The organism is Haloarcula amylolytica JCM 13557, assembly GCF_000336615.1.
Lineage (GTDB): Archaea > Halobacteriota > Halobacteria > Halobacteriales > Haloarculaceae > Haloarcula > Haloarcula amylolytica.
The window spans coordinates 1-446,260 of sequence record NZ_AOLW01000015.1; the positions used below are offsets into that span (position 1 = coordinate 1).

At 63.5% G+C, this 446,260-nt stretch carries 438 protein-coding genes, 8 tRNA genes, 1 rRNA gene and 8 pseudogenes (1 of these 455 cut by a window edge); 232 read left to right on the forward strand and 223 right to left on the reverse strand.

Annotated features, from left to right (window positions below):
* The first annotated feature begins 186 nt into the window (after window positions 1-186).
* The 3 genes from rrf (at window position 187) to C442_RS06010 (ending at window position 1,936) form a co-directional block, all read left to right on the forward strand.
* Window positions 187-302, forward strand: a 5S ribosomal RNA gene (gene rrf, locus C442_RS06000).
* A 202-nt stretch (window positions 303-504) separates the two neighbouring features.
* Entirely contained in the window at window positions 505-924 is a 420-nt protein-coding gene (locus tag C442_RS06005) for a CopG family ribbon-helix-helix protein (RefSeq protein WP_008308722.1), read from the forward strand.
* Window positions 925-1,024: 100 nt separating this feature from the next.
* Window positions 1,025-1,936 carry a PLP-dependent cysteine synthase family protein gene (locus tag C442_RS06010; RefSeq protein ID WP_008308723.1) on the forward strand — a complete coding sequence of 304 codons (912 nt, stop codon included), beginning with the start codon at window positions 1,025-1,027 and terminating at the stop codon, window positions 1,934-1,936.
* Between the two features lie 35 nt (window positions 1,937-1,971).
* Here C442_RS06010 and C442_RS06015 read toward each other — a convergent pair whose 3' ends face one another.
* From C442_RS06015 to cyaB, 4 genes are read right to left on the reverse strand one after another with little or no spacing between them, the layout of a single operon-like run.
* Window positions 1,972-2,517: a DUF5804 family protein gene (locus C442_RS06015; protein WP_008308724.1), complete on the reverse strand. Its 546-nt coding sequence runs from the start codon at window positions 2,515-2,517 to the stop codon at window positions 1,972-1,974.
* Between the two features lie 27 nt (window positions 2,518-2,544).
* A complete protein-coding gene (locus C442_RS06020) occupies window positions 2,545-3,732 on the reverse strand; it encodes a tRNA sulfurtransferase (protein WP_008308727.1) in 1,188 nt (395 codons plus the stop codon).
* 47 nt (window positions 3,733-3,779) lie between these two features.
* On the reverse strand, window positions 3,780-4,982 hold the full coding sequence (locus tag C442_RS06025; protein ID WP_008308729.1) for a methionine adenosyltransferase: 1,203 nt from the start codon (window positions 4,980-4,982) through the stop codon (window positions 3,780-3,782).
* A gap of 59 nt (window positions 4,983-5,041) precedes the next feature.
* Window positions 5,042-5,584, reverse strand: a complete 543-nt coding sequence (gene cyaB, locus C442_RS06030) for a class IV adenylate cyclase (protein ID WP_008308731.1) — start codon at window positions 5,582-5,584, stop codon at window positions 5,042-5,044.
* Window positions 5,585-5,664: 80 nt separating this feature from the next.
* On the opposite strand from cyaB, the gene C442_RS06035 reads away from it, so the two are divergent.
* From C442_RS06035 to C442_RS06045, 3 genes are all read left to right on the forward strand, one after another.
* Complete coding sequence (locus C442_RS06035) at window positions 5,665-6,693, forward strand: threonine ammonia-lyase (RefSeq protein ID WP_008308733.1); 1,029 nt, start codon at window positions 5,665-5,667, stop codon at window positions 6,691-6,693.
* A 79-nt stretch (window positions 6,694-6,772) separates the two neighbouring features.
* The gene (locus tag C442_RS06040) at window positions 6,773-7,720 is read left to right on the forward strand and encodes an FKBP-type peptidyl-prolyl cis-trans isomerase (protein ID WP_008308734.1); all 948 of its coding nucleotides are present in this window, start codon (window positions 6,773-6,775) and stop codon (window positions 7,718-7,720) included.
* Window positions 7,721-7,858: 138 nt separating this feature from the next.
* Entirely contained in the window at window positions 7,859-8,059 is a 201-nt protein-coding gene (locus C442_RS06045; RefSeq protein ID WP_008308737.1) for a hypothetical protein, read from the forward strand.
* Window positions 8,060-8,067: 8 nt separating this feature from the next.
* On the opposite strand, the gene C442_RS06050 is transcribed toward C442_RS06045, so the two are convergent.
* Window positions 8,068-8,697, reverse strand: coding sequence for an RAD55 family ATPase (locus C442_RS06050; RefSeq protein ID WP_004515458.1), 630 nt, complete (start codon window positions 8,695-8,697; stop codon window positions 8,068-8,070).
* A 28-nt stretch (window positions 8,698-8,725) separates the two neighbouring features.
* On the reverse strand, window positions 8,726-9,352 hold the full coding sequence (locus C442_RS06055; protein WP_008308741.1) for a MinD/ParA family ATP-binding protein: 627 nt from the start codon (window positions 9,350-9,352) through the stop codon (window positions 8,726-8,728).
* Window positions 9,353-9,611: 259 nt separating this feature from the next.
* On the opposite strand from C442_RS06055, the gene C442_RS06060 reads away from it, so the two are divergent.
* The 4 genes from C442_RS06060 to pyrI all read left to right on the forward strand — a co-directional run bounded on the left by C442_RS06060 (window position 9,612) and on the right by pyrI (window position 13,278).
* Window positions 9,612-10,544 (forward strand): sugar phosphate isomerase/epimerase family protein, encoded by a 933-nt coding sequence (locus C442_RS06060; protein ID WP_008308742.1) that lies wholly within the window; start codon window positions 9,612-9,614, stop codon window positions 10,542-10,544.
* A 60-nt stretch (window positions 10,545-10,604) separates the two neighbouring features.
* Window positions 10,605-11,741 (forward strand): FG-GAP repeat domain-containing protein, encoded by a 1,137-nt coding sequence (locus tag C442_RS06065; protein ID WP_008308744.1) that lies wholly within the window; start codon window positions 10,605-10,607, stop codon window positions 11,739-11,741.
* A 158-nt stretch (window positions 11,742-11,899) separates the two neighbouring features.
* Window positions 11,900-12,814 (forward strand): aspartate carbamoyltransferase, encoded by a 915-nt coding sequence (gene pyrB / locus C442_RS06070; protein ID WP_008308746.1) that lies wholly within the window; start codon window positions 11,900-11,902, stop codon window positions 12,812-12,814.
* Window positions 12,811-13,278, forward strand: a complete 468-nt coding sequence (pyrI, locus tag C442_RS06075) for an aspartate carbamoyltransferase regulatory subunit (RefSeq protein WP_008308747.1) — start codon at window positions 12,811-12,813, stop codon at window positions 13,276-13,278. Before pyrB ends, pyrI begins: the two co-directional genes overlap by 4 nt.
* A gap of 21 nt (window positions 13,279-13,299) precedes the next feature.
* Here pyrI and C442_RS06080 read toward each other — a convergent pair whose 3' ends face one another.
* Genes C442_RS06080 through C442_RS06105 form a run of 6 tightly spaced genes read right to left on the reverse strand, consistent with a single transcriptional unit; the run spans window position 13,300 to window position 20,925 of the window.
* Entirely contained in the window at window positions 13,300-14,166 is an 867-nt protein-coding gene (locus C442_RS06080) for a DUF58 domain-containing protein (protein ID WP_008308749.1), read from the reverse strand.
* Between the two features lie 49 nt (window positions 14,167-14,215).
* A complete protein-coding gene (locus C442_RS06085; protein WP_008308750.1) occupies window positions 14,216-15,157 on the reverse strand; it encodes an AAA family ATPase in 942 nt (313 codons plus the stop codon).
* Window positions 15,154-16,110, reverse strand: coding sequence for a DUF7502 family protein (locus C442_RS06090; RefSeq protein ID WP_008308753.1), 957 nt, complete (start codon window positions 16,108-16,110; stop codon window positions 15,154-15,156). The genes C442_RS06085 and C442_RS06090 overlap by 4 nt, the downstream gene beginning before the upstream one ends.
* Window positions 16,110-16,769 (reverse strand): coiled-coil domain-containing protein, encoded by a 660-nt coding sequence (locus C442_RS06095; RefSeq protein WP_008308755.1) that lies wholly within the window; start codon window positions 16,767-16,769, stop codon window positions 16,110-16,112. The genes C442_RS06090 and C442_RS06095 overlap by 1 nt, the downstream gene beginning before the upstream one ends.
* A complete protein-coding gene (locus C442_RS06100; protein ID WP_008308756.1) occupies window positions 16,766-19,132 on the reverse strand; it encodes a VWA domain-containing protein in 2,367 nt (788 codons plus the stop codon). The genes C442_RS06095 and C442_RS06100 overlap by 4 nt, the downstream gene beginning before the upstream one ends.
* A complete protein-coding gene (locus C442_RS06105) occupies window positions 19,132-20,925 on the reverse strand; it encodes a vWA domain-containing protein (RefSeq protein WP_008308758.1) in 1,794 nt (597 codons plus the stop codon). Before C442_RS06105 ends, C442_RS06100 begins: the two co-directional genes overlap by 1 nt.
* A gap of 306 nt (window positions 20,926-21,231) precedes the next feature.
* Between C442_RS06105 and C442_RS06110 the strand changes: the two genes are divergently transcribed.
* The 6 genes from C442_RS06110 (at window position 21,232) to C442_RS06135 (ending at window position 27,548) form a co-directional block, all read left to right on the forward strand.
* On the forward strand, window positions 21,232-21,870 hold the full coding sequence (locus C442_RS06110; protein ID WP_008308760.1) for a helix-turn-helix domain-containing protein: 639 nt from the start codon (window positions 21,232-21,234) through the stop codon (window positions 21,868-21,870).
* A 229-nt stretch (window positions 21,871-22,099) separates the two neighbouring features.
* Entirely contained in the window at window positions 22,100-22,342 is a 243-nt protein-coding gene (locus C442_RS06115; protein ID WP_008308761.1) for a 4Fe-4S ferredoxin N-terminal domain-containing protein, read from the forward strand.
* The gene (locus tag C442_RS06120; RefSeq protein WP_008308763.1) at window positions 22,335-24,830 is read left to right on the forward strand and encodes a molybdopterin-dependent oxidoreductase; all 2,496 of its coding nucleotides are present in this window, start codon (window positions 22,335-22,337) and stop codon (window positions 24,828-24,830) included. The genes C442_RS06115 and C442_RS06120 overlap by 8 nt, the downstream gene beginning before the upstream one ends.
* A gap of 2 nt (window positions 24,831-24,832) precedes the next feature.
* Window positions 24,833-25,663: a sulfate reduction electron transfer complex DsrMKJOP subunit DsrO gene (gene dsrO / locus C442_RS06125; RefSeq protein WP_008308764.1), complete on the forward strand. Its 831-nt coding sequence runs from the start codon at window positions 24,833-24,835 to the stop codon at window positions 25,661-25,663.
* On the forward strand, window positions 25,663-26,964 hold the full coding sequence (gene nrfD / locus C442_RS06130) for an NrfD/PsrC family molybdoenzyme membrane anchor subunit (RefSeq protein ID WP_008308765.1): 1,302 nt from the start codon (window positions 25,663-25,665) through the stop codon (window positions 26,962-26,964). The genes dsrO and nrfD overlap by 1 nt, the downstream gene beginning before the upstream one ends.
* Complete coding sequence (locus tag C442_RS06135) at window positions 26,961-27,548, forward strand: TorD/DmsD family molecular chaperone (RefSeq protein WP_008308766.1); 588 nt, start codon at window positions 26,961-26,963, stop codon at window positions 27,546-27,548. Before nrfD ends, C442_RS06135 begins: the two co-directional genes overlap by 4 nt.
* Window positions 27,549-27,774: 226 nt before the next feature.
* On the opposite strand, the gene C442_RS06140 is transcribed toward C442_RS06135, so the two are convergent.
* From C442_RS06140 to C442_RS06195, 13 genes are all read right to left on the reverse strand, one after another.
* Window positions 27,775-28,386 carry a trimeric intracellular cation channel family protein gene (locus C442_RS06140; protein ID WP_008308767.1) on the reverse strand — a complete coding sequence of 204 codons (612 nt, stop codon included), beginning with the start codon at window positions 28,384-28,386 and terminating at the stop codon, window positions 27,775-27,777.
* Window positions 28,387-28,579: 193 nt separating this feature from the next.
* Window positions 28,580-29,818, reverse strand: coding sequence for a P-loop NTPase (locus C442_RS06145; RefSeq protein WP_008308768.1), 1,239 nt, complete (start codon window positions 29,816-29,818; stop codon window positions 28,580-28,582).
* A gap of 2 nt (window positions 29,819-29,820) precedes the next feature.
* Entirely contained in the window at window positions 29,821-30,672 is an 852-nt protein-coding gene (locus C442_RS06150) for a HEAT repeat domain-containing protein (RefSeq protein ID WP_008308769.1), read from the reverse strand.
* On the reverse strand, window positions 30,669-31,523 hold the full coding sequence (locus tag C442_RS06155) for a hypothetical protein (protein WP_008308770.1): 855 nt from the start codon (window positions 31,521-31,523) through the stop codon (window positions 30,669-30,671). Before C442_RS06155 ends, C442_RS06150 begins: the two co-directional genes overlap by 4 nt.
* Window positions 31,520-32,200: a molecular chaperone TorD family protein gene (locus C442_RS06160; RefSeq protein WP_008308772.1), complete on the reverse strand. Its 681-nt coding sequence runs from the start codon at window positions 32,198-32,200 to the stop codon at window positions 31,520-31,522. The genes C442_RS06155 and C442_RS06160 overlap by 4 nt, the downstream gene beginning before the upstream one ends.
* Entirely contained in the window at window positions 32,200-33,033 is an 834-nt protein-coding gene (locus C442_RS06165; RefSeq protein ID WP_008308773.1) for an ethylbenzene dehydrogenase-related protein, read from the reverse strand. Before C442_RS06165 ends, C442_RS06160 begins: the two co-directional genes overlap by 1 nt.
* Entirely contained in the window at window positions 33,026-33,253 is a 228-nt protein-coding gene (locus C442_RS21485) for a hypothetical protein (protein WP_152418447.1), read from the reverse strand. The genes C442_RS06165 and C442_RS21485 overlap by 8 nt, the downstream gene beginning before the upstream one ends.
* Complete coding sequence (gene narH / locus C442_RS06170) at window positions 33,246-34,322, reverse strand: nitrate reductase subunit beta (RefSeq protein WP_008308776.1); 1,077 nt, start codon at window positions 34,320-34,322, stop codon at window positions 33,246-33,248. Before narH ends, C442_RS21485 begins: the two co-directional genes overlap by 8 nt.
* On the reverse strand, window positions 34,319-37,177 hold the full coding sequence (locus C442_RS06175; protein WP_008308778.1) for a nitrate reductase subunit alpha: 2,859 nt from the start codon (window positions 37,175-37,177) through the stop codon (window positions 34,319-34,321). The genes narH and C442_RS06175 overlap by 4 nt, the downstream gene beginning before the upstream one ends.
* The gene (locus C442_RS06180; RefSeq protein WP_008308780.1) at window positions 37,170-37,352 is read right to left on the reverse strand and encodes a hypothetical protein; all 183 of its coding nucleotides are present in this window, start codon (window positions 37,350-37,352) and stop codon (window positions 37,170-37,172) included. The genes C442_RS06175 and C442_RS06180 overlap by 8 nt, the downstream gene beginning before the upstream one ends.
* The gene (locus tag C442_RS06185) at window positions 37,349-38,743 is read right to left on the reverse strand and encodes a cytochrome b (RefSeq protein WP_008308782.1); all 1,395 of its coding nucleotides are present in this window, start codon (window positions 38,741-38,743) and stop codon (window positions 37,349-37,351) included. Before C442_RS06185 ends, C442_RS06180 begins: the two co-directional genes overlap by 4 nt.
* Entirely contained in the window at window positions 38,743-39,399 is a 657-nt protein-coding gene (locus tag C442_RS06190; RefSeq protein WP_008308784.1) for a QcrA and Rieske domain-containing protein, read from the reverse strand. The genes C442_RS06185 and C442_RS06190 overlap by 1 nt, the downstream gene beginning before the upstream one ends.
* Window positions 39,396-39,971 (reverse strand): hypothetical protein, encoded by a 576-nt coding sequence (locus C442_RS06195; protein WP_007190101.1) that lies wholly within the window; start codon window positions 39,969-39,971, stop codon window positions 39,396-39,398. Before C442_RS06195 ends, C442_RS06190 begins: the two co-directional genes overlap by 4 nt.
* Window positions 39,972-40,151: 180 nt before the next feature.
* On the opposite strand from C442_RS06195, the gene C442_RS06200 reads away from it, so the two are divergent.
* The 7 genes from C442_RS06200 (at window position 40,152) to C442_RS06230 (ending at window position 44,813) form a co-directional block, all read left to right on the forward strand.
* Window positions 40,152-40,811 carry a helix-turn-helix domain-containing protein gene (locus C442_RS06200; protein WP_049942873.1) on the forward strand — a complete coding sequence of 220 codons (660 nt, stop codon included), beginning with the start codon at window positions 40,152-40,154 and terminating at the stop codon, window positions 40,809-40,811.
* A gap of 85 nt (window positions 40,812-40,896) precedes the next feature.
* Entirely contained in the window at window positions 40,897-41,562 is a 666-nt protein-coding gene (locus C442_RS06205) for an HD domain-containing protein (protein WP_008308792.1), read from the forward strand.
* A gap of 148 nt (window positions 41,563-41,710) precedes the next feature.
* Window positions 41,711-42,028 (forward strand): DUF5783 family protein, encoded by a 318-nt coding sequence (locus C442_RS06210; protein ID WP_008308793.1) that lies wholly within the window; start codon window positions 41,711-41,713, stop codon window positions 42,026-42,028.
* Window positions 42,029-42,166: 138 nt separating this feature from the next.
* A complete protein-coding gene (locus C442_RS06215; RefSeq protein ID WP_008308794.1) occupies window positions 42,167-42,685 on the forward strand; it encodes a TRAM domain-containing protein in 519 nt (172 codons plus the stop codon).
* A 115-nt stretch (window positions 42,686-42,800) separates the two neighbouring features.
* Window positions 42,801-43,394, forward strand: a complete 594-nt coding sequence (locus tag C442_RS06220) for a MogA/MoaB family molybdenum cofactor biosynthesis protein (protein ID WP_008308795.1) — start codon at window positions 42,801-42,803, stop codon at window positions 43,392-43,394.
* Between the two features lie 44 nt (window positions 43,395-43,438).
* On the forward strand, window positions 43,439-43,912 hold the full coding sequence (gene moaC / locus C442_RS06225; protein WP_008308796.1) for a cyclic pyranopterin monophosphate synthase MoaC: 474 nt from the start codon (window positions 43,439-43,441) through the stop codon (window positions 43,910-43,912).
* A gap of 73 nt (window positions 43,913-43,985) precedes the next feature.
* Window positions 43,986-44,813, forward strand: a complete 828-nt coding sequence (locus C442_RS06230) for a molybdopterin synthase (RefSeq protein ID WP_008308797.1) — start codon at window positions 43,986-43,988, stop codon at window positions 44,811-44,813.
* A 31-nt stretch (window positions 44,814-44,844) separates the two neighbouring features.
* On the opposite strand, the gene C442_RS06235 is transcribed toward C442_RS06230, so the two are convergent.
* Both C442_RS06235 and C442_RS06240 read right to left on the reverse strand, forming a co-directional pair.
* Window positions 44,845-45,645, reverse strand: a complete 801-nt coding sequence (locus tag C442_RS06235) for an ABC transporter permease (RefSeq protein ID WP_008308799.1) — start codon at window positions 45,643-45,645, stop codon at window positions 44,845-44,847.
* Window positions 45,620-46,501, reverse strand: a complete 882-nt coding sequence (locus C442_RS06240) for an extracellular solute-binding protein (protein WP_008308801.1) — start codon at window positions 46,499-46,501, stop codon at window positions 45,620-45,622. Before C442_RS06240 ends, C442_RS06235 begins: the two co-directional genes overlap by 26 nt.
* Window positions 46,502-46,619: 118 nt before the next feature.
* Here C442_RS06240 and thiC point away from each other — a divergent pair, with 118 nt between their 5' ends.
* Both thiC and C442_RS06250 read left to right on the forward strand, forming a co-directional pair.
* On the forward strand, window positions 46,620-48,062 hold the full coding sequence (gene thiC, locus C442_RS06245; protein WP_008308803.1) for a phosphomethylpyrimidine synthase ThiC: 1,443 nt from the start codon (window positions 46,620-46,622) through the stop codon (window positions 48,060-48,062).
* A 296-nt stretch (window positions 48,063-48,358) separates the two neighbouring features.
* Entirely contained in the window at window positions 48,359-49,183 is an 825-nt protein-coding gene (locus C442_RS06250; RefSeq protein WP_008308805.1) for a hypothetical protein, read from the forward strand.
* A gap of 19 nt (window positions 49,184-49,202) precedes the next feature.
* On the opposite strand, the gene C442_RS06255 is transcribed toward C442_RS06250, so the two are convergent.
* On the reverse strand, window positions 49,203-49,772 hold the full coding sequence (locus C442_RS06255) for an NUDIX hydrolase (RefSeq protein WP_008308807.1): 570 nt from the start codon (window positions 49,770-49,772) through the stop codon (window positions 49,203-49,205).
* Between the two features lie 422 nt (window positions 49,773-50,194).
* Window positions 50,195-51,298 (reverse strand): annotated as a pseudogene (locus C442_RS20905) (IS630 family transposase).
* A 426-nt stretch (window positions 51,299-51,724) separates the two neighbouring features.
* Here C442_RS20905 and C442_RS06270 point away from each other — a divergent pair.
* The 6 genes from C442_RS06270 to C442_RS06295 all read left to right on the forward strand — a co-directional run bounded on the left by C442_RS06270 (window position 51,725) and on the right by C442_RS06295 (window position 55,210).
* Window positions 51,725-51,910, forward strand: coding sequence for a hypothetical protein (locus tag C442_RS06270; RefSeq protein ID WP_004515500.1), 186 nt, complete (start codon window positions 51,725-51,727; stop codon window positions 51,908-51,910).
* 7 nt (window positions 51,911-51,917) lie between these two features.
* Window positions 51,918-52,343 carry an RNA-binding protein gene (locus tag C442_RS06275; RefSeq protein WP_008308815.1) on the forward strand — a complete coding sequence of 142 codons (426 nt, stop codon included), beginning with the start codon at window positions 51,918-51,920 and terminating at the stop codon, window positions 52,341-52,343.
* Window positions 52,343-53,062 (forward strand): RNase P subunit p30 family protein, encoded by a 720-nt coding sequence (locus tag C442_RS06280; RefSeq protein ID WP_008308816.1) that lies wholly within the window; start codon window positions 52,343-52,345, stop codon window positions 53,060-53,062. The genes C442_RS06275 and C442_RS06280 overlap by 1 nt, the downstream gene beginning before the upstream one ends.
* Before the next feature lie 69 nt (window positions 53,063-53,131).
* Window positions 53,132-53,617 carry an Rpp14/Pop5 family protein gene (locus C442_RS06285; protein WP_008308818.1) on the forward strand — a complete coding sequence of 162 codons (486 nt, stop codon included), beginning with the start codon at window positions 53,132-53,134 and terminating at the stop codon, window positions 53,615-53,617.
* A 2-nt stretch (window positions 53,618-53,619) separates the two neighbouring features.
* A complete protein-coding gene (gene psmA / locus C442_RS06290; RefSeq protein ID WP_008308820.1) occupies window positions 53,620-54,396 on the forward strand; it encodes an archaeal proteasome endopeptidase complex subunit alpha in 777 nt (258 codons plus the stop codon).
* Between the two features lie 88 nt (window positions 54,397-54,484).
* Window positions 54,485-55,210 (forward strand): ribosome assembly factor SBDS, encoded by a 726-nt coding sequence (locus C442_RS06295; protein WP_008308822.1) that lies wholly within the window; start codon window positions 54,485-54,487, stop codon window positions 55,208-55,210.
* Window positions 55,211-55,225: 15 nt separating this feature from the next.
* Here the strand turns inward: C442_RS06295 and C442_RS06300 are convergent, their stop codons facing one another.
* Complete coding sequence (locus tag C442_RS06300) at window positions 55,226-55,573, reverse strand: FUN14 domain-containing protein (protein WP_008308823.1); 348 nt, start codon at window positions 55,571-55,573, stop codon at window positions 55,226-55,228.
* A gap of 203 nt (window positions 55,574-55,776) precedes the next feature.
* Between C442_RS06300 and katG the strand changes: the two genes are divergently transcribed.
* Both katG and hflX read left to right on the forward strand, forming a co-directional pair.
* Entirely contained in the window at window positions 55,777-57,972 is a 2,196-nt protein-coding gene (katG, locus tag C442_RS06305) for a catalase/peroxidase HPI (protein ID WP_008308824.1), read from the forward strand.
* A 190-nt stretch (window positions 57,973-58,162) separates the two neighbouring features.
* Window positions 58,163-59,473, forward strand: a complete 1,311-nt coding sequence (gene hflX, locus C442_RS06310) for a GTPase HflX (protein WP_008308826.1) — start codon at window positions 58,163-58,165, stop codon at window positions 59,471-59,473.
* A gap of 9 nt (window positions 59,474-59,482) precedes the next feature.
* On the opposite strand, the gene C442_RS06315 is transcribed toward hflX, so the two are convergent.
* From C442_RS06315 to C442_RS06325, 3 genes are read right to left on the reverse strand one after another with little or no spacing between them, the layout of a single operon-like run.
* Complete coding sequence (locus C442_RS06315) at window positions 59,483-60,925, reverse strand: bifunctional ADP-dependent NAD(P)H-hydrate dehydratase/NAD(P)H-hydrate epimerase (protein ID WP_008308828.1); 1,443 nt, start codon at window positions 60,923-60,925, stop codon at window positions 59,483-59,485.
* Between the two features lie 46 nt (window positions 60,926-60,971).
* Window positions 60,972-61,295: an acylphosphatase gene (locus C442_RS06320; protein WP_008308831.1), complete on the reverse strand. Its 324-nt coding sequence runs from the start codon at window positions 61,293-61,295 to the stop codon at window positions 60,972-60,974.
* Window positions 61,296-61,300: 5 nt separating this feature from the next.
* The gene (locus C442_RS06325; RefSeq protein WP_008308834.1) at window positions 61,301-62,209 is read right to left on the reverse strand and encodes a DNA-3-methyladenine glycosylase family protein; all 909 of its coding nucleotides are present in this window, start codon (window positions 62,207-62,209) and stop codon (window positions 61,301-61,303) included.
* A gap of 332 nt (window positions 62,210-62,541) precedes the next feature.
* Here C442_RS06325 and C442_RS06330 point away from each other — a divergent pair, with 332 nt between their 5' ends.
* The gene (locus C442_RS06330) at window positions 62,542-62,988 is read left to right on the forward strand and encodes a DUF555 domain-containing protein (protein WP_008308836.1); all 447 of its coding nucleotides are present in this window, start codon (window positions 62,542-62,544) and stop codon (window positions 62,986-62,988) included.
* A gap of 138 nt (window positions 62,989-63,126) precedes the next feature.
* Here C442_RS06330 and C442_RS06335 read toward each other — a convergent pair whose 3' ends face one another.
* On the reverse strand, window positions 63,127-63,363 hold the full coding sequence (locus C442_RS06335) for a UPF0058 family protein (RefSeq protein ID WP_004592453.1): 237 nt from the start codon (window positions 63,361-63,363) through the stop codon (window positions 63,127-63,129).
* 492 nt (window positions 63,364-63,855) lie between these two features.
* On the opposite strand from C442_RS06335, the gene C442_RS06340 reads away from it, so the two are divergent.
* The 8 genes from C442_RS06340 (at window position 63,856) to C442_RS06375 (ending at window position 72,655) form a co-directional block, all read left to right on the forward strand.
* Complete coding sequence (locus tag C442_RS06340; protein WP_008308840.1) at window positions 63,856-64,494, forward strand: alpha/beta hydrolase; 639 nt, start codon at window positions 63,856-63,858, stop codon at window positions 64,492-64,494.
* 108 nt (window positions 64,495-64,602) lie between these two features.
* Complete coding sequence (locus C442_RS06345) at window positions 64,603-65,718, forward strand: DUF3179 domain-containing protein (RefSeq protein WP_008308841.1); 1,116 nt, start codon at window positions 64,603-64,605, stop codon at window positions 65,716-65,718.
* On the forward strand, window positions 65,708-66,310 hold the full coding sequence (locus C442_RS06350; protein ID WP_049942874.1) for a hypothetical protein: 603 nt from the start codon (window positions 65,708-65,710) through the stop codon (window positions 66,308-66,310). Before C442_RS06345 ends, C442_RS06350 begins: the two co-directional genes overlap by 11 nt.
* Before the next feature lie 133 nt (window positions 66,311-66,443).
* Window positions 66,444-67,628 (forward strand): vWA domain-containing protein, encoded by a 1,185-nt coding sequence (locus C442_RS06355; RefSeq protein WP_008308843.1) that lies wholly within the window; start codon window positions 66,444-66,446, stop codon window positions 67,626-67,628.
* Between the two features lie 56 nt (window positions 67,629-67,684).
* Window positions 67,685-68,923: a serine/threonine protein kinase gene (locus C442_RS06360; RefSeq protein WP_008308844.1), complete on the forward strand. Its 1,239-nt coding sequence runs from the start codon at window positions 67,685-67,687 to the stop codon at window positions 68,921-68,923.
* Window positions 68,920-70,125, forward strand: a complete 1,206-nt coding sequence (locus C442_RS06365; RefSeq protein ID WP_008308845.1) for a PP2C family protein-serine/threonine phosphatase — start codon at window positions 68,920-68,922, stop codon at window positions 70,123-70,125. The genes C442_RS06360 and C442_RS06365 overlap by 4 nt, the downstream gene beginning before the upstream one ends.
* 60 nt (window positions 70,126-70,185) lie before the next feature.
* On the forward strand, window positions 70,186-71,343 hold the full coding sequence (locus C442_RS06370; protein WP_049942875.1) for a double zinc ribbon domain-containing protein: 1,158 nt from the start codon (window positions 70,186-70,188) through the stop codon (window positions 71,341-71,343).
* A 40-nt stretch (window positions 71,344-71,383) separates the two neighbouring features.
* Complete coding sequence (locus C442_RS06375) at window positions 71,384-72,655, forward strand: hypothetical protein (RefSeq protein WP_008308847.1); 1,272 nt, start codon at window positions 71,384-71,386, stop codon at window positions 72,653-72,655.
* Between the two features lie 5 nt (window positions 72,656-72,660).
* Here C442_RS06375 and C442_RS06380 read toward each other — a convergent pair whose 3' ends face one another.
* From C442_RS06380 to C442_RS06395, 4 genes are read right to left on the reverse strand one after another with little or no spacing between them, the layout of a single operon-like run.
* Window positions 72,661-73,209: a hypothetical protein gene (locus tag C442_RS06380; protein ID WP_008308848.1), complete on the reverse strand. Its 549-nt coding sequence runs from the start codon at window positions 73,207-73,209 to the stop codon at window positions 72,661-72,663.
* Window positions 73,210-73,232: 23 nt separating this feature from the next.
* Window positions 73,233-74,921 carry a b(o/a)3-type cytochrome-c oxidase subunit 1 gene (locus C442_RS06385; protein ID WP_008308850.1) on the reverse strand — a complete coding sequence of 563 codons (1,689 nt, stop codon included), beginning with the start codon at window positions 74,919-74,921 and terminating at the stop codon, window positions 73,233-73,235.
* The gene (locus C442_RS06390) at window positions 74,921-75,490 is read right to left on the reverse strand and encodes a cytochrome c oxidase subunit II (RefSeq protein WP_008308852.1); all 570 of its coding nucleotides are present in this window, start codon (window positions 75,488-75,490) and stop codon (window positions 74,921-74,923) included. The genes C442_RS06385 and C442_RS06390 overlap by 1 nt, the downstream gene beginning before the upstream one ends.
* Before the next feature lie 4 nt (window positions 75,491-75,494).
* Complete coding sequence (locus C442_RS06395) at window positions 75,495-76,724, reverse strand: halocyanin domain-containing protein (protein WP_008308854.1); 1,230 nt, start codon at window positions 76,722-76,724, stop codon at window positions 75,495-75,497.
* Between the two features lie 167 nt (window positions 76,725-76,891).
* Here C442_RS06395 and C442_RS22055 point away from each other — a divergent pair, with 167 nt between their 5' ends.
* The 5 genes from C442_RS22055 to C442_RS06415 all read left to right on the forward strand — a co-directional run bounded on the left by C442_RS22055 (window position 76,892) and on the right by C442_RS06415 (window position 81,928).
* Complete coding sequence (locus C442_RS22055) at window positions 76,892-77,068, forward strand: hypothetical protein (protein ID WP_008308856.1); 177 nt, start codon at window positions 76,892-76,894, stop codon at window positions 77,066-77,068.
* 1 nt (window position 77,069) lies between these two features.
* The gene (locus C442_RS06400; RefSeq protein WP_008308858.1) at window positions 77,070-77,843 is read left to right on the forward strand and encodes a sulfite exporter TauE/SafE family protein; all 774 of its coding nucleotides are present in this window, start codon (window positions 77,070-77,072) and stop codon (window positions 77,841-77,843) included.
* Window positions 77,840-80,221 carry a heavy metal translocating P-type ATPase gene (locus C442_RS06405; protein WP_008308860.1) on the forward strand — a complete coding sequence of 794 codons (2,382 nt, stop codon included), beginning with the start codon at window positions 77,840-77,842 and terminating at the stop codon, window positions 80,219-80,221. Before C442_RS06400 ends, C442_RS06405 begins: the two co-directional genes overlap by 4 nt.
* Window positions 80,222-80,868: 647 nt before the next feature.
* A complete protein-coding gene (locus tag C442_RS06410) occupies window positions 80,869-81,180 on the forward strand; it encodes a hypothetical protein (protein WP_008308862.1) in 312 nt (103 codons plus the stop codon).
* A 286-nt stretch (window positions 81,181-81,466) separates the two neighbouring features.
* Window positions 81,467-81,928, forward strand: a complete 462-nt coding sequence (locus C442_RS06415) for an SRPBCC family protein (protein ID WP_008308864.1) — start codon at window positions 81,467-81,469, stop codon at window positions 81,926-81,928.
* Window positions 81,929-81,933: 5 nt separating this feature from the next.
* On the opposite strand, the gene C442_RS06420 is transcribed toward C442_RS06415, so the two are convergent.
* Window positions 81,934-83,691: a MutS-related protein gene (locus C442_RS06420; RefSeq protein ID WP_008308866.1), complete on the reverse strand. Its 1,758-nt coding sequence runs from the start codon at window positions 83,689-83,691 to the stop codon at window positions 81,934-81,936.
* 35 nt (window positions 83,692-83,726) lie between these two features.
* Window positions 83,727-84,335, reverse strand: coding sequence for a zinc ribbon domain-containing protein (locus C442_RS06425; RefSeq protein WP_049942876.1), 609 nt, complete (start codon window positions 84,333-84,335; stop codon window positions 83,727-83,729).
* Between the two features lie 201 nt (window positions 84,336-84,536).
* On the opposite strand from C442_RS06425, the gene C442_RS06430 reads away from it, so the two are divergent.
* Complete coding sequence (locus C442_RS06430) at window positions 84,537-85,673, forward strand: PAS domain-containing response regulator (RefSeq protein WP_008308869.1); 1,137 nt, start codon at window positions 84,537-84,539, stop codon at window positions 85,671-85,673.
* A gap of 176 nt (window positions 85,674-85,849) precedes the next feature.
* The gene (locus C442_RS06435) at window positions 85,850-86,587 is read left to right on the forward strand and encodes a sporulation protein (protein ID WP_008308870.1); all 738 of its coding nucleotides are present in this window, start codon (window positions 85,850-85,852) and stop codon (window positions 86,585-86,587) included.
* 23 nt (window positions 86,588-86,610) lie between these two features.
* Here the strand turns inward: C442_RS06435 and C442_RS06440 are convergent, their stop codons facing one another.
* On the reverse strand, window positions 86,611-89,445 hold the full coding sequence (locus C442_RS06440) for a DEAD/DEAH box helicase (protein ID WP_008308871.1): 2,835 nt from the start codon (window positions 89,443-89,445) through the stop codon (window positions 86,611-86,613).
* 176 nt (window positions 89,446-89,621) lie between these two features.
* Here C442_RS06440 and C442_RS06445 point away from each other — a divergent pair, with 176 nt between their 5' ends.
* The 3 genes from C442_RS06445 (at window position 89,622) to C442_RS06455 (ending at window position 93,576) form a co-directional block, all read left to right on the forward strand.
* The gene (locus tag C442_RS06445) at window positions 89,622-90,470 is read left to right on the forward strand and encodes a class 1 fructose-bisphosphatase (RefSeq protein ID WP_008308872.1); all 849 of its coding nucleotides are present in this window, start codon (window positions 89,622-89,624) and stop codon (window positions 90,468-90,470) included.
* 458 nt (window positions 90,471-90,928) lie between these two features.
* Window positions 90,929-92,044 carry a FecCD family ABC transporter permease gene (locus C442_RS06450; RefSeq protein WP_008308873.1) on the forward strand — a complete coding sequence of 372 codons (1,116 nt, stop codon included), beginning with the start codon at window positions 90,929-90,931 and terminating at the stop codon, window positions 92,042-92,044.
* Window positions 92,045-92,361: 317 nt separating this feature from the next.
* Window positions 92,362-93,576, forward strand: a complete 1,215-nt coding sequence (locus C442_RS06455; RefSeq protein ID WP_049942877.1) for an ABC transporter substrate-binding protein — start codon at window positions 92,362-92,364, stop codon at window positions 93,574-93,576.
* Window positions 93,577-93,681: 105 nt separating this feature from the next.
* Here C442_RS06455 and C442_RS06460 read toward each other — a convergent pair whose 3' ends face one another.
* The 3 genes from C442_RS06460 to C442_RS06470 form a co-directional block, all read right to left on the reverse strand.
* Window positions 93,682-94,431, reverse strand: a complete 750-nt coding sequence (locus tag C442_RS06460) for a metallophosphoesterase (RefSeq protein WP_008308875.1) — start codon at window positions 94,429-94,431, stop codon at window positions 93,682-93,684.
* Between the two features lie 86 nt (window positions 94,432-94,517).
* Entirely contained in the window at window positions 94,518-96,257 is a 1,740-nt protein-coding gene (locus C442_RS06465) for a hypothetical protein (RefSeq protein WP_008308876.1), read from the reverse strand.
* Window positions 96,254-97,534, reverse strand: coding sequence for a Single-stranded DNA binding protein (locus C442_RS06470; RefSeq protein WP_008308877.1), 1,281 nt, complete (start codon window positions 97,532-97,534; stop codon window positions 96,254-96,256). Before C442_RS06470 ends, C442_RS06465 begins: the two co-directional genes overlap by 4 nt.
* Window positions 97,535-97,777: 243 nt before the next feature.
* Between C442_RS06470 and C442_RS06475 the strand changes: the two genes are divergently transcribed.
* Together C442_RS06475 and C442_RS06480 are read left to right on the forward strand one after the other, a co-directional pair.
* Window positions 97,778-98,236, forward strand: coding sequence for a hypothetical protein (locus C442_RS06475; RefSeq protein WP_008308879.1), 459 nt, complete (start codon window positions 97,778-97,780; stop codon window positions 98,234-98,236).
* A 44-nt stretch (window positions 98,237-98,280) separates the two neighbouring features.
* On the forward strand, window positions 98,281-98,940 hold the full coding sequence (locus tag C442_RS06480) for a 2,5-diamino-6-(ribosylamino)-4(3H)-pyrimidinone 5'-phosphate reductase (protein ID WP_008308881.1): 660 nt from the start codon (window positions 98,281-98,283) through the stop codon (window positions 98,938-98,940).
* A gap of 19 nt (window positions 98,941-98,959) precedes the next feature.
* On the opposite strand, the gene C442_RS06485 is transcribed toward C442_RS06480, so the two are convergent.
* On the reverse strand, window positions 98,960-99,247 hold the full coding sequence (locus tag C442_RS06485; protein WP_008308882.1) for a DUF7545 family protein: 288 nt from the start codon (window positions 99,245-99,247) through the stop codon (window positions 98,960-98,962).
* Between the two features lie 73 nt (window positions 99,248-99,320).
* Window positions 99,321-100,370 carry an NAD(P)/FAD-dependent oxidoreductase gene (locus tag C442_RS06490; RefSeq protein WP_008308884.1) on the reverse strand — a complete coding sequence of 350 codons (1,050 nt, stop codon included), beginning with the start codon at window positions 100,368-100,370 and terminating at the stop codon, window positions 99,321-99,323.
* Window positions 100,371-100,471: 101 nt separating this feature from the next.
* Between C442_RS06490 and C442_RS06495 the strand changes: the two genes are divergently transcribed.
* Window positions 100,472-100,756, forward strand: coding sequence for a DUF357 domain-containing protein (locus C442_RS06495; protein WP_008308886.1), 285 nt, complete (start codon window positions 100,472-100,474; stop codon window positions 100,754-100,756).
* Between the two features lie 53 nt (window positions 100,757-100,809).
* Here the strand turns inward: C442_RS06495 and C442_RS21820 are convergent, their stop codons facing one another.
* A complete protein-coding gene (locus C442_RS21820; RefSeq protein WP_161606624.1) occupies window positions 100,810-100,983 on the reverse strand; it encodes a hypothetical protein in 174 nt (57 codons plus the stop codon).
* A 434-nt stretch (window positions 100,984-101,417) separates the two neighbouring features.
* Between C442_RS21820 and C442_RS06500 the strand changes: the two genes are divergently transcribed.
* Window positions 101,418-102,386, forward strand: a complete 969-nt coding sequence (locus C442_RS06500; protein WP_008308888.1) for a transcription initiation factor IIB — start codon at window positions 101,418-101,420, stop codon at window positions 102,384-102,386.
* A gap of 73 nt (window positions 102,387-102,459) precedes the next feature.
* Window positions 102,460-102,639 carry a DUF7836 family putative zinc-binding protein gene (locus C442_RS06505; protein WP_004515550.1) on the forward strand — a complete coding sequence of 60 codons (180 nt, stop codon included), beginning with the start codon at window positions 102,460-102,462 and terminating at the stop codon, window positions 102,637-102,639.
* On the opposite strand, the gene C442_RS06510 is transcribed toward C442_RS06505, so the two are convergent.
* From C442_RS06510 to C442_RS06525, 5 genes are all read right to left on the reverse strand, one after another.
* The gene (locus C442_RS06510) at window positions 102,640-103,044 is read right to left on the reverse strand and encodes a translation initiation factor IF-2 subunit beta (protein ID WP_008308892.1); all 405 of its coding nucleotides are present in this window, start codon (window positions 103,042-103,044) and stop codon (window positions 102,640-102,642) included. It abuts the gene before it with no gap.
* A 134-nt stretch (window positions 103,045-103,178) separates the two neighbouring features.
* Window positions 103,179-103,352 carry a DUF7556 family protein gene (locus C442_RS22060; RefSeq protein WP_155120743.1) on the reverse strand — a complete coding sequence of 58 codons (174 nt, stop codon included), beginning with the start codon at window positions 103,350-103,352 and terminating at the stop codon, window positions 103,179-103,181.
* 198 nt (window positions 103,353-103,550) lie between these two features.
* Window positions 103,551-104,294 carry an FAD-dependent thymidylate synthase gene (gene thyX / locus C442_RS06515; protein ID WP_008308896.1) on the reverse strand — a complete coding sequence of 248 codons (744 nt, stop codon included), beginning with the start codon at window positions 104,292-104,294 and terminating at the stop codon, window positions 103,551-103,553.
* Window positions 104,295-104,376: 82 nt separating this feature from the next.
* Window positions 104,377-105,036 carry an RAD55 family ATPase gene (locus C442_RS06520; protein WP_008308898.1) on the reverse strand — a complete coding sequence of 220 codons (660 nt, stop codon included), beginning with the start codon at window positions 105,034-105,036 and terminating at the stop codon, window positions 104,377-104,379.
* A 10-nt stretch (window positions 105,037-105,046) separates the two neighbouring features.
* A complete protein-coding gene (locus C442_RS06525; RefSeq protein WP_049942878.1) occupies window positions 105,047-105,646 on the reverse strand; it encodes a response regulator transcription factor in 600 nt (199 codons plus the stop codon).
* Between the two features lie 122 nt (window positions 105,647-105,768).
* Here C442_RS06525 and C442_RS06530 point away from each other — a divergent pair, with 122 nt between their 5' ends.
* Window positions 105,769-106,344 (forward strand): MBL fold metallo-hydrolase, encoded by a 576-nt coding sequence (locus tag C442_RS06530; protein ID WP_008308900.1) that lies wholly within the window; start codon window positions 105,769-105,771, stop codon window positions 106,342-106,344.
* Between the two features lie 21 nt (window positions 106,345-106,365).
* On the opposite strand, the gene C442_RS06535 is transcribed toward C442_RS06530, so the two are convergent.
* Both C442_RS06535 and C442_RS06540 read right to left on the reverse strand, forming a co-directional pair.
* A complete protein-coding gene (locus tag C442_RS06535; RefSeq protein WP_008308901.1) occupies window positions 106,366-107,190 on the reverse strand; it encodes a hypothetical protein in 825 nt (274 codons plus the stop codon).
* Entirely contained in the window at window positions 107,187-107,510 is a 324-nt protein-coding gene (locus C442_RS06540; protein WP_080504296.1) for a DUF5827 family protein, read from the reverse strand. The genes C442_RS06535 and C442_RS06540 overlap by 4 nt, the downstream gene beginning before the upstream one ends.
* Window positions 107,511-107,537: 27 nt before the next feature.
* Here C442_RS06540 and C442_RS06545 point away from each other — a divergent pair, with 27 nt between their 5' ends.
* The 3 genes from C442_RS06545 to C442_RS06555 all read left to right on the forward strand — a co-directional run bounded on the left by C442_RS06545 (window position 107,538) and on the right by C442_RS06555 (window position 111,950).
* On the forward strand, window positions 107,538-109,256 hold the full coding sequence (locus tag C442_RS06545; protein WP_008308903.1) for a histidine kinase N-terminal 7TM domain-containing protein: 1,719 nt from the start codon (window positions 107,538-107,540) through the stop codon (window positions 109,254-109,256).
* Between the two features lie 41 nt (window positions 109,257-109,297).
* Window positions 109,298-111,460: a beta-glucosidase gene (locus C442_RS06550; protein ID WP_049942879.1), complete on the forward strand. Its 2,163-nt coding sequence runs from the start codon at window positions 109,298-109,300 to the stop codon at window positions 111,458-111,460.
* Between the two features lie 109 nt (window positions 111,461-111,569).
* Complete coding sequence (locus tag C442_RS06555; RefSeq protein WP_008308905.1) at window positions 111,570-111,950, forward strand: hypothetical protein; 381 nt, start codon at window positions 111,570-111,572, stop codon at window positions 111,948-111,950.
* Here the strand turns inward: C442_RS06555 and C442_RS06560 are convergent.
* Entirely contained in the window at window positions 111,915-114,068 is a 2,154-nt protein-coding gene (locus tag C442_RS06560; protein ID WP_008308907.1) for a thioredoxin domain-containing protein, read from the reverse strand. The genes C442_RS06555 and C442_RS06560 overlap by 36 nt on opposite strands.
* Window positions 114,069-114,122: 54 nt before the next feature.
* Entirely contained in the window at window positions 114,123-114,386 is a 264-nt protein-coding gene (locus C442_RS06565) for a hypothetical protein (protein ID WP_008308908.1), read from the reverse strand.
* Between the two features lie 153 nt (window positions 114,387-114,539).
* Between C442_RS06565 and purD the strand changes: the two genes are divergently transcribed.
* The 3 genes from purD to C442_RS06580 are packed head-to-tail and all read left to right on the forward strand — an operon-like array spanning window position 114,540 to window position 118,016.
* Window positions 114,540-115,892: a phosphoribosylamine--glycine ligase gene (purD, locus tag C442_RS06570; protein WP_008308910.1), complete on the forward strand. Its 1,353-nt coding sequence runs from the start codon at window positions 114,540-114,542 to the stop codon at window positions 115,890-115,892.
* A gap of 58 nt (window positions 115,893-115,950) precedes the next feature.
* The gene (locus tag C442_RS06575) at window positions 115,951-117,447 is read left to right on the forward strand and encodes a TrkH family potassium uptake protein (RefSeq protein WP_008308912.1); all 1,497 of its coding nucleotides are present in this window, start codon (window positions 115,951-115,953) and stop codon (window positions 117,445-117,447) included.
* A gap of 20 nt (window positions 117,448-117,467) precedes the next feature.
* Window positions 117,468-118,016, forward strand: a complete 549-nt coding sequence (locus C442_RS06580; protein ID WP_193363405.1) for an acyltransferase — start codon at window positions 117,468-117,470, stop codon at window positions 118,014-118,016.
* Between the two features lie 6 nt (window positions 118,017-118,022).
* On the opposite strand, the gene C442_RS06585 is transcribed toward C442_RS06580, so the two are convergent.
* The 4 genes from C442_RS06585 to C442_RS06600 all read right to left on the reverse strand — a co-directional run bounded on the left by C442_RS06585 (window position 118,023) and on the right by C442_RS06600 (window position 122,065).
* Window positions 118,023-118,817, reverse strand: coding sequence for a mechanosensitive ion channel domain-containing protein (locus C442_RS06585; RefSeq protein WP_008308916.1), 795 nt, complete (start codon window positions 118,815-118,817; stop codon window positions 118,023-118,025).
* 2 nt (window positions 118,818-118,819) lie between these two features.
* Window positions 118,820-119,629, reverse strand: a complete 810-nt coding sequence (gene dacZ / locus C442_RS06590; RefSeq protein WP_004960990.1) for a diadenylate cyclase DacZ — start codon at window positions 119,627-119,629, stop codon at window positions 118,820-118,822.
* 73 nt (window positions 119,630-119,702) lie between these two features.
* Window positions 119,703-121,022: a cobyrinic acid a,c-diamide synthase gene (locus C442_RS06595; protein WP_008308920.1), complete on the reverse strand. Its 1,320-nt coding sequence runs from the start codon at window positions 121,020-121,022 to the stop codon at window positions 119,703-119,705.
* Window positions 121,023-121,024: 2 nt separating this feature from the next.
* On the reverse strand, window positions 121,025-122,065 hold the full coding sequence (locus tag C442_RS06600) for a nicotinate-nucleotide--dimethylbenzimidazole phosphoribosyltransferase (protein WP_008308922.1): 1,041 nt from the start codon (window positions 122,063-122,065) through the stop codon (window positions 121,025-121,027).
* An 86-nt stretch (window positions 122,066-122,151) separates the two neighbouring features.
* On the opposite strand from C442_RS06600, the gene C442_RS06605 reads away from it, so the two are divergent.
* Window positions 122,152-122,376 carry a DUF7385 family protein gene (locus tag C442_RS06605; RefSeq protein ID WP_004592515.1) on the forward strand — a complete coding sequence of 75 codons (225 nt, stop codon included), beginning with the start codon at window positions 122,152-122,154 and terminating at the stop codon, window positions 122,374-122,376.
* A gap of 362 nt (window positions 122,377-122,738) precedes the next feature.
* Here C442_RS06605 and C442_RS06610 read toward each other — a convergent pair.
* Window positions 122,739-122,840, reverse strand: a tRNA-OTHER gene (locus tag C442_RS06610).
* 203 nt (window positions 122,841-123,043) lie between these two features.
* Here C442_RS06610 and C442_RS06615 point away from each other — a divergent pair.
* The gene (locus tag C442_RS06615; protein WP_008308924.1) at window positions 123,044-123,364 is read left to right on the forward strand and encodes a cupin domain-containing protein; all 321 of its coding nucleotides are present in this window, start codon (window positions 123,044-123,046) and stop codon (window positions 123,362-123,364) included.
* 39 nt (window positions 123,365-123,403) lie between these two features.
* Here the strand turns inward: C442_RS06615 and C442_RS06620 are convergent, their stop codons facing one another.
* Window positions 123,404-125,230 (reverse strand): FAD-binding protein, encoded by a 1,827-nt coding sequence (locus C442_RS06620; RefSeq protein ID WP_008308925.1) that lies wholly within the window; start codon window positions 125,228-125,230, stop codon window positions 123,404-123,406.
* Between the two features lie 249 nt (window positions 125,231-125,479).
* Here C442_RS06620 and C442_RS06625 point away from each other — a divergent pair, with 249 nt between their 5' ends.
* Window positions 125,480-126,829 (forward strand): PAS domain S-box protein, encoded by a 1,350-nt coding sequence (locus C442_RS06625; RefSeq protein WP_008308926.1) that lies wholly within the window; start codon window positions 125,480-125,482, stop codon window positions 126,827-126,829.
* Window positions 126,830-126,985: 156 nt separating this feature from the next.
* Here the strand turns inward: C442_RS06625 and C442_RS06630 are convergent, their stop codons facing one another.
* The 4 genes from C442_RS06630 to C442_RS06645 all read right to left on the reverse strand — a co-directional run bounded on the left by C442_RS06630 (window position 126,986) and on the right by C442_RS06645 (window position 129,783).
* A complete protein-coding gene (locus tag C442_RS06630; protein ID WP_004592520.1) occupies window positions 126,986-127,873 on the reverse strand; it encodes a succinate dehydrogenase/fumarate reductase iron-sulfur subunit in 888 nt (295 codons plus the stop codon).
* Window positions 127,874-127,876: 3 nt separating this feature from the next.
* Complete coding sequence (locus tag C442_RS06635; RefSeq protein ID WP_008308927.1) at window positions 127,877-128,242, reverse strand: succinate dehydrogenase hydrophobic membrane anchor subunit; 366 nt, start codon at window positions 128,240-128,242, stop codon at window positions 127,877-127,879.
* Window positions 128,242-128,661, reverse strand: coding sequence for a succinate dehydrogenase, cytochrome b556 subunit (gene sdhC, locus C442_RS06640; protein ID WP_008308928.1), 420 nt, complete (start codon window positions 128,659-128,661; stop codon window positions 128,242-128,244). Before sdhC ends, C442_RS06635 begins: the two co-directional genes overlap by 1 nt.
* A 99-nt stretch (window positions 128,662-128,760) precedes the next feature.
* Complete coding sequence (locus C442_RS06645) at window positions 128,761-129,783, reverse strand: succinylglutamate desuccinylase/aspartoacylase family protein (protein WP_008308929.1); 1,023 nt, start codon at window positions 129,781-129,783, stop codon at window positions 128,761-128,763.
* 88 nt (window positions 129,784-129,871) lie between these two features.
* Here C442_RS06645 and C442_RS06650 point away from each other — a divergent pair, with 88 nt between their 5' ends.
* Window positions 129,872-131,224, forward strand: coding sequence for a RimK family alpha-L-glutamate ligase (locus tag C442_RS06650; protein WP_008308930.1), 1,353 nt, complete (start codon window positions 129,872-129,874; stop codon window positions 131,222-131,224).
* A 30-nt stretch (window positions 131,225-131,254) separates the two neighbouring features.
* Here C442_RS06650 and C442_RS06655 read toward each other — a convergent pair whose 3' ends face one another.
* From C442_RS06655 to C442_RS06665, 3 genes are all read right to left on the reverse strand, one after another.
* Window positions 131,255-131,866 carry a DNA-3-methyladenine glycosylase family protein gene (locus C442_RS06655; RefSeq protein WP_008308931.1) on the reverse strand — a complete coding sequence of 204 codons (612 nt, stop codon included), beginning with the start codon at window positions 131,864-131,866 and terminating at the stop codon, window positions 131,255-131,257.
* A 45-nt stretch (window positions 131,867-131,911) separates the two neighbouring features.
* Window positions 131,912-132,469 carry a serine O-acetyltransferase gene (gene cysE, locus C442_RS06660; RefSeq protein ID WP_008308933.1) on the reverse strand — a complete coding sequence of 186 codons (558 nt, stop codon included), beginning with the start codon at window positions 132,467-132,469 and terminating at the stop codon, window positions 131,912-131,914.
* A 274-nt stretch (window positions 132,470-132,743) separates the two neighbouring features.
* Window positions 132,744-133,901, reverse strand: coding sequence for an acyl-CoA dehydrogenase family protein (locus C442_RS06665; protein ID WP_008308935.1), 1,158 nt, complete (start codon window positions 133,899-133,901; stop codon window positions 132,744-132,746).
* Between the two features lie 113 nt (window positions 133,902-134,014).
* On the opposite strand from C442_RS06665, the gene C442_RS06670 reads away from it, so the two are divergent.
* Window positions 134,015-135,979 carry a 3-hydroxyacyl-CoA dehydrogenase/enoyl-CoA hydratase family protein gene (locus tag C442_RS06670; protein ID WP_008308937.1) on the forward strand — a complete coding sequence of 655 codons (1,965 nt, stop codon included), beginning with the start codon at window positions 134,015-134,017 and terminating at the stop codon, window positions 135,977-135,979.
* 34 nt (window positions 135,980-136,013) lie between these two features.
* Here C442_RS06670 and C442_RS06675 read toward each other — a convergent pair whose 3' ends face one another.
* Window positions 136,014-136,685, reverse strand: a complete 672-nt coding sequence (locus tag C442_RS06675) for a DUF502 domain-containing protein (protein ID WP_008308939.1) — start codon at window positions 136,683-136,685, stop codon at window positions 136,014-136,016.
* 139 nt (window positions 136,686-136,824) lie between these two features.
* Between C442_RS06675 and C442_RS06680 the strand changes: the two genes are divergently transcribed.
* From C442_RS06680 to C442_RS06695, 4 genes are all read left to right on the forward strand, one after another.
* Window positions 136,825-136,899 (forward strand) — tRNA-Glu (locus C442_RS06680).
* Between the two features lie 192 nt (window positions 136,900-137,091).
* Window positions 137,092-138,345, forward strand: a complete 1,254-nt coding sequence (locus C442_RS06685; protein ID WP_008308941.1) for a DUF4352 domain-containing protein — start codon at window positions 137,092-137,094, stop codon at window positions 138,343-138,345.
* A gap of 110 nt (window positions 138,346-138,455) precedes the next feature.
* Window positions 138,456-139,637, forward strand: a complete 1,182-nt coding sequence (glmU, locus tag C442_RS06690; RefSeq protein WP_008308943.1) for a bifunctional sugar-1-phosphate nucleotidylyltransferase/acetyltransferase — start codon at window positions 138,456-138,458, stop codon at window positions 139,635-139,637.
* Window positions 139,638-139,776: 139 nt separating this feature from the next.
* The gene (locus C442_RS06695; protein WP_008308944.1) at window positions 139,777-139,956 is read left to right on the forward strand and encodes a DUF7576 family protein; all 180 of its coding nucleotides are present in this window, start codon (window positions 139,777-139,779) and stop codon (window positions 139,954-139,956) included.
* A 107-nt stretch (window positions 139,957-140,063) separates the two neighbouring features.
* Here C442_RS06695 and C442_RS06700 read toward each other — a convergent pair whose 3' ends face one another.
* Window positions 140,064-140,273, reverse strand: a complete 210-nt coding sequence (locus C442_RS06700; RefSeq protein WP_008308946.1) for a hypothetical protein — start codon at window positions 140,271-140,273, stop codon at window positions 140,064-140,066.
* A gap of 159 nt (window positions 140,274-140,432) precedes the next feature.
* Between C442_RS06700 and C442_RS06705 the strand changes: the two genes are divergently transcribed.
* Entirely contained in the window at window positions 140,433-142,415 is a 1,983-nt protein-coding gene (locus C442_RS06705) for an AMP-dependent synthetase/ligase (RefSeq protein WP_008308947.1), read from the forward strand.
* A 30-nt stretch (window positions 142,416-142,445) separates the two neighbouring features.
* Here C442_RS06705 and C442_RS06710 read toward each other — a convergent pair whose 3' ends face one another.
* The 5 genes from C442_RS06710 to C442_RS06730 all read right to left on the reverse strand — a co-directional run bounded on the left by C442_RS06710 (window position 142,446) and on the right by C442_RS06730 (window position 150,625).
* The gene (locus C442_RS06710) at window positions 142,446-142,838 is read right to left on the reverse strand and encodes a secondary thiamine-phosphate synthase enzyme YjbQ (protein WP_008308949.1); all 393 of its coding nucleotides are present in this window, start codon (window positions 142,836-142,838) and stop codon (window positions 142,446-142,448) included.
* A gap of 89 nt (window positions 142,839-142,927) precedes the next feature.
* Entirely contained in the window at window positions 142,928-144,967 is a 2,040-nt protein-coding gene (locus C442_RS06715; RefSeq protein WP_008308951.1) for a SpoVR family protein, read from the reverse strand.
* Window positions 144,964-146,280: a YeaH/YhbH family protein gene (locus C442_RS06720; protein ID WP_008308953.1), complete on the reverse strand. Its 1,317-nt coding sequence runs from the start codon at window positions 146,278-146,280 to the stop codon at window positions 144,964-144,966. The genes C442_RS06715 and C442_RS06720 overlap by 4 nt, the downstream gene beginning before the upstream one ends.
* Entirely contained in the window at window positions 146,271-148,553 is a 2,283-nt protein-coding gene (locus C442_RS06725; RefSeq protein WP_008308954.1) for a PrkA family serine protein kinase, read from the reverse strand. The genes C442_RS06720 and C442_RS06725 overlap by 10 nt, the downstream gene beginning before the upstream one ends.
* Window positions 148,553-150,625: a PrkA family serine protein kinase gene (locus tag C442_RS06730; RefSeq protein WP_008308955.1), complete on the reverse strand. Its 2,073-nt coding sequence runs from the start codon at window positions 150,623-150,625 to the stop codon at window positions 148,553-148,555. The genes C442_RS06725 and C442_RS06730 overlap by 1 nt, the downstream gene beginning before the upstream one ends.
* A gap of 612 nt (window positions 150,626-151,237) precedes the next feature.
* Here C442_RS06730 and C442_RS06735 point away from each other — a divergent pair.
* Both C442_RS06735 and C442_RS06740 read left to right on the forward strand, forming a co-directional pair.
* The gene (locus C442_RS06735; protein WP_008308956.1) at window positions 151,238-151,615 is read left to right on the forward strand and encodes a DUF5820 family protein; all 378 of its coding nucleotides are present in this window, start codon (window positions 151,238-151,240) and stop codon (window positions 151,613-151,615) included.
* 32 nt (window positions 151,616-151,647) lie between these two features.
* Entirely contained in the window at window positions 151,648-152,097 is a 450-nt protein-coding gene (locus C442_RS06740; protein ID WP_008308957.1) for a UPF0179 family protein, read from the forward strand.
* A 24-nt stretch (window positions 152,098-152,121) separates the two neighbouring features.
* Here the strand turns inward: C442_RS06740 and C442_RS22460 are convergent.
* The 5 genes and pseudogenes from C442_RS22460 to C442_RS06755 form a co-directional block, all read right to left on the reverse strand.
* Window positions 152,122-152,391 (reverse strand): annotated as a pseudogene (locus C442_RS22460) (acetamidase/formamidase family protein); the annotation flags it as partial.
* Window positions 152,368-152,773, reverse strand: a pseudogene (locus tag C442_RS22465) (IS6 family transposase); the annotation flags it as partial. The pseudogenes C442_RS22460 and C442_RS22465, both read right to left, overlap by 24 nt.
* Window positions 152,774-152,810: 37 nt before the next feature.
* A complete protein-coding gene (locus C442_RS20915; RefSeq protein WP_080504297.1) occupies window positions 152,811-154,337 on the reverse strand; it encodes an oligosaccharide flippase family protein in 1,527 nt (508 codons plus the stop codon).
* A 2-nt stretch (window positions 154,338-154,339) separates the two neighbouring features.
* The gene (locus C442_RS20920; RefSeq protein WP_008308960.1) at window positions 154,340-155,248 is read right to left on the reverse strand and encodes a glycosyltransferase family 2 protein; all 909 of its coding nucleotides are present in this window, start codon (window positions 155,246-155,248) and stop codon (window positions 154,340-154,342) included.
* Between the two features lie 369 nt (window positions 155,249-155,617).
* Window positions 155,618-156,330 (reverse strand): annotated as a pseudogene (locus C442_RS06755) (transposase).
* A 191-nt stretch (window positions 156,331-156,521) separates the two neighbouring features.
* Between C442_RS06755 and C442_RS20925 the strand changes: the two are divergent.
* The gene (locus C442_RS20925) at window positions 156,522-157,667 is read left to right on the forward strand and encodes a glycosyltransferase family 4 protein (protein ID WP_161606625.1); all 1,146 of its coding nucleotides are present in this window, start codon (window positions 156,522-156,524) and stop codon (window positions 157,665-157,667) included.
* Here the strand turns inward: C442_RS20925 and C442_RS06760 are convergent.
* From C442_RS06760 to C442_RS06780, 5 genes are all read right to left on the reverse strand, one after another.
* Window positions 157,664-159,124: a sulfatase gene (locus C442_RS06760; protein WP_049942881.1), complete on the reverse strand. Its 1,461-nt coding sequence runs from the start codon at window positions 159,122-159,124 to the stop codon at window positions 157,664-157,666. The two genes, C442_RS20925 and C442_RS06760, sit on opposite strands and share 4 nt — an antisense overlap.
* A gap of 64 nt (window positions 159,125-159,188) precedes the next feature.
* A complete protein-coding gene (locus tag C442_RS20930) occupies window positions 159,189-160,322 on the reverse strand; it encodes a glycosyltransferase family 4 protein (protein WP_080504299.1) in 1,134 nt (377 codons plus the stop codon).
* A 349-nt stretch (window positions 160,323-160,671) separates the two neighbouring features.
* Complete coding sequence (locus tag C442_RS06770) at window positions 160,672-162,468, reverse strand: DUF6541 family protein (RefSeq protein WP_394324895.1); 1,797 nt, start codon at window positions 162,466-162,468, stop codon at window positions 160,672-160,674.
* 596 nt (window positions 162,469-163,064) lie between these two features.
* Window positions 163,065-164,282 (reverse strand): Cdc6/Cdc18 family protein, encoded by a 1,218-nt coding sequence (locus C442_RS06775; protein WP_008308971.1) that lies wholly within the window; start codon window positions 164,280-164,282, stop codon window positions 163,065-163,067.
* Window positions 164,283-165,648: 1,366 nt separating this feature from the next.
* Window positions 165,649-165,888: an antitoxin VapB family protein gene (locus tag C442_RS06780; protein ID WP_008308973.1), complete on the reverse strand. Its 240-nt coding sequence runs from the start codon at window positions 165,886-165,888 to the stop codon at window positions 165,649-165,651.
* A gap of 369 nt (window positions 165,889-166,257) precedes the next feature.
* Here C442_RS06780 and C442_RS06785 point away from each other — a divergent pair, with 369 nt between their 5' ends.
* Both C442_RS06785 and C442_RS06790 read left to right on the forward strand, forming a co-directional pair.
* Window positions 166,258-166,779: a metal-dependent hydrolase gene (locus tag C442_RS06785; protein WP_008308975.1), complete on the forward strand. Its 522-nt coding sequence runs from the start codon at window positions 166,258-166,260 to the stop codon at window positions 166,777-166,779.
* Between the two features lie 57 nt (window positions 166,780-166,836).
* Window positions 166,837-167,604, forward strand: a complete 768-nt coding sequence (locus C442_RS06790; RefSeq protein WP_008308976.1) for a LolA-like protein — start codon at window positions 166,837-166,839, stop codon at window positions 167,602-167,604.
* A 52-nt stretch (window positions 167,605-167,656) separates the two neighbouring features.
* Here the strand turns inward: C442_RS06790 and C442_RS06795 are convergent, their stop codons facing one another.
* The 5 genes and pseudogenes from C442_RS06795 to C442_RS06810 form a co-directional block, all read right to left on the reverse strand.
* Window positions 167,657-168,223: a hypothetical protein gene (locus C442_RS06795; RefSeq protein WP_014040472.1), complete on the reverse strand. Its 567-nt coding sequence runs from the start codon at window positions 168,221-168,223 to the stop codon at window positions 167,657-167,659.
* Window positions 168,224-168,433: 210 nt separating this feature from the next.
* Window positions 168,434-168,919 (reverse strand): YbaK/EbsC family protein, encoded by a 486-nt coding sequence (locus tag C442_RS06800; protein ID WP_008308978.1) that lies wholly within the window; start codon window positions 168,917-168,919, stop codon window positions 168,434-168,436.
* Between the two features lie 57 nt (window positions 168,920-168,976).
* A pseudogene (locus C442_RS21495) lies at window positions 168,977-169,090 on the reverse strand (transposase); the annotation flags it as partial.
* Between the two features lie 129 nt (window positions 169,091-169,219).
* A complete protein-coding gene (locus C442_RS06805; protein WP_008308979.1) occupies window positions 169,220-170,008 on the reverse strand; it encodes a M14 family metallopeptidase in 789 nt (262 codons plus the stop codon).
* Window positions 170,009-170,053: 45 nt separating this feature from the next.
* A complete protein-coding gene (locus C442_RS06810) occupies window positions 170,054-170,536 on the reverse strand; it encodes a DUF309 domain-containing protein (protein ID WP_008308981.1) in 483 nt (160 codons plus the stop codon).
* Between the two features lie 206 nt (window positions 170,537-170,742).
* Here C442_RS06810 and C442_RS06815 point away from each other — a divergent pair.
* The 3 genes from C442_RS06815 to C442_RS06825 all read left to right on the forward strand — a co-directional run bounded on the left by C442_RS06815 (window position 170,743) and on the right by C442_RS06825 (window position 174,706).
* Window positions 170,743-170,826 (forward strand) — tRNA-Leu (locus tag C442_RS06815).
* 627 nt (window positions 170,827-171,453) lie between these two features.
* Window positions 171,454-172,728 (forward strand): hypothetical protein, encoded by a 1,275-nt coding sequence (locus tag C442_RS06820; RefSeq protein WP_008308983.1) that lies wholly within the window; start codon window positions 171,454-171,456, stop codon window positions 172,726-172,728.
* A 328-nt stretch (window positions 172,729-173,056) separates the two neighbouring features.
* The gene (locus C442_RS06825) at window positions 173,057-174,706 is read left to right on the forward strand and encodes a PGF-CTERM sorting domain-containing protein (protein WP_080504300.1); all 1,650 of its coding nucleotides are present in this window, start codon (window positions 173,057-173,059) and stop codon (window positions 174,704-174,706) included.
* Between the two features lie 475 nt (window positions 174,707-175,181).
* On the opposite strand, the gene C442_RS06830 is transcribed toward C442_RS06825, so the two are convergent.
* Window positions 175,182-175,715, reverse strand: coding sequence for a metal-dependent hydrolase (locus tag C442_RS06830; RefSeq protein WP_239642276.1), 534 nt, complete (start codon window positions 175,713-175,715; stop codon window positions 175,182-175,184).
* A 118-nt stretch (window positions 175,716-175,833) separates the two neighbouring features.
* Window positions 175,834-176,847 carry a DUF1616 domain-containing protein gene (locus C442_RS06835; RefSeq protein WP_008308988.1) on the reverse strand — a complete coding sequence of 338 codons (1,014 nt, stop codon included), beginning with the start codon at window positions 176,845-176,847 and terminating at the stop codon, window positions 175,834-175,836.
* Between the two features lie 209 nt (window positions 176,848-177,056).
* Here C442_RS06835 and C442_RS06840 point away from each other — a divergent pair, with 209 nt between their 5' ends.
* From C442_RS06840 to C442_RS06870, 7 genes are all read left to right on the forward strand, one after another.
* Window positions 177,057-179,132, forward strand: a complete 2,076-nt coding sequence (locus C442_RS06840; RefSeq protein ID WP_008308989.1) for a hypothetical protein — start codon at window positions 177,057-177,059, stop codon at window positions 179,130-179,132.
* Window positions 179,133-179,289: 157 nt separating this feature from the next.
* Window positions 179,290-180,978 carry a hypothetical protein gene (locus C442_RS06845; protein ID WP_008308990.1) on the forward strand — a complete coding sequence of 563 codons (1,689 nt, stop codon included), beginning with the start codon at window positions 179,290-179,292 and terminating at the stop codon, window positions 180,976-180,978.
* Between the two features lie 98 nt (window positions 180,979-181,076).
* On the forward strand, window positions 181,077-181,778 hold the full coding sequence (locus tag C442_RS06850) for an ABC transporter ATP-binding protein (protein ID WP_008308992.1): 702 nt from the start codon (window positions 181,077-181,079) through the stop codon (window positions 181,776-181,778).
* A gap of 7 nt (window positions 181,779-181,785) precedes the next feature.
* Window positions 181,786-184,851: an FtsX-like permease family protein gene (locus tag C442_RS06855; protein WP_008308994.1), complete on the forward strand. Its 3,066-nt coding sequence runs from the start codon at window positions 181,786-181,788 to the stop codon at window positions 184,849-184,851.
* A gap of 83 nt (window positions 184,852-184,934) precedes the next feature.
* Entirely contained in the window at window positions 184,935-185,210 is a 276-nt protein-coding gene (locus C442_RS06860) for a hypothetical protein (protein WP_008308996.1), read from the forward strand.
* Window positions 185,210-186,304, forward strand: coding sequence for a DUF4350 domain-containing protein (locus tag C442_RS06865; RefSeq protein WP_008308997.1), 1,095 nt, complete (start codon window positions 185,210-185,212; stop codon window positions 186,302-186,304). Before C442_RS06860 ends, C442_RS06865 begins: the two co-directional genes overlap by 1 nt.
* On the forward strand, window positions 186,297-187,307 hold the full coding sequence (locus C442_RS06870) for an AAA family ATPase (RefSeq protein ID WP_008308999.1): 1,011 nt from the start codon (window positions 186,297-186,299) through the stop codon (window positions 187,305-187,307). Before C442_RS06865 ends, C442_RS06870 begins: the two co-directional genes overlap by 8 nt.
* Window positions 187,308-187,321: 14 nt before the next feature.
* Here C442_RS06870 and C442_RS06875 read toward each other — a convergent pair whose 3' ends face one another.
* The 3 genes from C442_RS06875 to C442_RS06885 form a co-directional block, all read right to left on the reverse strand.
* A complete protein-coding gene (locus C442_RS06875; protein ID WP_008309001.1) occupies window positions 187,322-187,939 on the reverse strand; it encodes a hypothetical protein in 618 nt (205 codons plus the stop codon).
* Window positions 187,940-188,231: 292 nt separating this feature from the next.
* Entirely contained in the window at window positions 188,232-188,732 is a 501-nt protein-coding gene (locus C442_RS06880) for a hypothetical protein (protein ID WP_008309003.1), read from the reverse strand.
* A complete protein-coding gene (locus C442_RS06885) occupies window positions 188,729-190,174 on the reverse strand; it encodes a DUF58 domain-containing protein (RefSeq protein ID WP_008309005.1) in 1,446 nt (481 codons plus the stop codon). The genes C442_RS06880 and C442_RS06885 overlap by 4 nt, the downstream gene beginning before the upstream one ends.
* A gap of 226 nt (window positions 190,175-190,400) precedes the next feature.
* Here C442_RS06885 and C442_RS06890 point away from each other — a divergent pair, with 226 nt between their 5' ends.
* Entirely contained in the window at window positions 190,401-191,387 is a 987-nt protein-coding gene (locus C442_RS06890; protein WP_008309006.1) for a zinc metalloprotease, read from the forward strand.
* A 28-nt stretch (window positions 191,388-191,415) separates the two neighbouring features.
* Here C442_RS06890 and C442_RS06895 read toward each other — a convergent pair whose 3' ends face one another.
* Window positions 191,416-192,630: a glycosyltransferase family 2 protein gene (locus tag C442_RS06895; protein WP_008309008.1), complete on the reverse strand. Its 1,215-nt coding sequence runs from the start codon at window positions 192,628-192,630 to the stop codon at window positions 191,416-191,418.
* Window positions 192,631-193,524: 894 nt separating this feature from the next.
* Here C442_RS06895 and C442_RS06900 point away from each other — a divergent pair.
* The 3 genes from C442_RS06900 to C442_RS06910 all read left to right on the forward strand — a co-directional run bounded on the left by C442_RS06900 (window position 193,525) and on the right by C442_RS06910 (window position 195,888).
* The gene (locus tag C442_RS06900; RefSeq protein WP_004518094.1) at window positions 193,525-193,725 is read left to right on the forward strand and encodes a hypothetical protein; all 201 of its coding nucleotides are present in this window, start codon (window positions 193,525-193,527) and stop codon (window positions 193,723-193,725) included.
* A gap of 72 nt (window positions 193,726-193,797) precedes the next feature.
* Entirely contained in the window at window positions 193,798-194,637 is an 840-nt protein-coding gene (locus tag C442_RS06905) for an inositol monophosphatase family protein (protein WP_008309016.1), read from the forward strand.
* 102 nt (window positions 194,638-194,739) lie between these two features.
* On the forward strand, window positions 194,740-195,888 hold the full coding sequence (locus tag C442_RS06910; protein WP_008309018.1) for a DUF63 family protein: 1,149 nt from the start codon (window positions 194,740-194,742) through the stop codon (window positions 195,886-195,888).
* Between the two features lie 42 nt (window positions 195,889-195,930).
* Here C442_RS06910 and C442_RS06915 read toward each other — a convergent pair whose 3' ends face one another.
* The 3 genes from C442_RS06915 to C442_RS06925 form a co-directional block, all read right to left on the reverse strand.
* A complete protein-coding gene (locus tag C442_RS06915; RefSeq protein ID WP_008309019.1) occupies window positions 195,931-197,640 on the reverse strand; it encodes a YcaO-like family protein in 1,710 nt (569 codons plus the stop codon).
* Between the two features lie 31 nt (window positions 197,641-197,671).
* Window positions 197,672-198,490, reverse strand: a complete 819-nt coding sequence (gene tbsP, locus C442_RS06920; RefSeq protein ID WP_008309020.1) for a transcriptional regulator TbsP — start codon at window positions 198,488-198,490, stop codon at window positions 197,672-197,674.
* 371 nt (window positions 198,491-198,861) lie between these two features.
* Window positions 198,862-200,949: a hypothetical protein gene (locus C442_RS06925; RefSeq protein ID WP_008309022.1), complete on the reverse strand. Its 2,088-nt coding sequence runs from the start codon at window positions 200,947-200,949 to the stop codon at window positions 198,862-198,864.
* 153 nt (window positions 200,950-201,102) lie between these two features.
* Between C442_RS06925 and glyA the strand changes: the two genes are divergently transcribed.
* The 4 genes from glyA (at window position 201,103) to C442_RS06945 (ending at window position 204,476) form a co-directional block, all read left to right on the forward strand.
* Window positions 201,103-202,350, forward strand: coding sequence for a serine hydroxymethyltransferase (gene glyA / locus C442_RS06930; RefSeq protein WP_008309023.1), 1,248 nt, complete (start codon window positions 201,103-201,105; stop codon window positions 202,348-202,350).
* Between the two features lie 83 nt (window positions 202,351-202,433).
* A complete protein-coding gene (locus tag C442_RS06935) occupies window positions 202,434-203,024 on the forward strand; it encodes a hypothetical protein (RefSeq protein WP_008309024.1) in 591 nt (196 codons plus the stop codon).
* Between the two features lie 75 nt (window positions 203,025-203,099).
* Window positions 203,100-203,993, forward strand: coding sequence for a bifunctional methylenetetrahydrofolate dehydrogenase/methenyltetrahydrofolate cyclohydrolase (locus C442_RS06940; RefSeq protein ID WP_008309025.1), 894 nt, complete (start codon window positions 203,100-203,102; stop codon window positions 203,991-203,993).
* Window positions 203,994-204,476 (forward strand): NUDIX hydrolase, encoded by a 483-nt coding sequence (locus tag C442_RS06945; RefSeq protein WP_008309026.1) that lies wholly within the window; start codon window positions 203,994-203,996, stop codon window positions 204,474-204,476.
* A 5-nt stretch (window positions 204,477-204,481) separates the two neighbouring features.
* Here C442_RS06945 and C442_RS06950 read toward each other — a convergent pair whose 3' ends face one another.
* Window positions 204,482-205,201, reverse strand: a complete 720-nt coding sequence (locus C442_RS06950) for a DUF7117 family protein (protein ID WP_008309027.1) — start codon at window positions 205,199-205,201, stop codon at window positions 204,482-204,484.
* 59 nt (window positions 205,202-205,260) lie between these two features.
* Here C442_RS06950 and C442_RS22065 point away from each other — a divergent pair, with 59 nt between their 5' ends.
* Window positions 205,261-205,407: a hypothetical protein gene (locus C442_RS22065; protein ID WP_004961170.1), complete on the forward strand. Its 147-nt coding sequence runs from the start codon at window positions 205,261-205,263 to the stop codon at window positions 205,405-205,407.
* A 177-nt stretch (window positions 205,408-205,584) separates the two neighbouring features.
* Here C442_RS22065 and C442_RS23075 read toward each other — a convergent pair whose 3' ends face one another.
* Window positions 205,585-205,950: an amphi-Trp domain-containing protein gene (locus C442_RS23075; RefSeq protein WP_080504301.1), complete on the reverse strand. Its 366-nt coding sequence runs from the start codon at window positions 205,948-205,950 to the stop codon at window positions 205,585-205,587.
* 185 nt (window positions 205,951-206,135) lie between these two features.
* On the opposite strand from C442_RS23075, the gene C442_RS06955 reads away from it, so the two are divergent.
* Complete coding sequence (locus tag C442_RS06955; protein WP_004518082.1) at window positions 206,136-206,411, forward strand: PadR family transcriptional regulator; 276 nt, start codon at window positions 206,136-206,138, stop codon at window positions 206,409-206,411.
* 105 nt (window positions 206,412-206,516) lie between these two features.
* Here the strand turns inward: C442_RS06955 and C442_RS06960 are convergent.
* Window positions 206,517-206,735: pseudogene (locus C442_RS06960) on the reverse strand (histidine kinase N-terminal 7TM domain-containing protein); the annotation flags it as partial.
* Between the two features lies 1 nt (window position 206,736).
* The gene (locus tag C442_RS06965) at window positions 206,737-207,063 is read right to left on the reverse strand and encodes a hypothetical protein (RefSeq protein ID WP_008309033.1); all 327 of its coding nucleotides are present in this window, start codon (window positions 207,061-207,063) and stop codon (window positions 206,737-206,739) included.
* 158 nt (window positions 207,064-207,221) lie between these two features.
* On the opposite strand from C442_RS06965, the gene C442_RS06970 reads away from it, so the two are divergent.
* The 3 genes from C442_RS06970 (at window position 207,222) to C442_RS06980 (ending at window position 211,204) form a co-directional block, all read left to right on the forward strand.
* Window positions 207,222-209,087 (forward strand): sensor histidine kinase, encoded by a 1,866-nt coding sequence (locus C442_RS06970; RefSeq protein WP_008309036.1) that lies wholly within the window; start codon window positions 207,222-207,224, stop codon window positions 209,085-209,087.
* Between the two features lie 126 nt (window positions 209,088-209,213).
* Window positions 209,214-210,149 (forward strand): HhH-GPD family protein, encoded by a 936-nt coding sequence (locus tag C442_RS06975; RefSeq protein ID WP_008309038.1) that lies wholly within the window; start codon window positions 209,214-209,216, stop codon window positions 210,147-210,149.
* Window positions 210,150-210,196: 47 nt separating this feature from the next.
* Window positions 210,197-211,204: a sodium:calcium antiporter gene (locus C442_RS06980; protein ID WP_008309039.1), complete on the forward strand. Its 1,008-nt coding sequence runs from the start codon at window positions 210,197-210,199 to the stop codon at window positions 211,202-211,204.
* Between the two features lie 103 nt (window positions 211,205-211,307).
* Here the strand turns inward: C442_RS06980 and C442_RS06985 are convergent, their stop codons facing one another.
* Window positions 211,308-211,847, reverse strand: a complete 540-nt coding sequence (locus tag C442_RS06985) for a GNAT family N-acetyltransferase (RefSeq protein WP_008309040.1) — start codon at window positions 211,845-211,847, stop codon at window positions 211,308-211,310.
* A gap of 248 nt (window positions 211,848-212,095) precedes the next feature.
* On the opposite strand from C442_RS06985, the gene glmS reads away from it, so the two are divergent.
* The 7 genes from glmS (at window position 212,096) to C442_RS07015 (ending at window position 217,395) form a co-directional block, all read left to right on the forward strand.
* On the forward strand, window positions 212,096-212,542 hold the full coding sequence (gene glmS, locus C442_RS06990; RefSeq protein WP_008309041.1) for a methylaspartate mutase subunit S: 447 nt from the start codon (window positions 212,096-212,098) through the stop codon (window positions 212,540-212,542).
* A 127-nt stretch (window positions 212,543-212,669) separates the two neighbouring features.
* Window positions 212,670-212,840: a hypothetical protein gene (locus C442_RS22070; protein ID WP_167320672.1), complete on the forward strand. Its 171-nt coding sequence runs from the start codon at window positions 212,670-212,672 to the stop codon at window positions 212,838-212,840.
* Window positions 212,841-212,949: 109 nt separating this feature from the next.
* Window positions 212,950-213,528 (forward strand): NADPH-dependent FMN reductase, encoded by a 579-nt coding sequence (locus tag C442_RS06995; RefSeq protein WP_008309043.1) that lies wholly within the window; start codon window positions 212,950-212,952, stop codon window positions 213,526-213,528.
* Window positions 213,529-213,680: 152 nt separating this feature from the next.
* A complete protein-coding gene (locus C442_RS07000) occupies window positions 213,681-214,313 on the forward strand; it encodes a YIP1 family protein (RefSeq protein WP_008309044.1) in 633 nt (210 codons plus the stop codon).
* Between the two features lie 26 nt (window positions 214,314-214,339).
* The gene (locus tag C442_RS07005) at window positions 214,340-214,603 is read left to right on the forward strand and encodes a hypothetical protein (RefSeq protein ID WP_004592637.1); all 264 of its coding nucleotides are present in this window, start codon (window positions 214,340-214,342) and stop codon (window positions 214,601-214,603) included.
* 64 nt (window positions 214,604-214,667) lie between these two features.
* The gene (locus tag C442_RS07010) at window positions 214,668-216,866 is read left to right on the forward strand and encodes a DHH family phosphoesterase (RefSeq protein ID WP_008309048.1); all 2,199 of its coding nucleotides are present in this window, start codon (window positions 214,668-214,670) and stop codon (window positions 216,864-216,866) included.
* Window positions 216,867-216,906: 40 nt separating this feature from the next.
* Complete coding sequence (locus C442_RS07015) at window positions 216,907-217,395, forward strand: cupin domain-containing protein (protein WP_008309050.1); 489 nt, start codon at window positions 216,907-216,909, stop codon at window positions 217,393-217,395.
* A 3-nt stretch (window positions 217,396-217,398) separates the two neighbouring features.
* On the opposite strand, the gene C442_RS07020 is transcribed toward C442_RS07015, so the two are convergent.
* Together C442_RS07020 and C442_RS22860 are read right to left on the reverse strand one after the other, a co-directional pair.
* Window positions 217,399-219,291, reverse strand: a complete 1,893-nt coding sequence (locus tag C442_RS07020) for a methyl-accepting chemotaxis protein (RefSeq protein WP_008309052.1) — start codon at window positions 219,289-219,291, stop codon at window positions 217,399-217,401.
* Window positions 219,292-219,439: 148 nt separating this feature from the next.
* A complete protein-coding gene (locus C442_RS22860; RefSeq protein WP_008309054.1) occupies window positions 219,440-219,574 on the reverse strand; it encodes a hypothetical protein in 135 nt (44 codons plus the stop codon).
* Between the two features lie 107 nt (window positions 219,575-219,681).
* Between C442_RS22860 and C442_RS07025 the strand changes: the two genes are divergently transcribed.
* From C442_RS07025 to C442_RS07065, 9 genes are all read left to right on the forward strand, one after another.
* Window positions 219,682-221,337: a tRNA uridine(34) 5-carboxymethylaminomethyl modification radical SAM/GNAT enzyme Elp3 gene (locus tag C442_RS07025; protein WP_008309056.1), complete on the forward strand. Its 1,656-nt coding sequence runs from the start codon at window positions 219,682-219,684 to the stop codon at window positions 221,335-221,337.
* Between the two features lie 346 nt (window positions 221,338-221,683).
* Window positions 221,684-225,754 carry a CARDB domain-containing protein gene (locus C442_RS07030; protein ID WP_152418448.1) on the forward strand — a complete coding sequence of 1,357 codons (4,071 nt, stop codon included), beginning with the start codon at window positions 221,684-221,686 and terminating at the stop codon, window positions 225,752-225,754.
* Between the two features lie 114 nt (window positions 225,755-225,868).
* Complete coding sequence (locus tag C442_RS07035; protein WP_008309060.1) at window positions 225,869-227,428, forward strand: putative sodium/potassium/calcium exchanger; 1,560 nt, start codon at window positions 225,869-225,871, stop codon at window positions 227,426-227,428.
* A gap of 89 nt (window positions 227,429-227,517) precedes the next feature.
* On the forward strand, window positions 227,518-228,552 hold the full coding sequence (locus tag C442_RS07040) for an NAD(P)/FAD-dependent oxidoreductase (protein ID WP_008309062.1): 1,035 nt from the start codon (window positions 227,518-227,520) through the stop codon (window positions 228,550-228,552).
* A 36-nt stretch (window positions 228,553-228,588) separates the two neighbouring features.
* Window positions 228,589-230,742 (forward strand): ribosome rescue protein RqcH, encoded by a 2,154-nt coding sequence (gene rqcH, locus C442_RS07045; RefSeq protein WP_008309064.1) that lies wholly within the window; start codon window positions 228,589-228,591, stop codon window positions 230,740-230,742.
* Window positions 230,743-230,787: 45 nt separating this feature from the next.
* Window positions 230,788-231,819, forward strand: coding sequence for an AIR synthase family protein (locus C442_RS07050; protein WP_008309066.1), 1,032 nt, complete (start codon window positions 230,788-230,790; stop codon window positions 231,817-231,819).
* Between the two features lie 149 nt (window positions 231,820-231,968).
* Window positions 231,969-232,667 carry a DUF4013 domain-containing protein gene (locus tag C442_RS07055; protein WP_008309068.1) on the forward strand — a complete coding sequence of 233 codons (699 nt, stop codon included), beginning with the start codon at window positions 231,969-231,971 and terminating at the stop codon, window positions 232,665-232,667.
* Between the two features lie 76 nt (window positions 232,668-232,743).
* Entirely contained in the window at window positions 232,744-233,811 is a 1,068-nt protein-coding gene (locus tag C442_RS07060) for an mRNA surveillance protein pelota (RefSeq protein ID WP_004592649.1), read from the forward strand.
* 119 nt (window positions 233,812-233,930) lie between these two features.
* Complete coding sequence (locus tag C442_RS07065) at window positions 233,931-235,088, forward strand: sensor histidine kinase (RefSeq protein ID WP_008309070.1); 1,158 nt, start codon at window positions 233,931-233,933, stop codon at window positions 235,086-235,088.
* Here C442_RS07065 and C442_RS07070 read toward each other — a convergent pair.
* Window positions 235,085-235,837, reverse strand: a complete 753-nt coding sequence (locus C442_RS07070; RefSeq protein WP_008309072.1) for an MBL fold metallo-hydrolase — start codon at window positions 235,835-235,837, stop codon at window positions 235,085-235,087. The genes C442_RS07065 and C442_RS07070 overlap by 4 nt on opposite strands.
* A 274-nt stretch (window positions 235,838-236,111) precedes the next feature.
* On the opposite strand from C442_RS07070, the gene C442_RS07075 reads away from it, so the two are divergent.
* Window positions 236,112-236,726 (forward strand): class I SAM-dependent methyltransferase, encoded by a 615-nt coding sequence (locus C442_RS07075; protein ID WP_008309073.1) that lies wholly within the window; start codon window positions 236,112-236,114, stop codon window positions 236,724-236,726.
* A 23-nt stretch (window positions 236,727-236,749) separates the two neighbouring features.
* Here the strand turns inward: C442_RS07075 and C442_RS07080 are convergent, their stop codons facing one another.
* Together C442_RS07080 and C442_RS07085 are read right to left on the reverse strand one after the other, a co-directional pair.
* Window positions 236,750-237,574, reverse strand: coding sequence for an ArsR/SmtB family transcription factor (locus tag C442_RS07080; RefSeq protein WP_008309074.1), 825 nt, complete (start codon window positions 237,572-237,574; stop codon window positions 236,750-236,752).
* Window positions 237,575-237,722: 148 nt separating this feature from the next.
* Window positions 237,723-238,595 (reverse strand): dihydrodipicolinate synthase family protein, encoded by an 873-nt coding sequence (locus C442_RS07085; protein WP_008309075.1) that lies wholly within the window; start codon window positions 238,593-238,595, stop codon window positions 237,723-237,725.
* 97 nt (window positions 238,596-238,692) lie between these two features.
* Here C442_RS07085 and C442_RS07090 point away from each other — a divergent pair, with 97 nt between their 5' ends.
* On the forward strand, window positions 238,693-241,443 hold the full coding sequence (locus C442_RS07090) for an ATP-dependent helicase (RefSeq protein ID WP_008309076.1): 2,751 nt from the start codon (window positions 238,693-238,695) through the stop codon (window positions 241,441-241,443).
* A 22-nt stretch (window positions 241,444-241,465) separates the two neighbouring features.
* On the opposite strand, the gene C442_RS07095 is transcribed toward C442_RS07090, so the two are convergent.
* Window positions 241,466-242,533 (reverse strand): hypothetical protein, encoded by a 1,068-nt coding sequence (locus C442_RS07095; protein ID WP_008309077.1) that lies wholly within the window; start codon window positions 242,531-242,533, stop codon window positions 241,466-241,468.
* 149 nt (window positions 242,534-242,682) lie between these two features.
* On the opposite strand from C442_RS07095, the gene C442_RS07100 reads away from it, so the two are divergent.
* On the forward strand, window positions 242,683-243,144 hold the full coding sequence (locus tag C442_RS07100; protein WP_008309078.1) for a PH domain-containing protein: 462 nt from the start codon (window positions 242,683-242,685) through the stop codon (window positions 243,142-243,144).
* Window positions 243,141-244,826, forward strand: coding sequence for a PH domain-containing protein (locus C442_RS07105; protein ID WP_008309079.1), 1,686 nt, complete (start codon window positions 243,141-243,143; stop codon window positions 244,824-244,826). Before C442_RS07100 ends, C442_RS07105 begins: the two co-directional genes overlap by 4 nt.
* Here the strand turns inward: C442_RS07105 and C442_RS07110 are convergent, their stop codons facing one another.
* Together C442_RS07110 and C442_RS07115 are read right to left on the reverse strand one after the other, a co-directional pair.
* A complete protein-coding gene (locus tag C442_RS07110) occupies window positions 244,827-247,619 on the reverse strand; it encodes an AAA domain-containing protein (protein ID WP_008309081.1) in 2,793 nt (930 codons plus the stop codon).
* 69 nt (window positions 247,620-247,688) lie between these two features.
* Window positions 247,689-248,084, reverse strand: a complete 396-nt coding sequence (locus tag C442_RS07115; protein WP_008309083.1) for a DUF2237 family protein — start codon at window positions 248,082-248,084, stop codon at window positions 247,689-247,691.
* Window positions 248,085-248,246: 162 nt separating this feature from the next.
* Here C442_RS07115 and C442_RS07120 point away from each other — a divergent pair, with 162 nt between their 5' ends.
* Window positions 248,247-248,792 (forward strand): hypothetical protein, encoded by a 546-nt coding sequence (locus C442_RS07120; protein WP_008309085.1) that lies wholly within the window; start codon window positions 248,247-248,249, stop codon window positions 248,790-248,792.
* Window positions 248,793-248,832: 40 nt separating this feature from the next.
* A complete protein-coding gene (locus C442_RS07125) occupies window positions 248,833-249,168 on the forward strand; it encodes a hypothetical protein (RefSeq protein WP_008309086.1) in 336 nt (111 codons plus the stop codon).
* On the opposite strand, the gene C442_RS07130 is transcribed toward C442_RS07125, so the two are convergent.
* On the reverse strand, window positions 249,165-249,392 hold the full coding sequence (locus tag C442_RS07130) for a ribbon-helix-helix domain-containing protein (protein WP_004518043.1): 228 nt from the start codon (window positions 249,390-249,392) through the stop codon (window positions 249,165-249,167). The two genes, C442_RS07125 and C442_RS07130, sit on opposite strands and share 4 nt — an antisense overlap.
* Window positions 249,393-249,466: 74 nt before the next feature.
* Here C442_RS07130 and C442_RS07135 point away from each other — a divergent pair, with 74 nt between their 5' ends.
* From C442_RS07135 to C442_RS07145, 3 genes are all read left to right on the forward strand, one after another.
* Window positions 249,467-250,816 carry an MFS transporter gene (locus C442_RS07135; protein WP_008309090.1) on the forward strand — a complete coding sequence of 450 codons (1,350 nt, stop codon included), beginning with the start codon at window positions 249,467-249,469 and terminating at the stop codon, window positions 250,814-250,816.
* A 70-nt stretch (window positions 250,817-250,886) separates the two neighbouring features.
* Window positions 250,887-251,573: a glycosyltransferase gene (locus tag C442_RS07140; protein ID WP_008309091.1), complete on the forward strand. Its 687-nt coding sequence runs from the start codon at window positions 250,887-250,889 to the stop codon at window positions 251,571-251,573.
* 42 nt (window positions 251,574-251,615) lie between these two features.
* Window positions 251,616-253,403: an ArnT family glycosyltransferase gene (locus C442_RS07145; protein ID WP_008309094.1), complete on the forward strand. Its 1,788-nt coding sequence runs from the start codon at window positions 251,616-251,618 to the stop codon at window positions 253,401-253,403.
* A 36-nt stretch (window positions 253,404-253,439) separates the two neighbouring features.
* On the opposite strand, the gene C442_RS07150 is transcribed toward C442_RS07145, so the two are convergent.
* Genes C442_RS07150 through C442_RS07165 form a run of 4 tightly spaced genes read right to left on the reverse strand, consistent with a single transcriptional unit; the run spans window position 253,440 to window position 256,372 of the window.
* Complete coding sequence (locus C442_RS07150; RefSeq protein WP_008309098.1) at window positions 253,440-254,462, reverse strand: lysylphosphatidylglycerol synthase transmembrane domain-containing protein; 1,023 nt, start codon at window positions 254,460-254,462, stop codon at window positions 253,440-253,442.
* Window positions 254,459-255,316 (reverse strand): polysaccharide deacetylase family protein, encoded by an 858-nt coding sequence (locus C442_RS07155; RefSeq protein WP_008309100.1) that lies wholly within the window; start codon window positions 255,314-255,316, stop codon window positions 254,459-254,461. Before C442_RS07155 ends, C442_RS07150 begins: the two co-directional genes overlap by 4 nt.
* A complete protein-coding gene (locus tag C442_RS07160; protein ID WP_008309101.1) occupies window positions 255,309-255,695 on the reverse strand; it encodes a DUF2304 domain-containing protein in 387 nt (128 codons plus the stop codon). The genes C442_RS07155 and C442_RS07160 overlap by 8 nt, the downstream gene beginning before the upstream one ends.
* A gap of 2 nt (window positions 255,696-255,697) precedes the next feature.
* Window positions 255,698-256,372, reverse strand: coding sequence for a glycosyltransferase family 2 protein (locus C442_RS07165; RefSeq protein WP_008309102.1), 675 nt, complete (start codon window positions 256,370-256,372; stop codon window positions 255,698-255,700).
* A gap of 186 nt (window positions 256,373-256,558) precedes the next feature.
* Between C442_RS07165 and C442_RS07170 the strand changes: the two genes are divergently transcribed.
* The 3 genes from C442_RS07170 (at window position 256,559) to C442_RS07180 (ending at window position 259,085) form a co-directional block, all read left to right on the forward strand.
* Window positions 256,559-256,981: a cobalamin B12-binding domain-containing protein gene (locus C442_RS07170; RefSeq protein WP_004592670.1), complete on the forward strand. Its 423-nt coding sequence runs from the start codon at window positions 256,559-256,561 to the stop codon at window positions 256,979-256,981.
* Entirely contained in the window at window positions 256,978-258,036 is a 1,059-nt protein-coding gene (gene meaB / locus C442_RS07175) for a methylmalonyl Co-A mutase-associated GTPase MeaB (protein ID WP_008309103.1), read from the forward strand. Before C442_RS07170 ends, meaB begins: the two co-directional genes overlap by 4 nt.
* 107 nt (window positions 258,037-258,143) lie before the next feature.
* On the forward strand, window positions 258,144-259,085 hold the full coding sequence (locus C442_RS07180) for an alpha/beta fold hydrolase (protein WP_008309105.1): 942 nt from the start codon (window positions 258,144-258,146) through the stop codon (window positions 259,083-259,085).
* 3 nt (window positions 259,086-259,088) lie between these two features.
* On the opposite strand, the gene C442_RS07185 is transcribed toward C442_RS07180, so the two are convergent.
* The 5 genes from C442_RS07185 to C442_RS07205 form a co-directional block, all read right to left on the reverse strand.
* Window positions 259,089-259,475: a Zn-ribbon domain-containing OB-fold protein gene (locus C442_RS07185; RefSeq protein ID WP_008309108.1), complete on the reverse strand. Its 387-nt coding sequence runs from the start codon at window positions 259,473-259,475 to the stop codon at window positions 259,089-259,091.
* The gene (locus C442_RS07190) at window positions 259,472-260,638 is read right to left on the reverse strand and encodes a thiolase domain-containing protein (RefSeq protein WP_008309110.1); all 1,167 of its coding nucleotides are present in this window, start codon (window positions 260,636-260,638) and stop codon (window positions 259,472-259,474) included. Before C442_RS07190 ends, C442_RS07185 begins: the two co-directional genes overlap by 4 nt.
* Before the next feature lie 156 nt (window positions 260,639-260,794).
* A complete protein-coding gene (locus C442_RS07195; protein ID WP_008309112.1) occupies window positions 260,795-260,992 on the reverse strand; it encodes a DUF5800 family protein in 198 nt (65 codons plus the stop codon).
* Window positions 260,993-261,107: 115 nt separating this feature from the next.
* A complete protein-coding gene (gene gfcR, locus C442_RS07200; protein WP_008309114.1) occupies window positions 261,108-261,746 on the reverse strand; it encodes a transcriptional regulator GfcR in 639 nt (212 codons plus the stop codon).
* 334 nt (window positions 261,747-262,080) lie between these two features.
* Window positions 262,081-262,956 carry a hypothetical protein gene (locus C442_RS07205; RefSeq protein ID WP_049942882.1) on the reverse strand — a complete coding sequence of 292 codons (876 nt, stop codon included), beginning with the start codon at window positions 262,954-262,956 and terminating at the stop codon, window positions 262,081-262,083.
* Between the two features lie 59 nt (window positions 262,957-263,015).
* On the opposite strand from C442_RS07205, the gene C442_RS07210 reads away from it, so the two are divergent.
* The 13 genes from C442_RS07210 to C442_RS07270 all read left to right on the forward strand — a co-directional run bounded on the left by C442_RS07210 (window position 263,016) and on the right by C442_RS07270 (window position 277,434).
* Window positions 263,016-264,005, forward strand: coding sequence for an aldo/keto reductase (locus C442_RS07210; protein WP_008309118.1), 990 nt, complete (start codon window positions 263,016-263,018; stop codon window positions 264,003-264,005).
* 61 nt (window positions 264,006-264,066) lie between these two features.
* Window positions 264,067-265,143: a TrmB family transcriptional regulator gene (locus tag C442_RS07215; protein WP_008309120.1), complete on the forward strand. Its 1,077-nt coding sequence runs from the start codon at window positions 264,067-264,069 to the stop codon at window positions 265,141-265,143.
* 231 nt (window positions 265,144-265,374) lie between these two features.
* Window positions 265,375-266,904, forward strand: coding sequence for an extracellular solute-binding protein (locus tag C442_RS07220; RefSeq protein ID WP_008309122.1), 1,530 nt, complete (start codon window positions 265,375-265,377; stop codon window positions 266,902-266,904).
* Between the two features lie 78 nt (window positions 266,905-266,982).
* Window positions 266,983-267,963 carry a carbohydrate ABC transporter permease gene (locus C442_RS07225; RefSeq protein WP_008309124.1) on the forward strand — a complete coding sequence of 327 codons (981 nt, stop codon included), beginning with the start codon at window positions 266,983-266,985 and terminating at the stop codon, window positions 267,961-267,963.
* Window position 267,964: 1 nt separating this feature from the next.
* Complete coding sequence (locus C442_RS07230; protein WP_008309125.1) at window positions 267,965-268,966, forward strand: carbohydrate ABC transporter permease; 1,002 nt, start codon at window positions 267,965-267,967, stop codon at window positions 268,964-268,966.
* Between the two features lie 4 nt (window positions 268,967-268,970).
* Complete coding sequence (locus C442_RS07235; protein WP_008309126.1) at window positions 268,971-270,167, forward strand: ABC transporter ATP-binding protein; 1,197 nt, start codon at window positions 268,971-268,973, stop codon at window positions 270,165-270,167.
* A 1-nt stretch (window position 270,168) separates the two neighbouring features.
* Window positions 270,169-270,372, forward strand: a complete 204-nt coding sequence (locus C442_RS07240; RefSeq protein ID WP_049942883.1) for a hypothetical protein — start codon at window positions 270,169-270,171, stop codon at window positions 270,370-270,372.
* Between the two features lie 29 nt (window positions 270,373-270,401).
* Window positions 270,402-271,478 (forward strand): Gfo/Idh/MocA family protein, encoded by a 1,077-nt coding sequence (locus C442_RS07245; RefSeq protein WP_008309128.1) that lies wholly within the window; start codon window positions 270,402-270,404, stop codon window positions 271,476-271,478.
* Window positions 271,479-271,518: 40 nt separating this feature from the next.
* On the forward strand, window positions 271,519-272,583 hold the full coding sequence (locus C442_RS07250; protein WP_008309129.1) for a glucose 1-dehydrogenase: 1,065 nt from the start codon (window positions 271,519-271,521) through the stop codon (window positions 272,581-272,583).
* Window positions 272,584-272,858: 275 nt separating this feature from the next.
* Window positions 272,859-274,235 carry an ABC transporter substrate-binding protein gene (locus C442_RS07255; protein ID WP_049942884.1) on the forward strand — a complete coding sequence of 459 codons (1,377 nt, stop codon included), beginning with the start codon at window positions 272,859-272,861 and terminating at the stop codon, window positions 274,233-274,235.
* 179 nt (window positions 274,236-274,414) lie between these two features.
* Entirely contained in the window at window positions 274,415-275,467 is a 1,053-nt protein-coding gene (gene trmB, locus C442_RS07260; RefSeq protein ID WP_008309133.1) for an HTH-type sugar sensing transcriptional regulator TrmB, read from the forward strand.
* 427 nt (window positions 275,468-275,894) lie between these two features.
* Window positions 275,895-276,671 carry a helix-turn-helix transcriptional regulator gene (locus C442_RS07265; protein WP_008309135.1) on the forward strand — a complete coding sequence of 259 codons (777 nt, stop codon included), beginning with the start codon at window positions 275,895-275,897 and terminating at the stop codon, window positions 276,669-276,671.
* Window positions 276,672-276,720: 49 nt separating this feature from the next.
* On the forward strand, window positions 276,721-277,434 hold the full coding sequence (locus C442_RS07270; protein WP_008309137.1) for a dolichyl-phosphate hexose transferase: 714 nt from the start codon (window positions 276,721-276,723) through the stop codon (window positions 277,432-277,434).
* Between the two features lie 32 nt (window positions 277,435-277,466).
* Here C442_RS07270 and C442_RS07275 read toward each other — a convergent pair whose 3' ends face one another.
* The 6 genes from C442_RS07275 to C442_RS07300 are packed head-to-tail and all read right to left on the reverse strand — an operon-like array spanning window position 277,467 to window position 285,221.
* A complete protein-coding gene (locus C442_RS07275) occupies window positions 277,467-278,051 on the reverse strand; it encodes a gluconate 2-dehydrogenase subunit 3 family protein (RefSeq protein WP_008309139.1) in 585 nt (194 codons plus the stop codon).
* Between the two features lie 9 nt (window positions 278,052-278,060).
* The gene (locus tag C442_RS07280; RefSeq protein WP_008309142.1) at window positions 278,061-280,067 is read right to left on the reverse strand and encodes an ArnT family glycosyltransferase; all 2,007 of its coding nucleotides are present in this window, start codon (window positions 280,065-280,067) and stop codon (window positions 278,061-278,063) included.
* Window positions 280,064-281,194 (reverse strand): ABC transporter ATP-binding protein, encoded by a 1,131-nt coding sequence (locus C442_RS07285; RefSeq protein WP_008309144.1) that lies wholly within the window; start codon window positions 281,192-281,194, stop codon window positions 280,064-280,066. The genes C442_RS07280 and C442_RS07285 overlap by 4 nt, the downstream gene beginning before the upstream one ends.
* Complete coding sequence (locus C442_RS07290; protein WP_008309145.1) at window positions 281,194-282,816, reverse strand: ABC transporter permease; 1,623 nt, start codon at window positions 282,814-282,816, stop codon at window positions 281,194-281,196. Before C442_RS07290 ends, C442_RS07285 begins: the two co-directional genes overlap by 1 nt.
* A 1-nt stretch (window position 282,817) precedes the next feature.
* Window positions 282,818-284,020, reverse strand: coding sequence for an extracellular solute-binding protein (locus C442_RS07295; RefSeq protein ID WP_049942885.1), 1,203 nt, complete (start codon window positions 284,018-284,020; stop codon window positions 282,818-282,820).
* 37 nt (window positions 284,021-284,057) lie between these two features.
* Window positions 284,058-285,221, reverse strand: a complete 1,164-nt coding sequence (locus C442_RS07300) for a hypothetical protein (RefSeq protein ID WP_008309149.1) — start codon at window positions 285,219-285,221, stop codon at window positions 284,058-284,060.
* A 218-nt stretch (window positions 285,222-285,439) separates the two neighbouring features.
* Here C442_RS07300 and C442_RS07305 point away from each other — a divergent pair, with 218 nt between their 5' ends.
* From C442_RS07305 to C442_RS07315, 3 genes are read left to right on the forward strand one after another with little or no spacing between them, the layout of a single operon-like run.
* Window positions 285,440-286,183, forward strand: coding sequence for a beta-ketoacyl-ACP reductase (locus tag C442_RS07305; RefSeq protein ID WP_008309151.1), 744 nt, complete (start codon window positions 285,440-285,442; stop codon window positions 286,181-286,183).
* A gap of 1 nt (window position 286,184) precedes the next feature.
* Window positions 286,185-287,765 (forward strand): acyl-CoA carboxylase subunit beta, encoded by a 1,581-nt coding sequence (locus tag C442_RS07310; RefSeq protein WP_008309153.1) that lies wholly within the window; start codon window positions 286,185-286,187, stop codon window positions 287,763-287,765.
* A 1-nt stretch (window position 287,766) separates the two neighbouring features.
* Window positions 287,767-288,078: a hypothetical protein gene (locus C442_RS07315; RefSeq protein WP_049942886.1), complete on the forward strand. Its 312-nt coding sequence runs from the start codon at window positions 287,767-287,769 to the stop codon at window positions 288,076-288,078.
* On the opposite strand, the gene C442_RS07320 is transcribed toward C442_RS07315, so the two are convergent.
* A complete protein-coding gene (locus C442_RS07320; protein WP_008309156.1) occupies window positions 288,075-288,260 on the reverse strand; it encodes a DUF7836 family putative zinc-binding protein in 186 nt (61 codons plus the stop codon). The genes C442_RS07315 and C442_RS07320 overlap by 4 nt on opposite strands.
* 143 nt (window positions 288,261-288,403) lie before the next feature.
* Between C442_RS07320 and C442_RS07325 the strand changes: the two genes are divergently transcribed.
* The 4 genes from C442_RS07325 to C442_RS07340 all read left to right on the forward strand — a co-directional run bounded on the left by C442_RS07325 (window position 288,404) and on the right by C442_RS07340 (window position 291,973).
* A complete protein-coding gene (locus C442_RS07325) occupies window positions 288,404-289,546 on the forward strand; it encodes an ABC transporter substrate-binding protein (RefSeq protein WP_008309157.1) in 1,143 nt (380 codons plus the stop codon).
* Between the two features lie 6 nt (window positions 289,547-289,552).
* Window positions 289,553-290,380 (forward strand): DUF7551 domain-containing protein, encoded by an 828-nt coding sequence (locus C442_RS07330; protein WP_008309158.1) that lies wholly within the window; start codon window positions 289,553-289,555, stop codon window positions 290,378-290,380.
* Window positions 290,381-290,444: 64 nt separating this feature from the next.
* Complete coding sequence (locus C442_RS07335; RefSeq protein WP_008309159.1) at window positions 290,445-291,596, forward strand: thiolase family protein; 1,152 nt, start codon at window positions 290,445-290,447, stop codon at window positions 291,594-291,596.
* Window positions 291,593-291,973 carry a Zn-ribbon domain-containing OB-fold protein gene (locus tag C442_RS07340; RefSeq protein ID WP_008309160.1) on the forward strand — a complete coding sequence of 127 codons (381 nt, stop codon included), beginning with the start codon at window positions 291,593-291,595 and terminating at the stop codon, window positions 291,971-291,973. Before C442_RS07335 ends, C442_RS07340 begins: the two co-directional genes overlap by 4 nt.
* A gap of 197 nt (window positions 291,974-292,170) precedes the next feature.
* Here the strand turns inward: C442_RS07340 and C442_RS07345 are convergent, their stop codons facing one another.
* Window positions 292,171-292,650: an HTH domain-containing protein gene (locus C442_RS07345; protein ID WP_008309161.1), complete on the reverse strand. Its 480-nt coding sequence runs from the start codon at window positions 292,648-292,650 to the stop codon at window positions 292,171-292,173.
* A 79-nt stretch (window positions 292,651-292,729) separates the two neighbouring features.
* Complete coding sequence (locus C442_RS07350) at window positions 292,730-293,314, reverse strand: DUF7547 family protein (protein WP_008309162.1); 585 nt, start codon at window positions 293,312-293,314, stop codon at window positions 292,730-292,732.
* A 148-nt stretch (window positions 293,315-293,462) separates the two neighbouring features.
* Between C442_RS07350 and C442_RS22075 the strand changes: the two genes are divergently transcribed.
* The gene (locus tag C442_RS22075; RefSeq protein ID WP_008309163.1) at window positions 293,463-293,612 is read left to right on the forward strand and encodes a hypothetical protein; all 150 of its coding nucleotides are present in this window, start codon (window positions 293,463-293,465) and stop codon (window positions 293,610-293,612) included.
* A 135-nt stretch (window positions 293,613-293,747) separates the two neighbouring features.
* Here the strand turns inward: C442_RS22075 and dpsA are convergent, their stop codons facing one another.
* Entirely contained in the window at window positions 293,748-294,281 is a 534-nt protein-coding gene (gene dpsA, locus C442_RS07355; RefSeq protein ID WP_008309164.1) for a DNA starvation/stationary phase protection protein DpsA, read from the reverse strand.
* Window positions 294,282-294,458: 177 nt separating this feature from the next.
* Window positions 294,459-294,848, reverse strand: a complete 390-nt coding sequence (locus tag C442_RS07360) for a hypothetical protein (protein WP_008309165.1) — start codon at window positions 294,846-294,848, stop codon at window positions 294,459-294,461.
* Between the two features lie 133 nt (window positions 294,849-294,981).
* On the opposite strand from C442_RS07360, the gene acs reads away from it, so the two are divergent.
* Window positions 294,982-297,087 (forward strand): acetate--CoA ligase alpha subunit, encoded by a 2,106-nt coding sequence (gene acs / locus C442_RS07365; RefSeq protein WP_008309166.1) that lies wholly within the window; start codon window positions 294,982-294,984, stop codon window positions 297,085-297,087.
* Window positions 297,084-298,160: a phosphotransacetylase family protein gene (locus tag C442_RS07370; protein WP_008309167.1), complete on the forward strand. Its 1,077-nt coding sequence runs from the start codon at window positions 297,084-297,086 to the stop codon at window positions 298,158-298,160. Before acs ends, C442_RS07370 begins: the two co-directional genes overlap by 4 nt.
* Window positions 298,161-298,358: 198 nt before the next feature.
* Here C442_RS07370 and bioD read toward each other — a convergent pair whose 3' ends face one another.
* From bioD to bioB, 4 genes are read right to left on the reverse strand one after another with little or no spacing between them, the layout of a single operon-like run.
* Window positions 298,359-299,093: a dethiobiotin synthase gene (gene bioD / locus C442_RS07375; RefSeq protein ID WP_008309169.1), complete on the reverse strand. Its 735-nt coding sequence runs from the start codon at window positions 299,091-299,093 to the stop codon at window positions 298,359-298,361.
* Window positions 299,090-300,292, reverse strand: coding sequence for an aminotransferase class I/II-fold pyridoxal phosphate-dependent enzyme (locus tag C442_RS07380; RefSeq protein WP_008309172.1), 1,203 nt, complete (start codon window positions 300,290-300,292; stop codon window positions 299,090-299,092). Before C442_RS07380 ends, bioD begins: the two co-directional genes overlap by 4 nt.
* Window positions 300,293-300,313: 21 nt before the next feature.
* A complete protein-coding gene (locus C442_RS07385; protein WP_008309174.1) occupies window positions 300,314-301,393 on the reverse strand; it encodes a saccharopine dehydrogenase family protein in 1,080 nt (359 codons plus the stop codon).
* Window positions 301,394-301,395: 2 nt separating this feature from the next.
* Window positions 301,396-302,499, reverse strand: coding sequence for a biotin synthase BioB (gene bioB, locus C442_RS07390; protein ID WP_049942887.1), 1,104 nt, complete (start codon window positions 302,497-302,499; stop codon window positions 301,396-301,398).
* Window positions 302,500-302,604: 105 nt separating this feature from the next.
* Between bioB and C442_RS07395 the strand changes: the two genes are divergently transcribed.
* On the forward strand, window positions 302,605-303,420 hold the full coding sequence (locus C442_RS07395; RefSeq protein WP_008309179.1) for a cytochrome c oxidase subunit 3: 816 nt from the start codon (window positions 302,605-302,607) through the stop codon (window positions 303,418-303,420).
* Window positions 303,421-303,444: 24 nt separating this feature from the next.
* Here C442_RS07395 and C442_RS07400 read toward each other — a convergent pair whose 3' ends face one another.
* The gene (locus C442_RS07400; protein ID WP_008309181.1) at window positions 303,445-303,969 is read right to left on the reverse strand and encodes a hypothetical protein; all 525 of its coding nucleotides are present in this window, start codon (window positions 303,967-303,969) and stop codon (window positions 303,445-303,447) included.
* A 3-nt stretch (window positions 303,970-303,972) separates the two neighbouring features.
* Complete coding sequence (locus tag C442_RS07405; protein WP_008309183.1) at window positions 303,973-306,255, reverse strand: DUF6789 family protein; 2,283 nt, start codon at window positions 306,253-306,255, stop codon at window positions 303,973-303,975.
* A gap of 177 nt (window positions 306,256-306,432) precedes the next feature.
* Here C442_RS07405 and coxB point away from each other — a divergent pair, with 177 nt between their 5' ends.
* Window positions 306,433-307,170, forward strand: a complete 738-nt coding sequence (coxB, locus tag C442_RS07410) for a cytochrome c oxidase subunit II (RefSeq protein ID WP_008309184.1) — start codon at window positions 306,433-306,435, stop codon at window positions 307,168-307,170.
* 12 nt (window positions 307,171-307,182) lie between these two features.
* Here the strand turns inward: coxB and panB are convergent, their stop codons facing one another.
* A complete protein-coding gene (gene panB / locus C442_RS07415) occupies window positions 307,183-307,992 on the reverse strand; it encodes a 3-methyl-2-oxobutanoate hydroxymethyltransferase (RefSeq protein ID WP_008309185.1) in 810 nt (269 codons plus the stop codon).
* Between the two features lie 97 nt (window positions 307,993-308,089).
* Here panB and C442_RS07420 point away from each other — a divergent pair, with 97 nt between their 5' ends.
* Window positions 308,090-308,317, forward strand: a complete 228-nt coding sequence (locus C442_RS07420; RefSeq protein ID WP_005534398.1) for a DUF5822 domain-containing protein — start codon at window positions 308,090-308,092, stop codon at window positions 308,315-308,317.
* Here the strand turns inward: C442_RS07420 and C442_RS07425 are convergent.
* The 3 genes from C442_RS07425 to C442_RS07435 are packed head-to-tail and all read right to left on the reverse strand — an operon-like array spanning window position 308,296 to window position 310,555.
* Window positions 308,296-308,838 (reverse strand): HAD family hydrolase, encoded by a 543-nt coding sequence (locus tag C442_RS07425; protein ID WP_008309189.1) that lies wholly within the window; start codon window positions 308,836-308,838, stop codon window positions 308,296-308,298. The two genes, C442_RS07420 and C442_RS07425, sit on opposite strands and share 22 nt — an antisense overlap.
* 48 nt (window positions 308,839-308,886) lie before the next feature.
* Window positions 308,887-310,014 carry an acyl-CoA dehydrogenase family protein gene (locus C442_RS07430; RefSeq protein ID WP_008309192.1) on the reverse strand — a complete coding sequence of 376 codons (1,128 nt, stop codon included), beginning with the start codon at window positions 310,012-310,014 and terminating at the stop codon, window positions 308,887-308,889.
* Between the two features lie 37 nt (window positions 310,015-310,051).
* Window positions 310,052-310,555: a helix-turn-helix domain-containing protein gene (locus C442_RS07435; protein WP_008309193.1), complete on the reverse strand. Its 504-nt coding sequence runs from the start codon at window positions 310,553-310,555 to the stop codon at window positions 310,052-310,054.
* A 131-nt stretch (window positions 310,556-310,686) separates the two neighbouring features.
* Here C442_RS07435 and C442_RS07440 point away from each other — a divergent pair.
* Window positions 310,687-310,771: transfer RNA gene (locus tag C442_RS07440), tRNA-Leu, on the forward strand.
* A gap of 264 nt (window positions 310,772-311,035) precedes the next feature.
* Here C442_RS07440 and C442_RS07445 read toward each other — a convergent pair.
* Both C442_RS07445 and C442_RS07450 read right to left on the reverse strand, forming a co-directional pair.
* Window positions 311,036-311,263: a DUF7511 domain-containing protein gene (locus C442_RS07445; RefSeq protein ID WP_239642278.1), complete on the reverse strand. Its 228-nt coding sequence runs from the start codon at window positions 311,261-311,263 to the stop codon at window positions 311,036-311,038.
* Between the two features lie 320 nt (window positions 311,264-311,583).
* Window positions 311,584-311,668, reverse strand: a tRNA-Leu gene (locus C442_RS07450).
* Window positions 311,669-311,754: 86 nt separating this feature from the next.
* Between C442_RS07450 and C442_RS07455 the strand changes: the two genes are divergently transcribed.
* Entirely contained in the window at window positions 311,755-312,063 is a 309-nt protein-coding gene (locus tag C442_RS07455; protein ID WP_008309195.1) for a transcription initiation factor IIB family protein, read from the forward strand.
* Here the strand turns inward: C442_RS07455 and C442_RS07460 are convergent, their stop codons facing one another.
* The 13 genes from C442_RS07460 to C442_RS07520 form a co-directional block, all read right to left on the reverse strand.
* Window positions 312,064-312,552 (reverse strand): phosphopantetheine adenylyltransferase, encoded by a 489-nt coding sequence (locus tag C442_RS07460; RefSeq protein WP_008309196.1) that lies wholly within the window; start codon window positions 312,550-312,552, stop codon window positions 312,064-312,066.
* A 69-nt stretch (window positions 312,553-312,621) separates the two neighbouring features.
* Window positions 312,622-313,185, reverse strand: a complete 564-nt coding sequence (locus tag C442_RS07465; protein WP_008309197.1) for a winged helix-turn-helix domain-containing protein — start codon at window positions 313,183-313,185, stop codon at window positions 312,622-312,624.
* Window positions 313,186-313,297: 112 nt separating this feature from the next.
* Window positions 313,298-314,377 carry a glutamate--cysteine ligase gene (locus C442_RS07470; protein ID WP_008309198.1) on the reverse strand — a complete coding sequence of 360 codons (1,080 nt, stop codon included), beginning with the start codon at window positions 314,375-314,377 and terminating at the stop codon, window positions 313,298-313,300.
* Between the two features lie 107 nt (window positions 314,378-314,484).
* Window positions 314,485-315,117, reverse strand: coding sequence for a fibrillarin-like rRNA/tRNA 2'-O-methyltransferase (locus C442_RS07475; RefSeq protein ID WP_008309199.1), 633 nt, complete (start codon window positions 315,115-315,117; stop codon window positions 314,485-314,487).
* Window positions 315,114-315,953, reverse strand: a complete 840-nt coding sequence (locus C442_RS07480) for an NOP5/NOP56 family protein (RefSeq protein ID WP_008309200.1) — start codon at window positions 315,951-315,953, stop codon at window positions 315,114-315,116. Before C442_RS07480 ends, C442_RS07475 begins: the two co-directional genes overlap by 4 nt.
* Before the next feature lie 81 nt (window positions 315,954-316,034).
* Entirely contained in the window at window positions 316,035-316,817 is a 783-nt protein-coding gene (locus C442_RS07485; protein WP_008309202.1) for a DUF5803 family protein, read from the reverse strand.
* Between the two features lie 10 nt (window positions 316,818-316,827).
* Window positions 316,828-317,502, reverse strand: a complete 675-nt coding sequence (locus tag C442_RS07490) for a DUF2110 family protein (RefSeq protein WP_008309204.1) — start codon at window positions 317,500-317,502, stop codon at window positions 316,828-316,830.
* On the reverse strand, window positions 317,502-318,032 hold the full coding sequence (gene tfe, locus C442_RS07495) for a transcription factor E (RefSeq protein WP_008309207.1): 531 nt from the start codon (window positions 318,030-318,032) through the stop codon (window positions 317,502-317,504). Before tfe ends, C442_RS07490 begins: the two co-directional genes overlap by 1 nt.
* Before the next feature lie 189 nt (window positions 318,033-318,221).
* Window positions 318,222-318,473, reverse strand: a complete 252-nt coding sequence (locus C442_RS07500) for a hypothetical protein (protein WP_008309209.1) — start codon at window positions 318,471-318,473, stop codon at window positions 318,222-318,224.
* 96 nt (window positions 318,474-318,569) lie between these two features.
* On the reverse strand, window positions 318,570-319,124 hold the full coding sequence (locus C442_RS07505; RefSeq protein ID WP_008309211.1) for a dihydrofolate reductase: 555 nt from the start codon (window positions 319,122-319,124) through the stop codon (window positions 318,570-318,572).
* Window positions 319,121-320,473, reverse strand: coding sequence for a sulfatase (locus tag C442_RS07510; protein WP_008309212.1), 1,353 nt, complete (start codon window positions 320,471-320,473; stop codon window positions 319,121-319,123). The genes C442_RS07505 and C442_RS07510 overlap by 4 nt, the downstream gene beginning before the upstream one ends.
* A 58-nt stretch (window positions 320,474-320,531) precedes the next feature.
* On the reverse strand, window positions 320,532-321,071 hold the full coding sequence (locus C442_RS07515) for a tRNA (cytidine(56)-2'-O)-methyltransferase (RefSeq protein WP_008309214.1): 540 nt from the start codon (window positions 321,069-321,071) through the stop codon (window positions 320,532-320,534).
* The gene (locus tag C442_RS07520) at window positions 321,068-321,730 is read right to left on the reverse strand and encodes a DsbA family protein (protein ID WP_008309215.1); all 663 of its coding nucleotides are present in this window, start codon (window positions 321,728-321,730) and stop codon (window positions 321,068-321,070) included. Before C442_RS07520 ends, C442_RS07515 begins: the two co-directional genes overlap by 4 nt.
* Before the next feature lie 117 nt (window positions 321,731-321,847).
* Between C442_RS07520 and C442_RS07525 the strand changes: the two genes are divergently transcribed.
* Complete coding sequence (locus C442_RS07525) at window positions 321,848-322,774, forward strand: NAD-dependent epimerase/dehydratase family protein (RefSeq protein WP_008309217.1); 927 nt, start codon at window positions 321,848-321,850, stop codon at window positions 322,772-322,774.
* 8 nt (window positions 322,775-322,782) lie between these two features.
* Here C442_RS07525 and C442_RS07530 read toward each other — a convergent pair whose 3' ends face one another.
* Window positions 322,783-323,238 carry a YbhB/YbcL family Raf kinase inhibitor-like protein gene (locus C442_RS07530; protein WP_008309218.1) on the reverse strand — a complete coding sequence of 152 codons (456 nt, stop codon included), beginning with the start codon at window positions 323,236-323,238 and terminating at the stop codon, window positions 322,783-322,785.
* A 48-nt stretch (window positions 323,239-323,286) separates the two neighbouring features.
* Here C442_RS07530 and C442_RS07535 point away from each other — a divergent pair, with 48 nt between their 5' ends.
* The 4 genes from C442_RS07535 (at window position 323,287) to C442_RS07550 (ending at window position 326,118) form a co-directional block, all read left to right on the forward strand.
* Window positions 323,287-324,069: a DUF2797 domain-containing protein gene (locus C442_RS07535; protein ID WP_008309219.1), complete on the forward strand. Its 783-nt coding sequence runs from the start codon at window positions 323,287-323,289 to the stop codon at window positions 324,067-324,069.
* A gap of 77 nt (window positions 324,070-324,146) precedes the next feature.
* Window positions 324,147-325,163, forward strand: coding sequence for a DUF7490 domain-containing protein (locus C442_RS07540; protein ID WP_049942889.1), 1,017 nt, complete (start codon window positions 324,147-324,149; stop codon window positions 325,161-325,163).
* A complete protein-coding gene (locus tag C442_RS07545) occupies window positions 325,156-325,458 on the forward strand; it encodes a hypothetical protein (protein WP_008309221.1) in 303 nt (100 codons plus the stop codon). The genes C442_RS07540 and C442_RS07545 overlap by 8 nt, the downstream gene beginning before the upstream one ends.
* A gap of 225 nt (window positions 325,459-325,683) precedes the next feature.
* On the forward strand, window positions 325,684-326,118 hold the full coding sequence (locus tag C442_RS07550) for a hypothetical protein (protein WP_008309222.1): 435 nt from the start codon (window positions 325,684-325,686) through the stop codon (window positions 326,116-326,118).
* Window positions 326,119-326,268: 150 nt separating this feature from the next.
* Here C442_RS07550 and C442_RS07555 read toward each other — a convergent pair whose 3' ends face one another.
* Together C442_RS07555 and C442_RS07560 are read right to left on the reverse strand one after the other, a co-directional pair.
* On the reverse strand, window positions 326,269-328,515 hold the full coding sequence (locus C442_RS07555) for a hybrid sensor histidine kinase/response regulator (protein ID WP_008309224.1): 2,247 nt from the start codon (window positions 328,513-328,515) through the stop codon (window positions 326,269-326,271).
* Window positions 328,516-328,672: 157 nt separating this feature from the next.
* Window positions 328,673-330,292 carry a long-chain-fatty-acid--CoA ligase gene (locus tag C442_RS07560; protein ID WP_008309226.1) on the reverse strand — a complete coding sequence of 540 codons (1,620 nt, stop codon included), beginning with the start codon at window positions 330,290-330,292 and terminating at the stop codon, window positions 328,673-328,675.
* A gap of 135 nt (window positions 330,293-330,427) precedes the next feature.
* Here C442_RS07560 and C442_RS07565 point away from each other — a divergent pair, with 135 nt between their 5' ends.
* From C442_RS07565 to C442_RS07585, 5 genes are all read left to right on the forward strand, one after another.
* Window positions 330,428-331,387, forward strand: a complete 960-nt coding sequence (locus C442_RS07565; RefSeq protein WP_008309228.1) for a 1,4-dihydroxy-2-naphthoate polyprenyltransferase — start codon at window positions 330,428-330,430, stop codon at window positions 331,385-331,387.
* Window positions 331,384-332,430 carry a mandelate racemase/muconate lactonizing enzyme family protein gene (locus C442_RS07570; RefSeq protein WP_008309230.1) on the forward strand — a complete coding sequence of 349 codons (1,047 nt, stop codon included), beginning with the start codon at window positions 331,384-331,386 and terminating at the stop codon, window positions 332,428-332,430. Before C442_RS07565 ends, C442_RS07570 begins: the two co-directional genes overlap by 4 nt.
* The gene (locus C442_RS07575; protein ID WP_008309232.1) at window positions 332,423-333,916 is read left to right on the forward strand and encodes an AMP-binding protein; all 1,494 of its coding nucleotides are present in this window, start codon (window positions 332,423-332,425) and stop codon (window positions 333,914-333,916) included. Before C442_RS07570 ends, C442_RS07575 begins: the two co-directional genes overlap by 8 nt.
* A 51-nt stretch (window positions 333,917-333,967) precedes the next feature.
* Window positions 333,968-334,705, forward strand: a complete 738-nt coding sequence (locus tag C442_RS07580; protein ID WP_008309234.1) for an NRDE family protein — start codon at window positions 333,968-333,970, stop codon at window positions 334,703-334,705.
* 27 nt (window positions 334,706-334,732) lie between these two features.
* A complete protein-coding gene (locus C442_RS07585) occupies window positions 334,733-335,083 on the forward strand; it encodes a helix-turn-helix transcriptional regulator (protein WP_004517952.1) in 351 nt (116 codons plus the stop codon).
* A gap of 21 nt (window positions 335,084-335,104) precedes the next feature.
* On the opposite strand, the gene C442_RS07590 is transcribed toward C442_RS07585, so the two are convergent.
* Window positions 335,105-336,064, reverse strand: a complete 960-nt coding sequence (locus C442_RS07590; RefSeq protein WP_008309237.1) for a 1,4-dihydroxy-2-naphthoyl-CoA synthase — start codon at window positions 336,062-336,064, stop codon at window positions 335,105-335,107.
* Between the two features lie 95 nt (window positions 336,065-336,159).
* Between C442_RS07590 and C442_RS07595 the strand changes: the two genes are divergently transcribed.
* Window positions 336,160-336,468, forward strand: a complete 309-nt coding sequence (locus tag C442_RS07595; RefSeq protein WP_049942890.1) for a hypothetical protein — start codon at window positions 336,160-336,162, stop codon at window positions 336,466-336,468.
* 58 nt (window positions 336,469-336,526) lie between these two features.
* Entirely contained in the window at window positions 336,527-337,474 is a 948-nt protein-coding gene (locus C442_RS07600; protein ID WP_008309240.1) for a J domain-containing protein, read from the forward strand.
* Between the two features lie 4 nt (window positions 337,475-337,478).
* Here C442_RS07600 and menD read toward each other — a convergent pair whose 3' ends face one another.
* Together menD and C442_RS07610 are read right to left on the reverse strand one after the other, a co-directional pair.
* Window positions 337,479-339,257: a 2-succinyl-5-enolpyruvyl-6-hydroxy-3-cyclohexene-1-carboxylic-acid synthase gene (gene menD / locus C442_RS07605; protein ID WP_008309242.1), complete on the reverse strand. Its 1,779-nt coding sequence runs from the start codon at window positions 339,255-339,257 to the stop codon at window positions 337,479-337,481.
* Window positions 339,254-340,591 (reverse strand): isochorismate synthase, encoded by a 1,338-nt coding sequence (locus C442_RS07610; protein WP_008309243.1) that lies wholly within the window; start codon window positions 340,589-340,591, stop codon window positions 339,254-339,256. The genes menD and C442_RS07610 overlap by 4 nt, the downstream gene beginning before the upstream one ends.
* A 267-nt stretch (window positions 340,592-340,858) precedes the next feature.
* Here C442_RS07610 and C442_RS07615 point away from each other — a divergent pair, with 267 nt between their 5' ends.
* The gene (locus C442_RS07615) at window positions 340,859-341,074 is read left to right on the forward strand and encodes a ribbon-helix-helix domain-containing protein (RefSeq protein WP_004517946.1); all 216 of its coding nucleotides are present in this window, start codon (window positions 340,859-340,861) and stop codon (window positions 341,072-341,074) included.
* A 71-nt stretch (window positions 341,075-341,145) separates the two neighbouring features.
* Complete coding sequence (locus C442_RS07620) at window positions 341,146-341,427, forward strand: UPF0058 family protein (RefSeq protein WP_004517945.1); 282 nt, start codon at window positions 341,146-341,148, stop codon at window positions 341,425-341,427.
* A gap of 80 nt (window positions 341,428-341,507) precedes the next feature.
* Here C442_RS07620 and C442_RS07625 read toward each other — a convergent pair whose 3' ends face one another.
* Window positions 341,508-342,026: an Lrp/AsnC family transcriptional regulator gene (locus C442_RS07625; protein WP_008309246.1), complete on the reverse strand. Its 519-nt coding sequence runs from the start codon at window positions 342,024-342,026 to the stop codon at window positions 341,508-341,510.
* Between the two features lie 149 nt (window positions 342,027-342,175).
* Window positions 342,176-343,033 (reverse strand): enoyl-CoA hydratase/isomerase family protein, encoded by an 858-nt coding sequence (locus C442_RS07630; RefSeq protein ID WP_008309247.1) that lies wholly within the window; start codon window positions 343,031-343,033, stop codon window positions 342,176-342,178.
* 43 nt (window positions 343,034-343,076) lie between these two features.
* On the opposite strand from C442_RS07630, the gene C442_RS07635 reads away from it, so the two are divergent.
* The 3 genes from C442_RS07635 (at window position 343,077) to C442_RS07645 (ending at window position 346,827) form a co-directional block, all read left to right on the forward strand.
* Entirely contained in the window at window positions 343,077-344,474 is a 1,398-nt protein-coding gene (locus C442_RS07635; RefSeq protein WP_008309248.1) for a cryptochrome/photolyase family protein, read from the forward strand.
* A 182-nt stretch (window positions 344,475-344,656) separates the two neighbouring features.
* Window positions 344,657-345,268 carry a superoxide dismutase gene (gene sod / locus C442_RS07640; protein ID WP_008309249.1) on the forward strand — a complete coding sequence of 204 codons (612 nt, stop codon included), beginning with the start codon at window positions 344,657-344,659 and terminating at the stop codon, window positions 345,266-345,268.
* Window positions 345,269-345,456: 188 nt separating this feature from the next.
* On the forward strand, window positions 345,457-346,827 hold the full coding sequence (locus tag C442_RS07645) for an ABC transporter substrate-binding protein (protein ID WP_049942891.1): 1,371 nt from the start codon (window positions 345,457-345,459) through the stop codon (window positions 346,825-346,827).
* A 31-nt stretch (window positions 346,828-346,858) separates the two neighbouring features.
* On the opposite strand, the gene C442_RS07650 is transcribed toward C442_RS07645, so the two are convergent.
* Genes C442_RS07650 through C442_RS07665 form a run of 4 tightly spaced genes read right to left on the reverse strand, consistent with a single transcriptional unit; the run spans window position 346,859 to window position 350,829 of the window.
* The gene (locus C442_RS07650) at window positions 346,859-347,614 is read right to left on the reverse strand and encodes an ABC transporter ATP-binding protein (RefSeq protein ID WP_008309251.1); all 756 of its coding nucleotides are present in this window, start codon (window positions 347,612-347,614) and stop codon (window positions 346,859-346,861) included.
* Window positions 347,611-348,441, reverse strand: a complete 831-nt coding sequence (locus C442_RS07655) for an ABC transporter ATP-binding protein (protein ID WP_008309252.1) — start codon at window positions 348,439-348,441, stop codon at window positions 347,611-347,613. The genes C442_RS07650 and C442_RS07655 overlap by 4 nt, the downstream gene beginning before the upstream one ends.
* On the reverse strand, window positions 348,434-349,717 hold the full coding sequence (locus tag C442_RS07660) for a branched-chain amino acid ABC transporter permease (RefSeq protein WP_008309254.1): 1,284 nt from the start codon (window positions 349,715-349,717) through the stop codon (window positions 348,434-348,436). The genes C442_RS07655 and C442_RS07660 overlap by 8 nt, the downstream gene beginning before the upstream one ends.
* A complete protein-coding gene (locus tag C442_RS07665) occupies window positions 349,714-350,829 on the reverse strand; it encodes a branched-chain amino acid ABC transporter permease (RefSeq protein ID WP_049942892.1) in 1,116 nt (371 codons plus the stop codon). The genes C442_RS07660 and C442_RS07665 overlap by 4 nt, the downstream gene beginning before the upstream one ends.
* Window positions 350,830-351,148: 319 nt before the next feature.
* On the opposite strand from C442_RS07665, the gene C442_RS07670 reads away from it, so the two are divergent.
* From C442_RS07670 to C442_RS07715, 10 genes are all read left to right on the forward strand, one after another.
* The gene (locus C442_RS07670; protein WP_008309258.1) at window positions 351,149-352,360 is read left to right on the forward strand and encodes a helix-turn-helix transcriptional regulator; all 1,212 of its coding nucleotides are present in this window, start codon (window positions 351,149-351,151) and stop codon (window positions 352,358-352,360) included.
* Window positions 352,361-352,500: 140 nt separating this feature from the next.
* A tRNA-Glu gene (locus tag C442_RS07675) sits at window positions 352,501-352,575 on the forward strand.
* A gap of 80 nt (window positions 352,576-352,655) precedes the next feature.
* Window positions 352,656-353,351: a competence/damage-inducible protein A gene (locus tag C442_RS07680; RefSeq protein WP_008309260.1), complete on the forward strand. Its 696-nt coding sequence runs from the start codon at window positions 352,656-352,658 to the stop codon at window positions 353,349-353,351.
* Window positions 353,352-353,547: 196 nt separating this feature from the next.
* Window positions 353,548-354,618 carry an ATP-NAD kinase family protein gene (locus tag C442_RS07685; RefSeq protein WP_008309262.1) on the forward strand — a complete coding sequence of 357 codons (1,071 nt, stop codon included), beginning with the start codon at window positions 353,548-353,550 and terminating at the stop codon, window positions 354,616-354,618.
* A 107-nt stretch (window positions 354,619-354,725) separates the two neighbouring features.
* Window positions 354,726-355,760, forward strand: coding sequence for a phosphate signaling complex PhoU family protein (locus tag C442_RS07690; RefSeq protein ID WP_004961528.1), 1,035 nt, complete (start codon window positions 354,726-354,728; stop codon window positions 355,758-355,760).
* A gap of 54 nt (window positions 355,761-355,814) precedes the next feature.
* A complete protein-coding gene (locus C442_RS07695) occupies window positions 355,815-356,045 on the forward strand; it encodes a DUF7525 family protein (protein WP_239642279.1) in 231 nt (76 codons plus the stop codon).
* 64 nt (window positions 356,046-356,109) lie between these two features.
* On the forward strand, window positions 356,110-356,337 hold the full coding sequence (locus C442_RS07700) for a DUF7123 family protein (protein ID WP_004592831.1): 228 nt from the start codon (window positions 356,110-356,112) through the stop codon (window positions 356,335-356,337).
* A gap of 448 nt (window positions 356,338-356,785) precedes the next feature.
* Window positions 356,786-357,217 (forward strand): SRPBCC family protein, encoded by a 432-nt coding sequence (locus C442_RS07705; RefSeq protein WP_008309269.1) that lies wholly within the window; start codon window positions 356,786-356,788, stop codon window positions 357,215-357,217.
* On the forward strand, window positions 357,214-358,032 hold the full coding sequence (locus C442_RS07710) for a carbon-nitrogen family hydrolase (RefSeq protein ID WP_008309271.1): 819 nt from the start codon (window positions 357,214-357,216) through the stop codon (window positions 358,030-358,032). The genes C442_RS07705 and C442_RS07710 overlap by 4 nt, the downstream gene beginning before the upstream one ends.
* Before the next feature lie 78 nt (window positions 358,033-358,110).
* Window positions 358,111-359,130 carry a DUF4349 domain-containing protein gene (locus C442_RS07715; RefSeq protein WP_008309273.1) on the forward strand — a complete coding sequence of 340 codons (1,020 nt, stop codon included), beginning with the start codon at window positions 358,111-358,113 and terminating at the stop codon, window positions 359,128-359,130.
* A gap of 255 nt (window positions 359,131-359,385) precedes the next feature.
* On the opposite strand, the gene C442_RS07720 is transcribed toward C442_RS07715, so the two are convergent.
* Window positions 359,386-361,506, reverse strand: a complete 2,121-nt coding sequence (locus tag C442_RS07720; protein ID WP_008309275.1) for a CDC48 family AAA ATPase — start codon at window positions 361,504-361,506, stop codon at window positions 359,386-359,388.
* An 85-nt stretch (window positions 361,507-361,591) separates the two neighbouring features.
* On the opposite strand from C442_RS07720, the gene C442_RS22865 reads away from it, so the two are divergent.
* On the forward strand, window positions 361,592-361,726 hold the full coding sequence (locus tag C442_RS22865) for a DUF7128 family protein (RefSeq protein ID WP_004517924.1): 135 nt from the start codon (window positions 361,592-361,594) through the stop codon (window positions 361,724-361,726).
* A 42-nt stretch (window positions 361,727-361,768) separates the two neighbouring features.
* Here the strand turns inward: C442_RS22865 and C442_RS07730 are convergent, their stop codons facing one another.
* A complete protein-coding gene (locus C442_RS07730) occupies window positions 361,769-362,194 on the reverse strand; it encodes a DUF5796 family protein (RefSeq protein ID WP_008309277.1) in 426 nt (141 codons plus the stop codon).
* Window positions 362,195-362,316: 122 nt separating this feature from the next.
* Between C442_RS07730 and C442_RS07735 the strand changes: the two genes are divergently transcribed.
* Both C442_RS07735 and C442_RS07740 read left to right on the forward strand, forming a co-directional pair.
* Window positions 362,317-363,861 (forward strand): alkaline phosphatase family protein, encoded by a 1,545-nt coding sequence (locus tag C442_RS07735; RefSeq protein WP_008309279.1) that lies wholly within the window; start codon window positions 362,317-362,319, stop codon window positions 363,859-363,861.
* A 75-nt stretch (window positions 363,862-363,936) separates the two neighbouring features.
* A complete protein-coding gene (locus C442_RS07740) occupies window positions 363,937-364,467 on the forward strand; it encodes an Rrf2 family transcriptional regulator (protein WP_008309281.1) in 531 nt (176 codons plus the stop codon).
* Between the two features lie 36 nt (window positions 364,468-364,503).
* Here C442_RS07740 and C442_RS07745 read toward each other — a convergent pair whose 3' ends face one another.
* Both C442_RS07745 and C442_RS07750 read right to left on the reverse strand, forming a co-directional pair.
* Window positions 364,504-365,454 (reverse strand): zinc-dependent metalloprotease, encoded by a 951-nt coding sequence (locus C442_RS07745; RefSeq protein WP_008309283.1) that lies wholly within the window; start codon window positions 365,452-365,454, stop codon window positions 364,504-364,506.
* Between the two features lie 97 nt (window positions 365,455-365,551).
* The gene (locus C442_RS07750; RefSeq protein WP_008309284.1) at window positions 365,552-365,833 is read right to left on the reverse strand and encodes a hypothetical protein; all 282 of its coding nucleotides are present in this window, start codon (window positions 365,831-365,833) and stop codon (window positions 365,552-365,554) included.
* Window positions 365,834-365,947: 114 nt separating this feature from the next.
* On the opposite strand from C442_RS07750, the gene C442_RS07755 reads away from it, so the two are divergent.
* The 5 genes from C442_RS07755 to C442_RS07770 all read left to right on the forward strand — a co-directional run bounded on the left by C442_RS07755 (window position 365,948) and on the right by C442_RS07770 (window position 369,506).
* Window positions 365,948-367,006 carry a M20/M25/M40 family metallo-hydrolase gene (locus C442_RS07755; RefSeq protein ID WP_008309285.1) on the forward strand — a complete coding sequence of 353 codons (1,059 nt, stop codon included), beginning with the start codon at window positions 365,948-365,950 and terminating at the stop codon, window positions 367,004-367,006.
* Window positions 367,007-367,079: 73 nt separating this feature from the next.
* Window positions 367,080-367,262, forward strand: a complete 183-nt coding sequence (locus C442_RS07760) for an LSM domain-containing protein (protein ID WP_004592851.1) — start codon at window positions 367,080-367,082, stop codon at window positions 367,260-367,262.
* On the forward strand, window positions 367,259-367,432 hold the full coding sequence (locus C442_RS20940) for a 50S ribosomal protein L37e (protein WP_004517916.1): 174 nt from the start codon (window positions 367,259-367,261) through the stop codon (window positions 367,430-367,432). Before C442_RS07760 ends, C442_RS20940 begins: the two co-directional genes overlap by 4 nt.
* 14 nt (window positions 367,433-367,446) lie before the next feature.
* Entirely contained in the window at window positions 367,447-368,889 is a 1,443-nt protein-coding gene (gene purF / locus C442_RS07765; protein WP_008309291.1) for an amidophosphoribosyltransferase, read from the forward strand.
* 56 nt (window positions 368,890-368,945) lie between these two features.
* Window positions 368,946-369,506, forward strand: coding sequence for a GNAT family N-acetyltransferase (locus C442_RS07770; RefSeq protein ID WP_008309292.1), 561 nt, complete (start codon window positions 368,946-368,948; stop codon window positions 369,504-369,506).
* An 85-nt stretch (window positions 369,507-369,591) separates the two neighbouring features.
* On the opposite strand, the gene C442_RS07775 is transcribed toward C442_RS07770, so the two are convergent.
* Window positions 369,592-370,152 carry a DUF420 domain-containing protein gene (locus C442_RS07775; protein ID WP_008309294.1) on the reverse strand — a complete coding sequence of 187 codons (561 nt, stop codon included), beginning with the start codon at window positions 370,150-370,152 and terminating at the stop codon, window positions 369,592-369,594.
* A gap of 61 nt (window positions 370,153-370,213) precedes the next feature.
* Window positions 370,214-371,749 carry a sensor histidine kinase gene (locus C442_RS07780; protein ID WP_049942893.1) on the reverse strand — a complete coding sequence of 512 codons (1,536 nt, stop codon included), beginning with the start codon at window positions 371,747-371,749 and terminating at the stop codon, window positions 370,214-370,216.
* A 131-nt stretch (window positions 371,750-371,880) separates the two neighbouring features.
* Between C442_RS07780 and C442_RS07785 the strand changes: the two genes are divergently transcribed.
* Window positions 371,881-372,633 (forward strand): TrmB family transcriptional regulator sugar-binding domain-containing protein, encoded by a 753-nt coding sequence (locus tag C442_RS07785; RefSeq protein WP_008309298.1) that lies wholly within the window; start codon window positions 371,881-371,883, stop codon window positions 372,631-372,633.
* A gap of 77 nt (window positions 372,634-372,710) precedes the next feature.
* Here C442_RS07785 and C442_RS07790 read toward each other — a convergent pair whose 3' ends face one another.
* The gene (locus C442_RS07790) at window positions 372,711-374,984 is read right to left on the reverse strand and encodes a CDC48 family AAA ATPase (protein WP_008309300.1); all 2,274 of its coding nucleotides are present in this window, start codon (window positions 374,982-374,984) and stop codon (window positions 372,711-372,713) included.
* Window positions 374,984-375,229 (reverse strand): DUF7127 family protein, encoded by a 246-nt coding sequence (locus tag C442_RS07795; protein WP_008309302.1) that lies wholly within the window; start codon window positions 375,227-375,229, stop codon window positions 374,984-374,986. The genes C442_RS07790 and C442_RS07795 overlap by 1 nt, the downstream gene beginning before the upstream one ends.
* Window positions 375,230-375,376: 147 nt before the next feature.
* Here C442_RS07795 and C442_RS07800 point away from each other — a divergent pair, with 147 nt between their 5' ends.
* A complete protein-coding gene (locus C442_RS07800) occupies window positions 375,377-376,153 on the forward strand; it encodes an alpha/beta fold hydrolase (RefSeq protein WP_008309304.1) in 777 nt (258 codons plus the stop codon).
* Between the two features lie 25 nt (window positions 376,154-376,178).
* Here the strand turns inward: C442_RS07800 and C442_RS07805 are convergent, their stop codons facing one another.
* The 4 genes from C442_RS07805 to C442_RS07820 form a co-directional block, all read right to left on the reverse strand.
* Entirely contained in the window at window positions 376,179-376,865 is a 687-nt protein-coding gene (locus C442_RS07805) for a protein sorting system archaetidylserine synthase (RefSeq protein ID WP_008309305.1), read from the reverse strand.
* Between the two features lie 72 nt (window positions 376,866-376,937).
* Complete coding sequence (locus tag C442_RS07810; protein WP_008309306.1) at window positions 376,938-377,630, reverse strand: metal-dependent hydrolase; 693 nt, start codon at window positions 377,628-377,630, stop codon at window positions 376,938-376,940.
* 190 nt (window positions 377,631-377,820) lie between these two features.
* Window positions 377,821-378,117, reverse strand: a complete 297-nt coding sequence (locus C442_RS07815; protein WP_008309307.1) for a hypothetical protein — start codon at window positions 378,115-378,117, stop codon at window positions 377,821-377,823.
* A 14-nt stretch (window positions 378,118-378,131) separates the two neighbouring features.
* The gene (locus C442_RS07820) at window positions 378,132-378,656 is read right to left on the reverse strand and encodes a DoxX family membrane protein (protein WP_008309308.1); all 525 of its coding nucleotides are present in this window, start codon (window positions 378,654-378,656) and stop codon (window positions 378,132-378,134) included.
* Between the two features lie 222 nt (window positions 378,657-378,878).
* Between C442_RS07820 and C442_RS07825 the strand changes: the two genes are divergently transcribed.
* Both C442_RS07825 and C442_RS07830 read left to right on the forward strand, forming a co-directional pair.
* Window positions 378,879-380,342: an RNA-splicing ligase RtcB gene (locus C442_RS07825; RefSeq protein WP_008309309.1), complete on the forward strand. Its 1,464-nt coding sequence runs from the start codon at window positions 378,879-378,881 to the stop codon at window positions 380,340-380,342.
* Between the two features lie 55 nt (window positions 380,343-380,397).
* Window positions 380,398-380,814, forward strand: a complete 417-nt coding sequence (locus C442_RS07830) for a universal stress protein (RefSeq protein WP_008309310.1) — start codon at window positions 380,398-380,400, stop codon at window positions 380,812-380,814.
* A 15-nt stretch (window positions 380,815-380,829) separates the two neighbouring features.
* Here C442_RS07830 and C442_RS07835 read toward each other — a convergent pair whose 3' ends face one another.
* Window positions 380,830-381,969 (reverse strand): acyl-CoA dehydrogenase family protein, encoded by a 1,140-nt coding sequence (locus C442_RS07835; protein ID WP_008309311.1) that lies wholly within the window; start codon window positions 381,967-381,969, stop codon window positions 380,830-380,832.
* A gap of 82 nt (window positions 381,970-382,051) precedes the next feature.
* Between C442_RS07835 and C442_RS07840 the strand changes: the two genes are divergently transcribed.
* Window positions 382,052-382,846, forward strand: coding sequence for an RIO1 family regulatory kinase/ATPase domain-containing protein (locus tag C442_RS07840; protein ID WP_008309313.1), 795 nt, complete (start codon window positions 382,052-382,054; stop codon window positions 382,844-382,846).
* Window positions 382,847-382,863: 17 nt separating this feature from the next.
* Here the strand turns inward: C442_RS07840 and C442_RS07845 are convergent, their stop codons facing one another.
* From C442_RS07845 to C442_RS07865, 5 genes are all read right to left on the reverse strand, one after another.
* Window positions 382,864-383,769 (reverse strand): DMT family transporter, encoded by a 906-nt coding sequence (locus C442_RS07845; protein WP_008309315.1) that lies wholly within the window; start codon window positions 383,767-383,769, stop codon window positions 382,864-382,866.
* Between the two features lie 145 nt (window positions 383,770-383,914).
* Complete coding sequence (locus C442_RS07850) at window positions 383,915-384,400, reverse strand: SRPBCC family protein (RefSeq protein ID WP_008309317.1); 486 nt, start codon at window positions 384,398-384,400, stop codon at window positions 383,915-383,917.
* 63 nt (window positions 384,401-384,463) lie between these two features.
* Window positions 384,464-385,720 (reverse strand): Glu/Leu/Phe/Val family dehydrogenase, encoded by a 1,257-nt coding sequence (locus C442_RS07855; protein WP_008309319.1) that lies wholly within the window; start codon window positions 385,718-385,720, stop codon window positions 384,464-384,466.
* A 308-nt stretch (window positions 385,721-386,028) separates the two neighbouring features.
* Entirely contained in the window at window positions 386,029-386,412 is a 384-nt protein-coding gene (locus tag C442_RS07860; RefSeq protein WP_008309322.1) for a DUF5658 family protein, read from the reverse strand.
* Window positions 386,413-386,540: 128 nt separating this feature from the next.
* Window positions 386,541-388,304: an acyl-CoA carboxylase subunit beta gene (locus C442_RS07865; RefSeq protein ID WP_008309324.1), complete on the reverse strand. Its 1,764-nt coding sequence runs from the start codon at window positions 388,302-388,304 to the stop codon at window positions 386,541-386,543.
* Between the two features lie 107 nt (window positions 388,305-388,411).
* Here C442_RS07865 and C442_RS07870 point away from each other — a divergent pair, with 107 nt between their 5' ends.
* On the forward strand, window positions 388,412-390,421 hold the full coding sequence (locus tag C442_RS07870; protein WP_008309326.1) for a PKD domain-containing protein: 2,010 nt from the start codon (window positions 388,412-388,414) through the stop codon (window positions 390,419-390,421).
* A gap of 18 nt (window positions 390,422-390,439) precedes the next feature.
* Here the strand turns inward: C442_RS07870 and C442_RS07875 are convergent, their stop codons facing one another.
* Window positions 390,440-391,315 carry a class 1 fructose-bisphosphatase gene (locus C442_RS07875; protein WP_008309328.1) on the reverse strand — a complete coding sequence of 292 codons (876 nt, stop codon included), beginning with the start codon at window positions 391,313-391,315 and terminating at the stop codon, window positions 390,440-390,442.
* A 269-nt stretch (window positions 391,316-391,584) separates the two neighbouring features.
* On the opposite strand from C442_RS07875, the gene C442_RS07880 reads away from it, so the two are divergent.
* Both C442_RS07880 and C442_RS07885 read left to right on the forward strand, forming a co-directional pair.
* Window positions 391,585-392,442: a 3-hydroxyacyl-CoA dehydrogenase family protein gene (locus tag C442_RS07880; RefSeq protein WP_008309329.1), complete on the forward strand. Its 858-nt coding sequence runs from the start codon at window positions 391,585-391,587 to the stop codon at window positions 392,440-392,442.
* Between the two features lie 105 nt (window positions 392,443-392,547).
* Window positions 392,548-393,696, forward strand: a complete 1,149-nt coding sequence (locus C442_RS07885; protein ID WP_008309330.1) for an acyl-CoA dehydrogenase — start codon at window positions 392,548-392,550, stop codon at window positions 393,694-393,696.
* On the opposite strand, the gene C442_RS07890 is transcribed toward C442_RS07885, so the two are convergent.
* Both C442_RS07890 and C442_RS07895 read right to left on the reverse strand, forming a co-directional pair.
* Window positions 393,693-393,947 carry a hypothetical protein gene (locus C442_RS07890; RefSeq protein ID WP_008309331.1) on the reverse strand — a complete coding sequence of 85 codons (255 nt, stop codon included), beginning with the start codon at window positions 393,945-393,947 and terminating at the stop codon, window positions 393,693-393,695. The genes C442_RS07885 and C442_RS07890 overlap by 4 nt on opposite strands.
* 84 nt (window positions 393,948-394,031) lie before the next feature.
* On the reverse strand, window positions 394,032-394,322 hold the full coding sequence (locus tag C442_RS07895; RefSeq protein ID WP_008309332.1) for a PadR family transcriptional regulator: 291 nt from the start codon (window positions 394,320-394,322) through the stop codon (window positions 394,032-394,034).
* Between the two features lie 87 nt (window positions 394,323-394,409).
* On the opposite strand from C442_RS07895, the gene C442_RS07900 reads away from it, so the two are divergent.
* The 4 genes from C442_RS07900 (at window position 394,410) to C442_RS07915 (ending at window position 398,877) form a co-directional block, all read left to right on the forward strand.
* The gene (locus tag C442_RS07900) at window positions 394,410-394,697 is read left to right on the forward strand and encodes a DUF7111 family protein (RefSeq protein ID WP_008309333.1); all 288 of its coding nucleotides are present in this window, start codon (window positions 394,410-394,412) and stop codon (window positions 394,695-394,697) included.
* A gap of 284 nt (window positions 394,698-394,981) precedes the next feature.
* Entirely contained in the window at window positions 394,982-397,648 is a 2,667-nt protein-coding gene (locus C442_RS07905; protein WP_008309334.1) for an alkaline phosphatase PhoX, read from the forward strand.
* 45 nt (window positions 397,649-397,693) lie between these two features.
* Entirely contained in the window at window positions 397,694-398,434 is a 741-nt protein-coding gene (locus C442_RS07910; protein ID WP_008309335.1) for a cell surface protein, read from the forward strand.
* 20 nt (window positions 398,435-398,454) lie between these two features.
* Window positions 398,455-398,877 carry a hypothetical protein gene (locus C442_RS07915; RefSeq protein WP_008309336.1) on the forward strand — a complete coding sequence of 141 codons (423 nt, stop codon included), beginning with the start codon at window positions 398,455-398,457 and terminating at the stop codon, window positions 398,875-398,877.
* A 12-nt stretch (window positions 398,878-398,889) separates the two neighbouring features.
* Here C442_RS07915 and C442_RS07920 read toward each other — a convergent pair whose 3' ends face one another.
* Both C442_RS07920 and C442_RS07925 read right to left on the reverse strand, forming a co-directional pair.
* Window positions 398,890-401,154 carry an amino acid permease gene (locus C442_RS07920; protein ID WP_008309337.1) on the reverse strand — a complete coding sequence of 755 codons (2,265 nt, stop codon included), beginning with the start codon at window positions 401,152-401,154 and terminating at the stop codon, window positions 398,890-398,892.
* Entirely contained in the window at window positions 401,151-401,591 is a 441-nt protein-coding gene (locus C442_RS07925; RefSeq protein WP_008309338.1) for a universal stress protein, read from the reverse strand. The genes C442_RS07920 and C442_RS07925 overlap by 4 nt, the downstream gene beginning before the upstream one ends.
* A 272-nt stretch (window positions 401,592-401,863) precedes the next feature.
* On the opposite strand from C442_RS07925, the gene C442_RS07930 reads away from it, so the two are divergent.
* Together C442_RS07930 and C442_RS07935 are read left to right on the forward strand one after the other, a co-directional pair.
* Window positions 401,864-403,399, forward strand: a complete 1,536-nt coding sequence (locus C442_RS07930; RefSeq protein ID WP_008309339.1) for a TrkH family potassium uptake protein — start codon at window positions 401,864-401,866, stop codon at window positions 403,397-403,399.
* A 73-nt stretch (window positions 403,400-403,472) separates the two neighbouring features.
* Window positions 403,473-403,832: a hypothetical protein gene (locus C442_RS07935; protein ID WP_014040258.1), complete on the forward strand. Its 360-nt coding sequence runs from the start codon at window positions 403,473-403,475 to the stop codon at window positions 403,830-403,832.
* A gap of 16 nt (window positions 403,833-403,848) precedes the next feature.
* Here C442_RS07935 and C442_RS07940 read toward each other — a convergent pair whose 3' ends face one another.
* Both C442_RS07940 and C442_RS07945 read right to left on the reverse strand, forming a co-directional pair.
* Window positions 403,849-405,543 (reverse strand): potassium transporter TrkG, encoded by a 1,695-nt coding sequence (locus tag C442_RS07940; RefSeq protein ID WP_008309341.1) that lies wholly within the window; start codon window positions 405,541-405,543, stop codon window positions 403,849-403,851.
* A 1-nt stretch (window position 405,544) separates the two neighbouring features.
* Window positions 405,545-406,228: a potassium channel family protein gene (locus tag C442_RS07945; protein ID WP_008309344.1), complete on the reverse strand. Its 684-nt coding sequence runs from the start codon at window positions 406,226-406,228 to the stop codon at window positions 405,545-405,547.
* A gap of 133 nt (window positions 406,229-406,361) precedes the next feature.
* On the opposite strand from C442_RS07945, the gene C442_RS22870 reads away from it, so the two are divergent.
* On the forward strand, window positions 406,362-406,496 hold the full coding sequence (locus tag C442_RS22870; protein ID WP_008309346.1) for a hypothetical protein: 135 nt from the start codon (window positions 406,362-406,364) through the stop codon (window positions 406,494-406,496).
* A 141-nt stretch (window positions 406,497-406,637) separates the two neighbouring features.
* On the opposite strand, the gene C442_RS07950 is transcribed toward C442_RS22870, so the two are convergent.
* Window positions 406,638-408,002 (reverse strand): RNA-guided endonuclease TnpB family protein, encoded by a 1,365-nt coding sequence (locus C442_RS07950; RefSeq protein WP_008309348.1) that lies wholly within the window; start codon window positions 408,000-408,002, stop codon window positions 406,638-406,640.
* Window positions 407,999-408,163, reverse strand: coding sequence for a hypothetical protein (locus C442_RS22085; protein ID WP_162531016.1), 165 nt, complete (start codon window positions 408,161-408,163; stop codon window positions 407,999-408,001). Before C442_RS22085 ends, C442_RS07950 begins: the two co-directional genes overlap by 4 nt.
* Window positions 408,164-408,237: 74 nt before the next feature.
* On the opposite strand from C442_RS22085, the pseudogene tnpA reads away from it, so the two are divergent.
* Window positions 408,238-408,690: pseudogene (gene tnpA, locus C442_RS07955) on the forward strand (IS200/IS605 family transposase).
* A gap of 148 nt (window positions 408,691-408,838) precedes the next feature.
* On the opposite strand, the gene C442_RS07960 reads toward tnpA, so the two are convergent.
* Complete coding sequence (locus C442_RS07960) at window positions 408,839-409,276, reverse strand: hypothetical protein (protein WP_008309350.1); 438 nt, start codon at window positions 409,274-409,276, stop codon at window positions 408,839-408,841.
* Window positions 409,277-409,416: 140 nt separating this feature from the next.
* Between C442_RS07960 and C442_RS07965 the strand changes: the two genes are divergently transcribed.
* Together C442_RS07965 and C442_RS07970 are read left to right on the forward strand one after the other, a co-directional pair.
* Window positions 409,417-410,295 carry a shikimate kinase gene (locus C442_RS07965; RefSeq protein WP_008309352.1) on the forward strand — a complete coding sequence of 293 codons (879 nt, stop codon included), beginning with the start codon at window positions 409,417-409,419 and terminating at the stop codon, window positions 410,293-410,295.
* On the forward strand, window positions 410,292-410,585 hold the full coding sequence (locus C442_RS07970; RefSeq protein ID WP_008309354.1) for a chorismate mutase: 294 nt from the start codon (window positions 410,292-410,294) through the stop codon (window positions 410,583-410,585). Before C442_RS07965 ends, C442_RS07970 begins: the two co-directional genes overlap by 4 nt.
* A 5-nt stretch (window positions 410,586-410,590) precedes the next feature.
* Here C442_RS07970 and C442_RS07975 read toward each other — a convergent pair whose 3' ends face one another.
* From C442_RS07975 to C442_RS07985, 4 genes are all read right to left on the reverse strand, one after another.
* Entirely contained in the window at window positions 410,591-411,271 is a 681-nt protein-coding gene (locus C442_RS07975) for a carbonic anhydrase (RefSeq protein ID WP_008309355.1), read from the reverse strand.
* A 306-nt stretch (window positions 411,272-411,577) separates the two neighbouring features.
* Window positions 411,578-411,758 (reverse strand) — tRNA-Trp (locus tag C442_RS21505).
* A 54-nt stretch (window positions 411,759-411,812) separates the two neighbouring features.
* Window positions 411,813-412,040, reverse strand: coding sequence for a DUF5795 family protein (locus C442_RS07980; protein ID WP_008309357.1), 228 nt, complete (start codon window positions 412,038-412,040; stop codon window positions 411,813-411,815).
* A 41-nt stretch (window positions 412,041-412,081) separates the two neighbouring features.
* Entirely contained in the window at window positions 412,082-412,969 is an 888-nt protein-coding gene (locus tag C442_RS07985; RefSeq protein ID WP_008309359.1) for a DUF5794 domain-containing protein, read from the reverse strand.
* A 413-nt stretch (window positions 412,970-413,382) separates the two neighbouring features.
* Here C442_RS07985 and guaB point away from each other — a divergent pair, with 413 nt between their 5' ends.
* Complete coding sequence (guaB, locus tag C442_RS07990; protein ID WP_008309360.1) at window positions 413,383-414,867, forward strand: IMP dehydrogenase; 1,485 nt, start codon at window positions 413,383-413,385, stop codon at window positions 414,865-414,867.
* A 205-nt stretch (window positions 414,868-415,072) separates the two neighbouring features.
* On the opposite strand, the gene C442_RS07995 is transcribed toward guaB, so the two are convergent.
* A complete protein-coding gene (locus C442_RS07995) occupies window positions 415,073-415,297 on the reverse strand; it encodes a hypothetical protein (RefSeq protein WP_008309365.1) in 225 nt (74 codons plus the stop codon).
* 87 nt (window positions 415,298-415,384) lie between these two features.
* Between C442_RS07995 and C442_RS08000 the strand changes: the two genes are divergently transcribed.
* Both C442_RS08000 and C442_RS08005 read left to right on the forward strand, forming a co-directional pair.
* The gene (locus C442_RS08000) at window positions 415,385-415,825 is read left to right on the forward strand and encodes a GNAT family N-acetyltransferase (protein WP_008309366.1); all 441 of its coding nucleotides are present in this window, start codon (window positions 415,385-415,387) and stop codon (window positions 415,823-415,825) included.
* Window positions 415,826-415,961: 136 nt separating this feature from the next.
* Window positions 415,962-416,753, forward strand: a complete 792-nt coding sequence (locus C442_RS08005) for a YihY/virulence factor BrkB family protein (protein ID WP_008309368.1) — start codon at window positions 415,962-415,964, stop codon at window positions 416,751-416,753.
* Between the two features lie 206 nt (window positions 416,754-416,959).
* Here the strand turns inward: C442_RS08005 and C442_RS08010 are convergent.
* Window positions 416,960-417,033: transfer RNA gene (locus tag C442_RS08010), tRNA-Lys, on the reverse strand.
* 336 nt (window positions 417,034-417,369) lie between these two features.
* Here C442_RS08010 and C442_RS08015 point away from each other — a divergent pair.
* Window positions 417,370-418,833: a DHH family phosphoesterase gene (locus C442_RS08015; RefSeq protein WP_008309370.1), complete on the forward strand. Its 1,464-nt coding sequence runs from the start codon at window positions 417,370-417,372 to the stop codon at window positions 418,831-418,833.
* On the opposite strand, the gene C442_RS08020 is transcribed toward C442_RS08015, so the two are convergent.
* Window positions 418,830-419,129, reverse strand: a complete 300-nt coding sequence (locus tag C442_RS08020) for a PRC-barrel domain-containing protein (RefSeq protein WP_008309371.1) — start codon at window positions 419,127-419,129, stop codon at window positions 418,830-418,832. The two genes, C442_RS08015 and C442_RS08020, sit on opposite strands and share 4 nt — an antisense overlap.
* A 285-nt stretch (window positions 419,130-419,414) precedes the next feature.
* Here C442_RS08020 and C442_RS08025 point away from each other — a divergent pair, with 285 nt between their 5' ends.
* Entirely contained in the window at window positions 419,415-419,870 is a 456-nt protein-coding gene (locus tag C442_RS08025; protein ID WP_008309372.1) for a redoxin domain-containing protein, read from the forward strand.
* Here the strand turns inward: C442_RS08025 and C442_RS08030 are convergent, their stop codons facing one another.
* Both C442_RS08030 and C442_RS08035 read right to left on the reverse strand, forming a co-directional pair.
* Complete coding sequence (locus C442_RS08030; protein ID WP_008309373.1) at window positions 419,871-420,410, reverse strand: GNAT family N-acetyltransferase; 540 nt, start codon at window positions 420,408-420,410, stop codon at window positions 419,871-419,873.
* 55 nt (window positions 420,411-420,465) lie between these two features.
* Window positions 420,466-420,984 carry a GNAT family N-acetyltransferase gene (locus tag C442_RS08035; RefSeq protein ID WP_049942894.1) on the reverse strand — a complete coding sequence of 173 codons (519 nt, stop codon included), beginning with the start codon at window positions 420,982-420,984 and terminating at the stop codon, window positions 420,466-420,468.
* Window positions 420,985-421,101: 117 nt separating this feature from the next.
* Here C442_RS08035 and nth point away from each other — a divergent pair, with 117 nt between their 5' ends.
* Complete coding sequence (gene nth, locus C442_RS08040) at window positions 421,102-421,785, forward strand: endonuclease III (protein ID WP_008309377.1); 684 nt, start codon at window positions 421,102-421,104, stop codon at window positions 421,783-421,785.
* A gap of 15 nt (window positions 421,786-421,800) precedes the next feature.
* Here the strand turns inward: nth and C442_RS08045 are convergent, their stop codons facing one another.
* The gene (locus C442_RS08045; RefSeq protein WP_008309379.1) at window positions 421,801-422,307 is read right to left on the reverse strand and encodes a universal stress protein; all 507 of its coding nucleotides are present in this window, start codon (window positions 422,305-422,307) and stop codon (window positions 421,801-421,803) included.
* Between the two features lie 90 nt (window positions 422,308-422,397).
* Window positions 422,398-422,880 carry a DUF7321 family protein gene (locus tag C442_RS08050; RefSeq protein WP_008309382.1) on the reverse strand — a complete coding sequence of 161 codons (483 nt, stop codon included), beginning with the start codon at window positions 422,878-422,880 and terminating at the stop codon, window positions 422,398-422,400.
* 87 nt (window positions 422,881-422,967) lie between these two features.
* Between C442_RS08050 and C442_RS08055 the strand changes: the two genes are divergently transcribed.
* From C442_RS08055 to C442_RS08090, 8 genes are all read left to right on the forward strand, one after another.
* Window positions 422,968-423,873, forward strand: a complete 906-nt coding sequence (locus C442_RS08055; RefSeq protein ID WP_008309383.1) for a DUF7319 domain-containing protein — start codon at window positions 422,968-422,970, stop codon at window positions 423,871-423,873.
* A 64-nt stretch (window positions 423,874-423,937) separates the two neighbouring features.
* On the forward strand, window positions 423,938-424,594 hold the full coding sequence (locus C442_RS08060) for a halocyanin domain-containing protein (protein ID WP_008309384.1): 657 nt from the start codon (window positions 423,938-423,940) through the stop codon (window positions 424,592-424,594).
* A complete protein-coding gene (locus tag C442_RS08065; protein ID WP_008309385.1) occupies window positions 424,594-425,013 on the forward strand; it encodes a DUF7318 family protein in 420 nt (139 codons plus the stop codon). The genes C442_RS08060 and C442_RS08065 overlap by 1 nt, the downstream gene beginning before the upstream one ends.
* Window position 425,014: 1 nt before the next feature.
* Window positions 425,015-425,881, forward strand: coding sequence for a Rieske 2Fe-2S domain-containing protein (locus C442_RS08070; protein WP_008309386.1), 867 nt, complete (start codon window positions 425,015-425,017; stop codon window positions 425,879-425,881).
* 3 nt (window positions 425,882-425,884) lie between these two features.
* Window positions 425,885-426,688, forward strand: coding sequence for a cytochrome b (locus tag C442_RS08075; RefSeq protein WP_008309387.1), 804 nt, complete (start codon window positions 425,885-425,887; stop codon window positions 426,686-426,688).
* Window positions 426,689-426,692: 4 nt separating this feature from the next.
* Window positions 426,693-427,457, forward strand: coding sequence for a cytochrome b family protein (locus tag C442_RS08080; protein ID WP_008309388.1), 765 nt, complete (start codon window positions 426,693-426,695; stop codon window positions 427,455-427,457).
* Window positions 427,458-427,567: 110 nt separating this feature from the next.
* Window positions 427,568-427,867: a DUF7315 family membrane protein gene (locus C442_RS08085; RefSeq protein WP_004592916.1), complete on the forward strand. Its 300-nt coding sequence runs from the start codon at window positions 427,568-427,570 to the stop codon at window positions 427,865-427,867.
* A 10-nt stretch (window positions 427,868-427,877) separates the two neighbouring features.
* On the forward strand, window positions 427,878-428,147 hold the full coding sequence (locus C442_RS08090; RefSeq protein ID WP_005534632.1) for a DUF7314 family protein: 270 nt from the start codon (window positions 427,878-427,880) through the stop codon (window positions 428,145-428,147).
* Between the two features lie 39 nt (window positions 428,148-428,186).
* Here the strand turns inward: C442_RS08090 and C442_RS21510 are convergent, their stop codons facing one another.
* The 4 genes from C442_RS21510 to C442_RS08105 form a co-directional block, all read right to left on the reverse strand.
* Complete coding sequence (locus C442_RS21510) at window positions 428,187-428,363, reverse strand: DUF7317 family protein (RefSeq protein ID WP_008309393.1); 177 nt, start codon at window positions 428,361-428,363, stop codon at window positions 428,187-428,189.
* A 234-nt stretch (window positions 428,364-428,597) separates the two neighbouring features.
* Window positions 428,598-429,059, reverse strand: a complete 462-nt coding sequence (locus tag C442_RS08095; RefSeq protein WP_008309394.1) for a DUF7313 family protein — start codon at window positions 429,057-429,059, stop codon at window positions 428,598-428,600.
* Window positions 429,060-429,100: 41 nt separating this feature from the next.
* Entirely contained in the window at window positions 429,101-429,814 is a 714-nt protein-coding gene (locus tag C442_RS08100) for an NAD(+)/NADH kinase (protein ID WP_008309396.1), read from the reverse strand.
* A gap of 54 nt (window positions 429,815-429,868) precedes the next feature.
* Complete coding sequence (locus tag C442_RS08105) at window positions 429,869-431,104, reverse strand: digeranylgeranylglycerophospholipid reductase (RefSeq protein WP_008309398.1); 1,236 nt, start codon at window positions 431,102-431,104, stop codon at window positions 429,869-429,871.
* Between the two features lie 111 nt (window positions 431,105-431,215).
* On the opposite strand from C442_RS08105, the gene C442_RS08110 reads away from it, so the two are divergent.
* The 3 genes from C442_RS08110 (at window position 431,216) to C442_RS08120 (ending at window position 433,484) form a co-directional block, all read left to right on the forward strand.
* Window positions 431,216-432,382, forward strand: coding sequence for a hypothetical protein (locus C442_RS08110; protein ID WP_008309399.1), 1,167 nt, complete (start codon window positions 431,216-431,218; stop codon window positions 432,380-432,382).
* A gap of 68 nt (window positions 432,383-432,450) precedes the next feature.
* Window positions 432,451-432,999 carry a COG1361 family protein gene (locus C442_RS08115; protein ID WP_049942895.1) on the forward strand — a complete coding sequence of 183 codons (549 nt, stop codon included), beginning with the start codon at window positions 432,451-432,453 and terminating at the stop codon, window positions 432,997-432,999.
* Complete coding sequence (locus C442_RS08120; protein WP_008309403.1) at window positions 432,999-433,484, forward strand: metal-dependent hydrolase; 486 nt, start codon at window positions 432,999-433,001, stop codon at window positions 433,482-433,484. Before C442_RS08115 ends, C442_RS08120 begins: the two co-directional genes overlap by 1 nt.
* A 22-nt stretch (window positions 433,485-433,506) precedes the next feature.
* On the opposite strand, the gene C442_RS08125 is transcribed toward C442_RS08120, so the two are convergent.
* The 4 genes and pseudogenes from C442_RS08125 to C442_RS08140 form a co-directional block, all read right to left on the reverse strand.
* Complete coding sequence (locus C442_RS08125) at window positions 433,507-434,877, reverse strand: cryptochrome/photolyase family protein (RefSeq protein WP_008309405.1); 1,371 nt, start codon at window positions 434,875-434,877, stop codon at window positions 433,507-433,509.
* Between the two features lie 99 nt (window positions 434,878-434,976).
* Window positions 434,977-435,761: pseudogene (locus C442_RS08130) on the reverse strand (methyltransferase domain-containing protein).
* Between the two features lie 258 nt (window positions 435,762-436,019).
* Window positions 436,020-436,883 (reverse strand): 2-oxoacid:ferredoxin oxidoreductase subunit beta, encoded by an 864-nt coding sequence (locus C442_RS08135; RefSeq protein ID WP_008309410.1) that lies wholly within the window; start codon window positions 436,881-436,883, stop codon window positions 436,020-436,022.
* Window positions 436,880-438,640 carry a 2-oxoacid:acceptor oxidoreductase subunit alpha gene (locus tag C442_RS08140; protein ID WP_008309411.1) on the reverse strand — a complete coding sequence of 587 codons (1,761 nt, stop codon included), beginning with the start codon at window positions 438,638-438,640 and terminating at the stop codon, window positions 436,880-436,882. The genes C442_RS08135 and C442_RS08140 overlap by 4 nt, the downstream gene beginning before the upstream one ends.
* A gap of 205 nt (window positions 438,641-438,845) precedes the next feature.
* Between C442_RS08140 and C442_RS08145 the strand changes: the two genes are divergently transcribed.
* Window positions 438,846-439,481, forward strand: a complete 636-nt coding sequence (locus C442_RS08145; RefSeq protein ID WP_008309412.1) for an FAD-dependent oxidoreductase — start codon at window positions 438,846-438,848, stop codon at window positions 439,479-439,481.
* A gap of 62 nt (window positions 439,482-439,543) precedes the next feature.
* Here the strand turns inward: C442_RS08145 and C442_RS08150 are convergent, their stop codons facing one another.
* Window positions 439,544-440,410 (reverse strand): universal stress protein, encoded by an 867-nt coding sequence (locus tag C442_RS08150; protein ID WP_008309413.1) that lies wholly within the window; start codon window positions 440,408-440,410, stop codon window positions 439,544-439,546.
* A 125-nt stretch (window positions 440,411-440,535) separates the two neighbouring features.
* Between C442_RS08150 and C442_RS08155 the strand changes: the two genes are divergently transcribed.
* Window positions 440,536-440,826 carry a transcriptional regulator gene (locus tag C442_RS08155; RefSeq protein WP_004592932.1) on the forward strand — a complete coding sequence of 97 codons (291 nt, stop codon included), beginning with the start codon at window positions 440,536-440,538 and terminating at the stop codon, window positions 440,824-440,826.
* Window positions 440,827-440,922: 96 nt separating this feature from the next.
* On the opposite strand, the gene C442_RS08160 is transcribed toward C442_RS08155, so the two are convergent.
* Window positions 440,923-441,339: a Rieske (2Fe-2S) protein gene (locus C442_RS08160; protein WP_008309414.1), complete on the reverse strand. Its 417-nt coding sequence runs from the start codon at window positions 441,337-441,339 to the stop codon at window positions 440,923-440,925.
* A gap of 216 nt (window positions 441,340-441,555) precedes the next feature.
* Here C442_RS08160 and C442_RS08165 point away from each other — a divergent pair, with 216 nt between their 5' ends.
* Together C442_RS08165 and C442_RS08170 are read left to right on the forward strand one after the other, a co-directional pair.
* Window positions 441,556-442,614, forward strand: a complete 1,059-nt coding sequence (locus tag C442_RS08165) for a saccharopine dehydrogenase family protein (protein WP_008309415.1) — start codon at window positions 441,556-441,558, stop codon at window positions 442,612-442,614.
* Window positions 442,615-442,873: 259 nt separating this feature from the next.
* Window positions 442,874-444,175, forward strand: a complete 1,302-nt coding sequence (locus tag C442_RS08170; protein WP_008309416.1) for an alpha-amylase domain-containing protein — start codon at window positions 442,874-442,876, stop codon at window positions 444,173-444,175.
* Between the two features lie 75 nt (window positions 444,176-444,250).
* Here the strand turns inward: C442_RS08170 and C442_RS08175 are convergent, their stop codons facing one another.
* The 3 genes in view from C442_RS08175 to pabB are tightly spaced (each overlapping or abutting the next) and all read right to left on the reverse strand, a layout consistent with a single transcriptional unit that may run on beyond the window.
* Entirely contained in the window at window positions 444,251-445,123 is an 873-nt protein-coding gene (locus C442_RS08175; RefSeq protein ID WP_008309417.1) for an aminotransferase class IV, read from the reverse strand.
* Window positions 445,108-445,821 carry an anthranilate synthase component II gene (locus tag C442_RS08180; RefSeq protein WP_008309418.1) on the reverse strand — a complete coding sequence of 238 codons (714 nt, stop codon included), beginning with the start codon at window positions 445,819-445,821 and terminating at the stop codon, window positions 445,108-445,110. The genes C442_RS08175 and C442_RS08180 overlap by 16 nt, the downstream gene beginning before the upstream one ends.
* Window positions 445,818-446,260, reverse strand: the end of a protein-coding gene (pabB, locus tag C442_RS08185) for an aminodeoxychorismate synthase, component I (protein ID WP_008309419.1). Its footprint extends 1,027 nt past the window's final position; only the last 443 of its 1,470 coding nucleotides appear in the window; its start codon lies beyond the right edge, outside the window; its stop codon occupies window positions 445,818-445,820. The genes C442_RS08180 and pabB overlap by 4 nt, the downstream gene beginning before the upstream one ends.

Consider the following 446,260-nt stretch of genomic DNA (forward strand, 5'->3'; position numbering starts at 1 on the left):
AACGAGACGTTAAGCCCACGAGCACTAACAGACCAAAGCCATCATTCATACGCACTGTGACTCATTCACCGACGATTTAACTCGTCGCTGACCGAGTCCAGGCGCAATCTGGATCGCACGGACACACGGTGGAAGAGACGACCGACCGAGACTGGTACTTTCGTGGTTCGAATCCGCGACTCGGCGTTAGGCGGCCACAGCGGCGGGGTTGCCTCCCGTACCNACACGGAAGATAAGCCCGCCAGCGTTCCGGGGAGTACTGGAGTGCGCGAGCCTCTGGGAAATCCGGTTCGCCGCCACCATTCATACCTTTCACAGCCCACTCGGGAGAGACATCTCTCCCGAGTGGGCGTTCTGTATTTGTACAAACCGAGAGCTGTCAGCTCACCAAGCCAGTCGTTCGTCGTTTACAAGATACGAGCTAGCGGCAGCGCTATCCGGAGTGTTTCCAGCCTGTGCGGGCAGATATGAACTATTAATACTCCAACGGCATCGAGTTAATACATGGGCGTTGTTAGTATCTCGATGCCGGACGAACTGGAGGAGCGAATCGATACGTTCGCGGACGAACACGGATATACGGGTCGCAGCGAAGTCGTACGGGAGGCAGTCCGGAACCTGATGGGCGAGTTCGAGGACAAGCGACTGGAGGACCGCGAACTAATGGCAGTCGTCACAGTCCTGTTTGACTACGAGACGACGACTGTCGAGGAGAAGATGATGCATCTGCGCCACGATCACGAATCTATCGTCGCGTCGAACTTCCACAGCCACGTCGGGGACCGGTACTGTATGGAGTTGTTCGTGCTGGAAGGCCAACTGGAGGACATCTCCGCGTTCGTCGGCAAAGTCCGGGCGACGAAGGATACGCTGTCTGTCGATTACTCGGTCCTGCCGGTCGACGACATCAACATGATCTCGTGAGCTGTCGTTGACGTCGGAAAGTCCTGCCGCGGGTCGTGAGTCCACGAACAGTTTGGCACCTTCAGTAGGCGTTTAAGTCGGGGCCGCGTAGCCGGCGGCGATGAAAGACTCTATTCTCGATACAATCGGGTCCCCGCTGGTCTCGGTACGCGCGCCGGAGGGGGCAACCGTTGCAGCGAAGATCGAGTCGTTCAATCCCGGCGGCTCCGCCAAGGACCGGCCGGCGAAGTACATGATCGATGACGCCGAGCGAAACGGCTCGCTCGAACCGGGTGATACACTGGTCGAACCGACGAGTGGCAACACCGGCATCGGCATGGCGATGGTCGGATCGACGAAGGGGTACGACGTTGTGCTGGTGATGCCGTCCTCGAAGTCACCCGAGCGTCGCCAGATAATGAAGGCCTACGGTGCGGAGATAGAGCTCGTCGAGGGCGACATCTCCGACGCGAAAGAGCGCGCGGACGAGCTGAGTGAGCGCGACGACTACGTCCAGTTGCGGCAGTTCGACAACCCGGCGAACCCGAAGGCACATTACGAGACCACGGGTGAGGAGATTATCGAACAGATCGGCGACCGGACGGTAGACGCGCTGGTGGCCGGCGTCGGAACCGGCGGCACAATCACCGGGACGGGTCGTCGACTGCGCGAAGCGTTCCCAGAGATGGACATCGTCGCCGTCGAACCAGCGGACAACGCCGTCCTCTCGGGGATGGAACCGGGAACTGGCAAGGATAGCTTCCAGGGAATGGGGCCGGGCTTCGTCAGCGACAACTTAGACACCGATCTGCTGGACGACGTGCTGACGGTCGAGCTCCCGGACGCGGAAGACGAGTGCCGGCGACTCGCCCACGAGGAGGGTATCCTCGTCGGCCAGTCCTCGGGTGCGTCGAACCTCGCCGCGCGAGAGGTAGCCGAACAACTCGTCGCGGACGGCGTCGACGACCCGTTCGTGGTCACAGTCTACTGGGACAGCGGGGAGCGGTATATGTCGACCGGGATGTTCGACTGAGCCCGGTCTGTTCTGCGCGCGCGGTGTGGCCCGAATCAGGCCCCGAACTCCGATTCGGTCACCCTGACGATGAGCGTGTCGTCCACGTCTCGAAGGTCGTACTCGGGAATCGTGTCTCCGGTCCGCGTCAGAAGCATCGGCTCGACAAGCTCGGGTGGACGCTCGGTCTCCATGGCCTGTGTGTCGGGCGTTGGCTCCGACTCTCCTTCCGACGAGCCTTCGGCATTAGATTCGCTGGTCACGTCCGGTTCGACAATACCGTACACCTTGAGAAAGCGACCGGTATCTTCGGGCGCAACGTCGTCGTCCCGGATTGACGCGGCGAGGTCCCGGGAGAGCCATTCCGTCTCACTAATTGACGGATCACGAACGAACGCGGCGTCGGCGAAGCGGACGAGATACCAGTTCAAATCGTTGAGCAGCGCTACTGCTGCCCCGAGGCTTACGGTGTCGACGGCGACGGTATTCGCGAACGGTTCCTGCAGGTCGTAGGTAGCGAGTGCGTTCCGCGCGGTCTCGCGCGAGAGGAGTTCGTACCGGAGATTCACGCCCTCGCTCCCGACGAGACAGACCTGCGTCATGGCTCAACCCTGGCCCGCCCCGGAAATTTAGCTTTCGATGGGGACGACGGCGCGGTCCCGGGCACAGGCTTCGGCGCGCTCGAACAGGTCGTCGGGTTCGGCTACCCGAACGGCTTCCAGCGAGGCGTTGGTTTCCGGATGTGATGGCGCGACGCGATTACAGCCCGTGTCGATCGTCGAGTCCTGAAAGGTCCCGATGGCCCGTGCGTGGTTGGTTATCTCGGACTTGTCGACGGTGAGGTTCGGTCGGTGTACCGGGAGCGTAGTCGCGGCGTCCGTGACGGCGATGTTCGCGCTCGTCTGGCTGGACTTCTGCCCGATTGCTTCGCCGGTGACGATGCCGACGGCGTCACATTCGTTCGCGATAGCGTCGGCGACTGCGAGCATGAACCGGCGGAGAACGAGCATTCGGAGCGACCCGAGGTCCCGAGAAAGCTCGGTGACGACGTCACCGGCGTCGATTACGGACAGCGACAGGTCGTGTCCGGGCGCGTACGAGGCGAGCGTTTCGACAGTCGAGACGGCTCGAGCCCGGTGGTCGGGGCCGCCGTAGTCTCCCAGGTCGACGTAGACGGGGAGCACGGGTGCGCCGCGTTTCATCAGCTTCCAGGCGGCGACGGGCGAGTCGATGCCGCCGCTGACGAGGGCGACCACGGGGCGCTGGGTCCCGAGCGGGAGGCCACCGGGTCCCGCACGTTTCTCACAGAAGACGTAGGCCTCGTCGGCGCGACACTCGACGAACAGCTCGAAATCGGGGTTGTCGAGGTCGACAGCGGGATCGCCGCCCAGTCCCTCGATTGCCTCCCAGACGGCGGTGCCACCGTCGGACTCGATGTCCGTGCTCGAAAAGGGGTGTGCCTCTGCTGGCCCCGCTCGACGGGCGTTGACAGCGAAAGCGCCGCCGTCGTACTGCTCCCGCGCGGTCGCGGCCAGTGCATCTTCGATTGCGGACAGCGTCGGGTCGACAGTCGTGACCGCCGAGGCGGAGGTGACGCCGAACGTGTCGGCCGCGGCTGCGGTCACGCCCTCCGGGTGGTCAGTGTGGACGAACAGCCGGTTCCGGCGCTGTTCGATGTCTCCTGACAAGCCGCGCGCGTCGAGCATCGCTCGGAGGTTGTCCGCCAGTTGCCCCTCCATCTTCCGGCGGACCTGATCGCTCTTGACGCCGAGTTCGCCGTGGCGGAGGAGCACGCTATCGGCGTCCGGTGGATGCATGCCCGCGAGTTGACTACCGGCGAGTAAAGGGGTGTCGCCTCGCCGCCTCAGAACGTCGAGAGGTTGCCGTCGATGACCTGCCGCGTGATGTCGGTCACGTCAGCGAGTTCGTCGTCGATTGTGGCCTGGATATCTGCTTCGACGTCGCCGACCGCGACACCGTCCTCGGTGATGACCGTCGCGTCGGCGACGTGGGGCTCGTCGATCGGTGAGCCGATCTGTGAGAGCAGGCGCATCTGGACCTGTCGGATGCCGTCGACCTCGCTTGCGACGGACTGTGCGATCTCCGTCGAGAGGAGGTTGTATATCTTTCCGATGTGGTTGACGGGGTTCTTGCCGGACGTCGCTTCCATGCTCATCGGGCGGTTCGGCGTGATGAGGCCGTTCGCGCGGTTCCCGCGGCCAACGGAGCCGTCGTCGCCCTGCTCGGCGCTGGTCCCGGTGGTCGTGAGATAGATGGACTCGGCGTCGTAATCGTCGGCCGTGTTGACGTGGACCGTGACGTCCCGGTCAGTGTACTCCTCGGCGAGGTCGGTGACGAACGCTTGAACGTCTGAAACGGCGGTTTTGTACGCGTCGAGGTCCGGAACGTGTTCGTCGACCATCGCAACGGCCACGGTCACGTCGATGTGATCGCCCTCGCGCTTGCCCATTACCTTCACGTCCTGGCCGACGACCGGGTTGGACTCGGCGTACTCGCCGGTCAATGTCTCCTCGGTGTTGAGAACGATCTTTTCAGTTTCTGTCAGCGGAGCGTGGCCGACGCCGTAGCTGGTATCGTTCGCCATCGGAATTGCTGCTTCCTCGCCGAACACGGTCTGGAGGTCGCCCGACCCTTCGCCGAACTGGACGTCGACGATGACATCGGAGCCGAGGTCGAGGTGGGGGAACTGCTCGTCGAGGTAGTCGCGTGCGGCCTGGAGGGCAATACTCTCGGCCGGGATGCGCTCGCCGTCGAACTTCTTCGTCGCTCGGCCGACGACCAGAATGTAGATCGGCTCAAGCACTTCGCCGCCGCCGTACGCGGGGGCGGCAGTGCCGGCGACGAGTTGTGTCTCGTCGGTGTTGTAGTGCAAGACTGTGCCGAACCGGTCGATGTACGTCTGTGCCAGCGCACGCGACACTGTCTCCGCGATGCCGTCACAGATGGAGTCCGGATGGCCGATACCCTTGCGCTCTACGACTTCGATGTCCTGATCTTCGACGGCGAGCCCGCTCGCAGGTTGGACGTGGATGTTCCGCTCGGTCATTGCCTCGACTTCGTCTGGCCGGGTTCTATAACTTACGGGAACAGATAATAGCGGAATGATTACTCGTTCGCATCGCTAAGTAGCATACCGAGATAGGAGGTCCGCTGCTGGTCGCTGGGGTCCAGACTGAGGTCCTGAAGCACCTCGTAGGCCCCCTCTCGAACGGGTTCGATGTCGCCGTCGGTCTCCCGTTCGACTTCGACGAACTCGCCGACGTCGTCGACAGCGTCGAGCGTGACGTCGTATTCTCGGACCTCGTACACCCGGCGGTTCTTCCGGACGGTCGCCGCGGGCTCGAAGCCGAGGTGCTGGACGATAGCGTCGATGTCGTCGCCGTCTTCGACGCCTGTTTCGAACTCCTCTCGGCTCTTCGACTCCGCTTCGAGGAGCGGCCCCTTGTAGGTAACTTTCGCGTTCGTCTCCCCCTTTCTGGTCTCGCGACGGACCCGGAACGCCTCGTCCGTCTCGGCGAAATCCCGATGGGGGGCGTCGTAGTACGTGTCCGTCTGTATCACCGTGTCGACCTGCTCGGCCCCGAGTTCGTCGAGTCGCTCCGCGACAGCCTCGATGTCCGCTGGCACTTTCACCTCGACTTCGTACATACTGAGGGGCTGGACCGGCCTGCTAAAAAACGCTCCCGTCGACCGCGCCATTTACTGTGTCTGCTCTCCCGGGTAGTAGTATGGCCGGTCGCTACGAACCGATCGACTCCCCGGACGAGACGACCCTCTTTCCGTACCACGACCTGACGCCGCCGACAGTTGCTACGGTCGCGCACGCGCGACAACGCATCCGGCAGCACCTCCCAGAGACGCCCTTAGTCCGCAGCGAAGCCCTCTCAGATGCCCTCAACGCGGATGTCCTGCTCAAGCGGGAAGACACGCTCCCGACCGGGGCGTTCAAAGTCCGCGGCGGTGTGAACCTCGTCGCGTCCCTCGACGAGGAGTTCAGGGACGCCGGACTGCTCGCCGCGAGCACGGGGAACCACGGCCAGTCTATCGCCTGGGCCGGACGCGAGTTCGACGTGCCAGTCACCATCGGTGTCCCGAGGGAAGCCAACGCCGGAAAGGTCGATGCGCTGGAGCAACTGGGCGCGGAGGTCGTTCAACACGGCGAGGACTACGACGAGGCCCGCGAACACATCGAGGACTTGGCGACCCAGCGCGAGGCGCGCTACGTCCACTCCGGCAACGAACCGAAGTTGCTCGCCGGCGTCGGCACGGCGGGCCTCGAAATCCTCGACGAACGGCCCGATGTCGACCGCGTGTTCTGCCCCGTCGGCGGCGGCACCGCCGCGGCCGGGTACTGCATCACGCTCGGGGCGATGACCGACGCCGCTGTCGTCGGTGTGCAGGCCGCGGGCGCACCCGCGGTGTACCGCGCTTGGCAGGAGGAGACGTTGGAGGCCCTCGACAGCGTCGACACCATCGCTGAGGGCGTCGCGACCCGGGTGCCGTTCGCACTCCCGACCGGCATACTCCAGAAGGGGCTCTCGGATTTCCGTCTCGTATCTGAGGACGCCATCGCGGACGCCGTGGCACGCCTGTTCGAGACGGACCGCATCGTCATGGAGGGGGCCTGCGCGACGGCTGTCGCCGCAGCGATAGAGGCTGGCGACGAACTCCGGGGTGAGACGGTTGTCCTTCCCGTTTCAGGCCGGAACATCGACCGCGAGAAGTTCGACCGACTGTTGGCTGAAAGCGAGTACTAGTCGGCCACTTCCGAAGTTGCTCGACTGCTACTGACCGGGAAACGTTGTCCTTAAGAGTGCCACGACTGACGAACAGGGTATGAGCAACGAGTCTGAGACTGAAGTCGATGAGGAAACCGCAGACGAAGAAGAGCAAGCGGAGGGACTCCAGAAAGGCGATGTCGTCAAGCTCGCCTACACCGCCCGCACCGTCGACGGCGGCCAGCTTGTCGACACGACTGACGAGGAAGTCGCCGAGGACGACGGCATCGACACCGAACAGCAGGAGTTCGGCCCGCGAACCATCGTGCTGGGCGAGAACCACATCTTCCCGGACGTCGAGCAGGACATCTACGGGAAGGAGGTCGGCGACGAGGGCGACGTGACTGTCGCCGCCGCCGATGCCTTCGGGGAATACGACGAGGAAGAGGTCCGGACGGTCTCGAAGGACAAGATTCCGGAGGACGACCGCTACCCCGGCGCGCACGTCGACATCGAGGGCGAGCACGGCCATATCGAGACCATCATCGGCGGCCGCGCGCGAGTGGACTTCAACCACCCGCTGGCCGGCGAGGACGTCGAGTACGACTACGAAATCCTCGAAGAGGTCACGGACCGCGAGGAGAAGGCCCAGGGCATCATCCAGATGATGCTCGACATGGAGCTCGACGTGTGGTTCGAGACCGACACCGTCGAGGAAGAACAGCTCGTCGAAAGCGAAGACGACGAAGACGAGGACGAGGAGTCCGAGCCCGAGTACGAAACCGTCGAAGTCGAGAAGGAGACGCTCTACATCGAGGCGACGCCGCAGCTGACGATGAACCAGCAGTGGATGATGGGCAAACAGCAGATCGCACAGCAGCTCACCCAGCTGCTCGACATCGACCGCATCATCGTGCAGGAAGAGATCGGTGGCGGCGGCATGGGCATGCCCGGCATGATGGGCGGCATGGGCGGTGCCGGCGGCGCTGACATCGAAGACGCGCTGGAAGACGCTGACGTGGACGCCGAAGAGATCGTCGAAGAGATCGAAGGCGCCGAAGAGTAACTGCGCCGCGAGCACGCCGAGCGATTCTTGAGTGATAAGCGCCAGCGAGCGCTTTTGCGGTTCCGAGCGGTAGCGACTGCCACTTTCTGACGGCACAGACGGGAGAACGGTTATATCCACGACACGTCATCACTACCCATGCGAGTATCGCTGATGTACCCGCTACTGCTCGCGCTCCCGCCCGGAATCGCCTTCGGTGTCGGCACGGTTGTGCTGACTGGCAGCGCCGGGCTTGGACTGGCAGCCGGCGTCGGCGTCGGTCTCGGACTGTTCCTGTTGATACTCGTGGGTACGGAGTTCGGCTCGACGGACAGAGAACTACAGCCCGGCCGCGAATAGAATCCGTCTCAGGCGATGTCGCGGCTGGTGTCGATGCTGACCTCTTCGACGAGATTGAGTTTGATGATGTCGGTGGGAGCTCGCCCGCCGCGGAACTTCGGAATCGCGAGGCGGTTTTCCACCTCGTCACCGGTCGTCGTGGTGTTGAGCTGGAACACCACGTCAGCGAAGTGCTCGGTCGTATCCCGAAGCGGTGGCACGTCTCGGCCATCGAGACAGTGGACGATAGCGAGGCTCCCGGTGTTGACGATGTGGTTCTGCAGGTCGTTCATGAACGCGCGAAAGCGCGAGTGTGGCTCCTGTGCTTCCAGCACGTCCAGCGGGTCGACGATGAGGTTCGAGGTTTCCGGGAGCGCCGAGACGAGCTTACCGGCGTTGTCAAGGGGCGCTTCGCCGGAGATGTGCCGCACCGTCGGGTCCCCGGTGTTGGCCGGCGTCTGCTCGATGCTCGCGATGACCGACTCGGCGGTCCGGTCGAGCGACAGCCACAGCGTCCCGCGCGTGGCGGTGAGTTCGTAGAGGAACAGCTCCGCCTGGCTGGCCGGCTGGGCAGAGAGCACGACGATACTCCCGGCAGGGATGCCTCCGTCGAGCTTTCTGTCGAGGACATCGATGCCCGTTCGCAACCGGTTGGCCATACCACTGAGAAATTATTTAGCCACGAGATTAAGTATTCCGCTTGGCGAGAACGTTCGCTATCTCGACGTATTTTGCCGCTGCCCGGTCCGATTCCAGCGGCTTCGACACCGACGGAACGTGAACCGTCTCTGGGCAGGACAGCAGTCGGGATGGGTCTACGGACCCGTCGCTGCCGACGAGGACCGTGAGCACGGGCGGTGCATCGAGCGCACGGGCCATCGCCGCCGTCTTGGCTGCGTCGGTGAGGCTCTGGCGGGTTGGTGCACTCACGAGCACCGTCCTGTCAGCCGCCCGCAGTGGCCGGGCGGCGTCCGGGCCAGCGCCGGCCGGACAGTCGAGTACCACCGGGCGATCACGTTGGGGCAGTGTGCCGATGGCATTGTCGACAGCGGCTTCGGTTGCGTCCTGACAGGGGAGTACGTCGACGTTCTCGACGGCCGTGGCGCGCTTGGCAACCGTGGTCGGCTCAGCCGAGACCGTGATATCAGCGATTCCGGGCGTCGGATCGACGCCAGCGCGGCGGTGGAGGTTCGGCATGTCGCGGTCGGTGTCCACGACCAGCGACCGTCTGGTTGGCGTCCCCAGTGCCTGACCGACACCGAGGGCGATGGTCGTTTTGCCACAGCCACCCTTGCCGCCAGCGATTGCGAGCATACTGTGGATGGACCGTCTATCGGTTTTGAATCCTTGTACTGGAGTCGAGGACATTGACAGCCGAACTGGGCTGGAAGGACTGACTTACGTCGGTTGGCCGTTGCCTACTTTTATACGGTCGTTATATGCTGGACTTCCCTGGCCGTAGCAGGTCTCTGCTTTCGGTGGCGATGGTCCCGACAATTGCCCCGTTCGAACTCGTTTCCATGTGTCTTGATAACGAGTGTGTAACAATACCTGAGACACCACTACGGGGTGTATGGATAGTAGACCGAACACGGCCCTTCAGCTATACAGCATCCGTACCCTGCCCGAGTCACTCCCTACAATCGTCCGGCGTGTCAGCGCCGCCGGCTACGACGGGGTCGAATTCGCCGACCGGTTCCACGAGGAACCGCCCGAAGACGTCGCAGCGGCACTCGATGACGCCGACCTCGAACCAGTCGCCGTCCACACAGACCTCCCTGAAATCGAGGCTGCGCTGGACGGCGAATCAGACCTGCTGGTTCGGTGTCGAACAGTGGGATGTGACACACTCGTTGTCCCACATCTCCCGGCGTCCGCGCTTCGAACCCGGAGCGATGTCCGTTCGCTCTCCCACCGATTCCGCGACGCAGCGGCCCGCCTCGAAGAGCGTGACATGTGCCTCGGGTATCATACCGGTCGGCGGGCGTTCCACCCCTTCCTTCCGGACGCGGCGGGAAAAATCGTCGAGGAAACGCCAATACCCGAAGCCGTCGGGCGGTATACACACCAGTTGCTGAATAGACTTCGGGCACCCGAATCGGCGACGATACCGAACGAGACTCCCATGTGGAACCTCGTCGCTCGGACCGCTCCGGCGGAAGTCACGTTTGAACCGGAGGTCGCAGAAATCCGCGAAGCCGGCTACGACCCGACCGTGCTCTTCTCACTCTGTGGCGACCGTATCGATATGGTACACCTCCGGGACGTAGCCTCGGCTGGACCGTTGCAGGGCTACGAGGATGTCCCACACGGAGATGGGCTCGTGGATATGGACGCGGTTCTGGACGCCGCGACTGACGCCGGCGTCGACTGGGTGATATACGAGAACGAACTCGACAGCGACCCGGAAGCGAAGATCGATCACGGGGCGGCCACGCTGGAGCGCCTCCTCGACGGAAGTGGCTCTTCGCGGAGTCCCACACGGATTCCTGCTACGAGTTCTTGATCGCCGTTGGTCGGTGTTAGCCCGGCCATAACAATAGCGATACACCCGAACGGCTGGGACATGAACCTCCATCACGAGCGCATCGAAGCCTCGCCGCCGGCGAGCACGATGAGCTTCTGTCTCACGACCGACCTCACGGGAAACGGTCGACCGGACGTCATCGTCGGGGCGCTCGGCGACGAGCACGAGGTCCAGTTCCCGCTGGTCGATACGTCAGTCGACTTGCTGTCCGTGTTCGGCATGGGGCCGCTGGCCCGCTGGCTCCAGACGAACGTGTTCTGGTACGAAAACCCCGGCTGGGAGCGCCACGACGTCGCCAGCGCACCCGAACTCTCCGTCGGTGGCTCGCTTGGCGATATAACGGGGAACGGCCGCCCGGACATGGTCGCCGGCCAGAACATTCACCAGCACAAGCTGTGGTGGTTCGAAATACCGGACGACCCGCGAAAGCAGTGGACGCGCCGGCTCATCACCGACGACTTCGAGAAGTATCACGACACCGCGGTGGCGGACGTGGACGGCGACGGACAGAACGAGGTCGTCGGGCTGTCTCAGGAGTCCGAAACGGTGTTCTACTACGATATCCCTGAGGACCCAACGCGTGAACCGTGGCCGGTGGCGAACCGACACGTTGTCGCCGAGGATATCGACGTCGAGGGCGTCGCCGTCGAGGATGTCGACGGGGACGGCGAGGTCGAAATCATCGCCGGCCCCAACGTCTTCCATCGGACGACCGACGGCTGGGACCGGGAGTCTATCGCCGAGGACTGGCAGTGTACCCGCGTCGCTATCGAGGACGTCGACGGCGATGGGGACTTGGAAATAATTCTCGTCGAGGGCGACGAACCGTATCTCGACGACCGCCCGGCCAGGCTGGGCGTGTTCGACCCGCCCGAGTGGGACCTGACGCTGCTGCACGACGACCTCTCGAACCCGCACAGCCTCGACGTAGCGGACTTCGACGGCGACGGCAATCCCGACATCTTCGTCGCGGAAATGGGGCTAGAGGACGGACACGAACCGCGACAGTTCGTGTTCCACAACGACGGGGCGGGGAACTTCGAGCAGAAAGAACTGGGAACCGGCATCCCCACCCACGAAGCGAAGGTCGTCGACCTCGATGGCGACGGTCTCCCCGACATCGTCGGCAAGGCATACACCGAGCCCCGCGTCGACGTCTGGCAGAGCAATCCCTGACGAGGCGCCTCGTCGTGTTATTTTGGCCGCTACGCTCCCTCTGGCCTTGCTTTCGAACCCAGCGACGATGTTCCCGAAGCCGAACCTGACGATGTAAGTGACCGTTCAATTCCCGTGTCGGGGGATTCAAGACCGTCCGGAGCGCGGTATCGAGTGAAATGCGGCACGACCACATCATCAGCGCGAAACAACTCTCGCGGGGCGACATCGAGACGGTGCTCGACCACGCGGCCGACATCGCGGCTGACCCGGGAGCGTTCGCGGATCGGCACAGCGACACGCTGCTTGGCCTCCTCTTTTTCGAGCCGAGCACCCGGACGAAGATGAGCTTCACTACGGCGATGAAACGCCTCGGCGGCGACATCGTCGACATGGGCTCTGTCGAGTCCTCCAGCGTGAAGAAAGGCGAGTCACTGGCCGACACTGTCCGCGTCGTCGAGGGGTACACCGACGCGCTCGTGCTCCGGCACCCCATGGAGGGCTCCGCGAAGATGGCGAGCGAGTTCGTCGACGTGCCGCTCGTCAACGCCGGCGACGGGGCCGGTCAGCACCCGACACAGACGCTGCTCGACCTCTACACGATCCGTGAGAACGCGGGCTTTGAGGACCTGACTATCGGCATCATGGGCGACCTGAAGTACGGTCGGACGGTCCACTCGCTGGCCCACGCGCTCACGACCGTCGACGCCAGGCAGCACTTCATCAGCCCCGAGTCACTCCAGCTTCCGCGGTCGGTCCGGTACGACCTCCACGAGGCCGGCGCGGGCATCCGCGAGCACACCGACCTCGACGAGATTCTCCCCGACCTGGACGTGCTCTACGTGACACGTATCCAGGCCGAGCGGTTCCCCGACGAGAGCGAGTACCGCGAAGTCGCCGGCCAGTACCAGATCGACGCCGACACGCTGGACGCGGCCAAGGACGACCTGACCGTGATGCACCCGCTCCCGCGCGTCGACGAGATCGCCCACGACGTCGACGAGACCACCCACGCACAGTACTTCCAGCAGGCCCACAACGGCGTCCCCGTACGGATGGCGCTGCTCGACCTGATGCTCGGAGGCGACCAATGAGCGACAACGACCAGCAACTCCGCGTCTCGAAGATCCAGAACGGCACCGTCATCGACCACATCGCGGGCGGGCAGGCGCTGAACGTCCTCGCAATCTTGGGTATCGACGGGACCAGCGGCGACTCCGTCTCCGTCGCGATGAACATGCCTTCCGACCGTCTGGGGCACAAAGATGTCGTCAAAGTCGAGGGCCGCGAACTCTCCCAGGACGAGGTCGACGTGCTCTCGCTCATCGCCCCCGCGGCGACGATCAACATCATCCGTGACTACGATGTCGTCGAGAAGCGCCGCGTCGAGCGGCCCTCGGTCGTCGAGGGCGTCCTCGAGTGTCCGAACCACAACTGCATCACGACCGAAGCCGAACCCGTCGACTCGCGCTTCGCCGTCGGCGACGACGGCGTCCGCTGTGAGTACTGCGATACAATCATCCGCGACGACCTGCCGGCACACATCCTCGCGGAGTAAGCCGACCCTGCCGCCGTCTGGCTACTGTAACCAGATGCTCGCAAACGAGTCGAAGTAGTCTTCGCCGGTATCGACCAGTACGTGGTCCGCGCCGAGTGCAGTGACGCGATTCGATACCGAATCGATGTGTGCGTCGAGCCGCGACTGGTACGTTTCGGCCAGTGAGCCGCTGAAATACGACCGGCGCGTCTCGTCGCTTTCGGGGTCGGCGAACAACACGTCGCCGACGACGCCGGGGTCCCGTTCTGCTGGGGCGACCACGCGGACCAGCAGCACGTCGGCGTCGTTGCGTGCGAGCGCGGCGATGCCCGATTCGAGTTGCTCCGGCTCGGCCAAGCAGTCGCTGAACACGACGACGAGCGAGCGCGAGCGGATGCGTTCGGCGTAGGCCTCCAGCGCGGATTCGAAATCGGCCGTCCCGTCGGGCGTTACCTCGTTCAACTGGTCGATGAGCGAGAGGAGTTCCCCCCGGTTCGATTGTCCAGTGTCGATCCGGTTCACCCGGTCGCGGAACGTACAGAACTGGAAGTCGTTGTTCTCCTCGGCAGTGAGGTAGGCGAAGCCGAGCCCGAGCTTGGCGGCGTACTCGAACTTGTGACTCGCCGCGTCGCCGTAGTCCATCGACGCGCTCGTGTCGACGAGCAGGTGGACGGTCAGGCTCCGCTCTTCCTCGTACTGCTTGATGAAGTACTCCTCCGTCCGGGCGAACAGTTTCCAGTCGATACGCCGCGTGTCGTCCCCCGGCGAGTAGCGACGGTAGTCGCTGAACGTGAGCCCTTCGCCGACACGCGGGGACTGCTGGTCGCCCTGCCGAATCGAGGTCGTCTGGCGGTTCAGCGCGGCGGTGAACCGGCCGAGTTCGTCCAGAAAATCCGGTTCGATAGTCACGGCTGTCCCTCCCACGGGTCCGCCCGCCAGATTGCGTGCGTCGGGTGACTCATTCCAGCAGGTCCGCGATGAGGTCGTCCGCCGTCCGGCCCGCCCGCTCGGCCCGGAAGTCCACGATAATCCGGTGCCGGAGGACGGGCGCGGCCAGCGCCTCGATATCCTCGCCCGTGACGTGCGAGCGGCCGTGGAGGAACGCCCGCGCCTTCGCCGTCTGGACGAGCGCCATGCTCGCCCGCGGACTGGCCCCGAACTCGATGTCGTCGGCCTCGCGCGTCCGGCGCACGAGCTGGACCGCCCGGTCGCGCAGGTCGTCGGCGATGGGCATTTCGCGGACCAGTTGCTGGATTTCCTGTATCTCTGGGCGGGTGAGCGAGCGCTTGACGGGGACCTGCTCCGCGCCGGCGGTGTACATGTCGACGATGGTCCGCTCTTCCTCGTAGTCGGGGTAGTCGACCAGCAGTTTCAGCATGAAGCGGTCGGTCTGGGCCTCCGGGAGCGCGTAGGTCCCCGACTGGTCGATGGGGTTCTGTGTCGCCAGGATAAAGAACGGCCGCGGCAGTTCGTAGGTCTCGCCCGCGGCGGTCACCTGTTTCTCCTGCATCGCTTCCAGCAGCGCGGCCTGTGTCTTCGGCGTCGCGCGGTTGATCTCGTCGGCCAGCACGACGTTGGCGAACACCGGCCCTTTCTCGAAGACGAACTCGCGGCCGCTGTCGGTTTCGCGGATGATCTCGGTCCCCGTGATGTCGGAGGGCATCAGGTCGGGCGTGTTCTGAATGCGGGAGAACTGGAGGTCGGTCACCTCCGCGACGGTCCGGACCATCGTCGTCTTCCCCAGTCCCGGGTTCGATTCGAGCAGGGCGTTGCCGTCGGCCAGGATACAGATGAGCAGTTGCTCCAGTACCTCCTCCTGACCGACGATCCGCGTGCCGATCTGTTCGCGTGCGTTCGCGATCTTCTGCTGTAGTTCGTCGATGTCGTGCTCTGAGCTCATGGGTCGGTGTCCTCGTCGTCCGTGTCTTGCTCTCGGATCCTGAGATTGTACTCGCGGATGAGGTCCGCGTCCTCGACGTCTTCCTGGCCGGCGAACCCGGCCTGCTGGCTGTCGACTGTGCCACTTCCACTTCCCGGCCCCCCGGTGTCCGACGACGACGGGAACGACTGGCTCCGGTCGATTTCCTCGTCGCCGCCCGTCGAATCAATCTCGGCGGTGAGGTTCTCGTCGCCCGCCTGCACGTCCTCGCTGTCGCCGAGTATCGCGTCGCCGTCTTCGAGCCCCTCGTACTCGCTGGGCCGGTCGTTCGGCGACTCCGTCTCGACCGGGTCGCGGTCGAGTAGGCCGATGTCGACGACAGCCACTTGGACCGTCGCCAGGCTCAGCAGGACGATGACGATGAGCGTCCCGATAAGCCGCCGGCTGTCGACGAGGGCGACGCTCGAACTCCGTTTCAGGCCCGCAAGCACGTCCTCGTAGAGCCGGGTCGCCATCCGCGTTTCAGCCCCGTCCTCGACCGCGTCCCGCGCCGTTCGGAGCGCGTCGGTGACGTTCGCGTTCGCCGCCTCGAACTGCTCGACGAGTGGCTGTCGGACCCGGTACAGATACTCGCCGACGAACCAGAGCGCGCCGACGACAATGCCGACGACTGCGCCCGTCGGGAACGATAGCGCAGGTATCGAGCGGCCGACAGCCGCCCCGACCGGGTCCGTCACCGCCGTCGGAACTGACAGCTGTGTCGGGAGTTCAGTCGGCGAGAGGACAGTCAGGAAGATGTTCACCAGGAGAAAGACCAACACCGCGTCGACGATGGCGTAGATGAACGCCGCCTTCTTGCCCTCGCGTCTGACCTCGGCGATGGCGTCGGCCATGCGTTCGCGTGCCTGTGCCCGTCCGTTTTCAGGCGGCTCTTCGTCGCCGTTTTCTCCGGTATCTGTGTCGGGGTCGTCCATCAGTAGTCCTCGCAGGTCGGGTCCGGTGTCTCCATCCTGTTACAGATGGTCTCGATATCGTCTCTCAGCGCTTCGTTCTGATTTTCGAGTTCATTGATCTCGCTTTCGAGGGTGTCGATCCGCGATTCCAGGCTGTCGATATCGTCCTGCAGGTCGGATACCTGCTCCTCCAGTTCGTTGCGTTCGTCCTCTAACTCCTCATTATCCGCCTCCAGATCGCCGATTGTCGTTTCGAGGTCATCGACTTCGTCCTCGAGAGTGTCGCGCTCGTCCCGAAGGTCGTCGACTGTCCCCTCCAGTTCATCGACGCGGCCCTCGCTCTGGCGGAGCGACTGCCGGGTCTCTGCCAACTGGCTTTCCGTGGCGTTCAACTGCGACTCCGTCTGATTCAGATTGGTTGCGACTTGATCGACGTCTTCCGACCGCGTCTCCAACTGCTCCTGGAGTTCGTCGACACGGGTTTGTGTGGATTCCAGTTCGCTCCTGGTGTCGTCTAGGTTCCCCCGAAGCTCGGCGTTTTCCTGTCTGAGCTCCTGATTCTGCGAGCGAAGCTCGCTCGCGGAGTCCTGGTACAGCACCGTCGTTCCGCCGGTACCGACCATCGAGAGGACGACGAACACCACAAGCCCGAGGTTAATCCGGCGGCCGATCGCGCTCACGGGAGACCACTCTCCAGAGAGGTGCGACCGCGGTACACTTGAACACGCCGGGCGACCACCTCGCCGGTGAACAGCAGGAGCGCGCCGAGCAAGGCGAGCCAGTCCCAGGTGTCCCGAACGGTCCGGACCCGGGTGGACTTCTGGCGCGCCTCTCTGGCTATCTGTTCGCCCTGGGCCGGGCTGAAGGTCTGCCCGCCCGTCGTTTCGACGAGCGCATCGAGGCTGTCACTCGGGCCGAAGGACGCGTACTCGACGGGGTAGTTCGCCGCGTACTCGGTGTCGAGTGCGGTCTGATACCCTGCTTCCCGAGGTGTAAACTCGCCGCGATACCGGCCGTCGCCGACCTGGCGGAAGGACATGTTCGCCGCGTCCGGGCGGCTATCACCCTGGTAGGTCAGCGTCGTCGGACTCCCCACGCGGGCATCGTCGACCGCTGTGACACCGGTTTGCGTGCGCATTGGATCGCCCACGGCGTAGTTGACGGACTTCGTGACGACCAGCGAGTCCGGCCGGTCGAGCAGGCCGCCCATCGTGTTGTCCGAATCGTAGGCGGTGATCGAGACCACGCGACCCAGCCCGAACCGCCAGGAGGCGATGGCCGGCTTCCCGTCTGCGGTGGCGACCTGGTAGTCGGCCCCGGGCTTGATGCGGACATTGTTGGCCTGCCCGGGGTTGGCTGTCAATTCGACGCCGGAGGTGATGAACGTGTCCTCCGTGACGATGGTGAGGTTCTCCCCCTGGTAGCGCCGCGAGGAGCCGCCAAAGAGGAGCCGCAGCCGCTCGGTCTCGTCGGCGGCGAAGTACGAGCCGCCGGACTCGCTTGCGATCTGGCGCATCGTCGCGACGCCCACGCGCTTGCCGACGCCGACCGAGACGACGCGCGTCCCCTCACGGCCCAGTTGATTGGCGACGGCCGCCGGCGGGCCGAGCCGGTCCTGGCCGTCACTCAGCAGGATGATCGTCCCTTCGCGGTCACCCAGGAGTTCGTCGGCCCCCTGAAGCCCGACGGCGATGTCCGTCGCGCCGCCGCTTTCCAGCCGTCGGATCTTGTCTTCGGTTTCCGCCCGGTTCTGCCCGAGCGCCTGCATCTCCGAGACGCGGTACGCGTTGTGGTTGAACGCGACGACGCCGACCTGGTTCTCGTCGCCGAGCTGGTCGAGCACGTCCAGCGCGACGGCTTTCTGTATCGCGAGGCCGCTCTCGGCGCTGCCGGAGACGTCGACGAGGATGACGATGTTCGACTCGCCGCCGGTGGCGTTCCCGACGCGGACCGGGAGCATCGAGGCCACCGACGACGTTTCGTAGCCGCCGTTCTCGTAGGCGTTGTCGCCGCCCGCGACGACCAGTCCGCCGCCGTTGATGACGAAGTCCTGCAGTGCGGTGGCGTTCCCGATATTGCCCGATGGCGTGTCCTGCATGACGACAGCCGAGTAGTCGTCGAGGTCCGCCGGGACCGACGAGGCCGTCGAGACGTTGTACAGCGAGTCGAGGTAGTTCCGCAGGGGATACTCGCCCTGTGAGACGTACAGCACGTCGGGCTGTTCGACGACGCGGACGCTCTTGTAGAACACGTCGTTTCGCGCGTACTCGTCGTTGCCGGACAGCGTCGCCGTCACGCGGTGTGACCCGGTTTCCTCGAACGTGTGGTCGACGGTGAGCGTGCCGTCCGGCCGGAGCTCTCCTTCAGTCGCGGTCTCACCGTCGATAGTTACCTCCACGGGGACGGGTTCGAGGACGTTCACGCCCTGCATCGAGACGGTGTACTGTGACTGGACGCCGCGGCTCACCGTCGACGGCCCCGCTATCGCCACGGCTCGCTCTGTTCGTGGCGACTGCGGGGTGACGCTGTGGACAGTCGCGTTGAGCCCGGCGGCGTCCTCGCCGGCCGTCGCCAGGCTCCGTCCCTCCGTGACGCGGCCGTCGGAGACGACGACGACTGTCCCGTTTGCTTGGAGATTTGCCGCCACGCCGTCGCCGATCCGCGAGTTCGACCCGCTACCGATTGTCGCTCGCGTCACCGGAATCCCCTCGCCCTCGATGTCCTGTACCAGCTCGTCGGTCGTGTTCGGGTAGATACCCATGCTCGCGGATTCGTCTGTCAGCAGTGTCACGCCCGGCTCGCCCGGCGTCTCGCGGGTCTGGACGGTGTACGGTTCCATCGCGCCCAGCACGAGCAGGCAGACGATGAGCACACGGCTGGCGAGCAGGAGCCGGCGGCTCCGGTTCGAGGCCGACCGCGGCCCGCCATCGCCACGCCGGACGAGATACGCGAGGAGACCGACGGCGACCGGCAAGACGAGTAGCGGCCACAGGTGCTCGACGCCGACGGTGAGTCCCTCCGCGAGGGTGTAGGAAACCGCCATCAGAGATCACCCCGTCGGCGCAGATAGCCGACCTCGGCCAGCGCAAGTATCAGCCCGCCCAGCGCGAAGTACTCGGTCAGCGGCTGTGGCACCGACCGCTGTTCGGTCCGGGTGAGGTTCCCGGCCGTCCCGGAGCGCCGGTCGAGCGCTTCGACGTTGGTGTTTGACTCGCCCTCGTCAAGCAGCGACGCGCTCACCTGCCGACTCTCGCTCCGGTAGAGACCGACCCGCTGGAGCGGGACCGAGTTCCCGGAGACGGGGCCGGCCGGCCCCTCGACGGTGGTGTTACCGAACCGGACGGTCTCACCGGTCTCGTGGTTCAGCGCCGGGAGCTGTTCCCTGTCCGCGAGGTAATACACCGCCCGCTTCCAGAACACGGGGTACTGGTAGTTGAACTTGAAACTGGACCGGTCCTCGATGTAGCCGTAGTACATGACGCGGCCGCCGTTCCGGTCCTCGGTCGCGATGAGCGGCGTCCCGTCGCCCAGTTGCACCTGGGCCGACCCGGAGCGCAGCGACCCGGAGATGTACTCGTCCGGTGGCTGGAAGTCGATGCCACGGGTGAGCTGTGTCTGTGCCGTCTGGCCCACTGTCGCGCCCGCCCGGGTCTCGCCGGGCTCGATGAGGAGAAGGTCCCGGTACCGCTGTGGGAGGTCGTCCTGTGCCAGTACCGCCACGCCGCCACCGTCTTCGACCAGTTCGCGCCCGCTTTCGACGTTGCCGGGCAACAGTGAACTCTGGTCGACGTTGCTGTACAGGATGACGTCGTAGTTATTCTGAATGGTCGTCGGCGGCTGCCTGACCGTCACGTTCACCCGGTCGACGACCGACAGCGCGGTGGTCAGGTACCGGTTCCGGTCGTTTGTCAGCACCAGTACGTCGACAGCCGCGTCCGCCGGTGCAGCGACGTAGACGCTGTCGTCAGTCGCGAAACTGTCGCCCGGGCTGAGCCGGGCCTCGCTCCCGCCGGCCGGGACCGGCATCGTCACCGAGCCAACGTCGTCGGGTCCGAGCTGCAGTTCTCGCTGGGTGTTGCCGAGCCGGACGGTCCGGGTGACGGTCGAGTCGCCGTAGTTTTTCACCGACAGCGTTACCTCGGAGCCGGAGAACCGCCGGTCGATGAACCCGACGTTCGCGTCGCCCCCACCGTCGAACTGCTGGAGGTCGACGGAGAGGCCGCGCCCCCGCGCCGTGGTGACCGCAGTGGTCCACTCCTCGCCCGCGAAGTCGCTCAGGACGACAATTCTGGCGTTCTCGCCGGCGAGCGACGCCGCCTGCGAGATAGCGCCGCTGAGCGCTCCCGGCGCGTCCGTCGGGCTGAGCCCGTCCAGCGTCCCCTGCGCCGCCGTCGGCGTCCCACGCTGGAGCACCACCTCGCCACCGTTGGTCGTGGTGACGATGGAGGTCGTCCCCGTCACCTCCTCACGGGCGGTTGCGACGGCCCGCTGGAAGCGCGTCTGGCCGTCGGCGTCGGTCCCCATGGACGCGCTGGTGTCGACGACGATGACCGTCTCCTCGACCGTCGCTCGCTCGGAAACGGTGACGTACGGCGTCGCCAGCCCGACCGCCAGGACCAGCACGACAAGCACCTGCAACAGCAGGAGGAGGCTCCGCGAGATCCGTTCGAGAAACGGCGTCGCTGACTGCTGGCGTTCTCCGGCGACGAGAAACTGGTACGTCGGCAGCGTGAGTTCCTGCGGGTCCGGTCGGATGAGATACAGCACCACTATCGGCACCGCCAGGAGGAGAGCCGCCAGTCCCAGGGGGGCAAGCAAAACGTCCGAGAGGACCATTATCTGTGTATCAGGTGGAGGCGGCATTTATCTTGTGACTCTAGTGACACCACTGTACGTGCACCTGACGGCGGTGTCTCTCGGCCGACTCATCGACGACTATGGCCCAGCACAGCAGTACAGGCGGTTATTTTCGATCCTCCGATAACAGACGAACGCTGTCACCGACGCAATGAGTGACGCCGCCGCGGCTTCGGGAGGCTCCATTCTCCACATAGAAGAACAGGTAGAATACGCCCGCAGTCTGCGGATTTCGGCGGCGATGACAAAATGCATTTAACTGCAGATAGTCGAGTGACAATCAGAATGGGACACTCCGAAAGCGGGCCTACAGGGGCGACATCGGGGACCGCGAAAGAACGAACCCTCAAGGTTCTGTTCGAAATTGAACTGCCCGATGACTGTTCGTGCCCCCTTTCGGATCCGGATGCAGACATCGAGAACGCTCAGAACCAGATCGACGACGGCGTCTGTCACGCGGAGGTGACTGTCACCGACGAGGCCGGTACCGAGCGGGTTCTCCACTCGACAAACCAGGTCGGGGACGCCTGTCTCTGTCTCGCCTTTAGCGAGGTCGGGTGTGTCCCACGAACCCGGCGCGTAGACGGTGACTCGCTTTTCATCGAGACGTACGTCTCAGACCGAAGCGTCATCAGCGAGCTAGTCGACCAGTTGGAATCGGCCGCGAAACGAGTGCGTCTGCGACGGCTGACATCCCGACAGGACGACGCGACCGAGTCGGAGCCCGCTACAGTCGACCTTGCCTGTCTCACGACAAAACAGCGGGAAGCGGCGATACTCGCAGTGGACGAAGGGTACTATCAGACGCCCCGACAGACGACCCTCGACGAACTCGCGGCCACGCTCGACATCTCGAAATCCGCACTCTCTCAACGCCTGAACGCCGTCGAATCGAAACTCGCGACGGCCGCTTTCGACCCGTAGACTCGCCGTTTCGAGCGAGGTGCACTGACGACGGAGAGACTCCACCCAGTCACCGAACGACTTGCGCGTGAACAAAGCGTTCTCCGAGTGTCTGCTTCGGCTATGTCCCGGTTCTCTGGCACACTCTCGGTCGATCTGGCGGCGTACGGATACACCCGCCCGTATTTAAACCGCTTCACAATACAGCGCTCTCCCTACCGAGTTCCGAGGGTAACCGATAACTAGAGCCATGAATGACCCACAGCAGCCGCGGTTGACGCCGATTGATGAGTGGGAAGACGAAGCAGCAGCGATGCTTGACGGCGTCGAGTACGACACTGATTTGGGGCTACGGATGGCTCGTGACGCGATTCGTGTCTCGAACGGCGAACTGAGCGACGCCGAATTCCACGAGAAGTATCACGAGGAGCTACTGGCAGAGTTCGGTGAAGACGAGCGGCCGACCAAACCTGAGGGATTCGACGATGACTGACGACGACGGCGTTTACCGACGTGACGTACTGAAAGCCAGCGGAGCGGCTGCTGCCCTCGGTCTTGGCGGGGGCGAGTTCTTCCAGACGCTGGTCGAAAGCGGAGACGGAACCGGGCCGTCCAACCGCGACTCCGGTATCGAGAGCTACGTCGGGCAAAACGAGGTCATCCAGACCGTCTGCTCACCGAACTGTCGCGGGAAGTGTCCCATCGACGTCCACGTCCGCGACGGCCAGGTGAAGAAGGTCGAGCCACACCCGCCGGAAGACGAGCAGTACAAGCGGGCCTGTGTGCTCGGCCTTTCACACACCCAGCGTGTGTACGACCCGACGAGACTGAAGTACCCGATGAAGCGCACAGACTGGTCGCCCGACGAGCCAAATCCCGACGGACGCGGTCCGGACGCCGAGTTCGAGCGCGTCTCCTGGGACGAGGCGCTCGACCTCGTCGCCGACAAGATGCAGTCGCTGAAAGCAGCCCACGGCGCGGAGAGCGTCCTCTTCCACGCGGGGTCGGGGAACTACGGCCAGTCCAGCACGGCGTTCAATCGACTGGCCTCCCTGTTCGGTTCGACCCAGTCAGCCTGGGGCATCGACGCCAACGTCGGTCGTGGATTCAACCGGGTCACTGGGACCGGCTTCTTCCTTCCGCCGACGAACGAGGCCGAGGACTGGGAGAACGCGAACACCATCATCGTCTGGGGGTCGGACCTCTTCGCCAGCCAGTTCCAGATGGACGCCTCGAAGGTTCTCGACGCCGTCGAGAGCGGGGCGAAGCTCGTCGTGGTTGACCCGGTGTACACGACGACAGCGTCGAAAGCCGACCTGTGGCTCCCGGTCAAACCCGGGAAAGACGTGCATCTCGCCCTTGCGATGATGCACACCGTCTTCGAGGACGAGACGTACGACGAGGACTTCCTCCGGAAACGGACGACCGCGCCGGCGCTGATCCGCACGGACACCGGGGAGTTGCTCAAGGCGAGCGACGTCTTCGAAGACGGCGGCGAGAACCAGGTCGTCGCCGTCGAACAGGGCAGTACGACGCCGGTCGAACTCGAACCGGAGACCGGTGGCCCGTATGCGCTCTTCGGGGAGTACACCGTCGACGGCATCGAATGCGAGACGGCACTGACCAGACTCCGTGACCACGTGGCCGACTACGCGCCATCGAAAGTCGCGGCGAAGACCGGTGTCGACGCGGAAAACATCCGCACTGCAGTCCGATGGCTGGCGACTCGCGGCCCCGGTGGCATCGCCCCCAGCTACGCGATCGGGCGGTACAAACACGGGCACATCTTCGGCCAGACCTACGCGATGCTCATGGCACTGACCGGTGACTACGGTCGGCACGGAAACATCCACGCCCATCACTCCGGCGGTGCGACGCTCAGTACCGGTGGCTGGAGCGCGCCGGAGGACGCTGACCCCGGACCGTCGCTGTTCTTCCCCGAATACCCAGACGCGATACTCGACGGTGACCCGCACAAGGTCAGGGCCGTCTACTCGATCGAGTCGAACATGATGGGCAACCAGTTCCCGGACCGGCAGCGGTTCAGAGAGGCCATCAGAAGCCTTGAGATGTACGTGGTCGCGGACATGCACCACACGGATACGGTCCAGCACGCGGACATCATCCTCCCGGTTCCACACTGGTTCGAACAGGAGGATATCACGTCCAGCTGGGGGTCCCATCCACACATCAGCTACCGACACAAGGTACAGGAACCGCTGTGGGAGGCCAGAGACGACTACTACGCGATCCGCGGGCTCGCGGAGCGGCTCGGCTTTGGCGACCGGTTCCCGGAGACGAAACGCGAAATGCTCCGGGAACTCGCCGGTCGAGACGACGATATCGACTTCGACACGCTGTTCGAGCAGGGAACACAGAAGAAAGAGAGCGTCCCCATCGTCAAGTACACCGATGCGTTCCCCACTGAGACGGGGCGAATCAAGATGTACGACGACGACGCCCCAAGCGAGGAGGGCGTGACGTTCGACGTTCCTCGACCGCTCGAAGACCGGACAGCCGACGACTACGAAAAGGCCGACGAGTACCCGCTGATGTTCATGCAGAAGCACAGCCGGTTCCGCATCCACTCGCAGTACGAGATGCTGAACTGGGTGCGTGAGGTCAACCCCGAACCACAGCTGGACATCCACCCGACGGACGCGAAGGCCCGCGGCATCGAGGACGGCGAGTACGTCCGAGTGCACAACGACCGCGGCGAGATGATCGTGAAGGCGAAGTACAACGAGGCGTTCCAGCCGGGGCTGGTAAACACTGACCAGGGATGGTGGTCACGCGACTACGTCGCGGGCCACCACAACGACCTCACGCACAACGAGGTCAGCGAGGTCGGCCAGACGATGGCGTTCTACGACGTCCGTGTCGAAGTCGAACCGGCCCCCGATGACGTCGATACGGACAAGTACGAAGCCGATAACCCGCGCGGGGCCGGTGCCGACGCACCGCGCGCAGGAGGTGACTAACAATGACGAACTACGGCCTAGTAATCGACCAGGAGCGGTGTATCGGCTGTCAGGCATGCGCAGTGTCGTGTAAACAGGAGAACAACGTCCCGATGGGGCAGTTCTGGAACCGCGTCCTGACGGAGGGCGGCGACAAGATTGACACCCCGTCCGGTGGCTATCCCGAAGACGGCGGCAGTGGCTCGCTGGACATGGAGTACCAGCCGACGGCGTGCCAACACTGCGAAAACGCGCCCTGTGTGAAGGTCTGTCCGGTCAACGCGACGTACACCCGGGACGACGGGATCGTCGAAATCGACTACGACAAGTGCATCGGCTGTCGCTACTGTATGGCCGCCTGCCCGTACAACGCACGGGTGTTCAACTGGGACGAACCCGAGCAGATGCCCGAGGAGGGGACGGGCGACGTTGCCGCCCGGCCACAGGGCGTCGTCGAGAAGTGTACGTTCTGTAGCCACCGCGTCGACGAGGGACTCGACCCGGCCTGTGTCGTCAACTGCCCGGCCGACGCACGCATCTTCGGCGACCTCGACGACGAGGGGAGTACCGTCTCGAAGTACATCAACGAGTACGAGACGGACCAGCTCCTCGAAGACCGCGGGACGGACCCGAAGACGCACTACATCAGCGGCGAGATGAGTCCCGGTCGGCCGCAGACGTCGGATAAAATGGAGAGCGAACTCGACGATGTTTCTCCGTGGTCCGATGGAGCCGAGGACGTGCCGTCTGACGCCGACGGAAGCGACAGTGGCGACTCGGGTGGCAGCCACCACTCCATCGAGAGTGATGCAGATCCACACGTCCCGGCAGTGGGGTCCGGAGGTGATGACTGATGGCCGCTGACTCGTCACGGATCGCGATTCCGGCCTTCGGGACGAAAGGAAAGCTGTGGCTCGGTCTGCTCGCGGCCATCATGGTCGCTGGACTGGCAGCCTGGGGCTACCAACTCACCACTGGGCTTGTCGCCACGGGGATGCGCAACGTCTTCTCGTGGGGACTGTACATCATGATGTTCGTCCTGTTCGTCGGGCTGTCTGCCGGGGGACTCATCATCTCCAGTGCACCGAAGTTCTTCCATTCACACCGCTACGAGGGGTTCGCACGGCTCGGCGTGCTGGTCAGTCTCGCCTGTATCACCGTCGCGGGTCTGCTCATCCTCCCGGACATCGGTCGGCCCGAGCGACTCTACCAGTTTTTCACCTCGCCGGACTTCCGCTCGCCGATGGTGTGGGACTTCGGTATCGTCATCCTCTATGGCGTGCTAAACCTCTGGTATCTATGGCTGCTGACCCGCCGCGATCTGGCCGCCCGCGGGTCGCGACTCGCACTGGGCGTTGCTGATACCGACGCTGGGCGCGAGCGTGACCGCACGCTCATGTTCTGGACCGCAGCACTCGCTCTCCCGACCGCGGTCGCACTCCACTCGGTGACCGGGTGGATTTTCGCGACGCAGATCGGTCGGGGCGACTGGTTCAGTCCCCTCGTCGCACCGGTGTTCATCGCCAAGGCGCTCGTCTCCGGGCTCGGACTGTTGCTGGTCGTGTCGGTACTCGCAGACCGGCTCACGAACTACGAGGTCGACCGCGAGGAACTCACGAGTCTCGGGAAGATACTCGGCATTTTCCTCGCGCTTCACGTAGTGTACTTGCTCGCGGCCGAGCGACTGCCCCACGCCTGGGCGAACCACTTCGAGTTCTGGGCCATCACCAGCAGCTTCCTCATCGGCGAGTCCGTCTACTTCTGGCTCTGGACCGTCGTCGGCGGGGCAGTCCCGCTCGTCATGCTGATGATTCCATCGCTTCGGAAGCGCGTGTCGGTCATCTTCACCGCGAGCCTCCTCGCGGTCTTCGGCACGATGTTCGAGGGGATCCGGCTGGTGTTCACGGGATACGAAGTCGCTAACATCGCCCTCCCACCGGGTATCTCGACCGGTGGGGAGTATGCCGGCATCACGACAGACATCTGGGCGACTGCGGGGGCCTACACCCCGACGCTGGTCGAAGTGGCTGTCACCCTCGGTATCGTCGCCTTCGGCGCACTCATCGTCACGCTCGGCCTGAAATACGTGCCGATTCAGCGAGTCGAGAGACCGGAGTCGTACGCGACTGACGGCGGTCGACAGGAGCGACAATGAACAGACAGACTGACGCTCCCGCCAAGCGTGAGCGAGCAGCCGAGCGCGGCACAGACAGCGACGGATTCCGCTCGGATGTCGCGGCGACCTACGCCGTCCTCGCCGAATGCTGGCGGGAACCGACCGAACAGCTGGTCGAAGCCGTCGAGACCGGCGAACTGGTCCCGGTAGTCGGCGACGTTGGCTCGGTTGACCTTCGCCGTCTCAGCGCCGAGTACACCCGGCTGTTTATCGGGCCGGAAGGGCCACCGTGTCCACCCTACGAGAGCGTCTATCGCGACGGCGACGACCCGGACGAACTCGGCCCGGTCAAGGGACCAGCTACGATGGCTGTCGTGCGCTGGTACCGGGAGTTCGGCGTCCAGCCTGCGGCTGACCATCCGGACCTCCCGGACCACATTGCGACCGAACTGGAGTTCGCCGCCTATCTGGCAGAAGCGGGTCTCGACGAACGGCTTGCCCAGTTCCGTGCGGAGCATCTTGATGCGTGGGCTGACGAGTTCCTCGGCCACGTCGAGGCAGAGACGCGCGAAGCGTTCTACGCGTCACTGGCAGCCACGACCCGGGAGATGCTCGGGCAATAGCGGACCTGCGGGGCACTGATCGGGTTCGTCGCGGCGGCCGACTGTCTCCTCACCCATCTTCGCGGACAATACGCCCCCAGAGTCGTGTGCGCCGTCAGCGACCAGTATCGCGACGAGTACGAGAGACAGCTCCCGCAGCGGTCGCACAGTCGGTCACAGCGACGAAGCCCAGCGGATGCAGGAGAGCGGGGCATGACAGACGAGAACCCGGAGCGGCGGCGCGGTCCTACTGTGCGTCGCGTCGTTCCCACGCCTGGACCGTCGGGAGCGACCACCCGCGGCCGATGCCCAGCCCTCGGGCCAACAGCACCGCGAGCGCGCATCCGGCCGATGCCACACCGGCCGCCACGCCTAGCTGTGCCAGCGCCCAGAAGGCGAGGCCGCCGATGACGGCACAGGACGCGTAGAAGTCCTCGCGGAGGATGAACGGCGTCCGGCCCAGCAGTAGGTCCGATATCGCGCCGCCGCCGGCCGCGTTGACCGTCGCCAGCGCGACGACGGCAAACACCGGGAGGCCGGCCTGATGGCCCAGCAGCGCTCCGGTGGTCGTGAACGCCGCCAGCCCGATGGCGTCGGCCGTCAGGACGACCGGATGCTGGTGGCCGTCGTCGAGGAAATGCACGAGCAAAACGGCCGCGGCGACGCCGAGGAGCGACAGGGTGACTTCGCCGGGCGACTGCAGGGAGTTCGGAACGCGGTTCAACAGCAGGTCCCGCGTCGTCCCGCCACCCAGCGCCGTCATCACGCCGACGACCGTGACGCCGAATACGTCGTAGCGCTCCTCGACAGCCTTCGCCGCGCCGACGAACGCGAACCCGACCAGCCCGATAGCGTTCATCACCGCAAACGGGTCGGTCACGTTACCCCTCCGGCCCGCTGGGGCACGGCGCGTGAGCGACCCCGGGCGAGTCGACCCGCTGTCACGAGTTTCGCGGTCATTATGCTACTACTACGGGTGCGGACAATTATGCCTTTAGTCCTGTCCGTGAGGCGTGGGACTTGCTGTCACTGTCGACTGCCAGCGACCGTACTCACGGCTTGACCGTCTCCAGTACCCAGACGGACGGTGTCGCTCGGCGGACCTCGAACGGGTCGAAAGCGTCTCGTGGAGCCTCGGCGAGTCGGCCCAGGAACTGCCCGACTGGCGTCGGGTCGCGGTCGCTGACGAGGACGAACGACTCGTCGCTGTCCAGTGCGGTGAACTGCTCTCGAACCAGATCCTTGCGTTCCTGTGGCGGCAGGCCCCGGATATCGGCGGTCGGATCGACGCCCACCTCACCGGCTGTGTCGAGGGCCGATTCCACGGCATCCCCCAAATCGCTGACCGCGCTGGGCACGTCGCCGGGCGCTGGCGTTTCCTGCAGGTCGTGCGAGAACGGGAGTTCGGCCAGCACGTCGGCATCGAGGTCCGAAAGCGCGTCACCAGTGAACAGGTCGTTCGGTTCGCCACAGCAGTCACAGACGTACTCCGCCATGTTGACGACGGTGCCGAGCACCGGCACGTCGTTGTCGCGGAACAGTTCGACCGTCCGGCTGGTGTCGCTGACGCTGGCGTGAAACGGCGTCGTCACGACGACCACGCCGTCGACGGGGACCTCCTGCAGCGTCGTCAGCACCACGTCGCCCGTCCCCGGTGGCAGGTCAAGCACCAGTACCTCGTCGTTGCGCCAGGCGGTGTTCTCGAAGAGGTCGTCGAGCGCGTCGTGGGCCATCGCCCCGCGCCAGGCCAGCGGCGCGCCGCTCTCCATCAGGCCGACGCTCATCACGTCTATGTCGCCCGCTCGGACGGGGAGCGGGTCGCCCTCCTCGCTGGAGTGGACCGGGCCGCTCACCTCCAGCAGTTCGGGGACGTTCGGCCCGTGGATGTCGGCGTCGAACAGCGCCACGTCGTTGTCGGCGGCCAGCGCACAGGCGAGATGCGTGGCCACCGTCGACTTGCCGACGCCGCCCTTCGCGCTGGCGACGGCCACGACGTGGTCGAAGGACTCGACGCCGGCCTGGCCCTCGCTCGTTGGCGTCGTCCGTTCGACGTGGACGCTGTCGACGCCGTCCACGTCGTCGACCGCGTGGAGCATCGCCTGGACGACCTGGGTACTCGTCCCGCCGTCCAGCGCGGTCAGGTCGGCCTCGATAGTCACCTCACCGTCGGCCGCGTCGATGTTCTCGACGAAGCCCGCGTCGAACACGGAGAGGTCGGCGTTCGGATCGCGCACGTCTCGCAGTGCGGCTTCGATGCGGTCGGTCAGTGTGGTGGGCGTTCCGTCAGTCATCGTCAGAGGTCGGGCATCCGATTGAGTCTGTCTTCGCCGGGCAGCAGTCGGGCGTCGTTCTCCAGCGCACCGCCGAACTGCCGCCGGAACCGTCCGGGGTCCACGTCGAGGGACCGCTCGGCGGTCTGGCGGACCACGGTGGCCGGGTCGTCGGTGAGTTCGCGCAGTCGCTCGCGGGCGCGGTCCTCGTCGACGCCGCCGAGCATGTGGGCGGCCCATTCGCGGACCCGCTCGCTGTCGTCGCGGCTCTGTTCTAACAGCAGGTCGGCCATTTCCTCACCGCGAAGCTTGAACAGCGAGATGGCCGCGTTGCGCCGGACCGCGTGGTGATCGTCGTCGATTGCGGCCGCGATATCGTCCTCGTGGGCCTCGCGGTCGACGTTGTCGAGCGTGACGACGGCCTCCGCCCGGACCCACGGGTCGGGGTCGGAAAGCAGTTCCACTGCTACCGCTGCGGCCCGCTCGCCGCCGTGGGCCGTCAGCGCCTCGACGGCGAACTGGCGCACGTCGCTGTCGTCGTCGGTCGTCGCAGCGCGGGCCAGCGCCGCCACGATTTCGTCGGTGGACGCGCGGTCTTTGAGTTCGAGGGCGGCGCGGCGGCGGTCGGTCTTTTCCCCGTGTTCGATGTCGGACAGCAGCGACGCCACCGCGTCGCCCTCGACGGGCTCGGTGTCGCTGGCGGCCAGCTCTTCGGGCGTCGCCTCGCCGATGGTCACGTCCTCGCGGGATACTTCGATGTCTTCGAGCGCTTCGATGTCGGTGTGCAGGCCCGGACTGCGCTCGGGGTCCAGTTGCGGGTCCGGGTCCTCTTCGAGGTGCTTCTCGAACTCGTCGTCGTCGTGACAGCCCGTCATCGCTGGCCCTCCTGTGCAGTGAGGACGGCGATGCCGAGCGCGAACGGGAGCGCACGCGGGATCGACGCCGGGACGCCCGCGAACGCGACCAGCGCGACGCCGGCGAGCAGCGGCCATCGCCGCGTTCGGCTGGCCGCGCTGGCCGCCGTCACCGCACCGGCGACCGCCAGCGCGACGACCGGCAGGCTCGTCCCGACGACGCCGGTCCCGGTGAGCGTGACCGCGCCGGTGACGAACGGGACGGCGCGACCGACGGCAAAGACGACGGTGAAGGCGGCCAGTCCCCCGATTACTGCGCCCCAGTCCGCCGTCGACAGCGAGCGCCAGTCCGTCGCGGCGAACGCCGGCATCGACGCGATCCCGAGCAGCGCCACGGTCGAGGCCGCCGGTCGGAGGCCCGTCCAGCCGCCGACGCCGCTGGCCAGCCCGATACTCAGCGCCGCGACGAGCAGGGCGACTGCGGCGGCCGAGACGAGGTCCAGATGGCGTCCCGCGACGGCGGCGACGGTCGCCGTTCCGAGGACGACGGCGGCGGCCGCCGGGAGCGCCGCTGCGCTACTGAGCAGCGACAGCAGGCCGAACACGCCGACGAACAGCAGGCCGATGCCGGTGAGCGGGTCGGCGTCGGTGACGGCGACGGCGATAGCCGCGGCGGCGACGACGGCCGTGGACACCCCTGTCGCCAGGCCAGGCGAGACCGGGAGGCCCGCGTACCCCGGTGCGTTGACGAACAGGACGGCGAAGTACCGGGCGGCGACCGCGACGGCCGCAGCGCCGACTGCCAGGTTCGCCAGCGAGTGGCTCCCGCCGTGCAGCAGCGGTCTGACTCGTTGCTGTAGCGCCGCCGTCATCGCTGGTCCTCCAACCGTTCCGCGAGGTCGTTGCGGTCGGCGCGGACGAACGCCTCCAGCAGTTCGCCGAAGCCGCCGTAGATGTCGGTCCCGGGCTCGTCTGCCAGTCGGTCCGCGACGCCCGCGGCCGCATGGCCGAGGTGGCGGTCGTGGAAGTCCAGCCGAGCGATTGCGGCGTCCTCGCCGACGGCGGCTTCACGGCGGGCCAGGTAGCCCGCGAACTCCAGTTCGTAGGTCAGCGCGTCGTGGTTGTCCCGCTCGTCCTGGTCGATTTCCAGGCCGTAGTGGCTGTAGGCCCGCGAGAGGTCGAGGTTCACGTCGTTCCAGGAGTGGTCCGGGCGGTATTTGGACTCGTACAGCGGGACCGGCGGCCCCTCTGCTTCGAGTGAGCCGTCGGTCCGGTCCGTGTACTCGCTGTAGCCGAGTTCGAAGATGTCGTTGTAGCGGGCCGCGAGCGTCTCGTAGTCGTCGTCGGTGGTCAGCGACGGGACGGGTACGTCAAGGCCCGTCCGGTCGAGACACGCTCGCAAATCGGCTTCCAGCGTCCCGTCGGCCGCCGCGCTGTGGAACGACTCCTCGGGGTACTCGAACGCTTTGGCGAGCGTCGCGTACACCGCGCCGCGAGCAGCGGCGTCCTCGTCGAGGTCGTCCATCGGGTCGGTTGGCGTGGTCGCCATTACTCGGCCCCCCGCGTGCGGTAGATGCCGAAGCTGGTGACGCCGACGACGGCGACGATGGCGATGCCGGCGAGGGTCCACAGCAGCGTCTCGTAGGGCGGTCCTTGCGGGCCGCCGCTGAACGGGTAGTAGTGCCACTCGCTGACCGCCTTCTGGCCGGACCGCTCGCCGTTAGAGCCGTTCCAGACGGCGAAGGCCACGTCGAGGTCGCCGTCGGTCCGCAGGTCGGTCCGGTTCTCGCTCGGCGCGTCAAGCTGGCGCGAGTACACCACCGTCCAGGTGGCGTTGCCGCCGGTGCCGCTGTGACTCGCGTTCGCCTGGACGGTCGGGTTCTCGAACGGCGTGGTCGAGCCAGCGCCGCCGGCCAGCAGTTCTTGCGTCCCGGTCGATCCACTCCAGTACCAGACGTTGACGCGGTTGTCCGGGCCGCCCATCGCTATCGGCGGCCGAGAACTCGTGTTCGCCGGGAACTGGACCGCGACCGCGTCGGCGAACTCCCGCGTGGCGCTGGCGTTCATGTCCCGGGTCGCGTCGTGCCACTCCAGGCGGACGTACAGCCGTTCGTCGGTCCGGACGGCCTGGACGTCGACCGTCTCGATTGACGTGTCATCAGCGTTCGGGACGCTACTCGGGGCGCTCGAAAGCGGCACGTCCGAGGCCGGGACCTCCGCCCAGCCGTCGGCACTCGGTTCGGCGAGGTCGGCCGTCGATACCTCCGAAACCGGAATCTCGTGTGCTGGCCGGGCGCTCACCATCGGCGCGGCCACCGTCGAGACGACGATGAGCCCCGCCAGCACCGCCGTGAGTATGAGCGTGCGTCGGTGGTCAGTCATCGTTGACCACCCCCTGAGCACGCTCAGGGGCGGCCAACTGGGACCGCTCGCGGGCATCGCCCGCTCGCGTTTCCGAGCCGCGTAGCGGCTCGCTACCCATCGTCAAACACCGCTGGCGTATTCGCCAGCGGATTCGAACTCGCTCACTACGCTCGCTCGTTCGAACGCCGGAAGACCGCAGGTCTTCCGAGCTCGACGTTCGTTCGCGGTGCTCACTCATCGTCGAACACCTCCAGTCGGTACTGTTTGGCCGGGTTTTTGTCCTGCAGCAGTTCCATCAGTTCGCTGTCGCCACCCTGTCGAACACGTTGTCGGTGGGCGTCGATAGTGTCGAGCGCCTCGTCGACGCCGTCGCCGAACAGGTTCCGGAGGTACTGCCGGGGAATCCGGTCGATGTCGACCGTCTCCCCGTCCTCCGTGTGCTGGCCGGGGGCGAAGGGCGGGATGTAGTAGACGTTGGGCTGCGTGCGGAACTCCGGATGGAGCGGCAGGGCCACTTCGTACTCGTTGACGAGCTTGTGAATCGGTCCCTCCTCGTCGTCGAGGAAGCCGACCAAGCGGAGCTGTGGCGGGCACTCCTCAGCACAGGCCGGGGCGAACGTCTCCCCATCGGGGCCTTCCCCTTCGATGCGGGGGTAACAGAAGATGCACTTCTCGGATTTCTTCGAGACAGTGTTGTAGTACACCTTCTTGTACGGACACCCCTCGACGCAGTAGCGGTAGCCCCGGCAGCGGTCCTGGTCGACGAGGACGATGCCGTCCTCCTGGCGCTTGTACAGCGCCGAGCGCGGGCAGGCTTCGACGCAGGAGGGGTGGGTGCAGTGGTTGCAGATGCGCGGGAGGTAGAAGTAGTAGCTGTTGGGGTACTCGCCGGCCCCCTGGTCCTCGTCCCAGTTCGGCCCCCACTCCGCGCCCTCGCGGGGCCGCAGCGGCTCGTCGCTGCCCTCGTACATGATCTCCTCGTGGTTGAACTCCCAGGCGCGGCCGTAGTCCTCTTCGTCGGGAATCTCGCCGGGCGAGCGGTCCGAGTGCTCGCTCGACTCCCAGCCGCCGCCGGAGTCCTCCCAGCCCCGCGGGTAGCCCTCGCCGGGCTTGGTCTCGACGTTGTTCCAGTACATGTACTCGCTGCCGCCGTCCTCCGTCCAGAGGTTCTTGCAGGCGATGGTACACGTCTGGCAGCCGATGCACTTGTTCAGGTCCATCACCATCGCGACCTGGTGGTCGACGCCGTCGGCGACGTTGACCAGCGTGTCCTCCTCGCCCTGATCGTCCTGTTGGTCGGTACTCATTCGGTGTCACCTCCGCTCGGTCGGACATCGACGCGCACGTCGCTGTTGACCCCGGTCGGCCCCCAGTAGTTCGGGAAGAAGTACAGGTGTTCCCCGGTGTCTTCCGGGTACTGGACCAGCTGGGTCGGCTTCATGTACATCGGGACGAGCGTGTTGAAGTTGTCCCGGTCGGGGTACTGGAACTTCTCCCAGGAGAAGAAGTGGCGGATCGTCCCCGGTTCGCTGGAGGGGTAGATCTTCGCCTGCACCTCGACGCTCCCGAGGTCGTTGTACACCTCCACGGTGTCGCCGTCCTCGATGCCGCGCTCTTCGGCGTCCTCGGGGTTCAGATACACTACGGGCTCGCCGCGCTGGAGCCTGAGCATCTTGGTGTCGTCGCGCCACGTCGAGTGGATGGACCACCGACCGTGGGGCGTGTTGTACGACAGCGGGTAGTCGCCGCCGGTGTTTTCGGGCCCCTCCTTGTGGGTCGGGAGTTCCTCGCCGAGTTCGAGGTACCAGTCGTGGTCAATGTAGTACTGCTGGCGGCCGGTGAAGGTCGGCCAGGGGTTCTTGTCGTGGACGTAGTCCTGCCACGGGACGTACGCCTCGCCGTCCTTGATGTCCGAACTCCAGTGGTCGCCGGCGGTGAGGAACCGCTGTGGCTGCTCGTCGATGTCGTCGAAGGTTATCTGCTCGTCGCTGCCCTCGGGGTTGGTCTCCTCGGAGTGTTCGAGGATGAACTCCGCCGCGGCTCTGTCTTCGACGAGCCCTCCTTCCTCGCCGGTCTCCCAGTCGCGGACGTAGTCGTCGTAGATGGTCGTGAGGTCGATGGTCCGGTCGAACTTCCGGTCCTCGATGGGCTCGACATCGCGCTCCTGGGCGCGCTCCTGTATTTTCTCCGCGATCAGGCGGAATATCTCCCAGTCGGTCTTGGCCTCGCCGAGCGGCTCGACAGCTGGCGTGAACGGATGCACGTAGGTGTGCATGTCCGTCTCCGAGAGGTCGTACTTCTCGTAGTGGCTGGCCGCCGGCAGGACGATGTCTGAGTACATCGCCGTCGAGTCCATCCGGAAGTTGATGTCGACGACGAGGTCGAGTTTGGGCCAGAGCTGTTCTTCGAGGGCGACGTTGCCCTTGGCCTGATTGAAGTAGTTCCCGCGCCAGACGAACATCGTGGACGGGTCCGGTCGGTTCCCGTCCTCGCGCTCCTCGGGGTAGACCGGCATCCACCCCTTGTCGATGGACTCGCGTATCTTCTCGGCGGTGTCCGGGTCCGTGTTGTCGAGGATGCCGGCATGGAAGTAGGTCCACAGCGTCGTCGGGACGCCGCGGACGTTCCCGGTCGGGAACGAGAGCACCTTCCAGCCGTGGAACGACCAGATTTTCTCCTGGCCCACGTAGTGGTCCAGTCCGGTGCCGGGGTCGCCGAGGTTCCCCGTCAGCGTCACGAGCAACTGGATGGCGCGGTTGCCCAGGTCGTTGTGGTACCAGTCGTTGACGCCCTTGCCGTGGATGATTTTGGCGGCGTCGGCTTCGGCGAACTCGCGGGCGACCCGCTGGTAGGTGTTCGTACCGACGCCGGTCTCCTCGTGGACGACTTCCGGCGTGTACTGACTGAGTTCGTCGGTGAGGTTCTCCCAGACCGACCGGACTGCGACGCTGCCCTCGTCGGTGTCGACGCTGCGCTCGACCGACAGTTGCGGGTCGAAGTCGAGTTCGATACTTGCGGAGTAATCTTTCTGTCCGTCCCGCTCACCCAGCGAGCCAGGCGCACGACGGAGGGTGCCGTCGGCGTCGACCATGACGAACACCTTGTCCGGGTCGTCGGCGTCCTCGGCGAGGCCGACCTCGCTGGCCCGGAGGAATTTCCCGGTGTCCTCCCGAACGAGCAGCGGCATGTCGGTCTGCTCTTTGAGGTGTTCCTCGTCGTGCAGTCCCTCGTCGACGATGGTCTGGGCCATCCCCAGCGCGAGCGCGGTGTCGCTGCCGCCGTGGGGCGAGAGCCACTCGTCGGTGTGGATGGCCGTCTGGGAGTAGTCGGTGAAGATGCCGACTCGCTTTGCGCCCTCGTAGCCGGCGTCGAGGAAGTACTTCGCGTCGGGGATGCGCGTGACGTTGATGTTCGACCCCCAGGCGATGATGTAGTCCGAGTTGTGCCAGTCGGCGGATTCGGCGTTGTCCGTCTGGGTGCCCCACGTAATCGGCTGGCCCGGCGGCAGGTCCGAGTACCAGTCATAGAAGCTGTGCGAGACACCGCCCAGCAGATTGACGAGCCGGCTCCCGCTGGCGAAGGAAACCGGTGACATTGCCGGGATGGGCGTGAATCCCGAAATCGCGTCGTACCGGCCCGCCTGCACCTCGTCGATGACGTGGTCGGCGATTTCGGTCAGTGCCTCGTCCCAGCTAATCCGTTCCCACTGGCCCTCGCCGCGGTCGCCCGTGCGGCGGAGCGGGTGGAGCACGCGCTGGTCCGCGTTGACGTAGTCCGTGTAGCAGGCCCCCTTCTGACACCCGCGCGGGTTCGGGTCCGGAAGGCTCTCGTCGAACGTCGGGTAGTCGCCGGCCTGTTCCTCGCGCCAGACCTGGCCGTCCTTGACGTAGACGTTCCACGAGCACGAACCGGTGCAGTTGACGCTGTGGGTCGAGCGGGCGACGGAGTCCCAGTCCCACTCGTCGCGGTAGAGGTCCTCCCAGTCCCGATACGGATACGACCCGATGGGATCGTCCACCGCTTCGAGGCCGTCCATGCCGTCGTCGGCGAAGGACAGCCCCGTCGCGCCAAGCAGCGACGCGGCTCCGAGACCGCGCACGAAGTCGCGGCGACTGATTCCCGCACTGTCCGTTTCGTCGTCGGTCAGGTCGTTTCTACTCATTGGTGATGAACACTGTCGCAGTCGCGCAGGCAGCCCCGACGATAGCCAGCGCGATGCCGGTCGGCGTGCTGCCGCCGACTTCGAGGCCGGCGGCGACCAGCACGAGGCCGACCAGCTTGCTCGTCGTATCCAGCAGGCGATACTGCCGCGCAGTCAGTTTGATGCTCGCAGTCATCCGTTCTCCTCCGATTCGGTGCTAGCCGTTCTCTCGTCTACTGCACCGCCGTCCGCGGCTACGTCGCCCTCCTGTGATGGCGCGGGCTCGCCGTCGCGCAACAGCAGGTACGTGATGCCGCCGAAGACGGGCGGGACGACGAGCAACGCGGCCGTCAGGATGGGGTTGACCACGTTCGTCGTCGTTCCGAGCACCTGGTCCGCGAGGATGTTGTTCATCCCCGCAATCGAGGCGATCATGATGAACGCGACGGCGGCCACGCCCACACCGGTCTGCCAGGCCCGGTCCAGCGGGTCCGCGGTGAAGTGTGTGGGCTCCGTCCGGTCGATGAACGGCCAGAGGGCGACCGCGGCAAACACCAGCCCCGGGAGGACGATGCCGCCGACGAACTCCCCGTTGATGTGGGCCGGGCCGATGTTGAAGCTGATCTGTGGCAGGAGCTTCAGGAAGCCGTACACCCACATCAGGAACCAGTCCGGCATGATGAGCGCCGGCGTGGCCGCGGGGTCGTTCGGGCCGTACTCGGCGACGTTGTGGACCGGGAGCAGGCCCGCAAGCGCCGATAGCGTCGCCGCAGTGACGAAGAACACGACTGCCGACACCGCAGCCTGGTTCGGGAACGCGGGCAGGCCGATGATGATGTCGTCGTCGTCCTCGTCGACAGTCTGGCGGCCGGCCGTCACGTCACCGTCCCGCGGGGCTTCGGTGTGTTTCTGCCTGATGAGGATGGCCATGTGGACGGCCAGGCCCACGGCGATGGCCGCCGGTATCACGAGGACGTGCAGGAAGTACAGCCGCGGAATCGTGGCGGACGAGGGGAACTCACCCCCGAACACCACCTGGCCGAGGAAATCACCTGCCAATGGTATTGATATCGTGAGGTTGTAGCCGATGCTCGTGGCTGTGGCGGCGAACTCGTCGAACGGCAGGGCGTAGCCGGTGTAGGCCGCGCCCATCGAGAGGGCCGCCAGACCGGTGCCGACGATCCAGTTCGGCTCCCGCGGGTTGCGGTACGCACCGGTGAAAAACACCCGTAACATGTGCAACCCTATCGAGGCGACGAAGAGGTGGGCCGCCCAGTGATGGAGCCGGCGGATGAACATCCCGAATGGCACGTCGTAGGTGATGTGCAACACCGAGACGAACGCTTCGGGCATCTCCTCGCCCTGGAACTTCTGGACGCTGCCGTCGTACTCCACGTCGGAGGTCGAGGGCTCGAAGAAGAACCCGAGGAAGACCCCCGACAGGATCAGGAGGAGGAAACAGAACAGCGCCACCTCGCCCAGCAGGAACGAGTCCTCGGCCGGGAACGCCTTGCCCAGGAACGTCTGGCCGTTCTCCAGGTCGAGGCGGGTGTCGAACCAGTCGTAGACGGCTTTGGCGCGGGACATTATCCACCTCCGGGACCGACTGGCCCCTCAAAGTCCCCGGTGGCGACGAGGAATCCGTCGCTTGTCACCGTAATCGGAAGCTGTGGGAGCGGTCGCCCCGGCGGGCCGCCGCTGACCGCCGCCCCTTCCAGAACGTTGAACTTCCCGAAGTGGCAGGGACAGACGACCAGGTCCTCCTCCCGGTCCGATACCATACAGCCGGCGTGGGTACACACCTTCGAGAAGGCGGCGTAGCCGTTGACGGTGAACCCCTCTGAGATGTCGCTGCCGTAGTCGGACTCGGCGTAGCGCACCAGCAGCGTCGGTGCGTCCTCGATGCCGGGTCGGGGCTCCGGAAAGACGGTCATGTGCTCGCCCTCGGAGAGCCGGCTCTCCGTGATGCGCTCGCCTTCGCTGTCGACGAGGTGGATGCCGTCGGAGTACACCGGCCCGTTGTATCCCCGCTCGAACACCTGCGTGGTGCTGGCAAGCGGCGCGGTGAGGCTGGCGACGGCGGTCAGGCCGCCGACGGTCGCGAGGAACTTCGCGAAGTCCCGGCGGCGGAGTTCCGCGCGGGCGTCCCCATACAGTGTGGGAGATGTACCGGTGGCCCCGTCACACGAGCAGTCGTCGCCCTGTTCCTCGTCGTCGTCATCGGGTTTCGGATAGTCTATCATTCGTGCCCCCTGATTTCGGCGACTTCGACGTGTGGCATGAACCAGGCGTAGTACGCGACCGTCGAGAGCGCGAGCGAGAGGAACATCCCGGTCGCGTACAGCCCGAAGTACTGGGTGCGGGCGAGCGTGAGGTACTCGCCGGTGAACAGCGCCGCGAAGACGATAGACAGGACTGTCAGCCCGCTCATGGCGACGAGTCCCTCTATGGCGTCCGAGGCGTCGTGGTACTCGACAACCCAGCGGTGCTCCGTGTTGAGCCACGGCAGCGAGACGGTCCCGCCGTCGGTGACCGGCTCGGCGTCGTCAGGCGGCCGGACCGCCCTGTTCATGAACTGGTGGGCGGCCGTCAACACGCCCACGAGACCGAACAGGGCGACCCAGACGACGACACCGACCTGGCTCGGTGACAGCTTGTTCGGCGTCTCTACTGGGCTTTCGAGCGGCCGGATGTCGCTGACGCTCTCGTCGATAGCGATTTCTTCCGACGGTGGCTCGCCGTGCAAGGCGACGTACCACATCGGCAGCAACACCGCTGTTATCAACAGACCGATGAGTATCGTGTTGCGTCTCATAATCTTGTGTTATCTCGGTTCGCCAGCGATTCGAACGGCTGCGCTGTGTCGCTGTGTTCGGGGTTTGTCCCAGAACCCGGATGAACTGCCAGCCCGACATCTTAGGCCCATTATATGGCGGTTTTTTATACGAACATGTTCGCCTGCCCTTTCTTATGGAAGCCGGCACATCTACCGTGTATGTCGGGCCGAATGCTCGCCGAGGTCGAAGTGTTCGGTCCTCGGTCCTGTCAAGTACAGCCACACGCTGACGAGGAGTGGTCAGTGTCGTCGGTCTCTCGGAGCGCAACGAATGGTGATGCCGACCGCGTCCTCGAAGAGTTCACGCTCAAGGGCGGTGATGACCACCCGGGAGCGCTACAGAGCGAACTCCCGAATGTGGACCATGTCTTCGCTTACGACCAGCGACACGTCTTCCAGGTGTCCCGGGCGGCCGAACAGGGTTGTGTCTGTGAACGTATCGAAGCGGCCGGCTGTGTCGTCCAGAAGTTCACGGCGGATACCGAATCCATCGTTGTCACGTTTCTCGTCGACGATATGCCGACTCTGCGGGATATCGTTGCCGACCTCCAGTCGGAAGGCGAGACTGTCAAACTACGGCGGCTACTCGAAGACACGTCCACGGAGACGGATCAGCCGGTCGTGCTCGACCGCGCGAAACTGACCAATCGCCAGCGCGAGGTGCTGAGCCAGGCCCACCAGATGGGGTACTTCGAGCATCCGCGCGATGCGACTGCCGGCGACGTGGCCGAAGCGCTTGACATCTCCACCTCGACGTTCACCGAACATCTCGCCGCCGCCCAGCGGAAACTCCTCGCCGACCTGCTTGACTCCCGCTGAGTGGGACCGCTCCGCTTCATGTCAGCGATACAGAGGCATTTCACAGCAGTTATTCCAGCCGGCACGCGAGGTGCCACCGCCGCCAATGACACAGGAACTTGGTCCCCTCGCTCGAACACTGTCGGTCCCGTACTACGAAGACGCCCTCCCAGCGCACGACCAGTTTCACGCCAAGCGAGTCCGAGACGTCGCGCTTCGGCTCGCGGGCCACTGCGACGGCTCGGTCGACCGGGATGTCCTTGCCGCGTCGGCGTGGCTCCACGATATTGGTCGGCCCCGGGAGCGGGCCGGTGAAATCGATGACCACGACGAATGGGCCACGGCGGAAGCCGCACAGCTACTCGCGGCTGAAGACGTGGAACCCGACCGAATCGACCGTGTCAAACACTGTATCCGAGCACACAGTATCCGCGCGAGTTCTCCGGAGCCGAGAACGCTGGAGGCGAAACTCCTCTTCGATGCGGACAAACTGGACGCTGCCGGGGCACGCGGACTCGTCCGACTGGCCTGTATCGTCGGCGAGCGATCTGGGCGGACGGGTAAGAAATACGCTGTCATCGATGACACGTCAGATACTGACCTCGAATCGTCGGATCATCCGGATATCACGCTGCTTCGGGAATGGGCCCGAGAACGCCTAGATATGCTGTACACCCACCCCGGCCGCCGTCTCGGTCGGACTCGTCGGGAATTCATGGACGAGTTTTTCACTCGATTCGACGGTGAAATCGGAGGCACGGGGGAGTGGTAAGCGGCGTCCGGTCGTGGCCGATAGACCCTCGACCGGCGGAGCCCGAATCCGACCGCATTGATGCCGACTGACGCTGCAGCCGTTTCGGCTGGGAAATCCATCTCTGAGGCACGGAACCCTTTACCCTCGCCCCGGCGACACTGCATCTATGACCGAGTTCGACGCCGAGAAGTTCGACGAGAAGTACGTCCACTACTTCGAGGAGCTCGAAACGGCGTATTCGAACGCGTACCAGGAGCTACACGGGCAGTACGATTCCGAGGTCCTTCGCGGGATCGACCGGCAGATTCTCAGCGAGAGCGAGCCGGTGTACGAGGGGGACGGGGCGTTCAGCATCCGGCTGCCCGACGACACTGCGGCGCGTGCACAGTCTCTGCCGGGCGACGAAGCGACGTTCGACACAGTGCTGTCGGCGTTCACCGACGCCATCGAGCGTGAGCTCCGTCGGCTGTTCGAGTTCGAGTAACCCCGAGTTCTGCCCGACGGATCGCTCGATAGCGGGCGTGCACAGCCTGTCTGTCACCCCTTCCAGCAGCGGTCGGCCCGGCGGATCGAAAACACCAGAATCAATGCAGTTCCGGTGCTAGCTGAACCAATTATACTAATGGCGACCGATTCAGATCTTCACTGTCTCTTTACGGCTTCCGTCGAGGAGCAGCACGACTCGTACGTGATCGAGATTCCGAAACAAGAGGTCGAACTGGGAACCCTGGCCCCCGGGACGCTGTACCGGATCGCACTGTTCCAGTCGGCGGCTGCGGCACCCACTCCCCAGCCACAGTCTCATTCCAGTCCCGAGCCTCGCTCTAATTCCCAATCGGAGCCCGAGCCTCAGTCCAATTCCCAATCCAAGTCTGAGACCCAGTCCGATTCCCGGTCCGACGAGCCGACCGGGGAACCGGAGTTCGCACCGTCGTCCCCGCCCGTTGCCGAGGGTGAGACGCGCGTGGTCGAAATCGACAACATCGGCGACAAAGGCGACGGCGTCGCGCGTATCGACGGCGGGTACGTCGTCATCGTCTCTGACGCAGATGTCGGGGAGCGCCTCCGCGTCGAGATGGAGCAGGTCCGCGAGAACGTGGCCTTCGCGGAGGTCGTCGAGCGCCTGCCGTACTACGAGTAAGCCGCTGTCCTCTCAGCCCAGACCTGGCTTGGTGCGGTGCCGGGGCCGCCGTCCGACCGCCGGTCACCGGCCAGACAGCCGAGGGTATATTTCTCCGCCGACTGTCGTTTCGGGTATGGGACACGACCATGACGAGGCAGCCAGCGAGGCGGGCCACGAACACGGAGAGCACGGCCATGACAGTGACCACGACCACAGTCATGGGGAGCACGACTACGACGATCATCACGCCCACGACGCCGAAGGGGTTGAAATAGGGGTCCTCACGGTCTCGACCTCGCGAACGCTGGACGACGACCCGGCGGGCGATATCATCGCCGCGGCCTGTGAAGACGCGGGCCACGAAATCGTCGAGCGCCGCCTCGTCGCGGACGAGATGGACGCTATCGAGGACGCCGTCGCCGACCTGCTGGATGACGGCGTCGACGTCGTCCTGACGACCGGCGGGACCGGACTCACGCCCGACGACGTGACCGTGGACGCCATCGAACCGCTGTTCGACCGGCCGATTCCCGGCTTCGGCGAGCTGTTCCGCTGGCTCTCCTACGAGGAAGTCGGGCCGATGGCGATGGCCTCGCGGGCAACCGCCGGCGTTGTCGACGACCGACTGGTGTTCTGTCTGCCCGGGAGCGAGAACGCCGCTCGGACGGGCGCGGAGAAACTCGTCGCGCCAGCGGTGGGCCACCTACTCGGCCTCGTCCGTCGGTAACGCGGACCCGCACGGTTTTGGGCCGGCGTCGGCTACAGGGACGCATGCCCGAGGAGTTCACGCACGTCGACGAGGAGGGGGACGCACAGATGGTCGATGTCGGTGGCAAGGCCGAGAGCCAGCGCCGCGCGGTCGCGCGCGGACAGATTCGACTCACTGAGTCCACACTCGCCGCCATCGACGCCGACGAGGTGGAGAAAGGCGACGTGCTGACGACGGCCCGCATCGGCGCGATTCAGGCGGTCAAACACACCTGGGAGACAGTGCCGATGTGCCACCAGATTCCCATCACGAACGTCGAAGTCGAGTTCACCGTCGGCGACGAGGCCGTCGAAATCATGGTCGCCGTCGAGACGGTCGGCAAGACCGGCTGCGAGATGGAGGCGCTGGAGGGCGTGACGACCGGCCTCAACGTCGTCTGGGACATGGTGAAGGCAAACGAGAAAGACGAGGACGGCGAGTACCCCGCGACGGCCATCGAAGACATCCGCGTGGTCGAGAAGACCGTCGACCGGTGAAGAGCAGCTACCGGCGGCACCTTCGCCGCTCCTATGAAAAAGGTCTATCTACGTCGCCCTGTTACCGGTGTGCATGCAAGTCCTCGGTATCGTCGGCCATTCCGAGTCGGGGAAGACCACGCTGGTCGAGCGGCTGACCCAGCGGCTCTCCGGGTCCGGACGTGTCGCGACGGTCAAACACTGCACGCACCCCCCGGACGTCGACACGGACGGGAAAGACACGGCTCGCCACCGCGACGCCGGCGCGGCCGAGACGGTCGCGCTTACCGACGACGGCGAGTGGTACGCGACGGGCGAATCCCGAACGCTCGATGAGACGCTGGACGCGCTCGCGCCCGATTACGACTACGCACTTGTCGAGGGATATTCGGACGCGAGCATCCCGAAGGTCGTTCTGGCCGACCGCGAGGTCGCCGACCCCGTCGTGCATCGCGCACCCCACGGCGCGGACGCCGATCTCGACGACATCGTCGCGGCGATGGAGGAACGGGACCCCTACATCACGCTGGAGACGCTCGTGGCGGACGTAAAGCGGGACCCGGACGAGGTCTACTCCGGCGCGATTGCGACCTTCACCGGGCGCGTCCGCGCACGGGAGGGACCGGAGGACCAGCCGACGGAGCTTCTGGAGTTCGAGCGCTATGACGAGGTCGCTGCCGAGAAAATGGTCGCGCTCCGGCGGGACCTCGAAGCGCGGGACGGCGTCCACGCGGTTCGCCTGCACCACAAGACCGGGGTAGTCGACGCTGGCGAGGACATCGTCTTCGTCGTCATCCTGGCCGGCCACCGGGGCGAGGCGTTCCGTGCTGTCGAAGACGGCATCAACCGTCTCAAGGAGGAGGTGCCGCTGTTCAAGAAAGAAGTCACCGTCGACGAGGAGTTCTGGGCACACGAGCGGTGAGTCGGCGGCGCTGTTTTCACGATACCGACTGCTACCGCCACGGCGTCGCCCGCAGGGCGTGGACTATCAGCAGCGTCCCGAGCGCGACGCTCAGCAGGACCACTGCCACGGGAAGCGCCGCGTCCAGTCCGTCCGAAATGAACGAGGCCCAGATCTGGACCGGCAGCGTCCGCGGGTAGTACGCCAGCATCATCGTCGCGCCGAACTCGCCCATCGCGCGGGCGAAGGTCAGCACGAGACCGGCGAGCAGGCCGGGCTTTGCGAGCGGCACCGTCACCGAGCGCATCGTCCCGACCCAGTCGCGCCCGAGCGACCGCGACGCCTCTTCGAGGTGGTCGTCGATGCCGTCGAAGGCGGCCTTGGCGGTGACGACGAAGAACGGCGACGCGACGAACGTCTGGGCGGCGACGACCCCCAGCAGCGACCGCGTCAGCGCCAGGTCTGTGAGGCCGCCGAGTCCGTTCGGGCCGACGACGGTCAACAGCAACATCCCGCTGACGATCGGTGGGAGGACGAGCGGCAGGACGACGACCCCCATCGCGGCGGTCGCCAGCGCGCCGGTGTTCTTCGAGAGCCAGTAGGCCAGCGGCAGGCCGAACACGACGGCGATGGTGGTACTGCCGAGCGCGGCGACGAGGGAGGTAATCGCGGCGTTGATGACGTACGTTTCAGTCAGACTTGTCAGCAGTGCTGCCGGGGAGTACGTGAGCACGAGCACCAGCACCGGCACGACGAAATACAGGAGCAGCACCGCTCCCAGGACGGGCACGAGTTCGCGCACGCCGACCGTGTGGCCGGCCCTGGTCTCACCGCGTGACAGTACTCGGGACATCTCCCACTAGTCGAGGATACGCCTGACGGACGGTAAATCCGTGTGGTGTGAGCCAGTCGCCGGACAGGACTGTCTCAAAGGCTGTACGCGTCGCTTCTTGTTCGTCACGGCGGACGGCTCCGTACTCGATTGGGTTGCCGGCGACTGCCGTGCCGTTTGGCAGTTCGTAGCTGGTGGTCCGATACTGCTCGGCGTGCGCGGGGTCGCCAAGGTGTATTTCGGCTGGGAACTCCCGGAACGGGTAGTCCCGCTCCATTGCCATGCTCCGGTAGACGAACGCGGCGTTGACAGCTCCCGTCTCGAACTGCGCGAGCAGTTGCGTCTCCGGATAGGTCTGGTCCGGCGAGAGAACCGCCTCAGCTAGGCCGGGTTCGTCGTAGTAGTCGGCTGCGAGGGCCAGCACGAACAGCGTCCGGTAGCCAAGCGGGTCGAGCGTCGGGTCGGTGCGGCCCAGTGAGACACTGTCCCCCCGGAGCGGGACGTACCACGGGTCCGCCTCCGCGACGCGCGTCCCGCCGCCCGTCTGAGGGTTGTACGCCAACACCATCTCGTTGCTGGCGACCACGGCGTGCCAGGCGGTGTTCATGACCCGGTCGAACAGGGTCGGATCCGCCAGCGCGACGATAGCCGGGTCGCGCTTCCCGCCGGCGACCAGACGCGCGGCCTGAACAGAGCCGCGGGCTTCGACAGCGACCTCCACGTCTGTTTGGGTTTGTAGCGTCTCACTGGCCGCCTTTTGTAAACTCCCTGCGACCAGCACGTCCACCCGCTCCCGACCGAACGCCCCACAGCCTGCCGTCGCAGCGATACCACTCCCCAGCGCCGTGAGTACTGCGCGGCGGGTCCGGCGGGCCATTGTTCGTCTATTTCCTGTTCGCGTACATCGGTGTTGGGGTCGGTCCCAGTATTGACAGGGTCTCTTTACCGCGACCGATCACCGCAGTTTTATAACCAAGTAGTATAACCTAGTGATTATGACGCAGCTAGCAGCGGCCCGGAACGGGACCGTCACCGAGGCGATGGCGCGAGTCGCAGAGCGCGAAGGTGTCGAACCGGAGTTCGTCCGCCAGCAAGTCGCCGATGGCCAGGCGGTGATTCCCGCAAATGTCGGTCACGACTCACTGGACCCGATGATTATCGGCCGGGAGTTTGCGACGAAGGTCAACGCAAACATCGGCAACAGCGAGGAGACGAGCGATATCGAGGGCGAACTGGAGAAGCTCCACACCGCTGTCCACTACGGCGCGGACACGGTGATGGACCTCTCGACTGGGAGTAACCTCGACGCAATACGGTCGGCCAACGTCGAGCATTCGCCGGTCCCCATCGGCACGGTCCCCATCTACGAGGCGGTCAAGCGCGCCAGCGACCCGAGCGAGATCACCCACGAACTGCTGCTTGACGTTATCGAGAAGCAGGCGAAGCAGGGCGTCGACTACATGACCATCCACGCCGGCGTCCGGATGGAACACCTGCCGCTGACCGACGGCCGGAAAACGGGTATCGTCTCCCGCGGCGGCTCTATCCTCGCCCAGTGGATCGAGGAGAACGGCATGGAGAACCCGCTGTACACGAAATTCGAGGCCATCTGCGAGATATTCCGCGAGTACGACGTGACCTTCAGCCTCGGCGACGGCCTCCGGCCGGGCTGTCTCGCCGACGCCGGCGACGACGCGCAGTTCGCCGAACTTGACACGCTCGGGGAACTCACGCGGACCGCCTGGGAACACGACGTGCAGGTGATGGTCGAAGGGCCGGGCCACGTCCCGATGGATCAGGTCGCCGGGCAGGTCGAACGTCAGCAAGAGGTCTGTGACGGCGCGCCCTTCTACGTCCTCGGCCCGCTCGTGACCGACGTTGCGCCGGGCTACGACCACATCACGAGCGCCATCGGCGCGACGGAGGCGGGCCGTGCTGGTGCGGCGATGCTCTGCTACGTCACTCCCAAAGAGCATCTCGGTCTCCCGGAGAAGTCCGACGTGCGGGACGGGCTTGCGGCCTATCGCATCGCCGCTCACGCCGCCGACGTGGCAAACGGCCGCGAGGGGGCGCGGGACTGGGACGACGCGCTCTCGGAAGCCCGGTACGCCTTCGACTGGCGCGAGCAGTTCGACCTGGCGCTAGATCCCGACCGCGCCCGCGAGTACCACGACCAGACGCTCCCCGGTGACAACTACAAAGAGGCGCGCTTTTGCTCGATGTGCGGCGTGGAGTTCTGTTCGATGCGGATCGACCAGGACGCACGGGAAGACGGTGAGATGGAGACGATCGAGGCTGACGTTGACGACCGGACTGCCCTCGAAGAGTCGTCAGCGGCGGAGGTAAACCAGCCGCCCGTCGGTACTCACGACGAGGCCGATATCCCCGGCCCTGACGCCGATATGCCCGCTGATACAGAGGGGCGTGCCGACGATTAGCACGGCGATAGTTCTTTATAATCGGTGTTCGTTTATTGAAACGATGCAAAAGAAAGTCATCGCCCTTGTCGCGGTCATGGCACTTGCCCTCGCGTACTACGTCAAGCGGTAAGGCTGCGCGAATCGACTGTATCGCCCTCTGAATCTACTGTCGGCCGCCCTGCCTACTGGTCCTCAACGGCGTCGTACGGGTGGGGTATCCCGATGGCCGGCAGTATTCTCTCGGTCTCTGCGCTGTCAGCGACAGCGCCGTCGCTTTCCGAACCCTTACCCGGCGAACGGCCGTACCAGCATGCATGTACGGCGTTGTCACCCGTAACGAGGAGGAGACGGAGTGGTCCGAATTCGACCGGGCGTTCTACGAGGTCAAGGACGTGACCGGCCGCGCTGTCGAACCGATTGCCGGCGCGGTGAACATGGTGTCCTGTTTCGGCGACAACGCGGTCGAGAGCGAGGAGGACCTGCTCGCGTTCGACGACGAGGGGACGCCGGCAACCCGGAACCAGCCGTACTTCGACTGGACGTACGTCTGCCCGACCCACGACCGCTACCGCGAGGGCCTGCTCGACATCATCGAGGAGGCGGCGGCCGTCAACGAGGACGTTCGCCTCGACGACGTGGGCTTCCCCCGGGACGAGTACTGCCACTGTGACCGCTGCGAGCAACGTTTCGCCGACAGCGAGTTCGATGACTGGTCGGCCTGGCGCAGTAACGTCATCACGGAGTTCGTCGCCGAGGCTCGCGAGCGCGTGCCCGGTGAGATGTACCTCACGCTGTATCCTGACCCCTATCCCGGCCACCTCGAAGCCCGCTCCGGCGTCGCCGTCGACGACATCGCCGAGTACGTCGACGAGTTCGTCGTCCCCATCTACGACATGGCGTACTCGACGACTTACTGGCTAGAGATTCTCGCAAAGGGCTGGCAGGACCGACTCACGACCCCGTTCAGCATCGAACTGTACGCCGTCGACGTGGACGTCGACGACCTCTCGAAGGCCGTCGAGGTGGCCGAGGAGTACGCCGAGACCGTGCTGTTCGGGTACGACGCCAGCAACGCCCGCGCGACCATCCGGCGGATGAACGCCGACGCTCGCGAAGGCCAGTCGTTCGGGCCGGAGTAATGCGTTGGGTGTCGGCGGGTTACGCCCCGCCGCCGAACCGCTGTCCGCGCCACTGTAGAATCTCCTCGCGGTCGCGCGTATCGGCCGGCAGCTCGTCGAACCATCGCGCCTCGCTGATTTCGTGGTCCGGGTCGTCGACGGCGACGTCGGTCGTCTCCGCTCGCGCCTCGTACACCGGAAGGACGCCCCAGGCCATGTTGCCGTCACAATAGAACTCGACCCGTCCGAGCATCCCCAGTCCCTCGATGGTCGCTTCGATACCGCTTTCCTCGCCTAACTCCCGCAGTGCGGCCTCCTGAAAGGACTCGTCGGCATCGAGTTCGCCGCCGGGCAGAACCCACATATCGACACCCTCGTGGCGGACGAGCAGGAGTTCACCAGTGGGCCGGTAGGCGAGCGTGTGCGCCCCGTACGGTGCGCCGTGGTCCCGAGCGACAGCGGCCACGTCCCGGAACCGATTCCGCGGGACGTTACGGTGGCGCGTGAACTCGACGTAGCCGCTGTACTGCTCCCGGAGCTGGTGATACGTCTGCTCGGCGGTCTGACACGCCCCGTCGGAGAGGTACCACAGGTCGTCGACGCTCGTCATCTGTGTCCTATCTGTGTCTGACACCTCGACGAAACAACCGTCTTGACGGGGGAGAGCGGTGGACTGATCATGTCGATAGTTAGTCGAGAGAGTCCCATAACAGTTGTTGTGACGTATCGGCTGCCGTGGCGTATCTCAGGGGGTTTCGCAACCGAATCCGTTGTGCCACTGACACCGGTGGAGAAGTTGCAGACGCGGATACACGTCTGGTCCGACTCACTCGCAGCCAAACACGGGAAGAGGCCCGAACAAGGATAGCCACGCTCCCGTGTAGCAGGAACTCATTGGCTGTTTCGACGACCTGACGGATTGTTCTACCCACTCGATCTGTACGCCTTTGCGTTCCGTGGTTAATGGTTAAGATAACATTTGAAAGTCAAGGAACTGCTCGCACCACTTCTTTGCGAAGCTGACGCGTTTCGTTATTTTCTCGAAAGTTTNATTTGAAAGTCAAGGAACTGCTCGCACCACTTCTTTGCGAAGCTGACGCGTTTCGTTATTTTCTCGAAAGTTTCCTGAACGAGGTCTTTGAATTCCGCTTCGCTCTCAACGACGATTGGTGCCATCGTCCATTTGAGATACTTCCAGACTTGCTCGATTGGGTTCAGGTGCGGTGAGCCTGATGGAATGAAAATCAGGTCAATCCCGATCTGATGCGCACGCTTGCGCGTGTATTCACATCTATGAGAACCGTGCTTGTCCAAGACGAGCAGAATCCGCTTGCCGGGATTCTGCTCGCGGATCTTCTCTAATACCCCGCAAATCTGCTCTTTCTCTTCGTTTTCAGTGAACGTTACCAGACTCTCACCGTTGAGGGCGTAGAATCCGACCGCAGAATCGTGTGTCTTGACTAACTCCCGTTCAATGTGAGGATCGTCAACGTACCAAACACGCCGTGAATTATCGTACGGCTGTGGCTTCGATGCATCAAAAAACCCGAGAACGGTACCGCCATCAGTACAAATATTATCCTCAACAATCCCCCCTTCTTCCTCTTCTCCCTCACGTTTGTTGTGTGGCTGGTCGTCCTCGTCGAGCGCGTCGTCGACGCGCTCTTCGAGGATTTCCTCAGGGTTCTCTGGCCGGTGTGGACGCTTTGGTCGTGGTTTCGCGTACGAGAGACCGAGTTCCCGAAGGAAAGTACCGAGGTAGTTTGGGCTGTAGGAAACGCCAAATTCCTCCTGAAGAAGATGCTAAATCTCCTGTGATTTCCACGGTTGGCCGTCACGAAGCATCTCCACCAGCTCGTCTTGCTCATCCTCGTCGAGTTTCGGGGGCCGGCCGCCCCCGAAACTCGGCATCAGTCCTTCTAAGCCGTCCTCGTTCCAAGCATCCGCCCAGCGACCACCGGTGGCGGCCGACCGACCTTCGCGGTCGGCGGCCTCCGGAATTGAGTCGCCTTGGTAGAGATTCTTCAAAAACCCAAGACGGCGGATGTGGTGATCGTCTTCGGCCTCACGTAGCAGTTCATCGATTTCTTCCTCAGTCAAGTGATGCTCAATCTCTTTTCGACGTGAGCGCTCCATTACTCATCTATCAAGCTTAACTAACAAAAGTTTTCGTACTCATTANTCAGTCAAGTGATGCTCAATCTCTTTTCGACGTGAGCGCTCCATTACTCATCTATCAAGCTTAACTAACAAAAGTTTTCGTACTCATTATGACGGAACGCATGTGACTGTAGAATGATCTGACACTTAATTCTACCTATCTAAGGAAATATTTAGACATGTCTAATCATGGCCATGCCTTTCGCAACGGAAGCGACAGGGAACAACAAGATCGGTCAGCCCTGATCAGCGTACCCCTGGCTTTGGGCTGATCGAGGTTTGTCGCTGTCCTGATTGTCAGATCTGGGCCGTGTCACAGGGACATTTTCCCACCACGTCCGCGACTGGGCCGAGCAAATCCGAATCAGTCCCTTTTTGACGAGCCACCGAGTACCGCACGGTATGGCATTCGAAGAGGACGACAGCGTTATTCTCCACGACGAGCACAGCGACTACGACGGCGAGGAAGGCACCATCACGCAGGTCGTCGAGACGATGTTCGGCGACGCCAACTACACGGTTTCCTTCGAGGACGGACAGGAGCAGGGCGTCCCCGAGGACAACCTCGAAGCCGCCGAGGACGAGTAGGGCCTCGATGTCGTCGGTTCCGTTCCACTACGTCGACCTCCGGACCTTCTGCTACGCGACAGAGGACGACAAGCGTGTCGAGGGAGCGCTCCGGACGTTCCTCCCGGAGGACTACCCTATCGAGCGCGCACAGAGCGAGGGGCACTACGGCGACCGGATCGTCGTCCTCTCGGCTCGCGTCGAGAACGCTGACGACATCCGGCACGTACTCACGCAGGTCGCGTCAGCGCCGGATATCGACGCGGTGCGTGCGGAACTGGACGACCGGGTCGACGACAACTGTTCGTTCTTTCTCACCTTCGACAAACAGGCCGCGTTCGGCGGCGACGTCGAGCGCGGCGACGGCATCACGCTCCGGGCGAAAGTCGAGGCCTACCCCGCAAAGCGGGAGAAAGCCGTCGCTAACGCCCGCGAACTCTTAGAGGAGTTGTGATGTACGAGGCCGTCTACGCCCACCCTGACGGTGACAGCACCGTCGCCCGGCACGCGCTGACGGCCGCCGATTCGGGCTACGACGGCATCGTCGTCAGGAACCACGGCGACGTGCAGGCGGACTACGACGCCGACGCCATCAGCGACGCGTACGACATCGACGTCGCGGCCGGTGTCGAGGTCCGGGCGGACGACCCCTCGCGAGCGAGCGGCTTCGTCGGGAACTACCGGAGCGACCGGACGGTCGTCGTCGTCCACGGCGGCGACCGCCGCATCAACCGGTTCGCGGTCGAGCAACCGACCGTCGACGTGCTCGCCCACCCGATGCGCGAGGACGGCGATTTCAACCACGTTTTGGCGAACGCGGCGGCCGACAACGGCGTCCGCGTCGAGTTCGACTTCGGCCCGGTGCTCCGGGCCTCCGGCGGCACTCGCGTCCGGGCTATCAAGGAACTCCGGAAGCTCAGGGAACTGGTCGAGGACGCCGGCGCACCGTTCGTCGTCTCGGCGTCGCCGAGTAACCATCTCCAGATTCGCGCACCGCGGGATCTCATCGCGGTCGGGAAGACCATCGGCTTCGACGCCGACACCGTCCGCGAGGGATTGGCGGAGTGGGGCCGAGTCGCGGAGCGCAACCGCGAGCGCCAGAGCGACGCTGTCATCGAACCGGGCGTCCGACTGGAAGGCGACGTAGACGCCGTCAACGATGACGGGCAGTAGCCCCACTATCGACATCCTGACCGATCGCCACACCACACCGCTCATTGTCCTCCGCCCCAACGCTGGCGTATGAAACACCTCCCGAAACATCTCCGGCCGCGGTGGCGCTACCTCGCCGTCGGCGTCGAGACGTGGCCGACGGCGTCGCTCGACCGTCGGGCGTTCCAGCGGGCGGTGTGGTACGCCGCCCAGAACCTGCTGGGCGACACCGGCAGCGCCGAGACGGACATGACCGTCCTCCAGTTCCACGATTACGACGGCACGGCCGAGGCTATCGTCCGGACCAGACGCGGCCAGACGGACCCGGCCCGGGCCGCGCTGGCCTGTGTCGACAGCATCGACGACGACGAGGTTCGGGTCCGCGTCCGGGGGATTAGCGGCACCGTGCGCGCCTGTGAAGAAAAGTATATACGCGGGCCGCCGGAAGCCACTGAACAGAGACACGTCGTGTTCGAGAACGCAGACCGGAGCGCTACTGTTCGGCCTCCGCGCTACGATGTCGAAGCGGCCTCCGGCGGCGCGTTCGTCGGCGCGACAGCACTCGATTTCCGATAACTATGCAGGGACAAAACCAACAGCAGGCCTACGACCGCGGGATCACTATCTTCTCGCCGGACGGACGCCTCTACCAGGTCGAGTACGCCCGCGAAGCGGTCAAACGCGGCACAGCAAGCATCGGCGTCAGAACGAGCGACGGCGTCGTTCTGGCCGTGGACAAGCGCATCCGGTCGCCGCTGATGGAGCGCTCCTCGGTCGAAAAGATCCACAAGGCCGACGACCACATCGGTATCGCCTCGGCCGGCCACGTCGCCGACGCCCGACAGCTCATCGACTTCGCCCGCCGTCAGGCGCAGGTGAACCAGCTGCGCTACGGCGAGCCGGTCGGCGTCGAAACCCTCACCAAGGAAATCACCGACTACATCCAGCAGTACACGCAGGTCGGCGGCGCGCGCCCGTTCGGCGTCGCGCTCATCATCGGTGGCATCGTCAACGGCGAGCCGCGCCTGTTCGAGACCGACCCCTCCGGGACGCCCTACGAGTGGAAGGCCCTCGCTGTCGGGGCCGACCGCGGCGACATCCGGGACTACCTCGAAGAACACTACGACGAAGGGATGGACCTCGACGACGGCGTCGACCTCGCGCTGGCCGCCCTCGCGTCGGTCAACGAGGACAGACTGACGCCGGAAGGCATCGGCGTCGCCACGGTCGACGTCGAAACGGAGACGTTCGGCCAGCTGACCGACGAGGAGAAGGAGACCCATCTCGCGGAGGCCGACCTGCTCGACACCGGCGACGACGAGGACGCGGACGAGGAAGACACCGAGGAAGAGTAACGCTTCCGACGGCCTCCGCGGGCGACTGGGTTCTTTTCTGTTCGACTACGCAGTAAGGCCTTTAACTGGCCCACTGCTACCGACGGGTATGATATCGCTTGACGAGGCGGTGACGGCGCGCCTCGAATCCCACGGCCAGCGGTTCGAGGTACTGGTGGATCCGGACGCGGCGCTAGCGATAAAACGTGATGACTTCGACGGCGATCTCGAGGACGTTATCGCCGCGGAGGACGTGTTCGAGGACGCCTCGCGGGGGGACCGACCGCCCGAGAATATGCTCGAAGAGGTGTTTGACACCACTGATCCGATGGCCATCATCCCCGAAGTCATCAAGCGGGGGGAGATACAGATCACGGCCGACCAGCGCCGCGAGATGCAGGAACAAAAGCACAAACAGCTCATCCAGCGGATCACGCGCAACGCGGTCAACCCACAGATGGACGACGCGCCGCACCCGCCGGAGCGCATCGAATCCGCGCTCGAAGAGACGGACTTCAGAGTCGACCCGATGGAACCCGTCGAGGCGCAGGTCGACGACGCCCTCGATGCGCTCCGGCCGGTCATCCCGATCCGGTTCGACGAGGTCACCGTCGCCGTGCAGGTCCCCGCGGACTACGCCGGGAGCGCCCAGGCACAGATCCGGCAGTTCGGCGACCTCGAACGCGAGGAGTGGCAGTCCGACGGCTCGTGGGTCGGCGTCATGACGTTCCCGGCCGGCCTGCAAAACGACTTCTACGACGTGGTGAACGAACACACGAGCGGCGAAGCGGAAACTCGCATCATCAAAGACGAAGACGACATCAGTACGCGCTAACGCCGCGGCGTCGCGTTACCCTTTCTTGAAGCCGACCAAGAACCCGGCAGTGAAACCAGCGCTGACCGGCAGCGCCGAGAGCAGCGACGTGACCCAGGACGGCGGTTGCGCCGACGCCGCGTTCCCGGCGGTGCCGGTCGCGTTCTGTGCGGCCCCACCTATCGCGTCCCAGTTCACTTGGAGGATGCCACGCGTCTCGAGGAACTTGAACAGCGCCAGCTCGATGCCGATGATGACGGCAATGAGCTTTGCGACCTTCTTGGCGGCGAACCCGATGATCCCGCCGATAAGGCCGCCGCCACCGAATTCGAGGCCCATCTGCTGGAGGCCCAACCCATCTAGTTGGAGTACGAACTCACCCATACCGCGTACCTGACCGCCTGTTTTTAAATCCTTTGTGCTCCCTCTGGCGCTTCCGCTTTTATACACCGCTTCCGCCACAGCAACGGGGCGTCGTTGCGACCCGGTGTCCCAAAGAATTCGGGGCGATATTTTTCACACGATGCCATTTCTTTACTCATATCCAAAGATTTGTATGCTACCGACGAATCTTACTTACTGTTAAGATGGCAGAAACACCGAATTCCGATATGAGCGGTGCCGAAGGCGGACGTTCGAAGCGACCGAAATCTAATCAGGACTGGTGGCCAAACAAGCTGAATCTGGAGATTCTCGACCAGAACGCCCGGGACGTCGGCCCGATGGAGGACGACTTTGATTATGCGGAGGAGTTCCAGAAGCTCGACCTCGAAGCGGTGAAGTCGGATCTGGAAGAGCTGATGACGTCATCGCAGGACTGGTGGCCGGCCGACTACGGCCACTACGGCCCGCTGTTCATCCGGATGGCCTGGCACAGCGCCGGGACGTACCGGACCGCCGACGGTCGCGGTGGCGCGGCTGGCGGCCGACAGCGCTTTGCACCTATCAACAGCTGGCCGGACAACGCGAACCTCGACAAGGCGCGACGGCTGCTCCTGCCGATCAAGCAGAAGTACGGCAAAAAGATCTCATGGGCCGACCTGATGATCCTCGCAGGGAACGTCGCCATCGAGTCGATGGGATTCAAGACGTTCGGCTACGCCGGCGGCCGCGAGGACGCCTTTGAGGAGGACAAGGCTGTCAACTGGGGGCCGGAAGACGAGATGGAAACCCAGGAGCGCTTCGACGAGCCCGGCGAAATCGAAGAAGGGCTCGGTGCCTCCGTGATGGGCCTCATCTACGTGAATCCGGAAGGACCGGACGGCAACCCTGATCCGGAGGCGTCGGCGAAGAACATCCGGCAGACGTTCGACCGGATGGCGATGAACGACAAGGAGACGGCCGCACTCATCGCCGGCGGACACACGTTCGGCAAAGTCCACGGCGCTGACGACCCCGAGGAGAACCTCGGTCCCGAGCCCGAAGCGGCCCCCATCGAGCAGCAGGGCCTCGGCTGGCAAAACGAGAACGGGAACAGCAAAGGCGGCGAGATGATCACGAGCGGTATCGAAGGGCCGTGGACCCAGTCGCCGACCGAGTGGGACATGGGATACATCAACAACCTGCTCGACTACGAGTGGGAGCCGGAGAAGGGTCCCGGCGGCGCGTGGCAGTGGGCACCCAAGAGCGAGGAGCTGAAAAACAGCGTGCCGGACGCCCACGACCCGGACGAAAAGCAGACGCCGATGATGCTCACGACGGATATCGCCCTGAAGCGCGACCCGGACTACCGAGAGGTCATGGAAACCTTCCAGGAGAACCCGATGGAGTTCGGGATGAACTTCGCGAAGGCCTGGTACAAGCTGACCCACCGCGACATGGGGCCGCCTGAGCGGTTCCTCGGTCCGGAGGTTCCTGACGAGGAGATGATCTGGCAGGACCCGCTCCCGGACGCCGACTACGACCTGATCGGGGACGAGGAGGTCGCCGAACTCAAGGAGGACATCCTCGACTCGGACCTCTCTGTCTCCCAGCTCGTCAAGACCGCGTGGGCGTCGGCCTCGACCTACCGCGACAGCGACAAGCGCGGCGGCGCTAATGGCGCTCGTCTCCGACTCGAACCCCAGAAAAACTGGGAAGTCAACGAGCCGGAGCAACTAGAGACGGTTCTGGGGACGCTCGAAAACATCCAGACGGAGTTCAACGACTCGCGCTCCGACGGGACGCAGGTCTCGCTCGCTGACCTGATCGTGCTGGGCGGCAACGCGGCCGTCGAACAGGCGGCAGCGAACGCCGGCTACGATGTCGAGATTCCATTCGAGCCCGGACGAGTCGACGCCGGGCCGGAACACACCGACGCCGCCTCCTTCGATGCTCTCAAGCCGAAAGTCGACGGGGCCAGGAACTACATCCAGGACGACATCACACGACCGGCGGAGGAAGTGCTTGTCGACAACGCGGACCTGCTGAACCTGACGGCCTCGGAACTGACGGCCCTGATCGGCGGGATGCGTTCGATCGGTGCGAACTACAAGGACACCGACCTCGGCGTCTTCACCGACGAACCGGGGACGCTGACCAACGACTTCTTCGTGAACCTGCTCGACATGGGCACGGAGTGGGAGCCGGCGTCGGACTCCGAACACGTCTACAAAGGGCTCGACCGTGACACCGGCGAGGTCAAGTGGGAAGCCACACGCATCGACCTCGTCTTCGGCTCGAACGACCGGCTCCGGGCAATCTCGGAAGTCTACGGCTCTGCCGACGCGGAAGAGAAGCTCGTCCACGATTTCGTGGACACATGGAACAAGGTCATGAAGCTCGACCGCTTCGATCTCGAATAAGCCGGACTGACCGCTACCGCTTTGCTGGCTGCATTTCAGCCTTCGAGCGGGTATCGAAGTCGTTAGTTTCGCCAGCCGGCTGCAGGAATCGCTCAGTATCTGCCATTTTACCGGCCAACCACCGACCCCCGGAAGAGTGTGAGTCCCCTCCCGGGGGGTTAAATAATCGGACGCCGTAGTTTTCCAACGAGTGACGGCGACACACACCACGGAACGGGCGGTCATCGCGAAGCGCGTCGACAGTGGCACCGCCGACACCGAAGAGATCCGGGACCTCGCTCGGGCGGCCGGCTACGAGGTCGTCGACGAGATCACACAGACCAGAACGGAGGACCCGGCGTACCACCTCGGCGAGGGGAAGGTCACGCGATTGAGCAACGCGGTCGCTCGCGAAGGGGCCGCCGTCGTGATCTTCGACAATCAGCTCGGCCCGTACCAGACGTACAACATCGGAAACGAACTCCCCGAGCGGGTGCGCGTCATCGACCGCTTCCGGCTCATCCTCGAAATCTTCGGCCAGCGGGCCCAGACGCGGAAAGCCCAGCTCCAGGTCGAACTCGCGGAACTGCGCTACGAACTCCCGCGCGCCGAGGCCAAGGCGAGCCTGGCCAAACGCGACGAGCGGCCGGGGTTCATGGGCCTCGGCGAGTACGACGAGTCCCGCGAAGAAGACATCAAAAAGCAGATCGCCAACATCCGGGACGAACTGGAATCCATCGAGGAGACCGAGCGGCACCGCCGGGAACAGCGCCGCGAGTCCGGCTTCGACCTCGTCGCGCTGGCCGGCTACACCAACGCCGGGAAGTCGACGCTCCTGCGCCGCCTCGCGGACGACCTCGACGTCGATGAGAACGATGACTTGCATCCCGACCTCGATACCACGGCCGAGAGCGAGGACCGTCTGTTCACGACGCTCGGCACGACCACGCGCCGCGCGGCGGTCGGCAAGCGCGAGGTGCTTGTCACCGACACCGTCGGGTTCATCCAGGACCTCCCGCACTGGCTCGTCGAGTCGTTCAAGTCGACGCTGGGGTCGGTGTACCACGCCGACCTCGTCCTGCTCGTCGTCGACGTCTCCGAGTCGGTCGAGGAAATCCGGGAGAAACTGGTGACGAGCCACGACACGCTGTACGAGCGCAACGAGGCACCCATCGTCACGGTCCTCAACAAGACCGATATGGTCGACGACGAGGAGGTCCGTCGCAAGCGAGACGCACTCTCGTCGCTGGCCCCGAACCCCGTCGCCGTCAGCGCCAAACAGGGACTCAACATCGACGACCTGGCGGACCGCATCGACCACGAACTGCCGGACTACGAGCGCGAACGGCTCGTGCTCCCGATGACCGACGACACGATGAGCCTCGTCTCGTGGATTCACGACCACGCCAGCGTCGAGACGGTCGACTACGGCGACCAGGTGGTCATCGAGTTCGAGGCGCGGCCGGCGATCATCGAGCAGTCCCGGGCGAAAGCCGGGGAGCTGGTCGGTGCGTCAGCCTGACTGCGGAGGTTACGTTTCTGCTTCGCGCTGCCACAGCACGCTCGGTATCTCGTCTAGCAGGTCTGTTGCGACCAGTCCGTAGCCGCGGTCGTCGACGACCCGGTCGCCGACCGTGCCGACGGCGTAGGCGGCGATGGCGGCCGCGTCGATCGGGTCCTGAATGCAGGCGAGCGCGCCCGTCACGCCCGCGAGCACGTCGCCGGTGCCGCCGACCGTCATCCCCGGATTGCCCGTCCGGCCGACGCGGGTCCGCTCGCCGTCGGAGACGACGTCGTACGGCCCTTTGACCAGCAGTGTCTGGCCGACCTCCGATGCGAAGGACTCCACGAGGTCCGCCCGCTCCCGCCAGTCCTCCGATGTCTCACCACCCATCCCGCGAAGTTCGCCCTGGTGGGGCGTACAGACGAGTTCCGCGTCCGTTTCGATGTCCGGAACCACAGACAGGGCGTCGGCGTCGACGACGGCCGTCCCCTCGAACCCGGACAGCAGGTCCGCGACCGCTTCCAGCGTCGCGTCGGCGTCCCCGAGCCCTGGTCCGACGATCAGCGTGTCGTGCTCCGCCGCCAGTTCGGCGAGGCTGTCGACGTGGGGTGGCGCGAGGTGGTCCCCGTCGAACGGTCGCAGGATGAGGTTCTCGCTGTAGGACTGGATTTCCCGCGCGACGACCTCCGGACAGGCGACCCGGACGAGGTCTGCACCCGCTCTGAGCGCGGCCTGGGCCGACAGCGCCGGCGCGCCGGTGTAGGGACCGCCGCCGACGACCAGTACTTCGCCGTTGTCGCCCTTGTGGCTCGCGGGGTCACGTTCGAGGCGCGTGAGGTCGCCACGCTCGACGAACAGTTCCGCCGCGTCGGGGATGCCGATGTCGGCGACGGTAACTGGCACCTCAAGGTCTGGGAGTCCGGGCTTCGTGTCGTGGAACGTGACGACGTGGTCGGCGTCGACAGCGTTGTCGGCCAACCGTCCCGTCTCGGCGTCGAGGCCGGACGGGACATCGACCGAGAGGACGGTCGCGTCGCTCTCGTTCATTGCCGCCGCAGCCGTCGCCTCGGGTTCCCGGAGGTCGCCGGCGATACCGGTTCCCAGCATTGCATCGACAACGATATCGGGAGTTCCGAGGTCGAACGCCGTAGAATCTTTGACTGTTTCTGTGGGATACTCAGCGCTCTGGAGCGCCTCCCAGTTCTCTCTGGATATTGATGTCGAGATCGCGTTCGGGCGGCCAAGCAACAGGACGCGGAGGTCGTAGTCGTCGAGAAAGCGGGCGGTGACGAGCGCGTCCCCGCCGTTGTTCCCCCGCCCGGCGACGATGGTGACCCGGTTGCCGGGGTCCGCGAGGGAACGGACCGCCCGGGCGACGGCATGGCCGGACGACTCCATCAACTGTTTGCGCGGGACGCCGAGTGCGGCGGCGTTCTCGTCGATGACACCCATTTCGGAGCCGGTGAGCATGCTCACGGGTTCGTTCGCCAGTGAAGTAATGCTACGGGACGGCGGTTTACCAGCGGACCTCGAAGCCGTCGATGCCCTCCGGCTCCTCGTACTCGATTTCGACGTCGGTCACGTTCGCGCGTTCGCTCCCCTCGTGGCAGAACTCGACCATCGCTTCCACGTCGGCTTCGGGGCCCTCGAACACCGCTTCGACGCGCCCGTCGTCGAGGTTCCGGACCCACCCGTCGACCCCCTGATCCTGTGCGCGCTCCCGCGTGGTCGCTCTGTAATAGACGCCCTGGACACGACCGGAGACGAACACATGTGCTCGCGTGCGAGCCATGTCCGAGGGTTTGCCGGCGGACTCCGTTATACTGTCGCCTTCCACCACCCGCGTCAGTTTTCGTCGCTGCCCGTCCGGAGATAATGGAACAAGTAGGTCTGCGTGTAGCCGGCGTACTCGCCGCCGAGCGCGGCCCGGATGGCCCGGGACGTGTCGGTGTAGTTCCCTCGCTCACACTCCGGGTAGTACTCCTCGATAGTCGACCGGATCCAGGTGTCTAGCGGGACCGCTTCGAGGTAGTCAAGCGAGAACAGCAACACGCAGTCCGCGACCTTGTCGCCGACGCCGACGAAGCGGGTGAGCGACTCCCTGGCGTCCTCGTAGTCGAGGCCGACGGCTTCCTCGGGGTCGGCCTCGCCGCCTGCGACCATCTCCGCGGTGCGCTGGACGTACGGCGCTCGATAGCCCAGCCCGAGGTCCCGGAGGCGTTCTTCGGTCGTTTCGGCCAACGCTGACGGCGTCGGATAGGCGTTGTACGTCCGCCCGTCGAACTCGACCGTCTCGCCGAACGCGTCACGGAGCGCCTGTTGCATACTGTGTATCCGAGCCACGCGCATCTGGGCCGAGCAAATGAACGAAATGAGGGAGCCAAACGGTGGGTCCTGAACGAGACGCATCCCCCAGAACCTATCGTAGGCTGACTGGACCACGTCGTCGGCCGGTGCCGTCGTCCGAATCGCGGAGAGATCGTCCTCAAGCCGCAGGAGTCGCTTGAGGTCCGCCTCGGCGTCGATCGTGGACTCCCATTCGAGGACACCGTCCCGCTGCCGGACGCGGATGACTGCTGGTGACCCGTCTCGGCGGACTGTCGTCCAGTACCACGCGTCGCCCCCGGTTGCCCCGTCGCGCTGGTACATTTCGCCGTCCTCCCGGTTCCAGAGGTAGGACTGCCCGCTCTCGACAGTTGCCTGGAGGTCGATACCGCCGGCCAGCGACCCGACGTCGATGACGCCCTGTTCCATTGTCCGTGTGTACGGACCCGGAGGTAATGGCGTTACGAGTTCCACTCGCACGGGTTGGAGTCTCTATCGACTATAGTAGCCATTGAAAGTCAATGCACACCTGATCGCACGATGGCAGTGCGATCAGTGTGTAAATCGTTTCAATTGTTACTATAGCGGACGCTCATATCCGTCTGAGCTGTCACTGCTTTTCGCCGTCGTAACGTTTTCTCTCACTTGTGTCTGTGCGGCTCAACGGTGCTTTCTGTCCCTCTATACCACGATATATGGGGCGAGAGGTGATGCCTGTTTCAGGGCTAACCTTCATTATATTGGGAAACAAACATACTAGCATGAATTGCCGAGTTGTTGTCGAGGCCGCAGTCCCAGTGTACGACGTGGCATCTGCGGACGAGGCAGTTCGCATCGCCATCTCGAAGACGGGGGAAATGCTGAACCCCGACCTCAACTACGTCGAGATCAACATGGGCGACCGGCACTGCCCGCACTGCGGCGAGACACTGGAACCGGCTTTTCTCGCGGCCGATGAGAGTCTCGTCGCACTCGAACTGGAGATGACCGTGTTCAACGTCGAACGGGACGAACACGCCGCCAGAATCGCCCGCAAGGAGATCGGGCAACGGCTCGAGAACATCCCGCTCGACGTGCTCGAAATCGAGGAGATCCCGGAGGAGTCTGCCGAAACGACGGACGACGAGTCTTCATCGACAGAGTCGACAGCTGAGGCCGACGACTCGGACGACGTATTACCCGAGTTCGAGGAATTAATCGACGAGTAAGCCCAGCCACCGAGCAACAGGGCTGTCTCTGTTCAACACCCTCGACGTATTCTGTCTATGATATGTATCCGACAGCCGTTATACAGCCACTAATGGCATTGCTCGTCGGGAGAACTGCGTAGAAACGACGGAGAACTGTTAGTCCGCGGCGGCAGAAACAGGCTCTTTGGTCTCGTCAGCCATCTCGGAGGCAATACCGTCAGCAATCGCAAAGACAGCGGCCTTGTGGTCTGTTTTCGACTTGTGAATCGATGTCGGCTTGACGCCCAGTTCCTCGTATTCGTCGTGGTCCACTTCTGTCCCGGATTCGGCTTCGTAGTGGTTCTGTACCTGTGCAAGCAGGCCGTGAAGGTGGATGAGCTCCTGCTTTTTCATAGTCAACCCAAGGTAACAACTCGAAGGTTATAGTACTACTCTGATGAAGGTTAACACACGTCTCTGCCAGTAATACGTAATAGTTTATGCATAATTCGCGGTGCGAAGTATATTCTATGTATTTTACACTAAATTTTACCATTTCCCTAAACACGTCGTCGTGTTCGGTACGGGTGTCTACGGTTGGTTCCCAAGATTATGGGCTGTATATGTCTCCATCGGTATGGACCAAATGCCTCCGTCGGTCCGACTATGCTGTCTCCGAAACCGATACTGGTCTCACGGTGCGCGACGGTGGCGACATCGAACTCCGATTGCGGGCCTGAACACGGAATATCTCGACCGATTGACCGATGTGCCAAGTCAAGTGTCTTCGTGCGCTATCTGGGGTATGCACACGACACGGTGGCAGCCTACGGCAGGCGGGCGAACGGGAAGAGAAACCGACTGCACGGGCATGACAGGGTACAGCCGGCGACCGGGAGGAGAGCGATGAGCGGCCCTCATCAGGGCCAGCAACTCGTGACTGCGGGAACCGCGCTACCGGAGGCGAGCGCGGCGGCAGTGCTGGTCCACGGCCGGGGTGCGACTGCCCGGAGCATCGTCCAGATGGGGGCAGAGTTCCAACAGGACGGGCTGGCGTTGCTCGCCCCACAGGCCGCGCGGAACACCTGGTACCCTAACTCCTTCCTCTCGCCGGTCGAGCAGAACGAACCCGGGCGGACATCGGGACTGCAGGCTATCGAGGACGCCGTCACGAAGGCCGAGGAAGCCGGGATACCAACCGATCGTGTGCTCGTCCTGGGCTTCTCCCAGGGGGCCTGTCTCGCGAGCGAGTTCGTCGCCCGTAACCCGCAGCGCTACGGCGGGCTCGTGGCTCTCAGTGGTGGCCTCATCGGCGAGACCATCGACGAGAGCGAGTACGAGGGCGACATCGAGGAAACGCCGGTGTTCCTGGGCTGTAGCGACGTCGATCCGCATATCCCCGAAGAGCGCGTTCACGTCACGGCCTCGGTCTTCGAGCAACTGAACGGGGACGTGGAGGAACGCATCTATGAGGGGATGGGCCACGGCGTGAACGAGGACGAACTGGCGTACGTCTCGTCGCTGGCCGCCACCCTCGTCAATTAGGCAGTCCGAGCGTTGGTTCGTACACCGAGATAGCCTCGCTGAGCGTGCCAACAGGGAGTTACCGGCCCCTCACCGCGAGACTTAGTGATTGGAAAGACTACACATGGCATGGACCTTTCCCGCCGACGGCTTCTCGCGACGGTTGGAGCCGGTGTGACACTCGGCGGCGCAGGCTGCGCGGGAGATGACGGCTCGACTACTGGGCCGAGTTCAGTGGCCGGGTCCGGCAGCGGAATCGGGACGCCATCGACGGCCACCGATCGAGGTGACGGGTCGAAGCCACCGACGGCTGATGGTCGCCTGCATCTAGACTACGAGATCGGGACGCTCGAAGAGAAGATCGTCAGCGGCGGCGTTCGTAAAGACGGTATTCCGTCCATCGACGACCCGACGTTCGCCGAGACGCCTCCAGAGATACTGGCTCCGGACGACCCAGTGTTCGGCGTGGTCCGCGACGGGGAGGCGAAAGCCTATCCGCAGTACATTCTCGTCCACCACGAAATCGTGAACGACACCGTCGCCGGCGACCCCGTCGCTGTGACGTACTGTCCGCTGACGGGCACCGCACAGGGCTTTGAGCGCGGCCCGGTGGAGTTCGGCGTCTCCGGTCGACTGGTGAACTCGAACCTGACGATGTACGACCGGGGCACCGACAGCTGGTGGCCACAGATGCTCGCGACGGCAATTACAGGCCCACTAACTGGCGAGTCGTTGCGGGAGTTCCGGGTCACTTGGACGACGTGGGACCGCTGGTCCAGTACCTATCCGGAAACGACCGTTCTGACCGAGGATACCGGCTTCTCGCGGCGCTACGGCACTGATCCATACGGCCAGTACAACGAGAAACGCGGCTACTATTCGAGCACTCGGACGCTGTTTGAGCCACTGCAGGGCGACAGCCGCGCACACCCAAAGGCCGTCGTCATCGGGACCCGGACGGAGACGGGGACGGTGGCCTTCGACAAGGAGACGTTACTGAACCAGCGCGTGTTGACCGGCAACATCGGCGACACGCCGTACGTCGCCGTCGCCGACACCGACCTCACAACGGGCTACGTGTACGCGAACCCGGAGTCAGCGGCGGTCGAGGCGGCGGACGACGGCTACACGCTCGACGGGACCACACACGAGGCCGATTCCCTTCCGCTGGACCGCTCGCTGGCCTTCGACGCCATGTGGTTCGCCTGGGCCGGCTTCTATCCGGGGAGTGCGTATGTCGACTGATAGTGTAGCCGACGGGGCCAGTGTGTCCGCTCGCATCGAACGCTTGCTTCGGCACACTGCGGTTGCGGTCCGGGGAGCGCTCACCCGCCGCGACGGTCAGTTGCTTCTGGGTGTGTCTGGACTGGCGTACTTCCTGCTGTACCTCGCTGGTCTCAGACACCTCGGTTTCGGCCCAGCCGGCTACGAGGTTTCTGTCGTCAGTAACCCGCTTACCCGTGCGTTCCGGCAGGTCGGGCCGTTTCAGTGGGAACCGATTGCACTGGTCGTCGTCGGCCCAGTCGAACTACTCGTCTCGCCGCTGAACGTGCTTCTCGGTGCCGTCCTGGCATCGCTGGTCGGACTCAACCTCGCTGTCTCTGTCGTCGCGTGGCGCGGCCCATCGGCCTGCCGTCTCGGCCCGGGTGCAGGGGCTGTGTCGGGGTTGCCGGGACTGCTCTCCGGATTCGCCTGCTGTGGCCCCACTATCCTGCTCGTCGTCGGCGTGCAGGCGAGCGCTGGGCTTCTCTCGCTGTTCCAGTGGCTCCTCCCGATCACTGTCGTGGCACTGCTCGGAACCCTTCTCTGGGTCGGCAGCCGAGTCGAGCCAGCGTGACAGGCGACGTAGATTGTTCCTACTACCGGGGGGTAGCTAGTAACTACAGGCTACCGGCCCAGGTAGCGGTTGGAACTTTTTTCCCTCGATTTGAGGGAAACATATAATTACTCCGTACGACCCATCTACCAGTATGACCGCTACTGTCGTGAGCGAGGTCAACCGACCCTACGTGCCGACGGGCGGGGCGAAACTGACCGCTGAGATCGAAGTCGAGCCCGGACGGTTGGAGGAGCCACCCACGCGACAGATTGCTCTCTGTATCGACGCGAGTGGATCGATGGCCGGCGAAGACATCGAACAGGCCCGCGCTGGCGCTGAATGGGTGTTCGGGCTACTCGACGAGGACGATTACATCTCGATCATCGCCTTCGACAACGAGGTCACGACGGTTCTTGCACCGACCCGGTGGGGGACTATTTCGCGTGAAACGGCAGTGGACGCGGTCGCTGACATCTCCGCTGGCGGGGGCACCGATATGTACAGCGGCCTGCTGGAAGCGAAGGCGTCCCTGCAGGATCTGCCGACAGACGACAACACGGCTCGGCGGGTCCTGCTCCTCTCTGATGGGAAGGACAACTCCCACGACCCGGAAGCGTTCGGGACGCTAGCACGCGAAATCGACACCGAGGGCATCAGAATCAAGGCGGCTGGTATCGGGAGCGACTACCGCGAGGAAACCATTCGGACGCTCGGTACCGTCGCCCGCGGCGAATGGACACACCTGGACGCCGCCGGTGACATCGAGTCGTTCTTCGGCGACGCAGTCGAGGAGGCCGGGACCGTCGTCGCTCCCGACGCCCGTCTCGAACTCGACGTGGCCGACGGCGTCGAGGTGAGCGAAGTGTACCGTTCGCTGCCACAGACTCAGTCTGTAGACCCCAACTGGGAGGACAACGCGGCTGTCGTGCCGCTGCCCGACCTGCTTGAGCGGGAGACCCAGCGAGTCGTGCTGAAGATACACGCGCCGGCCAACGACCCGCAAGACGCCGTGTCCGTGGCGGATGTCACGCTGCACGCTGGCGGCGAGACGACGCGGGAATCGATCACCGTCGACTACACCGACGACGAGGCGAAACTGGCCGAGCACAACGAACAGGTCGACGTGGACCACCGACAGACAGTCATCAAGACGGAACTCGGCAAGGGCAACGTCGCCGAAGCCCAGACCCAACTGGAGCGGATGACGCGCATCCACGGCGAGGACACCGAGGCCGTCCAGACAGCCGAGCGGGAGACGCGTATCGTGATGGAGGGCGGACGCAAGGAACAGAACAAGGCGACGAAGATCGTCACTGACGAGGGCATCCAGAAGTGACCGCAACGACCTGCAGTGTCGGCAGGGCTGCCACTGGCCGGAGAAACGGGTGATCCATGAACTGGGAACCTGAGAGCGGTGATGTCATCGCCGGCCAGTACGAACTCGAGGAATTCCTCGGCAAGGGAGGGTTCGCGAAGGCGTTCCGAGCCAGAGACACCGAGACAGGCGAGTCGGTCGCCGTCAAGTACCCCAACTACACCGAATCCCAGAACGACCCCGACATCATCGAGGAGTATTTTAAAAAGGAGGTCGGCTCACTGGAGCGCATCCGCCGGGCCGGCGGTCACGAGAACGTGATGGACTACTACGACCAGGTCACGGAGCGTGACGTTCCGTTTCTGGTCGTCCAGCTGATCGTCGACGGGATCGAACTCGACGAAGTCATCGACCAGCACGGCCCGATCGACGACAGCGAGCAGGTCCGCCAGATCGGTATCGACCTCTGTGACGCGATGGGGTTTCTCCACGAGAACGAGATCGTCTACCGGGACCTGAAACCGGAGAACGTGATGCTCACGCCCGACATCACGCCCACACTGATCGATTTCAACACCGCGACGGGCTTCGACGCCTCCGGGGACCCTTCTTCGGGGAACACCGGGACGACGATTCTGGGGCCGTTCAAGCCCCGCGAAGTCGCCGAGGCCAGCCGCACCGACGTTCGGCAGGGTCCCTGGTCGGACGTGTATTCCATCGGGAAGATACTCCTATTCTTGCTCAAGGGGAGCGTCCCGAAGAAAGACGGCGTGAACCCGCAGGCGTTCGGGGCAGACTGCGACGATTATCTGGCCGAAATCGTCGAACGGGCCACACAGTCACATTACCGCGACCGATACCGGAACGCGACGGTCCTCAAGGAGGTCCTCGAACGGCGCGATCCAACGCCGCCCGCGACGGCGTCGGTGACGTACATCCAGGCTGATAGGCAGTTCACCGTCGAACCGGGCGACACTATCGGGCGACAGGGCGCGAGCGGTCCCCCGGCATCGATAACAATCGAAGACCCGCAGGGGGAGTACATCTCCTCGGTGCAGGTACAGTTCGATATCGAGGACGGCGAGTGGTCCCTCCACGACCGGAGCCTCAACGGGACGTTCGTCCAGAAAGGGGCCGGTTGGCAGCGGGTCCTCTCCGAACCCGGACGCAACCGTCTGCGCTCCGAGGGCGAGGACCCGACCGACAGACACGGCGACGTTCCACCCGAGTCAGTGACACTCACCGACGGCGACCTGGTGTCGCTGGTCCATCCGACCTACGGGGTCACGTTCGAGTTCCATCCGGAGGAGTCATGAGATACAGCACGAACTACGACATCGGCGAGCGGAAGCGAGGACAGGGAATCAACGAGGACAGCGTCTCTCTGACGGTGTTCGAGGAGGGCCATCGGGACGGCTACCGCGGGCAAGACAGACCGCAGTCGCAGAACACGGCCACAGCGGACGGCGACGAGACAGCGGACGCGCCAGACGAACCATCCGATACTGAGGCGGCGGATGCCGATGACGACACGGACACAGCCGACGCTGAGGACGCGGATACGTCCGGCGCTGATGACAGCGGACACCCGATGAACCGCTCGGCCGGCGTGTTCGTGGTCGCCGACGGGGCTGGTGGGCACGACGCCGGCGACATCGCGTCGTACATTACGACCACTATCGTGGCTGAACAGCTTGCTCCCGTGGCGATCCGGACGGCTCGGAGCTATCCCGGTGGCTTCGATGTCGACGTGGCCCGTGATGTCCTTCCGGACCCGCCCGGAGAGCGGGAACTCGAAACTGCCGTGGCGGAGGCGATTACGGCGGCCCACCGCGAGATCATCCGGTACGCAAACGAGACCGGGACCCAATCCTACACGACGGTCGTCGCGGGCATCTACGCCGACGGCAAACTCCACTACGGCTGGGTCGGTGATAGCCGGGCCTACGTCGTCAACAGCGCCCGCGAGACGATTTCACCGCTGACCAGAGATCACGCCGTCGTTCAGGAATGGGTCGACAACGACGAAATCGACCCCGTCGAGGCACACGTCCACCCGAACGGGAACGAGATCACCCGCGCGCTGGGCGGGTCCGGCTACGAGGACCCCGACGAGGCGACTGTCGGGGTGGACACGCGAACGGTCAGGCTGTACGCGGAGGACACGGTGTTGGCGACCAGCGACGGACTCATCGACGCACAGACCGACGCGCCGGAACTGTACGAGGAGTACGTCGATTCGGACCACGCCGATTCAGTGGCCGAGCGTATCCGCGAAGCGGCCGTCACCGACGACGAGATCCGTGACGTGGTCCTCGATGCAGCGTCCCTCGACGCGGCGAGTCGGGAGTTCGTGTCGCTGGCAAACGACCGCGGCGGGAAGGACAACATCTCCGTGCTCCTGTTTGGCGACAGTGCACTTCCGGAAACACCGGAAAGCGGCGGGATGCCAGTTCGAGATATCGACCCTGATCTCGACATTTCCGAACGGGATACCGTTATTATGACAGACGAGTAGAGAGAAAGTTTCGTGGGACAAGTATTTTATTTCTCGACTCTATAGTCTCTAACGAAACCCATGCCTGAATCCGACCGCACGGTAAAATGCCCCATATGCGACGAGGACTTTGATCCGACAGTCGCGGGCGGATGGTGCACAAACCCGGACTGTGGTGAGTGGCAACACACTGACGAAAGCGCTGCTGATTTTGACACCGACGATGGGGTGCCGGACGACGCCGACCTGATACCGGAAGGCACGGACGAGGCGGACCCGACGGATGGCCGGTCGATGGGGGCTAGCGGCGAAGCCGACGCCCCGGATGGGCACACTGTCGCCGATGATAGCGACGACGAAGCATCGGTGGATGGAGCCTCGGATACTGGGGCAGCCGAGGCCGGAGACGAGACGGTGGGGACGGCGGAGACGGCGGATACGGCGGATACGACGGAACACGAGCCTGAAGCCGACACCGATGCCGAAAACGGAACTGAGCCGAACGTTGCGGAAGAACCCGACGAGGCCGACGAAACCCCGGACCAGTCCAGCAGTGACTCCGATGCGGACGCCGAGACATCCAACGACACCTCGGAGACAGATGACGACGCGACGACGATTTCCTGTCCGGACTGTGACCGTGAACTCGACGCCGACGCGAATTTCTGTGTCGCCTGCGGTGCCGACGTACAGGATATCACACCGGGCGACGACGGCTCGCTCGACGCGTGCCCGTCCTGCGACACCGCTGTCGACGACGATGCCAGCTTCTGTGTCAACTGTGGGGAGGACTTGGACGCGCATCGCGGCGAGAGCGACACGCCGACGGCTGACTCGACAGGGTCGTCGACCGCCGACGAGACGGAGAGTGAGTCAGCAGCCACGGGCAACGCCGTCGACACACTCGCGTCACAGTCCACCGACGACGCGGCGGTACCGGACAAACTCGTCCTCTCGGTCGAGGGGCGTGACATCACCATCGAAGATGGAGACCGCATCGGCCGGGAGATCCGGGCGGCACTATTGGACGCCGGGCGACCGGAAGACGAAGCGGTTCGGATCCACCGCGAACACGTCCGGTTCGACCGCCAGCCGGAAGGGTACTATCTGGTCGACCTCGGGGACAACCCGACGCGGCTGAACGAGACCCAGTTGCAGAAAGGCGACCGGGAACCGATCCAACCGGGCGACGAACTCGAACTGTCGGGCGTCGCCACGATGACAATTCGGGCGGCGTGACCACCCACAGTTAAGCGGTCGGTCGGGAAATATCAGGCTGATGGAGCGTGGTCGACTGGGGTTGGAACTCCGCGAGTCCGCCGCACTACTGCGAACTGAAACCTGGCTATTTGTGGGTGTGGGTCTGGCATGGCTCGTCTACGGTGGCTGGGTGCTCGCGACGGGGCTGCTGTTGGCGCAGTTCCCAGGGCTCGAAGGTACTGTTCTTGTGACACTTGCTGGCCGGACTATCTCGCTACGCACTGTACTCGCCGCCGGTCTCTGGCTCCTCGGTCCGTCGCTGGCGACCGTTGTCCTCGTCAACCGACGGCTTCGGAACAGCTACGGCAACCTCGCCGACGCGTACCGGTTGGACCATCCAAGCCTGTTGCTCGCTATCCCCGGCAGTGTGCTTCTGGGCTGCCTGTTGCTCAGTGTCACGCTCGGCCAGCAACGTCTGCTCACGGTAGTTGCACTGTTCGGGACGGTGCATCTCGTCGTCCGGACCGTCGCCTACGGACACCGCGTGTACACGCTCTCGGCCCCACCACTCCTGTCGCTGCTGGTGTTCGTAAGCGCCGCTGCTCTCGGGACTGGGTGGCTGACACAGCCGGTCGTCGCACCCGGCGTGTCGTCGTCGCTGTCCCTGTGGCTGGCGCGGGCGGGCGTCGGTCCCGTGGCGGAGACGGCGCTGCAACTGACGGGCGTACAGCCATCGCAAGCCACACCTCTGTTCATCGCCGTCCCCGGCGTGCTGGCGAGCGCGTACCTCCTGTTCCAATTGCTCGCTGGAACCGTCGTTCGAATCCGTGCGCCGCTTTCGAACCCGCAGCGCCGTCCGGACCAGCGGTTCCCTATCATGCCACCGGTCGGCGGCTCACAAAACGGCGACGAGAGTCCGACTGCCGAACGGGCTGTGGACGCCGCACCGGACTCCCGGGAACAGACTGGAGCGGGGACCGACACCGAAGATGCTGACAGCGACGAGGAGCCACCGGGACACACCGGGACCCGAGTGTTTTCGCCCGACGAGGTCCCGGCGGCGGAACCGCCCGCTCACGGATCGGAACAGGACAACGCGCAGCCGTCGGACGACGACGCGGAACCGGAGACGCCGGTCGACGACAGCGGTACAGAAACGGAATCGGAGACGGCCGGGACCGACAGTTCGAATGAGGCTGCCTCGGCGACAGACGAGGCATGGATGGACGATACGTCCGTCTTCACGCCGGGCGGCCGCGACGCCGGACAGTCGTACTGCGGCGAGTGCGGCGAGTCGCTCCCGCCCGACGCTACCGCCTGCCCGTCCTGTGGCGACCCCGTGGACGGGTGAGACGGTCAGCGGTTCGAAACGGGGATGTCACCGAGCGCAACGGTGTATTGCGTCGATTGTACCGAGCCCCCGTCCGGATACACTAGCACCGTTACAGAGACGGTGTCCGGCCGTTCGCCGGGGGGCAGTAGCCACGACTTGGTCACGTCGTCAGTCTGATTCACTGGTAGCTGTCCGGTGCTCGCGGATTCCGCAATCGTCTCGCCGCTGCGGGTGGTGACGCTGTCGAGACGAACTGCCGCGGGGTCTGACCCGGTGTTCGTCACGTTCACCGTGAGCGTGAACCGCCATCCCTCGTCGGCGGTGACGACAGACGCCGCATCGATGCGGGCTGAGACGTTCGCGGATTCCAGAATCGGGTCGCCGACGCCGGCACCGGCCGGCTCCGCAGTCGGCGTTTCGGGGACCGCCTCCCCACCGGTGTCCCCGGTCAAATGATGCCCCATCATACTCCCGAAGGTAACGACCTCGATGAGGATCGGCAAGCCGATTCCAACGATGATGAGGAGTCGTAGCAGCGTTTTCTGCTCCGGACCGTCGACGTCGTCGAACATGATGAGAGAGTAGTGAAGTTGTGTTAGACCGGGATCGGCGGGCTACCGGGCGCGAACAGTCCATCAGCGACCATGCTGGCGAGCGGCGGCCCGTAGGCGATGGCGATGAGCAGCAGGGCAATCGCCGTCCAGAGCTTGTAGTTGTCCAGGATACGCGGGCTGTGGTCCGCGCCGGACAGCGGTTCCGGGATGTGGCCGTTGACCGACAGCGTCCCGCCGCGGCGAGCGAGCAGGGTGTCGGCCATGACGATGAGGAACATCGCCGCGCCGACGAACAGCAGGAAGCCACCGATGGCGATCTGGATGCGCATTTCGCCGACCGTTCCGGCGACGCCCTCGAACGCGAACTCGTCGTACGTCGGTTCGGCAGTCCGTCGCGGAATGCCGGCGAGGCCGGCGCGGTGCATGGCGTTCGACATCACCGCCATGCCCACGAACCAGACGTACGGCTGGAGCGTGGCGATGGTGCGCTGTCGGAGTTTCTTGCCTGTAATCTGTGGAACCAGCCAGTAGCTGATGGCCATCGCCGTCAGCGCGAACGCAGTCCCGACGGTGAGGTGGAAGTGGCCGGGCACCCAGATGGTGTTGTGGATGAGGTAGTTGATGTTCATCCCGGCGTTGATCATGCCGGAGAAGCCTCCCGCTGCGAACATCAGGCCGGCGAGCATACAGCCGGCGAAGGCCGGTTTGCCCCAGGGCAGATTCCGAAGCCAGGAGAGGTAGCCCTTTGCACCCCGCTGGCGAGCGCCGTGTTCGACCGAGGCGACCACGGTGAACGCGGTCAGCAGCGAGGGCAACAGCAAGAACATCGTGTTCGTCATCGCGATGAATTTATATCCCGATGGGATGCCGGGGTCGGTGTACTGGTGGTGGAAGCCGACCGGGGTCGAGAGCAGCAGGAAGGCGACGAACACGACGCGGGCCAGCGGGTCACTGAACAGTCGCCCACCGGCCAGCTTCGGCAGGATGGTGTACCAGACGAGGTACGCCGGCATGAGCCAGAAGTACACGACTGGGTGGCCGAAGTACCAGAACAGCGTCCGCGTCAGCAGCGGGTCGACGTTCTGGATGAGTCCGAGCGACCACGGAATGAGGAAGGCGACGACTTCGACGGCGACGCCGATGGTGGAGATGTACCACATCAGCATCGTCGTCAGGACCATGAACGTCTGCAGGGGAATGCGTTCACCCGGGTTCTCAGAGCGCCACTCCCACAGAGACTTGAAGTACGCGAGGCCAGCGACCCACGAGCCGACGATGATGAGCGCAGCACCGATGTAGAACGCCGGGTGCGCCTTCATCGGGGCGTAGAAGGTGAACAGCACGTCCGCTTCGAGGTCGTGACCCAGAATCGACGGCGAGCCAACGATGCCGCCGATGATGGACACGGCCGCAAGCACCGTCCCCGTGAGCATTATCCAGAAGGCCGACCAGGCGATGCGATGTGGCAGCTCGCGTTCGAGGCTGTTAGCGACAGCCCATGTGAACAGTCCCGCGATGAAGAACGTGGTAAACACGAGCGCCAGCAGGACGCCGTGGCCCGTCAGAATCGTGTAGTAATCGGCTGAACTGACGAAGCCCCGGAACACGCCGGTCCGATGGAGCGCCTGGATGACGCCGAACAGCGCACCGATTCCGAGCGCGATGAACGAGACGAGGAACTCGCTACGGACGAGCTTCGACGTTTTCGGATAGGAGTCGACGAACACCATTACTGATCCGCCTCCTCCTGAGCCTGTGCGTCATCTGCGGACTGGTCGATGTTCTCTTGCTGCATATCGTACTCCTCCGGCGGGACGACTTCGACGGAGCCACCCATCGTGTGATGGGCCGCCCCGCAGTATTCGTGACAGACGAGTCCGTAGGTGCCGGGCTCGTTGAACCGGGCCGAGACTTCCGAGACCTGTCCCGGGATGACCATCGTGTTGATGTTGGTTTCAACCACGGAGAACCCGTGTGTCACGTCCGCACTGGTTACTTTGAACGTGACGTTCGCACCCGCGGGCACACGGATCGGCGTGTCCCCGGTCCCGGGAACGAACTGGAACTGCCGGGCGACGACGTACACGACGTACTGCCCGTCCTCTTTGACGACACCGGGGTCGTCGAACTGGGTGTCAGTGTTACCGTTCTGTACCGCTTCTGCGCTGATCTGTCCGCCCGTATCGTCGACCATCCCGACGCCAACGCCGACCGAGCCGTAGGCGATAGTTGCGATGAACCCGACGATGAGCAGTAGCGCTGCACCGAGCCAGACTTTTTCGAATCTATGAACCTGCATGATATCACCCGATTATTGAGACACGGCCGAGGAACTCGACGAAGTACATGAACACCCATAGCAGGGCGATGAGCACGAAGTAGAACGCGACCAGCGCCGCCGTTCCCTTCGGGTCGTACTCGTCGTGGCCAAGCTCGACGGCCGGTTCAGTTTCAGCGGCTTCTTCAACAGGTTCCGGGCCGCTCGCCCGCCGTAGCTCGCCACCCTCACCCGTCTGTGGTGGCCGCCCGTTCTGGCGGCGTCGCATCGCAACCGCGAACAACAGCGGTGAGAAGAACGCCAGTAGGACCGAGCCTGAAAGGAGCCACTGCGGGCCGGAGAGTTCGATACCGCCGCCTTCCTGTCCGCTTCCGCCGCCACTGCCACCACTGCCGCCATCAAGTGGGCCGCCGACAACGACCGCACCCTTCATGCCGAGCGATGCGTGGGGCGTACAGACGTACTTGTACACACCCGTCTCTTCGAAGGTATGGCTGTAGGTGGTCCCGGATTCGCTGACGGGGTCGCCCGAGTCAAGTGGGCCGTCGCCGTCGGAAACGACGTTGTGGCCGCCGCCTTCGCCGGTCCAGGTCCACGTCACTTCGGTGCCGGGCGTCACCCGAACCGCAGGCGGGTCGAAGGCGAACGCGCCGTTGTTACCCTGTGCACCGACCGATATCTCGACGCTATCGGCGTCGGTTCTGTCGACCGTCGTTCCGTCGTAGTTGGAAACGTCGTCGAACCAGCCGCCGTAATCGGGGTTCTCGGGCGGCCCCTGTTGCTGTTGGCCGCCGGAGTCACTGCCGCCGGAGCCGCCGGGCCGAACGACGACTGCGCCTTTCATACCGAGCGATTCGTGGGGGACACAGACGTACTTGAACATCCCCTCCGACTCGAAGGTGTGGCTGTAGGTCGTGCCGGCTTCGCTGACCGCGCCCCCGGAGTCGAGCGGGCCGTCGCCGTCGGAGACGACGTTGTGGCCGCCGCCTTCGCCGTTCCACTCCCAGACGACCTCTGTGCCCGGGCTGACCATCACTGCCGGCGGGTCGAATGCGAACGCGCCGTTGTTGCCCTGCGCGCCGACGGTGATTGTAACAGTGTCTTGGCCTCGCTTGTCGGCGGTCCCGTCGTAGTTCGACACGTCGTCGAACCAGCCGCCGTAGTCCGGTTCCTCCTGTGCTGTCGCCGTGCCGGTCGCGGCCAGCGCCGCCGTCCCGGCTGCGGCACCGACGAACTGTCGCCGACTCAGCGCCATCGTCGCACCCCCACCGCGTCGTGCGAATCTGGCAGCTGGCTGCTTCTAGCTTCGTGCCGTACCATATCTGGGAGAATAGCAGATTACCTAAAAAAACCCCTGATGGTGTTTTCAGCCGGCAGGAACGACCCGTTTCTTTTTATAATCCCTCTAACGTACGGCCAGATATGTCTGCGTCAAGCCCTCGGCTCGTGACGTTGCTGGCGCTGCTCGGGCTCGCGCCGGTCGCGTACTACATGCAGGGAACCGGACGCTCCATCGTCGCGCTCTCGCTGGTCAGCGTCGTCATCATCGCCGGCAGCCTGTTCTGGATGACAAAACCAACCGAGTCGAGTACCGTCTGATATGCAGTTCGGGACGGCGGGGCTGAGTTCCGGTGAGACGGCCGGCCTCGCGGCGTTCGTCGGGCTGGGACTCGTCGGCAGCGTCCACTGCCTCGGGATGTGCGGGCCGTTAGTCACCACCTACGCCGATAGACTTGACGACGGCGGGCCGGTGTCCGGCCACGAGATACGTCAGCACGCGCTGTTCAACGCCGGTCGGACACTGAGCTACGCGCTCGTCGGGACGGTGCTTGGCGCTGCTGGCAGCGTTCTGTACGACGTGGCCGGCTTAGCACGCCTCGGGACCGCTGTCCGTGGAGCCGTCGGGGTTTTCGTCGGCCTCGCGATCATCACTGTCGGTATCGGGTATCTCTCGCGTGGGCGCGCCGTCGATGTCGCCCGGTCGCTGCCGCTGGTCGGGAACCTGTTCCAGCGCCTCTCCGCGTCGCTCGTCGCCAGAGTCGACCGGTGGGTCGACGGTCCGGGGATGGTCGCGCTGGGCGCGATGCACGGGCTGCTCCCCTGTCCGTTGCTCTACCCGGCGTTCTTGTATGCGTTCGCGACGGGCTCCGCGCTCACCGGCGGGCTTTCGCTGGCCGCACTCGGCCTCGGGACGTTCCCGCTGGTGTTCGCCTACGGGACCGCCTTCGGCACGCTGTCGCCGGGCCATCGCGCGACGCTACACCGGGTGCTCGGGGTCGTCTTCATCGCGCTCGCGCTCGTCCCGCTGTCGAACGGGCTGGCGGCGTTCGGTATCGCTATCCCGAAACCACCCCTGCCGATGCCCTGGACATGACCCACTGTACGCTCTGTGACCTGCCGGTCGATGCCCCGGTCACCGACGACGCGGTCGAGGGGACGTTCTGCTGTCGCGGCTGTCTGGAAGTCGCGCGGACGCTCGACGACCCGGCGACGGAGACCCGCGACGCGGCCGACACTGGACCCGACCCGGACGACGCCGACGGCGAGACGGCGTTCCTCTCTGTCGACGGGATGCACTGTGCGACCTGCGAGACGTTTCTGGAAGCGCGGGCCACGGACCACGACGGCGTCGCTGCCGCATCGGCCAGCTATCCGACGGGGACGATGAAACTCACCTACGACGCCGACGCGCTCTCGGAGACGGACCTCGCGGACGCGGTCGCCGGCACCGGCTACGACGCCAGTCTGCAGGCCACGGAGACCGACGACGAGTACGAACTGGAGGGGCGTCTCATCGTCGGTGGCTTCTTCGGGATGATGACGATGCTGTGGTACGCCCTCTTTCTCTACCCGGCGTACCTCAATGTCGACCCGTCCCTGTTGTTGTTCGACCCGGCGGGGCAGGCGGGGGACTACCTGCTGTGGAACATGGCCGTGATGACCGGCGTCGTGGTCGGCTATACCGGGTGGCCGCTGCTCCGCGGGGCCTACGTCAGCCTCCGTGCCGGCCGGCCGAACATGGACCTGCTGGTGGCGATGGCCGCCGTGACTGCCTTCTTATACAGCGTCGTCGCCGTCATTCTGGGCCGGACAGAGGTGTACTTCGACGTGGCGACGGTCATCGTCATGGCAGTCTCGGTCGGCGACTATTACCAGGACCGGGTCCGGCGGCGCGCGCTGGACCGCCTCACGGAGTTCACGACACAGCGGGCCGATAGCGCCCGGCGACGCACCGACGGTGGTCACGAGGAGGTCGATGTCGAGGCGCTGTCGGCCGGCGACGAAGTCGTCGTCCGCTCCGGCGAGCGAATCCCCGTCGACGGGACCGTGGCCGAGGGGACCGCCGCCGTCGACGAGTCGCTCGTGACCGGCGAGTCGCTAGCCGTCCGGAAGACGGACGGCGACGAGGTCATCGGTGGGTCCCTGGTCATGCAGGGCGGCGTCGTCGTCCGCGTCGGGCCGGACGCCGAGAGTACCGTTGACCGGCTGACGAACCTGCTGTGGGAAGTCCAGAGCACGCGCGGCGGCGTTCAGCGGCTGGTCGACCGCATCGCCGCCGTCTTCGTCCCGCTGGTGGTCGTCCTGGCTGTGCTCGCCACCGGCGGGCACCTCGTCGCCGGAGCGACGCCGACCGACGCGATGCTGACCGGGCTGGCTGTACTCGTGGTCTCCTGTCCCTGTGCGCTGGGGCTGGCGACACCGCTGGCAACCGCGGCCGGCATCCGTCGGGCGCTGGACGGCGGGACCGTCGTCACTGGCGATGCGGTGTTCGAGATCGCGACCGACGCGGACGTGGTCGCGTTCGACAAGACGGGCACGCTGACGACCGGCGAGATGGAACTGCTGGAGCGGGCCGACGAACAGGCGATGGCCCGGGCGGCCGCAGTCGAGCAGTTCGCGGGGCATCCCGTCGCCGAGGCAGTGACGGACGCCGTCCCGGTACCGGACGCGGCCGTCTCCGAGTTCGAGCAACACCCGGGCCAGGGCGTCACTGCGACAGTCGACGGGGACCACGTTGTCGTCGGGACACAAGCGCTGTTCGACGACCTCGGGTTCGACGTACCCGCTGACCTCCGGACCCGGTGTGAGCGTGCGACTGAGAACGGGCGTGTCCCAGCGCTCGTCGGCTGGGACGGCGAGGCGCAGGACGTACTCGTTGCGGGAGACAGGCTCCGCTCGCACTGGGAGTCGGTCGTCTCGACGCTGGCCCGTGACCGCGATGTCGTCGTCATCACTGGTGACCGGCCCGAAGCCGCCACGCCGTTCGAGCGCCACGATGGCGTCGACGAAGTGTTCGCCGGGGTGCCGCCCGAGGCGAAAGCCGAAGTCGTCGGGCGACTGCAGTCCCGCGGGACCGTCGCGATGGTCGGCGACGGGAGCAACGACGCACCGGCGCTAGCCGCTGCCGACGTGGGCATCGCCATGGCGTCGGGCACGTCACTGGCTGCCGATGCGGCCGACGCGGTCGTCACAACAGACGACCTGCGTGCCGTTCCCGACGTGTTCGCGGTGACGGCCGCGACCCGCACGCGGGTCCGCCAGAACCTCGGGTGGGCGTTCTGTTACAACGCCGTGGCGCTCCCGCTAGCGCTGCTCGGCGTCCTGAACCCGCTGTTCGCGGCCCTGGCGATGACAGCCAGCAGCCTGCTCGTCGTGGGGAACTCCACGCGGACGCTGGCGGGAACAGCCACATACAGCGAGGCGAGTGCCGAGGGACCGACTGCGACGCAGCAACCAGCAGCGGCCGACTGAAGCCGTGCTGTTGTGCCGGCGACCGCTCAAGGACTTGTCATTTGGTACCATGTCTGAAACAGATTTAATATATCACCGGTTCAGGTTACAGATACGTCGCATTCACCGACGTGGTGACCCATGACCTACGCAATTCCCGTTCCCGCGCCAACGTCGTTCGCTCGCTGGCTCTACAGCGGGCGGTCGGCTATCGAACGTAGCCTTGACGCTACGGTCGAGTACGCATCCCTTATTGGGGAACGGGCCACTGCGGACACCCGCTCGGTGAAAATTCCGCCCGTGGCACCATAGACTGGTTCGCTGCCGTGGGACCGGCGTCCCACTCACGGACGCCGCACTGCGGCGGCGATTCGACCGGGCTTACTGTCGAGCGGTGAGGCTCCGCCTCCCGGTCGGCCCGCCGGCTCTGATAGGTTCACACCGTCCAGTGTGGCCTGTCGGCGTGTCGGGACTCGCCCCGGAGCCTGTACTGTGTCGTGTAGCTATCTCGCTGTCCAGCCGTCGGGTTCCCCATCGTCCCGGTGTGGGAATCCTGTACCGGCCGCTCCGGGCCGGACGTACGCGCCCGCCACCCGTGCAGTCCCTGACCGACGCGACTCGATTGGTGAGTGCCCTCCCTGCCCGGTTCGACTCCGGCCGTCGGCGTTATGTCGCTGCAGGCGACTCCCCCGACCGAGGTATCGGCCGACGTATCACTGCGCGTTCCGCGTGGCGGGTCCGAGACCCTCGAAGCCGGTGTCGCCGGTGTCCTCGCGGCCGTCGACGGCGTCGAAGACGTGGCGGTCGACCGCGTGACCAGCGTGCGGCCGACCTGGACCGACATCCGGGTCGACGCCGACGTGTCGCTGACCCTGCGCGTTGACGCTGAACGGAACACCGCCGATGGCCGCACCGAACTCCTGCAGGAGGGGTTCGGCGTGATGGCGGTCAACCGCCTCGACGTGACCGGTAACGCGTAAGCGCAACCCTCTAACTCGCCCCGTCTCCTGCTTTCCCGAAATCGCCCGGTTACGCCGGGTCCCTGCCCGGCGCAGGTTCGACTCCTGACGGGAAGTCACCCATGATGCACAGAACATACCTCGCCGCTGTCATCGGACGGCGACGCGACTCGAAGAGCCGAGCACAGTCACGCCGTACCCGTCGGCTGTAGCCGCCGGGACCGGTCGCAGTAGTTCCTGACCCCGGGCTGGTCTGGTGTCACTGTGTGGCCGAGCGTGTAAGATACTGGAGTACGAAGCATGACACATGACGGTGCATACGTCTGACGACCGCTGGCTCGATGCGCCGGTCGAGACGGTCTTCGCGTTCATGGACGAGCCGTCGAATCAGGCGGCCGTCACGCCGAGCCTGACCCGCGCCGAGCGTATCGAGCGGCTGCCAAACAGCGGAAACCGCGCTGCGTACGAGTACAAAATGTTTGGAATCACCTTCACCGGTGAGGTCCGTGCCTCGACATACAAGCCGCCCGAGCGCATCGTCTACGAGATGAGCGGCGACCTGACGGGGCGGATCGCCTGGCGGTTCGAACCGGAGCGCGGCGGCACGCGGCTCACCTACGCGGCCGACTACGAGGTTCCGGGGCCGCTCCCGGAGGTTCTCCTCGCGCCGCTCGTCCGCTGGTACAACCGCCGAGAGGTCCGGCGGCTGCTGGACAACGTCGCCGAGGCGGTCGAAGGGGAACGAGTCGTCGCCGGTTCGCCGTCGTAACTGCGCTACTCGTCGGTCCAGAGCGCGTCCGAGAGCGTCCGCTGGACCGCCTCCTCGCCGACGGCCGTGGCGAGCGTCTCGAACCCGTTGCGCTCGACGGGGTCGGTCGCGTTCGCGACGAGGCGGGAGACGATGAACTCGGGGGTGGATTTCCCGACCGTGCCAAAGCGGGGCTGGTAGTCGACCTGGAGTTCGAGGTCCTGGTTCAGGCCCTCGGCGAAGATGCCATCGACACGGGCCTCGACGGGCAGCGGTTCGAGGTCGTCCGCGAGGTGGGTGACGAACACGCCCAGGGCGTCGCGGTCGACGGTCAGCGTCACGAGCCCGTGGAGGAGGTCGGCGGCGGAGCCGGGTTCGGTGATGGCCTCGAACTCGTCGACGAGCATCAGCGTCCGGTCGCTCTCGGTCAGCGGCGGCACAACCGACCGCAGCGTCGATTCGAGGACGCCGGCGTTGAACGAGGCGTGCCGGCGGTGGAACACGACGGTGTCGACGATGCCCACCTCGGCGGTCTCGGCGGGGACTGGCAGCCCCATCTGTGCGAGCAGTTGCACCTGACACAGCGTCTCCAGCAGCGTCGTCTTCCCGCCGGAGTTCGCGCCGGTCAGGACAGCCACCCGGTCGCCGCTTGGCGGCTGGTTCGCCCGATCCAGGTCCAGCGTGTGGTCGCCGATGGCGTAGGTGACCGGCTGGACGCTCTCCACGTCGGCGATGGTGAGGTTCCGGGCTCGCTTGACCGCGATTGTCTTGCGGTCCTCGACGAAGGTGGGCCGCGTCAGATCGAAGGCGATGGCGAAGCGGGCGAGCGACACCGAGAACGCGATGTCGTCCACCGCCGCGACGGCGGCGTCGATGTCCTCGCGGGCGTCCGCGAGGTCGTCCTCCAGCCGGTCGGCGACCGCCCCCTCGCGCTCTTGCACGTCGCTTCGGAGCGTGCTACGGAGTTTCCGGAGCGCCACGTCGACGAAATCCCGTGCGTCGGTCGCTTCGCGGGGCATCGCGTCGCGGACCCTTGCGGCGTCGATGCCTGTCTCGCTCGTGACGTGGCGAACGAGCGCGTCCTGGAACTCGTCGGGCCGCCGTGCGCCCTCCTGAACGGCCTCGACGACCTCCATCGAGGCTGCTGCGAGGTCTTCGATTTGCCCAAGCTGATCGCGCAGGCGGTCGAGTTCCTCGTCGGCCCCTTCGCCGACGGACTCGCCGTCGCCCGCGAGGCCGGCGAGCGCCGCCCGGCCAGCCGTCAGTGACTCGCCGTCGAGGGTCGCCAGTGGCTCGAACACGCCGCTCTCGATGCCGGTGTCCCGGAGCGCCAGCGCCACGTCGACCGCGGCCAGTTCGCCCCCGTCGGCGTCGTAGGCGTCGAACGCATCGAGGACGGCCCGCTGGTCTCCTTCGGAGAGGTCGGCCCAGGTGTCCCGCGCTTCGAGCACGTCGTCCAGCCGCTCGTCCATGGCCTCGCGGGTCGGCAGCGGCGTCAGCACGCGGATGCTGTCCGCCGCGTCCTCGGTGACCGCGTACTCCTCGGCGAGGTCGAGCAGTTCCTTGTACACGTCGCGGGTATCTCTGGTGGCGAGCAGGTCCATCGACTCGGCCCCGGTCGCCCGCCGGAGGATGCGCGTCGCTCGCCCCCGGGAGAGGCCGGCCGTGGTTAGCGCTCGTGTATCCGCCGACTCGATGGCCTCGATGGCCCGCTCGACGCCCAGCTCCTCGGTGAGCAGCTCTGACGTCTTCGGGCCGATGCCCCAGTACTCCTCCAGTCGCATGCACGGGTGGACAACGGCGGCCCGCTTAGGCGTTTTCAGTTGTCGGGCTCGTCGTCGTCGATACCGAAGCGCTCGTGCAGCGGCCCCGGCTCCCCGCGGGCCTGCCGGTCAGCCCGGCGGGCCGCGCGGCGCGCGATGAGTGCGCCCAGCGCCGCCGGAATCGCAAGACCGAGCGACACGAGCGCGGTCTGTTCGGAGACGACTGATGGGCCATCCGACAGGAGCACTTCGTAGCCGACTGCGAGCACGACGACGGCCACACCGGCGACGACGAGATACAGCCCGCGGGCAAGCACCTCGCTGGGGTTGCGGAGCCGCGAGAGATACGCGGCCGGACCGAGCCAGCCGGCCAGCAGGACACCCACGGCCACGGGAAGCGAGAGATCGCCGACGAGGATGACGACGGCGTACAGCACGAGCGGCGCAATGGCGATACCGAGCGAAAGCCCTGTGAGCGTGACTGCCCACGTCGGCGCACCGGAGTCCATCGACTCAAGCGTCTCGGTCAGGCGTTCGTCAAGCATCTCAGTCTGTTCGTCAGTGAGTAACGACGCGTCACAGTGTGGGCAGGCCATCGCTGTGGGTTCCAGCGGCTCGCCACACTCCGGGCAGGCGGGGTCCGACGCATCGCGCCACTCGGTCATATCCCCCATTGCACGCCGAGCGCTTTGAGTGGTCCGGCTACTTTCCCCTCTAGCTCTCATAGGTAACCGGACCGTTCGATGGCTACACACCCTTCAGAGCGACTCAGATGGTTGAATTCACCGTCGCCGCAGTAACCATTCTGTTGCCCGTTCGATGTGAACTATGGAAAGAAATAATCCATTCCGTCCCTGTGGATGTATATGGGGGACGTTGGCATTCTACATGTAGATGATGAACAAGGATTCGCGCAGCTGACGGCCGAACTGCTCGAACGAAAAGACGACCGGTTTACCGTCGAGACTGCGACAAGTGCCGCCGAGGGGCTCCAGTATCTCGACGATACCCTCCCCGATTGTATCGTTTCTGACTTTGAGATGCCCGAGATGGATGGGCTTGAGTTTCTGCACGCTGTTCGGGAAGAGCACCAGACACTGCCGTTTATTTTATTTACCGGACGGGGGAGCGAAGCAGTCGCCAGCGACGCTATCTCTGCCGGTGCAACCGACTACTTGCAAAAACAATCCGGGACCGAGCAGTACGAGCTACTGGCCAACCGGATCAATAATGTTGTCACGCAGTATCGCTCAGAAAAACAGTTGCAGCAGACCAGAGAAGAGTACGCCGCTGTCTTCGAGAACACGCGGAACGGACTCCTCCTCGTTGATGTCGAAGAAGACGGGTTTCGATTCCGGCGATGCAACTCACGAGTGCTTGAGTTTACTGGTCTTATGGAGTCGGAGCTTATCGGCAAGACTCCACTGGAAGCACTCGGCGAAAAAAACAGTCAGAAGATTGCTGGCGCGTATCGGAAGTGCGTCATCACGCGCGAGACAATCGAATATACGCTGACACTGGACCACCCGGTCGGGAAAGTCATCCACGAGGTCAGTACTACGCCGATAATTTCGAACGGCCAGGTCGAACAACTGGTCGTTGCGTTTACTGACATCACCGAGCGTCACAACCGCGAACAGGAACTACTGGAGGAGCGTGCGGTCATCCAGCAAGCGCTCGATGCGCTGGAGGACCCACTGTTTGTCATTAGTGCAGATGGGCACATCGAGCACTGCAACGAACGGGCGGGTGAGCTTACAGGCCACACCGGACAAACAGCCGAAGGGCTGCCGATCACCGACCTGTTTCCCGAAGCCGAGCGGGAGGCGATTACCGACGCAGTCGATCGGTCTCTCGGTCGCGGGCGAGCCACCGTCACGGCCAGTCTCCGCACCGACGGCGGGCACCGCCGTACGTATGAGTTCAGCGGCCGCTCTCTGACCGACTTGGACGGCAACACGGCTGGAGTCGTCATGATAGGTCAGCGTATATCAGACGACTGATCGGTTGCGTTCGCTGTGGAACCGACGGCTCCAAACGGCTATGTCAGGGTGAAACGGGCCCAACTGGCTCTCTCAGCCCGGTGCCGGACGTGCCCGGGCACTCTCGTAACCCCATTCTTTCGATAGCGTCACTCCCTGAACTTTATACTCTGTGACGGTCGAATTACACAACACCAATGAAAGACGTGCTCTCCAGAATCGGCATCGGCTCGGCCACAGTAGACACGATTCTGCCGACGGATACCGTCAGAGCCGGCGAATCCGTCCCGGCCGAGGTCCACGTCGAGGGCGGGTCGACGGATCAGGACGTCGACGCGGTCTACTTCGCGCTGGAAACCGAATACAAGTCCGACGAAGGGTACAAGGACGCCATCATCGACCAGTGGCAACTCACCGAGCCGTTCACTATCGAAGCAGGCGAAGAACGACGCTTCGAGACCACTATCGAGATTCCCCGGGAGACGCCGGTGACTACGCGCTCGACGGCCGTCGAAATCGAGACCGGCCTCGACATCTCGATGGCGGTCGACCCCGGCGACGAGGATTACATCGAAGTCGAACCGACACACCGCACGCAAGCGGTGTTCGACGCGCTGGATTCGCTCGGCTTCTCGCTCCACGCCTCGGCCTGTGAGGCGACGGCTGGCAGTCTGTTCACTACCTCTGCGAACTTCGCCCAGGAGTTCGAGTTCCGACCACAGCGCGGCGAGTTCTCCGATCAGGTCGACGAGGTCGAGATTGTCCCGGTGTTCGACGACGACGGGCTCACGGTGTACCTGGAGGTCGACCGCAGCGCCGGCCTGCTCTCGGAGGTGACCGACGCCGACGAGCGACACACGAGACTCACGATAGAAGCACCGGAGCCTGACGCTATCGAGCCACGACTCGCGGAAGCGATTCGGGAACTGAGTTAGCCCGCTGGCGTACGTTGCCGCCCTCAACCCCAGAACGACTGCGTGCGCGCGTACTCCCGCTCTTGCCGGAGGATGTCCCGGTAGAACTCGTCTTCGTCCTCACGCAGGCGGTTGATGATGCGGGCGGCGTTGTGCGGCCCGACGCCGCGGGCGGCCAGCGCGACCACCGCTCGCTTCCCGTGGCTCTGGACCAGCGAGGCCGAGCGGTAGGCCCGCTCGGTCATCTTCTCCTGCTCGTCGTCCTTGTCGTCGGTCCGGACCGCCGAAATGACCTCCTCGGCCCAGGGATTCAGCGCGGCGATGCGGGTGGACCCACACTGCGGACAGGTCGGCTGCTCCCGCACGCGCTTGACCTGCTGCTTGCGGTCCCAGTCCTTGCAGTGCAGGCACATGAGGATGACGCGGTCGCTCTGGATGCGCTCCTTGACGGTCTTGATGACGCTCGCGTCGGCGTTCTCCGGTGAGAGGAGTTCCCGCCCGGAGGAACTGCCACCGGTCCCGATGGGCGTGTGCTCGCCGACGGTTTCGAGCGTGACGTCGCCGCGCTGGATGTCTCGGAGGAGATCGGCCGTCGCCTCGATAGCGAGGTCCTCGTGGCGCACCTCGCGCAGGGCTTCGTCGTACATCGGCGTGTCCTCAAGCGCTGCCAGCAGGCGGTCGCGGCCGAAGTCAGTCGACCCGCGGCCCCGCCAGCGCTTGAGCGACCCGAACTTCGTCGCCACCTGCGCGAGCTTGAACTTCAGCGCGTCGGCGTTCTTGAGGCTGAGTTCGATCAGCGCCGGGAGGTGGTCGGGGTCGGTGTCCTCGATGACTTCGATGACATCGCCGGCGGTGATCCGGCGCGGGACCTCCAGCGTAATCCGGTAGGGGTCGACCTCCATCGCGACTGATTCGCCCGCTCGCTGACCGAGCAGCGCCGAGAGGATTCGCCCCAGCGTCTCGTTGATCTTGTGTCCGTAGCAGGCGTTGACGATGACCTCCCGGCCGTGGAACTCCACCAGAATGGTCGTGTCGTCCGGAATCGGCCCCTCGTGCTTCTCGACCTGCGAAAGTCCCTCGGCGACGGTCTCCGGGCCGGCGGCGTAGCGAGTCGCCACGTCCCTGGCGACGGCGTCGGTGTCCGCGCCGTCTTGGAGCTGCCGGCCGGCCACGCGACGGAGTTCGCCGACCTCCGCGGCGACGGCCCTCGGAACGGGAATCTCCTGGCCGACCCAGGAGGGCACCTCGCCGGCGGGGTCCTCGATAGGCGAGACGGTCACTACCTCCTCTTCTTCGTCGATGTTCGTGATGCGCCACATCTCCCCGCGCTGGACGAACACCTCGCCGGGCGTGGCGAAGTTGACGACGAACTTCTCGTCGAGGGTTCCCACTTGCTGGCCCGAGGCCACGTCCTCCACGTCGTAGGTGGCCTCGTCAGGGATCATCGAGAGGTTCTGATAGAAGTACTGCCAGGTCCCGCGGCGCTTCTCCAGGGTGTCTCGGTCCTCGTCCAGCCAGATGACGTTGTTCGCCGCGAGTTCCTCGATGACCTGCTTGAACTGGGCCTCGTCGAGGTCCCGGAACGGGTACGCGCGGGTCAGTATCTCGAAGGCGCGCATCGCCCGGATTTCGCCGGTGTCCATCACCAGCCCGGCGATCTGGTTGGCGACCGTGTCGAGGCTCCCGTCGTGGATCTCGGCGGGTTCGACATCGCCGGCTTCGGCCTGTCTCGCTATCGCCAGCGCCTCCAGCGTATCGTCGGTGTCTGTCGTGACGACCGTTCCCGAGGAGACGAGGTCGCGGCGGTGGCCGGCGCGGCCGACCCGCTGGACGAGGCGGGACACCTGCCGGGGGCTGCCGTACTGGACGACGTGGTCGACGTGGCCCACGTCGATGCCCAGTTCCATCGAGGAGGTACACAGCAGGGCGTCGAGGTCGCCGGCCTTGAACCGGTCCTCCACGTCGATGCGAGCCTCCTTCGACAGCGAGCCGTGGTGGACGCCGAGATCGGTTCCCAACTCTTTGAACCGCGAGCCAAGCGCCTCCGCTGTTTGTCGGGTGTTCACGAACAGCAAGACCGATTCGTTCTCGTCGATGAGGTCCGCAATGTAGCGGACGTGGCTGGCCGTTCCTGCATCGGTGACGAGCGTGCTCGACAGTTCCTCGTCGCGGTCGGTGATCTGAGGCCGGACCACCTCGATGTCCAGCCGGCTGCCGATGTCGACCTCTCTGATGGCACACGTCCGCCCGCCGGTGAGAAACCGGCCGACCTCGTGTGGGTCACCGACGGTCGCCGAAAGACCAATACGCTGGAACTGCCCTGACAGTTCATGGAGCCGTTCGAGGCCGACTGTCAACTGCGCACCCCGCTTGGCCGCGGCGAGTTCGTGGACCTCGTCGATGACGACGTGGTTCACGTCTTCGAGCGCCGTCCGGAGCTTCGACCCGGTGAGCATCGCCTGGAGCGTCTCGGGCGTGGTCACGAGCACGTCCGGCGGGTCGTCGGCCTGCTTCTGGCGCTGGTAGTCCGTCGTGTCGCCGTGGCGGACGTCGACTTCGAGGCCGAGCGTCTCGCCCCACCAGTCGAGGCGCTGGCGCATATCGCGATTGAGTGCCCGCAGCGGCGTGATATACAGCGCGCCGATGCCGAATCGGTCTTCGGATTCGGCCAGTGCGTCGAAGACGGGCAACATCGCCGTCTCCGTCTTTCCTGTTCCGGTGGGGGCGACCACCAGCGCGTCCCGGCCGGCGGCCAGGGTCGGAATCGCCTTCCGCTGGGGGTCGGTCGGCGTCGTGAAGCCGCGCTCGGAGAGCGCACTGCGGACGGCCGGACCGAGTGCGGTAAAGGCGTCATCGCCGCGAGCGACCCCGTCAGTCATCGCCCCTCTCTAGCGACTACTCCGGGTTAAACACGTTGTGTCACCCCTTCTCGCACGCGGTCAGAAATCGAGGCGCTGTCCGCGTTGCAGGGGAGCGCCGGGTACAGCCTTATGTCGTTGCCATGGGATATGTCGACCATGACTGACGCCTGTACAACTGCGGTCGGTGATGTACCGTGAACACGCTCGACGAGATCGAACGGGCGGTGAAGGATACGGCACATTACGTCAGCGGGAACCTGGCGAACTACGCCAACAGGTCGGCCGGCGAGAACCCGAGCGGGGAGCAACAGGTCGGTGGCGACGTGTGGGCCGACGACCTGTTTTTCGACGCGCTCGCACACATCGACGGTATCGGCGCGTACGCGAGCGAGGAGCGCAGCGACGTGGTCGACTGCGGCGAGGGCTACAGTATCGCTATCGACCCGCTCGATGGCTCCTCGAACCTCGCCTCGAACAACTCCGTTGGGACGATAATCGGGGTCTACGACGCCGAACTGCCGGCGAGCGGGCGCTCGATGGTTGCGTCGCTGATGGTACTGTACGGCCCGTACACGACGCTGACAATCGCACGGTCCGACCGCGATGTCGTTCAGGAGCACCTCCTCCGGGACGGTCACAGCGAGCGCTGGGGCCAGTTCGAACTGCCGGCGGAGCCGACAGTGGTCGGGCTGGCGGGCAAGACCGGCGAGCGCAGCGACGAGTTCAACGACATCGCCCAGGCCTTCGAGCGGGACCTGAAGCTCCGCTACGGCGGGGCGACTGTCGCCGATCTGGCGCAGGTGCTTGAGTACGGGGGGCTGTTCGGATATCCGGCGACGACGGGGTATCCACACGGCAAGCTCCGGGTCCACTTCGAGTCAGCGCCGCTCGCGTACCTCGTCGAGGCGGCCGGCGGGGCCTCAAGCGACGGCTCGCAGTCCCTACTCGACGTCGAACCGGACGGTATCCACGACCGGACGCCGACGTTCCTCGGCAACACCGAACTGGTCGACGAACTCGAAGCGGACCTTTCAGAGACGTAACCGAGTCCAGATGTCCCCCACAGCCTCGGGAGATAGGCGACCATCGAACTATTTCTCCGTAGATTCAGAGTATGTATCTCGACGAACCGTTCGATTTCTGTCCGTTCTGGACGGAGTGACCGTGGGAAAGTACGCGGGGTCCGGTGCTGCAACAGAGCGGCACCACTCCCTATCGGCGAGCCACGGGAGAGATCCGTCGCTCAGTCAGGGGTAGCAATGCCGAAACGGCTGGTTCGACACACGCACTGTAAGCGAACGACGACTAAGTGTGTCTCACTGTAGACTGGCCATCTCTGATCAGAGCTGTTGATGTCCAGGCCTTCTGACGCGCCGATGACGAACTACCGTTCCTTTTGGTTGGCCTAAATCCGCAAGGCATATGAACTATTTAGGCAACCCTAAAGATATGGACTGTACTATCATTCAGGTTGTTTCGCGGCCGAGAAAGGGGTGTCGTCATGGCTACTGAGACTTCAACCGGGTCGGGCCCAGCCAGTCGCCGGGAGAGATGGCTCTGGTGGGTAGACGGGCAGTTAGCTACGGTTTGTCTTGGAAGTGTTCTCATCATCCTGGCGTGTGGACTTGCTCAGGTCACCTTCGGCGCGTACAAAATGACGGTTTCACAGGCCTGGCAAACTGTACTTGACCCAGATATACTGTTCAATTTTGAAGTCATGAAATCACTCTTTTTCGGGGAACCTGTGCATGGTTTGAGCAACAGTGGGTCGATTATCTGGAACGGTCGGCTGCCGCGCGTGTTCGTTGCTATCCTCGTCGGGATGAACCTCGGCGTTTCGGGAGCGATATTCCAGGCAATCACGAGAAACGAGCTGGCCAGTCCATTCATCCTCGGCGTTTCTTCGGGTGCGGGGCTGATGATCCTCGTTGTACTGGTCGTCTTCCCGGGAATGCTCATGTTGCTACCAATATTCGCCGCGGTTGGTGGTGCCGGTGCGTTCTTGCTTGTCTACGCGATCGCATGGAAAAACGGGACTTCACCGGTGCGTCTAATACTGGCGGGGACTATCGTCGGGACAATATTCGGCTCAGTTCAATCTGGACTGTTCTTTTTCGCGGAGGACATCACAATAATTCAGTCCGCGATGCAGTGGACCAAGGGCTCTCTGGTTGGAGCGGGGTGGGCACAGGTCCGGATGGCGTTGCCGTTTACCGGAATCTGTATTCTGCTCTCGCTGGTCAGTTCTCGCCAGCTCAACGTACTCTTGCTCGGAGAGGATACGGCAGGATCTCTCGGAATGAACGTTGAAAGAGTTCGGTTTGCGATGGCAGGTATAGCGGTGCTTTCGGCCGCTGCAAGTATCACTGTAGCGGGGTTAGTCGGGTTTGTCGGACTGATCGTTCCACACGTAGTTCGCAACATTGTCGGAAGTGAGTACAAGAAACTCATTATCGGCTGTGTCTTCGCCGGACCGGCAATGATGGTGGCTGCCGACGTCGGTGCTCGTTTAGCGCTAAGTCCTGTTCAGATTCCGGTTGGTATTGTAACCGGTCTTATCGGGGGACCGTACTTCCTCTATCTGATGCGAAAGAAGGAGAAATTGGGTGAACTTTGATATTACACAGGCGGCACGCTCCGCCGACCGAATGGTCGCACTCAGAGACGGACCGGTTCGTGCCCGAGGAGATCCCGACGGCAGAACTACTTGAAGAAGTGTTTCGGATTGGAGCCACTGTCTCGCCATCCGAACACACTCCAGATATCATTCCTCGCGACCTCCCAGTGAATCTGAATAGAAATAGAATTTGTGGGCTGGTTGGGACAACGGAAGCAATGACATGCGAAGGGGTTCTATCTACTTGGTCTCGATTGTAATCTTTCCAGACAGCTAGAACAGAAGAGACTAAGTCTTTTTAGGCTAGCCTAAAATATATGCCGTGCGACGATAACAGCCACGAGAGAACGACTCGACGGGAGTACCTGAAGTATAGCGGTGTGATCGCCACTAGCGGTTTGTTTGCAGGCTGTGCTGCAAGTCAGAACGCAGGGGTAGATGACACGCCGACCACAGAGGCGTCAACACCGACCAATACCGTAACAGGAGCCACGACATCCACGGCGGGCGACTCGTACTCGGTGAGGATGGCCCCAGTCGGAACAGTGGAGTTCGATAGTGTCCCTGAAACAGCGGTCCTGATCTCCAACAATGTTGCCGACCATCTTGTTGCTCTTGGTCAGCAGGACCGAATTATCACCCTCGGATATCCCGAGGAGTACTACACTGGATTTTATGACGAGTTGCCGGGTGTCGAATTCGAGACAGGCGACCTTACACAACTTCTGGGTGGGTCGTTCTCCAAGGAGCTGTTATACGAGTTGGATGCCGATGTCCATCACATCGATCCAGTCTTTCGAACGCAAACGAACTCTTTGTCGCAAGCTGCTATTGACGAAGTCGAGCGAAACGTCGCTCCGTTCTTCAACAACTGGTACAGCCGTGCTCACGGATATCAAGGGGACCAACCATATAGATATTATTCACTCTGGGAACTCCTTGACAAGTTCGCACAGGTATATCAGGTACGTCAGAGAAGTCAGGCGCTAACTCGCGTTCGGAATAAAATGGTGGCGGAGATACAGGCGGAACTACCGCCACAGAAAGACCGGCCGCTAGTTGCGCTTGTAACTTACAGTCCAACAAAAGACACCTTCCGACGTCACAAGCTGAACGGTCCGGGATGGGGGAAAGCGCATACTCGACCTCTGGGTGCGAATGGGGCGTTTGAAGATATGGAACTCGCGGACGGTTCGGGAAGTTTCTCCATGGAGGCGATGGTCGAAACTGATCCTGACGTGGTCATCTACAATCACGAGTGGGTTAGTCCCGGTGGCCGTTCTGAGAAGTTCTTAGCGCTCAGCAGCCACCCGATTGGGAAAAACATCACGGCTGCTCAGAACGACCGGGTGTATCTCGGTGGGACGACGACTCAGGGGCCGATTTTCAATCTCTTTCAGATCGAGCTTACGGCAAAACAGATTTATCCGGATATCTTCGGTTCCCCCCCTGAACCCGGTGAGTCCGTTCCGGAGAGCGAACAGATGTTTGACCGCCAGCACGTCGCGGACATCATCAACGGCGACGTCTAAAGGAGACGGCTGCCACTCCTACCCTCCGGCCTGCTGTTTTATCTATCACACATTTACCGGGAATTTGAGCCACACATCGAAAACCACTCCAAGGTTGTGTCCCGCTCAGACCCGCTGGTAGGCCCCTAACCGCGTGCCGTCGAGCAGGAACGCCTCGGCATCCGTCATGCCCTCGGGCAGGAACGGAGCCAGGAACTCCTGGCCGTCGACGTTGACCCACGTCCCCCCGGAGCGGTCGTTGAAGGCAGGAAAGACGACGATATCCGGCGCGTCGTCGACCGGCTGGTCGAACTGCTCGGCAAAGGGATCAGTCGCCAGCGAGCCGCGGAGCCAGGCCCGCTCTTTCTGTGCGCCGCCGACACTGTCCTCAAGTCGAACGACAGGGTGTTCGTGGCCGACACAGAGAACGTCGGCTTCGAGCACGTCCGGTGCGGGCCAGGTGTGGCCGTGGGCGAACCCGACCGAACCAATGCGGGTCCCGTGTCCCGGCGTCACCTCGATATCGGCGTCGAGGTCGGCCAGAACCGGCTCCAGGCTGCCGTCGTGGTTCCCTTTCACCAGCGTCACGGGCACGTCGAGGGCGTCGAACAGCGCCGCGAGTTCCGCCCGCTCGTCGTCGAACGGGTCGCCGATAGCGTGGCCCAGATCGCCGACGACCACCAGCCGGTCGGCACGGGCGCGGTCCAGACACGTCAGCAACCGCTCGCGGCGGTCCTCGGCGGCCGACTGGAGTTCGACGCCCTCGTATCTGAGCCCCGCTTCGATGCCGGCGTGGTAATCGGCCACCGCCAGCAGTCGCTCCCCGTCAGTATCGACGGTGGCCGCTGGAGCGCCGGGCAGCGGTTCAACACGCATCGATCCTGTGTTGGCCGTCTGGCGAGAAAAGCACCGCGGCTCGGTTCCGAGTCGGTCTCGGAACCGGCTGTGAACCGCCGTCGGTTTTATATCGGTGTGAGCTTGCCGTCGTCGGGCTCGTAACACCGACCGCCCATCAGAGCGTCCTGAATGGCGTCGTCAACCGCGTCGGCGTCGGCCCCGTAGCGGTCGACGACCGCTGCCAGCAGTTCCTCGCGGTCGGCCCCGCTGCCGTCGTCGAGGTCCTCCATGACCTCCATGACGGCGTCTTCGAGGTCAACGTCCTCGGCTGGCTCCGCGCCGCTGTCGTCACCCTCGTCACTTTTGGCCGCCGGTTCTGCGGTCGTCTCCGGCCCGGACGCCGATGTGTCCCCTTCAGCCGACGGTGTTGTTTCTGGCACTGTCTCCGGTTCCGGCTCCGACGCTGTCTCTGACTCGGTTGCGGAGGCGGGCTCCGTCTCCGGCTCGCTGTCACCCTCCGTGCCCGCGTCCGCCTCGGCGGGCACCTCCTCGTCGGGGTCCGGCGTCTCGATGCCGGCTTCGCCGGGCTCGTCGACCTCCGTGCCCGTCTGGAAGTCGGTGCCGTACTCCTGCTCGATCTCCTCGCGCTCGTCCTCATCCAGTTCGAACTCCGGATCGAACTCGCCGAGGTCGTCGTCCGCGTCCGCCGCTGTGTCGCTGTCCGTGGCCGTCGACGTAGCTGGCTCTGGCTCGGTGGCGTCGGCGTCGGAGTCGCTCTCCGCCAGCGCCCCACTGCCCGCCTCACCGTCAGTTCCGGACGACGGCTCCGGATCGCTTTCGGACGCAGTCGTCGTCGACGTTTCGGGCTCGGTATCGACGGTCTCGGGCTCCGTCGCCGACGGCGACGACTCCGAAACGTCCGTTGTCTCGTCGGTGGCAGCGTCCTCGGTCGCCGGCTCTGTTGCCGGTTCGTCTGTGGCCGTGGCGCTCTCTGTCGTCTCGGCCACCGGCTCGTCAGCCGTCGTCTCCGTCGCCGGCTCGCTGGCTTCGGACTCAGTCGCCGGTTCGTCGGCCGTCGCGTCCGTGCCTGCCTCGTCCGTCGTCGTTGCCGGCGTGGAAACGTCAGTATCGAGGTCGAGGGAGGCGAGCAGCGGAGTCGGGTCGTCGGTCCCGTCGCCCGGTGACAGCGACAGCCCTTGCGCCTCGTCCGTGTCGCCGGCGACGACGCGAGCGGCGTCGAGCGCCGTCGTCCGGAGCGCGTCGAGGTAGTCGCCGGTCGTGCCGTAGTGGTCCAGTGCGAGCGTGATGCCGGCCGCCGCGCTCTCGTCGATGCCCTGGTCCAGCAGCGCGAGTCTGAGTTCGTCGCCGGCCAGGCCGGCCTGTTTCGCGCTGGCCATCCGGCCGATACGCGAGACGGTCTGCTCGGCGGCCTGGACGACCCAGCGGTCCCGCGTGTCCGCGTCGACTTCGCTGATACTCTCAGGCCGGACCGAGGTGAACACCCGGTCGCTGTCGTCGGGCTGGAAGGTCCGGGCCTTGCCCGTGACGGCGACGAACATCGGCGGGTCGGCGGCTTCGAGGAAGGCCAGTTCGTCGGGCTGGTACTGGCCGGCGTAGATGACGAACGGGCCGGTCGGGTCCACGACGCGGGCACGGAGCACGTCGTCGTTGACCTGTTCGAGTTCGGTGAGGACGCCGACGAGGAACAGGCGGTTGACCCGCGCGCCGGTCGGCGTGACGACGTAGTTCGGCGCGCGCTCCTCGTCGGACTCCGAGTACGAGAAGTCGGCGTCGTCGAACTCCGCGGCGAACAGCCGATGGGCGACCTCCCGGCGGCCGGGGCCGCTGTCGCCGGATTCGCTCATGCGTCTGCCTCCTGTAGGAGGGTCCGCGCACGCGTCGCCGGGTCGTCGTCGGCCTCGACGAAGGTCGAGGCGGTGAGGTTAGCGCCGTACTCGTCGACCGACAGCGACCCGCGGACGACGTACTCGCGGCCGACGATGCGGTCGCTGATGCGGTCGGCGACTACTTCCTTGTCCATCGCGTCGCGGGCGTGTTCGCGGGCGTCGTCGAGGTCACCGCCGTACACGCGGGCGGTCAGTTCGTCATCAAGTACTGCGGTGACAGTGTCGGTCCCGTCGTCGAGAATGGCCTTCGTCCGCAGGTCGTCCTCGCCCTCGACCGCGCCGTGGGATCGACACTGGCCGTTCTGGATGACGCGGCCACACTCCGGACAGCGCTCGATGAGGCCGGAGCCGTCCCGCACCTCGATGACGTTGCCGGCCAGTTCCACGTCGAACAGCCCGCCGCTCTCGACGGCCTCTCGGATGGACATCCGGGGTGCCGATTCGGCCACCTCGACCGCACGGTCAAGCGCGGTCACCGCCGAGAACTCGGAGACGTTCACCGATGGCGCGCCGCGGAACTCGCGGACGAACGTCTCTTCGAGGCGCACGGACGCCCCCTCCTCGATTTCGTCGTGAGGCTCCCAGTCGGTGAACGGGAGCCGGCCGCTCTCGTCGCCGAGGACGCCGCTGAGAATCGTCGTCTCGCCGTCGCGGCCGTCGATGACTTTCTGTTCACATTCGAGGACCTGTACCTCGACAGTGATGCCGCGGTCACCCGGTGCGAGGTCCTGCAGCGTGGCGCGGCCGCCGACATCGTAGTCGATGTCGAGCGTCTCGTCGACGACCTCGGGGTCGGTGCTGTCGCCCAGATTGAGCTCCGGCTGGCCGTCCCACTCGCGGACACCGGCGTTGCCGAGCCGGACGGTCTGGCCGGGCTGGAGGTCGCCCGAGAAGCCGTCCCAGGCCGTGTAGGATATCTTCCCCGTCTCGTCGGCGAGTTCGCCCTCGCGGATGACGTGCTGTTCCCCGTTGTACTGGATGGAGCGACGACCCGACGTGAGCACCACCGCGGTGACCGTCACGTTCGAGTCGTCGGTCGACACCTCGCTGATGGCCTTGCTCGACGGCGTGCCGTCGCCGCCCGAGCCGCCGTCGCCGTACTTCCGTCTGAGGCTCTGCTTGGCCTCGTCCATCGGGACGGAGTAGTTCACGAGGTTTTCCAGGTCGCGTGTGACCTCCTCTTTGTCAACACCGAGGTCGGAGGCGAGCTCCTCGGCATGGTCTTCGAGAGACATCGACTGACGGTTCGACGGGAGCACTCAAAAGCGTTTTCGGCCAGCCGTACGAGCGACGGTGTCTCACGTCCGGGCAAAATCGCCCACAATTCTTATTTGTGATACTGTAATCTCTCACGGTATGTGCTCTGACTGTGTTGGGACGTTTCAAACGGCCAAAAAGTACGTCATTGGCGATACTAGACCGGTCGCGACTTATGGTATCAGATTAAATAATGACGGCAGCCGCCCGGGGGCCTGACTATGGGTAGCATGTTCGGGTCGAAGCCGTCAGAGTCCCACGTCATCTGGCGGAGCGGTCGGAACAACGACGGCAAGAAGAAGTTCGATTTCGAGTATCTGGAGCTGTGGGCGGCCCACTTCGGCGTCGATTTCGAGCAGTGGACCCGCGTCGACCACGATCGCGGTGACGAGCCCCGCGAGCAGTTCGCCTGCGTGTTCCGCTGGGCGAAAAGCGGCGGGCAGGAACTCTCCGTCGGCGACGAGGAGTGGACGATGGGGTCCCAGCGCAAGCCCCGCACGTTCCTCGAAATCGACGAGGAAGGGATGGTCAGGCTCCGGGGCTGGAGCACGGAGACGACGCTCGACGTCGAGGAACTCGTACTGAAAAAGACGGTGCTGAAGCTGAAAACCGCCGACGGCACCGTGAAGAAACTCGACGTCCGGAAGCTGTCGAAGCGCCCCGAAACAACGTCCTCCTGACTGTAACCCAAAAGCCGTTTGACGTGTCGCCGGCACGAACGAGTATGCACGTCGTCGTCAACGCCGCCATGAGTGTCGACGGGAAGCTCTCCTCCCGCCGCCGCGAACAGATCGCTATCTCCGGCCCGGACGACTTCGACCGCGTCGACCAGCTTCGAGCTGACAGCGACGCGGTGATGGTCGGCGTCGGTACGATTCTCGCTGACGACCCCTCACTGACCGTCGACGACGCCGACCGCCGCGCCGCCCGAGCCGATCGCGGCGAGCCGGAAAACCCCGCACGCGTCGTCGCCGATTCCCGCATCCGAACGCCGCCGGATGCGACAGTGCTGGACGGCCGCGCCCAGACCTACCTCCTCGTCAGCGAAGCCGCGCCGCCGGACTTCATCGAAGAGATGGAAGACGCCGGCGCGTACGTCATCGCCGCCGGTCAGGACCAGGTCGACCTGACGACGACGCTTGCGAAACTGGAGGGCGACGGTATCGACCAGCTCATGGTCGAAGGCGGCGGCGAACTCATCTTCGGCCTGCTGGAGGAGGCACTGGTCGACGAACTGTTCGTCTATATCGGCCCGAAGGTCATCGGCGGCCGGGACGCGCCGACGCTGGCCGACGGCGACGGCTTCATCGAGGACTTCCCGGAGCCGGAGCTGGCCGGCGTCGAACGGGTCGACGACGGCATCGTCCTCCACTGGCAGTTCTAGAAACTGAGTCAGCCGGAAGTTAGTGGTCGTGGCCCGTCAGCTCGGCGAAGGACTGCCCGAAGCGCTCCTCGAACAGTTCGCTCGTCTCTTCTTCGAGCGCGACGATCTGCTCGTCCGGTTCGCCCTGGGCGTGGTGGACGGCGCTGTGAATCCGCTGGGTCATGCCGAACATCGCGATGTCGCCGACGACCTGCGGGTCCGTCTCGTCCGGCGACTCTCGGAGGATGTCAACGAGTTCGCTCGGGACTGTGAGTTCGTCGCTTTCCTCGCCGTCGTCGATAGTCAGCGTGACAGTGTCAGTTGCCATGCCATCGACTCCGGGGGCTATCCTAAAGGGTCTGTGGATGTGGGAACGAAACACCAGAACGTTCGGTTGGCCGTCAGTCGTCGGCTTCCGCAGCGGCTTCGGACTCGGTGTCAGCGGCGGCCTCGGCCTCAGATTCGAGGTACTCGTCGGCGTCGATGGCGGCCTTACAGCCCATTCCGGCGGCGGTGACGGCCTGCTGGTAGTGGTAGTCGACCACGTCGCCGGCACCGAAGATACCGTCGACGTCGGTGGCGGTCTGGTCGCCGCCGGTGCCGCCGTGGGTCTGGATGTAGCCGGTATCGTCCAGTTCGACGCCGGTGTCTTCGAGGTACTCCGTGTTGGGCGTGTGGCCGATGGCGATGAAGACAGCGCCCACGTCGAAGTCGAAGGTCTCGGTCCCGTCGTCGTCGAGCTTCTCGCTGGGATGGCCCTCGTCGTTCTGTGCGAGGGTGACGTGGTCGACGCCATCCTCGGGCGAGCCGTGCATCTCCAGCAGTTCGGTGTTCCGCATGATCTCGATCTCGCCCTCGTCGACCTTCTTCTGGACGCGGTCGATCCAGTAGTCCTCGGCACGGAACTCCTCGCGGCGGTGGGCGATGTAGACGGTGTCGGCAAACTTCGTGAGGAAGTGGGCCTCCTCCATGGCCGCGTCGCCGCCGCCGACGACGAGCATGTCCTCGCCGCGGAAGAACGCGCCGTCGCAGGTGGCACACGTCGAGACGCCGTAGCCCATCAGCTCGTCCTCGCCGGGGACGCCCAGCGTCCGGGCGCTGGCTCCGGAGGCGGCGATGAAGGCGTCGCAGGTGTAGACGTCGCCGTTCGACAGTTCCACGCGGAACGGCCGCTCGCTGTCGTCGATGTCGGCGACGATGCCGTGTTTCAGCTCGGTGCCGAACCGCTCGGCCTGCTCTTTCATGTTGTTGATGAGGTCCGGACCGGAGAGCCCCTCGGGGAAGCCGGGGAAGTTCTCGACTTCGCTGGTCAGCGTGAGCTGGCCGCCCGGTTCGTCGCCTTCCAGAACGAGTGGGTCGTTGTTGCTTCTGGCTGCATAGATTGCCGCTGTCAGTCCCGCTGCGCCCGTGCCAGCGACGATGAGTCGTCGGTGTTCGACCGGTTCTGTCATTAGCCAAGTTAGACTACCGGGCCGTATTTAGCTTGTGTTGTCGTGCGCCGAACTCGCATCGGGACGACACGCTTAGGCCGCTGCCACCGTTCGCTGAGGGTATGGCCGCAGATCTCGAAGAGAAGACCGACCGCTACGAGGGACTGCTCGCGGAGGCACTTGACGCGGCATCAGTCGCGCCACCTGAAGGGACGCCGATGCACGACGCCGCTCTGGAGTGTGAAGAGATGGCGGCGGCGTATCTGGCGGACGGTCGCCACTTCAGAGACGACGACGACCTCGTAAACGCGCTGGCATCGTTCTCGTACGGGCATGCGTGGCTGGACGCGGGCGCACGCATCGGACTCTTCGACGTTCCGACCGAGGGACACCTGTTCACTGTCTGAAACTCCGAACTGACCGATAAATACCCGTTGTTCGCCGAGTACTGCCTGTTCGCCTACTGCGTGCTTGACCCGCAGATCGCCGTACTGTTGCGAACCATCGCCCCGTCGCCGGTCGCGTGATGACGTTCGTCGCGATACTGGAGCTCGGAGGGCTGCTGTTTCTGGCCTGGATCTCGCTCGATTGAGCGGTTGCCGCGGCATCCCTCAAATGAGCTCTGTCGTCGCATGGATGTACGTATCTGGTATGTAATTGTAAGTAAAATGTATCGGCTGGTAACATCGCTTTTTATATCTCATCACTCCCCCACGATGTGCGGAACCACACGGTGACTCCCGCTGACCCGGTAATTCCGGGACCCACCCGCCCCCGACCGATCAGGAGCGGTCGTATCGAGGTGAGGCCTGGTCGTTCGACGGAGCACACATGGAGTCACACGGGGGTGCAGCCCCCCATTTATGCGTTGTGCACGGACGGCGGCGATAACCACCAAGATTATATAGCCGTACGGCGGGCCATGTCATACCCTATCACTCCGCTGTCCGGCGGTTCCCGCGGAAATTTGGCGAAAGATTTATATACTTTACGGACTAACTATAGGGTAAGACAGTTTCCCCAAACAGTCTTAAAATTTCTGCACCCGGCAGAACAGAACTCCCAATCATGAGTGAATCACCAACGCGGACGAGCACACGAGAACGAGACGAGCAAATATCCGAACCGACAGAGCAGGAAGCCGTAGAGTCCTGTCCCGAATGTAGTGGTAACGTCGTTACGGACTCCGAACACGGCGAAACAGTCTGTGAGGACTGTGGGCTGGTCGTCGAAGAGGACGAGATCGACCACGGGCCGGAGTGGCGGGCGTTCAACTCCGCAGAGAAGGACCGCAAGTCCCGCGTCGGCGCGCCGACGACGAACATGATGCACGACAAGGGCCTCTCGACCAACATCGGCTGGCAGAACAAGGACGCCTACGGACGTTCCCTCTCCAGCGAGCAGCGCCAGAAGATGCAGCGGCTCCGGACCTGGAACGAGCGGTTCCGTACCCGTGACTCCAAGGAGCGCAATCTCAAGCAGGCCCTCGGTGAAATCGACCGGATGGCCTCCGCGCTGGGGCTCCCCCAGAACGTCCGCGAGACGGCCAGCGTCATCTACCGCCGCGCGCTCGGTGACGACCTGCTCCCGGGACGCTCTATCGAGGGCGTCGCGACGTCCGCGCTGTACGCGGCCGCTCGCATGGCCGGAAACCCCCGGTCGCTTGACGAGATGGCCCGTGTCTCCCGCGTCGAGAAGATGGAACTCACGCGGACCTACCGGTACATCGTCCGGGAACTCAGCCTCGAAGTCCAGCCGGCGGACCCGGAACACTACCTCCCGCGGTTCATCTCCGACCTCGGACTCAGCGAGGAGACCCAGCGGCAGGCACGGGACCTCATCGAAGGTGCTCGCCAGTCGGGGATGCTCTCCGGCAAATCGCCGGTCGGCATCGCCGCAGCGGCCGTCTACGCCGCCGCGTTGCTGACCAACGAGAAGGTCACACAGAGTCAAGTCAGCGACGTCGCCGACATCTCCGAAGTGACTATCCGAAACCGGTACAAGGAACTCCTCGAAGCCGAGGACCTTCCGGCCTGACGCCCGGGTGAAGGCAGACTAATGGGGAGACGCCAAGGCTTTTTATCGTTGAATATGTGTGTGAGTAACATACATGGAGGAAGCGTACGTTCGATTGCTCTGTCCTGAGTGTAAGAAAGACTGGGAGTCGACGCCGACAGACTTGCCGCGACACGACACGACGTTCCACTGCCCGAACTGCCACGCGAGCCATCGGCTCGCCGTTTTCACCCGCACGGAAAACGACTTGCAGACGCTGAAAGGGCTGCAGTAACTACTCGCTCGTCGCCGAGCGTGCGCCACACGCCTCACAGCGGAGCAGTAGCGCGCCCTGTTCCCGTTCCAGTTGCGTGTCCGGCAGGCCACACTCCGAGCAGAGCACGAACTCGTCGACGTATTCGTCGATGGACGCCTCGATACGGTCGGCATCGAACTCGCCGGTCAGGCGCGCTCGACCGCTCTCGTCGATGTGGCCGCTCGTCCCGAGGTCGTTCTGGAGGAACTTCATCACATGGTCGTCCTCGCGTCCGAGCCGGGAACACGTCGACTGGAAGTTCTCGTAGACGGTGACGTTCCCTTCCTGTCGGACGTCTGGATCGGGGACCTCGAACCGCTCGCTTGTGCCGTCAATCTCGGGCGTCTCCTCTATCGCCCGGTCGAGCATGTCGTCGTATTCCATACTCCTACGTCACAGAGCGGTCAACAAAAACTTTTCATACGGACTGTTTGAGCGATTTCCCGGTCTGTGTCGACCCAGAGGTCGGCACGATCCGGAGCTATCTACAAGAATCCGTCACAGCCGGTGGTGGCCCGCTATCGCCAGGCTGTAAGTGTACAGGTCTCGTCCGCTACCATCGAAATCCAGATGTCATCGTGGGCAATATCGGCGATGACGAACCGCTGCTGGCCGTCGACATCGTCGACAGCACACATCACATCAGACGCAGTGCCCGACCGACGGGTGGGACGTTCAACCTCGTAAGACACAATTGTTTATCTAGGATGTGCGGTAATGAATGTGTCGTACTCGTTTCGTCTTTTGATACTCTGAGATCCGGTCGTTGACGCAACAAAACGGCTCGTGTCTCGCTATTGCCGTTGTGAGTATCAAGGTCGATTCAACAATTGTCGATGCCCGCGACCGGAGACAGCTGTTCTGAACCACCGCGAGAAGTGCCGGATCTGTCAGGGTGCGAGCCGGTTCTTGCGTCCCTTCATCTCCCGCTCGTAGTAGTCGAAGGTCTTGGGACACCAGTCGGCCGCCAGGTCGAGCATCTCCTCGGTCATCTCTCTGATCTCCCACTGTGCGTCCGCCGCGGCTCGCATGTCCGCGACGTGCATCAGCATCCGGGCGTTCATCGACATCACGATGTTCACCTTGGTGCCGATTGGCAGCACGAACCGAGCGTCTTCCGGCGGCATTCCCAGTTCGAGCAGCTCCTGGTACGATTCGACCGCCTGTTCGATGGTGTCTTTGAATATTTCCGTGCGCTTCTCGAACTCCTCGTCGGAGACGCTCGCTTTCTGCTGGTTCCGGCCGATCCAGTCCGGGTCCGTCGCGGACGGCGGCGTCACGACCAGTTCGCCCTCGCGGACGGCTTCGGGGTCCACGTCGTCGAAGGAGACGTACCGCATCGACTGCACGTCGAAGGAGACGTGTCGGTGGCGGGTGATCTGGGCCATACAGGAGCGGGAGACGCCCTCCACGGCGAAGGTCGCCTGCGCGTGCTCGAACGGGCCGAAGTGGCCGTGGTCGAGCAGGTGGCCGATGAGCGTCTCCTTTTTATCGTCAAGGGTATCCCCGTCGACCTCAGCCATTGTCGCTTCGAACGACTGGCTGCCGACGGAGGTGTCGCTGTAGTCGTTGCGTGCAGCCTTGCAGATGAGATCCTCGGGGTCGTCTGTCGCTTCGAGCAGCTTTACGTCCATATCGGGTGGGTGAACCGGAGCGGCAAAATACTTCCTTCCCGGACCGACACGGGGTTCGGACCGCCTGCGGATGGCGACGTACTCAGATGTCCTGCCAGTCGGTCGGCTCGCCGGCGAGGCCGAGCACGCGGGCCTCGCGGCCGCCGCCCTCGGCGTCGCGCACGTCGATCATCCCGTCGAACGCCTGCTTGATGACCTGCAGTGTCTGGTCGTCGTGGGCTCCCGAGTCGATGGTAAACACGCCAATGTAGCCCGCGGAGTCCAGCCGCGAGGACAGCACGTGACAGAACTTGAACACGGTCTTCTTGTCCGTGTAGGTAAGCATCGTCGACAGCGAGACGAGAGCCAGACGGCCCTGTTCGTTGCCGGCGTTGTGCAGCCCCTCCAGCGCCTTCGTGATGCCGATACCGATGCCGGTGAGATCACCGGGCGAAGAGACGTGGTGGGCGTGGGCGTTGCCGATTGCCGCCTCGTCCGTGCCACCTTCGCCCCGGCAGTCGATGACACCGAGCTGGGAGTCGTCGAGGTCGGGCACGAGCGACCGGAACTCTTCGACGACGCTCCCCGCGCCGTCACCGGTCGTCACGACCACTGCGCCGTCGTCCTTTCGCAGACCATCGGCGAGAATATCGTATGCGAGTCGTTCCTTCCCGCTCATTGCTGGGCCGGAGATCAGGATGCTGGACCCTGGCCGGACCTCACTGAGCGCATCGAACTCTAGTACTGAGGTGAGATCATACATTGTTTGTCGCTCAGTTGTCTTCATCGTCGCTCAGTCCGCGAAGCGTTGCGATGAAATCGGAGTCGTCTTCGATGCCACCGAGTGTCTCCGAGAGGTCGTCTCGCATCTCCGCGACTCTCTGGGTCAGTTCGTCGTACTGGTCGCTCTCCGCCAGCTCTGCGCTCGATTTCGTCGCTTCCAGCGTCGCTTGCTTCTCGACGAGCGCGTAGTACTCCTGCAGCAGAGAGTCGTACTCAGAGNTGTGTATAAGAGACAGGTCGAGCAGATTGTCGACCGTCTCGTGGAGCTGTTCGCTCCGGATCGGCTTCGAGAGGTATGCGTCAAAGCCCATCTCCAGAATATCGAAGTCCGGCTCGACGGCGGTGACCATCGCCACCCGACAGCCCAGCTTCCGCTCGCGAATACGCTCCAGCACTTCGTCCCCGGAGAGCCCAGGCATCATCCGGTCGAGCAGCACGACGTCGACATCCGCGTCCAGTTGCTCCAGGCCCTCGTCGCCGTTCTGTGCCATGCGGACCTCGTACTCCTGTTGCAGCCACAGTTTGTACGTCTCGGCAACATCTGGTTCGTCTTCGACGATAAGCACCACAGGTAGGTCCGAATCTGACATAATGTTCTACTATCCCCCGTTTGCATATCCACGTACATAGCCCTGTGGGTGCGGGCGTGCAGCGTGTCTCGGCCGGTGACAGAACGATACCCACATCCGGGACGACGGCCAATAGGCGGGTAATGATTCGAAACCTCGCCCGTGGACAGCAGGCCTTCACGAGCAACGTGTTCCTCGTCACCGGGGACCGAACCGTTCTGGTCGACGTCGGCAACGAGTTCGACGTGGTGTCGGCCGTCGAAGAACACGTCGACGACATCGACGCTGTCGCGGTCACCCACACCCACTACGACCACGTCGAGAACCTCGACAGCGTCGTCGACGCCTTCGACGTGCCGGTGTACGGCTACGACACGGACCAGGACGGCGTCGAGCACGCCATCGCCGACGACGGAACGATACAGTTGGGCGACCACGACTACCAAGCGCTACACACGCCCGGCCACAAGAACGACCACCTCTGCTTCTACTCGGACGAAGCCGGCGTCCTGTTCGCCGGCGACCTCGTATTCGCCAACGGGAGCTTCGGCCGGACCGACCTCGACGAAGGCGACCGTAGTCTGCTCGTCGACAGTATCGAGCGGGTGCTGTCGGTTGTCGACGAGGACCTACAGGAGATGCACACCGGCCACGGGCCGAGCGTCACCGACGCGCCGTATCAGGACATCGAACTGGCGCTGCAAGCCGCGAAGTTCTGAGGCTGCGGCTGAGCGATAGTTTTAGTCGAACGCACAGGCCAGCAGCGCGTCGTAGGCGTGATCGTACGCATCGGCGACAGCCGCCGGGTCACCGCGCTGCTCGCTGTCGAGCGCGGGCAGGCGCACCGCGGCGACCTGCTCGATGAGGTCGACGACGTTCGGCACCCGTTCCTCCAGTTGGCCATCGCCGGGGCCGCCGGTGGCGATCTGGCAGGCCTTGCTGTACCGGTCGCCGTCGTAGATGCGGGCTCGGCCCGGCTCGACGACGGCCACGGCGTCCGGTTCGATGCCCGACAGCGGCCGGGCCACGTCGCCGTAGGACTCGACGACCGCCCGGTCCGTCGCTTCGATATCCGCGGCGAGCGAATCGAGCGCCTCGACGTGCATCACCCGCATCAGGTCGTTGAAATCGGCGATGGAGGTGACCCGTGGCGCGTTAGCAAGTGGGAGTCGTTCGGAAACGGACTCCGGCAGGTCGACGGTCCCGTTGACGACGTATTCGACGCCGGTTTCGGAACTCGGGCGACCGACCCGGTCGACGACGAACTGCTGGTTTTCCTTGCCGAGCAGCCCCGTCTCGGCCCCCGGCGAGGGGTGCCAGAGGCGGTGAATCGGGTTGATCTCCTCTGGAGCGACATCGCTCGGTGACGCGGCTGCGAGGCGCTTTGCGTCCTTGCCGTACAGCCGCCCCTCGCTCGTCGCTCGCTGGTAGTCGTCGTGGTCGAACCAGTAGTTGTTGCCCGCTCTGGGCTTGAACCCCTGGGCGCTGGTCCGCTCCAGCAGGCCGACGCTGAACGTGGTTTTGCCCGCGTCGACCCGGTCGCTGCCGGCGACGAGGAGCTTCATGACTCTGCGAGGCCGTACAGCCCGACGACGTCGTCGTCCTGCGGGTCGGCGATGACGAGGTCGTCCTGATTGAAGATCATCCACGGGATGGCCCAGTCGATGAACACCGACTCGTTGGCCTCGCTGAGTTCGGCGTCCGCCGGGAGGCCCTGCAGGAGGCGGGCGATTTCCGGGATGGTGTACAGTTTGTCGGCGTCGAGAATGTCCGCAGGTTCGTGGAGCTCGAACGACAGTATCTCGTCGAACTCCTGCTTGTCGACAGGCATACCTGCCGGTATGCCGAGCGAGTGGGTAAATCCCTCGAACTGGGCGGAACCCATTTACTCGCAGGGCCGGATTATACGCCAATGGCCGCGCTGCTCGTTGTATACGCCTTCATATTGCTTATCGTGGCCGTTGTCCTCGGGACGCTGTCGGTGTACGCGTGGAGCCAGCGTGACTCTCCCGGCGGGACCGCGCTCTCTGTTCTGCTCGCCGGGCTCTCGATATGGGACCTCTGTGTCGCAGTCGGCGTCTTGACACGCGGGACCGACGTGGCCCTCCTCTTCGCGTACGGCCTGTACGTCGGCGTGATGCCCGCGATAGCCGGGTTGTTCGTGTTCGCGCTGGCCTACACCGACCGCGCCCGCTATCTCAATCGGTGGACCTACGCACTCCTGAGTATCGAGCCAATCACGTTCTTTACTGCGCTGTTCACCGGCCCTGACGGGCTGATATACACTGTATCCGGCCCAACGGAAACGGGTATATACGGCTGGGAAATCGTTGGCGGGCCGGTGTTCTGGGGCCATCTCGTGTACTCCTATATCCTCATCGCTGTTTCGAGCGCGCTCATCATTCACTACGCGCTCAACTCGGGGGACCTCTACGGAAAGCAGGTGTACGCCGTCCTACTGGCTATCGTGCTCCCGTGGTTCGGGAGCGTCGTCAGCATCTTCGCCAGCACCCGAATCGAACTCACGCCACTGCTGTTGGCAGGGACCGGGATGATCCTCTCGTGGGCGTTTTTCAAAGGGCGACTGCTTGACATCTCGCCGGTCGCCTACCGGGAGGTCGTCGAATCCCTCAACAGCGCCGTGTTCGTCGTCGATACGGACGATACGATAATCGAGGCCAACGACGTCGGCCGGAAACTGCTCGGAGACGAAACTATCGTCGGGCAGTCCGTCGACGACGCGCTCGAAACGTCGCCCGAGCTACTCGAAAAGTACCGCGGTCTGAACGACGACGCCGAGGAAACGCAGGCCGTCATCGAGCAGCGCGACCGGTTTTTCGACGTCCAACTCACCCCGCTGTATGACTCCCACGACGCGCTGGTCGGGCGGGTGTTTCTCATTCACGAAATCACCGAGCAAAAAGAGCGCGAGCGGGAACTCGAACGCCGGAACCAGCAACTCGACCAGTTCGCCGCTGTCCTCTCCCACGACTTGCGGAACCCGCTGAACGTGGCCTCTGGTCGACTGGCGCTGGCCCGGGAACGAAACGACCCCGAGGAGTTCGACCGTGTCGAGGAGGCCCACGACCGGATGAGTAGCCTCATCGACGAAGTACTCGCCTTCGCCCGCGACGAAAAGACGACCGACAGGGTCGAGCTACAGCTCTCGGCGCTGGCGAAGGCGGCCTGGGGCCACGTCGACACCGGCGAGGCGACCCTGCGAATCGACGGCGACAGGGTGATCGTCGGGGACCGCGACCAGCTCCTCCAACTGTTCGAGAACGTGTTCCGGAACAGTGTGGAACATGGTTCCACGAGCAGTCGGACGGGGGCCGACGACAGTGTGGGACACGGCGGCGCGGGGGTAACGATACGCGTTGACGCCACCCCGGACGGGTTCACGATCAGCGACAACGGCCCCGGCGTGCCGCCCGAGGAACGAGAAGAGATATTCACGCACGGCGTCACCAGTTCCGAGTCGGGAACCGGCCTCGGACTGGCCATCGTCCAGCACGTCGTCGAGTCCCACGGGTGGGACGTCGAGATGACGGAGAGCCAGCCTGGCGGCGCGAAACTCGTTATCTCGGGGCTCGAAACAAAGCCGACACAGCTGTCTGAGACGACGTCCTGAGCAGCCGACAGTATAAGGCCCGCTCGGCTGTGAACTGCGATATGGCTGACGACGACCACATTGGTGCGGTACTCGCCCGGCTGTCCCGCGAACAGAAACTCGCCCTCGTTCGCGGCGCAACCGACCCGGAAGGCACGGCGACGGGATACATCTCTGGCGTCGAGGCGGCCGGGATTCCGCCGTTTCGCCTCGTCGACGGGCCGCTGGGCATCCGAGCCGAAGGACAGTGTGCGACCGCCTTTCCGGCGTCGATTGCGACCGCGGCGACGTTCGACCCCGACCTGGCTCGGCGACAGGGCGCGGCGATGGGCCGCGAAGCGGTGGCGCTCGGACAGGACGCGCTGCTCGCGCCGGGCGTGAACATCATTCGTGTTCCACACTGCGGTCGCAACTTCGAGTATCTTTCCGAGGACCCCGTCCACGCCGGCGTTGTCGGGGCCGGCCTCATCGACGGCATCCAGTCCGCTGATGTCGTCGCCACGGTGAAACACTTCGTCGCCAACAATCAGGAGATGCACCGCACGACCGTTAGCGCCGAAGTGGACGAGCGCACGCTCCGGGAGCTGTATCTCCCGCCGTTCCGCGCGGCCGTCGACGCTGGCGTCGGTTCGGTGATGACGGCGTACAACCGCGTGAACGGCACGCACATGAGTGACCACGAGCGCCTCGTCGGAGACGTGCTCAAAGGCGAGTGGGGGTTCGACGGCTACGTCGTCTCGGACTGGTACGGACTGGAGAGCACCGTCGGCGCGGCGAACGCGGGACTGGACCTGGAGATGCCCGGGGTGGCGGCCCCCGGCGCAGCGGAAGCCGCCGACAGCGACACCGCGGATGGCGACGAGGGTTTCGAGTGGCCCGACGGCATCCCGGACGCAACGCGGGCGGGCCTGTTCGGCGACCCGCTCGCCGATGCCATCGACGGCGGCGAAGTCCCGGCCGGCCGGCTGGACGACATGGTTCGGCGGATTCTCGGCCAGATGGACCGATTCGAGCGGCTGGACAGTAATCGGACTGCTGCCGAAGCCGGTGAAAGCAGCGACGCGCTGGCGGGCGAACTCGACAGCCAGCGGCACCGGGATATCGCCGCGGACGCGGCGGCCCGCGGAACCGTGTTGCTCGACAACGACGGCGTCCTGCCGCTGGATGACGGGGCGGACGTGGCCGTCATCGGGCCGAACATCGACGAGCCGAAACTGGGCGGTGGCGGGTCCTCTGAGACGACGCCGGTCCACTCGGTTACCCCGCTCGACGGGATCGACTCTCGCGCCGAGGGAGCGGTCTCGTCGGCGTTCGGCGTGCCGCGAATCGACTCCGTCTCGCTGTTCGACCTCCTGCCGTTCGTCGGCGAGGACGACGAAGCCGACGGTGCGGCTGGCGACACAGCCGACCGGGAGCCGTCGCTCGACGACGCTGTCACGGCCGCCGAGAACGCTGATGTCGCCGTGGTGTTCGTCCGCGACGCGACGACGGAGGCGCGGGACCGCGAATCGCTGGCGCTGCCGGGCCAGCAGGACGAACTCGTTTCGGCCGTCGCCGCGGCCAACGAGAACACCGTGGTCGTCATCAGGTCCGGCGGCCCCGTAGAACTTCCGTGGCGGGAGGACGTGGCCGCGGTCCTCGAACAGTGGTACCCCGGCCAGGCGGACGGCGACGCGGTGGCCGCCGTCCTCTACGGCGACCGCGACCCGAGCGGCCGACTCCCGGTCACCTTCGCCCCGGAAAGCGAGTACCCGACCGCGGGGAGCGACCGCCGCTACCCCGGCGTTGACGACGAAGTCCACTACGACGAGGGCGTGTTCGTCGGCTACCGGCACTTCGACGACGCGGACGTGGACCCGACCTATCCGTTCGGCCACGGCCACTCGTACGCGACGTTCGAATACGGCGATGCCGAAGCAACGGCCGAGCAGACTGTCGCAGTCCCCGTCGAGAACGTCGGCGACAGGCCGGGCCGGGAGGTGGTCCAGGCCTACGTCCGACCGCCGTCCGTGGACGACGTCGACCGCCCGGAGCGTGAACTCGCCGGGTTCGAAGCCGTGCAGTTGGACGCCGGCGAACGACAGACGGTGGAACTGACATTGGACGATCTGGCGTTTTCGCGGTACGACACGGATTCCGGCTGGACAGTCGATACCGGGACCTACACAGTCGAAATCGGCCGGTCCTCGCGGGATATTCGGACGACTGCGACAGTCGACCGCTAGCGCGTCTGCCTCGCTATCGACTGAAACGACGATTTAACGGTTGGAGCGCGTCTGAAGCGCAAAATCTACGGCCGGGGATTTCAAGCCCCCTGAATACATACAGCCAGCCATGAGTCAGACGCTCGAAACCATGGAGCCGAATCCGGTGTGGGTCGAAGACGCCTACTCCGACACCGTCGACGTTCTCACACGCTACGCTGACGAATTCGAGTACAAGATATGGGGCGGCGACTGGTGCAAGGACTGCCGGGCCCAGCTCCCCGACTTCGGGGCGGCCCTGAAAGCCGCCCATATCCCGGACGCCCAGATTCACCACTACCCCGTCGAGAAGGAAGACGACGGCTCGAAGACCGGCCCACATGTCGAGGAGTACGACATCGAACTCATCCCGACCTGTCTCTTATACACATCTNNTGTCGCTCGCCGACCAGATCGAAGACGCGATGGCGTGAGGTTACTCTGCTTCGTCGGCCGTTGCGCCCCAGTCTAACGCCGTCCCGAGATCGTGTTTCGGCGGCGAACAGGCGAAGTTCCGGCAGGCGTACACCGTCGGATCGCCGTCGACCGGCTCGCGGCCGGCCCAGATGGGCGGGGCCTCGTCCAGTTCGAGCGCGTCGAGCCACTGCTCGAACCGGCCCTCGTCGGCCGGTCGGTGAGCCAGCAGGCGGCGCGGGACGTACCGCTCTGCGAGGGTCTCCGTCCACTCGCTCGGATAATCGGACTGGTCGCCGACCAGCGTCAGCTCCAGCGCGCCCTGCTCGTAGGTGTCCGTCGCCAGCGTGAGCGAGGCGTGCTGGAGGGGGTTCGAGGAGACGCGGTCGGCGTGGGTCCGGAGGACTCGCTCGGCGACCTCCTCGAAGCGGTCGTCGTCGCTGAAATGTGACAGCGACAGCAGGAGGTCGACAGCGACGCCGGTACTGGAGGGCGTCGACTGGTCGGTCAGTTCCTGCGGCCGCGCGACCAGTGATTCGCCGCCGGTCGGCGTGAAAAACAGCGTGCCCTCGTCGTCGTCCCAGAAGGCCTCCGTGATGGCCTGGCCAAGGTCCATCGCGAACGCGAGGTGGTCCACGTCGCCGGTCGCCTCGAACAGCGTCAGCGCGCCGCGGCCGAGGAACGCGTAGTCCTCCAGATAGCCGTCGATGGCCACGTCGCCGTCCTTGTAGCGGCGATTGAGACGCTGTTCGGTCTCGTCCCACAGATGCTCTCGAACGAACGAGAGGGCGTCGGCGGCCACGTCGGCGTACTCGTCGTCGAGGACGATAGCCCCCTCGGCGAGCGCCCGAATCATCAGGCCGTTCCAGCCGGCCAGAATCTTCTCGTCGCGGGCCGGCCGTGGCCGCTCTTTGCGGGCCTCGAACGTCTCGTTTAGGGCGCGCTGGAGGCCCGCCGTGATTTCGTCCTCGCTTCGCTCGTATTCTTCGGCCAGCACCGACACCGGCTTCCGGACGGCGAGCACCGTCGCCCCCTCGAAGTTGCCCGGCTCAGTGACGCCGTAGTAGTCACAGAAGATGTCAGCGTCAGTCTCGTCGTCGACGGCGTCGTGGACCTGCTCGGGCGTCCAGACGTAGAACAGCCCTTCCTCGCTGTCGCCATCCGGATCTTCAGGTGGGATACTTTCGGCATCCAGCGTACTGAAAAAGCCCCCGTCGGGGTGTTGCAGTTCGCGCTGAACGAACTCGAAGGTCTCCCGGACGACCGACGCGTAGCGCTCCGAGCCGATGGCCTGGTAGCCGGCGAGGAAGGCCCGCGGGATCTCGGCGTTGTCGTACAGCATCTTCTCGAAGTGCGGGACGGCCCACTGCTGGTCCGTCGCGTAGCGGTGGAAGCCCCCGCCGACGTGGTCGTACAGCCCCCGGTCGGCCATCACGTCCAGCGTCTCCTGAACGACGTTCAGGTGGTCCTGCTGACCACCATCGGAATAGGCTCGCAGCAGTGCGTGCAGCCGTCCGTTCTGGGGGAACTTCGGTCCGCCGGAGCCCCAGCCGCCGTCCTGCCGGTCCGCGCCGCGGTGGGCGATGGTTCCGGCGGTCTGGATGATATCCTCCGCTGGGTCCTCTGGGTTGGCCGGCGTCGCTTCGAGGTCGCTCTCGATGGCCTCGGTCCACTGCCGGGCGCGGTTCTCCATCTCCTCGCGCTGTTCGGGGTCCGCCCACGAGTCCGCGAGGCGCTGGAGCAGGTCGCCAAAGCCCGGCTGGCCGCGCTTCTCCTCGGGCGGGAAGTAGGTCCCGACGTAGAACGGCTCGCCCTCGGGCGTGAGCCAGGCCGACAGCGGCCAGCCACCGCCGCCGGTCACCTGCTGGCAGATGCTCATGTACACCGAATCGAGGTCTGGGCGCTCCTCGCGGTCGACCTTTATCGGGACGAAGTTCTCGTTGAGTTGCTCGGCGATGGCCTCGTTCTCGAAGCTCTCCTCCTCCATGACGTGACACCAGTGACACGCCGCGTAACCGATGGACAGGAAGATGGGCACGCCCCGCTCTTTGGCGGCTTCCAGGGCCGTTTCGTCCCAGGGCTGCCAGTTGACGGGGTTGTCCGCATGCTGGCGGAGATACGGACTCTCCGCCTCGTCGAGTCGGTTTCGGGCCGTCGGGTCCGTGGCGTCGCTCATACCTCTGGCTGGGAGCGCCGCGGTGAAAAGGAACGCGACGCCGGCAGCGGTGCCTCACTCGCCAGCCAGTTGGATGCCACGGGCGATGACATACATGAGAACGACGCCGGCTCCGACGGCGAGGATAAAATCCCCGAGTAGGGCCAGTAATGCACCCAGTGCGGAACTCTCCGAGCCGAAGAACACGATGGCGTAGGGAGGGAGGCTCCCGGTGACGCACACGCCGATGAGTTTCGCCAGCGGAACGGCTTCGGAGATAATTCTGGCTGTCTCCAATTCTCCTGTAGCGGGGTCGATGAAGGGGCGGGGCGAGGGCATGCACCTGTGCGTCACAAGGTTGGGCAAAGTAGCTCTCGGTCTCGGTCCGGCGGACCGTACACGACAGCGCTCCCGACGTGGAAACGACCGTCGCAGTCAGCGAAAACCGGCGAAAAGACAATACTTACGTGAGAGCCCATCCGGCCTTCGGGTATGTCAGAGACAGTGCTGCTCGTGGGTGGCGGCGGCCGGGAACACGCGATTGCGCGCTCGCTCGCGGACTCACCGGGGGAGCTGTACGCCTGTGCCGGCAACCGAAACCCGGGCATCGTCGCCCTCGCCGACGGCTTCGAGGCACTCGACACGACCAATCCGAAGGCCGTGACGACCTACGCTCGGGAGGTCGACGCCACGCTGGCCGTCATCGGCCCCGAGGCGGCCCTTGCAGCCGGGGTCGCCGACGCGCTGGACGACGCCGGCGTCTACACCTTCGGGCCACAGGAGGCGGAGGCTCGCATCGAGACGGACAAGGCGTTCCAGCGGCGGTTCATGCGGGAGCACGACATCCCCGGCTGCCCGGACTTCGAGACGTTCGAGGACATGGACGCCGCCTGCGAGTACATCGACGAGTACGACGGCGACCTCGCGGTCAAGCCCGCCGGCCTCACCGGCGGCAAGGGCGTCCGTGTCATCGGCGACCAGTGTACCGCCGAGGAGGCAAAAGAGTACCTCCGGAGTTCCGACTACGACCGGGTCGTCCTCGAAGAGCGCCTCGTCGGTGAGGAGTTCACGGTGCAGGCCTTTGTCGCCAACGGCCAACTGCGCGTCACGCCGGCAGTTCAGGACCACAAGCGCGCCTACGAGGGCGACGAGGGACCGAACACCGGCGGAATGGGGAGCTACTCCGATTCCAGCCTCCACCTGCCGTTCATGGACGAGGATGACTACATGGACGCCGTCGACGTGCTCCGGGCGACCGTCGACGCGCTTGAGGGCTACAAAGGTGTTCTCTACGGCCAGTTCATGCTCACCGAGACCGGGCCGCGGGTCGTGGAGTTCAACGCCCGTTTCGGCGACCCCGAGGCGATGAACACGCTGCCGGTGCTCAACACAGACTTCCTCGACGTACTGACCGCCGCACGCGACGAGGAGCCGCTGCCACAACTCTCTTTCCGCCCGATGGCGACCGTCTGCAAGTACGCCGTCCCGGACGGCTACCCGACCGATCCCGACGCCGGTGCGAAGGTGACCATCGACGACGACGTCATCGCGGAAGTCGTACAGGACCACCGCGAGCAGTCCGGCGACGACGCGGAGACGGCCCCGGAGGCGCTGCTGTTTTACGCCAGCGTCGACGACCGCGAGGACGGCATCTACACGACCACGTCGCGCTCCTACGCCGTCGTCGGCCTGGCCGAAACGATTGGCGACGCAGAGGCCATCGCTGAGGCATCACTCCAACGGGCCGGCACGGAGGGGCTTCGGGTCCGCCACGACATCGGCACGGCCGACCTCGTCCAGCAGCGCATCGACCACATGAACGACATCCGCGGCGGCGCGGACTGAGCGCGTGGTGGCAGCGTCAGCGGCCACGCGACGGCGACGCGAGAGGCGGTGAGCCCCGGTGGCGCTGACAACTGTCGACGTGCGGTCGTCGCTGAACGTTCTCGGCGCGATTCTGCAATGGTTGGCTGTCCCGCTGACGATTCCTGTTCTGGTCGCCGTCATCTACGGGGAGTCGCCGGTCCCGTATCTGGCTACGATAGCGATTACGCTCGGTGTCGGTACGGCGCTCGCTCACCTCCAGCGCGACCGCATCGAGGACCGCGAGGCGTTTCTGATTGTCTCGCTGACGTGGCTGTCCATCGCTGTCGTCGGCGCGATACCGCTGTACATCGAGGGGACGGGCGTGTTCGCCAGCCCGGTCAACGCCCTGTTCGAGGGGATGAGCGGCATCACCACCACGGGCGCGACGGTCATCCGGGACTTCGACATCCACTCGCAGGCACTGCTGATGTGGCGGCAGGTGCTCCAGTGGCTCGGCGGGCTGGGCGTCCTCCTCCTTGCGACAGCAGTGCTCTCGCGGCTCTCGGTTGCCGGCGCACAGCTCATGGAGACCGAGACGCGGACGGAGAACGTCACGAAGCTCACCCCCGATATCGGCGACACCGCGCGCATCCTCGGCCTGCTGTACCTGGGCCTGACAGCCGCCGCAGCGGCGATTCTATTCGCGCTGGGTGCGAGCGGCCTCGCGCCGGAGATGACGCTTTTCGACGCAGTCGCCCACGCCTTCACGGCCATCGCGACGGCCGGCTTCTCCCCGCGGGCCGAGAGCATCGGCGCGTTCTCGCCGGCCGTCCAGTGGGCGGTGACGCTGTTCATGATTGTCGGCGCGACGAACTTCATCCTGCTGTACGCACTGGTTCGGGGCAATACCGACCGTCTGCGCAACAGCGAGGAGTTCCACTTCTACCTGGGGATTCTCGGGGTCGGTACTCTGCTCATCGGCGGCCTGCTCGTGCTCGACCAGGGATTCACCGGCGGCGTCGGGGCGACGGTTCGCCACGCTGTCTTCCAGACCGCTGCGATAATCACGACGACGGGCTACGCCTCGACAGATTTCAACACCTGGTCGGCCGGCGCGAAGAACGTCCTCTTCGTGATGATGTTCATCGGCGGGATGGCCGGGAGCACCACCTGCTCTATCAAGACGCTACGCTGGCTCATCGTCACCAAGTCTTTCTGGCGGGACCTGAACGTCTCGGCCCACCGTTGGAGTGTCCGCCCGGTCCGACTGGGACGGGAAATCGTCGATGAGGACACCGTCCGCGACGTGTATGCGTACACGCTGGTCGCGCTGGTGTTTTTTATACTCGGTACTGTCCTGCTCGTGGCCGACGGCGAGCGGGCGGGCGCACCGATAACTGAGTTCGAGGCGCTCAGCGCCGCCGCGTCGATGTTCTTCAACATCGGGCCGGCGTTCGGACAGGCCGGCCCCTACGGGACCTACGAGGGCTTTGCCCGGTCGAGCAAGGTGCTGATGATACTGCTGATGTGGGTCGGCCGAATCGAAATCGTCCCCGTGCTGGTACTGCTGACGCCGACGTTCTGGACGCGGTGACTGCCGGCGAGCCGACGGGTTTGATTACCGCGGCCCCGTACACGACGGACGTGAGTGGTCCACGACACGACGGTCTGACCCAGCACCCGACGCCCGGTCCGCACAACTCCCTGTTCCCGTGGCCGGACGCCAAACACCCGCTCCGGGTGATGGTCAACTACGTCGTCATCCTCGTCTGTCGCATCTCGCCGAGCCTCCGGCTGAAGAACTGGCTGCTCTCGCGGCTCGGTGTTACCGTCGGCGACGGCGTCGCCTGGGGTCTGGAGTCGACGCCAGACGTGTTCTGGCCGGAACTCATCACCGTCGAGGACCACGCCATCATCGGCTACGACGCGACGCTGCTGTGTCACGAGTTCCTGCAGGACGAGTACCGCACCGGTGAGGTCGTCGTCGGAGAACGGGCGATGATCGGGGCGGGCGCAATCGTCCTTCCCGGCGTCGAGATTGGGGCGGGCGCACAGGTTGCGGCGAATTCGCTCGTAGCAGACGATGTGCCCCCAGAAACGACCGTCGCCGGCGTCCCGGCCGAACCGCTCGGCGAGGACGACGCGGCGACTGACGGAACGTAACTCCGCTTAGCTCCGGATACGGACGATGCCTGTATTGAACACACGCTTGTTCGGGATGATGTACTCCTCGCCGTCGCTCTCGATACGCGTGACGAGGATATCCACCTCCTGAACGATGCCGCTCTGGTCGCCGATGACGATCTCGTCGCCGATGCTGTATGGCTCTGTCAGCAAGAGGTAGAGACCGGCCGCACCGGCCTGCAGGATGTCTTTCAGCGCCAGCCCGCAGACGAACACCAGCCCGAACGCGTACGCTCCGAGGAGAATGAGCAGGGCGAGGGTCTCGACGCCCAGTTGCCCGAGCGCGATGAGCACTGCCAGATAGAAGATGCTGTACTTGACGAGTTCGGGTAGCACCGTCGCCTCCGGCATCTTGACGCTGCGCAGTCGCTCGGAGACGACGAGCTTGGCCTTATCGCCCGCAATGAGGCCGATGATAACGGCGAACAGGGCGATAAACAGGTCGGGGAGGAACGAGGTGAAGCGAGCCCAGTACAGTTCCGGGTCGGTCAGTTGTGCGATGTTGAGGACGGCGGTGACCGTCGTGATGTAGATGAACAGCGCCGCAAGGTTCGAGACGATGCCGACAGTCGACGTTCCGAGCCCCCTTGCCGTCCGCTCGAATGGTGTGCCCTCCACCGCTTCCGGCACACCGAGTTCGCGCATGAACCGGCGGGACGAGCGCCAGACGAGATAGCCGAGAACGATGCCCACCGCCAGTACCACGAGCGAAAAGACGAACGTCCCCTGGGGCGAGAACACCTGCCGGATGATCGTGGCCCAGTCGAAACCAAACTGCATCCTCAGTACTCCTCGGGGTCGATTTCGAGGACCAGTTCCCCGCCCTTGAACGCCCGTACGAGCCCGTCGCTCTCCGAGAGAACGATAGCCGTCGCCATGGTGTCACGGGTGACCGCGCCGGCCGCCATGTGCCGAGCGCCGAGTCCCTTGGGGATGTCGACCCCTTCCGCGGAGGGTTCGAGGTACCGATACGCGGAGACGATCTTGCCGGCGTCCGAGATGACGAAGGCGCCGTCGAGCCGCGAGAACTCCTTGAGCATCACGTTGACGATGGGGTCGCCGACGTGGACGTGCGATTTCTCGAAGGGGTTGTACGACAGCGGCCGGGACTTGTTCATCACCTTCCCGGCGTCGCCGACGACGAACAGGGCGCCGACGGGCTTGCCCTTCTGGCCTTTCTTCCCCAGTTCGATGGCGACCTCGAAGACGTCGCGGACGACGCTCGCGTCCGCTCTGGAGTTGACGAACATGTCGTACACGCCGGAGGGCGAGAAGTCGTTGGTCTGGACCCGCACGAGCGTGTTCTCGGCCCCATCAAGCACCTCTGTCACGCAGAGCACCTCGTCGCCCTCGTCGACGATGCCCTGCTCCAGTGCGCCCTCGATACCAAAGCGGAGACGGCCTTCGAGGTCAGTGAAATCAATCGGTAGTTCGACGAACGGCTCCGCATCGAGGGTGTTCTCCGGGCCGACGACGACGATTTCCTCGTCAACGTCGTCGAACTCCTCGAAGAACGACGCGTTCGGGGAAAACAGGAACACGGCGTCGACGTCTGCGACCAGGTCTCCGAGCAGGTCGCGCAACTCGTTCATTATCAGAACGACGCTGTCTGTCGAAAAAAAGGTTGCGGGCGGTCAGCCACACGTCTGACGACGGAACCCCGAATCAGAGGTCCCTCGAAGGCACTGCCAGCAGACGGTCGAACGCGCCGCTCTCTCCGTGGCAGTGGCAGTACGTGCCAACGGTGTTGTATTCCGTGAGCCCGTCGTGTTCGCCGTCGATGCCGTCGCCCCGAACCATGTCGAAGGCGAACGACGCGTCGCTGCCGAGGGTCGCAGCGGAGTAGTGGAACTCGTGTCCGCGGAGTCGTTTCCCGGCGGCAGCCGTAACGGTGTCTGACTGCGCCGCTAGCTCTACGTGGTCGAGCGCCTGATACCGGTCCTGCATCTCGATTTCTGCTGGGAGGACGCCAGCCATCTCGTAGGTGTCGCCGTCGGTCGTCGTCAGCGACTCCGACAGCGCCATCAGGCCGCCGCACTCGCCGTAGACCGGGACGCCGTCGGCGGCACGACGGGCTATCTCGTCGAGTGTGCCGCCGGTTTCGAGCGACTCTCCGTGGAGTTCTGGATAGCCGCCGGGCAGATATATCGCATCGGCATCAGGCACTGAGTCACCGGCGACCGGCGAGAACGGCTCGACGGACGCCTCAGACCGGAGTCGTTCGAGTACTGAGGGGTAGATGAAACAGAACGCGCTGTCCTGTGCAACGGCGACCCGGCGGTCAGCCGGCGAGTCGCCAGTATTTCGCTCCGTAGTCGCCACTTCCGGTGGTGCCCGTGCCGTTTCGACCAGCCGCTCGATATCGATGGTCTCTGCCGCTGTCGAGAGTGCGTCACGGTCGAGCCCGGCCTCTGAGCCCATATGTAGCCCGAGATGGCGGTCCGGAATCTCCAGGTCCGACATCGGCGGAATCCGGCCGAAGTAGGTGAGGTCCTCGGGGAGTGCATCCCTGATGCCGTCGGCGTGTCGGCCGCCGTGGGCGCGCTGTGCGAGGATGCCAGCCACCTCGATTTCGACACCGATGCGGTCGGCGTACTGCGCGAACCCCAGCGCCGTCGCGGCGACGCTCTCCATGCCGGCTTTCGCATCGACGACCAGAACGACCGGGAGGTCCAGCCCCTCGGCGACCGCTGCCGTCGACGTCTTGCTCCCGTCGTAGAGGCCCATCACGCCCTCCACGACGCAGATGTCGCCCGCGCCGCGCCAGTAGGTCCGGCGCATCCCGTCCTCGCCCGCGAGCCAGGGGTCGAGCGTTCGCGAGGGCGTGTCGACGAGCGCCTCGTGGTGGCTCGGGTCGATGAAGTCCGGGCCGGCCTTGGCCGGCTGGGACTGATACCCGGCGTCTTCGAGCGCTGTCAGGGTCGCCAGCGTGGCAACGGTCTTGCCGACGCCGGAGCTCGTACCGGCGAGGACGACCCCCTCCATCGTCACGTTCCCTCCTCGGCCGTCGCTGTGGGCGCGTCGCCGATCAGGTCGTCGTAGATGGCCGCGAAGCGGTCGCGAACCTCCGCCATCGGGATGCCGGCGCGGTCGGCGAGCGCCAGCGCGCCGCCCATGCCGACCCCCTCCTTGGCCTCGCCGGCCACGAACCGCTCCATCGCGACGTGATCGCTCTGGTCGAAGCCGGGGTCCGTTACTGTCAGGTCGAGGTCGAGTCGGTCAGCCGACGCCCGCACGTCGGCGCTGTCGTCGTCGGCCACGTAGCTCGTCGTCGCGAGTCCAAGCGGTCCCTCGTAGCCGCCGTGGCGGACCAGCGCGGCGACGGCGACGCACTGACTGCCGCCGGCAAGCGTTACGGCGGTATCGCTCTCGACGGCTCCGGCGGTCAGCCCAGCGAGCGTTGCCAGGACGGGGTCACCCATCCGGCGGACGGCCCGCTTCGGTTCGTTTGCGGCGTCGCCCGGTGACAGCGAACTGGCCTGCAGGCCCTCGGCGACCAGTTTCTCCTTCTGTTCGGTCGGGTTCTCCGGCAGCGACGAGGAGACCATTCCCGGTTCGCCCAGCGCTCGAAAGACCCCGAGGGCTGTCGTCGTCCCGCCGGGAATGGTTTCGCCCAGATACAGTTCGTCGGCCGGGAGTGCCTGCCCGAGCTGTCGGGCGGCCGCGAACGCCCCGTGGGCCGTCGACACCGGGTCCTGCTCCGCGATGTCCTTTCCCGGGCGTGCGCCGACGGAGACTGTCGGCGCGCCCGTTTTCTCGGCCAGTCCGCCGTCGACCACAGTGACGTCAAATCCCAGGACGTCCCGGACGGCTCGTGTCACCAGCGCCGGCGTCGGACAGCCGCTCGGACTGACCGGTGTCACACTCGTCCGAACTGGCGTGCCGTAGGTCACTAACTCCGCGTCTGCCGCGGGCGTTACCGACATCAGTTCGGGGTCGGCTCCGGCGGCGCTAATCCCCGCCCGACCCGCGGTTTCGGTCGTTCCTGCGACGAGCGCAAAGCGTGTTCCGCCACCGGGTGAAGTCATTGTAGTTGTATTATCACAAGTAAACTTTAATATCTTGGTGCTGGGGCGGCGCATGATTTATACCGCACGGCCGCGGTTCCCCGAACATGGACGATTTTGACGAACTCCTCTCGTCGTTGACCCCGCGCGAGGACAACGAGGCGATCGCTTCCTACCAGAACACGACGGCTGTGGCCTGTCCATCCTGTGAAGAACCGTTCGACGATATGGTCGTCTGCAAGCAGGAGTTCACCTCCCTCAATCTCGATTTCGAGATGGACCTCTGTACGACTATCAACGACGGGAACGTCGTGTTGTTTACCCACAAGTAACTGCCGGGACAAGTGTCATCCCGTTGGTTCTCCGCCAATTCTCTACGCAGTAGTGTGGAATCCGGCAACAGCATCCCACCCTGATATCAACTATGATAATTGCAGCAATGGCTTTTTATACATCTCCCCCCATCTCTCACAATAGGCACCACACTGGTGCCGCACCACCCCACCCCCCACCCCCACATTCCTTACCTTTCCACTTCTGGTGAGGCGTCGGCTTCCACACCGACGGTTTTCGTACCCGATAGCTCATAGTCACCCCCACTACGGTAGTTCCAGGCAGCTCAACTGTCAGATCCGACTTGCCAGTGTGGCACACACGGCGCCGGCTACTCCGCTCACGACGAACCGACGGAAAATGGAAGGGGCGGGAGTCGAACCACGCGGAGCCCTTTGCGGGGTAACCACCAACCGATTCTGGCATGTTGGTCGGTAGCGCTCTACCACTGAGCCACCCTTCCAAGCTATCTATAATACGCTCCTGACAACCAAGTAAGTGATGATTCCGGGTGTTTCCGCGAGCCGACGCCTCCCGCTGGCTGCGCTTGCGCCGGTTTCCATGTCCCCAGCAGCGGCTTCCGGACGGATCGGGTTTCGCGTACGTCACTGTGTCCTGTTGGGGTAACAACAACTTATTTTGCGTTGGCCGGCGACACCCGTGTCTGTGAGCTACACGAAAGTCAACTACACCGACGTGGAACCGGTCGCCGATGCGATGCACTTCCTCCGGGACCCGCTGGACTGTGAGCAGGTCGGCGTCACTGTGCTGGACTGTGACCCCGGCTGGACCGGCAAACCGCACGACCACGCCGACGAGGGCCACGAGGAGGTGTACGTCCTTATCGAGGGAGAAGCGACTGTCGAGGTTGACGGCGAAGATGTGGCCCTCGCTGCTGGCGATGCGATCAGTCTCCCGCCGGAAGCGGAGCGAACGATTCACAACGGTGACACAGAGAGCACGTTCGTCCTCGTCGGCGCACCCTGAAACTCGCAGAAACAGATATCGTCGCCGGTGGTCAGGTCGTCAGTACGACCGGACTTTCGGCTCGTAGGTCTCCTCGTCGCCTTCGAGGATGACGGGCTTGTAGTAGAGTTCGGGGGTACCCTCGTTCCAGGCGAGCATCGTGTGCTTGATCCACTCGTCGTCCTTGCGTTCTTGGTGCTCCGCACGCCAGTGTGCGCCACGGAACTCCTCGCGTGCGAGCGCGCCGAGCGTGATGGCCTCTGCCACGTCGAGGATGTTGCGGGTCTCGATAGTGTGGATGAGGTCCGTGTTGTAGGTCCGGGACGGGTCTTCGACGGCGACGTTCTCGTACTCCTTGCGCGCCGTCCGGAGGTCCTGAAGGGCCTTCTCCAGACCCGCTTCGGTCCGGAACACGTTGACGTTCTCGGTCATCGTCTCCTGCACGTCCGCGCGGACCTCGGCGTGGTTGATGCCGTCGGATTCGATGAGGGTCTCGACGCGCTGGCGCTCCTGCTCGACGGTGCTTTCGAGGACCGCCTTTGGCTCGACAGCCGCCCCGTCGGCGGCGACGTCGTCGCTGCCGGCGTCGATGGCACCGGGTTCGACCGGCGGTTGCACGTCGCCGGGCTCGCTCTTGGCGGAGGGGCCGGTCTGGATCTCGGCGGTCTTCATGTCCTTGCCGGCGGCGTGGTGGCCGGCGCGGGCCCCGAACACGAGCAGTTCCGGCAGGGCGTTACCCCCGAGCCGGTTCGCGCCGTGTAGCGAGACACACGCCGTCTCGCCGGCCGCGTAGAGGCCGTCGATGCACGTCTCGCCGTTCTCGTCGCACTCGATGCCGCCCATGGCGTAGTGCTGGCCGGGCTTGACCGGCATCGGCTCGTCGAGGCCGTCGACGCCCTCGAAGTCCTCCGCGAGGTGGAGGATGTTCTCCAGGCGGTCGAGAATGCGCTCTTCGCCGAGGTGGCGCATGTCGAGATCGACGTACTCGTCCTCGACGCCGCGGCCCTCGTTGACTTCAGTCAGTTCGGCACGCGCGACCACGTCACGGGAGGCCAGTTCCCCCTCGTTGTTGGCGTAGCCGTGCTCGAACATGAACCGCTCCTCGTCGTCGTTGTAGAGGATCCCACCCTCGCCGCGGACCCCTTCGGAGATGAGGACGCCCGTCGATGGCAGCGTGGTCGGGTGGAACTGGATCATCTCCATGTCCTCCATCGGGACGCCGGCGCGGTAGGCCATCGCACAGCCGTCGCCGGTGTTGGCGACGGCGTTCGTGGTGTGGTCGAAGGCCTGGCCCAGTCCGCCGGTTGCGAGAATCACGCCGTTGTTCGCGCGGAAGCCCTGAATCTCGCCGGACTTGATGTCGTAGGCGACACAGCCGTGACAGACGCGGTCCTCGGGGTCGTCGTGGTCAGTGACCGCGAGCTGGGTCACGTACCACTCGTCGTACACCTCGATGCCGCGCTTGACCGCCTGCTCGTACATCGTGTGCAGCAGGTGGTGACCGGTCTCGGCACCGGCGTACGTCGTCCGCGGATAGGAGAGGCCACCGAACGGCCGCTGGGAGACGCGGCCGTCGTCCTCGCGGGAGAAGGGCATCCCCCAGTGTTCGAGCTGGATGACCTCTTCCGGGGCGTCCTTGGCGAAGGTGTCGATGGCAGGGGCGTCGCCGAGATAGTCTGACCCCTTCATCGTGTCGTACGCGTGGAGGTCCCAGGAGTCCCCTTCCTGAAGGGCGGCGTTGATTCCACCCTCCGCGGCACCAGTGTGGCTCCGAACTGGATGGAGCTTGGTCACGAGGGCCACATCTGCACCCTCTTCGTCCGCTGCAATAGCCGCCCTGAGGCCAGCGCCACCCGCGCCGACCACGATGACATCGTGTTCGTACATTGTGAGAGTGTCTCTTGGCGTGGTTTCGGCTTAGGATTAGCCAAACTTAAGCCTCCCTGTTGCGTTACCGAGTATGGCTCCACTAGTGGGTTGCATCTCGCTCCTGATATCGGGACGTCTTGTCAGGGAGACTGAATTCTTGACCTATCCGATGGAATTATATCACGCGCTGTGAATACTTAGGAACCAACTACTGATACTAGACCCGACGGATAGTCCCACTACGGGCGCTGACCCGTCTCAAACCTGATGCCAGACCAGTATCTCACGTCAACTGATGACTTCGAAGCGGTGTTAGCCGAGGCACCATCAGTACTGACAGTTACTGATGGCGAACTGATAATACGGTTTGTGAGCCCAGCGATCGAACGCGTGTTAGGGTACGATATGGAGTCGCTCGTCGGCACGAACTGGCTGGATCTCGTCCACCCGGAGGACACGGATCGCGTTCTTGCCACGCTTGCGGGCGAACGGGACGACGACGGGGCCGAGTACCGGTTCCGGAACGCCGATGGCGACTGGGTCTGGCTCGAAACCATCGTCTCATCGGACACCGAGACAGACCGCGATTGCCTGGTGTTCACCTCCCGCGACGTCAGCGACCGACCGCGCTTCGAGGCCCGGTTTCACCAGTTCGTCACCCACACCTCCGACGTGCTCACTGTGTTCGACGAGCAAGGCAATGTCGAGTACATCAGTCCGTCCGTGGAACGCGTCCTCGGCTACGACCAAGACGAAATGCAGGACTCGGACCTCTTCGAGTACGTGCATCCGGACGACCTCTCGAACGCCCTCACCGAGTTCGGCCAGATGATAGACGACCCGGGGTATATCGCCGTCATCGAACACCGCTATCGCCACGCAGACGGCGACTGGATCTGGGCGGAGTCCCGCGGCCAGCAGGTCGAGAGCGGCCCGCTGGAAGACCACGTCGTCGTGACGACTCGCGACATCTCCGAGCGGAAACAGCGCGAACAGGAACTCGAGCGACAGAACCAGCGCCTCGAGCGGTTCTCGGACGCGATTAGTCACGACCTACGGAACCCGCTGGACGTCCTCGATGGCTCGCTCGAACTCGCGCGTGAGACAGGGGAAGACGCGCACTTCGAGCGCGCCGAACGGAGCATCGACCGGATGTACACGCTCATCGACGACTTGCTCGTGCTCGCCAAACAGGGCGTCGACCCGGAGGAGATCGAGACAGTCGACCTCAGCACCCTCTCGCAACGGGCCTGGTCGATGGTCGACACACAGGACGCGACGCTGGAAACTGAGGCCGCCGACAGCATCAAAGCCGACGAGGGGGCGATGCTGGAACTACTCGAGAACCTCTTTCGGAACGCTATCGAACACGGTGGCGACGACGTGACTGTCACTGTCGGGACGGAATCGTGGGGGTTCTACGTCACGGACGACGGGACGGGCTTTTCCGACGGCACCGCGGACCTGTTCGAACCCGGCTACTCGACGGCCGATGAGGGGACCGGATTCGGCCTCTGCATCGTCGAACAGATCGTCGACGCACACAACTGGGAGGTCATCGCGACTGACAGCGAAAGCGGCGGTGCGCGATTCGAGTTCATCTGCCGCGATAGCTGAACTGAGTTCTGCGCTCGTGCCTGTGATCCCCTCCAAAACCCATCTCACCCAGTTCCGCGCGCGGGTATAGACCGCTGTAGCTATTCGGCTCGACTCACATTCGCTGCCGCTGTCGGACTCCGAACGCGAACCTGAAAACTAGCCAGTCGAATCGCGTTACCAAAACTTCAGGTTGTTCTTGACCGCTTCCCGCTTGAGCTCCTGGATATGTTCGGTTAGCGGGATGTCCTTCGGACACACTTCGGTACAGGAGAACTGGGTCTGGCAGCGCCAGACGCCGTGTTCCTGTTCGATGATGCGCAGGCGCTCCTGCTTGCGGTTCTCGCCCTCGCGCTCGTCCATCGCGAAGCGGTAGGCCTTGTTGATGGCGGCGGGGCCGAGGTACTCGTTGTCGCCGGCGGCGATGTTACACGAGGACATGCACGCACCACACCAGATACACCGCGTGGACATCTTGACCTTCTCGCGGTTCTCCCGGGTCTGGCGCTGCTCTTCGAGCTTGTCGTCGGGCGTCTCGTCGGCGTCGAAGTACGGCTCAACGGCCTCCATCTGGTCGTAGAAGTGCTCCATGTCGACGACGAGGTCCTTCACGACCTCCTGGTGGGGCAGCGGCTCGATGCGGATGGGGTCGTCAAGCTCCGATATCTGCGTCTTACAGCCGAGGCGCTGTCGCCCGTTGACGAACAGCGCGTCCGAGCCACAGACGGCCTGCCGGCAGGAGTGTCGGAAGGTCAGCGAGGAGTCGTAGTGGTCCCGCGCGTAGATGAGCGCATCGAGGATGGTCATCCCCTTGTGGAACGGCACGCGGAAGTCGTCGAAGCGAGGTTCCTGCTTCCCCTCGACTTCGGGGTCGTAACGGAACACTTTCAGCGTAATCGTGTCCTCGTCGTCGAGCGTCTCCTCTTCGACTTCCCGCTGGGCCTGCTCCTGTGCCTGTCGTTCGTCTCGCTGTGCGCGCCGACGGTCGCCCGGGGATTCGACCTCGGGCTCTGTCTCTTCGTCGGCCTCCGTCTCGGTCTCCTGTTGTTCGATTTGCGTACTCATAGTTCAGACGAGGGTTGTCATGGCCAGCGACACGCGGGTCCCCTGCACGATGAGCAGGATGCCGGCGATGCCGAGCAGGTACTTGACTGCGTTCTTCCGGGAGCCGGTGAGCCCCTGGTTGACCAGCGCGTTGTACACGCCGTTGACGCCGTGGAACGTGGCGGTGACGAGGAACAGCCACATCGTGATGAGATACCAGGGTCGGTTCATTCGGGCCTGCGTACCCAGGAAGGTGAGGTCGGCGGCGTGGTTCACGAAGTGCAACAGCATGAAGTGGAACGCGAGCACGCCGACGAGGAACACTGCCGTCAGCCGCTGGAACAGCCAGCGACGCCCGCCACGGTCGAAGGAGGAGTAGTGTTCAGCCATCAGGCTAGCTTCCCCCCGAGGAACGTCGGCACGCTGGCGACGACGATAGCGCCCGTCAACAGGAGCGACGCGTAGAAGCTCTTGTCTTGCGATTCCAGCCCCACACCCAGGTCAACCATCAGCAATCGGATGCCGTTGAGGATGTGGAAGACGGCGACGGCCAGCAGACCGACTTCGAGGAACCGGACGATAAGCAGCGATTCGAGGCCGCTGATCGTGCTGGTGTAGAGGTCGCTGCCTGCCTGCGCGCTCGCCGGATCGACGCCGACTGCAGTGCTCAGCACCGCGATGTGGGTGAACAGGTAGCCCACGAGTACCCAGCCGGTGAACTTGTGGAAGATCCAGGCCCACATCCCGGCCGTGAACTCCCGCCACCGTCCGAAGTCCTCGACGGTGCCGCGATTGTAAGACTGACTCATACACTGGGGGGTTAGTCCGGGGACAGATAGTAGTTTCTACAGCGGACGCGTATCGCCGGAATCCCGCCCGAAGACGTTCGTCAATTGACTACTCCACAGTTACCAATCGTCGTCGTCCAATCGTCGGTTCCACTCGATAGCCCGCTGTGTCCGGTCGTCAAGTCGGACCAGATGGCAGAGGGGGTTGCCGGGGTACACCAGTGGGTTCTCGAGGATGCCGACCAACAGGCCGGTAAACGGCGCACGCATCAGCGTGTTCTCCGTCTTGAACGGGTTCGTGATCGTACATATCACGTCGTCTTCGTACACCAGGTCGCCGCGGTCGTAGTGCATCTCTACCAGGCCGCCCGAGTCCGCACGGATCCAGGTTTTCTCGCCGCTGTCGTCGATGACTGTCCGCCAGCCCGGCCACCGGACCGTATCAGAGTCTCGGAGGCCGAACTCCGCGAGCACCGACCGAACGCTCTCCAGGGCCGAGTCGATGAGCGGCCGCTGGAAACGGTGGGCTTCGCCCATCTCTATCGTGATCGTCGGGACGCCCGCATCGCTCAGCTCCCGTCGGAGCGACCCCGACGGACCCTCCGAGGAGATGATGACGTTCGACGAGAAGGCGTTCGCGACCCGCGCGACCTCGGGGTCGTCCATGTTCGCCCGGACGTGGAGCATGTTCGTCCGCCCGCGCGTGGACGTGTGGAAGTCGAGGCCCACGTCACACGGGGCCAGGAAGTTCCGGAAGATCTCGTGGGCCATCCGTTTCGCGCTCGTCGATTCGGGGTCGCCGGGGAACGAACGGTTCAGGTCCCGGTCGTAGATCGGCAGATATCGCTCCTGTGCCAGAAACGCTGGGACGTTCAGCACCGGCAGACAGATCAGCGTCCCCGCGAGTCCGTCGTGGTTCCATTCGTGGGCCACCTCCCGGACGACCTCGATACCGTTGAGTTCGTCGCCGTGTGCAGCCGCGGTGAGAAACACTGTCGGACCGGGCCGCTTGCCGTTGACGATGGTAACCGGCATCCGGACGGCGTCCCCCAGATACGTCTCGCTGACCGTGTAGCGAACGTTGCGGGTTTCCCCCGGCTTGACGCGGCCGCCGTCGAAGGTGAACGGCTTGGCCTCTTCCATGCCATCACAACGAGAGTCGGCGGCTAAAACCCCTCCGGGACAAGCGAGTATCCGTACATCTATACTGTGCCCGACAGAAGACGACAGCATGAGCGACCAGGATATCACAGTTGGCGTTCTCAGCCTCCACTCCAGCAAGGAGTCGAAGGCCATCCTGAACGCGGTCGACGAGATGGGCTACGACACGGAGTGGCTTCGCACCGAAAACACCGCGATCAGCGTTACCGACGGCGAGATGACACTCGAACCCAATGTCGACGTGGTCGCGAACCGTCTGTTGCTCTCCAGCAACGAACACCCCGCGGAAGGGATCGGGCTCGGGATGACTATCAGTCGGCTCGCACCGACGTTGAACGAACCGATGGCGGCGACGACGGCCCTGCACAAGTTCGCCAGCGCCGCCGCGCTGGCCGACGCCGGCGTCCCGGTCCCGGACGCGCTGCTCGCCCTGTCGAGCGACCTGCTGAACGAGGAGCGGGACCGGTTCGGTGACCGCGCAGTGTACAAGACGGCCATTGGTACCCACGGCGGCGGGACGTGGATGGTCGATCTGGAAAATCAGGTCAACGCACAGGTCGGCGGCCGTTACGCCTTCTTACAGGAGTACATGGAACACGACGAGAAGCGCCACCACGACCTCCGCGTGTACGTCGTCGGTAACCAGATCGTCGGCGCGATGAACCGCTACGCGCCCGAAGGCGAGTGGCGGACGAACGTCGCGCTCGGCGGCGAGGTCGAAGACATGACCGGCGAACTCCCCGAGCGCGTCAGGGAGATCGCGCTCGATTCGGTCGAGGCCATCGGCCTGGACTACGCCGGCGTCGACATCGTCCAGAGCGACGACGGCTACTACGTGCTCGAAGTGAACCCCACCGCCGGGTTCCGCGGGCTGTTCAAGGCCAGCGGCGTCAGTCCCGCCCCCTACATCGCTCAGCTCGCTATCGAGCGGGCCGGCGGAAGTGTCGACGAGGAAACCGTCGAACGGCTCTCCGACCGGCTCGACGACTCAAAGCCCGCGTGCACGCCGAAGAAGCCACAGCCGAAAGCACAGGAGAACGTCGTCGTCGGCTACATCGAGGAAGTCGTCGTCACCGGAACGCAGGGGACCAAGTCCGTCCTCGCGAAGTCAGACACCGGCGCGACCCGGACCAGTATCGACGCCAAGCTCGCCGCGGAAATCGGAACGGGGCCGATTCTCGACATCGTGAAGATCAAATCCGGGAGTCTCAAGTCCGGTCGGTCACGCCCGGTCGTCGACCTCGTCGTCGGCGTCGGCGGGACCCAGCACACCGTCACGGCCAGCGTCGAAGACCGCGGGCACATGGACTACCCGCTGTTGCTGGGTCGGGACATCCTCAAGCACTACCAGGTCGACGTGAATCGCCGCGCGGACGACGAATCGGAAGTGGACACCGAGGAAGAGGAACAGAGCGAAGAGTAGCGACGAGCCGGTACCAGCTTCCGAACCGGCTCAGTCCTCACTCACTTCCGCGACGCTCTCGGCGATGTCCTCGCTGGCCCGCCACAGATACAGGCTCGCGTAACTGCGGTACGGCGACCAGCGCTCGGCGTACTCCCGCATCTCCGCGCGGCTGTACCCGTCGCCGACGACGGCCTCGAATCCCTTGCGGATGCCGAGGTCGCCGACCGGGAACACGTCCTCGCGGCCGAAGGCAAACAGGAGTTGCATGTTCGCGGTCCAGTCGCCGACGCCCGTGATGGCGGTCAGTTCCTCGTGGATTTCCTCGTCGGCGGCGTCCTCGAACGTTTCCAGCGAGTAGCCGTGTTCCAGAAACGCGTCGGCGACCTCGTTGACGTAGCGGGTCTTCTGTCTGGAGAGGCCGGCGTCCCGGAGGAGGTCGTTGTCAGCATCCCTGATGCCCTCGGGCGTCACGGTGACGGCGTCGAACAGCCGTTCTCGTGTCGCGGCGGCCGAGGCCATGGACACCTGCTGGCGGAGAATCGAGACGACGAGCCGCTCGAAGAGGTCCGACGACGGGTCGAGCGTGAGTTCGCCGTGTGTCTCGACCAGCGGCCCGATGTCTGGGTCCGCACGTAACGCCTCGTGTGGCGAGTCACTCATTGCGCTGTGATACTGGCTCGACCGAAAAGAACGTGTCTGTCGCCGTCAGCCGTCGGCGATGATCGGGTCGGGCGGTGGTGAGGCGACACCAGCCGCGCCGACTGGCTCCGCCGGGTTGCCGACGACTGTCGTGTCCGGGGCCACGTCGTCGACGACGACAGCGCCAGCGCCAACGGAGGCGTCTTCCCCGACGGTGATCGGCCCGATAATCGACGCGTCAGCGCCGATGGTCGCACCGTCCTCGACTGTCGGGTGGCGCTTCTCCCGACGCATTGACGTTCCGCCGAGCGTCACCCCGTGGTACAGGAGCACGTCGTCGCCGATCTCGGCCGTCTCGCCGATGACGATACCCATCCCGTGGTCGATGAACACGCGCTCGCCGATGTCTGCGGCGGGGTGGATTTCGACGCCGGTCAGGAACCGCGTGACGTGGGAGACGAGCCTGGCGAGCAGCGTCCGGTCGTTCGCCCAGAGCCAGTGGGCGACGCGATAGGCCCAGATGGCATGCAGGCCGGGGTACGTGAGTGCGACCTCCACGGCGCTCGTCGCTGCCGGGTCCTTTGCGAGTGCTGTACGGATATCCGCTTTCAGTCGGTCAAACATGGTGTGTGTTGTGGGGAGAGCGTGTCGTCTGCGCACGAGACTGTCGGTCGCGGTCCGAACCACTGGACGGGAGTTACTGGGGACGACAACAGCAGCGGGAAGAGCGGCAACTGATCGCGGTCCGAAGCGGGCGAGTAGCGCGACGTGGGACTCGGTCGCCCATGGTTGGTCCAACTACGTCGCTCGGTAGCTTAAAAAGCAGTGATTGGAGAACCCGGCGTACCGGCTGGAATGAATGGAATGTCCACTGGTGAGCTCCCGCTGCGACTACTGCTCAGGTCATGCCTTTCCCGAGCAGCTCCCGAGCGATGATGTTCTTCTGGATCTCGGTCGTCCCCTCGTAGATCTGGGTGATCTTGGCGTCGCGGTAGAAGCGCTCGACGTCGAAGTCGTTGACGTAGCCGGCGCCGCCGTGAATCTGGACGGCCTCGTCGGCCGTCTCGACGGCGACCCTGGAAGCCTTCTCCTTGGCCATCGACGCGAGCTGTGTGAGCTGGTCGTCGGCGTTGTCGACACTCCAGGCGGACTTGTACGTGAGCTGGCGCGCCGCCTCGATCTCGGTGAACATCTCGGCGAGTTTGTGCTGGATGGCCTGGAACTCCGAGATGGACTGGCCGAACTGCTCGCGGTCCTGGGCGTACTCCAGGGCACGCTCGGCGGCCCCGCGGGCGATACCGACACCCTGTGCGGCCACGCCGGTCCGGGTCTCGTCGAAGAACTGCATTATCTGGAGGAAGCCGGCCCCGCGCGTGCCGACGAGGTTGTCCTCGGGGACGCGCACGTCGTTGAGGATGAGTTCTGCCGTGTCCGACGCACGGATGCCGAGCTTCCCCGTAATCTTCTCTGCCTCGAACCCGTCGCGGTCGGATTCGACGAGAATCTGGGAGAAGCCGTTGTACCGCCCCTCCGCGTCGGGGTCGGTCTCACAGAGGACGACGAAGTAGTCGCCGACCGAGCCGTTGGTGATCCACATCTTGTTGCCGTTGATGACCCACTCGTCGCCCTCCTTGCGCGCCTGTGTCGACACCGACGACACGTCCGAGCCGGTGTCGGGTTCGGAGATGGCCGCGCCCATGATGGCGTCGCCCGTGGCAACGGGCTCTAAGTACTCCTCTTTCTGGGCCTCTGAGCCGAACCCGATGAGGGCGTCAGCACCGAACGCGGCCGACTGGATGCTCAGACCGATACCGGGGTCGGCTGCGAACAGCTCCTCGGCGATGATAGCGTTGGTCAGCGTGTCGTAGCCTGCGCCACCGTACTCCATCGGGATGTTCGCGCCTGTCAGCCCCATCTCAGCGGCCTTCTCGACGATCTCTCGAGGGAACTTCTCTTCCGTGTCGTACTCGGTCGCGACGGGCTTGATTTCGTTTTCCGCGAACCGGGCGATCTCGTCCTGTATCTGTCGCTGCTCTTCTGTCAGTTCGAAGTCCATATGTGGTGTGTTGACGTGAAATGCATTAATGGTTTGTAATCCGAAATAAACTTGAGAGTGGTTTTCTAATGAGAGAAACGTTGAAGCCTCGGCCGGCAGTGGAACGATATGTCATGGATTTCGAGGATATTGACACTATCGCCGTGCTCGGTGCCGGGAACATGGGCCATGGAATCACCGAAGTGGCCGCCATCGCAGGCTACGACGTGCGGATGCGGGACATCAAAGACGAGTTCGTCGAGGACGGCTACGACAACATCGAATGGTCGCTGAACAAGCTGGCCGAGCGAGACCAGCTCACGCAAGACGAGGCCGACGCGGCACTGGACCGCGTGACGCCGCTTGTCGACGTCGAGGAAGCGGTCAGCGACGTCGACGTGGTCATCGAGGCCGTGCCGGAGAAAATGGAGATCAAGAAGGACGTGTACACGGAGGTCGAAGAACACGCGCCCGAGGACGCCATCTTCGCCACGAACACGTCCAGCCTCTCCATCACGGAGCTGTCGGAAGTGACCGAGCGCCCCGAGCAGTTCTGTGGGATGCACTTCTTCAATCCGCCGGTCCGGATGCAGCTGGTCGAGGTCATCTCCGGCGCACACTCCAGCGACGAGACGCTGGACGCCATCGGGGCGCTCGCCGAAGACTTCGACAAAACGCCGGTCCGCGTCCGCAAGGACTCACCGGGGTTCATCGTCAACCGCATCCTCGTCCCGCTGATGAACGAGGCCGCGTGGCTCGTCCACGGCGAGGAAGCGACCATCGCCGAGGTGGACTCGACGACGAAGTTCGACATGGGCCTGCCGATGGGGTCGTTCGAGCTCTCCGACCAGGTGGGTAACGACGTCGGCCTCCACGTCCTCGAATATATGCACGAAGTGCTGGGCGAGCCCTACGCCCCGTGTCCCCTGCTCGAGGAAAAAGTCGAGAACGAGGAACTCGGGAAGAAGACCGGCAAAGGCTTCTACGACTACGAGAACGGCGGCGTCGACATTCCGACCGACGCCGGCCGCGAAGACGTCGAGCACCGCCTCGTCGCCGTGATGGCAAACGAGGTCGGGAAGCTCGTCGAGAACGACGTGGCCCCGGTTGCGGACATCGATCAGGCCGTCCAGCTCGGCGGCGGCTTCCCGGACGGTCCCGCGAAGATAGCCGACAAGACTGGTCTGGAGACGCTTGTCGACACACTTGAAGAAACCCACGAGAAGACCGGCGCGGAGCGCTATGCTGTCTCTGACGGCCTCCGAGAGGCCGCGGCGGAAGGTGGCTTCTACGGCAGCGAAGACGAGGGCGACGCCGAGTTCGATAATGTCACCGTCGAATATCCCGGTGATATGGTCGGTCACATCGAACTCGACCGCCCACACCGGATGAACACCGTCAGCCCTGAGCTGATGGACGACCTCGCCGACGCCGTCGACCTGCTCGAAGACGACGACGAGGTGCGTGCCATTCTGCTAACTGGGGCCGGCGACAAGGCGTTCTCCGCCGGGGCAGACGTGCAGGCGATGGCCTCGAACGCGACGCCGCTGGACGCCATCGAACTCTCCCGCAAGGGCCAGCAGACCTTCGGGAAGCTCGAAGAGTGCTCGATGCCGGTCGTCGCCGGGATCGATGGCTACGCGCTGGGCGGCGGGATGGAACTGGCGACCTGTGCCGACCTCCGCGTGGCCTCGGAGCGCTCCGAACTGGGCCAGCCCGAACACAACCTCGGCCTCCTGCCGGGCTGGGGCGGCACGCAGCGCCTCGCCCGCATCGTCGGCGAGGGCCGCGCCAAGGAGATTATCTTCACGGGCGACCGCTACGACGCCGACGAGATGGCCGAATACGGCTTCATCAACGAGGTCGTCGACAACGACGCCCTCCACGAGCACGCACTCGAACTGGCCAAAGACATGGCCGCCGGCCCGCCGGTCGCACAGAAACTCACCAAGCGCGCGATGCTCGCCGGCCGCGACGACATCGATGCCGGCCTCGAAGTCGAATCACAGGCTTTCGGTCATCTCATCGGGACCGACGACGTGATGGAGGGCATCAACGCGTTCATGGGTGACGGGGAGCCGAACTTCGAAGGGAAGTAAGCGCGCAGACCGTCGGCCGTTTTTACTGCTGGGACTACTCTACCTGCTGGCCGGTCGCTCCGCCGCCGACCTCTGTTTCGTCGAGCCGGATGATGTCGTCGGACTGGGCCATGCCGGTCGTCATCAGCAGGCGGATGGCCGCCCGGACACTGAGTTCGGACTCGTAGGTCTGACTCTCGGGAACCATCACGAGCATCCCCTGCGTGGGATTGGGACTTCCGGGGATGAACACACTCGACGCGCTCTCGCCGGCCGCTTCGGAAACGTCTGTGGGGCTCGTCCCTGTTTTCAGACCCAACTGGTAGACGCCTTCGCGGGGATACTCCACGTACACGACGGACTCGAAGTCCGACTGCCGATTGACCACAGAGGTGGTCATCTGTCGAATGCTTCCGTAAATTGTCCGGACGACGGGTACGAACGTGACTAGCTGCCCCGTCTTCCCGAAGAGGTGCTGGCCGACGCTCCGTTGGGCGAGGTATCCGAGAACCGTAATGAGTGCGACGATAACCGAGAGCGTCAGCAGTTGTGCGAGCAGAACGTTGTTCGCCGTCACCGTTGCCAGCCGCGTCCCGCGGATGAGCGGGTCAAGGAATCCACCGACCCACCCCAGGATGATACGGACGATGGCGATGGTTGCCACGAGCGGCCCGACGAGAACGAGCCCAGCCAGAAAGTTGCTCTTGATGAACGAATTGAGGGTCATATCAGGGGAACAGTCGGTCGGCCGAATAAAGTGTGATGGCACCTGTCACCACACCGGGGTATCTCTGTGAGTGGTACGCATCCACAGGTAGCGTCTATTTCGATGGGGTTAAATTGGTGCACCCGGAACGCAAGAGTACGCTCGGTTGGTGTAGTCCGGCCAATCATCTTGGCCTTTCGAGCCGAGGACCAGGGTTCAAATCCCTGACCGAGCACATTACTGTCGTAAACAAACCAGTGAGCGGCTGCTGTGCCCGCTGTTCGACGCGTCAATATTCTGACCGGCCCGTACGTAGCCGCGAATTCAACCTCCGAGCTTCGCAGTGTCGCCGCTCTGTGTATTAATATTTGACAATTATATAGATAAAAGAACACATATTTATATATGTATATAAAGCCAGTAGTATATGAAACGGCGAACATACGTACGTACGATCGGAAGCAGCATCGCTGCACTCAGCCTCGCAGGATGTAGTGGGAGCGACGGGGGAGACGGAGACGGCGGAGACGGAACCAGTGAATCGACGCCAACGCCGGAACCAACGTATGAAGTAGATCAGGAGGCACCGGCACGGCTGAAACTGCTCTCCGTGAATGGGCCAAAGGAGGTCGCGTTCGGTGACACCATCGAGGGTGACGTGACTGCCGTCAACGTCGGTGGTGAGCCGATATCCGGGAATGCAACCATAGAGTTCGTCCATTCGGAAGCAGCTGACACTGAGCCACAGACAGTCACAGTCAACGCTGACGGACTGGCGTCCGGCGAAGAAGTCTCGCATAGCTATCGTGTCGACGCCGAGTACGCCGGCGCGTGGGCGTTTGAACCGTCGTCGGACTTCTACGCCGTCGACGATACGGTCACGTCAACCGTGTCGGTCCTCCCGAAGCAGGGGAGTACTGGGGAAACTATTGAACTCGCGAGTGGCGTTCAGGCCACAGTGTCTGATATGTCCTACGAACAGATGATCGCCTACGAACTGCCCTCTGGCGAACGGGCTTTGGGCGATAACACCGTCCATGCCATTCGCGAAACGGTCTCAGATAATATCCTCCTGATTCTGAGCGTGACGTTCGAGAACGGAACTGGTGAGGCGAAGACGGTGTCGAAAGACGACTTTGTCGTTCCCGAATCGAGCTTCGTGAGCGAGTCGGCCGCAGGTCGTGACGGAACGAACGCAGCCGGGGAGAACATCAACCCAGGGCAGACCTACAGCGGCCATCTGATTTACGCCGTCCCGAAGGCCAAGATCGACGACCTCACGTTCGGCATAAATCTCGCAGAAGGGAGTGCAGTCGCTGATATCGAAATCCCGCTTCAGTCACCCGGTGGCTTCCCCGAGTTCGAACTGGCGAACATCGACGTTCCGCCGGAGGACGTCACGGGCGATGAAGCGATAGTCGAGATGGAGGTCGAGAACGTGGGCGACAGCGCAGGGATGTTCAAGTCCATCTTCGAGTTCAAGACGCCCGAGGAACCAGGCATACTTGCCGGCTATTCCGCAGATACGTGGTACATTGACTCTGATGGCCCTTACACGCAGCGGATTCCCGCTGGGGAAACCAGAACCATCGAACTAGTGACGGAACCGGACGCGGACAGGCGGTGGGACTACCGGACGACGCCATTCGGGGCGGAGTGGACGTTCGAGGCCGTGGAATAGGTGTAGATACGGTTTTCCCCACGACCGAAGCAGCGTGACTTCTCGCTAATCCGCCTCCCGAACGAGTCAACAGCGGTAGGTATTTTTCGGGTCCGAGCAACGGACCGACCATGCAAGCAGTCGTACTCGCGGCAGGCCAGGGGACGCGTATGCGGCCGTTGACAGACCACACACCGAAGCCGATGCTCCCGGTCGCGGACCGGCCGCTGGTGGCACACACCGCCGACACGGCAATCCAGGCGGGGGCCGACGAACTCATCTTCGTCGTCGGCTACGAGGCCGAGGCGGTCCGCTCGTACTTCGGCGACGAGTACAACGGCGTCCCGGTCAGCTTCGCCGTTCAGGAGGAGCAACTGGGGACCGCCGACGCGGTGGCCGCTGCGAGGGAGCACCTCGACGGCCCCTTCGCAGTCCTCAACGGCGACAACCTCTACGACGCTGCGAGTCTCAGCGGCCTCTTCGACGCCGCGCCGTCGGTCGCCGCCTATCGCGTCGACGATCCGACGAGCTACGGCGTGCTGTCGACCGAGGGCGACACCATCACCGGCATCGTCGAGAAACCGGCCGACCCGCCGACGGACCTGGCCAACGCCGGGGCGTACGTCTTCCCGGCGGAAGCGCGGGACTGGCTGGACGTGCCGCTCAGCGACCGCGGGGAGCGTGAAATAACGGACGTGCTCGCGAAAGTCATCGAGGAATCGACGGTCACCGCCGTCGAGGTCGACCGCTGGCTGGATGTGGGCCGTCCCTGGGAACTGCTTGCGGCCAACGAGTGGAAACTGGGCCAACTGGACCGCCGACTCGACGGCGAGGTGCGGGGCGACGCCGACCTGCGTGGCGAAGTCGTCGTCGAGGAGGGCGCAGTCGTCGAACCCGGCGTCGTCATCGAGGGACCGGCGCTGGTCCGTTCGGGCGCACACGTCGGCCCGAACGCCTACGTCCGCGGGGCAACCCTCCTGGGGGAGGATACCCACGTCGGCCACGGCGTCGAACTCAAGAACACGGTGTTGATGGCCGATTCGAACGTGCCCCACGTCTCCTATGTCGGTGACAGCGTCATCGGCCGTGAGGTCAACTTCGGCGCGGGAACGCAGGTGGCGAACCTCCGCCACGACGGCGACCCGGTCCGGATGACGGTGAAAGGCGACCGCGTCTCGACGGGGCGGCGGAAGTTCGGCGTCGTCGCGGGAGACGGCGCGAAAACGGCCATCAACACCAGTCTGAACGCCGGCGTCGTCCTCTCGTCGGGCGCGACGACTATCCCCGGCGAATCCGTCACGCGAGACCGATAGCGGGCATCTTCTATCGAGCGTCTGTTTGCGGTAACTACGTGTAGCTAGCCTTCTGTAACCGATTCGACATTCGTGTACGTTCGTGACGTTCAGTGCAAGTATGTGGGATTAAGTGGCGTGAAAGACACTCTCAACTAAGATGGTCGACCCGACATCAGATCACCACGAGAATATCGACGAGGACGAGGCACCGGAGTGTGCTACCTGCGGCGACGCTATCGCTAACGAAGTGACACACCGCGTCATCACATGGATAGAAGACGGCAGCGTCGAAACCGCCCACTTTTGCAACGAGGACTGCCGACTAGAGTGGCAGTAACACGTCTGTTCTAACTGTCTTCCGGACGGTGTACCGCTTTCCGGGTGCGCACCCGCGACTCCGGCCGTTCGGGTGCATCCCTTCGCTGGCAAACTCGCACGCTCTTTTCAGTCCACCTGCGCATCGATGTGGTGGACTGCGTCTGGTGAGAGGAGTCGCCCCGTGGGTAGTTCGACCCAGCCGTTTGCGAGGACGCGAACCGCTCCCTCGTGCAGGACTGTCTCTTGCTCGATATCGGCGTACACGATGGCGCTCTCGTACTCTTTGACGAACTGCTCCACGGCATCACCCCAGGCTGGTTCCGTCGAGACGACCATGTGATGGCTATCTCGCTCTCATGACAAAGCTTTGGTGCGACAGGTTGCCACTCGTCGCCCCTTCTTCCAAAACCGTTGACGGAATCAACTCCGACAAACCAATTGAGTGTTAACATCCTGCACATATTTGGGCTGGCCTAGTGAACACTGCGGTATGACATGACTGCGGGCAATCACTCTGACTGGCGGACGGCCGAGGAAGCGCACACTGATGACGTCATCGGCGACGACACGCTGGGCGAAATGTTTGCCGCAAGCGCGGTCCGGAACGCCGACACGACCGCCCAACTGTACAAGGGTGGCGTCTACGATCGGTCACTGACTGACGACGTGATACCGGCGGCTCCCGACGGCGACTACGCCGAGATCAGCTACGAGCGGATGCATCACCTGGTCAAATACTTGGCCGCAGGGTTCCGTGACCTCGGTGTCGGCCCGGACGCCCGGGTCGGTATTCTGGCCGACACGCGGATGGAGTGGGCGCTGAGCGACTTTGCCGTTCTGTCTGCGGGCGGGGTGGTGACGACCGTGTACACGGATTCCTCGCCGAAACAGGTGCAGTATCTCCTCTCGGACCCGGAGGCGAGCGCCGTCGTCGTGGAGAACGCCGAGATGCTGGACCGTGTCCTGGCTATCGAGGACGACCTGTCGCTCTCGTTCATCGTCGTCATGGACGACACTGACGTGGACCGCGAGGACGTGTGCACACTCGAAACAGTGTACAGGCGCGGCGAGGAGACGTTCAGCGAGTCGGCGTACCAGTCCTGGCTGGACGACCGCGACCCCGACGATCTGGCGAGTCTGATCTACACCTCCGGGACGACGGGCCAGCCGAAAGGGGTCCAACTCACCCACCGCAACTTCCGAGCGAACGTCAATCAGGCCCGCAGGCGAATCGGGCCACGGCCCGACAAGTCTTCGGACCTGCCGACCGTCACCGCCGAGACGCGGTCGATAGCGTTCCTCCCCCTGGCGCACGTCTTCGAGCGCCTCGCGGGCCATTTCTTCATGTACGCCTCCGGCGCGGCTGTGAGCTACGCCGAAAGCCCGGATACGCTGGCCGACGACCTCCAGACTGTCGAGCCGATGACCGGACTGAGCGTCCCCAGAGTCTACGAGCGTATTTTCGACAATATGCGAACGCAGGCCAGCGAGTCCCCGCTCAAAAAGCGGATTTTCGACTGGTCGATGGACGTGGCCCGCGACTACGCTCGGACTGACGACCCGGGACCGATACTCACTGCGAAACACTCGCTCGCTGACCGCCTCGTCTACAGCACTGTCAAAGAACGGCTCGGCGGGAACATCGAGTTCATGGTCAGCGGCGGCGGGAGCCTCTCGAAAACGCTCTGTGAGACGTTCCTCGGGATGGGACTGACGATACTCGAAGGGTACGGTCTCACTGAGACCTCACCGGTTCTGACGGTGAACCCGCCGGAGGACGTCCGTCCCGGAACCCTGGGTGCTCCGCTGACAGAGGTCGACGTTCACATCGATACCGGCGTCGTCGACGCCAGCGAGTTCGACGACGTCACTGGCGACGTGGGCGAACTACTCGTCGACGGCCCGAACGTCACGCAGGGGTACTGGAACGCGCCCGACGCGACGACGCGGGCCTTCACCGAAATCGACGGCACCCAGTGGTTCCGCACCGGCGACATCGTCGAACGGACCGACGACGACTTCCTCATCTATCACGACCGCCTCAAGGAACTGCTCGTCCTCTCGACGGGGAAAAACGTCGCGCCACAGCCCATCGAAGACCAGTTCGCGACGAGCGACCGGGTCGATCAGGTCATGGTCGTCGGCGACGACCAGAAGTTCGTCGGCGCGATAATCGTCCCGAACTTCGAGGAACTCCGCCGGTGGGCCGACCGCGAGGGCGTCGACCTCCCCGACGACCACGAAGCGCTGGTCGAGGACGAACGCGTCCACGCGTGGGTCCAGACTGCCGTCGACGCGGTCAACGAGGAACTCGAACGCGTCGAGCGGATCAAGTCGTTCGCGCTCGTCTCCCGGGAGTGGACCGCCGAGAACGACTTGCTCACGCCGTCGATGAAAAAGAAGCGCCGCAACATCCGCAGCGCGTACCGCGAGAAACTCGCAGAGATATACGGCGAGCAGCAGGTCGAGGTAGCCTGACTGATGGTCGCAAGTACTGCTGTCGCCGCCTCAGTCCGTGACGACCACGTCAACGGCCCGCTCGCGCGGACCATCACAGTCGACGAGCAGCACGGACTGCCACGTCCCCATATCGAGCCCTCCGTCGCGGACGGGAATCGTCTCGCTCGGCCCGACGAGCATCGCCCGGACGTGTGCGTCCGCGTTGCCGTCCAGTTCGTCGTGGTCCCATCCGCTGTCCGGGACGAGGTCGCCGAGTGCGTCACCGAGGTCGCCGAGTAGCCGCGGCTCGGCCTCGTTGACCGTGACGCCCGTGGTAGTGTGACGGACGAATACGGTGCAGGTCCCCTCGGCGTCTTCGGGAATCACGTCCCTGACTCGCTCGGTGATGTCGACTACCGAGAGCTGGTCGTCAGTCGCGACAGTGAACCGATTCGTTGGCATATCTCCGCCCACGAGCGGACGGGACTCAAGCGTACCGCTACGCTCAGCGTCGCAGGTCGGAAAACCCGTCCTCGTTCAAACTCCGCCCTTCAGGCAAGCCACTCGTCTGGCTTGGTGTTGTAGTCGATGTCAGTTGCTGTGAGGTGTTCGACCTCGGACCAGTCGACATCGGTGACAGTCACTTCGTCGCCGTCGTAGCGGATGCGCTTGCCGACCTCTTCTGGTTCGGGTTCGCGGTCGCGGCGCTTGGCGACCTCCACGTCGTGGTCGTCGAACTCCTTGACGATGGTCAGAAGGTTCACCGGGCGGCCCCAGAGTTCGAAGGTCCGCTTCAGGACTTCCTTGGCTTGGCCGATGTCGAGCATCACGCCGTTGTACTGGTGGGCCAACAGCAGTTCGTTTCGGTTCTGGTAGTTACCGTCCTCGACGACGACGGTTGGCTTCCCGAAGTTGGTGAACTGCAACATGAGCTTCTTCTTGACGTCTTCGTGGTCCGTCGAGGTCACCCGGTAGTCGCCCGAAGCATGGGTGTACTCGTAGGTGAAGTAGTCGTTGTCGTCGACGAACTCCTGAGTGAGGAACTCGTCGAGGAAGGTCACGTCGTTGTGGCTCTCGCGGATCTCGCGCATGCGCTCCCAGCCGCGGGTGTAATCCACGTCGGCCAGGGCCTCTTCGACGCTGTCGTAGCGCGAGTCGTCGAACATGTAGCGGGCGGTCCGCTCCAGTTCCTCCTGACCGATACGGGAGACGAAGCCGCGGTACTGGGGCTTGACCAGCGAGTAGTGCCGCTGGGCCAGTCCCTCGTAGGTCAGCACCTTCCAGGGGTACTGTTCGATGTCGAACTCACCGTCGCGGGCCGCCGCCAGCCCATCGCTGTCGACCCGCGGGTCCTCGGGGTCCAGTTCGTCGAGGTGGCTTGGCACGTCGGTGAGCCACTCGGGCGGTTCGAGGTGCTCCTGTACGGTCTCGTAATCGACGCTCTCGTCGAAGTTCCGCCAGGTGATGCCCTCGACGCGGAGCAGGCGCTCGATGACCTCCCGGCGGTTCTCCGTGTTCTCGACGTACTCCCAGATCTCCAGGCCGAGGCTGTAGGGGTTGAGCCCGCCCGACCCCAGCACCTTCGACATGTGGTCGGAGTAGAGGACGAACTCGTCGTCGCCGGCGAACCGCTCGCCGGTCATCATGATGGATTCCCAGTAGGAGGCCCACCCCTCGTTCATCACCTTCGTCATTTTCTGTGGCGCGAAGTAGTAGGCCTCCCGACGAAGCAGTTCCAGCAGCTCCTTCTGCCAGTCGTCCATCTCAGTGGCGCGTTCGGCGTCTTCGTCGTACTGCATGCCGTGTTTCCGGAGGAAGCCGAGCACGTCCTTCTCCGGTTCGGCGGGGAACGAGACGTTCTCGTCGTCGTCGCGCTGGGCGTCGAGCCACTCGTCGTCGAACACCTGCCGCTTGACCTCTTCGGAGAGGTCCAGGTCCTCCAGCTGGTCGGTCACGTCTGCCCCTTCGATGTCTTGGAACTCCTCGGGCACTGTCTCGACCGGGCTGTAGGGGACGTGCTGGTCGATGTTGTCCTCCAGACAGAGGACGTGGTCGATGAACCGCTCGACCTCGGCGCGCTCGATGTCGGGGTCCTGCATGTACTCCTGAATGGTGTCGCTGTGGCGGGCGAGCATCCCGGCGGCATCGGGCCCGCGGCGGCGGTCCTCGCCGGACGCGTCGGTCGTCGTCCGGGAGGAGCCGTCGGTGAACATGCGGAACCACTCGTTGTTGGCGAAGAAGTCCGCGTGGGCCTCGACGTGAGTGATGACGGCCTTCTGGTCGGCCAGCGTGTTCGACTCCTGTAAGAACGCGTGGGCCGGGTCGTCGTTGTTGACGATTTCGAAGGCTTTGCCGCCGAGGAACTGGCCCTGCTTCTGCTGACGGTCGTACTGCATCCCCCAGCGCCAGTGCGGGTACCGCTGCTGGAACCCGCCGTAGGCGATGAGTTCGTTCATCTCGTCGTAGTCGACGATCCAGTAGTTCACCGGGTACGGTTTCAGCCCGAGCTTTCTGGCGAGATTGCCAGCCTCTTCGACCGGTTCGTCGAGTTCGTCGGCGACGCGCTGTTTCGCGAATCTGTCGTCGTTCATTGGTCCTCCGTACTGAGTATGTCGTAGATGGCATCGACCACGTCCTCCGGCGAGGAGACGTACGCGACCGCGACGTTGTCGGCGTCGCGGAAGGAGCGTTCGACCTCCTCGGCGTGGGTGGCGTTGATTGCGTTCCCGCTCGGCTGGGTCTCCACGTAGGCGTGGAGGTTCGCCGGGATCTGTTCCATCAGCGGGATGACTTTCTCCTCGGTGTCGTTCGAGGAGTTCTCGCTGTCGCCCGCCGCGAACACGTAGCGGTTCCACTCGCTCCAGGGGTACTCCTCCTCTAAGATCTCCGCCGCGAGTTCGTACGCGCTGGAGATGCGGGTGCCGCCGCCCGAGCGGATGCCGAAGAACTCGTCGCGCTCGACCTCCCAGGCGTCGGCGTCGTGGGCGATGTAGACGAACTCGGCGTTGTCGTACTTGCCCGTCAGGTACCAGTCAAGCGGCGTGAACGTCCGCTCGACGAGTTCCCGCTTCTTCTGGCGCATCGACCCGGAGACGTCCCGGATGTTCACGACGACGACGTTCTTCTCGCGCTCCTCGACGATCTCGGGGTAGCGGTAGCGCTCGTCCTCGCGGCGGAAGGGGATCTGGTCGACGCCCTCCCGGCGGATGCGCTGGGACGTCTCGACCTTCTCGACGTTGTCCTCCATCTCCTCGATGGAGTCCCAGACGCCTTTCTCGTCGTCGGGCAGTTCCTCGTAGGCGTCGTCGATCCACGCCTTCGAGACGGGCATATTCTGCTCGCGAGTCCACTCGTAGACGGTGGCAGGGCCCCAGCCGTCGACTTTGAGCGCCTCGCGGACGTAGTCCTCGTCGAAGTCCATCGCGAGCTTCCGCTTGAGCCCTTTCTTGAACAGCCGCTCGAAGTCGAGTGTCGAGGAGGGGCCGGTTCGGGTGATATCGGTAAAGTCGCCCTCCTTCTCCTCGATGACTTTCTTGCCCTTCGGTTCGAGGTCGAGCCCCAGTTGCTCGTCGAGTTCCTCGGCGAACTCCTCGGGGTCCATCTCGTAGTATTCGTGTTCGCCGCCCTCCTCGCCGGGTTCGCCGTCCTCGTCACCGTCGCCGTCGCCGGGCTGGGGTTGTGGCTGGCCGACCGGGTCGCCCGGTTCGGCGCCTTCGCCCTGGCCGACGCCGCCCTGGTCGCGCTGGTCGTACTCGAACTCGGGCAGATCGACGATCTTGATCGGGATGCGGACCGAGTCCCCGCGTGACTGGCCGAGGTCGCCGTACTGGATGAACTCAGCGAGGTCCTGTCGGCGCTCCTCGCCCACGTCGCGGTACCGTTCGAGGTCGTCTTTCAGTCCCATCTGTAACTCACCTGGCTCATGACGTGCCGGCTCGTCAGCTCAGCCGACGCCTCAGTGTAGTCGAACATCTCGACCATGTTGTCCAGCGTCTTCGCCTTGAGGCGGGCCGTCTCAGTCCCGGACGGTGGGTTGTCCCACTGCCCGGGCTCGAAGTCCGCGTAGGTGCGCTGGATGTCGTCCCAGTCGTAGCTGCCGAGGACGGTGTTGATGACCGGAATCTCCTTGGGGTTCACGTCGCCGACGCGGAACTCCTCGTCGCGGCGCTGCCACGCGTGGCGGTTCAAGGCGGTGATAATCTTGTCCGTCCGGAACTGCTCGACGGCGTGGTCGGGCTCGTTGCCGTCGTAGTTCTTCTCGTCGAAGCGGCCCAGGTGCTCGATCTCGAACACCTTCATCTTCAGCGGGTCCGGGTCGACGAGTTCGCCCCGCTCGTTCTCGATCTGGTCGTCGGACTCCCAGGCGTAGACGTGCTCGATGTACTCCTCGACGGTCGCCTCGTCGACGCGCTTGTCCCGCATCATCGCGTCGAGCACGTCCTGTTCCTGCTGGCCGAAGATGTAGTTCTTGACGGTCACGACCCGTTCCTCGTACTCCGTGGCCTCGCCCGTCGAGAACACGGGGGCGTCTTCCAGCCCCTCGGCGACGGCGTTGAGCACGTCCCGGGGCATCAGGACGTGTTCGACCGGGAGGTCGGGATGGTGTCGGTCCTGTGGCTCGTGCAGCAGGTCGGCGACGATATCTCGGACGTAGGTGACCGGGATGCCGTGGTCGCCGTCCTCGGCGGTGGTCTCCAGGTCGTAGTCCTCGATGTCGACGCGCTCGTCGCCCTCCATCAGGTAGCCCCGGTCGAACAGCAGGGCCTTGTCGACGAGGTCCAGCCCGGTCGGGATTTCGGCGCTATCGAGCCGCGAGACGACGGCGTACAGCGCCGCGGACTCGATTGTGTGTGGGGCCAGCTCCTTGTCGGTCGCCGTCTCGACTTGGTCACGGACCGAGATGGTCAGGGGCTCCTGGATCCACGTCTCCAGTTCGTCCCAGGTCTCGGGGTCCCACACCTGCGTCTCGTTGGTCAGTTCCCGCCGCAGGAGCTGGGCTTCGAGCGAGAGGTTCGTCAGGTACGTGAACTCGTGTTTGTCCAGTCGCCGCTTGAGCGCCTTCAGCGGGTCCTGGCCCTCGCGGTCAGCGTGCTTGTTCAGCTGGGCCTCCAAGTCCGGGTTCGAGATGATGATGAGCTGCGTGTCCACGTCCATCCCGATTCCCTTGTCGAGTTTGACGTGGGACTCGTCGGGCACGTTCAGCAGCTTCTGGAGCAGGTCGGCGTGCTGGGCGGCGTCCTCGACGACGGTCAGCAGGCCGTTGCCCTGCGAGAGGACGCCGTCGTAGCTGAACGCCTGCGGGTTCTTCCGGCCCCGCGAATCGAGTTCGCGGAGCATCCCGTGCATCCACGAGCCGACGAGTCGCTCCTTTGGCGTCCCCTCGTCCTCGGAGTGGAGGATGCCGATGCCGTGGCCCACGTCGACGACAAAGTTCTTCACCCGGAGGTGGGACGGCTGAGTGACCGCCGAGAACAGGTCCGTCTCGCCCTGTCGGCGGTACTGCTCTTCGAGGAAGTCGTAGGCCTCGCGGGAGAACGGGTCGAGTTCGCCGTCGACGCGGATTGGGATGTGGTCGTCGAGGCGTTCATTGACCTCGGCGAGCAGGTCCGCACGGACGTCGTCGGGGAACACCGTCAGCGGGTGGGCCTGGACGGGACTCTCGTACCAGTCGTCCTCGTCCTCGACGGCTGCGTTCCCGTAGGTCATGCTGGTGGCGCTGCCGCCGGCCCCGGCGACGTTCCACTCGACGGTGTAGCGCCGGCCTTCGGGCGTCTTCGAGTACTCCCGAAGGCCGTTGATGAGACAGCGCTTCAGTTCGGATTTCCCCGTGGCTGTCGGCCCTTCGAGCCAGATGATCTTCTCGTCTTTGCCGCGACCCGCCGCGATAGAGCGGAGGTCGTCGACGAACGCGTTCAGGACCTCGGTGTTACCGAGGATGGCGTGCTCGCCGTCGTTGTACGGATCGTCGAAGAAGCGGTAGCGCTCCTTCTCCTCGCCTTCCTCGATGACCATCCGCGTGCCCGCCGCTTCGATGGCGTCGAGCAGGTACTTCGAGGCATGCGCCGCGACCTGGGGCGTTTCGAGGACGGTGTCGACGTACTCCGCGAGGCTCATCGGGGCCTCGTAGGCGGCGTCGAGTGACTCGTCCGCGCGGTCGATGTACTCCTCGCCGGTCATTACTCTTCCATCTCGCTTTTGGCGACCTCCGCGCCGGCGAACTCGAGGACTTCCTTGGCGCCCTCCTCGGAGTAGCCCTGCTCGATGAGGGCGTCGACCCACTGATTGCGCTCCTCGTCGTCCATCTCCGAGCTGGAGACCAGCGCGGAGAAGTTGATGTTGTGTTTCTTGTCTTCCCAGAGCTTGCGTTCGAGGGCGCGGCGCAGGCGGTCGTTGTCCTGTGGATTGAACGTGTCACCCTCGCGGGCGCGCCGGGACACCCAGTTCGACACTTCCTGCCGGAAGTCGTCCTTGCGGTCCTCGGGGAGGTTCAATTTCTCCTCGACGGAGCGCAGGAACTGCTCGTCCGGCTCCTGTTCGCGGCCGGTGAGTTCGTCCTCGACGGTCGCGTCGTCGATGTAGGCCATGACGTGGTCCATGTACTTCTCGCCCTGACGCTGGATCTCGTCCATGTCGTAGGCCAGCGCGTGGCGCACGTCCTCGATGGCCCGCTCCTTGTACTCCTCGCGGACGAGTTCGAGGAAGCGGTAGTACTTGCTGAACGACTCCTCGTCGATGGAGCCGTGGTTTTCGAGGTTGCCTTCGAGGTGGTTGAACGTCGTCAGCGGCGAGAGGAAGTCCCGGCTCCGGTGCATCGAGTCCATGATGGCCTCGGCGATCTCGTCGCCGATGAACCGCGGGGAGACGCCGTCCATCCCCTCGCCGATGTCGGCCATCTTCTCGGCCTCCTCGCGGAGTTTCTTCACGTCGACGTCGTCGGCTTCGTCGATTTCGCCGTTGTAGGCCTTGGCCTTCTGGACGAGGTCGATGGACTCGTTGTCCGGCTCTTCGATACGGGTGAGGACGCCGAACAGGCCTGCCATCTCTAGCGTGTGGGGCTCGACCTGGATGTCCGGCAGGTCGGCGTTGCGCAGCATCTTCTCATAGATCTGAGCTTCGGCCGCGTACTGGAGGACGTACGGGAAGTCGATGCGCTTGGTCCGGTCGTTGAACGCCTCCATCTTCTCGTCACCCTTCTTGTCCCGGTACTCGGGCATGTTCGTCCGGCCGACGATGACCTGGTCGATGTCGATTCGGGGGTTGTTCTTGGGCTTGATTGTCTGTTCTTGACTGGCATGGAGGAAGTCATAGAGGAACTCCCGCTGGAGCTTCAGCAGCTCCTCACCGGAGAATATCCCGCGGTTGGCGTTACAGAACGCCCCGGAGTAGTCGAACGCCCGCGGGTCGCTCTCGCCGTAGATGGCGATCTTCGAGTAGTTGACGTCGCCGGTGAGCTCCGTCTCGTCCTGGTTCTTCTTGTCTTTGGGCTCGAACGTCTCGATACCGCGGCGCTGGTTCTCGTCCGCGACGAAGCGGATTATCTCGATATGGTTCTCCAAGACCGATTGGAGGTCGTCGTCGTACTCGGCCAGCAGCCGGTCCATGTAGAACTCCGAGGCGGGGTCAAGCGACTGCTCGTTCCGGATGGTGTAAGGCGCATCGAGTTCCGCGTTGATGTCCTCGATGACCTTGTCCCGCTGCTTCTGTGGGAGGAGCACGAGCGGGTCCTGGTTCATCGGCGACCGGACCACGTCGTCGGCAGGGTCCTGGTCGTGGATGACGTCACAGAGGTTCGTCCAACGGAACGTGTACATCCGCCCGTCGTCCCGGCTCGTGTAGTCCTCGAAGTAGCGCCGGACCTGGCGGTCGAAGTCGGACTTGCCCGACCCGACCGGCCCCAGGAGGAGTTTGATGCGCTTCTCCGGTCCGAGCCCGCGAGCGCCGGATTTGACCTTGTTGACGAACTCGTGGATGGCCTCGTGGATGACCCGCCCGTAGAAGGTGTTCTCGCCGTCGTTGAGCGGGTCCTCGCTCGCCAGTTCGTATTCGACCACGCCGGCCTCCTCGTCGTAGGTCTTGCCGTAGTAGTCGAACATGTCCGCCACGCGCTGGTGGGCGTTGCGGGCGATCGTCGGTTCGTCGTACAACTGTTGTAGATACCAGTCGAACGTGTTCGTCTTCCGGAGGTCCGCCGGTATCGTGTCACGGTACTCCTTGCTCAGCGCTTCGAGTGTCTCTTTGTTCTTGCTCATGCTATCTCAGTAGTTCGTCGTGGCTGCAGGCGACCACCGACTGTTGCGGGACGGTCCCGGGGCTGTGTGGCTACTCGTCGTCGGTGCTGTCCGCTGCAGATGTGACCGCGTACAGCCGCCGAATCACCCTTCGCTGCAGGGTGACGCGTGTGCCCTTCCATGGCTGACCTGCCGGGCGGAACACGGGGACTGCTCCGACCTGCTGTGGTAACGGGAGACAGTGTGGAACTGTTTCCGATACTATTTACCGTACGAACTCTGTTCGTATAAGAACTTTGCCCTCTTGTGGGTATACCGCCGATAAATTCCGACGCTGCGATAGGCCGAACACGGGGATGGTGGGCCATATGTATGTTACCGTGCATCGTTGATTTCGAGTTGGGTTTATATACTGTGTCGGTTGTCAACTGTTCTCTTCGGTGTGTCGGCCAGTGTTTAGCGCTGGATTGATGTGAATCTGTTGCTGGTTTGATTGGCCACTGAGAACATCCCACGCGATATTGCGGCTCGACGTATCGACGCTGCCGCCGTCAGCACGAGTGTCGGTATCCGGGCCCGGCGGATTTCGGGACGGACCAGCGGATTCTTGCCGGTCCACGCCAATTCGACGGTATGGACCTGTCGGCCCTTCCCGAAGACTGGACGGTGTGGAACGAGACCGACGACAAGCTCATCCTCGCGTACCGCCCGGACATCTTCGACTCCGAGCAGTTTCCAGCGCCGTGTCTCCCGACGATCTATCTCACGCGCGGGAAACGAACCCGACGCCCCGGCGCGGACCGGACCGGGGAGAGCTGGTACGTCACCTTCTATCTGGAGCCCGACGTCGAGCGCGACGCCGACTCCTACGAACGCCGCGACACTGCCGTCGAGGGTGCCGTGGAGCTGGCGACCCGGTTCGCCGACGGCGAACTGGACTACCACTCGCTGTATCAGGTACCCCGCGAGGCGTATCTGGACAAACTGGACGAGCTGACCGGGCGGTCATGACGCTTTACCGTGGCGACACTCTATAGCCAAGTATGACTACTGTCACGCTCGTCGGGACGCGCCTCGCCGAGGTCGGCGAGGAATTCGTCTACCGCGGCGAAGCTAGCGGCTGTGAGGGGTGCCCGTATCGGGACCAATGCCTCAATTTGACCACGGGGAACCGGTACCGGATCACCAACGTCAGACAGAGCGGCCAAACGCTAGACTGTGCTATGCATCAAGACGGCGTGCGGGCCGTCGAAGTCGAGCCTGCGCCGATCCAGGCGAACGTGCCCTCGAAGGGCGCGTATGCTGGGAGCAAGGCCTCGCTGATGGGCCCCTGTCCTCACACTGAGTGTCCCAGCCATCCCTACTGTGAGCCCGCCGGCGCTGAATTTGACGAGGAATATCGGATTGACGAGATTATCGGCGATCCGCCCCACGACTACTGTATGCTAGATCGTGACTTGACGTTGGTTGAGTTGGAAGCGCCCGGAGAATAGGTCAACTACCCCATCTTATGGCCCTTACTGCGTTTGGACGGCATCGCCGAGGCCGCGATCCTCTAATATATCCAGCGGGGAGAGCATATCGAGCTGGACGACACCGGGGAGCCGACCGATCTGGACGCCGGCGGTAAAGGTACAGCGCGCCCGGACCTCGCCCTCGCTCGTGTCCAGCAGCGTCGTCGCCCGGTCGAAGGCGTTCTGCGTGGCGTCGTTGACTGTCGCACCTGAGCCGACCACCTGGATCGGTGCCATGTTTTCCTGCACGTCGACGTCGTGTTTCTCAGAGAGTTCGGTGAGAAATGCATGGGCGAGAACCTTCGTTGTAGTCGGTCTATGCTTCGTATGGAGCAATTTGTTCGTTTGTGGATCGACAGCGGCGTACATCCAATATCTCTCACCGTTGAGTTGGATCACAGTTTCGTCAACCGCAACGTGATCCGGTGTCTGTCCATATTTGGGCTGTAAATCTGCTTTGTGAACCCAATTATAGACAGTTGATCGAGCGCGTTGGACACCGAATACCTCAAGCACTGAGACAGTATCCGAAAGTGAAGTCCAGCCAATGCAATTGAATACTCAGCTTCATCAGCAGTCGCGGTGTCGCTTCTCGCTCCACAAAATCTAAGCCGATTCGGTCGATACTACCGCCGAGGCCGGCGTTTTTGGGCATAGACACTTCAAAACCGCCGTGCCTTACTCTTCAATCCTTATCTGAACACTACAGAAATATCTTTAGTAACATTTAATTTTCTAATTATTAATCGTATATATCTACTGATTGGGGTGGGAAACCTATCAGTTATCTCGAAAATCTCGCTCGCAGAAATACTGCCAATGTTGAGTGCGACTATACTGTACAAAATGAATCCGATTGGCGGAACAACAATGAGACTATATGGATTTGGTAGTAGCCATGCTGTACCAAAAATCACTGGAGCAGATACGGCAATCGTAGTCGTGGTCTTGGCTAATCTAAGATCAGAGATTGGGTCGAATCCGATTTTTTTACATACACTAAGATGTAAAAATAACATCGAACTATAACTGATACTTGTCGCAATTGCTGCTCCATTCATCCCATACCGTGGAATAAGTATAATATTCAATACTATATTTAGTCCTGCAGCCAAACCCGTAGCAGCGATTAATAACCGAAAATCGCCTTTCGCCTGACCAATTCCCATAATTGGACGCGTAATCGAAAATCCGAAAGTCCCTGGAAGAAGAATCAGTAAGGGAGTTACAGTGGGTGCGAATTCTGCGCCATAATATAGGGGAATAAAATCCCTTGCAAGCGCTGCCAACCCCATCATTAGCAACGCCGTCAGTAGTACATTGTAGCGTGTCAATTTTGATGACAGCTCCGATATTCTCTTACGCTGATCGTTGTTCCATAGATCCGCTACCGAGTGCAACAATAGTTTCTGTAATGACATTGGTGCGAACCATAGGAATTCGGCAATTACCAATGCCGCTCGATAATATCCAGTCTGATCCTCTGGAGCTAATGTTTCTACGAGCATAACATCTACATGATAAAGCGAATAGAGGAACAAAATGAGTATGAAGCTCATGAAATTAAATGACATAAGATCTTTACGTGGGATGTTACGTTGGAGCGTAAATATAGACTTAATCAAATCAATCCTTTTCGATAAACTAATTAAACCCATAAGAACTAACATCATTGTTCCTGTGATGTGTCCAATGAGGACCCCGTTGACTCCATAATTAAAATGTACAAGTGCGATTGCAGCCACCCCAAATACCAGTTTATTCAGAACATTCAGTGACTCACTTATGTGCTCTAGACTAAGGCCCATCAAGCCACCTCTAACAACTGACCGCAACTGTCGAGCAAGCAGCAAGAGAATTGAAATATACAAATAAAATTCAAACTCCGGACCCAAGAGCCTGCTCACTACACCACTTGCTGCAAGTAATGCTAAGCCGACAGACACGATTATACCGATTCCAGATGCCAACTTAAGATAGAAGCCAAATACATTGGCTTCCCAGTCTGGTCGATCGTGGGTCTCAGCGATATACTTACGGGTGCCATCAAATATTCCAGCATTTGTAATAATTGTGGTAATTGATATAAATGATAATACAAATGCGTAGTCACCATAATGGCCCTGCCCTAGCATTCGGACCAATAATGGTGTAATTAATAACCCGAGTAAAAGTGAGGAAAATTTACCAGTTAAGATTGATATGAATCCTCGTAGCATTTTCAGCGATCAGTGTTAATTATATCACCGCAACTTTTGACAGTTTTATATCCTGGTTGGCCCAGTAAAGAACCCAAAAATTGTCCGATAAGGACCGCATCTACGTTTTCCTCATAGTATATTGTCTTTGCGAAACTAAGTATGGCTTCGAAAGACCATACATCGTTGTATATATAATCAATGCCACGCCGCCTATATGCATTGGCAAGCGCGCGATCACGGAGATGCTTGTTATTTTCATAGAGGTGTTCAAAGTCGTTGATGATGCTAAGCAAAGCATCAGAATATTCTAACCCCTCTGATAATTTGTTACCAAGGTCTTTTTTCACTACCAAGCACTCATCAACAAAGTCACATTCGCCGTGAGCTGATGCCCGTATTTTAAATGGCATATCAGTCGCAGCGGGGTATGAATTAAATGGGGAGAGTTCTCTCATTAGGGGGCCATCAAACAGTAGCGTTGAGGTGTGGGCTGGTTCAACATTAAATTGTAAGATTAAATCCAATATATCGCCCCTTGCATCCTTATCTGGACAAAGAAAATTATTTTTTTGATCTTTCAGTCCACAGTACACGACTGTAGCTGAAGTATTTGATTCCATGACCGACACCTGTTTTTCAATTTTTGTGGGGCGTAATATATCATCATCATCAAAGAGCTGTATGTATTTTCCCTGCGTTGCGTCAATTCCAATAGATCGTGATTTATTAACCCCTATATTACCATCATTTGGTATGTAGGTTAAATCAAACTCTTCAACAACGGGAGCTGCATGCTTCTCTCCTGAATCATCTACGACGATAATTTCTATATTGTCGTACGATTGTGACTTGACGGATTCAATTGCCTCCCTGAGCCCATCATTGCGATAATATGTGGTAATAACGACTGAGACTAGTTTCTCATCCATTACAAGATGAATTTACCTTGATACAATTAGCTCTTATTATTCGACAATTATTTCTCACTCATTCCTCCTGGGAGATCTTCCTCAGCCAGCAAGTTGGCGAGCTTAGTTTTCTTTAATCGAGCGCTTCATGGCCCCAATATGCTGTTTTATTCAGACTCTTCTACTGTGGGTAATGATCTCAAATAGAGTTTCACACCGCAAACCTCTATGTATGATCTTTATCATATACAACTTCAATACTATGTTAGGCATAACCTCGAAGAATAATAAAACATCGCTCTAGCACTGCTTGTTCGATTCAGCAGATTGTAAGTGCTCCAACTGAAATTCTTGTACAATTTAATTTAATGAGGGGTGTCGTAGAGGATTTCACACCGTGATCACGGTATTTTCTGGATTGTATCCGGTTCGTAGTTGGTGATTACGACGACGAGGCGAAGGCACAGTGCAAGAAACACTTGCACTCGTGCGTGGACGCGGTCTCGGGTGAGCACACACCATAGGCCGCAGTCCTTCAACGATTCGTTAGCTCGTTCGACTCTCGTGCGGCGGTTGTACGTTTGTCTAACGTCGATTGTTCGACCGAGACGATCATGCAGCCGTATCTGTGATAGTACTCTTCAGTCGTTGGATCGTACACTTCGGCGCGTCTTGATCGGCGGGTATCGCACTCATATCTGCTGAATCGGTGCAGTAGGTCAAGTCGAGCAGGCCGCGGCGGGCGGCCTGCTCAATGAAGTGGTCCAAGACTTCGTCGACGACGTGTCCAAGATCAGTGAGGAAACGATCGACCGCGTTTCTTGACGGTGGTCGATCGAAGCCACGGCTCATCCAAACGGACGTGTTCCGAAACTCGCGTTCAACGGGACGAATGCCGTAATATCGTGGTAGTAGCAATGGAGAAACCACGCATCATCTCTGGTGGCTCATGCTCTCGTGTTCCCCCTGTCTCCGCCGGGGTGAACACGTCTAACCTTCGAAAACCAGAAGGAGAGATGCTCAAACAACGCTAGCGTCTCTGACCCCACGACATTGAAGAACGTCTCTACCGAAGAATCATCTAACAGGGTCGCTGAGCTCATTCCACCTCAGCGTTCACCCTGCTCTCTGGTGCGATAACCGTTCTATGACACCCTCTTAGCGAGTCTACTACATTTGAGATGCTTTGGTCACCTTATGCTGCGACATTTCAGTTATGGTGTTGTTCAACGTGTTAACATTTCACTTCTTACTTCATTACGGTTTTATATATCTGGTTGAGTTATATCCGACTGTGAATGCCGAATTCTCCCCTAAAATTCTAATTCGTTCAGCTCGATCACTTCACCAACCTCCTGCCGGCGGTGCAGGCCGCTTGATGTGTAACATTGCGAGGTCATTGGGCAGCACGAACTGGGAGGTCAACATTCTTTGTCCACAACCTGAAGAGGTGGTCCCGAAGACAGAGTTAGGTCAAAATTGTACTTACCATTCATTTCCCTACTCAAACCCAAAAACGGCATCCGAACGTCTATTCGGCTCGGTGAGGGGAATGAATAAATTCCGTTCACTTATACAGGCTGAAGATCCAGACATTATTCTGGATGACATTTCTCATATTCCCTACTATCCTGCACATTTCTTTTCAAAAAACTCAATAAATTCGATTTTTATGCACACGGCATTTTTCAACTCCGCTTGGGAATTTAACGGTCCTATAAAGGGTTCTGTGGTAAATATTATTGACCGGTTGTTACCGTATATGAACGACCCAGAACTGATCTGTGCTAGCAGGAGCACAAAGCAGAGAATGAAACAAAAAACTAGATACAACGATGGGTATATATTGAACCCTTGTATCAATATCTCCGAGTTCCAATATCAGTTTGACTCAAAATCAAAACGACTTCTATATTTGGGACGTCTCACACCTCGTAAAAATGTCTCCTGTCTTATAAATGCCTGGGCTCAAATCGAACCTAAATACAAGAATTATACACTATCTATCGCTGGGACTGGAAATCAAGAAGAATCTCTAAAGCAATTGGCTGAGGATCTAAATCTTGAGAATATTGAGTTTCATGGATATGTTGGTAAAGAGAAAAAGCAACGCCTTTACCGCGAGTCACTGTTATTTATTGTTCCTTCACTCATGGAAGGATATATGACGACAGGACTTGAGGCTTTAGCATCTGGTACGCCGGTTGTCGGGTCCGATACATATGGAATCCGAGACTATATCAACGTAGATTCAAATGGATTCTTATTTGAGACGAATAACGAACAGCAATTAGCAGAAATATTGGATAGCGCCCTATCTGACCCAAAAACACTACAGCCGCTAGCAGAGAATGGGAGGAGGCTGGCGGAAAAGCATTCATTTGAAAAGTTCAAAAAAAAGTCCAATAAGGTATTTGAAAATTTGTTACGGAAGAATTAAATATATCCCAAATCTTCCAACCTTTCTTGAGCATCCTCATCGATATTTTCGTTTGACGTCGTTTCTATTGCGTCAAATGAACTAATCCACGTATCAAGTGTGGAGCACATCTCATCAACCACGTCTGGTTTATATGCCGATAAATCGTCCTTTTCATCTTGATCTTTCACAATATCATATAGTTCCGTAGACCCATCTGACCCACGTATTAATTTATATTGCTTATTACGTATCGTTTTGAGCGATCTATCATACATATCCATACAGTTGTTCGGGTCACCAACCCGTTTCTCGATGGATTCGCGTGAAGGCTGGGGTGTAATATATTCCGCGATTACATGGTCTCTGTCTTGTTCAAAGATAGGTTTTCCTTGAGTCTGATTGCTAAACGAACTGCTCCCAATACCTATCTCTGAGAGTAAGGTTGGTGCTATATCTGTGAGCTGTACAAGATCGTCAATACTGCCTTGATCAGTGAACGAACCACCATGTGCTACAAGTGGAACGTGTAGAAGAGAATCGTATAAACAGTATTGATGATCCATTAGGCCGTGGTCACCTATGTTTTCTCCATGATCTCCAAGAATCATAAGAACGGTATTATCCCATTCACCTATAGACTTTAAATGGCCGACTAGAGCACCTATCTTGGAGTCTACGTACGCAATCTCAGCGGCATACAGGCATTTAAGGATCTCAAACTCAGACCCTGTAAGCGAAAGCTGGCCGGTTACATACTTCCAAGGGTTTTGTGGGACCTCTATTGCGTCCTCATAGCTGACATCATCTGGAAGGAACTGCTCTGCTAACTCACGTTTAGGTGCATATTCTAAATGAGGCTCAAGATAGTTTATGAACATAAAGAACGGCTCTTGTTTTGAATGTGAGTCAATCCACTCTGTAATCCATTCGGTAGTTTTCCGAGCTCCCTCATCATCTAGTTCACCAAAACGAAGCTTAGCATATAATGCGTTGAGAACGTTTTTAAATACATTTCCATTAAGCATCTCTCTCATAATAGCCTTCCACATATCTCGCCCGTTATTCATCAGGCCAGCCCTCCCTAAGTCTGTCTCAGATTGAATATATTGCCACCCCTTATAGAAATCATCAAATCCCCTCCCAAATCCAAAAGATTCGCTAATCCACGCGTTATTTGAAGCGCCAACTGTGGCATAACCCGCCTCTGAAAAAACCTCTGCGAGAGTCGTACTCTCATCTGGCAACTGTTTTGATCCGGCATGGGCCCCATGCTTCGACGGATACTGTCCCGTAAAGAGGGACCCATGAGAAGGTAATGTCCACGGAGCTGCACTAAACGCATTCGTGAATTTGGTTCCAGACTCTGCAAGAGAATTGATTTCTGGCGCGACTTCTACCCCATTTTTTTGCCCATGAACGAAATCATACCTCGCTGTATCCATTACAATCAGAATAACATTATTTGCTTGTTCCATCGTTGAGAGGTGCTTTGTGTCGGTGGGTAATATGTTTACCCAATACTACGAAACCAATCGAGATTTAATATAGAGTGGAATAAACGTTCATGACTTTTTTAGCCCGTCGTTTCCACGTTAGATTTTCAGCAACGTACCTACGTGCGTTTCGCGACAGTTGTTTTCGCAACTCATTATTTTTAAACAATATACTGATTTCGCGTTCAATTTCATCTGGTCTTCCGGGCTCAAGTAAAACGCCGGACTCGCCATCTGTAACGACTTCGGGAACACCTGCGATTTCCGTAACAACGGGAGGAACTCCCGATGCCATCGCTTCTAGCATCGTGAGTGGTAGTCCTTCGGAGTAAGAAGGCCGACAAAACACGCTAGCAATATCGTACATCTCTGAGATGTCCTCGACGAAATTATAAACCGTCACCGACTCGGATATGCCCTCTGCTTGAATCATCTCGTAAACATTCTCTTCCATGGGCCCACTCCCCACGATGTGTATTGTTGCATCTGGATGTGTCTCAAGCAACCCTGGAAGTGCACTCAATAGGTCCTGAATGCCGTTGTTGCGAACAAGTCGCCCGATGTATAGTAGTGATTTTTTCTCAGTAGGAACTGGAGAGAACTCTTTTATATCGACTGCGTTTCGAATTACTTCTGTTCGATCCGCTCCGAGCGACTGGGTGATTAACTCGGCAGCAGCACTGACGCAGATCACTTGGTCGCTTTGAGAGATAATGAATCGACTAATAGTCTGCTCAAACACTCTCGCTGCCGCTCCTCCAACCCCCGAGATCATCCCGATATCTCCTAAATGAACCGTCGTCACTAGTTTGTAGTTTGCTCGCACTGAGTAGGCAGCGGCCAGTGCTGATGTATAAAAGAATCTGTTATGTGTGTGTACTATATCCGGCTGAAAGTCCCGAAGGACGTGTCCAAACTCACGCAATGCGGACACAGACAACATACTCTGTAAACCGACTTTATTGGTAAGATCAACTCCGGAAGACGTATAAAAAGAAATGTCAGGGATATCTGCCAAGTCGAATTCACCAGTCCCGTCATCAAGTGTGAATACACCAACACTGAATCCGTGATCAACTAGATGGAGTGCCAACTTTTGTACAACCTGTTCAACTCCGCCATCACTCGGTGGTAAATGGTCAGAACACAGCAAAACCCGATCCCCAGATCTCTGTTCCATACCAACCGGGTAGACGTTACAACTCAAAAGGGTATCTCTTTAAGATATAGAGAATATAGTGTCAGTCTGTACCTCATATGGATCGTTTCACTCATTTCTTCTGTACACAGCCCCTGTCCATCTTTCCAAGCATATACCAATAGGACAATAGAATTGATATATTCGCGTCATTTGGCGAAAGCCACAATTGTCTATAGCGGCCGAAGCGCGGTAATCCACGATTATAAGCACTACAAAGTCCCATTAGATAAATTATAATTGGTACCACAGGTATATCGGTAGCTCTTATCAAGGCTGGCCATTTGGCTAGCGCTCTTCACTCGTAAAAGTTGGATACACAATTTCCCCATCAGCGGACCCACCATATCCATGAGCCACCATTGTCGTACACTTGCCGGGCCCTATTATCACTTCTAAGCCTTGACATTTCCCCATCGGAGATGTATTTCACGTACTGGCGTCGGTTGGGGGGTTCAACAGCAACCCAGTCCTGGTTTCGCTCTGAGATGACGATGTACCCTCGTCCATCAAACAGACTTGAGACGGACTTATTCGTCGTATACCCGAGATCGTCCGGGAGCCCACTGTTGGGTCTTAGCTGGTGGAACGGACGCTCCGTCCAGGGAATATTTGAAGCACGCTGCGTTCCGATGGTGTACTCTGATGCGATCGCCGACACCCGAAGCGACCGTGTGTTGAGGTCGTAGTTTGCGTAGGTCATGTGATGGTTTACCCCTTCAAATTCGGCCTGGGTGGCGTGACGCCGCTCATCATAGACGTTGAAGACTGCAAGACTGCCTGCTGTGATGACGACCAACACAAGTGCGCTTGTTGCAACGGAGTTGAGTAACACGCCGCTGCGTAAGTTGTCGTTGTGTGTATGTAGCACTGCCATCCCGAGGCCAATCAGAAGAATTGCCCCGAAAAGTGTCAGTTGGTTCATACGGTAAAACTCGGTAATTATTGCGCGGAACATCACGAATATTACACCGATAGTCCCGCCAGTGACATAGATGGCACAAGCCACCACTTCGCCGGACTTGATATCTCGGCCGTGAAACAGCGTGTATCCGAACCACAGTGCGATAACGCCACCTGCTGCGAGATATAAAATAAGGGTTCCGAACTCGCCAATGGCGTAGCGCCGGATGACTTGCCAAGTCGTGTAGCCTGAGGCTCCTGCCTCACCAGCCCTTGCTGCTGCACCCGGAGAGGCCGCCACGAGTGACAGAGCTGTCTGGCGAGCCAATCGACTAAATGTCGGCATCGCAAAATACCAAGCCACAAGAGGGATTGCGATCAAGAGTCCCCATGTCACACGATACTGGCGCTCGATCTCAACGGTGCGCCAATTATATGCTGTGACGGCGATGAGCCCACATCCGAGCACGACTCCCGCGAGGGCGGCCGACATCGGGTGGATAAACACAATACCGAATAATAATACAGCCGCACAGAGTGTCGCTGAGACTGTGTTTGACCCAGCCAATTGGCCTTTCCGCAGGGATTCGGCGACAAACAGCGTGATGGGCAACAGTGCGAACGCAATAAACCACGGCATCAGATGCTGCATATACTTTCCTAGCACGAGCGGAACCGCTGCAATGAATACGCACTGTCCGGCGGGCTTTCCGCCGAGGGCGCGTCCGAACACCGCACAGCCGGCGACGAAAACTCCTGTAACAAGGTACATCACGATCGGCTGGAGTGCCTCAACCGGTAACCCTGTGATGAGGGCGGTCTGTGCGACGATGAAATGCGTCCCGGGATACATATTCGATGCCGGACTCGCTCCGGTTGACATGATATACTCAGCGTATGAAAAATGCATCAGGGCGTCAGCCCGAGAGAACGACCAGAATTTGAACCCAGTTGCCTGTGGCAGGAAGTATAGCACGCCATATGTGGCTCCTATGATCAGAGCACCGCGAGCGAACAGTGGCCGCCGCTGGGCAAATGTTCCACGGACGAGAAGGCCAAGACCGCCAACAAGTGCCAACACTAGTCCAGCCCAAACCCAAATTGGGACGAAATCATAGAAACTCGGTGTATACCCTGCTGATTTTGTAGTGCCGACTGCCCCAATCGCAGCGGCACTAATCCCTACTGTGCTCGCTGCTGTTAATCCCCGATCCAGTTGGTTCACATCCTCCTGTCAGTTATCAACCTAGTTAATATTTCTCATGCCGATTATTGAGACTGTTTACGTCTCTAATTCAGTTCTCAGCGGCTTCTCAGATTACACCGATAGCTGAATTTCTGTTGTGGGTGTTTTTCAGACACATTCTCTCGCCATTTGGGTAGCGAAAAATAACGGTATCGCTTTGGGATAAGTCAAGAGCAATTGAAATGGTCAGATTTACACTCTCATTCGTCCCTAAGTTTGTTGTTGAGTTGGCTCTTTCAATTATTTGTCCATCTATTGGGAAAGTGTTCTAGCAGACGGGGGTATAATTTGGTGTCTGGATCTAATTCAGGCCGGGAAGCGGGAGAAACCAGGGTCACACAAGATATCTTGGACCAAGGGGAAATTATGAATGAAGTCAGGCCCGTCGCTCCATTCCATATGTTCCACGCATTGACGATTGGCGGCGCATCGAAGAGCCATGCACCGACTTGTGTTACGTCGGCCGAGAACTCATCGTGATCCTTGGTCCCGTCCTGTCGCCGGTACGGCTAACGACTAACCCAGCGCACCGTGACCGAAGCCGACCCACACACCTCGTAACGAGTGAAACATCGTCATGGGTCCCCGCCCTTCGCTGAGCTCTCAATGGCTTGGATGACAACCTCTGGATCCCGAAGCAGTCGATGTTCCAGGTAGCTCCCTTCACCCTGTCCACCCCCTGTGTGATTCGACTCAGTCACCCCGAGAAACGACTGTTCTTTCAGCAGCCGGTACACGCGATCCTCGGAGAGTGGATCCGCTCCAGCCTGCTCAGCGACCTTTAAATAAAGCGTATAGATCTGATGAGTTCGAAAAGCTTCCTGAGCTGGGTTGTCGACGGTAAGTAGCGCCAGCGCTCGGAGGATGTATTTCACATGCGGCGTCGTCCCACGCACGAGTTTCTCGAAGCGGTTCACCTCCGCTCGTTGGACGGCGTCATCGACGTGCGAGACTGTGACTGTCTCCGTCCCCTGTTTCTCAGCGAGACGACCAGCTTCGTATAGCGTATCGATCGCTTTCCGTGCATCCCCGTGTTCTTTGGCTGAGAGGGCAGCGACCTTCGGGATCACATCGTGCTCCAACACGTCCGGTTCGAAGGCATCCGTCCGGTTGTCCAAGATTGCTCGTAACTGACCAGCATCGTAGGGGTCAAAGACGAGTTCGTTCTCCTGCAGACTTGAGTCGATGCGTTCGCTCAAGCGCTCGCGATATTCGATCTTGTTACTGATGCAGATGGCGCCGACGTGTGTCTCTGCCTTCCCGCTCTCGCGAGCCCGAGAGAGGCTGCGTAACAGTTCATCATCGTCTAACTTGTCGATTTCATCGAGAATGACGACCAGTGAGTTAATGTTGTACTCCTCAAGTAGGTCCCAGGTGATGTCACGGTAGTCGGCGGCTCCGATCCCGACACGCGGGACGTCGATATCTGCGTCGAGGCTCGCCACTAGTTTGCGTGCCATCTCCCGGCTTGCCTTTGCGTCGGTCTGATAATCGGAGCAGTCGACGTACGCCTGCTGAAACGAGATATCGTTTGCCTGTGCCTCGAAGTGAGCCTCACGAGACACACACCTCGCAACGAGTGACTTTCCGGTTCCGGTCTTGCCGTATATGATCGTACTCTCCGGTGGGCCGCCGACCGTTGCTGGACCGAGTGCTTGCCCGATAGCGCTGACTTCGTCGTCCCGCCCAACGACTCGCTCCAGATCGGGGACGTGGCCGACGCGTACCAGTTCCCTGTTAGCAAATATTCCGCCGGTTTTGAAGATATTATCATCCTCATCTGAGTCTGACATTATTTACTCTATCAAATCCGTCCCTGTATGATAAATGTAGCGACCAAGCAACGAGTGAAGTTTAGTAAAACCGGTCTAAAACCATTTTAGTAGCTTTTCACATAAATTTATATATGTCTGAGTGGAGTTTCACACACCCACTACCGAGTGTAATCGCCTACTGCCCACACTAGGCTACTTGAAGTCACGCGCGGGAAGGCATGCAGTCCACGATGGACTATATCTAGATCGGAGTACCTTACCCTCATTTCACCACTGGCGCAGCGTCTACTTACAGTAAACGCCGAACGACTGGCCGAGAATACACAGCTTACGTTCGGTTCATGATCCGCTCATGACGAGTATCTCTCTGTCAACGACGATCAGCGGTCAGTACACTCGGTACTTGGTGCGTGCCTGCGAGATCCATTTGTGGACTATTATAAAACGCAGTCGGGTTGCATATTCGATGCAACCCGCAACTTCACGGCTTTTGTCTCAGTCCGCTTTTCGTCCCGAAACCCGCTTACTTGCCGCTCATCAGAGACGCTGTGGAGATCCGATCTTTCACTCGGTGTGGGGTGTGTCTGAGACGAGAATCTATCGGACAGACAATGACAACCAGCCAGTACACTCGGTATCAGGTGTGTCCGGGACAAGCTTTCCGCCAGTCAGGCAGGACCAGCACACCTGTACCAACGGCAGATCCACCCCAAAGCACCACCCACGGCAGCAGCCGCGTAGTCCATATGAGAGCTCACGAGGGAAGCGATACGACAGTCCGGACACGAGCGATTCGAGCGCGGTACGACGTCATTCACCACCGGGCGGTGACAGGTGCACTCTTCCCTCGGTGGATGCAAGGTTACCTACACGAGCTCGCCATGCTGGGAATCACCAGTTGGGTTGAGTAGGATACAGACGACGTTGGAGGACGGTACTACGAGTACGCTCTTGCTGCGAATCCACTCCCTGTATCGAGACAATCAGCAAAACGGTAGGCCACATGGGTATTTTCAAGGAAGTACAACAGCATCTTGATCGGAGTCACTGAGCTGTCCTCGATACGAGGTCGTCCGGTTCATCACGGCCAACAGCAATCCCCGCGATCATTGCCTCGACAGCACCAATCTGTTCCCCGGAGCGAGCAAGATCACGTTGAACGTCCACGGCACGACGCGCAGCTTCGCTATCGTATGGCACTAACGGACTGTCGTCGAGAATCTCATCGAACTGTTGGCCAGTCGTTGTCGTTGGGTCGATACCGATCCCGACGTCGGTATAGACTAGGGTTGGACAACAAGTAGTTCATCGGAGATCTCATCGAGTTTTGCAACTGCTCCGGCGTCCTCAGCGAGTAAATCAGTCAAAAAGCATACATCGAGAATCACTGTTCAATCTGGCTCTCATCGTTGATGCGTCTATCGACATCATCACGGAATGAGCGGGATTTCTCTTGAATCTGCGCTACTTCGTCATCTTCTGCCAACCCGACCAATCCATACAGTGGATGTTCCTCTTCGGTAAGGATACGATCAATAACGTCGCTAAAGCTCTCACCTTCGCCTTTCTTACGACGCAACCGCTCGTACGTTTCCTCTTTGAGATTAATTGTTTTACTCGGCATTTGTGTATGACTTTCTGTGAATATATCTATTCGGACGACTGTGTACTGTCGTGGAGGTGGCTGAGGGGTCTGCTATTCTGCGACAAGGTTGTGATTGCAGTACTACGCTACGTCGTGTGTCCCGGGTTCAGATACCAATACAGGGGACATTCGAGACACTCGACGAGACGGCGACTGGGTAGGAGAGCGATAGAGTACCGCTTCCCACGAGGTCCGTATGAATCAATTGGAACGCACTCGACACGGTGGGGAATCACTACCGCGGGCGCACTGGCTGTTCGTTAAGAGAATGCCATGCGACACGCAGACTTCTCTCCCACACAAGGTATTTCCTCCCACATCAACGTAGCACTACTACCGAGTCAGAGAATGGTCCTCCCAATCGAACATTTCATCATCGCCCTCCTTCCCGTCGCAGTATACGCCCTTCTCCGCGATCGACAGCTCCCAACGCTTCACTTACTGGCAGTGACGTTCTTCGGCAGCCAGTTCCCGGATCTCATCGACAAGCCACTGGCGTACGAACTCCATTTGATTCCCTCTGGACGGGTGTTTATGCACTCGCTTCCGTTCGCGATTCCGCTCTCGATTGCCGTCGTCGCCTATGCGGTCCGAACGGATCGGACTAGACTTGGGGCGGCGTTCGCGTTCGCCCATCTCTCACATCTGGTGGCTGATAACCGACAGCTCCTTCGCCCGGACCCGTACGTGTCGTCGGACTTGCTCTGGCCGCTCCAGCGGCCCGTTATGCGCCCGGCAGTCCCGCAGTGGGTCGGCGAGGGTGCAGTGAATCTCCACCTCTGGACCGGGTTTTCCGTGCTCGTTCTCGCACTGGCGGCGTACATTCTAGTAGCGGACCTGCAGACCCAACTCGACTTCAGATTGTTTTGAGGGCTCTCACCAGTCGGATCCATGATATTTTAGACCGACGGGGAACGACGGTATCGTATGCGACGATTGGTCCTCGCCGTCTGCTTCGTTGCCCTCTTCGCTGGCTGTGGCACATTCGTGGGTGATAGTCCGCCGCCGAGCGACGAACGCGCCGTCGCGGCCGTCGAGGAGGCGAACAGCACTGTCGCCGCCGTCGAAGCGTACCGATTCGGAATGGATATGCACGTAACTGCGTCTGACGGTGAGCAGTCACGGACCGTGCGAGTCGATGGTGAGGGTGCGGTGAACGTCTCGGAAAAACGGATGCAAGCGACGACGCGGACACAAGACCAAACGGTTGAGTCCTATGTCGACGGGTACAAAGCGTACCAGGGCTGTCAGGAACCCTGGGACGGCTACGGCGTCGAGAACGTTTCGCGCTCCGAGCCGTGGGCAACCGCGACACCGCTCCATCGGCAAGTACTGCTCTTCGAACGCTCGAACGTCTACTGGCGGGGCAACGAGACGCTCGACGGCAACCGGACTGTCCTCGTCACGGCGTCCCCGAGCGCCGAGACTATCGAGTCACTGATGAATCGCCGACAGGCTGGCGACATGGCGCTCAACCGCGGCTCGCTCGAGAACGCGACGGCGCGACTCTGGCTTGACCCGGAAACGAACCAGCCAGTAAAATCGGAACTCCGACTAAAAATCTCACAGCGAGGCGCGACCGCAACCGCGACAATTACGCTCAGATACACTGACTTCGACGAACCGACCAAAATCTCGGTACCACCGGAGGTGTACGACGACCCCTACGAACTCGGCTGTCCCGGTACCAGTTGACCCACTCGTCAGCAACAGAGAGAAACCGCTGAACGGTGGGCGAGAAACTCGCTCAGTCCGTCCAGTCCTCGTACAGCCCGCGGCCGACGACACCGAGGCCGACGAGCGTTATGAGGTTGAGGAGGAGGCCACCGACGACCGGAATTGCGAACGGGACGGCCAGTAACAGTCCGCCAGCGACGCCATCTGTTGCGCTCACTGTCCCGTCATCGCCGATAACCGAGTTCCCGACCCAGACGGCAGTAATGCCGGTACCGATGATACCCAGGATGCCGATGAGAAGCAGCCCGGGGATCGAGATCAGAGCGCCGATAACCGTCAGCGCGAGTATCACCAGCCCGATGGGGAGGAAAATGCCGACGAGAACTCCCCAGCCGATTGCGCCGCCGAGATCGTTCTGAATCTCCCGCACGGCGTTAGTCGTATACTTCGGGCCGATAGCGGCGGCTGCAGCACCTAATACTGCAAGAATGACGAACCCGACACCGAATCGGAGAACGACTTCGAGCGCCGGGCTAAGACCTCCACCCGGGGCTGTAGGCTGTGCTGTTGCGACCCCGGAGAGTCCGAGTACGGCGAGTAGACTCCCGAGGCTACTAACGGCTTGCTTGGAGGGCATAGTAGCGTCTTCTCGGTTTCATCTGCGGTTGTAAACCTCTTCTGTATGTTCGTGATCTGTCATCGCAGCTGGCGATACAAACGCTCCTGCTATGTTTCGTCCGTCTGTCGGCCGTTGCCCCGAGTACTGACGGCCGGTTCCACGGCCAGGACTCGATCCTCGGTCTGAGTGCCAACAAGCCTGACACGATGGATGGCCGCACCGTCGGCGCTACTCTGTGAGGTCGACGACGTCGGCGTTGGCGAGGTCCACCAACCGGTCCGGTTCGACCGCAAACACCGCGCTCGGCGTGCCGGCGGCAGCGTGGACGACATCATAGTGGGTAAGTGTCGGGTCGACCGTGATCGGGAGGGCCGTATCGTGACAGATCGGGGGGACGCCGCCGATGCTCCAGCCGACGACGCTCCGAATGTCGCCCGGGTCGGCCATCGACGCGGTTTCTGCACCGTAGTGGTTCGCGACCGCGTCAAGGTCAAGGCGGTTCGCACCGCTCGTGATTGCGGCGACGAGGTCACCGTCGCGATTACTGCCTGCGAGTGCGACGACGATGGTCGACGCGATGGCGGCCGTCTCGCAGCCGATGGCCTCGGCGGCCGCTGCGGCTGTTTCCGTTCCCGACCCGAACTCCGAGACATCGAGGTCGACTCCGTATCGGTCACGGGCCCGGTCCGCGAATTCCGCAGCGCGTTCGTGCATACCTCCTCTGTGCACCTCCCCCTGTAAAAACGGGGCCGAAGACGAACAGGACGATAGCTCAATCGTGTCGGTCGAAACGTCGCCTGCCGTCCCAACGTAGTACGATTCCTCCCAGAACCCACCGCCCCACAGATACCCCTCTAAGAACAGTTCGTGCTGTTCCCGCATCTCTCATGCTGTGAGGACGAACTACTCGACCCGGACAAGATCGAGTACACCTCGTACGAAGTCGTCGCCCAGAATGATGCCTAATCCGACGGTGAAGTCACGACCGGACCGAAACCCCGCGGCAAACCCGTCTCAGTCAAGCATCCCGATCCGATCCGCGGTAAAGCCGAACACGTCCTCGTAGCCGTAGGCTGAGAGCAACACCGGGTGGAAGGCCTCCTCCGCGACGACAGTTTCGTCGTCGGCTGCTGCCACAGGGTCCCCCTCTGGCACTGGCTCGAAGTTCCGGACGAACACCTCGTACTGTTCTGCTGCTGCCTTCGGAATCGGCTCGCCAAGCTGGAACACTGGCAGTGGCGTCTCCCGTTGTGGCGGTGACTCGGTGGTGACTCCAGTGGCAGCGAGGAACTCCCGGATGACCTGCTCCGCGTTCTCGGCGGCTTCCGCGGAGCCCTGATAGCCACATTCGACTTCGACGACTGAGTCCACCGTCGCGAACAATCGCCCCTCGTTTGCGCCTTTCGTCTGAACGACGGCGTCCACGGAGAGGGCGCTACAGAGTGCCTCCATTTCCGGCGTGAGATCGTCGACGAGGGCGAACATTCCGTCGTAGGACTGTGTGGAGTGCAGCGAAAGCACGGTACAGTCGTGGAGTTCTGCGGCGAGAGCCGCGGCCAGCCGTGTCTCGTGGGACTCGCTGTCAGCGTCGCCTGGGAACGATCGGTTGAGGTCCGTATCGAGATATCGCTTGTTTGCGTCGAGGGCGGCCTCGTTCGCGATGATGAACTTGACCGGTCGCTCGACCTCCGGCGGGTCGGCAAGGACGGCTTCGATGCCGTCCCGACCGCACGGTTCGTCGCCGTGGATGCTCCCCACGACGGCCACCTCCGGAACCCCGTCTCCCAGTTGCTCGATTCGCATCTGTCCGTGCTAACGCTTCCAGCCTTTAGAATTATCCGGATTCGGTCAATGTTCGAGCGACTCCGCGAACTCGATGTCCTCCGGGCGACACGTCGGGCACTCGCCGTCGAGACGGATCTGCCAGCCCTGGAGCGCTGACGGGTCCGACAGCGCGTTCGTCACCGTCGTCCGCACATCTAACAGGTCGACGCCGTAGTAGTCGTTAGGGACGCCACGGAAGTACTGCAGCGATGTGCGAAACAGCGACCGCATCCCGTCGTCGTCCTCGAAGTCGAAGTGCTTGTACGCGCCGGCGGCGACCTGCACCATCCCGTGGAGGAATTTGCTCTCCGTGTTCCCGCGGCCGTAGTTGTACCATTCGTCCTCGAAACAGTCGTGTGATTCGTGGAACTCCCCGGAGTTGTACAGACGGACGCCGTGGACGACGGCCCGCCTGAGCGTCTCGTGTTCCCATTGACCGTCGGTTCGCCAGCCCGAAGGGTTCCCGTCGGGGGCCTCGACGGTCGGGTCGCGCGTGTGGTCGTCCATGCCTACGCTACTGGTTCACGGTGGGTCAAACCACCGGTTCTATCGGCGACAGTCGCCATTGGAACGCAATGCACACCTGATCGCGCGGCGGCAGTGCGGCCAGTACGCAAACGCTTTCAATTACTGACACAGTGTCCCACCGGCTCTGAGTCGCTTCCGTACGACATTTATACCGTACCGCCATGTGTACCGAATGCACTACGCGTGCGAGGGTAGCCAAGCCAGGAAACGGCGGCGGACTCAAGATCCGCTCCCGTAGGGGTCCAAGGGTTCAAATCCCTTCCCTCGCATCGTATAGGGGCCGCACAACGCGGCGCCGAAGGATGCACACGGAAGGGTTTGAACGAGAGAAGGCGGGGCGGTTGCCCGTCTCCGCGTAGTTCAAATCCCTTCCCTCGCACTGTTGGACCGACGCGGTCCCTCGCAAACAGTGAGCGGCCATCGTCACGGTCGCGAGTACGCCATCGACCCCGATGGTGTCTCGCTCTGAAGACGACGGCCGACCGGTGCCGGAAGACTCGCACGGAGCGATCTTCCCTCGCAATTCTCCGAACCGATCTGCTAGAGACGTGTCTCAGCGATGCGGCACCCTGTGACACCTGCCCGATGAAGCTGGCTCTCCCGTGAATTGCCCAGATCAGTTCAGTAAGTACCGCTCTAAACGCGGGCTACAGTTACTGAGACATTATCTAGACTCTTTTAGCATCGGTTAGTTACCATCTTATTTGTGGATATATATCAAAAACTCATAACTACAGGAAAACAATCAATTATGCCTCAGTTCATATACTATATCGGTCTAGAAGGCTTCTAAAGGCTTCAGAGTAGTATCACTGCACAAGAAATATACCACAGGCTTCAGTAATGTTTCAGTAATGGTAAAAACACCAATAATAAAGCCGACTGTCATCTTCGTCATGGCAGTCGCGTTGATACTCGCTGGTCCGTTATCAGTGACGACCACTGTTGAGGCAACCCCCGTCGCTGAGAGCCAGTCGCTCTCGGTGACCGAAAACGTCGACGTGTGGGACCGGTCCCCGCTCACGCTCAGAACGACGTCAGAAGGGCCGACCACGATAGTGGCACCGCGGACGTTCCTCAACGTCGAATCAGCTGCGACTGGCGACTTGCCGCTCAACAAGCAGACGATGACGATCCACGAGCGCAACGAGTCGATAAATATGTCCTTCGAACCCAGAATCGGTGCCGGAACGAGAGCACTTGCCGGCGACGAGGCGCAACTGCTGGCTGTCAAGTTGGATGAAGCACCGACTACGGCAGGGGCAAACGCCAGTAACATCTCCCGCGCTTCTCTCGAAGATGTCTTCGCAAATAACTCGGACACTACGTCGTCGGAGCTACTCGATGACGCGGAAGACGTCGGCACGATAGACGAGGATGGCGAACTGCAGGCGTCCTACACCCCCGAATCGGGCGGCGTATACGGCTTCGTTCTGGTGACTGTCGACGAGGGCGATGAGGGGCTATCGGTATCGGACGGTAACGTCTCCGTCAACGGGAACGTGACCGTCGTCGGTGTCGAACAGGCCGTGGTGCAGGACAACGCCTCGAACGTCGAGCGGACCCAGAACCCGGTCAACCCCGGCGACAACGTTACGCTGGCTGTCGACACTGAGATGGAAGACGAAAACGCCACCCACGCGGTCCTGCTGGTCCGACAGGGCGAACTCCAGCGGCAGTCGAGCACGGTGACTGTGTCGGGCGAGCTGAACGAGAGCTTCTCGGCTGACCAGATCACCGTCGAGAATTCTTTCGATAACATCAGCGGTGTTGGGACGGTTGAGAGCAACACTGGACTGGGGAGTTTCAACCTCTCCGAGAACCAGTCGATACCTGCAATCGGGTTGCAGGGGCTGTTCGGCACGGTGGTTTCCGAGGCCGAATCGGACGCTGGCGGGGACGTTATCCATGCCTCTGCAACGATTGTCAGCGGTGACGCTGACGCCAACGTGACGGTCCAGACCCTGGATTCCTGGCCGAACGGTGCGTATCAGTACGTCCACGTCGCAGTCGGTAACGAAACCGGGACTCTCAACTCGGATACCGGCACGGTGGCAGTGAGTCCGGGCGGCGGCCCTGATAACGGTGGTGGCCCGGGCAACGGTGGCGGTCCCCCGGACAACGCTGGCGGACCGAGTGATGCTGGGGACGACGAAGAGAACGTAGAGTAACTGATCGGGCGGCCTTTACTGGTGGTGTCCACCGAACACAGCACCTCTTTGTGCGCCGACGTGTGCAGATTCTACTCGATGACACGGCCGACTGTTGGCCGATTGCTGTTAAACCCGGGTCCGCTGTCGAGCATTTACTATAAGGAATGCGTCAAACCGGGGACCTGTCATAAATACGAGTAGGGTAATTTGCCGAGACACGACTCACGAGTCGCGCTGCAAAATCCCCAGACAGTGGGTACGTGTTTTGTAACCGTCATATGACACTGTGTAGCGTCGAATGTCACTGCATAAGAATTATACCGCGCCCCTCCGAAAAAATTCAGTAATGTATAAAACAACAAACGGAAAACGCACTGTAATTTGTGCGATGACAGTGCTGCTGGTGTTAGCCGCCCCCCTGTCGGTAACGTCGGCGGCGGCAACGCCAGTCGATGAAGGGCAAACGACAGCGGTGACGGAAAACGTGGATGTCTGGGAACGGTCGCTGCTCCCGCTTCGGACGTCCTCCAGCGGCCCAACGGCGATAGCAGCCCCGGAGACGTATATCAACATCGAGTCTGCTCAGACCGGTGACGTTCCCCTCAACAGGGAGGAGTACACGATTCACGAAACGGGCGAATCAGTTGATCTGACGTTCGAATCAACGACCGGAGCCGGAACGACTGGACTTGCCGGCGACGAGGCGCAACTACTCGCTGTCAGACTCTCCGAAAACCCATCTTCGGCCGGGTTTAGTGAGGGAAGCGTCAGAACTGATCTAGCTAGTATCTTTACGAACGACTCCAACGCTAACTCGGTCGAACTGCTAGACGACGCGGAGGGTGTCGGTTCGATAGATGACAACGGTGTACTCGAAACGTCGTACACACCTGCCTCGGGTGGTGCCTACGGCTTCGTTCTGGTCACTGTCGATGACGGACAGGGCCTGTCTGTTTCGGACAACAACGTCTCGACTGATGGGAACGTGACCGTCGTCGGCGTCGAACAGACGCTGGTTCAGGAAAGCCCGTCCACGGTCGATGCGACCTCCGACGATATCACCGCTGGCGATAACGTCTCGCTCGATATCGAGACCGAACTGGAGGACGACTCTGTCACGCACGCTGTGTTGCTACTCGACGAGGACGAACTCCAACAGCGGACGAGCACCGTCCGTGTGACCGGCGAAATCGATGAGAATTTCTCGGAAGACCAGGTCACGGTCGAGAACTCCTTCGACGGCGTCAACGGCGTCTCGTCGGCCGACGATGACGCTACCCTCACCGGTGAGGACTCGACGGCAGCAGGAGCGATGCCGTCAGCGGGACTGATCGGGCTGTTCGGGTTCGTTCTCTCCGAAGCATCGCCGGATTCGACCGGTGATGACGTGATGCACGCCTCGTCGACGACGGTCTCCGGTGCCTCCGATACCACCGTCGACGTCGAAACACTCGAATCCTGGCCAAACGGGACGTACACGTACGTTCACGTCGCTGTTGGCGAAGACTCAAACGATATCAACTCCGCGACCGGGACAGTCACGCTATCACAGTCGAACGAAACCGATTCCGGCGACGATGATGACGATAGCGACGACGGGAGTGATGGCAACAACGGCGGCGGCGACGACGGAAGTGATGGCAACAACGGTGACGGCGACAACGACGACAACAATAACGGGAGCGATGACAGCGATAGCGGAGATAGCGATGACGATAGTGGGAACGACGACTCCGATACCGAGGGGACTGAAGAAGACACTGAGGACGAAGCTACGACCGACACCGACGACACTGAGACAGTCGAGACTGAAGACGGAGAGGTGCCAACGGAAGCAGCCACGACCGCAGGTGGTGGGGCACAGCAACCCGACGAGACAGGCACAACCGGAACGGAGGGCTCGGTCGAGACCACGAGTTCGAGCGGCCCCGGTTTCACCGTCCTCGTCGCGGTGCTAGCATTGCTAGGCGCTGGATTCCTGGCACGTCGGGACTGAGGAACTTCCACAGTTTACGCGGCATTTGTCTATTCTCTGATGAATCTCTTTCTCTGACGAATTTCTCTCCTGTTGTGTACCTAACTGGAGCTAGCTTTCCTGCATAACTGAGTTATCCCCTCCTAGCGGCTGCGGATACAATATTGCTGAAAGGGGTAATTTTATGTTATTTTACATATAACATTGCTATGTAAGGTACATACAATGGGGGACTACGCAAAGCCATCCCGTGCGGCGAAAATCAAGTGCATCAAGTGTAACTCACCGGTCGTGCTCACCGTCGACGAAGAGTATATCTGTGTCAGCTGCGGCGAAGCACCGATCGAATCGGCGACACCGGTTTGAGACAGGCGTTTCAGCTTCACTCCGCGATCCCTATGGGCGGGAACAGTAGCTTCGATATCTGACGGGGAGCCCGAAATCCGCCGCTTGAGACCCACTGCTTCAGTGGCAACGACCGTCGGCCGCGAACGGCTTACCGTTGTGGTATTTCGGCTGGGACCTGCTCGTATCTCCGGTACACCGTCACGAGGCTGTAGCTGATGGCCAGTCCGAAGACGACCAGGGGGACGGCAAGCGAGAGCAGGCTGTCGGGCGAATGCGCCGCAAACGACGGCGTTCTATCGGGGGTTGCCGACAACAGCGGCCAGAACAGGTTCGGAAAGAAGTAGTAGTCCGTCCCGAGTCGCACAATCGGATAGAAGTCGCCGGCGATGTGTGAGAGGTAGCCGGCGGAAAACACCACTGCGTACCGCCCGTAGCCCTGACGTGCAGCCAGCAGTACAAGGATGGTGAGGACGGGTAGCGAGACGACCAGCGAATGGGCCAGCATGCGCCCGCTCGGAAGAATAGCGAACGTCCACGCGAGCGGCTTGTCGATTACGTCCGGGAGTTGCGTCGCAACAAGCAAGAGCAGTACCATCGGCCCAGACGGGAGGTGATGCCACCGAGCCACCGTGTATACCGTCAGCGGAACGGCTGCGAGGAGGAAGTGGCCTGCGGGGTACACGGTGAAACCAATGATCCAGGCAAGGAAAAGCTGTTTGCCGGGTTAGATCTCAAAAGAATGGGCAGTAAGTCGGTCCCTGTTTTACCTGGGGGAGCGCTGCTCGCTACGAGAACCTGGGTCAGCCGGTTACGTTCACCCAGAGGTGGACTTCCCGGTACGCAGTCGATTGGTCCACGGTCTCAGGTGGTGACCCGCGGTACAGCAGGTACTGGAGCCGAAGCCCCTCCCCAGTCATCTCGGGCGTCACCTCGTGCTGACGGTGCCAGGTCTCGTTGTGTCCCAGCGTCGGCTGGAAGCGCCGCAGTTCCGATCGTTCCCGAACCCGGGTCTCGTTGCCGACGCGTTCGACGCGTTGTAACTCGGCGATTACGGTGTACTCCGTCCGTTCGTGTTCCTGATTCCCGATACCGATGATCAACGAGCGACCCTCGCCCTGTTGAAACTCCGTCGGATAGCCGTCAGCGACGAGTTCCCCGTCTTCGTCTTCGGTCAGCAGGTAGAACTCGCTGAACCGCTCGCCGTCCTTTGGTACTGTGACCGCGTAGCCGACGCTGGCGGCCGCAAGCAGGATGCTCAGGACCAACAGCACGTTCAGGACCGCGTCCGTCCGCGAGGCCGGCGAGAACAACTCTTCACGGCCGGCACTGAGCCACGCGCGATACGGGACGCGAAACCGTTCGTCAGCGGGTACCGCCCAGCGTCGAACAGCCGCGACAGCGGTCAACACGAGCGTCAGCCCGCTGAGCGACACGAGAATCGGGAGCAGACGGATGCCCCACGGCGTGAAATTCAACACCAGGCCGACCAAGGGAACGAGGGCGATACTGAGTCCGAACGAGAGCGCGACCCGTTCGATACCGTCGATTCCGTCGGCCCGGGGATCCGAAACGGTCTCGTCGTCGGCCGTGGGGCCGCTCCCGGCCTCCGGAAACAGCGCTGCGATGAACGCATAGCCGGGAATGAAGAGGACAAACACGAGCCCGGCGACGATGCGGACCGGCGTGTCGGAGATGACCGGCAGCAGGGCAGCCAGATTCGTCAGAATCACCACGCCGATAACGCCTGCTAGATCGGCCGGGAGGTGGCGGAGTTGACGTGGCAAGAGTAGTTTCCACGTCTGGGTTTCAGCCATTGGCAATGAGTCATGTCGGCACGGTAAAAAAATAGCTGATTGCGTCGCTTTCTGTCTCAGTACACGACTGCAACTGTCTCCGATGAGCCAACCGAACGCATTTTATCAACCCAGCGGAATAACTCGGTGTGTTCCGGAGCCAGTCGTGGGCCGTGTTCGTCACCCTGACAATACTTGGACTTACAGCGGGCGCTGGTGGGGTGGCAGCGATGGGGACCGACGATGGGGGTCCGGCTCTGAACCGGCAGGTGGAGACACCGACGGACGACAACGAGACGCAACAGGAAAACCCGGATTCGGTGTCGGACGGCGAGTACGGCGATGAAACGGCCGCCTGGTTGGCTCGGACGATGGGGGGGCGGCTGGAGAACAGCAGCATCGCGCTATCGAACGAACAGTACGAGCAAGCGCAGAGCGTCCTCGGCGACGACTACGACAAGCGTCTGGAGCAGTACGTCGACGTTGCCGGTGACACGTCGTCGGATACGGACGACACCGCCGCGAGAGAGTTCGAAGCCGCGCGCGAGAACCAGCGGAATCTCACGAACGAGGTACAGCGGTACCGCCAGCAATATACGGCGTATCAGGCGGCACGCGAGCGCGGTAACGAACGCGAGGCTCGCATCACTGCGCGTGCGATGGAGCGAACGGCGTCGAACATCAGCGACAGGAGCCGAGAACTGAACCGGAACTTCGAACGGATAGAGAACACCACGTCTGTCGACCTCTCTTCGGGACAGACCGAGATCAACGAGACGACAGAGAACGTCACGGCGACGCAGGCGGCTATCCGTGAAGAGACACTCGTCGGGACGACGCTCACAGTTCAGGCGAGAGACTCGACTGCATCGTTCAGTGATCCCGGAACGGTCTCCGGCCAGATCCGGACTGAGAACGGCTCGGTCATCGCAGACGAGGCGGTCGAACTCAGGATCGGGAACCGGACACAAACTGTTCGAACTGATTCCAGCGGTGTGTTCGAAACGCAGTACCGGCCACGCTCAGCCAGACTCGGGTCGCAGTCCGTCCCGGTCGAGTACGTCCCGGATGCCGACTCGGTGTACCTGTCCGACGACACCACGTTCACGATTGACGTGAAACAGGTGACGCCGAACGCGACGAGCGAAATCGCACCGGGGACGGTAGGGTACGGCGACCGACTCAACGCGACGGCGTCCGTGACAGTCGAGTCGAGAGGTGTCGACGGGGTACCGGTCGAGTTCACCGTTGGTGATACTGTCGTTGCACGAACGACGACCGGACCGAACGGAACGGCGACAGCATCGACCCGAGCCCCAGCGTCGGTAAACGACGGTGAGCGTGTAGTTGTCGCTCGGGTTCCGTACGAAAACCGAGCGATTGCGGGCGTCCAGTCGGAGACCCCTGTTGTCGTCGTCGAGACTCAGACGACCCTCTCCGTGAGTGCGTCACGCACGGATGATGGGGCCCTTGCCAGGGGGCAACTCCAGACCGTTGCCGGGGACCCTGTCGCGGGTCGCCCGGTACGCCTGCAGGTCGGTGCTGGCGGCACCCAACTCGTCGAGACGAACCGGAACGGGTCGTTCCAGACCGTCCTCGAATATCCGCAGAACAACGAGACAGTTACCGTTACTGCCACGTACGACGAACCGAGTTCGAACCTCGGTAACGCGACCGCAACGACAACGCTGGCCGCAGGAGCCGGCGGCGGCAACCCACCGGTCGGCTCCGATTCGGATAGCGATCTGCTTATCGATACCCTGGTAGCGATACTGTTCGGCTCTGACGAGAACCCAGAAGTAGCCTTTGGGAACGGGATCATCGGATACAGCTGGCTGCCCGTCCTGGGCGGCGGGGTAGCGCTTGCAGTTGTCGTCGGGGCTTGGTTTATCGTGTCGCGGCGCCGCCAATCCCAGGTGAACACGACTTCCTCGGTGGAGGCAACTGAGGTATCGATGAGTGGATCCGACCAGGCGACGACGCCATCGAACGCGACGAGTCCGACGTTTGCGGACCGCGTCGATACGTATCTGGATAGCGGGGACTACGATGCCGCAACGATGGTAGCGTACACCGCAGTCCACGATGAGCTAGCGGTGAAAAACGGTATTGACGAGGGGGCGACACACTGGGAACTCCTCCAGCAGAGCCAGGAGCACGGCGTTCCCGAGGAACGGATGGCGGATATCGAAACGGTGGTCGAAGCCTTCGAGACGGCGGCGTTCGCACCGACATCGGTTGATCCGTCACGCGCGGAGGCAGCCGTCGAACGTGCCCGCAAGATCAAGTCGAACGGGGACCAGTGACTGCTAATCGTCATGGACACTCCGGGTGTGTCTAGAGCCTGGCAGCAATCCCGGATTTCCAACAGGGCTAGCAGTAGACCGAGAGACTGTCAGGGCTCCCGAGTCGCCCGTCGAAATGCGGTAACTATCTTACACCCACCCGCTGTAGGACCCGCCAATGAGTGACGGCCGGAAGGGGCGATTGCTGCTCATCGTGGCTGTGCTGGCCGTGGCAGTCGCGGCCCGGTTGACGACGCTCCACTGGACACCGCTGCCCTCGACGCTAGACGGATTCGGCTACGTCGCTCTGGCCAGGGACACGCTCGAAACGGGGGCGTTTCCCCTCACGCGGTTCCGTGCGGACAACATCGTGTTTACCGCTGTCCTGACGGTCGTCGGCGCACTCACCGGTGAGCGGCCGCTGTACGTCGCCCAGCCGGTCGTCGCGGTCACCGGTGCAGCGTCCTGCCTGACGGCGATGGCGCTGGTCAAACGCCTCGCACAGTCGAGTCGGTGGCGTCACTCGCGGACGACGCTGGCGATGGGCGTGGTCGGGATGGGGCTCGCGGTGGAAGGCATCTATCTCCGGCGGACCGGACAAACGGATGAGGAAGCGCTGGCGTTTCTCTTGCTGCCGCTGTTTGCGATTGCCGTCCATCGGTTGCTCACGACGGAGCGATACGGGCGTCGATGGGGCGCAGTTGTGGTCGTGCTGTTCGCTGCCTTCCCGCTCTTGCATACGTTCAGCTCGCTCATCGCTGCGCTGGTACTCACGGGGGTGCTAGCCGCCCATCTCGCCAGGATTCCGTCGCGTCGTGACGCCGTCACTGCGCTCGTCGCCGTCGCGGGCTTCTGGGTGTACATGTGGGGGTACTACCGGATCGCAGAACGCTCGCTTCTGGAGGTCCCGTACGTCGACCGCGTCAGCGCGTATCCGGGGCTCTTCTTGGCCTGGGTAGTCGTCCTGGTGGCGACACTGGTCTGGTTCCAGCAGACGAGCGGTCGCCTGCAGCGGGTGACCATCGGCGGCGCGGTCGGCCTCTGGTTCCTGACGCTGGGTGCGAACGCGGTACAGACCGTGTTTCCCGGGACACAGACCACGCCGGCCGGCCTCTTGGTGCTCGTCGCGGCCTTCGCCGTCCCGGTGGTGTTTGCGGTCGTCGGCCTCCCGCTTGCGAGCCGCGACCGCCGGCTGATCGGCCCGGTCGTACTGGCGTTGCTGCTGGCGCCGATTGTCATCGTGTACTTCTCGCTGACCGCCTCGCTGACGCCGGAGTACTACGGGACTGCGCTCCGGGGCCAGACGTTCGTCCACCTGCCCGTGTTCGTCCTCGCCGGCATCGGCGTCGCGTCGGTCGCCTACCGGTGGTCGCCGTCGCCGGACGGCGGGCTTGGAACGCCGAAGACTCACAGCCACCGACTCGCAACAGTCCTGACGGTCATCGTCGTGGTCGCCGCAGTTGCGACGATGCCTATCGCCTTCGTCAATCTCGACACGCTCGCGTTCCCGACCGGGGCGACCGAATCGCAGTTCGCGGCCGCGACGTTTACCGCGGACCACGTCGACGAGCAGTGGGCGTCCGACCACCCGTTCAGCCGTATCGTCGATCTGTACTATCCGGGCGCGTCCAACGGAACGTACCAGCCGACCGCCCGGTGGCTCGGTGGTGGGACGGAACCCAACTGTCCGACGCTGTCGCGGGCGTCGTGGGGGACGACAGGGGCGCACCTGTTCCCGGCAGCGAGCGAGAAGACCACGCCCGCGGCGCTGGCGGAGTGGCGCTACGAGAACGACGTGGTCTATGACACGCGCGGCCTCGACTCCGTGTACCTCGTTCGGCCCGGCGGGAACCGAACGAGTTGCTGACGGGTTCTGAACGGACCCGGTTCGATGGTCCCCCCATCTTCACTTCTCCCGGGTATGTAACCGTGGCATACAATACGGGGCCGGCAGAAAGGCCGACAATGACTGACCCCGTCCTCGTCGGCTCGGAGTTGTGTGTCACACGACGGGGCACCAGGATTCTCGACGGCGTCTCACTCACGGTCGGGTCCGACGCGGCGATGCTCGTTCAGGGTCCTAGCGGGGCCGGCAAGTCGACGCTGTTCAACGTCCTCGGGCTGCTAGAGTCCCCGTCTAGCGGCCGGCTGGAGATCGACGGCCGGGACGCGAGTACCCTGTCCGAACGCCAGCGCGCCAGCCTGCGGCGGACGACGCTCGGGTTCGTCTTCCAGGACTTCCAGCTCATCGGTGACCTGACCGCCCGTGAGAACGCGTCGCTCCCGCAGGAACACGCAGGCGACCGCGACCCAGACTGGCTGGACACGCTGTTCGACCGCCTCGGTATCGCCGGGCTCGAACACCAGTACCCCGCGACGCTGAGCGGGGGCGAGAAACAGCGGGTCGCCATCGCACGGGCGCTCGCGAACCGCCCCGAGATCGTCCTCGCCGACGAACCGACCGGACAGCTAGACCCGGACACCGCCGAGTCGGTGCTGAACCTCCTGTTCAGCATGAAGGAATCGACGGAAACCGCCCTCGTCGTCATCAGCCACGACCCGCAACTGGCCCAGCGGTTCGACGAACGGCTGTTCATCCGCGGCGGCACGCTCGTCTCCGATGCCGCCTCGACGCCGAACGCGAGCCCGTCCACGGAGACGAACTAACGAACCGATGGGATACAGAAACGCCCTCCTGTTTCGCTGGTCCAGACGGGACCGGCTCACCGTCGTCGTCGTCGCCGTGACGGCCGCGTTTCTCATCGGTACGGTTCTGCTGTTGTTCACTGCGGTCACGTACTCGGAAACGTTCGCCGAGCCGCTCGCGAACTCCGGGACGGTCACCTATCACGACGCGGAGACCGGCCCGCCCGAAACTGATGGGGACGTCACCGTGCTCCCGACAGCGACGGCGACTGTAAACGAGACTGACGTTCGTCTTATCGGTATACCACCCGATACGCCCAGGGTGCTCATCGAGGGGTCGGCCCAGTGGCAGGAGGGGCGGTTACCGACGATTCCGGACGGCGTTGACGGCCGGGGACCGGTCTCTCAGCAGCGGACCCGAACGGTCAGCGGGTCAGACGGTACCGTCTCGCTCACCGTTGTCCCACAGGAGCGGGGGACGACGTTCCTCTCCAATCAGTGGTACGCGACGAACGCCTCGACCGCACAGCAGGTCGGCGTCACCGGCTACTTCGTCATCGACCACAGTCCGAGCGGGACCGGGCTGGGAAGCCTCCCAAGTGAAGGGGCACCGCTGGTCAGCGCGCTCCTGTACGTCCTCGGCGGTTTAGAGCAGGTGCTCTGGGCGCTGGGCATCGCGGCGGCCGCCGGCGGGCTGTTGGTCCTCATCGTCGTCTACAACGTCACGCGGATGAGCGTCCGCGACCGCCTCGACGCGATACGGGTCATCCGCTCGACCGGCGCACCAGGGTGGCGCGTGGGACTCCTGTTTACGCTTCGAGCCGGCCTCCTCGTGACGACCGGCGTGGTGCTGGGCTACGCCGTCGGACTGATCCTCATCAAGGCGCTGGTCAACGTCGCGATCTACGTCGGTCTCCCCATCGCACTCGACGTTACCGTCACGGGCCAGAGCGCAACCGTCGTCGGTGGCGTCGCCGGAATCTTCGTCTTGATGGGCCTCGCTGCCGGCGCGCTCGCGGCCTACCCCGCGGCGACCCGCCCGCCGGCCTCGCTCGGGAGCCGTCATGCCCGGTCCGGCCAGTCCGAGCAGTCGACGCTTGCGAGGGTCCGAAACTGGGTCGCACCGACGTTCCTGTCGTGGCGCTCGGTCGTGCCGACGGCGGCGACGCTGACCGTCTTCGGAATCACGTTCCTGCTCGTCGTCTCACTGGCTGGCCTCGCGTCCCCGCTCGGCGGTGCGGCGGGCGGCTCCGGGACTATCACCGAAGCCGGCGCGCCCCATCCGCTGAACAGTCGCCTCGACGCTGAGTACGCCGCAGCCCTGCGGGCCGACGGGACGCCGGCCAGCCCGGAAATCATCTACGCCCAGGTTTCGGACGGCCAACCGTACATGGCCCACGGGGCGGAGTACGACGCCTTCGCGAACGTCACCGGGGCCACGCTGGTCGAAGGCCAGCGACCACAGCGGCACGACGAGGCCGTCATCGGGAGCGACCTCGCGCGGACGCTCGATGTCGAAGTCGGTGACGAACTAACCGTCAGCGGGAGCGTTAAGCCCGGTGTTCGCCGGGTCACCGTCGTCGGGCAGTACGACGCCCCCAGAACGCTCGATGACCTGCTCATTCTGCCGCTCGACTCCGCGGCCGACCTGGCGACCGGGCCGGGACAGGTCCACATGATTCGCGTGAAGGGGCCGGTGTCCGAGATCGACGACGCCGACGGTGTCGCCGCCAACCGGTCGGGTGCTGTCGTGACGGGGCTATCGGGTCCGGGACGTGTCACGAAAGGTGACGCTGTCAACCTCTCCGTCGCCGTCCGAAACGTCGGCAACGAGCGGGCGGACCGGGAAGTCACAGTTCGGTATCGGGGCGAACAGCGAACGACGACGGTCGCAGTCCCGCCGGGGCAAGAGCGGACCGGGACTGTCTCCTTTACCGCGTCGGAACTGGGGACTGCAAACGCCACTGCCGGGGAGTACACCCATTCTGTGACCGTTGTCTCGCCGGACGCCATCGAGATTCCGAGCCAGCTACCGTCACAGGCCCCGCCCGGGTCGGGGCTCTCAGTTCCTGTCGTCACGAAAACCGGAGACCGCGTTTCGAACGCTACCGTCACGGTGAACGGGCCGTCGCTCAGAACTGGATCGAGCGGTGTCGCTGTCGTTCCCCTGCCACGCGAGCCGGGGAACTACACGATAACAGCTCGTTCGGGCGACCAGACGGCGACACACGACATCCAGATCGTCCGTGGTACCGAGCGGGAACTGTACGGGGAGTTGTCGATATCGCCGTCTTCGGGGTCGGTCCTGACGACACCAACCCTCAGGATCGGGCTCGCAAACCCCTGGCAGGAGCCGATCACCCGTGACGTGCGCGTCGTCGGCCCCGGTGTCTCCCGGAACCGGACCGTCTACATGCCGCCCGGCAACGTCACACAGACGCGGTTCTCCCCGGACGGCGGACGAAGCCAGCCCGGAACGTACACCTACCGAGTGACGGCCAACGGGACCACCCTCTCCACAGCGGAGTACGAGGTGACCGGGGACCGTCGGCTGGCATCCGCGGTAGCAAGTAGCGGGTCGTACGCGTCCGGTACGCCCATCGAGCGCTCCGTCGAGGGCGTGTTCGGGAACGTCCAGTTGATCCTGGGCGTGCTTGTCGTCCTCTCGGCGCTGAGTACCGTCGGCAGTACCACGGCGACGTTCGCACAGGGAGTCCACGCGCGTCGGCAGGCTATCGGCATCCACCGCTCGACCGGCGCGACGCAGTGGCGGGTCCTGCGGACGATTTTGGGCGATATTGCCCGTATCGCGATCCCAGCGACTGGCCTCGCTCTCGGTCTGTCGATCGTCGCGTTACAGCTGCTGGAGCGGGCTGGCTGGCTCGTCTTCTTCGGTTTTCGCCTCTCCGCGCGGACGCCGCCGACCATCCTCGCAGCGATATTTGCCGGCGGCGTCTCGCTCGCCCTGTTCGGTGCCCTCGTCGCAACGGTGCCGTATCTGACAGCGTCACCGGTCTCGTTGCTCCCGAGCGGCGACCGGACGCGGACGCCCGACGACGAGTCGGTCGACGAGAGCCAGCCTAGCGACGACTGAACCGAACTGCTAGGTTAGCTGTATGGCTCAGTCGGCAGCCGTCGGTCGGAACTTTGACTGTCTATCGAGCAGAACGCCGTACCATGGCGACCCGACAGCGCCAGCAGTTCATCTACGGCCATCTCATGTGGGTGCTTGGCACCATCCTCGTGTTGACCCTGCTGGACGCGCTGACGCTTGAGCTGTTCTTTGTCGTCTCGCTGATCGGGTTTCTCGTCACTGTCGAACTGGTCGCACCGCAGGCCGTGTCGCCGCACTGGCGACGGCGGCTCTGGTGGCTCATCGGGATCGGACTGGTGGGCTTTGCCTACGTGGTCATCAAACGGATCCTCGATATTCTACCGCCGGGGCTGGTCTGATGGCGCTGACACCGCTCTCCGAAGACTCCTGGCTACCGTCGCTCACTCTCCCGCAGCTCCTGCTGGCCGCCTACACCGCCCTCACGATCATCGCGGTCGTCTACGCCGCGAGTACGTCCTCAGCAGCGTTCGGTGCGTACAACTCCCAGTGGGACGGGGCAGGTGAACTCCGAAACGTCGCAGCTGACGCCGGTGCAAACGTGACTGTCGGAACGAACGTGAGTCAGTATCCGATGACCGGTGCGAACAGCACTGTTGCGGTCGTTCTCTCGCCGACGGAGCCGTACTCGTCGAGCGAGCGCACACGGCTCGCGGAGTTCGTCCGAAGCGGCGGGACACTCGTCGTTGCCGAGGATTACCGCCCACAAGGGAATGCCCTGCTCGCTGCCGTCGGTGCTGACGCGCGTTTTGACGGTCGCCCGGTGTACGACAACCGAAATTACTACCGTAACTCCTCGCTCCCGGAAGCGACGCCTGCCGGCGACTATCCGGAGACTGCCGGCGTCGATACTGTCGTCCTCAACTACGGGACGACTGTCAGAGCCGGAAACGCGACGACGCTCGTCAACACCTCCGAATACGCCTACCTCGACACCAACGGCAACGGCGAACTCGACGGCGAGGAGCAGTTAGCGTCCCGACCCGTTGTCACGAGCGAATCGGTCGGCGACGGCCGTGTCATTGCCGTCGGTGATCCGAGCATCTTCGTGAACGCGATGCTCGAACGCGGTGACAACCGACGGTTCGTTCGGAACCTCGTCGCCAGCCACGACGACGCACTGCTGGACTACTCACACGCCAGTAGCGTCCCGCCTGTGGCCGCTGCCGTCCTGGCCGTCCAGCGGTCAGACGCGCTGTTACTGCTCTGTGGCGTCGTGCTGGTCGGGGCGCTGCTCGCGTACGACCGCCGTCTCGACGAGCATCTCCGGGATCGCCTCCGGGAATACAGTGGCCGCGAGTCGGACCCGAACCTCTCCCGGGATGGCGTTGAGAAGTATCTCAGAGCCCGCCATCCAGACTGGGAGACCGCACAAGTAGAGCGAGTAACGGAAGCCATTATTAAACAGCGGGCCGAACGTCAACGCAATGACTGATCCGTCGGTGCTGTACGACCGTCTCAAGGAGGAGACGGAGACCGTTCTTATCGGTAACGAGGAAGTTCTCCGACACATTACTGTCGCCATGCTTACACGCGGTCATGTGCTTCTGGAGGGGGTCCCCGGTGTCGCGAAAACGACGATCGCCACGCTCGTCGCCAACGCGACGGATCTCCAGCACTCCCGGGTCCAGATGACGCCCGACCTCCTCCCTGCGGATATCACCGGAACAACGGTGTATCACCAGCGAAACGGCGAGTTCGAGCTGCAGAAAGGCCCCGTGTTTACCAATCTGGTCATCGCCGACGAGATCAACCGCGCCCCGCCGAAAACACAGAGCGCACTCCTCGAAGCGATGCAGGAGGGACAGGTTTCCATTGAAGGGTCGACGCTCGAACTCCCGACGCCGTTTACGGTCGTTGCGACCATGAACCCCCTTGAGATGGAAGGGACGTTCAAACTCCCGGAGGCCCAGCGCGACCGGTTTCAGATGAAACTCGTCACCGAGATTCCCAACTCCGAGGAGGAGCGCGCGATCCTCGACCGATTCGACGCGAACCCGACGCTTGACGCGGACTCTATCTCGCAGGTTATCTCCCGGAGCGAACTTCTGGACGCCCGGTCAGTCGTCCCCGAGACGCATATCGAAGACAGCATCAAGGAGTACATTCTCGCTATCGTCGGCGCGACACGGGACCACCGAAACGTCGTTCACGGGGCCTCACCGCGGGCGACAATCGCCCTGCAGAATACGGCCAAAGCAGTCGCTCGTCTGAACGGCCGGGAGTACGTCATTCCGGACGACGTCAAAGAGATGGCGCTGCCGGTGTTGCGGCATCGTCTCATCATGAACAGCGATGCCGAACTAAGCCAGATCAGCGCCGAAACGGTTATCGAAGAAATCCTACAGTCGATTACGCCGCCCGGGTCCGACACCGACCACAGTACGGGTGTCGAGACAGCGGTCGGCGACGGCGGAACGAAACGGAAGTTCGAGTAGCGACTGGACCGCAGTTAGCTGTTTTCCGGGGCTGGTGTCGTCTCTCGTTCTCGGGTCGCCGCGCCATTGGACTGCGCCGATGGTTGTTCGAGTGCGTTCCACGAAACGGTCACGACACCGCTGAACCGGTCGTCATCGCGCGTATCGACAGTAACCGGTCGATCAAGTCCCGTGGCAAACCCCACCGCGAGCAAGGACACCACTGGGTGATCTAGCTGGTGAATGTCGCCGAACGCGGGATTGTCGACGGCAATAGAAGCAGTTCGGTTCCCGCCATCGATTTCGATTGTTGTGTCCTCGACGAGTTCGAACTGCTCGGACAGGGCTGCGGTCAGTTGTGCCGCTATTGCATCGGGATCGTTACCGAATTTGCCGGATATCGTTTGTTCGAACTCGGTGTACAGACGGTCTCCAGTCGGGGGAAGCGATATGCCCTGTTCCGCCTCGGCACCGCTCGTAACGAACAGTTCTCCCAACTGCTCTGGATCGGGCACCGCGTACTCGACGTGCTGGGGGACGAACAGGCGCGCATTCGTCTCCGGACGGGATGCCGTTGGGACATACACCGTCTCGGTCTGGAGTTCCAGTTCGCTGACGAGGTGCTGTTCGACATCGGCCAACGTGTCGAACACCGTGTCACCTGTCTCTTATACACATCTCNNNGCTCAGAGATGTGTATAAGAGACAGCTGCAGGGCTGGAAAGAGGAACGCTGCTATGAGGGATAGTCCACCGACCGCAAAGAAGCCCACTGCGGTCCGTCTGAACGTTGCCCGCTTCGCATGCGCGTAGGAGTCGCGCAACCGGCGGTTCTCCTCCCGTAACACTTCCAACTCTGCTTCGAGTGTCTGGCGGTCCCGTACAATATCCGTCTGTTGGGTGCTGTCATCGGCTGATGCGTCCAGTTGCGTAGGCTCGGGTTGGCTCATAGGAAATCACGGTCCGAAGCTGCGTCTTCAGTCACGATGTCGAGTTCTATCAGCAGATAGCGATGGAAGAGATAGCCGACGATGGCAATTCCGATAACCACGGTGGCCCCGACGCTGAGGGGGGCCAAGTCCCAGCGCCAGAGCGACAGCCAGGCGAGACTGCCGAGCAGCGGAACGACAAGTGCGACGAGGCTGCCGGCGACTCGCCTGTCGGGTGTCTCGATAGTTACCGAAAGCAACGCAAGGAACAGGCCACCTTCGACGAGGACGAGCGGTAGCAGTGATGGTGTATCGACTGTGACGAGCGCTATCTGTCCGAGCACGACCGCGAGAACGGGTGTACTGGACAGGTAGAGACCGCCGAGGACAACACCGACGAAACCAAGCCATACCGGCCCGCCCCAGACGAGTCCGCCTGTGGCCACGACGATGCCCAGCAGGCCGAGCACGGTGGGTAGTGATCGGCGCGAGCGTGCCGTTTTCAGTGCGACGCTCATGCGTACTCCCTCCGGTCTGTGTTCGCTGGGCTGCCGGACAGAATAGCCGAGATCTGGTCCGGGGACCCAACCTCGTAGGCTGTCACCGAATCGACCTCGTTCAGTTCACGCCGGAACTGATCGAAGGTTCGATACCGTTCGTATGCGGTATCGAGATCGGTGAGGAGGTCCGTATCGAAGGCTACTGATGGGGCCATAAACACGACGACCTCCGTTGCGTTGCGTCTCGCCAGTCCAACCGCGTTCCGTAGCTCACTCGGGTTGCTGTCGTCGGTACAGATGACCAGCAGGTTCGCGCTGCGTATCTCGTGTGGTGCCGCCTGGAGCCCGTTGTACAGCGGCTGGTTGGGAAGGTGTCGTTTTGATCCGGCGGCATCTCGATACGCGAGCAACGTCGTTTCCATCGGTGATTGTGTGTCCGCCGTCGGGTTCACCGTCCCTGTCATCCTGCCGGTGTGAGCCGCTTTCGTGGTAGCTGTTGCCGACGTCTCAGTTTCGGTGTCGAGGTCGTTGATCCGATGCCGGCACGACCTGTAGGCCTCGGTTCTCGCCACAGGGATTCTCGATTCCGTCACGCCCGCGTCGTCAATAGTGAGATAGCCCAGGGGATCACGGATCGTTTCGGCACGCTGCTGGAACGCTGCGGCGACCGCTTTGAGGTGATCTAGCTTCGTTTCGCCAGGTGTCCCATCACGCAGAGTCTGCCGGTGATCGAGGACGAGAACCACGCTACGGTTACTCTCAGCCTCGTAGTTGCGGACGTGCGTCTCGTCTAGTCTGGCAGTCGCCTTCCAGTCGACGTATTTCAGTGCGTCACCCGGGACATATTTTCGAATCTCCTCAGCTGACAGGCCACCCGTCCGCCCCCGGGCATCGTGCTCGCCGACACCGCGTAGCAACTGTTTCCCGCTCTGGCCAACGTGAATCGGGCCGACCGACGGCGACTCGACTGCTAGTTCGGGGCCGGGAGCCGTCGTGAACGACTGGGTAAACAGCCCGGTGCCGTCACTGACGGTTACTGTGGCTCCGGGAACGGTGTAGTTGCCAACAGTCTCCCAGGTGAGCGGAAGCGTCACCGACGAGGACTGCATCGACGCATCGAGATTGATATCCGGAGAGGTACCCGCTTCCATCCGCGCTGCGAGTGGAATCCTTGCCTCGACGGAGAGCGGCAGGTGATCGCCGGCGGCGGCAACTGATGCTTCGAGAGTGTACTTCGTTTCGGCGTCGGTCCGTATTCGGGACCGGTCGAGCGACTGGCTGACGGTGAGTTCGTCCTCGAGTCGTGAAACGCCACGGACGAACGCAAACTGCATTGCGAGCAGCCAGCCTGCGAGCCCGACGGCCCCGACGACTAACAGGGGCGCATCGAGCAGCCCACCACCCACGACGAGACTACCGATAGCAGTGATCGTGAGCCAGAACCGCCGGGTGACACGCATTAGCTTCGGTTACTGAACCGAGCCCATTGAAGATACCGACAGACACAGCCGAGTCCTTCAGAGATAGGTCCGCACCTAGTATCGAAATCGATATTGATATTTAGGGGATTATCTACTTAACCGTCACTCGAAAATTCTGAGTCATGAATGGTCTGAGTTCACGTTGTGTCGGAATTCGGGAACTCAGCTAAATGTAGCTATTGGAATCAGTATTAATATTAGAACTATGCTCACAGACATCTCAGCTGGCGCCCGCCGTCTCGCGAACAACTGGTTCTGTCGCCTGTCGACGGTTCGCGTCGGTGCCGTCGTCCTCGTGACGCTGCTTCTCGCCGGTGTCGTGTTTCCAGTCGCCGGGACGTCGCCGCAGGTGAACACTGCTAGCGGTGGCGGGGCCGATACTCCGGACGTACAGCAGGCTCAGGCCGATTCGAACGCCACTGATACAGACGGCGACGGGCTGTCGGATTCGCTAGAGCGCTCCGTTTACGGCACTGACCCGACCGACGCGGACACGGACGGCGACGGCTATCCGGACGGCATGGAAGTCCGCTGTGAGCAGGCTCTTCCGGATGCAGACCCGCTCCGAACGGACATCTACGTCGAAGTCGACTCCACACAGTCAACGACGCTCAGCGACCCGGTCCGGACATCCATTGTCGAGACGTTTGAGAATGCACCCGTTTCGAACCCCGACGGTTCCACCGGGATCGATATCCATCTCGTCACAGACGATACGAAGCTCTCGGCCAACGGGACGGTACACTCGAAATCCCGTGCTGGTGCCGGGAACGACATCTACGACTTCCGGGCCAACCACTCCGAGCACCGTGCTGACGGCTACTACTACGTCCTGCTAACTGACGACGTCGCCTACAACGGGGACGACTACTTCGTCGGCGCGGGCCGACCTGAAATCGCGGCGATGGAGCGGTTCGATTCACCGAAAGTCACCGCCTCGCTGTTCATGCACGAATTCGGGCACGCGATGGGGCTTGACGCCCATCAGGACGGTATCGACGAGGAGCGGTACTCCCAGACAGAGTACGACAGCGTGATGAACTACAACGGGCTGTACAGACAACTTTCCTATTCCAACGGCACCGACAGTGTAGGCCGAAACGAGTGGCAGTTCGTTGCCGAGAACCGAACACAGCCCGACATCGACTGCGTCGAGAACGGAACGTGCCCTAGCAGGTGTACGCAGAACTGACCAATCCCGCTAAAGCGACAGTCAACGGTTAGCTGCTGTCTGCTAGCATACTCATGAAGAACGACCCGAACACTGTCTGTAGCCCCAGCACCACGACTGTCGAGGCCAGAAGGGTCGCTGTAGCTGACGGTAACGCCGCCTCGCCGGCGAGCAGCCACTGTCCGAACACGCTCCCGAGGTACAGAACGCCGACTGCAGCCGCGAGAATGCCGATGGACGCGCCGTGCTCCAACTGGAACCGCTCCCGTATCATGCCGACAAGCACACCCTCGGGCTTGTTTATCGGGTTCGCGGCGATGGAACTGAACAGCGCGAGCGTCCAGACCTGATACCCGACGATTGCCAGCAACGACCCGCCGACCATCGTCTGTATGCCGAAGTTGACGCCACCGATCGACAGCCGAGCGATTGATAGCGACATCAACACTGCCCCGACCGATACTAGCAACAGAGCCGGATACGAAAACAGGTAGTCCGGCGCGTTCACGAGCATGAACCGGACGTGCCGCCAGCCGTCACTGAAACTGTCGAGTGTTTCCTCGCCTTCCCGCTCGTGGTAGATAATCGGGACTTCTTCGATGGTGAGGTCGTTCGCGCCGGCCTCCATAATCATCTCGCTGGCGAACTCCATCCCGGTCGTCTCTAGCTCTAGCGTTTCGAGCGCGTCCTTGGTGAACACACGGAAGCCGCTGTGTGCATCGCTTACACCGGCTCCATAGAACGTGTTCAGGAACCGCGTCAACAGCGGGTTTCCGACGTATTTGTGGAGTGGCGGCATCGACCCGTCCCGGATCTCGCCCTCCAGTCGGCTCCCCATACAGATGTCCGCGTCGCCGTTCTGGACCGGTTCGAGGAGCTGGGGAATCATCTCGAAATCGTACGTCGTGTCAGCATCGCCCATCGCAATGTACTCTCCCCGTGCCTTGTCGAACGCGTAGCGATACGCATAGCCATAGCCCGGTTCATCAGGTGTCACGACTGTCGCACCCCGTTCGCGAGCTAACTCCGGAGTCGCGTCGGTCGAACTGTCGCTCACGATGATCTCGGTCGGCACACGTAACTCCGAGATCGCTGTCTTGATCCGATCAATACATTCGACGATTCCTTTCTCCTCGTTGAGGGTGGGCATCACGACGCTCAAAACCGGCGTGACTTCGCTCTCCGGCGTGACGAGAAACTCGTCTACAGTCTTCGTGATCCCCTGCTGACCCGCTTGATTTGCCTGATTTGCTTGTATCGTCATTCCCGTACCTCGGCTATCGCTGGTGCGTCTGGTAGCATACACTCTCCACTCCCCTGGGCGGCTTTCGATGAATACGGCTAGTAGGCCCCATTTTATCTGAGTTCAATGCCGAATTTCTGATATGTACCGCACGGCCTCCACACAGAGTGTCATGTCAAAGCAGCGTATAATAAAGCTGTCGGGTAGGATAATCCATCATTAATAACAATAGTTCTCATGAGAACCCCTCTCCTCCTCTGAATGTACACGATTTCTTCGACCCATGACCACAGTGTGGCGTGCCATCTATCAATAAAGCACATTATTCACGCACTAATGTACGTTGTGAAGCAGATATCTATCAGACTAGTAGACTATGTCTCCGCGGGTTCACCGCCGGATAATTCAAGCAAGGTGATAAAACAGGGGCTGTCAACATGAATCCACGTTTGTGAATGTCGAACTACACCGGGAAACTACTACGACAGGCACTGAGAAACTGTCTCGGATAGTCTGTAATCGGGAAAATGCGTCAATTCAAGTAGACACGCTGCGGGTACAGCCACCTGATTCCATGTGCCGGTCGGTGGCTTTGGTGTCATGGTTGCTGAGCGTCTCACACTGGGCGACGAAGCCGACTCCGTATCTCGCCACCAACAGCGTGTATCCGAGGCAGTCGCTCCTCCGATGCACTGATCAGCGTTGCGACGCTCAGCCCAAGGACGTAGACGACTCCCAAAAGCATGATAACCGAGATGTCCTTGCTGAACCGAAGTGCCCCACGTATCGATGCCATATACGTACATATCTGGACTGAGTATAAGCCGTTGGGGTCTGATTATTAATATTTGTAACTGGACGGCCGCTGTTGTCCAGAGCCGTAGATTTAAGCCGTCCTATGTGCTAAACGATAACATGGCCACAGATCAGTCCGAGGGGGCGAGCCTGCATGTGCCACCGCTGGAGAATACAGCGTTTTTCTCCATTGAGGACGACGACGGCTACGTCCGTATTGAACAGTCACTGGGGAACCAGGTCCTGTACACGCCCAATGAGGCGCGGGACATCGCTGAAGCCATTCTCGACGCTGTTGACGAGGCTGTCGAAGAAGAGTAACCCATCGCTGGCCGTCGGCCCTGTTTTGCTGGAAGGCGAGATGGTTTGAACAAGGGAGGTCCAGCGTCAGGTATGACAGATGCAAGCCACCGGGCGGCGGTCGCCGAGCGAGCGGCCCGTGCTGGCGGTGTCGTGGCCCGGGAGCAGTTCCGGGGCGACCTCAGTGTCGAATCGAAGGCCAACAAAAACGATCTCGTCACGGAGACGGACCGCGACGCCCAGCGGCAAGTCGTCGCCACGATTCGAGCGGAGTTCCCCCGTGACCGGTTCCTCTGTGAGGAAGACCTCTCAACGTTAGCTGGCCCGGACGTTGACTCCGAGCCTGAAGCGGTCGATAGCATCCCAAATAGCGGCTCTGTGTGGGTCATCGACCCAATCGACGGGACGGCGAACTACGTCCGTGGGATGCGTCTGTGGGGAACGGTCGTCAGCGCAGTTGTCGACGGCGAGCCGGTCGCATCGGTGACCTATCTCCCCTCCTATGGCGACCTCTACGCCGCCGGCCCCGAAAGTGTGACACGAGACGGGACCGAACTGTCGGTAAGTGGTCGAACCGACCCGGAGACGTTCGCCGTGGCTCCTGTCGGCTGGTGGGACCGCGACGACAGGGACGAGTTCGGTCGGCTGTGTAGCGCTGTCGGCGACCGCTTCGGCGACATCCGGCGTCTGGGTTCGTTCCAGGCCACGCTGGCACACGTTGCCGACGGGGCGCTCGAGGGACTCGTTTGCACGCGCCCGATGGCCTCCTGGGACACGCTCGCTGGCGTCCATATGGTCAGACGGGCTGGCGGCACGGTCACTGACCTCGATGGCGAGCCCTGGACCCACGACAGCGATTCCGTCGTCGCCTCCAACGGCGAGGCACACGAGGCCTTCGTGGCGGCCGGCAACGAGGCACTCGCTGAGGATTGAACACAGTTTCGCCATCAAACCGCGCCGCGTCTGGCTCGCGGAAGTCCGCTCCACGCACATGGGACCGGAACGCTAAAACCGCCTGCCACCGGTCACTCGGCCATGGAAACGTTCGAGCGAGCCGTCGATGAGTACGGGCCCGGCCAGCTCTGGGTGGGCTCTTTCGTTGCCGTCCTCCTCGTTGCGGTCGGAGCTGTCATGGCTGCTCCAAAGGCCGTCTGGGATCGGTTCCTCTGGCAGTACTTCTGGGGGCCAGTGTACGCGGACGCCAAGGCGGCCAGCTGTGCCGAGATGACTGCATCCGGACCACAACCGCTGTACGATGGCTGTAGGGCGGCTATTCAGGAGGGACGGCTCATCGCCGAGCCGGGATACACTATCGTCTCCGAGATCGGCTACATGTTGATTCTGGTGTATATGCTCGTCGGCGTCTACTTCCTCCTCGAGCGACTGGACATCGCCGAGGACCCGAAGCTCTACTTCGCGTTCGTGCCGTTCATGCTGCTCGGCGGCGCGTTGCGGACTGTCGAGGATGCAACCGACCGCGCGGTCGATGCCGGCGTCTCACCTATCGTCGAGTACCCGCTGAGTTCGCTCATCATCAGTCCCGTCATTTACGGCACGGTGTTCCTGCTGACGCTGCTCGTCCTCGTCGTCTGTGTGGACCTCGAACAGCGCGGCGTCGTCGACAGCTACTACTGGACGACCGGCGCTGTTGGTAGCATTTTCGTCGCCGTGACGCTGCTCTATCTTACGGTTGTCGCGCTCACACGCGAGTACGCGACGCTGTACCCGTCGGTCCTCATCACGACTGTCGCACTGGCGTCGGCGTTGTCGTACGGTCTGTACCGCCTGTTCGAGTCCTATCGACCGGCGCTGAACGACGGAACCGGCTATATCGGCTTGCTGGTCATCTGGGGCCACGCCATCGACGGCGTCGCGAACGTCCTGCTGGCCGACTGGCTCGATGCGCTCAACGTCCCGCTGACGTACTACCCGAAACACCCGGCCAACGCATTCATCATTGAAGCCACCGAATCTCTCCAGTCTGCCGGTCTGACTGCTGCTATCGGCACGTCGTGGCCGTTCTTGATTGTTAAGCTCGCCGTCGCCTCGCTGGTCGTTTCGCTGTTCAACCAGGAGTTTATCGACGACAGCCCGCGGTACGCACTGCTGTTGCTCATCGCTGTTACCGCAGTCGGCCTCGGGCCGGGGACGCGGGACATGCTGCGGGCGACGTTCGGCATCTGAATACGGACTGTCCGGTATCTGACTCTCGCTCGTCGGCTGTTGCTACGGGAACGGATGATGCTCCCTGTCGAGCCGCGGCTCGAAGCCCAGGTCAGCAGGCACGGATTCGGCCCGCTCGCCGAAGAACGAATCACCGAAGAACAGCGGCTGTGCCGACGGACAGACGACGCGGACCGCCTCGAATCCGAGCTGTTCGAGGTCGCGCGTCGTCAGCCGCGCTCCGTAGGGCGTGAGTCCTGCGTCAGCTGCCCGGTCACACAACGTCTCTAGCTCCGCCTCGCCGGAGAGGTCTGCGTCGGGGCCGAGCGAGTCCAGCGGGACCGCCGTCTCGGTGGCCGTCAGGTCGGCCCCCTCGCCGGGTGATTCGGCGTAGCGCCCGATTGCTCCCTGTGCGTCCATGGCCGCCTCGGGACCCATGCTGTCGAGTTCCATCCAGTTCTGGAGCGCCTCTTCCAGCGCACCGACGGCGGCCGTACCCGGGTCCAGATCCGCATCGGTGCCGAGTGCGAAGCGAGGCCACTCGTCCTGTTCCAGTGCGACGGTGATGACCGGCACGTCCACGTCCTGTGTCAGTAACAGCGCCGTCACGTCGAGCCCCTCGGACGCCGCGCGACGCCGGAGCGTGTCGTACCGCTCGTGGTCGTCGACGGCAACTCGAAGCGGCTCGAACGTCGAGTACCACGACAGCATCGCGGCGTCGCGCTCGATGACCTCGTACAGCCCGGTCAGCAGTGCCTCTGTGACGGTGTTTCCGAGCCCCAGCCCGGTCGTCGTTGCCGGTCTGACGGCGTCCGATGGCGGCGGATAGTGGACGGTTTCGGCGGGAAGCGACCGCCGTTCGTCGGTCAGCAGATTTTCGGCCGGGACCCAGGGAAGCGCCGTCGAGTCGTCCCATTCGGCTTCGTCCCTGACGAACGCGTCGGGTGCGACGGCATCCGGAACATCGACGACCGTCCCGTGCCGCAGATTCCCGTCTCGGTAGACCCCGGCCGCGTACCGCTCGTAGTTCTCGCCCAGCGCTTTCATGAACGCCGTGTCCCAGTCGATAGCGACACCGGCGGCCTTGGCGGCGGCCGACACGTCGCTGAAACCGGCGGTGTCGGCGAGCGTCGACAGGTAGTACGGGGCGGGGAACGACTCGACTTCGCCGACCTCCGTGGCGATACCGACCCGGTCGTCGAGGCCCAGTTCCGCCCGCGAGAGCGCCTCGCTGTCCGGGGCCGTTCGGCGACCGTCGCCGAGGGTACGGCTCGGCGTCTCACTGCAGTCACAGCCCGGGACGGGGAGGAACCGGCGCTGCGTATGTGGGAGTTCCGTAACTGTCCCGAAGAGGGCAGCGTCCCCATCGAGAAATCGGGTGACCAGTCGACCAGCCAGCGCTCCCGCGAATCGTTGCGTGGCCGCCGCCGGGGCTTCTGTGATCTCCTCGGTATCGTCGACCGTCGCCTCGACCCGAGTCCGCAGACAGTCGAAACAGCCCGTCTCGGGTCCGAAGCCGCTGATCGCGGCGTCGGTCACCGGGACGCCGCCGACGCCGCCCAGTTCGACGGCGACCCATGGGACGTCATCGCCTTTCGCTCGGTCGTTCCACGCCGCAAACGTCTCTGACCCGACGGTATCGACGACGACGGCGAGGTCGCCACTGCTGTCCGCCGGTGTCGACGGCTGTGCTACTGTAATGTCGATATCAGCGAGAAACGCAGTGAGTGCGTCGACGGCCGGTCCACGCCCGACGACTTCGACAGTTTGCATGCCGAACCCCTCGCGGTGGAGCGGGAAAAACCTACGCGGCGAGGATCGACTGAGCCACGGAGGCCAGCTCGTCCGGCTCGGCGTCTTTGAGCCGGTCGTCACCGAGCATCAGGCGGAGCCGCGGTCGGCCCACGTCGATCGGGACCTTCTCCGTGTCGATGAGGTTCATGTCTTCGAGCTTCGTCTTCGTCCGCGAGAACGTCGCCTTGCTCGCCAGTCCGACGTCTTCGCCCCATTTGCTGATGTCGTACAGCAGTTCGCCGTTCCGTGCGGCCACGAGCAGGCTGATGGTGACCTCGTCGAGGCCGTCGCCGTCGCCGCGAGCCGTCGACAGAGAGCTGAGAACGTCGTTGAAGTCCGACGCGGTTTCCGGGCCGATGTCGGCTTCCAGCGTGCTCTGGACGCGGTTGAGCGGCGGTGTCCGGAGCGAGTACTCGTCGGCGTCTTCCCAGGTCGAGCCGTAGTAGTCGTAGGCGTTGTCGACGAACGCCGCGTCGTCGGTCCCGAGACCGCCGACCGTGTCGCTGATGGTGACGAGCGCGTACACCGTATCGACAGTTACCGCGACCGAGTGGTTCGGCACGTCGTCGAGCAGTCGCATCGTGAGCCGCTCCTCGTCGATGAGGTCGGCTGCGGTGCTCGCAACGAGGAAGTCGTCCATGACGTCTTTCAGTGCGCGCTCGTCGGCGAGCAGCCGAACTTCGGGAGCGCCCGAATCTGCGTCCAGTGTCGATACAAGCTCAGAGATGGTCCGCCGCGACGGGTTCACGACGTACACCGGCTCGTCAGTTGCCCCAAACACCGTGGTCAACATAGACCCGACGTCGTCTTGCAGGAGATTTTCAGTCATTGTCCCTTGCCAGTATATAGTGTATTATTATATTTAATTTTACCGGCCAAACTGTGTTGATTTCGCCAACATTCCGACAACACCCACCGGCGGACAGCGATAAAATATCGGTCAGTTGTCCTAAGCAGAAGCCGTTCGCCTCACGGACTGAACCACCTGTTCTGCTCGCTGTCGTCGCGCGAATTCGCTCGAATCAGTGGTTACTGTCACTGTCTCCTACCCGCCGGAAGCCACGACTGGAGCACAGTATCAAATCTGTACCTGAGTGCGTACGGAGAGTGTCGCATCAACACGGCTCCTCGGGTGGCCGGTTCGAAAATAGATGGCGGCCGTCTCGGCTTCCATCACGGAGTCTGACAGCTTCGCGCTCGTCAGAAGTCCGTCCGGAGACGCGCAGCGAGGTCGTCGGACCAGTGAAACTCCCCGTCGAAGATGACGGGCAGTGAGGTCTGTCCCAGCGCGTCGGCCAACTCCGTAGCGCCGAGCGAGTGGCTCGTCTGTTCGCCGTTCAGCGCGGCGCTGTCGTCGAACGGCAGGCGGTAGCTCTCACCGGGCCGTTCCGGGGACACGACCGTACACTGGACGTCGAATCCCGTCTCCCCTTTGGAGACCCAGACGACTGCGGGGTGTGCGGGATTGGGAACGATAGAGTAGGTCCCGTCGCCGACGACCGCGTAGTCCTTGCACATCATTATCCGCCGGCGAGCGAGTTCCAGCGCTCGCTGAATGCTGAATCCGTTACTGAGCAGTCGCGCGAATGCGGTCCCGACCAGGGCGGCGTGTTTGTCCAGCACGTCGGTGAGTGTCACCGCACCGGCGACCGCGCCCTGTTTGACGAGGTCAAGCCCTTCATCGTAGGAGCCACAGGCGTTCAGGAAGAACGTCTGCGTTCGGGCTTCCGACAGCGACGACAGCGCCAGATTACCGTCGGGACAGCGCAGTCCTTCCTCGTCGCAGTGGCCGATGAAGTGGACGAAATCGGCCGGCTGTTCGAACACGTCGGCCAGTTCGTTGACCGACAGCAGTTCGCTGACCTGGACGTCCATCGGCAGGTCCGCGGCCCGATATATCTCCGTGACTTCCGTGTGTTCGCCGGCCATCTCCTCGTCGTTGAGGACGACCGCGACCCGTTGGCTGTCGGCGTCTCGGTTCTGACTCCGGTATCGGTTCACGTACGCCTCCGCCGGCGTTTTGCAGGCGTCTATCGGGTTCCCCGGCGCGAGCCACGAGTGCAGTTGGCCCTCGCGCAGGTTCGGCTCGATGACCGGTGGGCGCTCGGCCGAACCGCGGCTCAGATACGAGTCCGCCAGCGTCCTGTCGAGAAGCTCATCCTGGTCGAGCCGGGAGCTGTCCGGCAAGTAGATGAGACTGAGCCGGTCGAGCAGGAACGGCAGGCAGCGGACCCGTTCCGGTTCGGGTGAGACGTACGTCGAGAGGGGCCACTCCGGCAGAATCGAGTTCACGGCCTCGTCGGAGACATCGATGTACCGCTCGAGCCGTCCAGCCGGCGACAGCGACCGAACTGTGTTCGGGTCGAGCGAGAGCGCGGACGTGATACGAGCGCCACTCTCGGCCGGATCGACGCGTCTGACCAGACAGTCGAGGTAGAACACCTTCCGGAGCAGCGCCGCGACGCCGGTCTGTAGCGACGGCCACGCGTCGAAAGAGAAATGTACCGATGTGCCGTCGGCCGTCAACAGCGCCGCATCCCGTGACTCGACTCTCACTTCGGCCCCGAGATAGTACGCCAGCGGGGCGCTGACGAGTAGTTCAGCCTCGCACTCCGGAACGCGGAGTGTGATGCCGGTCTCCGGACGGTTCTGCCGAACCGGTTCGGGAATCCGGGTTGTTTCGCCGGTCGTGACTATCGGCGGATGGCCGCGGAGTTCCGGATGTGAGCGGGACGGCTGCATCGTGTGATGGGCCCCGCTCAGATGAGTAATCGCCGTTGCGAGTCCTGCAGGTGTCGCGGGGACCTGTAGATGCGGTCGCTCCGCGCTCGTCTCCCAGACGAACCCGACGGTAATACTCGTCGGCTCTTGGAAACCGAGGACAGAGGTAATGCCGGCCGAGTGGAGCGACGCCGGCCCGTCGAAGCGGACGTGGATCCGAATGTCGTCAACGACGCCCAACGGCGACCCTCGGTCGCTATCCGCAGCACGGGCCTCCATCGTCAGCAGGTACTCCCCCTCCTCTAGGGTCGTCGGTGAATCAACTACTCCAGTATTCGTGTCAGTAGCGACTCGGGTTACCGTGGCATCCACCGCCGGCAGTGCTAACTCGGTGACGGACCCGCTGTAGCAGTCGTCGACACGGTGTGGTAACTGTTCGCCGTCCGTACCTTCTCGATCGTGTAACTGGCGCACCAGTGCGCTCGGGTCGACCGTTTCTCCATCCCACTCCGGCGGGTTACTGCTGTTCCGGTCCACCCGCTCGCCTGCCACCCCCCAGGTGACCATGCATAGACATGTGGAACGTCATCTGATATATACGTACGGGTGTCAGGACGTCGTCACCCCAACTGTACCCGCGGCACCGGACAATGTGCGATAACATTACACATGCGTGGGCCAAAGGGTAGATTATTGTCGTATCGGTCCTGACTCGGATACATGAGCTACGAAACCGTACGGGAAGCGGACCCGGCAGTCGCAGACGCCCTGGAGGGCGAACGAGGCCGGCAGAACGACACGCTGGCGATGATCGCCAGCGAGAACCACGTCAGCGAAGCTGTGATGGAGGCACAGAGCTCCGAACTGACGAACAAGTACGCCGAAGGCTACCCCGGCGAACGCTACTACGGCGGCTGCGAGTACGCCGACGACGTCGAGGAGCTGGCAATCGACCGCGCGAAGGAACTGTGGGGCGCGGACCACGTCAACGTCCAGCCACACTCCGGCTCGCAGGCCAACATGGGCGTCTACCTCGGCGTGCTCGAACCCGGCGACAAGATCCTCTCGCTGGACCTGACGCACGGCGGCCACCTCTCGCACGGTCACCCGGCGAACTTCGCCGGGCAGGTCTACGAGGTCGAACAGTACAAAGTCGACGAGGAGACCGGCTACATCGACTACGAGGGACTGCACGACCACGCCGAGGAGTTCGAGCCGGACATCATCGTCTCGGGCTACTCCGCGTACCCGCGCGAAGTCGACTTCGAGCGCATTCAGGAAGCCGCCGACGCAGTTGATGCTTACCACCTCGCGGATATTGCCCACATCACCGGCCTCGTCGCCGCCGGCGTCCACGAGTCGCCGGTCGGCGTCGCCGACTTCGTCACCGGCTCGACGCACAAGACCATCCGCGCCGGCCGCGGTGGCATCATCATGTGCGACGAGGAGTACGCCGACGACATCGACAGCGCGGTGTTCCCCGGCTCTCAGGGCGGCCCGCTGATGCACAACGTCGCCGGCAAGGCCGTCGGCTTCGGCGAGGCGCTGGCCCCCGAGTTCGAGCAATACGCCCAGCAGACCGTCGACAACGCGGTCGCCCTCGGTGACCGACTCAAGGAACACGGCCTGGACTTGGTCTCCGGCGGCACGGACAACCATCTCGTGCTCATCGACCTCCGTCCGTCCCATCCCGACACCACCGGCAAGGAAGTCGAGGAAGCGCTCGAAGAGGCCGGCATCGTCCTCAACGCCAACACCGTCCCCGGCGAGACTCGTTCGGCGTTCAACCCCTCGGGCATCCGCGCCGGTACGCCCGGACTCACCACCCGCGGTTTCGACGAGGACGCCTGCCGCGAGGTCGCCGATTTCATCTACGAAGTCGTCGACGCTCCACACGACGACGATGTCGTGGCGAAAGTCAGCGACCGCGTGGACGAACTGACCGACGAGTACACGCTGTACGAGTAGCGACAGGCCAGCCCTGTAGCGCGGATTCCGCTGTCCGCCCACTGGCATCTCCCTTTTTGACATCTCTCCCCGACACATCCGGTATGCCCCGCACAACCCGACGCCGGACGCTCTATGCTCTGGGTACCTCCCTGTCGGTGTTCGCTGGCTGTACGCAGTTCGAGGTCGAATCGGGGGCGGAAACCGGGCAACGCGACGGCGGCGCGAGCGAGCCGACAGCGACGGCCACGGCGGCAGAGACAGACGCCGCTACTGCGACAGACCAGGAGTCGACTGCTGGACAGACCGAAACAGCCACAGAACTCGACCTGCGGGAGGCCAACGTCGTCGGGGTCGAACTCACGGACGAGAGCGGCGGCGACTACCGCTTCGACGTAACACTCTATCACGACGACGACGGCGAGGACGGCTACGCGAACTGGTGGCAGGTCGAGACGCTGGCTGGCGACCGACTTGGCCGCCGGGACCTCCGGCACGCCCACTCGACGGACCCGTTCACCCGCTCGGAGACGCTCCCGGTTCCCGACGAGGTGGCCTGCGTCGTGGTCCGCGGCCACGACCAGACTCACGGCTACGGCGGCCAGGCGATGACCGTAACTGTCCCGGACGGCGAGACGCGGGCCGTCGAGCAGGGAGCGGAGCGCCAGTCAGTCAGCGAATCGGACTGTCCCTGAGCGAGAGCGCGCCTGCCTGTCGCGGCCGGCCGAAATCCGGGACGTTCATACCGCCCCGCGCCGCCGTTGTACCTAATGACAGAGATTATCGACGGCAACGCCGTCGCACAGTCGATTCGGGACGACCTGGTCGCGTCCATCGACCACCTCGCCGACGCGGGCGAGCGCCCGTCGCTGGCGACAGTCCTGATGTCCGAAGACCCGGCCAGCGAGACCTACGTCTCGATGAAACAGAACGACTGCGAGGAGGTCGGTATCGAGGCCATCGACATCGACATCGACCCCGACGCGGACGCCGCCGAACTGTACGACACCATCGAGGATCTCAACGCCGACGACGACGTCAACGGCATCCTGGTCCAGATGCCGGTCCCCGACCACGTCGAGGACAGGTCGGTCCTGCGAGCCATCGACCCGATGAAAGACGTCGACGGCTTCCACCCGGAGAACGTCGGCCGACTCGTGGCCGGTGACGCGCGCTACAAGCCCTGCACGCCCCACGGCATCCAGAAACTCATCGAGAGCGCAGGCGTCGACACCGAGGGCAAGGACGCCGTCGTCGTCGGCCGCTCCGACATCGTCGGCAAGCCGATGGCGAACCTGCTCATCCAGAAGGCACCGGGCGGCAACGCGACGACGACAGTCTGTCACTCCCGGACTGAGAACCTCGCCGAACGGACACGGAACGCCGATATCCTCGTCGCCGCGGCCGGCGTCCCCGAGATGATCGACGGCGAAATGATTGGCGAGGGCGCAACGGTCATCGACGTGGGCATCAACCGCGTCGACGCCGACACCGAGAAGGGGTACGAACTCGTCGGTGACGTGGAGTACGAGAGCGCGAAAGAGGTCGCGGGCGCGATCACGCCGGTCCCCGGCGGCGTCGGCCCGATGACCCGCGCGATGTTGCTGTACAACACGGTGAAAGCGACGGGCCTCCAGCACGACATCGACGTGGAACTCCCCTGAATGCCGGAACTCGCGGCCTTTGAGGACCGTGATGTAGTCACCCGCCGGGTGACCAGAGAGACCGACAGAGCAGGTGTAGAGGGGGTCCGCACTCGTTCCGACCGGGGGCTCCACTGGGCGGTCGGCGCGCTCGTCACCGACCCAACGGACCGGATACTGTTCGTCTACGAGGACGAGATATGGAAGCTCCCGGGCGGCGGTGTGGAAGCTGGCGAGACATGTCAGGAAGCGGTTCGCCGGGAGGTGCACGAGGAGACGGGCGTCGAGAGTACCGTCGACGAACTGGCTGCCGTCACCGAGGTCACGGTGGCCGATGGCGGCCGAGAGGCGACGTTCTTTTTCGGGACCTATCGCGCGACGGCTGACTCCACGGACCTCGCGTCGGACCCCGGACTCGACGGCGAGTCGATAGAGACCGTCGCGTGGCGAGACTCGGTACCGCAGGACTGTCTCGACGGGACGCTGGTCCGGCGGCTCCGATAGCGGTCTCAGACGGTGTCGTCCTCGATGCCGGCGAGCCAGTTCTCGGCTCTGACGAAGGCGCTCTCGTCGCCGGTGCTGTACGACCCCAGGTCCCGCGCCGCGTGAACGAGACGGTTGGCGTCCGCGGGGTCGACATCGCCGTCCAGCGCCTCGATCCGCTTTCGATGGTCGCGAATCCGTCCGGAGAGCTGTCGCGCAGTAGGGTCCGGATCGTTGTCCAGATACGTCCGTACGTCGCGCTGATAGCTATCGACGGCGGCCGCCATCGCCAGGCCGTATGGCACTCGAAGCTCCGACGGGACTGACTCGACAGCCGGACGGTCGCCGTCGTCAGCACCGCCGAGAAGTTCGTAGAAGTACCGCTCCGCCGGGTCGCCGCTGCGCAACTCCCGGGAGAGGTGTGCACCGACGTGCTGGAGTTCGACCGCGGCGACGAACGTCGGGTCGAGCGAGCGAAGCTCGCCCGCGTCGATGAACCCCCGCTTGCGTGTATACTCCCGACAGCGCTCGGCGGCCGCGTCAGCGATCTCCCGGGTCGGATCCGCGTCGATCCGGCTCCGGACCGGCGTCAGGTCGAGGGTGGCCGGTGCGTCGGTGTGTTCGGTGTGCTCGTCGATGCCGACGCTGTGGATGCTGCCACAGTCCGGACAGGCGATGCTCCCCGTCTCGTAGTACCGCCATCGCGTGCCACAGTCCTGGCACTCGCGCTCCCCGCGGACTTTCATACGTGATGCTGAGAGGCCAGCCCTCAAGATTGTTCCGTGAGGGCTGTCTACGCCAACGTATGCGCTCGGAAGACGAGATCCGCGAGCAGTACGAGTTCCTTGCTGAACAGCTAGACGACGAGGAGATGGATCACGAGCGGGTCCGTATGATGTTCACCCACTACAAGCGGGCACTTGGATGGGTGCTCGAGGAGGAACATATCTAGGTTAGTTACAGCTTACATTCGCTTCTAATTCGATAACTAACATCTGCTGGACGGGGCCGGTACTTTTAAGTTATTCTGCCCCATTCGACCAAGTGACGCTTCGCTTGGAGGGCCGAAGCGTCAGCGGGGACCAATTCAGGGCGGCAAGCGGTCGCGTTTTTCGCGACCGCTTTCCACTTACTTCGCTGCTAACGACCAGATACGAGCGATTGCTGTACATCCGAAAAGGAACTGGTGGACGATACGACGTACTCGATAGACCACTCTGTGTCTGTCGCGTTCTCGGGCCACTCCGGTTCGACTCCGATGCTGAGTTACCGTCGCTCCCTCCGGACTCTCGCGCTCGGCGTTCACCTCGAACTCCGCCTGTGATGGCGGCGCGACGTGGCCCCGACCCCTCCCTGCGCTGAGCGTGATCTCAGATCCGTCTCCTGGAGAGTCGACCAGCGTTCTGAGATATGCTGCGACGGCGCTGTGGTCGAGTCCTTGCTCGCTTTCGAGCAGGACTGTTTCTACAATCCTCTCTGTGTCCTCCAGTGACAAATAATACTGTCGCCATCAGTTTCCGAAGAATGATGATATACTGACTGTATTTACCATTTGAACAAAACGATGACTGAGGGCCTAAATACAGAAAATTCGACACTCCGGACTACCGAAACCACATCAAGTTCTCTGGGCCGATATATTTAACAGTATAGATACTAAATCATTACATAGGAAAATCGATGCACGACTTGACAGGATTCCAGCGTGACCTTCTCTACGTGATCGCTGGCAGGGAAGAGCCCCACGGCTTAGCTATCAAGGAGGAGCTCGAAGCGTACTACGAGAAGGAGATCCATCACGGTCGTCTGTACCCGAACCTCGACACTCTGGTCGACAAGGGACTGGTCGAGAAGGGCCAGCGCGACCGCCGGACCAACTTCTATACGCTTACGCGCCGCGGGCGTCGTGAGATCGACGCCCGCCGCGAATGGGAAGACCAGTACGTCGACCTGTAAGAGTGTCGCACCGCCCCTTGTGCTGAGACCGTCGTTTCGCCGGTAGCGGTGGGTCCGTCTTCAGTGATGGGAGCGGGTAACCCTACGATGACGGCATTCGTCGCTGGAGTCGTTTACGTCGACAAGCCGCTCGTCTTTATCGACGACGAAGACAGGGTCGGACATCTCCTCAACGAGCGTGTGCCGCGCGACGGGCATCAAGTCGAGGAGGTCAAAGCGAAAGAGCGCGATCGCGAAGACAATCCCCGTAAAGGTGAACGCGAACGCCGTCTGGTCGGCGGACCCCATCGGACCGCTACCGAACACTACGCTCGCAATCAGCGGATTAAAACTGGTAGCGCCGGTCGTCCTTGTCCTGTTGCTGGGGGAAGTCGTTCCCGGTCATCTGGTCGAAGGTCATCCCCGAGAGGTACTCGTCGTACGTGCAGTCGTAGCTCGACCGGAGGTGGAAATCCAGCGTCCCGCGGTCCACGGTCGACTGAAACAGCATATGGACCGCGCGCCTGACGAGTTCGTCGGGGTCGTCCGGGTCGAGTGCGACTGACAGCATCGCGAGTTCGTTGCGCGTCTCGCGGTCGATGGACAGTTCGAACTCGTCGTCGAAGTCGCCGTACGCCGCTTCGATATCCTCCTGTAGGTCGTCGAGGCTCATACGAACGGGAACGATGAGCGCGAGGAAACCCCTTACGACTCGTCTGGGACCGCTCCATCGAAACGCAGACCACTACGATTATAACATATGATAAATTATATCATGGGTTGAACATAACGATTGGTAGCGGTCGACTACCGAAGGATTCAGATTAGATAATGACAGGTGGTGGGGACGAGACAGCAGCGTCCAGCCAGCCCGACGGGCTGCTAGAGCGGCTTCACACAGTCCTCCCGGACGTGTACACGCGTAACTACGTGGCGAAGTTCGCTGTCGCGCTGGCGGTAATCGTCGTCGTACTCACAGCCGTCGGCTTCGGCAGCTACCTGCAGATACAGGACCGGGTCGTCAGCGACGCGGCGACGGACCTCGAAACGTCGGCCACGCATCGCGCCGACAGCATCGGGCAGTGGCGGACGACCACCGAGACGGAGGCCATCGCTATCGCAGCCGCAGGGGTGTACGGCACTGGGACGCCCGCAGATATCAGACAGTACCTCACCACAGCAGCCACGGCAGAGTCGTCACAGATTCGTTCGCTCCACTACGTCTCCGCCGTCGACGACTCTCAGATAGTCGTCGCGAGCACTGGGACGAACACAGAAGGCCGGTCACCGTGGGCGGTCGAACCCGCGTGGGAGTCCCCCGTGATGGCGACGATGAACGGCTCCACCGACACTGGCACAGTGATCCACTCGACAGCATACGCGGACGGTGACAACCACTCGATGGCGTTCGTGACTCCCGTCTCCGATGGCGATGGAGCACTAGTGCTGGTTGCCCGGGTCCCGGTCGAGCAGTTTCAGGACGGGCGCGACGGGTTCGAGACGCAACTGCTCACTGGGGACGGAGACCCGCTTATCGGGGGCCAGGGCGGTTCCGCGCCGATCAGTCAGGACGGCCTCCGGGCCGCAACAGCGGGCCGAACGACGACTATCGAAACGGGGTCCCATGTCGCGACGTACACTCCCGTCAACGGTACGTCGTGGGTGGTCACGACAAGTTCGACGCGAGAGACACTGTACGGAACAGGTCGGCTCGTCCGCTGGGGCTTCCTCGCTGTCATCGGGACGGCAGTCGCCTCGCTGGGCATCGCGGGATATCTTTTCGGACGGCATACGGTTCGGCCCCTGAGACAGCTTCGTAACCGGACGCAGGCCATGGAACAGGGTGACCTCGGCGTCGATATCTCGACGACTCGGCAGGACGAGATCGGGAGGCTGTACGACGCCTTCCGAAATATGCGGGACACGCTCCGGAGTCAGATCCGCCAGGCCCAGGCGGCCCGTGAGGAGGCCGAGCGGTCGAGCCACGAACTCGAACGCCAGAACGAGCGGCTGGACGAGTTCGCGTCGACGCTGAGCCACGACCTCCGAAACCCGCTCACAGTCGCTCGGGGACACGTCGAACTGCTTGCGACGCGGCTGTCGGATCCGGAGACGGATGCGGCCGACCTCCAGTCCCACATTGAGAAACTCGAAGACGCACACGACCGTATCGAGTCGATAATCGACGACGTGTTGACGCTGACGAGAAAGGGCGCAAGCGTCGAGGAGACGGCCCCGGTTCCGCTGGAGGCCGTCGTCACCGATGCGTGGGACAACATCGACAACAAAAGCGCCAGCATCGAAGTCGCGGGCAGCCGAACCATCGACGCCGACCGGACGCGGCTCTTGCGAGCCCTCGAGAATCTGTTTCGCAACGCCCTCGACCACGTTGGCCCGGAGGTGACCGTCACGGTCGGGCTGACGGAACACGGCTTCTACGTTGCCGACGACGGACCGGGTATTCCGAGCGAAGCGGTCGACAGCATCTTCGAGTACGGTCACACGACGAGCGCGGACGGTACCGGGCTCGGCCTCTCTATCGTCAAGACCATCGCGGAGGCCCACGGCTGGCGGCTGTACATCGATACGACCTACCCCGACGGCGCGATGTTCGTGTTCGCGGACGTGTTCAGCGAGGACGAGCCGGACTGGTACGAGACCGAGTTCGAGTGGGGACGGTCCGAAGTCGACGACTGATACTGTTGGCTGTAACTACTGCAAGAGATCCGCCATCTCAGGGCGGCGATTCTTTCCGGACGTACAGCCGACAGTATGGGCGGCAACGACCGCCACGCACAAATCAGGACAGGGCTAAACGGGGGTATGACTGACCAGTCGACAGCGACGGACCGCTCGGGAGGCGTGCCCGCGGACCCGTCGGCTGTCCAGGACGCGCTCGTGGAGTGGTACGAGGCGGACCACCGCTCGTACCCGTGGCGGGAGACGACCGACCCCTACGAGATTCTCGTTTCCGAGGTGATGAGCCAGCAGACGCAACTGGACCGCGTTGTCGACGCCTGGGAGGACTTTCTGGACCGCTGGCCGACCGCGGCGGCGCTGGCAGAGGCCGACCGCTCGGATGTCGTGGGCTTCTGGACCAGTCACTCGCTGGGCTACAACAACCGGGCGAAGTATCTCCACGAGGCCGCGGGTCAAATTGTCAATGACCACGACGGTGAGTGGCCCCGCGACCCGGACGGCCTCAGCGACCTGATGGGCGTCGGCCCCTACACCGCCAACGCCGTCGCCTCCTTCGCGTTCAACAACGGGAACGCCGTCGTCGACACGAACGTCAAGCGCGTCCTGTATCGCGCCTTCGACGTGCCCGACGACGACTCGGCGTTTGAAGCGGCTGCGAGCACGCTCATGCCCGAGGGACAGTCGCGAGTCTGGAACAACGCCATAATGGAACTGGGCGGCGTCGCCTGCGAAAAGACGCCGGATTGTGACGGCGCACAGTGCCCCTGGCGCGAGTGGTGTTCGGCCTACGAGACGGGCGATTTCACTGCGCCGGACGTCCCGACCCAGCCCGAGTTCGAGGGGAGCCGTCGACAGATGCGCGGCCGCGTCATTTCGGCGCTCAAGGAGTACGACGAACTGCAACTGGACCAGCTGGGGCCGCGTGTGCGCGTGGACTACGCGCCCGAAGGGGAGTACGGCCGCGAGTGGCTCCGCGGGCTCTTGGAAGACCTCGCGGACGACGGCTTGGTCGATGTCGAGGACAGCGACGGCGAGACGGTCGCGCGCCTCCAGCGCTGACCGCCAGTGGCATACACCCTTGAACCCATGCGGTCAATACGGTGCCAATGGCTGGCTTGCTCGGTTCGGTCGCTCTCATCGTCGTCGCAACCGCTGTCATCTGGAAAGGGAGCGCGTACTTCGAACGGGCCGCGGAACGGCTGAGCAAGTACTACGGGTTGCCGGTGGCGGTCCACGGCGCGATCGTCGTCGCCGTCGGATCGAGCTTTCCCGAGATAAGTTCGGTCGTCATCAGCACCGTCGTCCACGACGAGTTCTCGCTGGGCGTCGGTGCCATCGTCGGGAGCGCGATATTCAATCTCCTGGTGATCCCGGCCCTCGCGGCGCTGTCGAGCGAAGAACTCCGGTCGACGCGTGACATCGTCCACAAAGACGCCCAGTTCTACGTCATCAGCATCCTCATCCTGTTCATCGTGTTCGCGCTCGGGGCGACGTACGTTCCGGGCGGGACCAATCGGGCGGCTATCCTGACTCCGACGCTCGCGGCCATTCCGCTCGTGACCTACGGCATCTACGTCTTCTTGCACCAGCAGGACGCCAGCGAGCACGTCGCGGACGAAACCAATAGCGTCCGACCGGGCCGTGAGTGGGGGATGCTCGGGGTCGGGCTCCTCATCATCACTGTCGGCGTCGAGGCGATGGTCCAGGGCGCGCTCTCCCTCGGTGTCATCTTCGACACGCCGACGTTCCTCTGGGGGTTGACCGTCATCGCCGCCGGGACGAGCCTCCCCGATGCCTTCGTCAGCGTCCGGGCCGCGAAAAACGACGACAGCGTCACGAGCCTGACGAACGTCCTGGGAAGCAATACGTTCAATCTGCTGGTGGCGATTCCTGTCGGCGTCCTCCTGGCAGGGCGGGCGACAATCGACTTTCTCGTGGCGATTCCGACGATGGGGTTTCTGGGGTTCGTGACGCTGGTGTTCATCGTGTTCATCCGGACAGACCTCGAGCTCTCTGACCGCGAGGCGTACACGCTGCTTGGTCTGTACGTGGTGTTCGTCTGCTGGATGGCCCTCGAATCGGTCGGGCTCATCGAGACGGTCAGTGGCATCTGAGGCGGGACCACATTGCTGTCACTGGCGGAGAGCCAGTACAAGTTTCGGACAGCGGGAGTGATACCAATGGCTGTCAGGATAGACTATCGGCGTCCCGCTCGCGCTACTCGTCGCTGTCCTCGGGCGATATTTTGCGGGAGTAGACGGCCTCGTCGTGGGGATCGCCGCCGATAGTGAGCATCCGAGTGTTGGTCTGTTCGAAGCCGAGGTTCTCGAAGAACTCCCGGCTCCGGTCGTTCGAGGCCAGGTCGAGCGCCCGGAACTGCTCGACGCCGTGTTCCAGAAAGATGTCTTCGAGTCGGTCGTACAGCGCCGTCCCGACACCTTCCCCGTGGTAGTCCGGGTGGACGTACAGCCGCAGCATCGTCCCCATCGTATGCATGGTGATGCCCTGGGTGAAGCCGATGATCTCGCCGTCCTGCTCGGCGACCAGTAACGTCGCCTCGATGTCGTCGAGGTCGTTGGCGGGGACGCCGCCGGCCCACCCGTGGAGCGCGCTGCCCAGCGGGTCGGCGTACCAGTCGGATATCGTCTCGTCGATGACGTCGGACTCCAGCGAGTCGTAGGCGTCGTGCCACGCTGCCCGTGCGACCCGGCGTATGCCGTCGGCGTCGGCGTCGAAGGCTCGGCGGATGGTCGTCATGCGTGTCCCGACGACGGACAGACAGATTGTTCCGAGCGGTTGCTACAGTGGGTAGACTGACGTGATAGGCGACGCAGTACCCAAGGCTCGGCCAGATGCTGAGGCGTGTCGCGTACCATAGATGCTGTGTCTATCGGTTCGTTTGTGCTATCATGGCTAATATCCTCTCCCCGGTGTGTGAACCATTCTCATAATCTATCATGGTTTATCATTAGGTTTATGTAGTTGACACCCATTGGTGGTCTTGTATGAGGACAGTCATCCTCGGTGTCATCGGCTCCGACGCGCACGTCGTTGGGATTACCATTCTGGAACGAGCGTTCGAAGCGGCAGGGTTCAACGTAGTCAACCTCGGTGTCCAGTCGTCCCAGTCGGAGTTCATCGACGCCGCGGATGAACACGACGCCGAAGCGATACTCGTTTCGTCGCTGTACGGCCACGCCGAGCAGGACTGCCAGGGGTTCCAGCAAGAGATCAACGAGGCCGGGCTGGACGTGACGACGTATATCGGCGGCAACCTCGCTGTCGGGCAGGACTCCTTCGAGGAGACGCGCGAGACGTTCAAAGCGCTCGGTTTCGACCGGGTCTTCGATTCGGAGACCGACCCTGAGGAGGCTATCGAGGCGTTGAAAGCCGACCTCGGCCACCGCTCCCGCGAGGAGGCGTCGTCCGAGAAGGTTCAGCTCGGCTCCTGAGCCACGGGCTCCTTTTCTTGCCGCTAGCGCCAGCGCTCCGTGCGTAATCCGGAATACGCTCAGCTACTGCCGTCGTCGACCACGCACAGCCCGGGGTGCTTTACGACCAGAGTGCGAATGGTTCATAATGTCACACATGACAGCTGAGCTGAGTGACGGCACCGAAATCAAGAACATCCACGACGTGGTCGAAGGGTCGAACGGCGTCCATCTGAAGAAGGAGGTCGGCAGTGGCGGGCTCGAACGGGTCGCGTACATCCCGTACCCAAATCTCCTCTACGTATACTACGACAACTGAGCGTCGGCCAGAGCGACCTCCATGGCCTGACAAACCGACAGCGGGAAAGGGACTAGCGCCGCGCCTCGTCTCCCCCATCGATATACCGGCCCCACTCCATAGAGCCGCTATGTCCGAATCACACGTCGTCGGTGTCGTCGGCAGCCTCAGAGAGGAGAGCTACACCAGGGTCGGTATCGAGCGCGCGCTCGCCGCTGCCGAGGAGTTAGGTGCGACGACGGAACTGCTGGACCTTCAGGAGTTCGACCTACCGGTGTTCGATGCCGACCACCGCGAGGCCGGCGACGCCGTCGAGTTCGCCGACAGCGTCCGCGCGGCCGATTCGATTCTGCTCGGGACGCCGGTGTATCACGGGTCCTACTCCGGCGTGCTGAAAAACGCACTCGACTACTGCGGCTTCGACGAGTTCGAACACAAGACCGTAGGGTTGCTGGCGGTCGCCGGCGGGAGCTTTCCGATTACTGCGCTCGAACACCTCCGGTCGGTCTGCCGCGCACTGAACTGCTGGGTCATCCCGCATCAGGCCGCAATCCCGAAGGCGCGAAATCACATCGCGGACGGCCGGATAACCGACGCCGACATCGAAGAACGCGTGACGACGCTCGGCGAGGAAGCGGTCCAGTACGCGAACATCGAGCCGGACCCGGCGTGTTTCGAGAGTACGGAGAACGTCGGAGCGGACGATTAGCGGTGAGGACCGCCGCGCGTGTCCGAGCCGTGAGGGTCCGGTCCGCAGGAGCAGATGATTAGCGGTGAGGACCGCCGTGCGTGTCCGAGCCGAAGGGGATCGCTGACGGATAGAAGGAAACGGTCAAACCGGCTCGCGCCCAAGTTTCAGGCGTGACTCAGTGGGTCGAGAATCCGACCGGTGGCCGGGACCGCGGGCCAGCCGCGCTGGTGCGCGCGTGGGTCGAAATACTCAGCCGTCCGCGGCGCTTTTTCCGCACCGGCGTCGCGCCGGGCGACCAGGCTCCGGGGCTGGTGTTCGCGGCGACGGTGGTCCTCTTCGAGGAAGTGAGCCGCTACGCCGTCGTCAAGCTGGCCCAGCGGGGACTGCTGTCTACGGGGCCGTTCGACTACCCCGCCATCGGTGGCTTCTCGCCCGGCGTCGCGGTGCTGGCGCTGTTTGCAATTCTCGTGTTCGTCACGCCGGCGACAGTGCATCTGACGGCCGCACTGCAGACCCTGCTGTTGCTCCCCGTCGCGTCGGACCGCGGCGGCGTGAGCGAAACCGTCCAGGTGATGTGCTACGCGATGGCCCCCTGTCTGCTGGCGGGGCTGCCGAGCGCAGAGGTCCGGGTGCTCGTCACCGCCTGGGGTGCGGGCCTCTATCTGCTGGGAACCGCTGTGGTCCACAATATCCGACTTCCGGTCGCCGCAGTCGTCGGAGCCGTTCCCGCGGCGATCATCTTTGGCTACGGTTTCCGGGGCTTTCAGGCCGTCTCAGTGCTGGCCGCTAACTACGGGTTTTAGGGTCCGCCGGCGTGCGTTATCGCACGATGCTCAGTATCGACATCGACCAGTTCATGCTGGAACTCAAGGACGGCGCGTTCAAGAGCGTCGGGCCGTCGAACAAGGAAGCGACGATCAAGATGTACGACGTGGAGGGCGTCGACGTTCGCGAGTACGGCGACAAGCGCGTGAAAATTGCCTTCGAAGACGAACAGGGGAGCGAAATCGAGGTCGCACTGTTCCCGGAACAGGCGAAAGCGGTCGCTTCAGGGCTCGAACTGCTGGAAGAGGAGAGCGAGATGTTCGAATAGCGGACCCGTTCAGTTCGTCCGGAATTCGACAACCGTTTTAGGCCCGACATGCTTGCACCGTGTAATGGGTTCGTGTATCATCTGCGGCAAATCTGTCGAAGGACGCATCTGTGACCTCCACGAGGAGGACGCCCTGTTCGAGTTCCGTGGCTCGCGTGCCGACCAGCTATCGGTCGACCGCTACTACCGCGGCAGTGTTGACGGCTTCGCCGAGTTCGGCGTGTTCGTCGACATCGGCGACAGCGTAACGGGGCTGCTCCACCGGAGCGAACTGGACCAGCGGCTCGATTCCCTCGACTGGGACTCGGGCGACACCGTCTACGTCCAGGTCAAGAACGTACGGGACAACGGCAACGTCGACCTCGGCTGGTCGATCCGCCAGTCCGAACGCGAGTTCCGCGGCGTCCTCGTCGACGACCCGGAAATCGGTCACTCCGTCCTGCTTGAGAACGAAGACGACGAAGACGAGACACAGTCCGACGATTCGGACGAGGAGGCGTCTCGACCCTCAACTGACGAGTCAGCGGGACAAAGCGACGACGAATCGGACGCGGACGAAGGCACCGAATCCGACGACAGCAGCGCCACGAACGCCGGCGCAGTCAGTCGGGCCAGCGATGACGACCGCGTCGAAGGCACTGCGGCCGTCGGCGGCAACGACAGCGGGTCGAACACCGCCGTCATGACCGAGTCCGACGAGGAAGCCGACGCAGAGAGCGACGAAAGCGAGGAGCAGACGGACGAGGCGACCACGGCCGAACCGGTCGCCGCGGCTATCGGCGATCTCGACGACCACGTCGGTGCGGACGTTCGACTGGAAGGCGAAGTCGTCGGCATCCGACAGACCTCCGGGCCGACGGTGTTCGAACTGCAGGACGAGACCGGCACTGTCGATTGCGCGGCCTTCGTCGAGGCAGGCGTCCGCGCCTACCCCGAGGTCGAAGAAGACGACTACGTCCGACTCTCGGGCGAAGTCCGCGAGCGTCGCGGTGAACTGCAGGTCGAGACCGAGGAGCTCGATGTCCTCGAAGCCGAGGAGCGCGAGGAAGTCGAACAGCGGCTCGCCGACGCCCTCGACGACGAGGCCCGACCTGACACGGCCGAACCGCTCGCCGATGATACGGCGGTTGCGGCCCTCTCCGATGATCTGGTCGAAGCGGCGACCCAGATCCGGAAGGCAGTGCTGACGGACCGTCCGGTCATCGTCCGCCACGCCAACACCGCGGACGGCTATCTCGCCGGCAGCGCGCTCGAACGCGCCGCACTCCCGCTGGTCACCGAGCAGCACCGCCGCGCCGACGCGAAGTACCACTACTTCGACCGGCGACCGATTGAGGGCGGCGTCTACGACATGGACGACGCGACGAAGGACACGACGACGATGCTCGACAACCGGGAGCGCCACGAGGAGAAGCTCCCGCTGTTCGTCTTCGTCGCCGCCGGCGGCACGCGCGAGAGCCTCGACGGCTTCGACCTGCTGAACGTCTACGGCGCGCCGAGCGTCGTCATCGACGACATCGACGTCGACGGCGCGGTCGTCGACACGGTCGACGCCGTTGTCTCCCCCTCGGCCGACGCTGTTTCAGAGACCACGTCGACGGCACTCGCGGCCAACGTCGCCGCACACGTCAACGAGGACGTGCGCGACGACCTGCAGCACCTTCCGGCCGTGAGCTTCTGGGAGGACATCCCGGAGCCGTATCTGGAGGCAGCCAGCGAGGCGGGCTACGACGAGACCGCGGTGTCGGAGCTCCGCGAAGCCGTCGCGCTCGAAGCACATTACCAGTCCTACGAGGACAAGCGCGAACTCATCACCGACCTCGTGTTCGGCGACGACGAGGAAGACGTGGGCGGCCTGGCCGGCCACATCGCCGAGCAGTTCCGCGAGAAGGTCGACGAAGAGGTGGCCACCGCACGGGCCAACCTCGACCACCGGAGCGTCGACGGCGTAGACATCGCCGTCCTCGACACGGACGCCTTCACCCACCAGTACGAGTTCCCGCCGGAGTCACTCCTGCTCGATGAACTCCACCGGGATGTCCGCGGCGAGAGCGACGCTGTGCTCGGTATCTCGACGGACACGATGTACGTCCGTGCTACCGGGGACCTGGACCTGCACGAGCTAGTCAGCGAGGTCAGCGAGCGAGTTCCCGAAGGCGGCGTCGCGACGCGGAGCGTCCGCGAGGGGACCATCCGCTACCTGGCCGGCGAGCGACCGGCCGTCCTCGACGCTACGCTCGACGTGCTGGCCGACGAACTGTAGCGCAAGAGGCTTTTTCTCCCCGCCGGCTGTCTGACCGGGCATGAGCGACGGCCCCGTCAACGAAGCCGACCTCGACTGGACCGACCACGACCACGGCGACCGGACGTTCAGGCGCAAGCAGCTTGGTGACGCCGCCGGGGGCGAACAACTCGGCGCGAGCCTCTATGCCGTCCCACCGGGGAAACGGCTCTGGGTGCGCCACTACCACGAAGGCAACGAGGAAGCGATATTTGTCCAGGCCGGGACCGGCACGCTCTGGCTCGGCCCCGATGCTGAGGAACACGCACTCAAGCCGGGCGATTTCGTCGCGCTTCCGGCCGGCGAGGAGAGTGCGCACGAAATCGAAGCCGGCGAGTCTGAACTCCGACTGTTGATGGTTTCGACGATGGAGGAACCGGATATCACCGTCTACCCCGACCGGGAGATGGTCGGGCTGTACGCCGGGTCACCGCCGGGCGGCGAGAAGGCGGACCGGACGTTGTCGACGTATCTCGACATAAACGCGGAAAAAGAGTACTGGGAGGAGTGAGCCTCAGCGGCTGCCGACTTCGAACTCCGACAGCATCGTCTGGAGCCGTTCGGACTGCTCGGCGAGCGATTCGATGCTGGCACTGACCTGCGACATGGACGCGGCCTGTTCCTGCGCGGTCGCGGAGGCGGTCTCGGTCTCCGCGGCGGTCGCCTCGCTGATGTCTACGGCCTCCTCGACCATCGACACCGCTTCCTCGGTCGTGGCGGCTTGGTCGTCGGTCGTGTCGCTTATCTCTTGAATCCCGTTGTCAGTCGCCTCGGCGTTCTCGGCCACTTGCGTGAACGTGTCGACGACTTCTTCGACGGCTTCTGTACTCTCCTGCATATCCTGCTTTGCCCCCCGTGCCTCTGTGACCGTGGTTTCAGTCTGGGCCTGGGTCTCCGCGATGAGCTGTTCGATTTCGGTCGCAGAGGCCTGCGTCTCCTCCGCCAACTGTTTGACCTCGTCTGCGACGACAGCGAACCCGTCGCCGCCCGACCCGTTTCCGGCCCGTGCGGCCTCGATGTTGGCATTCAGGGCCAGCATGTTCGTCTGCTCGGCGATGTCGCCGATGAGATCGACGATCTCACCGATCTCTGCCATCTTCTCGTCCAGCCGCTCCACGTTTTCGACGGTCGAATCGATCGCTGTCTGGACCTCTCGGGAGCCCGCTATCGCTTCCTGTGCCGTCTCCTCGCCGGCGTCCGCGATTTCGGCCGTCTCGCGGGACCGCTCCGCGACGGTTTCGGCGGAGGCAGCGACCTCCTCGACAGTTGCCGACAGGTCGGTCATCTCGCCCGAGACGGTTTCGAGCATTTCCCGCTGGTCGGCCGCCCCGCTGGCGATGCCCTGAATCGATTCGCTCATGTCCTCGCTGGCCCCCGTTGCCTCGTTGGCACCGGCCGTGGCCTGGTCGCTTGTCGATGCAACCTCTTCGGAGAATGTCTGTATCTCCTCCATCGCCGACTCCGTCTCCGTCATCATCTTGTTGAACGACTCTGCGATCTGTGCCATCGCGTCACTCTCGCTGTCGGGGTCAATCCGGACCGTGAGGTCTCCGTCGGCCGCCCGGGACATCGCCGCGCTGTAAGCGTCGGCCGTGGCTTCGAGGTGCTCGTTGAACTCTTCGACCTCTTGCTGTCGGGCCTCGGCCTCGGCTTTCGCCTCCTCTGCTTCGGCGATAGCCTGTTCCATCTCGGCTTTCTTCTCCTCCAGGTTTTCGACCTCCTGGGTCTTCGCTCTGGCCTGTTCGAGTTGTTCTTCTGCCGCTTCACGGGACCGCTCGGTCGACGACCAGTGCGCCATCAGCGCCGCAGCCAGCATCAGGACGAACCCCGCGTGAATGAACGCCCACACCCACGGGTTGTTGATCGCCGCTGAGTGGTTGTACACCCGGCTCGGGTCGATCATGCCGAAAATCCCGTGCTGGACGGACACGTACCCGATGCCGAGGAAGAACGGCAGCCAGTCTTCGTAGACGGCGACCACAGCCATCACGACGAAAAAGTGGAAGTGAGCCTCGATGTACCCGCCGGAGAAGTGGACCAGGAACCCGGACGTCGTGACGAGTCCCATCGTCGCCAGCGCGGTTCGCGTTCGCCGACCGAACCAGGGCAACCTCGCCAACACGGCGAGGCCGACGACGACCCCGACCTCTGCGAGAACGTGGAGCGTGTCGATCTCGGGAAGCGTCGCGCCCGTGACGAGCGATTCAGTTCCCGAATACAGCCCGAGTGCCAGCAGGAACGGCACATGCGCAAGCAGCAGAATGAGGATATTACGGTGTCGGCCGCGCCACGTCTCGTCCGGGATCGTATCGCCGCTCGGAATGTACGTAATGAACTCCTGGAACCGTTCCGTCGGCGTCAGTTCCCGGGAACGAGTTTGTGCAGACCCACTGGTCGTGTCTGGCATATATACACAGTCGAGGAGAGCAATGACTAAAAGACTCCCCCGGCAGTATCATTCTAAATAACGGAGTAGAGGGCCTGAGACGGGCCTTCAACGACTCTGGAGTTGTTTTCAGACGGCTCATTCGCTGCCGACTGCGACCCGGGTCCCGCTACGTATCAGTCGCCGAGACGGACCTGGCTGCCTTCTTCGCACCGTAGTACGCCCACTCCGCGCTGTAACAGAACACGCAGCCGCGGAAAGTCGGCCGGTCGAGGGTCCCGGTGTCGTCCGGTTCGCTGCTCATACCCTCCTTTGGTACGACAGCACAATGAACCCCACGGCCACCCCGGTCGCTGACGATACCCGAGCGACACGCTTATTCGGCCGAGACGCCGATTTCGCACAACGCCGATGAGCACGGAGACGCCGGACCCAGACGAGACAGAGACCTTCCAGCAGGTGTGTGCGGAGCTGGTCGACCGGATTCTCGCAGGCGAGGTCGAGCGCGACGACGTCGAATCGGCCAAGATCGACGTCTGTCGGGAGTACTCCGCGCCGAAAGTGCCGAAAAACTCCGAACTGCTCGACTACGCGCCACAGGAGCACCGCGAGGTGCTGGAGGAGGTCCTCCAGCGCAAGCCCGTTCGGACTGCCTCGGGTGTCTCCCCCATCGCTATCATGACCTCACCCGAGCGGTGTCCCCACGGGAAGTGCCTGTACTGTCCCGGCGGTCCCGACTCGGAGTTTTCTTCCGCGCAGTCCTACACCGGCCACGAGCCAGCGGCCGCACGCGGCGAACAGAACGACTACGATCCGTACGGTCAGGTCACCCTCCGGCTCAACCAACTGCGGGAGATCGGTCATCCCGTCGACAAGGCCGAACTCATCGTGATGGGCGGGACGATGACGGCCCGGAGCCACGACTATCAGGAGTGGTTCGTCAAGCGAGCACTGGAGGCGATGAACGACTTCGACGTGGACGGAGAACCGACGCCCGCGGAGGACGTGAGCTTCGCCGAGGACGACTACGAGTTCCGCTATCTTGAGGACGTCATCGCGGAAAACGAGACCGCTGACGTCCGCAACGTCGCCACCACGTTCGAGACGAAGCCGGACTGGTGTGATCCGGAACAGATCGACCGGATGCTCGACCTCGGCGGGACGAAAGTCGAGGTCGGCGTCCAGACCACCTTCGAGCGGATCAACCGCGAGATGCACCGCGGCCACGGCGTCCAGGCCTCTATCGACGCCAACCGCCGCCTGCGCGATTCGGGGTTCAAGGTCGGCTTCCACATGATGCCGGGCCAGCCCGGGATGTCCAGGGAGATGTGCCTGGAGGACTTCCGGCGCATCTTCGACCAGACGGACTGGCGGCCCGACTACCTCAAAATCTATCCGACACTGATCGTCGAGGGGACCGTCACCTACGACTGGTGGCGCAAAGACGAGTTCGACCCGTTAGACAACGACGAGGCCGCCGAGCTGGTCGCCGAAATCAAGGACATGATTCCCCGCTACACCCGCCTCCAGCGCGTCCAGCGAGACATCCCGGCGGACTTCATCGAGGGCGGCGTCTGGAAGTCGAACCTCCGCCAGCTCGCCTGGCAGCGGATGGAAGAGCACGACTGGACGTGTGACTGTATCCGCTGTCGGGAGGCCGGCCACAGCGACGATGCCGCCGAGAACATCGAACTCGACGTGATGACCTACGAGGCCTGTGGCGGCACGGAACACTTCATCTCCTTCGAGGACTTCGAGAACGACGTCCTCGTCGGCTTCTGTCGGCTCCGATTCCCCAACGACCCGGTGCGCCGGGAGCTACAGGACACCGCAATCGTGCGCGAACTCCACGTCTACGGCAACGCCGTCGGCGTCGGACAGCAGGGTGACGACGAGGACCACCAGCACAAAGGCTACGGCAAGAAACTGCTGGAAAAAGCGGAAACACTGGCCCGGGACGCCGGCTACCCGAAACTGGCCGTCATCTCCGGTATCGGCGTCCGGCAGTACTACCGGGAGAAGCTGGGGTACAAGCAGGACGGGCCGTACGTGAGCAAGCGTCTCTGATAGCCTCACAGCTGCAGTCTAATCCTTACCGGCCTCAGGTGTGTCCCTGAGCGTCTCATCGATAGATTACAGCCGCACTGTTGTGGGTCCCGCCAGCGAGAGATGCTTTCATCGCGCGACAAGTGACAGGTGCTGACCGAAAGAACGGCCGCCGTTTGAGGTACTATATGTATATCGACACACCGGCCGAGTGGGCTGGGTGCGCCGAACAGACCTGTACCTGTAATGCCGGGGGTCGGCCCTTATCAGAGTAGAACCGGCGGTAGCGGGCGAGATACGTGATAAGAGTACCTTACTTTGCGATTCGCTCCCGCTAACTAATTAGCATACTATCATCGGCCCAGCCATGGGTAAGATTACGGGCCTGTGGCTATCAGCGATGACGCTACTGGCTGTGGTTGCGGTGTCGACGGCCCCGGTGTTCGGGCCGGGTGTCGCAGCCGCGTCCAATCACGAGACAGCGGCTATCGAGGTGACCGACGCCTCGGCGACAAAGACCAACAGTTCCGGTACGACCAGTGCGCCGTTCTCGGTCGTCTCCGGGATGGAGTTCCAGGTGGAGGTCACGGCTGAGAACACCGGAGACAGCGATGGGACGAAACAGGTGGCCGTCACGGCAAACGGCGAGCGAGTTGCGAAGGTCGACGTCGCGGTCGGCGGCGACCAGCAGACGACGGAGACTGTTCCCGTCACCCTCGACGACACCGGCGAGTACGACCTCGCCGTCGATGGAGTCCCGGCCGGAACGGTAACCGTCGTCGAACCGCCGAACATCACGGTCACCGAGACGACAGTCGACCGGGCTACTGTCACACGAGGCGAAACCATCGAGGTAACTCATACGCTCGAAAACACTGGCGGGCAAACCGGCGAACTGACGATCATCCCGAAGCTTGAGAACACGGACACCGGAGCGTCCCGGATGGTCAACGAACTCGCCGTCGAGGTCGGTGGCGGCGACACGGAGACGACCTCGTGGACGCTGGACACCGGGAGCCTCGACGAGCTGCCTGCCGGGGCGTACGAACTGCGGGACGGTTCCGGCTCGAACCCGACCATCACCATCGAGGAATCCAAGCAGTTCACCGTCGAGTACTCGCAGCTAAGCGACGACTCGACGGTCACCGGCGAGCCCGTCGACCTGACGGTCCGGATGCAAAACCCCAGAGGCGGGGACGGGTCGGCGACAGAGGACGTCGTTCTGCAGACTGACGGCTCCGAAATCGCCACCCGGACCGTCGAAATCGAGAACGGCGATACGGAGACGCTGGAGTTCTCACCGAGCTTCGACAGCGAGGGTACTTACGACCTGACTATAAACGGCGAATCGGTCGGGACCGTCGACGTTGCGGACGAGGGCTCGCTCCAGATTCAGGACGCCGGGCTCATCGACACCCAGGTCAATACTGACACGGACACGGGTGGCATCGGGACCCGCGAGCCGGAGCTGTGGGTGACGGTGGAGAACACTGGCGGACAGACCGGAACGATTACGCTGCCTATCGAAGTTGGCGGCACGCAGGTTGGCCAGGAGTCGGTAACAGTCCCGGCCGATGAGACAGTCAACGAGACGCTCCTCTATCGACTCGAAGGAGCTGTTGACGAGGGCGACCACGAGGTCACGGTCGACGGCGTCACCGCCGGCACCCTGACTGTCGGCCAGCCCGATATTCAGGTCACCGACGCGAGGTGGAACAGAACAACGGTCACTCGGGGCGGAACGGCAGAACTGACGGTGACGGCCAGAAACGACGGGACCGTGACCGCGAAGCAGGAGTTCTGGATCGAAACGGAGAACGAAGCCGTCGACGCCGTCTCGTTCGATCTGGAACCCGATGCATCCGATACGGACACGTACGTGCACACGTTCGAGGAGCCCGGCACGTACCAGTTCACGGTCGGTAGCGAGACTCAGACCGTCACGGTCGAGCAGCCAGCGACGTTCGAGGTCTCCGAAAGGGCGCTGAACACGACGAGGGTGGGCGAGGGCGAGAGCGTCGCGGTCACCGCGACGGTCACGAACACCGGCGACCAGGCCGGTACCTACGAGGTTCCGCTTACGGTCGCTGACGAGCGGGCGAACACCACTGAACTGCAACTGGGGCCCGGAGAATCGACGACCGTTTCGTTCACGGAGCCGTTCACCGCCGTCGGCACGTACCCTATCGACCTCGCCGGCGAGCGGGTCGGGACGGTCCGGGTCTCTGAGGTGGCGACGTTCGAAACCACTAGCGTCGACCTGAACCGAACGGACGTCGTCACCGGGGAGCCGATAGCCGTCACCGCGACAGTCCGGAACGAAGGCGACCAGACCGGGACGGCCGACGTACGGCTGCAGGCGGACGGCAATACGATAGACACGCAGTCGGTGACACTCGACGGCGGCGAGGAAGCGACCGTCACGTTCGCCCAGTCGTTCAGCGATGCGGGGACGCGGGACATCGCCGTCGACAACCAGTTCGGAGCCAGTGTGACGGTTACGGAACCGGCGACGTTCGAGGTCAGCAACGCGGCGGTCAGTAGCGAGTCTGTGACCCAGGGGGGGTCGGTCGAGCTTAGCGCGACCCTCACGAACACCGGTGGCCAAGCGGGGACTGTCACCGGCGAATTCGCCGTCGCAGGATCTGTTGTGGAGAGCCGAGAAGTAACGCTTGAGGGCGGCGAGGCGACGGAAATAACGTATAACCACGTCTTCAACGACAGCGGGAACTACGTAGTCGACATCAACGGCCAGCGGGCTGGCACTGTCACGGTCAAGGAGCCGGCGGCATTCGACACGGCTGCCGTCGACCTGAACCGGACGAGCGCTCGGACAGGCGAACCGATTGAGGTGACTGCCACCGTTGTCAACAACGGCGACGAGACAGGGACCTCCCCGGTGCGCCTCCAGACCAACGACGACATCGTGGACACGACGAACGTCACGCTCTCGGGCGGGCAACAGACCGAGGTCTCCTTCGTCTACGTCTTCGAGAGCGGCGGAGAGTACGACGTGGCGGTCAACGGTGACTCCGGCGGAAACATCTCAGTGACCCAACCCGCGACGTTCGAGGTTCGCGACGCACAACTGAGTAATTCGTCCACCGAAACCGGCGAGTCAGTGGACGTGTCAGCGACTGTCGCAAACGTCGGGACAGAGAGTGGGAACTACACCGCGGCGCTCACAGAGACCAACCAGACGCTCAAGTCCAGAACCATCGGCCCGATTGCCGGCGGTGAAACAGTAACTGTCTCCTTCAGTATCTCCTTCGACAACGAGGGCAACCGCTCGCTCGCTATTGGCAACGCCGCCACCGAAACGCTTGCCGTCGAAGCCGAAAGCAGTAGTGACGGCGGTGGCGGAGGCGGTGGAGGCGGTGGAGGCGGCGGAGGCGGTGGAGGTGGCGGCTTCGATCTCGACGACGAGTCGGACGAGACCGACGACGGCGGCGGCGCAGAGGCTCCTGCGATCTCGCAGTCCCAGATCGACAACGGAGTCACTGTCCGAGTGACTGCCGACGCCGCGAACTCGACGGTCACCCAGTCGCTGAACCGCTCCGGGCCGTCCGAGACCGCGCCGGCGTTCACCCTCTCTGCACTCTCGCTCGACGTGACCAACGACAGTGATGGATTCAACGTGACGATGCTCGGCCCGCAGGCCACGCCGAACGACAGGACCGAAGTTCAGGCAGACGGTGTGCACGGGTACGTGACCGTCACTTCCGGCGCAAATGCGTCTGCCATCAGTCGGGCGAGGTACACCCTACGGCTCAACGAATCGGCGCTGCCGACCAACGGATCGATGGACGCCGTCCGAGTGTTCCAGTACCACAACGGGTCCTGGAGTCAGCTACCCAGTACCGCCAACGCGACGAACAGGTCCATTCGGGCGACATCATCAAATATCTCGACTATCGCTGTCGTCTCCCCGGTCGCTAATACGTCCATCCCGACGACGACAGCCAGCCCGTCGAATACGAATGCATCGACGCCGACGCCCGCAGAACTCACTGTTGCCGATGCATCCCTGATGGCTGACTGGGTCCGGGCCGGCTTCAACACATCGGCGCGAGCGACCGTCGAGAACCCGACCGACGAAACCGTCGAACAGACGCTGACGGTCACTGTCGACGGCGATTCGGTCGCTTCTCGGACCGTTCGACTCGACGCCGGCGAACAAACTACCGTGACGATGGAGTTCGAGGCTGTCGACGGTGCAGTCGCGGTCAACGGCGTCAGTGCCGGTGACCTCCGCGTTGGCTCGAATTCGGCCCCGAGTACAGGCGGGTCCGGGACTGACGAGACTGGTGAAAGCGGCGGCGGTGCGGAGCCAGCCTCCGAGACGGTCTCGGCCTCCGGGCCAGGATTCACCGTTCAGCTGGTCGCACTTGTGCTGGCGTTAATCGGCGGTCTCGTCCGAGTCCATCGTAGAGTGTAGAGGTCGTACGGACGGCGGATTTTCCGGCCTCACTACCGGTTCTGTGTATGAAGGCCGACCTTACCGATGGTTTGGCTGCTGGGTAACTAATCCTTTACTCGCGTACCTCCCTGTATGAGCGAGGTCAAAAAACTCTTTGCTGCTGTCACTATCGTTTTCGGCACCGCTGCGCTCGCGTCCGTATTCGCTGTCGGCAGCGTGGGTGCCTCCGGCGCCGGCCCCCAGAACGGTGTATCGGACGCCGCAGTGAGCACACCCGGAGCCGCCGTCGAATCTATTATCGAATCCGACTCTGAGAGACTACTCTTTCAGGCGAACGAGACGGACACACCGACCGACGGCGAGCAGACTGCGGAGGCCCAACAGACGCCGACGGAACAGCCGCAGACAGACTCCGAAGAAACCGAAGACCCGACTGAAAGCGACCAGACGGAGGTACCCACGGAGAGCCCGGAGACACCGACTGAGAGCGACCAGACGGAGGTACCCACGGAGAGCCCGGAGACACCGACTGAGAGCGAGGAAACGGAGGAATCGACCGAAAACGAAGAAACGGAAGAGCCGACGCAAACCGAGGACCCCACAGATAGAGAACAGGCCGAGACACAGACCCAGACTGAAGAACCGACTGACAGTGAGGAGACCGAGGAACCCACCGACCGTGAGGAGACTGAAGAACCGACAGACGCTGAAGAGACCGAGGAACCCACCGACCGTGAGGAGACTGAAGAACCGACAGACGGTGAAGAGACTGAAGAACCAACGGACAGTGAAGAGACCGAGGAACCGACGGACGGTGGAGAGACTGAGAAACCAACGGACAGTGAAGAGACCGAGGAACCCACTGACCGTGAGGAGACCGAGGCACCGACGGACAGTGAAAGAACTGAGAACGGTACACAGGAGGAAACTGAGGCGGATAGCGATGTCGGCGCTGCCGACACTGACGACTCAGGTGGCAACTCCGACGACGATACCGACTCCAGTGGAGACGGTTCGAACGACTCAGGCGACTCCGACAATAGCGGCTCCGAGGACTCTGACGGCTCGGACAACGACGATGACTCCCGGTCTGACGGTGGAATCTATGACGAGATCACGGGGACGGATGGCGATAACAACGGGACGGCGACCGATGGGGCGAACGCAACCGCGCGGAACGGAACAGCAGGCGGGGGCGCGCCCGCTGGCAACACGGCCGGCGACGGGAACGAAACCGCCGGATTCGGGACCGAAGTGGGTACCGATGGGGAACCCATTCCCGAAGGACAGGGGAACGCCGATTTGCGGATCAGGGAGGCCTCACTGTCGGCTGACTGGGTTCGGGCCGGGTTCAATACGACCGTGCGAACGACAGTAAAGAACGCCCGTCCGCGGCCAGTCAACGAGACACTGACGGTGACGGTCGACGGCGAACCGGTGACGACGGACGAAGTGGCGCTCGATCCCGAGGAAGAGACGGTCGTCGAGACAGAGTTCGAGGCGGTCAACGGAACCGTCCGGGTCAACGGCGAGACGGCGGGTCCGCTCACAGTCGAAAACCAATCCGTTCCGGCCACTGACAGCGACGACAGGGCAACGACCGCGGCACAGGGCCCCGGGTTCACTCTCCCACAAGCGGGCGTCGGTGTCGCGATACTCGCCGTCGTCGGCTGGACGCGTCGGGGCTTCTGACGGCAGCGGGACCATTGAATCGGACCACTGGCGGGCGGTCCGAACTGCTTGTGTGGTGGATTTTTACTCGTACCGCCCGACTGGTCAGTATGGCTCGTAACCTCGCAGTCGTTGGTGCCGGTGGTGCCGGCGCGGCGGCAACGTACGCACTCCGTGATGCGGACGTCGACGTAACAGTGTTCGAGAAGAGCCGCGGCGTCTGCGGGCGCGCTGCGACCCGGCGGCACGGCGACTGCACGTACGAGTACGGGGCGAACTATCTCAAGGCGGACGACGGCCGCGTGACGGAACTGGTCACGGAGTCGCTCCCGACCGAGGGACTCGTCGATATCGAGGAACCGGTGTACGCGTTCGACAGGACCGGGGAAATCGACGCCGGACGGGACGCTGACGAACACAAATGGACGTACGAGGCAGGCATCACACAGCTCGCAAAGCGGCTGTTCGGCGAGACCGACGCCGAGGTAGAGAACGGCGTCCGGGTCGAGCGCCTGGAGCGCCAGCGCGACGGCTGGCGGCTCGAGGACGACGACGGAGCGGATCTGGGGCACTTCGACGCCGCGCTGCTGACACCGCCGGCCCCGCAGACGGCTGACCTGCTGGGGCAGTCGCGGTGGGACCACGACGACTGCCGGGAGCTTCGGCAGGAGATCGCTTCAGTCCCCTATCGAACGGTCATCGCCGGAGTGTTGCACTACCCCTTCGAACTCGACGTGCCGTGGTACGCCGCGGTCAACAGCGACAAGGACCACGACATCGGCTGGATCGGCCGCGAGGAGTGCAAGGACGGCCACGTCCCCGACAGCGACTCCCTGCTGCTGGTCCAGATGAACGAGCCGTGGTCGATTGCGAACTACGACGAACACCCGGACACGCTCGTCGACGACATCGCGACGCGGACGGCTCGACTGCTGGACGACGACCGCTTGGCCGACCCGGACTGGACCGACCATCAGCACTGGCGCTACTCCCAGCCCGAGGGCGAGGGCGACCACGACCTGCTGGCGTGTGCGGCCGAGCACGACCTGCACTTCGCCGGCGACTGGGTGGCCGGCGAGGGGCGGCTCCACGCGGCGCTACGGAACGGACTGGAGACGGGCGAGGCAATCGCCGACGGCGGCTAACGGAACGCCTTTGGGTGCCCGCCGACAGCCACCGACATGGACCACAAGCGGGAACTGACGAGCGTCGACCTCGCCGCCCTGGAGGGCGAACTCGCCGGCTACGAGGGCGCGAAGCTCGACAAGGCGTACCTCTACCCCGAGGACGACCTCGTCAGACTGAAGCTCCGGGACTTCGACCGCGGCCGCGTCGAGTTCCTCATCGAGGTCGGCGACGTCAAGCGCGCCCACGCCGCCGATCCGGCACACGTCCCCGACGCACCGGGCCGCCCGCCGGACTTCGCGATGATGCTCCGGAACCGGCTGTCGGGGGCCGACCTCGTCCGCGTCGAGCAGTTCGAGTTCGACCGCATCATCGAACTGGAGTTCGACCGCGAGGACGCCTCGACCACAATCGTCGCGGAGCTGTTCGGCGACGGCAACGTCGCCGTGCTGGACGAACACGGCGAGGTCATCGACTGTCTGGAGACGGTCAGGCTCAAATCACGCACCGTCGCGCCGGGGACGCCCTACGAGTTCCCCTCGGCGCGGTTCAATCCGATGACCGTCGATTACGACGGCTTCGTCGCTCGAATCAAGGAATCCGATGCCGACCTCGTCCGGACGCTGGCGACGCAACTGAACTTCGGCGGCCTCTACGGCGAGGAGCTGTGTACCCGCGCCGGCATCGATTACAACGTCGCCGTCGACGAACTCGACGAGTCTGATTTCGAGCGGCTGTACGAGCTCATCGACCAGATGGGGACGCGCCTACGTGAGGGGGACGTGGACCCACGGGTGTACTACGAGGCGCTCGATGACGGTGATGGCGCGGGCAGTGCAGACCCCGACGACGAACCGGACCGCCGACGCGTCGATGTGACACCGATCCCGCTGGAAGAGTATGAAGAACTCTACAGCGAGTCTTTCACGGAGTTCAACCCCGCGCTGGACGACTACTTCTTCAATTTCCAGCGGGAGGAGGAAGTCGAGGGCGGCGAGACCCAGCGCCCGGACTTCGAGGCCGAGATCGAGAAACAGAAACGCATCATCCAGCAGCAGGAGCAGGCCATCGAGGACTTCGAGGCCGACGCCGAGGTCGAACGGGAGAAGGCCGAACTGCTGTACGCGAACTACGACCTCGTCGACGACGTGCTTTCGACGGTTCAGGCCGCCCGCGCGGACGACGTGTCCTGGGACGACATCGAGGCGAAGTTCAACGAGGGGGCCGACCGCGGCATCGCAGCCGCCGAAGCGGTCGTCTCACTGGACGGAAGCGAGGGGACGGTGACCCTTGACATCGACGGCACGCGCGTCACGGTCGACGCCTTCACCGGCGTCGAGAAGAACGCCGACGAGCTGTACAAGGAGGCCAAGCGCATCGAGGAGAAAAAGGAAGGCGCGCTCGCCGCCATCGAGAACACCCGCGAGGACCTCGAAGCGGTCAAGGAGCGCCGCGACGAGTGGGAGGCCGACGACGGCGACGACGAGGCCGACGAGGACGAGGGCGAGGACGAACCGACTGACTGGCTCTCGATGCAGTCCATTCCCACCCGTTCGACCGAGCACTGGTACGAGCAGTTCCGCTGGTTCCACACCTCGGACGGCTTCCTCGTCATCGGCGGACGGGACGCCGACGACAACGAGGAACTCGTCCAGAAGTATCTGGAGGGCGGTGACAAGTTCTTCCACGCGCAGGCCCACGGCGGCCCGGTCACGGTCCTCAAAGCCACCGGTCCCAGCGAGCCGTCCACGGAGGTGGACTTCCCGCAGTCTTCACTGGACCAGGCCGCACAGTTCGCTGTCTCGTACTCCTCTGTCTGGAAAGACGGGAAGTTCGCCGGCGACGTGTACATGGTCGACCCCGACCAGGTGTCGAAGACGCCGGAAAGCGGCGAATATCTGGAGAAGGGCGGCTTCGCCATCCGCGGCGACCGGACGTACTTCGAGTCCACGCCGGCCGGCATCGCCGTCGGCATCACCTGTGACGACGAGACGCGGGTCATCGGCGGCCCACCGGCGGCCATCGAGGGCCAGGCCGCGACGAGCATCACCGTCGAACCGGGCCAGTACGCCCAGAACGACATCGCCAAGCGGCTGTACCGGGAGTTCAAGGACCGCTTCGCCGACGAGACGTTCGTCCGCAAGGTCGCCAGCCCGGACCAGATACAGGAGTTCCTGCCGCCCGGCGGCAGTCGGATGGCCGATGACTGACGATGCAGGGGCAGAGCGAACACCGCACTGGAGGTAGTTGGCTGCATGAGTGACCTCGGGAAAATCGACCGCGAACTGTTCGATACCGTCATCTACCCGGAACTGGGTGCGGACCGAGAGGACGTGGTCCTCGGGCCGACACACGGCGTCGACTTCGGGGTCATCGACGTTGACGGGGAGGCGCTGGTCACAGCCACCGACCCGCTGTCGGTGCTGCCCGACCTCGGCTTCGAGCGGGCCGGCCGGTTCGCGCTCGACGTGGTCCTGGCCGACGTCGCCGTTTCCGGTATCCCGCCGTCACACCTCTCCGTGACGTTCACCCTCCCGCCAGAGATGAGCGACGACGAGTTGGCGGCGATGTGGCACGGCTTTGCGGGGCGGGCCGAGGAAGTCGGCGTAAGCGTCGTCACCGGCCACACCGCCCGCTACGCCGGCGTCGACTACTCCTGGGTCGGTGGTGCGACGGTGCTCGGCGTCGGGTCCCACGACGACATCGTCCGGCCGGACGGCGCTCGGCCGGGCGACAAACTGGTCGTCGGTACCGGCCCCGGGGCCGAAGTCACGGGTCTGTTCGCGACCCTCTTTCCGGAGCAGGTCGGGCTGTCGCCCGACCGAACCGCTATCGCACAGGAGCGACTGGCCGACACCGCGCTCGTCGAGGACGCGATGGCCGCGGCGAACGCCGGCAACGTGACGGCGATGCACGACGCCACCGAGGGCGGCATCACCGGCGCGTTCATCGAAATGGCCGACGGTGCGTCGGCACGATTCGACGTGGATAGCGAGGTGATGCCGGTCGCCGAAGGCGTCGGCGCGCTCTGTGACGCGCTCGACATCGACCCCTGGCACGTCAGCAGTTGCGGGACGCTTCTGGCTGCCGTCGATCCTGCGGACGCCGATAGCGTCGTCACCGCGCTCCGTGACCGTGGGACGCCGGCCGCCGTCGTCGGCGAGGTGACCGACGGCTCGGGGCTGTACGTCGACGGCACCCGACAATCCCACCCCGGGGCGGACCCGTCGTGGGATGCCTTTGGGCGCCTGCAGGCGGCTGCCGAGGGCGACACAGACCAGCGGTGAGACACGGAGCCCCTCCCGACGCGAACTGACAGCACGTCACACCTACTGCTATATATGCTTGTAAGGCGTATTATACTTCAATGTGACATATCGTCGTGACTGACGTGGCAGCGACCACGCCAGCCAGGCTACTGTCACGGAGACTCATCATGTTCCAAGAAGCCATATCGTATCCGCGGGACGGCGACAGCGCAGTGAAAACCATCGCTATCGGGGGTGCGTTGCTGTTCCTGAGTTTCCTCGTCGTTCCGCTGTTCTTCGTGTTCGGGTACGTCGTTCGGTCACTCCGGGCCGTGATGAACGGGGAGACGACGCCGCCGGAGTTCGACGAATGGGGCGACCTGGGCATAGACGGGCTGAAGGCGTTCGCTATCGGATTCGTTTACTCGCTGGTCCCGACGGTGATCACAGGGACAGCACTGTTTCTCACTGTTGCCACCTTCGGACCCAGCGAGACCGTCTTCAGTGGCGTAATCACGGGATTGCTCCTCACAGTCGCCGCGCTCGGAATGCTCGCGATTTCCCTGGCCGCAGTGTACATTGTTCCGGCCGCCGTCGTCGCCTACGTTCGGACCGACAGCGTCGCTGCGGCGTTCTCGCCGAGTGACCTCCGCCCGCTCCTGTTCAGCCGCACCTACGCTACTGGCTGGGTCGTCGCGTTCGGTATCAGCCTCCTCGCCGGCGTCGTCGTCAGCGTCCTGAGCGCCACCGTCGTGGGTTCCGTCCTGACCCCCTTCGTAGTGTTCTACGCGTACGTGGCCGGGGCCTACGCTATCGGAACCGCTGTCAGGGAGATGCCGGATATCGCCTCTGAACCCGCGACACCCGCTGCAGGCTCGGTCGCCTGATTAGTTCGGTCACGGGTTTCCTGTCCCAGCGAATCGAATGGCAGAACACTTGTGTCCCTGAAGCGGACGCTTCAGTATGCAAATACAGAGTCAGGAGACCACCGCCGAAGGGGCAGAGCGCATCGAGGTGGTCCCCGAGACGCTGGACGACCTCTGGCATCTCTCGTACGTCATCGAGCCGGGGGACCTCGTCTCCGGCGACACGACGCGGCGCATCCAGCGCAACGACGACAACCTCCGGGACAAGGGCGGCGAGCGCGAGCCGATGTGGATTCAGATCGAAGTCACCGACGTGGAGTTCGCGAAGTTCGCCAACCGCCTCCGGGTCGGCGGCGAAATCGTCGACTGCTCCCGCGAGGACCAGCTGGGCTTTCACCACACGCTCAACGTCGAGGAACACACCGAACTCACCGTCGAGAAACACCTCAAACCGGATCAGGCCGACCGCCTTGAGGAGGCCGTCGAAGCGACGGAGAACCCAGACGTGGCGATTGCGACCGTCGAGGAGGGGGAGGCCCACGTCCACACTGTCGCCCAGTACGGCACCGAGGAGCGGGCGACCATCACCTCGACGACTGGCAAAGGGGAGTACGCCCGCCCGCGGAAGGAACTGTTCGACGAACTGGCGTCAGTGCTCAAACGCCAGGACGTGGACGCCTACATCCTCGCCGGCCCCGGTTTCACTAAGCAGGACGCGCTCGACCACTTCCAGGACGAAATTCCGGACGTCGCCGAGCAGATTACCGTCGTGGATACGTCTGCTGTCGGCGACCGAGGCGTCCACGAAGTGCTCAAACGCGGCGCTGTCGAGGACGTGCAACAGCAGACCCGCATCGCCGAGGAAGCCGACTACATCGACGAACTGATGGAGCGCATCGGCTCCGGCTCGGAAGTGGCGTACGGCCCGGAGGAAGTCGCCAAGGCGGCCGATTACGGCGCTATCGAGACGCTGCTCGTGCTCGACGAGCGGCTCCGACTGGAGCGGGCCGGCGAGGGCGACTGGGACATCGACGTCGACCAGATCATCGAGACGACAGAGCAGAAGGGGGGCGACGTGACCGTCTTCTCCGCGGAGTTCGCGCCCGGCCAGCAGCTCTCGAACCTCGGTGGCATCGCCGCGCTACTTCGGTACCGACTCGATTGAGACCGCGGATTTGCGGTATATGTCTGCTACCAGTCACTCTCTCGGTGAAACTCCCGAAACCGTTTTTTGCCCCGCTCACTATTGCTACGTCGTTCCAATGTCTGCGAGGAGTGGGTGATATGTCGTTCGAAGAACAACAGGACTTTGCCAGACAGGTCGCCGACCTGAACAAGTACGGGCAGGCGCTCAATCGGTGTGAGTCCGTCGACGAGGTCGTTTCCCTCACGCTCGAAGCGATGTCGCTGCTGTTCGAGTTCTCCTACTCTACGTTCGTCGAGGTTCGTGACGACGACCTCCGGGTCGTCCACAGCACGAACCCGAATCTCGTTCAGGGCGAGTCACCCAGTGACCTGGCTCGACGGGCGCAGGAGGCTGGCGAGACGGTCGTTGAACAGGGCACTGACGCCGCTGTCACGGCCGACTCGGACGTGACGGGTGCGCTGGCTGTCCCGGCCCGAATGGGTGACGAGGTGACAGCGGTGTTGGTCACTCGGTCCCAAACTGTCGAGGAGTTCGGGGACGAGTACGTCAGGCCGATGGAAATTCTGGCGACCCACGCCGCGACGGCCATCTCCAACATCCGTTCCCGCGAACGGCTAGAACGGGCACACCGGGACCTGGAACGGCGAAAGGAGATGATCGAGATGTACGACCGGCTTCTCCGCCACGACCTGGGCAACGACCTTCAGGTCATCGCCGGGTTCGCCGATGTCGTCGCGGGACAGGTCGACGGCCAGACCGAGGAGTACGCCGGCAAGATACAGCGTGCGGCCGAGAGCGCCGCCGACCTCATCCACCGCGTCGGCGATCTCGTTTCGACGCTCGAAGCACAGGACAACCCGGAGCCACAGGACCTCGCGACGGTCCTCGGGGACACAGTCCGGGATGTCAGAGCCAACTACGGATCACTGACTATCGATTTCGAGCCGTCAGCGTTCGAGTATCAGGTGTACGGCAGCGACCTGCTCGACTCGGTGTTCACGAACATCATGTCCAACGCGGCGGTCCACAACGAGGACGAGGTCCATATGCGAGTGGCACCGGCGGAGGTCACCCCTGATGAGGTTACCGTCTGTTTCGCCGACGATGGGTCGGGTGTCTCGCCAGACCTGCGCGAGAATATCTTCGAGATGGGCGTGAAAGGACAGGAGAGTCCCGGGACCGGCTTCGGTCTCGGGTTCGTCCGGGCGCTGACCGAGTCCTACGGTGGCAGGGTCAGCGTGGCCGAAAGCGACGCGGGCGGGGCCGAGTTCCGCGTCACGCTCGAACGCGTCTAGCTGACTGTTATCGTCAGACCGTCCTCGGCGAACTGCACGTCGCCGTCGTAGCTGTCCGCTATCGACGCCAGCATCTCCTCGTGTCGTCCCTCCGTGTGTGGATACAGGTGGGTGAGATACACACGTCCGACCTCGGCGTCGGCATCACGAAGCGTCTCGCCGAGCCTCGTCGGCGTCGGGTGGTTCGACACGTCCACGTCGTCCGGGAACGAGCAGTCGTGGACGAGCACTGCCGAGCCGTCGGCGAATTCGACGAGGTCGGTGAACGCCTCGGAGTCCGCGCCGAGCGTTATCGCCGGGCCGTCATCGACGGACAGCCGGTAGGCGAAACACTGCATCGAGTGGCGCGTCTTGCAGGTGTCGCCGCTGAAGCCAGCCAGTTCGAACGGTGCGCTATCGAGATCTCTGAGCGTCAGGTCCAGTCGGTCCTGCATATAGTCGTGTGTTTCGAGCAGGTCCCGAACCAGGTCGCTCGTGCCCGGTGGCCCCGCGATTGTGAGCTCTGTTTCGCCGGCCAGCCAGCGGGCCTTCATCAGCACGTCGAGGTCGGAAACGTGGTCCAGATGGTGGTGGGTCAGCAAGACGGTGTCGACGCCTTCGTAGCCCGCGTCTGTTCGGGCCAGCGAGTGCAACACGCCACTGCCACAGTCGACGAGCAGCCGGTTTCCGTCGCGTTCCAGCAGATAGCCGGACTGCATCCGAGAGCCGGTGGGCATGGCGCTTCCGGTGCCGAGAAACGTGAGACGCATACCGGACGACAGCGAGCGAACGGACAAAGGCGTTGGTGTCTGGGGGTGGGGAAAACCACCAGGGAGCGTCAGCGGAGTGAGGGCGGTGGCCGTCGGCGGGGACGGGGTCAGGGCGGCTCGGGGGCAGGTCACCCGTCGACGGCGCAGTTCATGCTTTGGACGGGGATAGCAAAAGCCCACCTGTGGCTCAAAACGCGTTTTAAGCGAACCCGAGCCGCGACAAAACCGCGAAACGGAGCGGGAGACACTTGTGCGAGCACGACGAGATGCGACTATGAAGAAATCACTCGACGAACACGCCGAGCGGTTCTCCGAGCACGCCGACGCCTACGACGAGGACCAGGATTCGGCGGCGTATCGCGCCTGTGTCGACTTCGTTGTCGAGCACGCGGCCCCCGAAAGCGACGACGTAGTCCTCGACCTCGGCACGGGGACCGGAGCGATCGCGTTCGCGCTCGCGCCCGACGCGGGCGAGGTTATCGGCCGCGACATCAGCGACGGAATGTTGGACAAAGCCCGGGAGAAGGCCGACGAGCGAGGCGTCGAGAACGTTTCCTTCGGCAACGGTCGCTTCCGCGCACCGAACGTCGACCGCCCGGTGGACATCGTCACGTCGAACTTCGCGATGCACCACCTCGGCGACGACGAGAAACGCGAGGCAATCGACACCATCGCCGACCTGGGGCCGCGACGTATCGTCCTCGGGGACGTGATGCTGTTCGGCGACGACGACCCCGACGCGCCGTTTTACAGCCCCGAGGTCGACGACCCGGCAACGGTCGGCGTCCTTGCCGACGCCTTCACCGACGCCGGCTACGCACTGACGGGCGTCGAGATGGTCACCGAGCAGGCTGGCGTGCTGGTCGCCGAACGGATCGATTCGAACTGAATCGACTGGCCCGCTAAACCGGCTCAGCGGTAGTTCCTGTACGCCCAGAACGAGACGTACAGTGTCAGGACCAGCAGCCCACCGAGGAAGAAGGCCACGCCGGGTTCGAGGTCGATGCCACCACTGGCCGCGGCGTCGGTCGTCAGTTGCCGCGCTTCCTCGGTCATCGCTCTGGCCGGGGTGTCGGCTTCCGGAGCCGGAGTGCTTTCCGGAGCCGGCGTGGCTTCCGGCGTCTCCGTCGCCTCGGCTATCTGGAACCCGCCGTCGTCTGTCTCCGTCGGGGCTGGCGTGGGTTCGGCCGTCGCGGCCGTCTCGTTCGCCGCTTCGAGACTCTCGGCGTCCTCGCCGCCCTGGGCACCGTCACCGGCGGCTCCCGAATCGCCGGCCCCCGAACTTCCGAACTGAATCGGGAACTGCCCGAGCAGGAGTTGCAGCATGACGCTGGCGGCGGTGAGGATACCGACGACAGGCAGGACGCGGCGGACGAGCGACCGGAGCGACTGCTTGCGCTCCTGCGTTCCGACGAACAACACAAGCGGGTCCTCCGGGGGCTCGTACACCTTCATCTCCTGGCCTTTCTCGGAGTACTGGACCCCGGCGACGGTGATGAGTTCCTCGTCTTCCAGCTTCTCCAGGTGATAGGATACCTTCTGGATTGACATATCGAGCCGGTCGGCCAGTTCAGAGGGTGTTCCCGGATCGTCGTAGACGGTGTTGAGGATTTCTCTGGCCGTTTCCGAGGAGAGGGCATCGAGGACATCTGAGACGTCTTCGTCGACCCCGACGACCTGTAGCTCCCCGTCCTGTGAGGTGCTCGTGTCGGGACCGCGGGAGGGCAGCAACGACATATATTCCGTTCACTGCCGCCCAGCGTAATGAATCTCGTGGAACCTCACAGGCCCATTTGAGTCTCAGAGCCCGCTATCGAAGGCGAACGACACACCTTCTGGTGACAGCGGGACGTTCGATATGCAGTATAGTGCGGTCTGATTGCCACTACAGCATCCCGGTTACGGACTCTACTGCGTCCGGAGAGAGCGAGTCCCGGGGCGGCCGCACCGTCGCGTGGGCGATGATGCCGCGGTCGGCGAGCAGCGCCTTCACGGTGGGTGCGAAGCCGAACTCGGCACACGCTTCTGAGAGTGGTGAGAGGATCTCCCGCTGGACCGTTCTGGCTTCCGCCACGTCGCCGTTGGCGACGGCGGTGCCCGCCCGTTCTAGCTCGCTGGACAGTAGATGGGAGAGCGCGCTGACGCCGCCGTCGCCGCCCAGCACGAGCGACGGGACGAACAGGCCGTCGTGGCCCTGATAGACGGTGAAGTCCTCCGGCGTTCGATTGAGGACCGCGGTGACGTACGGCAGGTCGCCGGAGGAGTCCTTGAGTCCCGCAACGGTGTCCGATTCGGCGAGCGCGGCGACCGTCTCGACGGACAGCTCCTGTCCGACGGCCTCGGGGATGTTGTAAAGGTAGACTGGCAGCGGTGCGTCGGCCAGAACTGCTTCGAAGAACGCCTCGTTGCCCGCCCCGCTGGCCTGGCCGCCGTAGTACGGCGGAACGACGAGCGTACTGTCCGCACCCTGCTCGGCGGCGAACTGCATTCGGTCGTGCACCGTCTCGACGTCGGTCGCGGCCGTCCCGACGATGACGCGGCAATCGTTGGAGGCTGTCTCCGTCGCGGTTCGGACGACGGTCCGGTACTCCTGTGGCGACAGCGTCTCGAACTCCCCGGTCGTCCCGCAGGGAACGATGCCGTCGACGCCGGCCGCGGCGACGTGCCGGACCAGCGATTCCAGCCCGGCGACATCGAGGTCACCGTCGGCGTCGAACGGCGTCACCAGCGGCGTCAGTACGTCGAAGGACTCGGCCATGCACCAGGTCAGACACGGCGGTCGCTTAGACGTTTTCCCCGTCGATATGGCGGAACCCACTTGCCGCGGCGGTCCTACTGGTCGGTAAGAACCGACAATGGGAGGACGCGAGCGTCTCGCAGCGACAGACCCGGACTTCGACCCGGAGGCGGTCGACATCGACGACGCCGAGGTGTTTTCCCGCCTCGCGCCCGTCGTCCAGGAGTGGTGGGTCGAGCAGTTCGGGGAGTTCGTCCCCGGCAACGGCGGCTTCTTCACGCCGCCACAGAAGGAGGCCATCCCGCTCATCCACGAGCGCGAGAACGCTCTCATCTGTGCGCCGACGGGGAGCGGCAAGACCCTCGCATCCTTTACCGGCATCATCAACGAACTGTTCGGGAAGGCCCGCGAAGACGAGCTTGAGAACTCCGTCTACTGCCTCTATGTCTCGCCGCTGAAGTCGCTGGCCAACGACATCCACCGGAACCTCGGACAGCCGCTGGACGGCATCACGGCCAAACTCGACGAGCGCGGCGAGGACGTCGAAATCCGGCACGCGATTCGCCACGGCGACACCAGCGACAGCGAGCGCCAGGCGATGCTGGAGACGACGCCCCACATCCTGAATACGACGCCGGAGACCCTCGCTATCCTCCTGAACTCCCCGAAGTTCAAGCAGAAACTCGAAACCATCGAGTACGTCATCGTCGACGAGATTCACAGCCTCGCCGAGAACAAGCGCGGGACACACCTCTCGGTGTCCCTGGAGCGCTTAGAGGAGATGGTCGAGGAACCGCCGACACGCATCGGCTGCTCGGCCACCGTCGAGCCGCTGGACACCGTCGCCGAGTTCCTCGTGGGTCGCGAGGAGCCTGGCGGCGACCCACGGGACTACGAAATCGTCGACACGCGCTTTGCCCGCGATTTCGACATGGAGCTGTCCTGTCCGGCTGACGACCTCATCAACACGCCCCGCGACATCGTCACCGAGCGCTTCTACAAACAGCTCCACGAGCACGTCCAATCGCATACGAACACGCTCGTGTTCACGAACACACGCTCGGGAGCCGAGCGGGTCCTCCACAATCTCCGCGAGAAGTTCGACGACTACGACGAATCGAACTCCGGCTGTCATCACGGCTCGCTCTCGAAGGAGAAGCGCCGCGACATCGAGGAGTCGCTGAAGGAGGGGTCACTCGATGTGGTGACGACCTCGACCAGCCTGGAGCTGGGAATCGATATGCCTCACATCGACCTCGTCGTGCAGGTGGGGTCGCCCAAGTCCGTCGCCGCGTTGCTCCAGCGTATCGGCCGTGCCGGCCACCAACTCGGCGAGACCGTCGAGGGACGCGTCATCGCGCTGGACCGCGACGAACTCGTGGAGTGTGCGGTGATGCTCCAAAAGGCCGAGCGAGGCTTCGTCGACCGCGTGTTCATCCCCGAGAACGCCCAGGACGTGGCGACCCAGCAAATCTACGGCATGGCTATCAACGATGTTCGACCAGAGGCCACGTTCAAGAGCGTCCTCCGGCGGGCCTACCCATATCGGGACTACGACGACGAGAACTGGGAGCAGCTGATGCGGTACATGACCGCCGACTACCCCGGGATGGAGGACAAGAACGTCTACGCCAAAATCTGGCGGGACACCAACGACGCGCCCGACGGCGAGCACCACTACGACGCGTACGACGTGGGTGAGCACCTCATCGGCAAACGCGGCCGGCTCGCGCGGGTCATCTACATGACCAACATCGGGACGATTCCGGATTCCTTTACTTGTGACGTGGTGACCCGCAGCGACGATAGCTGGGTCGGCCAACTGGACGAGTCGTATCTGGACACGCTGGAGAAAGGTGACGTGTTCGTGCTGGGCGGGGACAACTTCGAGTACCGCTACCGCCGCGGGTCGAAGGTGTACGTCGACCGGACCGCCGCCCGCCCGACCGTCCCGTCGTGGTTCTCCGAGCGCCTCCCGCTGTCGTATGACCTCGGCCGCGAAATTCTCGACTTTCAGGGACAACTGCTTGACCGACTGGCCGACGGGGGAATGTCCGAAGTCCGCAACTGGCTCCGGGAGTTTCCCATCGACGAGAACAGCGTTCGAGCTATCGCCCGGATGTTCCGCGAGCAGGTGGCGTACGCCGGACCGGACAGCGTGGCTACGACCGACCGACTCGTCATCGAGGAGACGCTGGACCACGACGAGTACGAGCGTCACTACCACGTCCACTCGAACTACGGCCGACGGTTCAACGACGGCTTCTCGCGCTTGCTGGCGTATCACATCGCGCAGGCGGCCAGCGCGAACGTCCAGGTCGCCGTCGCCGACAACGGCTTCACGCTCTCGATGCCGCTGAACCGCAAAGTCGATATCGCGCGGATCGTCAACGACCTGGACCCGGAGACGGCCCGCGAGGACCTGCGGGCCAGCCTCGACGGGACGGACCTCCTCCAGCGGTACTTCCGCATCAACGCCACACGGTCGTTGATGATACTCAAACGCTACAAGGGGTACGAGAAGTCGGCCAGCGAACAGCAGGTGTCCTCGGAGATGCTGCTGGGGTTCGCCGAGGACCTCGGGGACTTCGCCGTCGTCGAGGAGACCTACCGCGAGATTCTGGAAGACAAGCTCAACGTCGACGGCATCGAGACGGTTCTGCGTGCGATACAGGATGGCGACGTGGACGTGGTCCGGACCCGCGTCGATTCGCCGTCGCCGCGCGCCTTCGGCCTCGCGACGCTGATGGCCAGCGACGTGGTGCTCGCCGAGGACGAGTCGGCCGTCTTACAGGAGTTCCACCAGCGAGTGCTGAACGAAATTGCGGACGGAGACGCCGACGACGGAGTCGTTGCGACCGACGACTGACGAAAGAGGGCCCGGGTCGCGTTCACTCTTCGGAGACGACCGGACAGTTGACGGTGGCTGCGCCGGCGTTCAGGACAGTCGCCGAACTGGCCGAGTCGAGGTCGGAAACGGCGGCGAAATCGGCGTTGTCGTAGATGTTCACCGACCACAGCGGCGAGTATGCGTCGTCGCCGGGCACCGTCGCCGTGACGTTGTGTGTCTGGTCGTTGCCTTCCTCGGACATGAATCCGGAGGCCGGGCCACCACCGTCCTCGCCGGGGTTCGTGTTGAAGCTCACGTAAATCGGGGACAGCGGAACGGAGCCGTCACGCAGCGAGAGGCTGGCTTCCTCGAACAGGAAGTACGAGACGACTTCGCCCTCGTACCAGCCCTCAACAGGCGACGCGGGACTTTCATCCGCGCTGTGACGCATCGACGCCGTTGACCCGTCGGGAACGATTGGACAGTTCTTGACTGTGCTCGTCGGCGAGATATCGAAGCCGGCAGCCTGAATCTCATCGACGCTCGTCACCGTGTTGGCCTCGTAGTCGTCGGGGACAGTCACCATGTGGACCTGCCAGAAGTCGTTGTACCCCTCGTCGCCAGGGACTACGTCGACGATGTTCAACTGTCCCTCGACGGGATCGCCGTTCTCGTAGAAGAGGGCGTAGATGGGCGCTGGCTGGGTCGACTGCACGTCGAAGTCGTAGTACTCGATGCCGTCCCCGCCTGGGCCATATCCTTGCGTCAGAAACAGCGAATCGAAGTCGATCGGTTCGTCGGGGCCGGGCAGCGCGTCGTTCTGGCTGCGCCGGTGTAACATCCCGGCGCTGTCGCTGAACCGGTCAATGCTGGCCCGCGGCGCCTCGCTGGGGTCGGTCGGACTCATCTCGCTGTCCATCGATTCAGTCATCTCCTCGTCCATCGCGTCAGTTTCCGCTCCCATTGACTCGCCATCGCCCTCGGTCATCGCGTCCTCCGCTGTCATCGATTCGGTCATTGCCTCGGTGCTTGCGCCGCCGCCGTCGTCACTTCCCGTACAGCCCGCGAGCGGGAGCGTGACACCTGCAGCAGCGAGCGTCGTCAGAAACGTCCGTCGGGTTCGTGACATACGCTTTGTCCGGCGTCGGGACTATACAAGGAGATTTTTGGAAGTTTCGGACAATTCAGGCCCTACTCGACCCAGTGTCTCGGTCAAAATTCTTCCAATTTCGCCCCTGAGCCAAACCGTTAATCCGCGGCCGGCCCCACGGGTGAGACATGGAGTCGCTCCACCCGCGGGTGAGACTGCTGTGGGTTCTGTCGACAGTCATCCAGGCGTCGGTACTCGGTGTTATCGCCTATCTCGTCGACCGGTTCGCGGTCTCACTGCCACAGACGGTGGTCGTCGGCGGCTGGGTCGTGCTCGTGGTGCTGGGTATCGTCCACGCAATCGCTGCCCACCGAATCTGGCGCTTTGACCTGCAGGACGACGCACTCTTTCTCCTCCGCGGTGTCGTGACCCGGACCGACACGTCGGTCCCGTACGTTCGTGTCCAGCACGTCGACACCACTCGCGGCCCGGTAGAGCGCGCCATCGGGCTGGCGAGCGTCGTCGTCTACACTGCCGGGACCCGCGGCGCGGACATCACGATTCCCGGACTGCGGCCCGAACGAGCCACCGAACTGCGCGAGCAGCTCCGTGACCTCGCGAACGAGAGCGAGGCCACGGACGCGGTATGAACCGGCTCCACCCCCGAAGTGCCGTCCTGCGAGTCGCCCGAGCAGCGCTGCAAGGCGGCTTCTTCGGCTTTTTTGGCGGGTCACTGGGAACCGGAATGTTCGGACTGCCAGCGTTCGCGGTTCCGTTACTCGGCCTGCTCGGCGCGCTGACGTTTAGCGGCTACGCGCTGGCGCGCTATTTCCGTTTTCAGTACGAACTCGACGGCGACACGCTTACTGTCGAATCCGGCGTCTTCGCCAGGCAGTCCCGCCAGATTCCGCTGGGCCGCGTCCAGAACTTAGACGTCGAGCAGAACATCCTCAACCGCCTGCTCGGACTCGCAATCGTCCGCTTCGAGACGGCCGGTGGCAGCGCGACGGAGGCTACGCTGGACGCAGTCGACGAGGCCGAGGTCAAACGCCTGCGGAACTACGTGCGGACCCACGACCGGGACCAGGCCGCCGAGGCAGAGACAGCCACCGCCGACACGGTGTCCGAAGCTGCGACACCTGGCCGGTCGGCCCACGCCGATCTGCCCGGCGTGACCGGCCCCAAACCGACACACGCTGGCGACACTCAGGCGAGGAATGACCTCGGGGAACCGGTTTCCGAATCGGACACGGCGGAACGCGACCAGCCGGACGGGTCGCTGCTGTTCGCGTTCACCCAGCGCGAACTCCTGACGTACGCGCTCGTCTCCGTTCGGCCGGCCGCGCCGGTCCTGACGCTGGCGTCACTCCCGCTTGGGATGGACGTCGTCTGGGCGGTTCTGCGGTTCAATGCGACCCTTGCCGGCGCATCGCTGAGCGGGCCGGTAGTTCGCTGGCTGACCGGCTCACCGGAAACCACGCGGCTCGCGGTCTTTGCTGCGCTCTCCGTCGTCCAGTTCCTCCTGCTCGCACTGGTCGTCAGCGTGGCGCTGACAGTCATCGAATACTACGGCTTCCAGCTCACGCAGGCCGACGACGACCTCCGGTACGAGCGTGGACTGTTGCGGCGTTACAGCGGCAACATCCCGCTGGAGAAGGTCCAGACGGTTACCATCCGCGAGAACGTCCTGATGCGGCGGTTCGGCTACGCGACGCTGGCCGTCGAGACGGCCGGCTACAGCGGCGGGAACCAGCAGTCCACGCAGGGCGTCGCCGTCCCGCTCGCGCCCCGCGAAGAAGTGTACGAACTGGCCCGCGATATCGAGCCCTTCGGCGACCTCGACTTCGACCGGTCGCCGAAACGCGCCCGTCGACGGTATCTCGCCCGCTTTTCGCTGGCCGCGGCCGGCCTCACCGCAGTCGCCTACGCCCTCGACACACTGCTGCTGGAGACTGGCTACTGGTGGGTCGCCGCACTCCTCTTCCTCACAGTTGCGCCGGCAGCTCACCTCCGCTGGCGACACCGTGGGTACGACCTTGGCGAGTCCGTGCTGGCGACCCGAAGCGGGTTCTGGCGACGAACGACACGCATCGTCCCGTACTACCGGCTCCAGACGGTGTTCGTCACGCGGTCGCCGTTCCAGCGGCGCCGCGACCTGGCGACTGTGGGGGCCGACACGGCGAGTTCGTCGAGCCTTCTCGGCGGCGTCGCTCGGGTGTACGACATCGACGAAGACACCGCAAAAGAACTCAGAGACACGCTTCGGGAGCGCCTCACCGCACACGTTGCAGGGCTGCGGACGGGCGATAGGGCCGGCGACGCGGACGCGTAGTCAGCCCCGCGCCCACTCGACCATCCGGCCGTACACCTCGTCGGTCGCCAGCGCGTCGCCGTCGCCGACGAGAACGAGCGCCTTCTTCGCTCGCGTGAGTGCGACGTTGATGCGCCGGTAATCCTCGAAAATCGGGCTGTCGAGCGTCCCGGTGGCGACGAAAGAGATGACGATGACCTCCTTGCTCGACCCCTGGAACCGGTCGACCGTGTCGACGGTCACGTCCGGGAGCCGTTTCGAAATCTCCGCGACCTGGGCGCGGTACGGCGCGATGACACCGATGTCGTCGGCCGGAACCCCCGCGGACCGATACGACGCGACGATGTCGGCGATCCGGTCGGCCTCGTCGGGGTTGGTGTTGCCGACCTGGCTTCCGTCCGGGTCGACGAAGGCCACGCGGTCCCGGAGCCACTCGGGCAAACTTGCCGTCGAGACGCCGTCGAGGTCGTCGAGTCGCTGGGCGGCCACCTCGCCGGTCGCCGGCCGCAACTGACCGTCGTAGAACTCCCGCGAGGCGAAGGCCTGGATGTGCTGGGCCATCCGGTACTGGCGGTCGAGCATCACGCCAGCGTCCGGGTGGGCGTCGATGAGCCGCTCGAACAGCGATGTCGTCAGCGTCTCGTCCTCGGACTGGACCACCGGCGGGAGCTGCTGGTGGTCGCCGACGAGCACGAATCGGTCGGCGAGCGTCGTCGCCGCGAGCGTCCCCGGTTCGGTCAGCTGGCCGGCCTCGTCGACGACCGCGACGTCGAACTCCTGGGTCTGGAGCGTGCTCCCGCCGCAGGTGGCCGTGGTCGCCGCGACGACCTGCGCGCTCTGGAGCCGACTCGCACATTCGCCGGGGTCGCCGCTGGTCTCCAGTCGGTATTTCTGCATATCTTCGCGGACGCCGCTCTTCGTCCCGACGCGGACGATGTCGGTGTAGCCCTGGTCCTCCAGCGCCTCCAGCAGATTGTCGACGGCGCGGTTGGTGAACGCCGAGAGCAGGACGCGGTCGCCTCGGTCTCGCGGGTCGCCCTGCTCCCCGCTCGCCTGTTCGGCGGGGCGCTGCCCCGCTCCCTCGACTAAGGCACGAACCATCCGCGCCAACGTGTACGTTTTTCCGGTCCCCGGCGGCCCGTGGACGAGCGCGAAGTCCTCAGCGCCGACGGCTAGCTGGACGGCCTCGTTCTGGGCGGCGTTGTTGTCGATGAAGGTCTCCGCGACCGGATCGAACTCCGGCTCTCGCCGGCCGAACAGCACGTCCTTCCGCTCGGGCGACTGGAGGAGGACGGCGTCGTGGAGCGCGTTCTGGAGCCGGTCGGTCGTCAGTTCGGAGGGATACACGTCCAGCCGGCGGAGGTCCAGCGGCTCGTCGGCCGTGACGACGATCTCCTCGTTCACGGCGGTGCCGTTCCCGCTATCCGAAGCGCGTGGTGCCTCGTTGCCCAGTCGCTCGACGCGGGCCAGTTCGGCGTTGCCGGTCACCGGGTCGCCGTCGCTGGCGAGCACGAGATTGCCTTCGCGGATCTTCGAGACGGCTCCCGTCCCGGTCGCCCGGAGTTCCCAGCGGCCGCCGTCGAGTTCCCGGCGACCGGTCGGTTCTAGGTCGATGAGCGCCCGGTCGTTGTCGGCCCGCTCCTCGGGCGTCTGCTCCCAGAGCTTCGCGTACTCCCGGTGGACAGCACGGCGCTCGGCCTCGATTGCCGTGTAGAACCGCTCGAAGTAGTCCAGTTCCTCCTCCGGCACCGCTCGGCCGACCGTTCCGGCCTTGGATTCCTGATCGAGTCGGCCGGAGACGGCCATGCAGGTGTCCTGCTCGAAGCAGTACTCGCATTTCGCGTTGGCCTCGTAGCCTGTCGGCACGCCCGAGTCGTACTCCAGCGCCGCAATCGCGTTGCGGGTCCGGACGACGTAGTTCAGCAGGCCGCTCCCGATGGAGAACTCCTTGGCCGGCGAGAGGTCGCCGCTCTCCTCGTTTCGGTCGACGGCGGCGTTCTTGGTGTAGAGGAGCGTGCCCGTGTCCGGCGCGGCGTCGACAGCGCTGCCCGCACCGGCCGCGCGCTCCCCAAGCATCAGCGCGTAGGCTGTCGCCTGAATCTTGTCCTGGAACCGTGGCTCCCGCTTGGTGTTTTTGCCAGTCTTGAGTTCGACGGGCATCCCGCGTCGGACCGCGTCGGCCCGCCCTTTCATGCCGAATCGCTCAGAGATGAGCGTCATCTCGGAGCGCCATTCATCGGTTTCTGTAAGCGTCCCCTGCTGGAGCCACCCCTGAATGGCCGACGCGTGGTCGCGCACGTCGCCGGCCACCTCGTCGGCCTCCCGGCCGAGCAGGCCGATGTCTAGCCCCGCGGCGTCGACCTGTTCCTCGATAGCGGTGTCGAGGTCCCGACCACGGAGCAGGTCGCCGAACACCTCGTGGACGACGGTCCCTTTCACCAGCGGATAGGCGTGCTCCGCGCCGTCGAGCTTCCGGAGGTAGTACATCCGCGGGCACTGCACCCACGCCCGGATGTCGGTCACGTCGACGAGGAAGTCCGGCTGGACGACGAGGGTGGCGTCGCCGCCGACGGAGTACTGCTGCTCGCCCCGGTACTCCCGCTCGTCGGGGTTGTAGACGGCGATCTCCATCCCCGTCTCGATGACCGCGGCGTTCTCGGTCCACTTCCCCCAGAGCGTCACCGTCGTCGGCTCGCCGGCCCCGCGCTCGGGCCGAATCGTCACCTCACAGAGGTCGCTTTCGCCGTACTGGGTGTTCACCGTCTTCGGCTCCTCGATGTCGACGACGACGCCGCGAACGCGGTCCGCGCTCACGGGTTGGCCCTCCCCTGTTGCACGGCCCAAGCGAGGGGGCGGACCCTCAAAAGTCGTTCGCGCCGCAGGTCACTCGCCGGTCGCATCGACATCCGAGTCGGCATCAGCAGCGTACTCTCTCAGCGTCTCCAGGTCGACGTCTTCGAGCACGTCCTCGCTCGTCGCGTCGAGGTTCACCGGCGGGGCACGCCCGGCCTCGTGGGCCTCTATCCAGCGCGGGACACAGACACACCAGCGGTCGCCGGGGTCCAGACCCGGAAAATTCAGCTCCGGCCGCGGCGTCACGAGGTCGTTGCCCTGGGCCTTGCTGTACTCCAGAAACTCCGCCGTCATCACGGCACAGATCTCGTGCCGGCCCGGGTCGCGCTGGAGCGGGTAGCAGTAGCCGTCGCGCATGAACCCCGTCTCCGGGTCCATCGAGCAGCGGGCCAGCTCCCCGCCGAGGACGTTGCGTTCGCTTTCCATACTACGTCTGGCTGTTCCGCAGGGTAAAGCCGTTCGCCTACTCGGCCTGCCTTCGGCTGCCACGCCGTTGGCCTGTCGCCGTTCTCAGTGGTGACTGGTCGGCATCTGTGGCAGTCAGGACCGATGGGTTCATTCTGGCCCAGGCCGAACGGGAAACTGACAATGCGCGTTCGTGACTGGCAGGACATTCTCGAAGACGTGATGGAGAGCAATGCCAATCCGGGGGACTGGCGTGCCGTCGGGGGCGACCGCGCGAACGGTATCGGCGAGGACATCTACTTCGGTCACCCCGACGCCGGTGTCTACCAGCTCAAGACCTACGCGAAGAACCCCTTCGAGGTACAGGGCGTCGGGTCCCAGGTGGCCCGCCGTATCGACGACGACATCGACCCGCTGTTTCCGAACGACGGGTCGGGCATCTTCGGCGTCCAGCAGGGACCGGCAGACGAGGACGACGCCAAGGAGAAGGCCAAGAACCTCGAAACGGTACTCGAAACCCACGCGGACGCACCCACGTCGCCGCAAGCGCTGCTTGAGGACATGATGGACGCGATGGACTCCCCGGCCTACGGCCCGATGGAGTTCGACCACCACGACCGGCCCGACCAGATGACCGAACTCACGGAGACGTTCGAGGAAGCGGAGGAACTACTCGACGCGGAGTTCGAGGACGTCATCGAGGAAGACGTAGCGCGGGGCTTCTACTGATGGCCGAACCGACGCGCGCCACCGGTTTCGGGGGGCGCTAATGGTCGGCCCCTCGATGACGGACGCCGACCGGCGACGCTTTCTCAGATACACGCAGGTCGGATTCGCACTTCTGATCGGCGTCTCGATGGGGCTGGTGACGATGTACGGCGGTGCCGAACTGCTGACCGTACTCGGGATTTTCGTCGGCGGAACCGCTGCCGGCGGCGCGCTCGCGTGGTACATCATCCCGGAGAGCATCGCGGAAACGCCGTACGAGTCGTTCGACAGGGGTCCGAAACCCGGCGCAAAAATGAAGCAACGTCGGCAGGAAAACGATGGCTCCGGACAGCGGGCATCCGAGGACGACGGCCGACTCTCACAGAACCGCGACTAGAGGAAATCGTCCTGCATCGCGGGGTCCTGCTGTTCGGATGCCGTCTGGTCGAAAATCTCTTCGTCGAGTGTCTCGGTCTCTTCCGTCGTAGTGTTGTAGGCCGAAATCCCTCGCTTCAGGAGGTCTTCGACGGCCTGGTCGCGGTTGAGGAACTCGCCCTGTTCGACGAGTCGCTGGATGTCCGAGTCCACCTGGTCCGGAAGTGACACCTTGATCTTGCTCACACTTGCCGCCTATACTGTTCGGACATAAAAACCCACCCCTGGTTTTGGGAGGGGTGAAAAAGGCGCACGCGCAGATGCGCGAAACCGTCACACACTTGCCGGCGGCCGACACGAACCAGAGTGTGAACGCGAACGACCGAGCGATCACCGCGCTGGTCATGCTCGCACACGGACTCGTCCACACCTATGAGATGGCGGTCCCGATATTCGTCGTCATCTGGCTCACCGAGTTCGACCTCATCAACCTCGGCATCGCCCAGTTCGACGTGACGACGGCGACCGTGGGCGTCATCGTAACGCTGGGCTATGGCCTGTTCGGGGCCGGCGCGCTCCCGGGCGGTATCGTCGTCGACCGTATCGGCTCCCGCCGGCTCATCACGGGCTGTCTGCTCGGTATGGGGGGCTCGTACATCCTGCTCGGACTGGCCCCGAGTATGGTCGTTATCGCGCTGGCGCTGGTCCTCTGGGGCCTCTCGGCCAGCGTCTACCATCCAGCGGGGCTCTCACTCATCAGCAAAGGCGTCGAACAGCGCGGAACCGGGCTGGCCTACCACGGCGTCGCCGGGAACCTCGGTATCGGCCTCGGCCCGCTCGTCGCCGCAATTCTTCTGCTGGTCGCCGAGTGGCGGACGGTCGCGCTCGTCCTTGGCGTTCCCGCGTTGCTCGCCGCCGTCTACGCCTCGCGAGCGAGTTTCGACGAGACGGCGGCGGTGACGGCCGCAACTGACGGCGGGTCGAAAGCCAGCAGCGGTATCGACTCGCTCGGGGAGTTCCTCACGGAGAGCAGGCACCTGCTGACAGGGAGCTTCCTGCTCGTGTTCGTCGTCGTCATGTGCTCGGGGCTGTACTACCGCGGCGTCCTCACCTTCCTCCCGGAACTCCTGCGGGACCTGCCGGGCTTCGAACCGATCCCGATAGAGACGCTGTTACCGCCCGGCGTCCTGTCGGCGCTCGGTATCGAGGCCGGAACGGGCCAGACGCTCAAGCCACAGGACTACTTCTACGCCGGCCTGTTGCTCATCGGCGTGTTCGGCCAGTACGCCGGCGGGAAACTGAGCGACCGAATTCCCATCGAGTACGGTATCGCCGGCTCGTTCCTGGTGCTTGCCCTCCTTGCAGTGCTGTTCGTTCCGGTGTCTGCCATGGGATTCGGTCCGTTAGCGGTGCTTGGTGCGCTTCTGGGCGTCGCCCTCTTCGTCGTTCAGCCGATGTATCAGGCCGCAGTCGCGGAGTACACGCCCGCCGGCACGCGCGGACTCTCGTACGGCTACACGTATCTGGGCGTGTTCGGCGTCGGCGCGCTCGGCGGCGGGCTGGCCGGGTCGATTCTGGCCGTTGCGAACGCGACGGCGCTGTTCGGGACGCTCGCCGGCATCGCCCTTGTCGCCGTCCTCGCGGGAACCGCCCTCGCGCGGCGTTCGTGACTGCCTGAGACCGGGGACAGGCCGTCGCATCGCTTGCTATTTCTGTCTGTGCGATGTACCTGCCTCTCAGATGGACGCCGCAGTCATCGTCCCGGCCTACAACGAGGCGGAGTCGCTGGCCCGCTGTCTGGCTCCCTTCGAGTCACAGCCCGTGGAACTGGTCGTCGTGGTCGGCGGCGACGACGGCACAGAACAGGTGGCCCGTGACACGCCCTTCGTCGATACTGTCGTTCGGTGCGACGAGGGCGGGGCGGGAATTGCCCGAAACCGCGGAGCGGCGGCCGCGACAGCGCCGATTCTGCTGTTTACCGACGCCGATACAGTCGTCCCCGAGGACTGGGTCCGCCTGCATCTCAGGCACTACACCGACGACGAGGTGGTGGGGGTCGGTGGCCCCGCACGCCCGCTCGAAGACAGCCTCAAACACCGCGTGCTGTTCAAACTGCTGTCGGACTACTGGTATCGCGTCTCGTGGCCGCTGGGCTTCGTCCAGCAACCGGGCTTCAACTGTAGCTTCCGGGCCGACGCCTTCGAGGCCGCGGGCGGCTTCGACGAGGACATCCCGTTCATGGAGGACACGGAGCTCTCCTTGCGGATGAAAGAGTACGGCCGAATCGTCTACGACGCCGACTCCTGTGTCGCTACGTCGGCCCGCAGAGAGGCCGACGAGGGATATCTCTCGCTGTTTGCGAAGTACGTCCGCGGGTACGCGAACCACTACATCCTCCGTCGGGAGTTCGATGCCGACTACTTCTGAGAAGGGTAGCCTTTTCAACGCACACCCCGGAGCAGTGACACGATGAGTAGCTGGCGGTCACTGTCCCGACGTGCTGTCGAACAGGTACGGTCGGATTTCCGGGACGACCCCTATCTCCGCTACGTGCTCCTGCTGTCGACTGTTATGGTCGGGTTCTGGTTCTGGCACCGCATCCCAAACTTCGCGACCCGTGACGAGTACAGCCGTCTGCTCGACGCGATGGTCGTCTACGGCTCGCTCCTCGAAGAACCGAGTTTCGAGGGGCTCAAAGCCGGCGTCGAGTGGGGCCGGGCCCCCTTCGGCGCGACGCTGTACCTCTATGCGCTGGCTATCCTCCCCGTCGTGCTCGTCGCCGCCATCACCGGCGACCTGGGCGCATTCACCACGATTGCCTTCCCTAGCTGGGAGTTCGGCCACTACGAAGTCTGGGCCGCCACGCCCGAGTGGATATGGACATGGAGTCTGGTCTTCATCCGACTAACCAACGTCGTTGCCGCACTCTGTGCCGTCTACCTCACGTACCGCCTCGGCGTTGCAATCGAGGGCCGCAACGCCGGCCGGCTGTCGGCCGTCGTGCTCTCGCTGACCTTCGGCTTCCTCACCATCTCGAAGGAGGCCGGCGAGGACATGCCGGCGCTCGCGTTCGTCCTGCTGGCGCTGTACCTGCTGGTCCGCTACGTCCAGACGGACGACGGGACGCTGTTTCTGGCGGCGAGCGCGGCCGGCGGCGTCGCCATCGCGTTCAAGCTGACGGCCGCGCCGGTCATCCTCCTCATCGGCGTCGCCTTCTTGTTGCGTGCCCATGCCGCCGACGCACCGCTGATGCAGACGCTGTACCGGCCGAAGCTCCTGCTGAGTGGCGCACTGCTCGGGTTCGTCATGATCATACTCGGGTTCCCGACCGCGCTCGTGGCGGGGGCCGAACCGTTCATCGAGCGGGTGTTCGGCGGCTCGACCTCGCGGATGAGCCATCCGACGGGCCCCGACGCCCCGATGTGGTGGTGGTTCCTCCGTGGCTACTTCAGCGCGCTGGGACTGCCGCTGGTTGCCGCGGCCGCGGCCAGCGTCGTGGCGACCGTCGCCGCGTTGCGCGACCGCGGTTCCGCCTTCCACGGCACCGTCCTCGTTCTGACGGGACTGGTGGCCTACATCGCGATGTTCTCCCAGTGGCACGATTTCCGCGTGCACCACCTCCTGCCGACGTTCCCGTTCATCGCCTTACTCGTCGGGGGCCGACTGGTGCAACTCCGCGAGCGCTCGTCGTCTCTGGCTCGGCCGGTGATGGCCGTCCTGCTGGTGACGACGGCCGTCTACGCCGGTATCGGAACGGCACAGTTCGCGTCGATGCCTCGGGACGAGGCGACGGCGTGGCTCGAAGACAACAGCGACGACGGTGACGTGGTGGAGACGTATCGCGTCCACATTCAGGACACTGCCGTCCCGCACTCGCTGACCGCCCGACACGTCGCCGGCCAGGACTCTGAAGCGGAGGAAGCGATGGCGTGCCCGCGATACATCCAGATCGGGTACCGGGACCTCCTGTATCTCAAGGAGGACACCTACTACCGGAACGGCGATGCACAGGCTACCTACCTCCGAACCCTCCTGAACGAGGAGTACAACTACCGGATAGCCGCCGAGTTCGGGGAACGGCCGCCGAACTTCGTGCCACAGCGACCGACCCCCGGCTCGTTCACCGACCTGCTCCGACTCGGCGTCGTCCCGCACACGGACCAGTTCGCCGACGAGCAGGAACTCGCGGCGAACCAGTACACCCTCATTCTGGAACGTGACGGCGAGTGCGACACGAGCCGGCATCCGCCGTTCTGAGCCGTTTTCTCGACTTCCCGCTCCGTTTTCCGCCGACTACTCCGTCGTCAATGACGTGACATCGAGTCGAACGGAGGGATACCAGCCCGCGAGCGAGGGTAGGTAAATACTGAGGAACCGGTCGACGAAGATGATGGGGATGATGACCTCCGCCGGAATGCCCAGCGCGACGAACACCGCCGTCGCCGTCGCCTCGGTGATGCCGATGCCGCCGGGCGTCAGCGGCAGGAGTGTCACGGTGTACGCGACCAGAAGATACAGCGGCAACGCGACCAGCGGTTCGAACGCGACGCCGAAACTCCCCAGCAGCAGGCCGACGCGGACGCCGGGCGCGAGCACGAGGTCGACGGCCCAGCCGACCGCGTAGCGGAGCCACACTGCCGGCTCGCTCGCGAGCGACCGAAACGTCGTGGTCGAACTGTCAGTAAATTCGAGCAGGCCGTCGAGCCGCGCCGCGAGTCCCTCACCGACGCGTGGAACCCGGACCGCGACTCCCGACAGCCAGCCGATGAGCCGATCCAGATAGGAGAGATTGAGGCCGCCAAACAGTATCGCGAGGCCGGCCGCGAAGTAGAGACTTGTCGCAAGCGCCAATAGCAAAATTAGTTCGAGCCGGAGCAGTGGAATCGCCAAAATAAGGCCTGCAGTCGCCGCGACACCGTAGTAGATCGCGAAGATGCTTGTGTGAAGCGCCGACGCCGCGGCGGCGTCGCTGTAGGCCATTCCGGTCTGGCTCCGGAGGACGAACGGCGCGGCCAGCCGTCCCGAGAGCCGCGAGGGGAGCAACTGATTGACGAAGTTCACGATGAGCGTCGTCCCGGCGGCTGTCCGGAATTGAACCGGTGCGAGCGGGGTGATCACCGCGTACCACGAGTAGACCCGGCCACAGATGCCGAGGACGCTGATAGCAAGGATAGCGAGGACCGTCTCGCTATCGACACCGGCGAGCAGGTCGACCGCGCTGGCGATGTCGAACTGGGTGAGCAGCCACGCCAGCGCAACGACGGCGAGACCGTACTGGGCGACCGTGATCCCCAGATCACGAGCCCGGCTCGTCACGGCGTCTCGCCCCTGTGTAGCCGTGTCGCGACCGTTTCGCCATCCGCCAGCACCGCCCGCGCGGTCGTGAACTCGAAGTCCTGCTGCAATATCCGCTCGACGGCCCGTCGCATCCAGTCGCCGGTCCTGACGTACACCCGTGTCGGCACTCCCTCGACAGCCGGCAGGTCCACCAGTTCCCACGGGTGGACGTACAGCATCGGCGTGATGCCCCGGCGGGCCAGCAGCTTCATGCCCAGAACCGTGTACCGCGGGCCGAAAAACCGGAGCCAGGTCCCGGTGAGGGGCAACTGCAGGCCGGGCATGACGCTCGCCGGGAACTCCGTAATGGTGTCCGGCGCGTTCGGACGGACCGCCGTCGCTGGAACCGGCTCGTGGACGTCGTACTCGCCGCCGTACCACCCCGGAATCGACCGGCTCGAGACGACGCTCGAGTCGTACGTGTACCCGGTGTCGGAAAGCAGGTCGAAGTGGTCGTCAGTGATGTCGAAGGCGGGCGCACGGAACCCGGAGACCTGCTCGTTGGTGACCTGCTCCAGCACGTCCTTCGACTGGCTCAGTTCCGCTCGTCTCCCGTCGCTGTCGAGGTCCGAAAGCAACTGGTGGGTGTGCGTGTGCGAGGCGATTTCCAGACCCGAGTCAGCGAGCGCCTGCACGGCGTCGGGGTGGGACTGGGCGACTGACGACACCACGAACGCGGTCGCAGTCGCGTCGTACTCCGCGAGCATCTCCCTGAAAAACCGGCCGCCGTCGAGGCCGACGCCGTCGCGGTCAGTCGTCCCCGACGCGCTCCGGTAGGCCGGTGTCTGGGTGAACAGTTCGAAATCTATCGACAGCACCGCGCGATTACTCATCCTGCTTGTCCTCGGTCTGTAGCTGGTGTTCCTCCAGTTCGCTCCGGAGGAGGCTCAGCTCCTCGTTCAGCCGCGACAGCCGGTCGTACATATGTCCGATGCGGTTGAGCAGGTACGTCACTGCCACGAACAGCGTCAGGTTCGAGATGACGAGGATAGCTCGGGCTTTCAGTTCCAGCCCCAGCAGCCGCGCCACGACCTCGAACACGTTGGGGACGATGGCGACGACGATGAGCCCCGCGCCGAGCAACAGCGACATCACGAACAGCTCTAGCGATTCGCGTTCGCTTCTGACGATGATGTACCCGTTCGCGAGGAAGGCCAGCCCGACGACCAGCGACAGGAGGTTGACCAGTGAGTAGTCGAATCCAAAGACCATGATTAGCGAAAGAGGAGGACGCGAAACACCGTGTCAGTCATGCGTAGCGGGTAGAGCACGAGCGTGTCGAGGCTGAACTGCGACTCGCCCTCGTCCCGGATCGGCATCTCTATCGATACTTCTTCGATTCGGTGGCCGCGCTGGGCTGCATCGAGCGTCTGTTCGACCGCCCAGTGGTTGTCCGAGCGGTGGAGGATGTCCTGTAGCGCCGACACGCGGTAGACGCGGAAGCCGCTGGTCACGTCGGTGATGTCGATGCCGCCGAGTTTGCGGACGACGGTCGTGAAGAAGGTGATTCCCAGCCGCCTGATGAGCGGGTAGTCGTCGATGCTCTCGTTCAGATAGCGGCTGCCGATGACCATGTCCGCGTCCGCGGCGTGGTCAAGCAGGGTCGGAATCTTCTCCGGGTCGTGTTGCCCGTCGGCGTCGACCTGCACGACGAAGTCGTAGTCGTGGCGGATCGCGTACTGGTAGCCCGTCCTGACGGCTCCGCCGACGCCGGTGTTAAAGACGTGTGTGACGACGTGTGCGCCGTGCTCGCGAGCGATGGCCGCGGTGTCGTCCGACGACCCGTCGTCGACGACGACCACCTCGTCGACGTAGCGGCTCGTTCCGTCGATCACCGACCCGATGGTGGACGACTCGTTGTACGCGGGGATGACGGCGACTGTTCGCACTGGTGGAAACGCCGCTAGCAGCGAACTTAGAATTGTCGTTCCGTGAACCCGTTCCGCCGTGGTCCCCTCGCTCGCGTTCGACCGAGTAAGGCACGACAAACCGACCGCAGTGACGGTTGCTGGTAAATAACATGGTTCATCATGAACATGGTAAGAATGAAAACACACCGCGCGGTACGTACTGGCATGAGTGTCGAGCAGGAGCAGACGGAACGGACCATCAGGTGTCTGGTGGCGAAAGTCGGACTCGACGGGCACGACCGGGGCGCACACGTCATCGCGCGGGCGCTCCGTGACGCCGGCTTCGAAGTGATCTACTCGGGGCTACACCGAGCACCCGACGAAGTCGTGCAGGCCGCCGTACAGGAGGACGTGGACGTCGTCGGTATCTCCATCCTCTCCGGGGCGCACAACACGCTCGTCCCGAAGATTCTCGACGGGCTGAAGGAGTACGACGCGTTCGACGACCGCCTCATCCTCGTCGGCGGCATCGTTCCGGACGACGACCAAGAGGAACTCCGCGGGCAGGGCGTCGACGAGATCTTCGGCCCGGGCGCGTCGATGGAGGAGATGATCGACTACATCCACGAGAACGCGCCCGAGCGATGAGCGACCTCGTCGCTGACCTGCTCGCGGGCAAGCACAGCGCCCTCGCCAGAGTCATCACACAGATAGAGAACCGCTCGCCGGGGTATCGGGAGATCATCTCCGACCTTCACCAGCACACCGGAACAGCCGACGTTATCGGCGTCACGGGCAGCCCCGGTGCGGGCAAGTCCACGCTGGTCGACAAGGTGGCGGCGACCTACCGCGAGCAGGGCCAGACCGTCGGCGTCATCGCTATCGACCCGTCCTCGCCGTTCTCCGGTGGCGCAGTGCTCGGCGACCGGATACGGATGGCCTCGAACGCGGGCGATATGGACATGTTCTTCCGGTCGATGTCTGCCCGGGGCTCGCTGGGCGGGCTGTCGACGGCGACGACCGACGCCGTGACCGCGCTGGACGCGTTCGGCAAGGACAAGATCATCGTCGAGACGGTCGGCGCTGGCCAGAACGAGGTCGACATCGTCCGCACCGCCGACACCGTCGCCGTACTGGTCCCGCCGGGGAGCGGCGACGACGTACAGATGCTCAAAGCCGGTATCCTCGAAATCGGCGACGTGTTCGTGGTCAACAAGGCCGACCTCGACGGAGCCGACCGGACGGTCCAGCAACTCCGGGAGATGCTGCAGGGGCGGAGCGGACGGCCGGACTCCGGCCATCACGGCCCGACCGAACTCGCCCCCGAACACGGCGACGCGTCCGACGACGACCTCGATGAGGAGGAAGACGAGTCGGAGACGTGGAATCCACCCATCGTTGAGACGGTTGCGAATCGGGGCGACGGCGTCGAGGACTTCCTGGACGCGCTGGCCAACCACGGGGAATATCTGGACCGAACCGGCCGCCGAGAGGGGCAGGCGCGGGAGCGCTTCGCCGCCGAGATTCGAACCCTCCTTCGGGAGGACGCCAACGAACTACTGGTCGACGAACTCGACCGCCGCGGCGGTATCGAGCACTACGTCGATGCCGTCATCGAGCGCGACACCGACCCGTACACCGTCGTCGACGAGGTCCTCGCGCCGCTCCGTGCGTGTCTCGACGAGCGCCGCGACGAGAGCTAACTTCGGAACTGTCGCGTTTGCGGAACCATGTTTGCCCGGGCCGATAGCGACAGTTATCTGACGTTCTTCCAGCATGTATAACACACTCCGGGCCCCAAGATGTCAGTATGAGACTCCGCAAGGCGCTCGGGGCGGTCGTTGGTGCGGTCGGCGCGACAGCCGCTGCCAACCGCGTACTGCAGTCGCGGGCCGGCGCGTTCGAACCGATGCTCGACGGGGAACAGGGGACGTACCGCTGGCGCGGGTTCGATATCGCGTACACTGAAGCCGGGGACCCGTCGGACCCGGACCTCGTGTTGTGCCACGGCATCAACGCCGCTGCCAGCAATCACGAGTTCCACACGGTGTTCGACACGCTGGCTGAGGACTACCATGTCATCGCCCCGGACCTGCCGGGATTCGGGCACACCGACCGGCCGCCGTTGCTGTACTCGGCCTCGCTGTACACGGCGTTCGTACGAGATTTCATTGAGGACACCACCACGGACGCGACCGTCGTCGCGTCGTCGCTGACCGGGGCCTACGCCGCCAGCGCGGCACAGGAAGTCGACGTCAAGGAACTCATCCTCATCTGCCCGACAGACAGTTCGATGGGGAGTCGCAACGTCGGACTCCGCTCGCTGCTCCGCGCGCCTGTCGTCGGCGAGGCCATCTACAACCTTACCGTCTCGAAACCCTCCATCCGGCACTTCCACGCCGACCACGGCTACTACGACATGGACAATCTCACCGAGGACGTCGTCGACTACGAGTGGCAGAGCGGCCACCAGCCCGGCGCGCGGTTCGCGCCGGCGTCGTTCGTCTCCGGCTTCCTCGACCCGGACGCCGACCTCGGTGAAACACTGGCCAGCCTCGACGTGCCCGTGACGCTGGTGTGGGGTGAGGACGCCGACATCACGCCGCTGTCGGAGGGTCGCAACCTGGCCGACCAGGCGGACGCGATGCTCGTCGTGTTCGGTGACTCGCTGCTCCTGCCCCACGTCGAACACCCCGGTGAGTTCGTCGACGTGGTCCGCGACAGAGTGACTTCGGTAACGGTCGAGAACTGAGTGTTAGCGCGGCCGGAACACGACGGCTCTGTCGCCGGTCGTCACGCGCTCGCCGACGTCGATCCCGACCACGTCGCCAATGGCAACGTCGTCCGGGTCCACGTCGCGGACGAGTCCCGTGACCGAAACCGGTCCGAAGTCGGCGATGGCGGTGACGTAGGGCGCGTCGTCCTCGAACTGCGGCGTCGGGACGGTAATCGTCGTGTGGCTCGCGATTTCGCCGGATTCTGGCAGATCGACCGCCGAGAGTTCCTGGTCGTGACAGCGCGGGCACACCCGTCGGGGCGGCAGCCAGCCGTGGCCGTTCGAACATTCGAGGTAGTAGCCGTCGTCCGATTCGATGCTGTCGAGCCAGTCGTCGTACTCGCCGTCTCGTGCGGATTCAGTCATTCTTGCACCTCCATGACGTGGACGGTCGTAGACGCCACTGTGCCGCCCGCGTTGTGCGCGACGCCGACGGTGCTGTCCGGGACGGCGTCGGCCCGCGGGTGCGACCCGTCGAGGAGCCAGGCAACGGTCGCCAACTGGGCGACACCGGTCGCGCCGACCGGGTGACCTTTGGCTTTCAGCCCGCCAGAGAGGTTTATCGGGAGGTCGCCGTCACGGGTCGTCTCCCCGTTGCGCGCCGCGGCGATGCCCTCACCGCGCTCGTAGAAGCCCAGCGATTCGATTGCGAGTACTTCCGCGATAGTGAAACAGTCGTGGACTTCGGCGAAGTCGACGTCGTCTGGACCGACGCCGGCGTCCCCATAGGCCTCTTCGGCGGCCTTGTCGGCGGCGGGGGTCTGTGCCAGATGCGGGCGGTCCTGCAGTGCGAGATTGTCGCCGCCCTGTCCGGTGCCGGTGATGGCGACTGGGGCGTCCAGGTCGTGTTCCTCAGCGTAGGCCTCCGTCGTCAGGACGGCAGCCGCGGCCCCGTCAGTAATCGGACAGGAGTCATAGAGGCCCAGCGGGTCCGCAATCGTCGGGGCCTCCATCGCGTCCTCGACCGTGATTTCCTGCTGAATCTGGGCGTGCTCGTTGACCAGCGCGTGCTCGTGGTTCTTGACGGCGATGTGAGCGAGGTCCTCGTGGGAGCCGCCGTACTGGTCGAAGTACGACCGGGCCATCAGCGCGTACGCCCCGGGGAAGGTCATCCCGGCGCGGACCTCGTAGAGGTCGTCGGCGGCGATAGCGAGCGCGTCCGTCGCCGCCGCCGTCCCGATATTAGTCATCCGCTCTGCGCCGCCGACGACGACGACCTCCGCTTCGCCGTTCCGGATCGTCTTGACGGCTTCACGAACGGCCGTGCCGGCTGATGCACAGGCCGCTTCGACGCGGGTCGCCGGAACGTCCAGGCCAATGGCCTCGGCCATAAGCGGGCCCTGATGGCCCTGGTGTTCCGCGAGCTCTCCCATGAAGTTGCCGTAATAGAGGGCTTCAGCGTCGTCCGGGTCGATTCCGGATTGCGATAGCGCTTCGAGTCCGGCCTCGGCGAACAGGTCTCGGCCGGTTCGCTCGGGGTGTTTCCCGAAATGTGTCACGCTAGCCCCGGCGATACGTGGGTCTGACATTATCTCCCAGTGTGCGCTGACGGCTTAAATGCCTACTGCTCGGATGCTTAATTAGCGCATATTCGGGGCCATAAACGCCTAAAAACGGGGTATGGGTTCTTTATCGAGGTTATCTCCCACGAGGGGTCTATCGCCCAGAAAGGAACTATCTCCGCTTCAGTTCACGATCTCGGCGATACGCTGGGGTTCTCCCGACAGCGCGGGTTCCGGCTCGACCATCTGCAGCACTTCGTGATCGGTCACGTCGGGATACGACTTCTGGATGGCGTCCTCGATGAGGGCCTTTTCGAGGCGGAACTCCGTCCCCTCGTAGACGACGTCTACGCCCTGTTCGTCGAACGACAGTACAGTCATGCCGCGAATTACGCACGGCACGAATAAAAGGATAGTCTCTCGCGCGGCCACACTGATTCAGGTGCTTCGACGGCCGCTCGACGTAACACGCGCTCCGGTCAGTCCGTCAGGATTGTTACGAGTCGCCGTCGCTGCCGACTCGGATGACCTGCAGCAGGGAGTAGACCGGGACGCCGCGGATGTCGCCGACGCCGCGCTTGTCAGCCAGCACGACGCAGGCCACGGGGTTGCCGCCCTGTTCGTGGATCGCGTCGATGGTTTCGCCCATCGTCTTGCCGCTCGTGATAGTGTCGTCGACGACGTAGCAGTCGCGGTCCCGGATCTGCGCGAAGTTCCGGGAGAACGAACCGTCGGTTGTCTCGCTCTCGTCGTCGTCCCACTGGTGTTTGGTCGGGGCGTACGTCCCGAGGTCGGTTTCCAGCTCCCGTGCAACGGTCGTCGCAAGCGGTGCGCCGGCCTTCTCGATGCCGATGGTGAGGTCCACGTCGTCGCCTTTCTTCGAGAGCAGGTCCGCCATCGCTGCCCCCGCGTGGTATAGCCGGTTGCTGTCCCGCCCGACGGCGGACCAGTCGACGTGGATATCGTGGGGACCGCCGTCGTCGCTCGTTTCCGGTTCCGTGCCGGTGCCGCTGCGTTCGACAAGCCAACTCGCCGTCTCGCGGGAGACGTTGAGCTCGTCAGCGATCTCGCCCTTAGAGAGGCCACGCTGTGCCAGGTCGGACGCGCTGTCGACGAGGTCGTCGATATTCTTCATACCACCATCTCCGTGTGCGAGGATTTAATAGGCAGTGTTCTTCACTTACCGAAAATTTATTTACAACACCAGTTGTATATTTCTACCGGCTGGGTTTCACTCCCCCTGCCGTCCGGGATCAGGTGGGACCACCGTTGGGTCACCAATGCTCCCCACCATTCCGACCCGGCCGACGTCAACCGTCTCACGGAGCATGGTTGTCCGCGGGACCGCACGCACCAGCGGTTAGGCGGGACTCTCCCGCCGTTCCCGTCCATCGTCTCTCCGAACAGAACCCGGCTAGCGACTCGAATCCCGGACCAGACACCGATTCGGCCGTTCCGTGTAACCCGGTTCAGTTGTCGCTCAGTTCAAAGGTGTAGAGTCGCTGCTCGCAGGTCGGACAGACGAGCGTCTCGTCGGGGTCCTGATGGGGACCCAGATGGCCGCCACAGCACGACACCGACGACGACTCGACCAGTTCGGCGTCACAGACCGGACACCTGTCGAGAAACATCCGGAAGGCTTCCGCGCCAGCGACTCTGAGCCGCTCGTCGTCGAGACGCTCGCCGAGGACCTCGTACGCCGCGAGCTCGGCGACGACGACCGGTCGGGGAAGGAGCTGCTTGTGGTCGGAGCCGAGTGCGACCCACTCCGCGTCGTCGGCGTACGGTTCTGTGTAGTCGACTCGCGGGAGCGACGCCTGCAGCGCCGTCGAAAGCGAATCGAGCGAGCGGTCGGCCAGTTCGTCCATTCGCTCGTGCCATGCCGTGTCGACAGCCGTCGCGAGAAACAGCCGCTCCCCTTCGACTTCGATAATGCCGGCCGCCGATAGCTCCCGGAGGACGGTTTCCCCGTCCATCTCCACGCCGTCGGCCAGTGATTCGCTTTCCCGGCGAGTCGGGTCTTCCCGAGATGTGTCTCCGTGTGGTCGGCCCCCGTGGAACCACTCGTCCGGGACCGGTGACGCCGCCACCAGCCGCGGGGCAAATTCGGGCGTGTACGGAACCAGATACCCCCGAAGGTAGACCACCGCGACGCCGACAACGGCGACCAGCAGGCTCGCCCGCGGGCGGTTGCGTGCGCGAAGGAACATGACACTGATTCCAACGAGCCCCAGATTCAGGACAGTACACGGCCAGCATCTGTTCTCTCCGGTGTACGACTCGTCGCTGAGGGTTCTGAATGGGTCCATCGGATCTGTTTCCTGCGGTGCGGACTCCCGGCTCATGTTCGGACAACGGTATGCAGTCCCAAAATTCTTTAACAACAGCTGTGGTATGAAGTGTCATGAGTGATTCGCCGGTGACATACACCACGCTCGGGTCGACAGGGCTCGACGTGTCCGAACTCTGTCTCGGAACGATGAACTTCGGGAGCGCGGAGCCCTGGATGCTAAACGACGAGGCCGAGAGCCGCCGGATACTCGAACGGGCGCTCGATCTGGGTATCAACTTCTTCGATACGGCCAACGCCTACTCGAACGGCGAGAGCGAGCGGATTCTGGGCGACGCCGTCGACTCCGCCCGCCGCGGCGAACTGGTGCTTGCTTCGAAGGTGTACTTCGATATGCACGACGGGCCGAACGGGGGCGGGCTCTCGAAGAAACACATCATCGACCAGTGTCACGCGACGCTGGACCGCCTCGGTGTCGACTATCTCGACCTCTATCAGATCCACCGGTGGGACGACGACACGCCCATCGAGGAGACGCTGGACGCGCTGACGTATCTCGTCGACGAGGGGCTGGTCCGCTATATTGGCGCGAGCACGATGGCCAACTGGCGGTTCCAGAAGGCGCTGTACACGGCTGACATCGAGGGGTACGAGCGCTTCGTCTCGATGCAACCGGAGTACAACGCCGTCGACCGCCACGAGGAGGCGAACCTCCTGCCGGTGTGTGAGACGGAGGGGGTCGGCGTCATCCCGTGGTCGCCGCTGGCCGGTGGCTTCCTCGCCGGGAAGTACGAACGCGACGAGGACCTCTCCGAGGGCCGAGCAAGCACGGACGAGTACACGGCAAACCGATTCAGCGACGAGAACTGGGCGGTCCTCGACGAGGTGCGGGCGATTGCCGACGCGAAGGGCGCGACACCGGCACAGGTCAGCCTGGCGTGGCTCTGCCATCAGGAGGTCGTCGACGCGCCGATTATCGGGCCGCGGACGATGGACCATCTGGAGGAGAACGTCGGAGCACTCGACGTCGACCTGACCGAGGAGGAGTGCGCCCGAATCGAGGGCCCGAAACAGCCACAGTGGCCGGTCGAGGGCAAGGACTGACCTGTGGACCTCGATAGATAACCATGCACGTTAACTGCGTACTCAGTTTCCCTGTACACACATGGACGACAGCGAACTAACCGATGTCCTCGAAGATGCCGGTCTCTCCCCGTATCAGGCGGAGGCCTACGTGGCGTTGCTGGGGCTGGGGACCGCATCGGCGACCGACATCGCTGACTCCTGTGACGTTCCGGACCCGCGGATCTACGACGTGCTCCGGGACCTGGAGACGAAGGGGTATATCGAGACGTTCCAGCAGGATAGCTTGACCGCCCGCGCCCGCAACCCCGATGTGGTCCTCGAAGATCTGCGGTCCCGGTCGAGCAAGTACCTCGACGCGGCAGAGACGATCGAGGAACGCTGGAACCAGCCCGAGATATCCGACCACGAGGTCAGTATCGTCAAGCGGTTCGAAACGGTCGTCAGCCGAGCCCGGGAGCTCATCGAAACGGCCGAAAACCAGATTCAGGTCGGCGTCGATCCGGAGCAGTTCTACGCGGTTCGTGAGGAACTCATTGCCGCCCACGACCGCGGCGTGAACATCAAACTCAGCATCTGTACGGGTCCTGGCGAGGAAGTACCGCCGCTTTCCGACATCGAAGGGACCTGTACGGAGGCTCGAAACCGTGAGATTCCAGCCCCGTTTTTCGTGCTGGTCGACCGGACCTGGACGTGTTTTGCGCCCCATCACGACTCAGTCAACGAGTACGGCGTCCTCGTCAAGGACCGCACCCACACCTACATCTTCCACTGGTTCTTCCTGACCTGTCTCTGGGAAATCTGGGACACGCTGTACACCGAACGGACGCCGGAAACGCCGACGACGTACGTCGACCTCCGTCACGCGGTCCGGGATATCGAACCGCTGTTGAACGAGGACGCGACTATCGAGGCTGTCATCCAGGGGTACGACACGGAAACGAAAGAGTCGGTCGAGCTGACAGGGCGCGTCACCGACATCGACTACACCGGGAGTAGTATCGGTCGCAAGGACCCCGTCCCACTGGCACAACTGGCCGGTCGAATCAGTGCGACGCTGGTCACCGACGACGGGACGTACGAAGTCGGTGGCTGGGGGGCCGTCATCGAAGAAATCGAAGCGACCGAGGTCACGATTACGAACGTCCATTACGAGTAGCGAGCCGCTGTTTTCGCAGGGCCGGTAAACTCTCCCTCAGTTTGCGCGTTTGAGCTCCGCTGTGTGGCAAACAGCTGTTTGACCTATCCGCACGTATATATACTGAAAGATTTATACGGTATTCAACAGTCAATAATATATCACGACTGGGGGCCGAGGCCGACAATTAACAACACCTGTGGTTAATTATGGACAACCTTTAAGGTGTGTCCGGGATAGCTCAGAATAGATATGTCGGACAATGGCACAAGCGGCGAGCGGAACTCGACAGGCGTCTCCCGGCGACGGTTCGTCCGTGCCGCCGGAGCAGCAGGTGTTGTCGGTGGACTGGCAGGCTGTGCTGACTTCGTCGGCGGTGGCGACGGCGGTAGCGGTGACGGGAGTGACGGTGGTTCGACTGGCGATGGTAGCAGCGGTGAGACGACGACGGTCCAGTGGGGTTTCGACCCGGTGGCCGTCCAGAACAACGGCGACGCAATCAAGCAGGCACTGCACGACAACGGCCTGTCGGACAACATCGAGATAGAGTTCGTCCCGCGTGACCAGGACACCGGTGCGGCCCGGTCGAACTACAACCGACTGCTCTCGGCCGGCGAGACGAACCCGGACATGTTCCTGATGGACAACGGCTGGACGAACATCTTCATCCAGCGGGGTCAGCTCCAGAACCTCTCGCAGACGCTGCCGGAGGAACTCCTCTCGGACGTGTCGGACAACTACTTCTCGGCGTTCACGGACACGGCCCGGAATCCAAGCACAGGTGACCTGTTCGGCGTCCCGGTGTTCCCGGACTTCCCGACGATGCAGTACCGCAAGGACCTCGTCGAAGAAGCCGGCTACAGCCCCGAAGAGAACAACTGGGCGACCGAGCCGATGACGTGGGAAGAGTGGTCGAACATCGCCGCGGACACCTACGACAACGCCGATGTCGAGTACGGGTTTACCACCCAGTGGGACATCTACGAGGGTACCTCCTGCTGTACGTTCAACGAGGTCATGTCCTCGTGGGGTGGCGCGTACTTCGGCGGCCGCGACAACCTCTTCGGGCCGATCGGCGAGCGGCCGATCACGGTCAACAACGAAGAGGTCATCAACTCCCTCAACATGATGCGGAAGTTCGTCCACGACGAGGAGTTCGACGGGCAGTTCGAGGGGTACGGCGGCGGCTTCACCCCGACCGAAATCCTCGGCTGGAAGGAGGAAGACGCTCGCGCGCCGTTCGTCAACGGCAACGCCGTCTTCCACCGGAACTGGCCCTACTCGCTGGCGCTCGGCGGCCGCAACCCGGAGGAGACCGAGGACCCGGCGCTCGGCGAGAACCTCGGCGCGATGCCGATTCCGTACGCCGTTCCCGAGGGCGAGGCCGCACAGCCCGGTACGGGCGGTACCACGGCCGCCCTCGGTGGCTGGCACATGACGGTCAACCCCAACAGCGAGGACTTAGACGCCGTGACACAGGTCATTCGCGCCGCCATGGAGCCGGACTTCCAGCTCACGCTGCTGTCCGTCCAGGGCTGGCTGCCGCCGCGGCCCGAACTGTTCAACTCCAGCGAGGCCCAGAACGTGCCCGTCGTTGGCCGGTACATGGACACGCTGCAGGTCGCCGGTAACAACACGATGCCGCGCCCGGTGACGGGTGTCTGGAGCGACCAGTCCAGCAAGATCGCACAGCAAACGAACCGCGCAGTCGGTCAGGAAGCCTCCTCGGCCGACGCGATGGCGACGCTAGAGTCCGCACTGGAAGAGACCGAGCAGACCTGAAGCCACGGGCAACCGTTACAAAACTACCCCTGTGATTATTTACCATGACACATTCAAACGACGGACGGAGGTAACCGAATGAGCACAGAAACCGGCCGTGAATCCAGACGTTCGGGGGCACTCGTCAGCGTGATGCGCTGGATGGAGAACCTCAGCGACACGCAGTACGCGTATCTGTTGTTGGTTCCCGTGTTCGTACTTCTGGGTATCGTCGCGCTGTACCCGCTGTTGCGGACCTTCGAGCTGTCGCTGTTCGCGCTCTCGGCGGACTTTTCGAGCACGACTTTCGTCGGCGCTGGGAACTACGTCGAGCTGTTCACCGGCGAGAAGAACCGGTACCTGCCCGGCGGAACGACGTTCCTTCCCGAAGGGCTTGGCATGAGTGCACTGCTGAACAGCGCACTGGTCGTCACGATAATCTTCGCCGTCGTGAGTGTACTGTTCGAGACGCTCATCGGCCTCGGACAGGCGCTCATCCTCGACCAAGACTTCTACGGTCGGCGGTGGATTCGCGCGGCTATCATCATCCCGTGGGCCGTCCCAATCGTCATTCAGGGGATGATCTTCTTCCTGATGTTCAACTCGAACGTCGGGTTCCTGACGCCACCGCTTGCTGACCTCGGACTGCTCGCGCCGACGAACACGCTCAACGACACGGCAAGTGCGACGTTTATCATCATCGTCGCCGACATCTGGAAGACGTCGGCGTTCATGGCCCTGCTCATTCTGGCAGGGCTGCAGAGCATCGACCGGGGCCTGTACGACGTGGCGAAGGTCGCCGGCGCGACGAAGTGGCAGCAGTTCAAGCTCATCACGTTCCCGCTCATTCTACCGACTATCGGCGTCGCCGTGCTGTTCCGGTCCGTGCAGGCGATGCGGGTGTACGGGATCATCGACACGGTGTCGAGCTGTACCGTCGTGCCGTCGCTGTCGTGTATGGTCGTCGCGACGTTCACCACCCGTGAGGGGACGTCCGCGGCCATCGCGTTCGTGACGGCCGCCATCATCGGGACGGTCGTAATGGGACTCATCGTCTGGCAAGGGGAGGACGCGATCTAACATGGCGACGCCAACCGACACCCAGGAGCAGTCGAGCGACGGACCGCTACAGCGCTGGACCCAGAGCGCCATCCAGGACCCGGAAAAAGTGTACCGGGCGCTGTTCTACGCGGCGATGGTGTTTTTCCTGGTGACGACGCTGTTCCCCTTCTACTGGCTCATCGTGCTGGCGGTGACCCCCGAAGGGAACCTGCTCTCGGGCAGTTTCCTCCCGACAGTAAACCTCTTCGGCGTCAGCGGGACGTTCCCGCTACCGGTTCCGAAGGGCTTCAACCCGGGCGCGTTCGTCACCGTCTTCGAACAGGTGCCGTTCCACCTGTACATGCTGAACAGCTTCGCGCTGGCGGTCACGACGACGGTCATCGTGCTGTTCGTCGCCAGCCTCGCCGGCTACGTGTTCGGCCGACTTCGGTTCCCCGGCCGCGCACTGCTGATGCTCGGTATTCTGGCGATCAGCTACTTCCCGCCGGCCGCGTTCGTCATCCCGCTGTTTCAGGCGTTCGCCGGCAACGCCCCGATTACAGTGCCGTTCACGTCCATCCCGCTGTTTACCCCGCCACGGATGCTGAACACCCCGGGATCGATGGTGCTGCCGTTCAGTGCGCTGTTCATGCCGCTGTCTATCTTCATCCTGACGACGTTCTACGGCCAGATTCCCGACGGGCTGGAGGACGCCGCACGGGTCGAAGGAACGACGCGACTGGGCGCGCTGTTCCGGGTCATCATGCCGCTGTCTGCGCCGGGCGTGGCGACTGCGGCCGTGCTGACGTTCATCGCCGTCTACAACGAGTACTTCTTCAGCTCGATCATGGCGACCTCGCCGGAGGCGGCCAAGTGGTCGCCTATCGTCGGCGGGATTCTCAGCTACCAGACCCAGTACACCACGCAGTTCAACCTCATGGCGGCCGCGAGTATCGTCGGGGTCCTCCCCGTCGTCATCCTCGTGATTGTCGCACAGGAACGCATCGTCAGCGGACTGACCTCAGGCGCACTCAAGGAGTAACACAATGGCAAGAGTACGACTCGAACACGTAACGAAGCGCTACGACGACCAGGGTGACGTGGTCACCGCGGTCGACGACATGAACCTCGACATCGACCACGGCGAGTTCATCTGTTTCGTCGGCCCGTCCGGCTGCGGGAAGTCGACGACGATGGAGACCATCGCCGGGCTCACCATCCCGACCGAGGGTGAGATATACATCGGCGACCGCGAGGTGACGAACCTCCCGCCGAAGGACCGCGGCATCGCGATGGTGTTCCAGAACATCGCGCTGTTCCCGCACATGGACGTGTACGACAACATCTCCTTCGGCCTACGGCTCCGGGACTACCCGCAAGACGAGATCGACCGCCGGGTCGAGCGGGCCGCGGATATCGTCCAGCTAGAGGGGATGCTCAACCGGATGCCCGAGGAGATGTCCGGTGGACAGCGCCAGCGCGTCGCTATCGCCCGCGCTATCGTGCGCGAGCCCGACGTGTTCCTGATGGACGAGCCGCTGGCGAACCTCGACGCGAAGCTCAAGGTCCATATGCGGACGGAGCTTCAGCGCCTGCACAAGGAACTGGACACGACCATCATCTACGTGACTCACGACCAGGAGGAGGCGATGACACTGTCCGACCGCATCGCCGTCCTCGATTCGGGACAGCTCCAGCAGATCGACCCGCCGCTGACCTGTTACAACGAGCCGGACAACCTCTTCGTCGCCGGGTTCATCGGCTCGCCGTCGATGAACTTCGTCGAGGGGACAGTCACCGAGACCTCACTTGAGACGCCGAACTTCTCCCTCGAATTCAATCCGTCGTCAATCGAGGGCATCGGAGTGGGTGACAGCGTGACACTCGGCATCCGCCCGGAGGACATCTACCCGGGCGAACTCAAGTCAGAGGTCCCCGACCCGTCGGGAATGATTACGGCGACGACCGACATTCTCGAACCGATGGGCGACGAGATATTCGCCTACCTGCTGCTGGGCGACGGCGAAACGTCGATGTCTCAGGAACTGGCGACGAACGACCAGTTGCTGATGAGCATCGACCCTGACTCGGACCTCGAAGAAGACGATGAGATCGGGGTCGTCATCGACCGGCGGAACGTCCACCTGTTCGACTCGGCCACCGGCGACGCGATCGTCCACGACCTCATCCCGTACGAGGCCGAAGGCACTGCATCCAGTAGCGAAGTAGAGTCAGACGACTGAAATGAGTAGCCACCTCGCGATGCTGTACTGGAGCGGGATGCTCGTGCTGTTTTTCTTCTGGTCATACGGGATCGTGTCGTTCATTCTGGACCTGAAGAACAAAATCGTCCCCGGAATCATCCAGTATCGGCGCGGTCGACGCCGTGAGAAGGCAAAGCAGGAACAGGAAGAGGAACGCGAAGAGCGTGAAAAGCAGTTGTATTAACCCGACACCGGGTGCAGCTTTCGAGACACATGACTGAGACCGTTCGGATAGGCATCATCGGACTGGGGAACATCGCGGACATCCACTGTACCAACCTCCGACAGCTCGACCAGCCGGTCTCGATAGCGGCGGGCGTCGACGTCGACGCCGATGCGCGCCGCCGGTTCGCTGAGACGTACGACGCGGCGGTGTACGAGGAAGCCGCGGCGATGTTCGAGACGGTGGATGCCGTGCTGGTGACGACGCCGAACAAGTTTCACGAACAGTACGTCGTCACAGCCCTTGAGGCAGGGCTCGACGTGCTCGTCGAGAAGCCGCTGGCCCACACGCTCGAAAGCGCCGAGCGGATCGCCGCGGCCGCCGAAGCGGCCGACGGGTTCTGCATGGTCGGCTTCCACAAGCGGTTCGCCGATCCAGTTCAGACGCTTGTGGGCTACCGCGACGCGGGCGATATGGGCGAGGTGTCTCATATCGAAGCGAACTACATCAGGCGTCGCGGCGTCCCCGGCCGGGGGTCGTGGTTCACGCGCAGCGACGTGGCTGGTGGCGGGTCGCTCATCGATATCGGCGCACACGCCATCGACTTGGCACTGCACGTCGCCGACCACCCGGAGGTCGTCGAGGTGTCGGGCGACACCCGCGCTCAGTTCGGCGTCGACGAGGAGTACGCGTACGTCGAGATGTGGGGCGAGGACCACGGTGCAGCCGAGTTCAGCGTCGACGATTCCGCGAGTGCCTTCATTCGCTGTGGGGACGGGACGACGATCTCTCTGGAGGTCGCGTGGGCGACGAACCGGCCGGACAGCCAGGAGTACTACGTCCGCGGGACCGGGGCGGGCGCGAAACTCGACCTCGCAGACCAGTCGCTGACGCTGTTCGAAACCGCCGACACCGGCCGGATGCACCACCGGACGACCGATATCGAGACGCAACGGTCGGACCCACAGCGACGGGAACAGGCGCGGTTCGTCTCCGCAGTCAGAGACGGGACGCCGCCGTCGACGAACACCGTTGAACAGGCGCTTCGCGTCCAGCGTGTGATGGACGGAATCTACCGCTCCAGCGAGACTGGCACGGCCGTCAGTGTCGGTGAGGCAGAACCCTGAAGAAAGACTTAATCCCCAGTGTTCTCACTCTCTGCCTGGCATGAAAGTGATTGGTGTTACGCGGGACGACGACGGCCCACAGCTCTTAGAGCGGGAGCGACCGTCGCCTGACCCGGGCGAGGCACTCGTCCGGACGCTCCGCGTTGGTGTTGACGGCACAGACCACGAAGTCCTGAACGGGTCCCACGGCGGGTTCCCCGACGGGGCGGACCACATGGTTCTCGGACACGAGGCGGTCGGCGTCGTCGAAGAGCCCAATGGCACGGGGCTCGAGGCGGGGCAGGTCGTCGCGCCGACCGTCCGACGGAAACCGAACGGTGAGACGAACGACTACTTCCGCCGGGGCGAGCCTGATATGGCCCCTGACGGCGAGTACACGGAACGCGGCATCGTCGGCGACCACGGCTTCATGGCCGAGTACTTCACCTCGCCGGCGGATTTCCTTGTCCCGGTCCCCGAGTCAGTCGCGGAGCACGGCTTCCTCGTCGAGCCGCTCTCGATCACCGAGAAGGCCAACGAGCACGCGTACGCGACGCGGGAACCGTTCGACTGGCGACCGGAATCCGCCTGCGTGCTGGGCAACGGCTCGCTCGGGCTGTTGACGCTGTGGATGCTCGACCAGGAGTACGACCGGACGTACTGTGTCGGTCGGCGTGACCGACCCGACCCGACGGTCGATATCATCGACGAGATCGGGAGCACGTACGTCGATTCCCGCGAAACGCCGGTGGACGAACTCCCGGAGGCCTACGAGGCGATGGACTACATCTACGAGGCAACCGGGTTCGCCCCGCACGCGTTCCAGACGGTCAAGGCGCTTGACCAGAACGGGGTCGGCGTGTTGCTCGGCATCCCGGAGCCGTGGGAGTTTGAAGTCGACGGTGGCTCGCTACACAACGAGATCGTCCTGCACAACAAGTGTCTCATCGGCACGGTCAACTCACACGTCTCGCACTTCGAGGACGCCGTCGAGACCTTACAGGAGCTTCCGGAGTGGTTACTCGATGACCTGGTCACGACGGTCACCGACCCGGAACACGTCGAGGCGGCCTTCGAGGATGGGGACGACCAGATAAAAGCAGTCGTCGAGTTCGATTCGCTGTAACCCTCGGGCAGGACCGCGCCCGAGCTTTTTGACGCCAGTTTGGTCTGAATATCCTCCCTCTAGACGGGTATCTGTCGGGCATATGTAAGATAGTAGATGTAAGATTGTGAGGTATTTACTCGCATTCGATTAATTTCTTTCTCCACTCAAACCCGAAAAATCGGGGAATATAGATGATATACCGGAATCGGATCGAATGTCAAATGCTGATTTTCGCTATACAGAAGTATTAAGTGCGAATCTTCAATAAGGAATTATGAGGTATTGGTGCAACCATGGCTGATGACAATTCAAACAGACGGTTGACGCGGCGTAACGCTCTTCGGATTGCTGGTGCAGCAGGTGCGGCCTCGCTGGCTGGCTGCGGTGGGAGTGACGGCGGTGACGGCAGCAGCGGCGATGGCAGCAGCGGTGACGGTAGTGACGGCAGCAGTGGTGACGGCAGCAGCGACGGCGGCAGTACTGACAGCGGGACACAGTACAGCACACTTGAAGTGGCCCACTGGTGGGGTGAGGGCGACGGACTGGAAGCAATTCAGTCCGTAATGGATGCGTTCAAGGAGCAACACCCGGACGTCCCGTTCGACGAGAACCTCATCGCCGGCGGTGCGGGTGAGAACCTGCAGGCGAACATCCGGACACGGGTGCAGAACGGCAACCACCCGAGTACGTGGCAAGCCTGGCCCGGAAACAATCTGCTCCCCTTCACCGATGCGAACCTGCTGAAGGACATCGGCGACTCCGTGTGGTCAGAGAACAGCATGGAGGACGCCTACCTTCAGGGCGTCAAGGACGCGGCCCAGCCCGCCGGGAACTACGTGACGGTGCCGCTCAACATCCACCGGATCAACAACCTCTTCTACAACGTCGAGGTCGTCGAGGACGCCGGGGTCGACCCGGCCTCCCTCGAAACGCCGTCTGACCTCGTCGACGCGATGGCGACGGTCAACGATGCCGGCTACACCGGAATGGCACACCAGACCGGGTCGCCGTGGTCCAGCTTCCAGATGTTCGCGACTGTTCTCCTCGGCGAAACGGACGCCGACACCTACAGCGCTATCTTCGTCGACGGTGAGGTCGACGCCAACAGCGACGCGCTCGAGTCGGCAGTCGAGACCACGCAGTCCTATCTCGACTACATCCCGAGCGACGCCGGTTCGATTTCCTGGACCGAGGCCAACAATCAGGTCATCAACGGCGAAGCGGCGTTCCTCCACCAGGGTGACTGGGCGGCCGGAACGTACATCACGAACGACCTGACGTACGGCGAGGAGTGGGACCATGTGTCATTCCCGGGAACCGACGGCTACTACGCCCTCAACATGGACTCGTTCCCGTATCCGGTCAACAACCCGTCCCCGGAAGCGACCACGCTGTGGTGCCAGTTCGTCGGGACGACGGAGGCACAGGAGATCTTCAACCCGAAGAAGGGGTCGATTCCGCCGCGGACCGACGTCAACACCGACCCGTTCAACGACTTCTCCAAGGACCAGATAGAGGACTTCCAGAACAGCGAGGCCCAGCCGCCGTCCGTCGCGCACGGTCTGGCCGCACCGCCGGCAGTCAAGTCCTCGCTCGAATCCGCTATCTCATCGCTGAACTCCGGTGCTGCGCCCGCGGACGTCGTCTCCCAGATTTCCAGCGCCTACTAGTAACGCAGCGACAGCACGCAGTTTTTTCGCCGTGGCGACTCGAACGATCGGAGTCACAGGAGTAGGCAGCCGCTGTGACGGGACAACCAACAGTAGCACAGAGTCACATGACTGGTTCTGAAACTGGCTGCTGAATAGAGTGCCGAAGTTCTTAGTACTCGACTCGCAAACGCTCCACTATGTCTAGTGACGACTTGGAAGCATCGCTCGAACAGGTAATTGCGCGGTTCAATCTCGGCGAGTACGAGATTTCAGCCTACCTGGCCGTGTTGCAACACGGTGAGCTGACAGCGTCGGAGATCTCGGAGAACACGGACATTCCACAGCCGCGGGTGTACGATACGGTCCGGAGCCTCAGCGACGTCGGGCTCGTCGAACTCAAGGAGTCCCGGCCGATGAAGGTCCTGGCTATCGATCCTCGGGAAGCCTTCGAGGGGATTCAGGACTCACTCGATGACCTCGTTGACGACCTGTCTTCGCGTTACACCGCGCCCGCTCGGGAGCCGGAAGCCGTCTCCCTCGTCAAATCCCGGCCGACGATACTCCGGTACCTCGAAGACATCATCGAGACGGCCGAGTACGAACTGACGCTGTCGTTGACGCCGGCCCTGTTAGAGCGGTTCGAAGACAGACTCGCAAGCCGGAAGCAGTCCGGCATCGCCATCGAAATTCTCATCTCGCCGGGCGTGGACGCCCCCGACCCGGCACGGTTCGATTACGAATCCATCGCGACCACTGTGAAGGCCCGCCGCGGTATCACGACCCCGGTCGTCGCCGTCGCCGACGGAAACTACTCGATGTACGCCACCCGTGAGAGCGTCCGCGGTGACACGGACCGGTACGGCGTTATCTTCAATCGGTCGGAACTCGGGTTTCTGGTGTCCGGGTTCCTCAACACGGTGCTATGGACGACGGCCGAAACGATTGCCAGCGACGGGGATGGGCTGCCGTTCCCGCGCCGCTACGGGACGATCAGACGCTGTATCTCTGACTTGGTGACATTGGACGGGGAGTTCTACGCGACTATCGAGGGGCGGGACGTGGAAACGGGCGACCACCGGGTCGTCGAGGGCAAAGTGGATCAGGCGTCGTTCAGTTCGAACCGCGAGGTCGCGACGCTGGTCGTTGAGACGGCCGAGGGGCCGGTCGAGGTCGGTGGACAGGTCGCTGCGTTCGAGGACATCGAGGCGTACGAGATCCGGATCGGGATGGACGAACCGCCCGAGAACTGACACTGTCGGCTGTAGCTGTTTCTCACGGTGACCGCCTGACTACTGACGGTCGATACGGAACCGACGGACGGAGTCCGAAGTAAACAGATGCGGCTGGACGAGACGACAGCGGAGACAATGAGCACCGTGGGCGGGCAACCCACGGTGATTGCATGACCCTTCGGGCTGGCGAAGTATGTCAGAGGCACGATATCGCCGGGCCCGAACGTGGCAATTCCACAAGACCAACGTGCTCCATCGCGTTCAGCGGGGACGTGGTCTTACGTGGACAGCAACAGTGTCTGTGTCACGAGCGGTAAAAAAGATGGACACATTGGCTGCAATAATATCCAATGCCCGGGAGAATAGTACAGCTTCCAGAGAGTATTCCATTACAAATGGAAACTGATATGTACGAAAAATATGAGCTACAGTATATGGGGACAGTATGGGCGTAGAATCAGTTATTCAGTACGTCCGAACGTCGTCCGTCCGGACGGACATCATCGGCTCGCTGTGTCCCGGAGCCAAGGCCACCAACGAACTGCTGTCAGCGGTCACTGCGAGCGAGTCCGCGATATACGATGCGCTCTCGAACCTCGAAGGCCGCGGTCTGGTCACCTCGATGGATGACGGCTGGCGACTCACCGGCACCGGCCGCCTCGTCGCGGATACGATTCACCGCCAGCAACGCCTCGAGGAACTCTTCGCCGTGGCCCCGCAGTACTGGGAGTCCCACGATACATCAGTTCTGCCACAGCCGTTCCGGTGTCGCCTCCCGGAACTCGACGAATACACCGTCATCCGTGGCACGCAGACCGATATCAACCGCCCGGTCCGCGAAGTCGTCACCCGCGTCGAGAGCGTCCAGAACTGCGACGTGGTCTCGCCCGTCTACCACCCGGAGTACGAGGAGGCGATGCCAGATAGCCCCGACTCGAGACTGGTGGTAAGCTGTGCTGTCATCGACGAGATGCTCGGCAAGGAGTCCGTCTCGCTCGATATGAATCGATACGAGGAGACGACGGTTCGTGTCACGGAGGTCCCGTACGCACTCGCCGTCGCCGACGACTGGATGATCTTGACGCTCCCAGAACTCGACGGAGCCTGGCCGTCGGCGAAAATCGTCTCCGAAACGGACAGCGCTATTTCGTGGGCACGGGACCTGTTTGCGCACCTCTGGGCGGATGCAACCCCGATAGAAACGTATCTCGCCGACCGCTGATTTTGGCAAACCTAAACATTCAAGAACCGTGGGTACTGACGGATGAGCAATGGCTATTCAGGGTTCACGGACTGACGAACCGGCCGGCTACACCTTCGACGACCTCGCGGTCGTTATGGGCACGTACAACGAGGAAGAAGCAATCGGCACCGTGCTCGACGACATCGCTGCAGTGACTGACGGGCGCGCCGAAGTCGTCTGTGTCGACGGGTCCAGCGACCGGACACCGGAGATCGCCTGCGAGCACGGTGCTACAGTTATCGAACAGGAACCGCAGGGGTACGGCGTGGCAGTCCGCAAAGCCGTGCTGACACCGGACCGCCCGGTCGTCGTCACGACGGACTGCGACGATACGTATCCGATGGAGCGTCTGCCCGATTTCCTCGCGGAGATAAACGACGGGGCCGACGTCGTCAGCGGTGACCGACTGTACTACGGGGCCGAACAGATGCCGGCGATGAACAAACTGGGGAACGAACTGTTCGCGCTACTCGCGAGCGTGCTCATGGGCAAGCGCGTCCACGACACGACGACTGGAATGCGCGCGTACCGCCGCGAGGTCCTCCAGAAGATCGTCTGGACAGAGAACACCGGGCTCTCAGCCGAACTGCTCATGCGGCCGCTGATGCGTGGCTACGACGTGCGTGAGCGCCCCATCGCGTACGACGAGCGGAAAGGCGAGACGAAACTCGACCCGTTCTCCGGCGGGGCCGCCATCGCGAAATCTATCGTCCGGGTTGCGCTCGAAGAACGGTTCCGGTAACACCGCCGAAGCAGTCGACGACGGGACCCGGCTTATCGGTCGTTCGGTGGCTGCTGATAGCTACCCGTTCCGCCGGGGTGGCCCTGTGGATTCTCGATGCCGACGAGCTTACCGCCGGTCGGCGAACTGTACAGCGCGAACAGGAGGTCGTTGACGAGGTAGTAGCGGACGCGGTGCCTCGGGTCGCCATGTGGGTCCGGATCAGAGGCCTTGACCCCCATTCCCCGAAGCCTATCTTCTTGCGTCGCAGCATCGACCGCCACGAAGTTGCTGTCTTCCCACTCTCGGGTGTACGCGTCCAGATCCGCGACTGCTGCCGCCATGTCCTCGGCTCGCTCGGGGTCTGCCTCGACCCGTCCGGCGACGTAGCTGTCGACGAATCCAGCGACGCCCGTCACCTCGCTCGGATAGACGATAGCGGCGACGGCGCGGTACGTCTCGCGCTCGTGGTCCCCGAAGCCCGATTCGGAACTGGCGGCGTCGGCCTCGGCTGACTCGGCAGCATCGTCGCTGCTCGACCTGTCCCAGGCGAGCGCCGCCGCGCCGCCGCCGACGGTGACACCCGCCGCGCCGAGTGCTTTCAGTGCGTCGCGTCTGGTGAGTTCGTAGTCAGTCATCGGTGAGTATCACGTATTCGCGCTTTTCGTGGTCGCGTTCATGCTGATGCCATCGCGATGCGTGCCCGGGACGTAGGCCGCTTCGCCGCCGCAGCGGCGCTGGTCCCGACAGACTTCGAGCCGCGGCGTCAGCGCCCGGACGCGTTCGTCGGTCTGCTCGACCGGGAGTTCCGCGCGGTACTCGAACCCCGCGCCGGTGCCGTAGTCGACGAACATAATCAGCGTCACCGTCCCGTCTTCCGGCGTCGGGACGCTGACCTGGTCGTCGATTCCGTCGCCGGTGAGCTGCGTCCGGTTCCGGTCGGTCGAGAGCTGCAGATCCAGCCGGTCCGTTCCGGTAACCGTTGCGTAGTCGTTCTCGCCTTCGCTCGTGAGCCGGATCGAGACCAGCGCGGCCTGCTCCGGAACCGACGCTGACACGTCCGTTTGGACCGTCTCCCCCTCCGCCACAGACACCGGCTGGAGTCGCGGTTCGACGGGCAGCCCCAGATACGGGACCCACTCCCCGCGGAACACGTAGCGGTAGTAGTCCCGCTCGGGATAGGCGTCGAGCACCTCGAACTGGCGGTGTTGCATCGCGTAGACAGTGTCGCCGTCGAAGCCGGGGTCGTTGCGAACCGACTGGAACGGGTGATTGAGCCAGTCGCCATAGGGTGTGGGAAGCAGGACGAGGCTGTTGTCGAGATCACGCTCCGAAAACGGCTCGTAGGCCTGCTCTAACTGCTGGGTCACCGCGTAGTTGTCCGAAACCGGCTCGGACGCCGTCGCGACGGCCGCGCCGCCGCCCAGCGCTGCGCCGCAGAGCGCGACCGCAAGCAGGACCGGACGGACCCGGTCGGCGCTGACCCGCGCCGTGACCAGCCGCTGCGTCCACCGGGCAACCGCAACGACGCCGACGGCACCGAAAGCCGTCAGCGGGACGAGCATGTCGACGTGGTAGAACGGGCCCAGGAAGGCGACCAGGCCGTCCGTCGGGTCCGAAAGGTCTCCGAGCATGTTCACGGTGCCCCAGAAGTAGCCGTTGCCGAGGGAGACCGTCAGGAGGACGCCGGCAAGCGCCGCCTGTCGACCGTCTATCCCGCGGCGCACGGCAGCCCCGAGACCGACAGCCGCAGCGAGCGTCCCCAGCGGGCCGGCGACGACCCACTGCGTGAGGAGTTTCCAGAGGAGTTCGGCGTTCGCGTCCAGCGACATCGCCGGCGTAAACTCCCGAGAGTAGCCCAGAATCTCACGGTAGCCGAAGCCCAGTCCGTCCTGTGGAGCGAACACCTCATAGGGGAACAACAGCGCGGAGCCGGTGACGACGCGGTTGTAGGCAAGCGTCGCGGCGACGCCGGTGAGCCCGCCGACGGCAGTCAGCGACAGTCGCGTGAACCGCGCCGGGTCGCGCGTCCGGAGCGACCACAGCGCGTGCGCGATGAACGGCGTCGCAAACAGCACGGCCGTGTACGGCCGCGCGAAAAAGGCGATGCCAATGGAGAGCCCGGCACACACCGCTGTCTTTCGGCTCCCGGTCCGGTCGGCGTGGAGATACGCCGCGGCGAAGCCGAGGTTCCAGAGCGTCGTCGGTACGTACGAGAGGAACACCGAGGCGTCGATGAGAAACAGCGGCGACCCGAGCATGAGGACGGTCGCGACCACGCCGGTTCGAGCGTCGAAGGCCTCGCGGACGGTGTGGTAGGTCAGCGCTAGGACACCAGTCGAGATCAGACCCAGCGCGACGCGGTACCCGCCGAGCAGTTTCCCGACGGCGAACATCGCCGCCGGAACCGGCGCGTACTTCGGATACAACCGCTCGCCGTCGGCCACGAAGAACCACGGCCGGAACGATTCCTCGACCGGCGGGTAGATGAACAGTTGCCCCTCCAGCAACATGGCGGCTTGCTGGAGGTAGACGCCCTCGTCGTGGTTGGTGGTGTGGTGCGGGAAAACGACGTGGGCGAGCGTGAAAACGGCGACCCCGCCCAGCAGCGCCACCAGCCCCGCCTGTACCCCCGGCCGGCGCAGTCGCGTCATTCCGTCGGGTACCAGGCCAGATCGTGGTCAGCGACCAGGTCGACCTCGACGGGCTGGCCTGGCTCAAACGTCTCGACGTGGTTGTGCATACAGTGGACGACGTCGCCGCTGTGGAGTTCGACCCGGTAGACGAACGAGGGGCCGTTGTACTGGCGATGGACGACGTAGCCGTCGGCCTTGGACTCGTTTGTTGGCATCGCCTGCAGATCGTCGGGCCGGACGAGTACGTCCACCATCGCGCCGTTGTACGCCTCGACCGGCCCGTTCAGCAGTTCCACGTCGAACGAACCGAGCCCGGTCTCGATGACGTCGCTGGTGACCCGGGCCGAGAGGAAACTCGCCTGGCCGAGGAAGCTCGCGACGAAGCGACTTTCGGGGTTCTCGAACACTTCAGCGGGGTCGCCGATCTGAGCGATGGTCCCGTCGTTCATGATGGCGACGCGGTCGCTGATCGACAGCGCCTCCTCCTGGTCGTGGGTCACAGAGATGGCGGTGACGCCGGCCCGCTTGAGGATCTTGCGGACCTCCTCGCGCATCTCGACGCGCAGGCGCACGTCCAGGTTCGAGAACGGCTCGTCGAGCAGGAGGACGTCCGGTTCCGGGGCCAGCGAGCGCGCGAGCGCGACGCGTTGCTGCTGGCCGCCGGAAAGCTGGCTCGGCATCTTGTCGTGATGGTCCGACAGGTCGACCAGTTCGAGCAGTTCGTCGACCCGCTCTCCGACAGCGTCTTCCGCCATCTCGGTCAGGCCGAACGCGATGTTCTCGGCGACGGTGAGATGCGGGAACAGGGCGTAGTCCTGGAAGACGATACCGACGTTGCGCTCCTCGGGCTTCCGGAACGAAGTGCCGTCGGCGATGACTTCGTCGGCGATGGAGATCTGGCCGTCAGAGGGGCGTTCCAGCCCGGCAATCATCCGGAGGGTCGTCGTCTTGCCGCAGCCAGAGGGGCCCAGAAGCGTCAGTAGTTCGCCGTCTTTCACGTCGAGCGAGAGGTTCTCGACGGCGACTTCGTGACCGTAGTCCTTGGAAACGTCGTCCAGTTCCAGGACGGTCCGGTTCGGGTTCGCTACCGCTGCGTCCACGTCGTCGAAGTCCGATGTTTGCTGTGTGCGTGTTTGTCGAGACATTAGCTTGTGTCCTCCCGTCGAAGAATGACCAGCATGGAGAGTCCGGAAAGGCCAACGAGCACGAGGGCCGGGACCGCCGCCTGTCCGTAGTAGCCGGCACCCTGGACGAGCCAGATGTACGTAACGAAGGTTTCGAAGCCCGTCGGGCGTAACATCAGCGTTGCCGGCAATTCCTTCATGGTCGTCAGGAACACCAGTGCGGCCCCGGCGGCGATACCCGGCGCGACGAGCGGCAAGACGACCTTCCGGAACGCCGAGAGCGGGTGGTAGCCCAGTGACCGCGCCGCCTCGATGTACTGCGGGTCGACCTGAAGAATCGAGGATTCGGTCGTCCCGACGGCCTGCGGGAGGAACCGAATCACATAGGCGAACACTAGCAGGATGACGCTCTGGTACAGGAAGGGGACGTACCGGAGCCCAAGGTACACCAGCGCGAGGCCGAGAACGACACCAGGGACCGCGTAGCCGACGTACGTGGCTCGCTCGGGAAGCGACGAAATACCCGACGTGCCGCGCGCGGCGAGGTACGCAATCGGGAGCGCCGCCACGACGCAGATAGCGGCCGCGGCGGCGGCCAGGCCGACCGAGTTCCAGGCATAGGACGCCTCGAACGCGAAGCCACCGCCGCTGTAGCCTGTGCCGGAGCGGAGGAGCCACTGGAGCAGGATGCCGATGGGAAGCACCAGACACAGGGACGCGATGGCGCCGCAAAACAGCAGTGCCGGTCCCTTCCAGTATCCGAGCCTGATGAGACCGGGCCGGCGCGAGCCGCTGCTGACGTAGGCGCCGTCCCGGCCCGCGCTGAGCCGGGATTCGACGGCGAGGATGCCGAGCGCCATCACGAGCAACAGCATCGAGAGCACGGAGGCGTAGTCCAGTCGGCGCGCGCCGAACTCGTTGTAGATCATCCGCGTGAACACGTCGTACTGCATAATCGCCGGCGTTCCGAAGTCAGAGAGCGCGTACAGCGCCACCAGCAGCGCGCCGGCGGCGATGCCCGGTGCGATCTGTGGCAGCGTGACGCGGCGGAACGCCTCCCAGCGAGTGTGATTCAGCGTTCGGGCGGCCTCGACAACAGTCCCGTCGAACGACAGCAGCGACGCGCGCGTAGTCAGAAATACGTACGGATACGTGAACAGTGTCAGGACGAGTATCGCGCCGTGCAGGCCGTATATCGTCGGTATTTGCTCGATACCGAGCGGCGAGAGCAGGTCCGCGAGGACGCCCCGGGGACCAAAGGCCGAGACGAACGCGAAGGCCCCGATGTAGCTCGGAACGACCAGTGGCAACGCGGACGTGATCGTCCAGAATCGCTTGAACGGCAGATCGGTCTGGGCGGTGAGAATCGCCAGCGGGACGCCGATGAGAATCGACGCGAAAGTGACGCCAGTCACCAGCGCCAGCGTGTTCAGCGTCACCGAGACGGTCGTATCGCTTGTCAGCAATTCGACCGCACGCGCGAACTCGATTTCACCTGCCCTGAGAAAAATCCATACCAGCGGTGCCAGTAACAACAGCGAGATCGCCAGCGAGACCACTGCGAGCAGCGTGTGCGGCGACGAGTCTCGTTCCGACGTCGTCGCCTGCTCCCGAAGCCGCTCGTACCGGTCTTTTGTGCCCATATTAGAGGACGCCGGCGTCCCGAAGTAAGTCCACGGTTCCGGCCACGTCGGCCAGTTCGGTCAGATCGATGTCCGGCGGATTCAGCTCGTCGATGCGCGGCAGGTCGCCGACCGGTGCGACGCCCGGAATCATCGGATACGCGAACGTTCGGGTGGCGAAGAACTCCTGGGCCTCCGCCGAGAGAACGTGCCGGACGAAGTTCGACGCCAGGTCAGCGTTGTCGGTTCCGTCGATGATTTCCAGCCCCGAGACGTTGACGAGCGCGCCGGCGTCGCCCTCGGTGAACGCGAGGCCGATGGGCGAGTCGTCGCGGGCGGACTGGACCCGAAGCGTGTAGTAGTGGTTGGCGAAGCCGGCGGTGAGTTCACCGTCGGCGCAGGCGTTGGAAACGCGGAACTCGTCGTCGTAGGTAGTGATACCGTGGTCCTGCATCGCCTGGAGCCACGACATCGTCTCGTCGTCGCCGCGGATGAGCCGCATCGCGGTGACAAAGGACTGGAACGCGCCGTAGCTCGGCGCCCAGCCCATGCTGTTTTCCAGCGCAGCCGTTTCGGGGAACTCCTGGACCGTCGATGGGATGTCGGATTCGGAGATCTGGTTCGTGTTGTACGGGATCGCCCGGGCACGCCCGGCGATGCCCACCCAGCGCCCCTCGCTGTCCTGGTAGGCCTCGGGAACCGTCGAAAGGGCCTCTTCGGGGAGACTCGCGGTCGCCCCGGCGTTTGCCACCGCGCCGAGGGACCCGGCGTCGATGGACATGAACACGTCGGCGGGACTCGCGCCGGCCTCGTTTTCCTCGATAATCGTGTTCGCGAGGTCGCTGGAGGCTTCGAGCCGGTGGTTCGCCGAGAAATCCGGATAGAGCTGTTCGAGCAGATTGATGAGGTCGAGATACAGCCCGCCCTCGCCACCGCCGAGATACAGCGTCAGTTCGCCGCTGAGGTCCGGCAACTCCTCGATGGAGGTGCCGCCGGGAGCGTCCCGCTGTTCCACCAGTGGGCCGGACCCACGGAAGTCCGAAAGGGAAATCTGCCCGACGCCGGTATCAGTTCCACCGTCGCTTCCACCCTCACCGCCATCGCCACCACCGAGAATACCGGAACAGCCGGCAAGCGCTGTTGCGGCAGTCGCGCCGCCGAGAGCGAGGAAGCGCCGTCGAGACTGCGTCACGTTACGTCCTGCCGTGTCGTTAGAATCACTCATTGTTTGATTTAGGGTTGCCTAAACAACTTAGGCCTTTCTAGTCGTCGGCGGTTGCGGGGACCTGTTCCGTCGCGGCGGCGTCCAGTTCGTCGAGACATTCCAGCCAGTCGAGCATGAATTCGCCGCAGTAGTTAAGGAAGGCACCGTTTTCCCAGTCGCTGAAATCGCCGTCGGCCATCGCCGTGGCGATCGCGTCGAACACTTCGGCATAGGAGTCGGCGTCCGCGCCGGCCTCGTCAACGATCTCCCAGACGTGCTCGTTGAGTTCGAGCCCGTGGACCTCGTTGGTCAGGTCCGAGAACGTCGAGCGGGGCGCTTTGTTGTGCTCACAGAGGGGGTCGCCGTTGTAGATCTGCTTGCCGAGCACGTCACAGGCCCGCTTGAGGAACACGCCCGACCAGATGTCGTCGAAGCGGCCCACGTCCCACTCGTTGTCGTCCATCGGGAGCTGGTAGAACGCCGGAATCACTTCCCGGCGGAACGCGAGGTTCATCGAGCAGACGGTGAGGTACTGGCCCTCGGCGGCGACGAAGTCATCGCCGAAGTCCGCCTCGCTCGTCCGGGTCTGGGCCTGTCCCTGGAGGTCGCCGTCCATCAGGATACGAACGGCGTCGAGGTCCGGTACGTTTGTCCAGAGGCCTTGGGAGGCAACCACATCGTCGACCTGCGTCGCTTCCGTTGAAACCGTCTCGTCCATCGCGGCGTAGGGGTAGCCACGCGGGTAGAGACCGTGTTCGTCCTCGTTCTGGTAGAGGACGTTGACCCACTGCTCGTCGGAACTGACCGTCTCGATCTCGCCCTCGAATGCCAGGTTCGACATGTGGGTGCCGAAGAAGTCCGCGTCTTCGTGTGGCAGCGTGTCGTCGTCGATGAACACGCCGTACTCGTAGTCGTTGGCCCACATGTAGAGGAGGCCAAACGACGTCTGGGCGTGGCTCGCTTCTGGGATAAGGTGCGAATACTCGCTCGCGCCGTGGGTCTCGAACCACGCCTCGCGGGCGGTCCCGTCGTAGACGGCCCCGTCGACGCCTTCTTCGTCGAGCATCTGTTCCATCGCGTCGGTGTCACAGAAGTCCTCGGTGATGAGCACGACGAACAGTCGGTCCAGATCGAACCCGTGGTCCCGGGCGTTCTGGAAGTACGAACGCATGCATTCGTGGTTTCGAATCGTCGGCACCATCACGCAGATGTCGGCTGTCATGTACTGGCCCTACCTCTTTAGGCCATCCTAAAAGATTTGGCGTTCTCACTTTGCTGCCCTCGTGAATCTGTTTTCCAGACATCATGTATCCCGAAACCGGAACACCATTATATTCTAAATCTGACGTTTAATGTTGTATTAGGAGAACTATTATCTGGCTGTGCTTTGCCAGATTAGGTGATGAGCGTACGAAGCAACAGGGCTCCCATCAACCACAAATGAACCTGGATAATCAGACCTGTGTCGTCACCGGGTCCTCGCGCGGTATCGGCCGCGGAATCGCCAAAGACCTCGGTGCTCACGGGGCCAACGTCGTCGTAAATTACCGGTCCTCGGACGCGGAAGCCCGTGCCGTCGTCGAGGATATCCGCGAAAACGGTGGTAACGCTATCGCGGCGCAGGCCGACGTGGCGAAACTCGATGAAGTCCGGGCGATGCGTGAGAAGGTGGCCGACGAGTTCGGTCCCACGGACGTGCTCGTCAACAACGCCGGTATCACTATCGACAAGAAATTCGAGAACATGACCCGTGAAGACTGGGAGACGGTTATCGACGTCAACCTGGGCGGCGTGTTCAACGGGACGAAGGCGTTCTACGACGACATCCGCGACGCGGAGCACGGCCGACTGATAAATATCTCTAGCGTCGTCGGCCAGCAGGGCAACATCGGACAGGCCAACTACGCGACGACGAAGTCCGGACTGTTCGGCTTTACGCGGACCCTAGCGCTTGAACTGGCACACACGGGCTCGACTGCGAACTGCGTCGCGCCGGGCTTTGTCAAGACCGATATGTTAGAGGAGGTACCCGAACGCGTTCAGGAGAAGATTCTGCGGGAGATCCCGCTCGACCGGTTCGCACGCGTCGAAGACATCGCCGGCATCGTCAGGTTCGTCGCGAGCGAAGAATCGAGTTATATGACTGGACAGGTACTTGGCGTCAACGGCGGGATGGAGTGGTAGCATGAGTCAGCAGGAAGAACCAGAAGACGAGACCGCGCCCGACGACGCGGTCGAGGAGTTGCGACAGAAACGAGCCGAAGCCGAACTCGGTGGTGGCGAGGCCCGTATCGAATCCCAGCACGAGAAGGGCAAGATGACCGCCCGCGAGCGCATCGACTTCCTCGTCGACGACGGCACGTTCAACGAGGTGGACCCGTTCGTCGAGCACCGGTCGACGAACTTCGGCATGGCGGAGAAGCGCTTCGCCGGCGACGCGGTCGTCACCGGCTACGGCGAGGTCGACGGCCGGAAGGTGTTCCTGTTTGCCCACGACTTCACCGTACTCGGGGGCTCGGTCGGCGAGGTCGTCGCCGACAAGATCTGTAAGGTGATGGACCGGGCAATCGAGAACGGCGTCCCGGTCATCGGACTCAACGACTCCGGCGGCGCACGCATTCAGGAAGGCGTCGACTCGCTGGTCGGCTTCGCCAAGATTTTCGAGCGCAACACCAAGGCTAGCGGGCTCATCCCACAGATTTCGGCCATCATGGGGCCGTGTGCCGGCGGAGCCACCTACAGCCCAGCGCTGACTGACTTCACCTTCATGGTGCAGGACACCAGCCATATGTTCATCACCGGGCCGGACGTCATCGAGACGGTGACCGGCGAACAGGTATCGAAGGAGGAACTCGGCGGTGCGGGCTCGCACTCCACCAAATCCGGTGTCGCTCACTTCTCGTACCCGTCAGAGGAGGAAGCCCTCGAAAACATCCGTCGCCTCCTGTCGTACCTGCCATCGAACAACATGGAGGACCCGCCGCGGGTGAAGCCGTGGGACGACCCGGACAGGGAAATCCCCGGCGTGACCGACATCGTCCCGTCGGCCCCGCGAAAGCCCTACGACATGACGAAAGTCATCGACGCTATCGTCGACGAGGACTCCTTCTTCGAGGTCCACGGCAACTGGGCGCGCAACGTCGTCGTGGGCTTTTCTCGGATGGACGGCCAGTCGGTCGGCGTCGTCGCCAACCAGCCACGCGTGAGCGCGGGGACGCTTGACATCGACGCGGCGGAGAAAGCGGCCCGGTTCGTCCGCTTTTGCGATTCGTTCAATATCCCCATCCTCACGCTCGTCGACGTACCCGGGTTCATGCCCGGCACGGATCAGGAGCACAACGGCATCATCCGGCGGGGCGCGAAGCTGATCTACGCCTACGCCGAGGCGACGGTGCCGCTGCTGTCGGTCGTCGTGCGGAAGGCCTACGGCGGAGCGTACATCGTCATGTCCTCGAAGTTCCTCGGCAGCGACGTGAATTACGCCTGGCCGGGGTCGGAGATGGCGGTCCTGGGTCCCCGGGGCGCGGTCAACATCCTCTACCGGAACGAAATCGCAGACGCCGACGACCCGGACGCCAAGCGCCAGGAACTGATGGACGAGTTCCGCGACGAGTTCGCCAATCCGTACGGGCCGGCGAAACGGGGCTACCTCGACGACGTCATCGAACCGAAAGAGACGCGCAAGCGCCTCATTCAGGACCTCGACCTCCTGCAGCGCAAGCGCGAGGATACACCGCCGAAAGACCACGGCAACATCCCGCTGTAATATGGCGACTCGCAACACCCCCCAGTCGGACGCGGAGCCGATGCTGACCACCGACAGCGAGGGCCCGGAAGACCTGTCGCTGTCGATACCAGCGGACGCATCACAGGCCGAGGCAGCCGCTATCACTGCCGCAATCAGTGCCCATCTGACCGACCGTCAGCGGGCCGCTGTGGCGACAGCACAGCGGCAGACGGTCGAGTACGTCGACGAGTGGACGCTGGCCGGACGGCTGGCGAGCGTGGGCAAGCGCCACCCTCCGGACAACGTCAAGCGAGGCGAGGAGTGGAAGGCGGCGGCGCGGGCGCGGTACTAAGAGTCCGTAAACTCCTGCAGCACTTCGAGGTCGCGGGTGGTCCGCATGAACTCCGACAGCGCCCGTTCGGCCCCGCAGTCGTCACAGACGAACTGTGTTTCAGGGGCCGGGAGGTCGGACACTTGCTCTTCCCAGGCAACTGAACACGCCGGACATTGTAGTTGGAGCCAGGCCTCCTGCATATTTCGTGTGTGGTTAGCACACACGGATATACTTTGTGTGGATTCTCACTGTCGGGGGCTGTGGTGCTGTTTGTCGATTCATGCCGCTTTTGGGCTGCCTAAACATGGGAAGATTTAAACCGTTTAGGCAAGCCTAAAAAGATATGAACCGACGAGAGTACATCGTTGCGACCGGTGTCGGGCTGGCAGGTGCCGTCGCCGGCTGTTCGGGTCAGTCCGAGGCCGGGAGCGGTGGTGACGGCGCGACGGATTCCGGTACGACGACCGCGACAGCGACCACGGAACCGACGGAGTCGGGCTACTCCGTCACGATGGAACCGGTGGGCGAGGTCACGTTCGAGGCAGTTCCGGAGGGCTGGGTCGCGAACAACGGGAGCTGGGCCGACATGGGGATTGCGCTCGGCCTCGACGCACCAGAGGGCGTCTGGCTCCCATCCCGGTACCACACCCAGCTCTACGACGAGATCCCGGGCGTCAGCGTCGACGGGAGTTCGATCCAGAAGCTGTGGGGGGACAGCGGTGTCGGGAAAGAGCAGTTCTACGAAATAGACGCCGACATCCACGTCATGGACCCGAACTTCCTGCAGAGCCGCGGGTCCTGGGAACAGTCGGATATCGACGAAATCGAAACCCAGGTCGGTCCTTTCTTCGGGAACAGCATCTTCTCGACCGGCTACGAGTGGCACGACTACACCTACTACACACTGTACGAAGCCTTCGAGAAACTGTCCCAGGCGTTCCAGCGGACCGACCGGTTCGAGGCGTTCCGGACTCTCCACGAAGAGTTCCAGACGAGCCTGGAAGACATCCTGCCGGACTCGGAATCAGACCGGCCGGAGGTAGCCATCATGTGGGCCGGCAGCGACGAGCCCACCAGCTTCTCACCGTACCTCATCGAGGACGGGACCAGCTTCAAACAGTGGCGAGACCTCGGGGTACGCGACGCCTTCGCGAAGACCGATGTCAGGGACTTCCACGCCGACCGCAGCAAGGTCGACTTCGAGACCCTGCTCGACATCGATCCGGAGCACCTGCTCCTGCGTGGACAGGAGAACAAAACGCGCTCGGAGTTCGAGGACACGGTCGTCAGTTTCCTCGAATCGGATTCGGCCGGGAGCGAGCTGACGGCGGTACAGAACGGGGACGTGTATCGCGGGGGGCCGTTGTATCAGGGGCCGATAACGAATCTGGTCCTCACGGAACGGGCCGCGTCGCAGGTGCACGACGTGGACCGGAACCTGTTCGACCGTCAACGCGTCGCCGATATCGTCGCCGGAGAGCTGTAGGGCACCATGGTCGGACGAACACTCGCGGACATCCGTGACAGGCTCTCGGATCTCAGCGTGGCTGTTGGGCCGTATCGCGTCGTCAGCGCCCGGACAGGCACGCCGCCGTTCCCGGTGTCGGGAATGCAGTTCCCGGACCGCGAGACGGCCGCCGAAGCGGCCAGCGTCGCGACCGCCTACCGGAGTGCCCTCCGCCGCTACGACCCCCGTGTCACCGTCCACGGCCTCATCGTCTGTGAAGCGCCGTGGGGGACCGACGCCGTCAGGACTGGCCCGGCGTCGCTCCCGGAGTACTGTCACACGGTCGCCGGGTCGCTGTTCGAGGTGCTGTCGGGCCGTCATCGCTCCGTCGAGCAGGCAGTCATCGACAGCTACCTCGAAGCGGCCGAGGAGACGGAGAACCGCGAGCGCCTCTGTCTGGCGATGCTCGAAAGCATGGCCACGGCGATCGCCGACAATCTCGACCCGGAAGTACAGGCGGACACCCTCCGCGAAGCCGCCGGCCAGTTACCGAGGAAGCCAAGCGGGCCTGAGCCGGTCCGGGACGCCGTCGCCGACCTCGAAACAGCGGGGCTGGTCGACGAGACAGCAATCGAACCCGCCGCGGTCGGTCCCGGCCGCTGTTCCAGATATATTACATTACAGAACTATCGCCCGACGCTGTCGGACCTCCGCTGCCCAGTGTTGCCGATTGCCGTCGAACTGCTGCGACGGACGAGTATCACGCCACAGATGGCCGAAGCGGAGCGAACTGCGGACGGCTGGCGGCTGCTCGTTTCACTGGCTGGTGACCGACCCGCCGAAGGGCTCTCAGTCGTCGCGACGACTGCATGAACATTCCATTCGTTCTATAGGTCGGACCGTAATACATACACGAGACCCCTGTGACGGCACAGGTATGGGAGTCGCAGTAATCGGCGCGTCAATGACGAAATTCGGGCAACGTGACGCCTGGATCCGCGAATTGCTCTCGCAGGCGGGCGAGGAGTGTCTCACGGACGCCGGCGTCGCGCCCGATGACGTAGAGCACCTGTACGTCTCGAACATGGCTAGCGGCGAGTTCGAAGGGCAGACGGGAATCATGAACCTGCTGGCCCACGACCTGGGGGTGCTTCCGGCCTACAGCGAACGGGTCGACCAGACCTCCTCCTCGGGCGGAGCAGGCATCTACGAAGCCTGGCAGTCCGTCGCCAGCGGGGCCAGTGAGATGACGCTGTTAGTCGGCGGGGAGAAGATGACCCACAAGACGACGGGCCAGGCGACCGACATCATCGCCTCGATCACCCACCCCGACGAGTACAAACACGGCGTGACGCTCCCGTCCTTTGCCGGGATGACCGCCCGGCACTATCTGGAGCGGTTCGACGCCCCGCGGGAGTCGCTCGCCCGGGTCGCGGTCAAGAACCATCGAAACGGCGTGGACAACCCCAAGGCGCAGTTCCAGACGGAGATCACGATGGAGAAAGCGCTGGAGTCGCCCATCATCGCGGACCCGTTGCGGCTGTACGACTTCTGTCCGATCACGGACGGCAGCGCCGCGCTCATGTTCACGACAGAGGAACGGGCCAAAGAGATCACCGACGAGTACGCCCTCGTCTCCGGTATCGGCGGGGCAACGGACACGCACGTCGTCCACGAGCGGGACGACCCGACGGTCATGGGCGGGGTCGTCGAGTCGAGCAAGGAGGCCTACGAGATGGCCGGCCTCAGCCCCGAGGACCTCGACGTGGCCGAACTGCACGACATGTTCACCATTCTGGAGTTCCTCCAGCTAGAGGGTATCGGTGTCGCCGAGCAAGGGACAGCCTGGGAGATGGCAATGGACGGGGCCACCGCGAAGGACGGCGAACTGCCCATCAACACTTCCGGCGGGCTCAAGTCGAAGGGCCATCCGCTGGGGGCAAGCGGTGTCGCACAGGGCGTCGAAATCTACGAACAGCTCGTCGGCGAGGCCGGGCCGCGACAGGTCGAGGCCGACACCGCACTGGCGTGTAACGTCGGCGGGTTCGGCAACTGTGTCATCACCACCATCATGGAGGCCGCAGAATGACGCTGGAAGCAGGCATGTGCGCGAACGGTCACGTCTCGTACCCCACCCATCCGCTGTGTCCGGAGTGTGGCGAACCACAGGAAGAGACGTTCGACCTCGCGGACCGGACCGCCGAAGTCGTCACCTGGACTCATTCGACAGCGACGCCGCCGGGCGTCCGCGAGCCCAACACGCTGGCTATCGTCGAGTTCGACATAACGGACGTCTCCGATGCGAGCGATGAGTTCGTCCGCGCGCTCGGGCAGGTGACCACGGACGAGGTCGAAACAGGTGACACGGTCGAACCCGTCTACGTCGAGGAACTCCGCGACCCCGACGCGGGTATCAAAGTCCCCGAGAGCCAGGACTGGGACGGTTACCGCTGGGACCCGGTCTGATCAGCTCTCCTCGCCCTGTCGGATAATCCGACCCTCTGTCGTCGGCGAGATCGTCCCCTGTTCCTCGATAGTGTTGATGACGAGATCGGAGAGGAGTGCACCCTCGTTCGACGAGACGAGGACAGTTGCGTCGCTGAGTATGCTGTACCCGTCGCCGCCGGAGACGACGTAGAAGCCGTGAACAGAACGTGAGTGCGCTATACGGTCGAGACCGTTGTCGAATAGGTGTCGGGAAGGCCCCCCGTCTCGGCCAGCTCAGCGATACATTCTTCGACGGACTCAGTTCGGCCTCTGTCGGCGAAGGGGGCAACCTGCACGAGGTCACCGCTCTCGTAGACTGCGAGGCAGACGGCCGGCATGACGAGTTCGCGGCGCTTCTCGCCCGTCGTCGAACTGTAACAGAGCCGGGTGTCGAAAAACGGCGCGAGGCAGACACCAGCCTCGCGGGCCCAGTCCGCAAACTCGTTGTACAGGTCCCGTTCAGTTCCATTACCGGAGCCCTGCAGCGGCACGCGCTTCTCCCACTCGACTGTGTCGACGTCGTCGAGTACGCCACGGCACACCAGCTCCTGTAGCTCACGTTCGATAGCGGTACAGCGTTTCTGTGACGGCGCTGGGAGGTCAGACCGGACGAACAGGGTCGCCCGACGACCGCCCGGAGCAGTAGAGCTGGACATCGGTATTCGTACCTAGCTCTGTGACATAATAAATCATTATGTTTGTAGAGATGAAAGTATCACACCGCGCTGAAGCTCTTTACTCCTCGTCGCTCCCCTCTCCGTCTTCGGTACCGGTGTCGTCCCTGTCTGGACCTTCGATATCGTCCTTTATCGACCGTAGTTCGGCGTCTACGTCCACTGGGACCTCAGTAACCTGGTCGGAGTCGACCTCCTCGCTCACCCCCGGTTCATCGGCTAATCTATCCTGGATCTGGCCACGCAACTGTTGGGCTTCCTGAATAAGCTCGCGGGCCTCTTCATCTTCCGGTGTCCCTTCGACAGCCTGCTGGAGGTCGGTCAACGCACCGTCGAGGCGAGAGAGCGTGGCCCGACTCAGATCACTCGCACGCTGTCGCACCTCATCCGAGGCGGACCCGGTCGATGTCGGCCGGCCCTCGGCCATCCGGAGGGCTCGACGGAGTATCTTCAGCGCCTCGATGTTGGTCTTCAACACGAGAATAACCGCAGGAATGGTCACGTCGCTGGTGAACCGGAGGAGTTCGCTCGGTGTCGGTGGCCGCGGCAGGCCGCTGTCGGTCGTGGGCTCGACCTCCGTCTCTAGTTCCTGTAGCGTCGTAACGAGGTCCGTAATCAGGGCGGAAAGGTCGTCGTCCGAACTCATACCTCTCTCTTGTCGCCTCGGGTACTAAAGGCCGCGCCGTGTGGCCGGCCGGTTTCGTGTCGTCTCTGCCCCCGGTGTGGGGGCTGGCATCCACAGATGATTAGGCCAACCAAAATCCTTTTAGCTTTAGGGGTGCCTAACTCAGGTAATGCCATCACAGACGGACGATGTCGAGGCCTCCGAGGACCGCCCGGACGTAGCAGCACTGGACAGCGGTGCTGACAGAACCGTGTTTACCGAAGACGGGAACCGAGACGGCTGGATTTCGACCGACGTCACCGTCGAGCTCCGACGGTAGTCCGTTCGTCCGCCCCGCGTTTCTCTTTCCTCTGACTCCTGAGTTACTTTCTTCACAGGCGGGTCTCTCCACGATATGAACTGGGTAGCGACGCTACCAGTACCAGAAAATTCGGGAGAAGGCGGTGGGCCGACGTTAGTCCAAGACGAGCGTGTCGTCTTCGAGGTAGTGCTCGATGTGGTGGGCGTCTTCCTCGGTCTGCACGATGATTTCCCGGAGGATCTGCGCCGTCGCGTGGTCACCGAGGTTCTCCGCAAGGTCGATGTGATCACGGAGCGACTCGATGATGTCGCCGTACATCTCGAGGTCGTTTTCGAGCGACGTCCGGATGTCGTACACGTCCTGTCCTTCCGGTTCTACCGACGCGTGCTCTTCCTGTGCCTTGCCGCCAGCGACGGGCGTGCCACCGAGGGCCTGGGCCCGCTCCGCGAGTTCGTCGGCTGCCTCTTCGGCGTTGCCGGCGGCGTCGCCGAGGAACAGGTGGAGGTCGCGGAACTCGGCACCCTCGACGTTCCAGTGGTGCTTCTTGACCTGATGGTACAGTGTGTACGTGTCCGCAAGGTCCTGATTCAGCGCGTTGATAACCTGCTCGGACTTCTCTTTGTCGAGGCGGAGTTCGTTCTCTTCGACTTCCCCGAACTCGCGTCGGACGTGCTCTTGTGTTGCCATAGTCATCTTATTGTACAGGGGGAAGCCACTTAAAGATTGTTTTGTGAAAATATGTTTTCGGGAACCCAAAAAATATGTTCTAAGATAGAATGGCTGGTTACCTGAACAGAAATATTATCCGCTGATACCAACCCTCGCTCGAGTCAGCACTCTGCGCTTGATATAAAAGGGATAGGACTACTCCGACGACGGCCGGGAAACGACGAGAGCGACGGTGTCCTCGTCGATTGCGCTGCTGTCGACCGCTGTCTCACGGAGGACTTGCTCCTGATGGACTGCGACGACCGCGGCGAGGAGGTAGTCGTCCAGACCGAGATGTGCGCCGTACTCTTCCCAGACAGTTTCTCTGACCGCGATAAAGAACGTCTCGGGCGTGCGGCGTAGCACTGCGTCGTCGAACCGCTTTCGCCACTCGTAGACGAGGTCCTCGACACCGGGATTGTCACGCATCGTTTGCTGGTGGTCAGCGAGCGCGGTTCGCAACTGTTCCTCGTCGACGCTGTTTGCCCCTGCGACTCCACGGACCACTTCGTCGTCGAACGGTGCTAAGAGCGCTACGTCAGTCATCGGACGTCGCTACGGGGGTGACGAACAAAAACACCGTCACACCGAAATCGCGGTAATGAATCGTCTAGATTCCCGCTTGTTGGGAGTTCCCCACATCTATATTCGGGCCCCCCTGTAACCACCGAGTAGAGGCATGGGACGATTATCGACGTTGTTTGCGCCGGAACGTGTCGCAGTGGTCGGGGCGACCGATTCGGAGGGGTCCGTCGGTCACGCGGTCACCACGAACCTGCTCGATTCGTTTGCAGGGGAGGTCGTGGCCGTAAACCCGAACAAAGAGACAGTGCTTGGATTGCCGTGTTACGACAACCTCGCCGGCCTGGAAGACCCCGGGACGGTCGACGTGGCTGTCGTCGTCGTGCCGCCGACGGTGGCGGTCGACGTCATCGAGAACGCCGGGGAAGCGGGTATCGAAAACGTCGTCGTCATCACTGCCGGGTTCGGTGAGACCGGCAGTGATGGGGCCGAACGCGAGCAGCGGCTCCGCGAGGCGGCCAGCAAATACGACCTGAATCTGGTCGGCCCGAACAGCCTCGGCGTGATGTCGACCCCCGTCGGGCTCAACGCCACTTTCGGCAATGAGATGGCCAGCGACGGCGACATCTCCTTTATGAGCCAGTCGGGCGCGTTCATCACCGCCGTGCTGGACTGGGCCGCCGAGCGCGATGTCGGCTTCAAAGACATCGTCTCGCTCGGGAACAAAGCGGTGCTAGACGAGAGCGATTTCGTCGCCGAGTGGGGCGACGACCCCGATACCGACGTCATTCTGGGCTATCTGGAGGACATCAACGACGGGTCGTCGTTCGTACAGACAGCCCGTGAAGTGACACAGGACACGCCGATTGTCCTCGTCAAGTCCGGTCGCACGGACGCGGGTGCGAGCGCGGCGGCCTCCCACACCGGTGCGATGGCCGGATCGGAGCGGGCCTACGAGGCCGGCCTCGACAAGGCTGGGACGCTCCGCGTCGAATCCGTACAGGAACTGTTCGACTACGCCCAGATTCTCGCCGGCCAACCGCTCCCGGACGGGGACGAAATCGCCATCGTCACGAACGCCGGCGGCCCCGGCGTGATGACGACCGACGCCGTCGGCGACTCGGACCTGCAACTCGCGCAGTTCGGCGACGAGACGTTCTCCCGGCTCCGCGAGGAGATGCCCGAGGAAGCCAACATCTACAACCCGGTCGACATCATCGGGGACGCTCCCGCGGAGCGCTTCGAAACGGCGCTTGAAACGGTACTTGCGGACGACAGCGTCTCGATGGCCGTCGTCGTCGCCTGTCCGACGGCAGTGCTTTCCTTCGAGGAACTCTCGGAACGGGTCGTCGAACAGCAGGAGCGGTTCGAGAAACCCGTCGCGGCGACGCTGATGGGCGGGAAGTCAGTCGACGCCGGTGCGAACGTCCTGAGCGAGGCGGGCGTGCCGAACTACTTCGATCCGGCCCGCGCGGTCGGGAGTCTGGACGCTCTCAGACGCTATCGGGAGATCAGGGCGACCGAGTACGAGGAGCCGACGACGTTCGACGTAGACCGCGAGCGGGCCCGCGAGATACTCGAATCCGGTGCCCGCCGCGGGTCGAACCGGCTCGGCGTGGAAGCGATGGACCTGCTCGACGCGTATGGGATTCCGACACCGCAGGGCGATGTCGTCTCCTCGCCCGTCGAAGCGGAGGCTATCGCCGAGGAGATCGGCGACGACGTGGTGATGAAAATCGTCAGCCCGGACATCCTGCACAAGTCGGACATCGGCGGCGTCGAGGTCGGTGTCCCCGTCGAAGACGTCCGGGACACCTACGAGGACCTCGTCGTCAGGGCGCGCAACTACCAGGAGGATGCGACAATTCTCGGCGTTCAGGTACAGGAGATGGTCGACCTCGACAACGGCGTCGAGACGATCCTCGGGATGAACCGCGACCCGCAGTTCGGGCCGCTGCTGTTGTTCGGCCTCGGCGGTATTTTCGTCGAGGTGCTCGAAGACAACACTGTCAGTGTCGCCCCCGTCAGCGAGAACGAGGCGAAAGGGATGCTCGACGACATCGACTCCGCACCGCTGTTGCGCGGTGCGAGAGGCCGCGACCCCGTCGACGAAGCGACGCTGGTGGAAACCATCCAGCGGCTCTCGCAACTCGTCACTGACTTCCCCGCTATCGTCGAACTGGACATCAACCCCCTCGTCGCGACGCCCGACGGGGTGCAGGCGGTCGACCTGCGACTCACCCTCGACCAGGAGAAACTATGACCGACACGAACACGCTACTCGTCACGTCACTGGAGGAAGGTATCGGCAAGACGGCTATCACGCTCGCGCTAGCGACGCGTGCCCACGACGCGGGCTACGACGTCGGCTACATGAAGCCCAAGGGGACGCGCCTGCGGAGCGCGGTCGGCAAGACGCGGGACGAGGACCCGATGCTCGCCCGCGAACTGCTCGATCTGGAGACCGACCTCCACGACATGGAACCCATCGTCTACTCGCCGACGTTTATTCAAGAAGCCATCCGCGGGCGTGAGGACCCGGACGACCTCCGCAAGCGACTGCAAGAGGGCATCGAGACGTGTTCAGAGGGGACCGACCTGCTCCTCGTCGAGGGGAGTAGCGACCTGACGACCGGCAGTATCGTCGACCTCACGGACATCGATATCGCGGAACTGCTCGACGCCCGCGTGCTGTTAGTCACCGGCTACGATACGCCCAGTGATACGGACGAGATTCTGTCCGCGGCCCGGGCGATCGGTGATCGGCTCGACGGCGTCCTGTTCAACGGCGTCACCGACGCGACGGTGGACGAACTCGCCGACGACGTGGTTCCGTTCCTCGAAGGCGAGGGGATTCCAGTCCACGGCATTCTGCCGCGTGACCGCTCGCTCGCCGGCGTCACCGTTGCCGACCTCGCCCGGAACCTCGGCGCGGACATCCTCACTGGCGATGCCAACACCGACGTCCACGTCGAGCGGTTCAGCGTCGGTGCGATGAGCGGGAGCAGCGCACTCGAACGCTTCCGGCGGACGCGCGATGCCGTCGTCGTCACCGGCGGCGACCGCTCGGAGGTCCAGACCGCTGCTCTCGAAGCGTCCGGTATCAAGGCGCTACTCCTCACGGGTGGGTTCCAGCCCGCCAGTGCGGTCATCGGACAGGCGGCCGAGAAAAACGTCCCAGTGCTGTCAGTCCAGTCGGACACGCGGACGACGATAGACAGGGTCGAGGAGGTTCTCCGGACCGGCCAGACGCGCAACGAGGCAACAGTCGACCGTATGCAGTCGCTACTGGACGACGGTGTCGATATCGAGGCGCTGCTGTCAATCGATCTGTAGCACCGTCGTTTCGGCTGGGCAGTAGTCCGTTCCTAACGGAACATGGCCCCGCGCTAGGGCGAAACCTCCACATGAAACGTGCCTTACTATTTTAGTGGTTGGTAGTCAAGTATCAGATGGAGCCTTACCGGCTCCGTAGTGTCACACGACGGGGGTTTGCCCCCGTTCTATCCCCTTTGCTCGGCCACGTATGGACAGCTACTGGTCGATAGCTGGCCGTACCACCGACTGCGGGAGATCTGTGCTGATCCCCGAAATCACGCTGTCTGACGACTCGACGTCCAGCGGCGGAACGGGCCAGACGGAGCATCCGGTCATCCGCTCGATAACGTTCGGATTCGTTCGCTCTGCGGTCGTCGCGCCTTCGTACTCGTTGAGAACGACACCGACGACCGGCACGCCTCTCTGACGGAGCGCCTGCACCGTCAGCGCCGTGTGATTGAGCGTTCCGAGCCCCGAACGGGCGACGACCAGCGCGGGAAGCCCGACATCCGAAACGAGGTCGATGACCTCCCGTCCGTCCGCGAGTGGGACGCGCAGGCCGCCGATACCCTCGACGACAGCCGTCTCGCTTCCTGCCACGACATCGGCGACCCCGTCGCGGATCGACTCGTAGGAAAGCGTGACGTCGTCGTTTGATTCCTTCGCAGCTACGTCCGGTGCCAGCGGTGGCGACAACCACTTCAGACAGACCGCGGCCTCGGTCGTACCGCAGACGGACTGGACGAACGCCGCGTCGTCATCGGGCGGATGCCCGGTCTGGCAGGGTTTGACGGCGACTGCTTCGGTCCCCTGCTCCCGCAGCCAGCCCGTCAGCCCGGCGGTCACGACCGTCTTGCCGACGCCGGTGTCGGTGCCGACGACGAACACACCGTCCTCGGCGATGTGGCCGGTCTCGCGGTCAGGGCCCGAATCCTCGCTCGTATCGCTCATAGCACGCCCACCTCTGTGCCGGCGGTTCGGAAGGCGTCGAGACACTGCGCGATGTCGTCGGCGGTGTGTGTCGCCATCGGCGCGACCCGGATACGAGCGGTCCCTTCGGGTACCGTCGGTGGCCGGATCGCAGGGGCGACGATACCGTGGTCGCGCAGTCTATCGGCCAGTTCCAGCGCGTCCCCGCGGTCACCGACGACGACCGGGAGGATATGCGTCTCGCCGAGCACCTCGTAGCCCATCGTCTCCAGCCCGTCCCGGAGGGTGGCGACAGTGTCCCAGAGTTCTGTCGCGCGGTCGGTCTCGCGAGCGATTCGCAGCGCTTCGCGGGCCGCCGCGGCGTTCGGTGGGGATAGCCCGGTCGAGAAGACGAACGACCGGGCGGCGTTCAGCAGATACTCGATAAGCGTCTCGTCGCCGGCGATATAGCCGCCCTGGCTCGCCAATGCCTTCGAGAGCGTGCCCAACTGCACGTCGACGCGGTCGCTCAGCCCCTCGCGTTGTACGACGCCACCGCCGCTGTCGCCGAACAGTCCTGTCGCGTGGGCCTCGTCCACCATCAGCGACGCGCCGTACTCGTCGGTTGCGTCACAGATGGCTGATAGCGCCGCGATATCCCCGTCCATCGAGAACACGGAGTCAGTGACGACGAGCCACTGTTCGTCCCCGGGCGCGTCCGCCGCTCGCCGTTCCATTTTCGCACGTAGGTCGTCGGCGTCGCAGTGGTCGTACACCACCGTCTCGCTCGCTCCGACGCGACAGCCGTCGATAATCGAGGCGTGGTTCAGTTCGTCCGAAAAGACGACATCCGGGGCCAGCGCGTCGATTGTTCCAATATTGGCCGCGTATCCCGACGAGAACACCAACGCTCGCTCGGCCCCTTTCGAGGCTGCGAGGTCACGTTCCAGCGCCCGGTGGACCTGCGTGTCACCGGTGACCAGCCGCGAAGCCCCTGCGCCGGTGCCGACGGTCCGTGCGCCCAGTTCCGCCGCTCGCTGGACCCGGCTGTCGTCAGCCAGCCCGAGGTAGTTGTTCGAGGCGAAGACGACGGCTTCGTCGCCGAACGCCGGTGGTTCGCCTTTCGGGTCGTCGGCAAAGCGGGTCCGCGCCGAGACGGACTCGGCGACTTCCAGATGCCGGCGGAGGTTCTGTGCGTCGCGCTGTTCGAGTCGGTCGTTCAAATCGAAGCCGTGAGTCATGAAGAGGAGAATCGGGCGGTCTCAGAAGCCGGGCATCAGGTCAGCGGGGCCGAACACGCCGTAGTGGCCGGCGCGGTTGTTGCGGACGCCGGCTTTCAGGTAGCCAAGCGCCGGGCCGTTGACGTTGGCCTCCATGCTAGTCACGTCGTCCAGTTCGAAGGTGTTCGTGCCCGTTTCCCCATCGAAGGTCGTGCCCGTCACGCTGACCGTCGTTGTGGTCGGTTTCTCGTCCGAGCGGACGTCGAGGACGCCGCCGACGTGGACATCCTCGGCGTCACAGATGCCGGCCCGCTCAAGCAGCACGTCGTCGGCGTGCTCCATGTCGTGGAACTCCAGAACGCCGTCGTGTTCGTCGATGAGTGCCTCGATCTCGTCCTCGCTCATCTCGCGGGCCGTCTCGATGTCGTAGCCGTCGAGGTGGGCGATGTCCTCACGGACCGTCCCCCGGTTGTCCTCGTAGCCGGACTTGAGACCGACGCCCCACCAGATTTCGACCGCCTCGACCTCGACGAAGGACTGGGCGGCCAGGGCTGCCGCGCCGGTGAGGAAGCCGGGGGTCGCACCGGCCCCGCAGACGAACGTGATGCCCGACTCTTTCAGTTTGTCCTCGCGGTCGTCGAGCATCCCGATGACCCGGGAGCGTTTGAGTACGTCAATCATGACGCCCTCGTAATCGGCCTCGGCGAAGCGTTCGGCCACGCGCGGGATGAAGTCGTGTTCGAGGTTCGGGAGCGCCAACAGCACCGCGTCGATGGCATCGCTCTCGGCGATAATGTCGTCAATGGGCGTTTCCGTCGGTTCGCCCTGCGTACTGGCGACGATGCCGGCCTGCTCGCCGTGCTGTTTGACGCCGTCGGCTTTGGCGGCGGCCGCGCCGCCGTCGGTCGCAACGTCGTCGGGGCCGTCATCTTGCGGCCCGCTCGCAATATTACCCTCCGTCGACTCCAGCAGTTCGTCCACATCGAGACCGTCGTGGTCGATAGCCACGCCGTTGCGGTCACAGGCTGCGACGGCAGTGAGGCCGTCCTTGTGCTGTGAGACTTCGAGCGTCCGCCGTCCGATGCCACCGGTTCCAAGCACTGCAAAGCGTATGTCGTCCATTGTCAGTCGTCGGATTTGAGTTCTGATTTGGTCTGTGCTGTCCCTGCCGCCGTCTCGTCAGCCGCGCGTTCTTTGACCGCTTCGGGGTCGAACTCGTTGGCCTCGGTGTTCGGTTCAAGCCCGGCCTCCGCCATGATTTCGAGGTCGTCGGCCGCCGTCTGGCCCTCGGTTGTGAGATAATCGCCAGTGAGGATACCGTCAGCACCGGCCTCCAGCGCGGCCACCTGTCCGTCCGTGTCGAGGTTGACCTCGCGTCCGCCGGTGAGGCGCACGCGGGACTCGGGGTGGAGCAGGCGGTACACCGCGATGGTCTTGACGACCTCCTCGGTCGTGATGTCGGGCAGCCCCTGTTCGGCCATGGGGGTGCCAGCGACCGGGTTCAGGATGTTGACCGGGAGCGAGGAGATACCGATGTCCTGCAGAGCCATCGCCGCATCGACCCTGTCTGTCGGCGATTCACCCATCCCAAGTATGACGCCGGCACAGAGGTCCATGCCGGCGTCTTTGGCGACCCGGAGCGTCTCGACCCGCTTCTCGAAGGTGTGGGTCTGAACGACCTCCGGGAAGTATCGGGGTGATGTCTCGATGTTGTGATTGTAGTGGTTGAGCCCCTCGTCGGCCAGAATCGCGGCCTCCTCCTCAGTCAGGATACCGAGGCTGGCGTCGACCTCAACGTCCGTCTCGTCGCGAACGAGGCGAATGGCTTCGAGGACTTCCGCCCACTCCTCGGGGCGGTTCTCCTTCGAGACGCCCTTCTCGGCGACGACGATACCGAACCGCTGTGCGCCGTCGCGTTCGGCGCGTTTTGCGGCCTCCAGTATCTTCTCCGGGCCGAGAAAGCCGTAGTTGTCGATGCCGGTGTCGAAGTGGACAGACTGGGCACAGAAGCCACAGTCCTCCGCGCAGTTCCCGGCTTTGGCGTTTACGATCGAACACGCGTCGACGGTGTCGTCACCCAGTTGCGTGCGCACGTAGTCGGCCCCGGCCGCCAGGTCGTCGACTGGCTGTGCGATGAGAGCCAATCCGTCCCGGCGGTCGAGGCATTCGCCGTCCAGCACGCGTGCGACAGCGTCGTCTATCGTTTGGTTGCCCGTCTCGTAAACCACATTCTCGCTGTCGGTTGACGGTCTGATAAAGATTCGGGTGGGTCCGGCGACCGACACACAGATCGTGGGGGTACCGTTTTACCAGACCCACTGCTACGCAGTCACATGGCTGGTTCGACGGAGACGGCAACCGAACACGCCGGCGAAGACGGCCACGAACACCGGAGTCGGTGGCCTCTAATAGCTGCAATCGGTGCTGCGTCGCTGTACCTGGGCGTCGGATTGGTGTTTGTCGGGCTCGACCTGGTCCCGTCCGTGGTCCCGATCGCACTCGGCGGCGCTGGTGCGATTGGCTTGCTGGCCGGACTCGCCGGGTGGGCCAACGAGGCATTCATCGCCGATTACGTCCGGAACCGCGGGGACAGCGATTCCGACCTGTACGCCACGACGATGGTTCTGTTCCTCGTTTCCGACGTGGCGACGTTCTCCGCCGGTTTCATCTACTACGCCTTCATCCGGGCCGGGTCGTGGCCACCGGCCCACCTCCCGCCGTTGCTTGGCTCGCTGGTGGTCATCAACACGGTGCTACTGCTCGCCAGCAGCGTGACGCTCCACTACGGGCACGAGGCGCTGGAACACGGGAACCGGCGGCGGTTCCTGGGCCTGCTCGGGGTGACGCTCGCGCTCGGCGTCGTCTTCCTCGCCGGGCAGGTGTACGAGTACTACGAGTTCGTCGCCGTCGATGGATTTAGCATCGGCTCCGGCGCGTTCGGAAGCGCGTTCTACGGGCTGACCGGCCTCCACGGCCTCCACGTCGCGCTCGGCGTCCTGCTGCTCGCTATCGCGTTCGGGCGCGCGCTCCGGGGCCATTACACGCCCGGGCGGGACACAGCTATCCGGACCACGTCGCTGTACTGGCACTTCGTCGACCTGGTGTGGGTGTTCCTCGTCGTCGTGCTGTACGTCGGCGCTGCCCTCTGACCCCACGCTGAGCGCACGAAACCCCTAGTTCGACCGGCCGGCCCGCTGTTCCAGCCGCACCAGCCGTCGGTACAGCGGCGGGGCCAGGACGCCGAGGAACCCAAGCGCAATGGCGAACACGCCGAGCGGGAACTGGAGCGGGAGAGCCGCGAAACACGTATTTTCGGCGACGAGGGTGACGTAATACTCTTCGCCCTCGTAGGTAACGATGGCTCCGCGGCGGAAGGCGTCGGCGTTGGGCACGTCACCGACGACCTGCTCCTCGCCAACCGGGTCGTCTACGGCCGTCAGGAACGCCGTCTGTTCGTCCGGGGAGAGGTCGTCGAAGGCCAACTGCGGGAGCCGCGGTCCCGGCTCGTCCCCGCCGAACCGCTCCACCGTTGCTTCGGGTGATTCGACACCGATGGTCGGGTTCCCGCAGTTCTCCAGGTCCGGCTCGATAATCGCGTAGCCGCCGGGCACGGCTCCGGCGATACCGACCGCGATGAGCAGGACGCCGACGAAGGGCGCGAGATACTGAAAGACGAACGAGTCAGCGCCGTCGCTCATCTGTCAGCCGCCCCCGTCGGTCCGTGTCCGAAGCGACTCGTCGGATTTGAGGTACTGGAAGGTCACAGTCAGCCCGATGCCGTACGCCCAGTGGGAGACGAGCACGAAAGTGAGATACCCGACGAACGCGAGCCCGCTCTGCCCGGTGTAGAACGCGATGGCGAACCCGCTGGATATCAGCGTCGCGAACACCAGCCCGGTCTCGAACAGCAGCCGACCGGGGAGGTAGTCGGAGAACGCAAGGAACAGGAGCGGCCAGGTGACGGTCCCGCCGACGAGGAAGAGGGCGGCCCCGATGGCCGGGCTCGAAGGCAGGCCGACCAGTTCGGCAATCTCACTGAAGGAAACCGGGTCGAGGACGCCGATGAGTATCGCCGTGATGAGTCCGCCACTCATCAGGACCGTGCCGACAAACCCACCGACTGCGGCCATCCAGGCGTTCCGGGAGACGGTCTCGGCGACGGTCCCGACGCCGCCGGCCAGTCCGGTCGGCTCGGCTTCAGGGGCGTAGGAGCGCCGCGTCGTCTCGGGCTCGGTCGGCTCCATATCGTACTTGTCCATCATGTGCTGTTCGAACCACTGCCACTCTCGGGTGAACTGGCTCGTCGCCTTCAAGCCCCACGGGTCCGTCGTCGACACGGGCGTCCCCCGCCAGTAAGAGACGAGCATGTTGTACAGCCACAGCAGGGCGCTCAGGCCGATGATGTAGCCGCCCACGGTCGCGATCTGCTGGGCGAACTGGTACTCCGGCGGGTAGATGGCCTGTCGTCGCGGGAGCCCAAGCCCGCCGATGACAAGCAACGTCATGAACGTCACGAACGAGCCAAAGACGATCAGCAGCGCCTGGAATCTCGCCATCCGCGTGTCGTACCACCGGCCAGTGATGAGCGGGTACCAGTAGTAGCTCGCGGCGATCATCAGGAACGGGATGATGCCGACGACGATGAGATGGAAGTGGCCGACGACGTAGTAGGTGCCGTGATAGAGGATGTCGATCGGGATAACTGCGAGGAACACGCCGGTGACGCCACCGATGATGAACGTCCCTATCCCGCCGGCACAGAGGATAAACGGCGCAGTCAGGCGGATGTTCCCTTCCCACATTGTCGTGATCCAGTTGAACACCTTGATCGCGCTCGGGACGGCGATAGCGATGGAAACCGCCATGAACGACAGTTTGACCCGCGGGTCCGCGCTCGTCGTGAACATGTGATGCGCCCAGACGCCGAAGGAGAGGACGCCCAGCCCCAGCGTCGAGTAGACGATGAACTGGTAGCCGAACAGTTTGCGGCCGACGAACTTCGGCAAGATCAGGCTCATCAGCCCCGTTGCCGGGAGGAAGAGGATGTACACCTCCGGGTGGCCCCAGAACCAGAACAGGTGTTGCCAGAGGATAGCACCACCGCCTTCCGTCGCAAAGAACGTCGTCGCGAGGTTCCGGTCTAGCAGGAGCATCACGAGCGCGCTCCCCAGCAGTGGGAACGCGAACAGTGCAATCCCGCTCGTGACGAGCATGTTCCACGAGAAGATATCGAGGTTCGCCCAGGTGACGCCCTCGCCGCGCTCGTAGACGATTGTGGTGATGAAGTTGATAGCGCCGACCGTCGTGGCGATGCCGGAGAGATGCAAGCCGAGCAACAGCAGGTCTATCTGTGGATTGGGCTGTTGCACGGACAGCGGGGCGTACAGCGTCCACCCGATACTCACCTCGCGCATCGTGAGGAAAAACCGGATGGCGTCCGCCGGGAGCACGAGATTCAGAATCTGGCCGAGTACCTGAATCATGAGTCCCATCCGGACCATAATCAGCGCCGGCGGGAGGAGCCAGAACCCGATAGCGTTGACCCGCGGGAACGCCATGTCGTCGGCCCCGATGAGCAGCGGCAGGACGTAGTTCCCGATGCCGAAGAACACGGGCAGGACGAAGAATATCAGCATCGTCAGGCCGTGGGTGGTAAACAGCGCGTTGTACGTCTCCGGCGTCCAGATGTCCGCCGGCGGCGTCAGCAGTTCCGTCCGGAGCATCATTGCATCGACGCCGCCCCACAGACCGGCGGCGGTGCCAAAGAAGATGTAGAGCAGACCGATATCGCGGTGGTTTGTCGTCGTCAGCCAGCGGTACACTTCGGACTGGATTCGACCGATCTCAAACTCGATCTCCTCCCGAGTCGTGTAGCCGCCGTCGCTCTCGGGTCGCGCCTTTCGCCGCTCCCGGACCCACACGAAAAGCACTGATAGCGCCAGTACGGCCAGGGCGGTCCCCTCGACGATAGCCCTGTTCAGCATCTGTGTGTAATCGGTCGTGCCGGAACGGTTGCTCGTTTCGTCATGCTACACGTTACCAATCTCTGACACGCCCACGCTGATAAAACTACGCTGGGAACCTGGGTCCAGTAGCGGTCACCCCTCAGCTAGCGCAGCTTTGGGCAAGTTATTTGACACGGCGATTGGTACAGTGTGACAATGCGTCTCCGACGACGCGTGATTCAGGCGGGCCTTGTCGTGGTCGGGCTCTCACTACTTGCTGCCCCAGCCACAGCGCAGTCGGTCAACAGGGCGGCTATCGACGACCTCAACGAACAGCTCCTGTACGTCGCTCTGCCGTTGACGTTGTTCGTCGAACTTACGCTCGTGTACGTGATCTACCGGTTCCGGAACAACGACGACCCGCAACCGACGGTCGACGACCCGGCGCTAGAGGTGACCTGGACGGCCGCGACGGGCGCAATACTTGTCTTCGTCGGGATCTCGGCGTTCGTGGTGATGGCTAACCCCTACATCACGCCTGCAGCGGCCGAGATATCCGCCGACGAGGGGGACGCCTTCGCGGACGATACGGAGATAGACGTGCTCGCCTACCAGTGGGGGTGGGAGTTCTCCTACACCGAGGCGAACGTCACGACTGAAGAACGGCTGGTCCTTCCAGCGGACAGGAACGTCACGTTCAGGCTGCGGACGACGGACGTGATCCACGCCATCTACGTCCCGCAACTGGGCGTCAAACAGGACATCTTCCCCGGCCGGACGATAACGGCCCGAACGCACGCGACCGAACCCGGCGAATACCGGCTGTACTGCGCCGAGATGTGCGGGGCCGGACACAGCAAGATGAACGCCACTGTCGTCGTCAAGAACCAGTCCGCCTACGACGCCTGGATGGAGAATCAGACGGCTTCGGCCGACTACCGGACTGCTGAGTAGGCGTGAAAAGCGTCAGTACAGGTCGTCGAGTTCACCCTCGGTGTGGCTGTGGGACTCAGCCGGGAACTCGCCGGATTCGACGGCGTCGATGTACTCGTCGACGGCGTCGGCGACCTCGCCGCGAACGTCGCCGAACTGCTCGGCGAAAGGCGGACTGGACTCGGAGAGGCCGACCACGTCAGTGAACACGAGTACCTGACCGTCGCAGTCGCCGCCAGCACCGATACCAATTGTCGGGATGTCGACGGCCTCAGTGACCTGAGCGGCGAGGTTGGCCGGGATGTGTTCGAGCACCAGCGCGAACGCGCCGGCGGCCTCGTGCTCACGCGCGAGTTCGAGGATCTCCTCTGCCTCCTCGCGGCCGGTCGCCTGCCTCGTGTAGCCGGTCTGGTTCACGCTCTGTGGCGTGAGTCCGAGGTGGGCCATCGTCGGGATGCCCAGCTCCGTCAGCCGCTCGGTCAGCTCGACGGTGTGTGGCCCGGATTCGAGTTTGACCGCGTTCGCGCCCTCTTCTTTCAGCATTCGCCCGCAGTTCTGGATGCTCTCGCTCTCGTTCGCCCCGAAGGAGAGAAACGGCATATCGGCGACGACCAGCGCGTCGTCCGCACCGCGTGCGACCGCTCCGACCCGTGAGGCCATCTCGTCGAGCGTGACCGGGAGCGTGTCGTCGTGGCCGAGGACGGCGTTCCCCATACTGTCGCCGACGAGAATGACGTCCACGCCGGTGTCGTCAACGATGCTCGCGGTCACAGCGTCGTACGCTGTCAGCATCGTGATCGGCTCCTCACCAGCCATCGCCTGCAGGTCCCGGACAGTTGGCATATCCGAGCGGGGGCGCGCCTGCGCCTTACCTGTTCGGGTTGCGCAGTTCGCTCGGGAAACCGCAAGGTGCTTGCCGTACCTAGCTGTACCATCAGCCGTGCCAACAGTCGAGAAGACGGACCCGGACGGCGTGGACTTCGGGTGGGTGATGCAGGTCACGTTCGTGACGACGATCCTGGTCGGCTCGCCGCTCGTCGTGCTCGCGTCGACCGCGGTCACGCTCCAGACCTGGACCGCGCGGGCGATGTTCGCGGTCCGCGTCGGCGCGCTCATCTGGTTCTTGACGGCCGTCTGCGTCTACCTCTACGCGCGATACCGGGCCTGATCGAACTCGCTCGCCCACTCGAACGCCATCCCGGCCCGCCGGGCGGCCGTCGCGTCGCTCTCTGAATCGCCGACGAACACGGCCGCGCCGGGGTCGACCCCGATTTCTTCGGCAATCGCCAGCAGACCCTCCGGGTCAGGTTTCGGTGACTCGACGGTGTCACGGCCGACGACCGGCCCAACGTGACTGTCGAGGTCATGGACAGCCAGCGCGGCCCGACACGCCTCCTCGGCGTTGAGCGAGCAAACGCCGACGGGAACGCTGTGTGGAAGGCCGTCGGCGAGGGTCAGTCGCTCCGACTCGTGCGCACCGGTCCGCTCGTGGTCGGTGATGGCTGCTTCGACGGCGTCACGGTGGCCGGTTTCCGAGGACAGCGTCAACATCTCCCAGAGGTCGCGGTTCTCGGGGTCGACGTTTCGTTCCCGCAGGACCGTCGCGACGTCGCTGGTCACCGTACCCCAGTCGACAGCCAGCCTGACGAGCGTCCCGTCGAGGTCGTAGATGACGGCGTCGTGTGTCACATCAAACGATAGGGGCGACGCCCGCAAAACCGCTTCGCCCCCTCGAACTCACTCCAGCAAGTCTTGTGCGATAATGTTCTGCTGGATTTCGCTAGTCCCCTCGTAGATGGTAGTCACCTTCGCATCGCGGTAGAAGCGCTCGACTGGGTAGTCCGTCGTGTAGCCGTAGCCGCCGTGGATCTGGATCGCCTCGTTGGCCACGTCCACCGCCGTCTCGCTCGCGAAGTACTTCGCCATGCTCGCCGCCGCTCTCGCTCGCTCGCCGCGTTCCAGTTGCTGTGCGGCCTCCCACGTCAACAGCCGCGCCGCCTGCACGTTCGTCGCCATGTCCGCGAGCTTGTGCTGAATCGTCTGGAACTCGCTGATCGGCTGGTCGAACTGCTCGCGCTCCTGTGCGTAGTCGAGGGCCTCGTCGAGCGCGGACTGTGCGAGTCCGACGGCCTGCGCGGCGATGGCGACCCGACCGGTCGTCAGAATCGACAGCGCCGCGGCCAGTCCCTTGCCCTCCTCGGTCAGTTGGTAGCGCTCGGGCACGCGGACGCCGTCGAACTGGAGCGGGGTCGTGTCGCTCGCACGGAGCCCGAGTTTGTCCTCTTTCTCGCCAACGGTGAGCCCCTCGGTGTCTTTCGGCACGAGGAACTGTGTTATCGAATCCGGGTCGTCGGGGTCGGTCTTCGCGAAGACGATGACGACACCCGACCGCTTGCCGTTGGTAATCCACTGTTTCTCGCCGTCGATGACGTACTCGTCGCCGTCGCGCCGGGCGGTGGTCGACATCTCCCGCGGGTTCGACCCGGCCTGTGGCTCCGAGAGCGCGAACGCGCCGACCGGGCGGCCGTCGGCCATGTCGGGGAGCCAGTCGTCCTGAACGGTTTCGGAGCCGAACTGCGCGATACACGATGTCGCGAGGCAGTGGACCGACAGGGCCGTCGCGACCGCAAGCGACCCGTACGCGAGCTCCTCGTTGACCAGCGCGTACGTCGGCTTGTCGGCGTCGAAGCCGCCGTATTCGGCCGGTGTCGTCAGCCCAGTGATGTCGATATCCGCGAGCCCGTCCCAGCACTCTTCGGGAAAGGACTGCTCGCGGTCGGCATCGGCGGCTTTCGGACGGATGTCCTCGACGGCGAACTCTCGAACGGTGTCGCGGATGGCTCGCTGCTCAGCGGAGAGATCCATACCGACCGTTACACCGGAGTCACGAAAATATTCGGGGTCAGTTGGACTCGACGAGGTCGATGTCGAGGTACTGTTCGAGTGCCTTGATCGTCGACCCACCGACGTTCGCCTGCGTCGCGCGCCCCTGCTCAACAGCGAGGATGTCCGCTTCGTCGAGTTCGAGTTCCTCGGCCAGTTCGCCCGTCTGGAGGCCCTCGTCCTGACGCGCCTCCGTCACGCGCTCGCCGTACTCGCTGACCAGATACGGGAGCTGGTCGTCGTCGTAGTCGGCCCCGTCCTCCCAGTGAGACGTGTCGGCCTGCTGTGCGTCCTGCATCTTCGCCGCGTTCTGTGCGGCTTTGCGTTTCCGGTTCTGCCCGTCGCGCGAGCTGTCACTGCCCGTCGTTCGCTCGTTTTCCCCGTGGTCACGCGCACAGCTGTCACACACCTGGAGGGTCGCACCAGCGACGTTCGCGGTCTGGAGGTCGCCGCCGTCGCTACCGCAGAGCTCACAGCTCCCGCCGGCGCTATCGCCACCACTGCCGGTCGAGTATTTGGCCATGCCCCCCGTAGCGGTTTCGTGATATTTCAAACGTCCGGTTCGCGCGAGTGACACACCCTCCCGGGGCGGGTCTAAACGAAAGCGCTTTTATTGACCCACCGGGAACGGTTGAATGCACTCAGCAAGAGCGCGCGTGGGTAGCCAAGCCAGGCCAACGGCGCAGCGTTGAGGGCGCTGTCCCGTAGGGGTCCGCCGGTTCGAATCCGGTCCCACGCATTCTCTGAGCGCGAACATATCGTGAGCGCTCTGCATATCGGTCGGAGCGAATTCGAACCTTGCGAGGAACGCGCAGCGAACTGTTGTGAGCGAGCATTTCTTGCTCCGGTTCGAATCCGGTCCCACGCACTCTCAGAGCGCAGGTGCATTCCCTTGGGACTGCACCCACGCAAACTTACTTCGGACACAACGCTTCCAGAGCGCTCGCTGTCCCGTCTCTCGTCAAAATAGATGACCGCGAGCCTGAGCGAGCCCACTCCTCGCTCACCGCATCTCGTCGAGCGCGACCGCGTGCTCGATGTCGACCGAAATCCAGTGGGTGGGGAGCTCGTCGTCCTGATCGCTGAAGACAGTGAGCTCTGTCGGATTGTCCGCGTCGTCAACCGCATAGTCGAAGCGAGCCGATCCCGCGGGGCGAGCAGACGAATCACGGAGTGGGTCATACACCGACATCGTCAGTCCCTCGTTTGAAACGACGTGGACACTCCTCATAAGCGGCAGTTGTGATTCCTGCGGTGTGAGAATCAGCCAGTAGAGGCGGTGGATGCTATCGCCCCAGTAACTGTTCGGGTAGAGCGGTGTGCGGGACCGGATTCGAACCGGATGGAGACGGTCGGCCTCGCGTTGCTCGGCCGCTGCGACTCCCAGGGTTCGGAATCCGCTGGCGATTCTGCTGCTCGCGGTTTGCTCGCAGCAAGAATGCGCGGGACCGGATTCGAACCGCCTGAACGTCGCTCACTTTGTTCGCTCGTTCCGTGCTTCGAATCCTCATACCGCATCCACGGCTCTCACGAGTTGTTCGAGCCGAGAAATGCGCGGGACCGGATTCGAACCGGCGGACCCCTACGGGATAGCGTCCTAAGCGCTACGCCTTTGGCCTGGCTCGGCAACCCGCGCGCACCAGTCGGTATCCGCGTTGGCATCAAGAACCCTTCGCTTGCGGGCGACGAAGGTTTAGGTAGGATGGGGACCAACGACGCTGTATGTACCGCGCCAGTGACCGAATCGAGCACGACGAGTGGCTCTCCGACATCGAAGCCGCGTCGGACAGGCTCGACCTCGGGACGGAGGCGCGGTCCCACGCGGTCGACCTGTTCCTCTCGACAGTTCCCGAGGAAGACCGGTCGAAACAGGCGACAATGGCTGCCAGCGTGTACGTCGCCGCGCTGGTCGCCGGCGAGGAGCGGTCCCAGTCCGCTGTCGCGGAGGCGACTGGCGTCTCCCGGTTGACGATTCAACAGCGCTGGAAGGACCTGCTGGAGACGGCCGGGCTGGAAGCGCCGGGCTGGTAGCTACGAAATGTTCTGACGGCCGGTGCGGTTCGGCGTGAGGTTCCCGTGTTCGTCGATTTCGCCCTCGACGATCCGGGTCGAAGAGATGATGTCGCCGTCCTCGGCGCGGACGTGCGGGACGACTTCGATTTCGAGCGGGTCGTGGCCCCGCTCCTCGCGGATTTCGTTGATGCGGCGGCCGCCGGTCTCCGTCTCGGGCGAGACGACGAGCGTGTCGAACTGCGGCTCCGTGGCGATACCGGTCGGCTCGGTGAGTTCCCGGACCGCCCATTCGCGCTCCTGGTCGGCGGCGAGCATCGCGAGTTCGTCGGCGAGTGCAGATTTCCGTTCGCTGAACGGCCGAACGTGGCGCTGGTCGTGGCGCGTCTTCGGCGCGAGGTCGTCGCTGGTGAGGCCAACTGTCACGTCCCCGAGTTCGAATGCGCGTTCGAACAGCGCGCGGTGTCCGTCGTGAATCGGGTCGAACGTTCCCCCCAGCGCGACATTCATATCCCGGGCAACGGCGCGGGTAGGTTTAGTAATATCGACTCGCGAAACGGTCGCCGGAGCCGGCTTTGACTACACAGCGGGGCCGTCGTCTTCGTCCTCGGAGTCGCCCGCATCGTCGCCTGCTTCCCCGCTTGCATCGGTGTCGGTGGCGTCGTCGTCCGCGTCCTCGACCGAAATCGTCACGGGCTCGTCGTCGGGTTCCAGCGTCGTTTCGCCGCCGATGTGGTCGTCGAGGTTGAACACCGTGTTCAGTTCCGACTGGATGTCACCGACGATGGTGTTGACGAGGTCGCTCGGCGGAATAGCGCTGTACTCGTAGGGGTTGTTGCCCGCACCGTCGCTCTCACGCTTCTGGCGGGTCACGACCTCCTCCTCGGTGAGCGCCGCCAGGGCCTCGCGGACCGTGCTCGGATACAGACCGGTCCCCTCAGCTATCTCCTCGCTGGTGCTCTCGGAATGTTGTCGCAGGTGGACGTAGATCCGCGCCCGCGTTTCCGTGTCGAGCACCCACGCCAGCAGGTCGACGATCCCTTCGTCGAACTGCTCGACCGCGCGGTCCGCCTCCTGTTCGATTCGTTCACGGACATCGCCTGTGTCCTCGGGGTCGTCGTGATCGTTGTCGTCTGCAGACATGCGTTGTCTCTGTGAGGACAAAAGCTACAGCTGGATAAAAACCCTTGGCTCAGACTCTCCTGTCGCTCCGCAGTATCGAGCAGTCAAGTCCGGCCGCGGACGACAGCCCAGATCAGGACAGGCGAAGCGAGTCAGCGAGCGCCATGACGCCCTCCTCCGCACGAAGCCGGCGCTGTCGCTCGGCGCCGCTTTCGCGGTCGTACAGCTCCCACAGTCCGTCGATACCCAGCCGGTCGCTTTCCATCTCGACCAGTTCCTCGACCGAGCGCGTCGTCGAGAGGTCACGCGATATCAGTTCCGCGGACTGGCCGTGGCGGATCGCGCGCCACTTGTTCTCGTCGAGGAACTCCCGGCGGAGTCGCCGGTCGGACTCCCCGTCTTCGTAGCGCTCGGCGAGATCGACGACGAGTTCGCGGACGTACTCGACGAAGGCCAGCACCCGGTCCGGGTCGGCTTGCCCGTCCGGAGCACGTACCTCGACAGTACCGTGGCCGGAATGGGGCCGAACGTCGAACCAGAGTTCGCCGCGGTCGTCGATACTGCCAGTTTCGAGCATCCGCCGTTCGTAGGTCTCGAAGGCGTCGTAGTCGTCGAACGCCGTCGGCATCCCGGTGTTGGGCAGGCCCTCGAATATCTTCCCGCGGGCGGACTGCAGCCCGGTGTCGAAGCCGTTCCAGTACGGCGAGTTGGCCGACAGCGCAAGCATCAACGGGAGATGCCAGCGGAGTTCGTTCGCCACCCAGACGGCCTTGTCGGCGTCGTCAACGCCGACGTGGACGTGCAGGCCCGCGGTCGTGTTGCGGTGCTGTGGGTACTGGATTCGGTCTAGCTGGGACTTGTACCGGGGCTTCTCGGCATGTTCGAGTTCGCGCCATTTCGCCAGCGGATGCAGGCCCGCCGCCGCGATACCGAACCCGTTCGCTTCGGCGTGGTCGACCAGCGCATCCCGGACTGACCGAAGATGCTCACCAGCGTCGGTCGGGTCGTCGATACGCGGCGTCTGCGTCTCGATAACGCACTTGAACAGTTCGTGGTCGAGCCGACCGTCGAGAACCGCAGGCGGCTCCGTCTCGTAGACGAGTTCGTCCGTGCCAGACGTCGGGCGACCGAACTCGTCGACGACGTAGAACTCTTCCTCGATGCCGAGCGTCCCCATCCGGGTAAAATGCTCGGCAGATCCCGTCGCGTCCATTACTCAGCACATCGGAATCGACCCGGTAAAGCCTTCCGTCCCCGCCCGCTCAGCCCGCACAACTGGATTCCGTCTCGGGCGATTCTCGCGGGCGGTACCAATCCCAACTAGTCCTCTCGCGGCCGGGCAACGATACCGAGGTGGTCCTCGTGGAACGGGTCCAGACGCGCCGTCTCAAGCAGTTCGTACTCAGCGCTGAGTTCCGTACGCACGCTGTCGAACACGGCGTCGGGGTCGGCGGTCACGTCTTCGCTTCTGGCTTTGATAGCCGCGAGGAGTCGCCCGTCGTCAGTCAGGAACTGTTTGTTGAGCGTCGCCACCCGGGCCTGCCCCCTGGTCGCCACGTCCTGCACGACGACGTCGACCGGTTCGACGACGTGGGCGTAGCTCTCGGGCTTGCGTGCGTCCTTGAGCAGCGGGAAGAGATTCCGCCGGCTCTCCGCGGCGTCCAGCAGTTCCCGCACGGGCCGGGGCGCGAACTCGACGGCGTAGGTCGGGCCGCCGAAATCAGCGACGTGACTCACGGTCGTCCCGGCCGCCGCGCCGAGGTACAGGACGGTCTCGCCGCCCTCCAGACCGGTGTCCATCCCCTGTTCGAGCATCGCGCCGAGCTTCGAGCGGTGCGGGTCCCACCGCCGCCAGTCGCCGTCGGTCCGCTCGCCGTACACCGGCTGCCCCTGCGTGGCGAGGCTCGTCTCGCCGTCGAAGTCGTGGCGCTCGACGCCAGTCGGGAGCGTCATTCGTCGCCCTCCTCGGCCCGCGCCTGAATCCGTTCGATTCGTTCGTCGAGTTCCGCCTGCAAGTCCGGCCGGCGGTCGCCGCTATAGTGGTCGATACGGGCGGCAATCGAGAGCTTTCCGGCGAATGCCCGCGCTGCTGACCCGCGGTCCTCACGACGGGTCCCGCGCACATACTCGTGTGTGAAGATGACGCCGTGTTTCGGCGACGGCGCGTTCCCTTTGAGGTGGGCGAACAGCGCGTCCTCTGCACCGAGAACCTGCACCGTCCCGCTCGGTTTCTTCGCCAGTGCTTCGAGCCCGCCGGCCAGTGAAATCAGGCGGGCCGCAAGCACTGGCCCGGCCAGCATCGAGAGGTTCGGCGCGACGGCGGGCGCGGTCCGCTCGATGTACGCCCGGAGTGAGTCCGCCTCGTCAGCTAGCTCGGCCGTCTGTTCGGCGAGTGCCCGGAGTGCGGTGTCTCCCTCGTCCTCGTCGGTCCGGTCGGCCAGCGAGCGGGCGTACTCGACGCCGCTCCCGCTGTCACCGTGCCGGCTCCCGCCCCACTCGGCGACCCGCTCGGCGAGTTCGTTGGCCGTCCGCTCGCAGTCGGCCATCGCCCGGACAGCGTGGACGAGCTGCTGATCGTCAGCGCCCTCCCGTTCGGCGACCGCCGTGCTGGTGGCCGCCATCGTCACCTCGTGCAGGCGGTCGTAGTAGGCCGCTTCGTCGTCTGCGAACCCCGCCTCGACGGCCTGCTGTGGCCAGTCCTCCGGCGTCTCGGCTCGCCCGGCCTCTATCTGTTCGACAGCGGCCGCGTCGTCGTCCGGGTCCAGCCCGGCGAACCACCCGTTGCTCATAGCCGTGTGTGTACGCCCGACGCGAAAAAGTGACCCGGTTAGCGCCTGCGAAACGCGTCGGATCTCGCTTTCGATCCGGCCTCAACGCATCCCTGGCGGCGGACCACGGTCCCGCGGGTCGTCGTCACCGTCGTCCTCTTCGAGGTCGATACCGGCCTCCTTGCGTCGGCGAATCACTTCCTGCAACTGCCGATAGTAGTACAGCGTCCCCACGACGCCGATAACGGTGGCGATGGCCGACAGGCCGCCGAACAGCCACAGGTCGCGGTCGAGGTAGTACCGGACGACGATCTGGTCGGAGGTCACCTCGTCCCAGCGGATGACCTGCTGACCGTCGACAGTCTCGGACTCGTAGCCACCGGGACTGATCCGCGAGAGGAACGGAATCCCTGCCCCGGTATTAGGCGGAAGGACGACCGTGTACGAACCGTCCTCGACGAGCGTCGGTGAGCCAAAGCGCTTGCCAGTCCGAGCGACCGAGTAACCCACCTTTCCGGAGACGTTCCCGGAGAGATTGACTGTCGTTCGCTGGCGACTCTCCGAAGCGCTCAGCGAGGAGTTTGCGGGGCTAACGACTGTCCCGTTCGCGTACCGGAATCGAAGCGCACTGATGGGGACGCTCCGCTCGCGCCCGAGGCCGTCGACGGTGTACACGTCGAACGTCGTTTCGTTTTCGACGGCGTAGACGGCAGTGTACTTCGACTCCTCGATGACGATTGTCCCGTCAGCGGAGGTGTTCCAGTCGTAGCTCGCGTTCTCGTTCAACCGCTCCGGGTCGACCTCTTCGGAGCCGAAGAAGCCGCTACACCCCGAAAGGGCGACCAGTGCGAGAACGGCGACCAACAGGAGGTGACGGCGTTTCATAGCTCGAAAGTCAGGGCACGATTGCCAGCAGCTCCGACGGCATGTACTGCCCGATGTCGGCGAGCAGCCCCGGCGGGTCGGTGTCCGGGTTGCAGATGATGCTCTGTTCTAACAGGCCGATTCGTTCGACAGTGACGATGTCCTGTGCGTGGCCGGCGCGGTTGACCGTCGCGCGCGCCTCAGAGCGCGTGACGCTGTTCGCGTTGATGCGACCGTTGTCGCCACGGGTCCACTCGTACAGGCGGTCCTGCTCGACCTCCGCGAGGCGTGCTGGGTCGCCGGCGACGAACCGGAGCGGGAGGTGCTGGACCAGTCCGAACCGTTTCCGGATCTGGGTCGGCGTCCCCTGCCCGAGACCGAGCTGATCGGCCGGAATCCGGACCGTCTGCCCGAAGCCGACGTCGAGGACGAACCCGTCCTCGTCCCAGCTATCGAGCGTTCCGACGTACGTCTCGCCGTCCTCGTGGTCGGCGACCATCTCGCCGAACTCCTCGCGCAGCAGGTTCTTCGCGACGGTCTCGTCGGGGCCGTCGACGGTCACCGTCGGGAACTCGTCGTCCCGGAGGCCGATGTCGTACTCCACGTCGAGGTCACCGAGTTCGTTGCCGACCATCGAGCGCAGTCCGTCGAGCGTACGGTCCCGGGCGTCGCCGGCGACGTACACTTTTGTACCGAGAACGACCATCAGGCTTCCACGTCCACGTCAGCGTTCAGTTCGTCTCTGAGCTCGTCGATGCGGTTCTCCATCGCGGTGACGAGACGGGTGTTCTCCATCGTCTCGACCTGGTTGCCACATTCGGGGCACTCGAAGCCGAACTCCATCGCCTCGCCGAACTCGAAGCGGATGCCGCAGTGCTCACAGAGGTAGAACTCGTTTTCCCGCTCGTACTCGCGGCGCTCTTCGAGGCCGTCGAGCAGGCGGTACATCTCCTCTTGCAGTTGTTCGGGGATCTTCTCGTACTGGAACGTCCAGAGGTACGTGAGCCACCCGGAGTCCTCGTCGCGGAGCCGGCGGTACGTCGCCAGGTCGTTCTCGTAGAGGATAAACAGCGCTCTGCGCACGTCGTTCAGTTCGAGCCCGAGCTCCTCGGCCAGTTCCTCGTCGGTCACTTCGCCGTCCGGCGGCGCGGCGGCGACCGGCATCCCTTTCGGTCCGACCAGCTCGTGGAGGTACTTCTGTATGACGGGGTCCTCCAAGAGTTCCTCAAAAGCCATTACCCGCACATCCGGGAGTCATGTGGTTAAAACCATCGGGTCGTCCTCTCTCGAACGCTGACGCAGAGGGCGGGGCCATGATGCTGTCGGGGAGTTCCCGATGTGCCTGCAGACGGGCAACAACGACGGACAGCAGTCGCTTCTTCGTTCCACTGAAACCGAAAGCGCCGTTTCAACTGCGAAAAACCGCTATTCGATTTTCTCGACCGAGGTCCGACAGGAGGAACAGGTCTCTTTGTCGATAGCGACGAAGACGGAGTCACAGGAGGGGCACTCGTAAAGATTCGATTCAGGTTGGTCGGCCGCGTCCGTACCGCTATCGCCGGCAGAGCTGGCCTGAACGCGTTTCTCCGTCACTGTTCCGGCCTGTGGTCCGTTGTCCGACTGCCGCTTCCCACCCGATAGCGCGTCCGATACGGATTTTTTGATTTTGTCTAGCATCGCGAGTTGTTACAATATACTAGTCACTTGTATTACTTTAATAGCTGTGATTTCCCAGACAGTGACAACTCTAGTCGGTTTTCCCCTGACGAGCTGTCAGAGGCCGTCGAGCGGTCGCGGCGACGCCTGTTCGTATTCGATAACGTCGAACCCGTCGTGGGACTCCCGGGTCAACTCCGTCCATTCCGCTCCCAGGTCCGGGAAGTAGCGGTCCCCATCGTTGCGCTCGTGGATGCGGCTGAGGAAAACCCGGCTTGCGAACGGGAGGAACAGGTCGTACACCGCCTCGCCGCCGATGACGTAGGTGATCGGTGGCGAGTCGCCCGTTCCAGTGCCGTCACCGCTGAACGCCTCAGTCGCGCCGGCGCGGGCGGCAGCATCGACGGCTATCTGCGGCGTCGTGGCGTACTCGACCGTCTCCGAGTCGGCGCTCCGGCTGTCGTCACTCGTCAAGACGACGGTGTAACAGTCCGGGAGCGGGTCCATCGAATCGAACGTCCGGCGGCCGAGGATGACCGGGTGGCCCGCGATGCGGTCCTTGTACTGGCGCACGTCCTCGGGATAGTGCCAGGGGACGCCGCCGTCCAGGCCGATGACGTTGTTCTCGTCGGCTGCGACTACGAGGACCAGTTCGGTGTGGGGTGCTGTCATTTGTAACCAAGTGCCTCCAGTCGGTCGTCGAGCGCCCCGGCGAACTGTGTGTCGGACGCGTCCTCGAACTCGGTGTATCCGTCGAGCGGCGTCGCGATATCCACGTCGGCGTACCGGTCGCTGTCGAAGTGGTTCCGGACGACAGCGGCGTCGATATCGCTGTCCTCGGTCGTACCCCCACAGCCCTTGATGACAGATTCGTGGGCGCTGTCGCCCCACGCCGCCCGCTTTCGGACCTCGTCGCCGGGCCGGTCGTGGTAGACCAGTCGGGCATGCTTCGCAAAGGGTGCGGCGTCGCCACAGATTCGCTCGGCTTCCTCACGCATCGCCGGGCCGACGGGGGCCTGGGACGCGACGACGGTCCCGTTCGGCGAGGCGAAGGCCGGGCCGTCCGCGTTGCCGTCGCCGAGCGCCATCGCGCGGACGGCGTCGGGGAAGCGGCTGAGCGTCGCCAGATCGGTCACGCGGTGTCCGTGCCGCTGGCCGGGGGCACGGACGACGAGCGGGACGTGGTACATCGCGTCGTGGGTCCCGATACGGTGGCTGACGGCCGGCGGTTCCTCGGGAATCGCCGTCGGTTCGCCGAAGCCCTCGCCGTGGTCACCGGCGAAGACGACCAGCGTGTCGTCGAGGACGCCCTGCTCGTCCAGTCCGCGGATGAGCGTCTCGAAGATGGCGTCGGCCTGCCGGACCGCGCCGTCGTATATCTGTTCGAGAATGCTGGCAAAGCCAAGCGACAGGTTCCCCGAGAGGAACTCCCAGTGCCACTTGAACCCCATCGACTCCTGGAGTTCGCGGGAGCGCTCGTCGCTCCACTCGTCGTACTCGGCGAGCGGTTCGTACGGGCGGTGGGTGTCCATCAGATTGATGCAGGCGGCCCACTCGCTCTCACGCTCGTCAATCCACTCCAGCGTCCGGTCGGCGTACCAGAAGCCGTTTGGCCAGTCGCCCAGCGAGCCGTTCGTCTCGTAGGCTGAGTCGTACTGCTCGGGCGAACCGACGGCGGTTTGAAACACTTCGTCAAGCCCCGACTCGTGGTCAGTCAGGAACGGATTGTCGGAGAACAACCCCGTGTCATAGCCCGCTGCTGCCAGTTCCTCGAAGATCGTGTGGCCGGCGTCGAGTCTAGCGCTGTGGTCGACGCCGTGTTCGTGGACCTCGTGGCCCGTGAACAGACTGACGTGGCTGGGGACGGTCCAGTTGCTCGGGCTGCGAGCCTGCGTGTACACCGTCGCCTCCTCAGCGAAAGCGTCGAGAAAGGGCGTCGTCTCCCGGCGATAGCCCAGGACGGAGGTGTTCCGGGCGCGGAGACTGTCGGCGACGACGACCAACACGTTGTGACGCGACATCTGCACCACAGTTAGCGTCGAGCGATAAAAGGCCCGCGGCACAACTGCGTGGGTATCGCTACTCGTCGGGGTCGACGACTCGTTTGCCGGTTTCCTGCGGGACGACGACTCTCTCGGGGTTCTCCCACTCGCGGTCCAGTTCCCGGCCCTCGAAGAGGCGGTCGAGGAAGACGGCCAGGGAAGCGACTTCGGAGTGTGGCTGGTTGGTGACGCCGACGTTCCAGTCGGCGTGTTCGTAAACCTCGAAGGGGACTTTCTCCGCGCCGACGACGACAAGCAGTGGGTCCTCGGCGTGGGCCTCGCGGACCTCGTCCTCGATATCCTGCACCGGTTCGCCGTACATCGTCAGATGGACGACGCGACCCTCGAAATCGCGGATGAGCCGCTTTGGCTCCTCGGTCGAGGCCACGTCGAAGGGGCCGCCAAAGCGGTCGGTGATGTCGATGACGGTGTCGGCCTGATTGCGTGCGGCGTTGGCCAGCACGACCTTGTCAGCCCCGAGCGCGCGAGCGGTCAGCCCGACATGGGTCGTCATCCGCTCGTCCCGGCCGGGCCGGTGACCCAGTCGGAGCACCGTCACCTGCGGCGACTCTCTCATCCGTCGCTCCGTGCCGCTTCGATAGCTGACCGGACGGGCTCATAGGCGATTTCGCTCCACTCGACCCGCTCGTCGTTGACGAACACCGTCGGAGTCCCCTGAACGCCGCGGTCGATACCAGCATCGCGGTCGCCGGAGACTGTCGGGCGGTACAGTTCTCCCGTCGCAGCCGCTCGAACCGTTTCGCCGTCGACGTCCAGCCCCTCCGTCAGTTCGGCGTAGGTGTCTGGGCCAAGCTGGTTCTGGTTCGCGAACAGGCGCTTGGAATACGTGAAGAAGGCCTCCGCGCCGACGTTATCTTGAACGGCGCGCGCGGCGCTTGCGGCCTGCCACGAGACTTCCTCGTCGACCGGAATCGGGAAGTCGTGGTGCTCGTAGCGGACGGTTCCGTCAACGAGGTAGTCGTCGCTGAGCTGCGGGAAAACGGACTCCGAGTAGGTCGCACAATGTGGACAGGCGTAGTCCTCGTACACTGCAACGGTCACGTCAGCTTCGGGGTCGCCCGCGACAGGCGTCGAGAGCGGCTGGCCGGGAAGGGGAGTTGCCGTCTCCGTTGTCCCGGCTGATTCCGACTCCGAGCTACCGCCGGAACAGCCGGCGATCGCGCCGACAGCGCCGACGGTGGCCGCCAGCAGCCCGCGGCGAGTGAATCGAGTCATAGCCGACTCTCACAGGGGAAGCTATAAAACGACGTTGTCATCCGTTACTTGCCTACCGACTCCGCCGGAATCGGCCGCGACCACAACGTTTTTTCTCGCATGGGAAGCATCGCACCTATGGACGTATCAGAGAAACGAATAGTCGTCACCGGCGGGGCGGGCTTTATCGGGTCGCACCTGGTCGAGCGCCTCGTTCCGGACAACGACGTAGTGGTCGTCGACAACGAAGCGAACGGGCAATCAGAGTGGGTCCACGAGGACGCGACCTATCTGGATGGTGACCTCACCGACCCCGACGTCGTCGCCGAGGCCATCACGAGCGATGTCGACCTCGTCGTCCACCTCGCGGCGTCGAAACTGGTCGACACGGACACGCCCCGCCGACAGTTCGAGGACAACAGCGACATCACGTACAACATCCTCGAACGGATGCAGGAGGCCGGCGTCGAGAACCTCGTGTTTACGTCGTCATCTACTGTGTACGGCGAAGCGCCGCGGCCGACTCCGGAGGATTACGCGCCGCTCGAACCGATCAGCGTCTACGGTGCGACGAAACTCGCCGAGGAGTCGCTCGTCTCGACGTACGCCCACAGCCACGACATCCAGTCCTGGGTGTTCCGGTTTGCGAACATCGTCGGCCCGCGCCTGCGCGGCGCGGTTATTCCCGATTTCATCGAGAAGCTCACCGAAGACTCGTCGACGCTGACGATTCTCGGCGACGGCCGCCAGGAGAAGTCCTACATGCACATCTCCGAGTGCATCGACGCGATGCTGTTCGCCGTCGAACACGCCGACAAGGACCACAACGTGTTCAATCTCGGGACGCGGACCACCACGTCAGTCGACCGCATCGCCAGCATCGTCGCCGACGAAATGGACATCGACCCCGAGTACGAATACACCGGCGGTGACCGCGGCTGGACCGGCGACGTCCCGCGGATGCGCCTCTCCGTCGACAAACTCTCGGCGCTAGGCTGGGAACCCGAACAGTCGAGCGACGACGCGGTGCGGCAGTCGACCCGCGAACTACTCGAAGAACTCTGAGCGCGGCGTCAGGCTGGGTACGTACCGTTCAGCTGCGCTTTATCGACGACGTGGCCGCTGGCCGCGTCGTACACGTCGTCCTTGTCCGCTGCCGGCGAGAGGTCGAGCGTCGTGTCTAGTGCGTACAGCAGGAAACGGTACGTGTGCTCCCGGTCCGGCGGGCTCGGACCGCCCCAGCCGACCTCGCCGAAGTCGTTCTGTCCCTCTGTGGCCTCGTCGGGCCGCCATCCCCCCGGAATCCGGTCGATATCCGGCGGGATGTTCCAGATGAGCCAGTGGTCCCACACCTTCCCGGCCGGCTCCTCGGCGTCCGGGTCGTCGACGATGAGGAGGAGCGACGACGCGTTCGACGGGACGTTCTCGACTTCCAGCGGGGGGTTCGTGTTCGCTGCCGAGTAGCCGTGTTCCTCGGGGATGCGCTCGCCGTCGTCGAAGGCCGGACTCCGGAGCTGTAGGTCTGCCATGTACGGATATTTGACAGACAAACACAAAAACGTCGTCCCGGCAGCCATTTGCGGCTCCGCGCCGAACCGCCGGACGTGCAGGTCGTGGGCTACCGCGCACGGGTCGACGAACACGCCGCGCTCCTGTTAGCCGAGGACGGGAGCGTCACTACTGAGCGACTTGACCCGGGAACCGAACTCTCCTATACGCTCGGGGAGCGCCACTGCGCCGGCGCGGTGGACGGGGAGCAGCATTTTCGATGCGACAACGACCCCGCGCCGTGCTGTCCAGAACACACGGACATCTGGCCGTGTGCCCGCTGTACCGGGGACTGCAACAAGCCGCTCGAAACGTGTGACGAGGAACACGCGGTGTATCTGGCGGCGTTTGCGCCGGACGTCGTCAAGGTCGGCGTCACCCGATCCTGGCGACTGGAGACCCGCCTCCGCGAGCAGGGGGCCGACAGGGCCGCCCACCTCCAGACCGTCGCCGACGGCCGAATCGCCCGGCAGGTCGAGGCCGACATCGCCGTCGAGTTGGGGGACCGGGTCAGAGTACCCACCAAAATAGCGGGCTTCGACCAGTCCGTCGACACCGACTGGTGGGCGTCGCTCTGTGAGCGCTACGACCCGCTGACAACCTACGATTTCGAATACGGGCTCGACCTCTCGGACCGTCCGATGGCCGAAACCCTGGCGACGGGGACTGTCCGGGGGACGAAGGGGCGAGTCGCCGTGCTTGCGAACAACGGGAGCGTCTACGCCGTCGACCTCCGACAGCTCGTCGGCTACGAACTCACAGACGGCGGAACGGACCGCGATCTCCAGTCGAGTCTCGGCGCGTTCAGGTAACACGCGAGACTGGCGTCGCTGTAATCCGCACTTGTCTGTGCAGAAGACATTTAGTGGCGGCTGTTGCCCATCCTCGTGTGCGACGTGAAACCCTCCTGACCGGTGGCGTGGTCGCGGTCGTCCTGGCCATGCTCATCGGCGCAACAGCGGTCCCCGGCGCGCTCTCCGAACCCCAGGACAACGTTCGCGAGAGCTATCTCGACCTCCGCGAGACGACCATCGAACCGGCGTCGGTCGACGGCCAGACAGTGACGCTCTCTATCGACGCTCGGCTCTCGCACCGCGGCGGTCCCGCCGAGAACGTCACCGTCGAGACGCGGGCCATCGACGCGGACACTGGCCTCGTCGCGACGACGACGCGGCAGTCGGTCGGCACAATCGAAGGGGAACGAGAGGTATCGGTGCGGTCGAACATCACGGTCGAGCGGGCGGGCGGCTATCGGATCGACACAATCGTCTACGAGAACGGGAACCGCGTCGAGACCGGTCAGCAGTCGGTTCAGAACGTCGACGCGCTCACGCCGGCGTACGCCCGCAGTACCGTGACCTTCCAGCGGTTCGAGAACGCCGGCGTCCCGCTCGATTCCATCACCTACCGAATCGACGGCGTCTCGGACAACCGGACGACACTGAACGTCTCAGTGTACGTCACGAACGCCGGCAACGACCCGTCTGATGACCTCTCGCTCCGGCTCCGAGCGCGGCAGGCCGACTCGAACGTCATCGCCGACGAGTCGACCGTGCGGGTCGGCCAGATTCGACCCGGTCGGACTGAGATCGTCAGAACCCAACTGACGGTGCCTGACGGCTACAACTACTGGCTCGACGGCATGCTGCTCTCCGACAGCGTCATCGTCGGGACGGAGAGCTCCCCGGCGAACCTCCATCCGACGGAGCGTCTCCAGGAGAACGAAACCCGACAGGAAGTCGGCTTCCAGTCCAGCGACTTCGAGCAGGACCGCCCCGAAGAACGAGAGATGGACGGACCACAGCAGACCGCGGCCGGGGAAGGTCCCGGCTTCACGGCGCTGATCGGACTGATTGCGGTCCTCGCAAGCGCGCTCCTCATCGCACGGAGACAGACCAATGAGTGATACCTCCAATACCGACACAGTGGCACAGGATATCGACGCGGAGACCGGCGATACTGTTGACGAGTCGGACGACGACTCCGGTCCGGCAATAGCTGTCTACGCGCAGTGGGCAGTGTTCGCTATTCTCACGCTCGTTGCGCTCATCGCGACACTGCAGTTCTACTTCTCCGCGTCGTCGGCGATTGATACGTTCGTCACTGACCGGTATCGACCGCTTTTCAACGCGGCGTTCAACCTCGCCGTGGTGCTCGCCTGTGGGCTTGGCCTCTCGGTGCTGGTCCGACGGCTCGCCTGAGCCCGATACCATCCATATCAAGCGCCCGCAGTCGCCGTTTCAGTGTTCCGAGGTCTCAGACGAGTTGCAGCGCCATCGATGATCTGAGTCTGGCTAACTGTACCGGGGCGACGACCCCCCGAAGACGGCACGATTCTCCGGACCAGCGTCCCTCGCTGGCCGGCCGTTTACGCGGCCTGTCTTCGGACGACAACCCTTTTCAGCGGGCCAACCAAAACCGGGCGTATGGCAGACGACGAACCCGAAAACGCTGACGAATCGGCGGACGCGACCGAGGACGGCGGCGAGGAGAAGTCCTTCCGCGAGCGGGTCGAGGAGATCCGACAGCAGCGCGCCGAGGAGCGCGAAGAAGGCGAGGGCGACGGCGAAGAGATGAGCCGCGAAGAGCGCATGGAAGAGATGATGGGCGGTGGCGGCGGCCCCGGCGGCATGGGCGGGGGCAACCCCTTCGCGCAGATGATGGGCGGCATGATGGGCGGCGGCCCCGGCGGTCCCGGTCCGGGCGGCCCCGGCGGCATGGGCGGCGGCCCGCCAGGGCAGCACGAGGAATCGGGCAGCAGCGACAACGAAGAGCTCACCCGCGAGATGCGAAAGCTCCGGGACGAAGTCCACGACATGCGACGCTCACTCGACCGCATCGCCGACGCGCTCGAAGACTAACGGAACACGACCTGCCGACGTTTTTGCGGCCGAACGGGACAGAGATATCTGCTCCTGATAGCTAGCGTCGCTCATCATCGAACGGTGGCGAGGCGACGGCCGTCTCTGTGCGGCTGCCAGTAAGACTGCAAAAGGACGCCCCGCCAGTCGCTACACATCGCCAAACGAGACGCCGGTGATTTCGAAGCGTGCGCCGCCGTCTGCACTGTCGCGAACGCTTATCTCCCAGCCGTGTGCCTCTGCGACCTGTCTGGCGATACTCAGCCCGAACCCGGTCCCCTCCGTGCTCGTCGAGTAACCGGCTTCGAACACCGCCTCACGGTCCTTCTCGGGGATTCCGGGGCCGTCGTCCGCGACGAAGAACCCGTCGTCTACCGCCCCGACCGTCACGGTCACGTCCGGTCCGGCGTGCTCGACCGCGTTCCGAACGAGGTTCTCGAATAGCTGCTTCAGACGGCTCTCGTTTGCCAGGACGGTCCGGTCGATATCTGTGACGAGCGTGGCATCGGCCGTCTCGACGTTCGACCAGCAACTATCCACGAGCAGTTCGAGCGCGACCGGCTCCCGGTCGGTCACGGTCTCACCGTCGCGTGCCAGTGTGAGCAGATCCGTTATCAGCGTGTCCATCCGCTCGTGTGCCCGCTCGACAGCGGCCAGATGCTCGCTCTCGCACTCCTCGCGTGCCAGTTGCAGTCGTCCCCGGGCGACGTTCAGCGGATTCCGCAGGTCGTGCGAGACGACGCTGGTAAACGCTTCGAGCCGGTCGTTGTGCTGTTTGAGGTCCCGCTCGCGGTCGCGTAACTGTTCGGTTCCTTCGATCTGGTTGAGCGCGCTGGTGACGTGCCCGGCCAGAATCTCCCCGAGGACGACGTCCTGCTGGTCGAACGCCGCGGCTGTCTCTGATCCGGCCAACAGGATTCCGTGCCCGCTGAGGGGGAGAAATAGCTCGCTTCTGACCGGCGTGTCCTGGTTATAGACGTCCCGATCTGCATGGACGTCATCGATAGCGAGTGCGTCGCCGGACTCGTAGACGCGCCACGCGATGCTGTCTCCCGGCCTGAATGTTGGCAATTCGTCAACTATATCATACACTCCGTCGGAGGCGGCGATCGGTTCGAGGGTCCGTTCGTCCGGGTCGTAGAGGTGGATCGTGTTCGCTTCGAGCCCGAGCACGGTGCGCGCCGTCTCGACGCCGATCTCGGCGACTTCCTCGCGTGTGTCTGCCTGAAGGAGGTCCTGTACCGACTCACTGAGCGCTTTGAGGCGGTGTTCGTGTTCCTTCCGTTCAGTAATGTCCTGCTGGAACCCGACGTGGTTGACGACTGTGCCGTCGTCGTCGCGGACCGGGGCGATAGTCACCTGATTCCAGAACATCGTTCCGTCCTTCCGGTAGTTCCGGAGTTCGACCGACACGGGTTCGTCCTCGTCAACGGCCGCTCGCATCGTGTCGACTGGCTCGGACTCGGTCTCCTCGCCCTGCAGGAACCGGCAGTTTCGGCCGAGGACCTCAGACTCCGTGTAGCCGGTCAGCTCCAGAAACCGCCTGTTCGCGTAGGTGATCGGGTTATCCTCCTGTTCGGGGCTGGTAATCGTAATCCCGACCGGTGCCTCGTCCATGGCACGTTTGGTTCGGGCGAGTTCCTGTTCACCGTCTCGCTGATCGGTGACATCCCGGACAGTACAGACTAACTCACCACGGTCGGTCCGCGCGAGTACGTGGTCTTCGGTGAACGTGCTCCCGTCGGCGCGGAGCCCGGTCGTCGTCCCGCTCCAGTACCCGGTTTCTTCGACAGTCGGCATTATCTCTTCGTGGACGTGTGGAACATCCGTATCTTCGTACAGCAGCTCCCAGTGTTCGCCGACCATCTCGTCCGGTTCGTAGCCGTAGAGGTCGGCGTAGGCCTCGTTGACGAAAATGAACTGGCCGTCTTCGTCGAGGATGCTGATCCCCTCCTGTGCGGTCTCGATAGCATCGAGCTGGCGGTTACGCTCCCGCTTGACGCGCTGAGACTCGACAGCGTTCGTGATTCTGTTGGCGAGCACCGCGTACTGGTCGGTGCCGCTCCCCTTCTGCAGATAGTCGGTGACGCCGGCCGAGATCGCGTCGCTGGCGATCTCTTCGGAGCCTTTGCCGGTGTAGAGAATGAAGGGGAGCGAACCGTACTTCTCACGGACGGCTTCGAGGAACTGAATCCCGTTCCGGTCGGGCATGTCGTAGTCGGAGACGACGCAGTCGATGTCGGTGTCGGTCAGGATTTCCAGTCCCGCCGCGGCGCTCGTCGCGGCCTGCACGTCCAGCCGGTCGTCCTCGCGTTCGAGAAACGTCGCCGTCATGTCGGCGAATCCCGGCTCGTCGTCGACGTGGAGAATACGCATCGTCCCAGCGATATCAGTCATAACTTTGCCCAGTAGTCACACATTACAGGACGCCGAGTTAAAAGACCGTCTCTGTGCTCAGAAGGTGACATATCGACGCCGTTAACGGTCATTCTGGGATATATTTCGTCCCGAAGAATATCACACTTTTCTGATATTTTCTGTCTGTTGGCTGCTTCTATCCCTGACCGACCATCTCGTCCTCGTCTTCCCACTCCTGTTCGCGGAGTTCGTACTTCTGGACCTTCCCAGTCGCCGTCGTGGGCAGTTGCTCGACGAACTCCACGCGGCGGACGACTTTGTAGGTCGCCAGTTCTTCTCGGGTGAAGTTCCGGAGGTCCTCGGCCGTCACGCCCGGGTTGTCGGGGTCACCGGAGTTCGGGACGACGAAGGCCTTCGGCGTCTCGCCCCACTCGTCGCTCGGCGCGGGGATGACCGCGACGTCGCTGACGGCGTCGTGTTCGTAGAGCGTGTCCTCCAGTTCGATGCTGGAGATGTTCTCGCCGCCTGAGATGATGATGTCCTTCTTGCGGTCGCGGATGGCGATCATCCCGTCCTCGTCGACTGTCGCCAGGTCGCCCATGTGATAGTAGCCCTCGACGCGGTCGGAGAAGGCCTCCTCCGTCTGTTCGGGCTTGTTCCAGTAGCGGTCCATTACCTGATTGCCGCGGACGACGACCTCCCCCAGCGTCTCGTCGTCGTGTGGCACATCGTTGCCGTCCTCGTCGACGACCCGGACATCCGTCCCGAGGTAGCCGATGCCCTGGCGCTTCTTGACGCTGAAGCGGGCGTCGCTGCCGTCCTCGAAGAAGCGGCGAGCGTCGGAGGTCGTGACGAGCGGGCCGGTTTCGGTCGCGCCGTAGACGTGTTTCAGATACCAGCCGAAGTCGTCCTCGACGGTTCGGATGACGGCCTCCGGCGGCGCGCTGCCGGCCGTCGCGATGCGCACGTCGTTGGCACCGGTCGTCTCGATCTCCCCGTCGTGGTCCTCGTAGCGGTCCGCAAGGATGTTCAGTACCGTCGGCGCGCCACAGAGATAGGAGACGTCTTCGGTCCTGACGGCGTCGAAGATGCCCTCGGCGTCAACGCCGCGAGTGCAGACGTGTTTCGCGCCCATGCCGGTGACCGAGAAGATGTGGCCCCAGCCGTTGACGTGGAACATCGGCAGCGTCCAGAGGTAGACGTCGTCGTCCGAGATCTCCTGGTGGAGCGCGACGATGTAGGCATGGAGCGTCTCGGTCCGGTGGGTCCGGCAGACGCCCTTCGGGTCGCCGGTGGTTCCGGACGTGTAGTTGATGGTGATGAGGTCGTCCTCGTCCATCTCGGGGCGCTCGTAGTCGGTTCCCGCCTCCTCGATGATCTCGTCGAAGGACTCCCAGTCGCCGTCGACGGCGTCCGTGTCGTTGGTCACGAAGATGTCAGTGGGAACCTCGTCGCGGATCGGCTCGATTTTATCCGCGTACTCGTAGTCCGCGTAGACGGCGTCGACCTCGGCGTCCGAGAGGATATATTCGAAATCGTCCGGCACGAGCCGGTAGTTCAGCGGCGTGTGGACCGCGCCCAGTTGCATGGTCCCGTAGGCCGCTTCGAGCTGGTAATGCGTGTTCGGGTCCAGCACGGCCACCCGGTCCCCCTTCTCGATGCCACGGGCAGCCATCGCCGCCGAGAACCCGTCAGCTCGCTCGCCGAACTCGTCGTACGTGAACCGCTCACCGGTCGTGGCGACGACAGCCTCTTTGTCGCCGTAGTATTCCCGCGCCCGGTCGAGAAAATCCGTGGTCAGCAGTGGCTTATGCATCTCAGGCTATCGTATGGTTAATCATGATAAAGTGGTTGTGATACACCCCTGATCTTGCTGTCACGCGAACGGGTCATATTTTGGGTATCGGTCGAACCACAGTCGCTTTGGGGATAGCGTCCCCAGATTTCACCAATGAGTACAGCGACGGCGGACGTCTCGAAGCGGCAGGCGTGGGTGATGGCCGCGCGGCCACAGACACTGCCTGCCGGGGCCGCGCCGGTCATCGTCGGGATGGGGCTGGCAGTCCACGCCGGCGTCTTCGCTCCATTGCCGGCAGTCACAGCGCTGGTGGGCGCGCTGCTCATCCAGGTGGGAACGAACTTCGCGAACGACTACTACGACGCGGTGAAAGGGGCCGACACCGACGAGCGCGAGGGGTTCACCCGCGTGACGGCTGGCGGCCTCATCGACGCTGACGAGGTCAAACGAGCGATGATCGCGACCTACGGGCTCGCAGTCGTCATCGGTATCTATCTCGTCGCCGTCGGCGGTCTGCCCATCGTCGTCGTCGGCCTTTCGGGTATCGCCGCCGGGATTCTCTACACCGGCGGTCCGTTCCCCTACGGCTACCGCGGCCTGGGCGACCTGTTCGTGTTCGTCTACTTCGGCCTTGTCGCTGTTACCGGGACCTACTACGTGCAGGCCGTTGCGAGCGCAAGCGGCGTCGGCACGTTCCCGATGACGCTACCGCCGGGGTCGGTCACTGCCGCCGCCATTACAGCGAGTCTCCCGGCGGCCGGCCTGTCGACCGCGATTCTCGTCGTCAACAACATCCGCGACCGGGAGACGGACCGCGCCGCCGGCAAGAAGACGCTGGCCGTCTATCTGGGCTACGGGTGGAGCCGCGTCGAGTTCCTCCTGATGGTCGGGATGGCCTACGTCGTCCCGGTCGTGTTCGCCCTCGACAGCCAGTACGGCCTGCCGGCACTGGCCCCCCTGCTGACGCTACCACTGGCGGCGATTATTTCGAAGACAGTCCTCACACAGACCGGCGGCGACGCATTGAATCCGACGCTCGAACGGGTCGGGCAGACGCTGTTCGTCCACTCCGTTCTGTTCGCGCTGGGACTCGCTGTCCCACAGCTACTATGAAGGTCGACCCGTTCTCGCTCCCGCTCTCGAGTCCGCTCGCCACCGCCCGCGAGACTATCAGCCAGCGTTCAGGGTTCGTCGTCCGCTACAACCACCGCGGCGAAACGGGCGTCGGCGAAGCCACGCCGCTCCCAGGCTGGACGGAGTCGCTCGACGACTGCCGGCGCGGGCTCGACGACGCGGCCACGGTTGCAATCGACGGCGGCCACACCGACATTCTCCTCTCGCTCGACGCCGCGTCCGTCCCCGCCGCCCGGCACGGCTTTGCGACCGCGCTGCTGGACGCCGACGCCAGGGCCGACGGCGTGCCGCTGTACCAGTGGTTCGATTCTGACAGGCGATGTGACCGGGTTCCCGTCAACGCGACGGTCGGCGACGGGTCACCGGCCGAGACAGCCGACGCCGTCGAGCAGGCTGTCGAAGCCGGCTACGACTGCTGTAAGCTCAAAGTCGGGAAGCGCACCGTCGACGAGGACGTCGCGCGCGTTCGGACCGTCCGCGAGCGGGTGGACGACGACGTGACGCTTCGCGCCGACGCCAACGGTGCGTGGTCCCGCGACCAGGCCGAGAACGCCTTCGACCGCCTCGCGCCGCTGAACGTGGCTTACGTCGAGCAGCCGCTCCCGGCCGACGACCTCGCCGGGCACGCTTCGCTCCGGGGCAACGGCGTCGGCGTCGCGCTCGACGAGTCGCTCGCCGACCGCCGGGTCGACAGCGTGCTCGACGCCGACGCGGCCGACGTGCTGATACTGAAACCGATGGTGCTCGGCGGCCCCGGCAACGCCCACACGCTGGCGCTCCGGGCCCGCGAGCAGGGCATCGAACCGGTCGTCACGACGACCATCGATGCCGTCGTCGCCCGCCTCGCGGCGCTGCACGTCGCTGCCGCGATTCCCGACGTCGGGGCCTGTGGCCTGGCGACCGGGGACCGACTCGCTGCCGACCTCGCAGTGGACCCGACGACAGTAACCGACGGGACGATGTCGGTCCCCCAAGAGACCGGCATCGGCCTGGACCCGGCGGAGGTGGAAACGGATGCATGACCCGATCGATTGGCCGACGAAGGACCTCGTCACCCATCGCGCCGACACCACGCCCGACCGGACGGCGATGGTCGCGGCGGACTCCGGGAACGCGGTCACCTACCGGGAACTCGACGCCGATATCGATGCGGTGGCTGCCGAACTCGACCGGCGGATCGACGCCCCNCTCTTGCCGACCCAGCCAGCGGTCGGGACGGTCCTGTTCGCGACGATGCGACTGGGCGCGACGCTCGCGCCGCTAAACGTCGAACTCGACGCGGAGACGCTCCGAAGCCAGCTCTCGACGGTTGACGCTGACCTGCTGGTTTGCGGGGACGGTACTGCTTCGCTGGCGGCCGAAACAGCCGATTGTCCGGTCGTCTCCGTCGACGAAGGCTTGTCTGGGGCGGCGGCGACAGACCACGAGCCTGCGGACATATCTGCCCGCATGACACCTGCGGATCTCTCCCGGACGGACACACAGCTCGTCATCTTTACTTCGGGAACCACCAGCGAGCCGAAGGGCGTTCGACTGACCGTCGGGAACCTCGTCGCCAGCGCTGTCGCGTCCTCGTACCGCCTCGGCGTCCTGCCTGCTGACCGCTGGCTGGTTTGCCTGCCGACCTACCACATGGGCGGGCTGGCCCCGTTCGTCCGAAGCGCGCTGTACGGCACCGCCGTCGTCGTTCAGCGCTCCTTCGACGCCGAGGCGACACAGCAGGTCATCGCCGACCGGTCAGTGACGGGCGTCTCGCTGGTGCCGACGATGCTGTCACGGCTGCTTGAGGCGGGCTGGGAACCGCCGGCCTCGCTTCGCTTCGTCCTGCTCGGCGGCGGGCCGGCCAGCGAATCACTCATCGAGCGCTGTCAGGAACGGAGCCTCCCGGTTTGTCCGACCTACGGGATGACCGAAACCGCCTCGCAGATAGCGACGGCGCGACCCGAGACGGCGTTCGAGCACAGCGGCACCGTCGGCCAGCCCCTCGTGTTCACCGACGTGACGGTCGTCGCTGATGGCGAACCGTGCGGCCCCGGCGAGCGAGGAGAAATCGTCGTCGACGGGCCGACGGTGACACCGGGCTACCTGAACGGCGACGGCGGCTCGTTCAGCGACCACGGGTTCCGGACCGGCGACATCGGCTACCGGGACGCGGACGGCCATCTCTGGGTCGAGGGTCGTGTCGACGACCAGATCGTGACCGGCGGGGAGAACGTCGACGCGAGCACGGTCGCCGCGGCGATTCGCGACCATTCAGCAGTTGCCGAAGCGGCCGTCGTGGGGCTCTCCGACGAGGAATGGGGCCAGCGCGTCGCCGCGCTGGTCGTCGGGGACATCTCGCCCGCGGCGGTTCGCGACCACTGCGCCGAGCGACTCGCGCCGTACGAAGTCCCGAAGACGGTTCAGATCGCTGACGCGCTCCCGCGGACGGCCTCGGGGACTGTCGACCGGTCTGCGGTTCGGTCGCGGCTTTATGAAGATGGCGAATCTGGCGACTCAACCCAGTAGTTCGGGACGCCGAGCCAAGCGGTTTTCTACGTCCGCAGTGTATGCAGTCCTGTGTGTACAATCGTCCTCGCGTGGCAGGTCTTTGACGACACGCCGGTCGCGGTCGCGGCGAACCGCGACGAGCGGCTTGAAAGGCCGTCGCAGCCGCCACAGCAGCGTCACTGGGGCAGTCGCGTCGTCGCGCCGGCCGACGAAGAGGCCGACGGGACGTGGATCGGCTACAACGAGCAGGGGCTGCTGGCAGCGGTGACCAATCGCTGGGTCGACGCCGATCTAGCTGGCGACCGCTCGCGCGGGCTCCTCGTCCGGGACGCGCTGAGCCACGAGAGCGCTGAGTCCGCTGCCCGCGCCGTCGAACAGGCGACCAGAGACGCCGAGTACGACGGTTTCAACCTCCTGCTGGCCGACGAGAACGCCGCCGTCCTGCTGGAATGGGACGGCCAACTCGCGGTCCGGAACTTCCAGCCCGGCGTTCACGTCGTCGTCAACGTCGGCGCGGACGGCGACTACCGGATTCCGGCCCACCGTCCCGACGCCGGCGAGGAGCAGGCGAACAACGCGACGCGGCTGCGCGAGGCGCTGGTTCCGGAGCCCGGTGAATCCGCCGACGAGTGGATGGACCGCGCGGGCGACACCATCAGCGACCACGAGTACGGCGTCTGCGTCCACGGCAACGGGTTCGGCACGCGGTCGTCGTCGCTCATCACGCTGGGTGCCGACAGGGAGTATCAGTACGCAGATGGGCCACCGTGCCGGACGCCCTACCGCCCGGTCGAAGGTCAGATTTAAGCGGCCGTCTCACGGTGTACACAATACATGAGTTCAGCAGCGTCGGAGGCGGACCTTTCTGACGGCGAGCGGGCCGGGCTCGAACTGATTCGGGAGTCCGGTGGCATCCACCAGAGCGACTTCTGGAAGGAACTCGACGTCTCCTCACGGAAGGGGAGTCGCATCGTCGAGTCCCTGTTCGAGAAGGACCTCATCCAGCGTGAGGAGACGGTGTACGAGGGGCACAACACGTACTACCTGACGCCCGCGGCCCGCGACCTCGACTTCTCGCTTCTGATGGCCGGTGACCAGCTCTCGCCGTTCATCGGCGACGAAGAGGTGGACCCCCACGACGACACCTTCTCGCAGTGGGTCATGACCCTCGCCTACGAGGACTGACCGACAGTCCCGCGGCGTGAGTCAGTAGTGCCACGGCACGTCGTCGAAGTCCGGCTTGCGCCCTTCGTTGAACGCGTCCCGACCCTCCTGGGCCTCGTCGGTCATGTACGCCAGCCGCGTCGCCTCGCCGGCGAACACCTGCTGGCCGACCATCCCGTCGGAGTCGAGATTGAACGCGTATTTCAGCATCCGCATCGCCGTCGGTGACTTCTCGTTCATTCGCTCGGCCCACTCGATAGCGGTGTCTTCCAGGTCCTCGTGGGCCACCACGTCGTTGACCATCCCCATGTCGGCGGCCTCTTCGGCGTCGTAGGTCTTGCCGAGGAAGAACACTTCCCGGGCCTTCTTCTGGCCCACCTGTCGCGCGAGATACGCCGAGCCGAAGCCGCCGTCGAAACTCCCCACGTCGGGGTCCGTCTGGAGGAATTTCGCGTGCTCCTCGCTGGCGAGCGTGAGGTCACAAACGACGTGCAGCGAGTGGCCGCCGCCGACGGCCCATCCCGGGACGACGGCGACGACGGGTTTCGGGATGTGGCGGATCTGGCGCTGGACTTCGAGAATGTGGAGCCGGCCGACGTTCTCTGGCGCGTCGTCTTCCACACCGTCGCTGGCTTCTGTGTCTCGCGGGTCGCTTTGCTCCCCGCTCGTCGTGTTCGAGTCGCGTGGCGACTCGCTGTACTCGTACCCACTTTCGCCCCTGATGCTCTGGTCTCCGCCGGAACAGAAGGCCCAGCCGCCGTCCTTCGGCGAGGGGCCGTTCCCGGTCAGGAGGACACAGCCAACGTCGGTCTGGCGCTTGGCGTGGTCCAGCGCCGTCGCGAGTTCGTCGACTGTCTCCGGCCGGAAGGCGTTGCGCTTCTCCGGCCGGTCGAAGGCGAGACGCACCGCGCCCGTGTCGGTCGAGCGGTGATAGGTGATGTCGGCGAAGTCGAACCGGTCGACGGCCGCCCACCGCTCCGGGTCGAATATTTCAGAGACCATACCGTGGCTCGGGACGGCCCTCGCAAAAAGATTCCTCGTACGTGCTACCATAGCGGAGGAAACCCTTTGGTGTCGCGCACCTGAACCGACTAGCGATGCCCTCCACATCGAATAAGAAAGCAATGATGGGGATACTCGCGGGCCTCTCCATCGTTGTTGTCCTGTACAGTCTCATCATCGTCCAGCAGATTCTGCTCGGGCTGATCGTGGCCGTGGTCCCATGGCTCCTGTATCTGGTCGTGCGGTTCATCTTCACGCTCGAACGAATTGCCACGGCGCTGGAACAGCTCGCTTCGGTTCGCGCCCGGGAGCAGGAGTCCACTGGACCCGCTGGAGACTATCAGCAGCCGTCGGAGTCGTACGAACGCGGCACAGAGCCAGAAGGGGGCGTCGAGAACGAGTGATTGAATGCGGTAGCTGGCAGTTGGTACCGGTCACTCCCCTACAGGTGCTATATCCGGCATGACGGAGACGTTCTACGAGGTACTGGGCGTTCCGACCGACGCGTCGACGGCGGCTATCGAAGCGGCGTACCGGGAGCGGCTGAAGGAGACCCATCCCGACGTGAGCGACGCGGCCGACGCCGGCGAGGCGACACAGCGGCTCATCGAAGCCCGCGACGTGCTCACCGACGAGGACGAGCGGGCGCGGTACGACCGGGTGGGTCACGACGCCTACGTCGCGGGCGAGAGCAACATAGCGGAGGGCAGCGGCAGTGACGCGGCCGAAGCGGCACGGCGTGCGGGCTATGACGGGTCTGCGTCGGCTGGCGACCGGGCCGAAGCGAGCACTGACCGCAGTACAGCTCGGACGAACGCCCGAGAGCGAGCACAACGCGAACGGGCCGCCAGGGACCGCGTCGCCGAGGACGGACGCTCGACCGCTGCTGCAGAGGCGTCGTCGAACGACGAGCAGTCGACAGATGGGGCCAGCGGGACGGCGACTGCGTCGAACGCAGAGTCGGCCCGGCGCTCCGAGACTACCGCGACCAGCGGCTTCAGCGACAATGCCGGCAGCGGTGCCACCTGGAGTTCGTCGTCCGCGTACTCCGTCCGCCAGACCGACACACTCTCGCGCGGGCCGCTCCTCGAAATGCCGACCGGCCGGGGGCTGACGCTGTTTGCTATCATCTTCGCGCTCTATCCGGTGATGCTGTTCAGCGCGCTGCTCCCGGCGTTCCCGCTGTGGGTCAACCTGACAATCGGGGTCTGTACCCTCTTCATGGTGGGCTACCTCCAGTCCGAACCCACTATCGCGATCATGGTGTTCGGGAGCTGGAGTCTGACGACGACGGTGCTGCTGGTCACGCTGAACATCAGCGCGTTCTCGCTCATTGGGGCGCTCGCGCTGTCAGGGACGTGGCTTCCGTTCGGACTGTCGCTGCTGACAGCGTCCGTGTTACGGCTCTGAAAGATCAGTCGCCAGCGATGCTCTCGGCGACCTGTTCGGCAAGCCGGTCTCTGACCGCGTGGCTGTCGTCCGCGTCAAACTGGACCTCGATGACCTGCGTCCCGTCGGCCCGGACTGACTCGGCGAACCGCTCGCGGAACTGCCGGCGGTCAGCCACCCGTTCGAACTCCAGCGAGTAGAGCGCCTCCGTCGGCTCGAAATCGAGGCCGTGTGGCGTCCGGAACTGGTCCTCGAAGGTTGGGTGGTCCTCGATTGGGAGCATGTGGAAGATGCCGCCGCCGTCGTTGTTTATGAGGACGACCGTCGCGTCCACCGCACAGCGACCGAGCGCGAGCAGGCCGTTCATGTCGTGGTAGTACGCCAGGTCGCCGGTGACGAGGACGAGCGGGTCCGCCGTCGCGCTCCCGGCCCCGAGCGCCGTCGACGTGATGCCGTCGATACCGCTGGCCCCGCGGTTGCCCAGCACGGTCAGGTCGGCGTCACGGGGGCGGCCAAAGCGGTCCATGTCCCGTATCGGCATGCTGTTGGAGACGAACAGCGTGGCCGGGTCTGGGGCCAGCGCGGCCACGTCAGAGAGGACGCCGCCTTCCCAGTAGGTCTCCGCGGCGGTTTCGCTCACGGCGTCCCAGTGGGTCTGTTCCGCCCTGGCGAACTGTTCGCGCCACGACGCCGCAACGCTACCCAGCGACCCTGCCGCGAGCGCATCCGCGGTGGCGTCGGGGTCGGCAACGAGCAGGTCCGTCGCCGTGAACTCGGCCTCCGACCAGCCGCCGGCCGGGTCAACGAGGAACTGTTGGCAGTCGGCGTCCCGGAGGTAGTGACGCAGCGGCTTTGAGGTCGGCGACGCGCCGAAGCGGACGACGACATCGGGGTCGCTCCACTCGTCGACGCCGTCGCTGCCGAGATAGCCGTCGTAGCCGCCACAGACCGGCACGTCGAGGCGGTCGACGTGCGGGCCGAACCGAAGGTCAGAGAGCGGGTCCGCGAGGACGGGGAAGCCGGTAGCTGACGCCAGTCGTTCCAGCGATGCGGTACTGAGCCCGTCATCGGCGGGCCCGGCGACGATGAGTCCCCGTTCGGCGGCCCGGAGCGCGTCTCGCACGCGGCGCACCGTCCGCTCGTCCGGAGTGGCGACGCCCCCGCTCGTCGTGACGAACGGTCCGTCGCGTCCGGTTTCGGCCGCGTCGTCGCCGTCCGCCCAGTCGGCCGAAACGCCCGCCGGGTCCTCCTCGGGTATCGGCGTCGGCTCCAGGGGCTTCCGGAACCGACAGTTCAGGTGGACCGGTCCCGGGTCGGCTCCGGTACTCTCCGCGAGCGCGCGGGCCGCGGTGGTCCGCAGCATCCGCACCTTCCGTGGCTCGGCCTCGGGTTCGGGCATATCCCGATACCAGCGGACGGCGTCGCCGTACAGCTTCTCCTGGTCGACAGTCTGGTTTGCTCCGCTGTCGATGAGCTCGGGCGGCCGGTCCGCCGTCAGCAAGAGCAGCGGGACGCCCGACTGGTTCGCCTCGATGACCGCCGGGTGGTAGTTCGCCGCGGCGGTCCCGGAAGTACAGACCAGCGGCGTCGGCTCGCCGGTCCGGCGCGCGCGTCCCAGCGCGAAGAAGGCCGCCGAGCGCTCGTCGAGGTGGGAGAACACGTCGATGTCGGGGTGCTCGGCGAATGCCACCGTCAGCGGCGTCGAGCGACTGCCGGGCGAGAGACACACCGCGTCGACGCCACCCTCGGCGAGTTCGGAAACGAGCGTCTCCGCCCACAGCGTGTTGACGTTCGGGGCAGTCATTCTAGTTCGTCGAGTATCGGCCGGTATTTGAGCTGGACCTCGTCCCACTCGCGGTCGGGGTCGCTGTCCGCGACGATGCCCGCGCCCGCAAAGAGGGTCGCCTCGCGCTCCGTGGCGACGGCCGAGCGGATGCCGACGGCGAAGGTGCCGTTGCCGGCGGCGTCGACCCAGCCAATCGGGGCGGCGTACCAGCCGCGGTCGAACGCCTCCGTCTCGCGGATAGTTCGCAGCGCCGCGTCCGGCGGCAGCCCGCCGACAGCCGGTGTCGGGTGAAGCGCTTCGACTAGCGAGAGGACGTGCTCGTCGTCGTCGAGTTCGGCCGTTATCGACGTCCGGAGGTGCTGGACCGTGGCGAGCCGGCGGATGGTCCGGTCGCCGATACGGACTGTCGAGGCGAACGGTTCCAGCTGGTCTCGTATCGCGTCGGCGACGAGCTTCTGTTCGTGACGGTCCTTCTCGCTGTCGAGGAGTTCGGCGGCGAGCCACTCGTCCTCGGCAGGTGTGTCGCCCCGGCCCGTCGAGCCGGCGAGCGCTTCTGTCCGGACGGTTCGCCCGCGGACCGACACCAGCCGCTCCGGCGTGGCCCCGAAGAAGGTGCCGCCGGCGTCCGGCGACAGCATGAACCGGTAGCAGTCCGGGTAGGTTCGAGACAGCCGCGCCATCACGTCCGGGACCGAGAGCTCCGTGTCCAACGTGGCGCTGAGGCTCTGGGCGAGCACGACCTTCTGCAGGTCGCCGCGGTCGACGCTCGCGACGGCGGCCGCCACCTGCTCGCGCCAGCCGTCCTGTGTCGGCGTGCGCTCCCGGTGTGAGATCCCCGGTGGGATTCCCGGCTCGCTCTCGGAGTCTGCGACCAGTCGGTCGCGCCACTCCTCAAGCAGCGTCTCCGCTTCGGTCGCGGCCTCGGGACCTGTCGCGACCGTTGTGAGCCAGGCGTCGTCGTCTTTCTTGGTTACCTGTATCTCGGGGAGGAAAAACGCCGCACTGGGGAACCCGTCCCAGGGAGAGTCCGCCTCCTCGTGCGTTCCGTTGTGAAAAGCGAACCCACCGAACGCTCGCGGTCGGGCGGCGCTCGGGAGGTCGTCGGGAACTGAGCAGTCAGCGAACAGCGCCTCGAGCGCTGTCCGCACGTCGTCGAACCGCGACTGCCCGTCGGCAGTCACAGTCGCCGCGCTCCCGCGGGCCGCGATTGACTCTGTACCGGCCGCCCAGAAGAACCGGGGGCGAGCGTCCGTTTCGAGTACCGCCCGAACCGGTGCATCGTCGAGGCGACACCCGCGTGCGACGACCGTTGTCTCACCAACCGTCGTCTCGTCACCACGCAGTGGTTCCATCAGCAATGCCTTAGGATTGCGCACCTTTGAGCCTAACTATACGCTCGATTCTGCGTAGTCGGAATCAATCAGAGGGACACGGTGGAACTGTCGATTTCACGCCGTTCTGGCCCGCCACGTACTCTGCCGGCTATTGGTTCAGATTCGCGGAAATTAATCTCCGAGTTTACGAATTTCCTCTCACGGTTCTACAATTGTAATTCTGCAATCTGCGAACACACCCCCGTCAGGTTTAAATAGGGCATAGTCGAAGCCCCCTATGTTGCGATGCCTAAGGTAGAGATCAATATCCCGGAACACCTGGAGATGCAGATCGCGCAGCTCGTCGAGAAAGGCGAGTTCCTCAACCGCGAGGAAGCCATCGAGGACCTCCTGTCGACCGGGCTCAAGGCGTACAAAACCTCCGGACCACAGGACGAAGACGAGGAGCCAGGGTTCGAAGAAGACGGCATGATGGGCCACGACGACGAGTACGTCTTCTGAAAATACGGGCGTGAGCGTCTGGTATCCCTTCTCAAGCAATTCTTATGGACGTGCCACCGCATACTGTAGCTATGCACAAAGACGAGCTTCTCGAGCTACACGAGCAGATGGTGACGATCATGGAGTACTTCCGCGACGACATGGACTCGGTCGACCCGGACCTCTTCGACGCCTATCAGGAACTCGACGTGCGGCCATCGGATGTCCACAAGTCGAAAAGCGAGCACAAACACGCCGTGTTCGTGCTCGGGAACTCCCTGGCGACGGCGATGAGCGAAGACGAGTTCTCGGATGCGGGCCGGGTCAGCAAGCGAATGAAGGAACTGGCCGAAGACGCCGAGCGGAAACTGTAAGCACGACGCTATCGAGTCGCAGTCTCTCTCGTCTTTATGTCGATCTGCCTTCCCTTGGTTACGATCGCTCTCCCCCTTGGTTACGACCGCTCTCCGTCGAGTTCGGTAAACAGCTCCGGGTCCGTCTTGAATTTCAGGACGTTGTGGACGACTGAGTTCCGGATGTTCTGAATCACGTCGCCGTGGTCCTTGTAGAAGTCGTGTATCCAGCGGGATTCGGCCGTCCGACTCGGGAACATCATCACTGACTTCCACTGATACTCGCCGTCGGAGAGGAAGTAAAACAGCGTGTGCCGGTCGTCCCGGATAGCGACCATCGCGTCGTGCCAAGAGTCGGCGAAATGCTCGGGGTTGAACTTGAACTCGAACAGCGCGAAATTGAACAGTTCCTCGTTCGGGACGATTGTCTCCCGGAAGACGCCCGCGGCGCGCATCTCCCGGATCGATTCGCTGACCGTTACATGGGACACGTCGATGCCGTATTCGGACTCCAGCAAGTCCGCAAGCTCGCGGGACGACCGCTGTGGGTCCGCCGAGAGTTCGCGCAGAATGTACATGTCCCGCTCGCTGAACTCCCAGTCCGGGGGGTCGTCGGTCATGCTACAGTCGCCCTCCACTTGTGGGAGAAAGAGCGGGTAGTCGTGGTTCCGGTCGATGCTCGGTCCGGTGTGAGATGGATCGTAGCTGGCATCTGTCTCTCCGGTGGTGGCTGGGTGGACCAGTCCTGACGCTGGTCACAGTAATCAGTTTACTGACCCGTGAACTCCGGGTCACGTTTCTCGACGAACGCGGTTGCGCCCTCCTCGTGGTCGTCGGTCGTGAAAGCGACGCCCTGTGCGGTGGCTTCGTTTTCGAGTGCCTGCTCCAGCGAACTGTCCAGACTCCGGTTGACTAACCGCTTGGCGTGGCCGAGCGCGACCGTCGGTCCAGCGGCGATGTCGGCGACGAGTTCCGAAAACTCCGATTCGAACGTCTCCGTGTCGAACACCCGGGTGAACAGCCCGAGTTCCCCGGCCGCCTCGGCGTCCAGCAGTTCGCCGGTGAACAGCAGTTCCTTGGCCTTGTTCGGGCCGACGATTCGCGGAAGGAAATAGGAGACGCCGGAGTCACTCGCCAGTCCGACCTGGCGGAAGCCGAAGCCGATCTGGCCGGCAGTGCTCGCAACCTGTATATCACAGGCCAGCGCGAGTCCCGCACCGGCACCGAAGGCGGGGCCGTCGATTTTCGCGACGACCGGGAGGGGACAGCTGTGGACGGTCCGGATCGCTTCGTGGAGTGACGAGACCACCAGTTCGACCTGTGTGGCCGGCGGTCGGTCGTGCTTCACTCCCTGTAGCATTGCATTGATGTCCCCGCCGGCACAGAACGCCGGGCCCGCGCCCTCCAGCACGACACACCGGGCGTCGCTGTCGGTCACCGATTCGAACCGGGCAGTGAGTGCTTCGGCCAACTCCGCCGACAGAGCGTTTCGCGACTCCGGCTGGTTCAGCGTCACTGTGGCAATCCCGTCGTCGACAGACAGCGTCACTGTCGCATCTTCCATGTGGTGGCTCTCGACCGGCGGAAAGATAACAGTGGTGTCCGTCAGCGCCTGCCAGACCAACATCGTTGGGCAGTACCTTTTGCCCGGGCTAGTCCGTGTACTAGGTATGCGCCTGCACTGGCATCGCCGTGACCTCCGGGCGACGGACAACGCCGGCCTCGCCGCGGCGACCCCGTCCGACCCCGTTGTCCCGGTGTTCGTCTTCGACAGGGCCGTTCTCGACCACGCCGGCCCGCCCCGGGTCGCGTTCATGCTGGACGCTCTCGACAGCTTGCGCGAGTGGTACCGCGACCGCGGCAGTGACCTCGTCGTCGCCCGCGGGGACCCGACCGCCGTCATCCCGGACCTGGCGGTCGAATACGGCGTCGACACGGTCACCTGGGGCAAAGACTACTCCGGACTCGCTCGGGAGCGCGACGCAGTGGTCCGGCAAGCGCTCGACGACGCGGACGTTGCTCGCGAAGCGGTCCAGAACGCCGTGTTGCACGAACCGGGCGAGATCACGACGAACGACGGCGACCCCTACAGCGTCTTCACTTACTTCGGCCGGAAGTGGCACGACCGCGAGAAGACGGCCCCCTACGAACCCCCGTCAGCCGACGAACTGGCTGATGTCGACGGCGACGCGCTCCCGACGCTGGCCGACCTCGGCTTCGATGAGCCAGAGGCGGACGTGCCCGCAGCGGGGACCGACGAAGCACGCGCCCTGCTCGATGATTTCCTCGACGAGAACGTCTACGAGTACGAGGAGCGCCGGGACTTCCCGGCCGACGAGTGCACCTCGCGGCTCTCGGCTCATCTGAAGTTCGGGACCATCGGCATCCGCGAAGTGTACGACCGCACCGAGGACGCCAAAGAGGGGACTGGCGGTGACCGACGGGAGTCCGTCCGGGAGTTCCAGTCCCAGCTAGCCTGGCGGGAGTTCTACACACAGGTGCTGTTTGCCCATCCGCACGTCGTCAGCTCGAACTACAAGTCCTACGAGAACCCTATCGAGTGGGAAAACGACGAGGAGCTGTTGCAGGCCTGGAAGGACGGCGAGACGGGCTATCCCATCGTCGACGCCGGAATGAGACAGCTCCGCGAGGAGGCGTACATGCACAACCGCGTCCGGATGATCGTCGCCTCTTTCCTCACGAAGGACCTGCTCGTCGACTGGCGCCACGGCTACGAGTGGTTCCGGGAGAAACTGGTCGACCACGACACGGCCAACGACAACGGCGGCTGGCAGTGGGCGGCCTCCACGGGGACCGACGCTCAGCCCTACTTCCGCATCTTCAATCCGATGACGCAGGGCGAAGACTACGACCCGGACGCCGAGTACATCAAGGAGTACGTCCCGGAACTGCGGGACGCCGCGCCCGAAGTAATCCACGACTGGAACGACTGCTCGCTCACCCAGCGGCGCAACGCCGCCCCGGAGTATCCTGACCCCGTTGTCGACCACAGCAAGCGCCGCGAACAGGCCCTCTCGATGTTCGAGCGGGCCAGGGGTGACGACTAGGATGGGAACATTCTGCTGTGCTGGACTCTCCTGAACACTTACACCCGCGGCGGAGCCGATATGTGGCGGTGCAACAACGGACAGTTACGGTTCCGTCCCGCTGTCCGTGTACAGTGCTACCAAATGGCTCCTAAACGTTTAACAGGCAGCCGCGCGACAGATAGTGATGGAGGCGTTTTCATATGCCCGAACATTCCAATCCCGAACTGCCACCGCTCCCGTACGACTACGACGCACTGGAGCCACACATCTCCGAACAGGTGCTCACCTGGCACCACGACACCCACCACCAGGGGTACGTAAACGGCCTCGAATCGGCCGAGGAGACGCTCGCAGAGAACCGCGAATCCGGTGACTTCGGTTCGAGCGCGGCTGCCATGGGCAACGTCACCCACAACGGCTGTGGGCACTATCTCCACACGCTGTTCTGGGAGAACATGGACCCCAACGGCGGCGGTGAGCCGGAAGGCGAGCTCCTCGACCGCATCGAGGAGGACTTCGGCTCTTACGAAGGCTGGAAGGGCGAGTTCGAAGCCGCCGCATCAGCCGCCGGCGGCTGGGCGCTGCTCGTGTACGACCCCGTTGCCAAGCAACTGCGCAACGTGCCGGTCGACAAGCACGACCAGGGCGCGCTCTGGGGCTCCCATCCAATCCTCGCGCTCGACGTCTGGGAGCACTCCTACTACTACGACTACGGCCCCGCTCGCGGCGACTTCATCGACGCCTTCTTCGAGGTTGTCGACTGGGACAAGGCCGCTGAAGAGTACGACAAGGTCGTCGGCCGCGTCGAATAAGGGGCGACACTCGACGTTTTTTCGCGGATGTGCTGAGAGTCCGAGCGACGTCTGGGCCGATAGCGGTTTCTCCGGCGTTAATATCTAACGCCGACAACAAAAAATATCGGCGTGACTGGAGCAGACTACGGAACAGCAAGGTTACGGGAGGATATAGTTTTATAAGATGTGAATCAGTGGTAAGTGGTATGAGTCGCGATACCAATCGGCGAGCGTTCATGAAGCGCACTGGGGCGATAGGCACCGTGGGTCTGCTTGGTGGGTTGGCAGGCTGTTCAACCGAACAGACTGACGGCGGAGACGGCGGAGACGGCGGCGATGGTGGGATGACCGGTACCGGGACCGACTCGGGTGGCGACAGCGGCCCGGAATCGCCGGACGTGTTGATGGTCGTCGGCTATCCCCAGAGCGGTGTGCAACTGTTCAAGGACTTCTACGCCGACTACGGCGACGACGCCGCCGACATCCTCGTCACCGACGGACTGCAGGACGGCGAACTGCCGAGTAACGTCGGCGACGATATGTCGAACGTCCGCGGCACAGCCCCGTCAGCGGCCGGGCCCGGCGTCGATACGTTCACGGAGCAGTTCACCTCCGAGTTCGACTACGACGAGGCCGGCGTGTTCACGTCACAGGCCTACGACGCGACAGCGGTCCAGATTCTCGCCAACCTGCTGGCCGGGGAAAACGACGGACAGGCCGTCCGAGATCATATGCGTGTCGTCGCCAATCCGGGCGGCGACACGTACGGCCCCTCCGAACTGCCAGCGGCCGTCGAAGCGGCCGCCGCGGGCGAGAACATTCAGTACGAGGGGGCTTCGAGTGCAGTCGACTTCGACGAAAACGGGGACATGGCCTCGGCGCAGTACCAGGTCTTCGGCTTTCAGGACGGTGGGGGCGTCGATACGCTCAACACCGTCGACTTCAGCGCGGGCGACGACATCCCGCAACCGGAACCGAACGGCTCTGGCAGCGACCCCGGACGAACGGTCCGGTTCGGTGTGCTGATGCCTGAGACCGGCGATCTCGGGCCGCTCGGCAGGCCGATCCGCGACGGGGCGATCCTCCCGGCCCTGCAACTCGAAGGCGAGGTCGACTTCGAGTTCGATTACCAGGTCGGTGACACCCAGACCCAGGCACAGGCGGGCATCGACGCGGCCAACTCCCTCGTCAGCGAGGGGTATCCGTCGATCACCGGAGCGGCCAGCTCCGAGACGTCGATACAGGTCGCCAGAAACGTGCTCGTCGACAGCGGCGTCGTCGGCTGTTCGCCTGCGTCCACGTCGCCGACGATTACCGACCTCGAAGACAACGATTACATGTTCCGCACCCCGCCCAGCGACGCGCTGCAGGGGCAGGTTCTGGCGCAAGTCGGCGTGGACGAACTCGGTGCCGAGACCGCATCGACGCTGTACGTGAACAACAGCTACGGCCAGGCGCTACAGGAGGCGTTCGCCGGCGCGTTCGAAGCGGAAGGCGGGACCATCGTGAACCAGGTCGGCTTCGAGCAACAGCAGTCCTCCTACACGTCTGAAATCAACAGCGCGATGAACCAATAACGGGTCTGTCAGCGCCGGCTCTTTTTTCGAGTTACCCGCCGAGGAAGTCCTGACGGACCTGCTCGTCGTTGAGGAGAACCGTCCCCTCGTCCTCGTAGCGGTTCTGACCCTGGACGAGCACGTAGCCCCGATCACACCGCCGGAGCGCTTCCTTGGCGTTTTGCTCGACCATCAGAATCGCCGTCCCGTCGTCGTTGATGCGGTCGATACGGTCGAACATATCGTCGACGAGGTCCGGGGCCAGCCCGGCGGAGGGCTCGTCGAGCAACAGCAGGTCGGGGTCGAGCATCAGCGCCCGGCCCATGGCGAGCATCTGCTGTTGCCCGCCCGACAGTGTCCCGGCCGACTGGTCGGACCGCTCCCGGAGGATGGGGAACCGCTCGTACACCTCCTCGATGCGGTCCTCTGGGACTTCATCGAGGATGTACGCGCCCATTTCGAGGTTCTCGCGCACGCTCAGCGACCCGAACACGTTGCCGGTCTGGGGGACGTAGCTGATGCCCTCGTAAATGATCTCGTCGGGGTTGCGCCGGCTGATGTCGGTCCCGTCGAAGATGACGTCCCCGCCCATGTACGTCGTCAGACCGAAGACGGATTTCATCACTGTCGACTTGCCGGCTCCGTTCGGGCCGACGATGACGACGTACTCGCCGTCCGCAACGTCCATGTGGACGTCGCTGAGGACCTGCAGGTCGCCGTACCCCGCGTCGAGGTCCCGGATGGCGAGAAGTCGCTCGGCCGGGTCAGGGAGGGTGACGGTCTCGGACTCCGTCGCGCGCTGGCTCATACGTCACCTCCCAGATACGCCTCCAGTACCCGCTCGTCCGACGTGATAGTCTCGGCGTCCCCTTCAGCGAGAACGCCCCCCTGGTGCATGACGATGATGTGTTCGCAGTTGTTCATGATGACGTCCATGTCGTGTTCGACGAGCAGGAAGGTCAGGCCCTGCTCCCGGCGGAGTTCGTGGATCCGCTCCAGCAGCTTCTCTTCGAGCGTCGGATTGACGCCGGCGAGTGGTTCGTCCAGCAGAATCATCTCGGGGTCGGTCATCAGGACCCGCGCCATCTCCAGCAGTTTCCGCTGGCCGCCGGAGAGGTTGCCGGCGTTCTCGTGAGCGAGGTGGTCGATCTCGAAGAACTCCAGCGTCTCCCACGCGCGGTCCCGGACATCCGCTTCGGCCTTGACCACGTCGCCGCGAAGCCCCGGCGTCACCGAGCGGACGACCGACTCCCCGACCTGTCCGCCCGGTGCGAGCATCACGTTCTCCAGAACGGTCATATCGGACAGCTCACGGGCGATCTGGAATGTCCGGACCAGCCCCCGGTTCGCGAGCGTGTACGGTGCGAGTCCGGTGATGTCCTGACCGTCGAAGGTGACCCGACCACCGGTCGGCTCGTGGATACCCGTGATGCAGTTGAACGTCGTCGACTTGCCGGCCCCGTTCGGACCGATGAGGCCAGTGAGCGACCCCTCTGCCACGGAGAACGTCGCCCCGTCGACCGCGACGACGCCGCCGAACTCCTTGCGGAGGCCGTCGACTACGAGCAGGGGAGAGTCGATAGCGTCGCTCGTGACGGCCGTCTCCCGTTGCTCTGCGGCCTCGGGTTCACTCATCGGCCTCACCTCCGGACCCGGACTGTGGTCTGTCCAGACTCACGCTCGTTGCGGGTTCGTTCCGGTGGCCGAGCAGCCCGTCTGGCTGGTTCTGGATGATGTATATCAGGACGACGCCGATGAGCACGAACCGGAGCGTGCTGACGTTGCTAATGGTGTATGCGAGGAGAGGGAGCGGGTCAAGTGACGCGAATCCGGCGACCGCGTCGACGATGTTACCGGGTGCGCGAGTGCCGCCCAGCGAGACGTTCTCTCCCAGTCGCGCCGGCAGATAGAACAGCAGTCCGGAGAACGTCGCCGCCCCGACGATGCTGCCGGTGTTGGACCCGGAGCCACCGATGATGAGGGCCGCGAACACGTAGAACGTAATCGTCGGTCTGAACTGCTGCGGGCTGATGTAGCCCGCCTGTCCGCGGAACAGGACACCGGCCAGTCCCATCAGCGCGCAGCCGATCATGAACGTCTTGATTTTGAACTGGCGGGTGTCTTTACCGAGCGACTGCGTCACGGTCTCGTCCTCGCGGATCGCTTTCAGCACGCGACCGAACGGTGAGTTCGTGATGCGGGCGAGCACCCAGTAGCTCCCGGCCACGACCAGCAGGAGGAGTATCCCGTACGTGAGATTCGCCAGGTTCGGCCCGGAGACGCCGACGCCCTCCGCGGCAGTGACGAGTGGCTGCCCGACGCCGTTGATGAGCGTCGCCGCCACGTCGTTCGCGGACTTGAACGAGATGCCGGTCGCGCCGCCGGTGCCGACCGGCACCCCGAACAGCGAGAACTCGGCGAGGCCGCTCCAGTTGACGACGAGTCGGATTATCTCCGAGAACGCGACTGTCACGATAGCGAGGTAGTCCGCTTTCAGTCTGAGCGCCGGCAGCGCCGCGAGACCGCCGACGATAGCGGCCATAACCATACCGCCGATGAGGCCGACCCACAGCGGGAGGCCGAGCCCAGGGACCGCCCCGGCGGCCGGGTCAGTTGGTGCAGTGAGAACCGCCGTGGTGTACGCGCCAACGGCCATGAACCCCGCAATGCCGATGTTGAACAGGCCAGTGTACCCCCACTGGAGATTCAGTGCCAGCGCGAGGATTGCGTAGCCGCCGATGAGTACGGTCACGCTGCCGATGAAGCCGGCGGCGAGGTTCGCCCAGTTCGCCCCGCCGACAGCGATTGCCAGCACGAGCATCACGGCCCAGATACTGGCGATGAAGCCGACGACCAGCCCCACGTCCGGAAGCGCGTCCAGACGGTCTCGAACAGTGTCAACAGTACTCATGCGGTCGACACCCCCCCGAAGATGCCGGACGGGCGCAACAGCAAGACGACGATGAGTACCAGGAACGCGGAGGCCCGCGTCAGCCCGGACGGCAGCCAGATAAGGGCCAGGCTATCGACCAGTCCGATGAGGATCCCGCCGGCCATCGCCCCGTATATCGAGCCGATACCGCCGACGATGACAGCGGCGAAGATGAGCAGGAGCAGAATCCAGCCGAAGTTGAACGATATCGTGCCGCTTTCCAGCACGAGCAGGTAGCCACCGACGCCCGCCAGACCGCCGCCGAGAATCCAGGTGAGCCGGATCACGCGTTCGGTCGGAATCCCGGTCACGCGTGCGAGGTCCTCGTTGTCGGCCATCGCCCGCATCGCCTTGCCGAGCTTCGTCCGTTGGAGCAGCAGGTGGACGCCAAGCATCAACAGGAGCGACACCACCAGCAGGGTGATTTCGTTGTCGGTGACCGAGATCATCGAGAACACCGTCACTCGGAGCCCGCCGCTTGCGACCCCGCTGGTCTGCGTGCCAAAGACGAACGCGATGAGGTATCGCAATGCGAGTGCGACACCGATTGACGCGATCAGCAAGGAGATGTTGTCCGTATCGCGCATGGGGCGATAGGTGAGTCGGTCGATGAGTAACACGATACCGATTGACCCGACCCCGGCGACGACGAGACCGAGAAGCACCGGAGCGAACGTCGAAACGGTGCTCAACTGCCGTCCAGAGTTGAGCATGAACAGTTCTGCGATCGGGGCTCCGGTCCCGAGACCGGCGGTGATGTACGCGGCGACCCACCCCAGGAACGCCCCCACCGTCACTGTGTCCCCGTGTGCGAAGTTGGCGAAGTCGAGGATGCTGTACGTCATCGACAGGCCGATTCCGGCGAGGCCGACCGCCAGTCCGACGAGCAGTCCGTCCACCACCATCGAGAGCAACGAGCCCACGGTGAGGGACCCCCCCAGTAACCTGGTCCCGAGGAAGAACACGGTTGTCCCAGCGAGCTTTGCAACTAAATCCAGCAAGAGGAAGCCACTTACGGCGGCCACCACTGCTGCCCCCGGCCGGTCACCCATCACCACGCGGCCGTCTCTTGCGAACTCAGCAATTCCCATAGGTTACCGTTCGTTGGACCCTCCTGTCTAAATAACCCACCGGAAATTCGTACGAAATAACCGTGTAGAAGCCAGGACACCGCTGTCAAAACAGGAATCGCCCCCTCCCATGGTCGCGTGTCGAGCGAGAGACTAGTGATACCACGGTACAGACTGGCGAATAGCGCCACTTCGAACCCAGTGCGGATCACGAATTCGAGCGCCCGCACGGCGCGCGACACCGGTTTCGGTTACCACTGCTTCGAGTCGTACCCGTCCCGAGAAATCACCGGACTCCGGCCGGATACTGGCTGAGAACGGCGCTATTCACAGCGCTTTTATGCGGTCCATCGATGATATACGACAGATGGTACGCCTGGTCGTCGCCAGTCTCGTGCTGGTTCTCCTGCTGGGGAGCGGTGCCGCGCCGCTGGCGATGTCACAGCCGGCCGACGAGAGCGTCGGCGTCCAGACGCCCGATAGGTTCGACCGGACGACGTTCCAGGTCACACTGTATCAGAACGGGTCAGCCGAGTGGGCAATCGTCCACAGGACTCCACTGGTAAACGATTCTGAGCAGGAGTTTGAGGAGTTCGCCGAGGCGTTCGAGCAGACGGAGCAACCGCTGTACCAGAATTTCGTCGAGCAGTCGACGCTGCTGACACAGTACGGGACGAACGTGACTGACCGGAACATGAGTGCGACCGACTACAAGCGGTCGGCATCGGTCGACCCGCTCCAGAACACCGGCACGGTTCGGATGTCGTTCCGCTGGCATAACTTCGCTGTCGTCGAGGGCGACTCCGTCGTGGTCAGCGACGTGTTCGACGGCGGGTTCTACATCGGGTCGAGCCAGTCGTTCGTCTTCGAGCGCGGCCCCGAACTGGCATTCGTCAATGTCAAGCCGGAACCTGACTCACAGAGTACCCCGGACTCGCTCGAAAACAGCGAGAGCGTTACGTGGAACGGCGAGCAGTCGTTCAACGACCGCCGGCCCTACGTGGAACTGCAACCGCGCGAAACCGGCCAGAGCGCCGGTACGGAGCAGCGCACCACGGCGGGCGGTGACACATCTGACGAGGCTGCCAGCGGGCCGTCGTGGATGCTCCCGGCCGCTGTCGTCGTTGTCATCATCGTCGCCGGCGGTGCGGCCGCGTGGCGGTCCGGCGCACTGGGACAGGTCCTGGGAACCGACGACGACGAACCGCCCGCTGCGTCACCGTCGGGCGCTACGGACACGGAACAGTCGTCGACGGCTCCGCCGGGCGAGACGGCGGCGGCCGCCGACACAGCAGACGAACCGGCCGTCCCCGACGAGGAACTGCTCACCGACAGCGACCGCGTCCGCAAACTGCTGGAGGAGAACGGCGGCAGAATGAAGCAGGTCGACATCGTCGACAGTACCGACTGGTCGAAGTCGAAGGTCAGCATGCTCCTCTCGGACATGGAGGACGACGGCGACATCTCGAAACTCAGAGTCGGCCGCGAGAACATCATCAGCCTCGCCGGTCAGGAGCCCGACGCCGCTGGCTCACCGTTCGACGACGAGTGAGACCGCCGGCTGTACGTCTGTACAGAACTCTCCCACTGTGAATACCGTGCCATAGTTACAGCCAACAGTATGAGGAACCAACACAGGGCGGGGCCGAAACGCAATGATTATACGTATCTCCTCGCTACGAATTTGTGTACGCTCCGTTGGTGTAGTCCGGCCAATCATATCACCCTCTCACGGTGATGACTAGGGTTCAAATCCCTGACGGAGCATTTCTCTCCGATTCGACGGATACACAGTCACCACGTTCTGTGACCGACAGTATTTGTGTCTCCCAGTCCAACCGGGCGGTATGCGCGTCGCGGTAGTCACCGTCGGAGACGAACTGCTCAGTGGCGAGACGGTCAACACGAACGCCGCGTGGCTGGGACAACAGCTCGCGCAGCGTGGCGTCACTGTCGGCCGGACGACGGTCGTCCCCGACGAGATATCGGATATCGCCCGCGTGGTCAACGAGTACCATGCGGAGTTCGACGCCGTCATCGTCACCGGCGGCCTTGGACCGACACACGACGACAAAACCATCGAGGCCGTCGCCGCGGCGTTCGGCCGGGACGTCGTCGAGAGCGAGGACGCCATCGCGTGGCTGGAGGAACACGGCGGCTACACGCGCGAGGATCTGACCGACGGAACCGGCGAGGTGCCGGAGGGGTCCCGCGTGCTGCCCAACCACGAGGGCGTCGCCCCCGGCTGTGTCGTCGAGAGCTGTTACGTCTTGCCGGGCGTGCCGGCCGAGATGAAGCGGATGTTCGAGGAGATTGCGGGCGAGTTCGCCGGCGAGCAGCGGTACGTTCGCACCGTCGACGCCGATGAGCCCGAGAGCGCGCTGCTGGATCGACTGGCGGAGGTACAGGAGCAGTTCCCGGTCAAGGTCGGAAGCTATCCCGGCGACCACGTAACCGTCCGGTTCGAGGGGACAGAGGAGGAGCTAGTCGAGGACGCGGCCGCGTGGTTCGGCGAACGCGTCGAGTCACCGACGGCGGAGTGACTACCGGTAGAGGTGGTTCAGCCAGAGAAACGTCAGGAGCAGGCCACCGAGCGTGATGACCGCGCCGGACGCGTTGATGATCCCTGTCTGAACGCCGCTCTGGAGTAGGACTGACATAGCTGTGCGTTCTTCGTGGGGTGGCTTGAAAGGCACGCTCCCGGGTCCCTTTTGCCGCGGGGTCGCGTAGTGACGGCGAATGCGACGAATCGGTGTCGTGGTCAACCCCATCGCCGGGATGGGCGGCCGCGTCGGCCTCAAGGGCACTGACGGGAAAGTCGCGGAGGCGCGCCGCCGCGGCGCGGAGCAACGCGCACCGGACCGCGCACGGACGGCGCTGGAGTCACTCGCCGATGTGGGGACGGACGTGAAACTGCTTACCTACGGCGACCCGATGGGGGAGGGTATCGCTCGTGTGGCGGGGTTCGACCCGACGGTGGTCGGCTCCCCGGCGACTCCCGACGAGACGACCAACGAGGACACCCGAGCTGCGGTCCGGGCGTTCGCCGAGGCGGATGTGGACGCGATCCTGTTCGTCGGCGGCGACGGCACAGCCGTCGACGTGGCGACGACCCTCGACGAACTGGATGCCGACATCCCGATTCTGGGCGTCCCGGCGGGCGTCAAGGTGTACTCCTCCGTGTTTGGCGTGTCGCCGCGCGCGGCCGGGCGCATTGTGGCCCGCTTCTCCGAGACGGAGCGCGCGGAGGTCAACGACATCGACGAGGACGCCTTCAGAGGCGGGGAAGTGGTCACTGAACTCCGGGCCGTCGCGGAGGTGCCCGTCGCCGACCAGCGCCAGTCCGCCAAGCAACTGGGCGGCGGCAGCGTCGAATCACTTGCCGAGAGTGTCGCCAACGTCGTCGAACCGGGCGTCACGTACGTCCTCGGACCAGGGAGCACTGTCGGCGCTATCAAGGAACAGCTCGGGTTCGACGGGACGACGCTCGGCGTGGACGTGTGGCGCGACGGAGAGGTGCTTGCTCGCGACGCCGCCGAATCTGACATTCTCGACGCCCTTGGCGACCGAAACGTCATCGTCGTCTCGCCCATCGGCGGCCAGGGGTTCGTGTTCGGCCGGGGGAACCAGCAGCTATCGCCGGCGGTCATCAGGCAGTGTGACCTCGAAGTCGTCGCCTCCCGCCGGAAACTGGACGGTATCGGCACGCTCCGCGTCGACACCGGCGACCCGGACCTCGACGAGGAACTGCGCGGCTGGCTGCGGGTCCGCGTCGGCCGTCACGAGCGTCGACTCGTCGAAGTCGTCTAATCCCTCTGTGGCCTCCCCAGCCGAGAGACGCAAGCCATGATATATCGGCTCCGGTATTTTATCATGTATAGTCAAGATTAAGGTATCTCACGCCCCACAAAGGACATATGGAAACCCGGAAAGTCCAGCGATTGGGGCCGTCGACGCTCGCGATGACGTTGCCGGCGGAGTGGGCCAGTGCGCACGACGTCGAAAAGGGCGACGAGGTGTCGCTACGGATGGGCGGCAAAGGCACGCTGACAGTCATGCCCGAGTCCGTCCAGACCGAGGAATCAGAGGCTATCATCCACGCAGAGAATCTCGATGCCGCGTCTGTCGAGCGGGCTATCGTCGCACAGTACGTGCTCGGCCGGCGCGTCATCCACGTCGAAGCCCCGGAGGGCGAGACGCTGGAATCCTCTCACATCAACGCCGTCTACAACGCCGAAACCCAGCTGATGGGCCTCGGCGTCATCGAGGAGACGCCCGACCGGATCGCGATTCGCTGCTCCGTCGACCCGGAGGACTTCACGCTGAACAACCTTCTCGAACGGCTGGAATCCACCGGCTCGACGATGCGAAACGAGGCGGTGAAATCCCTCGCCCACGGCAACCCTGACCTCGCCCAGCGGGCGCTCAACCGCGAGCGACAGGCCAACAAGATATTCGTTCTCCTGCTACGGCTCATCTTCACGGCCTACCAGAACCCCAACCTCGCGCGGGCCATCGGCCTCAACGACGGCTTCCCGCTCATCGGCTACCGCTCGATTGCGAAGAACCTCGAACTGACGGCGGACAACGCCGAGGACATCGCCGAAATCGCGCTGGAGACCGAGGACCACTCCCTCAACGTCGACAGTTCGACGATGCGCCGCATCCGCGAGTTCACCGACCAGGTCAACGATATCACCGAACTCGCGGTTCAGGCGGCCGTCGACCGCAACTACGACACCGCGATTCAGGTCCGAGAGCTGTACAAGGACATCGGCGACAAGGAACACGAGATCCTCGATGACCTGCCGGAGATGGACAACGAGGCGCTGCTGGAAGTGCGTGAAGTGCTCGTCAGCCTCCAGCAGACGGCCGAGTTCGCGGTCCGGAGCGCCGAAATCGCGACGAACCTCGCGCTCAACGAGGAGTCCGAACACACGACCATCGAATAGCGCTTTCGACACCAGCCCGAATGAACTAAGTGGGCAACACCGAAAGCCTCGTACATGAGTTCCAAGGCGTCCAAAAGCGACATGGGGATGGGCCTGGCCCTGCTGTTCGGGCTCGTCTCGGTCGGCGCGGCCGTGGCCACGGCAACGAACAGCTACAACTACGCGATTCTACACGCACAGGAGCTTGAGACCGGCAATCTTCTTGTGACGTCCGGCGGCGCGTTCGGGCTCGCGATGCTGGCCGCGGCCGTGGCTATCGTGGCGATTCACGCCTACGACGCCTGACGCCTGGTATCAGCGGAGAGACTGTGAAGGGAACCGTTAAAAACGCTGAGACCTATTCTCTAGTATGGCCGATTACAGCGAGGAAGACCGACGCATTCTCGAATATCTCCGGGACAGCGTCTCGCGTGGGGAGAGCTACTTCCGCGCGAAGAACATCGCTGAGCAGCTCGGCCTCTCGTCGAAGCAAGTGGGAGCGCGGCTGCCACGCTTAGCTGAGGAGGCCGACGAAGTCGAGATCGAAAAGTGGGGACGGGCACGGTCGACGACGTGGCGCGTCACACCGACGGGATAGCCGCTGCCGGGTTTTACAGCGGTATCGAGGCGAAAGCCCACCCGTTTACGGGTGGGATGAAGCCGACAACTGGGAACCAGTCCACGAGAGTGAGCTATCCCGGAGTTTTATATTAAACCAGAATGTAAGCATGACCACACCGAGGCGGTCTTGCCGCCCTGTTAAACGGATAATATCGGGATTCGGGCCACACTACGTCTGAAGGAATTTCCTTCCGGCCGCTGGCTGTGGATTCCGAAACGCACGGTAACTCTGAATCCCATGCCGGGATAGGAGTAACGGCGGCTTGGCCCCGCCAGGAGTCCCGTCATGCCGACTGGACTGCAAACCTGAAACTCCCAACCTAGCGGTGCGGTGCCGTGGGAATCCCACCGGCTTCAGCCGTGGGAGGAGGTCAAGCACTGCGACAATCGGTGGATTCATCGGCCAGTAGTCCTGAGTACCTTCCATGACTGTCCGGGCCGAGCGAACGATGACTGTGCCGGCCACACCGGAGCGTGTCTGGGAATTCATCACTGACCCGGATAAACGGGCCCGGCCGATCAGCGTCGTCACAGACTGGGAAGTCATCGACGACACACACGCGAACTGGTCGATAGAACTCCCGATTCCGGTTGTCAGCCAGACGATGACGGTGAAAACCGAGGACGTCGAACAGCGCCGCCCGGAGTACGCCCGCTTCATCGGTCGCTCGAAAGTGATGACCGTCCAGGGCGAACACGAACTCGAAGAGACGGCCGACGGCGGCACGAAACTGACCAACCGGTTCATCGTCGACGGCAAGCTCCCGGGCGTCGAGCGGTTCTTCAAGCGGAACCTCGACGACGAGATGCAGAACCTCGAACAGGCGCTGCGGGACGACCTCGAAGTCGAAGCATGAGACTCACGCTTGCCCAGATAGACGTGTCGTCGGACTCGGTGACTGAGAACGTCGGCCGCGCGACGACCGCCATCAGGGACGCGGCCGCGGACGGCGCGGACCTCGTCGTGCTCCCGGAACTGTTCAACGTCGGCTACTTCGCGTTCGACCGCTACGCCCGCGAAGCAGAGGGGCTGGAGGGCGAGACACTCACCCGAATCCGCGGCGTCGCCGCGGACAACGACGTGGCGGTGCTCGCCGGAAGTATCGTCGAGGACCTCGAAGCCAGCGCCGACAGCGGCTTCGACACGCCGGCTCCGGAGGGGATGGCGAACACCGCCGTGTTCTTCGACCGCGACGGGGAGCGACAGGCGGTGTACCGCAAACATCACCTGTTCGGCTACGACTCGGCGGAGTCCCAACTGCTCGAAGCCGGCCGGAGGATTCCGACCCTCGACTTCGAGGAGTTTACCGTCGGCATTACCACCTGCTACGACCTCCGGTTCCCAGAGCTGTACCGCCATCTCGTCGACGAGGGGGTGACGCTGACGCTCGTCCCGAGCGCGTGGCCCTATCCGCGCGTCGAGCACTGGAAGCTGTTCGGCCGCGCTCGGGCCGTCGAAAACCAGCTGTACGTCGCCGCCGCGAACGGCGTCGGACAGTTCGAGGACGCGGAACTGCTGGGTCGGTCGACAGTGTACGACCCGTGGGGAACGACGCTCGCAAGCGCCGACGACCACCCGGCACTGGTAACTGCCACTCTCGACCCGGCTCGCGTCGACCAGGTCCGCGAGGAGTTCCCGGCGCTTGCGGACCGCCGGACGGACTGGCCGTAACTGCAGTCGCTGTTTTACAAAAAGCGGTTTTTGAGCGTTCGCCGTCGTTATGCCGCTTTCAGGACGAGTACGACCCGTATGGCTTCGCGAATCAGGGTCCTCGCTGTCGTCGGTCTCCTCCTCCTTGCCGGCTGTACCGGTATGGGTGGGAGCGGCGATGCGGGCGAGGCACAGGGCGGCGGTGACGGCGCACAGATGTCCAGCGGCGACGGCGGGTCGAATCAGCCCGAAGCGGCTGATTCGGGCGCAAATTCGGCTGATAGCGGGAACGTCCAGGCCAGCAACGCCATGACCGACCGGGCCATCATCCGCAACGGTCGGATGGTGGTCGAAGTGGAGAACTACTCCACGACAGCCGACGCGATTGCCGCCTGGGCGCGCACATCCGGCGGGTACGTGAGCGACTCCAACCGCGAACTCCACCGGGACGACGGCGAGACGTGGTACACCGGCTACATCGTGGTCAGAGTGCCAAGCGAGGAGTACGAACCGACGCAGTCGATGGTGAGCGAGCAGGGGACGGTCCGCTCCGAGGAGACGACGACGAAAGACGTGACCGACAAACTGGTCGACCTCGAAGCGCGGCTGACCAACCTCCGGGAGCGTCGCGACCGACTGCGGACCTTCTACGAGCGAGCCAACAGCACGGAGGAACTGCTCCGCATCGAGGAGGAACTGTCGTCGGTCCAGAACGACATCGAACGCCTCGAAGCCCAGAAGCGCTCGCTCGAACAGCGGGTCGCCTACTCGACGCTGCGCGTCGAGATTCACGAGCCAGCGCCGGAGCCCTCGGCCCAGCAGGTCCCGTACCACGAGCGGTCGCTGGTCTCGGCGTTCCTCTCCTCGGTGACTGACGTGTACGTGTTCACCCGCGGCCTGCTCGTGACCGCCGCGAGCCTCGTGCCGTGGCTCGTCGTCCTCGCCGTCCCAGTCGTCGGTGGCCGGCGGCTCCTTCGCGGTCGGCCGCTCCCGCTGCTGGGTCGACGTGGCGCGTCGGAACCAGCCACAGACGACGGCGACGGTGTTGGCGGAGGAAACGACCCACAGCAGGAACCCGCTGCGGAATCGGACACGGAGTCGCCCGACAAGGACGCGTAGCCGGAACCGAACACCGGGCCTTTTTTGCGTGTGCACTCGCTACGAGTAGCTGCCGGCAAGGCGCTTTTCACGTCGATGCCGGCGCTAACGCCCGTCTCGCTGCTCGGCCACTCGGCGTCGCTCGTCCGCCAAGGCTGTCCGGACAGCCTTTTCACTCCTCTCCCGGAGTCGATCCTTTCGCCTCTCCTCGTCTTTCCGATACTATCGATCTAAAACGGCCACTCAGCAGCTACTGCGACGAAGATGCCCTGCGAGCTACCGCGTCCGTTCCCGCTCCAGCGCTTCACGGAAGTGTTCTGGCGTGATTTCCACTTCATCGGCGTTCTCGGTGGCCTCTTCCGGCCCGTAGGCGGACGCCACCTCTCGAATGGCCAGCATCGACGCTTCGCGGACGACGGCCTCCAGTTCTGCACCCGAGAAACCGTCGGTCTCCTCGGCGAGCTCCCCGATATCGGCACCCTCAGCGAGTGGCTTTCCGTCGGTGTGGACGGCGAGAATCTCCTCGCGGGCGTCACGGTCGGGGTTCGGGACCTCGACGTGCTGTTCGAGGCGACCCGGCCGCAGCAGCGCATCGTCGATCATATCCCGGCGGTTGGTCGCGGCCAACACGACCAGATTGGGGTTCTCCGTGATGCCGTCCAGTTCTGCGAGCAGTTGGGAGACGACGCGCTCGGTGACCTCGTTGCCCTGCCCCCGGTGGCTGGCGATGGCGTCGATCTCGTCGAGGAAGATGATGCTCGGCGCGGTCTGGCGGGCGCGCTCGAACAGTTCCCGGACCGCTTCCTCGCTCTCGCCGACGTAGCGGTCCATGATTTCGGGGCCGGCGACGTGGATGAAGTTCACGTCGCTCTCGCCGGCGACGGCCCGAGCGAGCAGGGTTTTGCCGGTCCCCGGCGGGCCGTACAGCAGGATGCCGCTCGGCGGGTCGGTGTTGGTCGCGGTGAACAGTTCGCTGTACGAGAGCGGCCACTCGATGGCCTCCGTCAGCGTCTGTTTGACCTCGGACAGCCCGCCCACGTCGTCGAAGGTCGCCGTCGGCGACTCGGCGACGTACTCCCGCATCGCGCTGGGGTCGACGGTGGCGAGCGCGGTCTCGAAGTCGTCCTGGTGGACGTCGCCGTCGTCGCGGTCGGCCCGGAGCGCAGCCATCGCGGCCTCGGTGGTCAGCGACGCGAGGTCAGCGCCGACGAAGCCGTGGGTCTGTGCGGCGATGCGGTCGAGGTCCACGTCCTCGTGCAGCGGCATGTCCCGCGTGTGGACATCCATAATCTCACGGCGGCCGTGCTCGCCGGGCACGCCGATCTCGATTTCGCGGTCGAAGCGTCCGCCCCGGCGTAGCGCCGGGTCGATGGCGTCGACGCGGTTCGTCGCCCCGATGACGACGACCCGGCCCCGGTCTTCGAGGCCGTCCATCAGCGTGAGCAACTGGGCGACGACCCGGTTCTCCATGTCGGCGTCCTCGTCGCGAGAGCCGGCGATGGAGTCGATTTCGTCGACGAAGAGGATAGCCGGCGCGTTCGCCTCCGCCGTCTCGAAGGCCTCCCGGAGCCGCTCCTCGCTCTCGCCCTTGTACTTGGAGACGATTTCGGGGCCGGAGATAGTGTCGAAGTAGGCGTCGACCTCGTTTGCCACCGCTCGCGCGATGAGGGTCTTCCCCGTCCCGGGCGGGCCGTGGAGCAATACGCCGCTGGGCGGGTCGATACCCAGGCGGCGGAACTCCTCGGGCTCGGAGAGGGGCATCTCTATCATCTCGCGGATGCGATCCAGTTCCTCGTCGAGGCCGCCGATGTCCTCGTAGCTTACCCCCGATTCCGTCTCGGCGGTCGGTGTGCTCGCCGTTGTTGCCTCACCGGACGACGACTGGCTCGCGTCGCTACCGCCGTCGAGGCCCGGCAGTACAGTCACTGCCGTCGTGCCGGTGACGCGAACCGGCCCCGAGGGAGAGGTCTTGCGAACGAGGAACGTTCCCAGCCCTTCGATGTGGGTCCGCTCGTCGGCCTGAATGATCTGGTCGACCAGCCGCTTCCTGACCAGACTCTCGTAGTCCTCGCTGCCCGGTATCGGTTCGACCGGCTGGATGGCTATTTCGGTCGCCTCAGAGACCGACCCACTCGTCACCGTCACCGTGTCGCCGATGTTGACGCCGGCGTTCGCTCTGGTGTCTGAATCGATGCGGACGAAGGAGCCGTCTTCGTCGTCATCTGGCCAGACCTTCACTACAGTCTTGTCCTCGCCCTCAATGATAACAGGTGAGCCACTCAAGACGCGTAGCTCGCTGCGTGCCGAATCTGGCAGTCGTGCGATACCGCGCCCGGCGTCGCGCTTGTTCGCACCCTCGACGGTGAGTTCGACACCGGCGTCAGTGGACCCGCTCATGCCGCCTTCTTGCAATCCGACTCCCTTGAGGGTTCCCGTTGTGTTGCGGGAAAATAATATACGGTCGGCCGTCGGATCTTCAGGTATGGTTGTCCAAACCGAGCGAGACGAGGTCACCTGGTACAAGTGCGAGACCTGTGGCCTGATGTTCGACGACCAGAGCGACGCGCGCCAGCACGAGGAGAACTGTGACGACGAAGACCCGTCCTACATCCAGTAGCGGTCCTCGACCCCACAATCACGCGTCACCTTACCACCGGTATTACGCTTCGACGATCTCGAAGCTCCGCTCGCCGAGTTCGTCCTCCTCGAAGACGAACACGCGGCCGTTCGTTACGTCGTAGTCGACCTCGACCTTCGTTCGCATCTGATTGTCCCGGACCGTGACGCCGGGGAACAGTTCGTCCTCCTCGCCGTCGTCGAGGATGACCCGTCCGACGCCTGTCTCTTCGAGAATATCGTCATGTGTGCGGAGGTCGTTGACGTACACGAGGATGCCCGACGTCTCCGTCTCGTCGGTAATCAGGACGTGTGTGTCTTTTCCCGGCGCAGTCTGGATACTCCCTTCGACCGCCGTTGGGACGCCGTGATAGAACGCCTGGCGGCCGTCGAGGTACTCCACGACGACGCCGTCCTCGGTCAACTCGACCGAGACGGTGTCCGGTGCGATGTCCGACCGGTTGCTCATACCGTCAGTTCCGGCGGCGCGCTCAAAAGTGACGCGTTGTCCGTTTCGACCGAGCGGTCGGTTTCCAACCCCATCGGACGGGGTGCGAAAGGGACTAGTGACTCGCCTGTCTCCGTCTCAACATGACGAAAACCCTCGTCGTCGGACTCGACGGAGCGAGCTGGGAACTGCTCGACCCGTGGATCGAGGCCGGCGAGCTCCCGAACCTGGCCGCGTTGCGGGACACCGGCACCTGGGCGGGGACGCGAAGCTGTCTGCCGCCGGTGACGTTCCCGAACTGGAAGTGCTACTCCTCGGGCAAGGACCCCGGCGGGTTCGGCGTCTTCTGGTTCGAGAACGTCGACCTCGACGCGGGCGAAATCACCGTGATGAACGGCGGCGACTACGACACCGCCGAACTCTGGGACTACCTCAACGACGAGGGGCAATCGGCCGGCGTGGTCAACATGCCGACGATGTACCCCCCGCGGGACATCGACGACCTCGTCGTCGCCGGCGGCCCGGACGCCGTCGAGGGGGAGTACCGGTCGATTAGCTCCGGCTACACCTCGCCGCCGGAACTGGCCGAGGAACTGGAATCCCGGTTCGACTACAGCGTCCACCCGGACCCGCTGCTGTCCTCGAACGACGAGCGCGGCGCGGAGGTCGAGGCCATTCTGGACCTGCTAGAGAAGCGCTTCGAGGTTGCCACGACACTCATGGACGAACGGGATCTCGATTTCGTCCATGTGACGCTGTTCTATCTGAACGTCCTGCATCACTTCTTCTGGGACGACGAGCCGAGCCTGCGCGCGTGGCAGCTCGTCGACGAGTGGGTCGGCCGGCTCGACGACCGCGAGGACCTGAACCTGGTGTTGATGTCCGACCACGGCTGTGACGCGACCCAGACGGAGTTCTACATCAACGAGTGGCTGGCCGAGAACGGCTACCAGGTCCGGGATACGAGCGTCGACGCCGTACTCACTCGAATCGGGCTCGACCGCGAGAACCTGCTCGCAGTCGCAAAGCGCGCCGGGCTGGTCGACACGCTCGCTCGCGTCGTTCCGGAGTCCATCCAGCAACTCGTCCCGCAGCACGACGGCGTCAAACGGGACCGCAAACTCGAAGCCATCGACTTGGAGCAGACAAAGGTCGTCGCCAGCGGACAGGGGCCGGTGTACGTCAACCCCCGATTCGACGTGGAATCGGTCCGTGAGTCGCTCATGGCTGACCTCCGCGAGGTGGAAGACGAGCACGGCCCGCTGTTTACCGACGTGTATAGGGGCGAAGACGTGTACAACGGCCCCTACGTCGACGCCGGCCCGGAGGTCGTCGTCGACCAGCGCCCGGGCGTCCACGTCAACGACGGTATCGGCGGCGGGACCATCCAGAGCGGTCCGGACCGCTGGGCGGCCGAGAACACGCCCTACGGAATCTTCGCCGCCAGCGGGCCGGACTTCGAACCACAGGGCGAACTCGACCGTATCAGCATTCTCGACATCGCGCCGACGGTGCTGGCCGCCCACGGCTGTGCGATCCCGACTGACATGCGTGGCGAAGTCCTTCCGGTGTTCTCCGAGGACCCCGCCGTCGGCGAACGTGCGCCACTCAGTATCGATGACGCCCTCGGGAGCGATGACGGGGACGCCGTCGAGGACCGGCTGAAACAACTGGGCTACATGGAGTAGCCCCGTCCGTGACAGCGACTGGCGTCGAATGAGTGAACCCAATGGGATAAGTAGCCGCTCCCGATACACACCGGTATGGTTAGCATCGATCTGAACAACAGCCAGCGGACGATGCTTACAACGCTGGTAAACAAGTATCAACAGACCGGTGAGGCAGTCACCGGCGAGACAATCGCTGAGGAGATTGACCGGAACCCGGGAACGGTCCGGAACCAGATGCAGAGTCTGACCTCGCTGGGACTCGTCGAGGGGATTCCCGGGCCAACGGGCGGATACAAGCCGACGTCCGAGGCCTTCGACGCAATCGACCGCCAGCAGATAGACGAGGCCGAGAGCGTCGTCGTCGCCCACGACTACGATCGCGTCGACGTCACCGTCGAGGAAATCAACTTCACGAACGTCCACGACCCGGAGAAGTGCCGCGCCCGGTTCCACCTCCAGAGCTCGGTGCAGGACTTCAGCGAGGGACAGGCCGTCATTCTCGGACCGACGCCGATTTCGAAGCTCGTCGTCGCCGGGACGGTTGTCGCTGTCGACGAATCCAACAGCGAAATCCTCCTCGACGTCGCGAAGATCGAAGCGCCTGTGGAAGAACCGGAGAAATAAGCGGTCCGTGCGGCCACGCGGCGTACCGTAGCTCTTTCAGGGGTCGACGCGGTCGATCCACAGCGTCGGCGTCTCTATCTCGTCTTCGGTGGGGAGGGTGTCCGGCGAGTCCCAGACGCGCCCGGCCGCAGCGACGCCGCGGGCGTCGGCGACCGTGTCGAAGAACGCCTTCCCGCGTTCGTACTGCTGGCGCTTCATCCCGAGGCCGAGCAGCCGTCGCATGAGCGACGCGATGGGGCCTCGTCCCTGCCGGCGCTCGTCGACTTTCCGGCGCAGGTCGTCGTACTCGTCGTCGAAGGCCCGGTCCATCAGCAGTTCCGCGTACCCTTCGACGGCGGTCATCGTCGTATCGAGTTCGCCCAGCGTCGTCCGGTCGATGTTGCCGTCGGTGAGGTTGTCGATGGCGTCTTCCATCGCCGTTTCGAGGTGGTCGGAGAGCCACGGGGCCGCGCCGAACTCCGCCGCGTGCGTGACCTCGTGGAACGCGATCCAGCGGCGGAAGCGGTCCCGCTCGACGTTCAACTCGTCGGCGACCCGGTGGATGTTGGGGCGCACGAAGTACAGCGCGTGAGCGTCGTTATCCGCGAGCAAGACGGGGTCGTACTGACCCAAGACGTTGTTCCCCAGAAACGAGAGCGCAACGGCCATCGACCCGGTGTTGACCACGCGGGCGATGCCGGGGATGTACTCGGCCTGCTGTTCGATCGGTTCCATCACGCGGCTGAAGGTGGCGACGTTGGCGTCGATCCAGTGGTGGCGGTTCTGGATCTCGACGGTTTCGGGCAGGTCAAAGGCGAGTTCGCCGACCTCCCGGACGCGATCTCTGGCGTCCCGGACGTCGGTGGCGTAGCCGTCGCGTTCGGGCGTCTCGACGGTGAGGTCGCCCGTGTCCGTCGCGCCCTTCGCGGCGTCGGCGACGGCACTCCAGTCGATGGGGCCGTCGCCGGTCGCGCCGGCGACAGCCTGAACGCTGTGGTATATTCCCATACGTCTGAAATGTGGCGGGAGAAAATAGGCCTTCTCCCTGTGAAAACGACCACCGGCGTTCGGTTCGTGGCCTTGCTGTGGAGTGGGACGCTGTCCCTTACAGGGCTTCGTCGCTGTCGTCGCCGTCTGACCCACCGAGGTACAGACGCAGGACGACCGCGACGAGCGCGACGGCACCGAGTACCGCGAGCGCGAAGCGACCGACGTTACGGCCACCGTCACCCTCAACGTCCGTCTCGTCGCTCTGCTCGTCCGTCCGGGACCGCGACCACCGTGATTTGCGCTCCGATTCGTCGTCATCGTCGGTGGAACTGAACGGGGCGTTGGCAGTGAACTCCGCGCCGTCGAGATGCAGTTCGAGGAGAGTGAATTCGGCCATACTGACAGTTCGACGCCGCGACTCTTAGCCGTGGCGGTCCCAGAGCCACGGTGGGACGGTCCCAGACCGCGTGCCGTCCGCTGTTTTCATGACCACAGAGCGATTATCCCGCATATGGACACACGACGACGCGAATTCTTGGAATCGCTTCTGACGACGCCCGGCCCGTCGGGGTACGAGGCCGACAGCCAGCGGGTGTGGCTCGACTACGTCAGCGAGTTCGCTGACGAGGTCCGAACGGACGACTACGGCAACGCCGTCGCGAAGGTCGAAGGTGGCGACACGACCGTCGCGCTCGCGGGCCACGGCGACGAGATCGGCTTCATCGTCCGGGACCTCACCGACGACGGCTTCGTCAAACTGGGCCGCATCGGCGGCTCGGACAAGACCGTCTCGCGCGGGCAACACGTCACCATTCACACAGCCGACGGGCCGGTATCGGGCGTCGTGGGACAGACTGCGATTCACCTCCGGGACCCGGACGACGACTCCGTGCCGGAGATCGCCGAACAGCACGTCGACGTGGGGGCCGAGGACGGCGACGAGGTAGAATCACTCGTCGACCGCGGCGACCCGGTGACGTTCGTCCAGACGCTGAGCGAACTGGAGAACGGCCGCCTCGCGGCCCGGGGAATGGACAACCGTATCGGCATCTGGGCGGCCGCTGAGGGGCTTCGGCGCGCGGCGGAGGCCGATGCAGAGGCGACAGTGTACGCCGTCTCCACGGTGCAGGAGGAGGTCGGCGTCCAGGGGGCGAAGATGGTCGGGTTCGATCTCGCGCCGGACGTCGCTATCGCCGTTGACGTGACCCACGCGACGGACTCGCCGGGTTCGCCGGGGAAGGCCGCGACCGGGGTCGAACTCGGCGGGGGGCCGGTCGTCGCCCGCGGGAGCGCGAACCATCCGGTCGCCGTCGACGCCCTCCGAGAGACGAGCGACGCCGAGGACATCGACATCCAGTTGCAGGCGACCGGCAGCCGGACCGGAACCGACGCGGACGCCTTCTACACCTCCCGCGGTGGGATTCCGTCGGCCAACGTCGGCCTGCCGAACCGCTACATGCACACGCCGGTCGAGGTCATCGACCCCGACGACCTTGACGCGCTCGCGGACCTGCTGGCCGGCTTCGCTGTCCGAGCGGCCGACCGAGCGCCCTTTAGCGTCGACGTGTAGGGAGTCGGGACTGTCTCGCGCGCGCCACCACACAAACGGTACGTTTAAGCGGCCGTCACTATCCAAACCGTACATGAGTGGACGACCGCTGGATGTACTCGAAGCGTCCCTCGGTGAGACAGTCACCGTACAGCTGAAGGGTGGCGAAATCTTCGAAGGGGAACTCACCGGCTACGATCAACACATGAACCTCGTCGTCGAGGATGAAGACACAACGATTATACGCGGCGATAACGTCGTCTCAATTACTCCATGACTGGCGCAGGAACTCCGAGTCAGGGCAAGAAAAACACCACGACGCACACGAAGTGTCGACGGTGTGGTGAAAAGTCGTATCACACGAAAAAGAAGGTCTGCTCGTCGTGCGGTTTCGGCAAGTCGGCCAAGCGGCGTGACTACGAGTGGCAGTCGAAAGCAGGCGAATAACACACTCAACACAAATGCACGAGAAGTGCGGCGTTGTTGGCATCTCTTTGGAGGACCGTGACGCCGCCCGACCGCTTTACTACTCCTTGTACGCGCTCCAGCATCGCGGTCAGGAATCAGCCGGTATCGTCACCCACGACGGGTTCCAGCAGTACAGCCACGTCGAGATGGGCCTCGTCGGTGACGCGTTCGACCCCGGCGACCTGGAATCGCTCAACGGGTCGAACGGCATCGGCCACGTCCGATACCCGACCGCCGGGAGCGTCAACGCCTGCTGTGCCCAGCCGTTCTCCGTCTCGTTCAAGTCGGGGTCGCTGGGTCTGTCCCACAACGGGAACCTCGTCAACGCCGACGAGATCGGCGACGAACTGGCCGACCTCGGCCACGCCTTCACGTCCGACGGCGACACCGAGGTCATCGCCCACGACCTCGCGCGTAATCTCTTAGAGGAGGACCTGGTTCGGGCTGTCAAGCGGACGATGAACCGTATCCACGGGTCGTACTCGCTGACGATTATGCACGACGAGACGGTACTCGGCGTGCGCGACCCGCAGGGGAACCGACCGCTGTGCATCGGCGAACTCGAGGACGGCTACGTCCTCGCCTCCGAGTCGGCCGCCATCGACACGCTCGACGGCGACCTCATCCGGGACGTCAAGCCCGGCGAACTCGTCGTCCTGCACGCCGACGGGACCGGCTTCGACACCTACCAGCTCGTCGAGCCGGAGAACACGGCTCACTGTTTCTTCGAACACGTCTACTTCGCGCGGCCGGACTCGACCATCGACGAGAACCTCGTCTACGAGGTCCGGCGCGAACTGGGCCGCAAACTCTGGGGAGAGTCCGGCGTCGAATCGGACGTGGTGTTGCCGGTCCCCGACTCCGGACGCGCCTTCGCCTCCGGCTACGCCGAAGCCGCACAGGACGACGACTCGGACATCGAGTTCGCCGAGGGGCTGATGAAAAACCGGTACGTCGGCCGGACCTTCATCATGCCGACTCAGGACGAACGCGAGCGGGCCGTCCGGCTGAAGCTCAACCCCATCAAGTCGACCATCGAGGGGAAAAGCGTCACCATCATCGACGACTCTATCGTCCGCGGGACCACCTCGACGCAACTGATTCAGTTGCTGAAAGACGCCGGTGCCGAGGAGGTCCACGTCCGCATCGGCGCGCCGCCCATCGTCGCCCCGTGCTACATGGGCATCGACATGGCCTCCCGCGACGAACTCATCGCCGGGAACCAGTCCGTCGAGGAAATCCGTGAGGAAATCGAGGCGGACTCGCTGTCGTATCTCTCTATCGACGCCATCGCGGAGACGCTGGACAAGAGCCAGGCGGACCTCTGTCTCGGCTGTGTCACGGGCGAGTATCCCTACGATATCGAAGGTGAGGCGACCGACCGCGACGTTGCCCGCCCGGATATCGGCACGCAGTCGCGCCCGGCTGACGACTAGCGTCGTCGGTTCGGGATGGCACCACATTTTTGCGCAGTCCGAGCGAGCAGTCGTCCATGCCAGGGCCGTCCTTCCTCGCAACCGACCGAACCGCCCTCCGGTCCCCGGAGCGAGACGACCTCGACTGGATACAGCGCGTCTTCCACGACGAGAAGGTCTGGGGGCTGGGTACGTACGCCCGTCCGCCGACCGCCGACCAGATGGAGACCTACTATGAAGAGACGCTTTCCGACGAGGACTCGGTCCATCTACTGGTCTGTATCGACCCGGATGGGAGTCCGGGCCCAGTCGGGGACCGAACCGAGCCGGTCGGCCTCGTCGCCATGACGGACCACGACCCGGAGCGGGGCACAGCTGAACTGGCCTACTGGCTCGACCCGGACGCCTGGGGCCAGGGGTACGCCACCGAGGCGGCGGGCCGGCTGGTCCAGTACGGCTTCGACCAGCGGGCGCTCCGGAAGTGGTCGGCGAAGATCGTGGGCGGAAACGACCGCTCCGTCGCGGTGGTCGAACGACTGGGATTCACCAGGGAAGGGACACACCGAGCGGAGTGGTATCTCGACGGCGCGTGGCGCGATCTGCTGTGGTTCGGCCTGCTCCGAACAGAGAGCGACTGATAGTGAGTATTGCGACTGGTTGCCGCTCCGACCGCACGCTGTCGTGCGGTCGATGTGGGACTGACTCGCAATAATCACTATGACGTTACCAGACCAGATACAGCATCGCGTAGACGGCGATACCCATCGAGAAGGAGATCAGCCACAGCCCCGCGGCCAGCTTCCCGGCTCGCGGATGGTTCGTCGACGACAGTTCCGAGACGGGGTACGTGTAGGCTAGCAGCAGGACGTAGTACACCGCCGGGATGGCGATGATGGCAAGCAGGATGTGGATAGCGAGGAAGGGGAGATAGAAGTAGGTCTCGACGACCGACGGGCCGGTGAAGTCCGTCGGCCCTTCAAGTGTTATCCGGTAGAGGTACAGGACGAGAAACAGAGCGAACAGGCCGAACGAGGAGAGCATCAGTTTCCGGTGTCGGGCGACATCGCCGCGGCGGATCGCTCGGATACCGCCGACGATTGTTCCGATAGCGAGGGCGCTGACCACGGCGTTGGCGTGGGGGATCGCCCCGAGAACGCTCGCGGGCGCAGCCGGGAGAGCGGACTGTGGGATCGCCCCGAGAACGGCCCCGAACACGAGCGCGAGCGACACGACCGTCAACAGACCAGTGAGTGCTGGCACGCGATACCGAGCCTGAAGATCCATACCACAACTCCGGACTGGACGCAAAATACGGTTTCGAGTCACGTACGGCGAGGCGGGGTCGCTACGTGGTTTTCGCTGCCGGTCGCTCGACGTCGGTTACGTCCAGCCGGACCCGTCCCGTCGAGTCGTTGGAGAGGGCGGTTTCCCAGCCGTGACCGTGTGCGATTTCCCGGATCACGGCGAGGTGGAGCCCGACTCCTTCGTCACTGGAGGCGTAGTAGAGTTCAAACGGTTTCTCGTTTCCCGTCTCCAACGGGGTGCCGTCGTGTTCGAGGGCGAACCCGTCGGCCGTGTCCGTGATCGTTATCTTCTCGGTATTGCCCTGCTCCGTCGCGAACCGGAAGAAGTTCTCCGCGAGCTGACACAGTCGGCCACTATCGGCCAGTATCGTCTCGGTACAGTCGATTTCGATGGTCGACCCGTCGGTGTCGACCGTCGTCCAGGCGTCCGCCATCACGTCGGAGAGTGTTACCGGCTCGACGGTGTACTGTCGGCCGCCCTGACGGGCGATTTCCATGAGGTCGTCGATGAGAAACGACATGCGGGTGTGGCTGCGCTGGATGGCGTCGAACTCCTCGGCGGCGTGTTCCGCGGCTAGCAGTTCGACTCGTCCCATCGCCGCCTGGAGCGGGTTCCGGAGTTCGTGTGAGATGATCTGTGCGAGCTCTCGGAGCCGCTCTTTCTGCCGTTCCAGTTCCGTCGTCCGCTGCTGGAGTGCGTCTTTCGTCTGGCTCGCGTCGATAGCCAGCGCGATGTTGTGGCCGACCTCCCGGAACGTGTCCTGTTCTTCCGTGTCGAAGACATCGACGCGGTCGGCGTACACTCCGAGGACGCCGTACGACGTCCCATCGTACACCAGTGGGACAGCGAGAACTCGGGCGCAGTCCGTTTCCAGTGCGTCTGTGTCATTTGCGAACGTTGCTGGGTCGATATCCGCAACGACCAGTCGGTCCTCCGACTCGGCGCGGCACAACGGCTCCGGCACGGTGATGGAGACGCGGTCACGCTGTGAACCCAGCGCTCGAACGACCGGCCTGTCGTGCTGACAGGTCACCGTACAGGCCTCGCTGTATCTGGTCGTGCCCGCCAGAACCGCCGTGACGTCGCGTTCGATATCCACCCGCGACTGTGAGCGGACGAGCGCTTGATTGACCAGCCGGACGGCCTCGTTGAGCTGTTTTCGCTTGTTCGCCCGCTGACGGGCCGGGCTGGAAGCGACGGCGGCATCGACCCGCGCCAAGAGCCGCTGGTGAGCGTCGCTCACTGTGCTCGGAACGTAGCCGAACACGTCGCGGCTGTAGGCCTCGCGGGCGATGTCGCCGTTTGCCACCTCGGCAAAGAGGACGACCGGGAGTTCGGGGTGATTTCGTTGCAGTCGATCAATAAGGGTCAACCCACCGAGATACTGTGTCCCGTCCGGGTTCTCCACTTCGCAGTTCGTGACGACACAGTCCGTGTCGTAGTCGCCGAGCGCACACTCCAGATCACGAACACCGTCGAACTCGTGGACGGTGAGATCACTGTCCCGGAGCATCGAAATCGCGGCCCTGTCCTGGCTCGGACTACGGACAAACAGGACGGTGGGCTGTGACTTCATCACCCTTCCGAGGAGACACACGCATAAAGAAGTTACACCACGAAACACTCCATTGTTGACACCTCTACCATCTCAGCGACGCTATTGCCCATTTCAGGGGACGATTTATACACACGGCACCGTATCCTTTGATGATGGCACAACCGGGGCTGGAAATCCATCGGACCCAGTCGGCAGTCATCGATGCGATACAATCTCTTATCGACAGTGCCGACGAGAGCCTCACGGTTGCGGTCCCGAAATCGTCCCTCCCGGAGTTTGTCCCGCAACTCAGCGCCGCTATCGAGCGGGATGTGCTGGTACTGTTACTGGTCCACGGCGATGCGACGGCACCGACGCCCGCATACGAGGACATCGCAACGGCGGTCAGGACAATCGAGAGCGGTATTACCCCACTGCTCGTGACCGCAGATATCCAGCGCGGACTCACTGGGCATTCCGGACTGCTGACCGACTCGATAGCAGAATATCAGGCGACCGAGTTCGACAACGAGAACCTCGCTCACGACGAATTCGCGATGTTCCTCGGCACCCACTGGCTGATGGGGACGGAACACTACATCGCTAGCGTGTGTGCGTTCCCGCGGACGTTCTCCGCGTTCCAGTTCGCCGTACTCATGGCGGCGCTGGCGTTGCGCGCGGGGACGCCGATCACTGCTCGCGCTCGGGTCATCTCGACTGCGGACCGGACGGAGACGACGATATCGGGACCGGTGATAAACGTCCGGCAGAGCGTCGTCTATCCCGCATCGAGCACGAACCCGGCCGAACGGTCACTCACTATCGAGACCGATGCCGGACCGGTCACTGTCGGCGGGGCCGGTGCGACGAAGGAAGCCTACGAGTGTCGCGAGATCACGTTGGACAGGGCTGACGACGAATAACGCAGCGAGAAAATCGCCTGTAAGACGCAACAATCAGCGTCGGTGTGTCGACCGTCGCTATCGAGTGCCGACCGTCGCTACTGGAAGGTGCGGCTGGCCGTGCTCTCGTCGGTGACGCCGGGTTCGGCCCGGTCGAAGCGCTGTTCGATCTCGTCGTAGCGCTCGCGGGTCTCCTCGGTGACGCTGGGGCCGACTTCTTCGAGCGCGTGCTCGAAGTGGTCCATCGTCACGCGGACGTTGCTGACACTGTCGCCGATGTCCTCGGGGTCCACGCTGTTGATGAACTCCCGGGTCGCGGCCATCGACGCCTCGCGAGCGACCGCTTCGATATCCGCGCCGACGTAGCCGTCCGTGCGGCTGGCCAGGTCGTCGAGGTCGACGCCGTCGGCCAGCGGCTTGTCGCGGGTGTGGACCTGGAAGATGGCGCGGCGCGCTTCCTCGTCCGGGACGGGCACATGGACGTGCCTGTCGAGTCGGCCGGGGCGCAGGAGCGCGTCGTCGATGAGGTCCGGCCGGTTCGTGGTCGCGACGACCACGACGTTCTCCATGTCCTCGATGCCGTCCAGTTCCGTCAGGAGCTGGGAGACGACGCGTTCGCCGACGCCGGAGTCGGTCGTGCCGCCGCCACGTTCGCCGGCGATGGAGTCGATCTCGTCGAAGAACACCACGGTCGGGGCGTTCTCGCGGGCCTTGCTGAACACTTCGCGGACGCCCTTCTCGGACTCACCCACGAACTTGTTCAGGAGTTCCGGCCCCTTCACGGAGATGAAGTTGGACTGGGCCTCGTTGGCGACGGCCTTCGCCAAGAGCGTCTTCCCGGTGCCGGGCGGGCCGTACATCAGTACGCCCTTCGCGGCTTCGAGGTCCATCGACTCGAACACGTCTTCGTACTCCAGAGGCCACTGAATGGTCTCCCGGAGCCGTTCCTTGGTGTCTTCGAGTCCACCGACGGAGTCCCAGGTGACGTCCGGGACTTCGACGAAGACCTCCCGGAGTGCGGAGGGCTCGATGCCCTTCATCGCCTCGCGGAAGTCTTTGTCGCTGATCTCCAGGCGTTCGAGCACCTCGGCGTCGATCTCGTCGGATTCGAGGTCGAGCTCGGGGCGGATGCGCCGGAGGGCGTTCATCGCGCTCTCTTTCGTGAGGGTCGCGAGGTCAGCGCCGACGAAGCCGTGGGTGTTCTCGGCGTAGTTCTCGATGTTGATCTCCTCGGCCAGCGGCATCCCGCGGGTGTGGACCTGCAGGATCTCCTTGCGGCCCTCCTTGTCCGGGACGCCGATCTCGATCTCGCGGTCGAAGCGGCCACCGCGGCGCAGCGCCGGGTCGATGGCGTCGACGCGGTTCGTCGCGCCGATGACGATGACCTGCCCGCGCTCCTCGAGCCCGTCCATCAGGCTGAGCAGCTGGGCGACGACGCGGCGCTCCACGTCGCCCTGGGTCTCGCCGCGCTTCGGGGCGATGGAGTCGATCTCGTCGATGAAGACGATGGCGGGGGCGTTCTCCTCGGCCTCCTCGAAGACCTCACGGAGCTGCTCCTCGCTCTCGCCGTAGTACTTCGACATGATCTCCGGGCCGGAGATGGTGGTGAAGTACGCGTCGATCTCGTTGGCGACGGCCTTGGCCATCAGCGTCTTGCCGGTGCCTGGCGGGCCGTGCAGGAGGACGCCCTTCGGCGGCTCGATGCCGAGCTGCTGGAACAGTTCGGGGTGGCGCATCGGCAGCTCGATCATCTCACGGACCTGTTCGAGTTCGCGGTCGAGCCCGCCGATGTCCTCGTAGGTCACGTCGGGCGTGTCGCTCGCTTCGGGCGCGCCCTCGCCGCTGTGGACCTGCTCGGCGGGCATCTCGCTGACCTGGATGTCCGTGGAGTCGGTCACGACGACCGTGCCGGAGGGCTCGGTCTCTGCGATCTTCAGCGGGATCTTCTGGCCGGACATCGAGGAGAGCGGTCCGAGGCCGAAGCTCACCGGAACGGTCTGGCCCTGCGTGACGGCCTGGCCGCTGAGGTTGTTGCGGATCATCGGGCCGACGTTGCCCCGAACCCGGAGGTTCTGGGGCAGCGCGACGGTGACCGAGGTCGCGGGGTTGACGTCGGCCTTCTCGATGTTGACGGGGTCGTCGATACCGACGTTGGCCTCCTGGCGGAGCTGCCCGTCGATGCGGACGATGCCGTTCCCCTCGTCTTCGGGGTAGCCGGGCCAGACCCGGGCGACAGCGCGGCTGTCCTGTTTCCCCTCGAGAACGATGTAGTCGCCGTTCTCGAGTTCGAGTTCGTCCATCGCGGCGCGGTCAATTGCCGCGAGGCCACGGCCAGCGTCTTTCTGTTTGAGTGGTTTAACAGTAAGTCTCATTAGTTATCTCCCTCGCCGTCTGACACTTCGATAGTGAGAACCCCGTGATTGATAAACGCTCGTGCGTCCCTCGCGGGAATCTCCTGTTCGTACTGGTGGCCGTCAGCGACGACGATGACGGTCCCGTCGACCACATCGACACTCGCATCGGCGGCAGGTCCCACGTCCGCCGCGAACACGACGCTGTCGTCGTACTCGAATCGGCGGAGGGGCGTCTCGTCGAACAACTGCTGTTCTGAAGTCATGCTAACTCAAAGTAAGCGAGATAAGTATATAAACCTATCGCTGAAATACGCTGTACGGCGGAAAAATGAGTGTAGTTGCTTGAATGCGGTTCACACCTCATCTGAGCGCGCCAACCTTTTATCCACACCGCTTCCGAACGGTGTCGCATGGAACGGGTCAGTCACGACGGGCGAGTCACGGCGTACAGACAGACACAGCCTGCGGCATCGGGGCCGACGGCGCTGTATGTCCACGGCAGCGGGGCGACACACCGCGTGTGGGGTCGTCAGTACGCGCCATCCGGACCGACCCATCCCGCCATCGCGCTGGACCTGTCAGGGCACGGAGAGTCGGACGACATCGACACCGCAGCCGGGACCACGACACTCGACGCCTACGCGGACGACGTGGCCGCTGTGGGGCGGGAGACAGACGCGGAGGTGCTGATCGGGAACTCGCTTGGCGGGGCCGTTGCCCAGTGGGTCGCACTGGAGCGGGACTGGACGCCCGAGGCGATAGTGTTGCTGGGGACCGGCCCCGAACTCCCGGTGTTCGAAGGATTACAGGAGTGGCTCGCGGACGACTGGGACCGCGCCGTCGAGTTCCTGCACGAACGGGACCGCCTGTTCCACGACACCGACCACGAGGCCGTGTCGCGCTCCCACGAGCAGATGGCGGCGGTCGGGCAGGCGGTGACCCGCCGCGACTTCATGACGTGTCACGGTTTCGACGTGCGCGAGCGACTGGGCGAGATTGACGTGCCCATGCTGGCCGTCTGTGGCGAACACGACAAACTGACCCCGCGTGCGTATCACGAGACACTGGCCCGCGAGGTCCAAGACGGAGCGGTGTCGTTTATTCCCGACGCTGCACACCTCGCGATGGTCGAACAGGCCGAGACGTTCAACGACGTCCTAGAGGAGTTCATCGATGACACGGTCTGAGCGGGCCTGAGCGGCTGGAGAGGGGTTACTCTCCGGAGTAGACCCACGGCCCGAGCGCGAAAAACAGCAGCGCGATGGCGAGCATCGCCCGCGGCCCAGCCCTGAAGAGCGCCGTTGGCGCGACGACGGCGACGGCCTGCACGACACCCATCGGGATGGCGTGTTTCGGCCCTGGCTTGGGGTAGTCGAAAGGCGCGATCATCGCAAGCGAGAGGCCGAGCGCGCCGACGCTCAGCACGAGCGGGTTCGTGACGCCGCTCAGATACGCCGTCGCGATGATGATACTCCCGAGGGTGTTCGGCATACCCGGCCGCTCGTCGGGTGAATCGAAGTACGTCGAGTAGAACGCGGTCCGGACGATAGAGCACACGACGTACGCGGAGGCGAGCAGGGCGAGGCCGATGAACACGGCCGGGTGGGCGGACTCGATGCCGCCGTAGGCGTCTGTCAACAGCACGTACAGAAAGAGGCTCGGTGTCGCGCCGAAGGAGACCACGTCAGTCACAGAGTCGAGCAGCGGGCCGACCGCCGAACTGTCGCCGTTCCGGGCGACGATCCCGTCGATAGCGTCGGCGATAACAGCCAGCAGAATGAGCCGAGCGGCCAGATGCGGGTCGGTGAAGGCGATGGCTCCGGCGACGAACCCGACGACGGCGTTGAACAACGTCACCGTGTCGGCGACACTGAGTCGTCGGCGTACCTCGAAGCCCATGGTTTCCCGGTTGGCCACGGCGTATATGAAGGACTCGAAAGCGAACGCCCCGCAGTGCCGACCGGCCGGCGATTACTCTTCCGGGAGGTCGTGGCCGATGACGAGGCGAGCGGTGGTGGCGAGCGTCCCAACGACGAGGACGACCAGTTCCCAGCCGCTCCGGGCGATGGGGAACACGCGGTCGACGTTTTCTGGTTCCGGTTGTCCCGGATTCGGGTCGATGCCGGTACTCATCTGTACCTCGGTGGAGTTGCCCATCGACTGCGTGGTCGACCCGCCGCTCCCGCCCGTGCCGGTGCCACCGGAAGCCTGAGAGGACGGCTCGGGCAGTTCGACGAACGTCTGGACGATGCCGCGCTGGCTCGACAGCTCCAGATGACCGCTGAGCTGATAGAACTGGTCGTACAGCGGCCAGAAGAGGTTCGCACCGCCCGTAATCAAGTCCAGCAGTACGTGACCCACCGCGTACACCACGACACAGAACCAACTGACTCGAACACCGTAGGCCCCCCAGCGGCCCTCGATATACGATTCGTCGCGCACGTACAGGTCCATCGCGATAAGGAGCGCCAGTACCGCCGGAATGACGAGGTTCGTCGTCGCGGCCCGGTGGCCGGCTTGCCAGTAGAGCCCGAGGAACGCGTCTATGTCGGGAAACGTGACGACGAGTATCGACAGGAGGAGCGACCGCTTGTCGAATGCAGCACCCAGCAGCGTTGCGGCGAGTAACCCAACGAAGGCGTAGTGAACCACCAGCGAAGGCATATAGATATCAATACTACCACAGAAATGAGCGTTGTGGTGGGCTCTATCAGAATTAGAAACTACCCCACTTGATTAATATAGCCATAGTAAATACGTTGTTAGTGGGGAATCGGTGGGGTGGAACGGCACCCATTATCACTTCTGTCGACGTGAGCGATATGCCGAGTCAAACAGCGAAAACGGGAACTGCTCAGTCCGCCGTGATTTCCTGCTGTGCCGTGGCCGTCTCATTCTTCATTGGGGCGACGAGCCTGTAGAGCCCGTACAGAGCCAGGACCAGGAGGCCGGCCAGGACCAGTCCGGTCCGGAGCGTCGGATCGATCATCGGAGTCGCGATGATCTCGCCCGCGTCGTTCGTCAGCGGTGCCGCGCTGTAGGGCTTACCCGCCAGTATCTCCACGATGCCGAGGACGACGACGCCCAGCAGCATCAGTCCGCCGCTGAGTGCCATCGCCGCTTTGTCGATGACGGTGGTGTGTTGTTGCATTGGTGGTCACCTCCTTAGCCGAGCAGGTACCTCAGTTTCGGGTGTCGTTTGACCAGTTTGCTCTTCTCGATGATCGCGTCGAGGCCGTAGTAGCGACCGGTAGCCAGCACGATCATCGTCATGAACAGCAGCATGCCCATGAAGTCGCTGTTGACCAGCCCGTGGCCGAACTCCGCGTTGCCGATCCAGAACAGGGCCATGAAGAAGACCCCGAAGACGGAGGCGAGCCTGACTAGCGCGCCGACCATCAGTCCGAGCCCGATGAGCGTCTCGCCCAGCGGGACCATTGCCTGAATGAGCCAGCCAAGGTGTTCGCCCATCAGCACGGGGAGCGGGCCGAGTGCCGTGCCAGTCATCTGCTTGAGGTACGTTGGCCCGTAGGTGTAGGCCAGCCCGTTCTCGATGAGCTTCGTTACGCCTGCGTGGAAGAACCACCAGCCGGTTACGACACGCAGGAACGCCAGCCAGTACGCGGTCCAGGCCCCGCCGAGCTCGAGCTCGAAGTCGTCTGCCAGGGGGTTCGCCGCTTGATAGGACATCTGTGTCACCTCACATATAGAGTTCCGCGCCGCTATGATATATAAGGGAACGAGCGTTCCCACCGAGTGAAAACACATCTCAGCCCCTGAGAAGGGATGTATCAGCCGTTTAGCGTTTCGACACCTGTTCGGTTGCGGGTTTTTATTTCCTCCGACGGGGAGACACCCACTCACGGGCCACCGTGAGGTTCAAACCATCCATGCAACTACGGTAGGACACCAATGGTACTCGAACTGACGGGCGAACACACCACAGCGCGGGTGATGGTCGACGACGAATCGCTCGTCGAGGCTGGGTGTCGGGAGCAAATCGAGACGCTCATCGACCATCCCGCGTTCACCGAACCGGTGCGGATCATGCCGGACACGCACTGGGGAGCAGGCGCCCCCATCGGCTTCACGATGCCGCTTGGCGAACGCGTCGTCCCGAACATCGTCGGCGTCGACGTGGGCTGTGGGATGGCTGCGACGAACCTCGGGCCGGACCTCCCGCTGGAAAACGAAGAGCGCGAGCGCCGCGTCCGCGAGGCGGTCCCGATGGGACGGTCGGTTCACGACTACGACGACGCGGTCCACTTCGTCGAGGAGTTCCCGTTCGAGCGGGCCAACCGCGTCTTCGAGCAGTTCGACGCGGCCTACGCCGAGCGGTTCGGCGAGCACATCGACCCAGTCGAGTTCGACTTCGACGGCTACGACGAGGAGTACTTCGAGTCGCTCTGTGACCGCGTGCTGGCAGACCAGCGTCAGGGAATGGGGTACATAATCAAGAGTGCGGGGACGCTGGGCGGCGGGAACCACTTCGTCGAGTTCGGCAAGGCACGCGAATCGGGCGACTACTGGCTGGTCATCCACAGCGGGTCCCGGTATCTGGGTAAGTCTGTCGCCGAGTACTGGCAATCGACGGCGACGGACCGCCGGACAATCGGCGAGATCCGCGAGCAGATTCCCGACGAGTACGTCGAGTACCTCAAGTTCGACCCCGATACAGTCGAATCGCGGGACCTCTACGCCTGGGTCACCGGCGGCATGGGCGAGTCCTACATCCGGAAGGACCGCCTCCGGCGCGAACTCGACGGCAAGGAAATCGAGGACGCCTTCGACGCGCTGGGACAGGTCCAGGACGCCATCCACAGCAGCGACGACGAGGACCGCAACACGGACTTAGACTGGCTCGAAGGCCGCGAGGCTCACGGCTACCTCGTCGACATGCTGTTCGCCCAGCAGTACGCCCGCTGGAACCGCGAACTGATGAGCGACGCCGTCTGCGACGCGCTGGGGATCGACCCCGTTGACCAGTTTCAATCGATTCACAATTATATAGATTTCAGGGACCTGACCATCCGAAAAGGTGCGACCCCAGCCCGCGAGGGCCAGCGGCTACTGATTCCGTTCAACATGGCTGAGGGGTCGATTATCGCCCGCGGGAAGGGCAACGACGAGTACCACCAGACAGCGCCACACGGCGCGGGCCGCGTGATGAGCCGCCGGCAGGCCCACAGCGAGATTGACATGGACGAGTTCACCGCAGCGATGGACGGCGTCTACTCGGAGTCCGTCATCAAAGGTGTCCGCGACGAAGCGCCGATGGCGTACAAGGACGCCGACGAAATTCTCTCCGCCATCCAGCCCACTGCCGAGGTCGTCGAGTACGTCGACGCGGTCCACAATCTGAAGGCGACTGAGTGAGCGGGCCTGTTAGCCTGGCAGAAAGTGATTAGGACGCGAAGGCCCTGTGTCCTGTATGACCATTCTCGTGGCTATCGCCAACGATTCGGTCTCTCCGGCGGTCATCGATACGGCAGTTCGACTCGCTGACGGGCTCGACGAGGAACTGTACGTCGTCCACCTCGTCGACGAGGACACCGCCGACGGCACGGCCATGCAACTCCGGGACGAGATGCGCGACCGGTTCCGCGACGCCACCGTCGTGGCGACGGTCGCTATCGAACACGTCGGCCGGTCAGCGATGCGTTCGGGCACGCGGATCGGCAACGAACTGCTCGAACTCGCGGCCGACGTGGACGTCCGGCACATCGTCATGGGCCACGAGCCGAAGGGGCTGGCCGGCAGAATCCGGGAGGGCGACGCGGCGGTCGCCGTCATCGACGCCGCCAACGTGCCGGTGACGATCGTCCCCGAAGGTCCCGCAGACCCCTGAGCGTCGCGCAGGTCGTCACAGGCCCAGTTCCCGGCCGAGTACCATCCGCTGTATCTCGCTCGTTCCCTCGCCGATCTCCATGAGCTTCGCGTCCCGGTAGAACCGCTGGGGCGCGAAGTCCGTCGTGTAGCCGTAGCCGCCCAGCACCTGGACGGCGTCCTCGGCGACCTCCCGGCAGATTTCGCTGGCGTCGAGCTTTGCCAGCGAGGAGAGCCGCGTCACGTCCTCGCCTTGATCGTACATCGTCGCTGCCTTGTGGGTCAGCAGGCGGGCCCGCTCGATTTTGCGGTCCATCTCGACGATTTTGTCCCGGACAGCGTCGAACTTCGAGATGGGGCGGTCGAACTGCTCACGTTCGGTGGCGTAGGATTTCGCGGCCTCGAACGCCCCCTGTGCGAGCCCCGTCGAGAGCGCGGCAATGGAGATGCGTCCGCCGTTGAGCGTCTTCAGCGTCTGCTTCCAGCCGTCACCTTCCTCGCCGAGCAGGCGGTCCGCGGGAATCCGGCAGTCGTCGAACTGAAGTTCGCAGGTCGGGGAGGCGTTCAGCCCCATCTTCTCCCACTCGGTCGTCACTTCCCACCCGTCGTCCTCGGGAGCGACGATGAACGTCGAGATGCCGTCGTAGCCGGCCTCGGGGTCGGTGACAGCCTTGACCAGCACCGACCCGGCGACGGAGGCGTTCGTGATGAACTGTTTCGTCCCGTTGATGACGTACTCGTCACCGTCCCGCACCGCTGTCGTGTCCATGTCGCTGGCGTCGCTCCCGCTGCCCGGCTCAGTCAGCGCCCAGCCGCCGAGGTGCTCACCGGTAGCGAGCGGTGTGAGCCAGCGGTCCTTCTGTGCGTCCGTGCCGAACAGCTCTATCGGCTTGCTCCCGAGTGAGGTGTGGGCCACGTACGAGAGGCCGATGCTCCCGGAGACCCGCCCGAGTTCCTCGGCGACGAGCGCGTACATCAACGTGTCTCCGCCCAGCCCGCCCCAGTCCTCGCTGATCGGCACGCCCATCACGTCCAGGTCGCCGAGTTCCTCGAATATTTCCGCCGGAAACCGGTGCTCGTCCTCTATCTCCTGAGCTATCGGCTGAATCTCGTTCTCGCAGAACTCGCGGACCGAATCCCGTATCATCCGGTGTTCGCCGGGAACGTCGAACTCCATACCGCGTCTATGGCCTGTGTTATTAAATACCACATGGGGAAGACACAAGCCATTTGCCCGTCCACGGCGTTCCCTCGGGGGAATGGCGTTCCGGCGACTCCTCCGCGGGACGGTCCCCTGGGAGGAACTCGAAGGCGTGGTGCGGGCGGTAATGGAGCGATACGACGAGCCCGCGGCCCGCGTGGCGTTTCTGGAGGCGGACAACTGGCTCTCGACGCCGCTGGTCGTCAACGACCAGTGGTTCGTGAAAGTCATCACGGGGCAGAACTCGCTTGTTCACACGCTGCTGACTGCCGGCCGCAACATCGGCGCGTTCTCGTCGGGGACGGAGGGTTTTTTCGAGCATTTCGGGACGCCCTACGAGATGGCGGAACACGAACTGGCGGCGACCCGGCGGATGCGGGAGATCGGCGTCAACGCTCCCGAACCAATCGAGGCCTTCGAATACGACGGGATGGGGGTACTCGTGCTGGAATACATCCCCGACTTCGAGCCGCTGGACCACCTCTCGGCCGAAACCGTCGAGTGTCACAGCCCGACGGTGTTTGACTTCCTCCACCGGATGCACGAGGACGGCCTGGCACACGGCGATTTCCGGTGTGAGAACGTGCTCGTGGCCCGCGACGACCTGTACTTCATCGACGCCACGAGCGTGCGCGAGGAAGCGATCAGCGACGCTCGCGCCTACGACCTTGCCTGTGCGCTGGGCGCGTTGGAGCCGCTCATCGGCGCGCCGGCCGCCGTCTCGGCCGCGGCGATGCACTACGAGACGGCGGAGCTACTGGCCGCGGAGGAGTTCCTGGATTTCGTCAACATCCGTCCGGACCACGACTTCGCCGCCGCCGAAATCCGCGGGGCCGTGGAAAAGCGCACATAGGCCGGCCCGGAACGGCCTCAGTCCGCCGGCGTCGCTCCGAGCGCTCGGCTTCTAGCAACAACGCCGATGCCGATGAGCACGACGGCCCCGCCGGCGACGGTCGACGGTCCGGGTATCTCCGCGAGCAACAGCAACGCAAGCAGCGCGCTCCCGACCGGTTCGCCGAGCAGCGAGACGCTAACCATACTGGATTCGACGTGTGCCAGTGCCCAGTTGAGGACGGTGTGGCCGAACACGCCGGGGCCGACGGCCATCGCGAAAAACAGCGCCCATTCCTGCGGCGGGTAGCCTGTCACGGGGTGGCCCGACGCGACGACGAAGCCGAGGAGGCATATCGCGGCGACGCCGTAGACCACGGTCACGTAGGGGATGAGGGGGAACCGCTGGCGGAGCGAACGCCCGGCGAGCACGTACCCGGCGGCCATGACACCGCCGACGAGGGCCAGCGCGTTGCCGTACAGCGGACGCGGGCCGATGGTTCCGCCGCCGAGCAGTTCGCCGACGGACATCACGATGATACCACCGATAGCGACGAGGATGCCCGCCGTCGTGCCGCGCGTGACGCGCTCGTCCAGCAGCGCCCACGCCCCGACGGCGACGAACAGCGGCTGGCACTGGACCAGCGTGACTGACGCCGCGACGCTCGTCCACGCCAGGCTCTCGAACCACGCGGCGAAGTGAACCGCGAGCGCGACGCCAGTCGCCGCCGCCAGTACGTCTCGCCGGGAGAGTCGCCCGAAGGCTGACCGATGCCGGCCCAACGCCAGCGGGGCCAGCAGTGCGGTCGTCAACAGGACGCGGTAAAAGGCCGCCACCGACGCCGCGGCCGCGCTCCAGCGGACGAGAATCGCGCTCGTACTGACTGCGAGCACGGCGACGGTCAGCGCGATTCGCGGGTCGACTCGCGGCTCCGTCACGCCCATGTCGCTCCGTTGTGGCGCGGAGACAGTACAGCCCAATCAGTTACCGCGACGACACGTCCACTCATCCTGTGGCTGTATCCGACACGGGAATAAAGAAACACCGGAGACCATAGTCGGGGCCGTGCCGTCCGCGGGCGATGATACGCTACCCTTCGAGCAGTTCCTTCGTCTGCTGATGGCGATACCGAAACATCGGCTCCATGCCGAGACAGCCGAAGGGACCGAGGGCCTGGCCCAGCGGTCCGCCGGGCAGTTCGAACTCGACGTGGTCGTGGACGAGCGTCTCCCTGTCGCTCAGCGCCCGAAACGTGTGCGTGTGCTCCCAGTGGGGGAACGGCCCTTTCTCCATCACGTCGCGGAACATCGCTTCGTCCTCGCTCTCCTCTCGGGCAACGATGTTCGAGACCCAGCGCTGGCGCGGCGGCACGCCGAACGGCTTGATCGAGGATTCGACGACCGACCCGGCGGTCAGTTCCTCGGGGTTCGGCTCGCCGTCCGGTCCCCGCTCCGCCTCGATGCGGATGTTCATCCAGTCGGGAGTCAGCGCGACCAGCCCGTCGCCCGTCGCGTGGAACTTCCAGACTTCTGACAGCGGGGCTTCGACGCGAACCTGCCGCTCGTAAACGTTCATACACACAGTAGGGGGACCGGTGGCAAAACACCCGCGATAGCCGCGACCGATGCCGGGACGGAGTCAGGGCCAGATGCCGCCTTCCTCTGCGGCAGCGACGACGCGCTGGATGGCGACGACGTACATCGCCGTCCGGAAGTTCGGCGCGCCGGTCTCCTCGTAGGTCTCGACGAGGTCGTCGAACGCGTTCGTGATGATGGTCTCCAGTTCCTCGTTCACGCGCTCTTCGGACCAGTAGAACCGCTGGCGGTTCTGCACCCACTCGAAGTACGACACTGTGACCCCGCCCGCGTTAGCAAGGATATCGGGGAACACGGCCACGTCGCGCTCCGTGAGCACGTCGTCCGCGTTCGGCGTCAGGGGGCCGTTTGCCGCCTCCACGACGATGTCGGCCTGTACGTCCGGCGCGAGGTCGCCGTCGATGGCGTTTTCGAGCGCCGCCGGGACGAGCAGGTCCACGTCCATCGTCAGCAGGTCCTCGTTGGTCAGCTCCTCGGTCGCGCCCTCGTAACCGGTCAGCGACCCGGTCTCGCTCTTGAACGCCTTCGCGTCGCGTGCGTCGATACCGTCGGGGTTGTAGATGGCTCCTGACGAGTCCGATACCGCGACGATGTTCGCGCCCAGGTCCTCGATGAGCTTCGCCGCCACGGAGCCGGCGTTCCCGTAGCCCTGCACGGCCACCGTCGCGTTCTCCATGTCCTTGCCGAGATAGTCGAACGCCTCGCGGGCCGTGAGCATCACGGACCGACCGGTCGCTTCGACGCGGCCCGCACTGCCGCCCGACTCCGGGGCCTTGCCGGTGATGACGCCGGGCTCGGTGGTGTTCTCCAGCGTCTCGTATGTGTCTTTGATCCAGTTCATCTCGCGCTGTCCGGTGTTGACGTCGGGCGCGGGGATGTCCCGGTCCTCGCCGATGATCGGACGGAGTTCCGTCGCGAACGACCGCGTTATCCGCTCTATCTCGTCGGCCGAGTACTGGCGCGGGTCGATCTCGATGCCGCCTTTCCCGCCGCCGTAGGGGATGTTAACGGCGGCGCACTTGTACACCATCCAGCCTGACAGCGCCTTGACCTCGTCGCGTGTGACCTGCGGGTGATAGCGGATTCCGCCCTTGTACGGCCCTCGGTCGCCGTTGAACTGTGAGCGATAGGCTCGAAACACCTCGACGGAGCCGTCGTCCATCTCCACGGAGAGGTTCGTCTCCAGCACTCGCTCGGGGTGTTTCAGCCGTTCGAGCACGTCGGTCGAATATTCGAGGTAGTCCGACGCGTCGTCGATCTGCTCCTGTAAACTCTCGAACGGGTTTACCTCAGACGACATACGAGAACTGACTCGGACTATGGGCAAAAGGGTACCGCCGTCCATGGGATTCGTCAGACGAGCGATACCTACAACGGCACTAGTCGGCCACATGGATTGTCGGCGATTGAGTACAGTCGTCCATGGCGATACGATCCGTGCGGAAACGGCGGTCCTGCCCAAGCGACTGGCCGGCGACGAGGTCATGGTATCGCTACGATGCAGGTCGACGCCTACAGCCAGGACGACACGCTCGTCTGTACGTTCGAGCGGACGGCCTTCGTCCAGCGAGCGGACGACTGAAATCGGAGGCGGAAACCCCGAGACGGCTACAGGCTACTCAAGAGGACCGCGTTTATCACGACGGCCGCCACCCAGGGGAGCGCTAGCCCGAGCGGCACGACGACGCCGCGCTGCTCGTCCAGCAGCTGGCGGGTCAGCCCCGCAAGCCCGAGAACGCCGACTTTCGTCGCTCCGAGAACGGCGATCCCGAACGTCTCTATCGCGGCCCGCATCACGGGGTTTCCCTCGTGGAGGCCGTGCTGGAGGCCGACGTGTGTCAGCCACACGTCGACGATGAGCGTCACGGCGACTACCAGCCATAGCTCTCGCTCGACGGCCGCAAGTTCGTCGAGCATGGCGCTACACCACCCGTCGATGGTCCCTATCGGGACCGTTCGGTCCGTTGTGAACACGTCACCCTCCGCAACCACGCCCCCACGTGGTCTGTTATCCTGTTTTCACCCAGTGTATTAAATACACAGTGTTTACTACTGAAACGGAAGGGGTAGGGGCTGTCTACTCCCGGGAAAAACGGGTGTATGGGCCGCCACGAATACAGTCAGAGAATCGTCCCGTGTTTCTTCTCGGGTCGGTCCTTTTCGACGTCCTCGTACAGGTCAAATCGGGCAACGGTTTCGTCTCGGAGGTCACCTGGCGGAACGATCTCGTCGATGACGACTTCGCTCGCCATCCGGTGGACGTCGATGTCTTCGCGGTACGCCTCGCGTAGCTCCTGCTCGCGCTCGGCCCGCTCTTCCGGGTCGTCGATTGCGTCCAGTTTGTTCGCGTACACCGCGTTTATCGCGGCTTCTGGCCCCATGATCGCGATTTCGCTACCCGGGAGCGCGAGGGTCGCTTCGGGGTCGTAGGCGGGGCCTGACATGGCGTAGATGCCCGCACCGTAGGCCTTCCGGACGACGACGCACTGCTTCGGAACGGTGGCCTGCGAGGTAGCGTAGATCATCCGCTTCCCGGCTTCCAGTATGCCCTCCTTTTCGACCGATGAGCCAGCCATGAACCCCGGCGTGTCACAGAGGTACAGCAGTGGGATGTTGTAGGCGTCACAGGTCCAGACGAAGCCGGCCGCTTTGCGGGCCGAATCAGGGAATATCGCGCCGGCCCGCTGGCTCGGCTGGTTGGCGACGATACCGACGGAGCGGCCGTCGACTCTGGCGAATCCAGTCAGAATTTCGGCCCCGTACTGCGACTGCAGTTCGAAGAAGGAGTCGGCGTCGACGATGTGTTCGATAACTCGGTGCATATCGTAGCCTTTGTTCGGTTCAGCGGGGATGACCGAATCGAGGCCCGCAGGGTCGACTGCTGGCGCGGTCCCGTCGGTCCGTGGCGGTTTCTCGTCGGCGTTATCGGGCAGGTACGTGATGAGTTGGGCGACGAGCTCGCGGGCGTGGTCCTCGTCGTCGGCGACCAGATCCGCGCTGCCGGAGTGACGGGCGTGCAAGTCCGGCCCGCCGAGCGTTTCGAGGTCGATGTCCTCGCCAGTGACCATCTCGACCATTCGGGGGGATGCGATTGCCAGTGCGCTCATGCCACGGACCATGACGGTGAAGTCGGCGAACACCGGTGTGTAGGCCGCGCCGGCGATACACGGGCCGTATAGGACGCATATCTGTGGAACCGCGCCAGATAGCAGCGAGTGGTTGTAGTAGAACTTCCCGATCCCTTCGCGGTTGGCGAAGAAGCCCCGTTGCTGGTCGATACGGCCGCCCGAGGAATCGACCAGATACAGTAACGGCTGTCCGCTCTTCAGCCCGCGCTCTTGCAGTCGGAGGAACTTCTCGACCCCGTGGCGAGCGATTGATCCCGCCTTGACGGTGAAGTCGTTGGCGGCGACGTGTACCTGTCGGCCCTCGAAGGTCCCCGCGCCGGTGACGAGTCCGTCGGCCGGCAGCCGGTCGTCCTCGTCGTCCACGTCGGGACTGCTGGGATGCCACGAGTCGAAGTTCGCGAACCGGCCGTCCTCGAAGTCCAGGCCATCGTCGCCGAACCAGAGTTCGAGTCGGTCGCGGACGAACAGCTTCCCCTGCTCTGCGAGGCGGTCGCGGTACTTCTGCGGCCCGCCACGTTCGATGTCGGCGATCTCTTCGCGGAGGCGTTTCTCTCGTTCCGTCGGTGCAGCGTCCGCCGAATCGCCGTCCACGGCTGTATCTTCGGTCCCACCTTCATCGGTCACCTCGCGGACTAACGTCGGGGTTTCATCGTCGCCGACGTACACTTCCACAGTTCGGTCGGTGTGTTCGGCGACGGCGGCCGCGATGGCCGACGCCTCGTCGCGCGTGGCCTCGTCCGCGATATGCACTTTCATACCATATCCAACGGTCCCGGGGGTCACAGTAGTTACCCCGCGTGCGATTATCACCTCTCGTAATGGTGGCGCACCATTGATATCGGGTGCCAGACTACTCATGCACCATGAGTACCACCGGCCACCCCCGAGAGACGCCGCCGTCGCCCGGGCGTCGTCGTCGGTGGCTCCCGCTTCTCGCGGTACTCCTTTTGCTCCCGCTGCTCATTGCAGTCGCTTCTGGCACGGTCGCGGCCGAAGACACCGAGTCGCCGGAGTGGGGCAATGCGACGCGGGGCAACGCGACGACTATCGAGGTGTCCCTGTACGACGACGGTGGGTCGGTGGACACGAGTACGATTCAGGCAGCGGATTTCGACCTAACCGCGGGTCGAGTGGAGAACGTCTCGGTCGCATCGATCAACGCCTCCGGCGAAAACAGGACCGGGGTGCGCGTCTCCCTGCTGCTAGAGAGAAAAGTCGACACAGACAACGTCACTGTCAGCCTCCGTGACACCGCCAGTATCACCGACGAAGCGGGGAACGAACTTCCCCACGAGTCGGTCACCGTCACCGGGATGGACGCCGTCGTGCCGAAGTATCAGTCGTTCGAGGTACGCCGCGTCAATAGCTCCACCGCCCGCATCTCTGTTGGGATTCACGAACCGATACAGCAGCTTCGAATCTCCGTCGGCGGCCCGTCGATAGACACACTCAACATCTCGGGATTCACCGAACGCACCGGTAACACGATCACGTACACACGAAAGTACACGTTCCCGGAGGAGGGTGAGTACTCGCTGCTGCTGATGTCGGTGACCGACGAGAACGGTAACGAGAACTCCTTTGGCCGACAGCAGACGTTCCTCTATGACGATTCAGCACCGAACGTCACCGTCGCCGGGCCGGAGAACGCGACGGTCGGCGAGTCGGTGACCTTCTCCGCGGCGGGGACGACAGACGATCAGGGCGTCGAGTCGGTCCGGTGGCAGGTGGGGAGCGAGACGATCCTGACCGGCGAGAACATCACCGTGGCCTTCGCCTCGCCCGGCAGTCACGAAGTCACAGTGACCGCCGCCGATCCGCTCGGGAACACGGAAACTGTGACCAGGGTCGTGTCTGTGACGGGCAATGGAACCGCCGGGAACGTGACTGTGCGGCAGCCGAACGCGACCGTGGCGAACGTCTCGGTGAACGGGTCCGGCCAGACACAGCAGATTCGGCCCCCGGAGGGGCCACTCGTCACCGGTCAGAACGGAACGCTGGAGCGGCTTGCCGCGTCGTTCCCGCGTAACGAATCCGCCACACTCACCGTCCGCTCCCGCCAGCCCACGCCAGCGTTCGCGACTGCCACCGGTCACACCGGCGTCAGCCGGTTCGATATCGACCACGGCTCCGTTCCGGCCGAGGACGCGACGTTCACGTTTACTGTTGACCGTGACGCGCTGGGGGCGGTCGGCGCGGAACCCGATGCTGTGACGCTGTTCCGGAAAGACGACGGGTGGACGCCGTTAGCGACCGACATCGCCGGCCGGAGCGAGTCACACATCGTCTACCGGGCTGACTCTCCGGGCCTCTCGACGTTCGTCGTCGGAGTCGAACAGACGGCAGCGACAGACCTGGATGCGGAGGCGGCGACAACCGACTCGGAAACGTCGACGGCCGAACCCGAGACGACCGAGACACAGACAGAAGAACCCGGACAGCCGGATATCGTGGTCACGAACGCCACGGCTGTTCCATCGGAACTCGGCCCCGGCGAGCGGACCGTCATCACCGTCGAGCTTGAAAACCGGGGGACTGCGAGCGGGGACCACAACGTCATCGTCGCGCTCAACACCTCGATACTGACGACACGGACGGTCACGGTCCCTGCCGGCGAGACACGAACGACGGAGTTTGCCCGCTCTGTACCCGAAAACAGGACCGGTGAGCTAACGGTCGACGGGCAGCGCGTCGGGAACGTGACAGGCGACAGCGGTGGCCTGCCGATTCCCGCGTTGCCGTCAATCGGGATTCCGAACCCGCTCTCGCTGTGGCCCGACGGCATCGTCGGAACCGTTCTCGGCGGGCTCCTGGGCGTCGCTGTCGGCCTGTATGGCGTTCTCAAAGCCCTGGCGATATATCTCGGCTACTGAACTGCAGAATCCGAGCCGTCAGTCGATAGTCGCTTCCAGCCGGTCGATCAGGTCGTCGTTCCCGAGATACAGCGGCGTCCGCTCGTGTAGCTCGTCGGGGTCGATTTCGAGCAGCGACTGGTCGCCGTCGGAGGACCGACCGCCGGCCGATTCGAGGATGTAGGCCATCGGCTGTCCCTCGAACTGGACCCGGAGCTTTCCTTCGGGGCGTGATTCCAGTGCGGGGTACGAGAAGATACCGCCGTAGGTGAGCACCTGATTGATGTCAGCGACCATCGCTCCGCCGTAGCGGAGTTTCAGTTCGTGACGGACGTCCTCGGCGTAGGATTCGAACTCGTCTGTCCAGGAGTCGACCCCGCCGCCGAACCCGAACACTGTGGGGTCCTCCGGAACCGTCACGTCGTCGTCGACGACCCGCTTGTCGCCGTCTTCGAGGATGTACTCGCGGACGCTGCCGTCCCGGGCGACGACCATCGAGGTGATGGGGCCGTAGATGACGAACCCGGCGGCGAGTAGATTGGTGCCGACCGTCGGCGGCTGTTCGCTGTAGACGCCGAAAATCGTCCCCATCCCGCTGTTGGGTTCGAGGTTGCTCGACCCGTCGAGCGGGTCCATCGCGACGTGGAGGCGACCGTCCGTCGTTTTCACGTCCGCGCGTTCCTCGCTGGCGTAGGAGGCGACACCGTCGATGTCCAGCACCCGCTCCTCGAACAGTTCGTCGGCGCGCAGGTCAGCCGCGAGCTGGTCGTCGCCGGTTGGGTTGACGGAGTTGCTCTGGCCACGGTGGTCGGCGATGGCGCGGCGGACGTCCGGTGTCGTTGCGGCGATGGTCTCGATGACTGCCGTGACTGTCTGCTCGGCTTCGGTGGTCGAAATGTCGAGTGACTTACTCATTTGTCAGATTAGGGGCAGGGACTGGCCATACTGAAACCAGTCGAATGTTTCTCCGAGCCTGCTGCCCGCAGGGTCTCTCATCATCAGTTCGTTCTCCGGCACACCATAAGTATCTTTTTGCTGACATTTACTACATTTCGAGTGAATATTCAGCCGAGGCGCACCTTTTGCCGCTAAGCGTGCGGCTGGCTCACTCGGCGAGCTTCCGGCCGCCGTGACGAGTCGATACCGTCGGCAGACTTACACGACCGCCGGACGAAGGCGCGGGTATGCATCTCGAAACAGTCGACACCGTCGGCGTCGTCGGAGCTGGAACGATGGGTAACGGCATCGCCCAGGTCACAGCGACGGCCGGCTACGACGTCGTCATGCGCGATGTATCAGAAGAACTGGTTGCCGCCGGGTTCGAGGAGATCCAGTCGAGCTTCGAGACGCTCGTTGCGCGCGACACAGTGACAGAACAGGAAGCAGAAGCGGCAACAGCCCGCATCACCGGAACCACAGAGATGGAGGACCTCGCGGATGCCGACCTCGTCGTCGAGGCCGTAACAGAAAACATGGACATCAAGCAGTCAGTGTTCGAGGACCTCGACGCCGTCTGCGGGCCGGACACGGTGCTAGCAAGCAACACGAGCACGCTCTCGATTACGACCATCGCCAGTGTCACCGAACGGCCCGAACAGGTCCTCGGACTGCACTTCATGAACCCCGTGCCGGTGATGAAAGGCGTCGAACTCGTCGTCGGCGAGAAGACCAGCGACGAGACGGTGACGCTGGGCCGCGAGTTCGCCCACGATATCGGCAAGGAGACCTGGGAGGCCGACGACAAGCCCGGCTTCGTCGTGAACCGCGTGCTGATGCCCTGGATCAACGAGGGCATCCGGGCGTACGACGAAGGCGTCGCGGATAAGGCCGACATCGACCGCGGGCTAACTCTCGGAACGAACGTCCCCATGGGGCCGCTCGAACTGGCCGACCACATCGGCCTCGACGTGGTCCTCGACGCCTCCGAAACGCTGTATGAAGAACTGGGCGACCGCTACAAGCCCGCATACCTGCTCAAACGCAAAGTCGCGGCCGGCGACCTCGGCAAAAAGTCCGGGCGGGGCTTCTACGACTACGACTGACCGATCTGCGGTACCGAACACCGACAGTACCGGGCCGAGTACAATACCCAGCAACGGGCTGGGCGTTGGCCAACAGTAAAGACCCAACCCGCGTTAGAATCTGTCATGGACTTTAGCCCCACACAGGAACAACGCCAGATACAGGAAATGGTCTCGGAGTTCGTCGACGACGAGGTCAAGCCGCGGGCGGCGGAGATCGACGAAACCGACGAGTTCCCGTGGGACCTCGTCGACGAGATGGCCGACCTCGGTCTGATGGGCATGCCGATTCCGGAGCAGTACGGCGGGGCCGAACTGGACTATCACAGCTACGCAATGGCCCTCGAAGAGATTTCGCGGGGAAGCGGCGGGCTCGGCACCATCGTCGCCGCACACATCTCGCTGGCCTGCAACATGATCTACGAGTTCGGCGACGAAGCGCAGAAAGAGACCTACCTCACGCCGCTGGCCGAAGGCGAGGAGATCGGCGCGTTCGCCCTCTCCGAAGCGGGCGCGGGCAGTGACGTGCCCGCGATGGACACCACTGCCGAACCGGTCGACGGCGGCGACACCTATCTGGTCAACGGCGGCAAGCTCTGGATCTCCAACGGCTCCGTCGCCGACACTGTCGTCCTGTTCGCAAAGACTGACCCCGAAGCCGGCAACAAGGGCATCTCGTCGTTCGTCGTTCGCCCCGAGGAGGACGACGGCTTCATCGTCGAAGGGACCGAGCACAAACTCGGCGACAAGGGCTGTCCGACCGCCGAACTGCGGTTCGACGATATGCGCATCCCCGCGGACCGCCGTCTCGGTGAGGAAGGCCGTGGGTTCGTCCACGCGCTCAAGACGCTCAACGGCGGGCGCATCACTATCGCGGCCCGCGGCGTCGGCATCGCCCAGGCCGCACTGGACGAGGCGCTGCAGTACGCGCAGGACCGCGAGCAGTTCGACCAGCCCATTAGCGATTTTCAGGCCATCCAGCACAAACTCGCCGATATGGACACGAAAACGCAGGCCGCCCGCCTGCTGATGCACCAGGCGGCCGACAAGAAGATGGCCGGCGAGTCCTTCGTCAAGGAGGCTGCACAGGCCAAACTCTACGCCTCTGAAGTGTCCCGGGAAGTGGCGAACGAGGGCATTCAGGTCCACGGCGGCTACGGCTACACGAAGGACTTCCCGGCCGAACGGTTCTACCGCGACGCCAAACTCAACGAGATCTACGAAGGGACCAGCGAGGTGCTGCGCAATACGATTGCCAGTGAACTCCTCGACTAAGGAAACGAGAGGAGCCCTTCGACGACCACCGCACGCGTGAAGTAGAACGGTTTTCCGTCCGCACGGTAGCGGTTCGCGCTGATGGTTCCAAGCGCGAGGAGTACCGCCACGCCGACGGTCCCGGCGAGCATTCCGACAATTTCCGACGGGTGGATGGCTGTGCGTGCGAACACGTACGTTGCGACGCTGGCGAGCGCCGCGAACGGGAGGGCGTCAAAGCCTGCCAGGAGGAGCGAGCGGGACAGGGACATACCTGTGTTCTGTGGGAGCGCTCACAAAAAGGATATCCCATCAGTAGCGGTGCAACGATTCGGCTGGGCAGACAATCAGCGGCGTCAGCCGTCCTCGTCGAGCGCTTCCCGAATCCACTCGAACTGGTCTCGAAGCCGCCGCTCACCGGCCTCGGTCAGCGAGTACTTGTCGGCGATGCCGTCCTCGCGGTGGGCGACGAACCCCGCCGACTCCAGCGCGTCGAGCGCGCCGTAGAAGCTCTTCGGTTCGATTCGCGTGTCGTAGCGGCGTTCGAGCCGCGTCTTCAGCCGCTGGCCGGAGAGTTCCCCGTCCTCGGCGGCGGCCAGCAGGATGCACATATCGCGCCGGCGGCCGCTCTGGAGCCACTTCGCCATAGGTGCCCGGTCACGGCCGCCCGGTTTCGCGTTTGCGGTTCCGAGCGGACCGCCAAGTTCGCATACCCCCGGTTCCTAGAGCCGCCGATGACCGATTCCGAACTCCCCGTCGAGGCGTCAGCCGACGGTATCACGGCCACCTACCGAGAGACCGACGAGGAACGGCTGCTGACATTCGAGAGCGACAGCGGGAGCGCCGCGGTCGCACAGAACATCGAGGGGTACGCGATGCTGAAGGTCCGACCGACCGCGGACGGCGACGAACTGGAGCGATACTACGGCTTCGATATGGCGCTCGACCACGCGGCGGAACTGCTCGGTGTGTCTCCGAACGCCCTTCCGGTCCCAGAGCCGGCTGCCGACATGGGGATGTAGCCACCCGGCTCGCACCCCACAGCGACTACTTGTTTGACTCGCGGGCGGGGGTGGGACGACACTGTGCCGGCTACTCGAAGCGGACTGGTACGTAGGTGAGGATGAACCAGTGCGTGAGCGACTGCAATCAGAGCGAGTCAGTACGCATTCGGAAAAAATAGCACTATATCTGATATATCTGATATGTTAGCAGTACGTATCGAACCGAGGCAATGGGACCGCTCTAAATACATCATACGAATATTATAAACTTGCTTTAATTATCACTCCTACCCCCCACTCGCATGGTCGATTTCACTCGACGGCAGGTGCTTTCACAGTCGGTGGCTGCTGCGCTTGGGGCCAGCGTCATCGGCGTGGCAAGTGGGGAAGAGGTCGAAGAGACAGACACACCGGGCGCTCCGAGCGTCGCCGGGAGTCTCAAACGCTTCTCGACGACGGCGTTCGGCGCGGAAGTGACCGGCCCGTTCGTCTTCGAGGACGGGTCACTGCTGTACAGTCTCCAGCACCCGGAGGGAGAGAACCCCGACCCGTTCGGACGGGCCGCAGTGGGCTATTTCAGCGGCTTCCAGTTCGAGTTCGATGGGAGTAACGACGATTTCCCGGAGGTGGGGGTTCCGGACACCGAGGAGAAACAGCGTCAGGTCCGGTCCGCGGCGGGCGACTACGAAATCCTCGTGCAGGGACGCGAACCGATCAACGGCGGGGCGGAACGGCTAGGTGTGGTCCAGACGCCCGACGGGACGGATATCACCCAGGAGAACTTCGCCGGTACCCAGTACGGTGGCGCGGCGACGAACCCCGACTGTAACCAGTTCGTCCCGACCAACGACGAGGGGACCGAGGGCTACCTGTTCACGAACTGGGAGAACAGCCCCGGATGCGTCTCGCGGGTCCCGCTTAGCCAGGACGAGAACGGCGAGTGGAGCGCGGACACCGGGAACGCGATGAACCTGACCAACACCCAATCCCTCCGTGAACACGGCGGGACGCGGATCAACTGCTACGGCGACCTCAGCCCGTGGGAGACGATGATTTCCGCCGAGGAGAACTACGCTCATGCCCGCGTTAGTCTGACGGCGACCGTGGGCGATATCGTCGAGGCGGGGTCAGGCGAGGGACTCATCGGTGGGTGTCAGTTCTGGAACCGGCCGAACCCGAGCGAGATATCGGGCGCGATCGAGTCCTACGCCGAGAGCGGCGACCTCGACGAGGACTTCGGCCCGCAGGGCTACTGGGCGCTGACCGGCGTCGAGTTCCTCGCGTACTACCTCGGTGCGGAGCGCGACGACCAGGGGGACGGCGAGAACCTCGCAACGACGCTGCTCGACGACGTGTATCCGAACCCGTACCGGTACGGGTACTTCGTCGACTTCCGGGAACCGACCGCTGACGAACCCGAAGCGGTCAAGTACTACGTGATGGGGCGGGCCTCGTGGGAGGCACCCGACATCGAAGGCGACCAGCGGACCCTCTACGGTTGCTCGGACGGCGACAGCAAGGGCATCTACAAGTTCGTCGCCGACGAGCCGATTCCGGAGTACGACGACCCGATGGACGTCGCCGGGACGCTGTACGCACCGAAGATCACGAACGACGCGGCCAACGCCGCCGAAGCCGGGGAGCGGAACTCCCCCGCACAGACCCCGCTGGAAATCGAGTGGCTCGAACTCGGTCACGCCACGAACAGCGAGGTCGAGTCCTGGGTCGCCGAGTACGACGACGTGACCCAGGCCGACTACCTCAGCGCACACGCCGACTGGGCGGACGGCGACGAGGTGACCGAGGCGGTCATCAAGCAGGCCGACCTGTCCGTCATCGAGAACGGGAACCGGAACTACATCACGAACGAGGAAATCGTCGAGTGGGCCGAGCAGTACGAGGCCAACGGTCCCGACGGCGTCGACGAGGACCTCCGACGCGTCCCGTTCCTGGAGACCCGCGCGGCCGCAAAAGAAATCGGCGCGTCTATCGAGTTCAACAAGGCCGAGGGCGTCGACAGCGTCGACGACTCCCAGCCCGGGGACTTCGTCTACTTCGGCATCTCGGAGTTCAACGACGCACTCGCGGACGACACCGGCGACATCCAGATGGACCGCGTCGACGGCGGCGTCGTCTACCGCGGGGTACTGGAGTCGGACTACAACGTCTCGACGCTCGAACCGGTCATCACCGGCCCCGACTTCACCGACTCGCCGGAGGACGCAAACGACGCGCTCCGGAACATCGACAACGTCTACACGATGCGCGACGGCCGCGTCATCTGCTGTGAGGACGGCTTCGGCGGCCCCGCGCGCTCGTACCCGAACGACGGCCTCTATGTCTACCAGCCCAACGTCGTCGTCAGCGCCAACTCCGCCGCGGTCGGCAGCGGGTCGACGGGTAGCGTCCCGCTGACCGCCTCGTCGCTCCCCGCTGGCTTCTCCGGCGCTCGGCTCACCGTCAGCGTCTCGAACCCCGAAATCGCGTCTATCACCGGCGTCTCATTCCCCGACGCGCTCGGACTCACCGAGAGTTCCATCAGCGACGACGGCTCGTCGGCGACAATCCGGGTTGCCGATGTCGACACGAACGTCCAGTCCGGCGCGATGGACGTGCCACTCGCAACGCTCGACGTCCGCGCCAACGGCGGTGGCACGACCGACCTGACCGTCTCCATCAAGCAGATGGACGACGAGAACGGCAACGCCATCGAGGCAGAGGTCCGAAACGGCATCGTCGTTGGCGGTCCGAAGACGGTCGTCGGCGACGCCGCGCCGACCGACCCCGACGGCGACGGCCACTTCGAGGACCTCAACGGCAACGGCCGTCTCGACTACGAGGACGTGCAGGTGCTGTTCTCGAACATGGACTCCGACAGCGTCCAGCTGAACACCGGCGCGTACGACTTCAACGAGAACGGCAAGATCGACTTCGCGGACGTGACGGCGCTCTACGAAGAGGTCAACTGACGACAGCGACCGAGTCCTCCTCCCATCTTTCGATACAGCAACACAATGACCGACGACACCACCTGTTCGATACGCGGTCGCGTCCGAACCGCCAGCCGCCCCCTGGCGCTCGTCGCGCTCGTCCTCCTCGCGGGGACGGTCCCCGCGCTCGCCACAGGGCAGAGCACGCCGACAATCAGCATCGAGGCCGGCTCCGTCGCCGCCGGCGAGACAACGACCGTTCCAGTGGTCCTGACGAGCGCGCCGGACGGCCTTGCCGGCTACCAGCTCGAACTCGCCGTCGACGACCCCGCAGTCGCCCGGTTCGGGAACGCGAGCTATCCCGACCGATTCGCGCTCACGACCGACCCCGTCGTTAGTTCAGACGGCGGGACGATCACGCTCGAAGCGGCTGACCTCGACGGCCAGATCGCACCCGGAGCCAGCGACGTGGTGCTCGCGACAGTCTCGCTTACCGGCGTCGACGGCGGTGAGACGCAGGTGACCGTCGCATCGAACCAGGTCGACGCCGACGGCGGCGGCGCAGTCGAGCCAGCGACCGAGCCGGCGGCGCTCGCAGTGTCACCGGGCGCGACGACGGAGACAGTGGCCGCCGTGACCGAAGTATCGTCACCCGCCAGCGAGCGCACAGCCGAGTCAGCGGGCACCGCGAGCGCCGCAGAGGACGGCTCCGCGGGCGGCGACCAGTCGACGACCGGCGCGAACGGTCCACTCCCAATAGCGCTGGCTATCGCCGCACTCGCCGCGGTGGCGGCGCTGGCAGCCAGACGCACTCAGCAACAGTAACTCCACAGCAATACCCACCTATGCCACAACCAGACACCACCGCTGCACCGACGGACAGTTCGATTTACCGCGAGTACATCCTCGACGTGCGCGTCGTCGAGCGAGCGACAGGCGACGGCGACACGCGCTACCGGTTCGAGGCCCCGGACCACGAGGGAGTCGAGTTCGAAGACCCCGAGATGGCGACGCTGTACGCCGACGTGTACTTCGACGTGAACGGATTCCAGGAGGCCGGGACCGGCGAACGAGGCGTGCCGCCGACGGTCATACAGGCCGGCCGTGATACGCTGGTCGCCTACTTCCTTACACAGGACGGTGTCGACGTCCACTGGGCCGCGTCGTTCTACGGCGAGAAACCGGAGAAAATCGAACGGTACGTCTCACGCGTCCGCAAGCGAGCAAAGAAGATCCGCGAGGGGGCGAAAGAGCAGGGCCACGCCTGACACGCCGTGTGGCTACTCCCGACCGAACAGCCGCTCTCGGAGGGAGCGCGACGACGGGCGCTCGGTCAGCAGGACCGGCGTATCGAGCGTCTCGATGACGTCGAACACCAGCGAGCCGCGAACGATGCGTGATAGCAGGCCTCGTTCCGTCGCGCCGACGATGACGAGGCTGTAGTCGCGGCCGATCCGTTCGATGGTCCTCTCGATGTCACCGGTTTCAATGCGTATCTCGGCGTCGGCCAAGTCGTGTTCCGCCGCCCACTCGCGCAGGAACGTGCGACCGCTCTCTTCTGCACCGGGGTCGACGACGTGGAGCAGGTCGACGGCTACGTCGACAGTTTCCTGGAGCGCTTTGGCGACCTCCGCGGAAAGGTCCGACGAGAGACCGCCAGCGGTCGGAACCAGGACGTCACTGAGGTCGAGGTCCTGCCCGTCCAGCACGAGGAAGTCACACGGCAAGTCGTGGGCCAGTTCGTCCAGCGTGCCTTCGGCGCGACCGCTGGCGAACTGGGTGCCGCCGTAGCCCATCACGACGGTGTCGGCGTCGTTTGTCCGAGCCGCGTCGAACACCTCCTCGATGCCGCGGTGTGAGAGGATCGTCTTCGTCTCTATCGGCACGTCGAAGGCCTCCGCGTCAGCCTTCGCGGCGTCCAGCAGGCTCTCCGAGGTAGCGTCTATCTGACCTCTGTCCGCGGCAGCGGTTTCGAGCGCGGTCTGGTCTGGGACTGTCACGATGTGGGTTGCGAGCACCCGTCCGCCTTCGTGTTTCGCCAGCGCGCCTGCGAGGGTGATGAGCGCGCTCTCGGTGCGGGGATTCGCCAGTGCCACCATAATCGTCGGTCCCTCGGTTCCGTTCGGTGCGACTGCGTCGGCGGCGTTTACCACCTGATCCGGAAGCTGTTCCTCGCGATTGCCGATGTAGTCGGAGAGTACGCCCTGCTGTGTGGTTTTGCCGCGCGCGTAGACGAAGTACCATGCGACCGCGACGAGGACGAATCCGGCCGACAGCGCAATCTCGATGCGGTCCATGAACGCGACGAGGCCAAGCGAGAGTACCGCACCGAGTATCGGCGTGATGGGGTACAGCGGCACCGTGAAGTCCGGGTCGTATTCCGGCACGTCGGCCTCGCGGAAGACGATGAGTCCCACGTTCATCAGGGCGTAGACGATGAGGTGGAGGACGCTGGCCGCCTTCGCCAGCACCTCGATGTCGCGACCGAGGAACACGATGAATACGATGATGAGTCCGCCGGTGACCAGAATCGAGCGGTAGGGCGTGGCGTAGTTGGGATGGATCTCGTTGAGCCAGTTCGTGACGATCTTGTCCCGGCCCATCGCGAAGTTGATCCGGGCCGAGGCGAGAATCGACGCGTTCGCGGAGGAAGCCGTCGCCAGCAGTGCGCCGACGGTCATTATGGCTGCCGCACCGGCGGCCACGCCGCCGATCGGGCCGATGGACTCCGGGAACGCGACCTGGGCGGCCTGTGCGACCGGCGCGTCCTGACTGAGGTCCGGCCACGGGACGACGCCGAGCATCATCGACACGAGGATGGCGTAGATGACGGTCACGATACCGACACTTCCGATGATAGCGATCGGGAGGTTCCGGCCCGGGTTTTTGAGTTCCTCGGCGACGGTCGCGATTTTCGCGTACCCGAGGAAGGAGACGAACACGAGCGCCGTCGCCGGGAGGATCGCGCCGGTCCCGAACGGCGCCAGGCCGTCCGATCCCACCAGCGTCGCGTAGTCGAAGGCGAAAAAGCCTGCAACGGCAAAGACGGTGAGAATAGAGAGCAGGATAAAGACGATGACCGTCTGGACGCCGCCGGTCTCCTTGGCACCGATGTAGTTGACGGCGACGAATATCGCCCCGGCGATGAGCGCCCCTATCTGAATCGGGTTGAGAAAGGCGACTTCGGGGAGCGGGACGAAGACGGCAAGATACTGGCCGAACCCGATGCAGTAGAACGCAGAGGCGAATGCTAGTCCCATCCAGTCGCCCATCCCGGCTATCGAGCCAAACAGCGGTCCGAGTGACTTGTTGATGTAGTAGTACCCGCCGCCCGCCTTCGGCATCGCCGTGCCGAGTTCCGAGACTGATAGCGCGTTCACCATCGCAATCAGTCCACCAACGACGAACGAGACGACGACGATGGGACCGGCCGCGTTCGCGGCCACGCCGGGCAGGACGAAGATACCGGCACCGATCATCGTCCCGATACCGATGGTCATCGCCGACACCAGCCCGAGGTCTTTCGCCAGTTCTTCGTCGCTCATTCCTTCGAGTCCGCCTGTGGAAGTGCAATTACTGGGACCTCCGCGTTTGTCACGAGCTTCAGCGAGAGATCACCGGAGAGGAACTGCATGAGGCGACCACCACCGCGGGATCGGTACGCGATAGCGCTCGCTCCGACTTCCTCGGCGGCATCGAAGATAGCCTCGACGACATCCCGAGCGTACGCGGTGCGGTCGTCGGCGTCAGGGAACACCGTCCTGACGGCCGCGTACGACTCTGCCGCCAGCTCTTCTGACTGCTCGACTGGCGTCTTGTCCGGAACACCCTCGCCTTTCTCGACGACGTGTAACGCCGTCACCTGCTCCGGCTCGTACGGTTCGAGCGCAGTCGCCGTCGCAAGCGCGTCGTCCTCGTTGCCAACCGGTAGCAAGACATGTGCAAGAATGTCCGTGGTTGTCTCGTTGGTGCTACTGTTCATACACAGACGGAGTAGATAGGTCGGTAAGAATGTGTCTACTTATATCGTATATTCGAACCTTATTTAAATATAGATGTTCGAATTCGGAAAACCAATCGTCGTCAACGGAACACTCGGACCGGTACCTGTCTGTATATAGCGAGTTCCGTTGCGGAAGGGAAAACCCTACAGCAGCGCTGTTCCCGAGTATCTCCGTCGGAAGCAGCGCTGTTGGAACGTGGGGCTTTTTCATATCGGGAGTGTGAGCGTCAGTTAATGGTCGGTGATCAGTGATGTCGGTTCGCGTCGACTGGCGACAGAGTGTCGCCCTGACCGGCACTGTAATCAAGTATCTCGCCGTCGCAATGCTGGTCCCGCTCGGGATCAGTTTTCTGTACGGAGAAGATACCGTCGTCTTTCTGATTTCTATCGCGATCGCCATCACGCTCGGCATAGCGCTGGAGCAAGCCAGCGACAGTCACGAACTCGGGCCACGCGAGGCGCTGCTGTTCGTCGGCCTCTCCTGGGGTGCTGTCGCGGTTATCGGCGCGATTCCCTACGTTATCGCCGGCTGGGGGACCGAATCAGCGCTCGGTGAGCCCGTGAACGCGCTGTTCGAGTCGATGTCCGGTTTCACCACAACTGGGGCGACTGTCACCAACGAAATATCGTTTGCCCGCCACTCCCACGCGCTGTTGATGTGGCGACAGCTCACCCAGTGGCTCGGCGGGATGGGTATCATCGTTCTGATGGTCGCCATTCTTCCGGAAGCGGCCGTCAACGGAGCGCAGTTGATCGAATCCGAAGCGCCCGGCCCAGAACTCCAGAAGCTGACGCCGAAGATAGCCGAAACCGCACGGCTCCTCTGGCTGTTCTATCTGGGCTTTACCGTTCTGTATATCCTCATTCTGCTCGGCCTCCATTACACGGGCTATGCACCGAACATGGATGCGTATAATGCCGTCGCACACGGATTCACGACGCTGCCCACCGGCGGGTTCTCCCCCCAGGCCGAGAGCATCGCCTACTTCTCACCGGCCGTCCAGTGGGTCGTCATCCCGTTCATGCTCATCGCCGGGATGAACTTCGCGCTGTTTTACCTCCTGTTACAGGACGAGTACGCCGCCTTCCTTCAGGACCGCGAACTCCAGGCGTACCTCGGTGCGAACGCCGGCGTGGCCGTCATCCTCTGGGGACTGCTCTTTACCGGGTCCGCGCCGCCGCTCGAACTCGGCGGTGTGACACAGGGGGCACTGGAGAACTCGCTCCGGCAAGCCACGTTCCAGGTCGCCTCGCTGCTGAACTCGACCGGGTACGCGACCAGTAACTTCGCCGAATGGGGTAACACCGCAAAGGGAGTCCTCCTGTTCGCGATGTTCATCGGTGGCTCCGCAGGGTCGACCGGTGGCGGTGTCAAGATAGTCCGATGGCTGGTCGTGCTCAAGAGCATCCGACGCCAACTGTTCACGACAGCTCATCCCAGCGCTGTCAAACCAGTTCGGCTCGGCGGGCAGGTCATCGACGAGGACGTCATCAACGCGATATACGGGTTCACGCTGTTGTACCTGCTCACGTTCGGTGTCGCGACAGTGTTTCTCCTCCTCGATGCAGGCCGTGTCGGGCTCGACCTGACTGTCTTCGAAGCCAGCAGCGCAAGCCTAGCGACCATCGGGAACATCGGCCCTGGATTCGGGTTTCTGGGGCCGTTCGGGACCTACGAACGCTTCCCGGAGACCAGCAAACTGCTGATGATATTCCTGATGTGGATCGGTCGACTGGAGATCATTCCGGTGTTCGTGATATTTACCGGGGCGTTCTGGAACGAGTGAGTGCGGGAGACTCGTTCCGTCGGCAGTTCTAGCTGGCAGTTCAGTTATGTACCTACCCGACGGAGACTACGGTATGACCAGTCCTGCAGACGAACCGACGCCACCTGAGGGGGTTCCGGACCGGGTAGCGACGGACCTACCGGAGTTGACGCCTGAAGAACTCCGCAACACGATCATCTACGCGCAGGAACTGCTGCAGTTCCACGACGAGACGGCGTCGCCGATAGAACCGGGTCCCAACGAAGACATCATCCGGGCAACCGAACGCGACGGCTACACTGAGGTGGTAAAGCTGGCTTCCTGTGCTCAGGGCTGTGACGACTGTCCCCACGGTCCGTATCTCTACCACGTCAAACAGGAATCCCGACCCGAGGGTGGAACGAAGGCACGCTGGATGTTCCTCGGCGAGGTCTATCCCGACGACGGAGAGTAAGGGGCCGCCCGCTCAACTACGGTTCCAGCCCGTACAGTCCAGCGCGGATGAACACGAGTATCGGGATGATTTCCAGCCGGCCGACCCACATATTCAGCACGAACATCCCCTCTGCAAGCGGGGGCATCGACGGGCCGGTGATTCCCGAGGAGAGGCCGACGTTCCCCTGTGCGCTGGCGACTTCGAACAGGGCATCGGCGTAGCCGAACTCCGGTCCCGCGACGTTGGTGAGAACGATGCTGCTGACCACCAGAATGATGAGCCACAGTAGCGTGACGATGGCCGCTTCGCTGAACTCCCGTTCCATCGATTCGCGGTCGAGCGTCCGGTCGCCGATTCGGGCCGTAATCACCGCGTTCGTCGGGAGAAACACCCGCGAGAACTGCCAGATGATGCCGCGAGCGATGGTGTAGCCGCGGATGATCTTGATGCCGCCGACGGTGGATCCGGCAGCGCCGCCGAGCACCATCGCGCCGACCACGAGCACCTTCCCGCCAGCGAGCCAGCGGCCGATCGGGGCCGACTGGAACCCGGTACAGCTGAGGGCGCTGACCCACTGGAACGTCGAGTCCCGGACCGCATCGAGCTGTGCGGCGTCGAGCATCGGCACCGAAAACGGCAGGAACGACTGGGTGGCAAACGCCTCGGTCGTCGCGGGCACGGACCATACGTTCTGTACCGAGAGCGCGACGACGCCGAGCGCGAGCAGGATGAACAGCCAGCGAGTCTGTAAGTCCGACACCAGTTCGCGAACTTGCCTGTCGTGCAGGACGACGTAGTGGACCGGGAACGCGACCGCACCGAGAATCATGATCGGCAACAGGACGGTCTCGACGAGCGGCGAATTGTACGTCGCAATCGAGTTGTCCGTGACCGAGAACCCGCCAGTCGTCAGCCCGGTCATGGCGTGGTTGAGCGCCTGCCAGGCGACCTCCCACAGCGGCAGCGATTCGGCGTACTCGCTATCGCTGGCGAGGATGGCACCGAACAGGAGCGCGAACGAGAGCACCGTGTAGCCGACGACGAGTTTCCAGACCGTTCGGACGGTGGAGACGACGCTCGGGTGGATCTTCTCCTCGCGGGCCTCGCTCTGGTAGAGCGCGTAACTGCCGCTGCCGGGCCGCGAGAGGATGGAGACGGTCAGGACGATGACGCCGACGCCGCCGACGTACTGGATGAACGACCGCCACCACTGAACTGCGCGGGGGAGCGAGGGCTCGTGAATCGCCATCGTCAGGCCGCTCCCGGTCCATCCGCTCATGCTCTCGAAGAAAGCGTGGAGCGGGTTCCGGAAGTACGCCAGACTGGAGAGCGTCGTCGTCCCGCCGACCCTGATCGGCTCCCACGTACTCGTGTCCGTTCCGACTGGAACGAACGTATCCATGACGGCGGGGGGCGTGAACCACGCGGTCAACAGGAACGGCAGCGAGCCGAACGTGGCGACCATCAGCCACCCGCCGGCGGCGATTACCATGCCGTGTTTCATCTCTGGGGCCGGCGCGTCAGTGAAGCCACGGTTCGCGAGACCGCCGACGGCGGCGGTCACCCCGGCCGCGGTGAAGAACCCGAGAGCGGCGTGAAACTCCCGAAAGCCGAGCGCAATGGCGGCCGTGATCGTCATCAGCCCGGCCTCCATCAGCAGGAGCGAGCCGATGTCCCTGGTGATGATTTTCAGGTCCGTCGGGAACAGCCCGCCGTTCCGTCGTGACATATCAGTTGTGGTCCTCGGCGTGACCGAAGATGTCGGTCACCTCGGGCGTCGCACCGTCTCCCGAGTAGACCGTGAGGAGGTCGTTTGCCTCGATTCGCGTATCGCCGCGGGGCGTTATCGGGTCGCCCTCCCCGTTGCGTTCAATGGCCACGATGAGCGTCTGGCCGCCGATGAGGCCCTCCGTGTTCGCCTCCTGCAGTGTTTTGCCTGCGATCGGTGCACCGGGCGTGACAGTGATCTCGAACACTTCCGCCTGCTCGCCGATGCGCATGAAGTCGACGATAGACGGCCGCTTGACGGCCCGATAGAGGTACTCGGCGATGAGCCGCTGTGGGTTCTGCATCGTGTTGACGCCGATCTGGCGGAACACGTTCATGTGCTCGGGGTTGTGGACGACTGAGACAATGTCCGGCACTTCCAGTTCCTGTGCCAGCAGACAGACCATGATGTTCGTCGCGTCCTGATCGGTCGTCGATATGAGCGCATCGGCACGGTCCGCACCGGCGTCCTCTAGCGTGTCTTTCGACGTCGCATCGTCGTTGATAACGAGACAGTCGTACTGTCTCGACGCACGTTCCGCTCGCTCCTCGTCCCTTTCGATGGCAACGACCTCGTTGCCGCCTGCTGTCGCGATTTCAAGCAACGGCGACCCGATATCACCGGCGCCGACGATGACGATATACATTTTTGCCAGTGTACTGAACCGATGGTTGAAAGACTACCGTTATCAATCACAAGCAAGCCACTGCGGCGGTTCGGCCTGTCGGTGCCCGCCCCGCTCCCAAACCACTATACTGTCCCCGATTGAATCGTTCGGTATGGCACACCTCACCGAGCAATTCGATCATCCGGCCTGGCTGACAGCCGCCGGGACACTCGCCGGCTACGGCCTCGTCCTCCTGTTCATGTTCCTGTTACTGTTCGTCGTTCCGTACTTCCTGTTCCCGGCCTGAGACGGGACGGTGTGAACCGCCTCGGGGTCAAGCCCCGAGGCTTCCCGTGGTTTAGTCGGACACTCCCATCCGACCATCGGCCTGATAGCCTCGGGCGGTCGGTTGGGTCACGGTCGGGGCGTCCACGGCCCCCGATGCCTNTTAGTCGGACACTCCCATCCGACCATCGGCCTGATAGCCTCGGGCGGTCGGTTGGGTCACGGTCGGGGCGTCCACGGCCCCCGATGCCTGCCGTCGCACCTTCCGAACTTGAGGAAGGCTGTTGAGAGCAGGCACATTCCAATCGAGTTTCTTCATGCCTTTCACAGCGATATTGACGCTTGCACCACGGTCGCTGTGGTCTTGATGTGAACACGACCGACACTTGAACCGCTTTTTGTTGCGGTTCGCACGCTCAGTATGTTCACACATCGGACACCGTTGGCTCGTGTATTCGGGGTTAATCCATTCAGTCGGAAAACCCTCGAACGCCGCCTTGTACGACGTATAGAACTGGAGGGCACGGAACGGGAGGTGGTGCAAGCGTCGGTTCATCCGCGTGCCGTAGTCGATACTGTCGCGCATCTCTTTGAGGTCTTCAAAGACGATACACGGCTTCTCGAACTGCTGGCTCCACTCAACGATGTGGCGGCTCACCTTGTGGAGTCGGTCGCGGACAAATCGTTCCTCACGTCCTTCGAGCGTGTCGTGGATGCTGTCCTTCCCCGCGTTCTGGACGCGCTTCCGCATCGTGAAGTAGCGGTGACGCTCGAACTTGATTTCGGGNTCGAGCGTGTCGTGGATGCTGTCCTTCCCCGCGTTCTGGACGCGCTTCCGCATCGTGAAGTAGCGGTGACGCTCGAACTTGATTTCGGGGAAGTCAATAACCAACGAGTCCTCAATGCCATCCTCGGAGAGAGCGGTGAGAGCCACGTTGTCTTCGTTCACGTCCACACCGACGACCGTCCGCGAGTCCTGCTTGTCTCGAACGGTCTGTTCGGTGTTGGTGACGTTGACGTGCAACTCAGCGTTGTCGTTGTGGAACAGGGCTTCCGCCGTCCCAATCTTCCACTCATCGCTTTCGAGTGCGGTCTGGAGAATGTCGAGGTTGGCGTCACTCCCTTTGAGGACGCCCGTGACGTGCTTGTACGGCTTCGCGCTGATGCGGAACGCCACGTCGCCGTCGTCGGTGAGCGACAGGTTGTACCCCTCCTCGTAGTTCGTTCGGAGGGGGTACGCGCCGTCCTTGGTGTGACTGGGTTTGCCGAAGTCGTCGTACTCGTAGTAGTTCTCCATCGCGCCGAGTGCTTTGGCGACGACGCGCTGTGTCGTGTTTTTCACGAGGTTGGCGTCGTCGGCTACACGGTCGGGAAGCGCGTCCCAGTCGACGCCTTGCTTGGCGAGACGGATGGTTTCGTTGTACACCGACCGCGCTTCGAGGGTGGCGTCGTACAGCAGGCTCTCGTTGTCACTCTGGATGTCGAGTTGGAAGTCCAGCGTCTTGACGAGAGCCTGTGAGTCGGTCATTCTTGCTCGTTGGGTTGGACGTGACGGTAGTGGAGGAGGAGCGTGCGGAGTACGCTGTCGAAACTCGTGTGGCCCTCCTCGTCCTTGAGTTCGTCAAGGTCGTCGTACACGGTGTCGGATACCTTGAGTTGTTTCGTCACGTCTACCCCTTGTTCTTCCACAGTTAAAAGTTTACTTGTGGTGGTCTGTAAGTCACTTCAAAGAATACTTTCGATCGGTCGTTGTATTGGTATGTATGGGCGAGAAGCGGTCGAACCACACGGTGTACAACATTAACTACCACTTCGTGTGGTGTCCGAAGTACCGCCACACCATTCTCGAACCAATCGAGGATTCGCTGGAAGCGAGTTTCCGTGCCATGTGCGACGAGTACGGCTACGAGATACTGTCGTCGTCCGAAAATCGGAGATTTTCGTGATCACGAGAGACTGCGTCTCTCGAACGACTCCACATCTCACCCGACCACGTACACCTGTTCCTGTCAGCCCACCCGAAGCATGCGCCGAGCGAGATTGTGCGAACGGTCAAGAGCATCACGGCGCGGGAGATGTGGGAACAGCACGAGTCGTACTTGAAGGAGTATCTGTGGGGAGGTGGGTTCTGGGAGGAATCGTACTACGTGGGGACGGCGGGTGATGTTTCGACCGACACGATTGAGCAGTATATCGAGCGAACGGAACACGTTTAACGGGGCTTACGGCCTTCACCCTCGGGGTCAAGCCCCGAGGCACTCGGCCTGCTCCGCCAGTAGATTGGTTCCGGGTAGCCCCCGGCGTCGGAACAGACCGGGAGATCGCGCAAACAATCCGTATGCGTCGAAGCCGTCCCACCGGCCGCTACTCGTACCTCGAATCGATGAGAAATCCGAGCGAGATGAGTCCACAGACCATCGACAGGAACCCGATCATAGCGAGGCCAAACGGCGGGTCGTTGCCGGGATAGGTTACGAGTCCGCCGAAGGAGCCGATACTGATGCCCCACAGGCCGACCGTTAGCACGAGGTCCGCGTACGTGTTCCAGGCGTCTTCGAGCGCGGGTTCGACGCGAGCGAGCCACCATTCTGATGTCTCCGCTGGAGGTGACGACCCGCGACCCAGAACCTGGCGAACTGCGGGCCGGCCGCCGGCGACGGCGAGTGCAGCAGTAGCGAGTACCGCAATTCCCGCCAGCACTGACACTGGGGCCGCCCGGACCTGCAACAACAGAAACAGGCTGACGTAGCCCAGAACCGCGATGCCTGCCGTGAGTCCCCGGAGTGTGTTCCCGATGCTCATTTCCCGTTGCTGGTTCCCTTCGAACTGGTCGGTATAGTGTTGCCCGTCTTACTGCGACGCTATCGCTTCATACTGCGGTCAACGTGACCGCTACAGGGGTATCGCAGTTAGTAAATAGGTCCGCGAGGGAGTACACGTCGATGGAAGGGAAGGCAGCAGCGCCCGCAGCAGGGACGGTCCTCAACGCGCTCGCGACCGGCCGCGGTGCGGCGTTTGCTATCGACGAGTACACGACAGCGACCGTCACGCTCTCGACTGAGACCGACGGCGTCACCGGCGAAGTCGCTGGCGCGCCGGACGCCGACACGCGGCTCATCGAACGCTGTGTCGAGTACGTCATCGACGCCCACGGCGGCCCACAGAACGTGGGCGTCCCGGCGGTCTCCGGCGGCACCGTCCGCACCGAGAGCGAGGTCCCGATGGCCTCGGGACTCAAGAGCTCCAGTGCGGCCGCAAACGCGACCGTCATGGCGACGCTCGACGCGCTCGATGCGACCGAGCGGATGAGCCGCGAGGACATGGCCCGCCTCGGCGTCATGGCCGCCCGCGACGTGGGCGTCACCGTCACCGGGGCCTTCGACGACGCGTCGGCGTCGATGCTCGGCGGCGTCACCGTGACCGACAACGAGGACGACGCGCTCCTTGCCCGCGAGGAAATCGACTGGGACGTCCTCGTCTGGACGCCGCCGGAACAGTCGTTCAGTGCCGACGCGGATGTCGAGCGATGCCGCCAGATCGCACCGATGGCCCGTCTCGTCGAGGACCTCGCGCTCGACGGCGACTATCAGCGGGCCATGACGGTCAACGGCCTCGCGTTCTCGGCCGCGCTGGACTTCGAGACGGACCCGGTACTCGACGCGCTCGGGCACGTCGAGGGTGTCTCGCTGTCCGGGACGGGCCCGTCGTTCACTGCCGTTGGCGAGCGGGCCGCACTCGAAGCCGTACAGGACGCCTGGGACGAGCGACCCGGAGCGACCTGGCTGACGACGACACAGACCAAGGGAACACACACAGTATGAGCACAAATCCGAACCCAGAAGACATGTCGCTGGACGAACTGCGCGACGAAATCCGGACTATCGACCAGGAGATTGTCGAGAAGATCGCACAGCGCACCTACGTGGCCGACACCATCGCACAGGTCAAAGACGAGAAGGGGCTGCCGACGACCGACGAGCAACAGGAGCAAGCCGTCATGGACCGTGCCGGCGACAACGCGGAGCAGTTCGACGTCGACGAGAACCTCGTGAAAGCGATTTTCCGACTCCTGATCGAACTGAACAAGGTAGAACAAAGAGAGAGTCGGTAGCGGGACTAGTACTCCCAGAGGCGGTTAATCCGCGAGTCGATATCGGGATGGGCCGCTCGGAGTGCGTCGACATCGGTTTCACCGTCGACGTTGATGACGTGGACTTCGCCCCGTCGGCCGCCGTACACGTCCTGAAAGTCGTAGACGACGCCGAACACGTCCACAGCGTCGGGAACGTCGTCGCTGCTGCGGAGGAACTCGACTTGCCTGTCGACGTTGTACTCGACGAGTCGGTTGACAGCCGCCGCTCGCTCGATGTCTTCGGGAAGGTGTGCCAGCGCGGGCTCGAGATGCGGTTTGAGAACGCCGAGACAGTGCTCGATACCGGCCGGCTCATCGAGGCCGTCCGTCAGGTCGTCGTAGGTCGCCGTCACCGCTCCACAGCCGGTGTGGCCGACGACGATGGCGGTTTCGGTCATCGTGTGCTCGATAGGGTACAACACGTCACCCGAGACCGCCTCGCCGGACGCGGTCCGCTGGATGACTCGGTTTCCGATATTGCTACAGGTGAAGAGATGCCCCGGCTCGCTGTTGCCCCACATATGGTCCTGGAGTACCCGCGAATCGGAGCAACAGACCGTGACAGCGTCGGGCGTTTGCGAGTTCTGGACCTGGTCGAACCGGTCCCGGAACTCCGCCGCGTGGTCGGCGTTTCCGGCAAGTAAATCGCGTAATAACTGGCTCATGCGTGGGCAGATAGCCGCCATGAAGTAAACTCATTGGACTGGGGCAGTGTTGCCCTCCCAAACCTGACGCCGACTCGGAGCCGTGTTCGGAACGCTCTGGCTGCGTCGAGAGTGTGAAAACCGGGACTGAAGGGCCTTAGACGCACGACTACGGCGAAAACAAACGAACAGACTGATCTGGAAGAGTAACAGTATGAGGTCGGAGGGATTATTCACCCGGCTGCGAGACTCACTTCGTTCGTCTCGCGTGGCTCAAATCCACCTCTCAACAGTTCTGCCGCTCGCGTTGTAGCTCGCGGCAGGAAATGGGGTCGGAGGGATTTGAACCCCCGATCGGCTGATATCTCCGTCCTGCGCCTCGGAACTCCAGAGGGTCATCGTCGCGAACCGGTGATCAGCCGGCCGCTCAGTATATCAGCCCTCGAAGTGTCGTCCCAGGCGCGTGGCCTCTGGAGTCAGCCGCCTTCCCGGACTAGGCCACGACCCCGCACTCCGGCGTAAGCCGACTCGCATTAAAGGGATTTCGATTGGCAGACGGCGCTCAGTCGCGGTCGGTGTCGGACCAGTCGCACTCCTGGCACTTGTATCCAGTAACAAACTCCAGCGCAGAGGGCATATACCCCACTGAAATGACGTTCTCACCACATTCCGGGCAGTCGTCGGCGGCGTCTTCGATGGGTTCTGCGTCCATGACGTCCTCGCCTTCGATGAGTTCGGCCAGGCTCTCGGGGGTCTGCATCCGGCCCTGGACCACGCGATTGTCGCTCATACCGGACAGCCGGGCCTGATGGGCCTAAAAGTTCTCCCTCGTCACAGCCACGGGGCGCGTTCCTGGTCGGGTTCGTACTCGACCGCGGCCCCTTCGTCGGTCTGTTCGTCGGCGGCGACCCCCTGGGACGCGCCGCCGTCGGCGAAGGCGGCGGTGAGGTCCACAGCGTCGGGGCGGTATTCCGTGTGGCGCGTGCGGGCGTTCTCCGGGTCGAAGGAGAGCAGCGCCGTGACAGCGAGCACGGCCAGCGCGACTGGTGCGTCGGTCGGCATCACGCCGAGGACGGAGAGGGCGAGCACGCCGAGCGCGACAGCGCTGCCGAAGCGGAACCGGTCTATGTCGACGGCGTTGCGGAGCCACGGACTCGCCAGCGCGACGGCGAGGGCGAAGCCGATACCGACGCCGGTGGTGGCGGCCGCGCGGAGCAGGACGCCGGGTTCGATGGCGGTGACCAGCGTCGCGCCGGCGGGGTCCAGACTCGCCAGCAGGCCGAGCACGACGATGACGGCTGGACGCGGCAGGTACTCGCCGATCCGGGCGCTTGCGGTCTGTGCGGCGATGGCGAGGATGACGAGGCCGGCGAATCGTTCGAGGGTGCCCAGTTTGACAACCCCCGCAATCGTCGGTGCGAGCGCCGCTTCGATGAGGGCAATCGGCATCAACACGGCTCCGATGATGAGTACCGAGCGCGCCTGCTGGCGGGGACCGCCTTCGAGTTCGGCCAGCACGACAGCGACGGTAGCCGACCCACCGAAGACCAGCAAGCCTACTTCGAGGACGCCCATCCAGGTCGAAAGTGCTCCTGCGAGGACGAGCACCGGGAAGATGCCGTCGACGAGCGGGAGGCCCATGACGGTCGCTAAGAGCCGGCCGCCACGGCCGACCTGCTGCTCGATGTCGAGCGCAATCGGGTGTCTGGAGATACTCATGTCGCGTTACGGTCGAGCGTAACCCAACTCTCGTCGGGAGGTTCTCACTCGGTCCTGACAAACACGACAGAACTGCCAGAACTTGGTACCGAACCACGCGAACGCTGTGTTGCCCGACGCTGTAGGCGTCATCTGGCGGGCAGTACCGTTCCGTGCGGGTTCGGTGAGTCGCATGTTTTTAATTATCCTTCATTCCCACATAACCGTTGCGTGAGAACTGCGCACATACGCCACCGATTCTCCGAAATACCTCGATGTTTGTGGACGAATGTCTCACCTTCGAGAGCAGGGAATGACAAGTGCGGTATCACGGGCGTATTTCTGGAACGGGCTTCCCGAGACAAGTGTGGCATCGAACCCCACGTAGCGCCGAGTCTCGCAACGTTTTTGCCGGGCCGTCGTGGACGATTTACATGGCGAACGATTCCGAGCCTTTCTCAGAGAAGCTCCGAGTGCCGGAGGCGCTGACGTTCGACGACGTACTCCTCAGACCCAAGGAGTCCCGGGTCGAACCAGACGAGGCAGACACGACGACACGGGTCTCGAAATCCGTCGAGCTGACCGTTCCCGTCCTCTCCGCGGCGATGGACACCGTCACCGAGAGCGACATGGCGATCGCAATGGCGCGACAGGGCGGTATCGGCGTCCTCCACCGTAACATGAACGCCGACGAGATGGCGACCGAGATCGAGCGAGTCAAACGCGCCGACGAGCTCATCATCCGCGACGTCGTGACGGCCAGCCCGAACCAGACCGTCAGTGAGGTCGACGAGATGATGGAACACGAGGGTGTCTCCGGCGCGCCGGTCGTCGACGACGACAACGGCGAAGTGCTGGGCATCATCTCCGGGACGGACATCCGGCCGTATCTGGAGGTCGGCGAGGACGACGCCGTCACGGACGCGATGACCGACGAAGTCGTCACCGCCCCCGAGGACGTGACGCCGCGGGAAGCGCTGGAACTGATGTACGATCACAAGATCGAGCGCGTCCCCATCGTCGACGATGAGAACCGCCTCGTCGGGCTGGTCACGATGCAGGGCATCCTCCAGCGCCGCGAGTACGACCAGGCCGCCCGCGCGGACGACGGCTCGCTCCGCTGTGGTGCCGCCGTCGGTCCCTTCGAGATGGACCGCGCGCAGGTCGCAGACGAGGCCGGCGTCGACATCTTATTCATCGACTGCGCGCACGCCCACAACGCGAACGTCATCGAGAGCGCCCGCGAGATCAAGGCCGAAGTAGACGCCGACGTGGTCGTCGGGAACATCGGCACCCGGGAAGCTGCCGAAGCCGTCGTCGACTTCGCCGACGGCGTCAAGGTGGGTATCGGTCCCGGTTCCATCTGTACGACCCGTGTAGTCACCGGCGCCGGAATGCCTCAGATAACCGCCGTCTCGCAGGTCGCCGACGTAGCGAGCCAGCACGACGTGCCGGTCATCGCCGACGGCGGCATCCGGTACTCCGGCGACGCCATCAAGGCCATCGCCGCCGGTGCAGACGCGGTGATGCTCGGCTCGTACTTCGCCGGGACCGACGAGGCTCCGGGCCGCGTCATCACCATGAACGGCAAGAAGTACAAGCAGTACCGCGGGATGGGCAGCGTCGGCGCGATGAACGAGGGTGGCGGCGAGCGCTACCTCAAGGACGACGAGGAGGGCGAGGAGTTCGTCCCCGAGGGCGTCGAAGCCGCGACGCCGTACAAGGGCTCGCTGGCCTCTGAACTCCACCAACTCGTCGGCGGGATGCAGTCCGGCATGGGTTACGTCGGGGCCGAGACGATCCCCGAGTTCAAGCAACGCGCCGAGTTCGTGCGGGTCTCCGCGGCCGGACAGCAGGAGAGCCACCCACACGACGTGATGATTACGGACGAAGCGCCCAACTACAGTCCCGACAGCTAACGCTGACGACTGGAGTGGACGCAGAAAACCGCAGCCGATTATTACGCGGTTTCGCAGGCCGGACTACACGCTTCCGTCTGTGCCGCGTTCGCGTCGGGATACGCTTTGAACGACTCACCACAGCTCGAACACTCGAACGTGTCGAAGTCGGACATAGCGGACGGCCATACTCGCGCCGCGGAAAAAATTATTGTGGATACGCCGGTCAGTCGTAGTAGTCTTCGTCCAGCGGGAGTTCAGTCCCGGACGACGTGACTTTGTCGACGGTCGTTTCCAAACAAAGTGTCTCGCTGCATTCGGGACAGATGACGGCCACGTCGACCTGTAGAGAGTCATCAGAGTCGTAGATTCCCAGAACCTCCGCGTCAGAGGCGTACAGGTACTCCGCCGACAGTTCGTGCTCGTGGTCGCGAGCGTAGTCGTACGTCATGCATGCCCGCTACACCCGGGTCTGTGTTGATGGTTTCGGCGATTCCCAGTAACAGCACATACAGGGGACCCGCTCGAAGTTGCGGTCATGAGCGACTTGGAAGTCAGTGTCGGCACCTGGGATGCGTTCGAAGACGCGGCAACAGCCGTCCGAACAGCGGTGTTCGTCGAGGAACAGGGCGTCTCCGAGGATGAGGAACTCGACGGGAAAGACTCGGACGCCGTCCAGTTTCTGGCCCGTGACGGCGAGTATCCCGTCGGCACCGCCCGGCTCCGGTTCCCCGAGTCAACGGTCGGCAAGGTCGAACGGGTCGCGGTCCGCGAGCCCTATCGGGGCGACGGCGTCGGCGCAGCGTTGATGCGGGCCGTCGAAGACGCCGCTCGGGACGACGGCGCGACTACGCTCATACTCCACGCACAGACCCACGTCGAGTCGTTTTACGGGCAACTCGGCTACGAGACGGTTAGCGACGAATTCGAGGAAGCCGGCATTCCACACGTCGAGATGCGAAAGCGATTGGACGGCTGAGCTAACCATACGTGGCCCTGCAGGCGCAGTACGTCGTGAGGGCTGAGGACGGTTCGCGGACGACCAGTCGTAGCTGTCCCTCGACCACAGTTATCTCAGCACAAACATGTTTCCCTGCTTCCACCCTTTTCGGGATATGGCGCGACGAGTCGAGTGGGTGGCAACTGCGAAGACAGTCGCCAGTATCGCGTACGAGAGCGATATCAGGTACATCGCGACGTCGCTAGCGTACTACGCGTTCATCTCGCTCATGCCGGTGCTGTTGCTCGTTTTCATCGTCTTCGGCCAGCAACTGGCCGGCGTGGTTTCAGTCACTGGCGCGCAGTTTCTCACCCCTGACACACAGCAACTGCTGTACGAGGGATTGACAGCGGCGACGGGCCGGACAGCGGCGACTGTCCTCTCCGTGGTCGTGCTGGCGTGGAGCGGTGCCAACGTCGCCGTCGGCGTCCTGACCGTCGTCGAGCGTATCGAGGCGGTGACAGAGCAGCCACTCGCGCGGCAGGTGTGTGACGCCGCAACTGTCCTCGGGACGCTTACGGCCGCCGTTCTCGTGATACTTGTCCAGAGCGTGTTCCTGGCTCTCTTCGCTGCCGGCCCGCTGAGCGTACTCGTCGGGTTCGCCGTCCTGTTCGTCGCGCTGACCGTCACGCTGCTGCCCCTGTATTTCGTCCCGTCACGCGTCGCGAGTTCGCCACAAGATGCCCTCCCCGGCGCGATGACGACCGCGATGGGCTGGACCGCCCTCCACGCAGTGATCCAGTTCTTTGCCGCCAACGCCGGACAGTACGCCATCTACGGCGTCCTCAGCGGGCTCATCCTCATCCTCACGAGCACGTACGTGGCCGCGATCGTCCTGATGGTCGGCGTCGTCGTCAACGCAGTGCTCGCCACCGACACTGACGACCTGTACGACGTGAGTGGCTGAGTCTGTAAACGTCGCCACTTTCCACCGCTCGTTCCATCGTTCACTCCGTCCGGTAGCTGCTTCGCTCCCACAGAGAGGGCGTCGCAAAAACGGGCCGGAAGGGATTTGAACCACGGTCGGACGTGCTCGCTTCGCTGTGCACGCCCTCCCTGGTTCAAAACCGCTTCGTAGCCGCTTTGCTCCTCGCGAAGTGTTCGTCGCAAAAGCGGGCCGGAAGGGATTTGAACCCTCGACCGACGGCTTAAGAGGCCGTCGCTCTGCCAGACTGAGCTACCGGCCCAGTGCACTCAATGCTCTGGACGGCCCGGTAAAATAGGTTTTCATTCGGACGCCTCGTGTCGGTCGGTCTCACGTTTCTTGTACACACCAGTCAGCTAGCGGCGGTGAACTGATACTGCCGGCTGTAAGTCTGTGAAGGATCTCGCCACCTCGGGGTGGCGAATCTCTTGAAATAGTTACAGCCGGCAGTATGAGAGAAGAATCGCACAGGGTACGACTATGCCTGCGCTTGACGGCGTTTGACGCCCTCTCGAACCGATCTTTCAGGAGAGCGTTCCCAGTTGTTGGAGAAATAGCTGGCATTAAAGAGGCTTGACGCCAAGCGATACAGACACTAATGAGTACAGCCAGCGGCATCACGATGGCCTCTATGTCGACCTACGCCATCCTCGGGTGTGGGAGTGTTGGCCACGCCGTGGCGGAAGAACTCGTCGAGGAGGGGAAAGACGTACTCATCCTCGACGCGGACGAGGGGCGAGTCGAGGCCCTCCGCGATCAGGACCTCAACGCACAGCAGGCAGACATCTGCGAGACTGACGTCGCCCAGACGGTCGCCGACCGCGACGTGGTGCTCATCATGTCCCCGGACGTGAACGCCAACGCCGAAGCGGTACAGAACATCCGCGAGTCCGGTGGCGAGCAGTTCATCGTCGCCCGCGCCGACGACCCGGTGTCGGCCGACGACCTCACTGAGCTCGGTGCGGACGTGGTCATCAACCCTTCCGCAGTCATCGCGGACTCGGCGCTTCGAGCGCTGGAAACCGGGGAGCTGGAGTACAAGGCCTCACAGCTCGGGGACGTCATCGACGGGACCGAAGAGCGCATGGCAATACTTATCCACCGGTCGCCGGACCCCGACTCCATCGCTTCAGCCGCCGCGTTGCGGGCCATCGCCGCGAGCCGCGACGTGGAGGCCGACATCATCTACGAGGGCGAGATCGGGCACCAGGAGAACCGCGCGTTCGTCAATCTCCTGGGTATCGAACTGACCTCGAACGAGGACGTCGACCTCGACGACTACGACACGTTCGCGCTGGTGGACGTCGCCAAGGGTGGGGAACCGGCTATCGAGTCCGTCGATATCGTCGTCGATCACTACGAGCACGAACACGAACTGGAACACGACGCCGCCTTCTCCGATATCCGGCCGAACATCTCGGCCACGTCGACGATTCTCACGAAATACATTCAGGAACTGGACCTCAATCTCGACCAGAGCGTCGCCACGGCGCTGCTGTACGGCATCCGCGCCGAGACGCTGGATTTCAAGCGGGACACGACGCCGGCGGACCTGACCGCCGCGGCGTACCTGTATCCCTTCGCCGACCACGACACACTCGAACAGGTCGAATCGCCGTCGATGAGTCCGGAGACGCTCGACGTGCTCGCCGAAGCGATCCGGAACCGCGAGGTTCAGGGGAGCCATCTCGTCTCCAACGCCGGATTCATTCGGGACCGCGACGCGCTGGCGCAGGCGGCCCAGCACCTCCTCAATCTGGAGGGCATCACGACCACAGCCGTGTTTGCCATCGCCGACGACACCATCTACCTCGCCGCGCGCTCGAAGGACATCCGGATGAACATCGGCAAGGTGCTGTCGGACGCGTTCGGCGGGATGGGCGAGACGGCGGGTCACTCCACTGACGCCAGCGTCGAGATACCGCTCGGCATCTTCACCGGTTTAGATACGAGCGACGACAACAGAGACACCCTGCTAGAACTCACTGAAGAAGCAGTCAAGCGGAAACTGTTCGAAGCGATGGGTGTCGACAGCAGTAGCGAGAGTTCGAACGGAAACTAGGCGGGGACTTCCTCTTCCTCGTCGCCGGCTTCGGGCTGGCGGAGCCGTTCGACGATATCGCTGACGATGACGACATCGCCGACAGCCTGAACCCACCGGTACGGAATGATGACGCCCCGGGCTGTGTTCACTTCTTCGTCGAACAGCTCCGTGTTGAGCTGGGTGAGTGCCAGCCCCGTCACTTCCTTGCGGTCGAGTTCCAGCCGAAGGTCTTCGACTTCGCCGACGAACACGCCGTTTTTCGAATACACCTCGCGACCCACGAGGGCTGTAATCTCCTGTGGTAGATTCTCCATTCCCATACGACGGTGGTTGGTCGGACGGCTTATAAAGCTTCTTTGCGACTGAAACGTCTATGGCTCGGGGGAGCAAATGCTACAAGATGCCCCCGGACAACGACTGCTGGCCGCACTCTGATGCCGCTGCCAGCGTCCCCACACAGGGAGCAGTCGCCTGTCTATAGTAACAATTGAAACGAATTACACACTGATCGCACTGCCATCGTGCGATCAGGTGTGCATTGATTTTCAATGGCTACTATAGGTCGCGGGACTTTTGTCCCGCTTCCCCGTTCGCTCGGTATGCTCAGCCCTGGCGACCCGGCCCCGGACTTTGACCTGCAGGGGACCGCTGATGGAGGTGTTGGTGCCTATCGCCTGTCGGCTGCGACGAACCGCACGCCGGCGGTCGTCGCCTTTCTCCCCGGCGACGACCCCGATTCGCGGAGCCTCCTCACCGAGTTAGCCCAGACAGACTGGGCGAGCGTCTCTGACGCTGTAGCAGTCTTTGGCGTTCTCCCGGTAGGTATCGACGACTGTCAGTCGCTCGCGGCGGCGCTGTCGCTCCCCTACCCGCTGCTGGCCGACACCCACGGCGTCGCTGCGCAGTTCGGCGTCCGAAAACAGGACGGGAGCATGCAGCGAGCGGCGTTCGTCGTTGACAAGCGATGTCGTGTTCGGGCGGCGACAGCATTCGATGATTTGGACGGGACCGTACCGGACCTCGACACGGTTCTGCGTGGCCTCGCCGAGTTGTAGCTACTCACCGCGGTCCAGTTCACCCTCTAGCAGTCCATAGAGATACACGTCCTCGTAGCGGCCGTCACGGAACCAGTGGTCCCGCATCGTCCCCTCCCGCTTGAACCCCGCCTTTTCGAGCACGCGTTGGGACCCCTCGTTGCCGGCGAAGACCTTCGCGTACACCCGGTGGAACCGCCGCTCCTGAAAGGCGTACTCGGTGAGCGTCCGGACGGCGTCGGTCGCGTAGCCGTTGCCCCACGCGTCCGGCGTGAGCCAGTAGCCGACCTCGGCTATCCCCATTCGGTCCGTGACGTCGTTCAGCCCAATGATACCGACCGCCTCGCTGTCGACACAGACGAGCAAATGGACGTCATCGGTCTCGCCGCTGGCAACGGATTCGACCCACTCGCGTTCAGCCCGCTCGGATATCGGCTCCGTGGCTGAGAGGCCGTGTCTGACATCCGGGTCGTTGATGGTCTCTTGCAGGAACTCGACATCTTCGTCTTCGACCGTTCGGAGCGTGATTGTCTCGCCCCGGAGGAATGTTGGTCCGGGCATACACAAGCCGACGAAGGGGTAGTGAAAGAAGCTTCGGTAGGCGTGTGAGTGACTATCAATCTCCCCACTCGTCAGCGAGCAGGCCATACTCCAGCAGGTCGACGTACTCGCCGTCGACGAAGGCGTGGTCGCGGCGTCGGCCCTCCTGCTGGAATCCCACTTTCTCCAGCACACGCGCGGAGGCCGGGTTGGTGGCGTAGCAGTCCGCTCCGAGTTTGTTCAATCGCAGTTCCCGAAACGCGTACTGTGCGAGACAGTCGACAGCGTCGGTCGCGTAGCCGTTGCCCCAGTGGTCCGGGCACATCGAGTACCCGAGCAAACCAAACCCCCACGGGTGGTGGTCTTCGTGAAGCATACACGTCCCCACCGGCTCGTCGCCCACACAGACGACGAAGTGCGTGTCGGCATCGCGGCTGTCGAGGGCTTCGGCGGCTGGCTCGGAGAGTGGGTCGGTGAACCCGATGTTTTGCCGAATCTGGGGCTCGTTTAACAGCCGCTGTAACAGGTCGCTATCGGCTGCTTGCTGTGGGCGGAGTGTCACCTGCTCGCCGTGGATGAACACTGGTCCTGGCACGCACAAGAGTGGTCATAGTTGACACAAGGGTGTTGCCGTGGTATGTGTAATGATACCAGTTGTAGACCAGACGGCGAAGAACGACACGTCAAAGGGACCTCAGCACTGCTCTGCGGTATGGGAACGCCGCTGGAGTCACACGAAGAACAGGCAACAGAGGTCGTCGACCGCCTCCACGAGGAATACCCCGATTCGGCTATCTCACTGAACTACAGCAACCGCCTGGAACTGCTGATCGCCGTCGTCCTCTCCGCACAGTGTACAGACGAGCGAGTCAACGAGGTCACGGCGGACCTGTTCGAAAAGTACCAGAGCGCCGAGGACTACGCCGAAGCTACCGAGGAGCAACTCGCCGAGGACATCTACGGCATCACCTTTCACAACAACAAAGGCGGCTACCTTCAGGGAATCGGTGAGATTCTGACCGAGGAACACGACGGCGAGGTGCCTGACACGATGTCGGCGCTGACCGACCTCCCGGGCGTGGGCCGCAAGACGGCGAACGTCGTCCTCCAGCACGGCCACGACATCGTCGAAGGTATCGTCGTCGACACGCACGTCCAGCGGCTCTCTCGGCGACTGGGACTCACCGAGGAAGAACGGCCGGAAGCCATCGAGCAGGACCTGCTCGACGTGGTGCCCAGCGGCGAGTGGCAGCAGTTCACGCACCTGCTCATCGACCACGGCCGGGCGGTCTGTGGCGCGCGCTCCGCGGACTGTGAGGCGTGCGTGCTCGCAGATATCTGTCCCTCCGCAAAGGGCGACAGCGACGTCGACCTCGCCAGCGGCGAGGCGTGGTAGCCCCGCGCGAGGCCTTCAGCTGTCGTCCTCTCCGAGTCGAACCGTGAGAACAGGGACATCGGACGTTCTGACGACTTTTTCCGCGACGCTACCGAGGAGATATCGCTCGACGCCCGTTCGGCCGTGGGTCCCCATGACGATGAGGTCGATGTCGTTCTCGTCGACGTAGTCGAGGATCGCGCTGTGTGGTGGGCCGCGTTCGACGGCGGTGACGGTGTCGACTCCGTCGACCTCGTCTGCCGCCGCGTCGACGATGGCCTGTGACCGCTCCCGCAGCGACGATTCGATGTTGTGTTCTTCGTTGACCATCCCCGACTCCGACTCGTCGTGCTCCTCCGCAGTCATGCCGGTCGTTGCCCCTTCCGGGCCTGGGGCAGTCATCCCGATATGCGGCGACGACGTATCGAGGACGGTCATGATGTGTAACGTCGCGTTGTGCGTTTCGGCGAGAGTGCGTGCGTGTGCCAGCGCGGCTTCTGCTCCGGAACTACCGTCCGTCGGAAAGAGGATGTGTTCGTACATTGGAACCACAGCTAGCGATGGACATGCAATGCTAATGAAACATCTAGTCCGTTCGCAGATTCCGAGAATCAGATCCGCTATCGACGGCGCTCACGCCACGTAGCGGAGGGCGTACCGAGCGATACCGACCAGATACGCCAGCAGCCAGAAGATGACGTATCCGAACACGCCGATACGGAGCCGCGAGCGCCAGTGGCTGAACGTCTCGTCCCCGATTTCGTCCAGCAACAGGTCTTCGTCGTACTCGTTGTAGAGGTCGTGCTCCCGTTTTGCACGAAAGATCCGAACGATTCCCGTTCCGCCGAAGGCGAGTAGCGCGTAGGCCTGCAGGCCGAGCATCGCGTGGACGGCGGACAGGCCGCCGAGCTGGTCCGGCAGGCGAGGGATCATCCAGAACACCATCGGGACAGTGGTCAACACCAGCCCCGTCGTGACGAACTTCAGATGGTGCACGAGCACGTCCCAGGTGACCGGCTCCGTCTCGATGATGTAATACGCGCCGTACAGGAAACAGGGGAGGCTGAGGCTCACCGACAGTAACACGACTGTGGCCACGAGGCCGTCCGACACCATAGGCCGACCTAGGGACAGTGCTCGCTAAAGACTGCCGGATGCAGAAGGTCAGAACTTGTAAGCCGTCGCGGTCCGTATACCCGAGCAATGGCCGACCCGGACTCGACGTCTCCCACGGAGGACGAGCGCGGGAACACCCCTGCGGACGCGGTAGCTGCCGAAACCGAGCCCGGCGAACACGGGGCCGAGGATGACGGCGGCGAGACGGACGACGACGGCGAGTCAGGCGACGAACTCGATACGGAGGCGCTCCGGAAGCAGGTCGAAGAGAAGTACGACTTCGACAACTTCGGCCCGGCGGACATGGCCGAGATGACTGCTGAGGAATGGGACGTTGCCTTCGACGAGGACTCTTGGATCACTGGCGACGACCTGCTCGACCGGGTCACGCGGGACCTGCGGAACCGCGTTGCAAACCGCGACGTGTTCGCCCGCATCGAACGTCATCGGGACCCGCCGCGGGTACTCGCGTACTCCGACGAAGGCTATGCGGTCGTCTACCCCGACGGAAGCCTCGAAGGGGAGGGGACCGTCATGCGTGACGTGAAGCCCACGGTCGCGCTGTGTTCGATGGACTCCTACGACGTGCCCGAGAACGTCCCCGATAGACCCCTTCCCGAACCGGAGTCAGTTCCCGAGGGTGGCGGCGAACTCGGTAACTGGATGTTACAGGCGATTGCCGGGGCGCAGCTCCTGGCCGGGATTGCCCTGCTCGGGGGCGCAGTACTCGCGACCGCTGGCGTCATCGGCAACAGGGGAACCAGCATTGCGCTCCTGGTCGTGGCTGGCGCTGCCTTCATCGGTGTGTCGCTCGTCCTCTTTTTCACCGTCGCAAACGCGAGGCTCTCGGACACGTTCCGCGCCGAAGAATACCGGGACAGACTCCGGGCTATCGGACTCGAGGACGGCGAACGACCGGAGTTCGTTCCGGAGCTCGACCCACAGAATTCGGGGTCTGAAGACGGGGCGACCGAGACTGACGAAGCCGGGTAATGACGGTTCCTGCGGGTGGTATTCGGTGGGTTTATACAAACTCAGTCCTGATTCCAGAGTGTATATGAACAGACGGGAGTTCGTCCGGACAGCAGGGGGGGCCGCCGGTGCTGCGGCGACCCTCAGTGCCACCGGCTCTGCCGCCGCACAGGAGGAAGGCGGCGACGGTGGCGAAACCGTCCCGGACTACGGCGGTTTCCTGGATTCGGTCGGGAATTTCGACGGGACGACCGTCGACGCGACCGGGCAGGACACAGTAACTGTCGAGGTCGGCGTGCAGGCCAACGGCGGCGCGTACGGGTTCGGTCCGCCAGCCGTCCACGTTGACAACGGCGCGACCGTCCAGTTCGAATGGACGGGCAACGGCGGCGGCCACAACGTCGTCTCGGACGGCGACGGCCCGCTGGACTCAGGCAGTACGACTTCCAGTGCCGGCGTCAACTACGAGCACACCTTCGAGGAGGACGGCATCTACCCGTACCTCTGTGTCCCCCACGAGGGACTCAACATGAAGGGCGCTATCGTCGTCGGCGAGGAGTACCCGACAATGACAGTCGGCGGCGGCGGCCCGGTCGAAGTCGACCCACACTACGCCGGCGTCCCGATTCAACCTCACTTTGTCGGGTTCGGCGCTGGCCTCGCAGTCATCATCCCGCTGATATTCACGTTCTTCCAGCTGAAGTACGGCGAGTCGCCCCACACTAGTGGAGGGAACAACTAATGGCGTCCGAAGGCTCCACGTACGGTGATATCCACCGGTACGAACCGCCACGCGAGAGCACAGCAGCGGCCGTCGGCATCGTACTCCTGACGGTGATCCAGGTCGGCCTCGTCGGCCTCTTCACCTACGGCATGATCGCCGGATGGGCGTCCGGCATCGGCACGGTGTTGACTGTCCGCCTCATCGAGGCCAATATGTTCATGGGCGGCGTGTTGACGGCGATTTTCATCGACCTGGCCTTCATCATGCTGCTGTACCGCAAGGAGTTCCTCCCCGACGTAATGATCGTCAAAAAGCGCCGTCGCAAGTGGGAAGACCTCTACATCCGCCAAGAGGACGTCGACGGGGAAACAGTGGCGGACGGCGACAAGTTCGCAGAGACATTCAAACGCGCAGTGTACCCATACTACAAGAAATAATATGCCACTTGATGAAGACAAATACCCGGCTGAAACAGGCCGTCGTCGCTTCGTAAAGGGCGTCGTCGGGAGTGCGGCACTCTCCAGCGTCGGCGTCGGTGGCGCCGCAGCCGTCGACGCGACGACGGACGCCGCCGGCGAAGGTGGCGGGACGACGCCGTTCGTCGCTGTCGAGAATACCGCTGGACCGGCCCCGCGTGGAATGCCGATCATTCCCATCGAGATCAACGGCGGCGAAATCAGCGGTCTCTGGCCGGACTACGACGAGAACGCTGGTGCGGCCCTCGCATCGGACTTCGGCGGGAGCGGTATCGACTACTCCTCGCAGTGGTTCCAGTACTGCGGTATCCAGAGCACCGAAGCCGTCTACCCGCAGTCCGAGCGGAACAACACGTTCCTCAACGACACTGGGACCTTCTCCTGGCAGGGAGAGTACGACTCCGGCGAGCCGATTACGGTCGATATGTTCGAGGACTACCAGGACTGGGGCAACGGCATCGGTGACTCCGGCGTCGGGAAGCCCGCAAGCGCCGTCTGGCGGACCAACAGCGAGGGCAAGAACGGCGCCCCGGTGCAGATAATCCGGTCAGTCGAAGTCGAGAAGATGGCCAACGGCGAGGGCGAGTACGCGAACCTTCCCGGAAACGTCCAGTCGTTCGTCTCCGAGGCGACCGACCAGGGCTTCATCGCCTGGCTGAACAAATGCACACACTTCTGCTGTGTGCCCGGGTTCAAGACTCAGGAAGGGAGCGCGAACTTCGGCGGCGCAAACGCTATCTACTGTCAGTGCCACCAGTCCGTGTACGACCCGTTCAGTCCCGTGCAATCGACGTTCGTGGCGCTGCCACGCCCACCAAAAACGGAGTAATCAATGAGTCTCGAACGCAAAGACGAACACGACCACAAAGGCTGGATGGAATCGCGCGAGCTGACGCCGGTCGAATCGGTGTACTTGACTGTGCTCATCTGGCTCGACAGGCGACTGCGCGTCGTTGACTACCTAGAGATCCTCGAAGATCTCTACTACAAGGTCAACATGCAGATGCCGAAGAGCCACACTGAACAGTACAATCTCGACAACAAGTTCTGGTACTGGTACCCACTGTACGCACTCGGATCGTTCTCGACAGTCGCGTACGTCGTCGCCGCGATATCCGGCGCACTGCTGGGCTTCTACTACGCGCCGGCCGCCGCGGCTGCCGACGGGTCGCCAACGGTCGCGTACGATTCGGTGATGCTCATCATGGGCCAGCTCAACCTCGGCTACTTCCTGCGCTCGGTCCACCGCTGGGCCGCGCAGATCATGGTCGCCGCCGTGTTCCTCCACATGCTCCGCGTGTACTTCACCGGGGCGTACAAGGAGCCGCGCGAGCTGAACTGGCTCATCGGCATCGTCCTGATTTCGCTGACGCTGGTGTTCGGGTACACCGGCTACCTGCTGCCGTGGAGCCAGCTCTCGTTCTGGGCCGGCCAGATCGGCGTCGAGATGTCCCTCTCCATCCCGCTTATCGGTGAGTGGGTCGCACAGCTGATGTTCGGCGGGTTCACGCTCTCGCAGGCCACGCTACAGCGGATGTACATCCTGCACGTGTTCTTCCTGCCGTTCATCACGACTGCCATCATCGCGGTCCACATCGGCATCGTCTGGATGCAGGGGATCGCTGAGCCACACTAATACTATGAGCGACAACGACACAGACGACGTTCGCACGGACGGTTCCGGCACCGGTATCGTCTCGCCGGACGACGAGACTCCCGCATGGTCCGAGCGAAAGGAGCGGACCCAGGGGCTCTCCCGGCTGACCTACGAGTACTTCGAGCGGGCGCGCCGCGAGGACCAGGACCTTCGCCAGCAGTCGGACTACGTCGAGCGTGACGTGCTCGCGTTCCCGGCCTGGCCCCACGAGATGATGCGCAACATCGCGCTGACGTCGTTCTTCGTGGGCATGATCCTGTTCGTCTCGGCGACGCTGCCCCCGGAAATGCCGAACCCGGCCAACTCCGGCGTGACGCCGGCGATTATCCTGCCGGACTGGTATCTTTACTGGTCCTTTGGCCTGCTGAAGCTCGGCCCGCTGAACCCCGAGCTGAGTATCCTCGGCGGCTCGAAGCTCATGGCTGACCGAACCTACGGTGTGCTGGCAAACGTCGTAGTCGTCGGCTTCGTCGCCATCGTCCCCTTCCTGAACAAGGGGTCGGCCCGCCGTCCCGTCGAGCAGCCGTTCTGGGCTGCCGTCGGGATGTCCGGCGTCATCTTCAGCCTGACCATCGCCGCCCTGTCCATCAAGAACCTCGTCCCGATGGACTCGCACCTGCTGTTCGACCTGACGTTCCTCGTCCCCATCGTTAGCGCGACCATCACCTACGCGGTGCTCAAGACGATGCGCGAGGGCTACATGTTCGACCTCAACCGTCGGTACTACCGGCTGCGGCCGCCGAAGTAATCTGACCGGTCGATTTCTCCGTCGTTTCTCACGTTCTTTGCTCGTGGCTATCGCAAGCGGTGCGACCGCATCTCGCCGCAGTAAAGTGGCTCCCGTCCCTAGTGGTACCGATGACAGGGGACCAGTCAGCGGGGACTGAAGACGGTTCGGAGCGGCGGGACGTCGTGGTGCCGCTGCGCGTGTACAAGGCCGTGACGGTGTTTTCGACGCTGTTTGCGGTCGTCAGCGTCGTCGCCGGGTTCATCCTCGTCGACGTGGCGACACAGCGGGCGTCAGCGCCCGCCTCGGAGATCGACGTTCCGGTCGGCATCGCCGGAATCGCGTGCATCCTCGCTGGCACAGTCGTCTATGCGTTCTCGACGCGCTTCCGTACCGAGGAAATGGGAAAGTCTAAAGACGACGCTACCTAACGTTCGGATAATGGCTGACGAGTTCATGAAGGGGTTCGCGTGCCTCATGGTCGGCGGACTGGGTTGGATGACCATCAAGGGCTGGTACAACACGCCGAGCTTCGAGGGCGCACAGCTCACCGGCGAACTTACCATCGAGGAACCGACCACGTTCGACCAGATTGCCCTGTTCATGGGCGACGCGTTCTTCTGGTTTGCGGTACTGGGCGCACTGACCTTCTGGGTCGTGCTCCCACTGATCAGTGAATTCCAGACGTATCTCAACGAGCGGTCGGCGTAATAGTACGCAGTAGCCTTTTCTGCGGGACCGACGCCACTCTCAGTTCGGAGTCTGGTCGACTGGCGCGCCGTCTTCGTCACGCACCTGAATGCCGCGCGAGCGAAGCGCCACAGCGAATTTTGTTGGTGACACCCCGCTGTACGTCGCCGCCTCTTCGAGTGTGAGTGTTTCCCCGCGATACAGTGTCAGCGCCGTTGTGAGGGACCTGTGTGACATCTTCGTCTACACCGAGACAAATACAGTGCGAGTATTAAACTATTTCGCCTGTTTATAGGACAAGCAGTCGGACTTGTTGGAAAAAATAAAATATATGTTCTCTATTCTGGCAGAGAAGTGTGCAGAAGTAAGATATTGAAACAGATATTGCTTGCCGACCACACACGTAGGGCTATCAGTACGCGCGACTAGCCGATTATAGGCACTCGAAGACGACAGAACGAGAAACCGTGTTTAGATGATGGCGCTCCAGGGACCCTTGATGACCCAGAACAGGCTCTGGTAGCCCGCGTACATGAACACTACGAGGGCGGCGACGATGGCTCCCTTCGGCCGTTCGAGCGGAATGTCACGGCGCGCCTCGACCTTCCGGGATTCGAACTCGAAGAAGTCGGTGATGACTGCGCCGAGGACGAGTACCGACAGGACCATTCCGCCGTGATGGTGGAGCGTCATGTAGAAAAACGACAGCACGACCAGCGCGATGTTGGTGAACGTGTGCGCCGGGTGGCGGCTGACCGCGTCCGCGCCATCGTTTTCGTACTGTTTGACGTGGCTTCTGTGGGCGAGCTGCCGGGTCAGGAAGTTGACAATTACCACTCCGAAGATGACGTATTCGATGAGGAGCGCGCCGCCGACTGTGGGGCTCCCCAGAATGGTATCCAGTGGCCCAAAGAACGTTACGGATGGCTGCATATGCAAAGCTCTGTCCACCGTCCATTAGTGTCTTTCCCATCTCACTCGAATCTGGACTGGCCCTCGTCGACGACGGCGGTCCGAACGGGGGACCCGAGCGAGATCGTGATACTCTCCTGATAGCCCACGGGCTGCGATACGCGGTCATCGACGAGTAACTCGACGGTCGCCTCGTCGCGCTCGACCGAGGCACTGAGTCCGGCGACAGGCAACACCCAGTGATCCGGGTCGGTCGCGAACGGTGCGATCGGTGCCACCACTGCCTGGTCCGATGGCGCCAGAATCGGGCCGCCGACGCGGTGGGCGTAGCCCGGTGAGCCGGCGGCCGTTGCGATTACGACGCCGTCGGCCCGGAACTGCCCGATGCGGTCGGCTGTCGACGCAATAGTGAACTCGGAGATGCGAGCGGCGTCGGCGGTGACGAGGGTCACGTCCCAGAACGCCTGTTCGACCGTGCCGTCAGGCATCGTCACGCGGAGGACCGGATGCGTCTCAACCCGGGCGTCAGCAAGCCCCGACACAGCGGCGACAACGTCGTCTCGCGGTACTGACCGGACGCCGCGACCAGCCGCGACTGGCAACACGAGCGGGTCACCGTCGGCCCGCGCCGCGGCAGCGACGGCGTCTTCACCGACCGCCACGACCCGGTCAGTCTTCGGAACGGTGCCGTCACTACCCCGCGCAACAGCCACGCCGGCGTCTCGAAGCACGTCTGCCAGGGCGTCGTCACCGACCACACCAACGGGGGTTCCCATCATCTGAAACTCCGGGCCGGCGGAAAAAAACCTGCCGCACTCCGCGCGGTCGCTTCAAATATCGAGGCGACGGCGCGCGTATTCGACGAGAATCGGCATATCCGAGAGGTGGGTGAGCTTCGCAATCGCCCGACGGTCGCCGCCGTTGATCTGTCTGAGGGTGTCCTGTCCAGTACTCCGGAGGTCGTCCATCAGCTGATCGTACCGGTCGTTCGGAGCGAGATACAGCAGTTCCGTCATCATCAGGCGGGCGTTGTGTTTCGGAGCCACCTCGCTGTGCCAGAGCTGATCGTAGACAGAGAGGTTCTCCGCGGAGGTGTCGGGTTCGTCGGGCTTGAGCGCCGAATCGGCTGTCGCGGCGGCGGCGCGGGCCGATTTCATCCCCTTGTGGATGCCCTCGCCCCACAGCGGGTCGACGGTCGGGACGGTGTCACCGATAGCCATGAAGTTGTCCGTGCTCATCGAGTCAGGCGGCTGGATGTGGGCCGACCCGCGGTGGGCCTGCGTACCCTCAATCTTTTCGGCCTCGTCGAATCTGGGGTCCGAATCGAGCCAGTACTCCAGATAGTCGTCGATGCCCATCCCGTCTTTCGCGTACTTCTGGTGGGAGCCGTTCTGTATGTAACAGAGGCCGACCTTCGCCGTGTCGTCGCCGGTGTGGAAAATCCAGGAGTAGCCGCCCGGGGCGAGGTCGTGATCCAGGCGGAGCATCATCGCGTCCCGGAGGTCGGCGTAGTCGTCGTGGTTGACTTCGACGCCCTCGAACTCGTACTCGACACCGATAGCCTGATGATCCCGCTTGAGGTTACACACGTCGAGTTTCTTCGCCAGTGGCGCGGCAGGGCCGGTGGCGTCGATGACGATGTCGGCGTACACCTCCTCGTCGCCGTCGTACCGGACGCCGACGATCTCCCCGTTCTCCATGATCGGTGCTGAGACACGGGCGTCGAAGCGGTAGGTCGCACCCTTGCTCCGACCCTCCGAGACGAGCCACTGTTTGAACTCCGCGAACTCCAGGACGGCCCCGGTCTGATTGCGGACGTAGTGGTCGTTGGGGGATTCGAGCACGACGTCGTCCGTGTAGTTCATCACCACGTCATCGGGAATCGCAAAGCCCGTCATCGCCGACATGAACGTCCCGGCGGTGGACTTGTTGCTCTGACGCGGGAACTCGTCTTCGGACTCGGTTTCGAGAACGAGCACCTCGTAGTTTCGCTCCGCTAGATCACGGGCACACTGCGCCCCAGCGGGCCCGGCTCCGGCTATCACCACGTCAAAGCGCTCGCGCATGGTTGTGGGTATTCCCTGTCGGTAATCAGTCTTTCCGAATACACCGAGGGCGGTCTCGAAAGGGTAAAGACGGCCCCACTACCATGACGGGAACACCCGGGGCGACATACAATGTTCAAGACAGGCGCGGGCGTGCTCGCGGACAGGCGGCGGCTTCCCACGGCCGTACGGGCGGTACTGGGATACTACGCGGACACCGGCGTGTTCGACGCCGGCAGCCTCTCGCTGAAATCCGAGATCGACGACCGCACCGAGGCGATGGTCGACGACGTGACCGACCGCATCGAGGACGCCCTCGAAGACGAGTTCGGCCGTCCGGTCGAGTTCTCCTATGACACGAAGCTCATCCTGCCCGCGCAGCTGACGCTCGGCTACGTCTACCGCAACGCCCGTCAGCAGGCACCCGGCGACCCCGTTATCGACGCTATCGCCGACGGCGTGCCGACTGTCGACGAGACGGCACTGGAAAAGGGGCCGGCACAGGACCTCGCGCCCCGCGAGATGGTCGTCCGCGCCGAGCAGATGACTCGCCTCTCCATCGAGGCGCTCATCGACGGCGACATGCGCGACGCCATCAACGACGACGAGTTCGAAGATTTCGAGGTTGACTTTGACGCGAGTGAAGCCGACCGCCGCCGCGTCGCCGAGGTCGCCCAATCCGCGCTACAGTCCCACCTCGACGGCCTGTTGGAGGATATGCCACCTGTCGTCGAGAACGCCTACCAGTGGGCCGTCGACTACAGCGAGGCCCATCAGGACCGCGACGGCTACTTCCGGGAGCTGATGACCGCGGCCGAGGACGGTGACGAGGACTCTCTGACCGATATCCGCGAGGAGTACAAGTTCGCCGAGTACGACGAGGAGCCGGCGACACTCACCGAGACCGAAAAGGAACTCCCCTACAGCAAGACCCAGTACGCCCGCGTCGGCGTCCTCTACGACGGGATGCTGGACCTCTACCGACTCGCCGGCCTCGATATCGACGACGAGTTCGCGAAGGCCATCGTCCTCGCCATCATCGGTGCGCAGGTGTGGCTCGACGATGTCGACGACTACGAGGACGACCGCGCGGAGGGGCAACTGACGCCAGTCACCGCCGAGTACCTGCTCGCGCCCGACGACGAAGCCGCCTATCGGCGCGTCGTCGACGTGACCGAACAGTATCTCGACCTCGCGAAGTCGTACGCGACGGCCGCCGACTCGCCGCTGACCGGCGTCGCTGTCGAGTACATCTACCGCTCCGGCGACCCGGACGTCCTACCCGGCAAGCCCGAGTAGGCGCACGAACGACAGCGACTCGACCCAAACGCCAGAGTTTATATCCCGCCGCCCGCACCGGAATTTGAATGCTTCACTCGTGGGTGGGCAGGGTCGTCGCTATCTGTGGACTGTTGGCCGTGCTGTTCGCGCTCATGGTCGGATTCGGTGCGGCCACGCCCGCTCCGGCGCTGGGTGACTACCCAGCCGAGGACGCACTGGCCGAGGACTACGACAGCCACGTCGGCGAGTACGTTCAGGTGACCGGCACGGTCAGTGGGACCAGCCCCGTCGAAATCGCCGTCGAGTACGAGTACGCTACTGGCGGCGAGCGCCACAGCGGGACGCTCACAGTCACGGTCCGGAACGTCGGCACAGCCGTCGCCGAAGGCGAATCGCTGCAGGTGTATGGCACGCTCGGCTCGGACCGGACTATCACCGCGGAGAACAGCGTGAGCGTCCCGGCGATGAACTACGCTGCGATGTACCTCGTGTCCGCCCTCGCTGGCCTGTGGACCCTCGGGCGACTGATCTGTGGCTGGCGGCTTGACTGGCAAACGGGGGCACTGTGCCGGCGTGAAGAGCCGCTCAGGCCGATACGAGCGCTCCTTACGATGATGCGGGAGGTACGTGCCTGATGCCGGATCTACTCTCGCACGCTTTCATCGCGTTCACCATCTGCACCCTCCTGTCACTGCGGTACGACTGGCTCTCTGGGGAGTACGTCACCGTTGGGATGGCCGGCGCGTTCATCCCGGACATGGCGAAGATCAAGCTTCTCGTGGATGCTGCAACCGTCGAGGCAGCACTGGATATCCCGTTCGACTGGCTGGGCGTCCATACGCTCGGCGGCGCTCTCGTCGCCGTCCTCGTCGGCGTGGTCGTAGTGAACCGCTCCGACCGACGCCGCGTGTTCGGTCTGCTGTCGCTCGGAGCGGCCAGTCACCTGTTTGCCGATGCGCTCCTGCTGAAAGCCTCTGGGCGGTCCTACGAAGTGCTGTGGCCGCTGACGCAGTACCACCCGCCGACGCCGGGACTGTATCTGAGTACGGATATCTGGCTTACTGGGGTCACCGGTTCCGTTGCAGTGGCGGCCTATCTCCTCGTACAGTACAGAGCGTAGCGCCACTTCCCTCGCCCCTCCCTCAGCGCTTCCCCAACGCCGTCTGGAACACGCGCTGGGCTCGCTCGTAGGCGGCGTTCCGGTCGACGATTGGATGTGGGTATTCCGGTGCCAGTTCCTCGCGCTCGCCGTCCGAGAGCGTCGGCCAGTCGACGATTTTGTTCGCCGGAACGTCGCGAAGCTCTGGCACATACTCCGTGACGTAGTCCGCCCCGCTGTCGTACTTGCTCATCTGTGCGACCGGGTCGAAGATACGTACGTCCACGGAGTCGGTCCCGGTCGATGCTGTCCACTGCCAGTTCGCGGCGTTGCTGGCGGGATCGTGGTCGACGAGCTTCCGGCGGAAATGACGGGCCCCCTCGCGCCAGTCCACGAGGAGATGCTTCGTGAGGAAGGAAGCGACGTTCTGACGCGGTCGGTTGTGGATGTATCCCTCCCGTTCGAGCTGGCGCATGCCAGCGTCGACGAACGGATACCCCGTTTCGCCACGCTTCCAGGCCCCGACGTTGTCCTCGTCGTTTTCCCATTCGATGGGGTTCGGGAACGCCTTGTAGTTCTCCGACAGCAATGTGGGGTTGTAGTACAGTAGATGGTAGTTCTGCTCGCGCCAGGAGAGTTCGTAGCGGTACTTCTGGATGTTCCGCTGGGCGTCGCCGGTGGCTTCGGCGTGGCGGTCGGACGCGTCGCGCCACATCTCTCGGACACCGATCATCCCCGCAGCGAGATACGGCGACATACGCGAGACGGCGCTGGTGGGCCGCTCGACGGCGGCCTGCATATCGTCGCGAGTGTCGTTGTACGTCTCGATACCACCGGCGAGAAAGTCGTCGTACCGCTGCCGTGCGCCCTCGTAGCCGGGCGTCGGCAGGTCGATATCCGTATCGATGGTCGGAGCCGTCGTCGGCTCCGAGACGTCGACGAGCGAATCCGCCTCCGGCCGGTCCACCGGCGGTAGCTTGTGGTGGGCCTGCCAGTCGTCGTAGAACCGGCTGTGGTTCTCGTATTGGCTATCGAGCCCCGCCGGGTCGACGAGTACGAGGTCGGTCAGCGACTTCGTCGGGAGCGCCTCGTCGACCCGCCGCTGACGGTTCCGCCGCGCGGGCCGGTAGTGCTCGTTGTAGTACACCTTGCTAGCGTCGTACTCCTTGACGATATCCGAGAGCACATCGACGGCAGAGCCCTCCCTGACGAGCAAGTCCCCGCCGTGGTCCCGGTAGGCCTGTTTCAGCGCTCGAACGCCGGCCAGGAGGAACGCCCGCTGTCGCTTCCCGGCGCTTGACAGCAGGTCCGTGTCGAGAACGTACACCGGCAACACCTCGTCGTCTGCGGCGGCGGCAGTCAACCCCCGGTTGTCCGGTATCCGGAGATCACGCTGGTGCCAGAAGACGTACATACCTCACATTGGGGATACCGGCATATGGGTCCGAACCCGATACTATTGTGTGTGTGAGTCAAGGCCACAGCACAGTCTGTGGTCGGGACACTGAGACCGCTACGCGGGCTTGTGAACGAGGTAGCAGTACTGCGTGAAACTGAAAAAGGTCTCCCCGTGGGCCGCCTGTTCTCGGAGGTCATCGGCCCAGGCCTGTGCCGCTGTTGGCCCGAAGCTTCGTGGTCGGCCGCGTAGTCCTCGATGAACGCCATGAGGTGGGCCGCGAAGGTGTCGTCGAGGCTGGTGTTGACGATGGCGTTCGGTTCGACCCGGTCAATCGTCAGTCCGGCCCCGCGGAGGTGCGGGGCGAGGCGGGAGCCCAGCCGCGGGTGCGGGCAGTGGTCGTCGAAGGCATCGAGAACGCGCGCCATTCGCTCGGGATTGGGGCTGCGCCACACCAGCGAAGAAAAGTCGGCGTCACAGACGACGGCAGACCCGCCGGGTCGGAGGACGCGGGCCAGTTCCGAAAGCGCTGAATCAACCGATTCGAGGTACTCAAACACCTGTACTGCGACGGCCGCGTCAACCGATCCATCGGCCACTGGGAGGTCATCGGCGTTTCCCTGTGCTAGAGTCACCTGCGGTAGCGGGGCACAGCGCGCTCGGGCGAGTTCGAGCATCGCCTTGCTCCGGTCGATACCGTGAACGTGTCCCGCATTGCCGACCGTCCAGCCGATCTCTGCCGGCTCAAAGCCCGGCCCACAGCCGATAGAGAGAACCTTGTCGCCTGGTTCGGGCGCGAACAGGTCCCGTACTCGCTCCCGTCGCGCCACGGCCGCCGGCGTGCTGTATATCGCTTCCTCTTGCCGGGCTTCCGCCTCGTCGTAGTCGAGTGTGCCGCCCATTTCCGTACACTGCCCATTCAGCTGTCATAAATAAAACCATTCGGTAGCGTTGCACTCGACTCAACTCGGCCCTGGGATTTACTACTGAGAAACCGTCACTGTTACCGGTTCAAATAGAACCACCAGTATACGGCGGCCGCAGGCCGCCGTTTCACGACTTCGCGGCGCGCCGCGAAGTCGCCTTTTTAGCGTAGATTTTTGGGCGGGGGTTGAGCGCTCGCCAGTGGCGAGCGCGAACCCCCCGTCGAAAAAGGTGGTCTAGTAGAACTCGCGGACGAGATCCATCGCGCCCTCGGGCGCGCCGTCGGGGATCTCGGCCATCGAGCCTTCGACGCCTTCGCGTTCCTCGAAGGGGACGGAGTCCTCGTCCTGGTAGAGGACGCCCATGTACTCCTTGTCGCTTTCGAGGATCTTGTCCTTGGCCTGGTCGCGGTCCGCGGGGTCGTGGTCGGTGTCGTCGAGGTCCACGATGGCGTCGCGGAAGTAGTCGTAGGTGTCGACGTCGTTGAACGTCACACACGGCGAGTAGACGTTGACGAAGCCGAAGCCGTCGTGCTCGACGGCCTGCTTGACGATCTCGGCGTGACGCTGTGCGTTCGAGGAGAACGACTGCGCGATGAACGTGGCACCAGAGGCCAGCGCCAGCGCCTTCGGGTTGACCGGCGGCTGGTTTGGACCGTCGGGCGAGGTGGATGTCTCGAAGTCCTCTCGCGAGGTCGGCGAGGCCTGCCCCTTGGTCAGCCCGTAGATTCGGTTGTCCATCACGACGTAGCTCATGTCGACGTTCCGGCGGACGGCGTGGATGAAGTGGCCGGCACCGATGGAGTACCCGTCACCGTCGCCGCCCGAGACCATCACTTCGAGGTCCGGGTTGGCCATCTTCACGCCGATGCCCACCGGCAGGGCGCGGCCGTGGACGCCGTGAAGGGCGTAGCTGTGCATGTACGTCCCGATCTTGCCGGAACAGCCGATACCGGCGACGATGAAGGTGTTGTCGGGGTCGTTGCCCGTCTCCGCCAGCGCCTTCATCATGCCGTTCATCGTCCCGAAGTCACCGCAGCCGGGACACCAGGTCGGTTGCTTGTCGGATTTGAAGTCTGTGAAGCGAACGTCGGAACTCATTGTGTTGCCTCCGCGGGTGTGTCAAGCGTTTGCTTGATCTCTGTCGCCAGTTCGTCTGCCTTGAACCGCACGCCGTTGTACTTGTTGATGCGCTGAACCCGTTCGAGAACGTCGTGTTCGATGACGTCCGCGAACTGGCCGGTGGCGTTACACTCGACGACGATGACGTCCTCTGCGGCTTCGATCTCTTCGGAGAGGTCCGGCCGCGGGAAGATGTACGGCACCGAGAGGAACCGCACGTCGTAGCCGTCCTCCTCCAGCAGTGTCAGCCCCTCGCGCAGAGCCCCCTCGTTGGAGCCCCAGGAGATGACGAGGGTGTCGGCGTCGGGGTCGCCGAACTCGCGGTAGTCGAAGTCTTCCTGCTCGCGGGCGGTCTCGACTTTCCGCTGGCGCTTGTCGACCTGTTCGATGCGCACGTCCGTGTCCTCGGTCCGGCGACCGAGTTCGTCGTGTTCGAGGCCGGTCGTCATGTGCGCGCCGTCGGTCGTGCCGGGGAACGCACGCGGCGAAACCCCGTCGGCGGCCGCGAAGTGGGCCTGGAAACGGCCCTTCTCGTCCAGCCAGGTGTCGATCTCGTCCTCGTCGACGACCTTCCCGCGGTCGATCTCGACCTCGTCCATGTCGAAGGTGTCGGGCGAGAACGTCTGTTCCGTCACGGCCATCGCGAGGTCCGAAACGAGGAACACCGGTGTCTGGTACTTCTCGGCGAGGTTGAACGCCTCGACGGTCTTCCAGAAGCACTCCGAGACGGTCGTCGGCGCGACGACGAAGCGCGGAATCTCGCCGTGGCCGCCGTACAGCGTCATGTTGAGGTCGCCCTGTTCCTGCTTGGTCGGCATCCCGGTCGAGGGACCGGAACGCATCACGTCACAGATGACCAGCGGCGTCTCGCTGGTGGCGACAAGCCCGAACGTCTCGGTCATCAGGTCGATACCCGGACCGGACGTAGCGGTCATGGCTCGGGCACCGGCGCGGGCCGCACCGAGGGCCATGTTGATGGCGGAGAGTTCGTCCTCGGCCTGGACGACCTTGCCGCCGAACTGGTCGACGCGGCCGGTCATGTACTCCATCACGTCCGTCGCCGGTGTGATGGGGTAGCCGGAGTAGAAGCGACAGCCGGCGGCGATAGCGCCCATGCCGATGGCCTCGTCGCCGTTGAGGAGCACGTAGTCCTCGTCGGTGGTCTCCATGTCGTAGTCGAACTCGCCGTACTCCTCCTGGACGTAGTGTTGTCCCTTCCGGGCGGCTTCCTTGTTGTTCTCGACGATGGCCTCGCCCTTGTCGCCGAAGCGCTTTTCGAGGCTTTCGTCGAGGTTCTCGATGGGGAAGCCGGTGACCTCACACGCCGCACCGAGGGCGACGACGTTGAGCATGATGGCCCCACCCGCGTCCTCGGCGAGTCGTTTCAGCGGTACTTCGAGTGCCGTCGCGTCGCCGGGCACTTCCACGTCCTGCATCGTCGAGCGCTCGCCGTCGTAGATGATGACGGAATCCTCGTGGAGTTCGTCCTCGTTCTCGTGGATGGTGCGCTCGGTGAGTGCGATCAGGATGTCCAGGCGGTCGACGACACTCTCAACCCGGTCGACTGACGTCCGTACCTTGTAGGCAGTGTACCCGCCGCGGATGCGGGAGGCGAAGTCCTTTGAGGTGAAGACGTGTCGACCAGCCCGGGAGAGTGCCTGCGCGAAAATCTTCCCGGTGGAGTCGATTCCATCGCCGGCTTCGCCGCCGATGGCCCAGTTCAGGTCCTCTGGCATTATATCCCTCGGGTAGCCAGCGTGGCAGGAAAAGCCTTCCGTAACCGCCCGCGCGCGCACTACTCGGTTTCGAGTGAATTCCGCCGTAGTTTCGAGTGAAAACCGGCATAATAACCCGTCTGTGGGAAAGAACCGGCAATTAACACCGAATAACGTGACACTCCGCGACCGTAACCCCCTTGCCCAGTCACGGTCACTTGCCGGTATGGATGAACGAGTCCTCGACGTGGTTGCCGTCCGAGACGTCGGACCAGACACCGTGGCGATTGACTTCGAGACGCCGGACGCCTTCGACGCACAGCCGGGTCAGTTCGTCAAGCTGACGCTGACCGTTGACGGGGAAGACATCTCGCGGTTCTACACCATCTCCTCACCGACGGTCGAGGAGGCGTTCGAGATTACTGTCGGTATCGACCCCGACGGCGAGTTGGCACCACAACTCGGCGCGCTCGAAGCGGGCGACGGCGTCCGCATCGCCGGCCCGTTCGGTTCGGATTACTACGAGGGCGAGAGCCGCGTCGTCGTGCTCGCCGGCGGTCCCGGGGTCGGCCCGGCGGTCGGGATCGCCGAGCGTGCGCTGGACGACGGCAACGAGGCCGCAGTCGTGTACCAGGACGACGCGCCGATCCACGAGGACCGACTGGACGCGCTCGCCAAGGCCGGGGCGCTCGTCTCGGTCATCGACGACGACGAGCCCCTGACTGAGCCGGTCGCCGAGGCCGTCGAGGACGGCGGTCAAGTGTTCATCTACGGCTTCGCGGACTTCCTCGAGGCCGCCGCGGAAGCGCTCGAGGCCGCCGGCGTCAGCACTGACGACGCGAAGGTCGAGAACTTCGGATAGGTCGGTCGAGGGCCGTGTCGCCGGGCGGTCCTGACTTCACCGATGGATAACCGAGAGCGATGTTAGCTTTCATCACCAGCGTCCGGCGCTCGAACAGTGATCACCGGCACCGGCGAGGTTCGGACCAGTTTCTCCGCGACGCTGCCCAGCAGGTAGCGGTCGATACCAGTGCGACCGTGAGTCCCGATGACCACGAGGTCGGCACCAGCCTCCTCGATGGCGTCGAGGATGGCCCGATACGGGACACCGTGCGTGATAGCTGTCTCGACGGTCTCGACTCCCATCCCGGAGAGCCGATCAGATGCATCCCCGACGGCATCCGTCGCGACAGACTCCAGTTCGTCGATGATAACGCTCGATCCGACATCGATGCCGAGTGATCGCGTATCCACGACCGAGACGAGATGGACGGTGGCATCGGTCGCGCTTGCGAGCGTGCCCGTCGGTTCGATAGCTGCCTCCGCACCGCTACTGCCGTCGGTTGGGAGCAGAATGTCGTCGAACGAGACGGTTCCCGGCTCCGCGTCGGCTTTGACCGAGAGGACCGGTACGTCGGCGAGGCGGACGACCTTCTCGGTAACGCTGCCGAGGAGGAAGCGCCGGACACCGGTGCGGCCGTGGGTCCCCATGACGATGAGGTCGATATCGGTCTCGTCGCCGTAGTCGAGAACCGCGTCGTGGACGACTCCCTCGCGGACCGCGGCGGTGACGGACAGGCCTTCGGTGTCGACGTGGTCGGCCTGGGACTCGACGAAGGCTTCTGCTGGGGAGTCGCCGTCGTAGTCCCAGTCGTCCGTGGGGCCGTGTTCGTCGACGACCGAGAGGACGTGGACGGCTGCATCGTGAGTGTTGGCGAGCGTCGCGGCGACCTCGAACGCGCGCTCGGAACCGGGGCTTCCGTCGGTCGGAACGAGGATTCTGTCGAACATTGGGTGTCGCTATTCACCGCCGTCGGTGATAAAGTATCGTGGCTGGGACAGGAACGTGGGAGAGCACCACTGCGTCGCAGTGAGTCCAGAACAAAACCTATAACAATCGGATGCCAACATCCCCCATGCGCGAGGCAAGTCGGACGACGCGCCAGCGCATCGCTGACCAACTACGCGACGAAGCGATGGCCGCCGGGACAATCGCGAACGAGTTCGAAATACAGACCAGCGACGCGCTCACGCACGTAGAGCATATTTCGAAATCCCTGGAATCGACCGACGAACAGCTCCTCGTCGCGCCGCCGGAGTGCGAGGAGTGCGGCTTCACGGACTTCGACGACCTGACAAACCGACCGAGCCGGTGTCCGGAGTGTAAATGCGAAGCGGTCTCGGAGCCGGCGTACCGGATCAGCTAACCGGTACGGAGTCCCGGAGAAGCCGATTCCAGCCGCTCAGTTCCCCGAGAAGCCGATTCCAGCCGCTCAGTTCCCCGAGAAGCCGATTCCAGCCGCTCAGTTCCCCGAGAAGCCGATGCGACCGCGCGAAGAGAGGTCGTGGTCGCCGGACGGCCCCTGGTTTTCGAACTCGTAGCGCTCGTCGGTCAGGTAGACGACGCCGTCCTCGGTGGTAATCGAAACTTCCTCCAGAACCGCTCCCTCGCAAGGGCCGTAGTTGCACAACCCCGAATCGGATTCGAACGTCGCCCCGTGTTTCTCACACACCAGTTCCCCATTCCGAACAGTCGCCCCACTGCCTTTGTCGAGTCGGACGTCTGTCCAGTGTGGACAGTAGTTCTCGAACGCGACGACCGCGTCGGACAACTCGACGATAATCGCCTCCTTCGTGTCGAAGCCGTCGCGAACAGTGAACAGAAAGGTTCCGTCAGCGGGCACCTCGTCCAGCGCGACGATACGGCTGTCCTCGTCCATACTACGCATCCGTACGGACGTAAGCCGTTTCAAACCGCCGATCCCGGCGAGTAACCGCGTGAAGCGCCACGGCTACTCAGACGGAAACGGCACCGAGCAGTAAGAAGCGAGGCCAGAGGGCGGCCAAAGCTCTCGTGAAGTGAGCGGCCAGCGGTCACCGGCCAGGCTGTCGATTCAGTGTCAACTGTTATCGGGGGACGCTGCGAACGCGACGCCATGGGAGATGTCGTCATTTACGGCTCGTACGGCTACACCGGCAACCTCATCGCACAGGCGGCCATCGACCGGGGGTTAGAGCCCGTACTGGCCGGCCGGAACCGGGACGAACTCTCGACGCAGGCGATCAAACTCGGCTGTGAGTCCGAAGTCGTCGGGCTGGATGAACCCAAAGTGCTCGACATGCTGCTCGACGACGCCGACGCCGTCGTCCACTGCGCCGGCCCGTTCAGCCGGACGTGGGAGCCGATGGTCGAGGCCTGCCTGCGAACCGGGACGCACTACCTGGACATCACCGGGGAGCTCGACGTGTTTGAGGCCATCCACGAGCGGGACAGCGAAGCACGGGAGGCCGGGATCATGCTCCTGCCTGGTGTCGGTTTCGACGTGGTCCCGACGGACTGCCTCGCTGCACACCTCGCCGACCGGCTGCCCGACGCCGACACGCTGGCGCTGGCGTTTCACGCGGAGATGGGCGTCTCGAAGGGAACCGCGAAGACGATGGTCGAACACATCGACGCAGGCGGGGCGGTGCGCCGCGACGGCCGCATAGAGCGAGTGACCGTCGGGAGCGAATCGCGCGAGATAGACTTCGGCTGGGGACACGATGGTACGAACACCGTCTCGATCCCGTGGGGCGACGTGTCGACGGCGTACCACACCACCGGCATACCGAACGTGACCGTGTACATGTCGATGCCGCCGTCGGCGGCCCGACAGCAGCGGTTTGCGGGGCTGTTCGCGCCCGTACTCGGTCTCCCACCGGTGAAAGCCGCGCTCAAGTGGGTCATCGAGCAGACGACCGAGGGACCCGACGCTGAAGAGCGCGCAAGTGTGCCCAGTTTCGTCTGGGGCGAAGCCAGAACTGACGACGGCGACCGCGTCGAGTCCCGACTGCGAGGGCCACACACCTACGACCTCACGGCGGCGACGGCCGTCGAAATCACCGAGCGGGTCCTTGACGGTGACGCGCCCGCCGGGTTCCAGACGCCCGCCGGCGCGTACGGTCCCGACCTGATTCTCGCTGTCGACGGTGTCGAACGCGAAGACGTGGTGTGAACGGACTACTTCGAGGTTGGTGAGAAAGTCGGGTATCTATCACAAATAAAATAGGAACGTAGAAGTGTGTCTTTCGGGAGCCGGAAACGCGGTAGAAATAGTGACTTAGTCCCCGTATAATCTCCGTATTACTGTTCAGGTATACTCTATTTCTGACACATAATAAATCTCATATACCAACTATTTATTATGATGTAGAATCTCATCATCTTTTGCGGAAAAGCATGGTAGATAACATGAAACATACTTTCGAGAGCAGATGAACCGAACCCGAATTACCGGCAGTAAGCAGGCGTCTCGGCGAACCGTTCTGAAAGGACTCGGAGCGCTCGGTGCCGCAGTATTCGGCACCGCCACATCGGTCGGCAGTAGCGCGGCTGTCGGCGATAGCGCGGTGTACCAGTACTACCACACAGACTGGACAGAAATCACAGCGACGCTAGAAACAGTCGCACAACAGGGCTACGACACGATTCAGGTCCCACCGGCCCAGCGGAGCCGCCTCGACCGGAGCCACCAAAACGGCGTCACCGACCCGCCACTGGGCTATCAGCCCGTCGACCTGACGGATTTCAACAGCGTGTTCGGCACAGAGGCCGAGTACGAGGCGATGGTTCAGGAGGCCCACAATCAGGGCCTCGACGTCGTCGCCGACGCGGTCATCAACCACATGGCCGCAAACGACGACTTCCGGGGCGCACCGGGCATTACGTTCGAGGATCTCCCTCGATTCAGCGAACGCGATTTCCACCCGCAAGACGGCATTAACTACGACGACCCCGAGTCGGTCGAGGACGATTGGCTCGTCGGGCTGAAGGACCTGAAACAGGAGTCCGAGTACGTCCGCGGCGAGTTACAGACCTACGTCCAGAAGTACGCGGACCTCGGCGTCGACGGCATTCGCTGGGACGCCGCCAAACACGTCCCCGAGTCGTTTTTCGCTGACTACGCGAACCAGTGGGCCGACGATCTCGATCTCTGGACAGTGGGTGAGGTGCTCGACGGCGATATCGGCGTCTGCCAGGGGTACGCCGACACGGGGATGTCCGTCACCGACTACCCGCTCTATTACACGATGAAAGAGGAGGCGTTCCACAGCGACGGCGACATGCAGGCGCTCGACGGCGCCGGCATGGTGAATCAGTCGCCGTTCCAGGCGTTTACCTTCGTCTCGAACCACGACAGCGGGCCGCCGGACTACGAGAAACTCGCATACGCCTACATCCTCACGTACGAGGGGTATCCACGCGTGTACAGCAACCGTATCAGCGTCGACGACGACGATATCCGGAACCTCCTCTGGATCCGGAACAACCTCGCGAGCGGCGGCTCACAGACCCGCCACGTCGACCAGGACCTGTACGTCTACGAACGAGAGGGGAACCTCCTCGTCGGCCTGAACCGTGCGAGCGGCCAGCGGAGCAAGTGGGTCCCCACGAGCTGGACGAACCAGACACTCAACGATTACAGCGGCAACGCGGGCAATATCTCGACCAACGGCGATAGTTGGGTCCAGATCACCGTTCCCGCGACAAGTTGGGTCTGCTACGCACCCGAGTAGACCGCGGACGCGGACACCAGTCAGCTGGCACGCCAGCGACCAGCGCTGGCTCGCTTTCCACTACCTTCAGCGCGATCAGTAGTACCGCTCCTCGATTCGCTCGTCGAACAGCCGCTGAAGGAGCTTCGTCATTGGCCCGCTCCCCACGGAGATACCGTCGACGGTCGCGATGGGGCGGATCTCCCACGTCGAGTTTGTGAGAAACGCCTCGTCGGCGTCACGCAGGGCATCGAGCGAGTAGTGACCGGTCTCGACGGGGAACTCCTCGCCGCGAGCGATGTCCATTACCACGTCGCGGGTGACCCCCGGCAGCAGGTCGAGGTCCGTACTCGGCGTCCGGAGGCCGTTGTCCGTGACGAAAAAGAGGTTGCTCGTCGCCCCTTCTGCAAGGTTCCCGTCCGTGTCCCGGATGAGACACTCGTCGGCTGGTTCACCGCCAGCGGCGGCTTTCCGGAGTTCGAGCCGACCGAGAATCCCGTTGAGGTAGTTGTGGGTCTTCGCGTCTGCCGGGACCGCCTCGCTCGGAATCCGCCGGGTCCGGACCGTCTGCACCGACGCCGGCTCGTCCCAGACGCGCTCGCCGTCGAGCCCGCCCCGCGGAAGTCCCTTGCAGATGACGACGACCGTCGGGTCAACATCGCTCCCCGGCGTGAGCTTCCCGGGCTGGACGCCCCGTGTGACCGACAGCCGGACGTACGCCTCGTCGAGGTCGTTGGCCGCGAGCGTCTCGTCGACGCGCTCACGGAGGTCATCGGGCACGGCGTCGGCGAACCCGAGCGTCTCGGCCGTCCGGTGGAGGCGGTCGCGGTGGGCCTCCCACTTGAACGGGTCGCCGCCGTATGCCCGGAGCGTCTCGAACGCCGCGTCGCCGTACATGAACCCGCGGTCGCGCACCGACACCGTCGCCTCGTCTTCGGGGACGAGCGCCCCGTCTACGTGGTATTGCATAGCAGGCAGAAGTTCTCGATCATGGTCTTGCCGTGGTCGGTCAGAATACTCTCGGGATGGAACTGGACGCCGATGTGCGGGCGGTTGCTGTGGCGGACGCCCATGACGACCTGGGACTCGTCCGTGCCGTCGGCGGTGGCAGGTTCGGACGAGTCTGGCGTCGCAGCGGTGTTCGTGGAGCCGTCTTCGTTGACGGTGTACGCCGTCTCGATCAATACGTCGGGGAGGTTCTCGCGGTCGACCGCTAGCGAGTGGTAGCGGCCGACTTCGAACGGGTCCGGAATGTCTTCGAACACGCCGGTGCCGTCGTGGGTAACCGACGAGGACTTGCCGTGGACGACCGCCTCGGCGTGGCCGACGGGTGCGCCGTTGGCCGCACACAGCGCCTGATGGCCGAGACAGACCCCCAGCGTCGGATATTCCAGTTCCTCGAATATCGGTATCGAGACGCCCGCCTCCTCGGGCGTCCCCGGCCCCGGCGAGACGACGATGCCGTCGGGGTCCAGTTCGCGGATATCCTCGACGTCGATGGCGTCGTTGCGCCGGACGACCACGTCGTCCTCGGTTCCGCCGAGTCGGATGACCACTTCGCCGACGTACTGGACGAGGTTGTACGCGAACGAATCGTAGTTGTCGACGACCAGGACGGTGGGGGCGGGCGCGTCGGGGTCGCCGGTTGTCGTACCAGCTCCGCTCATTGCTGGTCCTCCATCGCCAGGTCGACGCGCCGCCCCAGGGCCTCGTCGACGGCGTTGACGAGCGCGCGGCCCTTGTCCAGCGTCTCCTGGAACTCGCTGTCCGGGTCCGAGTCGTGAACGATGCCCGCACCGACGCGGAGGTGGTACTCCTCGGCGTATCGGACCAGGGTCCTGATGACGATGTTCAGCGTCGCCCGGCCGTCGAAGCCGAACAGGCCGATAGAGCCGGTGTACGGCCCCCGTCGCGTGGCCTCCACCTCGTCGATGATCTCCATCGTCCGGGGTTTGGGCGCGCCGGTGATGGTGCCGCCGGGGAACACCGCGGCGATAGCGTCCTGCAGAGACGCGCCGTCGCGGAGTCGGCCCTCGACGACCGAGACGAGGTGCATCACCTCTGAATAGCGGTCGATGCGCCGGTAGTCCGACACCTCGACGCTCC

What these genes read in the sequence shown, in the direction of transcription:
- C442_RS06005 (WP_008308722.1), top strand. Translation starts at nt 505, where the DNA reads ATGGGCGTTGTTAGTATCTCGATGCCGGACGAACTGGAGGAGCGAATC.
- C442_RS06010 (WP_008308723.1), top strand. Translation starts at nt 1,025, where the DNA reads ATGAAAGACTCTATTCTCGATACAATCGGGTCCCCGCTGGTCTCGGTA.
- C442_RS06015 (WP_008308724.1), bottom strand. Translation starts at nt 2,517, where the DNA reads ATGACGCAGGTCTGTCTCGTCGGGAGCGAGGGCGTGAATCTCCGGTAC.
- C442_RS06020 (WP_008308727.1), bottom strand. Translation starts at nt 3,732, where the DNA reads ATGCATCCACCGGACGCCGATAGCGTGCTCCTCCGCCACGGCGAACTC.
- C442_RS06025 (WP_008308729.1), bottom strand. Translation starts at nt 4,982, where the DNA reads ATGACCGAGCGGAACATCCACGTCCAACCTGCGAGCGGGCTCGCCGTC.
- cyaB (WP_008308731.1), bottom strand. Translation starts at nt 5,584, where the DNA reads ATGTACGAAGTCGAGGTGAAAGTGCCAGCGGACATCGAGGCTGTCGCG.
- C442_RS06035 (WP_008308733.1), top strand. Translation starts at nt 5,665, where the DNA reads ATGGCCGGTCGCTACGAACCGATCGACTCCCCGGACGAGACGACCCTC.
- C442_RS06040 (WP_008308734.1), top strand. Translation starts at nt 6,773, where the DNA reads ATGAGCAACGAGTCTGAGACTGAAGTCGATGAGGAAACCGCAGACGAA.
- C442_RS06045 (WP_008308737.1), top strand. Translation starts at nt 7,859, where the DNA reads ATGCGAGTATCGCTGATGTACCCGCTACTGCTCGCGCTCCCGCCCGGA.
- C442_RS06050 (WP_004515458.1), bottom strand. Translation starts at nt 8,697, where the DNA reads ATGGCCAACCGGTTGCGAACGGGCATCGATGTCCTCGACAGAAAGCTC.
- C442_RS06055 (WP_008308741.1), bottom strand. Translation starts at nt 9,352, where the DNA reads ATGCTCGCAATCGCTGGCGGCAAGGGTGGCTGTGGCAAAACGACCATC.
- C442_RS06060 (WP_008308742.1), top strand. Translation starts at nt 9,612, where the DNA reads ATGGATAGTAGACCGAACACGGCCCTTCAGCTATACAGCATCCGTACC.
- C442_RS06065 (WP_008308744.1), top strand. Translation starts at nt 10,605, where the DNA reads ATGAACCTCCATCACGAGCGCATCGAAGCCTCGCCGCCGGCGAGCACG.
- pyrB (WP_008308746.1), top strand. Translation starts at nt 11,900, where the DNA reads ATGCGGCACGACCACATCATCAGCGCGAAACAACTCTCGCGGGGCGAC.
- pyrI (WP_008308747.1), top strand. Translation starts at nt 12,811, where the DNA reads ATGAGCGACAACGACCAGCAACTCCGCGTCTCGAAGATCCAGAACGGC.
- C442_RS06085 (WP_008308750.1), bottom strand. Translation starts at nt 15,157, where the DNA reads ATGAGCTCAGAGCACGACATCGACGAACTACAGCAGAAGATCGCGAAC.
- C442_RS06090 (WP_008308753.1), bottom strand. Translation starts at nt 16,110, where the DNA reads ATGGACGACCCCGACACAGATACCGGAGAAAACGGCGACGAAGAGCCG.
- C442_RS06100 (WP_008308756.1), bottom strand. Translation starts at nt 19,132, where the DNA reads ATGGCGGTTTCCTACACCCTCGCGGAGGGACTCACCGTCGGCGTCGAG.
- C442_RS06105 (WP_008308758.1), bottom strand. Translation starts at nt 20,925, where the DNA reads ATGGTCCTCTCGGACGTTTTGCTTGCCCCCCTGGGACTGGCGGCTCTC.
- C442_RS06110 (WP_008308760.1), top strand. Translation starts at nt 21,232, where the DNA reads ATGGGACACTCCGAAAGCGGGCCTACAGGGGCGACATCGGGGACCGCG.
- C442_RS06115 (WP_008308761.1), top strand. Translation starts at nt 22,100, where the DNA reads ATGAATGACCCACAGCAGCCGCGGTTGACGCCGATTGATGAGTGGGAA.
- C442_RS06120 (WP_008308763.1), top strand. Translation starts at nt 22,335, where the DNA reads ATGACTGACGACGACGGCGTTTACCGACGTGACGTACTGAAAGCCAGC.
- dsrO (WP_008308764.1), top strand. Translation starts at nt 24,833, where the DNA reads ATGACGAACTACGGCCTAGTAATCGACCAGGAGCGGTGTATCGGCTGT.
- nrfD (WP_008308765.1), top strand. Translation starts at nt 25,663, where the DNA reads ATGGCCGCTGACTCGTCACGGATCGCGATTCCGGCCTTCGGGACGAAA.
- C442_RS06135 (WP_008308766.1), top strand. Translation starts at nt 26,961, where the DNA reads ATGAACAGACAGACTGACGCTCCCGCCAAGCGTGAGCGAGCAGCCGAG.
- C442_RS06140 (WP_008308767.1), bottom strand. Translation starts at nt 28,386, where the DNA reads ATGAACGCTATCGGGCTGGTCGGGTTCGCGTTCGTCGGCGCGGCGAAG.
- C442_RS06145 (WP_008308768.1), bottom strand. Translation starts at nt 29,818, where the DNA reads ATGACTGACGGAACGCCCACCACACTGACCGACCGCATCGAAGCCGCA.
- C442_RS06150 (WP_008308769.1), bottom strand. Translation starts at nt 30,672, where the DNA reads ATGACGGGCTGTCACGACGACGACGAGTTCGAGAAGCACCTCGAAGAG.
- C442_RS06155 (WP_008308770.1), bottom strand. Translation starts at nt 31,523, where the DNA reads ATGACGGCGGCGCTACAGCAACGAGTCAGACCGCTGCTGCACGGCGGG.
- C442_RS06160 (WP_008308772.1), bottom strand. Translation starts at nt 32,200, where the DNA reads ATGGCGACCACGCCAACCGACCCGATGGACGACCTCGACGAGGACGCC.
- C442_RS06165 (WP_008308773.1), bottom strand. Translation starts at nt 33,033, where the DNA reads ATGACTGACCACCGACGCACGCTCATACTCACGGCGGTGCTGGCGGGG.
- C442_RS21485 (WP_152418447.1), bottom strand. Translation starts at nt 33,253, where the DNA reads ATGAGTGAGCACCGCGAACGAACGTCGAGCTCGGAAGACCTGCGGTCT.
- narH (WP_008308776.1), bottom strand. Translation starts at nt 34,322, where the DNA reads ATGAGTACCGACCAACAGGACGATCAGGGCGAGGAGGACACGCTGGTC.
- C442_RS06175 (WP_008308778.1), bottom strand. Translation starts at nt 37,177, where the DNA reads ATGAGTAGAAACGACCTGACCGACGACGAAACGGACAGTGCGGGAATC.
- C442_RS06180 (WP_008308780.1), bottom strand. Translation starts at nt 37,352, where the DNA reads ATGACTGCGAGCATCAAACTGACTGCGCGGCAGTATCGCCTGCTGGAT.
- C442_RS06185 (WP_008308782.1), bottom strand. Translation starts at nt 38,743, where the DNA reads ATGTCCCGCGCCAAAGCCGTCTACGACTGGTTCGACACCCGCCTCGAC.
- C442_RS06190 (WP_008308784.1), bottom strand. Translation starts at nt 39,399, where the DNA reads ATGATAGACTATCCGAAACCCGATGACGACGACGAGGAACAGGGCGAC.
- C442_RS06195 (WP_007190101.1), bottom strand. Translation starts at nt 39,971, where the DNA reads ATGAGACGCAACACGATACTCATCGGTCTGTTGATAACAGCGGTGTTG.
- C442_RS06200 (WP_049942873.1), top strand. Translation starts at nt 40,152, where the DNA reads ATGTCGGGCCGAATGCTCGCCGAGGTCGAAGTGTTCGGTCCTCGGTCC.
- C442_RS06205 (WP_008308792.1), top strand. Translation starts at nt 40,897, where the DNA reads ATGACACAGGAACTTGGTCCCCTCGCTCGAACACTGTCGGTCCCGTAC.
- C442_RS06210 (WP_008308793.1), top strand. Translation starts at nt 41,711, where the DNA reads ATGACCGAGTTCGACGCCGAGAAGTTCGACGAGAAGTACGTCCACTAC.
- C442_RS06215 (WP_008308794.1), top strand. Translation starts at nt 42,167, where the DNA reads ATGGCGACCGATTCAGATCTTCACTGTCTCTTTACGGCTTCCGTCGAG.
- C442_RS06220 (WP_008308795.1), top strand. Translation starts at nt 42,801, where the DNA reads ATGGGACACGACCATGACGAGGCAGCCAGCGAGGCGGGCCACGAACAC.
- moaC (WP_008308796.1), top strand. Translation starts at nt 43,439, where the DNA reads ATGCCCGAGGAGTTCACGCACGTCGACGAGGAGGGGGACGCACAGATG.
- C442_RS06230 (WP_008308797.1), top strand. Translation starts at nt 43,986, where the DNA reads ATGCAAGTCCTCGGTATCGTCGGCCATTCCGAGTCGGGGAAGACCACG.
- C442_RS06235 (WP_008308799.1), bottom strand. Translation starts at nt 45,645, where the DNA reads ATGTCCCGAGTACTGTCACGCGGTGAGACCAGGGCCGGCCACACGGTC.
- C442_RS06240 (WP_008308801.1), bottom strand. Translation starts at nt 46,501, where the DNA reads ATGGCCCGCCGGACCCGCCGCGCAGTACTCACGGCGCTGGGGAGTGGT.
- thiC (WP_008308803.1), top strand. Translation starts at nt 46,620, where the DNA reads ATGACGCAGCTAGCAGCGGCCCGGAACGGGACCGTCACCGAGGCGATG.
- C442_RS06250 (WP_008308805.1), top strand. Translation starts at nt 48,359, where the DNA reads ATGTACGGCGTTGTCACCCGTAACGAGGAGGAGACGGAGTGGTCCGAA.
- C442_RS06255 (WP_008308807.1), bottom strand. Translation starts at nt 49,772, where the DNA reads ATGACGAGCGTCGACGACCTGTGGTACCTCTCCGACGGGGCGTGTCAG.
- C442_RS06270 (WP_004515500.1), top strand. Translation starts at nt 51,725, where the DNA reads ATGGCATTCGAAGAGGACGACAGCGTTATTCTCCACGACGAGCACAGC.
- C442_RS06275 (WP_008308815.1), top strand. Translation starts at nt 51,918, where the DNA reads ATGTCGTCGGTTCCGTTCCACTACGTCGACCTCCGGACCTTCTGCTAC.
- C442_RS06280 (WP_008308816.1), top strand. Translation starts at nt 52,343, where the DNA reads ATGTACGAGGCCGTCTACGCCCACCCTGACGGTGACAGCACCGTCGCC.
- C442_RS06285 (WP_008308818.1), top strand. Translation starts at nt 53,132, where the DNA reads ATGAAACACCTCCCGAAACATCTCCGGCCGCGGTGGCGCTACCTCGCC.
- psmA (WP_008308820.1), top strand. Translation starts at nt 53,620, where the DNA reads ATGCAGGGACAAAACCAACAGCAGGCCTACGACCGCGGGATCACTATC.
- C442_RS06295 (WP_008308822.1), top strand. Translation starts at nt 54,485, where the DNA reads ATGATATCGCTTGACGAGGCGGTGACGGCGCGCCTCGAATCCCACGGC.
- C442_RS06300 (WP_008308823.1), bottom strand. Translation starts at nt 55,573, where the DNA reads ATGGGTGAGTTCGTACTCCAACTAGATGGGTTGGGCCTCCAGCAGATG.
- katG (WP_008308824.1), top strand. Translation starts at nt 55,777, where the DNA reads ATGGCAGAAACACCGAATTCCGATATGAGCGGTGCCGAAGGCGGACGT.
- C442_RS06315 (WP_008308828.1), bottom strand. Translation starts at nt 60,925, where the DNA reads ATGCTCACCGGCTCCGAAATGGGTGTCATCGACGAGAACGCCGCCGCA.
- C442_RS06325 (WP_008308834.1), bottom strand. Translation starts at nt 62,209, where the DNA reads ATGGAACAGGGCGTCATCGACGTCGGGTCGCTGGCCGGCGGTATCGAC.
- C442_RS06330 (WP_008308836.1), top strand. Translation starts at nt 62,542, where the DNA reads ATGAATTGCCGAGTTGTTGTCGAGGCCGCAGTCCCAGTGTACGACGTG.
- C442_RS06335 (WP_004592453.1), bottom strand. Translation starts at nt 63,363, where the DNA reads ATGAAAAAGCAGGAGCTCATCCACCTTCACGGCCTGCTTGCACAGGTA.
- C442_RS06340 (WP_008308840.1), top strand. Translation starts at nt 63,856, where the DNA reads ATGAGCGGCCCTCATCAGGGCCAGCAACTCGTGACTGCGGGAACCGCG.
- C442_RS06345 (WP_008308841.1), top strand. Translation starts at nt 64,603, where the DNA reads ATGGACCTTTCCCGCCGACGGCTTCTCGCGACGGTTGGAGCCGGTGTG.
- C442_RS06350 (WP_049942874.1), top strand. Translation starts at nt 65,708, where the DNA reads ATGTCGACTGATAGTGTAGCCGACGGGGCCAGTGTGTCCGCTCGCATC.
- C442_RS06355 (WP_008308843.1), top strand. Translation starts at nt 66,444, where the DNA reads ATGACCGCTACTGTCGTGAGCGAGGTCAACCGACCCTACGTGCCGACG.
- C442_RS06360 (WP_008308844.1), top strand. Translation starts at nt 67,685, where the DNA reads ATGAACTGGGAACCTGAGAGCGGTGATGTCATCGCCGGCCAGTACGAA.
- C442_RS06365 (WP_008308845.1), top strand. Translation starts at nt 68,920, where the DNA reads ATGAGATACAGCACGAACTACGACATCGGCGAGCGGAAGCGAGGACAG.
- C442_RS06370 (WP_049942875.1), top strand. Translation starts at nt 70,186, where the DNA reads ATGCCTGAATCCGACCGCACGGTAAAATGCCCCATATGCGACGAGGAC.
- C442_RS06375 (WP_008308847.1), top strand. Translation starts at nt 71,384, where the DNA reads ATGGAGCGTGGTCGACTGGGGTTGGAACTCCGCGAGTCCGCCGCACTA.
- C442_RS06380 (WP_008308848.1), bottom strand. Translation starts at nt 73,209, where the DNA reads ATGTTCGACGACGTCGACGGTCCGGAGCAGAAAACGCTGCTACGACTC.
- C442_RS06385 (WP_008308850.1), bottom strand. Translation starts at nt 74,921, where the DNA reads ATGGTGTTCGTCGACTCCTATCCGAAAACGTCGAAGCTCGTCCGTAGC.
- C442_RS06390 (WP_008308852.1), bottom strand. Translation starts at nt 75,490, where the DNA reads ATGCAGGTTCATAGATTCGAAAAAGTCTGGCTCGGTGCAGCGCTACTG.
- C442_RS06395 (WP_008308854.1), bottom strand. Translation starts at nt 76,724, where the DNA reads ATGGCGCTGAGTCGGCGACAGTTCGTCGGTGCCGCAGCCGGGACGGCG.
- C442_RS22055 (WP_008308856.1), top strand. Translation starts at nt 76,892, where the DNA reads ATGTCTGCGTCAAGCCCTCGGCTCGTGACGTTGCTGGCGCTGCTCGGG.
- C442_RS06400 (WP_008308858.1), top strand. Translation starts at nt 77,070, where the DNA reads ATGCAGTTCGGGACGGCGGGGCTGAGTTCCGGTGAGACGGCCGGCCTC.
- C442_RS06405 (WP_008308860.1), top strand. Translation starts at nt 77,840, where the DNA reads ATGACCCACTGTACGCTCTGTGACCTGCCGGTCGATGCCCCGGTCACC.
- C442_RS06410 (WP_008308862.1), top strand. Translation starts at nt 80,869, where the DNA reads ATGTCGCTGCAGGCGACTCCCCCGACCGAGGTATCGGCCGACGTATCA.
- C442_RS06415 (WP_008308864.1), top strand. Translation starts at nt 81,467, where the DNA reads ATGACGGTGCATACGTCTGACGACCGCTGGCTCGATGCGCCGGTCGAG.
- C442_RS06420 (WP_008308866.1), bottom strand. Translation starts at nt 83,691, where the DNA reads ATGCGACTGGAGGAGTACTGGGGCATCGGCCCGAAGACGTCAGAGCTG.
- C442_RS06425 (WP_049942876.1), bottom strand. Translation starts at nt 84,335, where the DNA reads ATGACCGAGTGGCGCGATGCGTCGGACCCCGCCTGCCCGGAGTGTGGC.
- C442_RS06430 (WP_008308869.1), top strand. Translation starts at nt 84,537, where the DNA reads ATGGGGGACGTTGGCATTCTACATGTAGATGATGAACAAGGATTCGCG.
- C442_RS06435 (WP_008308870.1), top strand. Translation starts at nt 85,850, where the DNA reads ATGAAAGACGTGCTCTCCAGAATCGGCATCGGCTCGGCCACAGTAGAC.
- C442_RS06440 (WP_008308871.1), bottom strand. Translation starts at nt 89,445, where the DNA reads ATGACTGACGGGGTCGCTCGCGGCGATGACGCCTTTACCGCACTCGGT.
- C442_RS06450 (WP_008308873.1), top strand. Translation starts at nt 90,929, where the DNA reads ATGGCTACTGAGACTTCAACCGGGTCGGGCCCAGCCAGTCGCCGGGAG.
- C442_RS06455 (WP_049942877.1), top strand. Translation starts at nt 92,362, where the DNA reads ATGCCGTGCGACGATAACAGCCACGAGAGAACGACTCGACGGGAGTAC.
- C442_RS06460 (WP_008308875.1), bottom strand. Translation starts at nt 94,431, where the DNA reads ATGCGTGTTGAACCGCTGCCCGGCGCTCCAGCGGCCACCGTCGATACT.
- C442_RS06465 (WP_008308876.1), bottom strand. Translation starts at nt 96,257, where the DNA reads ATGAGCGAATCCGGCGACAGCGGCCCCGGCCGCCGGGAGGTCGCCCAT.
- C442_RS06470 (WP_008308877.1), bottom strand. Translation starts at nt 97,534, where the DNA reads ATGTCTCTCGAAGACCATGCCGAGGAGCTCGCCTCCGACCTCGGTGTT.
- C442_RS06475 (WP_008308879.1), top strand. Translation starts at nt 97,778, where the DNA reads ATGGGTAGCATGTTCGGGTCGAAGCCGTCAGAGTCCCACGTCATCTGG.
- C442_RS06480 (WP_008308881.1), top strand. Translation starts at nt 98,281, where the DNA reads ATGCACGTCGTCGTCAACGCCGCCATGAGTGTCGACGGGAAGCTCTCC.
- C442_RS06485 (WP_008308882.1), bottom strand. Translation starts at nt 99,247, where the DNA reads ATGGCAACTGACACTGTCACGCTGACTATCGACGACGGCGAGGAAAGC.
- C442_RS06490 (WP_008308884.1), bottom strand. Translation starts at nt 100,370, where the DNA reads ATGACAGAACCGGTCGAACACCGACGACTCATCGTCGCTGGCACGGGC.
- C442_RS06495 (WP_008308886.1), top strand. Translation starts at nt 100,472, where the DNA reads ATGGCCGCAGATCTCGAAGAGAAGACCGACCGCTACGAGGGACTGCTC.
- C442_RS21820 (WP_161606624.1), bottom strand. Translation starts at nt 100,983, where the DNA reads ATGCGACGACAGAGCTCATTTGAGGGATGCCGCGGCAACCGCTCAATC.
- C442_RS06500 (WP_008308888.1), top strand. Translation starts at nt 101,418, where the DNA reads ATGAGTGAATCACCAACGCGGACGAGCACACGAGAACGAGACGAGCAA.
- C442_RS06505 (WP_004515550.1), top strand. Translation starts at nt 102,460, where the DNA reads ATGGAGGAAGCGTACGTTCGATTGCTCTGTCCTGAGTGTAAGAAAGAC.
- C442_RS06510 (WP_008308892.1), bottom strand. Translation starts at nt 103,044, where the DNA reads ATGGAATACGACGACATGCTCGACCGGGCGATAGAGGAGACGCCCGAG.
- thyX (WP_008308896.1), bottom strand. Translation starts at nt 104,294, where the DNA reads ATGGACGTAAAGCTGCTCGAAGCGACAGACGACCCCGAGGATCTCATC.
- C442_RS06520 (WP_008308898.1), bottom strand. Translation starts at nt 105,036, where the DNA reads ATGTATGATCTCACCTCAGTACTAGAGTTCGATGCGCTCAGTGAGGTC.
- C442_RS06530 (WP_008308900.1), top strand. Translation starts at nt 105,769, where the DNA reads ATGATTCGAAACCTCGCCCGTGGACAGCAGGCCTTCACGAGCAACGTG.
- C442_RS06535 (WP_008308901.1), bottom strand. Translation starts at nt 107,190, where the DNA reads ATGAAGCTCCTCGTCGCCGGCAGCGACCGGGTCGACGCGGGCAAAACC.
- C442_RS06540 (WP_080504296.1), bottom strand. Translation starts at nt 107,510, where the DNA reads ATGGGTTCCGCCCAGTTCGAGGGATTTACCCACTCGCTCGGCATACCG.
- C442_RS06545 (WP_008308903.1), top strand. Translation starts at nt 107,538, where the DNA reads ATGGCCGCGCTGCTCGTTGTATACGCCTTCATATTGCTTATCGTGGCC.
- C442_RS06550 (WP_049942879.1), top strand. Translation starts at nt 109,298, where the DNA reads ATGGCTGACGACGACCACATTGGTGCGGTACTCGCCCGGCTGTCCCGC.
- C442_RS06560 (WP_008308907.1), bottom strand. Translation starts at nt 114,068, where the DNA reads ATGAGCGACGCCACGGACCCGACGGCCCGAAACCGACTCGACGAGGCG.
- C442_RS06565 (WP_008308908.1), bottom strand. Translation starts at nt 114,386, where the DNA reads ATGCCCTCGCCCCGCCCCTTCATCGACCCCGCTACAGGAGAATTGGAG.
- purD (WP_008308910.1), top strand. Translation starts at nt 114,540, where the DNA reads ATGTCAGAGACAGTGCTGCTCGTGGGTGGCGGCGGCCGGGAACACGCG.
- C442_RS06585 (WP_008308916.1), bottom strand. Translation starts at nt 118,817, where the DNA reads ATGCAGTTTGGTTTCGACTGGGCCACGATCATCCGGCAGGTGTTCTCG.
- dacZ (WP_004960990.1), bottom strand. Translation starts at nt 119,629, where the DNA reads ATGAACGAGTTGCGCGACCTGCTCGGAGACCTGGTCGCAGACGTCGAC.
- C442_RS06595 (WP_008308920.1), bottom strand. Translation starts at nt 121,022, where the DNA reads ATGGAGGGGGTCGTCCTCGCCGGTACGAGCTCCGGCGTCGGCAAGACC.
- C442_RS06600 (WP_008308922.1), bottom strand. Translation starts at nt 122,065, where the DNA reads ATGACTTCACCCGGTGGCGGAACACGCTTTGCGCTCGTCGCAGGAACG.
- C442_RS06605 (WP_004592515.1), top strand. Translation starts at nt 122,152, where the DNA reads ATGGACGATTTTGACGAACTCCTCTCGTCGTTGACCCCGCGCGAGGAC.
- C442_RS06620 (WP_008308925.1), bottom strand. Translation starts at nt 125,230, where the DNA reads ATGTACGAACACGATGTCATCGTGGTCGGCGCGGGTGGCGCTGGCCTC.
- C442_RS06625 (WP_008308926.1), top strand. Translation starts at nt 125,480, where the DNA reads ATGCCAGACCAGTATCTCACGTCAACTGATGACTTCGAAGCGGTGTTA.
- C442_RS06630 (WP_004592520.1), bottom strand. Translation starts at nt 127,873, where the DNA reads ATGAGTACGCAAATCGAACAACAGGAGACCGAGACGGAGGCCGACGAA.
- C442_RS06635 (WP_008308927.1), bottom strand. Translation starts at nt 128,242, where the DNA reads ATGGCTGAACACTACTCCTCCTTCGACCGTGGCGGGCGTCGCTGGCTG.
- sdhC (WP_008308928.1), bottom strand. Translation starts at nt 128,661, where the DNA reads ATGAGTCAGTCTTACAATCGCGGCACCGTCGAGGACTTCGGACGGTGG.
- C442_RS06645 (WP_008308929.1), bottom strand. Translation starts at nt 129,783, where the DNA reads ATGGAAGAGGCCAAGCCGTTCACCTTCGACGGCGGCCGCGTCAAGCCG.
- C442_RS06650 (WP_008308930.1), top strand. Translation starts at nt 129,872, where the DNA reads ATGAGCGACCAGGATATCACAGTTGGCGTTCTCAGCCTCCACTCCAGC.
- C442_RS06655 (WP_008308931.1), bottom strand. Translation starts at nt 131,866, where the DNA reads ATGAGTGACTCGCCACACGAGGCGTTACGTGCGGACCCAGACATCGGG.
- cysE (WP_008308933.1), bottom strand. Translation starts at nt 132,469, where the DNA reads ATGTTTGACCGACTGAAAGCGGATATCCGTACAGCACTCGCAAAGGAC.
- C442_RS06665 (WP_008308935.1), bottom strand. Translation starts at nt 133,901, where the DNA reads ATGGACTTCGAACTGACAGAAGAGCAGCGACAGATACAGGACGAGATC.
- C442_RS06670 (WP_008308937.1), top strand. Translation starts at nt 134,015, where the DNA reads ATGGATTTCGAGGATATTGACACTATCGCCGTGCTCGGTGCCGGGAAC.
- C442_RS06675 (WP_008308939.1), bottom strand. Translation starts at nt 136,685, where the DNA reads ATGACCCTCAATTCGTTCATCAAGAGCAACTTTCTGGCTGGGCTCGTT.
- C442_RS06685 (WP_008308941.1), top strand. Translation starts at nt 137,092, where the DNA reads ATGAAACGGCGAACATACGTACGTACGATCGGAAGCAGCATCGCTGCA.
- glmU (WP_008308943.1), top strand. Translation starts at nt 138,456, where the DNA reads ATGCAAGCAGTCGTACTCGCGGCAGGCCAGGGGACGCGTATGCGGCCG.
- C442_RS06695 (WP_008308944.1), top strand. Translation starts at nt 139,777, where the DNA reads ATGGTCGACCCGACATCAGATCACCACGAGAATATCGACGAGGACGAG.
- C442_RS06700 (WP_008308946.1), bottom strand. Translation starts at nt 140,273, where the DNA reads ATGGTCGTCTCGACGGAACCAGCCTGGGGTGATGCCGTGGAGCAGTTC.
- C442_RS06705 (WP_008308947.1), top strand. Translation starts at nt 140,433, where the DNA reads ATGACTGCGGGCAATCACTCTGACTGGCGGACGGCCGAGGAAGCGCAC.
- C442_RS06710 (WP_008308949.1), bottom strand. Translation starts at nt 142,838, where the DNA reads ATGCCAACGAATCGGTTCACTGTCGCGACTGACGACCAGCTCTCGGTA.
- C442_RS06715 (WP_008308951.1), bottom strand. Translation starts at nt 144,967, where the DNA reads ATGAACGACGACAGATTCGCGAAACAGCGCGTCGCCGACGAACTCGAC.
- C442_RS06720 (WP_008308953.1), bottom strand. Translation starts at nt 146,280, where the DNA reads ATGGGACTGAAAGACGACCTCGAACGGTACCGCGACGTGGGCGAGGAG.
- C442_RS06725 (WP_008308954.1), bottom strand. Translation starts at nt 148,553, where the DNA reads ATGACCGGCGAGGAGTACATCGACCGCGCGGACGAGTCACTCGACGCC.
- C442_RS06730 (WP_008308955.1), bottom strand. Translation starts at nt 150,625, where the DNA reads ATGAGCAAGAACAAAGAGACACTCGAAGCGCTGAGCAAGGAGTACCGT.
- C442_RS06735 (WP_008308956.1), top strand. Translation starts at nt 151,238, where the DNA reads ATGGACCTGTCGGCCCTTCCCGAAGACTGGACGGTGTGGAACGAGACC.
- C442_RS06740 (WP_008308957.1), top strand. Translation starts at nt 151,648, where the DNA reads ATGACTACTGTCACGCTCGTCGGGACGCGCCTCGCCGAGGTCGGCGAG.
- C442_RS20915 (WP_080504297.1), bottom strand. Translation starts at nt 154,337, where the DNA reads ATGCTACGAGGATTCATATCAATCTTAACTGGTAAATTTTCCTCACTT.
- C442_RS20920 (WP_008308960.1), bottom strand. Translation starts at nt 155,248, where the DNA reads ATGGATGAGAAACTAGTCTCAGTCGTTATTACCACATATTATCGCAAT.
- C442_RS06760 (WP_049942881.1), bottom strand. Translation starts at nt 159,124, where the DNA reads ATGGAACAAGCAAATAATGTTATTCTGATTGTAATGGATACAGCGAGG.
- C442_RS20930 (WP_080504299.1), bottom strand. Translation starts at nt 160,322, where the DNA reads ATGGAACAGAGATCTGGGGATCGGGTTTTGCTGTGTTCTGACCATTTA.
- C442_RS06775 (WP_008308971.1), bottom strand. Translation starts at nt 164,282, where the DNA reads ATGTCAGACTCAGATGAGGATGATAATATCTTCAAAACCGGCGGAATA.
- C442_RS06780 (WP_008308973.1), bottom strand. Translation starts at nt 165,888, where the DNA reads ATGCCGAGTAAAACAATTAATCTCAAAGAGGAAACGTACGAGCGGTTG.
- C442_RS06785 (WP_008308975.1), top strand. Translation starts at nt 166,258, where the DNA reads ATGGTCCTCCCAATCGAACATTTCATCATCGCCCTCCTTCCCGTCGCA.
- C442_RS06790 (WP_008308976.1), top strand. Translation starts at nt 166,837, where the DNA reads ATGCGACGATTGGTCCTCGCCGTCTGCTTCGTTGCCCTCTTCGCTGGC.
- C442_RS06795 (WP_014040472.1), bottom strand. Translation starts at nt 168,223, where the DNA reads ATGCCCTCCAAGCAAGCCGTTAGTAGCCTCGGGAGTCTACTCGCCGTA.
- C442_RS06800 (WP_008308978.1), bottom strand. Translation starts at nt 168,919, where the DNA reads ATGCACGAACGCGCTGCGGAATTCGCGGACCGGGCCCGTGACCGATAC.
- C442_RS06805 (WP_008308979.1), bottom strand. Translation starts at nt 170,008, where the DNA reads ATGCGAATCGAGCAACTGGGAGACGGGGTTCCGGAGGTGGCCGTCGTG.
- C442_RS06810 (WP_008308981.1), bottom strand. Translation starts at nt 170,536, where the DNA reads ATGGACGACCACACGCGCGACCCGACCGTCGAGGCCCCCGACGGGAAC.
- C442_RS06820 (WP_008308983.1), top strand. Translation starts at nt 171,454, where the DNA reads ATGGCAGTCGCGTTGATACTCGCTGGTCCGTTATCAGTGACGACCACT.
- C442_RS06825 (WP_080504300.1), top strand. Translation starts at nt 173,057, where the DNA reads ATGTATAAAACAACAAACGGAAAACGCACTGTAATTTGTGCGATGACA.
- C442_RS06835 (WP_008308988.1), bottom strand. Translation starts at nt 176,847, where the DNA reads ATGGCTGAAACCCAGACGTGGAAACTACTCTTGCCACGTCAACTCCGC.
- C442_RS06840 (WP_008308989.1), top strand. Translation starts at nt 177,057, where the DNA reads ATGGGGACCGACGATGGGGGTCCGGCTCTGAACCGGCAGGTGGAGACA.
- C442_RS06845 (WP_008308990.1), top strand. Translation starts at nt 179,290, where the DNA reads ATGAGTGACGGCCGGAAGGGGCGATTGCTGCTCATCGTGGCTGTGCTG.
- C442_RS06850 (WP_008308992.1), top strand. Translation starts at nt 181,077, where the DNA reads ATGACTGACCCCGTCCTCGTCGGCTCGGAGTTGTGTGTCACACGACGG.
- C442_RS06855 (WP_008308994.1), top strand. Translation starts at nt 181,786, where the DNA reads ATGGGATACAGAAACGCCCTCCTGTTTCGCTGGTCCAGACGGGACCGG.
- C442_RS06860 (WP_008308996.1), top strand. Translation starts at nt 184,935, where the DNA reads ATGGCGACCCGACAGCGCCAGCAGTTCATCTACGGCCATCTCATGTGG.
- C442_RS06865 (WP_008308997.1), top strand. Translation starts at nt 185,210, where the DNA reads ATGGCGCTGACACCGCTCTCCGAAGACTCCTGGCTACCGTCGCTCACT.
- C442_RS06870 (WP_008308999.1), top strand. Translation starts at nt 186,297, where the DNA reads ATGACTGATCCGTCGGTGCTGTACGACCGTCTCAAGGAGGAGACGGAG.
- C442_RS06880 (WP_008309003.1), bottom strand. Translation starts at nt 188,732, where the DNA reads ATGAGCGTCGCACTGAAAACGGCACGCTCGCGCCGATCACTACCCACC.
- C442_RS06885 (WP_008309005.1), bottom strand. Translation starts at nt 190,174, where the DNA reads ATGCGTGTCACCCGGCGGTTCTGGCTCACGATCACTGCTATCGGTAGT.
- C442_RS06890 (WP_008309006.1), top strand. Translation starts at nt 190,401, where the DNA reads ATGCTCACAGACATCTCAGCTGGCGCCCGCCGTCTCGCGAACAACTGG.
- C442_RS06895 (WP_008309008.1), bottom strand. Translation starts at nt 192,630, where the DNA reads ATGACGATACAAGCAAATCAGGCAAATCAAGCGGGTCAGCAGGGGATC.
- C442_RS06900 (WP_004518094.1), top strand. Translation starts at nt 193,525, where the DNA reads ATGGCCACAGATCAGTCCGAGGGGGCGAGCCTGCATGTGCCACCGCTG.
- C442_RS06905 (WP_008309016.1), top strand. Translation starts at nt 193,798, where the DNA reads ATGACAGATGCAAGCCACCGGGCGGCGGTCGCCGAGCGAGCGGCCCGT.
- C442_RS06910 (WP_008309018.1), top strand. Translation starts at nt 194,740, where the DNA reads ATGGAAACGTTCGAGCGAGCCGTCGATGAGTACGGGCCCGGCCAGCTC.
- C442_RS06915 (WP_008309019.1), bottom strand. Translation starts at nt 197,640, where the DNA reads ATGCAAACTGTCGAAGTCGTCGGGCGTGGACCGGCCGTCGACGCACTC.
- tbsP (WP_008309020.1), bottom strand. Translation starts at nt 198,490, where the DNA reads ATGACTGAAAATCTCCTGCAAGACGACGTCGGGTCTATGTTGACCACG.
- C442_RS06925 (WP_008309022.1), bottom strand. Translation starts at nt 200,949, where the DNA reads ATGGTCACCTGGGGGGTGGCAGGCGAGCGGGTGGACCGGAACAGCAGT.
- glyA (WP_008309023.1), top strand. Translation starts at nt 201,103, where the DNA reads ATGAGCTACGAAACCGTACGGGAAGCGGACCCGGCAGTCGCAGACGCC.
- C442_RS06935 (WP_008309024.1), top strand. Translation starts at nt 202,434, where the DNA reads ATGCCCCGCACAACCCGACGCCGGACGCTCTATGCTCTGGGTACCTCC.
- C442_RS06940 (WP_008309025.1), top strand. Translation starts at nt 203,100, where the DNA reads ATGACAGAGATTATCGACGGCAACGCCGTCGCACAGTCGATTCGGGAC.
- C442_RS06945 (WP_008309026.1), top strand. Translation starts at nt 203,994, where the DNA reads ATGCCGGAACTCGCGGCCTTTGAGGACCGTGATGTAGTCACCCGCCGG.
- C442_RS06950 (WP_008309027.1), bottom strand. Translation starts at nt 205,201, where the DNA reads ATGAAAGTCCGCGGGGAGCGCGAGTGCCAGGACTGTGGCACGCGATGG.
- C442_RS22065 (WP_004961170.1), top strand. Translation starts at nt 205,261, where the DNA reads ATGCGCTCGGAAGACGAGATCCGCGAGCAGTACGAGTTCCTTGCTGAA.
- C442_RS06955 (WP_004518082.1), top strand. Translation starts at nt 206,136, where the DNA reads ATGCACGACTTGACAGGATTCCAGCGTGACCTTCTCTACGTGATCGCT.
- C442_RS06965 (WP_008309033.1), bottom strand. Translation starts at nt 207,063, where the DNA reads ATGAGCCTCGACGACCTACAGGAGGATATCGAAGCGGCGTACGGCGAC.
- C442_RS06970 (WP_008309036.1), top strand. Translation starts at nt 207,222, where the DNA reads ATGACAGGTGGTGGGGACGAGACAGCAGCGTCCAGCCAGCCCGACGGG.
- C442_RS06975 (WP_008309038.1), top strand. Translation starts at nt 209,214, where the DNA reads ATGACTGACCAGTCGACAGCGACGGACCGCTCGGGAGGCGTGCCCGCG.
- C442_RS06980 (WP_008309039.1), top strand. Translation starts at nt 210,197, where the DNA reads ATGGCTGGCTTGCTCGGTTCGGTCGCTCTCATCGTCGTCGCAACCGCT.
- C442_RS06985 (WP_008309040.1), bottom strand. Translation starts at nt 211,847, where the DNA reads ATGACGACCATCCGCCGAGCCTTCGACGCCGACGCCGACGGCATACGC.
- glmS (WP_008309041.1), top strand. Translation starts at nt 212,096, where the DNA reads ATGAGGACAGTCATCCTCGGTGTCATCGGCTCCGACGCGCACGTCGTT.
- C442_RS22070 (WP_167320672.1), top strand. Translation starts at nt 212,670, where the DNA reads ATGTCACACATGACAGCTGAGCTGAGTGACGGCACCGAAATCAAGAAC.
- C442_RS06995 (WP_008309043.1), top strand. Translation starts at nt 212,950, where the DNA reads ATGTCCGAATCACACGTCGTCGGTGTCGTCGGCAGCCTCAGAGAGGAG.
- C442_RS07005 (WP_004592637.1), top strand. Translation starts at nt 214,340, where the DNA reads ATGCTCAGTATCGACATCGACCAGTTCATGCTGGAACTCAAGGACGGC.
- C442_RS07010 (WP_008309048.1), top strand. Translation starts at nt 214,668, where the DNA reads ATGGGTTCGTGTATCATCTGCGGCAAATCTGTCGAAGGACGCATCTGT.
- C442_RS07015 (WP_008309050.1), top strand. Translation starts at nt 216,907, where the DNA reads ATGAGCGACGGCCCCGTCAACGAAGCCGACCTCGACTGGACCGACCAC.
- C442_RS07020 (WP_008309052.1), bottom strand. Translation starts at nt 219,291, where the DNA reads ATGCCAGACACGACCAGTGGGTCTGCACAAACTCGTTCCCGGGAACTG.
- C442_RS22860 (WP_008309054.1), bottom strand. Translation starts at nt 219,574, where the DNA reads ATGAGCAGCGAACCGGACGACACCGGGACCCTCGACCGGCCGACTTTC.
- C442_RS07025 (WP_008309056.1), top strand. Translation starts at nt 219,682, where the DNA reads ATGAGCACGGAGACGCCGGACCCAGACGAGACAGAGACCTTCCAGCAG.
- C442_RS07030 (WP_152418448.1), top strand. Translation starts at nt 221,684, where the DNA reads ATGGGTAAGATTACGGGCCTGTGGCTATCAGCGATGACGCTACTGGCT.
- C442_RS07035 (WP_008309060.1), top strand. Translation starts at nt 225,869, where the DNA reads ATGAGCGAGGTCAAAAAACTCTTTGCTGCTGTCACTATCGTTTTCGGC.
- C442_RS07040 (WP_008309062.1), top strand. Translation starts at nt 227,518, where the DNA reads ATGGCTCGTAACCTCGCAGTCGTTGGTGCCGGTGGTGCCGGCGCGGCG.
- rqcH (WP_008309064.1), top strand. Translation starts at nt 228,589, where the DNA reads ATGGACCACAAGCGGGAACTGACGAGCGTCGACCTCGCCGCCCTGGAG.
- C442_RS07050 (WP_008309066.1), top strand. Translation starts at nt 230,788, where the DNA reads ATGAGTGACCTCGGGAAAATCGACCGCGAACTGTTCGATACCGTCATC.
- C442_RS07055 (WP_008309068.1), top strand. Translation starts at nt 231,969, where the DNA reads ATGTTCCAAGAAGCCATATCGTATCCGCGGGACGGCGACAGCGCAGTG.
- C442_RS07060 (WP_004592649.1), top strand. Translation starts at nt 232,744, where the DNA reads ATGCAAATACAGAGTCAGGAGACCACCGCCGAAGGGGCAGAGCGCATC.
- C442_RS07065 (WP_008309070.1), top strand. Translation starts at nt 233,931, where the DNA reads ATGTCGTTCGAAGAACAACAGGACTTTGCCAGACAGGTCGCCGACCTG.
- C442_RS07070 (WP_008309072.1), bottom strand. Translation starts at nt 235,837, where the DNA reads ATGCGTCTCACGTTTCTCGGCACCGGAAGCGCCATGCCCACCGGCTCT.
- C442_RS07075 (WP_008309073.1), top strand. Translation starts at nt 236,112, where the DNA reads ATGAAGAAATCACTCGACGAACACGCCGAGCGGTTCTCCGAGCACGCC.
- C442_RS07080 (WP_008309074.1), bottom strand. Translation starts at nt 237,574, where the DNA reads ATGTCGTTGCTGCCCTCCCGCGGTCCCGACACGAGCACCTCACAGGAC.
- C442_RS07085 (WP_008309075.1), bottom strand. Translation starts at nt 238,595, where the DNA reads ATGGCCGAGTCCTTCGACGTACTGACGCCGCTGGTGACGCCGTTCGAC.
- C442_RS07090 (WP_008309076.1), top strand. Translation starts at nt 238,693, where the DNA reads ATGGGAGGACGCGAGCGTCTCGCAGCGACAGACCCGGACTTCGACCCG.
- C442_RS07095 (WP_008309077.1), bottom strand. Translation starts at nt 242,533, where the DNA reads ATGTCACGAACCCGACGGACGTTTCTGACGACGCTCGCTGCTGCAGGT.
- C442_RS07100 (WP_008309078.1), top strand. Translation starts at nt 242,683, where the DNA reads ATGGAGTCGCTCCACCCGCGGGTGAGACTGCTGTGGGTTCTGTCGACA.
- C442_RS07105 (WP_008309079.1), top strand. Translation starts at nt 243,141, where the DNA reads ATGAACCGGCTCCACCCCCGAAGTGCCGTCCTGCGAGTCGCCCGAGCA.
- C442_RS07115 (WP_008309083.1), bottom strand. Translation starts at nt 248,084, where the DNA reads ATGGAAAGCGAACGCAACGTCCTCGGCGGGGAGCTGGCCCGCTGCTCG.
- C442_RS07120 (WP_008309085.1), top strand. Translation starts at nt 248,247, where the DNA reads ATGCGCGTTCGTGACTGGCAGGACATTCTCGAAGACGTGATGGAGAGC.
- C442_RS07125 (WP_008309086.1), top strand. Translation starts at nt 248,833, where the DNA reads ATGGTCGGCCCCTCGATGACGGACGCCGACCGGCGACGCTTTCTCAGA.
- C442_RS07135 (WP_008309090.1), top strand. Translation starts at nt 249,467, where the DNA reads ATGCGCGAAACCGTCACACACTTGCCGGCGGCCGACACGAACCAGAGT.
- C442_RS07140 (WP_008309091.1), top strand. Translation starts at nt 250,887, where the DNA reads ATGGACGCCGCAGTCATCGTCCCGGCCTACAACGAGGCGGAGTCGCTG.
- C442_RS07145 (WP_008309094.1), top strand. Translation starts at nt 251,616, where the DNA reads ATGAGTAGCTGGCGGTCACTGTCCCGACGTGCTGTCGAACAGGTACGG.
- C442_RS07155 (WP_008309100.1), bottom strand. Translation starts at nt 255,316, where the DNA reads ATGAGTAATCGCGCGGTGCTGTCGATAGATTTCGAACTGTTCACCCAG.
- C442_RS07160 (WP_008309101.1), bottom strand. Translation starts at nt 255,695, where the DNA reads ATGGTCTTTGGATTCGACTACTCACTGGTCAACCTCCTGTCGCTGGTC.
- C442_RS07170 (WP_004592670.1), top strand. Translation starts at nt 256,559, where the DNA reads ATGAGTGTCGAGCAGGAGCAGACGGAACGGACCATCAGGTGTCTGGTG.
- meaB (WP_008309103.1), top strand. Translation starts at nt 256,978, where the DNA reads ATGAGCGACCTCGTCGCTGACCTGCTCGCGGGCAAGCACAGCGCCCTC.
- C442_RS07180 (WP_008309105.1), top strand. Translation starts at nt 258,144, where the DNA reads ATGAGACTCCGCAAGGCGCTCGGGGCGGTCGTTGGTGCGGTCGGCGCG.
- C442_RS07185 (WP_008309108.1), bottom strand. Translation starts at nt 259,475, where the DNA reads ATGACTGAATCCGCACGAGACGGCGAGTACGACGACTGGCTCGACAGC.
- C442_RS07190 (WP_008309110.1), bottom strand. Translation starts at nt 260,638, where the DNA reads ATGTCAGACCCACGTATCGCCGGGGCTAGCGTGACACATTTCGGGAAA.
- C442_RS07195 (WP_008309112.1), bottom strand. Translation starts at nt 260,992, where the DNA reads ATGACTGTACTGTCGTTCGACGAACAGGGCGTAGACGTCGTCTACGAG.
- gfcR (WP_008309114.1), bottom strand. Translation starts at nt 261,746, where the DNA reads ATGAAGAATATCGACGACCTCGTCGACAGCGCGTCCGACCTGGCACAG.
- C442_RS07205 (WP_049942882.1), bottom strand. Translation starts at nt 262,956, where the DNA reads ATGAGCCGGGAGTCCGCACCGCAGGAAACAGATCCGATGGACCCATTC.
- C442_RS07210 (WP_008309118.1), top strand. Translation starts at nt 263,016, where the DNA reads ATGAGTGATTCGCCGGTGACATACACCACGCTCGGGTCGACAGGGCTC.
- C442_RS07215 (WP_008309120.1), top strand. Translation starts at nt 264,067, where the DNA reads ATGGACGACAGCGAACTAACCGATGTCCTCGAAGATGCCGGTCTCTCC.
- C442_RS07220 (WP_008309122.1), top strand. Translation starts at nt 265,375, where the DNA reads ATGTCGGACAATGGCACAAGCGGCGAGCGGAACTCGACAGGCGTCTCC.
- C442_RS07225 (WP_008309124.1), top strand. Translation starts at nt 266,983, where the DNA reads ATGAGCACAGAAACCGGCCGTGAATCCAGACGTTCGGGGGCACTCGTC.
- C442_RS07230 (WP_008309125.1), top strand. Translation starts at nt 267,965, where the DNA reads ATGGCGACGCCAACCGACACCCAGGAGCAGTCGAGCGACGGACCGCTA.
- C442_RS07235 (WP_008309126.1), top strand. Translation starts at nt 268,971, where the DNA reads ATGGCAAGAGTACGACTCGAACACGTAACGAAGCGCTACGACGACCAG.
- C442_RS07240 (WP_049942883.1), top strand. Translation starts at nt 270,169, where the DNA reads ATGAGTAGCCACCTCGCGATGCTGTACTGGAGCGGGATGCTCGTGCTG.
- C442_RS07245 (WP_008309128.1), top strand. Translation starts at nt 270,402, where the DNA reads ATGACTGAGACCGTTCGGATAGGCATCATCGGACTGGGGAACATCGCG.
- C442_RS07250 (WP_008309129.1), top strand. Translation starts at nt 271,519, where the DNA reads ATGAAAGTGATTGGTGTTACGCGGGACGACGACGGCCCACAGCTCTTA.
- C442_RS07255 (WP_049942884.1), top strand. Translation starts at nt 272,859, where the DNA reads ATGGCTGATGACAATTCAAACAGACGGTTGACGCGGCGTAACGCTCTT.
- trmB (WP_008309133.1), top strand. Translation starts at nt 274,415, where the DNA reads ATGTCTAGTGACGACTTGGAAGCATCGCTCGAACAGGTAATTGCGCGG.
- C442_RS07265 (WP_008309135.1), top strand. Translation starts at nt 275,895, where the DNA reads ATGGGCGTAGAATCAGTTATTCAGTACGTCCGAACGTCGTCCGTCCGG.
- C442_RS07270 (WP_008309137.1), top strand. Translation starts at nt 276,721, where the DNA reads ATGGCTATTCAGGGTTCACGGACTGACGAACCGGCCGGCTACACCTTC.
- C442_RS07275 (WP_008309139.1), bottom strand. Translation starts at nt 278,051, where the DNA reads ATGACTGACTACGAACTCACCAGACGCGACGCACTGAAAGCACTCGGC.
- C442_RS07280 (WP_008309142.1), bottom strand. Translation starts at nt 280,067, where the DNA reads ATGACGCGACTGCGCCGGCCGGGGGTACAGGCGGGGCTGGTGGCGCTG.
- C442_RS07285 (WP_008309144.1), bottom strand. Translation starts at nt 281,194, where the DNA reads ATGTCTCGACAAACACGCACACAGCAAACATCGGACTTCGACGACGTG.
- C442_RS07290 (WP_008309145.1), bottom strand. Translation starts at nt 282,816, where the DNA reads ATGGGCACAAAAGACCGGTACGAGCGGCTTCGGGAGCAGGCGACGACG.
- C442_RS07295 (WP_049942885.1), bottom strand. Translation starts at nt 284,020, where the DNA reads ATGAGTGATTCTAACGACACGGCAGGACGTAACGTGACGCAGTCTCGA.
- C442_RS07300 (WP_008309149.1), bottom strand. Translation starts at nt 285,221, where the DNA reads ATGACAGCCGACATCTGCGTGATGGTGCCGACGATTCGAAACCACGAA.
- C442_RS07305 (WP_008309151.1), top strand. Translation starts at nt 285,440, where the DNA reads ATGAACCTGGATAATCAGACCTGTGTCGTCACCGGGTCCTCGCGCGGT.
- C442_RS07310 (WP_008309153.1), top strand. Translation starts at nt 286,185, where the DNA reads ATGAGTCAGCAGGAAGAACCAGAAGACGAGACCGCGCCCGACGACGCG.
- C442_RS07315 (WP_049942886.1), top strand. Translation starts at nt 287,767, where the DNA reads ATGGCGACTCGCAACACCCCCCAGTCGGACGCGGAGCCGATGCTGACC.
- C442_RS07320 (WP_008309156.1), bottom strand. Translation starts at nt 288,260, where the DNA reads ATGCAGGAGGCCTGGCTCCAACTACAATGTCCGGCGTGTTCAGTTGCC.
- C442_RS07325 (WP_008309157.1), top strand. Translation starts at nt 288,404, where the DNA reads ATGAACCGACGAGAGTACATCGTTGCGACCGGTGTCGGGCTGGCAGGT.
- C442_RS07330 (WP_008309158.1), top strand. Translation starts at nt 289,553, where the DNA reads ATGGTCGGACGAACACTCGCGGACATCCGTGACAGGCTCTCGGATCTC.
- C442_RS07335 (WP_008309159.1), top strand. Translation starts at nt 290,445, where the DNA reads ATGGGAGTCGCAGTAATCGGCGCGTCAATGACGAAATTCGGGCAACGT.
- C442_RS07340 (WP_008309160.1), top strand. Translation starts at nt 291,593, where the DNA reads ATGACGCTGGAAGCAGGCATGTGCGCGAACGGTCACGTCTCGTACCCC.
- C442_RS07345 (WP_008309161.1), bottom strand. Translation starts at nt 292,650, where the DNA reads ATGTCCAGCTCTACTGCTCCGGGCGGTCGTCGGGCGACCCTGTTCGTC.
- C442_RS07350 (WP_008309162.1), bottom strand. Translation starts at nt 293,314, where the DNA reads ATGAGTTCGGACGACGACCTTTCCGCCCTGATTACGGACCTCGTTACG.
- C442_RS22075 (WP_008309163.1), top strand. Translation starts at nt 293,463, where the DNA reads ATGCCATCACAGACGGACGATGTCGAGGCCTCCGAGGACCGCCCGGAC.
- dpsA (WP_008309164.1), bottom strand. Translation starts at nt 294,281, where the DNA reads ATGGCAACACAAGAGCACGTCCGACGCGAGTTCGGGGAAGTCGAAGAG.
- C442_RS07360 (WP_008309165.1), bottom strand. Translation starts at nt 294,848, where the DNA reads ATGACTGACGTAGCGCTCTTAGCACCGTTCGACGACGAAGTGGTCCGT.
- acs (WP_008309166.1), top strand. Translation starts at nt 294,982, where the DNA reads ATGGGACGATTATCGACGTTGTTTGCGCCGGAACGTGTCGCAGTGGTC.
- C442_RS07370 (WP_008309167.1), top strand. Translation starts at nt 297,084, where the DNA reads ATGACCGACACGAACACGCTACTCGTCACGTCACTGGAGGAAGGTATC.
- bioD (WP_008309169.1), bottom strand. Translation starts at nt 299,093, where the DNA reads ATGAGCGATACGAGCGAGGATTCGGGCCCTGACCGCGAGACCGGCCAC.
- C442_RS07380 (WP_008309172.1), bottom strand. Translation starts at nt 300,292, where the DNA reads ATGACTCACGGCTTCGATTTGAACGACCGACTCGAACAGCGCGACGCA.
- C442_RS07385 (WP_008309174.1), bottom strand. Translation starts at nt 301,393, where the DNA reads ATGGACGACATACGCTTTGCAGTGCTTGGAACCGGTGGCATCGGACGG.
- C442_RS07395 (WP_008309179.1), top strand. Translation starts at nt 302,605, where the DNA reads ATGGCTGGTTCGACGGAGACGGCAACCGAACACGCCGGCGAAGACGGC.
- C442_RS07400 (WP_008309181.1), bottom strand. Translation starts at nt 303,969, where the DNA reads ATGAGCGACGGCGCTGACTCGTTCGTCTTTCAGTATCTCGCGCCCTTC.
- C442_RS07405 (WP_008309183.1), bottom strand. Translation starts at nt 306,255, where the DNA reads ATGCTGAACAGGGCTATCGTCGAGGGGACCGCCCTGGCCGTACTGGCG.
- coxB (WP_008309184.1), top strand. Translation starts at nt 306,433, where the DNA reads ATGCGTCTCCGACGACGCGTGATTCAGGCGGGCCTTGTCGTGGTCGGG.
- panB (WP_008309185.1), bottom strand. Translation starts at nt 307,992, where the DNA reads ATGCCAACTGTCCGGGACCTGCAGGCGATGGCTGGTGAGGAGCCGATC.
- C442_RS07430 (WP_008309192.1), bottom strand. Translation starts at nt 310,014, where the DNA reads ATGGATCTCTCCGCTGAGCAGCGAGCCATCCGCGACACCGTTCGAGAG.
- C442_RS07435 (WP_008309193.1), bottom strand. Translation starts at nt 310,555, where the DNA reads ATGGCCAAATACTCGACCGGCAGTGGTGGCGATAGCGCCGGCGGGAGC.
- C442_RS07445 (WP_239642278.1), bottom strand. Translation starts at nt 311,263, where the DNA reads ATGAGGAGTGTCCACGTCGTTTCAAACGAGGGACTGACGATGTCGGTG.
- C442_RS07455 (WP_008309195.1), top strand. Translation starts at nt 311,755, where the DNA reads ATGTACCGCGCCAGTGACCGAATCGAGCACGACGAGTGGCTCTCCGAC.
- C442_RS07460 (WP_008309196.1), bottom strand. Translation starts at nt 312,552, where the DNA reads ATGAATGTCGCGCTGGGGGGAACGTTCGACCCGATTCACGACGGACAC.
- C442_RS07465 (WP_008309197.1), bottom strand. Translation starts at nt 313,185, where the DNA reads ATGTCTGCAGACGACAACGATCACGACGACCCCGAGGACACAGGCGAT.
- C442_RS07470 (WP_008309198.1), bottom strand. Translation starts at nt 314,377, where the DNA reads ATGGACGCGACGGGATCTGCCGAGCATTTTACCCGGATGGGGACGCTC.
- C442_RS07475 (WP_008309199.1), bottom strand. Translation starts at nt 315,117, where the DNA reads ATGACGCTCCCGACTGGCGTCGAGCGCCACGACTTCGACGGCGAGACG.
- C442_RS07480 (WP_008309200.1), bottom strand. Translation starts at nt 315,953, where the DNA reads ATGAGCAACGGGTGGTTCGCCGGGCTGGACCCGGACGACGACGCGGCC.
- C442_RS07485 (WP_008309202.1), bottom strand. Translation starts at nt 316,817, where the DNA reads ATGAAACGCCGTCACCTCCTGTTGGTCGCCGTTCTCGCACTGGTCGCC.
- C442_RS07490 (WP_008309204.1), bottom strand. Translation starts at nt 317,502, where the DNA reads ATGGTCGTTCTCGGTACAAAAGTGTACGTCGCCGGCGACGCCCGGGAC.
- tfe (WP_008309207.1), bottom strand. Translation starts at nt 318,032, where the DNA reads ATGGCTTTTGAGGAACTCTTGGAGGACCCCGTCATACAGAAGTACCTC.
- C442_RS07500 (WP_008309209.1), bottom strand. Translation starts at nt 318,473, where the DNA reads ATGCTAGACAAAATCAAAAAATCCGTATCGGACGCGCTATCGGGTGGG.
- C442_RS07505 (WP_008309211.1), bottom strand. Translation starts at nt 319,124, where the DNA reads ATGACAGCACCCCACACCGAACTGGTCCTCGTAGTCGCAGCCGACGAG.
- C442_RS07510 (WP_008309212.1), bottom strand. Translation starts at nt 320,473, where the DNA reads ATGTCGCGTCACAACGTGTTGGTCGTCGTCGCCGACAGTCTCCGCGCC.
- C442_RS07515 (WP_008309214.1), bottom strand. Translation starts at nt 321,071, where the DNA reads ATGAGAGAGTCGCCGCAGGTGACGGTGCTCCGACTGGGTCACCGGCCC.
- C442_RS07520 (WP_008309215.1), bottom strand. Translation starts at nt 321,730, where the DNA reads ATGACTCGATTCACTCGCCGCGGGCTGCTGGCGGCCACCGTCGGCGCT.
- C442_RS07525 (WP_008309217.1), top strand. Translation starts at nt 321,848, where the DNA reads ATGGACGTATCAGAGAAACGAATAGTCGTCACCGGCGGGGCGGGCTTT.
- C442_RS07530 (WP_008309218.1), bottom strand. Translation starts at nt 323,238, where the DNA reads ATGGCAGACCTACAGCTCCGGAGTCCGGCCTTCGACGACGGCGAGCGC.
- C442_RS07545 (WP_008309221.1), top strand. Translation starts at nt 325,156, where the DNA reads ATGAGTGATACCTCCAATACCGACACAGTGGCACAGGATATCGACGCG.
- C442_RS07550 (WP_008309222.1), top strand. Translation starts at nt 325,684, where the DNA reads ATGGCAGACGACGAACCCGAAAACGCTGACGAATCGGCGGACGCGACC.
- C442_RS07555 (WP_008309224.1), bottom strand. Translation starts at nt 328,515, where the DNA reads ATGACTGATATCGCTGGGACGATGCGTATTCTCCACGTCGACGACGAG.
- C442_RS07560 (WP_008309226.1), bottom strand. Translation starts at nt 330,292, where the DNA reads ATGCATAAGCCACTGCTGACCACGGATTTTCTCGACCGGGCGCGGGAA.
- C442_RS07565 (WP_008309228.1), top strand. Translation starts at nt 330,428, where the DNA reads ATGAGTACAGCGACGGCGGACGTCTCGAAGCGGCAGGCGTGGGTGATG.
- C442_RS07570 (WP_008309230.1), top strand. Translation starts at nt 331,384, where the DNA reads ATGAAGGTCGACCCGTTCTCGCTCCCGCTCTCGAGTCCGCTCGCCACC.
- C442_RS07585 (WP_004517952.1), top strand. Translation starts at nt 334,733, where the DNA reads ATGAGTTCAGCAGCGTCGGAGGCGGACCTTTCTGACGGCGAGCGGGCC.
- C442_RS07590 (WP_008309237.1), bottom strand. Translation starts at nt 336,064, where the DNA reads ATGGTCTCTGAAATATTCGACCCGGAGCGGTGGGCGGCCGTCGACCGG.
- C442_RS07595 (WP_049942890.1), top strand. Translation starts at nt 336,160, where the DNA reads ATGCCCTCCACATCGAATAAGAAAGCAATGATGGGGATACTCGCGGGC.
- C442_RS07600 (WP_008309240.1), top strand. Translation starts at nt 336,527, where the DNA reads ATGACGGAGACGTTCTACGAGGTACTGGGCGTTCCGACCGACGCGTCG.
- menD (WP_008309242.1), bottom strand. Translation starts at nt 339,257, where the DNA reads ATGACTGCCCCGAACGTCAACACGCTGTGGGCGGAGACGCTCGTTTCC.
- C442_RS07610 (WP_008309243.1), bottom strand. Translation starts at nt 340,591, where the DNA reads ATGGAACCACTGCGTGGTGACGAGACGACGGTTGGTGAGACAACGGTC.
- C442_RS07615 (WP_004517946.1), top strand. Translation starts at nt 340,859, where the DNA reads ATGCCTAAGGTAGAGATCAATATCCCGGAACACCTGGAGATGCAGATC.
- C442_RS07620 (WP_004517945.1), top strand. Translation starts at nt 341,146, where the DNA reads ATGCACAAAGACGAGCTTCTCGAGCTACACGAGCAGATGGTGACGATC.
- C442_RS07625 (WP_008309246.1), bottom strand. Translation starts at nt 342,026, where the DNA reads ATGACCGACGACCCCCCGGACTGGGAGTTCAGCGAGCGGGACATGTAC.
- C442_RS07630 (WP_008309247.1), bottom strand. Translation starts at nt 343,033, where the DNA reads ATGTTGGTCTGGCAGGCGCTGACGGACACCACTGTTATCTTTCCGCCG.
- C442_RS07635 (WP_008309248.1), top strand. Translation starts at nt 343,077, where the DNA reads ATGCGCCTGCACTGGCATCGCCGTGACCTCCGGGCGACGGACAACGCC.
- sod (WP_008309249.1), top strand. Translation starts at nt 344,657, where the DNA reads ATGCCCGAACATTCCAATCCCGAACTGCCACCGCTCCCGTACGACTAC.
- C442_RS07645 (WP_049942891.1), top strand. Translation starts at nt 345,457, where the DNA reads ATGAGTCGCGATACCAATCGGCGAGCGTTCATGAAGCGCACTGGGGCG.
- C442_RS07650 (WP_008309251.1), bottom strand. Translation starts at nt 347,614, where the DNA reads ATGAGCCAGCGCGCGACGGAGTCCGAGACCGTCACCCTCCCTGACCCG.
- C442_RS07655 (WP_008309252.1), bottom strand. Translation starts at nt 348,441, where the DNA reads ATGAGTGAACCCGAGGCCGCAGAGCAACGGGAGACGGCCGTCACGAGC.
- C442_RS07660 (WP_008309254.1), bottom strand. Translation starts at nt 349,717, where the DNA reads ATGAGTACTGTTGACACTGTTCGAGACCGTCTGGACGCGCTTCCGGAC.
- C442_RS07665 (WP_049942892.1), bottom strand. Translation starts at nt 350,829, where the DNA reads ATGGGAATTGCTGAGTTCGCAAGAGACGGCCGCGTGGTGATGGGTGAC.
- C442_RS07670 (WP_008309258.1), top strand. Translation starts at nt 351,149, where the DNA reads ATGCGGTCCATCGATGATATACGACAGATGGTACGCCTGGTCGTCGCC.
- C442_RS07680 (WP_008309260.1), top strand. Translation starts at nt 352,656, where the DNA reads ATGCGCGTCGCGGTAGTCACCGTCGGAGACGAACTGCTCAGTGGCGAG.
- C442_RS07685 (WP_008309262.1), top strand. Translation starts at nt 353,548, where the DNA reads ATGCGACGAATCGGTGTCGTGGTCAACCCCATCGCCGGGATGGGCGGC.
- C442_RS07690 (WP_004961528.1), top strand. Translation starts at nt 354,726, where the DNA reads ATGGAAACCCGGAAAGTCCAGCGATTGGGGCCGTCGACGCTCGCGATG.
- C442_RS07695 (WP_239642279.1), top strand. Translation starts at nt 355,815, where the DNA reads ATGAGTTCCAAGGCGTCCAAAAGCGACATGGGGATGGGCCTGGCCCTG.
- C442_RS07700 (WP_004592831.1), top strand. Translation starts at nt 356,110, where the DNA reads ATGGCCGATTACAGCGAGGAAGACCGACGCATTCTCGAATATCTCCGG.
- C442_RS07705 (WP_008309269.1), top strand. Translation starts at nt 356,786, where the DNA reads ATGACTGTCCGGGCCGAGCGAACGATGACTGTGCCGGCCACACCGGAG.
- C442_RS07710 (WP_008309271.1), top strand. Translation starts at nt 357,214, where the DNA reads ATGAGACTCACGCTTGCCCAGATAGACGTGTCGTCGGACTCGGTGACT.
- C442_RS07715 (WP_008309273.1), top strand. Translation starts at nt 358,111, where the DNA reads ATGGCTTCGCGAATCAGGGTCCTCGCTGTCGTCGGTCTCCTCCTCCTT.
- C442_RS07720 (WP_008309275.1), bottom strand. Translation starts at nt 361,506, where the DNA reads ATGAGCGGGTCCACTGACGCCGGTGTCGAACTCACCGTCGAGGGTGCG.
- C442_RS22865 (WP_004517924.1), top strand. Translation starts at nt 361,592, where the DNA reads ATGGTTGTCCAAACCGAGCGAGACGAGGTCACCTGGTACAAGTGCGAG.
- C442_RS07730 (WP_008309277.1), bottom strand. Translation starts at nt 362,194, where the DNA reads ATGAGCAACCGGTCGGACATCGCACCGGACACCGTCTCGGTCGAGTTG.
- C442_RS07735 (WP_008309279.1), top strand. Translation starts at nt 362,317, where the DNA reads ATGACGAAAACCCTCGTCGTCGGACTCGACGGAGCGAGCTGGGAACTG.
- C442_RS07740 (WP_008309281.1), top strand. Translation starts at nt 363,937, where the DNA reads ATGGTTAGCATCGATCTGAACAACAGCCAGCGGACGATGCTTACAACG.
- C442_RS07745 (WP_008309283.1), bottom strand. Translation starts at nt 365,454, where the DNA reads ATGGGAATATACCACAGCGTTCAGGCTGTCGCCGGCGCGACCGGCGAC.
- C442_RS07750 (WP_008309284.1), bottom strand. Translation starts at nt 365,833, where the DNA reads ATGGCCGAATTCACTCTCCTCGAACTGCATCTCGACGGCGCGGAGTTC.
- C442_RS07755 (WP_008309285.1), top strand. Translation starts at nt 365,948, where the DNA reads ATGGACACACGACGACGCGAATTCTTGGAATCGCTTCTGACGACGCCC.
- C442_RS07760 (WP_004592851.1), top strand. Translation starts at nt 367,080, where the DNA reads ATGAGTGGACGACCGCTGGATGTACTCGAAGCGTCCCTCGGTGAGACA.
- C442_RS20940 (WP_004517916.1), top strand. Translation starts at nt 367,259, where the DNA reads ATGACTGGCGCAGGAACTCCGAGTCAGGGCAAGAAAAACACCACGACG.
- purF (WP_008309291.1), top strand. Translation starts at nt 367,447, where the DNA reads ATGCACGAGAAGTGCGGCGTTGTTGGCATCTCTTTGGAGGACCGTGAC.
- C442_RS07770 (WP_008309292.1), top strand. Translation starts at nt 368,946, where the DNA reads ATGCCAGGGCCGTCCTTCCTCGCAACCGACCGAACCGCCCTCCGGTCC.
- C442_RS07775 (WP_008309294.1), bottom strand. Translation starts at nt 370,152, where the DNA reads ATGGATCTTCAGGCTCGGTATCGCGTGCCAGCACTCACTGGTCTGTTG.
- C442_RS07780 (WP_049942893.1), bottom strand. Translation starts at nt 371,749, where the DNA reads ATGAAGTCACAGCCCACCGTCCTGTTTGTCCGTAGTCCGAGCCAGGAC.
- C442_RS07785 (WP_008309298.1), top strand. Translation starts at nt 371,881, where the DNA reads ATGATGGCACAACCGGGGCTGGAAATCCATCGGACCCAGTCGGCAGTC.
- C442_RS07790 (WP_008309300.1), bottom strand. Translation starts at nt 374,984, where the DNA reads ATGAGACTTACTGTTAAACCACTCAAACAGAAAGACGCTGGCCGTGGC.
- C442_RS07795 (WP_008309302.1), bottom strand. Translation starts at nt 375,229, where the DNA reads ATGACTTCAGAACAGCAGTTGTTCGACGAGACGCCCCTCCGCCGATTC.
- C442_RS07800 (WP_008309304.1), top strand. Translation starts at nt 375,377, where the DNA reads ATGGAACGGGTCAGTCACGACGGGCGAGTCACGGCGTACAGACAGACA.
- C442_RS07805 (WP_008309305.1), bottom strand. Translation starts at nt 376,865, where the DNA reads ATGGGCTTCGAGGTACGCCGACGACTCAGTGTCGCCGACACGGTGACG.
- C442_RS07810 (WP_008309306.1), bottom strand. Translation starts at nt 377,630, where the DNA reads ATGCCTTCGCTGGTGGTTCACTACGCCTTCGTTGGGTTACTCGCCGCA.
- C442_RS07815 (WP_008309307.1), bottom strand. Translation starts at nt 378,117, where the DNA reads ATGCAACAACACACCACCGTCATCGACAAAGCGGCGATGGCACTCAGC.
- C442_RS07820 (WP_008309308.1), bottom strand. Translation starts at nt 378,656, where the DNA reads ATGTCCTATCAAGCGGCGAACCCCCTGGCAGACGACTTCGAGCTCGAG.
- C442_RS07825 (WP_008309309.1), top strand. Translation starts at nt 378,879, where the DNA reads ATGGTACTCGAACTGACGGGCGAACACACCACAGCGCGGGTGATGGTC.
- C442_RS07830 (WP_008309310.1), top strand. Translation starts at nt 380,398, where the DNA reads ATGACCATTCTCGTGGCTATCGCCAACGATTCGGTCTCTCCGGCGGTC.
- C442_RS07835 (WP_008309311.1), bottom strand. Translation starts at nt 381,969, where the DNA reads ATGGAGTTCGACGTTCCCGGCGAACACCGGATGATACGGGATTCGGTC.
- C442_RS07840 (WP_008309313.1), top strand. Translation starts at nt 382,052, where the DNA reads ATGGCGTTCCGGCGACTCCTCCGCGGGACGGTCCCCTGGGAGGAACTC.
- C442_RS07845 (WP_008309315.1), bottom strand. Translation starts at nt 383,769, where the DNA reads ATGGGCGTGACGGAGCCGCGAGTCGACCCGCGAATCGCGCTGACCGTC.
- C442_RS07850 (WP_008309317.1), bottom strand. Translation starts at nt 384,400, where the DNA reads ATGAACGTTTACGAGCGGCAGGTTCGCGTCGAAGCCCCGCTGTCAGAA.
- C442_RS07855 (WP_008309319.1), bottom strand. Translation starts at nt 385,720, where the DNA reads ATGTCGTCTGAGGTAAACCCGTTCGAGAGTTTACAGGAGCAGATCGAC.
- C442_RS07865 (WP_008309324.1), bottom strand. Translation starts at nt 388,304, where the DNA reads ATGAAAGTGCATATCGCGGACGAGGCCACGCGCGACGAGGCGTCGGCC.
- C442_RS07870 (WP_008309326.1), top strand. Translation starts at nt 388,412, where the DNA reads ATGAGTACCACCGGCCACCCCCGAGAGACGCCGCCGTCGCCCGGGCGT.
- C442_RS07875 (WP_008309328.1), bottom strand. Translation starts at nt 391,315, where the DNA reads ATGAGTAAGTCACTCGACATTTCGACCACCGAAGCCGAGCAGACAGTC.
- C442_RS07880 (WP_008309329.1), top strand. Translation starts at nt 391,585, where the DNA reads ATGCATCTCGAAACAGTCGACACCGTCGGCGTCGTCGGAGCTGGAACG.
- C442_RS07885 (WP_008309330.1), top strand. Translation starts at nt 392,548, where the DNA reads ATGGACTTTAGCCCCACACAGGAACAACGCCAGATACAGGAAATGGTC.
- C442_RS07890 (WP_008309331.1), bottom strand. Translation starts at nt 393,947, where the DNA reads ATGTCCCTGTCCCGCTCGCTCCTCCTGGCAGGCTTTGACGCCCTCCCG.
- C442_RS07895 (WP_008309332.1), bottom strand. Translation starts at nt 394,322, where the DNA reads ATGGCGAAGTGGCTCCAGAGCGGCCGCCGGCGCGATATGTGCATCCTG.
- C442_RS07900 (WP_008309333.1), top strand. Translation starts at nt 394,410, where the DNA reads ATGACCGATTCCGAACTCCCCGTCGAGGCGTCAGCCGACGGTATCACG.
- C442_RS07905 (WP_008309334.1), top strand. Translation starts at nt 394,982, where the DNA reads ATGGTCGATTTCACTCGACGGCAGGTGCTTTCACAGTCGGTGGCTGCT.
- C442_RS07910 (WP_008309335.1), top strand. Translation starts at nt 397,694, where the DNA reads ATGACCGACGACACCACCTGTTCGATACGCGGTCGCGTCCGAACCGCC.
- C442_RS07915 (WP_008309336.1), top strand. Translation starts at nt 398,455, where the DNA reads ATGCCACAACCAGACACCACCGCTGCACCGACGGACAGTTCGATTTAC.
- C442_RS07920 (WP_008309337.1), bottom strand. Translation starts at nt 401,154, where the DNA reads ATGAGCGACGAAGAACTGGCGAAAGACCTCGGGCTGGTGTCGGCGATG.
- C442_RS07925 (WP_008309338.1), bottom strand. Translation starts at nt 401,591, where the DNA reads ATGAACAGTAGCACCAACGAGACAACCACGGACATTCTTGCACATGTC.
- C442_RS07930 (WP_008309339.1), top strand. Translation starts at nt 401,864, where the DNA reads ATGTCGGTTCGCGTCGACTGGCGACAGAGTGTCGCCCTGACCGGCACT.
- C442_RS07935 (WP_014040258.1), top strand. Translation starts at nt 403,473, where the DNA reads ATGACCAGTCCTGCAGACGAACCGACGCCACCTGAGGGGGTTCCGGAC.
- C442_RS07940 (WP_008309341.1), bottom strand. Translation starts at nt 405,543, where the DNA reads ATGTCACGACGGAACGGCGGGCTGTTCCCGACGGACCTGAAAATCATC.
- C442_RS07945 (WP_008309344.1), bottom strand. Translation starts at nt 406,228, where the DNA reads ATGTATATCGTCATCGTCGGCGCCGGTGATATCGGGTCGCCGTTGCTT.
- C442_RS22870 (WP_008309346.1), top strand. Translation starts at nt 406,362, where the DNA reads ATGGCACACCTCACCGAGCAATTCGATCATCCGGCCTGGCTGACAGCC.
- C442_RS07960 (WP_008309350.1), bottom strand. Translation starts at nt 409,276, where the DNA reads ATGAGCATCGGGAACACACTCCGGGGACTCACGGCAGGCATCGCGGTT.
- C442_RS07965 (WP_008309352.1), top strand. Translation starts at nt 409,417, where the DNA reads ATGGAAGGGAAGGCAGCAGCGCCCGCAGCAGGGACGGTCCTCAACGCG.
- C442_RS07970 (WP_008309354.1), top strand. Translation starts at nt 410,292, where the DNA reads ATGAGCACAAATCCGAACCCAGAAGACATGTCGCTGGACGAACTGCGC.
- C442_RS07975 (WP_008309355.1), bottom strand. Translation starts at nt 411,271, where the DNA reads ATGAGCCAGTTATTACGCGATTTACTTGCCGGAAACGCCGACCACGCG.
- C442_RS07980 (WP_008309357.1), bottom strand. Translation starts at nt 412,040, where the DNA reads ATGAGCGACAATCGCGTGGTCCAGGGCCGGATGCAGACCCCCGAGAGC.
- C442_RS07985 (WP_008309359.1), bottom strand. Translation starts at nt 412,969, where the DNA reads ATGAGTATCTCCAGACACCCGATTGCGCTCGACATCGAGCAGCAGGTC.
- guaB (WP_008309360.1), top strand. Translation starts at nt 413,383, where the DNA reads ATGGCGAACGATTCCGAGCCTTTCTCAGAGAAGCTCCGAGTGCCGGAG.
- C442_RS07995 (WP_008309365.1), bottom strand. Translation starts at nt 415,297, where the DNA reads ATGACGTACGACTACGCTCGCGACCACGAGCACGAACTGTCGGCGGAG.
- C442_RS08000 (WP_008309366.1), top strand. Translation starts at nt 415,385, where the DNA reads ATGAGCGACTTGGAAGTCAGTGTCGGCACCTGGGATGCGTTCGAAGAC.
- C442_RS08005 (WP_008309368.1), top strand. Translation starts at nt 415,962, where the DNA reads ATGGCGCGACGAGTCGAGTGGGTGGCAACTGCGAAGACAGTCGCCAGT.
- C442_RS08015 (WP_008309370.1), top strand. Translation starts at nt 417,370, where the DNA reads ATGAGTACAGCCAGCGGCATCACGATGGCCTCTATGTCGACCTACGCC.
- C442_RS08020 (WP_008309371.1), bottom strand. Translation starts at nt 419,129, where the DNA reads ATGGAGAATCTACCACAGGAGATTACAGCCCTCGTGGGTCGCGAGGTG.
- C442_RS08025 (WP_008309372.1), top strand. Translation starts at nt 419,415, where the DNA reads ATGCTCAGCCCTGGCGACCCGGCCCCGGACTTTGACCTGCAGGGGACC.
- C442_RS08030 (WP_008309373.1), bottom strand. Translation starts at nt 420,410, where the DNA reads ATGCCCGGACCAACATTCCTCCGGGGCGAGACAATCACGCTCCGAACG.
- nth (WP_008309377.1), top strand. Translation starts at nt 421,102, where the DNA reads ATGGGAACGCCGCTGGAGTCACACGAAGAACAGGCAACAGAGGTCGTC.
- C442_RS08045 (WP_008309379.1), bottom strand. Translation starts at nt 422,307, where the DNA reads ATGTACGAACACATCCTCTTTCCGACGGACGGTAGTTCCGGAGCAGAA.
- C442_RS08050 (WP_008309382.1), bottom strand. Translation starts at nt 422,880, where the DNA reads ATGGTGTCGGACGGCCTCGTGGCCACAGTCGTGTTACTGTCGGTGAGC.
- C442_RS08055 (WP_008309383.1), top strand. Translation starts at nt 422,968, where the DNA reads ATGGCCGACCCGGACTCGACGTCTCCCACGGAGGACGAGCGCGGGAAC.
- C442_RS08060 (WP_008309384.1), top strand. Translation starts at nt 423,938, where the DNA reads ATGAACAGACGGGAGTTCGTCCGGACAGCAGGGGGGGCCGCCGGTGCT.
- C442_RS08065 (WP_008309385.1), top strand. Translation starts at nt 424,594, where the DNA reads ATGGCGTCCGAAGGCTCCACGTACGGTGATATCCACCGGTACGAACCG.
- C442_RS08070 (WP_008309386.1), top strand. Translation starts at nt 425,015, where the DNA reads ATGCCACTTGATGAAGACAAATACCCGGCTGAAACAGGCCGTCGTCGC.
- C442_RS08075 (WP_008309387.1), top strand. Translation starts at nt 425,885, where the DNA reads ATGAGTCTCGAACGCAAAGACGAACACGACCACAAAGGCTGGATGGAA.
- C442_RS08080 (WP_008309388.1), top strand. Translation starts at nt 426,693, where the DNA reads ATGAGCGACAACGACACAGACGACGTTCGCACGGACGGTTCCGGCACC.
- C442_RS08085 (WP_004592916.1), top strand. Translation starts at nt 427,568, where the DNA reads ATGACAGGGGACCAGTCAGCGGGGACTGAAGACGGTTCGGAGCGGCGG.
- C442_RS08090 (WP_005534632.1), top strand. Translation starts at nt 427,878, where the DNA reads ATGGCTGACGAGTTCATGAAGGGGTTCGCGTGCCTCATGGTCGGCGGA.
- C442_RS21510 (WP_008309393.1), bottom strand. Translation starts at nt 428,363, where the DNA reads ATGTCACACAGGTCCCTCACAACGGCGCTGACACTGTATCGCGGGGAA.
- C442_RS08095 (WP_008309394.1), bottom strand. Translation starts at nt 429,059, where the DNA reads ATGCAGCCATCCGTAACGTTCTTTGGGCCACTGGATACCATTCTGGGG.
- C442_RS08100 (WP_008309396.1), bottom strand. Translation starts at nt 429,814, where the DNA reads ATGGGAACCCCCGTTGGTGTGGTCGGTGACGACGCCCTGGCAGACGTG.
- C442_RS08105 (WP_008309398.1), bottom strand. Translation starts at nt 431,104, where the DNA reads ATGCGCGAGCGCTTTGACGTGGTGATAGCCGGAGCCGGGCCCGCTGGG.
- C442_RS08110 (WP_008309399.1), top strand. Translation starts at nt 431,216, where the DNA reads ATGTTCAAGACAGGCGCGGGCGTGCTCGCGGACAGGCGGCGGCTTCCC.
- C442_RS08115 (WP_049942895.1), top strand. Translation starts at nt 432,451, where the DNA reads ATGCTTCACTCGTGGGTGGGCAGGGTCGTCGCTATCTGTGGACTGTTG.
- C442_RS08120 (WP_008309403.1), top strand. Translation starts at nt 432,999, where the DNA reads ATGCCGGATCTACTCTCGCACGCTTTCATCGCGTTCACCATCTGCACC.
- C442_RS08125 (WP_008309405.1), bottom strand. Translation starts at nt 434,877, where the DNA reads ATGTACGTCTTCTGGCACCAGCGTGATCTCCGGATACCGGACAACCGG.
- C442_RS08135 (WP_008309410.1), bottom strand. Translation starts at nt 436,883, where the DNA reads ATGAGTTCCGACGTTCGCTTCACAGACTTCAAATCCGACAAGCAACCG.
- C442_RS08140 (WP_008309411.1), bottom strand. Translation starts at nt 438,640, where the DNA reads ATGCCAGAGGACCTGAACTGGGCCATCGGCGGCGAAGCCGGCGATGGA.
- C442_RS08145 (WP_008309412.1), top strand. Translation starts at nt 438,846, where the DNA reads ATGGATGAACGAGTCCTCGACGTGGTTGCCGTCCGAGACGTCGGACCA.
- C442_RS08150 (WP_008309413.1), bottom strand. Translation starts at nt 440,410, where the DNA reads ATGTTCGACAGAATCCTCGTTCCGACCGACGGAAGCCCCGGTTCCGAG.
- C442_RS08155 (WP_004592932.1), top strand. Translation starts at nt 440,536, where the DNA reads ATGCGCGAGGCAAGTCGGACGACGCGCCAGCGCATCGCTGACCAACTA.
- C442_RS08160 (WP_008309414.1), bottom strand. Translation starts at nt 441,339, where the DNA reads ATGGACGAGGACAGCCGTATCGTCGCGCTGGACGAGGTGCCCGCTGAC.
- C442_RS08165 (WP_008309415.1), top strand. Translation starts at nt 441,556, where the DNA reads ATGGGAGATGTCGTCATTTACGGCTCGTACGGCTACACCGGCAACCTC.
- C442_RS08170 (WP_008309416.1), top strand. Translation starts at nt 442,874, where the DNA reads ATGAACCGAACCCGAATTACCGGCAGTAAGCAGGCGTCTCGGCGAACC.
- C442_RS08175 (WP_008309417.1), bottom strand. Translation starts at nt 445,123, where the DNA reads ATGCAATACCACGTAGACGGGGCGCTCGTCCCCGAAGACGAGGCGACG.
- C442_RS08180 (WP_008309418.1), bottom strand. Translation starts at nt 445,821, where the DNA reads ATGAGCGGAGCTGGTACGACAACCGGCGACCCCGACGCGCCCGCCCCC.